272 protein-coding genes, 2 tRNA genes, 1 other RNA gene and 1 pseudogene (1 of these 276 cut by a window edge) are annotated in these 339,210 nt (G+C 53.4%); 99 read left to right on the top strand and 177 right to left on the bottom strand.

The genetic code is table 11. The features are described 5' to 3' along the window. Positions 1-156 precede the first annotated feature (156 nt). From FJM65_RS11810 to FJM65_RS11785, 6 genes are all read right to left on the bottom strand, one after another. A complete protein-coding gene (locus tag FJM65_RS11810) occupies positions 157-600 on the bottom strand; it encodes a hypothetical protein (RefSeq protein WP_140621721.1) in 444 nt (147 codons plus the stop codon). Between the two features lie 246 nt (positions 601-846). Continuing rightward, positions 847-2,445, bottom strand: coding sequence for a ribonuclease Y (rny, locus tag FJM65_RS11805; RefSeq protein ID WP_140621720.1), 1,599 nt, complete (start codon positions 2,443-2,445; stop codon positions 847-849). A 110-nt stretch (positions 2,446-2,555) separates the two neighbouring features. Then, positions 2,556-2,840, bottom strand: a complete 285-nt coding sequence (locus tag FJM65_RS11800) for a cell division protein ZapA (RefSeq protein ID WP_140621719.1) — start codon at positions 2,838-2,840, stop codon at positions 2,556-2,558. A 59-nt stretch (positions 2,841-2,899) separates the two neighbouring features. Then, positions 2,900-3,196 carry a hypothetical protein gene (locus tag FJM65_RS11795; RefSeq protein WP_140621718.1) on the bottom strand — a complete coding sequence of 99 codons (297 nt, stop codon included), beginning with the start codon at positions 3,194-3,196 and terminating at the stop codon, positions 2,900-2,902. Positions 3,197-3,200: 4 nt separating this feature from the next. After that, a complete protein-coding gene (pheT, locus tag FJM65_RS11790; protein ID WP_140621717.1) occupies positions 3,201-5,618 on the bottom strand; it encodes a phenylalanine--tRNA ligase subunit beta in 2,418 nt (805 codons plus the stop codon). A gap of 171 nt (positions 5,619-5,789) precedes the next feature. Beyond that, positions 5,790-6,410: a DUF1684 domain-containing protein gene (locus FJM65_RS11785; RefSeq protein WP_140621716.1), complete on the bottom strand. Its 621-nt coding sequence runs from the start codon at positions 6,408-6,410 to the stop codon at positions 5,790-5,792. A 78-nt stretch (positions 6,411-6,488) separates the two neighbouring features. On the opposite strand from FJM65_RS11785, the gene FJM65_RS11780 reads away from it, so the two are divergent. The 6 genes from FJM65_RS11780 (at position 6,489) to FJM65_RS11755 (ending at position 11,256) form a co-directional block, all read left to right on the top strand. Then, a complete protein-coding gene (locus FJM65_RS11780; RefSeq protein WP_317131340.1) occupies positions 6,489-7,613 on the top strand; it encodes an acyltransferase family protein in 1,125 nt (374 codons plus the stop codon). 124 nt (positions 7,614-7,737) lie between these two features. Then, entirely contained in the window at positions 7,738-8,061 is a 324-nt protein-coding gene (locus FJM65_RS11775; RefSeq protein ID WP_140621714.1) for a hypothetical protein, read from the top strand. A 64-nt stretch (positions 8,062-8,125) separates the two neighbouring features. Next, positions 8,126-9,970: a pyruvate kinase gene (locus tag FJM65_RS11770; protein ID WP_140621713.1), complete on the top strand. Its 1,845-nt coding sequence runs from the start codon at positions 8,126-8,128 to the stop codon at positions 9,968-9,970. 280 nt (positions 9,971-10,250) lie between these two features. Beyond that, entirely contained in the window at positions 10,251-10,484 is a 234-nt protein-coding gene (locus FJM65_RS11765) for a hypothetical protein (RefSeq protein ID WP_140621712.1), read from the top strand. An 11-nt stretch (positions 10,485-10,495) separates the two neighbouring features. Next, entirely contained in the window at positions 10,496-10,999 is a 504-nt protein-coding gene (locus FJM65_RS11760) for a hypothetical protein (protein ID WP_140621711.1), read from the top strand. Between the two features lie 56 nt (positions 11,000-11,055). After that, positions 11,056-11,256 carry a YwbE family protein gene (locus tag FJM65_RS11755; RefSeq protein WP_140621710.1) on the top strand — a complete coding sequence of 67 codons (201 nt, stop codon included), beginning with the start codon at positions 11,056-11,058 and terminating at the stop codon, positions 11,254-11,256. A 39-nt stretch (positions 11,257-11,295) separates the two neighbouring features. On the opposite strand, the gene FJM65_RS11750 is transcribed toward FJM65_RS11755, so the two are convergent. Together FJM65_RS11750 and radC are read right to left on the bottom strand one after the other, a co-directional pair. After that, entirely contained in the window at positions 11,296-11,676 is a 381-nt protein-coding gene (locus FJM65_RS11750) for a four helix bundle protein (protein ID WP_140621709.1), read from the bottom strand. A 40-nt stretch (positions 11,677-11,716) separates the two neighbouring features. After that, entirely contained in the window at positions 11,717-12,439 is a 723-nt protein-coding gene (gene radC, locus FJM65_RS11745; protein ID WP_239022934.1) for a RadC family protein, read from the bottom strand. A gap of 153 nt (positions 12,440-12,592) precedes the next feature. Between radC and FJM65_RS11740 the strand changes: the two genes are divergently transcribed. The 5 genes from FJM65_RS11740 to uvsE all read left to right on the top strand — a co-directional run bounded on the left by FJM65_RS11740 (position 12,593) and on the right by uvsE (position 17,009). Beyond that, complete coding sequence (locus tag FJM65_RS11740) at positions 12,593-13,819, top strand: metallophosphoesterase (RefSeq protein ID WP_239022933.1); 1,227 nt, start codon at positions 12,593-12,595, stop codon at positions 13,817-13,819. Between the two features lie 171 nt (positions 13,820-13,990). Beyond that, positions 13,991-14,461 carry a hypothetical protein gene (locus FJM65_RS11735; RefSeq protein WP_140621707.1) on the top strand — a complete coding sequence of 157 codons (471 nt, stop codon included), beginning with the start codon at positions 13,991-13,993 and terminating at the stop codon, positions 14,459-14,461. A 174-nt stretch (positions 14,462-14,635) separates the two neighbouring features. Next, positions 14,636-15,271 carry a carboxypeptidase-like regulatory domain-containing protein gene (locus FJM65_RS11730; RefSeq protein WP_140621706.1) on the top strand — a complete coding sequence of 212 codons (636 nt, stop codon included), beginning with the start codon at positions 14,636-14,638 and terminating at the stop codon, positions 15,269-15,271. Positions 15,272-15,446: 175 nt separating this feature from the next. Next, positions 15,447-16,055: a carboxypeptidase-like regulatory domain-containing protein gene (locus FJM65_RS11725; RefSeq protein WP_140621705.1), complete on the top strand. Its 609-nt coding sequence runs from the start codon at positions 15,447-15,449 to the stop codon at positions 16,053-16,055. Between the two features lie 54 nt (positions 16,056-16,109). Further along, positions 16,110-17,009, top strand: coding sequence for a UV DNA damage repair endonuclease UvsE (uvsE, locus tag FJM65_RS11720; protein WP_140621704.1), 900 nt, complete (start codon positions 16,110-16,112; stop codon positions 17,007-17,009). Here uvsE and FJM65_RS11715 read toward each other — a convergent pair. The 11 genes from FJM65_RS11715 to ric all read right to left on the bottom strand — a co-directional run bounded on the left by FJM65_RS11715 (position 16,998) and on the right by ric (position 26,092). Continuing rightward, positions 16,998-17,495, bottom strand: coding sequence for a DUF4112 domain-containing protein (locus tag FJM65_RS11715; RefSeq protein WP_140621703.1), 498 nt, complete (start codon positions 17,493-17,495; stop codon positions 16,998-17,000). The genes uvsE and FJM65_RS11715 overlap by 12 nt on opposite strands. 36 nt (positions 17,496-17,531) lie before the next feature. Continuing rightward, positions 17,532-17,753: a hypothetical protein gene (locus FJM65_RS11710; RefSeq protein ID WP_140621702.1), complete on the bottom strand. Its 222-nt coding sequence runs from the start codon at positions 17,751-17,753 to the stop codon at positions 17,532-17,534. Positions 17,754-17,850: 97 nt separating this feature from the next. After that, positions 17,851-18,078, bottom strand: a complete 228-nt coding sequence (locus FJM65_RS11705; protein WP_140621701.1) for a hypothetical protein — start codon at positions 18,076-18,078, stop codon at positions 17,851-17,853. Positions 18,079-18,666: 588 nt separating this feature from the next. Further along, positions 18,667-20,193 (bottom strand): L-aspartate oxidase, encoded by a 1,527-nt coding sequence (nadB, locus tag FJM65_RS11695; RefSeq protein ID WP_140621699.1) that lies wholly within the window; start codon positions 20,191-20,193, stop codon positions 18,667-18,669. A gap of 309 nt (positions 20,194-20,502) precedes the next feature. Next, positions 20,503-21,549 (bottom strand): quinolinate synthase NadA, encoded by a 1,047-nt coding sequence (nadA, locus tag FJM65_RS11690; RefSeq protein ID WP_140621698.1) that lies wholly within the window; start codon positions 21,547-21,549, stop codon positions 20,503-20,505. Positions 21,550-21,579: 30 nt separating this feature from the next. Continuing rightward, entirely contained in the window at positions 21,580-22,032 is a 453-nt protein-coding gene (locus FJM65_RS11685; protein WP_140621697.1) for an RrF2 family transcriptional regulator, read from the bottom strand. Positions 22,033-22,072: 40 nt separating this feature from the next. Beyond that, a complete protein-coding gene (locus FJM65_RS11680; protein ID WP_140621696.1) occupies positions 22,073-22,399 on the bottom strand; it encodes a metal-sulfur cluster assembly factor in 327 nt (108 codons plus the stop codon). After that, positions 22,377-23,693 carry a hypothetical protein gene (locus FJM65_RS11675; protein WP_140621695.1) on the bottom strand — a complete coding sequence of 439 codons (1,317 nt, stop codon included), beginning with the start codon at positions 23,691-23,693 and terminating at the stop codon, positions 22,377-22,379. The genes FJM65_RS11680 and FJM65_RS11675 overlap by 23 nt, the downstream gene beginning before the upstream one ends. A gap of 9 nt (positions 23,694-23,702) precedes the next feature. Beyond that, a complete protein-coding gene (locus FJM65_RS11670; RefSeq protein ID WP_140621694.1) occupies positions 23,703-24,515 on the bottom strand; it encodes a DUF2249 domain-containing protein in 813 nt (270 codons plus the stop codon). A 2-nt stretch (positions 24,516-24,517) separates the two neighbouring features. Then, the gene (locus FJM65_RS11665; RefSeq protein ID WP_140621693.1) at positions 24,518-25,021 is read right to left on the bottom strand and encodes a hemerythrin domain-containing protein; all 504 of its coding nucleotides are present in this window, start codon (positions 25,019-25,021) and stop codon (positions 24,518-24,520) included. A gap of 111 nt (positions 25,022-25,132) precedes the next feature. Next, positions 25,133-26,092, bottom strand: a complete 960-nt coding sequence (gene ric, locus FJM65_RS11660; protein WP_140621692.1) for an iron-sulfur cluster repair di-iron protein — start codon at positions 26,090-26,092, stop codon at positions 25,133-25,135. 341 nt (positions 26,093-26,433) lie between these two features. Here ric and FJM65_RS11655 point away from each other — a divergent pair, with 341 nt between their 5' ends. The 4 genes from FJM65_RS11655 to FJM65_RS11640 all read left to right on the top strand — a co-directional run bounded on the left by FJM65_RS11655 (position 26,434) and on the right by FJM65_RS11640 (position 31,133). Then, positions 26,434-29,721: a vitamin B12-dependent ribonucleotide reductase gene (locus FJM65_RS11655; protein WP_140621691.1), complete on the top strand. Its 3,288-nt coding sequence runs from the start codon at positions 26,434-26,436 to the stop codon at positions 29,719-29,721. Between the two features lie 199 nt (positions 29,722-29,920). Further along, positions 29,921-30,316: a group III truncated hemoglobin gene (locus tag FJM65_RS11650; protein WP_140621690.1), complete on the top strand. Its 396-nt coding sequence runs from the start codon at positions 29,921-29,923 to the stop codon at positions 30,314-30,316. A 12-nt stretch (positions 30,317-30,328) separates the two neighbouring features. Then, complete coding sequence (locus FJM65_RS11645; RefSeq protein ID WP_140621689.1) at positions 30,329-30,748, top strand: hypothetical protein; 420 nt, start codon at positions 30,329-30,331, stop codon at positions 30,746-30,748. 49 nt (positions 30,749-30,797) lie between these two features. After that, positions 30,798-31,133, top strand: coding sequence for a phosphoribosylpyrophosphate synthetase (locus FJM65_RS11640; protein ID WP_140621688.1), 336 nt, complete (start codon positions 30,798-30,800; stop codon positions 31,131-31,133). A 14-nt stretch (positions 31,134-31,147) separates the two neighbouring features. On the opposite strand, the gene FJM65_RS11635 is transcribed toward FJM65_RS11640, so the two are convergent. Together FJM65_RS11635 and FJM65_RS11630 are read right to left on the bottom strand one after the other, a co-directional pair. Further along, complete coding sequence (locus FJM65_RS11635) at positions 31,148-32,491, bottom strand: hypothetical protein (protein ID WP_140621687.1); 1,344 nt, start codon at positions 32,489-32,491, stop codon at positions 31,148-31,150. Between the two features lie 72 nt (positions 32,492-32,563). Then, entirely contained in the window at positions 32,564-33,184 is a 621-nt protein-coding gene (locus FJM65_RS11630; RefSeq protein ID WP_140621686.1) for a thioredoxin family protein, read from the bottom strand. A gap of 328 nt (positions 33,185-33,512) precedes the next feature. On the opposite strand from FJM65_RS11630, the gene FJM65_RS11625 reads away from it, so the two are divergent. Next, positions 33,513-34,712, top strand: a complete 1,200-nt coding sequence (locus FJM65_RS11625) for a proline dehydrogenase family protein (protein ID WP_239022932.1) — start codon at positions 33,513-33,515, stop codon at positions 34,710-34,712. 64 nt (positions 34,713-34,776) lie between these two features. On the opposite strand, the gene FJM65_RS11620 is transcribed toward FJM65_RS11625, so the two are convergent. The 8 genes from FJM65_RS11620 to FJM65_RS11585 all read right to left on the bottom strand — a co-directional run bounded on the left by FJM65_RS11620 (position 34,777) and on the right by FJM65_RS11585 (position 43,876). Then, positions 34,777-36,603: a cytochrome c oxidase subunit I gene (locus FJM65_RS11620; protein WP_140621685.1), complete on the bottom strand. Its 1,827-nt coding sequence runs from the start codon at positions 36,601-36,603 to the stop codon at positions 34,777-34,779. A gap of 846 nt (positions 36,604-37,449) precedes the next feature. Next, positions 37,450-38,217 (bottom strand): ABC transporter permease subunit, encoded by a 768-nt coding sequence (locus FJM65_RS11615; protein WP_140621684.1) that lies wholly within the window; start codon positions 38,215-38,217, stop codon positions 37,450-37,452. 3 nt (positions 38,218-38,220) lie between these two features. Further along, on the bottom strand, positions 38,221-38,928 hold the full coding sequence (locus FJM65_RS11610) for an ABC transporter ATP-binding protein (RefSeq protein ID WP_140621683.1): 708 nt from the start codon (positions 38,926-38,928) through the stop codon (positions 38,221-38,223). Continuing rightward, positions 38,861-40,186 carry a nitrous oxide reductase family maturation protein NosD gene (gene nosD / locus FJM65_RS11605; RefSeq protein WP_140621682.1) on the bottom strand — a complete coding sequence of 442 codons (1,326 nt, stop codon included), beginning with the start codon at positions 40,184-40,186 and terminating at the stop codon, positions 38,861-38,863. Before nosD ends, FJM65_RS11610 begins: the two co-directional genes overlap by 68 nt. Then, complete coding sequence (locus FJM65_RS11600; protein WP_239022931.1) at positions 40,170-40,634, bottom strand: nitrous oxide reductase accessory protein NosL; 465 nt, start codon at positions 40,632-40,634, stop codon at positions 40,170-40,172. The genes nosD and FJM65_RS11600 overlap by 17 nt, the downstream gene beginning before the upstream one ends. A gap of 8 nt (positions 40,635-40,642) precedes the next feature. Further along, positions 40,643-41,167, bottom strand: a complete 525-nt coding sequence (locus tag FJM65_RS11595; RefSeq protein WP_239022930.1) for a hypothetical protein — start codon at positions 41,165-41,167, stop codon at positions 40,643-40,645. 145 nt (positions 41,168-41,312) lie between these two features. Further along, positions 41,313-43,352 (bottom strand): Sec-dependent nitrous-oxide reductase, encoded by a 2,040-nt coding sequence (gene nosZ / locus FJM65_RS11590; RefSeq protein WP_140621680.1) that lies wholly within the window; start codon positions 43,350-43,352, stop codon positions 41,313-41,315. A 29-nt stretch (positions 43,353-43,381) separates the two neighbouring features. Beyond that, the gene (locus tag FJM65_RS11585; RefSeq protein ID WP_140621744.1) at positions 43,382-43,876 is read right to left on the bottom strand and encodes a c-type cytochrome; all 495 of its coding nucleotides are present in this window, start codon (positions 43,874-43,876) and stop codon (positions 43,382-43,384) included. A 289-nt stretch (positions 43,877-44,165) separates the two neighbouring features. On the opposite strand from FJM65_RS11585, the gene FJM65_RS11580 reads away from it, so the two are divergent. Then, positions 44,166-46,472 carry a nitric-oxide reductase large subunit gene (locus FJM65_RS11580; protein ID WP_140621679.1) on the top strand — a complete coding sequence of 769 codons (2,307 nt, stop codon included), beginning with the start codon at positions 44,166-44,168 and terminating at the stop codon, positions 46,470-46,472. Between the two features lie 323 nt (positions 46,473-46,795). Beyond that, positions 46,796-47,011 carry a hypothetical protein gene (locus FJM65_RS11575; protein WP_140621678.1) on the top strand — a complete coding sequence of 72 codons (216 nt, stop codon included), beginning with the start codon at positions 46,796-46,798 and terminating at the stop codon, positions 47,009-47,011. A gap of 118 nt (positions 47,012-47,129) precedes the next feature. On the opposite strand, the gene FJM65_RS11570 is transcribed toward FJM65_RS11575, so the two are convergent. The 14 genes from FJM65_RS11570 to FJM65_RS11505 form a co-directional block, all read right to left on the bottom strand. Further along, positions 47,130-48,707 carry a sodium/sugar symporter gene (locus tag FJM65_RS11570; protein ID WP_140621677.1) on the bottom strand — a complete coding sequence of 526 codons (1,578 nt, stop codon included), beginning with the start codon at positions 48,705-48,707 and terminating at the stop codon, positions 47,130-47,132. 140 nt (positions 48,708-48,847) lie between these two features. Further along, positions 48,848-49,876 (bottom strand): UDP-glucose--hexose-1-phosphate uridylyltransferase, encoded by a 1,029-nt coding sequence (locus FJM65_RS11565; protein WP_140621676.1) that lies wholly within the window; start codon positions 49,874-49,876, stop codon positions 48,848-48,850. 186 nt (positions 49,877-50,062) lie between these two features. Continuing rightward, positions 50,063-51,223 carry a galactokinase gene (locus FJM65_RS11560; RefSeq protein WP_140621675.1) on the bottom strand — a complete coding sequence of 387 codons (1,161 nt, stop codon included), beginning with the start codon at positions 51,221-51,223 and terminating at the stop codon, positions 50,063-50,065. Positions 51,224-51,346: 123 nt separating this feature from the next. Beyond that, on the bottom strand, positions 51,347-52,543 hold the full coding sequence (locus FJM65_RS11555; RefSeq protein WP_140621674.1) for a PHP domain-containing protein: 1,197 nt from the start codon (positions 52,541-52,543) through the stop codon (positions 51,347-51,349). Between the two features lie 90 nt (positions 52,544-52,633). After that, on the bottom strand, positions 52,634-56,047 hold the full coding sequence (locus FJM65_RS11550) for an amylo-alpha-1,6-glucosidase (protein WP_140621673.1): 3,414 nt from the start codon (positions 56,045-56,047) through the stop codon (positions 52,634-52,636). 30 nt (positions 56,048-56,077) lie between these two features. Beyond that, positions 56,078-57,256 (bottom strand): aldose epimerase family protein, encoded by a 1,179-nt coding sequence (locus FJM65_RS11545; protein WP_140621672.1) that lies wholly within the window; start codon positions 57,254-57,256, stop codon positions 56,078-56,080. A gap of 139 nt (positions 57,257-57,395) precedes the next feature. Next, positions 57,396-60,194: a formylglycine-generating enzyme family protein gene (locus tag FJM65_RS11540; protein WP_140621671.1), complete on the bottom strand. Its 2,799-nt coding sequence runs from the start codon at positions 60,192-60,194 to the stop codon at positions 57,396-57,398. Between the two features lie 34 nt (positions 60,195-60,228). Then, positions 60,229-62,253 carry a beta-L-arabinofuranosidase domain-containing protein gene (locus FJM65_RS11535; protein ID WP_140621670.1) on the bottom strand — a complete coding sequence of 675 codons (2,025 nt, stop codon included), beginning with the start codon at positions 62,251-62,253 and terminating at the stop codon, positions 60,229-60,231. Between the two features lie 25 nt (positions 62,254-62,278). Continuing rightward, positions 62,279-64,408 (bottom strand): glycoside hydrolase family 172 protein, encoded by a 2,130-nt coding sequence (locus tag FJM65_RS11530; RefSeq protein WP_140621669.1) that lies wholly within the window; start codon positions 64,406-64,408, stop codon positions 62,279-62,281. After that, positions 64,405-67,110 (bottom strand): amylo-alpha-1,6-glucosidase, encoded by a 2,706-nt coding sequence (locus tag FJM65_RS11525; RefSeq protein WP_140621668.1) that lies wholly within the window; start codon positions 67,108-67,110, stop codon positions 64,405-64,407. The genes FJM65_RS11530 and FJM65_RS11525 overlap by 4 nt, the downstream gene beginning before the upstream one ends. A 73-nt stretch (positions 67,111-67,183) precedes the next feature. Next, positions 67,184-68,254 carry a hypothetical protein gene (locus FJM65_RS11520; RefSeq protein WP_140621667.1) on the bottom strand — a complete coding sequence of 357 codons (1,071 nt, stop codon included), beginning with the start codon at positions 68,252-68,254 and terminating at the stop codon, positions 67,184-67,186. 132 nt (positions 68,255-68,386) lie between these two features. After that, positions 68,387-68,788 (bottom strand): hypothetical protein, encoded by a 402-nt coding sequence (locus FJM65_RS11515; RefSeq protein WP_140621666.1) that lies wholly within the window; start codon positions 68,786-68,788, stop codon positions 68,387-68,389. 50 nt (positions 68,789-68,838) lie between these two features. Further along, entirely contained in the window at positions 68,839-70,344 is a 1,506-nt protein-coding gene (locus FJM65_RS11510) for a RagB/SusD family nutrient uptake outer membrane protein (RefSeq protein WP_140621665.1), read from the bottom strand. 6 nt (positions 70,345-70,350) lie between these two features. Further along, complete coding sequence (locus tag FJM65_RS11505) at positions 70,351-73,380, bottom strand: SusC/RagA family TonB-linked outer membrane protein (protein WP_140621664.1); 3,030 nt, start codon at positions 73,378-73,380, stop codon at positions 70,351-70,353. Between the two features lie 252 nt (positions 73,381-73,632). Here FJM65_RS11505 and FJM65_RS11500 point away from each other — a divergent pair, with 252 nt between their 5' ends. Beyond that, entirely contained in the window at positions 73,633-74,640 is a 1,008-nt protein-coding gene (locus FJM65_RS11500) for a LacI family DNA-binding transcriptional regulator (protein WP_140621663.1), read from the top strand. 97 nt (positions 74,641-74,737) lie between these two features. Here the strand turns inward: FJM65_RS11500 and FJM65_RS11495 are convergent, their stop codons facing one another. The 3 genes from FJM65_RS11495 to FJM65_RS11485 all read right to left on the bottom strand — a co-directional run bounded on the left by FJM65_RS11495 (position 74,738) and on the right by FJM65_RS11485 (position 79,638). Further along, a complete protein-coding gene (locus FJM65_RS11495) occupies positions 74,738-77,143 on the bottom strand; it encodes a glycoside hydrolase family 2 protein (protein ID WP_181163701.1) in 2,406 nt (801 codons plus the stop codon). A gap of 235 nt (positions 77,144-77,378) precedes the next feature. Then, positions 77,379-79,097: a GMC oxidoreductase gene (locus FJM65_RS11490; RefSeq protein ID WP_140621661.1), complete on the bottom strand. Its 1,719-nt coding sequence runs from the start codon at positions 79,095-79,097 to the stop codon at positions 77,379-77,381. Between the two features lie 4 nt (positions 79,098-79,101). Continuing rightward, positions 79,102-79,638 (bottom strand): gluconate 2-dehydrogenase subunit 3 family protein, encoded by a 537-nt coding sequence (locus FJM65_RS11485; protein ID WP_140621660.1) that lies wholly within the window; start codon positions 79,636-79,638, stop codon positions 79,102-79,104. 601 nt (positions 79,639-80,239) lie between these two features. On the opposite strand from FJM65_RS11485, the gene FJM65_RS11480 reads away from it, so the two are divergent. After that, positions 80,240-83,599 carry a SusC/RagA family TonB-linked outer membrane protein gene (locus FJM65_RS11480; protein WP_140621659.1) on the top strand — a complete coding sequence of 1,120 codons (3,360 nt, stop codon included), beginning with the start codon at positions 80,240-80,242 and terminating at the stop codon, positions 83,597-83,599. A gap of 26 nt (positions 83,600-83,625) precedes the next feature. Continuing rightward, positions 83,626-85,407 carry a RagB/SusD family nutrient uptake outer membrane protein gene (locus tag FJM65_RS11475; protein WP_140621658.1) on the top strand — a complete coding sequence of 594 codons (1,782 nt, stop codon included), beginning with the start codon at positions 83,626-83,628 and terminating at the stop codon, positions 85,405-85,407. Positions 85,408-85,552: 145 nt separating this feature from the next. On the opposite strand, the gene FJM65_RS11470 is transcribed toward FJM65_RS11475, so the two are convergent. The 13 genes from FJM65_RS11470 to FJM65_RS11410 form a co-directional block, all read right to left on the bottom strand. Further along, complete coding sequence (locus tag FJM65_RS11470) at positions 85,553-87,274, bottom strand: GMC oxidoreductase (RefSeq protein WP_140621657.1); 1,722 nt, start codon at positions 87,272-87,274, stop codon at positions 85,553-85,555. 78 nt (positions 87,275-87,352) lie between these two features. Next, a complete protein-coding gene (locus tag FJM65_RS11465) occupies positions 87,353-90,784 on the bottom strand; it encodes a DUF1080 domain-containing protein (RefSeq protein WP_140621656.1) in 3,432 nt (1,143 codons plus the stop codon). Between the two features lie 59 nt (positions 90,785-90,843). Beyond that, entirely contained in the window at positions 90,844-92,118 is a 1,275-nt protein-coding gene (locus FJM65_RS11460) for a Gfo/Idh/MocA family oxidoreductase (RefSeq protein WP_140621655.1), read from the bottom strand. Between the two features lie 527 nt (positions 92,119-92,645). Beyond that, positions 92,646-93,398 carry a 3-keto-disaccharide hydrolase gene (locus FJM65_RS11455; RefSeq protein WP_239022929.1) on the bottom strand — a complete coding sequence of 251 codons (753 nt, stop codon included), beginning with the start codon at positions 93,396-93,398 and terminating at the stop codon, positions 92,646-92,648. An 83-nt stretch (positions 93,399-93,481) separates the two neighbouring features. After that, positions 93,482-94,156, bottom strand: a complete 675-nt coding sequence (locus tag FJM65_RS11450) for a gluconate 2-dehydrogenase subunit 3 family protein (protein WP_140621653.1) — start codon at positions 94,154-94,156, stop codon at positions 93,482-93,484. A 29-nt stretch (positions 94,157-94,185) separates the two neighbouring features. Continuing rightward, the gene (locus FJM65_RS11445; protein ID WP_140621652.1) at positions 94,186-95,925 is read right to left on the bottom strand and encodes a GMC family oxidoreductase; all 1,740 of its coding nucleotides are present in this window, start codon (positions 95,923-95,925) and stop codon (positions 94,186-94,188) included. A 545-nt stretch (positions 95,926-96,470) separates the two neighbouring features. Further along, a complete protein-coding gene (locus tag FJM65_RS11440) occupies positions 96,471-98,471 on the bottom strand; it encodes a hypothetical protein (RefSeq protein ID WP_140621651.1) in 2,001 nt (666 codons plus the stop codon). 21 nt (positions 98,472-98,492) lie between these two features. Further along, on the bottom strand, positions 98,493-100,367 hold the full coding sequence (locus FJM65_RS11435) for a family 16 glycoside hydrolase (protein ID WP_239022928.1): 1,875 nt from the start codon (positions 100,365-100,367) through the stop codon (positions 98,493-98,495). Between the two features lie 494 nt (positions 100,368-100,861). Then, complete coding sequence (locus FJM65_RS11430) at positions 100,862-101,893, bottom strand: LacI family DNA-binding transcriptional regulator (protein ID WP_140621650.1); 1,032 nt, start codon at positions 101,891-101,893, stop codon at positions 100,862-100,864. Between the two features lie 319 nt (positions 101,894-102,212). Beyond that, positions 102,213-103,241 (bottom strand): UDP-glucose--hexose-1-phosphate uridylyltransferase, encoded by a 1,029-nt coding sequence (locus FJM65_RS11425; protein ID WP_140621649.1) that lies wholly within the window; start codon positions 103,239-103,241, stop codon positions 102,213-102,215. 170 nt (positions 103,242-103,411) lie between these two features. Beyond that, positions 103,412-104,575, bottom strand: a complete 1,164-nt coding sequence (locus tag FJM65_RS11420) for a galactokinase (protein WP_140621648.1) — start codon at positions 104,573-104,575, stop codon at positions 103,412-103,414. A gap of 45 nt (positions 104,576-104,620) precedes the next feature. Continuing rightward, on the bottom strand, positions 104,621-107,101 hold the full coding sequence (locus tag FJM65_RS11415) for a TonB-dependent receptor domain-containing protein (RefSeq protein ID WP_140621647.1): 2,481 nt from the start codon (positions 107,099-107,101) through the stop codon (positions 104,621-104,623). A 200-nt stretch (positions 107,102-107,301) separates the two neighbouring features. Beyond that, positions 107,302-107,580: a hypothetical protein gene (locus tag FJM65_RS11410; RefSeq protein ID WP_140621646.1), complete on the bottom strand. Its 279-nt coding sequence runs from the start codon at positions 107,578-107,580 to the stop codon at positions 107,302-107,304. A 299-nt stretch (positions 107,581-107,879) separates the two neighbouring features. On the opposite strand from FJM65_RS11410, the gene FJM65_RS11405 reads away from it, so the two are divergent. Next, positions 107,880-108,566 carry a hypothetical protein gene (locus tag FJM65_RS11405; protein WP_140621645.1) on the top strand — a complete coding sequence of 229 codons (687 nt, stop codon included), beginning with the start codon at positions 107,880-107,882 and terminating at the stop codon, positions 108,564-108,566. A gap of 111 nt (positions 108,567-108,677) precedes the next feature. On the opposite strand, the gene ssrA is transcribed toward FJM65_RS11405, so the two are convergent. From ssrA to FJM65_RS11390, 3 genes are all read right to left on the bottom strand, one after another. Next, positions 108,678-109,047, bottom strand: a transfer-messenger RNA (tmRNA) gene (gene ssrA / locus FJM65_RS11400). A gap of 144 nt (positions 109,048-109,191) precedes the next feature. After that, complete coding sequence (locus FJM65_RS11395) at positions 109,192-110,328, bottom strand: transglutaminase-like domain-containing protein (RefSeq protein ID WP_140621644.1); 1,137 nt, start codon at positions 110,326-110,328, stop codon at positions 109,192-109,194. Positions 110,329-110,666: 338 nt separating this feature from the next. Beyond that, positions 110,667-113,033 carry an ABC transporter permease gene (locus tag FJM65_RS11390; protein ID WP_140621643.1) on the bottom strand — a complete coding sequence of 789 codons (2,367 nt, stop codon included), beginning with the start codon at positions 113,031-113,033 and terminating at the stop codon, positions 110,667-110,669. 304 nt (positions 113,034-113,337) lie between these two features. On the opposite strand from FJM65_RS11390, the gene FJM65_RS11385 reads away from it, so the two are divergent. The 4 genes from FJM65_RS11385 to FJM65_RS11370 all read left to right on the top strand — a co-directional run bounded on the left by FJM65_RS11385 (position 113,338) and on the right by FJM65_RS11370 (position 119,283). Next, positions 113,338-114,714 carry a sigma-54-dependent transcriptional regulator gene (locus FJM65_RS11385; RefSeq protein WP_140621642.1) on the top strand — a complete coding sequence of 459 codons (1,377 nt, stop codon included), beginning with the start codon at positions 113,338-113,340 and terminating at the stop codon, positions 114,712-114,714. Next, complete coding sequence (locus FJM65_RS11380; RefSeq protein ID WP_140621641.1) at positions 114,704-116,068, top strand: sensor histidine kinase; 1,365 nt, start codon at positions 114,704-114,706, stop codon at positions 116,066-116,068. Before FJM65_RS11385 ends, FJM65_RS11380 begins: the two co-directional genes overlap by 11 nt. Positions 116,069-116,336: 268 nt before the next feature. Continuing rightward, complete coding sequence (locus FJM65_RS11375; protein ID WP_140621640.1) at positions 116,337-117,284, top strand: DUF3667 domain-containing protein; 948 nt, start codon at positions 116,337-116,339, stop codon at positions 117,282-117,284. Between the two features lie 157 nt (positions 117,285-117,441). After that, entirely contained in the window at positions 117,442-119,283 is a 1,842-nt protein-coding gene (locus FJM65_RS11370; RefSeq protein WP_140621639.1) for a DNA polymerase III subunit gamma/tau, read from the top strand. Between the two features lie 82 nt (positions 119,284-119,365). On the opposite strand, the gene rho is transcribed toward FJM65_RS11370, so the two are convergent. Then, on the bottom strand, positions 119,366-121,069 hold the full coding sequence (gene rho / locus FJM65_RS11365) for a transcription termination factor Rho (protein ID WP_140621638.1): 1,704 nt from the start codon (positions 121,067-121,069) through the stop codon (positions 119,366-119,368). A gap of 287 nt (positions 121,070-121,356) precedes the next feature. Here rho and serS point away from each other — a divergent pair, with 287 nt between their 5' ends. Next, positions 121,357-122,631 (top strand): serine--tRNA ligase, encoded by a 1,275-nt coding sequence (gene serS, locus FJM65_RS11360; RefSeq protein WP_140621637.1) that lies wholly within the window; start codon positions 121,357-121,359, stop codon positions 122,629-122,631. 191 nt (positions 122,632-122,822) lie between these two features. Here the strand turns inward: serS and FJM65_RS11355 are convergent, their stop codons facing one another. The 4 genes from FJM65_RS11355 to polX all read right to left on the bottom strand — a co-directional run bounded on the left by FJM65_RS11355 (position 122,823) and on the right by polX (position 126,641). Beyond that, entirely contained in the window at positions 122,823-123,224 is a 402-nt protein-coding gene (locus FJM65_RS11355) for a hypothetical protein (protein WP_140621636.1), read from the bottom strand. Positions 123,225-123,230: 6 nt separating this feature from the next. Beyond that, positions 123,231-123,740 carry a hypothetical protein gene (locus FJM65_RS11350; RefSeq protein ID WP_140621635.1) on the bottom strand — a complete coding sequence of 170 codons (510 nt, stop codon included), beginning with the start codon at positions 123,738-123,740 and terminating at the stop codon, positions 123,231-123,233. Between the two features lie 98 nt (positions 123,741-123,838). Next, positions 123,839-124,816 carry a glycosyltransferase family 9 protein gene (locus FJM65_RS11345; RefSeq protein ID WP_140621634.1) on the bottom strand — a complete coding sequence of 326 codons (978 nt, stop codon included), beginning with the start codon at positions 124,814-124,816 and terminating at the stop codon, positions 123,839-123,841. Positions 124,817-124,937: 121 nt separating this feature from the next. Next, a complete protein-coding gene (polX, locus tag FJM65_RS11340; protein WP_140621633.1) occupies positions 124,938-126,641 on the bottom strand; it encodes a DNA polymerase/3'-5' exonuclease PolX in 1,704 nt (567 codons plus the stop codon). Between the two features lie 174 nt (positions 126,642-126,815). Between polX and FJM65_RS11335 the strand changes: the two genes are divergently transcribed. From FJM65_RS11335 to FJM65_RS21255, 7 genes are all read left to right on the top strand, one after another. Then, positions 126,816-127,208, top strand: a complete 393-nt coding sequence (locus tag FJM65_RS11335) for a hypothetical protein (protein ID WP_181163700.1) — start codon at positions 126,816-126,818, stop codon at positions 127,206-127,208. Between the two features lie 90 nt (positions 127,209-127,298). Continuing rightward, on the top strand, positions 127,299-127,715 hold the full coding sequence (locus FJM65_RS11330) for a hypothetical protein (protein ID WP_140621632.1): 417 nt from the start codon (positions 127,299-127,301) through the stop codon (positions 127,713-127,715). A gap of 152 nt (positions 127,716-127,867) precedes the next feature. Then, positions 127,868-128,278, top strand: coding sequence for an EVE domain-containing protein (locus tag FJM65_RS11325; RefSeq protein WP_140621631.1), 411 nt, complete (start codon positions 127,868-127,870; stop codon positions 128,276-128,278). 173 nt (positions 128,279-128,451) lie between these two features. Continuing rightward, positions 128,452-129,939 carry a hypothetical protein gene (locus FJM65_RS11320; RefSeq protein WP_140621630.1) on the top strand — a complete coding sequence of 496 codons (1,488 nt, stop codon included), beginning with the start codon at positions 128,452-128,454 and terminating at the stop codon, positions 129,937-129,939. 240 nt (positions 129,940-130,179) lie between these two features. Next, entirely contained in the window at positions 130,180-130,728 is a 549-nt protein-coding gene (gene pyrR, locus FJM65_RS11315) for a bifunctional pyr operon transcriptional regulator/uracil phosphoribosyltransferase PyrR (RefSeq protein ID WP_140621629.1), read from the top strand. 12 nt (positions 130,729-130,740) lie between these two features. After that, positions 130,741-131,664: an aspartate carbamoyltransferase catalytic subunit gene (locus FJM65_RS11310; RefSeq protein ID WP_140621628.1), complete on the top strand. Its 924-nt coding sequence runs from the start codon at positions 130,741-130,743 to the stop codon at positions 131,662-131,664. 138 nt (positions 131,665-131,802) lie between these two features. After that, the gene (locus tag FJM65_RS21255; RefSeq protein ID WP_181163699.1) at positions 131,803-131,940 is read left to right on the top strand and encodes a hypothetical protein; all 138 of its coding nucleotides are present in this window, start codon (positions 131,803-131,805) and stop codon (positions 131,938-131,940) included. 133 nt (positions 131,941-132,073) lie between these two features. Here the strand turns inward: FJM65_RS21255 and FJM65_RS11305 are convergent, their stop codons facing one another. From FJM65_RS11305 to FJM65_RS11285, 5 genes are all read right to left on the bottom strand, one after another. Then, entirely contained in the window at positions 132,074-133,552 is a 1,479-nt protein-coding gene (locus tag FJM65_RS11305; protein WP_181163698.1) for an OmpA family protein, read from the bottom strand. A 378-nt stretch (positions 133,553-133,930) separates the two neighbouring features. Next, on the bottom strand, positions 133,931-135,232 hold the full coding sequence (locus FJM65_RS11300) for an aminopeptidase P N-terminal domain-containing protein (RefSeq protein WP_140621626.1): 1,302 nt from the start codon (positions 135,230-135,232) through the stop codon (positions 133,931-133,933). 162 nt (positions 135,233-135,394) lie between these two features. Beyond that, positions 135,395-136,087, bottom strand: a complete 693-nt coding sequence (locus FJM65_RS11295) for a class I SAM-dependent methyltransferase (RefSeq protein ID WP_140621625.1) — start codon at positions 136,085-136,087, stop codon at positions 135,395-135,397. Continuing rightward, positions 136,084-136,902, bottom strand: coding sequence for a glycosyltransferase family 2 protein (locus FJM65_RS11290; protein ID WP_140621624.1), 819 nt, complete (start codon positions 136,900-136,902; stop codon positions 136,084-136,086). The genes FJM65_RS11295 and FJM65_RS11290 overlap by 4 nt, the downstream gene beginning before the upstream one ends. 1 nt (position 136,903) lies before the next feature. Beyond that, positions 136,904-137,677 carry a glycosyltransferase family 2 protein gene (locus FJM65_RS11285; protein WP_239022927.1) on the bottom strand — a complete coding sequence of 258 codons (774 nt, stop codon included), beginning with the start codon at positions 137,675-137,677 and terminating at the stop codon, positions 136,904-136,906. 244 nt (positions 137,678-137,921) lie between these two features. On the opposite strand from FJM65_RS11285, the gene FJM65_RS11280 reads away from it, so the two are divergent. Next, positions 137,922-138,707 carry a hypothetical protein gene (locus FJM65_RS11280; protein WP_239022926.1) on the top strand — a complete coding sequence of 262 codons (786 nt, stop codon included), beginning with the start codon at positions 137,922-137,924 and terminating at the stop codon, positions 138,705-138,707. Between the two features lie 76 nt (positions 138,708-138,783). On the opposite strand, the gene FJM65_RS11275 is transcribed toward FJM65_RS11280, so the two are convergent. Continuing rightward, the gene (locus tag FJM65_RS11275; RefSeq protein WP_140621623.1) at positions 138,784-139,815 is read right to left on the bottom strand and encodes an isoaspartyl peptidase/L-asparaginase family protein; all 1,032 of its coding nucleotides are present in this window, start codon (positions 139,813-139,815) and stop codon (positions 138,784-138,786) included. A gap of 47 nt (positions 139,816-139,862) precedes the next feature. On the opposite strand from FJM65_RS11275, the gene FJM65_RS11270 reads away from it, so the two are divergent. Both FJM65_RS11270 and FJM65_RS11265 read left to right on the top strand, forming a co-directional pair. Continuing rightward, on the top strand, positions 139,863-140,459 hold the full coding sequence (locus FJM65_RS11270; protein ID WP_140621622.1) for a hypothetical protein: 597 nt from the start codon (positions 139,863-139,865) through the stop codon (positions 140,457-140,459). A gap of 188 nt (positions 140,460-140,647) precedes the next feature. After that, positions 140,648-141,358, top strand: a complete 711-nt coding sequence (locus FJM65_RS11265; RefSeq protein WP_140621621.1) for an OmpA/MotB family protein — start codon at positions 140,648-140,650, stop codon at positions 141,356-141,358. A 117-nt stretch (positions 141,359-141,475) separates the two neighbouring features. Here FJM65_RS11265 and FJM65_RS11260 read toward each other — a convergent pair whose 3' ends face one another. Then, a complete protein-coding gene (locus FJM65_RS11260; protein WP_140621620.1) occupies positions 141,476-141,991 on the bottom strand; it encodes a DUF6141 family protein in 516 nt (171 codons plus the stop codon). Between the two features lie 405 nt (positions 141,992-142,396). Beyond that, positions 142,397-143,536, bottom strand: a complete 1,140-nt coding sequence (locus tag FJM65_RS11255) for a cystathionine gamma-synthase (RefSeq protein ID WP_140621619.1) — start codon at positions 143,534-143,536, stop codon at positions 142,397-142,399. A gap of 203 nt (positions 143,537-143,739) precedes the next feature. On the opposite strand from FJM65_RS11255, the gene FJM65_RS11250 reads away from it, so the two are divergent. Beyond that, on the top strand, positions 143,740-144,462 hold the full coding sequence (locus FJM65_RS11250; RefSeq protein ID WP_140621618.1) for a TVP38/TMEM64 family protein: 723 nt from the start codon (positions 143,740-143,742) through the stop codon (positions 144,460-144,462). Positions 144,463-144,526: 64 nt separating this feature from the next. Continuing rightward, positions 144,527-144,600, top strand: a tRNA-Arg gene (locus FJM65_RS11245). Positions 144,601-144,965: 365 nt separating this feature from the next. Here FJM65_RS11245 and FJM65_RS11235 read toward each other — a convergent pair. After that, positions 144,966-145,220 carry a hypothetical protein gene (locus FJM65_RS11235; RefSeq protein ID WP_140621616.1) on the bottom strand — a complete coding sequence of 85 codons (255 nt, stop codon included), beginning with the start codon at positions 145,218-145,220 and terminating at the stop codon, positions 144,966-144,968. Then, positions 145,201-145,437, bottom strand: coding sequence for a hypothetical protein (locus tag FJM65_RS11230; RefSeq protein WP_140621615.1), 237 nt, complete (start codon positions 145,435-145,437; stop codon positions 145,201-145,203). Before FJM65_RS11230 ends, FJM65_RS11235 begins: the two co-directional genes overlap by 20 nt. A gap of 386 nt (positions 145,438-145,823) precedes the next feature. Between FJM65_RS11230 and FJM65_RS11225 the strand changes: the two genes are divergently transcribed. Next, entirely contained in the window at positions 145,824-146,201 is a 378-nt protein-coding gene (locus FJM65_RS11225) for a hypothetical protein (RefSeq protein WP_140621614.1), read from the top strand. 280 nt (positions 146,202-146,481) lie between these two features. Here the strand turns inward: FJM65_RS11225 and FJM65_RS11220 are convergent, their stop codons facing one another. The 14 genes from FJM65_RS11220 to FJM65_RS11155 all read right to left on the bottom strand — a co-directional run bounded on the left by FJM65_RS11220 (position 146,482) and on the right by FJM65_RS11155 (position 159,723). After that, the gene (locus FJM65_RS11220; protein WP_140621613.1) at positions 146,482-149,976 is read right to left on the bottom strand and encodes a phage tail tape measure protein; all 3,495 of its coding nucleotides are present in this window, start codon (positions 149,974-149,976) and stop codon (positions 146,482-146,484) included. 91 nt (positions 149,977-150,067) lie between these two features. Then, positions 150,068-150,589: a hypothetical protein gene (locus FJM65_RS11215; RefSeq protein WP_140621612.1), complete on the bottom strand. Its 522-nt coding sequence runs from the start codon at positions 150,587-150,589 to the stop codon at positions 150,068-150,070. Beyond that, complete coding sequence (locus FJM65_RS11210; RefSeq protein ID WP_140621611.1) at positions 150,579-151,355, bottom strand: hypothetical protein; 777 nt, start codon at positions 151,353-151,355, stop codon at positions 150,579-150,581. Before FJM65_RS11210 ends, FJM65_RS11215 begins: the two co-directional genes overlap by 11 nt. Continuing rightward, a complete protein-coding gene (locus FJM65_RS11205; RefSeq protein ID WP_140621610.1) occupies positions 151,330-151,917 on the bottom strand; it encodes a hypothetical protein in 588 nt (195 codons plus the stop codon). Before FJM65_RS11205 ends, FJM65_RS11210 begins: the two co-directional genes overlap by 26 nt. Further along, the gene (locus FJM65_RS11200) at positions 151,826-152,380 is read right to left on the bottom strand and encodes a hypothetical protein (RefSeq protein ID WP_140621609.1); all 555 of its coding nucleotides are present in this window, start codon (positions 152,378-152,380) and stop codon (positions 151,826-151,828) included. The genes FJM65_RS11205 and FJM65_RS11200 overlap by 92 nt, the downstream gene beginning before the upstream one ends. Next, complete coding sequence (locus FJM65_RS11195) at positions 152,377-153,342, bottom strand: DUF6712 family protein (protein WP_140621608.1); 966 nt, start codon at positions 153,340-153,342, stop codon at positions 152,377-152,379. Before FJM65_RS11195 ends, FJM65_RS11200 begins: the two co-directional genes overlap by 4 nt. A 2-nt stretch (positions 153,343-153,344) precedes the next feature. Continuing rightward, entirely contained in the window at positions 153,345-154,634 is a 1,290-nt protein-coding gene (locus tag FJM65_RS11190; RefSeq protein WP_140621607.1) for a hypothetical protein, read from the bottom strand. Beyond that, positions 154,634-154,933 carry a hypothetical protein gene (locus tag FJM65_RS11185; protein WP_140621606.1) on the bottom strand — a complete coding sequence of 100 codons (300 nt, stop codon included), beginning with the start codon at positions 154,931-154,933 and terminating at the stop codon, positions 154,634-154,636. Before FJM65_RS11185 ends, FJM65_RS11190 begins: the two co-directional genes overlap by 1 nt. 330 nt (positions 154,934-155,263) lie before the next feature. Continuing rightward, entirely contained in the window at positions 155,264-156,748 is a 1,485-nt protein-coding gene (locus FJM65_RS11180) for a hypothetical protein (RefSeq protein ID WP_140621605.1), read from the bottom strand. Continuing rightward, entirely contained in the window at positions 156,738-157,247 is a 510-nt protein-coding gene (locus FJM65_RS11175) for a hypothetical protein (protein WP_140621604.1), read from the bottom strand. The genes FJM65_RS11180 and FJM65_RS11175 overlap by 11 nt, the downstream gene beginning before the upstream one ends. A 61-nt stretch (positions 157,248-157,308) precedes the next feature. Beyond that, on the bottom strand, positions 157,309-157,668 hold the full coding sequence (locus FJM65_RS11170; RefSeq protein ID WP_140621603.1) for a hypothetical protein: 360 nt from the start codon (positions 157,666-157,668) through the stop codon (positions 157,309-157,311). 13 nt (positions 157,669-157,681) lie between these two features. Next, positions 157,682-158,164, bottom strand: coding sequence for a JAB domain-containing protein (locus FJM65_RS11165; protein WP_140621602.1), 483 nt, complete (start codon positions 158,162-158,164; stop codon positions 157,682-157,684). A 209-nt stretch (positions 158,165-158,373) separates the two neighbouring features. Further along, complete coding sequence (locus FJM65_RS11160) at positions 158,374-159,054, bottom strand: hypothetical protein (RefSeq protein ID WP_140621601.1); 681 nt, start codon at positions 159,052-159,054, stop codon at positions 158,374-158,376. A 93-nt stretch (positions 159,055-159,147) separates the two neighbouring features. After that, on the bottom strand, positions 159,148-159,723 hold the full coding sequence (locus tag FJM65_RS11155) for an AAA family ATPase (RefSeq protein ID WP_140621600.1): 576 nt from the start codon (positions 159,721-159,723) through the stop codon (positions 159,148-159,150). A 73-nt stretch (positions 159,724-159,796) separates the two neighbouring features. Between FJM65_RS11155 and FJM65_RS11150 the strand changes: the two genes are divergently transcribed. After that, positions 159,797-160,444 (top strand): hypothetical protein, encoded by a 648-nt coding sequence (locus FJM65_RS11150; RefSeq protein WP_140621599.1) that lies wholly within the window; start codon positions 159,797-159,799, stop codon positions 160,442-160,444. A 67-nt stretch (positions 160,445-160,511) separates the two neighbouring features. Here the strand turns inward: FJM65_RS11150 and FJM65_RS21250 are convergent. The 10 genes from FJM65_RS21250 to FJM65_RS11100 all read right to left on the bottom strand — a co-directional run bounded on the left by FJM65_RS21250 (position 160,512) and on the right by FJM65_RS11100 (position 167,355). Beyond that, positions 160,512-160,585: transfer RNA gene (locus FJM65_RS21250), tRNA-Trp, on the bottom strand. Between the two features lie 331 nt (positions 160,586-160,916). Further along, positions 160,917-161,654, bottom strand: a complete 738-nt coding sequence (locus FJM65_RS11145) for a GREB1-related protein (protein WP_140621598.1) — start codon at positions 161,652-161,654, stop codon at positions 160,917-160,919. Next, positions 161,630-162,280 (bottom strand): hypothetical protein, encoded by a 651-nt coding sequence (locus FJM65_RS11140; RefSeq protein ID WP_140621597.1) that lies wholly within the window; start codon positions 162,278-162,280, stop codon positions 161,630-161,632. The genes FJM65_RS11145 and FJM65_RS11140 overlap by 25 nt, the downstream gene beginning before the upstream one ends. Position 162,281: 1 nt before the next feature. Beyond that, positions 162,282-162,536 (bottom strand): Thoeris anti-defense Tad2 family protein, encoded by a 255-nt coding sequence (locus tag FJM65_RS11135; RefSeq protein WP_140621596.1) that lies wholly within the window; start codon positions 162,534-162,536, stop codon positions 162,282-162,284. Positions 162,537-162,734: 198 nt separating this feature from the next. Continuing rightward, positions 162,735-162,974, bottom strand: a complete 240-nt coding sequence (locus tag FJM65_RS11125) for a hypothetical protein (RefSeq protein WP_140621594.1) — start codon at positions 162,972-162,974, stop codon at positions 162,735-162,737. Between the two features lie 183 nt (positions 162,975-163,157). After that, positions 163,158-163,883: a hypothetical protein gene (locus FJM65_RS11120; RefSeq protein WP_140621593.1), complete on the bottom strand. Its 726-nt coding sequence runs from the start codon at positions 163,881-163,883 to the stop codon at positions 163,158-163,160. 106 nt (positions 163,884-163,989) lie between these two features. Then, on the bottom strand, positions 163,990-164,187 hold the full coding sequence (locus tag FJM65_RS11115; RefSeq protein WP_140621592.1) for a hypothetical protein: 198 nt from the start codon (positions 164,185-164,187) through the stop codon (positions 163,990-163,992). 10 nt (positions 164,188-164,197) lie between these two features. Continuing rightward, the gene (locus FJM65_RS11110) at positions 164,198-164,878 is read right to left on the bottom strand and encodes a hypothetical protein (RefSeq protein ID WP_140621591.1); all 681 of its coding nucleotides are present in this window, start codon (positions 164,876-164,878) and stop codon (positions 164,198-164,200) included. 94 nt (positions 164,879-164,972) lie between these two features. Continuing rightward, on the bottom strand, positions 164,973-165,941 hold the full coding sequence (locus FJM65_RS11105) for a hypothetical protein (protein WP_140621590.1): 969 nt from the start codon (positions 165,939-165,941) through the stop codon (positions 164,973-164,975). Positions 165,942-166,008: 67 nt separating this feature from the next. Next, positions 166,009-167,355, bottom strand: coding sequence for a S49 family peptidase (locus FJM65_RS11100; RefSeq protein ID WP_140621589.1), 1,347 nt, complete (start codon positions 167,353-167,355; stop codon positions 166,009-166,011). Positions 167,356-167,673: 318 nt separating this feature from the next. On the opposite strand from FJM65_RS11100, the gene FJM65_RS21245 reads away from it, so the two are divergent. After that, positions 167,674-167,811, top strand: a complete 138-nt coding sequence (locus tag FJM65_RS21245) for a hypothetical protein (RefSeq protein ID WP_181163697.1) — start codon at positions 167,674-167,676, stop codon at positions 167,809-167,811. On the opposite strand, the gene FJM65_RS11095 is transcribed toward FJM65_RS21245, so the two are convergent. The 22 genes from FJM65_RS11095 to FJM65_RS10990 form a co-directional block, all read right to left on the bottom strand. After that, positions 167,808-169,283: a hypothetical protein gene (locus FJM65_RS11095; protein WP_140621588.1), complete on the bottom strand. Its 1,476-nt coding sequence runs from the start codon at positions 169,281-169,283 to the stop codon at positions 167,808-167,810. The two genes, FJM65_RS21245 and FJM65_RS11095, sit on opposite strands and share 4 nt — an antisense overlap. Next, complete coding sequence (locus FJM65_RS11090) at positions 169,280-170,332, bottom strand: hypothetical protein (RefSeq protein ID WP_140621587.1); 1,053 nt, start codon at positions 170,330-170,332, stop codon at positions 169,280-169,282. The genes FJM65_RS11095 and FJM65_RS11090 overlap by 4 nt, the downstream gene beginning before the upstream one ends. Further along, the gene (locus FJM65_RS11085; protein ID WP_140621586.1) at positions 170,323-171,516 is read right to left on the bottom strand and encodes a hypothetical protein; all 1,194 of its coding nucleotides are present in this window, start codon (positions 171,514-171,516) and stop codon (positions 170,323-170,325) included. The genes FJM65_RS11090 and FJM65_RS11085 overlap by 10 nt, the downstream gene beginning before the upstream one ends. Position 171,517: 1 nt before the next feature. Then, the gene (locus tag FJM65_RS11080; protein WP_140621585.1) at positions 171,518-172,072 is read right to left on the bottom strand and encodes a hypothetical protein; all 555 of its coding nucleotides are present in this window, start codon (positions 172,070-172,072) and stop codon (positions 171,518-171,520) included. Then, positions 172,072-172,545, bottom strand: a complete 474-nt coding sequence (locus FJM65_RS11075; RefSeq protein WP_140621584.1) for a lysozyme — start codon at positions 172,543-172,545, stop codon at positions 172,072-172,074. The genes FJM65_RS11080 and FJM65_RS11075 overlap by 1 nt, the downstream gene beginning before the upstream one ends. Before the next feature lie 311 nt (positions 172,546-172,856). Further along, positions 172,857-174,692 carry a hypothetical protein gene (locus FJM65_RS11070; RefSeq protein ID WP_140621583.1) on the bottom strand — a complete coding sequence of 612 codons (1,836 nt, stop codon included), beginning with the start codon at positions 174,690-174,692 and terminating at the stop codon, positions 172,857-172,859. After that, positions 174,676-176,370: a hypothetical protein gene (locus tag FJM65_RS11065; protein ID WP_140621582.1), complete on the bottom strand. Its 1,695-nt coding sequence runs from the start codon at positions 176,368-176,370 to the stop codon at positions 174,676-174,678. Before FJM65_RS11065 ends, FJM65_RS11070 begins: the two co-directional genes overlap by 17 nt. Next, positions 176,370-176,840: a hypothetical protein gene (locus FJM65_RS11060; RefSeq protein WP_140621581.1), complete on the bottom strand. Its 471-nt coding sequence runs from the start codon at positions 176,838-176,840 to the stop codon at positions 176,370-176,372. Before FJM65_RS11060 ends, FJM65_RS11065 begins: the two co-directional genes overlap by 1 nt. 63 nt (positions 176,841-176,903) lie before the next feature. Then, entirely contained in the window at positions 176,904-177,281 is a 378-nt protein-coding gene (locus FJM65_RS11055; protein ID WP_140621580.1) for a hypothetical protein, read from the bottom strand. Between the two features lie 504 nt (positions 177,282-177,785). Then, the gene (locus tag FJM65_RS11050; RefSeq protein ID WP_140621579.1) at positions 177,786-179,390 is read right to left on the bottom strand and encodes a DNA cytosine methyltransferase; all 1,605 of its coding nucleotides are present in this window, start codon (positions 179,388-179,390) and stop codon (positions 177,786-177,788) included. 3 nt (positions 179,391-179,393) lie between these two features. Continuing rightward, positions 179,394-179,639, bottom strand: a complete 246-nt coding sequence (locus tag FJM65_RS11045; RefSeq protein WP_181163696.1) for a hypothetical protein — start codon at positions 179,637-179,639, stop codon at positions 179,394-179,396. Then, the gene (locus tag FJM65_RS11040; RefSeq protein ID WP_140621577.1) at positions 179,630-179,812 is read right to left on the bottom strand and encodes a hypothetical protein; all 183 of its coding nucleotides are present in this window, start codon (positions 179,810-179,812) and stop codon (positions 179,630-179,632) included. The genes FJM65_RS11045 and FJM65_RS11040 overlap by 10 nt, the downstream gene beginning before the upstream one ends. Further along, the gene (locus FJM65_RS11035) at positions 179,809-180,438 is read right to left on the bottom strand and encodes an ASCH domain-containing protein (protein WP_140621576.1); all 630 of its coding nucleotides are present in this window, start codon (positions 180,436-180,438) and stop codon (positions 179,809-179,811) included. Before FJM65_RS11035 ends, FJM65_RS11040 begins: the two co-directional genes overlap by 4 nt. Then, the gene (locus FJM65_RS11030; RefSeq protein WP_140621575.1) at positions 180,435-180,662 is read right to left on the bottom strand and encodes a hypothetical protein; all 228 of its coding nucleotides are present in this window, start codon (positions 180,660-180,662) and stop codon (positions 180,435-180,437) included. The genes FJM65_RS11035 and FJM65_RS11030 overlap by 4 nt, the downstream gene beginning before the upstream one ends. Positions 180,663-180,847: 185 nt before the next feature. Beyond that, positions 180,848-181,201, bottom strand: coding sequence for a hypothetical protein (locus FJM65_RS11025; protein ID WP_140621574.1), 354 nt, complete (start codon positions 181,199-181,201; stop codon positions 180,848-180,850). Next, positions 181,198-181,476 carry a hypothetical protein gene (locus FJM65_RS11020; protein WP_140621573.1) on the bottom strand — a complete coding sequence of 93 codons (279 nt, stop codon included), beginning with the start codon at positions 181,474-181,476 and terminating at the stop codon, positions 181,198-181,200. The genes FJM65_RS11025 and FJM65_RS11020 overlap by 4 nt, the downstream gene beginning before the upstream one ends. Positions 181,477-181,497: 21 nt before the next feature. Continuing rightward, the gene (locus FJM65_RS11015) at positions 181,498-182,814 is read right to left on the bottom strand and encodes a hypothetical protein (RefSeq protein ID WP_140621572.1); all 1,317 of its coding nucleotides are present in this window, start codon (positions 182,812-182,814) and stop codon (positions 181,498-181,500) included. A gap of 78 nt (positions 182,815-182,892) precedes the next feature. Beyond that, positions 182,893-183,096, bottom strand: coding sequence for a hypothetical protein (locus FJM65_RS11010; RefSeq protein ID WP_140621571.1), 204 nt, complete (start codon positions 183,094-183,096; stop codon positions 182,893-182,895). Continuing rightward, entirely contained in the window at positions 183,093-183,284 is a 192-nt protein-coding gene (locus FJM65_RS11005; protein WP_140621570.1) for a hypothetical protein, read from the bottom strand. Before FJM65_RS11005 ends, FJM65_RS11010 begins: the two co-directional genes overlap by 4 nt. Beyond that, positions 183,281-183,523, bottom strand: a complete 243-nt coding sequence (locus tag FJM65_RS11000; protein ID WP_140621569.1) for a hypothetical protein — start codon at positions 183,521-183,523, stop codon at positions 183,281-183,283. Before FJM65_RS11000 ends, FJM65_RS11005 begins: the two co-directional genes overlap by 4 nt. Positions 183,524-183,548: 25 nt before the next feature. Continuing rightward, positions 183,549-183,851: a helix-turn-helix domain-containing protein gene (locus FJM65_RS10995; RefSeq protein WP_140621568.1), complete on the bottom strand. Its 303-nt coding sequence runs from the start codon at positions 183,849-183,851 to the stop codon at positions 183,549-183,551. A 2-nt stretch (positions 183,852-183,853) separates the two neighbouring features. Then, complete coding sequence (locus tag FJM65_RS10990) at positions 183,854-184,120, bottom strand: hypothetical protein (protein WP_140621567.1); 267 nt, start codon at positions 184,118-184,120, stop codon at positions 183,854-183,856. 145 nt (positions 184,121-184,265) lie between these two features. Here FJM65_RS10990 and FJM65_RS10985 point away from each other — a divergent pair, with 145 nt between their 5' ends. From FJM65_RS10985 to FJM65_RS10975, 3 genes are read left to right on the top strand one after another with little or no spacing between them, the layout of a single operon-like run. Beyond that, positions 184,266-184,739 carry a helix-turn-helix domain-containing protein gene (locus FJM65_RS10985; RefSeq protein WP_140621566.1) on the top strand — a complete coding sequence of 158 codons (474 nt, stop codon included), beginning with the start codon at positions 184,266-184,268 and terminating at the stop codon, positions 184,737-184,739. Positions 184,740-184,771: 32 nt separating this feature from the next. Next, positions 184,772-185,278, top strand: coding sequence for a DUF4468 domain-containing protein (locus FJM65_RS10980; protein ID WP_140621565.1), 507 nt, complete (start codon positions 184,772-184,774; stop codon positions 185,276-185,278). A 1-nt stretch (position 185,279) separates the two neighbouring features. Continuing rightward, positions 185,280-185,612, top strand: a complete 333-nt coding sequence (locus tag FJM65_RS10975) for a hypothetical protein (RefSeq protein WP_140621564.1) — start codon at positions 185,280-185,282, stop codon at positions 185,610-185,612. Here FJM65_RS10975 and FJM65_RS10970 read toward each other — a convergent pair. Continuing rightward, positions 185,575-185,934 carry a hypothetical protein gene (locus FJM65_RS10970; protein WP_140621563.1) on the bottom strand — a complete coding sequence of 120 codons (360 nt, stop codon included), beginning with the start codon at positions 185,932-185,934 and terminating at the stop codon, positions 185,575-185,577. The genes FJM65_RS10975 and FJM65_RS10970 overlap by 38 nt on opposite strands. Before the next feature lie 158 nt (positions 185,935-186,092). Between FJM65_RS10970 and FJM65_RS21240 the strand changes: the two genes are divergently transcribed. The 3 genes from FJM65_RS21240 (at position 186,093) to FJM65_RS10960 (ending at position 188,746) form a co-directional block, all read left to right on the top strand. After that, the gene (locus FJM65_RS21240; protein WP_181163695.1) at positions 186,093-186,257 is read left to right on the top strand and encodes a hypothetical protein; all 165 of its coding nucleotides are present in this window, start codon (positions 186,093-186,095) and stop codon (positions 186,255-186,257) included. A 3-nt stretch (positions 186,258-186,260) separates the two neighbouring features. Next, on the top strand, positions 186,261-187,628 hold the full coding sequence (locus FJM65_RS10965) for a phage integrase SAM-like domain-containing protein (protein WP_140621562.1): 1,368 nt from the start codon (positions 186,261-186,263) through the stop codon (positions 187,626-187,628). Positions 187,629-187,969: 341 nt separating this feature from the next. Beyond that, the gene (locus tag FJM65_RS10960; RefSeq protein ID WP_140621561.1) at positions 187,970-188,746 is read left to right on the top strand and encodes a DoxX family membrane protein; all 777 of its coding nucleotides are present in this window, start codon (positions 187,970-187,972) and stop codon (positions 188,744-188,746) included. 12 nt (positions 188,747-188,758) lie between these two features. Here the strand turns inward: FJM65_RS10960 and FJM65_RS21735 are convergent, their stop codons facing one another. From FJM65_RS21735 to FJM65_RS10950, 3 genes and pseudogenes are all read right to left on the bottom strand, one after another. After that, positions 188,759-188,977, bottom strand: a complete 219-nt coding sequence (locus tag FJM65_RS21735) for a glycoside hydrolase family 95-like protein (RefSeq protein WP_394348137.1) — start codon at positions 188,975-188,977, stop codon at positions 188,759-188,761. A gap of 4 nt (positions 188,978-188,981) precedes the next feature. Beyond that, a pseudogene (locus FJM65_RS21730) lies at positions 188,982-189,332 on the bottom strand (glycoside hydrolase N-terminal domain-containing protein); the annotation flags it as partial. 138 nt (positions 189,333-189,470) lie between these two features. Then, the gene (locus tag FJM65_RS10950) at positions 189,471-190,895 is read right to left on the bottom strand and encodes an arylsulfatase (protein WP_140621559.1); all 1,425 of its coding nucleotides are present in this window, start codon (positions 190,893-190,895) and stop codon (positions 189,471-189,473) included. Positions 190,896-191,126: 231 nt separating this feature from the next. Between FJM65_RS10950 and FJM65_RS10945 the strand changes: the two genes are divergently transcribed. Next, on the top strand, positions 191,127-194,282 hold the full coding sequence (locus FJM65_RS10945) for a glycoside hydrolase family 2 TIM barrel-domain containing protein (RefSeq protein ID WP_140621558.1): 3,156 nt from the start codon (positions 191,127-191,129) through the stop codon (positions 194,280-194,282). Positions 194,283-194,364: 82 nt separating this feature from the next. Here the strand turns inward: FJM65_RS10945 and FJM65_RS10940 are convergent, their stop codons facing one another. The 3 genes from FJM65_RS10940 to FJM65_RS10930 form a co-directional block, all read right to left on the bottom strand. Then, complete coding sequence (locus tag FJM65_RS10940) at positions 194,365-195,693, bottom strand: DUF3472 domain-containing protein (RefSeq protein WP_219855981.1); 1,329 nt, start codon at positions 195,691-195,693, stop codon at positions 194,365-194,367. A gap of 97 nt (positions 195,694-195,790) precedes the next feature. After that, on the bottom strand, positions 195,791-197,284 hold the full coding sequence (locus FJM65_RS10935) for a RagB/SusD family nutrient uptake outer membrane protein (RefSeq protein ID WP_140621557.1): 1,494 nt from the start codon (positions 197,282-197,284) through the stop codon (positions 195,791-195,793). Positions 197,285-197,301: 17 nt separating this feature from the next. Next, positions 197,302-200,427 (bottom strand): SusC/RagA family TonB-linked outer membrane protein, encoded by a 3,126-nt coding sequence (locus tag FJM65_RS10930; RefSeq protein WP_140621556.1) that lies wholly within the window; start codon positions 200,425-200,427, stop codon positions 197,302-197,304. 436 nt (positions 200,428-200,863) lie between these two features. Here FJM65_RS10930 and FJM65_RS10925 point away from each other — a divergent pair, with 436 nt between their 5' ends. From FJM65_RS10925 to FJM65_RS10880, 10 genes are all read left to right on the top strand, one after another. After that, a complete protein-coding gene (locus tag FJM65_RS10925) occupies positions 200,864-202,009 on the top strand; it encodes a formylglycine-generating enzyme family protein (RefSeq protein WP_140621555.1) in 1,146 nt (381 codons plus the stop codon). 213 nt (positions 202,010-202,222) lie between these two features. Then, complete coding sequence (locus tag FJM65_RS10920) at positions 202,223-203,263, top strand: LacI family DNA-binding transcriptional regulator (protein ID WP_140621554.1); 1,041 nt, start codon at positions 202,223-202,225, stop codon at positions 203,261-203,263. 286 nt (positions 203,264-203,549) lie between these two features. Next, a complete protein-coding gene (locus FJM65_RS10915) occupies positions 203,550-204,488 on the top strand; it encodes a nucleotidyltransferase family protein (RefSeq protein ID WP_140621553.1) in 939 nt (312 codons plus the stop codon). After that, positions 204,478-205,620: a phosphotransferase enzyme family protein gene (locus FJM65_RS10910; protein WP_140621552.1), complete on the top strand. Its 1,143-nt coding sequence runs from the start codon at positions 204,478-204,480 to the stop codon at positions 205,618-205,620. The genes FJM65_RS10915 and FJM65_RS10910 overlap by 11 nt, the downstream gene beginning before the upstream one ends. Before the next feature lie 5 nt (positions 205,621-205,625). After that, positions 205,626-206,270: a carbohydrate-binding family 9-like protein gene (locus FJM65_RS10905; RefSeq protein WP_140621551.1), complete on the top strand. Its 645-nt coding sequence runs from the start codon at positions 205,626-205,628 to the stop codon at positions 206,268-206,270. A gap of 65 nt (positions 206,271-206,335) precedes the next feature. Further along, positions 206,336-207,778, top strand: a complete 1,443-nt coding sequence (locus FJM65_RS10900; RefSeq protein ID WP_140621550.1) for a Gfo/Idh/MocA family protein — start codon at positions 206,336-206,338, stop codon at positions 207,776-207,778. 1,033 nt (positions 207,779-208,811) lie between these two features. Next, positions 208,812-209,906, top strand: coding sequence for an efflux RND transporter periplasmic adaptor subunit (locus tag FJM65_RS10895; RefSeq protein ID WP_140621549.1), 1,095 nt, complete (start codon positions 208,812-208,814; stop codon positions 209,904-209,906). Between the two features lie 25 nt (positions 209,907-209,931). After that, entirely contained in the window at positions 209,932-213,135 is a 3,204-nt protein-coding gene (locus FJM65_RS10890) for an efflux RND transporter permease subunit (protein ID WP_140621548.1), read from the top strand. Next, complete coding sequence (locus FJM65_RS10885) at positions 213,128-214,561, top strand: TolC family protein (RefSeq protein WP_140621547.1); 1,434 nt, start codon at positions 213,128-213,130, stop codon at positions 214,559-214,561. The genes FJM65_RS10890 and FJM65_RS10885 overlap by 8 nt, the downstream gene beginning before the upstream one ends. A 268-nt stretch (positions 214,562-214,829) precedes the next feature. After that, positions 214,830-215,888 carry a LacI family DNA-binding transcriptional regulator gene (locus FJM65_RS10880; RefSeq protein WP_239022925.1) on the top strand — a complete coding sequence of 353 codons (1,059 nt, stop codon included), beginning with the start codon at positions 214,830-214,832 and terminating at the stop codon, positions 215,886-215,888. A gap of 99 nt (positions 215,889-215,987) precedes the next feature. Here FJM65_RS10880 and FJM65_RS10875 read toward each other — a convergent pair whose 3' ends face one another. After that, positions 215,988-218,273, bottom strand: coding sequence for a GH92 family glycosyl hydrolase (locus tag FJM65_RS10875; RefSeq protein WP_140621545.1), 2,286 nt, complete (start codon positions 218,271-218,273; stop codon positions 215,988-215,990). A gap of 391 nt (positions 218,274-218,664) precedes the next feature. On the opposite strand from FJM65_RS10875, the gene FJM65_RS10870 reads away from it, so the two are divergent. Next, positions 218,665-221,013, top strand: coding sequence for a beta-N-acetylhexosaminidase (locus FJM65_RS10870; RefSeq protein ID WP_140621544.1), 2,349 nt, complete (start codon positions 218,665-218,667; stop codon positions 221,011-221,013). A 126-nt stretch (positions 221,014-221,139) separates the two neighbouring features. Next, entirely contained in the window at positions 221,140-223,446 is a 2,307-nt protein-coding gene (locus FJM65_RS10865) for a GH92 family glycosyl hydrolase (protein WP_140621543.1), read from the top strand. 100 nt (positions 223,447-223,546) lie between these two features. On the opposite strand, the gene FJM65_RS10860 is transcribed toward FJM65_RS10865, so the two are convergent. The 16 genes from FJM65_RS10860 to FJM65_RS10785 form a co-directional block, all read right to left on the bottom strand. Then, complete coding sequence (locus FJM65_RS10860; protein ID WP_140621542.1) at positions 223,547-224,638, bottom strand: family 10 glycosylhydrolase; 1,092 nt, start codon at positions 224,636-224,638, stop codon at positions 223,547-223,549. Next, on the bottom strand, positions 224,635-225,735 hold the full coding sequence (locus FJM65_RS10855) for a carbohydrate-binding family 9-like protein (RefSeq protein WP_181163694.1): 1,101 nt from the start codon (positions 225,733-225,735) through the stop codon (positions 224,635-224,637). The genes FJM65_RS10860 and FJM65_RS10855 overlap by 4 nt, the downstream gene beginning before the upstream one ends. A 115-nt stretch (positions 225,736-225,850) precedes the next feature. Continuing rightward, a complete protein-coding gene (locus FJM65_RS10850; protein WP_140621540.1) occupies positions 225,851-227,701 on the bottom strand; it encodes an alpha-L-fucosidase in 1,851 nt (616 codons plus the stop codon). A gap of 245 nt (positions 227,702-227,946) precedes the next feature. After that, complete coding sequence (locus tag FJM65_RS10845) at positions 227,947-228,699, bottom strand: copper homeostasis protein CutC (RefSeq protein WP_140621539.1); 753 nt, start codon at positions 228,697-228,699, stop codon at positions 227,947-227,949. Continuing rightward, entirely contained in the window at positions 228,680-229,657 is a 978-nt protein-coding gene (locus tag FJM65_RS10840; RefSeq protein ID WP_140621538.1) for an isoaspartyl peptidase/L-asparaginase family protein, read from the bottom strand. The genes FJM65_RS10845 and FJM65_RS10840 overlap by 20 nt, the downstream gene beginning before the upstream one ends. 144 nt (positions 229,658-229,801) lie before the next feature. Continuing rightward, on the bottom strand, positions 229,802-231,238 hold the full coding sequence (locus FJM65_RS10835; protein ID WP_140621537.1) for a glycoside hydrolase family 125 protein: 1,437 nt from the start codon (positions 231,236-231,238) through the stop codon (positions 229,802-229,804). A gap of 179 nt (positions 231,239-231,417) precedes the next feature. Continuing rightward, complete coding sequence (locus FJM65_RS10830; RefSeq protein WP_140621536.1) at positions 231,418-233,721, bottom strand: glycoside hydrolase family 20 protein; 2,304 nt, start codon at positions 233,719-233,721, stop codon at positions 231,418-231,420. A 279-nt stretch (positions 233,722-234,000) separates the two neighbouring features. Beyond that, a complete protein-coding gene (locus FJM65_RS10825) occupies positions 234,001-235,560 on the bottom strand; it encodes an alpha-L-fucosidase (RefSeq protein ID WP_219855980.1) in 1,560 nt (519 codons plus the stop codon). A gap of 82 nt (positions 235,561-235,642) precedes the next feature. After that, positions 235,643-237,184, bottom strand: coding sequence for a sulfatase family protein (locus FJM65_RS10820; RefSeq protein ID WP_140621535.1), 1,542 nt, complete (start codon positions 237,182-237,184; stop codon positions 235,643-235,645). Positions 237,185-237,344: 160 nt separating this feature from the next. Then, positions 237,345-239,252, bottom strand: a complete 1,908-nt coding sequence (locus FJM65_RS10815) for a SusD/RagB family nutrient-binding outer membrane lipoprotein (protein ID WP_140621534.1) — start codon at positions 239,250-239,252, stop codon at positions 237,345-237,347. Between the two features lie 21 nt (positions 239,253-239,273). Further along, the gene (locus FJM65_RS10810) at positions 239,274-242,399 is read right to left on the bottom strand and encodes a SusC/RagA family TonB-linked outer membrane protein (protein ID WP_140621533.1); all 3,126 of its coding nucleotides are present in this window, start codon (positions 242,397-242,399) and stop codon (positions 239,274-239,276) included. 56 nt (positions 242,400-242,455) lie between these two features. After that, positions 242,456-243,637: an ROK family protein gene (locus FJM65_RS10805; RefSeq protein WP_219855979.1), complete on the bottom strand. Its 1,182-nt coding sequence runs from the start codon at positions 243,635-243,637 to the stop codon at positions 242,456-242,458. A 358-nt stretch (positions 243,638-243,995) separates the two neighbouring features. Beyond that, positions 243,996-245,933 carry a peptide-N-glycosidase F-related protein gene (locus tag FJM65_RS10800; RefSeq protein ID WP_140621531.1) on the bottom strand — a complete coding sequence of 646 codons (1,938 nt, stop codon included), beginning with the start codon at positions 245,931-245,933 and terminating at the stop codon, positions 243,996-243,998. Between the two features lie 609 nt (positions 245,934-246,542). After that, a complete protein-coding gene (locus tag FJM65_RS10795) occupies positions 246,543-247,805 on the bottom strand; it encodes a glycoside hydrolase family 27 protein (RefSeq protein ID WP_140621530.1) in 1,263 nt (420 codons plus the stop codon). A gap of 143 nt (positions 247,806-247,948) precedes the next feature. Then, positions 247,949-251,077: a glycoside hydrolase family 2 TIM barrel-domain containing protein gene (locus FJM65_RS10790; RefSeq protein ID WP_140621529.1), complete on the bottom strand. Its 3,129-nt coding sequence runs from the start codon at positions 251,075-251,077 to the stop codon at positions 247,949-247,951. A gap of 71 nt (positions 251,078-251,148) precedes the next feature. Beyond that, positions 251,149-252,372 (bottom strand): glycoside hydrolase family 27 protein, encoded by a 1,224-nt coding sequence (locus FJM65_RS10785; protein WP_219855978.1) that lies wholly within the window; start codon positions 252,370-252,372, stop codon positions 251,149-251,151. A gap of 164 nt (positions 252,373-252,536) precedes the next feature. Here FJM65_RS10785 and FJM65_RS21235 point away from each other — a divergent pair, with 164 nt between their 5' ends. Next, on the top strand, positions 252,537-252,710 hold the full coding sequence (locus FJM65_RS21235; RefSeq protein ID WP_181163693.1) for a hypothetical protein: 174 nt from the start codon (positions 252,537-252,539) through the stop codon (positions 252,708-252,710). 33 nt (positions 252,711-252,743) lie between these two features. On the opposite strand, the gene FJM65_RS10780 is transcribed toward FJM65_RS21235, so the two are convergent. The 9 genes from FJM65_RS10780 to FJM65_RS10740 all read right to left on the bottom strand — a co-directional run bounded on the left by FJM65_RS10780 (position 252,744) and on the right by FJM65_RS10740 (position 270,386). Continuing rightward, on the bottom strand, positions 252,744-255,356 hold the full coding sequence (locus FJM65_RS10780) for a family 20 glycosylhydrolase (protein ID WP_140621528.1): 2,613 nt from the start codon (positions 255,354-255,356) through the stop codon (positions 252,744-252,746). A gap of 40 nt (positions 255,357-255,396) precedes the next feature. Next, positions 255,397-256,563, bottom strand: coding sequence for a sialidase family protein (locus FJM65_RS10775; RefSeq protein WP_140621527.1), 1,167 nt, complete (start codon positions 256,561-256,563; stop codon positions 255,397-255,399). Between the two features lie 129 nt (positions 256,564-256,692). Beyond that, positions 256,693-257,874: an AGE family epimerase/isomerase gene (locus tag FJM65_RS10770; RefSeq protein ID WP_140621526.1), complete on the bottom strand. Its 1,182-nt coding sequence runs from the start codon at positions 257,872-257,874 to the stop codon at positions 256,693-256,695. 14 nt (positions 257,875-257,888) lie between these two features. Then, positions 257,889-259,994, bottom strand: coding sequence for a GDSL-type esterase/lipase family protein (locus FJM65_RS10765; protein ID WP_219855977.1), 2,106 nt, complete (start codon positions 259,992-259,994; stop codon positions 257,889-257,891). Between the two features lie 24 nt (positions 259,995-260,018). After that, positions 260,019-261,587, bottom strand: coding sequence for a sialidase family protein (locus FJM65_RS10760; RefSeq protein WP_219855976.1), 1,569 nt, complete (start codon positions 261,585-261,587; stop codon positions 260,019-260,021). Between the two features lie 61 nt (positions 261,588-261,648). Next, positions 261,649-264,333 carry a sodium:solute symporter family transporter gene (locus FJM65_RS10755; protein ID WP_140621525.1) on the bottom strand — a complete coding sequence of 895 codons (2,685 nt, stop codon included), beginning with the start codon at positions 264,331-264,333 and terminating at the stop codon, positions 261,649-261,651. A gap of 9 nt (positions 264,334-264,342) precedes the next feature. Then, positions 264,343-265,284 carry a dihydrodipicolinate synthase family protein gene (locus FJM65_RS10750; protein ID WP_140621524.1) on the bottom strand — a complete coding sequence of 314 codons (942 nt, stop codon included), beginning with the start codon at positions 265,282-265,284 and terminating at the stop codon, positions 264,343-264,345. Positions 265,285-265,499: 215 nt separating this feature from the next. After that, positions 265,500-267,041: a RagB/SusD family nutrient uptake outer membrane protein gene (locus FJM65_RS10745; RefSeq protein WP_140621523.1), complete on the bottom strand. Its 1,542-nt coding sequence runs from the start codon at positions 267,039-267,041 to the stop codon at positions 265,500-265,502. Positions 267,042-267,065: 24 nt separating this feature from the next. Continuing rightward, positions 267,066-270,386 carry a SusC/RagA family TonB-linked outer membrane protein gene (locus FJM65_RS10740; RefSeq protein ID WP_140621522.1) on the bottom strand — a complete coding sequence of 1,107 codons (3,321 nt, stop codon included), beginning with the start codon at positions 270,384-270,386 and terminating at the stop codon, positions 267,066-267,068. A gap of 164 nt (positions 270,387-270,550) precedes the next feature. Between FJM65_RS10740 and FJM65_RS10735 the strand changes: the two genes are divergently transcribed. Further along, positions 270,551-271,252 carry a FadR/GntR family transcriptional regulator gene (locus tag FJM65_RS10735; protein WP_140621521.1) on the top strand — a complete coding sequence of 234 codons (702 nt, stop codon included), beginning with the start codon at positions 270,551-270,553 and terminating at the stop codon, positions 271,250-271,252. 304 nt (positions 271,253-271,556) lie between these two features. Here the strand turns inward: FJM65_RS10735 and FJM65_RS10730 are convergent, their stop codons facing one another. Beyond that, entirely contained in the window at positions 271,557-271,988 is a 432-nt protein-coding gene (locus FJM65_RS10730; protein ID WP_317131339.1) for a transposase, read from the bottom strand. Positions 271,989-273,413: 1,425 nt separating this feature from the next. Next, on the bottom strand, positions 273,414-275,642 hold the full coding sequence (locus FJM65_RS10725; RefSeq protein WP_140621520.1) for an NADP-dependent isocitrate dehydrogenase: 2,229 nt from the start codon (positions 275,640-275,642) through the stop codon (positions 273,414-273,416). Between the two features lie 214 nt (positions 275,643-275,856). On the opposite strand from FJM65_RS10725, the gene FJM65_RS10720 reads away from it, so the two are divergent. Continuing rightward, the gene (locus tag FJM65_RS10720) at positions 275,857-276,657 is read left to right on the top strand and encodes an SGNH/GDSL hydrolase family protein (protein WP_140621519.1); all 801 of its coding nucleotides are present in this window, start codon (positions 275,857-275,859) and stop codon (positions 276,655-276,657) included. An 18-nt stretch (positions 276,658-276,675) separates the two neighbouring features. Here the strand turns inward: FJM65_RS10720 and FJM65_RS10715 are convergent, their stop codons facing one another. Beyond that, entirely contained in the window at positions 276,676-277,359 is a 684-nt protein-coding gene (locus FJM65_RS10715; RefSeq protein WP_140621518.1) for a dienelactone hydrolase family protein, read from the bottom strand. Between the two features lie 138 nt (positions 277,360-277,497). Between FJM65_RS10715 and FJM65_RS10710 the strand changes: the two genes are divergently transcribed. The 4 genes from FJM65_RS10710 (at position 277,498) to FJM65_RS10695 (ending at position 282,934) form a co-directional block, all read left to right on the top strand. Further along, a complete protein-coding gene (locus FJM65_RS10710; protein WP_140621517.1) occupies positions 277,498-278,157 on the top strand; it encodes a hypothetical protein in 660 nt (219 codons plus the stop codon). A gap of 181 nt (positions 278,158-278,338) precedes the next feature. After that, complete coding sequence (gene nfi, locus FJM65_RS10705) at positions 278,339-279,025, top strand: deoxyribonuclease V (RefSeq protein WP_140621516.1); 687 nt, start codon at positions 278,339-278,341, stop codon at positions 279,023-279,025. Positions 279,026-279,209: 184 nt separating this feature from the next. Continuing rightward, positions 279,210-281,828, top strand: coding sequence for an ATP-dependent chaperone ClpB (clpB, locus tag FJM65_RS10700; RefSeq protein ID WP_140621515.1), 2,619 nt, complete (start codon positions 279,210-279,212; stop codon positions 281,826-281,828). A gap of 257 nt (positions 281,829-282,085) precedes the next feature. Continuing rightward, positions 282,086-282,934 carry an alpha/beta hydrolase gene (locus FJM65_RS10695; protein WP_140621514.1) on the top strand — a complete coding sequence of 283 codons (849 nt, stop codon included), beginning with the start codon at positions 282,086-282,088 and terminating at the stop codon, positions 282,932-282,934. 51 nt (positions 282,935-282,985) lie between these two features. Here FJM65_RS10695 and FJM65_RS10690 read toward each other — a convergent pair whose 3' ends face one another. Then, positions 282,986-283,351: a SpoIIAA family protein gene (locus tag FJM65_RS10690; RefSeq protein WP_140621513.1), complete on the bottom strand. Its 366-nt coding sequence runs from the start codon at positions 283,349-283,351 to the stop codon at positions 282,986-282,988. Positions 283,352-283,362: 11 nt separating this feature from the next. Beyond that, positions 283,363-284,541 carry a lactonase family protein gene (locus tag FJM65_RS10685; RefSeq protein WP_181163692.1) on the bottom strand — a complete coding sequence of 393 codons (1,179 nt, stop codon included), beginning with the start codon at positions 284,539-284,541 and terminating at the stop codon, positions 283,363-283,365. A 269-nt stretch (positions 284,542-284,810) separates the two neighbouring features. On the opposite strand from FJM65_RS10685, the gene FJM65_RS10680 reads away from it, so the two are divergent. Beyond that, positions 284,811-285,404 (top strand): HupE/UreJ family protein, encoded by a 594-nt coding sequence (locus FJM65_RS10680; protein WP_140621511.1) that lies wholly within the window; start codon positions 284,811-284,813, stop codon positions 285,402-285,404. A gap of 68 nt (positions 285,405-285,472) precedes the next feature. Beyond that, positions 285,473-287,788 carry a M1 family metallopeptidase gene (locus FJM65_RS10675; protein WP_140621510.1) on the top strand — a complete coding sequence of 772 codons (2,316 nt, stop codon included), beginning with the start codon at positions 285,473-285,475 and terminating at the stop codon, positions 287,786-287,788. A gap of 272 nt (positions 287,789-288,060) precedes the next feature. Here FJM65_RS10675 and FJM65_RS10670 read toward each other — a convergent pair whose 3' ends face one another. Both FJM65_RS10670 and FJM65_RS10665 read right to left on the bottom strand, forming a co-directional pair. Further along, positions 288,061-289,407, bottom strand: a complete 1,347-nt coding sequence (locus FJM65_RS10670) for an NAD(P)/FAD-dependent oxidoreductase (protein WP_140621509.1) — start codon at positions 289,405-289,407, stop codon at positions 288,061-288,063. 200 nt (positions 289,408-289,607) lie between these two features. Then, a complete protein-coding gene (locus FJM65_RS10665) occupies positions 289,608-290,276 on the bottom strand; it encodes a carboxypeptidase-like regulatory domain-containing protein (protein ID WP_140621508.1) in 669 nt (222 codons plus the stop codon). A 90-nt stretch (positions 290,277-290,366) separates the two neighbouring features. Here FJM65_RS10665 and FJM65_RS10660 point away from each other — a divergent pair, with 90 nt between their 5' ends. Both FJM65_RS10660 and FJM65_RS10655 read left to right on the top strand, forming a co-directional pair. Beyond that, positions 290,367-290,753 carry an ArsR/SmtB family transcription factor gene (locus FJM65_RS10660; protein ID WP_140621507.1) on the top strand — a complete coding sequence of 129 codons (387 nt, stop codon included), beginning with the start codon at positions 290,367-290,369 and terminating at the stop codon, positions 290,751-290,753. A 127-nt stretch (positions 290,754-290,880) separates the two neighbouring features. Then, entirely contained in the window at positions 290,881-291,582 is a 702-nt protein-coding gene (locus FJM65_RS10655; protein ID WP_140621506.1) for a YjjG family noncanonical pyrimidine nucleotidase, read from the top strand. A 56-nt stretch (positions 291,583-291,638) separates the two neighbouring features. On the opposite strand, the gene FJM65_RS10650 is transcribed toward FJM65_RS10655, so the two are convergent. Beyond that, complete coding sequence (locus tag FJM65_RS10650) at positions 291,639-292,055, bottom strand: DUF6565 domain-containing protein (RefSeq protein WP_140621505.1); 417 nt, start codon at positions 292,053-292,055, stop codon at positions 291,639-291,641. A gap of 173 nt (positions 292,056-292,228) precedes the next feature. After that, positions 292,229-294,802, bottom strand: coding sequence for a family 20 glycosylhydrolase (locus FJM65_RS10645; RefSeq protein WP_140621504.1), 2,574 nt, complete (start codon positions 294,800-294,802; stop codon positions 292,229-292,231). A 312-nt stretch (positions 294,803-295,114) separates the two neighbouring features. Between FJM65_RS10645 and pruA the strand changes: the two genes are divergently transcribed. From pruA to FJM65_RS10590, 11 genes are all read left to right on the top strand, one after another. Then, on the top strand, positions 295,115-296,749 hold the full coding sequence (gene pruA, locus FJM65_RS10640; RefSeq protein ID WP_140621503.1) for an L-glutamate gamma-semialdehyde dehydrogenase: 1,635 nt from the start codon (positions 295,115-295,117) through the stop codon (positions 296,747-296,749). Positions 296,750-296,974: 225 nt separating this feature from the next. Continuing rightward, on the top strand, positions 296,975-297,355 hold the full coding sequence (locus FJM65_RS10635; RefSeq protein WP_140621502.1) for an NADH-quinone oxidoreductase subunit A: 381 nt from the start codon (positions 296,975-296,977) through the stop codon (positions 297,353-297,355). A gap of 78 nt (positions 297,356-297,433) precedes the next feature. After that, positions 297,434-297,988 carry an NADH-quinone oxidoreductase subunit B gene (locus FJM65_RS10630; protein ID WP_317131338.1) on the top strand — a complete coding sequence of 185 codons (555 nt, stop codon included), beginning with the start codon at positions 297,434-297,436 and terminating at the stop codon, positions 297,986-297,988. A 5-nt stretch (positions 297,989-297,993) separates the two neighbouring features. Continuing rightward, the gene (locus tag FJM65_RS10625; RefSeq protein ID WP_140621501.1) at positions 297,994-298,500 is read left to right on the top strand and encodes an NADH-quinone oxidoreductase subunit C; all 507 of its coding nucleotides are present in this window, start codon (positions 297,994-297,996) and stop codon (positions 298,498-298,500) included. A gap of 28 nt (positions 298,501-298,528) precedes the next feature. Next, positions 298,529-299,773 (top strand): NADH dehydrogenase (quinone) subunit D, encoded by a 1,245-nt coding sequence (gene nuoD, locus FJM65_RS10620; protein ID WP_140621500.1) that lies wholly within the window; start codon positions 298,529-298,531, stop codon positions 299,771-299,773. A gap of 58 nt (positions 299,774-299,831) precedes the next feature. Next, entirely contained in the window at positions 299,832-300,365 is a 534-nt protein-coding gene (locus FJM65_RS10615; protein WP_140621499.1) for an NADH-quinone oxidoreductase subunit NuoE family protein, read from the top strand. 59 nt (positions 300,366-300,424) lie between these two features. After that, entirely contained in the window at positions 300,425-301,771 is a 1,347-nt protein-coding gene (gene nuoF, locus FJM65_RS10610; protein ID WP_140621498.1) for an NADH-quinone oxidoreductase subunit NuoF, read from the top strand. 130 nt (positions 301,772-301,901) lie between these two features. Then, positions 301,902-302,882 (top strand): 2Fe-2S iron-sulfur cluster-binding protein, encoded by a 981-nt coding sequence (locus tag FJM65_RS10605; protein ID WP_140621497.1) that lies wholly within the window; start codon positions 301,902-301,904, stop codon positions 302,880-302,882. A 3-nt stretch (positions 302,883-302,885) separates the two neighbouring features. Next, positions 302,886-303,932, top strand: coding sequence for an NADH-quinone oxidoreductase subunit NuoH (gene nuoH / locus FJM65_RS10600; protein WP_140621496.1), 1,047 nt, complete (start codon positions 302,886-302,888; stop codon positions 303,930-303,932). A 94-nt stretch (positions 303,933-304,026) separates the two neighbouring features. Further along, positions 304,027-304,536, top strand: a complete 510-nt coding sequence (locus tag FJM65_RS10595) for a NuoI/complex I 23 kDa subunit family protein (RefSeq protein ID WP_181163691.1) — start codon at positions 304,027-304,029, stop codon at positions 304,534-304,536. Between the two features lie 4 nt (positions 304,537-304,540). Then, a complete protein-coding gene (locus FJM65_RS10590; protein WP_140621495.1) occupies positions 304,541-305,056 on the top strand; it encodes an NADH-quinone oxidoreductase subunit J family protein in 516 nt (171 codons plus the stop codon). Between the two features lie 77 nt (positions 305,057-305,133). On the opposite strand, the gene FJM65_RS10585 is transcribed toward FJM65_RS10590, so the two are convergent. After that, positions 305,134-306,171: a DUF6929 family protein gene (locus FJM65_RS10585; protein ID WP_140621494.1), complete on the bottom strand. Its 1,038-nt coding sequence runs from the start codon at positions 306,169-306,171 to the stop codon at positions 305,134-305,136. A gap of 255 nt (positions 306,172-306,426) precedes the next feature. Here FJM65_RS10585 and nuoK point away from each other — a divergent pair, with 255 nt between their 5' ends. Genes nuoK through FJM65_RS10565 form a run of 4 tightly spaced genes read left to right on the top strand, consistent with a single transcriptional unit; the run spans position 306,427 to position 311,655 of the window. After that, complete coding sequence (gene nuoK / locus FJM65_RS10580; RefSeq protein WP_140621493.1) at positions 306,427-306,756, top strand: NADH-quinone oxidoreductase subunit NuoK; 330 nt, start codon at positions 306,427-306,429, stop codon at positions 306,754-306,756. A 41-nt stretch (positions 306,757-306,797) separates the two neighbouring features. After that, positions 306,798-308,762, top strand: a complete 1,965-nt coding sequence (gene nuoL, locus FJM65_RS10575; protein WP_140621492.1) for an NADH-quinone oxidoreductase subunit L — start codon at positions 306,798-306,800, stop codon at positions 308,760-308,762. 12 nt (positions 308,763-308,774) lie between these two features. Continuing rightward, positions 308,775-310,226: a complex I subunit 4 family protein gene (locus FJM65_RS10570; protein WP_140621491.1), complete on the top strand. Its 1,452-nt coding sequence runs from the start codon at positions 308,775-308,777 to the stop codon at positions 310,224-310,226. Between the two features lie 40 nt (positions 310,227-310,266). Further along, positions 310,267-311,655 (top strand): NADH-quinone oxidoreductase subunit N, encoded by a 1,389-nt coding sequence (locus FJM65_RS10565; RefSeq protein ID WP_140621490.1) that lies wholly within the window; start codon positions 310,267-310,269, stop codon positions 311,653-311,655. 598 nt (positions 311,656-312,253) lie between these two features. On the opposite strand, the gene aspS is transcribed toward FJM65_RS10565, so the two are convergent. Next, positions 312,254-314,014 carry an aspartate--tRNA ligase gene (aspS, locus tag FJM65_RS10560; protein WP_140621489.1) on the bottom strand — a complete coding sequence of 587 codons (1,761 nt, stop codon included), beginning with the start codon at positions 314,012-314,014 and terminating at the stop codon, positions 312,254-312,256. Positions 314,015-314,089: 75 nt separating this feature from the next. Next, the gene (locus FJM65_RS10555; protein ID WP_140621488.1) at positions 314,090-314,965 is read right to left on the bottom strand and encodes a glycerophosphodiester phosphodiesterase; all 876 of its coding nucleotides are present in this window, start codon (positions 314,963-314,965) and stop codon (positions 314,090-314,092) included. A 103-nt stretch (positions 314,966-315,068) separates the two neighbouring features. Here FJM65_RS10555 and FJM65_RS10550 point away from each other — a divergent pair, with 103 nt between their 5' ends. Continuing rightward, positions 315,069-316,700 (top strand): glycosyltransferase family 39 protein, encoded by a 1,632-nt coding sequence (locus tag FJM65_RS10550; protein ID WP_140621732.1) that lies wholly within the window; start codon positions 315,069-315,071, stop codon positions 316,698-316,700. A 514-nt stretch (positions 316,701-317,214) separates the two neighbouring features. Here the strand turns inward: FJM65_RS10550 and FJM65_RS10545 are convergent. Next, the gene (locus FJM65_RS10545) at positions 317,215-317,610 is read right to left on the bottom strand and encodes a GtrA family protein (RefSeq protein WP_140621487.1); all 396 of its coding nucleotides are present in this window, start codon (positions 317,608-317,610) and stop codon (positions 317,215-317,217) included. Positions 317,611-317,729: 119 nt separating this feature from the next. Then, positions 317,730-318,161 carry a hypothetical protein gene (locus FJM65_RS10540; RefSeq protein WP_140621486.1) on the bottom strand — a complete coding sequence of 144 codons (432 nt, stop codon included), beginning with the start codon at positions 318,159-318,161 and terminating at the stop codon, positions 317,730-317,732. A gap of 245 nt (positions 318,162-318,406) precedes the next feature. Here FJM65_RS10540 and FJM65_RS10535 point away from each other — a divergent pair, with 245 nt between their 5' ends. From FJM65_RS10535 to FJM65_RS10515, 5 genes are all read left to right on the top strand, one after another. Continuing rightward, positions 318,407-318,961: a hypothetical protein gene (locus tag FJM65_RS10535; RefSeq protein WP_140621485.1), complete on the top strand. Its 555-nt coding sequence runs from the start codon at positions 318,407-318,409 to the stop codon at positions 318,959-318,961. Positions 318,962-319,100: 139 nt separating this feature from the next. Then, positions 319,101-319,556 (top strand): nucleoside deaminase, encoded by a 456-nt coding sequence (locus FJM65_RS10530; protein ID WP_239022924.1) that lies wholly within the window; start codon positions 319,101-319,103, stop codon positions 319,554-319,556. Between the two features lie 76 nt (positions 319,557-319,632). Beyond that, the gene (locus tag FJM65_RS10525; protein WP_140621484.1) at positions 319,633-320,241 is read left to right on the top strand and encodes a superoxide dismutase; all 609 of its coding nucleotides are present in this window, start codon (positions 319,633-319,635) and stop codon (positions 320,239-320,241) included. A gap of 130 nt (positions 320,242-320,371) precedes the next feature. After that, positions 320,372-322,801 carry a DUF2339 domain-containing protein gene (locus tag FJM65_RS10520; RefSeq protein WP_239022923.1) on the top strand — a complete coding sequence of 810 codons (2,430 nt, stop codon included), beginning with the start codon at positions 320,372-320,374 and terminating at the stop codon, positions 322,799-322,801. After that, positions 322,761-324,044 carry a DUF3999 domain-containing protein gene (locus tag FJM65_RS10515; protein WP_140621483.1) on the top strand — a complete coding sequence of 428 codons (1,284 nt, stop codon included), beginning with the start codon at positions 322,761-322,763 and terminating at the stop codon, positions 324,042-324,044. The genes FJM65_RS10520 and FJM65_RS10515 overlap by 41 nt, the downstream gene beginning before the upstream one ends. A gap of 85 nt (positions 324,045-324,129) precedes the next feature. On the opposite strand, the gene FJM65_RS10510 is transcribed toward FJM65_RS10515, so the two are convergent. Further along, positions 324,130-326,361 (bottom strand): protein-disulfide reductase DsbD family protein, encoded by a 2,232-nt coding sequence (locus FJM65_RS10510; protein WP_140621482.1) that lies wholly within the window; start codon positions 326,359-326,361, stop codon positions 324,130-324,132. Between the two features lie 413 nt (positions 326,362-326,774). On the opposite strand from FJM65_RS10510, the gene FJM65_RS10505 reads away from it, so the two are divergent. After that, a complete protein-coding gene (locus tag FJM65_RS10505) occupies positions 326,775-328,088 on the top strand; it encodes a hemolysin family protein (protein ID WP_140621481.1) in 1,314 nt (437 codons plus the stop codon). Positions 328,089-328,173: 85 nt separating this feature from the next. Here FJM65_RS10505 and FJM65_RS10500 read toward each other — a convergent pair whose 3' ends face one another. Together FJM65_RS10500 and FJM65_RS10495 are read right to left on the bottom strand one after the other, a co-directional pair. After that, positions 328,174-328,689, bottom strand: coding sequence for a gamma carbonic anhydrase family protein (locus tag FJM65_RS10500; RefSeq protein WP_140621480.1), 516 nt, complete (start codon positions 328,687-328,689; stop codon positions 328,174-328,176). A 200-nt stretch (positions 328,690-328,889) separates the two neighbouring features. Then, the gene (locus FJM65_RS10495; RefSeq protein WP_140621479.1) at positions 328,890-329,870 is read right to left on the bottom strand and encodes a radical SAM protein; all 981 of its coding nucleotides are present in this window, start codon (positions 329,868-329,870) and stop codon (positions 328,890-328,892) included. Positions 329,871-330,263: 393 nt separating this feature from the next. On the opposite strand from FJM65_RS10495, the gene FJM65_RS10490 reads away from it, so the two are divergent. Then, positions 330,264-330,872, top strand: coding sequence for a porin family protein (locus FJM65_RS10490; RefSeq protein ID WP_140621478.1), 609 nt, complete (start codon positions 330,264-330,266; stop codon positions 330,870-330,872). Between the two features lie 94 nt (positions 330,873-330,966). On the opposite strand, the gene FJM65_RS10485 is transcribed toward FJM65_RS10490, so the two are convergent. After that, a complete protein-coding gene (locus FJM65_RS10485) occupies positions 330,967-332,493 on the bottom strand; it encodes an AbgT family transporter (RefSeq protein WP_140621477.1) in 1,527 nt (508 codons plus the stop codon). 191 nt (positions 332,494-332,684) lie between these two features. On the opposite strand from FJM65_RS10485, the gene FJM65_RS10480 reads away from it, so the two are divergent. The 3 genes from FJM65_RS10480 (at position 332,685) to FJM65_RS10465 (ending at position 336,334) form a co-directional block, all read left to right on the top strand. Next, positions 332,685-333,587 (top strand): S66 peptidase family protein, encoded by a 903-nt coding sequence (locus FJM65_RS10480; RefSeq protein WP_140621476.1) that lies wholly within the window; start codon positions 332,685-332,687, stop codon positions 333,585-333,587. Positions 333,588-333,838: 251 nt separating this feature from the next. After that, on the top strand, positions 333,839-335,035 hold the full coding sequence (locus FJM65_RS10475) for a neutral zinc metallopeptidase (RefSeq protein WP_140621475.1): 1,197 nt from the start codon (positions 333,839-333,841) through the stop codon (positions 335,033-335,035). 243 nt (positions 335,036-335,278) lie between these two features. After that, positions 335,279-336,334, top strand: coding sequence for an FUSC family protein (locus FJM65_RS10465; protein ID WP_140621473.1), 1,056 nt, complete (start codon positions 335,279-335,281; stop codon positions 336,332-336,334). Between the two features lie 25 nt (positions 336,335-336,359). On the opposite strand, the gene FJM65_RS10460 is transcribed toward FJM65_RS10465, so the two are convergent. After that, positions 336,360-337,067 carry an endonuclease III domain-containing protein gene (locus tag FJM65_RS10460; RefSeq protein WP_140621472.1) on the bottom strand — a complete coding sequence of 236 codons (708 nt, stop codon included), beginning with the start codon at positions 337,065-337,067 and terminating at the stop codon, positions 336,360-336,362. Positions 337,068-337,266: 199 nt separating this feature from the next. On the opposite strand from FJM65_RS10460, the gene FJM65_RS10455 reads away from it, so the two are divergent. Beyond that, positions 337,267-337,959 (top strand): MBL fold metallo-hydrolase, encoded by a 693-nt coding sequence (locus FJM65_RS10455; RefSeq protein WP_140621471.1) that lies wholly within the window; start codon positions 337,267-337,269, stop codon positions 337,957-337,959. 146 nt (positions 337,960-338,105) lie between these two features. On the opposite strand, the gene FJM65_RS10450 is transcribed toward FJM65_RS10455, so the two are convergent. Further along, positions 338,106-338,792, bottom strand: a complete 687-nt coding sequence (locus FJM65_RS10450; protein WP_140621470.1) for an OmpA family protein — start codon at positions 338,790-338,792, stop codon at positions 338,106-338,108. A 271-nt stretch (positions 338,793-339,063) separates the two neighbouring features. Next, positions 339,064-339,210 carry the end of an OmpA family protein gene (locus tag FJM65_RS10445; protein ID WP_239022922.1) on the bottom strand. It continues 585 nt past the right edge of the window, so the window shows 147 of its 732 coding nt (coding positions 586-732); its start codon lies off the right edge, out of view — the gene reads right to left on this strand; its stop codon occupies positions 339,064-339,066.

Raw genomic sequence — 339,210 nt, 5'->3', positions numbered from 1 at the left:
CGAAGGGGATACGAAACAATGCTCGACTACTACAAGAAAGTAGCTCCACAACTTAACGAACCGCTGTATGCGAGACCCGCTTGTACAGTGGTGTGTGAGGCGCTCCCCGTCAGCTAACGCTGGCGGGGCCGTCTACACGATTGTAGCACGTTTCTTCTACTCCTTTATAAAGCCATCTTCTATCATCAATTTGTTTGCCTTATTTAAATCCTGTTTACTTTGAGGGAGGTCAATGTAGTATGGCAATTTTCTGATCTTTGTACTCAATTCAATAAGTTTATCGTCAAGTAAGCTTTTAATCATTTGTATAATTGTAGAATCTAACTCATCTGGTATAGGCTGTTCCTTGCCATATTTGGAAGCCATATCGTAGACAAACTCACTTACTGTTTTTTGTCCGTCTGCTTCTAAATATATTAGTTGAGGCCATGGGTCCATAGTTATCATTCTTGGAGCATTATTATCTACAACATGTATCATATCTTGATTTAGCCAATCCCATCTTGCCAGCCTAACAAAGTACATATCTTTTATTTCTGAGTTTTTTAACTCATTGAAAGGCGGTAATTCGCGTTCTTTTTTCTTAAAAAAATCAAACATGTTCTATGATTAAAATGTGGTACAACTAGTGTGTACAAGGAGTTATTCCGTTTATACGCCCAAATCCAGCGGCTATACAGAATTGGGCTATCGAATATACTATATATAGATAACAACATAAACCCTTTGCTTCAAACAAATAAGCTTGTAGCACTAAATCCTACCCCACAAGTATAAGCCCAAAACAAAACCGCCTGCCACAGGTGTGGCAGGCGGTTCAACCTTATTCAATATCAAATGTAATGCTTACTTGGCGTAGCTGATGGCGCGCATCTCGCGGATAACCGTGATCTTGATCTGGCCAGGGTACTGCATCTCTTTCTCGATCTTCTGCGAGATATCGAAAGAAAGCTGAGCCGCCTTCTCATCGGTTACGTTGTCGGCATCCACCATCACGCGCAGCTCACGGCCGGCCTGTATGGCGTAGCATTGGTTCACGCCGTCAAACGATACGGCAGCCTCTTCCAGCTCCTTCAAGCGCTTGATGTACGACTCCATAATCTCGCGACGGGCACCTGGTCTGGAGCCGGAAATGGCGTCGCAAGCCTGTACCAGTGGGGAGATCATCGCTGTCATTTCGATCTCGTCGTGGTGGGCACCGATGGCGTTGCACACGTCCGGATGCTCTTTATACTTCTTGGCCAGCTCCATACCTATGATGGCGTGCGGCAGCTCCGGCTCGTCCGGTGTTACCTTGCCAATGTCGTGCAACAGACCGGCGCGCTTGGCGTGCTTCACGTTCAGGCCAAGTTCTGCGGCCATGGTGGCACACAGGTTGGCTACCTCGCGTGAGTGCTGCAGCAGGTTCTGCCCGTAAGACGAGCGGAAGCGCATGCGGCCCACCATCTTGATCAGTTCCGGGTGCAGCCCGTGAATACCCAGGTCAATGGCGGTACGCTCGCCAATCTCGACAATCTCCTCCTCAATGTTCTTGCGGGTTTTGGCAACCACCTCCTCAATGCGGGCCGGGTGAATACGGCCATCGGCCACCAGGCGGTGCAGCGACAGGCGCGCGATCTCGCGGCGAACCGGGTCGAAGCCAGAGATGATGATCGCCTCCGGCGTGTCGTCTACAATGATCTCTACGCCAGTAGCGGCTTCCAGGGCGCGGATGTTACGGCCTTCACGACCGATGATCTTGCCTTTGATGTCGTCGCTCTCGATGTTGAACACCGACACGCAGTTCTCAATGGCATGCTCCGCAGCGGTACGCTGGATAGTCTCGATAACGATTTTCTTGGCCTCTTTAGTGGCAGTAAGCTTGGCCTGCGCCACAATGTCCTTGATGTGCGACGAAGCGTGCGACTGCGCCTCGTTTTTCAGGGCCTCCACCAGCTGCTCGCGGGCCTCGGCGGCAGTAAGTCCTGCTATCTTCTCCAGCTGACCTACAACCTCGCCATGCTGCTGCTCCACCTCTTCCTTGCGCTTTTTCAGCTGCTCTTGTTGGGCGTGCAGGTGGTTTCTCTCCTTCTCCAGCTCCGCGTTCAGCTGCTCCTTTTCTTTGTGCAGGTCGGCCTCCAGGCGCTTGGCCTGCTCCATCTGCTTGGTTACATGCTGCTCGCGCTGCTTTACCTTGTTCTCGTTCTGGATGATGATGTTTTTCTTCTTGCTCGTCTCCTCCTCAAACTCGGCTTTCATTTTCAGGTATTTCTCCTTGGCCTCCAGGATGCGGTCTTTCTTAATGCTCTCGGCATTCAGCTCAGCCTCGCGGATGATGCTTTTGGCCCGCTGCCGGGCCTCCTCCTCCTGCTGCTTAAAAACCTTCTGTAGCAGCATGCGCCCTATCAGTACGCCCACAACGAGCGCCACCAGGGCTGTTAGTAAAATATAAAGAATATCAGGCATAACTATAAGCGTTTATGGTGTTTAGCACGCTTAGCCTTGCCTGCAAAGGGAACATGGTGTGGCTTTAAGCCTGAAACGAAGTATAAACAGAGGCACACGCCTCTGCCCGTTTATTTCACTGTTGATAAGAGATCGTCCAAAAGGTCGAGCTGCTGGTCTACCTGGGATACATGCGAGGAGTGCTCCTCCTCCAGCTTTATCTTTTCGGCCATGGTCTCAAACGCCACCATCGCCAGCAGATCCTGCTTATCCTGTATGCCAAACTGATCCTTGTAAAAGCGCAGGCGCTCGTTCAGGATTTTTCCGACTGCCCGGATTCTTTCTTCTTCCTCTTCCTTCACCCGCATCGGATACTCGCGTTCCGCGATGCGAATCTTAATCGATAATTCACTCATCCGTTGCGTGGTTTATGGTTATGCTTACCGCCTGTTCTGAGCATCTTACAAGCTCATACTTAGTCTTGTAGGTAAGCAATGCACTTATCAATTTCTCTGATATACTCGTTCAACTTAAGCTTCAACTCTGTCGAATTTGCAGTGTTTCCGGCTATCGTGTCTACAATTTTAACAATATTCTCCTGATTTTGAAAATTTTTTATCTGCTGGTCTTTTTCATCCAGCTGGCCTTCCAGCTGCTTTACCTGCTCCTGCGCACGCACCAGGCGCTGCTGCACCTCGGCATGGCGCTGGATCAGCTTGCGCAGCTTATCTTCAATATGCCGGAGTTGTTGTACTTGCTTCTCTTTGGGCATAACACTATTTGCGTATAAAAGCTCCCAGTTGTTTTTCAAATTGCTGCATCAGGCGGAACATGGTGCTGTCGATCACCTTGTCGGTCAGGGTCTGCTGTTTGTCCTGCAGGGTAAAGCTGAGGGCGTAGGCCTTCTTGCCCGCCTCAATCTTGTCGCCCTCGTACACGTCAAACACATTCACATCCTGCAGCAGCTTGCGCTCCACTCTAAAGGCTACCTTCTTCACTTCGTCGAAGGTCACATGCTTGTCCAGCACCAGCGACAGGTCGCGGCGCACTTCCGGGAACTTCGGCAACTCCTCGGCCACTAGTTTATCTTTATACTTCTTCAGGAGGTAGTCCCAGTTCAACTCGGCATACCATACCTGCTCCTTCACCTCCATAAAGCGCGTCACGGCGGCATCCAGCACGCCCAGCTCGGCCACTACGGTGCCGTTCTTCACGTAGGCGATGCCCTGGCGCATGTACAGGTGCTCCTCCAGGTTCTGCACCTCAAAGTCACCGGCGTTCAGCTTACGGAGCACGTTCTGCACCACGCCCGCCAAATCGTGGAAGGCAGTTTTTATACTTGGCTGCTGCCAGCTTTCGGCCGTTACGTTGCCGGTCATGTACAGCGACAGCTTTCGGTATTCTTTGTACTCGTCTTCCAGCATCTCGTATACTTTACCCAGCTCAAACAGCTTCAGGTCGCGCTGGCGGCGGTTTATGTTGCGGCGCAGCACCTCCAGGCCCGAGAAGATCATACTTTTGCGCAGCACGTCCAGGTCCTCGGAGTTATAGTTTACCACGTTCACCAGCGTAGCCACCTCGGCCTCTCCGGCCGGCTGGTAGTAGTTGGAGTTGGTAATGGAGTTGGTGATGATCTCGTGGAAGCCGTTGGCTGCGATGTAGCTCATGATCGTCTCCGTCACGTCCTCGGCATATGGGTTCGGGAACTTGGCTAAGTATGAAGTAGCCAGATTCTCGCTCATCTCGATGTTGTTGAAGCCGTAGATGCGCAGGATCTCCTCCACCACGTCGGCCTCACGGGTCACGTCCACCTTAAACGGCGGCACCGACAGCGTCAGGTCTGTCTCGGTTTCGTCAGCGATCTCAATTCCCAGATCGGTAAGTATGGTTTTGATGCGATCCACGCCGATGTGCTGCCCAATCAACGTATGGGCGCGCTCGATGTTCAGCTTCACCTCGTTATTTTGGATAGGCAGTGGGTATACGTCCACGATCTCAGAGCTTACTTCGCCGCCAGCTACCTCTTGCACCAGCAGGGCTGCGCGCTTCAGGGCAAGTATAACCATATTCGGGTCAGTGCCACGCTCAAAACGGAACGAGGCATCGGTCTTCAGGCCATGCGCTGTGCCTGTGCGGCGGATGGAGTCTGGCGAGAAATAGGCGCTCTCGATGAAGATGCTCGTGGTCTCCTCTGTTACGCCCGACTCCTCTCCACCGAAAATACCGCCAATGGCCATCGGCTCCTCTGCGTTGCAGATCATCAGGTCGGTCGGGTTCAGTTTGCGCTCCACGCCGTCCAGCGTTTTAAAGGTAGTGCCTGCCGTAGCGTTCTTCACCACGATCTTATCACCCGTGATCTTGTCCGTATCGAAGGCGTGCAGTGGCTGGCCCAGTTCGTGCAGCACGTAGTTGGTTACGTCCACCACGTTGTTGATCGGCGAGAGACCGATGGCGCGCAGGCGCTTCTGCATCCACTCCGGCGACGGGCCAACTTTTATTCCTGATACCGTTACACCGGCATAGCGCGGGCAGGCATCGGTATTTTCCACTTCCACCGCAATTGGGCGGGAGGTATTGTTCACTTTAAAATCCTCTACAATTGGCAGCTCTGCCTTGGCATCCAGCAGCGCCTGCAGGTCGCGGGCCACGCCGTAATGCGAGGCGGCATCGGCACGGTTTGGCGTCAGGCCGATCTCGAATACCTTATCAGAGCCCAGACCGAAGAATTCGGCGGCAGGCGTTCCGTTTGGCAGGTCCGTGTCCAGCACCATGATGCCGGCATGCGACTGGCCAATACCGATCTCATCCTCCGCACAGATCATCCCCTCCGACACAGCGCCACGGATCTTGGACTTCTTGATCTTGAAAGGCTCGCCGCCGGCTGGGTACAGCGTGCTGTTAACGGTAGCTACTACCACTTTCTGCCCGGCGGCCACGTTTGGCGCGCCGCACACGATCTGGCTCGGCTCTCCGGTGCCAATGTCCACGGTGGTAATGCGCAGGCGGTCCGCGTCCGGGTGCGATTCGCAGGTCAGCACCTCTCCGATCACGATGCCCTCCAGGCCTCCCTGCACCACATCAAAGGTATGGATTCCCTCTACCTCCAGTCCGGCGCCGGTTAGCAGCGCCCCTATTTCGTCAGCAGTTTTATCAGTATGTATGAGTTGTTTCAGCCAGTCGAATGAAATCAGCATGTTATTCTATCGTTTTTTATCTCGGTTCCCGATCCGGAAACCAATCTCTTCCAAAATTAAGGATAATATCTAATACTAGACGCAAGTATCAGGGCACAAGACACAAGACTTTGTGAAGTATACTTTTCGCCCAGCTTCGTTATGGATCTCTAGCGCCCTCTATTTAGTGTGCTACTCGTGCTTCTCGTATATCTTCTCCCCTGCCGGAATGGCAATGCTCAGGCGGTTGTCTTTGGGCGGCACCGGGCACACGTAATCCGGGTTATAGGCGCAGAAGGGGCTGTAGGCGCGGTTAAAGTCCAGCACCACCTTTTCATCGCCCTCCTCAAACGGCACATCCAGGAAACGCCCGCCGCCATAGGTCTCAAACCCGTTGGTTTTATCGGTGAACGGCACAAACAGCTGGTCTTTCTCGCCGCTCAGCTTGCGGTAAAGCATCAGTTGGTGCTCCTGCCCCTCCAGCTTAAAAGAGGCCATGCCATAGCGTAAATAAGGCTCATAGCTGCCGTTTGTGAGCGGCATGAGCAGCGTGTCCTGCATGGCCAGTTCCTCCACTTTGGCATTTACCCGGTAATCCAGGTTTGGCTCGTAGTACACCAGGTTTTTAAAAGCGCGCCGGCCCGTTTCGTCAAAAGGGCTGTTGGTGCGGCCCCTAAAGGAAAGGTCTTTCTCCTCCCGCTCCTTGAGCAGCGGCTTGATGTAGTTGTCGTCGTTAAACAGGGCATCCTGCAGAAAGTAGAAGATCACCAGCGCCAGGCCGGCCAGTATAACAAGTCTCAGCGGTCTTTGCATAAAACTGTGTGGTTAGCGTTTAGGCAAAGGTCGTAAATTTTCGGGCAGAATGGTATAGCTTTCAAAATCCGACTGGCCGTGTATACTTATCATCCGGATTTTATAATTTTATTGCACAAAACTTTTAGCGTGCGGGTACAAGGATTAGATTTTTTAAGGGGCATAGCGGTTATAGGGGTGATGCTGACGCACACGAGCCTCCATAACCCCATTTCCAGAGCGGGCTGGATGGGGGTAGACCTGTTCTTTGTGCTCAGCGGCTTCCTTGTCTCGGGCTTAATCTTTACAGAGTATAAGCAAACCGGCGCTTTCAACATCAGGCTGTTCCTTATCAGGAGGGGCTTCAAGATTTACCCGTCGTTCTACTTTTTTATAGCTGCCTCCATACTTCTTGGCCTCTTCACCGGTTACCCGGAGCTAAAGCCAGGGTTTGTGCTGGATGAGGTCATCTTCATTCAGAATTACAGGCAAGGGCTGTGGTGGCATACCTGGTCGTTGGCCGTAGAAGAGCACTTTTACATCTTTTTTGCCGGTCTTTCCTTTTTTCTGATTCCCCGAAAGCTGCTGCCGAAGCCTCCCGTGGCACTGCCGCTTTTCGTGGGCTTATACCTTGCTGTGGTTGCCATGCGTGTGCAGTCGTCGCTGGCGCATCAACACGAAGAAAACTATGCGTTCTTTGCCACTCACCTGCGCTCCGACGGAATTTTACTTGGGGTTATCCTTTCTTACCTGTATCATTTTGCCCCATCCGCGCTCACCTTTGCAAGGCGGGCACCGTGGCCGGTCATGCTGTTCGCTTGCCTCCTCATCTCCCCTGCCTTTTTGTTTACTGGCGGCGAAATATTTATGAATACGGTTGGCACGACGACCGTTCATTTCGGCTTCTGCCTGCTTGTTCTACTGGCTGTTCAGGCGAAAGGCGCTGCCGCTTCGTTGCCAGCAGTCTTACGGCATGCATTCTCATTTATAAGCACCATCGGCCTGTATTCCTACACGGTATACTTGTGGCACATTCCGGTACTGCACTTTATGGACGGGCTTACTCCCTGGCCATGGGCAAACTATGGGCTGTATTTCCTGATTACCATAATTTTGGGGGCTTTCCTGTCGCTCACCGTTGAGAAATACTTTCTGAGAATACGGGAGTTATACTTTCCGAAGCCGCTGCCCGCCCCTAAATTGCCTGTAGAGGAAGCGGCGTAAGTAATCAAAAAACTCAACCGGAAAATATTCAGATTCCGCCATTAATGTATTATCTTAAGCCTCGAAGGCATTTAACTATAAAGATGCCACAGCCAAATTTAATTTTATAGCGACACCACCCCACATGAGAACCACGCCTCACACTTTTCTGGTAGCCTCGGCCTTGCTATTGGCGGGCTGCACCGAGAATTCTGAAGAAACCACCCAGGCGTCTTCAAACCAAAACGCACCTGCAAGCAAAAACGCTACCATGGCCTTAAACCCGCCGCACGGGGAGCCGGGGCATAACTGCGCCCTGCCGGTAGGCGCTCCGCTGGATGGTACTCCTTTGCCAAGGCTCATCAGGCCCAACCTGTCGCCGATAACGCCGGCCGGCATGAACCCGCCGCACGGCCAGCCCGGCCACGACTGCTCTATTCCGGTAGGTGCGCCCCTCGGCAGCAAATAGCCCTATACTTTCTGCTATCCTACTCTCTCCCAGGCCGTATGCCTAAGTACATACAGGAGTTGCCATGCCACAGGAGGAGTACCAGGAACTGATTAAGCAGCTGGACCAGCTACACCAGGATGCCGTTGCGCTGGAGCAGAAATTTGCCCCCGCCGTAGAGGCGGTGCACCCCAAGTATAAAAAAAGCGCCAAAAACCTGCTGCACTACCTGGCGCTGCGCCAGCACGATATCCGCCAACTGCAGGAGAAACTGGCGCAGTTAGGCTTGTCGTCGCTGGGGCGGGCGGAGGGGCATGTGCTGGCAAGCTTGCAGGCGGTGCGGGAGCATTTGTGCCGCCTGGCCGAGTGCCCCCCTTCGCCACAACAGCTGGCAGTATCTTTTTTTGAGAACAGGGAGCTGCTGGCAGCCCACAACGAGGCGCTGCTGGGCCCCGAGCCCGCAAAGCGGAGCACCCGCATCATGGTAACCCTCCCCGCCGAGGCTGCCGACCAGTACGAACTGCTGCCACGCCTGCTAAAAGCCGGCATGGACTGCGCCCGCATCAACTGTGCCCACGGCACCGAGGAAGAATGGCTCCGGATGGTCCAGCATATCCGAAAGGCTGAAAAAGAAACCGGCGTTCGCTGCAAAATAGGAATGGACCTGTTGGGCCCCAAGCTGCGCACAGGCCCTTTAAAAGAAGGCCCCAAGCTAACCGTGATACACCCTGTGCAGGATAGCATGGGGCAGACAATAGAAGCCTCCAAAGTATGGCTGGCGTCATCTGCCGTGCCTCCGCCTGCCGATGCCGATGCCTGGCTTCCTGTTGATGACGCCTGGCAGGCACAACTGCAGGAAGGCGACAGGCTATACTTCCGGGACACCCGCAACAGAAAACGCTCGCTAACAGTGACCCGCAGGGAAGCAAAAGGCGTGCTGGCGCACCTGCTCAAGACCTCCTATATAAAAACCGGCACCGAGCTACGCCTGAAGGGCAGAAACTCCACCAACCCATCTGCCAGGGTAGGCGACCTGAAAGCGCTGGAGCTCCCGATTATCCTCCGGAAAGACAGCTTCCTGGTGCTAACGCGCGAGCCAATCCCGGGCGAGCCCGCCACATACGACGCGCAGGGGCATATAACGCAGCCGGCCCACATCTCCTGCACCTTGCCCGAGGCCTTTACACAAACCAAAGCCGGGCAGCCTATACTTTTTAATGATGGCAAAGTAGAAGGCGTGCTGGAGGATGTAACGCCGGAGCGCCTGCTGGTGAAGATAACCTACGCCAGCGACGACGGAAGCAAGCTGCGCGCCGACCAGGGCATTAACCTGCCGGACAGCAAGATCATGCTGGCCGACCTGACGGAGAAAGACCGCCAGGACCTGAAGTTTGTGGCCAAACATGCCGATATCGTGAATCTGTCTTTTGTGAACCACGCCAACACCATTGAGGCGCTGCTGGAGGAACTGCGCCAGCTAAAAGCCGATCACCTGGGCATCATGCTCAAGATCGAGACCAAACAGGGCTTCCGCAACCTTCCCCTCCTGCTCCTTACCGTTATGAAGCGCTACCCTGCCGGCATTATGATTGCGCGCGGCGATTTGGCCATTGAATGCGGCTGGCAGCGCCTGGCCGAGGTGCAGGAGGAGATTCTGTGGCTGTGCGAGGCGGCACACATGCCGGCAGTGTGGGCTACGCAGGTGCTGGAGACGCTGGCAAAGAAAGGGCGCCCATCCCGGGCTGAGATAACCGATGCGGCCATGGCCCAGCGTGCCGATTGCGTCATGCTGAACAAAGGCCCTCATGTAGTGCAGGCCATCGAAATGCTCCACGACATACTGGTGCGCATGCAGGAGCACCAGCATAAAAAAACTTCCATGCTACGCATGCTGCATATTTCGGATCTCACCACATCCACCCAGGCTTAACTTCATCATCTTCAAGGAATTGCTGAAAAATATTTTAACAAAAATTGCGTTAAACCTGTGAGGGTTATAAATTTTTTAATAAATTCACCCATCAAAGTACTAAAACAGATTTGCAGTAGCCTTCAAGGCTGATATCATCTTCACAAATGGCATCGGTTTAAGCGGCAAGGGCAAATCTTTAAACTCATACTACCTGTAGTTGCCTGGCTAAACAAAGCCTGTTACCTGCACGATAGCCGTTGCAGCAGGCTGCTTGTTTTTACATTAAAACTATTGCCGTATGAAAGAGAAAAATATAGAAAGACTGCTTTACAAGCTGGCTGCCCTGCTGGCGGTTGTCGGTATTGCGCTTTGTGTGCTGCAACCATCCGATAATTACCTGGGTCTATACTTTATACTGGCGGGCCACATATTGGGCGCAGCGGGCATTATAGCGCACATGAAGCGCACCAACGACCTGGAGCATGAGCGCAGAACGGTGCAACAGCCTACCGGCCAATTGCAGAAAAAATAAAGCATTCCCTTATGAAAACATACTTCCTACCTCTTCTGATGAGTTTTGGGTTAACGCTTAGTGCAAAGGCACAGCTGCTGGAGCCGGTCAGGCAACGGAAAGAAGGCATTATTACGCTGGAGCAGCCACAGCCGCTGGTGCTGGTCAACAACCAGGAAACTGCCACTTACGCACTTATCCTGAACCCGGACGACATCGAAAATGTGAAGGTGGTGAAAGGCGAGAACGCGCTAAACCGTTTCGGGGAGAAGGCCACAGACGGCGCGGTGATCATCGACCTGAAGGAGGAACTGCCGCTGGTACGGCTAAAAGAAGTGTACAAAGCTTTTAAAGTGCCTAAAAAGCAGCAGAAGCTGACGCTGGCCATTAACGGAAAGCATGTAGAAGACACGGCGCTGCTGCTGGCCGACCTGCGCCAGGTAGAAAAAGTAGAGGTGGCGGACTTTTCTATGGCCTCCTCGCGCTGGAGCTTCGATGAGCAGTACCTGAACATCATTACTAAGGCTCAACCCTAACGCCGCCCGTTTTTCCTGCGTATCTTGCAGCCACAACCATACTTTATACTTTTACCATGGACGGCAGAAAACGCACCAATATCAAGCCAGGCACCCACGTAAACATCGTGCAGAAGCAGGACCAGCGCACCGGCGAGCTCACCGAGGGCTACGTGCAGGACATCCTCACCAACTCCCCCAACCACCCGCATGGCATAAAGGTAAGGCTGGAGACCGGGGAAGTAGGGAGAGTGCAAGAGATTTTGCCGGAAGACTAGTATTAAGTTAGAAAGTTAGAAGTTTAAAAAGTTAGAAAGTTATTTTTTGCATGAAGAAGACTTCCTGATGCTAGTAAGTATGGCTGTGAGCGTTGCAGCTTCTAGTTTTAGATTTATCAAGAGCTCAGCCTTCACAATCTCAGATTCCTCCAGCATCTCTAACCAAAACTGTGCTTCATCTGCCTCTTCTAGCACAATTCCTATTTTAGCTGCAAACTCCGCCGCAGACCTTGCCCTACATGCGGCCCTGTAGTTGGCTGCAACAGAAGTAGCCGCCCGAAGAAGCTGTTTTCCTAAGATCTGAGCATCTGGCTTGTTTGGCAACGCCCGGAACAACTTTATCACCCGTAAAGCAAAGAGCTTCGTCCTTCTCTTAAAATCTTCCGCAAAAGCGTAGTTACTCTTTCTCTCAGTACTCATAACTTAACTTTCTAACTTTTTAACCCTCTAACTTTCTAACTTAAAGCAGCCCCTCATCAGCAAAGCTGTAGTAGTCGTTGTCGGTAAAGATGATGTGGTCGAGGACGGGGAGGTCGAGGAACTGGCCGGCTTCTTTCATTTTCTTGGTGAGGGCGATGTCGGCGGCGCTGGGCTTGGTGTTGCCGCTGGGGTGGTTGTGCACCAGGATGATAGAGCTGGCCAGCTGCTCCAGCGCCTTCTTGAAGATGATCTTCGGGTCGGCCACGGTGCCGGCTACGCCGCCCGAGCTGATGCTTTCCTTCTTCATCACCACGTTGGCGCGGTTCAAAAGTATAATCCAGAACTCCTCGTGGGGCAGGTCGAGCAGTTGCGGCTTGATGTAGTTGTAGATGTCGGTGGAGCAGGTGATGCGGGTTTTGGCGGTGACGGCGGCCTCTTTGCGGCGGCGGCCCATTTCCAGCGCACTTACAATCGTGATGGCCTTGGCCTCGCCGATGCCTTTATGCTTCATCAGGTCCTTCACCGTGAGGCGGGCCAGTTCGTTCAGGTCGTTGCCCACGGCGGTAAGTATAAGTTTGGCCACATCTACGGCAGTAAGCTTGGGCGTGCCAGAGCCAATCAGAATAGCGATGAGTTCCGCGTCGCTCAGGGCGGCTTTGCCTTTCAGGAGGAGCTTTTCGCGGGGGCGGTCTTCTTCGGCCCAGGTTTTAATGTTGAGTGGCTGCAGGTATGGCAGTGTGGCAGGCAGTTCGTTTTCTTTCACTTACGGTACAGATTTTGATGTTGAGGAAGATGCAAGTGAAATTCCTTTCTTCCGGAAATAGTTCAGCTTGCGGAATACTTTTTATACTTTAGAAGCATCCCGCCACAGCCAAACAATAAGACTCGCTGGCGGTTTTACCCTGATATGCAACGTATGTTAACTTTCGTACTCGTTGTTCTGATACTGTTTCTGGTAGACCTGTATGTTTTTCAGGCGATCAAGACAGTGGCGCAGAACCTTGACCCCTCCACCCAAAAGATTGTATTCTTTATACATTGGGCAATATTTGCCATAACGGCAGGCACTTTTATAATAGGTGGTGCCACACGTGGAACACCGCCAAGTATACTTCAGACGTACCTGTTCAGCACGCTCTTCATCATTTTTGCCTCTAAGCTGGTGGTAGTTGTTTTCCTGATGCTGGACGACACGCTGCGCCTGGGCAAGATCGTGCTCAACTCAGCCAACGGAAATGAAGCCTTTGACCCCTCGCGCCACAAGTTCCTGAACCAGATGGGGCTGTTGGTAGCAGCTGTGCCGTTCTCGGCTTTTATTTACGGCATGATAAAAGGCGCCTACGATTACCGCGTGAAGCGCGTGACGCTCCGCTTTCCGAACCTGCCCTCCTCCTTCGACGGCTATAAAGTTCTGCAGATCTCGGACCTGCACACCGGCAGTTTCAACTCCACGGAGCCGCTGAAAGAGGCGGTGCGCCTGATTAACAAACAGGAGGCTGACCTGGTGTTTTTTACCGGCGACCTGGTGAACAACCTGGCCACCGAAGTGCAGGACCACATACCTACACTGCGCGAGATCCGGGCCAAAGAGGGCGTATACTCTGTGCTAGGCAACCACGACTATGCCGACTATGTGCATGAGTGGCCTCACCCCGATGCCAAGGCCGAAAACCTACGCAACCTCATCGACAGCCATGCCCGGATGGGCTGGCAACTGCTGATGAACGAGAACCGCATCCTAGAGAAAGACGGGGAGCAGATTGCGCTGCTGGGCGTGGAGAACTGGGGCAACCGCGCGGGCTTCCCGAAGTATGGTCGCCTGCACGAGGCGTACCAAGGCACCGAGCATATTCCGTTTAAGATGCTGCTCTCCCATGACCCCTCGCATTGGGACGGGGAGATAAACCAGAAGTATAAAGACATCGACTTGACGCTTTCGGGCCATACCCATGGCATGCAGTTTGGCGTAAACGTGCCCGGCCTGAAGTGGAGCCCGGTGCAGTACGTGTACAAACAGTGGGCGGGCCTGTACAAGAAAGGCAGCCAGCACCTGTACGTAAACACCGGCCTTGGCTTTATCGGCTATCCGGGGCGGGTGGGCTTTCTGCCCGAGATAACTGTTTTTGAGCTGAAGAAGGCATAGCCTTCACCTATAGATCTGACAGAAAGCGCCGGCCCTGTGGCCGGCGCTTTCTGTTTGCGCTGCCCGGAGCCGCTTTCTGAACATTACGCGCTTTGGCAGCGTACTTAACCACGAACCCTTTACCTGCAGCCAAGCAGCTGCAGCACCTACAAAATCATAAGCACAGCAAGTATGAATAAAAGAATCATTCCTCTTCTGGCCTTTGCCACCATGCTGGCAGCCTCCTCCTGCAGCTACGATAAAACCGGCACCTCCTTCGAGGTAGTAAACGCCAACGAAGATGAGGCCGTGAACCCGAACAACATCCGGGGATATGGCAACCGCGAGCCGGATATGGGCGACGTGAATGGCCCCAAGCCAAGCGATTACTATGCGTTCAGCATTAACGACGTGCCGGCAGACATGCGCCAGCAGTTGGAAGGCAACGTAGCCGTGGAAATGGTAAGGACTTACTACTCCCCCGACCGCCAGTTGAGCGACCTGTACGAGCAGTACAACCCTTCCGGGAAGCAAAGCCAGCCATCAGAAAGCCCGGCGGCGCCTGCCAGCAACAACAACAGCGGCAACTCCAGCGGTGATACCCAGGGGAGCTCTGGCAACGCAACATCCGGCAACGGTAACGATGCCGGCAACCAGCAGTAAAAGCTCCTTTTAACTTACGACCGAAGCCTGCAGCTGACTTACCTGCAGGCTTCGGTGCGTTATGGTCTATCTGGTTTTTATTTTGTAGTTTTACGAGGCGCAGCCCGGTTGCTGGCATACTATTTGGCGGTTTTCGGCGTATTAGATCAAACTGCCACCTCAGCACTACTACACATGCTCAAACATCCTCTGCTATACGTTCTCATGCTGGTGCTGCTTTTCTGCAGCCTGCCCTCTGTGGCCCAAAAAAGCATCCGGATAAGTGGCACTGTGCTGCAGCAAGACCGCACCACCCCGATACCCGGCGCAACGATTGTCAAGATAAACACCAGCATGGGCGTGGTGTCGGATGAGCAGGGCAAATTTAAGATTGACGTGGCGCAGTCGGATACGCTGATGATACGGGCGCTCGGTTTTAAGCCGCTTTTATACTTGCCGAAGGCGCTGCCCGTATCGGAACTGCGCGTAAACATTGTGCTGCAGGAGGACAGCGTGATGCTGGGGGAGGTAGAGGTAACCAGCCGGCCTTCTAAAGAGATGATAGACCGTGCCCTGCGCAACATGAAGCGCGAACAGACCAGCCAGACGCAAAACCCTAACTACGTGCCCGGCTTTGAGCCTGCCCCCCCGGCCCCGGCTCCTCCGCCCACCATCATGAGCCCCATGAGCCTGATGTACGACCTTTTCTCCAGTGAGGGCAAGCAGAAGCGGGTGCTGCAGGAGCTCCTCCTGAAACAGGAACTGGAGCAGAAGAAGAAAGAGCAGGATGACTACAACCGCTTTTTTAAGGATAATACCGGCTACGAGTAAAGCTCAACCCTCTCAGCCTTACTGTCTATTTGCTAGGGAAACTTTATTTTGAGCCAAGGCGGATGCTTAATCAACTTAGGATAGTATAAGCATAAAAAAAAAAGTTACTATATACTAAAATTGAGATATATAGCGTATAAGCAGGTAGAACCTATTGCCTGAAAACAAACGCTACATGCTCCCCTACCTCCAGACCTGCTGCTGCACCTTTGCCCTCGTGCTCCTTTGTGCCCTGCCGATGCGTGCGCAGCAGCGCCAGCTAAGCGGCACCGTGGTAGCTGCCGGCACAGGCGCCCCGATAGCAGGCGCAGGCGTTATTATACTTAAGACTAACAGTATAGCAATAACCGATAAGTTTGGCCGCTTCAGTTTGTATGCGCAGGCGCAGGACTCGCTCCTGGTTCGTGCGGTAGGCTACAAACCGTTGCGATACCAGGTGAAAGACGTGGCCGACGCACCGCAACAAATTGTGCTTAGGCTGCAGGAAGAGGCTGTGCAGCTACGGGAGGTACAGGTAGAAAGCCTGCCCTCTCAGGTAAAGCGCCCCAACTACAGGCCACCGGTGCAGCTTCCTCCACCCGCCCCGGCGCCTCCGCCAAGTATCATCTGGAACCCGGTCTCCTACTTCTCCAGGGAAGGCAAGCAGCGAAGGAAGCTCCGTAAGTTTTTAAAGAAAGAGCAGGAAAAGCGCAACCAACAGGAGGCAGAGCGCCTGAGGCAGGAACTGGAGCGGAAGAAGCAGGACTACAACCGCTTTTTTAAGGACAATACCGGCTATGAGTAAATCAGCCAAACAATAAGCTGTTCCGTAGGTTCAAGAGTATACAATTTGATACTTATGAAAATCGGATACCCCTGCATCAATGAGGCGCTTGAGTGCCGCTCTTCCCGTACCTTCCGCCTGGCCTCCTACTCCGAGGAGCGCCTGATCGAGACCGTGGAGCAGAACCTGGCCTGCCTGCGCCGCATCCTGGAGTACAACGTGCAGCACGGCCTGCTGTTCTTCCGCCTCTCCTCCGACCTGGTGCCTTTCGCCTCGCACGAGGTGAACCAGTACAATTGGCAGGAGCATTTCAAGATGACGTTAAAAAGGCTGGGCAGCTACATCAAAAACAACAACATGCGCATCTCCATGCACCCCGACCAGTTCGTGGTGCTCAACTCGCCGAACGAGAAAACGGTGCGCAACAGCATTGCTGAGCTCGTGTACCAGGGAAGTATACTGGATTTGATGGGGCTAGACACCACGGCCAAGCTGCAGATACACGGCGGCGGAGCTTACGGCGATAAACCGGCGGCCATACAGCGCTTCGCCGAAGTATACCACACCATGCTGCCCGATGCCGTAAAGGCCCGCCTCTGCGTGGAGAACGACGACCGCACCTATACGCTGCAGGACTGCCTGCAGCTGCACGAGCTAACCGGCATGCCCGTTATCTTCGATAACCTGCACCACGAGTGCGTGAATAACGGGGAGCCCATGCGCGAGGCTGTGGAAATGGCCGCCACCACCTGGCAACCCGAAAAAGATGGCATCCTGATGATGGACTACAGTTCGCAGGCGCCCAACGAGCGCCGCGGCAAGCACGTGCAAAGTATAGAAGAGCAACTCTTCCACGATTTCCTGGCTGAGACCGAGGGCATGGACATGGACATTATGCTGGAGATAAAAGACAAACAGGAGAGCGCCCTGAAAGCCCGCGATGTGGCCCAGAGCCTGGGCCGCTTAGAAGTATGAGGCCAGCAGGTGCCACATCCACTCGGCGACCTGCCACAGCGCCCACACCAGGAACACCAGCAGTAGCACCAGCCCGATCAGCACGCCCACAATAATGCCCTTGCCGCTGCCCCGGTACTTGCCTTCCTCGTAGTGCCGGCGCAGCAGGCGCACGTTGCGCTCGTTGGCTTTAAAGGCAAAGTCGAAGATGTTGCCAAGGATTGGAATGCTGCCGATGAGCACATCCAGTCCGATGTTCAGCATCATCAGGGCCACCAGTTTGCCGCTGGCCCCGTGGCGCACCATCGTCAGAACAAGCACTGCAGAAACCCCAAACGAGGCCAGGTCGCCGGCGAAGGGCAAGAGGCCCAGGATAGGGTCTAAACCAAAGCGGAAATTAGTGCCGGGCAACCGGAACTGGTTGTCCATCAGGTAGGATATATGATCGACCCACTTCAGCTTTTCGGAGCGCGGGGTACGGGCGTAGTGCGTGTCTTGTGTTGCCATACGCGCTTATACGGCGCAGGGCAGGCAAGGGTACGGTTAGGGCGTCATGGGGGTACGCTTATGCCACAAGGCCTTGCGGTGCTTTTTGGCAGCAGCGTGGTAGTACTTCGTCTTTTTAGGCTTCTTAAAATGGCCCTTTCCCTTCTTCTGAAAAAGCCCTTTCAGTTTTGGACCGCCTGCCGAAGCTGCTTCCGCGGGAGCGTTATAGGAAGCGCTGCCAACCAACAGCAGCAGCGCTATGGCGAGTACTTTGGCCATAGGGTAGCACAATAAGGTAAACAAATTGCTTTATACTATAACGGCTGGCAACTCCAAAAAGTGCAGGCGCAGCTGCTAACTTTTACTAAACCGCGTATCAGAGCCTTTTGCGCTTTCGGAAGGCTTTATCCCGCTTTTTGCGTTGCTTTTCAAGGCTTTTGGTGCTGTTCCACTTTTTGTTCTTGCTTTCAGGCCTGCCATTCTCAAAGCGCATGCTGCGGCCATCGGGGTCAAACATCAGCGTTTTGCCTTTCCGGGATGAGGAACAGGAGAAAGAGACGGTAGCCAACAAAAACAGAAGCAGGAGAGGTAGCGCTTTTCTCATCTTTATAATCTTTACTGGATAAAACAACGACCCAGTTCAAATATAAATAAAAATAAGCAAATTAAAAATAAAAAAGATATAAAAAAGCAGCACAGTGTTACCTGTGCTGCCATCTTTCACGCTTGTCTAAAAACTTGTCTTAGTGTCTGCCCCTGCCTCCTTTGCCTGGGTGAGATTTTACAGCTGCAGCACCCTTGCGCATCTGTTTTGTGTGCCCAGGGTTAGTGGTGCGCGGGTGGTGGGGGTTATTCGAATTTTTGTACCAGCCCTTGTGCAGGCCGTTATCTTTGCTCACTACAATCACCTTTCCTGCTCTATCCGTTCTTTTTCGGGAGATATGGCACGAGGACAGCGCAACCACCGCCAACAGCATGCACAGGAGGCTTACAAATTTATACTTCATGGAGCTCATGTTTAGGAATTATTTAAGGCTACAGCCCGTGTAGCCGCCGCTAATATACAGCGATCGTCCTATCAATTCCTACACTACAAACTTTAAACGTAATTATCCAGCAACAACCAAAATACACAGTGCAATTCTGCGTTATCACTTTCAGCATACTCCCCCGACGATGTTGTCACTACCTTTTAGGGAAGTGCGAGTTCATGCTCCAGGTAGTGCCCGCCTACACTTTGTTTCCTGCCCAGGCAAGCCTCCACGGTAATGGCAGCAACGGTAAGCAGGTTTCGCAGTTCCCATACTTCCGGAGTAGGCCTGGTTGCTGTTATACTTTCCAGGTTCTGCCTTAGCTCCTCTACCTGCTGCCGTGCCTGCCACAAATGCTCACAAGTGCGCGTGATACCTACTTTCTCCCACATCAGCTGCCGCAGCTCAGTTTTTATACTTTGCACGGCTGGCAACGGCGGGGCTACAGTTATACTTGGAACGAAAGGCACTTCCATACTTTCTGTTGATTTATACTTTACACGTTGCCCTGCCACCGCATGCGCCGCTGCCGCCTTGCCGAATACCAGCCCCTCCAGCAGCGAGTTGCTGGCCAGGCGGTTGGCACCGTGCACACCGGTACAGGCCACCTCGCCTACGGCATACAAGCCCGGCACCGATGTCTGCCCGTGCAGGTCTGTGCATACGCCGCCGCACTGGTAATGCGCCGCCGGCACCACCGGTATAAGCTCCGCAGCGGCATCTATGCCTATACTTTTACACTTGCTATAGATAAGCGGGAAATGTTGCTGCAGGTGCCCCTCCTGCAGGTGGCGCGCGTCTAAGTATAAATTTGGCGAATTATGTTGTTGCATTTCATGGTACACCGCCCGGGCCACCACATCGCGCGGGGCCAGCGAACCCTGCGGGTGGTAACGGTGCATAAACGAATTACCATCGGGCAACACCAACTCGGCCCCCGCCCCACGCAGCGCCTCACTTATCAGGAAAGTGTCTTCAGAGGCAGGATTATATAGCGCAGTGGGGTGAAACTGAAAGAACTCCATGTTGCTGATCCTAGCGCCTGCGCGGTAAGCCATCGCCAGCCCGTCGCCGGTAGCTATAGGGGGGTTGGTGGTGTGCTGGTACACCTGCCCGGAGCCGCCTGTGGCCAATACCACCGCTTTGGCAAGTATGGCCGTTGCCTTACCGGTCTTCAGGTGCAGTAGCTGCACGCCGTGGCAGGTGTTGTGCTGCAGCAGTAGCTCCAGACCCATGTGGTGCTCCAGTACAATGATGTTTTTGTGCTGCCGCGCCGCCTGCCCCAGCGCCTGTTGCACGCTTAGGCCGGTATGGTCTTTCACGTGCACGATGCGATGCTGGCTGTGACCGCCTTCCAGGCCTAAAGCTATACTTGCTTGCCTGCCTTCGTCAAAAAGCACGCCTTGCTTCTGTAGCCATTTTATACTTTTGGGTGCCCGCTCCACCATAAACCGCACCGCTGCCTCGTCGCAAAGGCCGGCGCCGGCAGTCAGCGTGTCCTGCACATGCTGTTCAAACGAATCTATGGAGCTTAAAACCGCAGCAATGCCGCCCTGCGCGTACATGGTATTTGTTTCAGGAAGGGCAGCTTTGCAAACTACCGCCACACGGCCATGCGCAGCGGCTTCCAGGGCAAAGGAAAGCCCCGCTATGCCACTGCCGATCACTACAAAATCAAAGTGTCGCATTTTACCTCCCCCAGCCCCCCTCCTAACAACAGGAGGGGAACCGGTATTTTTTTATATTTTCTACTATGTGCTGGCGCGGGTTTGCAACCCGTGTCTTGCAATAGTGTCTGATTTGCAATCCGATTGGGCCAGAGGCCCAAACTATAGTTTTTTACATGTCATAGCTGCCGAACATAATTTAACTTGGCTCTCCAAGCCTGTTGAGTTACAAACTCAACATCATTTACACCACCAGTTACAAACTGGCGGCATGATGTGTAAATATTAGTAAGCTCCCCCTCCTGTTTTTAGGAGGGGGTTGGGGGGAGGTCAAGAAAAAGCCAGCATTCTTTCTATCGGAGCCAGGGCCCGCTTCATGATTTCCTTCTCCAGCCTTATTTGGAACAGGCTCTCTTTTTCAGTACCGATTGCTCGCAGAGCCTCCAGTGTGTTCTGTATCGTTATCCGCTTCATGTGCGGACACTTAATGCAGGGCACGATGAATTCCTTCTCCGGATACATGCCGCGCAGCGTAGCGCCTAAATCACACTCAGAGCCAAGTATAAACTGGCGGTTTTGGCTCTCGCCTACAAAACGGATAATGTCGGAGGTGCTGCCTACCACGCCACCGGCTCCTGTCAGGGCGTCAGCTACGGTATTGTCGGGCACCTCCCAGTGCACCAGCACCTGCGCCTCAGGGTACATCAGCTTCAGGCCGTTGATGCGCTGCGGCGTAAATTGCTCGTGCACCTCGCATTTGCCTTCCCAAAGTATAAGTTCTTTGCCTGTCTCAGCTTTTATTTTGGTTTGCAGGTTGCGGCCCATGAAGAGGTCGGGCAAAAAGATGAGTTTATCGCAGCCCAGCGAGCGGGCAATATCCAGGGCGTTGCGGGAAGTGCAGCAGATGTCGGCTTCGGCCTTGGTTTCGGCGTAGGTGTTGATGTAGGCCACCACCGGCACACCCGGGTACTGTGCCTTCAGTTGGCGCACATCGGCCCCGGTTATACTTTCGGCCAGCGAGCAACCGGCGTCAAAGCTGGGCAGCAGCACCTGTTTGGCTGGGTTCAGGATCTTGGCGGTCTCGGCCATAAACTTCACGCCGCAGAAGATGATGTTATCCGCTTCCACGTTTTTGGCCGCCGCGCTCAGGCCAAGCGAGTCGCCCACAAAGTCGGCGATGCCACCGTCTTCGTGCTTTACCTGCAGCTCAGCAGGCATGTAAAAGTGCGACAGGATAACGGCGTTTTTCTGGCGCTTCAGCTCCCGTATCTCTTCCACGGCAGCCAGCATTTCAGCTTCTTCTTGTTCAGAAAAGGCAGCAGGATTCATGGCGCCAAGTTTCTGCAGAAACGCGCCTTTGGTTGGGGTAGTAAGCATTGTGTTACGTTAGATTAGCAGGATGATCGTTTATGATTCCACTTCGTGCAGGTTTGTGATGAAATAATTGCCGGAGTTGATGCCATCCACCAGCGTCTGTATGGTTTTGGAACTGAACACCTTCAGCATTTGATCCCGGTACGCCTTGATATCGTCGTGCAGCGGGCAGGGGTGCGTGTCGGAGCATTGTTTCATGCCCATGCCACACTTGCGGAAGGCCTCCAGCCCATCAATGGTGCGCACGACCTCCAAAATGCTGATGTCGCTGGCCTGCCTGTGCAGGAAAAATCCGCCGCCCGGGCCTTTCATAGAGGAGATCACGCCTTTGCGCACCAGGTCCTGCAGGATCTTGCCCATAAAGTGCGCCGGCAGTTCCAGCTCTTTGGCAATATCTTTTATCCCCACTTTTAGCCCCTGTGCATCGTTCAGGGCGATGTACACAATGGCGCGCAGGGCATATTCTGTTGTTTTAGATAATAGCATCTGTAATTCTCTGTTCGTCTAACACTAACACGGCCGCAAGTTACACCTTCCCTTCCAACTGCCGCATACCTTCTTCGGTAATCATGTCGGTGCTCCACGGCGGCGACCATACCAGGTTAATTTTTACGTTGAGGCTCGGGAAGCGCTTTAGAAGTATTTGCTCCGTAGCCGTTTTTATAGTTCCACTCATGGGGCAGCCCGGCGTGGTCAGGGTCAGGTCTACGGTCAACTCGCCCTCTTCGCTAAGGCTCACCTCATATACCAGCCCCAAATCAACGATGTTTATGCCCACTTCCGGGTCGATGATATACTTCAGGGTCTCGAAAACCTCCTGGCCGAAATCCTCAGGCAGCTTTTGCGTTTCCATAGGTAAAAGGTTTTAAGTCGTGAACTTTATGCAGCAGCAGATGGAACACGTTGGCCGTGTATAGCAGCGAGGTGATGGTAAACCCAATGGCCCCGCCCAATATAAGTTGCTCGCTGCGGAGCAGCACACCCGCCACTAAAAGTATAAACCCAAGTAGGTAGCTGATGTTTTGCCAGCGCAGTATGGTATGGCTGTATAGGTCTTTGGGGAGCGGCGTTTTAAAGCGGCCGACATAGCCCTCGTAAGCGTGCATCCAGACGATGAAGGGCAGTGTTTTAAACGTTTGCCCCAAGATAAGCGCCGAGATAAACCCGAAGAAAACCGAGATGCCATACACCAGGTAAACAGACGACAGCAACAATTGCGGCAGCTCCAGTTTGCTACTCACCACCAGTACCAGTACAAGCGGCAACAGGAGCAGGGCCAGCGACACAAACGTCTGTTTCATGCCCAGGTCCAGGTCCAGGTCCTGGCGCTGGCGTGTTTTAGCGGCATCGCGCAGGTATAATAAGAAGAGCGCCACCCCAGCTATAACCAGCACCGCATACACAGGCAGCAGCGACGTATGAAACAGCAGGTGATCCAATATAAACAGGATCAGCCCCGCATTGATGAGGTTGTAAGACCAGTTGAGTTTTTTGGTATCCTCGTGGTGCGCCAGCAAAAACATCGGGATCAGCTTAGACCCTACCCCGATTATCAGCAGCAAAAACCAGCCGGCCATGCCAATGTGCGCGTGCAGCTTCAGGTAATGCGTGTGCTCTACGGGCAGAAAAGGCATCGTAAAATTTACCGCCATCAGAAGCCCCACCAGCCCGGTTACCAGCAGCCAGATAGCCGAGGTAACGATAAAATCAGACTCTATAGTCCACTTCGGTGCTTTGCGGGCCGTTTGCACCACGTTTATATTGAAAAGTGTAAAGGAGATGACCAGGCTGCAGGCCGCCACATGCAGTACCCAGCCCAGCTCAAAATGCCAGAAGCTCCAGCCCAGAAGTATGGTACCAATGCCCAGAAATCCGAAGGCAGCCGTGGCCAGTTTCTCAGAGTAAAGTTTGCACTCCAGCACCACCGGCAGCAGCTGGTACAGCGCCCCGAAAATGAGCATAGTGGCCCAGCCAAGCGCGGCAACGTGCGTCAGGGTCAGCAGTTTGGGATGGAAGTAGTGGCCGCTGAAGGCATCGGTGGAGAAAAGCAACAGTACGCTCAGGGCCACAAATGCCAGGGCAGCAAACGCGTAGTGCGGCAGCACAACCCATTTGCCCGGCGAGTTAGATGTAGTGGCAGCGCTCATGGTAATTTTTTATTTATAGATTAATAAGTATACTTCGTTCGGGCCAACCTCATTAATGGCCACCTCAAAGCCGCGCTCCTCCAGTTGCGGCAACAGGAACTGCGGCACCCGCTTGTGCGCCACGTACAGCGCCTCTCCGGCCGGTAAGTATTCCAGCTCACCCAGTATGATTATCATGGGCTGCGGCATTTCCAGGTGGCGCACGTCCACGCGCTTTACCTTGCCGGCAAACCTGGCCAAGGCATCTTCAAAGCTGTTGCCGGCAGGTTTTATACTTTCTTCTGCCTTCGTTTCCGCAGCGCTCTCCTGCCAAAAGTAAGTATGCACCAGCTCCGGCGACTTGACATCAGTAAAGTAACTATAGCCTTTCTTTTTAAGGATGGCGATGAGCGGCGTAGGTTCAAAGGTATTAATGATCAGCAGTGCGCTAGTATCCTCTATCCTGTCCACGGCATCCATAATCTTCAGGAACGGATCGTTGCCGGTGGCGATATCCTCGCACACATCCAGCGTGATCACGTTCAGCTTCGCCAGCGCGGCGGGCATCTCAGAGGCAACTATAGTTGGTTCAGGCATGGCCTTTTCGGTTTTGGTGATATTGCTCACGGTAAAGCCCAGCGGCTCCAGTTTCTCATAGAACCGCTCTACTTCGCAACCGCCAATGCGGGCCGCGTCGGCGATGGTTACCCTGGAGGCCAGCACCTTGCGCAGCAGCGGGTTGCGCAGCTTCTCAAAGTGCTTGTTTATACTGGCAATGGCCTCTATGGCAGCGGGATTTTCCTTTATCAGCGCTGAGATCTTGGTGTTGGCCGCTATCTGCATGGCTATTCGCTTTTAGGTTTGGCTATCCAGAACTCCGGCGTAAACGCATCCACGCGCGGGTCGTGCTTGTGCGCCAGCAGTTCCCCGGCCAGCTCCAGGTCATCGGAGTGCGCCACGGCCTGCAGGTACGGAAACAACTCGCGTTCCTCCCAGCGGATATGGTCCACCAGGTCCTGGTCCAGCACCTTAAACAGATCTTTGTTCATCGGGCAGCCGTCCTCTATCAGCTCCACCAGCGCCTCAATCAGTTTGTGCTCTTCCTGCAGCCTTGCGCGTTGCGTGTCATCACTTGGCAGCAGCCGCTCCAGCAGCCACTCCTCCTCCTGGCAATGTTCTTTCAGGATGTTGTTCCAGAAGTAGCGCACGTAGCTGCGCATCACTTCCAGGTTGGTTCCGTTCTTCAGCCCCTGGCGCAGTTTCCAGGCAAACAGCAACCCAAAGTGGTGCTCTCTGGAAAGTGGAACAAGGCTTTTATCTCTCTTCTGCGGTGCGATCGTCTTTTTCATGATCGTGGGTATTATTGGTTTAACCTCCCCCTAACCCCCTCCTAAAAACAGGAGGGGGAATTTTTCTTAGCACCCTACCCTGTTTTTAGGGGAGGGCTGGGGTGGGGTTTTCTACTTCAACACTTCCTTCTCCAGCTCCACAGCTTTCGGGAACAGGATGTTGTTCTCCAGGTGGATGTGGCGGAAAAGGTCATCTTCAAACTCCTTCAGTTTCTTAAAGGCAACGGTGTAGGTGGCGCAGGCGTCGGCTGGCAGTGTGTAGCCATTGGTCAGCTCCCGGATTTTCTCCAGCTCACCACCGGCGCTCTCGTGCTCCATCTCCATCATGTTGATCGGGTTCTGGATAGAGCCAAAACCGGCCGGTTCCATTTTCACGCCGCTTTTCTTGGCCTCTTCCAGTTGCTTGATGTAGGGGAACAGCACGCGCTCCTCTTTCGGCATGTGCGACTCCAGCTCGTTGGCCACATTTGTGAAGTGCTTCACCACCTCCAGCAGCTCCGGGTGGCGGCTGCCGTGCACGCGGGCAATTTTGGTAGTATACTCGTACAGCGCCGGTATCGCCTCCCGCACATACTTGTGGTGCATGTTCACGATGTAATCGGCCAGAAAGCCCAGCTCCCACTTATCATACTCGGCATCGCGTGCCTTCTCGGCCTCGTCCATGGCAATAAGTTCTGCCTCCAGTTCGTCCTGGCTGATGCCTTTCTCAGCGCACACCTGTTTCACCGATTTCTTGCCGCCACAGCAGAAGTCGATGCCATATTTCTTGAACACCTGCGCCTTTCGGTAATCCCTGGCTACCAGTTTGCCCACGGTATCCCCTTCTTCCGGCGTCAGCTTAGAGATTCTCACTTCCCATACTTCCGGACCTTGCTCCAGGTACTCCCACTTAAACACGTTTCCGCGCTCGCCCAGCAGCTGGTAGTACAGCGGTTTTGGGTCGTGGTCGTTATGGATGATGAAGGCCTCGCCGCCTTTCAGGTTGTCGAACCACTGGAAAATGGTAGGGTGCTTCATGCGTGGCTCCAGCACCGTTACGTCGAGGGTTTCTATTGTCTGTGTAGTTTCCATTTTAGATAATTATTTGGTCTTTTAATCAATCTCCGGGGTAAAGGTATGTGAGGTAATTTTAAAACAAAAGAGTTAAAGGTATTTTATTATTTTATTTTACGTCCTATCTTTATCCCAGGTTATAGTTGTAAATACATCCTCCTGAAAACCTCGCTAAACAACTTATATAAACATGGTTTCCAGTTACTTAAATCTTATATGCAAGTATAATTTAAAGTATAGGCCATGAAAATGACCGATGTCATTTCAGCCGGTGACCTTGCTCATCCCCCGGCTTTTGAGGAAAACATAGCTTGCAACTATATAGATATATCCCCTCATCCTTTAACCGCTAACCTTTTATGAAAAAACCTGACACACGCCCCGGCCTCTCCTTCTCCCGCCACTTTACCCAAGCCGGGCAAAGCGCTTACGACCAGTTCCGCTACGAGCTCCGCTCCTCCACCATCCGCAACCCCACCGGCGACGTGGTGGCCGAGCTGCAGGACGTAGAGGTGCCGGCGCAATGGTCGCAGATCGCCACCGACATATTGGCCCAGAAATACCTGCGCCGCGCCGGCGTGCCGCAACCCGACGGCAGCACCGGCTCCGAGAAATCGGTAAAGCAGGTGGTGCACCGACTGGTGAACTGCTGGCAGAAATGGGGCCTGAAGTATGGCTATTTTAAAAAGGAGGCTGATGCGCAGGTATTTTATGAGGAGCTGGTGTATATGTTGCTGGGCCAGTATGCCGCGCCCAACTCGCCGCAGTGGTTCAACACGGGCCTGTATGAATCTTATGGGATAAAAGGAAAGTCGCAGGGGCACTTTTACGTGGATCCCGGCACCGGTGAGCTGCGCGAGTCAGACACGGCGTTTGAGCACCCGCAGCCGCATGCCTGTTTCATACTTTCGGTGGAGGACGACCTGGCCAAGAAAGGCGGAATTATGGATCTACTGGTGCAGGAGGCGCGCATCTTTAAGTATGGCTCTGGCGTGGGCACCAACTTCTCCAACATCCGAGGCCGGAACGAGCCGCTCTCGGGGGGCGGCAGCTCTTCAGGTCTCATGTCTTTCCTGAAGGTGAGCGACCGCGCGGCTGGGGCCATTAAATCAGGCGGCACTACGCGCCGGGCAGCCAAAATGGTAAGCCTCGACCTGGACCACCCGGAGATTGAAGAGTTCATCAACTGGAAAAAGGACGAGGAGAAAAAGGTGGCGGCGCTGATTGCGGCCGGTTACGCTGGCGATTTTGAGGGCGAAGCCTACCAGACCGTTTCGGGACAGAACTCCAACAACTCGGTGCGCGTGCCGAACAACTTTTTTGACGCTTTGCATGCTGACGGAGATTGGCACCTGACCGCCCGCACCGACGGCAGCGTCCTCAAATCCATACCTGCCCGCAAACTATGGCAGCAGGTAGCCGAGGCCGCTTGGGCCTGCGCCGACCCCGGCGTGCAGTTCGACACCACTATAAACGAGTGGCACACCTCCCCTGCCGAAGGTCCGATACGAGGGTCTAACCCTTGTTCCGAGTACATGTTCCTGGACAACACCGCCTGCAACCTGGCCTCGCTCAACCTGATGCGCTTTTTTGATGCGGAGAAGCAGGAGTTTGATGTGGCTGCCTTTGAGCACGCTTGCCGCCTCTGGACGGTGGTGCTGGAGATATCCGTTTTGATGGCGCAGTTCCCTTCCGAAATTGTGGCGCAACGCTCTTACGATTACCGAACGATAGGCCTGGGCTATGCCAACCTGGGTGCTTTGCTGATGGTGCAGGGCCTGCCCTACGACAGCGACGCTGCCCGTGCTATGGCCGCCGGCATCACCTCGCTCATGACGGGCATCGCTTATAAAACCTCTGCCGAGATGGCCGCTACGCTGGGTGCCTTTGCCAAGTATGAGCCGAACCGCGTAAGTATGTTGCGCGTGATCCGCAACCACCGCCACGCCACCTACAACGAGGCCGGTAAGTATGAAAGCCTAAGTATAAAACCTATCGGGCTGGATCAGGAGCTGTGCCCGAAACCACTGTTGAAAGCCGCACAAGATGCATGGGATAAGGCGCTGGCACAAGGCGAAATGCATGGCTACCGCAACGCGCAGGCTTCTGTAATCGCGCCAACCGGAACCATTGGCTTGCTGATGGACTGCGATACCACTGGCGTGGAGCCGGACTATGCGCTGGTAAAGTATAAAAAGCTATCCGGAGGCGGCTATTTCAAGATCATCAACCAGTCTATACCGGTGGCGCTGCAGAAGCTGGGTTATACTTTGCAGGAGCGCGAGGCGATCGTGAACTATGCCAAAGGCTACGGCACTTTTGAAGGTGCGCCGCACATCAACCCGGAAACATTGCTGCAAAAAGGTTTTCTACCACAAGAGATCGCACAACTGGAAGCGGCCCTGCCGAAGGCTTATGACGTAAGCTCGCTGTTCAGCGCTTATACCTTGGGCACCGATTGCCTGGAAAGATTGGGCTACACAGCTACAAAGTATAACAGCCCTGATTTTAATTTGCTGCAGGCGCTGGGCTTTACGGCACGCCAGATTGATGAGGCCAACAGCTACGTGTGCGGCACCATGACCGTGGAAGGCGCGCCATACTTAAAACCGGAGCACTACCCGGTATTCGACTGCGCCAACCGCTGCGGCAGCAAGGGCACCCGGTTCATCAAAGCCGAAGGACATATTTACATGATGGCGGCGGTGCAGCCGTTTATTTCCGGGGCTATCTCTAAAACAATTAACCTGCCCAACGAGGTGAGCGTGGAGGACGTGGCGCGATGCTATGAACTGTCGTGGGAACTGGGGTTGAAAGCCTGTTCTATTTACCGCGACGGCAGCAAACTTTCGCAGCCGCTCACTTCCAAAAGCACCCAATCCGAAGAGAAGGACGAGCCTGAGGAAACTACTGCTGCCGCCACCGCCGACGAAAAGTATAACGCCGAGCAAATCCTGAAAGCTGCTCAATCCATACTTGCCGACTCGGCGAACGAGGGTTTTAGACAGGAACTGGTGCGCATGGTGGAGCGCCGCAAACTACCCGACAAGCGCAACGGTTTCACGCAGAAGGCTAAGATCGACGGCCACACGGTTTACATCCGCACCGGCGAGTACCCGGACGGGTCGTTGGGCGAGTTGTTTATAGATATGTATAAGGAGGGCGCCTCGTTCCGGTCCATGCTCAATTGCTTTGCCATTTCGGTGTCGCTGGGGCTGCAGTATGGCGTGCCGCTGGAGGAGTTTGTGAACCGCTTTACCTTTACCCGCTTCGAGCCAGCCGGCCGCGTGGAGCACCCCAATATTAAATCGGCCACTTCGGTGTTTGATTACGTGTTCCGCTTGCTGGCCTATGAGTACCTGAACCGCACCGACCTGGTGCATGTGAAGCCGGAGGAGCCAGAGGTTAGTCAAAGTGTTCCCTTGCCTGCGCCACCTGTAGCGGAGCCTGCGGCAGCCCCAGCAAGCAACGGCAAGAGCTACAAAGTAGTCTCCCAGAGCCGCACCGTGTTGATGGAGCAAACGCAACAGGTGCTGGCCAGCATGATGGGCGACGCCCCGATCTGCAACGTCTGCGGCCACATCACCATCCGCTCCGGCACTTGCTACAAATGCCTGAACTGTGGCAATAGTTTGGGGTGTAGCTAAACCGGTGATGAAGGTGATTTAACTGATTAAAATGATTTATTCTGAATCAGGATTTGCAGGATTTAGAAGTATGAAAAGGATCGATCTTCCAACAATTCCCCTCCTCGTAGGTGTTAGGGGTGGGTTTACACCTTTGAACAAAATCCTGTCTATCCTTTTCTAATCCTGTAAATCCTGATCCAGGCCTTAACTTTACAACATGACTCCAAAACAAGACATCCTTACTTTAGACGACATCAAGTTACTGGTAGACACCTTCTATACCCGCGTGCGGGCGGATGAGCTGCTGGGGCCGATCTTTGACGAACGGATACAGGACCGCTGGCCACGGCACCTCGATATTATGTACCGCTTTTGGCAAACGGTGCTGCTGGAGGAACTTACCTACCAGGGCAGCCCGGGCACAAAACATATTACCTTGCCCGTTGGCGCTAAGCATTTTGACAGGTGGATCTCAATCTTCTTTACAACCATAGACGAACTATTTACCGGCGCTAAAGCCGAAGAGGCCAAGTGGCGGGCGCGGAAAATGGCCGACATGTTTTCCAGCAAGATTGAGTACTACAAAAAGAACAGCGGCAGAACGATTCTGTAAACATCACCAGCCATGAACTATACTTCCTATCTCGTCCTCGTCACCTTTGTTTGGGCAGGCTTCATGAGCGCCATCAGTTTTATGGAGGCCTGGCTGAAGTTCCGGGCACCCGGCGTTACGCTACATGTTGGCTTGAGCATTGGCCGCTTGGTATTTAGGGGCCTGAACAAAGTGGAATGGGCCTTTGCCTTGGTTGCTTTAGCGCTGCTATTGCTAGGCAACGGGTTCGGAATCAGCCCGGCTTTTTTGCTTTTCGCTTCCATACTTATCCTGCTGCTGCAAACGGTTTGGCTGCTGCCAGCCATGGACAAGCGGGCCGAGTCAGTGATGGCTGGCGTTCAGGTCTCAAAATCGGTTCTGCACTTTTACTACGTCGGCGCAGAGTTGGTCAAGGTCATTCTCCTGATCAGCTTAGGCATGCAGCTGCTGTAGCAAAGGCAGCATCGGGTATTTATTGCATCAGAAAAAAATTTATACTGCCATGAAAAACGAAAAAAAGAACACCGACCACACCTATGACACCGTTAGCGAAGCTGTACAAGGCTTGAAAAAGCGCGGTTATAGTATAGATTTTGCGTTGTTTGCTGAGGAAGATTGCCTGGTATGCCAGAAAACCTCCGTCAGCCTATCGCCGGATGAGTTCAGGATAGATGAAGTATACCGCTTTGAGGGCGACTCAGACCCGGGAGATGAAATGATCGTGTTTGGCATTTCGTCGGACAAGCACCAGGCGAAGGGTATTGTGGTGAACGGCTTCGGGATGTATGCTGACGGCTCCAACTCATCGCTGGTAAAATACCTGCAAAGCCATCTGTAAACCAAGTATAAAGGCTAGTGCTTTTCCGCGGCAGCGTAGCTTTTAAGGCCCTCCCCGATGCCTTGCAAGGCTTCGGGGCAAGCTTTGGCATCAGTAGGCCTGTGCCAGATTTGGGCAGCGAAAAACAGCAGGATGCCGACTGGCAGAAACACGCTTATGCCAAACAGCAGCTCGTTATAGCCTGGTATGGCACCTAAGCCAAGCCAGTAAAACAGTCCCTGCCCGAAAAGCAGCGCCTCGCTGCCCACAAAGGCAAGTATAAAAAGGCTGATGCCGCACCGGCTAAAACGCTGCCGCAAGCTTAGCCAGCCCTGCTGCGCCAGCCAGGCAAGTATAAAAAAGCTCACAAACCCGATGAGCACCAGGTGCAGGTAACCGATGATAAAATGCCGGATGTTGTACGCCAAATTGGCCATGTAGGGGAAGGCGGTAGAGAACTGCATCAGCGTTTTAAGTATAAAGGCCAGCGCCGAAAGTATAAGCAGGCCGCTGCCCCACCCGCTGAACAGCGTACGCACCTGCTTTCTGATCGGCCAGAGCTGCCAAAGCAACAGCGCCAGTGCCAGCACCTGCGTTAAAGCAGCCGCGCCACCCAGCATGTATACTATAGCATCAGGCTTTACCCACAGCACCGACAACAAATAAGCCGGCAAACAGGCCCAGAACATCAACCTGAAAAACAGCAGGCCATGCTTCCGGTTAAAGCTGATACTATACTTTTCGAGTAGCCAGAACAGCAGCCCCAGCACCGCAAACGTAAACCAGCCGTTGTACAGAAAGTGCAGGTAAAAATAGATGGCGTTATAGTATAGTGCTGTGCCACTGTGCCCGGTGGCCATGATCGGCCCCATCGCCCACGGCCCCAGCGAGGACAAGGCCAAAAAGAAAAGCGCCGCCTTTACGAATCGGAACGACAGGCTGTGCTTTTTGCTGTTTATAGGTTGCGCGCGGGCATCTTTCAGAAAACGAAGTATAAACCAGTAGCTCAGCAGGATATGCACCGTGGAAAAAGTAATGGAAACCGCCGCGTAGCCCTGCACCGGGAAACTGAGCAGCATGCCCAGCACCGCCGCCTGCGCCAGCCAGAACTGCCGGAAGTATACTTTTTTGTTGCGTATCTCCGGCGGCAGGTACGCGTGCAGCAGGGCGATGAACAACACCGGATACAGCCAGCCCAGCAAGGCCACATGCGAGTGGGCATGCAACAGAAATTTATAGTTTACCCAAGCCACAGGCGATACAAACGTCCAGCGCAACAGCAGGCCCAGCAAAGCGATCACCGCCAAACTCAGCAAAGCCGAGAGCAGCGGCAACCGCCAGGGGGCTGGGGTAATATGTGCATCTGTGTTACGCTGCATGGGTAAGAGTTTAGCCCCAAAAGGCATGCGCCATCATACTTATATTTTATGCGCTTAAAAGGCAATTATGTTTTATACTTCCAGCGCCAGCGCTTCCTGCAGCACCTGCACCAGGTCCTGCTGCAAAGAGGCGCTGCGGTCTTTGGCGTACCAGAGTTGTACCTGCTGCACCAAATCGGCGTGGCTGATGTCGGGTTGCTCGGCTTTCAGCTGCTTTACCTGCGCCTGTATAGCAGTTGGCCGCGGCCCCCAGGCAAACACGCGTTCGCCGGTCTCTCCATCCAGGCAGATGAGCTTAGGTATGGCGCGGCTGCCGTTGGTAAGGCAGGTATCCATCAGGGCTGGATTTTCGTCGCGCAGCAGCACGGTCAGCTCCAGGTCGGCTGCTTCGGCAATGGCGGCAATGGCAGGCAATAGCTGCGCTCCGTCGCCACACCAGGCCTCTACCAGCACCAGCCACTGCCAGTGCTGCGGTCGCTGGTCCAAAAGGGCCTTTAAGGCTGGCTGCAGTGCAAACTGCTTTTCCACGCGCTTCATACGCTGTTGGTTCAGCTTGGTAAAGTTAATTTTCTCTTCGCTCTGTTCCTCGCCGGTGGTTTTGCTTTGCGCCACCAACTCCTCTGAAAGGGCTTTAAACTCCTGGTAGGTCATAGGGTTTACCAGAGCTTCGGATGCTTTATCTGTATGCTTCATGAGATTATCATTTGTCTCTACAAACTTAGCAGAAGCGCCCCATCCATAAAATGATATTCATCACTGCGTCAGCATGTTTTCCGAATTCTTCATCAGTTATCCTCCTTTTATACTTGCAACATGACAAAAATCATTTTGCACACTGACCAAACGCATCGCTTGCCTTAGCTAACATCTCTACCTTACGGCAACAACAATGGCTGCAACAAGCAAATAAACTACAAATAATACAAATTACTCTTTACGTGAGGGGTAACTTAAACCGAAGGTTTACGAACACAGGGGTAGCCAAAGTCTGGGATTTAATAACCTTTTAAAGCTGATACCTATGGAGCTTGCCGCTACTACACCGCATACACCCGGACAGTTTGATCCGGAAAACCTACAAGTTACCTACTGCAACAAGACAGATGATGAAATGAAGCTGGCCTACTGGCTTTTCAGGATGATGGGCCACCCCACCTTGGTAAAAGCAGGAGGCTTTGCCACTACCTGGGCGCTGCAACTGGGCCTGCCTATAAAGTGGATGATCCGGAACACAGTGTACAGGCACTTCTGCGGCGGCGAATCGGTGCAGGAAGCGCAGAAGGTAATTGACAAGCTGGCAGCTGCCCACGTACAGACCGTGCTGGACTATGCCGCTGAGGCACAAAACACTGAGGATGGCTTCAATGCCGTTCGGGATGAGGTGCTACAGAACATTGCGCTGGCCAAAGAGGCTAAAACGTTTACCTTCATCAGCGTAAAACTCACAGGCATCGGGCACAACTGCATTTTTGAGAAACTGCAAGGCAAACAACAGCTAACACCTGCCGAGCAGGAGGCGCATAAACGAACCAGGGAGCGGCTCGACAGCATCTGCAAAGCAGCCGCCGAAGCCGGCATCACCGTGTATATTGATGCGGAGGAGTGCTGGATGCAAGCCCCTATGGATGACTTGGCAGAGGACATGATGCGCCGCTACAACAAGGACCGCGCTGTGGTGTTCAACACGCTGCAAATGTACCGCACCGATCGCGTAAAATACCTGAAAGACTGCCTGCACCGCTTTGAAGGAGAACCGGTTATACTTGGCATAAAGCTGGTGCGGGGCGCCTACCTGGAGAAGGAGCAGCAGCGGGCAAAAGAGAAAGGCTATCCTTGCCCGGTGTTCCATAAAAAAGAAGATACAGACAAGAGCTACAACGCAGCCATAGACCTGTGCCTGGAGCACCTGCACCGGGTGGAGCTGTGTGCCGCCACGCACAACGAGCAAAGTATAAAATACCTGACCCAACGCATCCGGCAAGACGGCATCGCCGACCACCGCCAGCGCATCCATTTCTCGCAGCTCTATGGCATGAGCGACAACCTGACGTATAACCTGGCCAATGCCGGCTACAGCGCCTCTAAGTACCTGCCTTACGGAAAAGTTGACACCGCCGTGCCTTACCTCATCCGGAGAGCCGAGGAAAACACCTCAATTGCGGGGCAGATGGGCCGCGAGCTAAGCCTGCTGCAGCAGGAAATGCGCCGTCGCCACCTATAATAAAAAAGGTCCGGTAGCTTCTGCGCAAGCTACCGGACCTTTTTTGCTTTTAGATATAGACGGCTCACTCGTTCTCCCGCTCATAAGGCAGGTTGGAAGAGGTTGTCTGGGAGAACGGCACCGTCTGCGGGATGTAATCCTCGGGGGCGCCCGGTTTGCTGTAGTCGTAAGGCCAGCGGTACACCACAGGCAGCGGACCCGGCCAGTTGCCATGCTCCAGTTTTACCGGCGTTGTCCACTCCAGTGTGTTAGAGTGCCAGGGGTTTGCTGTGGCTCTGCGGCCCCAGAACATACTATAGATAAAGTTGAACAGGAAAATAAACTGCGCGAAAAAGCCCATGATGGCCGCCACGCTAATAAAGGTGTTCAGGTCGGTAAACATGTTGAATGTCTCAAAACCTGTCCAGTTGTAGTACCTCCTCGGGAAACCGGCAATGCCAACGTAGTGCATCGGCAAAAACACCAGGTATACTGCCAAAAAGGTGAGCCAGAAGTGCACAAAGCCCAACTTCTCGTCCAGCATGCGCCCAAACATCTTCGGGAACCAGTGATACACGCCGCAAAACATCCCGAAGAAGGCCGCCGCACCCATCACCATGTGGAAGTGTGCTACCACAAAGTAGGTATCGTGCAGTTGTATGTCGAGCGAGGAGTTACCAAGTATAATACCCGTCAGGCCGCCGGAGATAAAGATGGATACAAAGCCGATGGCGAAGAGCATGGCTGTGGTAAACCGGATGTTTCCGCGCCAAAGCGTGGCCAGCCAATTAAACACCTTCACCGCCGACGGCACCGCAATAATCAGCGTTAGGAACATGAACACCGAGCCCAGAAAGGGGTTCATGCCGGACACGAACATGTGGTGCGCCCACACGACAATCGACAGCACTGAAATTCCCATCAAAGACCCGATCATGGCTCTGTAGCCAAAGATAGGCTTGCGGGCGTTGGTGGCAATTACCTCTGAAGTGATGCCAAAGGCAGGCATAATCACGATGTATACTTCGGGGTGGCCCAGGAACCAGAACAGGTGCTGAAACAGAATGGGGCTGCCGCCGGAGTTAGTGAGCGCCTTGCCGGCAATGTATATATCCGACAAAAAGAAGCTTGTATGGAAGCTACGGTCAAAGATCAGCAGGATAGCGGCCGAAAACAGCACCGGAAACGAAAGCAGCCCGACAACAGCAGTGAGGAACAGTGCCCACACCGTCAGCGGCAACTTGGACATAGACATGCCCTTGGTGCGCAGGTTAAACACAGTGGTGATGTAGTTGATGCCGCCCAAAAGCGTTGAAATGATAAAAAAGGCCATCGCCACGAGCCACATGGTCATGCCGCCCGCCGAGCCCTGAATGGCTTCGGGCAGCACGCTCAGGGGCGGGTACACCGTCCAGCCGCCGGCCGCAGGGCCTGTGGGCAAGAACAGGGAGATGAACATGATGACGCTGGACAAAAAGAAAAACCAGTACGACAGCATGTTCATAAAGCCGGATGCCATGTCGCGGGCACCGATCTGCAACGGAATGAGGAAGTTGGAGAACGTACCGCTCAGGCCCGCCGTCAGCACGAAGAACACCATGATGGTACCGTGCATGGTAACCATGGCCAGGTAGAACTCGGGGTTCAGCTTTCCGTTTTCAATCCAGCCTCCTAAAATGGGCTCCAGAAACGTGAACGTAGCCTCGGGCCAGCCCAGCTGCAGCCGGAACAGCACCGACAGGAAACTTCCCACAAAAGCCCAGAATATACCTGTTATCAGGTACTGCTTGGCAATAGTTTTATGGTCCTGGCTGAAAATGTATTTCTCGATAAAACTCAGTTTGTGGTGGTGCTCGTGCTCCTCTTCATGCAAGGGGTGCACGCCACTGGGCGTGATGTCGGTGGTAGCCATAGGCTCATCATATTAAAAGGTAGAACAAAATCAACTTAATATGGAGCAGCATTGTGCGGAATTGCCACTAACCCTTACATACTGATTTACAGGGGCAAAAGATGTATTATTCTAGGTAAAAGTTAATCTAACCTCGGAATTAGCACCTGCCGCCGCTCTAGCTGCACATTTATACTTTCCCTAGCCTCTGACTAGCGCAAGCGTCCGCTTATGCTTTTAGACTTCCATAGCCGCCGCTTTCTGCAACTAGAGGCAAGCTATCCTTTCTAGCTACTGTTCATCCTCAGTCTTACATACCTATCGTTGCACCTCATACTTGGCTCGCTCCAAGCCCGCGAGGGCTCGTCTTCCCGCATCGCGCTGTCTACATTTCCTTTGCTCCTGCGTCGCAATGCCGCCAAGGCGGCACCGGAAATCTAGAAGGCGCTCAACGGAAAGACTGGGAAACATTTCGATAGCCACCGCTGACAGAGCTTGAACGGAGTTCCCCTCCTTGGATAAGGAGGGGCAGGGGTGGTTGGATTAGGTGCTCCAGAAAGCTCCCTCCCCTGTTTTGGGGGGAGGGCTGGGGTGAGGTGAATTCCCCTCCTCTGGACTAGCCAAAACGAGAGTTTTGAGCTAGCGAGCGCAGCTCTTAGGGGTGGGTTCATACTTGTAGGAACAGGTCGCGCTATAGCCACCAACTAAGGAATTTATACTTTGTGAGAAGCGGTTACAGACTCCCTCCTTGGCTAAAGTGATTGGCCCCGGTACCGCAGAAACAAAAAGCGCGCAGAGCATTTGCCCCACGCGCCAAAAATCACAAAACACAATCTTTCGCCTGCCGCAGCAGGGTTTATACTTATACTACAGATCCCTCCTCGAAAAGATCCTTCTGGAGCTTAGTACCGGCAACAGCACCCAAAGCAGCAGCAGGCCAAAGGCCGCCCCAACGCCCAACAGACTCCCGAAAATGCTCTTGTACAAGGCGCCGGTATACCCCATCAGCGCCGACACGTCCAGGTTCAGCAGCACGATGATGCGGCCCAGGTCTATCGGGTTCAGGGCCGTCATGGCCAGGGTGGCATACTCCAGCGGATAGTCGGCAAAGACGTAGAGGATGAACAGCACCAGGCCATCATAGATCAGCGCGAAATAGAACCACAGCAGCAGCGCAATGCCAATGCCTTTGGCCTTGTCGCGGGTGCTGACGGAGGCCAGGAAGGCCATACCCACAAAAATGAAGGTAATAAACACGCCCGTCAGCAACAGGTACAGGCCCGTTAGGCCGCCCCCAAACAGCAGCACCGGCACACCCACGCCAAGTATAAAAGCCCCGGACAGCGAAAAGGCCACCCCCAGGTACTCGCTCAGGAATATCTTCTTGCGGTTGATAGGCTGTGCCACCAGCAGCTCCATAAACTCATAGGAGTTGTAAAAGTGCGTGGTGGCGAACACGATGCTGATGAGCGGCACAGTGAGCAGCACCAGGTTCAGCAGGCTCAGGATACCTTTGTCGGCGCTGCCGCCCAGGGTAAACAGCCCGATGGAGAGCAGCAGCAGGAACAGCGTATAGGCAATGACGATCTTGCTCTTTACGATGTCCAGCAGCACGTATTTAATGATCTTGTTCATGGCTTAAGCTTCTTCGTTCATGATTTTGGCCACGGCGCGGCTCAGGCGGCTTTCCTGCGTCTGCGCTTTCAGTTCGGGGATGGTCTCGTAAAACTTCACCTGCCCGTCTACCATGCAAAGCACCTCGTCGGCCACCTCCTCTATCTCGCTCATAATGTGGGAAGTGATGATGATGAGCTTTCCTTTTTTCTTTTCCTTCAGGATCTTGCCCTTCAGGATTTCGGCGGCAATGGGGTCCAGGCCGGCAGTGGGCTCGTCGAGTATCAGCACCTGCGGGTCAAACAAGAAAGCCAGCGCAGCGCTCACCTTCTGCCGTGTGCCCCCCGACAGGGCTCCCATGCGCTTCTCATACATCTCCTTTAGCCCATACAGCCCGATCAGCTCCTCATCCACCTCCTGCACATCCTTCCGTATGTCGCGGATCATCTGCAGCACCTGCCGTATTTTCATGTTCTCGGGGTATTGCCCGATCTGGGGCATATACCCGATCTGGCTGCGGTAGGCATACTTTTTAAGCACGCTCTCGCCATCTATCCGGATATCGCCGCTATCGGGCAGCACCATACCCAGTATGGCTTTGCTCAAGGTGGTTTTTCCCGCCCCGTTAGGGCCTATCACGGCTATCACATTGCCCCGGCTAAACTCAACGCTCACGTGGCGGAGCACCTGCAGTTTGCCGTAAGACTTGCACAAGTTCTCTATCGTTATCATGGTGTATTTTCTTCATCAACGGGTGTTCATCTACCAATTGCTCCGGTATAATGCTGGGCAACACCTTCTCCATGTTATCCAGCAGGTCTACCATAAAGCTACGCATAAACATCACAGAGGGCGGCACGCGCTCTACCAACATCGAGTACAGGCTGACAGGGCGGTACGGCACATCGCCTACCTCATCCTTGTCCAAGTCGTAGCCGGTATACTTCTCCCAATAGTTATGGCTGAAATGGTTGGATTGCGTGGTGCCGTTGGTACTCACGTCAAAAGAGTTACCGCTAAAATTATTCAGCCGAAAGGTATCGTCCAGGCAGGTGGTCATCACCTTTATCGCCCAGCCGTTGCGCTCAAAATCGTTGTTTTCTATATCCAGGCGTGTGGAGCTCTCCATGTGGATGGCCGTGGAGTTGCGCCGGAACACGTTGTTACGGATGGCACTGTCGCGGATCTCCTTCAGCAGAAGGCCATAGGAGGCTGCGCCCCAATTGTCCTCAAAAAGGTTGTGCTCCATCTGCACGTTCACGGTATACATCACGGCCACGCCCGCGCCGTTTTTTCGGAAGGTGTTGTAAGTATAGGTGTTGCCGTCCGAGAACATGAAGTGCAGGCCGTAGCGCATGTTGTTCTGGCTGATGTTGTGGTTCACGCGGCTGTTCTTCACCACTTCCAGGTAGATGCCGTCGCGGTGGCCCTGCAGGTTGTTGCCGGTAATCTCCACGTTGTCGGTATAGTATAAATGTATGGCGTTGCCCAACGACGACTCGGTTCTGCCCTCGTTCTCGCCCCGCACAATGTTATTCCGGATCACGATGTTGTTCGAGTTCTGGAAGTAAATGCCGTAGTAGGTGTTCAGGATGGTGTTATCCAGTACCTTAACATTTGTTTGCTCGTTTGCCCGGATGGCGGCGTCGTCTTTGCGGTAGCTGGTGGCCACGTTTTTCAGCGTAAAGCCTTGTACCGTCACGTTATCAGCAACAACCGTGATAAGCTGGCCGGTAAAATTGCCGTCTATCACTGGGTTGTTCACGCCGATCAGGGCCAGAGGCTTGGTTATCTCTATGCCAGACTCACGGTACACGCCTTTGCTCACCAGCACGGTATCGCCGGGGCTAGCCTTTTGCACTGCCTGCTTCACCAAAGTTATTGGGCAGGACTTACATACCTTGATGGTGTCTGCTAACCCACTCTGGCTTAAAAGCAGCAGCACAAGTATGCCGGCAAGTATAAAAATATGTTTACTCTGGTTTATCATGTTGCTTTACAGCTTCTTTTACCTGGTTCCAGGTAAGCAGGCGGCCACCATACTCCTGCTGCAGTTGGCCGGCAGCGGCCTTGTCTGCCACCGCTGTCAGGAACATGCCCATGGGGCTTGGCAGCTCGCGGCTCTGCAGAAAGTACGCCTGCTCTGCCTCTATCAGTTTTTCGGGATTCGTGTAGTCCGATACCAGCACAAAGGCCGCCTTCTGGCTCAGCCCCGGCTGCTCGTTTAAATAAGCAGCCAGGCATTCTGCTGAGTCGAAGAAGTAAGCTTTGCCCTTGTCGTTTACCAGTTCAGCACCATACCTGCTGTCGGACACCGTCATGCTGCAGTGCACACAGTTTGCTTGTCCGTAAGGTATGGGCTTAGGCTCCACTGAGCATCCGCTCAGCAGCACAAGTATAAGCGCCAGGCTAACTAAACTCCTCAGTAGCTTCATCATAGTATATTTTACGCGGTTACTTTTTGGCTAATCTTCTTTTTGCGGCTCACATAAAATGCAAGGCCCGAGAACACCACAGCCAGCAGGATGCCCAGGCTACCGGTAGACGGCAACGAAAGCGCATCGAAGTTAAGCAGCTCTTTGCTGCCAAGCAGCGGCGGTATGTAAGTCATGCCCGGTATTTTGATGGGTGCGTTGGGGTTCAGGTGCGTGCCGAACCGCACGAGCCATAGGTAAAAGTCTGTGATACCCACAGCGCCGCCCACCATCAGCAACAAGGCCCAGGCCAGGATAAGTTTTCGGATGCCCACCAAGGCCACAATGACACCGGTTATCATAAAAAAGATAACGATGTAGGGCATAATGCGCAACTCTGCGAATGACTCTGCATGGATCGGCTCCATCCCGATGTAGTGGTTGAGGATATTGAAGTTCTGGAGCACGCTCTCGGAGCTTCCTGAAATTTTGTTTACCCAAATGTGCATTTCCAGGCCTTCGGGGTATTGTGGGGCTTTAAGGTAGATCTTCCACATGGGGAAGAGGAACAGCAAACCTAGGGATAGCGCTGCCATAATCATCAGCACTCTGCTACTCGCTTTCATCCTTTTAGTATTAAAGTATAAAACATAAGCGGAGGTTGCCCGGGCAACCTCCGCTTATGTTTTGCCCGGCTTAGGGTTAGTTTACGCTTGCCGTAGCGGGTGGTACCGGTTTTGGCTCTCCGGTAGAGAACTTGACCGGCACTTTAGATCCTTTCGGAGAAACCCTGACGTATCCCTGCATTTCCTGGTGTAGGGCAGAGCAGAAGTCAGTACAGTAGAATGGGAACACTCCCTCTTGTTTTGGCACCCACTTAAGGGTTTGGGTAGCACCTGGCATGATCAGCGTTTCGGCGTTGTTGGCGCCCATCACGGCAAAGCCGTGCGGTACGTCCCAGTCCTGCTCCAGGTTGGTCACGTGGAAGTACACGGTGTCTCCAACCTGCACCCCTTCAATGTTATCCGGGGTTAAGTGGCTTCGGATGGCCGTCATTTTCACGGTTACCACGTTGCCTTTGCGGGTTACGTTCACGTCTTTCTCGTTCTTCACCGCCTGCGGGTGCTTGTTCTCGTCCAGTTTATAGAACTTGGCGCTGTTGGCAGCCACCAGGTCGGCTTTTATACCCTGGGCGTAGTGTGGCTCGGCCACGGTCGGGAAGTCGAGGAGCATCTTCATTTTATCGCCGCTGATGTCGATGAGCTGCGCAGAGTGCATCAGTTCAGGGCCAGTCGGCAGGAAGCGGTCTTTTGTGATCTTGTTCATTACTACCAGGTACTTGCCATACGGCTTCTCTGTGTCGCCGCCCGGAATCATCAGGTGGCCAGGTGAGTAGTAAACCGGAATTCTGTCTTTCACCTGCAGGTCTTTCAGGCTCCACTTCACCACTTCAGACGACACAAACATCGTAGAATAGGCGTTGCCCTTGCCGTCGAACTCGGTGTGCAATGGGCCCAGGCCCGGCTCTTTCACTTCGCCTTGCAGCACAGCGTCATACTTGAACACCGGAATGCCGCTCACTTCACCGTCAAAGGCTTTGTCTTTAATGGCCTGCTGCATTTTTGAGAAGGAGAACACAGGCAGCGATGAAGCCAGCTTGCCGTTCACCACCATATACTCGCCGGTCGGGTCCACGTCGATGCCGTGCGGCGACTTAGGCGCCGGGATCAGGTACATCATGCCAGGGCACTCCTCAGGCAGCAGGTAGCGCACCTTTTTCTTTATAGTAGATTTCGCCTGGAAAGTGCCGTGGTCCATCTTGTTGTGGTAGTAATTGGCCGGCATCTCGTGGGCTTTGCCCTCGGCGGCATACTTGGCGGCTAGTTTCCAGTTGATCGCAGCCAGGTAGTCCTTGTCGTTCTGAGAGGCGCCCAGCTCCTTCAGCGTGTTGCTTCGCTCGGTGTTATAGGTGGTAAAGAATACCCAGTCCGTAGATGGGCCTTTGCCGCCATTGGCCAGGTCGTAGTCGAAGCCCGGCACCAGCACCTGGAAATCAAGCTCCATGTCGCCTGTTTCCTTATCCACTTTCACAAACGAGATCGAACCTTTAAACTTGTCCTTATACTCGTTCATGCTCACATCGGCAGTCTTGCCCTCCATGTCCAGCGGAACCGAGAAGCGCGTACCGGCAATAACATACTCGTTGTTGTTGGTTGGGTACGGGGAGCAGTGGTTACCGGCTGAGTTAGGGATCTCCATAATCTCCACTGTCTCAAAGGTTTTTAGGTCCACGCGGGCCACGCGCGGCGTGTTGTTGCCGTTCACGAACAGCCAGCGGCCGTCGGCCATGCCATCCGTGCGCGACAGTTTGGGGTGGTGCAGGTCATCCCATGGGATAAAGCCATGCGAGGTGTTCAGCATCGCCTTGGTTTCCTCGTTGTAGCCGTAGCCATTCTCCGGGAATTGCGAGAACACAGGAATGATCTTCAGCAGCCTGCCCGACGGAATGCCGTACACCGACACCTGTCCGTTGAAACCGCCGGAGAGGAAGGAGTACAACTCATCGTGCTTGCCTGGGGCCACGTATACTTTAGACGCCGCATCAGTGTCTAAGCCCTCGGCAGTGGCTGCCCCCTCGCCGCCCATTTTGTTACAGCTTTGCAGGGCCGCACCCGCCGTCACTGCCATCAGCAGTGCGGCCTTGGGTGCCATTTTCCTAAACTTATTGATCAGTGTTTCCATAATGATTTATGGGTTTTGCTTGTTGTTTGCTAGCTATTCTTGTCGTTCTGTCTCAGATACTCCAACAAGGCTCTGGCATCCGACTCGTTAATGTTCTGGTTGGTCATCTGGGTAAGGTGCTCAGCCAGTAGTTTTTTGGCAGTAGGGTCCTTTTGGGTCATCTCCTGCGGGTTCATGATCATGTTCATAATCCATTCCGGCTTGCGGCGCTCGGTCACACCTGCCAGCCCGGGGCCAACTATTTTCTGGTCGCTTAGCTGGTGGCAGGCAGAGCATTTGGACTCAAACACGCTTTTACCTTCGGCAGCAAGGGTCTCATCAATTGCGTCTCCCACCTCCACAGAGCTAACAGGACCAATGCCTTTGCCCTCATCAGCTACAGGCGCCTCCGTCTGCTGCTGCGCCAGGCCGCTCTCTTCCTGCTCCGTGGCAGCGGTGTTCTCATTATCTCCCGAAGAGCAGCTAAATAGGATTGTACCGGAAATCAGGGCCACTGCACCAAACTGCAGAGGCTTCAAAAACATGCTTAAAAGCGTTTCTCTCAGGTTTTTACTCTCTCTGTTCATACTTGTAGAATTTAATTATAGTGCTAAAGATTAAGTGATTGTCTACGAAAACAAAGGTAGGCTAGTTATTTTCCGCATTAAAAGACCTTTGTCTCTTTTATTAATGACTTAGATCATTTTTCTGGAAGGCATACAGGGGGACCTTTGTCCGGAAGAACAAACACTGGCGCGGCTTTAGTCCTAAATAAATATGGATGCAATGCCTGCACCGGCTGAAAATTTAGATTCACAAACACAATAATTTACCATGAAGTACAAAAAGCTCTGGCTAGGATTTATCGCCGTAATAGTGGGCTCCTTTGCCGTTCTCGGCTACTATGGTTCCGAGATCTACCGAAAAGCGCCGCCTATACCCGAAAAGGTGGTGACCGCCTCCGGAAAAGTGTTATTTACCGCCCAGGACATTAAAGACGGGCAGAATGTATGGCAATCCACGGGTGGACAGGAACTGGGCTCTATCTGGGGCCACGGTGCCTATGTTGCCCCCGATTGGAGCGCCGACTGGCTGCACAAAGAGGCTATGTTTCATTTAGATAGCTGGGCGCAACAGGAAAAAGGCAAAACCTATGAGGACCTGGACGAGGAGACACAGGCCATGCTGCGGGCGCGCCTGCAGAAGCAGATCCGGGCCAATACCTATGACCCGGAAACGGGCGAATTGAAAATCTCTGACCTGCGCGCTGAGGCCATCGCTAACGTTGGCAAGCACTACACCGGCCTGTTCATGGATGACCCGTCGCTGGCCAAGCACCGCGATGCCTACGCCATGAAGGAAAACACCGTGAGCGACCCGGAGCGCATGCGCAAGCTGAACGCCTTCTTCTTCTGGACCTCCTGGGCCTGCGTAACCGAACGGCCCGGCCAGAAGATTACCTATACCAACAACTGGCCCGCCGAGAAACTGGTGGCCAACGAGCCAAGCTCCGACCTTATCATCTGGACGGGCTTCAGCGTGATCATACTGATAGCCGGCGTTGGTTTGCTGGCTTATTACTACGCCTCTAACCGCGAGGAGGAAATCGACACCTCCAAGCTGCCGAAGCAGGACCCGCTGCTGGGCCTGCAGGCTACCCCATCTATGAAGGCGACGCTGAAGTATTTTTGGATCGTGACGGCGCTCATACTGGTGCAGGTGACGTTTGGCGTGGTAACGGCGCACTACGGCGTAGAAGGCCAGGCGCTCTACGGTTTCCCGCTGGCCGACTACCTGCCCTACTCTATCAGCCGCACCTGGCACGTGCAGCTGGCCATTTTCTGGATCGCGACTTCCTGGCTGGCGACCGGTTTATACATTGCCCCTGCCGTGTCGGGCCACGAGCCTAAGTTCCAGAGGCTGGGCGTTAACTTCCTGTTCATCTGCCTGCTGATCATCGTGGCGGGTTCGCTGGCGGGGCAGTGGTACGGCGTGATGCAGAAGCTGGGCTACGGCGAGAACTTCTGGTTCGGCCACCAGGGCTATGAGTATGTGGACCTGGGCCGTTTCTGGCAGATCTTCCTGCTGGTGGGGCTGGTGCTGTGGCTCACGCTGATGGTTCGGGCCATCGTGCCTGCCTTTAAGAACGATGCCGAAGGACGCCACCTGCTGGGCATGTTCCTGATCTCTTCGGCTGCCATTGCCATTTTCTACGCCTCCGGCCTGATGTGGGGACAGCACACGAACCTGGCTATAGCCGAGTACTGGCGCTGGTGGGTGGTGCACCTGTGGGTAGAGGGCTTCTTCGAGGTGTTCGCCACGGTGGTAATTGCCTTCCTGTTCGTGCGCATGGGCTTGCTGGATACCAAAATGGCGACGGGCACGGTACTGTTCTCCACTATCATCTTCCTGTTCGGCGGCATTATCGGCACGTTTCACCACCTATACTTCAGCGGCACACCTACCTCGGTAATGGCGCTGGGAGCCACCTTTAGTGCCCTGGAAGTGGTGCCGCTCGTGCTTATCGGCTTTGAGGCTTACCACAACCTGGAGATCAGCCGCGCCACGCTTTGGCTGAAGGCCTACAAATGGCCGATCTACAGCTTTATTGCCGTGGCCTTCTGGAACCTGGTGGGTGCCGGCGTGTTCGGCTTCGTGATTAACCCGCCGATTGCGCTCTACTACATGCAGGGCCTCAACACCACGCCGGTGCACGGCCACACCGCCCTGTTTGGGGTGTACGGCATGCTGGGTATTGGTCTGATGCTGTTTGTGCTGAAAGGTTTGTCGGCCCGCCGCCGCTGGAAGGATGGCGTGATCAGCTTCGCGTTCTGGTCTATCAACATTGGCCTAATGCTGATGGTGCTGATCAGTGTGCTGCCGATTGGCCTGCTGCAGACATGGGCCAGCGTGGAGTACGGCCTGTGGTATGCCCGCTCCATGGAGTTCATGCAAACCGATACTATGGAAGTGCTGCGCTGGCTGCGCGTGATCGGTGACACCATTTTTGCAGGCGGTGTGCTGGCCCTGGGCTGGTTCGTGATCGGCCTGAAGACCGGCTGGTCTTTGGAGGAGGATGAGGACCTTTCATTTGAAGACTACCCTTCTGCCCAACGATCTAAAACCGCTGCCGGCAAGTAAAGCACGTTTTAGTTAGATGTACACAAGCCGCACTTTGCGCCGCTCCAGGCGCGAAGTGCGGCTTTTTTTTGCTACTCTTTATACTTATAGCACGATCAACTATAAGTTGCGTAGGAACTTATACTTTCCGGCAGCCTTAAGAGAATCTGCCAGTAGGATCATATGTTCTATGGTGCACCGGTTGGTGTTATACTTATCAAAACGCCTCTTCAAGTATAACCAGTGGCAGCCGGGCCATACCTGCAAGTTACTGTATATTAGCTATGTACAACATATACTTTTGACACTGCGTTAGAATGAGCCAGAACCAAAGAAGAGAAATAATGAAAAAGACTTTCTTGATTCTCCTGGCAACCATCGCCTTTGCCTGCAACAACACTGCAGACAACACTACAGAGCGTGAAACAACTGCAGACGAACCGGTAGAGATCGGTGCCGGCGAGAAGATCACGCCCCAGGTAGAGTTGGACTCAGGCACGAACAAGCGCCTTGACGTGGATACCGTTTCCCGCAAAACAATAGAAAAACAGCAGCAGTAGCCTCTTTGAGGTTCAGCCTTTATTTAATGTATGGCCCTGCAAAAACAGCAACAGCCGGTGCGTTTACACCGGCTGTTGCTGTTTTTGGGACAAGCTGCCCCAGGTAAACTATACTTTTCTACCAGAAAATAATGTAGATGGCCGCCAGCACCAGCACAATGGCCATGGAGGCAACGTTAAAGATGCTGTCGGTTTTAAACAGCTCCTTCTCAATAACCACCGTATTCTCCGGAAACTTGCCACGCACGTTGTTCTCGAACAGTGATATCGCCACCATCAGCGCTGCCAGCAACAGGAATACCAGGCCCATCTGATCCAGGAATGGCATAGTCGGGAACAGCATATCGATGATGATACTGAAAGGCACAGAGGCAATGGCTGTTGCCAGGGCTGCGTTAGAGGTGGCTCTTTTCCAGAACAGGCCGAACAGGAACAGCACCACAATACCCGGGCTCACATAGCCGGTATACTTCTGAATGAACTGGAAGATCTGTTCCTCGCCGCCCAACAGCGGCTCTGCTACCAGCACCGCAATCACGATAGCCACCAAACTCACGAGTCGGCCCACCATTACCATCTGGTTTTCGGTAGCGTCCGGCTTTAGGTGAGATTTGTAGATGTCCATTGTAAAGATAGTAGCGGTAGAGTTCATCATGGAGCTAAGCGATGACAGGGCGGCAGCGATAAGCGCGGCAAAGGCCAGGCCTTTTATACCGGTTGGCACCAGGTGGCCCAACAGCCAAGGGTAAGCCTCATCGTAACGGCTGATCTCAGCGTTCAGCACAAAGGCCGCAATACCCGGAATTACCACTACCAATGGAATCAACAGCTTCAGGAAAGCCGCAAACACCAGCCCCCACTGTACTTCTTTTACGCTTTTGGCAGCCAAGGCACGCTGCACGATGTACTGGTTAAAGCCCCAGTAGCTAATGTTGGCGATCCACATACCACCCACCAGCACGGTTATGCCGGGCAGGTCTTTGTAAAACGGGTTCTCCTCCGACAGGATCATATCGAACTTCTCAGGAGCCTTCTGCAGCAGCATGCTCATGCCCTGAAATGGTCCGGCTCCACCGCTCACGGCATCCAGCGCCAGGTAGGTGGTAACCAAACCACCCATGATCAGGAAGATCACCTGGATTACGTCTGTCCAGGCTACGGCTTTCAGGCCGCCGTACACAGAATAAGCCACGGCTATCACCGCTAGGCCAATAATGGCCGTTGTGGTGCTTACCTCCAGCACCACGCTCAGCGCCAGCGCCGACAAGTATAGCACGGTAGTCAGGTTCACGAAAATGTAGAGCATGATCCAGAAAATGGCCAGACTGGTCCGGATGCGGTCGTCGTAGCGCAGCTTCAGGAACTGCGGCATCGTAAAAATGCCCTCTTTTATATAGATCGGGAGGAAAAACTTCGCTACGATGATAAGCGTGGCTGCCGCCATAAACTCGTAGCTGGCAATGCCCAAACCGATCGCGAAGCCGGAGCCGGACATCCCGATAAACTGCTCTGCCGAGATGTTGGAAGCAATGAGCGAGGCACCGATCGCCCACCAAGGCAGCGATTTGCTGGCCAGGAAGTAGTCGGTGGAGTTCTTGGTATGCCCCTTCTTCTCGCGGGAAACCAGAATACCCACCACAATGATGAGCACACAGTACCCGATGAAGACAATAAAGTCGAGTGTAGAAAAATTCATGGATTAACGGTTTTTGGATAGCTAATATATAATATTAGTTTTAATTTACTTATATGTCTGTCTTTTTTATACTCTGTGCTAAACCAAAAGCCATTCATCCTTTGGTGAGAACAAATGGCTTTGGGCTACATAAAGTATACTTACCGCACTAGGCTGCGGAGCATGTCGGCCGCGGCTTCCGGTGTGATGTCGCGCTGCGGGTTTCCCATCATCTCGTAGCCCACCATAAACTTCTTCACGGTGGCAGAGCGCAGCAGCGGCGGGTAAAAGTGCATGTGGAAGTGCCAGCCCGGGTACTCCTGCCCGTCGGTTGGACTCTGGTGAATGCCGGAAGAGTACGGGAACGACACGCCGAACACGCGGTCGTAAGTGGCGGTCACGGTTTTGATGATCTGGCTGTAGCCGTTTTTCTCCTCCTCTCCCATCTGCCCGATATGCTGAAAATGGCGCTTGCTGATCACGATGGTCTCGAAAGGCCACACCGCCCAGAAAGGCACCAGCGCCACGAAGTGCTCGTTCTCCGCCACCACCCGCTCGCGCGTCTCCAGTTCAAGCTTCAGGTAATCGGCCAGGAGGCTGCGGTGGTGGTGCTCAAAGTATAAATGCTGCTGTTTTGTCTCCTTGGCTGGCTCTACGGGCACGGTGCTCTGCGCCCAGATCTGCCCGTGCGGGTGCGGGTTGCTGCAGCCCATGATCGAGCCCTTGTTCTCGAAGATCTGCACGTAGTTGATGAAATCCTTGCTGCCCAGCTCGGCATACTCCCGCTGCCACAGGTCCACCACCTTCCGGATATCTTCGGGCTCCATGTCGGCCAGCGTGAGGTCGTGTCGCGGCGAGAAACAGATGACCCGACAGATACCGCGCTCACTCTCCGCCCGGATCAGATCGCCTAACACATAAGCTCCCTCCGGTGTTTCGGCCTGCAGTGCACCAAAGTCGTTGTTGAAGACAAAAGTAGATCCGTAGTCCGGGTTCTGCTCGCCGCCTGCGCGGGTGTTGGTGGGGCAAAGGTAACAGCCGGGGTCATATTCGGGTCGGGTATCGCAGCTTTGCTCCTCCTCCTGCCCCTGCCACGGGCGCTTGGCCCGGTGCGGCGACACCAGCACCCACTCTCCGGTCAGGGGGTTGTATCTTCTGTGCGGATGTTCCGCTAAATCAAAATCAGGCATTTTTATTTTCTTTTGTATTGATGCCAGAAAAGGGCTTCAACTGGATAACTCAAATTATAATTTGCTACTGCTATGATGCGCATTTACCCACCCCCGCCCCTCCCAAGAGGGGAATTTGTACACGAGTAATCTTTTCCCCTCCCTGGAGGGGTTAGGGGCGGGTTAATCGAATTTAGACTTTACACCTTACACTTGCCCTGGCTCCACCAGGCTGCTGCCGTCCACGATCTCGGCCACGTAGGTTTTGAGGTGGATGCCGAACTGCAGTTTATAGGCTTCTTCCATACGTTGGATGAACTCCTCCAGCGCCTCCAGCTTCACCAGGTTGATGGTGCAGCCGCCAAAGCCGCCGCCCATCATGCGTGCGCCCAGCACCGCGTCCATCTCCCGTGCCTGGTCCACCAGGAAATCCAGTTCCTCGCAGCTCACCTCGTACTTGTGCTGCAGGCCGCGGTGCGAAGCGAACATTTTCTCTCCAAAGGACTTCATATCGCCCTGCTCCAGCGCCTGGCAAGCCTCCTCCACCCGCAGGTTCTCGTGCACCACGTAGGTGCAGCGCTTGTACACCGTGGGGTCGAACTCCTCCTGGTGCAGCTCCAGCATCGGTACGGTCACGTCACGCAGGCTGTTCACCTCCGGGTAGTGGCGCTGCAGGTGCGCCACACCGGCCTCGCACTCCTGGCGGCAGGTGTTATACTCCGACGAGGCCAGGTTATGCTTCACCTGTGTATCGCAGAGCACAATGCGGTAATCGGCCATCTCCAGGTGGTAGTAATCAAAGTCGAGGGAGCGACAGTCGAGTTTCACGGCGTGGTCGCGGCGGCCATACATGCTGGCGAACTGGTCCATGATGCCGCACTTTACGCCCGCATATTCGTGCTCGGCCAGCTGCGCCATCTTCACCAGGTCGAGCTTCGGGATGTTATATCTGAAGATGTGGTTCAGCGCATAGGCCAGTCCGCACTCCACAGCCGCCGACGAAGAAAGCCCGGCCCCTATCGGGATGTTGCCGCCGTAGACCAGGTCAAAGCCTTTCACCTCGTAGCCAGCCTGCTGCAGCTGCGCAATCACGCCCAACAGGTAATTGGCCCAGCTTATGTTGGATGGCTGCACCTGGCTCAGGTCAAACTCCGCCCCCTGCTCCAGGTCGTAGGCGTAGGCGCGGAAGGTGTTGGTGTTGTTGGGCGCCACGGCAAAGTATATTTCTTTGTTGATGGCGGCGGGCAGCACAAAGCCGTTGTTGTAGTCGGTGTGTTCGCCGATCAGGTTCACGCGGCCCGGCGAGCGAACGATGGTCGGCTCCTGGTTGTACAGTTCTTTAAATTTATCTTTAATCTCTTGTAGCATCGCTTGTAACGTATAACGGAAGGTCTGCAAATATAGCCTCCATGTCAGTATAATTAAATTACCTTAGCAATAGAAACAGCAGCTGCGTATTCTTTGCACAAAACGCAAAAAACCCAGTTATACTTAGCGGGCTGTAACCGGTTGCACCCAGGCTGTCTCCATGTCGCCTGCCTGGTAGGGGTTTTCTTTGGGTTTGGAGGAGATGACTTTTGCCCGTACGTACAGGTCTTTTTTCCGCAGTTTATACTTTGCGTGACTGCCTTGCACCTCCTTCAGCAACGCACCGCCCTGCTCTTTGCCATCGGCCGTTTTCTTTGCTCCCCAAAACTGGATGGTGTAGCTGACACCAGCTTCAGGCTTCACCGAAACCTCCAACGCGTTTTTGCGGAAGCGGACATCCTCCAGTTCCACACCGGTTGTGGCGTAAAAATCGCCTTGCTCCATGGCCTCGATAAGGGCCGCTGCCGATAGATCCGTGGCCTTCACCATAAGCCACCCGCGCCCAGGGTTCGACAGGCCAGCGCCGCTCTTCAGATAATTATGCGCGTCATCGGTGGCTAAACCGTACAAAAGCGGCTCGCCCTGGTGCAGGTAAAGTATAAGCAACCTGTCCCAAAGCTCTTCCATGCCCATCGTGGTGGAATCGCCGTAGTTGTGCACGTGCGGGTGGCCGTTGTATACTTCAAAAAAGCGATCGCCTTTCAGGTGCGCCATGTCCTCCAGCTTTATCGCCCAGCCAAAGTTAGGGTGGTTGATGTGGGCAAACATCGGCTGACCGGTTCGCTCCCGCTGCGCATACACCGCGTCCAGGTTGTTCTGCATCACCTCGGCCACGCTGTTGCCTCCCTGCGGTTTGATCACTTCCTTTACATTGATGGCCCCCATGTGGATCGGCTTGCCATCATAGCCGTCCGACACCTCCTCAGCCTGTATGATCAGGAACTTTTCCGCTTCCTCGAACAAAGGCCGGTACTCCTCCAGGGTTTTCAACTTTACGCTGATCTGCCCGGCAGAATCCGTTTTATAGGTGACCCACTCGCTGCCATACTTCTCCAGGTACTCCTCAAAGCGCCGTTGCCGGAAAGGGTGCTTCGGGATGGCTTTCCACTTTTCTCCGGCTGCCAGAGTGTTGTGGTCGGAGAGCGAGATAAAGTCGTAGCCGTGAGTTTTGTACCAGTCCATGATCATCTCCGGGAAGTCGTCCCCATCGCTCCAGTAAGAGTGGGTATGGGTGTTGCCCTTATACCATTTTTTGGTCGCCTCCTGTGCCTGCAGTTGGGTGAGCGGCAGAAGAAGGAGGAGTAGGAGAATGTAGCGCATTAGTGTAAAAGTGGGTTCAGATAATAAGTTTTTAAAGTATGAGCCGGGCAAAAGCCGATGCACCTCCTAAAGATACACAAACATCCGGCTTCACAAACGCGGCTGCTCCTGTAATTCGAACGTTACCTGCTGCGTAGCATACTTCTCGGAGACTTCCGGCATGGTTGCCTGCATAGTATACACGTTGCCTTTCCTGCGGAGGATCTTGCCGTTTGCCACAGATTTTACATTATCATTGGAAAGCACTTCGAACTGGTACGTTTTGCCGGATAAGCCTTCCAGGGCTACGGTATACTTCGTTCCGCCCAGGGTCTCGCCCACGATTTTCGCGCCCTTGTTCGTGTCGCCCGGGGCAGGCTTGTTGATGAGAGGCAAGACGCCTATGCCTCCCTCCTGCACAATCTCCACGGTGGTTTGGCCGGTGATGCGGATTGGCTGCAGGCGCAGCTGCATACTTTCCGGTTTGCCTTCCTGTGCGAACTTTACCTCTTTCCCGTTTACCAGCACTTTTTGAATGCGTGCTCCCGGGAGCACGCCCGGAGAGAAGATCAGGTCAAAGCCTTTGTCATCCGGTTTATACTTAAAATCATACTTGGTAGAGGTTGCCGTGCGCTGCATTAGTACGCTTGCCCGATGCTCCCCAAACTGGATGTTATCCACCTGCACCTCGTTCCAGTGCCAGGGGAAGCGCGGGGAAAAAGCAATTTGGTTTGCCAGCGCGTCCGGGGCCAGCCCCAGCATGCCCTCCAAAACAGGCTGAAGCACCATGGTTTCGGACCAGCCTTGCTGGTAGCATACGCCAGCGGGTTTATACTCAGATCCGTGGAGGGTTTCTTCGGCGCTGCCCAAACCGTAGTGCTGGTACAACAGCAAATTGTTCATCGTGTGGGTAAAGCCGCTCACGTACTTGCCGGTTTTATACTCTGCCAGCGCTACAAAGCCACTGAACAGCGGCCACACCATACCTGCGTGATAGGCCTTGGGGTTAAACTTGTCGCTGCTCTCCGGCAGAATCCTCAGGCCCCAGTCGGTTGCATAGTCGTTCCGGGAAAAAGAAGCCGTTGTTTTAGCGGCTTTTGCCGGATCAGCCACCGCATTGAAGTAGATGGGAACGCTCGACAGCATGGTTTCTTCCTGCATAAAACTGCCGTCGCGCATTTTGCCGTTGTAGAAGTACTCGCCCTTGGTGTCCCAAAATTCCCTGTCGATGATCTGGCGCACGTTTGCTGCGTCCTGGCTATAGCCTTTTGCCAGGCTTTGGTTCTCCAGCATTCCGGACATGTAAGCGGCAGCATCCAACGCGGCCACCCAGCTGCCGGCCAGGTAAATCTCGGTATGCGCGCCAAACAGCGGACCACCTTCTATCCAGCCATGCCCCACGTTCGTGATCTCTATCAAGCCATCCCTGTCGGTGTCGGTGCTGTAGCAAAAATCCATTGCCTTTTTTAAGGATGGCCAGATCGAGCGGATATAGTCTAGGTCGCCGGAATATTTCAGGTAATGCGCCGCCAGCACCACATACAGCGGCGTCGCGTCGGAAGCGTCATAATGCACCGCCCCGCTGGAGGTGAGCTCGTGGTAAATTTTACCGGTCAGGTCCTGGTACTTCACAAACACATCCAGCGCTTTCTTCACCATCTGATGCCCGCCATAGGCGTTGATGGCCATGCCGCTCCACTGGGCATCCCTCCCGAAATACCAAGCGTAGCCGGGCCGGCCGCTTATCTTTTGTCCGCCGCCCCAGCCGCGGGCCGTGGTGCCAAAGCCGGCCATGAGCGAGGTGCCCAGGCCAGGGGTTTCCTGCAGAAACTGGTCTGTCCGCGCCAGTGCCCATTTATACCCTGTGTTGAACTCCTTATCCGGGGTAGTTACGATCAGGCTGTTGCGCAAGAGGTTTGCAAAGTATGCGGAGGACTTTTTGAAAAGGCTGTTAAATTCCTTCGATTCCTGGTCGTACAGCTGCAGTGTGTTGTCCAGCCCCTCGCTGCCGGCCACCAGGTAGGCGCTCAGTTTTCCCTGGGCATCGGCGGCATCAAAACTGAAAAGGCCACTCAGTTGGATCAGGTCAGTTTTCTTTCCTGTGTACATTCCGTTTCTATACTTGAAACCATCGAATTGTCCCAAAGTATACTTTTGCGGTTTGCTGCTAAAGCCCATGACACTGGCCAGGTCGCCGCCCTGGGCAGAGCCTACGGCAGCGTTCATTTCCGGGGACCAGGCAAAGTGAATGGAGTTGGTGGCTTTGGAAGAGTATGGCCACATGTAGCGGAAGTTTGAAGTATACCTGATGAAGATCTTATCGATCGCGGCGCTCTCCCACTCGTAGTGCACAGCGGCCACCGGCTTGTCCATGGCCACGGTGGTGATTTCGCGGATGACAGCCCCGTTTATAGTATATTTCCTAATCAACAGCTCCGGCGAAATGGTGACAGCGGGTGTCAGCTCGTTCAGCCATACCACCGAGTCAGCTCCCTTCATCAGCACGCCGGTCGCCACATCCCTAAACGACATGAACGGGTGCGACCAGATCTCATCGATGCCGCCTTTCTGCTTCCCCATCACCAGCATCCGCCGGCCGGCCAGGCTGACGAAATCCTCCGTGGCCTGCTGTTTCTCCAGCTGCAGCGTCAGCTCCGGCAGCTGCCATTTGGTGGCCTGCACAAGGCCCGTCTGCGGAAAATCACTTTCCAAGGCCACTACCTGTTGGGCAGCATAGTTCCAGTAGCGCGGCTCGATGCCCTCTATCTGCCCGGCCGTATAGCGGAACAGGTTGCGGTAGAAGCGGTGGAGTTGCAGCGTGTTAAAGTTTGCGGGGGCAAAGTATGAATAGGCCCCCACGGCGATGATCTTTCCTTTGCCGAGCGTGTACTCCAGCACAAGCTTGTTGTTTTCATGGAAGGTGATGTACGTCCACTCCGTGCCGATCACCTTCGCGATGGTTGTATCCGGCAGGCTGTTCTCAAAAAAGCCTATCTTCCGGATCACGTGGTCCTTCTTCGCTTTCCAGGGGTAGGCGCCGCCGTGCAGCCCCTCAAAAACAGGATGCGATTTGAACGCGTGAAACCCAAGCGGGCGCCCAAATCCTTCGTCCTTCACGGTGTCTGTCTTCACCTCAAACGAATGCTTTTCAATGCCCCAGTCGTTGAGTAAGCGCACAGCCTCCATTGAGAGAATAAGGTTGCCGCCGTTCTGCACAAACTCCTTCAGCGTTTTTCCGGCCGCTACTTCCTGTTTTGTGCTACCATCCGGGGAAAGCTTGTGGAGCCATACATGCGTAACGCCCGCTTTCTTTAAGGCTCTGCCCTTTTTGAGCTGGTCCAGGCGCAGTGCTACCGTTTCAAAATCCTGTTGGTCCTGCAGAAAGGCCTCCACAACTGCCTGTTCGTCGGCGGGCAGGGCGCTAGCTACCAGGCCTATTTTTATCTGTTGTGTAGGGTGGTTTTTCTGGGCGTAAGTAAAGGTGCTCAGAAGCGCCAGCAAAAGTATAAACAGAGGTCTTCTCATGCGTTTTAGGGTAAGGTAATCCGGGAGCTGCTACTTTACCGAAAACTTGTAGATAGCGGTGTGCTGGTACTGCTCCCCGGGTTGAAGTATGGTGGAAGGAAAGTTCGGCTGGTTCGGAGAGTCGGGAAAATGCTGCGTCTCCAGGCAAAACGCCGACCGGAACTCATAGGGTTTGTCGCCTTTGCCTTTGTCCTTGCCATCCAGGAAATTGCCGCCGTAAAACTGCAGTCCAGGCTCTGTGGTGTATACTTCCATGTACCTGCCGCTCGTTGGCTCCCATACTGTGGCGGCCAGTTTTTGGCTGTTGCTGCTGTCTTTCAGCACCCAGTTATGGTCGTAGCCTTTCCCGAACTTCAGCTGTTCAAAGTCATCTTCCACCCTTTTGCCGATCTCGGTAGGCTCCCGGAAATCCATCGGCGTACCCGCCACTTTTTCGAGCTTTCCTGTAGGGATCAGCGTCTCATCCACCGGTGTATAGGCATCGGCATTGATCATCAGCACATGGTCGTTTATACTTCCTTTGCCGGCGCCGTGCAGGTTGAAAAAGGAATGGTGGGTCAGGTTGATGGGCGTGGGCTGGTCGGTGCTGGCGTCATAGGTGATCTTAAAGGCATTGTCGTCGGTGAGGGTGTAGACCATCTTCACCTGCAGGTTGCCCGGGTAGCCTTCCTCTCCGTCTGGCGAAAGGCGCGTGAACTCGATCGTCTGGTCGTTCACCTGTTTGGCATCCCACACCTGCGCGTTAAAGCCTTTAGTGCCGCCGTGCAGATGGTTGGGGGCGTTGTTGGTGGCAAGCTTATACTGTTTCCCGTCCAAGGTGAATTTGCCATTGGCAATGCGGTTCCCGTAGCGGCCGATCGCTGCCCCAAAGTATGGCTCGTTAGCGTTCAGGTAGCCGTCCAGGTTATCAAAGCCCAGCACCACATCCTCCATTTTGCCATCCTTATCCGGCACCAGCAACGACACCACTTTGGCCCCGTAGTTGGTTACCGCCATCTCCAGTCCGTTCTTGTTTTTGAGGAAGTATAACTGCACCTGTTTTCCGTCCAGCTCCCTTTCAAAGTTTGCCGGGTCCAGTGTGCTTTTCAGTTTGCTTTCTGAGGCGCTCTCTTCTACCGAGGTGCCTGCCGTGGTGTTATCTGTTTGGTTATTGCAGGATGCTGCCAGCAAGAGATAAAGGCAGGGAGCAATGAATTTTCCGATTTTCATAGTTAGTTCTTAAAGCTAAGATTTTCAAAAACAGCTGCCCCCAAATGAGGCTCTTTCTTAAAGGATGCAGTCTCCGCGCAGCATCTTTCCGGCTTCTTATCCTGCCATACTTGACGCAACACGGAGACTGCAATTTTCTTTAGTTATCCTTCACGCAGCGGAAGCCCACGGTCGCGTTTCTTTCGAAGCCTTCGGACACCCGGAGTAGGAACTGCCGGTAGTGCAGCTCGCGCGGCCCGCCCTGCACATACCACCAGCTGGAGGTGGGGTTATAGTAAGAGCCGCCCTTCATGATGACGTAATCATAGGAACCATTTCTGTATTCATCGTTGGTGAGTTGCCATACTGAGCCTACCAGGTCCTGCAGCCCGTAGGGGTTCTTCCCTTTCGGATAAGAGCCTACCGGGTCTAGCTTCCCGTTGCCGAGGTTGGCATAGGCCGGATCTATCCCTTTGATCTTGAACACCGTCAGGGTGCCGGTTATGGGCTCTTCCTCGCGGCGGATGTTGTCTGTTTTCGCACTCCAAGGCCAGGCCCTTCCGTCTGGTGTTTGGGCGGCGTACTGCCACTCCACCTCGGTTGGCAGCCTTTTGCCGGCCCACTTGGCGTAGGCCTTAGCATCCTCATAGCTCACATAGGTTACCGGGTGATCTTCCGTGCCGGCAGGTATCTTGCCGTCTACCCAATGCTTGAGGAAGTTGGCTGTGTCGGCGGGCGTATACTTGCTCTTGTTCAAAAACTCCTCGAACTGGGCATTCGTCACCGGATACTTGTCCATGTAAAAGGCGTTCATTTGGTAGGTTCTGCCCTGGTTATACTTTGGGTAAGGGATAAAGTCATCGCCCTGCGTAGCTTTGAAGGTAAATTTGCCTGCCGGGATCTTCACCATCCCACGCTTGCCGCCGCTTTTCGTGGTCTTCTCTACTTCGGAGGTCAGGCGCGGCGTACCCGGCTTCACCTCTACGATGTTCTCGTCCAGCAAAATGCCCTCGTTAAACAGCTGAATGATAAACTTGCCCTCAAAGCGGCCAAAGTGATCCAGAAGGCGCACCTGGTGGCTCCCCGGCTTCAGTTCCAGCGGCTTTTTCTCATAGTCCGGCACGCCCGCCCATATCTTTATCTGGTCCCCTTTATCGGCGCTCACCAAAAGCATGTCGCTCTCTAACGAGGTTTTTAAGATAACAGGAAGCTCGGCGATGCAGTCTACTTCGCCCTCGTTGTTCGTGCCCAGGTAAGCCTTGTGGAAAGCATCCGTCTCGGCCTCTACGTAGAATTTGCCGTCTTTCTTCTCCGGCTGCAGCTCTTTGTGGTGCCACAGGTCCACGAAATGCCTGCCCTCCTGCGGCTGCACCTCAAACAACAGATCCTTGTAGCCTTCCGGCACGATGCTGTAAATGGTGTAGATCACCTTGTCGCCATCCACCCACTTGTTGGCATATACTTTATCAGCTGTAACCGGGATAAGCGGCGTGTAATTTTTGGAGGTGAAGTTATAGGTGTTCTCGCGCAGGATGCGGGAAGTGCGGCCCAGGTAGTTATACTGTTCCTCCGCCCAGCTTGGCTGGCCCGGGGCGAAGATGTTCAGCTCGGTGCCATAGCCGTTGAAGAAAGAGGTCGCATACTCCCGCTGAATCGGCTCCTTATACAGTTCAGCCACGCGGTAAATGGCAAACTCAGGCTTGATGAACTTGTTCAGGTTGAGCATGGGCGCATAGTATAGCGCGTTGTGCACCCGCCCCGAAACAATGCCCTGCATGTCTTTCGGCACGGCCATGCCCTCGCTGTACATGATCACGCCTTTCTTCACCTCGTCTGCCGCCTCCTGCAGTTCTTTGCTCGAGGAGCCTTTCGTGTCCAGCACCACCCCATCGGCACCGGTGTTTTTGATGATGTCGGCAATGCCACTCATGTGCCCCTCGTCGCGGGTGCTTTCGTCCCAGGGGTTGTAGCAAATGAAAAAGGCGGTACCCATACTTCTGGTCTCATCTGCCGTTTGCCGCACTTGCGCCAAACCGCCCGGCAGGTCACGAAAAAGGTCGAACTGGTTGCGCTGGTCCAGGCCAAGGGTAGGCCAGGTAGGCCAGATACCGATCGCGTCATCACCGCCATACAGCCGCTGTCCGCGCTTCAGGAACTCCTCCAGGTGGAATTTGCCGTCCGCGTCATCGTAGTAAAATTTGTCCCAGCCCATGAGTAGGTGCATCACATAAGTATGGCGAATCCATTTCAGGTCCTCGCGCTCAAAAAGGGTGTTGTCAAACGAGGCCACATCGTACAGGTAGCGCTCCTGGAACATCTTTTTGAGGCCCTGTTGCCAGTCTCCGTTGTAGGCGTCGGCGTAAAAATCATACTTTACAGAGCCGCCTGGGGCAATCACCGTTTCGAATCGGCGGCGGGTGGCCTTTTCCATACTTTCCAGGTCCCGGCGCACCAGTGCGCACACCGCCTGCCCGTTGCCAAGCTCCAGCCCGGTGTATCCCAGCTCCCAGGCATTATCCGGCACGATCACGTTGACAGGGCTCTTGCCTGGCAGAAACAGGTGCGTGCGCGAAAGTGGGTGCTCGCCCTTGCCGGTGATATAAACTGCTTTATCCTCGCGGCCCAGCGGCACCACGTTCGACAGCCACACGGTATCCGGCGAGGTGTTTTTGAACGTAACCTTGCCTTTATAGCCTGGCGTAAAGCCCTTCTCCTGCTCAAAGCTTACCTGCACCTTCTTTTCCGGCTGCAGGCTGGTGGCGGCCTTTTTATCCACCTCGTAGTATACCAGCGGCAGTTCTGCGGGTGCCTGCAGCTCTTTGCCTTTCACCGTGAACGCCTTTACCCCTTTCGCTCCGCTGCTCAGCGAGATGCCCTGCAGTTCCTGCGCCTGTGCCGAAAACAGCACGACAAGCCCCAGAAGCGTGGCGAAAGTCCTTTTAAGTTCTAATCTTACCATCGTATAAACAGTTTATTTTATCTCCCCGCAGGGCTTACTCATACTCTTTAATGACCGGGAACTCTGTTACCCGAAGCGTGGTGCAGCCATACGGGATAAGCGTCAGCTCAACTTCAGGCATCTCTTTGACTGAGGAGATGCCGTAGATCATGCGGCTGTAGGGCTGCGGGCCGGCCATCTCGTTGTACAGGCTCCAGAAAGGCAGCTGCTTGCCCTTCACCTTGATCTCGATCGGGGCACCGGCCAGGTTCCAGGGGTAGGCGCCCTTGGTGTCCTTTTTCACCACCGTAAACACCTCCTGCGTCTTATCCTTCGGAAAGTCCAGGATGCCGTAGTTCCAGTCGGTGGCAGGGCTCACTTCATAGTACTCCCTGCCATACCGCTCCGGATTGTCCTTTATCTGCTTCTTGCTCCAGTCTTCCTCCACTTTCAGCGCATACACCAGCGGGCCGCGCTCCACGGCCATGGCGTTCTCATACCAGGTGCTGGTTTCTATGTGCATCGGCAGGTCAAGCGCTACCACATCCCCCGACTTCCAGGTGCGGTTGATCACGATGATGCTGTTCGGTTTTGCCTCTCCCTCCCAGGGTTTTCCGTTGATGGTTACCTTGGCGTTTTTGCTCCAGGATGGGATGCGCACATGGAACGGGAAAGCCACTTTCTTCTGCTTACCTTCTATATCCAGTTTAAAGTTGATGCCCTCGTTAAAGGGATAGTTGGTGTCTTCGGTCATCTTCACGGCTACCCCGTCTCCCACTTTGGCGCGTACTTCACTCGGCGAGAAAACCAGGGCGGCAAGGCCGTTGTCCTTGGTGGCGTACCAGAGGTTCTGGGTAAACTTCGGCCAGCCTTGGTGCATGTTGGACGTGCAGCACGGGTAACCGGTCCGGAGCCCGTACACCAAGTCGGTTTCGCCATGGTTGATGTCGAAGTTGCGGGGGTGGCGCGAGATCTTCACCTGGTTGACCTGCTGGAAATACTGGCGCGTCATAAAATCGTCGGATACCTGCGTGGGCAGCGCGTTGAAGGCTACCCGCTCCAGATGGTCGGCAAACTGCAGGTCCCCTGTTATTTCCATCATCTTCTCCAGCGAGAACATCAGCTCCACCGCCGAGCAAAGCTCTGAGCCTTGGGTCGGGTTGTTGCCGTGCAGGGCCTCATCGCCGCCATACATGCCCTGCGGCTGCCCATGAAACTGGCGTATATCGGCAAAGGCTTTCTTTACGGCATGCAGGTACTTTTCATCAGAATCCTGCTGATAGTAAATAACAGGCTCTTTTATACCCTGGGCCAGGTTTACGCAGTGGATGGTGTTGATGCGCGTCAAATCGTCGCGGTTCAGGAACATGTCCACGAAGTCGTAGCCCTGCTCGTGCAGGATGTTGCCCAGTTCCAGCAGGTGCTTTTCGCCGGTAATATTGTAGAGCCAGTACACTGCCTGCAGGTTGTCGGCCGAGCGGTACTCAGCCCAGAAGGTCCAGTTGCCCAACGGCTTTTCAGGCAGCGTTTTTAGCTGATACTTAAAGTAATTGCTCATCAGCTTGATTACCCTTTGGTCTCCGGTGGCGGAGTAGTACTGCTGCAGCACTTTCAGCATCACCATTTTGGGCCACCAGTCCTGGGAGTTGTTGCGCTGCAAGCCCTTCTCAGGGCCATAGTCGGTAGACGGGCCAAAATACCCATCCGGCCGCTGACTCTTGATCGCCCACTCTACCCACGGCTGCACCTTGTCTTTCAGTTCCTGATCGTCCAGGATGTAAGCCAGCGGCAGAAGGCCGTCTATCCAGTAGGGGCCGCGCTCCCATTGGTCGCCGTCTCCCCCGAGCCAGCCGTTTCGTGGCCCCATCACCTGCGGGTACAGCTGGTCCAGCTGACCACTGGCGCCGTTCTTCTGCCTCACCAGCATCTCGTGCAGCCAGCCTTTGGGCTTAATGCTTCCTAGCGGTAGTTCTATGAAGGTTTTCTCCTTCAGCGGAGCTCTGTTATTAGTATAGTTCTGAGCTTGCGCCTGGGTAACAAACAACCAGGCCAGTATACCAATTGCCAATATTGTTTTCATTTAAGGATTATATAGATGAGTGTTATTAAAGCTTAGGGTACTGATCAACGGACAAATAATCGAGCCCGAAAAAGGCGGTTTCCTTCTCGTTCGGCCTGGACTGCACCACCTCTACCTCCAGCGTGTTCTGGCCCTGCTGCAGCGCGAAGCGCCCCAGGTTTACCGTCTCGGTTTTCACCTCCTTGCTGTAGCCGTCCACTATGTTTTTAACTTCTTTCCCGTTCAGGCTGAATTTGAACTTGCCGTAGTCCGGGGCCTTGGTAAGGTGCGCTGCCACGTGAAACTTGCCCGCCTTATCGGATACAAAACTTAGCTTTAGCTTATCGCCTACATTGGTGTCGTGCCAGAAAACCTGCATGTTGTCGCTCCAGCCATACTTCTGCGTGTTCTGGTAGCGGAAGTTGCCCCCGGTGGCGTTTTCGAAAATCATCTGCTCTCCCTCTATTTTACCATCGGCAACTACCGGCGAGATCAAATCTGAGCGCTTCAGTACCACCGGCTCTTTGGCATTTTCTACATCCGGGGCAATGTTCGTTTTGCCGCCTGGCAGCATGTAGTAAAAAGAGACAGGGGCAAAGTTGATGTGGGCGCGTGTCCAGTGCCACATCTCCATGTCGAATTTAAGCGTGTTGCTAAACGGAATGGCATCCAGGCCTCTGAAGCGCATGTTCATAGTATAGCCCGGCACAAAATTGCCGCTTCCGTCGGGCTGCGCAATAAAAGGGTGGTTGGAGAACCGCTCCGGGCGGCACCAGGCGTAGCCGTAGTAATCTTCTGTGCCGGTGCCTACATGCGAGGGAAAATTCTCCCCATCCACGTAAACTTTCTCATCCCCTTCTCCCCACCAGGCATACACGGTGTTAAACAGCGTAATCGCATCCCCGACATAGGTGCCTTTGCCGTCGAGCTGCACGTAGTTGATGTCGAAAGGGTCGCCGCCGCCCTCGTTATTCTTCATCTCGCCTGTAAACAAATTGGTGAACTGGTGCCAGCTGGCGCCGAAGTGCATGCTTCTGTCGTCCCACTTCCAGGGGCTGGTCAGGACCTCGCCCTCTACCGTTACCGGAGCATCCGTCAGGTTGTGCACGGTCAGTTTTGCTTCTTTCTCAAAAGGCATCACCCACCATGCCGAAAGCTCGCCTGTGACCGTATCTACTTTGGTATACCAGGTGTTAGAGGAGCGCAGCTGATAGCCTGTGCCGAAGAAGTCTCCAACAGGGCTCCATACGGTTCGCTCACCGTCGAAACTTATCTCCAGCACGGTGCTTCGCAGCGCCTGCTCCAGGTTATCCGCCTCCAGTTTTAGCTTGATCTGCCGCACAGCATGGGGTCCTTCCGCAAGCGAAACAGCAAGCGAGTTGCCGGCCTTTATTTCTCCGCTTACAGGATGAGAGGCGGTTTTCAGTTCATCTGTTCCACGATAGCGGCTGCTTAGTTTTTCCTGTACTGTTTTAAGCACAGGATTGTCCGCTCCCACATCTGCCATGGTAAAGGTTTTGACACTGGCATCCTGATAGGTGCGGTAGTTGATGTTGTAGTAGACAGCCTCTCCCCCCGTTTTCGCGCCGGCATCTTTTATATTCTGGCTTTCATAAGTGATCTTGCAGCTTTTGGCGTAAGGGATGGGCAAGTATAAATTGTGCCCGCGCATCTTGTAATCGGTGGCGTCGCTGACGGATGTTGCCAGCGGACCATCGGTCAGCACGTTGCCGCTGAGCACATCCATCGCCGGCGCGGCGATCACAGGTTCTTCGCTGCCGTCGAGGTAAAAGCGCAGCGTGCCTTTGCCGCTGTCTTCGCCGGCAAAGGTCATCCAGAAACGCACCACGGCACCCGGCCCCGTCGTGTCGAAAAGCACATACTCTTGGCGCCCTTTTGTCGTCTCTTCGCGGAGGAACATGGAGCGGTCCCAGTTGGCAAACCAGGTGGAGTCCCCGGGCTTTTGCATGGCGCGGTCGTAGCTGCTGAACTGCGCCAAAGTATACGCCGGCGAAGGATACCGCGCCAGCGACTCCCTGTCCGCCATCTCCTGCAACAGGCTGTTAAACGTCACCTCGCTCGCGCCGGAGCTATCTTTTACAGAGGCGCACTGGCTCAGGAGCGCGCAAATCCCAACCAGAAATAAAGTATAAATTGATTTCAGCGATCTTCTCATTTTACCTGAGGTTTAGTTTTGTAGGTATCCAGCATCATTCTGTTGATGATCCCGGCCCAGATGTAGGTGCGGTGATATCCGCCCCAGGCCTCGTCGGGGCTGTAGAACTCCCACAGGTTATGGTCCTTTTTCAGCACTTCGGTCATGCCGGCAGCCACCCTGTCTACCAACTCCCGCGCTTCCTGCTTATACCCATAGTCCATCAACCCGCGCATGATCAGGTAATCCCACTCCACCCATACCGGGCCGTTCCAGTAGCCTTTCGCGTTGTAGTAGGGATCTTTTGCCGACAGGGAAGGCACGCCGTAGGGGCGCCAGAACTGCTCCGGGTCCGTTAGCTTGCTCACCAGCCGCTCGGCCTGCTGCTTATCGGCAATACCGGCCCACAGCGGCAGGAAGCCGATGATCTCGTCGCGCTTCAGGTCGTTTTCTTCTTTAAAAGTAAAGCGGTGCGTGTTTTTATCCACGTTGTAGTAAAAGCCGTTCTCCTCGTCCCAAAAGGTTTTGTTGATCAGTGCAGCCCGTCGCTCATGGTCTGCCTTCCAGCGGTTGGCCTCTTCCTCCAGTCCCAGCTTGCGGGCCATGGCTTCTAATGACTTCGCCTCCATTACCAGCATGCAGTTTAGGTCCAGGCTTTCGAAGTTGGTGGGGTAGCCCACCTCATCCCATACCGCCACCAGCGCATCCCGCACCGACTCCAGTATGGCCTCTCCACCCCACTCACACAAGCCGTCCTTATCGCTGTCGCGGTTGCTCACGTAGAACTCGAAAAACTTTTTGGAGGAGCCGTACATTTCCTTCAGAAAAGCCTCGTCCTGCGTGATCTTGTAAACCTCCCAGTTCAGCCAGGAGTACCAGGGGGCCGACGAGGTCAGCTGCCCGTTGTGCTTGATGATCTCATCCAGGTAAGAACCTGTGCGGTAGTTGATGTAGCCGTTGGGGTACTGCCGCTGCAGGTATACCCGCTGCGAGTTCATGGCGCTGACAGGGTCGATGTAGGCGTAGGCCAGCATGGTTATACTTTCGTGGAACACCTGTCCGCCATGCCCCCAGCCCCAGGTGGGCTCCCGGGAGAAGACGTAGTAGTTGTAGTCTGATTTTCCTTCAGCCGGGTAGAACACCTGCCGCATCATGTTGTTGGCGCTCCAGTAAAGGGCTGTTTTCTCCGGGTCCTCAAACTCCGGGGCCGGCGTTTTGGAGAACAATGCTTCGTTATACTTCTTGTATTCTTGCAGATCCTGCGCCAACAGGTCCTGCGCTTCCTGCATCAGCTTTTGTCTTTCATCCTCCTTTGCCGCTACGACGCGTACTACTCTTAGCTCAGCGCTTTTCCCCGGCTTGAGTTTGAGTTTCTTGCTGAAGGCTACTACTTTGGCATACTTTGCCGGGGCTCCTGGCTTTACCCCACGCTGCACGTAGGCGTCAAAAACGGTTTTGGGCAGGTTGTTCACCTCCGGAGAATGGATACTCATCCGGTCCCCGTCGTGCGCCACCACCACATAGCCATAAACTGCCTCCGGGTTTATACTTGTGTCCGTGTAGGTGGTGGCCTCCAGCCGGTTGGCGACACGCTTGTAAACCGCCTCGGGGTAGGCCCTGCGGTAAACCGAGTACCGCGTGCCCGCTTTCACCGGCTGCCACTGCAGCGCAATGGCGTTCGGCGTAACTTTTATACCTGGCTCCCCGACAGACGCTGGCAAGGCTTTTTTCTCCAGGTCCACATCGGCGCGCCTTTGGGTTTTATCGTCCAGCGTACCGGTTATCCTTCCGCTCATCTGGCTGCCATACTGTGCGGCAATGGTATACTTGTTAGCGGCAGGGTTGAGAAGGGCAGTTTCGAGCCGGAAGTATCCGCCGTTGTCAATTACAGGCTGCGCCCCGCCTACCACAGGGCTTTTCTCGGTGATCATTTGCGAGAGATCGTCATCTACAAAAAGCTGCAGCCGTACGGTCCTGCCCGCATCCGCGATGCGCACTTTGCCGGGCAGATAGGTTCTTCCGTTTACCTGCCGCTTCGCCTGGCCAGTTAAATCCACCGAAAAAGGTATGGCAGGCGCTTCGTTATACTTGCTACTGAATGAGCCGGCAAAATCCGGCTTCTCTGACAGTAAAAAGACATTCTGTATGCTATCGGTGTAGGGAAGCTCGTGGTTCAGTGTCCAGCCGTCCGGGTACTCTTCATGGTCAAAAGTGATCATACTTCCGCTTGTGCCCACATTCCGGAAAGCGCGGTAATCGTTGCGCATGAAAGGCACCACCGTTAGCGTTGCTTTTGCCCTGGAGTTATTCTGTACTTTGATGTCGAGCAAGGCGGCGGTAGAACTGTGCACGGCGAAAAAGGCCTCTACTTTGATATCCTTAAATGGATAGAACTCATAGGTCACCATATCCGGGTAGCTGCTGGTGATAACGGGTGCTTTATACATGTCCGCCACCTTGTACACCCACTTGTCCTTCAACTTAAAGCCAAGGCCCAGGTCCCCTCCAGTGTCGGTTACAAAATCGGCTCCCAGCGAGTCAGCATAGTAGCGGAACTCATAGCCTTCGTCCAGCACAAAGTTAGACCGCTCCATGGCCGCGGCATAGGTGGCGTAAAGCGGGAAATCCTTGCCTGCCTTTAGGTTAGAAAGGTACGGTGTCTGGCAGAATGTTGGAATGGCAACCAGGGATAAAAAAGCTGCCTGAAATAACTTCCTTAGCATGAGGGGTAAGGGTTGGTTCTTGATAAAGATAAGCGACTGTCCTGAGCGGTAAGCCGGCTAGTGGCTCCTGAAATTACCGGGCGCTATTCAGCTGTTGCTTCAAGCGCTTCTCCTGTTTCATGGCGGCGTTGTAGTCTACCACATAGTGCCACCAGTTATTCAGGTGGCCATCCGCAGGGTTGATGCCGGCGAAGTTCGGGATGTGGCGGTACCACCAGGACATGTAGCCCAGGTGCGAGCAATCCCACTCCTCGCACGTCACCACGCGGGGCTCTGCCGCCGTCAGGTTCGGGTAGTTGAACCACACATCTGCATAGGTTTTTACAGGCGCGGTGTTCTTCCAGTCGTAGTCTTTCAGCCCGTTTGGCGGAAAATGGATGTTACCAATATAGGCTTTTCCGGGTGTAATTTTATCATAGGAGGTAAAGATCTCCCAGTTGTTCAGGTCCTTGGAAGTATGGTCCCAGCGGCCGTATACCTGGCGCATGATGGACTCAAAACGGTGGCCGTAGCTTTCCAGGGCAAGCGACATGTCCCGCTCATAGTTCAGGGCCATAATCGTTAAAAGGTCTTTGCAGGAGGTGTTCTGCACCGGGTCGGAGTTTAACCAGAAGGCATTCTCGCCGGCAAACGTGGATTCCCAGGCGCCTCCGTAAGGGAATGACCATACCCATACTTCGTTTATCTCGCCCTTGTCGCGCATATCGCAGAATCCGTAGTGCTCGATCAGTTTGTTGTAGTCGAACTTGGTGTTTTCTTTCTTCAGCGTCGCCCAGTCCGGCTCGGAGAGTAGCTTTACCATTTCCTCCACGCCAAGAAGCTCCGTGCTGTTCTCTAGGCGCGTGAACAGCTTGTTATCATCGTATACTTTCACGATCTCATAGTTCACCACGCCGCCGCTAAGGGAGTTCAGGCTGTCGCGGTAGTCGATCATGAGCTTTCGGGGGTCCTGCCACTTATACCTGTTGCCCGGCGAACGAAGCACCTCGTGCATCCGCTTGTTACCTTTGGATGGGATCTTAGGGTCCTGGATCACAACGGCCACTTTTACGGTAATTGGGTCGGCCTTTGGGTAGGAAGACTGCCCTTTGGAGGTGAGCGTGCTTAGCAACACGAACAGGCAAACGTATAAAATTTTATTCATCTTGGCTTTGGGTCAGGAGGTAAAGTATGAATTCTGTGAACAGGGTTGGAACGGGTGCGGATGAGAAAGGCGAGTACCTGTGCCCGACCCATGACAGGCCGAACACAGGAGACTCTATTCAAACAATCCACCTTAATTCTTTGCTACCCAAAACAGCGTTTCGCCGTCGTTCTGCAGCATGTATGGCGTTTGCGCGGTCAGCGTCACGTCATCTATACTTACCGTTAGGTAATTTATACCTTTCACAAATTTCTCTTTCGGGAAAACAGCTTCACCGCTGGCGTCGGTCACCGCCTCGGCCACAGCGTTTGTGCCGGCTGTGCGGTTCTCCTCCGAGGCGTATACTTTTACCGTCGCACCTTCTACCCTATCGTTTGTGTCAGTGCCGTTATACACGATCACGTGCAGCTCGGGCGGCGTTACCGAAACTATGTCCATGTCCATGTCGCGCTCGCAGCTGCTCACCGAAACAAGCATCAGGAGGGCCGCCAAAGCATGGCCCACTCTTGTAAGGAAGTTCTTATAGTTGTTCATCGTCTTTGCTTTAAGTTCTTGTTGATGGATTCTTACACGGGTGCAACCGCCTACATTTCATTTCCGACGCCGCCGAAAGTATAAACCTCCTGGCCATGTTGGATCAGCTCATCTGCAGGTATCGGGAAGTGGTAAGCCGAGCCGGGCATCAGCTCGCCGAGGCGGCGCTTGTCATAGAAGCCAAGGTTCAGCCATACCAGGTCGCTCTCCACGTAGCGCTCGTAAAACAGCTTTTCCATCAGGTCGCTGTCGCTGTCGGTGGCAGGCGGCAGGTGGCCCTTGCCTACCCTCGATCTGTTGATCAGTTCCGCGGCACCGCTTTCTCCCAGCCTTATTTTAGCCTCCGCCAGGTACGTGTCGTTCTCCACCTGCAGGTAATGGTCTACCAAACCCTGGCCGGTGCGCACCACATCCTGGTAACGGGTATACTTGTACTCGCTCAGAATGAACCAGCCATAGCCCGGGCGGCTCACGCGGCTCTGCGCAAACCAGTTGTTGATGTCGGCATACGTGAAGTACTCATTCAGGCGGGCGTCAGGCGAGTTTGTAACCGGGCCAAGCGAAGTAACGCCCTCCGGCCACGGATACTCAGCGGCCGGATCGGACGGCGCCATCATGTTGATCACCTTCTGGTTCACCCGCATCCAGTCGTAGTCGAACAAGGCAAAACTGTTCATGCCGTTGTCGCGGCTGATAACTTTGCCGCGCCAGCCTTCGTCGTAGCGTACTTTAAAGTCGCTGGTAATGCCTTTCTCCGCGTAGCTTTTCACCCTTTGCCAATCGATCGACTGAGCTTCTTCCGGTGTTCTCGGGGAGTTGGCCAGCAAGCGGGCACCCATTGAGTTCGCAAACGCGATCAGATCGGCTTTGGTGAAGGTTACGCCCGGCATCACCTCCTCCGGGTCCGGGTCGTCGATGTCCTGTTCTAACACGGCGATGGCCTTGTCTATCCTGTCAAGCGAGAACGCGATCAGCTCCTGGTAGCTTTTGGTGTTGGCCTGGTAGTCGAAATCCTCGGCGCTGCCGCTGTCTTCTGTAAACAGGTAGGCCTTGTCGTACAGCAAGGCGATGTTTCCGTAGAGCATGGCCTGCAGCAAGTAGCCGTGTGCCTGTATCCGCTTCGTGTAATCTTTTTTGTCGATGATGATCTTAAACTCAGGATCCTGGAGTGAGCGCAGCACGTTGGTTACGATCGGAATACCGGAGTAGTAATTGTACCAGGCCCCGAAGTTGATGATGATCACCGGGTCGGGCGTCTGGGAGTTAAAGAGAGGCGTCCGTGGCCTGTACCACATGGTTCCCGATCCCCAGCTGGCGGTGCCGGCCGTCACGATGTCTGCGCTGGCAAAACCGATGGCAGGGCTGGCGGCAATGCTGGCGTTATACCAGGCGCCGTAGCCGTTCTTGATCTGCGCAAAGTACTGGTCCTTCAGGTCCGAGGTCTGGGGTTGGTTCTCGTTTTTAACGTTAATATCTTCAAAAACATCCGAGCATGAGCTTGCTATAGATAAAACACATACCAGGACAGCATATTTAACATATCTTAAAATTCTCATGTCAGTTTATTTTTGAAAGTTGAAAGAAATAGAGGCGCTCACGGTCCTGAAAGTTGGGTAGGCTTCGTTGGAGTCAAACTTAAACACGTTTGTGTCCACACCCTCTTTGCCCATACCAGACTCCGGATCGAAGCCCGGATATTCTGTAAGCGTCAGGAGGTTGCGCCCGATAATGCTGAACCGCAAGTTGTGGAAGCCATACTTCTCCAGGCCGGTGATGTCATACCCTAACGACACCTCTCTCAGCTTCACGAAGGTGGCATCGTAGATCAGGTTATCGTTGTCCCAGCCCAGCAAGCCACCTTCCTGCCCGCTGTTGTCCAGGTACTTCAGCGGCTTCACTTCGTTCCAGGGCTTCCCGGACTGGTCCAGGAACTTTGGCTCGGTGGTATACCGCACAGCGTGGTTGTATACTTTGCCGCCCTGTTGCCAGGCTATCAGGCCATACAGCGAGAACTTCTTATAGCGGAAGGTATTGGCCAGGTTCACGTTAAAGTCGGGGGTGAAGTTAGCCGTAGGAAGCGCCACGATGTTGCCCTCGTCGTCCCGCACTTTCACGGCTTTCTCGTTCACGGTGCCTATCTCGGTTCTTCTTACCACATAGCCCTGGTTGTTGAGCACGAATACATCGCTTACGTCCATCCCCTCAGGCACCTGGTTCAGCACCTCGTCCAGGCTTCTGGCAAACTTATCGAGGTACAGGGTACCGAACTCGATCCCTTCCTCAATCCTGAAGCGGGTGCCGTTCAGGTAGTATGGCTCCCCCTCCAGTTTGGTTATTTTCTGGCTGATCTTGTCGAACGTGGCCGAAGCATCCCAGCTGAAGGTTTCATTGCTGATGATCGCGCCACCCAGGCTCATCTCGAAGGCATGCGACAGCACCTCGCCGGCGTTCTGCCATCTGTATGGCGCACCGGCCAGCGCTGGCAGCGGCACCTTCAGGATCTGGTCGGTGTTGCGGGCCCTGGAGTAGTTCAGGCTGAAGTTGAAGCGGTTGAGGAAAAAGATATCCGTACCGGCCTCAAACTCCTTCGAAAAAGATGGCTTTAGGTTTTTGTTGCCAAGCGTGTACTGCGATGAGGTAAGGCCGTTCTCCAAGGTATAGGTTTCATACTGCGCCTCAAACGGAGGCCGCAGACCCGACACGCCATAAGATGCGCGCAGCTTCCACTCCTGAATGCCGTTTATCTTGAAATCCTCTGTTAAGCGCCACGCGCCGGCAACGCGGTAAAAGATCTGGTTCCGCACGTTCGGGCCGAACCTGGAGGAAGCGTCTCTTCTTACCAGGGCGTCCAGAATATACTTGTCCTTGTAATCTATCATGGTGAGGGCGGCCAGGTTGTTGGCCACTGTTTTGGAGGCAAAGGAGCTGGCATACTTAGTGGCCGCCAGGTCGATGGTGGTAAGTCCCATACCCGTTACGCCCAGGTCCGTGCCGCTTGCGCTCAGGTAGCCGTAGTTCTCCGACTCATACATGTACTGCCCCTTAAAGCGGGTGTTGAAGTCGCCAAACTGCTTAAAGAATGATCCCTCCAACTGCACGGTCTGGCTTCTGGCAATGGAGTTGCTTCTGCCAATGCTTCCTTTGCTGGGGTTCAGGTTATAATCCAAGCGACCTTTCGGGGCCAGGTAAAAGCTTTCGGAGCGGCTGCGGTCGGTTCCGTAAGATCCCTGAAACGACAGGTACTCCAGCGGCCTATACTTTAAGGCGAAGTAGCTCAACAGGCGCTCCGAGCGGGAGTCGTTCACGGAGTTGGCGATGTTGTACAGCGGGTTCGGAGCCTGCGCGATGGTGTTCACGTTTACTTTGTAGGGGCTGCCGTCATCGTTTAGCTGGTAGAGGTCCGCGTTAGGGTCTGTGTTCATCAGCTGCCCAAATATGCCCGCTGCCCGGTTATCCGCAATCGACTGCGCATACAGGTTGGATGTCGTGAAGTCCAGCTTATCGGTCAGGCTATAGTCCAGGTTCAGCTTTACGTTGGTTCTGTCCAGGCCCTCTACCATTTTCACCACGCCCGTCTCATCTGTTTTCTCAATAGAGGAGTAAGCCGAGAGGCGGTTGTCGTCGGAGTTGCCTTTAAAGTATAAATAGTTCGTCAGGTAGCTGCCCGGGCTAAAGAACTGGTTCACGTTGTCGTAGGTTTTGGGATATACGTTGTCCACCACCTGGTCAGCGTCTCCCACGTTCGTCACCTCCGGCTCGCCGGTCTCTTCATTAGGTTTGATGATTCGGTTGGTGGCAGACGACTTCTCCGGCACAAAGCCCATAAAGCTCTGGCCATACTCACTGCGGATGCCTATCTCTGTTTTGCCGGCTGGCAGCGAGTTGCCACGCTTCGTGATGATGCTGATAACCCCGTTCGCCGCCCTGGAGCCGTACAGAGAGGACGCTGCCGCCCCTTTTAGTACCTCCATCGACTGGATGTCCTGCACGTTGATGTCTGCCAGGCCGCCGGTCGTCAGCACGCCGTCTACTATAACCAATGGGTTTGAGGAGCCAAAAATCGTTTTGACACCACGCAGCTGGATGTCGCTTTCGGAGCCGGGGGCACCGCTTGTTTTGGTGATCTTAACACCGGCTACCTTGCCCTGCAGGGCCGCAGCCGGATCGGTGCCCGGTACCTTCTGCAGCGTCTCCGCATCTACTTTGGCCACGGCAAATCCCAGCTTCTTTTTAGGCGTGCCCGTTGCCACCCCCGTTACAATCACTTCGTCCAGCGCCTTGTTGTCAGGCTCCAGGCTTACACTAAATTGTGTCTTGTTGCCGATGGTCTCCTCTTTGGGAGTATATCCCACATAAGATACCACCAGCACATCTGTAGATCCGAAATCACCGCTTAACTGGAACTGGCCGTTAACATCGGTGGAGGTTGCTATACTTGTCCCCTTTATCCTTGCCACCGCCCCAACCAGAGGCAGACTATCTTTCCCATCTGTTACCACTCCTGAAATTTGCCTTTGCTGGGCAACGGCTGTCGTTACAGATAGGATGGTTAAGAAAACTGAAGCAACTGTGAGTAAAAGTTTTTTCGCCATAACTCTCTTGGTTTAGTTAACCAAATATAAGCTATTGACTTTCACTTTTTCCACTCTTGATTATGACAAAAGCAAGATAACGTTTCCGGTAACGTTTGCAGAGCGCCTACAGGGGCATCTTTTTTTTCGCAAACGTTTGACAATAGCCTGGCAATCCTCTTTATTGTCTATCGATCCACCCAAAGCGCATTTGCTGTGCCACCCGGAAACCTGAACGCCTGTACTTCTAACTAACCTTACCTCAACCTTAAAATGTTAAATAAACAAGTTACCATCAAAGACCTGGCGCGGAAGCTGAGGCTTTCGGTGTCCACTGTTTCCCGGGCCTTGCGCGATGTGCAGGATATCAACCCGGAAACCAAAAGGCAGGTGCTCGCCTTGGCCAAGGAGCTGAACTACGAGCCGAACTTTATTGCCCGCAGCCTGGTGAACAAGCAGACGAAGGTGATCGGCGTGGTGCTTCCTGTTATTGCGGCGCGCTACTTTGCTAATGCGTTATCGGGGATGATGGAGGTGGCCGACGCAAACGGCTATCACATCATGTTCTGCCAGTCGGACGAGTCGCCCGAGAAGGAGGCCAGCAACATAAAAAAGCTGGTTTCCATCCGGATAGATGGCTTGCTTGTGTCGGTCTCTAAGTGCACCAGCGATACGGAGATTTTCCAGAAAGTACAGCAAAGAGGTATACCGGTGGTTTTCTTCGATAGGGCGCTTGAGCATATCGACGCCACAAAAGTTACGGTAAACCAGCACGAGGGGGCGTTTCTGGCCGTGGAGCACCTCATCCGGAAAGGCTGTACCAAAATAGCGCACATCGCCGGCCCCCGGCACCTTTCCATCGCCATCGACCGGATGAATGGCTACCTCGACGCGCTGCAAAAGTATAACATCCCGTTTAACAAGGAGTACCTGCTGCACTGCGAAGACTTCCAGTATGATGCCATGGAGAAAATTCAGGCGCTGTTTAACCTGGAGGAGAAACCGGACGCCATCTTTACGGTAAACGACTCTATCGCCGTGCTTTGCATTAAGTACCTGAAAGAGCTAGGCATCCGGGTGCCCGAAGATGTAGCCGTGGTGGGCTATAACAATGACCCCGTGAGTGAGGTGGTATGGCCGGCTTTAACAACCGTTATGCAGCCGAGCTTTGAGGTGGGCAAGCTGGCCACGCAGCTTTTGATTGATGAGATCGAGCAGAAGTCTACCCAGCATTTCCACAAGGTGCTCAGCAGCGAACTTATTGTCAGGTCCTCTTCCTAAAGCCTATACCTTAGAGAGGTTCGGCATACTACCTGAAGTATGACTTAAAACGGCGCTAAGGCTATTCTTACACGGAAAGCCTGGGCGCCGTTTTCGTTTACTTGTTTTCTCCCACCGCTTCCAACGTATAGCTTGCCGCCTCCAGCCCGTTTGCCTGGGCCTGTATTTTTATGGGGCCCGCCTGCTTCCCGGCTTTCACTAGTATGGCGGCTATGCCTGCCTCCGCGTCCACTGTTTCAGGCCCTACCAGTTCGGCATCTCCCTCCACCGAGAAAGTGACTGCATTGGTGGCATCGGGGACAACGGTGCCGCTGGCGTCGGTTACGCTGGCGTACACAAATACCGCATCGTTCTTTCCAACTGCCAGCTTTTTGCCGCTAACATCTACGCTAAGTATGAGCTTGGCTGGTTTTTCGGCGGTTTTCTGCTGGTGCGTGGCTGCTTTACGGTTGTTGATGTAGCCGATGGCCGTGAGGGTGCCTGCCTCATACCTGGGTACCTCAAAGGTAAACGGCGGGTGCGGCAGGTGCGTGGAGTTCCGGTCCTGGTCAGGCTTCTGGCGGGCGATGGTTTTGCCGTTGAGTTGCAGCTCCACCTCGTCGCAGTTGCTGTATACTTTCACGGTCTTTAGCGCAGGGTCGCTCCAGTAATTGGCGATAAACACCATCGGCTTGTGGAACACGGCATCCTCATCAAGGTCTGGATTAGCCTGGCTCTGGTAAAAGTAAAAGGCAAACTTGGGCAGGCGCACTATGTCCATAATGCCGGAAGACTCGATATCATCGGCGTAACCGCGCTTGTAGTCGAACATGAGCCAGTTGGCGTCTCCCACGGCCGGGCCCTGCAGGTTGCTGTTGTGGGCCTCCTGGTAGTTCAGGGCCTGCTGCAGCAAACGCTTCTGCCCGAAGCCGCGCAGTTGGCGGCTGGTGCGCTCCTCCTCCTTCAGGTTGGCAAACTCTTTCTGGTTAAAGCCGGCGTTCTGCGCGTAATATTCCCAGTCGCCATACTCGGCAATGAACAGCGGTTTGTCGTTGCCATACTTGTTCCAGTAGTCGGGGGCTTTGGCGTGCTGCCGCGCCGGAATGAACACATCGTACACGTCATCTATCCAGCCGCAAGTATAAACTCCTTCAAACGGCAGCTCCTCGTGCACCGCCTGGTGGGCCTGCTGCATAAACGCTTTCGTCATCCCCGACTCGTTCAGGGAGGCCTCCCAAAGTATAACCGAAGTATGGTTCCGGTCACGGCGCACCATCTCGCGCACATCCTGCAGGGCGTTCTGCTGGAACTCAGCCTCGCCGAAAAACTGCCAGCCCGGTATGGCGTCCATCACCAGCAAACCCAACTCATCGCAGGCCTCCATAAACGCCGGCGACTGCGGGTAGTGCGACAAGCGCACGAAGTTGAAACCGGCCTCCTTTATCTTCCAGGCATCGCGGTAGTTGGCATTATCAGAAAGCGCGTAGCCTAGGTATGGATACTCCTGATGGCGGTTGGTGCCGCGCAGGAACAGTTTCTCGCCGTTCAGGTAAAAGCCGTCTTTCGCGAAGCGGAAGGACTTTATGCCGGTTTTTATACGTTGCCTGTCCAGCACCTTGCCATCCTGCAGCAGCTCCACATCCAGGGTATACAAGTATGGCGCGTCCGGCGACCACAGCTTCGGGTTAGTGATGTTTATACTTTGCCGGAACGTGCCGAACGCACCCGGCTGCACGGCCATACTTTCTGATTGCGCCTCCCCTATCTTGTTTCCGCTGCTATCTGAAAGTATGATTCTCACCTGCGCCTCCTGCTGCTCGGCGTGGTCATTCTTCAGCTCCGTCTGCACCTGCAGGGTGGCGGCTTGTTGGCTCACGTTTTGGTAGTTCAGCAATACGCCTCCGCCAGTCACGCGGTTGGCGGCCACGGCGTCCGAAATATGCAGTTTGTCTTTGGTGATGAGGTATACATTGCGGTAGATGCCGCTGTAGTAGTTAAAGTCCAGGTCGGCGAGCGGTTTGCCGGGCGCTATGTTGGGGTTGTCCTCGTTGTTGAGCTTTACCAGCACCACGTTCTCCTCGCCATACTTTACCTGTGCTGTGATATCCACATAAAAAGGGAGGTAGCCGCCTAGGTGCCGGAAAATGTGCTGCCCGTTCAGGTATACTTCCGCCACCTGCATGGCCGCCTCAAACTGAAGCGCGATATGCTTGCCTTGGTGGCTGGCAGGTATGGTAAACGCTTTACGGTAGAAGGCTGTGCCCTGCCACTGCTGCTCTGTTTTCTCGATCGGCTCCAGGCGCGCCGTGTGCGGCAGCGACACCTGCTCCCAGGCCAGACTGTTTTGCCCGCCAAACACCGCAGCCGAGTCTGCATCACGCACAAACTCCCAGCCGTCGTTAAAAACTTGTTTCCCTAATGACGTTGCGCCGGCAACGCCTGCCTCCTCGGGCACGCTCCTGCAGCCGGCTAACACGGTAAAAGCTAGAAACACAAAAGTATGAAACAGGTATGGTAACTTCATTTTACAAGGCATGGCTGCTACAGGTGGGTATGGTTCTGTGTACAGGTAAAAGTATAAATTATTTCCGTATGGTGTTGCTGCCGCTCGCTTCCGCATCCTGTAAAAGGCAAAAGGCCCTGAAGCTTTACCTCCAGAGCCTTTCTAACCTAAAATAAAGTAACACTAACAATTAAAACTTCAGTGGCCTCAAAGTAGAGACGATTCTATCATACTTCGCAAGGCCCTGCGGCGGGACTCACGAGAGATTTCCTTTTTTCAGCTCACTCACGGCGTAATCCACGGCGCGGGCTGCCAGGGCCATGTAGGTGAGCGATGGGTTTTGGGTGGAGGTGGACGTCATGCAGGCGCCATCGGTCACGAACACATTTTGGCAGGCGTGCAGCTGGTTATACTTGTTGAGCATGGATGTTTTCGGGTCGTGGCCCATGCGCACGCCGCCCATCTCGTGTATGTCCAGCCCCGGTGCCTGCTTGGAGTCGTTGGCGCGGATGTTGGTGAAGCCCGCCTTGGTGAACATCTCCGTCATCTGCTCGATGTAGTCTTTCACCATCTTCTCGTCGTTATCGTCGTAGCCGACCGAGATGTTGAGCTGCGGGATGCCCCAGGCGTCTTTTTTATCGGCGCTCAGGCTCACGTAGTTTTCTTCTTTCGGAATGGTTTCGCCCATCATGTGCGACCCCACTTTCCAGTTGCTCCAGCTTGGGTTCAGGAGCTGCCGCTTCAGATCTTCGCCAAAGCCGGAACGGTCTTCGCCTTTATACCTATTGGCACTGAAGCCGGCGGCGTAGCCCCGCAGAAAGTCGGTTTCCTGCTTGTGCAGGTTCCGGAACCTCGGGATGTAGCCTCCGCCCGCCGGGTTTCGGCCATCGGTGGCGTACTCCAGCAAACCGTCGTACTCTGCCGATATCCTGGCCCTGTAGTTATGGAAGGCCACGTACTTGCCCAGCACGCCGCTGTCGTTGCCCAGCCCGTTCGGGAACCGGGAAGAAGTGGAGTTCAGGAGGATATGATTCGTATTCAGGGCGGCCGCGTTTACGAATATCACCTTTGCGTAGTACTCGGTCGCCTCTTTGGTGTTGGCGTCTATCACGCGCACGCCCGTTGCCTTTCCGGCCTTCTCATCGTATATCACCGACTCTACCACCGAGAACGGCAGCAGCGTCATGTTGCCGGTGCGCTCGGCCCAGGGAAGTGTGGAGGAGTTGCTGCTGAAGTAGCCGCCGAAGGGGCAACCGCGCTGGCAAAGGGTGCGGTTCTGGCACTGGCCCCGCCCCTGGTCCAGGTGCACCTGGTTAGGCTTAGAGAGGTGGGCGCAGCGCGCGCTGATGACGTGGCGGTTGCCGTAGTTCGCTTTCAGCTTCTGCTTAAAGTAATCTTCCACGCTGTTGAGCGGGTAGGCTGGCAGAAAATCCCCGTCCGGCAGCTCGGCAAGCCCGTCGTTGTTGCCGGAGATGCCGGCGAACTTCTCCACATAGCTATACCAGGGGGCCAGGTCTTTGTAGCGGATGGGCCAGTCCACGGCAAAGCCGTCGCGCGCAGGGCCATCAAAGTCCAGGTCGCTCCAACGCTGCGTTTGCCGGGCCCACAGCAGCGACTTGCCGCCCACCTGGTAGCCGCGTATCCAGTCGAAGGGCTTCTCCTGCACGTAGGGGTGCTCGGAGTCTTTCACGAAGAAGTGCATGGCATCCTCGCGGAAGGCGTAGCAGCGGCTGACCACCGGCTCTTTCTCTCTTATCTCCAGCGGCACCTCCCCGCGGTGATCAAACTCGTAGGGCATCATGTTGGTGGTGGGATAGTCGCGGTTGTGCTTTACTTCCCGTCCCCGCTCCAGCACCAGTGTCTTCAGGCCTTTCTCCGTCAGCTCCTTGGCTGCCCAGCCGCCGCTGATGCCCGAGCCGATCACAATGGCGTCGTAGGTGCGCTGTTTTACGCTGTCTATGTTCAGGTTTGCCATGTCTTTAGCTTATCTGTTCTTTGTTAACCGGATAGTAGGCGTCATACCTGCCGGGCACCAGTTCATACACCCGCAGCTTGGTCATCACCAGTTCGGAGTTGAGGTAGCCCTTGATCGTTTCCCCTTTCAGGATGGCGTAGAAGCCGAGCACCTCCTCAGAAGCCTTGCCCTCATTCACGGCCGCCACCACGTCCCGCTGCTCCGCCGGGCTTAGCTTTGTAAAGCTGTCGCCGGCCTGCTTTTTCGCTAGCTCGTCGAAGGCGTCCATGCCTTTCATAAACACCTCCCGGTCCTCTTTTCCATGGCAGTCATCCACCATCTTCAGGGTAAACAGGTGCAGGCCCATAGCCTTGCCGCCCGGCGTGTCGGTGGCCGGTATGATCGTTTCCACGAGTTGCGCCAGCAGCTGCTCCTGCCCCTCCGACACATCCAGGTTATCCAGCGGAATAGAAGCTTTGCTCTCATCCAGCACGCAGGAGGGCAGCATCACTGCTCCGCCCGCAAAGATCAGGAGGCCTTTTACGACCGATCGCCTATCCATAAGTATAAATCATTAAGTAAACTTTTCTGTTGGTCTCGCCTGAAGCCAGACGAGTTGCCGGTAAGCGCCGCATTCACTCTAAAAGGAGCGTTTTAAAGATGCGGGCACGAGTACCGTAAGCTACGAGATCACTAATATAGTAATATGTATAAGCTTCACAAAGAAATAATGCTGCAACATTAAAAAAAGTGTGACTACTCACCATTAAACCAGAAAGATGGTTTTTCACAGATTCTATCACGCTTAAAACATCCTTTTCACCTCTCCTTTACATGCCTATGAGCAATAGTTCTATAACGAATCACCCTCTAAAACATTATTTTTGTTATTTTTTCAATAAATTTATATACTTTAAAGCAAAATAATAGTATAACAACAAACCCATATTGCTTTTGTATTTCATGTTGCACATATTTATATGATTGATTACTCAATTATATCTTAAAGCCTATGTAACATCTATACTTCAACTCCTTTATTCTTCCTGGTCTCCTGCTACTATATGTCAGGTAATCAAGAGTCTTCTAACGAGAGTCTTTCAGGTGTGTGCTTACACCCTCTGTAGAGCATAAAAAATAATTCACCTAACTAACCTACTAATATGAAACAGAATTACTCAAAGGCATGGATTCCCCCGTTGGGCAGACATGCGAAGTTTACGTCCCGGCAGATGAAGCTAGCCACGGCACTAGCGGTAGCCTGTCTGTTACAGGCCCCTACCGCCTCCTCGGCTGCCACGGCTGCTTTTGCCGCCGAAAGCAGCCTGACGGTGCTACAGGGCGTTGAGGTAAAAGGTAAGATAACCGACGAAAACGGAGAAGGCATACCTGGCGCCACCGTAGTGGTGAAAGGCACCACGCTGGGCACCACGACTGACCTGAGTGGTAATTTTAGCCTGAGCGTACCGGACGGCAACAGCACCCTGGTTGTTTCTTTTATTGGCTATAAGACACAGGAAATACCGGTAAATAACCGCGCCTCTATAAACGTGTCCATGGCTGCCGACACAAAGGCGCTTCAGGAAGTGGTTGTGACGGGATATGCCGTACAGGAGAAAAAAGACCTGACGGGCGCCGTAGCCGTGGTAGACGTATCGGAGATGACCAAGCAGCCGGAGCCTACGGTAACCAGTATGCTGCAAGGTAGAGCGGCCGGTGTAACCGTGCTTAGCTCTGGCCAGCCGGGAGAGTCGCAGCAGGTTAGGATACGGGGATTCAACACCTTTGGCAACAACACGCCGCTCTACGTGGTAGACGGAGTGCCAACCCAGAACATCAGCGACTTGAACCCGAATGATGTGGAGACGATGCAGGTGCTCAAAGATGCCGGCTCCGCCTCTATCTACGGTTCCCGTGCCGCCAACGGTGTGGTGATCATCACTACCAAAAGGGGCAAGGATAAAGTGAAGGTGACGTACGATGGCTTCTACGGCACGCAACGCCCCCCTAAGGATAACCCTTGGGACTTAGCTAACCCGCAGGAAATGGCCGACCTGAACTGGCTGGTTTACAAAAATAGGCGGAATGTAGATGATCCTACGGAAGTGGACCCTTTGTATGGCACCTATACTCCTAGCAGCTCGCCAACCCTTCCTGATTACCTCGTGGCCGGGAACCAAACGGGATTAATGGAAGGCGACCCGGCCGTGGACCCTTCGCTGTATTATGTTAACCCTTTCTATACCGGAGGAAGTACAGAATTAGGCTCTTTCTACCGTATAGTAAAGGCGAACAAGGAGGGTACAGATTGGTTCGACGAGATATTTGACCCCGCTTCTATTATGAGCCACAATGTGGGCGTGAGTGGCGGCGGAGAAATGGGCAGCTTCTATTTCGGCGCGAACTACTTTAACCAGGAAGGTACTCTAAAGAATACCTTCTATAAGCGGTATACTGTACGGGCAAACAGCACCTACAACCTTGCTCAAAATGTACGTATAGGAGAGAACCTGGCGTATTCCATCATTAACAGCAGAAGAGTTGGCGGAGGCGAAAACATGATCAACATGGCCTACCGCGAGCAGACTATCATTCCTGTGTATGATATTATGGGCAATTTTGCCGGTTCCTTCGGCAATGGCCTGGGTAACGCCAGAAACCCGGTGGCACAGCTCGATAGAATTAAAAACAACAGATCCCTGAACAGCCGTCTGTTTGGTAATGTGTTTGCGGAGGCAGACCTGCTGCAGCACTTTACGCTACGTACCAGTTTCGGTGGCGAGATGTATAACACCAATACCCGTGCCTTTATCTTCCCGGAGTACGAGAACGCCGAAAACAACTCGTTCAACCAGTTTGACCAAAATGCTAACAGTGGCTATAACTGGACCTGGACCAACACGCTGACCTACAAGCAGAACTTCAATGATGTGCATGACATAACTGTTGTAGTCGGTACAGAGGCTTATAACAACTACTGGGATTACGTGAATGGCACGGCTAGGGGGTACTTCTCCTTCGACCCTGACTATACAACCCTCTCTACCGGTACAACGGCACGTAACAGCTTCAGCGGAAGAGGCGAAGATGCACTTTACTCCCTGATCGGTCGCCTGGATTACAACCTGATGGACAAGTACCTGTTTGGCTTCGTTGTCCGCCGCGACGGTTCGTCCAGATTTGGCGCCAGTAAGCGCTACGGCACTTTCCCGGCGGCTAGTGCCGGCTGGCGTATTTCGGAGGAAAGCTTCATGCAGGGCATCAGTTGGATAAACGACCTGAAGATACGCGGAGGCTATGGCGTGATGGGTAACCAGTTGAACGTAGCACCTGAGAACGCCTTCTACCTGTATGGCGCTGACCCCAACCTGACCTACTATGATATTGATGGGACTAACAAAACTACAGCAGAGGGCTTCCGCCAATCGCGCATTGGCAACACAAATGCTAAATGGGAAACCAATATCAACAGCAACATTGGTATCGATGCGACTTTACTTAATGGCAAAATCGATATCACAGCCGATTACTATCGCAAAGTGATAGACGATCTGCTGTTTGACCCGGAACTGCCGGCCACTTCTGGTGCAGCGACAAGGCCATTTGTGAACATTGCCAAGATGAAGAACAGCGGTTTGGACCTGGCCATAACAGGCCATATTAACGCAACCTCCGACCTTACCTTTGACATTACCGGTACGTTAACCACCTACGACAACGAAATACAGAAAGTGTCTAATGGTTCTCAGTACTTTGACCTGGAGAGTCGTCGCTTTAACGGCAGCTACATTGTCCGCAACCGCGTAGGCGATGCCATGAGCTCTTTCTACGGTTACCAGATAGAGGGTTTCTGGGATGACGAGGCCGAGATAAACGCAGCCAACGAAACAGCGCAAGCCGCCACCGGCGACGCAAGTGCCGTTTACCAGTCAGACGTAGCAGTAGGGCGCTTCCGCTATGCGGATACCAACGGCGACGGCGTCATCACCCCGGATGACAAGACCATACTTGGTAACCCGAACCCGGATTTCACCTACGGCCTGAACATTGGTGCCAACTACAAAAACTTCGACTTCAGCATGTTCCTGTACGGTTCGCAAGGCAATGACATTTGGAACCAGGTAAAGTGGTGGACCGATTTCTACCCGAACTTTGGTGGAGCTAAGAGCAAAACCGCTGTGCATGATTCCTGGACACCTGAGAACCGCAACGCCACTGCCCCTATCCAGGAGCAAAGCGGGTCTTTCAGCACCACAAACGTTCCTAACTCCTACTTTGTGGAGGATGGTTCTTATCTGAGAGCCAGAAACATGCAGTTAGGTTATACTTTGCCGAAGACCATCCTGGACAACTATGGCGTTGGCAGCCTGAGAGTTTACCTGCAGGCAACCAACCTGTTTACCATCACAAACTACTCCGGCATCGACCCAGAGATTTCTGGTGGCACCACTGCTTTTGGTATAGACGAAGGCAACTATCCGAACGTGCGCCAGTACCTGGTTGGCCTGAACCTGTCCTTCTAGTTTAATGACTTTAAAATTTGAATCGTATGAAAAGATATAAACTGTTACTGTTAGCCGCTGCCTGTGTTGGCTCTCTGCAGCTAACAACTTCGTGCAGCGAGGATTTTCTTGACAAGCCAGCCATTGGCGGTTTAAGCGAGGACATTATCGCTAATCAGGCCGGTGTAGAGAAACTGCTCATCGGTACCTATGCTGCCCTGGACGGCCAAGGCAATGGCGCCGCTATTGCTGGCGGCGGCCAGTGGGAGGCCGCGCCAACCAACTGGATCTACGGCAGCGTGGCCGGAGGTGAGGCACACAAAGGCAGCGATGGCGCAGACCAGCCTGCCATTAACTCTATCGCCACCTTTATCTCCGACCCTAGCAATGGCTTTTTCAACACCAAATGGAAGGCTTTGTATGAAGGTATTTCCCGTGCCAACTCTACACTCAAGCTGTTGGCGCAGGCTAACGACATCTCTGACGCCGATAGGCAAAGAATTGAGGGCGAGGCGCGTTTCCTGCGCGGGCACTTCTATTTTGAGCTGAAGAAGATGTTTAACATGGTGCCATGGATAGACGAAACCACTGAGGATTTTAACCAGCCAAACGACCAGGACATTTGGCCAAAGATTGAGGCTGACTTTCAGTTTGCCATGGATAACCTGCCAGAAACACAGGCACAGGTGGGTAGGGCCAACAAGTGGGCAGCAGCTTCCTACTTGGGCAAAACCTACATGTTTGAGCATAAGTATGCGGAAGCCAAAAGTGTCTTTGACCAGGTTATTAACGAAGGGGTTACTTCCAATGGTCTGAAGTATGGCTTGGTAGATAGGTTTAAGGACAACTTTGACGCAGCGAACGAGAACAACAAGGAGTCGGTATTTGCCATACAAATGGTGGCTTACGACGGAACCGGCACCATCTCTAACGCCAACCAGGGCGAGATGCTGAACTACCCGTATAACAGCCCGTTCCGCTGCTGCGGTTTCTTTCAGCCAACCATTGACCTGGCTAACTCTTACCGCACCAACAATCAGGGCCTACCATACCTGGACAGCTATAACGCACAGCCGTTGAAGAACGACCAAGGAGTATCTTCCAGCACAGCCTTCACACCAGACACACAGCCTGTAGACCCGCGCCTGGACTGGACCGTAGGTCGTCGTGACATTCCGTTCCTGGATTGGGGTTATCATCCTGGCCAGGCCTGGATACGTGAGCAGAGCACTGCCGGCCCGTACTCCTCTAAAAAGCACATCTACTGGCAAGCTACTGCAGATACTTACTCCGACCAGAGTTCATGGGCACCGGGCTCAGCCATCAACGTAGTGCTGATCCGCTTTGCTGACGTGCTGTTAATGGCTGCCGAGGCGGAAGCCCAACTGGGTAACCTGGCGCAGGCACAGGAATACGTAAATATGGTGCGCGCCAGAGCGGCCCTGCCGGTAAACAAAGTTTATGACTACAAAGACCCGGAAAACCCTACAGCCGGCTTCAGCAATGAGGAAGCCGCCAATTACAACGTAGCGCCATACCCGGATGGCTACTTTGCAGGGCTTGGCCAAGAGCAGGCACTGGAGGCAATCTACTTTGAGCGCAAGCTGGAATTAGCGCTGGAGGGCCATCGTTTCTTTGACTTGGTGCGCTGGGGCAAGGCGGAAGAGGAGCTAAACGCTTTCTTCAACTATGAAGGGGCTATTCTACCAGATGTAAACGGTGGAAACTTTGTGACAGGCAAGAATGAGTACTTCCCAATCCCGCAAATACAGATAGACCTGCAAACGGTAAACGGAGTTTCTACGCTGACGCAGAACCCTGGCTACTAAGCTATAGTATCATCTATACTTTGCATTACATTCCAGCACAACGGAATGTATAAAAAGAAAACCACCTGTAGTTTTACAGGTGGTTTTCTTTTTATACTTATACTTTTTATACATCTATGCAGTAAGGCTACTCTGCTCCCAAAGTTTATACTTGTAGATTCCCCTGCTTCAGTTCGCTCACCGCATGGTTTACAGCCCTTGCCGTTAGCGCCATGTAAGTGATTGATGGGTTCTGCGTGCCGGTGGAGGTCATGCAGGCGCCGTCGGTTACGAATACATTTTGGCAGGCATGCAGTTGGTTATACTTATTCAGGAGCGAAGTCTTCGGATCGTGGCCCATGCGTACGCCGCCCATCTCGTGTATGTCCAGCCCCGGGGCCTGACGGCTGTCGTTGACGTGGATGTTTTTGCAACCGGCTTTGTCCAGCATCTCCGCGCCCTGCTCCAGGAAGTCCTTCAGGGATTTCTCATCATTCTCATCATACCCCACCGACACCTTCAGCAGCGGCACGCCCCAGGCATCTTTCTCGTCGGCACTCAGGCGCACATGGTTGCTCTCCTTCGGGATCGTCTCTCCCTGCATCATCATGTAAATGCCCCAGCCGCCGGGCTCCAGCAGCGCATCCTTGTAGGCGGCCCCTAGCTGCTCGCCGTTTGCGGCGGCGCCTCCTCTCCCCCTGCTGGCGCTGTAGAAAACCATGTAGCCCCGCAGGAAATCTGTCTCCTGCCTGTGCACGTTGCGGAAGTTCGGCATCATTACGGCGCAGGGCCGGCGGCCGTAGTAATAGCTATCCTCATACCCTTCCATACTTGCCGAAAGCGAGCCCCGGTAGTTATGGAAAGCCACATACTTGCCCAGTAAGCCATTGTCGTTGCCCAAGCCGCTGGGGAACCGCGAGGAGGTGGAGTTCAGCAGGATGAGGTTGGTGTTCAGGGTGGAGGCGTTCACGAAGATAATTTTGGCAAAGTACTCGGTTGCCTCTTTCGTGTGCGCGTCTATCACCCTTACGCCTACCGCTCTTCCCTTTTTCTCATCATACATAATGGAGTGCACCACGGAGTCGGGGCGCAGGGTGAGGTTACCGGTTTTGGCGGCCCAGGGCAGTGTGGAGGAATTGGAGGAGAAATAGCCGCCGTAAGGGCAACCGCGCTGGCACAGGCTTCTGGCCTGGCACTGCCCGCGCCCCTGCTGATGGTGGATCTCCTGGGGCTTCGTTAAATGGGCACAGCGGCCAATCACCACATGCCGGTCCTGGTACGCCTCCACAATTCTTTTGCGGATAGCTTTCTCGACCACGTTCATCTCCCAGGGCGGCAGGAACTCCCCATCCGGCAAGGTGTCCAGCCCATCTTTGTTGCCGCTGATCCCGACAAATCGCTCCACATGGCTGTACCAGGGGGCCAGGTCGTCGTAGCGGATGGGCCAGTCTACGGCGAAGCCATCCCGGGCCGGTCCCTCGAAATCATACTTGCTCCAGCGCTGTGTTTGCCGGGCCCACAACAGTGACTTGCCACCCACCTGGTAGCCACGAATCCAGTCGAAGGGCTTCTCCTGCACATAAGGGTGTTCTTTGTCCTTCACAAAAAAGTGGGTGGCATCCTCTTTAAACGCGTAGCACCTGGAGGCGATTGGGTTCTCCTCTCTTAGGTCCAGCGACAGGCGGCCACGGTGCGGCAACTCCCAGGGATTTTTAGTGGCCGTAGGATAATCTTTCAGATGCTCCACGTTCCTGCCCCGCTCCAGCACCAGCGTTTTGAGGCCCTGCTCGCAAAGCTCTTTGGCTGCCCAGCCCCCGCTAATCCCGGACCCGATCACGATGGCATCGAAAGTATGATCAGCTAGCCCGGACGTATTGATATTTGCCATGATGTTTCTTGAAGTGAAATGAATGCCGAAGGCCGGTACATGCCGGCCTTCGGTAAGCTGTAATTTATACTTGTCCTGCTATAAAGCTTTCTGGTCTTTGCTCAGGTCTTTGATGCGGATGTTGCGGAACCATACCGTTGAACCGTGGCCCAGGAAGCCGATGTAGCCTTTCTTCCGCTTCAGCCCCGGGTGGTCTTTCCCGTCCAGTGTTCCGTTCTTGCTGGCTTCCGCGATATCCCCGTCCATGATGGTGGTGCCGTTCAGAATCACCTTCACCTTCGGCCCTTTCACGATCACCTCCTGATAATTCCACTCGCCCACAGGCTTCAGGGCACCCCGCTTCGCGGTGATCACCCCGTACACGGAGCCATGGTACTGGTAGTCCTCCAGGTTGCGGTAGATGTCGGCGTCGTTGTCCAGGATCTGCAGTTCCATGCCTTGGTAGGCAGCGTCTCCCTCCAGCGGCGCACGCACGCCCAGACCATTGTTGGCTCCCGGCGTCAGCTTAAACTCGAAACGGAAAACAAAATCGCTGTACTCCTCCTTGGTATACAGGTTACCGCCGCTTCCGAACTTGGGTTTGTGCACCACCATCACGCCATCCTCAATCACATAGTCGGTGGTGTTGCCCTGCCAGCTGTGCATGTTGGTGCCGTCGAACAGCACCTTAAAACCTTCTTTCTTCTCTGCAGCGCTCAGCTGAAACGGCTCAGGGCGCGGGATCTCACGGATGTAAATATCGCGGTAGGCTACCCTGGAACCATGCGCCTGCAGCTCCAGCTGCTCCTCCGGGAAGATCGGCAGGCCCCTGTCCCAGTAGTTCTCCAGGATCACGTTATCGGTCACCAGCTCCCCGTTCAGGTATACGGTCACACGGTCGCCTTTCATCAGGATGCGGAAGTTGTTCCACTCGCCCAGCGCGTTATCGGCTACCTTCAGCGGCTTGCTTGGGTGCACCTGGTTGTTGTACAGGCCTCCGGAGCCTACCTGTGCCCCCACGTCTACCCGCGAGGTGTCCCACATCTGCACCTGCGGCGTGCCGCGCAGGTAAATGCCGGCATCGCCTTCCTTGTTTCCATCGTCAAAGATCTTCCAGTCCACATACATTTCAAAGTCGCCATACTTCTTCTGGGTAGCGAGGTTGTTGAAGCCATGCCCCACGTAAATGATCTCACCGTTCTCTACTTTCCAGTCTCGTCGCATTTCCTCGTCGGCCACTTTTTGCTTCTGAGCCAGCGTCTTGCTGTCCATCTTGGCCCGCTCTATCGGGTTGCCGACCAGTCCTTTCCACCCGCTCAGGTCTTTGCCGTTGAACAGCGGCACAAAGCCCTCTCCCTCCGGCATCTCGGCCAGAAACTTGCGCATCGACTCTTTCTGATACTCGCTGTCGGGCCCCTGCAGCACCTGGATGGTCTTGTTCAGGTAACCACGCACCACGTCTCCCTGGAACTCCTTGTTGGAGAGCGCAATGTTCATGACCGCATGCGCGGCTTCTTGCTGCAGATCAGGTTGATTCAGGTACGTGCCGGCAAATACCAGCGCCGGGAACGTCTTGTTCCGGCCTACTTCAGAAAGTATAAGCTGCTTCTGCTCTGTTGTTTTGGCCACCTCCATGGCCTTACGGAGCATCAGCACCTTCTGGGCCGCCGGGTATGTGGAGAGGCTCACGGTACGGATGTAGCCTTTCAGCGCCTCGTCCAGGTAGGTGGCGTTGTTGGCACTGGCGCTGATGCGGTACAGCTCTTTTGCCGCGCTCACATCCGACCATTGCGAAAGCGCTGCCAGGGCGGCGGATTTGCTGGCCTCATTTCCGTTTTCGAATGCCTGCGCGACAGCCTGCAGCGCCTGGTCCCCGCCTATACTTGCCAGTATGTTATAATAGGCCGGTTTCTTCTCTGCCGGCGCCTCGTTCATTTTTTGCAGCACCAGCGCTGCCTTCTCCGACTGATTTTCATAATCGCCTACCGCTGCCACCACGGCTTTTTGCACCGCCGCCAGTTCTTCCGGTTGCGTGGTTTCGTTCAGAAGAGCGAACAGCTGTGGCAGGTTCTCTTTGGTGGCCATGTTGGCGAGTGCCTCCAGCGCAGCCAGGCGCACTTTAGCGTTATCATGCTTTGCGTACGGCAGCACTTCCTGGAACTTCCGGTTCTCGCCGCGGGCTCCTAAAACTGCCAACAGCTCCGCCTGGGCCACTGCGGGCATCTTTGGCAAGGCCTCCGATACTTTGTCCGTCATACCCTCGCCTTTCATGATCAGCAAGGCATTTTTCACGGCTACCGCTTCTTCCTCGCCGCCTTTTCGCATCGTTTTAAACAAGGAGGGCAGCGCCTCTTCCTGCCCCAATCTGCCGGCCGCGCCAATGGCTGCAAGCCTTACCTGCATGTCTTTATCCTTCAGCGCCTTTTCCACTGCCGGCAGCGCACTCTTTGCGCCGCTCTTGCCCAGCATGGTGATGATCTCTGCCTGCACCTGGGCATCGGCTTTCTTTTGCTTCTTCACCCACAGGGCCGTGTTGTCAGCGGTCAGGTATGGCGCGGCAAATTTCAGGGCGGCGGCGCGGTATTCCGGATTCGGGTTGCCCGCTGCCTCTACCAACAGGTTCATACTTTGCTCTTTTTGCAGGTCGGCCAAAAGCTTCAGGGCTGCCGTACGCGTGTGCACCTGCTCCTCGGCAGTGGCCTTGCTCAGGATGGATTGAGCTATCTTCTCTGCCTGTGGCTGCTGCCCGTTCTCTGCCAGCCTTTTGGCAAACAACAGGTAAGTGGCGGTGGCGTTGTCTTCGTCATACTTATACTGATCTTCTTCCGCCGCTTTAGCAAGTATGGCCTCCGAAGAAGGATTTGCGATGTTGGCCAGGGCGTAAAGCGTGAGCTTTCTCAGTTTCTCATCCTGGCTGCTTGTCAGCGGCGCCAAGGCCGAAGCTGCTCCAGTATGGCGGGTGTCACCGAGCGCCTCCACCATGGACAGTTGACAGTCGCCTTGCGCCTTTTGCAGGGCCTGCAGGAGCGCCTGGCTGGCGGCGGGACTATTTATACTTGTAAGGGCTCTGGCGGCGGGTCCGCACAGGCGTTCGTCGCCCAGATAGCCCTGCAGACAGGAAACAGCGGCATCATCCCCGACCGTCTGCAGCTGCCTGATCAAAAAGGCTTTGTTCTCCTCATGCGTGGCATTTTGCAGGGCGCGGCAATAGGCATTGGCGCTCATCTTCCGCCATTCCTTTCTCTCTGGCTGCATCACGTAAGCGGAGAATCCTCCCAGCGCATACTCTATACCTGTGTTGTCCCCCTCGCCGGGGGCCGACAGCAAGCCGGCCATTTCCACGAGGCCCTCCTCTCCCATAGCGGCCATTTCCGCCATGCTTGCCTGAAGGTGTTTTTCGTCTTTTGCCGGCAGCTCTGCCAGCAAGTCAGCGATCTTCGTGGAAAGGGTTCGCTGGTCATTTTTTCGTTGCCCCACAACGGCAGTGCTTACCATAAGCAAAGCCAGGAGCAAGAGTGATGTTCTTTTCATGATATCGGTGCAGTATAATTCTAACCTATACAAGAATGCTTTTGAGTTTTATGTTACAGCTACGCCAGCGTCCAGTCGGAGCGCATGGGCTGGTATACCAGGCGGTTCGCACCCTCATCGTCGATGAACTCCTGCTTCACGGGATCGAACCTGAGGGAGCGCCCCAGCCGCAGGGCCGCCAGGCCCATGTTCACCAGCGTGCAGGACCGGTGGCCGTTCTCCTCGTTTAGCGCGAACTTCTGGCGATTCTTCACGGCCTGCACAAAGTCCGTCACCTGCGGCTCGGGGTCCGGGAAGGCGGCCAGTTTCCGCTGGAGGTCAGGGATGTCGGAACGAAAGCCGGGGTAAAGTTTTCCCTTTGGCCCTTCGATGTAAGGGATGTTTTCTTCTTTCCCCTCGCCATCCAGGATGATCTGGCAGCCGTCTTCATAAGTATAGGTGATTCTGCGCCAGGTGCCAACGGCATCGGTGTGCTGCTGCGGCGCATCGATTTCCACGGACACCGGGCTGGTGTTGTCCTTGCCCAGGAAATACTGTATGGGGTCCATGTAGTGCTGGCCCATATCGCCGAGGCCGCCGCCGTCGTAGTCCCAGTAGCCGCGGAAGGTGCCGTGCACGCGGTGCGGGTTGTAGGGCTTGTAGGGAGCCGGCCCCAGCCACCTGTTGTAGTCCAGATCTTTCGGCACCGGAACCGGGTCCAGGTTAGTCTTGCCTACCCAGTAGAACTTCCAGTCGTAGCCGGTACCGCGGCCCACGGTTACTTTTAAAGGCCAGCCCAAAAGGCCGCTGTCCACCAGCTTCTTGATTGGCTTAACGGTGGTGCCCATGCCGTAGAAAACATCGTCGAAGCGGAACCAGGTGTTGAGGCGGAAGATGCGCCCGTGCTGCTGCACGGCCTCCACCACGCGTTTGCCCTCCCCGATGGTGCGGGTCATCGGCTTTTCGCACCAGATGTCCTTTCCGGCCCGTGCCGCATCGGCCGCCATAATGCCGTGCCAGTGCGGCGGCGTGGCGATGTGCACGATATCCACCTCCGGCAGCTGGATCAGCTCCCGGTAGTCGGTGAAGGTTTTTACGCCTTTGCCCAGCATGTCCACGGCGGTTTTCAGGTGGTTCTGGTCCACGTCACAAACGGCCACCACGCGGGTATCGCCGTAGGGAAAGTGGTTGCGGCCCATGGAGCCTACGCCGATCACGCCTTTGGTGAGCTGGTCGCTGGGGGCCACGTATCCTTTGCCCCCCAACACAAAGCGCGGCACAATGGTGAATGAAGCTAGTGCAAGGGCAGACTTCTTTAAAAAATCCCGCCTTGAGTTCTCTTGGTCTGGTTTCATGAAGAGTGAAGGTTTATACTACGTTAACTTTTATACTTATCCGGCTCGTTAAAGCCATTAAAAACAAACAGTAAGCGTATTCATCCGAAACCAAATGCCTGCATCCGCCCTGTGAGGCCGCGGCACTCCGGAGGTAAGCGTATCTTGCCGCTGCTCTGGTTTAGAGTAATAGCGGCTTTCGCTGGATAGCGGTGTACTGGGTTTAGAGAGGCGGTGCCAATGCATGGCGTCTCATCCTGGATTAGTTTTTCTGCATAACTGCAGTAGCGGGTTCAGGAGCTGTCAGCTGACTTTCAGCGTATTAATATATAAATTATAAGAGTATAAGAAAAGCCACAGGGCCTAAAAGTCCAGAAATAATCTTATTCTGTGCGGCATCAACTTTAGCAAGCTGGTGCCGCTGTTTCTCAAGCTTCTTTACAAACCCTATAAAAAAGAAGCCGCAGCTTTCGGCCTTGTAAAAAGGTGTCAAGCTGCGACTTCATCCTCACTTTAAAAAAATCGTTTATACTTATACTACAGCGGCATTAAAGCTCTCTTATCCAGATGTTGCGGAAGCTGATAGGCACGCTTTTATCACCATGCGCCTGTAGCTTTATCGGGGCTGGCCCGTGCTTTTTGTAGGATGGTTTTCCGATGTACTGCGTAGGCCCGAGCAACTCCACGTTGTTCTGTACCAGCACGCCGTTGAACAGTACGGTTACCCGTGCAGGAGATTTCACGGAGCCATCCTCGGCGAAAACAGGCGCTTTCCAGAACACATCGTAGCTCTGCCACTCACCGGGCTTCCTGGCTGGGTTTGCCAACGGAACAAACTGCTTGTAAATGCTGCCCGCCATCCCGTTCACGTAGGTTTTGTTGTTGTAGGAGTCCAGCAACTGCAGTTCATATCCATCATCGCCTTTGCCTGTAGAGGCCAGGAACAGGCCGCTGTTGCCCCGCGACTGCCCCTCCAGGTTGATGTTCTCCGGAATGCGCCACTCGATGTGCAGTTGGTAATCCGTGAAAGCTTTTTTCGTCTCGATGTTGCCGGCCTGCTTGTTTACCGTCATAACCCCATCCGAAACAGTCCACCCTGCGGGCTTGGACCTATCATTCGTGGATACCCACTGATCCAGGCTTTTCCCATTGAACAGGAAAACCGCATCCGCCGGAGCCTCTATACTTACTTCCCCGGGCTTTACCACTTCGGGTACGGGCTCCCATACTTCTGTGTCTTCCGGTTTTGCTTTTTGCTGTGCCTGTGCCATAAAAAAACTACCTGCTAACAAGGCTGTCATTAAAAGTTTAGCTGTCATCTGGTGCTCAATTTGATCTGTATACGATTCTTACCTGCTTCTGAAAATAGACAACGAAAACCGGCTTATGCCGTGCGGTCAAACGTGATGCATTCCTTCAGCTCTTTTTCGGTGTAAGCCAACTTGTACTGTTTCAGCACCTCCTCCGGAATGCCTTTCCATTGGTTTGGCCGGTTGCCCTGGTAGTCCAGGTCCTTCACTCCCATTTCGGAGGTAAAAAAGCCGGTTGCCGTCAGGTTGCGCATCAGGTTAAAGAACGCCACGCCTTTCTTCATTTCAGGGGCCGCCTGTTCCGGATAGGCAATGGCATCCACCATGTCCAGCTGCTGCTTTTCGCTACAGTCCCGAAACGGCTTTTCATACTGGTTCAGGCACTGGATATCCAGCCACTTCAAGCCGCTGCGCATCGGGGTCTGGAACTCCGGCTTGTCCTTTACGATGAACTCGATAAAGGCAGGAACCTCGGCGTCAGATGCACTGCCACTTACGTCATCGGCCGGAATAATAATATCAGCCAGTAGGGTGATGGTGGCCAATTCCTCCTCTGTAAAGAAAGTTTTAGAAGTTATTTCCTTCAGGCGCGCCACCTCTTCCGGCATACGGCCATAGGTTGCGGAAGCCTCAGGCGACTTGATGACATCAGCAACCTGTTCCTCGGTTTTGCTGTCGCAGGACTCCAGGAGCAACACGGAGGAAACAGTGCCCAGCACGATCGCTTTAAATGATTCTCTTCTATCCATATGAGTATCAGTTTATACCTACAGCCTGGCTACAGGTTTTGCTTTTTCATTTGATCAACAATGTACTCAGACGCCCGCATCGACAGGGCCATAATGGTCCAGGTGATATTCTTATCGCCCTGTGACACAAACTGCCCCCCGTCCACACAGAACACGTTTTTGCAGTCATGCGCCTGGCTATACTTGTTCAGGGCTGATTTTTTCGGGTCGTTGCCCATACGCACGGTGCCTGCCTCATGTATGATCTTGCCCGGATTCTCCAGTCCCCAGTTATTGTGCGGTCCAGCATCGCCACCCCACGTAATGATAGCTCCCATCTCGTGCATGATCTCCTTGAACGTCTCGTTCATGTGCTTGGCCTGGTTGATCTCGTAGTCGGAATACTTCACATTAAAGCGCAAAACCGGTATGCCATACTTGTCGACTACGTTCGGGTCTATCTCGCAGTAGTTACTCTCGAAAGCGATGGCTTCTCCGCGGCCGGCCATGCCCACGCTTGCCCCGTACATGAAACGGTAATCTTCTTTCAGGGACTTGCCATAACCGCCGGCCTCTTTTGTTTTGCCGTGCACCTGCATTTTCCCGTTCAGGTTCTCTATGCCCCAGCCAAACCCGTAGGCCGGTTGCTGCATACCTCCCCAGTACTCTATGTGGTAGCCCCTCGGAAAATCGAGCTTTTTGTTATCCAGCCACCAGGGCGTGTACACGTGCATGCCGCCTACGCCGTCCTCATTGTAGCGCTTGCGCCCCATCAGTTGGGGCAGTACGCCCCCCACGGCCGCACCGGTAGAGTCGTGCAGGTATTTCCCCACCACATCGCTGGAGTTGGCCAGGCCATTCGGGTGGCGGCGGGATACGGAATTGAGTAGCAATCGCGCACTCTCACAGGCGCTGGCAGCCAGTATCACCACCCTGCCGTCTACCTGGTAGTCCAGCATGTCCAGCGTATCAACATAGGATACGCCCGTGGCCAAGCCTTCTGCATTGGTGATGACTTCACGCGCCATGGCATGCGGAATAACATCCACGTTTCCGGTGGCCACGGCAGGCTTTATCAGGCAGGAGGAGGATGAAAAGTCTGCATAGGCTTTGCAGCTGCGTCCGCACTGGGCACAGTAAAAGCACTGCCCCCGCTCATCGTTTATCTTTTGGGTAAGGATGGATAAGCGCGAAGGTATAACTGGAATGCCTATTCCCGTGGCCGCTTTCTTGATCATCAGCTCGTGCAGGCGGGGCAGTGGTGGCGGCAGGAAAATCCCGTCCGGATCATCCTCCAGGCCCTCGTTTGTCCCAAACACGCCGATCAGGCGATCCACCTTGTCGTAGTATGGCTTTACGTCTTCATAGCCTATCGGCCAGTCTTCCCCCAGCCCGTCTATACTTTTGTGCTTAAAGTCTTTTGGCCCGAAGCGCAGGGAGATTCTTCCCCAGTGGTTGGTTCTGCCCCCCAACATACGGGCGCGCCACCAGTCCCATTCCGTTCCTTCGGCCTTTGTGTAGGGCTCGCCGTCTATCTCCCATCCCCAGTAGCAACCGTCAAAGTCGCCAAATGGCCTGAACTTGGTACTGGCCCCTCTTCTTGGCGACTCCCAAGGGTTTTTAAGTTGTGCTGAGTCCGTGGCAGGATCATACATGGCGCCCGCCTCGAGCAGGCATACTTTTAAGCCGGCATTGGCCAGCACGTAAGCCGCCATGCCGCCGCCCGCCCCGGAGCCAACGATGACAGCATCATATTTTTTTGTTTTCTTTTTTACCTGGACATCTTCCATAAGAAAATTTGTAAAAAGGGTGAAGAGGTACTTTGCAGGCATAACAGCTGTTCTAAGAAGCTATAACCTTAAAGGCCCGCCGGGTTTCCCCAAAGGCCTCTAAGGTTAGCTAAAGCTTAAAACAGACCACAAAGGCCTCTTGAATTTTTAATCTATCGTTGACGGGGACCTAGGTATAGTTCAGCACACCAATGGCCACCTGAAGATTATGATGTTGCAAGTATACATTTGCTGCGACATCAAAATACACAGCTTAAACTAATCAATATATCAGAATAAACATACTTCTAAAATGTATTTATTGATAAGAAGTAAACAGGCAATCTCAGGATTTTAAGGTAAGTGCAGGCTTGGTAAAAATGATATCTGATAAACAAAGAAAAAATGAATTTGAAAACCCAACCTACTAAGTCACCGGCAGAATAAATATGGCTCATACATAGCAGGGCTGTACAAACTAAGAATTGCTAAATACCTGCAAAAAACTGCTGTTCCCATTCAGAAGCAAAACAGCTTTTGTTATATGATACATTGCCAAAGCCGCCTTACTTAGAGGAGCTTTTCTCAGCTGAGGCCAGCGAGTTAATCCACTTCGCAATCTTAAGGGCATCCTCCTTCGGTACCTGTGGCATAGGAGGCATCTCTGTGGCATAATCCGGCCAGTTCTTAGGCTCCGGGTTGTGGATCAGCTCCACGATCTTTTGCGGCGTGTAGCCTCTTTTAGCCACATCCACATAAGCTGGGCCTACCTGTCTCTTATCCGTGTTGTGGCAAGCTAGGCAAGTATACTTTGCCAGCAGCCCTTTTACCTCGGTATAGGTTGGCGCTGCAGCTGTGGCTTTAGCAGGCGCCTTTTTTGCAGCGGGCTTTGCCGTTTTTTTAGCAGGCGCCGCTTTCTTTGCAGCGGCACTCTTTTCAGTCTCCGCTGCAGCCCCTTTTGTGCTCAACTCGCTCATAGACAACTTCTCCCCTTCCGGAATGTTGTTGAGCGTGTAGTAAGCCGTTGGGTGCACCAACGAGTGGTAGTTATCCCGCTCCCGTACGCCATTCAGCGTAATGTTGTGGATGTAGTGGCGACGCAGGTTATCCACCACCAGGCGCGCTTTCATGCCGTCCTCCGACACCTTCACGCCTTTTATCACGCACTCTTCAGTGTTGACTGGAGGGCTTCCGTACACGGGATGGTATTTATAGATGAAGCTTGAAACGCTGTAAGAAGCAACGTTCTCGGCTGATTTTTTGTCAACCGGCTTGGTAAACTCTATCTCGAAGCCATCCGGCATGGCGCGCACTGCCCGCATCTCGAAAGGTACCCTGTTGTTCCACACCAGGCGCTGCAGGCCCTGGTTGGCGTCACCCGCCGAACCCCAGCCGCGGTTCGTCTCCCCTACAAACAGGGAACCGTCTTTGGCCCAGGCCATACGGAGCACACCCGACTGGAAACCGGACCTGAACAGGAAGGCAGCTCCCTGGTACTCGCCGTTCACTTTCTCCAGGAACACGCGGGAGATAAGGCTCATGCCCTGATCGCCTACCAACACCTGACCACCAAACGGTCCAAAGTTATCTTCTGGGATTTTGATCGGTTCTGAGTTAGAGATTCCCAGGATGCCGTGGGGCAGCCACACCGCAGGCAACTGCAGCTCCGGAACAGCCTTCTTCACCTCGTACAGGGTCTTGAACTCCTCATCCACCACATTCTCAGGCTTGATATAGCGGCCGTTTTCGTCTCTGACCTTACGTTGATCTACCTGGGCGTATAGCTGCTCCGCGGTTGCTTTCACAGGAGAGTTGGGCATATTGCTCCAGCGCAGCCCTGCAGGGTGTCCGGTAAATGCCCCTTTCGGCAAGTGCCAGAGTCCACCTGAACCCATCCAGTCTCCCTGGTTATCGGTATAAAACAGTTCTCCATCTATAACGCCTGGTCCTGCCGGGGAGCGCATACCTGTGGCCCATGGCTCCATCTTGCCGTCTTCGCTGATCTTCATCGTCCAGCCACGCCAAGGCACCCGGCTTTCGCCGCGCCACCATTCCTCATCGCCGAAGGCTACGTTGCCGGTAACAAAGAAGCTGCCGTCCGGGGCTATTTTAGGCCCAAAGCTGTACTCGTGGTAATGTCCCGAAATCGGCCATGCATAAACCGTTTTATACTTGTCTGCCTTGCCGTCCATGTCCGTGTCCACCAACTTGGTAAGTTCGCCGCGCTGGGCAGCATACAGCGCCCCATCTTTGTAGGCCAGGCCCAGAATCTCGTGCAGGCCGGAGGCGAACTTGCGGAAGTATGGCCGCTGGCTTGTGGGGTTCTCCACAATGTATACATCGCCGCGGCGTGTGGATATGCCCAGGTCTCCTGAAGGCAGCACCGTCAGGCCGCCCACCTCCAGCAAGGCGCCTTCCGGCGAACTCACGCCCATGATCCTGAAGTAATCCTCTTCCATGGGTGATTCCTGTGCTACGGCCGAGGCACCGAACCCAGTTATAGTAGCCGCCGTCAGCAGGAAGCTGAGCACGGACTTTCTGTATGATTTTCTATGCGTATATTTCATGTTGGTAAAAGCGGTCTAGGATTAGAAAATGATAGAGTAGCGTAGCTTGCCACGCACCGGCACAATCAGCTCTTTCTGCCCGTTGGCATCTCGTACAACAGGCTTCTGACCTCCGGCATCGTCTATCCTGACATAGTAGGATTTCCCGTCTACCAGGTACATGTCCTTCGACACCGGCTCAATGCTACTTCCTTCTGCCAGTCGGGCATACAGGTTCTCCGCAGGGTTCTGCACCGTCAGCTCCCGCTGAAAGCCTTTGCCGCCTTCCACTACACGGATGGCGTCCTGCACGTTTGTGCCGTACACACGGTAGCTAAAGGTTGGCTGGTCTGCCTTGTCCAGGTCGTATCCTTCGGGGCGGAAACCAGTGCCCGCCGTATCTATCACCCAAGCCGCCTGCGGATTAGCCAGTTTCGCCAGGGTAAAGGCCGGCTGCCCAAAGTGCTGCACCGCCCCAACCGGACGGGATGACCCATCGCCACGGCTATACCACATCGGCGTGGCGTCCAGGAACCCTCCTCGCCATACTTGTATCATATTTCCCTTGTCCATGTCATAGGTATAATGCACCTGGTCCGGGCTCCCTACGTTCACGGCATGTACCACTCTGGTGTTTTTCTTGCCATTTTCGCCCGGAACCGGCAGGTCCATGAAGCTGCGGAGAATGGTGTTTACCGGAGCGTCCACCAGGATTGGTCCTTGGGAGTTATCGTTTCCTCCGGCCACAGGGTCACCGATCAGGTACTCCCGGATGCCGGGCCCTACCACGGCAATCCCCAGCGCAGGTCTTCCCCACTCCACAACTTTGGAGTACACCAGCTCAAACGGCATGTCGCCTGCGGGTAGCGTAACGGTACCTTTTCGGTCTCGGCCTTCTATCGGAACAACCACTTTGTTGTTGATCCGCATCAACCCTCCGCCACCGTTGGTGTTCAGGTTAAAGGTATACTCTCCCGGCTCCTTTACCCGCAGTGTGCCGGTATAGCGAACCAGGAAGTCTTTCTGGAAGGGGCTTATCTCCGAGGTTAGCGCCACCGATGTGCCTTCAGCCTCTGGCGGGATGCTGTCGTACCGGGGCTCCGCCTCAAACTTCCCTTTGAACACCTGGTACTTCAGGTCTACCAGCTCGGGCCTTGGTTTGCCATACTTCGTTACCTTGATGTCGCGGAAGGCCACAGCGCCGTGGTCGCCCTGCAGGCGCAGCGGCCCCATGGCCACCTCGTTGCCTCCCAGGGCGCCGCGTGTTGGCCCGAAAAGCTCCACATTCTCATGTATGGTTACACCGTTCAGCTCGGCGTGAAGTATTTTGGCGTTCTCTATTTTCTTGCCACTGGCATCGAAGCGAGGGGCCTGAAACGAGATTTTCAGGTGCTGCCACAGACCCGGTGCCCGGCTCACATTTTGGCGGGGGGCATAGCCCTCAAAGCCTTTCTGTCCGTTAGGGCGGCTTTCGTCCCAGCGCTCATACACCGCGCCGTTGTTTGCCGAGGTAGGGTTCTTCACGCCCCAGCTGTCTTCCAGCTGCACTTCGTAGCGGCCCTGCAGGTATATACCGGAGTTGGAGCCCTTGGCCATCATGTAGTCCAGCTCCAGGTCCACGTCCCCATGCTCAAAGTTGGTGAGCAGGTCTACGCCTTTCTTCTTTCTGCTGGGCTCGTTCACCAGAATACCTGTTCCTTCCTTAACATCCAGCTCGTTATCTTTATCAAGTTTGGCCGTCACATCGCCGGCAACCTGCCAGCTCTTTCCCGGATTCTGGAAGGAGGACAGGTTATCAAGTGGTATGGCCGTAGTCTGAGGCGCCGCAGACTGCGCCAGGGATACGCCGGTGCTGCACATCAGCGCGATACCCGCCAGCCACATGCCCCGCATCGGTGTGGTTTTACGTTTAATCATATACCTGTTTTTAGTTGGGATGACCCGAGTTGCACAATATGTAAAGTGTTTCTATTTCTCATTCGACAGGGAGTATGGGTAAGCATCCGCTTTGGTGCCGCGCTCCTTGTTTGGCGTGGTGGCCATCTCGTAATTTATACTTAGGGTGTTTTAGATTCTTTTACCATCGCAGCTGCAATGCTGCGAAGTGTTTGCTAAAACCTTTTAGCAAACAATCTAAAAAATAAGCCCCCTGTCCCCACCTACTGTTTAGAAAAAGATAATTCTTGCTGCTTCACCCTTAAAATTTGGGTAATACTATTTTCAAATTTAGCAGTATTACATTAAAATAAAAGCTTAAACAGAAGATATTAAGAATATTGAGTGATTAATCATTAGGGCACTCAAACGAGAAGGTTACAAAATAAAAGGCACCTTAAGTTCTGGCACTACTTAAGGTGCATGGATCTAATAGGGACTACAACTCATAGCCAGGCTTATTGACAGCCAGGCCTTTATACTTTTGTTTTGTGGAGAGAGGAGTTTCTGACAACAAGGCTTGTCGGAAGAATGATTGTCTCGGCTTTCAAGGTGCTATTTTTCTGCCCCAACAGGTTCAGCATGAGGTTGATGACATGATTTGCAATCGCCTCCGTAGGCTGCGCAACTGCCGTAACCGTCGGCTTGAAAAATTTAAAAACGTCATGATCATCATAAGACACCAGCCCCAACTTGGCAGGTGCATCGGCTGGACTGATTTGAGAGATTTCTTCTAATCCTCTTACTGCCACATAGTTTGTCGCAAAAAGAACAGCGTCAATGTTTTTTCTTTCCTCCAGAAAAGATGTAATAGACTGTATCATCTGCTTTGCGTCATAGCGGTATGGCACTTCTAACACAACGGCCTCTAGGTCATTCTCTTCCAGTGCCTTTGTGTATCCTTCCAGCCGCTGCACCATCTGGCTTTGCTTTGAATCTATCGTGATAAAGGCAATACGCTGATAGCCCCGCTCAATTAAATGAGTCGTGGCATTGTAGGCACCCAACAAATTATCAACAATAACGCAATGCGCATCCACGCCGGCAACTTGCCGGTCTGCCAGCACAACAGGAAAACCATCAGCAATTAGTTTTTTTATATCTTCCTCCACTCCCTCGGGGGGCGTGATGATGTAGCCATCCACATGCATGTCCCTAAACATGCTGATGAGTTCCTTTGTCCTTTCAGTATCGTCCTCGGTGCTACAGTATACTATTTTGTAGCCTTCCTTATGGGCTCTCTCTTCAATTAGGCGCGCAATGTTGGCAAAGAAAGGGTTTGAAATATCCTCCACCATAAGGCCTATGGTTTTGGTTTTACCTGTGCGCAGGCTCTGGGCCAACTGGTTAGGGCGATAGCCTACTTCTTCTACCAGTTTCAACACCCTTGCCGTCAGGTCATCGCTGATGCGCTTTTCCTTTGCCTTACCGTTCAGTATGAAAGAGACGGTAGTGATGGAAACATTTAGTTGTTTAGCTATATCACTAATTTGCAGCTTCTTTTTCATTACGGTTATGCAGGGAGAATAAGTTCCGGTTAGCAGGGAGGGAAAGCTTTGATTATTATGCTGGCAGGACTGCCTCCGTACTGACCGCACACAAAGTACGATTATTTTGCCAGAATTTAGCACCTATGGCGCAATATAGCACTGCCCGATGTGCTTGCGGAGATTGGTTTCCTCCCAATCTTAAGACGGAATAGGTCGTCACCCAAGAACAAGTCTTAATGATTTGTCACGAGCTGATATAGCTAAGCATCTTGTTAGCTAACCATTACATCTTCAGTAAAAAGACACTATCTTACTCTTTACAAATAACCAAAAAAGTCTACGATAATATTCCTCTAAGACGCTCTGCGCTTGTTTCCGGTGTTATATCGCGTTGCGGGTCTCCAAGCATTTCGTAACCAACCATAAACTTTTTGACGGAGGCTGAACGCAGCAAGGGCGGATAAAAGTGCATGTGCAGGTGCCAGCCGCTGTGGTCGTCGTTGTTTGTTGGCTGCTGGTGAATGCCCGCCGAGTAGGGGAACGACACATTAAACACTTTGTCGTATACCATGGTCAGCTTTTTGATGGCATCGGCGAAAGCGTCTTTCTCCTCTGTCCTCAGCTGCCCCAGGTGCTGCACGTGGCGGCGGGGCAACAGCATCGTCTCAAAAGGCCACACAGCCCAAAACGGCACCAGCGCCACAAAGTGTTCGTTGCTGTACACGATGCGCGCCTGTTCCTCCAACTCAAGCTCCAGGTAGTCTTGCAAGAGGCTTCTCTTATTGGCTGCATAATAGGCAGCCTGCGTTTTGGACTCGCGTGCCGGACCGGCAGGCACAGCGCTTTGCGCCCATATCTGTCCGTGCGGGTGGGGGTTGCTGCAGCCCATCACGGCACCCTTGTTCTCAAATATCTGCACATGGTTGATGAAGTCGATTTTTCCGAGCTCCAAGTATTCCAGCTCCCACAGGTCTACCACTTTCCTGATGTCGGCAACTTCCATGTCGGGCAGGGTCAGGTCGTGGCGCGGTGAAAAGCAGATCACCTTGCAGATGCCCCGCTCGCTCTCGGCGCGAAGCAGCTTGCCTTTAGTATAAGCACCTTCGGGGGTAGTGGCTTGCAGCGCCCCGAAATCATTCTCGAATACGTAGGTGGAAGTATAGTCTGGGTTCTTTTCTCCATTTGCGCGGGTATTGGTCGGGCACAAATAGCAGGTTGGGTCATACTCCGGCCTGGCATCTTTCTGCACGTCCTCTTCCTGCCCCTGCCACGGCCGCTTGGCCCGGTGCGGCGACACCAGCACCCACTCGTCGAGCAAAGGGTTATAACGCCGGTGGGGGTGTTCTGCTAAATCAAAATCAGGCATGCTAAATTCCTCTTATGTTATCGCCCGAAAAGGGCTTCAACTAATTATGGTTGATTGCTTTTAGTATAATGTAAACCCACCCCTAACCCCTCCGAGGAGGGGAATAAATTACTCGTATAGAAATTCCCCTCCTTGGAGGGGGCAGAGGTGGGTTAGCCGAAGCTTATACTTTATACTTTCCCTGGCTCCACCAGGCTGCTGCCGTCCACTATTTGGGCAACATAGATCTGTGGCTTTCTGCCGAACTGCTGCTGGTATGCCGCTTCAATTCTTCCGGAGAAATTCTCCAGCTCGTCCAGTTTCACGATGTTGATTGTGCAACCGCCGAAGCCGCCGCCCATCATCCTCGCGCCAAGTACACTCTCATCATTTCTGGTCTGGTCTACCAGGAAATCCAGCTCAGGGCAGCTCACCTCGTAGTCGTGCTGCAGGCCTGCATGGGAGGCATACATATTTTCTCCGAAGGCTTTCAGGTTGCCCTCCTGCAAATGCTGGCAGGCTTCCTCCACCCGGTTGTTCTCGCTCACCACATACTTACAGCGTTTATAGATAACCGGCTCAAAATCAGCTTGGTGCTGCTCCAGCATGCCAATTGTTACATCGCGCAGGCTCTGCACCTGTGGGTAATGCTTTTGCAGAAGCGCCACGCCGGCCTCGCACTCCTGGCGACGGGTGTTATACTCCGATGAGGCCAGCGAGTGCTTTACCTGCGTGTCGCAGAGCACGATGCGGTAACCCTCCAGATCGGAGCTGTAGTAAGTATACTCAAGCGAGCGGCAGTCCAGCTTTACCACGTGTCCCTCTTTCCCGAACATGCTGGCGAACTGGTCCATGATGCCGCACTTCACGCCGGCATACTCATGCTCTGCCTTCTGGGCCATCTTCACCAGTTCAAATTTCTCCACACCCAAATTAAATATATGGTTAAGCCCGAAAGCAAGCCCGCACTCCACGGCAGCTGACGACGACAAACCCGCGCCGATGGGCACGTTTCCGCCGAACACCAGGTCAAAGCCGCCGATCTCATAGTTTGCCTTTATAAACTGGGCCACAACGCCTTTGATATAGTTTACCCAGCCACCGGCCGACGGCTCGATGTGTTTTTCCAGCTTAAAGGTGTCGCTTTGGCTCTCGTTGAAGGCGTGCACGCGGCAGATCTCCTGTCCGTTAGGTGCTATGGCAAAGTAAATTTCTTTATCGATTGCGGCCGGCAGCACAAATCCGTCGTTGTAATCGGTGTGCTCCCCAATCAGGTTTACCCTCCCCGGCGATCTCACTACTGTCGGCTCCTGCTGGTAAAGCTCTTTGAATTTCTCAATAATCTCGTTAATCATACTTTATAAATATTGATTTGCTTGCTGCACTTACTCAGACTATACTTACTGAACAGCCTTTTCCTTGTCGTCGTTTACAATCGTTTTATGGTCTTTAGGGGCTCTCTCCTTAAACTCCATCTTTTTAAAGCGGTACGTTAAGCTAAGCCGGTAAACCCTGTTGTATGAATATCGCCAATTCGTACTTGTAAAGAGATCGGCGTTGGTTACCTGCCTCGCCAAATCCTTGTTACTCAAAAAATTATCGATGGTAAACCCAAGCGAGGCTGTCCTGTTCCAAAAATCCTTCCGTAAGGATACATTATACTTCTGCACCATGGTAATGGAACCCTGCGCCTGTAAGCGCGGCGAGCTAAGCGAAGTGGACAACTGGGCCACCACGTCTTTCTGAAATCTGTAAGTGCCGTTTACCTGCCAGTTGTACACCATGCCGCTGCGGGTGGTTAGCTCCGTCGTTTTCAGTATAGGGTTGTAGGTTACGCCGTTGATCTGGCTGTGGTAAGCTCCCAGCGTAGTCCCGATGTTTCCGCTTTTGTTGAGCCGCAGCGTGACAGACAGAGAGGCACCAACGGTGCTGTTCTTTCCCACATTCATAAATGAGGTGATAATGGCGTCTATGGAGTCGTAAGGGGCCACGCGGCTCGGGCGCCTGTCAAATGAACGGTAGCTACTGATGTCGTTGTTTGTTTGCCGCCAGTAGGCGGTGCCTTTAAGCGTGAGCTGGTTGATGTACCTGCTGTAGCTAAGCGTGGTGTTGTGCGACACCTCGGGCAGCAGATCCGGGTTGCCTACCCTGATGTTACGCTCGTTAGTATCGTCGAAGAAAGGGTTCAGGTAATGGATTTGCGGACGGTGGATGCGGCTGGAGTAGCTAACCGCCACGCGCTGGTCTTTTTTCAGCCTCATGCTCAGGTTGATGTTTGGCATAAAGTTGAGGTATGTTTTGCTCATACTGGTGCCGCTCGACACAAAGTTGGCGTCTATGGTGGTGTACTCATAGCGCCCCCCCGTCCGCAAAGTATACTTTTTGTTGATTGACAAAGTATGGGAGAAATAGCCCGAGAAAACGTCCTGGTGGTAGTTAAACACGTTTGTGCGCCTTGTATCCTCCTGAAGCGGCTCTTCCCAGGACGATGCCGAAGATACCAGATAGTTGCTCGTGGCATCGCGCAGAATCGCCTTGGCCCCTGTCTCTATGCGGCCTAGTTTTTTAAACGGATGCACATAGTCAATCTGGAACGTGAGCTCGTCGTTGGTGCTGCTGTTGTCGTTGTGCTGCACGAGGTTGATGACATCGTTCGCGTTCTGGCGGGTGGTTAGGTTATTGTCCTTTCGGCCTGTGCCGCTATACATCATCATCAGGCTAAGCTCCTGGTTTTTCTGCTTAAAGTACCTGGTGTAATCCAGATTAGCATCTATACTTTCGATTCCTTTCGTTTTGTCTGTCAAGCGCAGATTTCGGTTTATCTCACGGCCATAGTCGGTTTCTTTTGAGGATCTCTCTATGCTTAGGTTTCGCTGGTCGGTATCAGAATCGGTGTTTACCCCCTTTACCGTGGCTCTCAGACTATTCTTCTCGTTCAGGTCAAGTTCCCCTACAAAGTGCCCGTTTACCTTAGCGCCGGCTTCGGTAAACTCATTGTCCTGGTTTACGATCCGGCCTTTATAGTATACCTGCTCCACCTTGTTGTCGCCAAAGTCTCTGCCGGTGCTTCCGTTCAGGCTGCTGCGCAGGTTCAGTTTTCCTGTGCGGGTATAAAAATTTATACCTCCGCTTTTGCCCCTGTTGCCGCCCGTTATACTTGCAGAGCCGTTGTAGCCCTTCATTTGCTTGTTTTTCTTGGTGATGATGTTGATCACGCCGCCTGTTCCCTCGGCATCATACTTTGCGGAGGGCGTGGTAATCACCTCTACTTTAGCGATAATGTCTGCCGGGATCTGGCGCAGGGCCTCGGCCATGTCGCCGGCCATGATGGATGAGGGCTTGCCGTCCATGAGCACTTTGATCTTGGTTGTGCCCATCATCTCCAGGTTGCCGTCTGCGCCCAGCGTGAGGCCCGGCACATTGGTAAGCAAGTCGGCGGCAGTACCTCCCGTTGCACTGGCATCGTTCTCGGCATTGTATACATACCCGTCGTCCGTATCTTCCACCAAGGGCCGCTCCACGCTAATCTCCACCTCTTTGAGGGCCAGCTCTGCGGCGGCCAGCTCTATACTTCCTAAATCTACACTTTCACCGGCTTCGGGCACTTTGATTGGTTGAGTCTTGGGCGTATAGCCAACATAAGTAATAAACAGTTTGTACTCACCAGGGGCAACATTGGGTATCGTGAACTTACCGGCTACGTCGGTGTTTACGCCTGCCAGTATACCATCCGCCTTGTTCTTTAAAGCTACTGTGGCAAAAGCGACCGGTTGTTTGGTAGTAGCATCCACCACAACACCAAGTATAGGTTTATTCCCGCTTGCATACACAGGGGCAGCCAACAGCACAAGAATAGCTACAAGAAATAAAAGTCTTCTCATGGTAGGTTTTCACTAAACGCCCTTCTCAGGCCTGCAGACGATTTGTTAGGTGCTGTTCAAAAACGATGACAGGGATATGTTTACACCACGTTCAGTTTATCCCCGCCCTTCCCAAGGCCGCTTCTCGTTGTTTTCCTCGCGATCGCTGCCCAAACATGCCTTGTTTCTTTGCCGTTTAGACACCAGCAATAGAGCGAGGTTTAAATCTCTTTCTTGCTGTAATTTAATTTAAACCAGTTAAATGCGGCCGAGGCCGTTGCCGCACCTTTGGCACTTAGGCCAACACGCACACCGCGGTCCCAGGGCGGCAGAAAAGCGCCGTCGACTGGCTCTCCTTTGTTGGCTTCGTTCCAACTGCTGCCGTCAGGGCTCCAGGCAAAATTCAGTTTGTGGCCGTCCTGTACCGTCAATTTAAAATGTACCGTCTGCAGCTCAGAAACCGGAATGCGCTCCAGTTCGCTGGCTACTTTGCGTTTCACCTGCCACAGTACAATCTCCTGGTCCTGTATGGTGATGCTCGTTTTGGGAGGGGTAATTACATGAAGATTCTGCTTGATAACGAGTGCTTAGATAAGTAGCCGCCCTCTACGGAAATGCTATTGTCAGGCTCTGCCGCCGTAGCTGGGGACATGCAAGATGCTTTCCAGAATATTAGAATAAATATTCTACATATAAGAAGAAAAAACACGGCAGGTAAAACTTAAGAAATCATATATTTGACGCTGTTTCAGTAGCGGCATAACGATGCTGATGCCTGGCAAAAACAGCTGTTTATAGTATGAAAACAATCAGAAGCAAAAGGGCACTCACCACGGCAACAACTTGTGGGCTTGTACCTGTCATTCATATCATTTTAGAGTCGTTTTTCAACCTTTTTAGTGAGTATGTTCTCGCTATTCTTCCTATTCTCTCATACCTGCTTTGGCTCTTGCCAGGCGTGCTCTTCTTCCTGGCTTTGGTACTTCCTAACCTCGACATGCTGGACAAAGGCTCCGCACCCGCATCTGCAGCCTTGTTTTATAAACCCTTACTAATCAGTGCCGCTTATTATGTAGTGGCAGGAGCCGGCGTGGGACTTAGCTTTATGCTGATCTTTATGATACCTTTCTTTTTATACGTTGCTATTTTACCGGTACTGGTTATACTATTCTTCTACTTCCGGGCTATGGCCAAACTTGCTATGAAATTTTTAGGCCGGGAGAACAGCCCCTATGGCAGCACCTTTAGCTATCAGCGGTTTGCCTGGTGCGGCTTGCTGGCTGTTGCCATCACTTTTGGACTACAGATGCTTGTTCCACTTAACATGAGCCGGACCATCGGCGGGGAATTACTGACTTGTTTAGGGGGAATGGCTGGCGTAGGCTACATGTTTGGGCGGGTACTACAGGGCCAGCATGATGAAGAGCAGTTCTACCTTGAAAACTATCCGGAACAGGCGCTAGTAGCGCATCAACCTAACGCTTAGGTCTTATGTGCCCTGAAATGGGCTCCTCGTTTAAGGTGCCGATGCCAATTGAGCGGCTTACAAACGAAAAAGGCTTTAGCGGGTTGCTAAAGCCTTTTTCGTAAGAGTACTAAGTGGAGATGCAGGGATTCGAACCCTGGTCCAGACAAGGAAACCGTCGTGCCTTCTACATGCTTAGGTTTATTCGGATTGTCGGGAGCTTGCTAGTATAAACCAAACTAATGCGCACTCCTTAGATGCTTTATTTCGCCTGTGCACCGCACCCTTGCACAAGCTAGTAAATCGGATCGAAGCCTCGTATGTGCAAGCAGATTCACGAAACCTGCACGAGACTATGGCTAGTGCTTAGTACCTAGACTAGGCAGCCATGGCGTAGTTATATTCGCCAGTTATTGTTCGAACGGATTTTTAACAGGTGGTACGTTCATCACCCGACATGCTTACACGCAATCTGCACAAGCTGTCAATTCCGGTCATCCCCATAAGTTAAAGAACGAATTCTTGCTGTTTATACTTCAAGAAGTATGCCACAAATGTACGAATAATTTACGGCATTTTGGCTGTCACCAGCGCTTATTTAACGCGAGGTGACAGCCAAAAGGTTTCAATTTATACTGCCTTATGCTTATCTGGATGCCGTGGTAGTGGCTGCTGGCAGCACTGGCGCCTGGTACAGGTCTGCGAGCGAGTTGGTGTGCTTGTAGCGGTCCAATTTATACTTGCGCTGGAATACCTCCGGCACCTTGGCCCCTACCGGCACCAGCATCAGCGAACCTTTTCCGTCCACCGTCTCCCGCTGGAAAGCCACGCCCTCGCGGTTGTCAAATTTCACGTCAAAGTAGTACAGGTAAGGATACACCCAATTTACGTACTGTGCCTTGCCTGTGCCGGAAATGCTTCTGATTTCCAATTTGTTGTAGTTGTTGGCTATGGCGTTCTGGAACTCCACGGCGTTGAGCGGCACGTTGTTCAGCACCGGCATCACATCAAACTGTCCGTCCAGCATTGCCCATTTCTTCAGGTCTGGCAGGTATACCTCCAGCAGCACGTGGCCCGCGCCAAACTCTATGGTTTCCACTTCCTTCATCTTCAGGCCCATGGTGCGGGCAGGCAGGCCGATGGCGTTGAGGCAGGCGGTGGTTACGATGCCATACTCTACGCAGCGGAACTGCTTCCCATCCTTAACCTCTGCCAGTATAGTGAGGGCATCGGGGCTGCTGGGCTCGTTCATGCCATTGTGCTGCCACTGCTTGTGCACCCAGTTTACCATGCGCAGCGCTTTCTCGGTGTCGTTGGCGGCGCCTGCCACTACGGCATCCAGGTTATACTTGGTGCGCAGCTCCTGCAGGTAGGCATTGTCGGCATTTTGCTCATACAGCAAGGTATAAGCCGGCACGCTCTGCTTCTTGTTAAACTTAACAGCCTCAAAGCCATACCCCTGCAGCTCGGTCAGCGCGTAAGCAGTGTCGTTCAGGTTTACGTAGAAACGATAGGACTTGCCCGCCTTTACTATAAAGCTGATAGAGTCGGTGTTGGTGTAGAAAGTGAACTTCTGCCTGGCTTCCGGCACCGGCACCCGTAGCACGTCCGGCGACAGTTGCGGCGAAATGTTCCAGCTGCCTTTCACCAGGTCTTTCCCGATTCTATAGTCGGCGGCAGTGGCGCTTGCTTTTATAACAGGCAGGCCTTTGTAAACTTTCTGTGCGAACACCGGTGCCACCAGCACCAGCATCAGGAGCATTGAGGTTAATGACTTTTTCATGGTTTTATTTTGTACTTGGCGTTAAATGGATAATGGTTTTATACTTATTGGGGTGGCAAGCCTGATTTTACCAAGACTTCCATAATCGCTATATGTAATTAAGATGCCAAAACAATAAAGATCTGTATATCAATCAATTAAGCCTATACTATAAAATTATACTGTACGCTTTCGACACACCTGTTCCCGTACACCCGTTCGCTTTCGCTACACCTTCCTACTTTCCTAAAGATCACTTTTACATCATCTATGGAGAAGCGCCCGTCCCTCTGCAGGCTGGGTAGCTTACAGGGGGGCGGGCGCTTCCTCGGGTTAGAAGTAATACTTTATACTTTACCCTACTCTGCCCGGAGCGAATTGACCGGGTTGGCAACGGCTGTTTTAATGGCATGGAAGCTAAGCGTAACAATCGCGATGATAATGGTCGCCACAAAAGCTATCGCAAAGATCCACCAGCTCAGCTCCATGCGGTCGGCATAGTCGTTTAGCCAGTTATGCATCAGGTACCAGCCCACCGGCAGCGCAATGATGTTGGCGATGAGCACTAGTTTCAGGAAATCCTTGGAAAGCATGTACACGATGCTCGTAACAGAGGCGCCCAGCACCTTGCGCACCCCGATCTCTTTGGTGCGCTGCTCCGCCGTAAACAGCGCCAAGCCAAACAAGCCGAGGCAGGAGATAAAGATGGCGATGCCGGCAAAGTACCTGGTGAGCTCACCCATAATGGCCTCTGTCTTGTACATCCGCTCAAAATCCTCATCCAGGAAGTGGTACTCGAACGGGAAGGCGGGATTGTGCCTCTGCACGATACTTTCCATGGCAGACAGTGCCTCAGGCGTATTCTCGGATCTAACGCGGACAAAAATCGTGTTTGCGTCATTCATGTCCAACATCATCACAAGGGGCTTCATGTTTTCGTGCATAGAGGTTGTCTTAAAGTCCTTTACCACCCCGATAACCGTTGCGTGCTGATCTCCGCGATTTAGCCACTGCCCTACCGGCTCCTGCATCTGCATCAGCCGGGCAGCCTCCTCGTTGATGATAAACTTGCTGTCTTCGGCGCCAAAGTCTTTCGAGAAGCTTCTGCCCTCTTTCAGCTGCATCCCCATCGTTTCCAGAAAATCATAGTCTACTTTCAGGATGCTGAACAGGATATCCGCATTAAGGTCTTTCCCCTCCCACTCCACATCCCCGGTAGAGTTGCCGACCATCAGTGGGTTTTGGTTTGCAGCCGTGACGCCTGTTATGCCTGGCACTTTCAGCATCTCCTCCTTCATGACATCATAGCGGTCGCGGAGATCACCTTCCAGCGGCAGCAGCACTACGTTTTCCCGGTTTAAGCCAATATTCTTCGTTCGGATAAAGTGCAGCTGCAGGTACACCACTAGGGTGCTGATGATTAGCAAGGCGGAAAGTATAAACTGAAACACCACCAGGCCCTTACGGAACACGGATACGCGCTTGCTTAGCTTAGCCGTTCCTTTCAGAACCACCGCGGGATTAAAGGACGACAAGAAGAAAGCCGGATAGCTGCCCGAAAGGATGCCCGTAAGGGCAGCTACGCCCAACAGCATCAGCAGCAGTGAGGGATCCGAGAGGTTAAGTTCTATAAATTTACCTGTTAAGTCGTTAAAGTGCGGAAGCAGCATGCCTACCAGGTTCACGGATATGAACAGCGCCAGGAAAGCCACCAGCACAGACTCCACCATAAACTGCCGGACCAAAGCCGCTTTGTTGGCTCCGATAGCTTTGCGCACGCCTACTTCTTTCGCTCGTTTGGCAGAGCGCGCCGTGGCCAGGTTCATAAAGTTGATGCAGGCAATGATCAGTATAAACACGGCCACCACTGTAAAGAGACGCACCACCTCTACGTTGCCGCCAACCGCTTTGCTACCCGTAAAATCGCCGTACAAGTACATTTCGCTAACAGGCTGCACAAACAAATCTGTCTTAGCGCCTGGCTGGTACTTCTTTATGAAAGGCTTTACCTTCTCGTTGAAAGCGGCAATGTCGGTACCGGGCTGTAACAACAGGAAAGTGCGCAGGGCGTTGCTCCCCCATTCCTTCAGCCAATCGCTTCCGGGGCTATTGATCCAATCGTTTACGGGCATCACATAGTCGAACTGCATGGTGGAGTTCTTCGGAACGTCCTGCATCACCCCGGTTACTTTGTAGCTCTTGCTGTTATTGATCTTAAAAAGCTTACCCATGGCCTCTTCCGGCGAGTTGAAGAACTGGCTTGCCACCGTTTCCGAAATCACCACCGAGTTTGGCTGCGCCAGCACGTTCTTTGCATCCCCCTGTAGCAGCGGAAAAGTAAACACTTCAAAAAACTCCGGATCGGCATACCGGCCGTTTACTTTTAGCACTTTGTCGTTGTAAGCAAAAAGCTGTTTCCAGTCCCAGGTGGTGGAGCGGACGGCATGTACCACCTCCGGCATATCCCGCTCCAGCGCCTCGGCCAGTGGCCCCGGTGTCGCATCAACGGTTAAATCATCAGCGCCAGGGTAGCGCTGCACTTCCATCACCCGGTACAGATTGTCAATATCCTTGTGGAAGCGGTTGACGCTCAGCTCGTCCCGCACCCACAAAAGTATAAGTATGGAACAGGTCATGCCCAGCGCCAGGCCGGAAACGTTGATGAGCGAGAAGACCTTGTGGCGCATCAGGTTGCGGTAGGCCATTTTGAGGTAGTTCTTGAACATAGTTTTAAGCGTTGCGGTGTGAAAGTATAGCTAAGCGATTTTTCTGAAGATTTTTCCAGGTCATCTTAAGACTCACAAGAAAACAGAGTGCCAAAACCATAAAAACTTGTTTATTAGCTATTTGCCGCAATCCCAGCAAGTATAAGTGTTCGCTTTTGATACACCTGCCTCCAGTACACCTGTGCGCTTCCGCTACAAGTATAAACACAGCGTATACTTAAGTAAAGTATACTGTTTATCCTATTTTTATTTTTATCAGATAGAATTGGTATATTCGGTTTCTGAATCAGAAATTATAGTACCTATGGCCTCTGTAAAAAATGCCCGTGTGCTGGTGGTAGACGACGAAACAGATGTTCTGTTCGCCCTGAAGATGCTGCTCAAAACCGAGGTAAAAGAAGTGGTGACCGAAAAGAACCCCGACCTGCTGCCTGGCCTGCTGGAGCGGCAGAAGTTCGACGTCATCTTTCTGGACATGAACTTTAAAAGCGCCCTGAACACCGGCAACGAAGGGCTGTTCTGGCTGCGGCAGATCCTGGAGAAAGACAAAGACGTTTCGGTTATACTGATCACGGCCTACGGCGATGTGGAGCTGGCCGTAAAATCCCTGAAAGAAGGTGCCACCGATTTTATTGTGAAGCCCTGGCACAACGAAAAGCTGCTGGAGACCCTGCACCAAACGCTGGAAAAACGGCAACAGAAAGCAAAGGGAGGTGCAGCTACAGCATCCGCTAACAAAAACACCCACACCACTATACTTGGCGAGAGCGAGGCCATAAAAGAGGTGCTGTATAAGCTAGAGAAGATCGCGCCTACCGAGGCCAACGTGCTTATACTTGGCGAGAACGGCACCGGCAAAGAGCTGGTGGCGCGGGCGCTGCACGAGAAGTCGTTCAGGGCTGCCAAGCCTTTTGTGAGCGTAGACATGGGCGCGTTGACGGACAGCCTGTTTGAGAGCGAGCTGTTCGGTTACAAAAAGGGCGCCTTTACCGATGCCCGCGAAGACCGGCCCGGCCGTTTTGAGGCGGCCAACGGCGGCACCTTGTTCCTGGATGAGATTGGCAACATTTCGCCGGCCATGCAAGCCAAGCTGCTCACGGTGCTGCAGAACCGGCAGGTAACGCCGCTCGGCTCCAACACGCCCATACCGGTAGATATCCGTCTGATCTCGGCCACGAACGAGCCGATTTACGAGCTGGCCGCCCGCAACCAGTTCCGCAAGGACCTTATCTACCGCATCAACACCGTAGAGATAACGCTGCCGCCGCTGCGCCAGCGCCACGGCGACGTGGAGCTGCTGGCCCGCCATTTCGCCGCCATCTATGCCCGGAAAAACCACAAAGCTACTCCTGAATTTGCCACCGAAACACTGCAGAAGCTGAACAGACACAGCTGGCCGGGCAACGTGCGCGAGCTGCAGCATGCCGTGGAGCGCGCCATCATACTGGCAGAGGGCAACGTGCTGCAGCCGCAGGACTTCAGTTTCTCGGCTATGGAAGTGGCGCCCGACGCCCCAGCCGCGGCCTTTGTGCCGGATGCCCCCATGCCGCTGAGCGAGATCGAACGCGAGACCATTATCCGGGTGCTGGAGAAGAACAAAGGCAACATCTCCAGAACAGCCAAGGAACTGGGCCTTACGCGCACCGCCCTTTACCGCCGACTGAACAAGCATGATATTTAACCGCCTCGAATTTGGGCTGCTCGTCCGGGTTATACTTTTGCTGGGCATGATGTACCTCACGGTGCACTTTCTCACCCAGTTTACCTGGCTGCAAATGGGCTCAGGTATGCTTGTGATGCTGGCGCAGGTATGGGAGCTGGCCAGGTACATTACCCGGGGCAACAACGAGCTGGCTAAGTTTCTACAGGCCGTTAAGCAGCGCGATTTTTCACAGCGGTTTAACGAGCATACAACCAACAGCTCGCTGCGGCAGCTGCACACCGCCTTCAACCTCATCAACGATACCTATAAGCAGCTGCACATCGAGAAAGAGGCGCAGTTCCAGTACATGCAAACCATTCTGCAGATGATCGACACGGGCATTATGGCCGTGGATGAGGAGACAGGCGAGGTGGAGTGGGTGAACGAGGCCTTTAAAAGTATACTGCACCTGCCTTACCTGAAAAGTATAAACGGGCTGGAGGCGCGCTACCCGCTGCTGCACGAGGCAGTGCAAGGTATAAAGCCGGGCGACAGCAAGCTCCTTAAGCTGAAGCTGCAGGACGGTGCGTCGCAGCTGCTGCTCTCGGCAACGGCTTTTACCATGCAGCACCGCCACCTGCTGCTTATTGCACTTAAAAACGTGAGCGCCACCGTAGATGCCACCGAAACAGAGGCCTGGCAAAAACTGCTGCGCGTGATGACGCACGAAATCATGAACTCGGTGGCCCCTATCGCCTCACTTGCCGACACGCTGGGCCGGCACCTGCAAATGGAGCGCGAGAAGTATGAGCAGGAGCCCGGCGCTAAGGCAGACCCGGAGCTGCTGCAGGACACCGAGGAAGGCATTTCCATCATCAAGAAACGTAGCGAAGGACTGCTGCGCTTTGCCCATTTCTACCGCAACCTGAGCAAGTCGCAGGAGCTGATGCTGACCACGGTGTATGTGCAGGAGCTGTTTAAAAGTATAAACGGGCTGATGCGCCCGCAGCTGGAGGGGCACGGCGTAAAGCTGGAATGCCATGTAGAGCCGCCTAACCTCTCGCTGCACGGCGACGTGAACCTGCTGGAGCAGGTCATCATCAACCTTATTCTGAATGCCAAGCGTGCCGTGCAAGGGCGCCCAAACCCGCAGGTTATACTTACAGCGGAGCAGGAAAACGGCAAAACCGTGATCGAAGTGCAGGACAACGGCACCGGCATTCCGGAGGAGCTGCTGGAAAGCATTTTCATCCCTTTCTTCACCTCGCACAAAGACGGTTCCGGCATTGGCCTGAGCCTGGCCAAGCACATCATGCTGCTGCACAAGGGCAGCATACAGGTTGACTCTAAGGTGGGCGTAGGAACTGTTTTCAAGCTGAACTTTCAGGCATAGCCCCTACACCGCTTCAGAACTTATAAGCAAGCAAAATCTTCTCCCGGGTGGGTTTAGAGTGGCTGTAAGCGAAATCACCGCCCCATGCAAGTATAGAAATCAGGCTGCCCGACCGCTTTGCCCTAAGCTTGCGAAGCCTTTATATATAGTATAAAATAAATATTAAGGAACGGCATCATAAAAAAATCCTGCAATTCCTTACTTTCGCACTTTAAACCGGACTCAAAAACCTTACTTGAGCCGGCACCGAACCTTTTATCCTTGCACTATGAAAAAACATTACCGTTCCGACAGCAACTGCCTGAACTGTGGCACTGTTGTAAATGACAAATACTGCTCCAGCTGTGGACAGGAAAACCTGGAGCTGCATGAAAACTTTCTGCACCTGATGCTACACAGCGTAGGGCACTACTTTCATTTCGAGTCTAAGTTCTTTAACAGCTTGGTTCCTCTTTTAACGAAGCCGGGCCATCTAACCAAAGAGTATTTTGCTGGCAGACGCGCCTCGCACCTCAACCCGATCAGCATGTACATTTCCATCAGCATTCTGTTCTTTTTTCTTTTCACGGCCAACTCTAACATCAACAAAAAAGAGATCCTGAAAGAGGACGCAGCTGAAGAAAAAACGATAACCAAAGAAGAAGACACCGGCGCTAAGAACCAGGCAAAAGCAACGGCCAACGCCGAAAAGACTGTACTTGCCGCAGAGCCCGAAAAAGAAGAAGCCCCGGCCATTAAAGATAAAATTACCATCGCCGGGTGGGAAGTACCTATAAATGACCTTAATGCTAAATTCCGGGAGGTGAGGCATGACGAGACAAAGAATGCGCTTTTCAGGAATAAGCTGGTAAGCCACTTGCCCAAAATCATGTTCGTTCTGCTGCCCTTGTTTGCCTTAATCCTAAAGCTGGTGAACTTCCGGTCTAAGAAATTCTATGCAGAGCACCTGATTTACTCTATACATGTGCATTCGTTCCTGTTTTTGTTCGGCTCTATACTTATTGCCTTAAAATGGTTGTTGCCTTTCCTGTCGGGCTGGCTCCTGTTTGCCGGTTTTGTTGTGAGCATCTGGTACATTTACCAGTCGATGCGCACTATTTACAGAAGCCGCCGCTGGCTCACAGTATTTAAGTTTCTGATGCTGGCATTTGCCTATACTTTCCTGCTTCTGATGAGCGGCTTTGGCATGGTGGTGGCTACCCTGTATACTGTTTAGGGCCCGCAGCTTTTATACTTGGCAGAAAAGGCATTTTATAGTGCCTTTTCCTGTTTCCTTTACAACAGAGGCGGGCTGAGCCGGTGGATAACTGTCTGGATAAGTACTTGATAAAAAGCACTCCCAACTCAGCTTCAGAATCATTATCTTTGTAGTAATGGAAAATTTTGTAGTATCAGCGCGTAAATACCGCCCCACCACGTTCGACAGCGTAGTAGGGCAGCACCATATAACCAATACCCTTAAAAACGCCATCAGCAGCAAGCATTTGGCGCAAGCTTTCCTTTTCTGCGGACCGCGCGGTGTGGGCAAGACCACCTGTGCCCGTATCCTGGCCAAAACCATCAACTGCCAGAACATTACCCCGGAAGTGGAGGCCTGCAACGAGTGCGAGTCGTGCCGCAGCTTTAACTCCAACAGTTCCTTTAACATCCATGAGCTGGATGCTGCCTCCAACAACTCGGTGGAGGACATACGGAACCTGGTGGAGCAGGTGCGCTATGCGCCGCAGACGGGCAAGTATAAGATCTATATCATAGATGAGGTGCACATGCTCTCGAACCAGGCCTTCAACGCGTTTCTGAAGACGCTGGAGGAGCCGCCTTCTTATGCTATTTTCATACTTGCTACCACCGAGCGCCACAAGATCATCCCGACCATCCTTTCGCGTTGCCAGATCTTCGACTTCAATAGAATTCGAATTGAGGACATGGTGCGCCACCTGGGCAACATCGCCACCAAGGAAAGTATACAGGCTGAGCCCGACGCCCTGCACCTGATCTCGCAGAAAGCCGACGGTGCCCTGCGCGACGCCCTCTCGATCTTCGACCAGATGGTTACCTTCTCCGGTAGCAACGTGACGTACAAATCCACGGTTGAGAACCTGCACATCCTGGACTATGACTACTATTTCCGGCTGACAGACCATTTGCTGGAGCAGAACCTGTCGGGCTCGTTGCTGCTGTTTGATGAGATCCTGAAGAACGGCTTTGATGCCCATAACTTCCTGATCGGCATTGGCGAGCACTTCCGCAGCCTGCTGGTGTGCAAAGACCCGCAGACGATACAGCTGCTGGAGGTATCGGACAACATCAAGGCCAAGTATGCGGAGCAGTCGCAGAAGTCCAGCGTGTCGTTCCTGCTGTCGGGCCTGAACCTGGTAAGCTCCTGCGACACCAACTACAAGAGCAGCAAAAACCAGCGCCTGCACGTGGAGCTGTGCCTGATGAAGCTGGCGCACCTGAATGCGGCGCTCAGCTTTGCAGCCCAGGAAGGATCTGAGCCAAAAAAAGCTAAGGTAGCGGCCCCGGCGCCAGCCTCTACCGGTACAATAGGTGCCACCCCTGTGCCTTCCGAGAGGCTGCAGCCGCCGCATACGCCGCAGCATGTGCCTTCGGAGGACCTGCAACAGCCACCGAAGCCACAGCAGGTAACGCCAGACGCACACCTGGCACCCCCTCAGGCAGCGGCACCAGCCGCGCCTGCCCCTGATAAACCGCGGGCCGGGCTGCAGCTGCCGCCTCAGAAAAAGCTAAGCAAGCTGCCCAGCCTGAAAGACCTGCAAAACCCGCAGGCTGCCGTGGCAGAGGTTGCCGTGGCCGAGGAGGAAGAGGACATCAACTATGGCGCAGTACTACCCGTGGACGAGGCGAAGCTGAAAACGGTGTGGCACGCCATCCTGCGCCGCAAGAAGGCGGAGAACATGATGGAGTTCACGCTCCTGAACCGCCACTACCACATCGGCCCCGACAACGAGATTGTGCTGCAGCTGGAAAACCACGTGATGATGGACCAGTTCACCGCGCTGCGCCCGGACATCCTGCGCGAGCTGAAGCAGCAGCTGGGCAACCGAAGTATAAAACTAAGGGCGGAGGTGATAGAAGTGCAGGATGATGGCCGCAAGCTGTATACGTCAGCCGATAAGTTTAACTACCTCGCCGAAAAGTACCCCGTGCTCGTAGACCTGAAGCAGCGTTTCGGGTTGGATGCAGATTTTTAGCCTCCGCTGGATATAAAGTATAAAAAAAGCGGCCCCGCCATACTTCTGTATAGCGGGGCCGCTTTTTGTGCTAATTCCTGTCTTATCCGTTCATCGAGATCAGGAACTCTTCGTTGCTCTTGGTGCCCTTCATACGCTCTTTCAGGAACTCCATGGCTTCGATTGAGTTCATGTCGGACATAAACTTGCGCAGGATCCAGATACGGTTCAGCTCGTCGCGGTCCATCAGCAGGTCCTCGCGGCGTGTGCCGGAAGCCGGAACGTCGATAGCAGGGTAGACTCTGCGGTTGGCCAGCTTGCGGTCCAGTTGCAGTTCCATGTTACCGGTACCTTTAAATTCTTCGAAGATCACCTCGTCCATCTTAGAGCCGGTGTCGATCAGGGCCGTGGCGATGATGGTAAGCGAGCCGCCGTTCTCCACGTTACGGGCCGCACCGAAGAAGCGCTTCGGCTTGTGCAGTGCGTTGGCATCCACACCACCCGACAGGATCTTGCCGGACGAAGGAACTACGGTGTTATAGGCACGTGCCAGACGCGTGATGGAATCCAGAAGTATAACCACATCGTGGCCGCACTCTACCATGCGTTTGGCTTTATCCAGTACAATGCTAGATACTTTTACGTGGCGCTCGGCCTGCTCGTCAAACGTAGAGGCAATAACCTCTGCCTTCACGCTGCGGGCCATATCCGTCACCTCTTCCGGGCGTTCGTCAATCAGCAGTATCATCAGGTATACTTCCGGGTGATTTTCAGAGATAGCGTTGGCTATTTCCTTCAGCAACACGGTTTTACCTGTTTTTGGCTGCGCCACGATCATACCACGCTGGCCTTTACCGATTGGGGCAAACAGATCCAGGATACGGGTTGATAACTGGCTTGGGCGGGTGGTCAGTTTCAGGCGCTCTTCCGGGAAAAGCGGTGTCAGGTGCTGGAACGGGATACGGTCGCGGATCTCTTCGGTGGTGCGGCCGTTCACGGTTTCCACTTTCAGCAGGGCAAAATACTTTTCGCCTTCCTTCGGCGGGCGGATCTGGCCTTTTACCGTGTCACCGGTTTTCAGTCCAAAAAGCTTTATCTGCGAAGGCGAAACATAGATATCATCTGGAGAGGCCAGGTAGTTGTAGTGCGTAGACCGCAGGAAGCCGTAACCGTCCTGCATCAGCTCCAGCACCCCCTCGTTCAGGATGATACCATCAAATTCTTTAAAATTAGTGGTGTTGGCTGCGTTCTGCGGATTGTTGCTACGGCGCGTGTTATCGTTGTTACGGTTATCGTTGCGGCTGTCTCTGCCGTCGTTGTTGCGGTTGTCGTAACGCGCTGTCTCTCTGTCGCCTCTGTTGTTATCGCTTCCGCGGTTATCGCGGCTGTCGTTGCGATTCTCGTCCTTGTTGTCGTTACGGTTGTCGCGCCTTACACGCTCGCGCTGGTTTTGAGCGCCGTGGTCTTTGGCCGGAGCCTCTGTTGCAACAGCTGTTTGAGCTCTGTCTTCGCGGCGGCCAGCAGCCTGGGTGCGGGGGCGTCTTTCCGGACGGGCCGGGGCCTCTTGCGCGCTCTCTTCCTTAGCAACTGTATTTTCAGGAGTTTCGGCACTACCAGTCACCTCAACTGCGGGCGCATCATTGGACTTTTTAGTTATATCTTCGGGAGGAGTAATGGCTTGTTGGTCGAGGATTTTATAGATGAGGTCTTGCTTGCTGAGTTTCTTAAAGTTTTTAACACCCAGTTGCTCAGCAATTTCTTTGAGTTCTGAAAGAAGTCTATCTTTCAATTCTTCAATTTTGTACATAAATAATGGTATGGTAGTTAACGTAACTTGCCAGGTTTCGCGGTGCGCGAACAAAGCGAGAGATTATCTTTTTAATCAGGAAAATAGAATAGGTTGCGAAAGAGTCAGAAAGGCACGGGAAACAGGGCCTTCGTCAAATGTACCGCAATGTTATTGCAATGCCTTTTAATTAACAAATATTACGGGTTGTTTTGGAAAAAAAGTTTCAATTTTTGTCTAAAAGATTTCGTAAAAGCCTCTAAATAGTTTAAAAACTCTATTTTTGCGTTTACACTTTATACTTTACTATGCTACAGCTAACAGTTTTAAGAGAGCAGACCGAGCAAGTGATTGCGGGTCTGAGCAAGAGAAACTACAAAAACGCAGCCGAGGAAGTTGCCGCTCTGCTGGAGCTTGACCAGCAGCGCCGACAGGTACAGAACGAGCACGATACGCTTCAGAGCCGCGCCAACTCCATCTCCAAAGAAATCGGCATGCTGATGAAGAACGGGGAGCGCGAGAAGGCCGAGGCCGCCAAAGCCGAAACGTCCGAACTGAAGCAACAAACCAAAGCTTTAGCTGAGCAACTTTCCTCGTTAGAGGATGAAATCCAGAAGGCTTTGTACAAGCTGCCGAACCTGCCGCACGAGAGCGTGCCCTTTGGCAAAAGCGCCGAGGACAACGAGGTAGTGCTGGAGCACGGTGCCATTCCGCAGCTGCACGAAGGGGCGCAGCCGCACTGGGAGCTGATCCAAAAATACGACATCATCGATTTTGAGCTGGGCAACAAGGTATCCGGAGCCGGTTTTCCGTTTTACAAGAAGCAGGGTGCCCGTCTGCAGCGCGCGCTCATCAACTTCTTTTTAGACGAGGCCATCAAAGCCGGATACATGGAGGTGCAGCCACCAATTGTGGTAAACGAGGCCTCTGGCTATGGCACGGGCCAGTTGCCCGACAAGGACGGACAGATGTATCATGCCACGGCAGACAACCTGTACCTGATTCCGACGGCGGAGGTTCCTATCACGAACATGTACCGCGATGAAATTGTTCCGGTGGAGCAGTTGCCAATTAAGAACGCAGGCCATACGCCTTGCTTTAGACGTGAGGCCGGTTCGTGGGGCGCCGATGTGCGCGGCCTGAACCGCCTGCACCAGTTTGATAAGGTGGAGATTGTGCAGATCACGCTGCCGGAGAAGTCTTATGAGGCGCTGGAGGAGATGAGCAGCTACATACAGGGCCTGTTGCAGAAGCTGGAGCTGCCTTACCGCGTGCTGCGTCTGTGCGGCGGCGACATGGGCTTCACCTCTGCCCTCACCTACGACATGGAAGTATACTCTGCCGCCCAGGGCCGCTGGCTGGAAGTAAGCTCAGCCTCTAACTTTGAGACTTACCAGGCCAACCGCCTGAAGCTGCGCTACAAAACAGAAAGCGGTAAAACGCAGCTGCTGCATACGTTGAACGGTAGCGCCCTGGCCCTGCCACGCATCGTAGCCGCCATCCTGGAGAACAACCAGACCCCGGACGGCATCAACATGCCAAAGGTGCTGCACCCATACTTAGGGTTTGAGAAGATCTCTTAATGTGAAGATTTAGAAATTTGGAGATGTGAAGATGCTCCGAATTAGATAATGGAAAAGCCGCTGGATTTATACTTCAGCGGCTTTTTGATTTGTAGCTGGCAAGACGCTCACAGGTCTGAAAGACGCTGTGAGGTCTATCGCCTCCTCTTTAGGTTTCTGAATCTACATCAGCACATTAAACCATTAGCACATTACCCTCCAAACTGCTCCAGGTAAGCCTGGTATTGGCTTTTGAGTTTATACTTCTTGATCAGGATCTTGGGCTCGTCGAGGTTCTCGGCTTGCAGCGCTTTGGTTTGCAGCAGCTTCTCCAGCGCCTCGTGCTCGTCTTCGGCGCCGTCTACGTCTTCGTAGTCTTTTAAGAAGCCGGGCGTTAGCAGGAGCTTGTTCTTCTTTATCGCCACATACCCCACCGACATTAGTTTCTCCAGCCCCTGTTCCACTTCCGGGTGCGTCAGCACGGTTCCGTCCACGGCATCGGCCATCAACAACACTTCGTGCAGCGGCGCACCGCCTTCTTCGCCAGATGCTAACAACAGTGCCTCCAGAAGTTGCACATCGGTTTCCTGCCAGGTTAAGTTATATTTAGGCATAGTTTCTTATTCAATATTTATCCAGCCGTAGCCGTTGTCTTTTTTGTAAATGATGCCCCCTCCACATGCTTCGGCTACATGTATAAAAATAGCGTCGGATTTTAACGGCACAGCATTCTCCAGATCATCGCCTAGTATGTCTCCTGTTTCCTCATCTATCAGCGTTGGCGCCACACTTTTGCCAGCGTCTACTTTCTCAAAAACCTCTACCCAGTTCAGGTTACGCATTTCAGCAAACTCAGTACCTGCGCCAAACACGCTAAAGCTATTTCTCTCATTCTGATGCAGAATCATCACTCCTTTCTCGTCCGTAGCAGAGTTTATAATCAAAAAGGCGACATCCTCCCGCTCATCCCCGTCAAAATCTCCTAGCAGGATGTTTGGCTGCATCCAGGTACCGAGGGTATACTTCTGGTTTAGGTGCTGTGCCAGAAATGCTTCCTCAGCCCAACCAGGCAGTGCATCAAAAGTTTGATCCTCAGCTGTAGGTGTCGCCTTAGCTCTTCCTGTCTCCACAGCATCAGGCTCAGCTATATTTTGCTGCGCCTCACCGCAGCCCTGCAGAAGTATAAGAGCAAGCAAACAAGTATAAAATCTTCTCAACAGCCCCGCTTTCATACTTCCAGATCCTCAAACGAGATATCTCGCATGCACTTAAAATGCCCTTTGGGGCACTTGCTGTAACCGATCTTAGAGCAGGGGCGGCAACTGAGGCCTTGCACCTCCAGCACTTTATACTTGGTCCGGAACGGGTACATGCCAAACTCCGGAATGGTATTGCCCCACACGCTGATGATCTCTTTCTGGAACGCGGCCGCAATGTGCATCAGACCTGTGTCGTGGCTCACCACCTGCGTCGCCTGCCTTACCAACGAGGCCGAGCCATGGAGGTTATACTTGCCGCAGGCGTTGTAGATAATTGTTGCTTGTTGCTTGTTGCTTGCTGAAAAATGAGCGGCTATTTCTTCGCCGGTGGCGGCGTCTTCCTTGCCTCCCAAAAGTATAACCGGCTGCTGCAGGCGCTCGCACAGCTCTATAATCCGCTCGGTGGGCAGACGCTTGGTGTAGTGCTGCGCACCGATAGCAAAGGCCACGTAGCCGTTCTGAAAGCCTTCCGGCAAGGTATGAACGTCCACTTCGTCCTGGGCAGGTATAAAGTAATCCAAGCCACCGCCATCGTCTTTCACGCCTAAAGCGGCGGCGGCATCCAGGTAGCGTTGCACAATGTGCACGTCGGGCAGGCGGTTGCGCTTGAAGTTCACCATCAGCCACTTCTCATAGTTGAGCTTGTTGAAGCTGCGGCTCGGCTTGCCCAATCTTGCTTTTATAACGCGGGTGCGCAGGTTGTTGTGCAGGTCTACCACGTAATCGAAGTTCTCCGCCTTCAGCGCCTGCACCAGGTCGCCCAGCTTCTCGCCCAGCACATGCACCTTGTCCACGTAAGGGTTGTTGGCCACTATACTTTGGAAAGCTTTCTTAGTAACGTAATGCACCTCCGCCCCCGGCACCTGCTGCTTGATGCAGCGGATAACAGGCGTGGTCAGCACAATATCGCCGATGGAGGAAAAACGTAGTATGAGGATTTTTGGCATGTTATACTTTCAAGTAAAGCGCAAGCGTCCGCTTGTGCTACTATTTTACCGTTAAAGTGGCAGAAAAGAAAAGCGGCACAAGCGGACGCTTGCGCCATGTCTTTAGTTTATTCTTTGCCGGCTACTTTATCTTCTCCTTCCGCTCCCTGAAATACTTCTCCACTTCCTCCAGCGGCTTGGCATTGAAAGTCATCTCTTTGGTGAGGCCTCCTTTTCTGCCAACCAGTACGCCGTACTTCATGTCGTCGTAGCCGTTGGTGTGATGGGCGTCGGGGTTTATACTTAGCATTACGCCTTTTTCCAGCGCATACTGCACATGGCGCCAGTCCAGGTCCAGGCGCCAGGGATTGGCGTTGATCTCGATGATGACGTTGTTGGCGGCGCAGGCATCGATCACCATTTTGTGGTTGATGGGGTAGCCCTCGCGGCGCAGCAGCAGGCGGCCGGTGGGGTGGCCCAGCATAGTGGTGTAAGGGTTCTCGATGGCGGTGATTAATCGTGCAGTGGCCTTTTTCTCGTCCATGTTCAGGCTGCTGTGGATGCTGGCCACAATAAAGTCAAAGGTTTGCAGGATATCCTTGTCATAATCCAGCGAGCCATCGCCCAGAATATCCGACTCAATGCCCTTGAAGATTTTGAACGGGGCCAGTTTCTTGTTCAGCTCGTCGATTTCTTTTTGCTGGCGTAGCACATCACCCTCGCGCAGGCCGCCGGCATAAGAGGCAGTTTTGCTGTGGTCGGAGATGCCCAGGTACTGATAGCCCATGTCGCGGCAGTAGGTGGCCATCTGCTCCAACGTATGGGCGCCATCGGAGTAAGTGCTGTGGTTGTGCAGGATGCCCTTCAGGTCCGACAGCTCCAGCAGCTTGGGCAGCTTGTTTTGCAGCGCCAGTTCCAGCTCATTAGTTCCCTCGCGCAGCTCCGGCTCCACGTAAGCCATGCCCGCCGATTTGTAGATATCCGCCTCCGAAGTATAGCCCTGCTCGCGCACCACCGTCAGCAGGTTGGTGCTGCCCGTAAACAGCTGCGCCAGGTGCTCCGGGGCCGAGGAGTGCAACAAAACCTCGTTGGCAAAGCGTTCTGTTGATACCAGCTTCACCTCCACTGGCATGCCGTTCTCGGCCAAAGAGCCGCGCCAGGCAAACGGACCTGAGGCTTTTTCATCCTCCTGCAGCTCCGCCATACCTTGCAGCGCCTGGTGCGCCTGCGCCGGGGTATCGGTGGCAAGTATAAACTGCAGCGTGGTGATGATCTCCATGCGGCGGCGCATCTCCCCTACCAACTCTACCTGCGCCTCCGGCACGGCGGATTTTATACTTTGTAAAAGCTGCTCCGCCACCAGTTCGGCCTCAGCATACAGTAGTTTACCACGGTTCTGCTGCGTAAAGAGCAGGGCCTGCTTTATGTTTTCCTGCGTTTTGGCTCCGAAGCCCTTCAGCTTGCTTACCTTGTCCTGCTCGCAAGCCTCCAGCAGCTCTTCCACGGTTTCGGCTCCCAACTCTTTCCAGAGGTTGCGCACTTTCTTTGGCCCGATGCCTTTGATGCGCAGCATCTCCACCACCCCGTTCGGTGTTACCTCCAGCATCTGGTCCAGGTCATCAAAAGAGCCTTTCTCGTTTATCTCCACAATTTTGGATGCGATGCCCTTGCCAACGCCCTGTATACTTTCCAGCCGCGCCTGCGTCATCTGCTCCAGCGGCTCCTCCACCAGCTCCAGCGCCCCCACTGCGTTGGTGTACGAGCGTATTTTAAATGGATTCTCGTCGTGGAGCTCCATGAGCTCGGCTGCCAGCTTAAACTGTTTTATGATCTTCTTGTTTTCCAAAGCCTGCGTCTTGAGTATGTGTTACAAAGATAGCAAATAGCGCCGAACCGTTGCCCTGCTGCGCCCGCCGCCTGCCAGGCGGGCAACCGCTTCAGCCTCCGGCACTTATATATTTATACTTCTATATGCGCCTGCAATTGCCTATATTGCTTACATAAAACGGATACATTACCCATGAGATATACGTCAGTACTTTGCCTGCTGTGCCTGATTTTTATGGCTGTTACGTGCAAGAAAAACGATAAGGTGGCGGCGCAGCTGGCCGGGAAAGTATGGCTGCACTCTTTTGAGGAAGACGCGGAGGGCCTTTGGGTATACCGCCCCAACACCTATGATTTTCCGGCTTCCCGTGGCCGAACGGGCTTTAGCCTGGAGCCGGGCGGCGTTTTTAAGCGCTACGAAATTGCTCCTGCCGACGGCCTGCAGGAAGAAACCGGCGAGTGGGAGCAGCTGGAAAAGGGCCTGGTGCAGATCCGGATGCCGGAAGGCAGCAACCCGCCGGTAGCGTATCGCATCCAGGTGATCCAACTAAAAGATGACTTACTGAAAGTAAAACGGATAGAATAAATTCTGAACGCTGGCCATACTTTGGAAGTATACCTATAGGAACATTCCATTTGGCTGGCCAGCACCATCACTTTACCAAACAGCGTGCTTATGCTGAACTATGAGAAGCTTTCAAAATCGTCGCGGACCAGGACGGCCATGCTGCTGCTTCTGCTGTTCATGGTGCTTGCGGTAGCCGATCTGTTCATCAGTTTTTTCGGGGGGTTGGTGCTGGGGGTGCTCCTGGTGCAGTTCGAGCTGGAGGCACAGCGGTTCTGCAAGCGCTCTTTTTTTTCCGGCCACAGGAAAACCGGTGTACTTAAAGCTTACCACAGCCTGGGCAGAGACCAAAAGCTATACTTTAAGGCAGGCCTGCAAGCGCTCATTTTTATACTTTTGATGGCGCATGTGCTGGACTCCTTCTGGGCCGGCTTGCTGAGCGGTTTGCTGCTACCCCTTATTGCCGACGACCTTGCCCGCTACCAACGCCACCGCAGCAGGCAAAAGATCACGATAAACAAAAACTAACGCGCCGCCATACTTTTAGCCGACGATGAAAACATTCGAAAGCCTTTCTTACAACAGCAGAGGGCTGGTCAGAGCTTTTCTGCTGATGCTTTCCGTAGCGCATGTATGTCTCCCAAACTTTCTAACTCTTTAACTCCTTCACCCTTACAACAATGCAACACTGGTTAGTGAAATCAGAACCTGAAACATACTCATGGGCCGACCTGGTAAAAGACGGCCGCACCATGTGGGACGGCGTGCGCAATTACCAAGCCCGCAACAACATGCAGCAGATGCAGCCCGGCGACCTGGTGCTATTCTACCACAGCGTATCCGAAAAAGCTATCGTGGGCATCGCCAAGGTAGACAAAGCTGCCTACCCCGACCCAACCGCTAAAGACGACAAGGGCAAATGGGTGGTAGTGGACCTGGTGCCTTTCCGTGATTTTAAAGAGCCGGTAACGCTGGAGCAGATAAAAAAGGACGAGCGCCTGCAGGACATTGCACTGCTGCGCCAGTCGCGCCTCTCGGTGATGCCGCTAAAGGCCGAGGAGTTCGACATCCTGCTGGCATTGGGAAACTAAAGTATAGCGTAACCTGACCGGTGCACGGCTGTTAACGGGCAGCTGCGCTTTGTCGGAGGCAACGCGTAAAAATATACTTCCTGAACAACGAAGAGCCGCTATTTGCAGTAAAATGCAGTAGCTGCTCTTTCTTATACTTTTCCTGCAACTTATAGCATTTATACCCTTGCCTTATGCTACACGTCCGCTTCCTGCTCCTGGTGTTTTTTGTTGGTGTTGCTGTGCCTCTGCTGGCGCAAAAGCCTGCACAGCCACTGCGCCTGGAGCTCCCCCTGGAACCGGAAAATACCGAAGTGTCCGTTATTGCCCTCCCCGACAGTAGCCTGCTGGTCTACCACAAGCTCAGCAACGCCTGGGAGACAGAGTCTATGTTTTACTTCACGAAGTATAACAGCCAGTTAGAGGAAGTATGGTCCGACACCGTGGACATTGCCGCCGACAACGACTACCTCCGCTACTACAACAGCGCCCCCTATACTTACATGGTTTTTGGGCGGGATAACCTGCGGGAGTATACTTTTGTGCGCCTGGACCACCGCACCGGCAGCACCTGGCACAAGCAGTTTGAGCTGGAGCAACTGGAGGACATCTATGAGTACAACGTACTGAACGGCAAGTTCTTCATCATTGGCCGCAACCGCAAAGACGGCAAGCCCATGCTGCTGCACCTCAACCCCCAAACCGGTGAGTATAAGCCGCTGCCTTCTATCTACGGCGAGCAGTCTTCCTTTGCCGACCTGCTGACCGATGCTGACTACGGCCGTGTAGACGCTGTGATCTCAGAGTCTAACGGGCGGGTATCCCGGCTACAGGTAAAAAGCTTTGATGCCGACGGAGAGCTGCTCAACAATTATTTTGTGCTTCAGAAAGAGGGCACTAGTCTGCTAAATGCCGAGATCACCCCCGGCGACTCTACCGAAAAGCTGCTGCTTGGCACCTACGGCACCCGCGACCTGCGCTATGCCCAGGGATTTTTTGCAGCGCCTCTCGCCTCTAGGGTGGTCACTGGCAACTTCTACAACCTGCTGCAGCTGCGCAATTTCCTGAAATACATGAAGCCCCGCCGCGAGGCCCGCACCCGCCGCCGCGAAGAGAAGCGCCTGGAGTCTGGCCGCAGCAAGGGTATGAACTACCGCCTGCTGCTGCACGACCTTCTCCCGACCTCCTATGGCTATGTGCTGGTTGCCGAGGCATACTACCTGCAGTACGACAACCCCCAGGAGCGCCACACGGCCCTGGACATTGACGGCGAGCATCATAAGATGCCGCGCGGCATTAAACGCACCCACGCCGTGGCGCTGGGCTTCGACAAAAACGGCACCCTGCTCTGGGACAACACGTTCCCGCTCGCCGGCCTCACCACCTATATCGTGGCCCCGGCCGTGGAAGCGCAGGCCCTGCCCGATGGGCGCATGGTGATGGCCTACCCTGACGACAGCAGTATATTCTATCAGGTGATGGACGATGTGCGGTATGACCGTGACCAGGAGAGGCAGGAGCTGGAACTGCAGCCTTACGAGGAAAACGAGAAGATCCTGTTCACGCAAACTCCCGGCATCATCCGTTGGTACGGCAACCACATGGCCGCTTTTGGCTTTCAGCGGATAAGAGGCCGCGGGGATGTTCGCACAGTGTTCTACATCAACAAGATTACTTTTTAATGGTTGATTGTTGAATGCCTGCGTGGCTCAGATTTTATCACCAGGATTGTTTTGCTGCAATCCTCCCTACCCGCTTAACCATACAGCCATTTAACAATTAAACATTCAGAATTTACTGACTTTCTAACTATAAGACGCAAAGTATTGCGTCTCTACAACTTTCTAACTTTGTAACTCTTTAACTTTCTAACTTTCCATCTCTCTTAATCCTTTCTATATTTGCATGTAATTATCACGGCTATGCAGAAAAGACTCATCGTAAACCACCAACTGCTCGAGATCATGGTGATGCGCCTGTGCCACCAGCTTATCGAGAACCATGGCGACTTTTCTGATTCTGTGATCCTGGGCTTGCAGCCGCGCGGCAAGTATGTGGCGCAGCGCATCCAGCGCACCCTGGCCAGCATACTTGGCAAGCAGGTACCCACCGGCCTCCTCGACACCACTTTCCACCGCGACGACTTCCGCCGCCGCGACACGCCTATTGCCGCAAACGCCACAAAAATCGATTTTCTGGTAGAGGGCAAGAAAGTGATCCTGGTGGATGACGTGCTGTACACGGGCCGCTCTGTAAGGGCCGCCCTGGACGCCATGATTGCCTATGGCCGCCCGGCCAGCGTGGAGCTGCTGGTGCTCGTAGACCGCCTCTACACGCGCCACCTGCCCATACAGCCTACCTATGTGGGCCGGCAGGTAAACTCGCTGCTAAGCCAGCGGGTGCTGGTGGAGTGGAAGGAGCAGCAGGCCGAGGAGGACGCCATCTGGCTAGTTACAAAAACCGACGAATAAACTATCTCATACATGCAAGAGCTCAGCGTCAGGCACCTGTTAGGTATCAAAGACATCACCCCCCAAGACATCCAGCTCATTTTTGAGACTGCTGATAATTTTAAGGATGTACTGAACAGGCCGATTAAGAAAGTGCCTTCGCTGCGCGACATCACCATCGCCAACGTATTTTTCGAGAACTCCACGCGCACGCGCCTCTCTTTTGAGCTGGCCGAAAAGCGCCTCTCTGCCGACGTGATCAACTTCAGCAGCAGCGGCAGCTCGGTAAAAAAAGGCGAAACCCTGCTGGATACGGTCAACAACATCCTGGCCATGAAGGTGGATATGATTGTGATGCGCCACTCCAGCCCCGGGGCACCGCACTTCCTGAGCAAGCACATCCCGGCCAACATCGTAAACGCCGGCGACGGCACCCACGAGCACCCAACCCAGGCTCTGCTCGACTCTTTTTCTATAAGGGAGAGACTAGGCGAGGTAGCTGGCAAAAAAGTGGTGATCATCGGAGATATCCTGCACTCGCGGGTGGCACTGTCAAACATCTTTGCACTGCAGAAGCAGGGGGCCGAGGTGATGGTGTGCGGTCCGATCACGCTGCTGCCAAAGTATATCCAGCAGTTGGGCGTGAAGGTGGAAACGAACGTGCGCAAGGCCTTGGAGTGGTGCGATGTGGCCAACGTGCTGCGCATACAGCTGGAGCGCCAACAAATGAAGTACTTCCCGTCGCTGCGCGAGTACACACTATACTATGGCATCGACAAAAAGATGCTGGACAGCCTGAACAAGGAAATCGTGCTGATGCACCCAGGCCCGATAAACCGCGGCGTGGAACTCAGCTCCGATGCCGCCGACTCGCACCATTCCATCATCCTGAACCAGGTAGAAAACGGGGTGGCCATACGGATGGCGGTTTTATACTTGCTGGCCCAGCGAGGATAGAAGCATATACTTCCCCAACATCAAAAAGCCGCTCTATCAGTTTAGAGCGGCTTTTTGCTTTAGCTGCTTACCTTGAAGGACAGGCCGTTGTTTGGCCTTGCAGGTGCCTTGTAAAGGGATTAGGAACTGCCGTAAAGTATGGTATCCGCCGGAGACAAGCTTGGTCATACTACTCATACTTATAAAATGATCGTGCGCTTGAAGCTATTGCCAGTTTACCTGCTTCCTGACCCCACCCCTAACCTCTACCAGGAGGGGAATTTATCAGAAGGCTAAGAAGTTATGGCGCGCGCAGTTCAACTGATGTTGGTATTACTGATGTTGGTATTATACTTATACATTGGCCTAGAAAGTAAGAAGCCCCGCCAGCAACTGCCAGCGGGGCTTCTATTTAGTTTATTCTAAGGAATTATTCCATGTTCAGTTGTAAGTCCGGCGTGTTCAGCTCGAAACCTACCCTCCTGTTCTTGGCTCTGGCCTCCGCAGTTCTGCGTCTGGACTGGCGCTCGTTCACTTTAACAAGCGGCTGGGTTTCGCCATAGCCTTTTGTTACCAAACGGTCTGGGTTCTGCACGCCTTGCTGGATCAGGTACTCCTTCACAGCCTCAGCTCTGCGCTCAGACAGTGCCTGGTTGTACTCTTCGGAGCCAATGTAGTCAGCGTGGCCTTTGATCAGCAGCACGTGGTCTGGATAGTTCTGCAGGGCCACTGTGATGCTATCGAGCAGCTGCTTGTAGCTATCCTGTACTCGGGCTCTGTCAAACTCGAAGCGCACTTTCTCCTCGATCAGCTTCTTAGTAGCGTCATCCAGTTCTGGGCAGCCTTTGGTTTCGGCAGTACCTGGAGAGTTAGGGCAAGCATCCTCGTTATCCGGAACACCGTCACCGTCAGAGTCAGTTGGGCAGCCATCCGGGCCAACCTGTACGCCGGCAGGAGTATCTGGGCAGTTATCCTGTGCATCAGCTACACCATCGTTGTCAGAGTCAGGGCAACCGTTTGTAGCGGCAGTACCGGCTTCATCCGGGCACTGGTCGTCTTTGTCAGCTACACCATCACCGTCGCGGTCAGGGCAGCCGTTCAGGTTAGCCACGCCAGCCTCGCTTGGGCACTCGTCCTGGTAGTCCGCTACACCGTCACCGTCTGTATCAACAGGGCAACCGTTCTTGTCTACCTGCACACCGGTTGGGGTGTCAGGGCAGTCGTCGCGTCTGTCCGGCACACCGTCTGCATCCGTGTCTTTTGCTTTGCCAAGGTTAAAGCCAAGGCCTACGTTGTGCATCAGAAAGCGGTCGTTGTCGCCTACATCGTAGCCGTCAATTTTGTCCTGCCCGATGATCATGTAGTTGGTTTCCACAAAGGCGCTCACCGCATCCGAGAAACGGAAACGGATACCGGCACCGGCTCTACCCGCCATCGTGAAGAACTTGTCGTCGTTGTGAACGGCAGGCCCTCCGGCAGGAGCCATGGCATCGGTTTTAGCCCAGGCGCCACCACCTGCCACTTGCAGGTACGGGCCTATAAAGGCATCCTCTTTCAGAATGGTACCATACATTTTCAGGCGCAGGCCCAGCATTATGGTTCCCATCTGGGCATCAAACGAAGCCCCAGAGTAAGTATCTTTTCCTGTGTCCTCGGTGCTACCGTAGGTCAGGTGCAAACCAGCATCAAAAGAAGGGCTCAGGTAACGGTTCAGGGAGATGCCGCCGCCCCACTCCGGGTCGCCGAACTTGTCATCACCTGTAATGTCACCTTTATACTGTAAGGCACTTCCGTATATCTGCAGGTTTGTTTTTTGATCAGAGCTTTGCGCGAAGACGTTTGGTCCTGCCACAAACAGGAAAACGAGCGCCAAAGCAACTTTTTTAATGTTCGATAAATGTGTTTGCATGGTTCTACAAAGTATATGTTGATATGACAATACGTGCATGTTTAAAACGAGTTTGTTTCTTTTCTAAAAAAATCCCCGTTCCGGTACGCTCTCGCTCTGTTTCCGGACATGCCATTTTCCAAAAAGCTTATGTTCATGCATAGGCAAAAAGTATAAACCAGGTGAACATAACACGTTGTGCGCCATCAGCTAAATTGTACTTCTTTTTTATCAGATGGTTTTACCTACACGCACTCTTTTACTTCAAACTGAAACCGGGGAGCAAAGTTGTTTCCAGTATTTTTTTTTGATGTAAGGGGTGTTTTTTTAGAGTGAGTACAACAAAAAAGGCTGCCAGTAAAGTTGGCAGCCGTCCTTATGGGCATAGCAGCATTCAGGTCATACAAGCTGGTGCGCCTGCATCAGCCGCTCTATATCGTCGGCCTCCAGCGGGATGTCCTGCATCAGGTCTTTGGGGCCGTTGTGGGTAATCAGGATGTCGTTTTCCAGGCGGATGCCGATGCCTTCCTCCCGAATGTAGATGCCGGGCTCGCAGGTAAACACCATGCCCTCCTCAAATGGCCTGAACCGGTTGCCCACGTCGTGCACGTCCAGGCCCAGGTGGTGGGAGGTGCCATGCATGAAGTACTTCTTATACAGCGGCTTCTCAGGATCCTGGTTGCGCACATCGCCTTCGTTCAGCAGGCCCAGCTTTATCAGCTCGTTTTCCATCAGGGTGCCTACAAACCTGTGGTACTGGCCCAGCGTGTTGCCCGGTACCAGCATCTGCTTGGCGGCTTTCATCACGGTCAGCACCGAGTCGTATACTTCGCGCTGGCGCTTGGTGAACTTCCCGTTCACCGGCACGGTGCGCGTCAGGTCGGCGGCATAGTTGGCATACTCCGCCCCAAAGTCCATCAACACCAGGTCGCCGTCTTTGCACTCGCGGCTGTTGTCGGTGTAGTGCAGGATGCAGGCATTGGCGCCGGAAGCAATAATAGGCTCGTAGGCCGGGCCTTTGGAGCGGTTGCGCAAAAACTCGTGATACAGTTCAGCCTCTATCTCATACTCCATCACCCCCGGTTTAATAAAGCCCAGCAGCCTGCGGAAAGCCTTGCCTGTAATGTCGCAGGCCAGCTGCAGCAGCTCCACCTCCCGCTCCGATTTAATGGCCCGCAGTTGGTGCATGATGGGCGCGCTGCGCTCATACTTGTGCAGCGGAAACTGCTCCTTCACTTTCTTTATGAAGCGGGCATCGCGGGTCTCCACCTCCACTACGGCGCGCAGGTGCTCGTTGGTGTTTAGGTACAGGTGCTCTGCCTCAAAGGCCAGCGTGTGCAGCACCTGCTCAAACTGGTGCGTCCAGAAAACGGTTTGTATGCCCGACACCTCCCGCGCCTGCTCTTTGGTAAGCTTGTAACCCTCCCAGGTAAGTATGTGGTCGTTGGTCTCGCGCACAAACAGCACCTCCCGCAGGTGCTCCTCCCGGCAATCAGGGAAAAGCAAAAGTATACTTTCCTCCTGGTCTATGCCGGAGAGGTAAAACAAGTCGCTGTTCTGCCGGAAAGGCATGGTGCCATCGGCATTGGTGGGCATCACGTCGTTGGCCTGGAAGATGGCGATAGATGAGGGCTTGAGCTGCTTTACAAAATTACTGCGGTTATGCACAAACAGCTCCTGCCCGATCGGGAGGTATTTCATGTAGTTTTATTTTGATTAGGTTCGTCGGCTATTCGATATAGCTAATATAGTATAAAACGGCCGTTTCAGCAAGTTCAGTATGCTATACTATGCGCCTAAAGCACAGCGGCACGGACCATACTTAAAAAGGTCCGTGCCGCTGCAACTGAGAGTGAAGTATGATCAGCTCTTAAAAGATGCTTTCCCGATAATATAGTGTGTGCCCCATAGCTTGTGGTGCTTCTCCATGTCCACAATGTCCTCAATTTTTCGGGTAGCGGAGCCCAGCCACACGCCCCCGCGGTTTTTGTGGTAATCCTTCATGAGCACCTGGTGCGGGTACAGGTGGCTATAAGTATGGTAGTGCTTGCGGTTGGCATCATGCAGTATCACCAGTCCCCCCTCGCTTAGGTGGTTCAGGGCTTTTTTCATGCACTCGGCGCGGGCGCGCCCATCAATAAAGATAAAGTCATACTTGCCCTGCGGCATGTTCACGTAGGTATGAAACTCCTCCAGCGTGCCCTCGTTGTGCTTGTCCACAAAATTGGGGTCGTCGGGCAGTATGTTGTGCACGGTGATGCGCGGGTCGTGGATGATCTCTTTCAGTTTGGTGGCCCAGCCGGTATTGTGCTCCACCGAGGTCCACTCAAATTCGCCTTGCAGGAGCTGCGGGAAGAAAACCGTGGAGTAGCCTGCTCCCCACTCAAACACGCGTTTCGGCTGTATGTTGTGCAGAGCCTCCCCGATAAGGTCAATTTCCTTGCTCCGCATCCAGGGCGCAATGTAGCGGTCCTGAAACTTGCGGTAGTACTTGGCTTTCACGTCGCGGTAAAGCTGCGAGGCAACTGTGGGCTTTAGCTGAAAGAAATCACTCATGTGGGCAGCTTGTTTATGCCGTTAGGCGTTTGTATCGCTTTTGTTTTTCTGGTCTCGCTCCGGATGCCTTTGTTTTTGGAGATAGAGGTTTGCGTTTTGTAGGCTCTGTGGTGCTCCAGGTGCACGCAAATGGCACTGTAGCGTATCTGCTTCGATTTCAGGCCATAGTTTACCAGGCGCTCGCCAAACTCCCGGTCCTGGCCGCCGTAGTGCATGTCGTGGTTAAAGCCGTTCACGGCCAGCGCGTCTGCTTTCCAGCCCGAGGAGTTATGCCCGTTCCAGGAGGCCTTGGTAGGCGTAACGGCGTTCATCAGGCTGGAGTAGGCTTTGCTCTTGGAGAGCTTGCTGTTCTTAAAGCTTTTCGGCAGGCCGTTCTGCTCCATCCACTCGCGGTCAAAAATGCGCTGGCTCACAATGTCGTCCTTCGTGATCTTCTGGCTCAGCTCCATGGGCAGGCGCAGCAATCCGCCGGACAGAAAATAGCCTCTCTCGGCTAGCCGCAGGTGCGTCGACACGAAGTCCTGGCGCGGAATGCAGTCGCCGTCCGAAAAGATCAGGTACTCGGTGTTGCTGGCCAGTATGCCTTTGTTCAGGATAACACATTTCTGGTAGCCCTCGTCCGGGTGCCACACGTGCGTGAGCGGCACAGGGTAGCTGCCTTTAAACTCCTCCACCACTGCCCGGGTATCCTCCCCCGAGCCGTCGTCGGCAATGATAAGCTCAAAATCCAGGGTGTCCTGCACGCTGTAGCCGATCAGCACTTTGCGCAGCCACTCCGGCTCGTTGTATGTTGTAATGATGACGGATGCCCTCATGTTATTTCTTTTTATCTTGCCTGTACAGCTCGTACAGCCGGAGATACTTCAGGAAGTTTAGCTGCGCCGACACGCCACAGAAAACAAACCCATAGTACCCATCCAGAAAACCCAGCTTCAGAAAGTACTTCTTAAAGAACTTAAAGCCAGGGTTTAGCAATACGTGAACTACAAAGTTAATTTTTTTGCCCTTTTTATAAGCCGCGTCGGCCGCAATACGGGCAAATTTATTTGCCTGCTCAATATGCTCCCCCACCGTGGCGTAGGCATAGTGCAGCAGGTCGCCTTTTAGCTTGCGGGCCTCTCCCTGCAGCATCACCTTATCGTGCGGGTTGGTGCCGCCCCACTGGCCCTTGTTTCGGTTCCAGAGGCGCAGCTTAGCGTCCGGGTAAAATCCCCCGTGGTGTATCCACTGCCCGCAGTAGTTGTTCAGGCGGTTTACGATAAAGCCGTCTGCGTCAAAGTTCTTTTTTTTCTCCTTAATGGAAGCAATGAGCTCTTCGGAAAGGCACTCATCCGCATCCAGGGCCAGCACATGGTCGTAGGTGGCCTGCGTGACGGCGTAGTTTTTCTGCTCAATATAGCCCCCAAACGGATGCTGCACAAACCTCACCCCAAAAGACTCGCAGATGGCCTGCGTGCCGTCCGTGGAGAAAGAGTCCACCACCACGATCTCGTCGGCCACCCCTTGCAGCGACTGCAGGCAGCGCGCAATGTTCCGCTCCTCGTTAAAGGTGATGACCGTGGCCGATATCTTGATTTCCTCCTTCATCATAGCTTTGAACAGCTAATGCTTTAATACATGGTTATAGTTCAAACAAGCCTGTGGCTGTAACCCGCGCAGGCAATGCTTCTTAGGCAGCAAAGCTACGCCAAAGCGGCCGTAGTTAAAAATGCAATAGGCAGCTACGCCTTTTAACTCAAAAATCTGAATATTTCACTAAATCGACCGTTAGGTGCTTGTGTTTGCCGGGGGCTTTGCCTAAGTTGGCATACTTTGCCTTGCTCAATATCACTTTATGAATACACCCTTTACCGCTTCCACACTTACTAAAAGTATAAAACGCTGCTCTATGTTACTGGCCATGCCCTTGCTGCTGGCTGGTTGCGGCACCTCCGCTTACATGCCCAATGTGCCCAACGTGCCCATGTTCACGCAAAAGGGAGAGCTGAGCGCGGGCGGCCATGTTACCCCGAAGGGCAATATCACTTTTAACACCGCATATGCCGTATCAGACCACTTTGCCGTGCTTCTGAATGGCTCTATGCTGAGCAGCGACCGCCGCAAACGCGACATGCGCCACAACCTGCTGGAGGCGGCCGGCGGCTACTACACCACCTTTGGGCCGGAACAGAACCGGGTGCTGGAGATTTACGGCGGCTTTGGGGGCGGCAGTTCGGAGCGCACCGAGAAAGAAGAGGACAAGGAGACCGGCGAGATGAGCTACGAGCGCCATGATGCCAACTTCAGCAAGTACTTTCTGCAGGTAAACTTCAGCTCGAAGCGCAAAAAGTCGCTGCGGCTGCTGAACCGCGAGTTTCCGCTGAACTATGGCACCGCCCTGCGCGCCAGCTACGTGGACATGTATGACTATGCGCTGAACAATGAGCCGGGAACGCTGGAGGACAACATTTTTCTGGAGCCGATCTTCTACACGCGCCTCACCCTGAACCCATCGGTGCAGTTGCAGTACACTAGCGGCACCACCATCGGCCTGAAAAACCGCGAAACCCTGACGGCCGCCTATTCGGTCTTTTCGCTTGGCTTTGTGATAAACGTGGGCGGCAGGGAGAAAAAGCAATAAGCTATACTTGTTGGGCTTAGCCATAAAAAAGTCAGGAGGTACGCTCCTGACTTTGCCTTAGGAAGTATGCCTGGCCCTAATCCTTATAGATCAGCACCTCTGCCTTGCCGTTTTTGATGTAGCCACGGTACATGCCTGCCGAGTTGAACGGCATGGCAACATTGCCTTTCCTGTCCAGGGCAATCACACCGCCTTCGCCGCCGCGCTCCACCAGTTTCTTCAGTACTACCTCTTCGGCAGCCTTTTTTACAGAGTAGCCTTTATATTCCATCAGTGCGGCAATGTCGTGGGCCACTACCGAGCGGATAAAGTACTCGCCGTGGCCGGTGGCAGACACGGCGCAGGTGTTGTTGTCGGCATAGGTTCCGGCCCCAATGATCGGAGCGTCCCCTACGCGCCCGTAGCGTTTGTTCGTCATGCCGCCCGTGGAGGTGCCCGCTGCCAGGTTACCATAGGCATCCAGCGCCACACAGCCCACCGTTCCAAACTTCTTGCCTTCAATAAAAATATTCTCGTTGCTGCTGGTGCCGCCATCGTGGTCCAGCTTCGTTTTCTCTTTGTCTTTCAGCTTTTGCAGCTGGTTGTAGCGCGTTTCGGTGTAGAAGTAGGAAGGGTCCACGATCTCCACGCCCTGCATTTTGGCAAACTTTTCAGCCCCGCTTCCGATCATCATCACGTGCTCCGACTTCTCCATCACGGCGCGGGCAGCGGTAATCGGGTTTTTGATGGTGGTGACGCTAGCCACAGAACCCGCCATCAACGTTTTACCGTCCATCACGGCGGCGTCCATCTCGTTTTTCCCCTCGTTGGTGAACACGGCGCCCTTGCCCGCGTTAAACAGCGGCGAGTTTTCCATCACGTGGATGGTGGCCTCCACGGCATCCAGGCTGGTGCCGCCCTTCTTTAGCACGTCATACCCAACCTGTAGGGCCTCGTTCAGCTTCTCGCGGTAGGCTTTCTCTTTCTCCGGCGTCATGTTCTGGCGGGTGATGGTGCCGGCGCCGCCATGAATCACCAGTGTGATTTTGCTATAGTCGGGCTTGCCCTGCGCCAGGCTTGCAAAGCCGCTAAGCAGAAACAGGCACAGAAAGTATAAATGCTTTTTCATAGGTCGATATGGGAATTTTGTAGGTTAAATATAAGGCTTTTTGGCGTATGCGGCGCAAATTTCTCATCTTGCCGCTGCACCTATACTTTTCGCGTATGTTCCTTGTCCGGCTACGGCACTGGCAGGCTTTCCTGCTGCTGTTTGTGTTACCGCTTTTGCTGCAACAGGGCCTGCTCTGGCTACTCGGCGCACTGGGCATCTCGGCAGGCCGCGTGCTCACCATGCTGCTTGACGCCCTGCCTGCCACGGTTATCACGCTTTGGCTCTGGACAGTCGGCGCCCGGCTTTACAAGCGCTTGCCAGAAAGCATCAAAATCACGCCGTTATACTTTTATCTGGGCTGCCTGTACATGCTGCTCTACGCGCTGCTGTTTGTCTATACCTGGGCCGTTATCCGGGACAGTTTGGCGGCCGGCACTTTGCCATTGGGCATGCTGGCGCTGCTGGTGCCGATGCACCTGTTCGCCACGTTCTGCTACCTGTATGCCGCCTATTTTGCTGGCCGGTCGTTGGTTAGCGTAGAGACGCCGCGGGTGGCGCAAAGCGGCGAATACCTGGGCACCGTTTTTCTTTTTATGCTGCTTCCGCTGGGAATCTGGTTTTTGCAGCCGCGCCTGCGCCGAATCTATCTGTCAGAGCGCTAGCGGCTTGCCGCCAGAGTTGTGAAAAATATAGTTGTTATACAATATAACAAGGAATCTTCCGTTTATACACTTGAATTGCAGGTAATTTCTTGGTTTTTATATAGTTTTCTTAGCTTGCAGGCTTATCTTTTACCATATTTGCAAAGTATTCTCAAACATTAACCAAACAAACAATTAATTTATCACCCATGAAATCCAATTTCTTCAAAGCATCCCTTGCTGTGGTTCTGTGCTCTTCGATGATGGCTTCTTGCGTATCGTCTAAAAAGTATGAAGACCTGCAGGCAAGCAAAGAAGCGCAAGAGCAAGAGCTGGCTGCCTCAAAAGCTAAAGTTGATGAACTGACTTCCTCTCTGAGAGAGCGTGAGCAGAAACTTGCTGACATGGAGCGTGCCATGAACGAGCAGCAGAAGGTTCTGGACAACCTGAAAAACGAAGTAAACGCTGCCCTGAAAGGCTTTAACCAAGGCGACCTGAGCGTGGCGGTGAAAGACGGCAAAGTATACGTTTCTATGTCTGACAAGCTGTTGTTCCCGACTGGCAGCACGAAAGTGAATACCGGCGGCAAGAAAGCCATTGACCAGCTGGTGAGCGTACTGAAGAATAACCAGGAAGTGGACGTGATGGTAGAAGGACACACAGACGACGTATCTGTGCTGAACGGCATGAAATACCTGACTGACAACTGGGATCTGAGCGTGCTGCGTGCCACTGAGATCACGCGCCTGATGACTGAGAAAGGCCTGTCTCCGGACAGAATTACGCCAGCTGGCCGCTCTTTCTACATGCCAGTTGACTCAGGACGCACTGCGGAGGCGAAAGCTAAAAACCGTCGTACTGAGATCATCCTGACGCCAGACTTTACTGAGATCTATAAAATCCTGGGCATCAAAGCCTAAGTTTTATACTTCCAAATAAATACCAAAGCGCCGGTAGCCACAGAGGTTACCGGCGCTTTATGTTTTGCGGGCAAGAAGGTTGAAAAGTAGAGAAAGGATATACTGTGCAACTATCCACTACACTTTCGCTTTTTTTGCTTCGCTGATGGCCTGGAACAGTTCGCCCGCGTTTTGGGAGCCGATCAGCAGCGGGCCTTTGTTGTAAAAGTATAGCTTCACGCCCTCGTTGCCCGACATGTTGTAGGCTTTGCCCTTAAAGCCCCACCTGATGCCCCAGCCGCCGTAGTCGCCGATGGGGTTGTAGGTAACGCGCTCATAATCCCGCACCAGGTGCAGCGGTATTCTAACGGGCTTGATATGAAAGGGCCAGAAACGCACCAGCACCTGCCCCGGCTGCACCTCCGTGGTAAGCGACATGCTATAGAAAAAGTACGGCAGCCCCAGCCCCACCAGCACGAAAAGTATACTTAGCTGCACATCAGGCACCGGCCTGTTGCCATACAGCCCGCCCATCAGCACCTGGTACACAAAGCCTACCCAGAAAATAGCTGCCACGCCCAGCACCACCACCCACAGCCATAGTTGCCTGAACCGCTGCCGCTCCCTGTAAAGTATGATCTGCTCGTCTGCCATGTGTGGTTTTATACTTTCTGGATCTTCATTTCATGTTGATGGTTTACCCTGGCAGCAAAGCTGCTTCATTCTAAAAAATAGGCTTCTTAATTCCTGTCATTCTGTCAAGAATCTTGGTAGAAAGTGTGTTAAGCTAACGCTACCGGCTCACAAGATCCTTTCAGGATGACTAAAAGAGAGGATGAAATGGCCCTACTCCCAAGAGGGAATAAACTGGCACAGCAAAAAGTCTCGCATTGAAGAGGGACATGAGGTAATTACTACTCCAGAGATGTGCGAATTTCACCTTCTCCAAACTACGCACAAAAGTACACTTCCGCTGCACCACCAAAGTATAGACAAACAAAAAGACCGACAACTATAAAGCTGGCGGCCCTTCTAAGTCTACATCAGGTTTTGCGTCTTCTATCCAATCGCCTGCTCCAGGTCCGAGATGAGGTCTTCGGCGTCTTCCACACCCACACTCAGGCGAATCAGCGTGTCGCTTAGGCCGGCTTTCATGCGGTCTTCGCGCGGGATGCTGGCATGCGTCATGGTAGCCGGGTGGCCGCACAACGACTCCACGCCGCCCAACGACTCAGCCAACGCAAACAGCCTCAGGTTCTCCAGCACACGAATGGCGTCGTCCACGTTATTGCCCTTCAGTTCAAACGACACCATGCCACCGAAGTCGCGCATTTGTTTTTGGGCCACCTCGTGGTTCGGGTGCTCGGCAAAGCCAGGCCAGTACACCTTGTTTACCTTAGGATGATTCTTCAGGAACTCGGCCACCTGGCGGCCGTTCTGGCAGTGGCGCTCCATGCGCAGGTGCAGGGTTTTGAGGCCGCGCAGCACCAGGAAGCAATCCTGAGGCCCGGGCGTGGCGCCGCAGGAGTTCTGGATAAAGGCCAGCCGCTCGCGCAGGTCATCACTGTTCACCACAACTGCCCCCATCACCACATCCGAGTGGCCGCCCATGTACTTGGTCAGCGAGTGCATCACCATGTCGGCGCCCATGTCCAGTGGGGTTTGCAGGTATGGCGTGGCAAAGGTGTTATCGGCCACCAGCAGCAAGTTGTGCTTCTTGCAAAGCTTACCGTACGCCTTTATGTCGATGATGTTGAGCAGCGGGTTGGTAGGCGTCTCCACCCAGATCATCTTCGTGTTCTCGTTCACCAGCTTCTCCACATTAGCTGTATCCTGCATGTTGGTAAAGTGGAACTTGATGCCATAGTTCTGGAAGATCTTTGTAAAAATGCGGTAGCTGCCGCCGTACAGGTCGTTGGTGGAGATTACCTCATCGCCGGGCTTCAGCAGCTTCATAATAGCATCCACGGCCGCCATACCCGAGGCGAAGCACAGGCCGTGCTTGCCGTTCTCCAGCGCCGCCAGCGCGTTCTGCAGCTGGGTGCGGGTGGGGTTGTGCGTGCGCGAGTATTCATAGCCTTTGTGGTCGCCGGGCGAGCGCTGTACGTAGGTGGATGTCTGGTAGATGGGCGTCATGATGGCGCCTGTACTTGGGTCTGGCTCCACGCCAGCATGTATAGCCTTCGTTCCGAATTTCATAGTTTACAAGTTATACTGATGAATGATTGTTTTCTCGCAGGTTGGCACTGTAATGTCTGCGTACGCGGTTGCTGCAAGTTAAAAAATCCCTTTAAAGTATAAAGGAGACAGCCAAACAGCCCCGTTATACTTTCAAAGCCGCACAAATCTTTTGTACTTTGTCTTTCGTCTAAGTTCAGATACTCACTAAGTACGATCACCACATGAAGTCACTCCCGCTACTGCGCACCTTTATACGCGAAAACGCCTCCACGTTTGTCTCGATGCTCTTGCTCGTGGTGGTGCCGGTGGTGGTAAGCTCTACGGTGGCGGTGGTGCTGTACAATTACCAGGACCTGCTGCAGGGGCTGTCGGTGTGGCAAATGCTTTTATACTTTGCCGTGATCTCTGTAACGATGGCGCTGGCGCTTACCCCCACCACCTTTGTGGCGCTGGTAAGCGGCTTTTATCTGGGCTGGAACGGCTTTGCGGGCATTGTGGTGTCGTATGGCATTGCGGCGCTGATCGGGTATAGCATAGCCCAGCTAATAGACCACGGCAAGATGATGAGCTTTCTGAACCGCTTTGAGAAGGCCCGCAACCTCATGCAGGAGCTGCGCAGCGAGAGCTGGAGCCTCATCTTCCTGACGCGCATTTCGCCGGTGCTGCCCTTTGCCCTGATGAACTTCGTGCTCTCGCTGCTGCAGATAAACAGGCGCAAGTTCTTTGTGGCAAGTATAGTGGGCATGCTGCCCCGCACGCTTTTTTTCTTCTGGGTAGGCACGCAGGCCCGCGATGTGGTGCAGGCCCTGCAGAACCCGGACAGCGGCCGCGGCGGACAGATACTGATGGTAGCATTAATTGTAATTTCTATCGGTGGGCTTTACTTCCTGTTCGACAGGGCTTTAAAGCGCGCCCTGCGCAATGCAGCCGCTAAAAATGAATAATTTTTTAACACAGGTCTTGCGTATAAAGAAAAAACGCCTTTACTTTGCATCACAATAACGGAATGGTCTCGTAGCTCAACTGGATAGAGCATCTGACTACGAATCAGAAGGTTAGGGGTTCGACTCCCTTCGTGACCACCGAAAAGCCTCTCAGAATCATCTGAGGGGCTTTTTTATTTTTGTGGGCACTAAATTGGGCACTAATTAAGAGATTGTAGGTATCCAGCGCCCATTTTGGGCACTTTTCAAGTTGGGTACTTAGTTCTCGTGGAAAACATGGCAGTGCCCACAATACTTGTTGATCACATCGTTTAAGTTGTGGCTTACCCTGCCACACTTCAGGCACATAATCTGATCCTGACCGGTCTTTTCGCTTCTCGACAGTGAGTATGTCTTTATCTGGCTATCTGCATGAACCGGTTTCAATTGCTGGTGTTCCTGCATGGCTAAAAGTAGTTATTTTGATGTATAACGAAAAAGCCCCATTGATGGGGCTCATTCTTTTATTCATCTTCGTCCGGATCTTCTTCCTCTTCTGTATCATCTGGCTGCTGCATGCGCCACCTGAAGGCATCCCTGAAGTATAGGCCTGTCAGGAGGTGGAAGAAGAACTGACTTTCCTCCACGGCCAGTTCCTGCTCTTTATACACATCCAGCTTTTCTTGCTTGGCCTGGTAGATGTAATCATATAAGGCAACGGAGAGCTTCTCTACGTTAACGCCTCGGTCTTTCAGGAAATCAGGCAGCTTGGGTACCATATACCAGGGCGTTTGGGTACAGTTTTTCTATCATAGTCAGGTGGTAAGCGTCTTGAGGGTAATTTGCCACCTTCTTGCCCAGGGTAATAGGACGGGATTTGCCTACGCGCACATTCTTGTACACATAGATCTTGTTCTTGTAGAGATTAACCGTGAAGAACGGTTCGGCCACCGGCACTGCTGCAGCGCGGGATGGAAAATTCGGATGTTTTAGCATAACATTTGAAAATAAGATTGCCCCGGTAGAGGGGGAGCTGCTAAAACATCCAGTGGATTATTTCCGGGGCCATTACTGGCACCCGACTCCTTCTACCGAGGCAACAATATGGTTAGAAACCGTTTGTCTCTAAAATAAAATTGCCACTCCAAAACCATCAGACAGGTTTAAAGTGGCGTCCGTACCACTGAATGTTTTAGCGTTTCAAAAGTGCAGGTTTGTTTTGAGATATGCAAACAGGTGGCAAAGTTTTTGAATAACTGCTTCAAGATTGTGGATAACTTGAACAACTTTTGTGTTAGCTTTTGTGTTACATTTGTAATACATTTGGTTTACAAGTTGATTACACTTTGATTATAGTTTAGTAATTAACACTAAAGCTTACTATGGCAGAACTTCAGGAATATCTGAAAATAGAAAACGGCAAGGGTCGCATCAAGATGGGGCTTAACAGTGTCGTGTTTGAAGATCATGGCTATTACATAATCTACATACCATCCCTTAACATTTCGGCTTATGGCTCCTCTATGATGGAGGCCCAGGAAATGTTTGAAGTAATGATAGATGACTTTTGCGAGAACCTGTATAGCTTGAGCGAGGCAGAGCGCACCGCAGAACTGCGCAAGTATGGATGGAACCGCAATCCATACTTTAATAAGAGGTTTGAAATAAGCCAGTCTTTTGTAGATAAAGAAGGATTGCTTAAGAATTTTGAGCTTTCTGAGGATACCAAGGTTGAGGAGAAATTCTTAATGATCGCGTAAATGGGGAATCACCGACCGATCCCAACAAAGTGTTGGGAGGCCTACTTGACATCCCTGGGTTGCGCTTACAATTCTATCAAAGCCTCTCACCATAAATGGAAATGCCCCGGAGCACACCGCTCCATCATTTTCAGGGGAGCAGAAAAAGAGATTCCTTTTGCCCATATAGTTACTAACCTGCAGACTCTGGGTATCGAAAAGAAAGATTTTTTGGAGTGGGTGGCAGCCAATTGCTAACCTATAAACAAGTAAGCCACCTACAATAGGTGGCTTACTTGTTTTAACCGGCCGCATCGGCCCTGACAGCATCGATCTCCGCAGCGGCATCCTCAATATCACTATACACCACGTAAGCACGCTGATTCCGCGGTAGTAGCTGTATAGCGGTTCTGACCGCCCTCAGCTCCCCGATCATCTCCGCATAAGTGGCATCGCCCCCTCCTGCTCCAGAACTTACCGAAGGCACCTGGCCTGTAACGGCTCCATCAGCAGCATAGATGCCGCCACTGCGCATAATGGAGGCACCCCCACGGTGCAGGCTGGAATCAAGCAGGGCATCTATCACGGGTTTGTTGTTGGCATAGGTGTTTCGGCTCAGGATCATGTACGGCTCGCCAGTCTCCCACTCGCCCAGGTACTCACCGGTGGCTCCGTCTACCATCTTGATTCCTCCGTTGCTGTGTAGCTGGCCAGCTGTGGGCACGCCTGCCGTGGAGTTAATGGTGCCCCCGCTGGCAAACATCCGCTTGGCCGATTTGATGGTCCCGCCAATAATACCACCTTTGGCAAAGGTTGGTATAGGCGTAGCGATAATTTTGGCGACATTCACTGCAGCCATTATGCCGGTTGCGATCTGAAGCGGGACATTAGGGGCTGCTTTGATAACTGCAAGTAAACCTGCCATGGTCGCATCTGCAATCTTAGAAGCCTTCTCATCCTCAGCTGCTTTCTTCTTTAGAGCTCTTGTTTTAGAATCATAGTTTGCCTCGATTGCTGATTTCTGCCCCTCATACTGCTCTTTGCTGATTTTACCTGCTTTATACTCTGAATCTAGGCTTGCCAGTCTACGCTTTTTATCTTTCTCCAGCTTGGCCATCTCTCGATCATTGGCCACCTGTTTAAAATCAAAGAAAGCGCCCGTAGCCTGCTGCATATACTGCAGATTCTGGGCATCTATGGCACGCTCGTTATTGTTGCGCTGCTCTACGTGCTGCGTGTTCATTTCCCCCTTGCGTGCCAGGTAATCAGCATACAGTAGCTCCTTTTCTGACAATAACGCAGCCTCAGCCTCCAATTCGTAGTTTTTCAGATCCTCTCCGGAGAGTTCTAGCGTCTCGATGTCCTTTTGCAACTTATCGGCAGCACGCTGCTCCAAGGCCTGCATCTCAATCTCATACTCTTGGTCCAGCAGGTTCTGCTTTGCAGCCAACAGGTTATCTTCTGCCTGCCGCTGCATTTCATAGCGCCCTGTAATGCCAGCCTGGGCAATGGCAGACTTCAATGCTTCCTCAGCTCGCAGCACCTCCAGATCAGCGCCGGCCAACGTATATCGGTTCCGGATATCCTGAATCTCGCGGGCAGTCTGCTCGGCCAGCTTCTTCTGATCATCTGCCCGGGCTTTCTCAACTGCCGCCACATCTCGGCTCAGCTGCTCCTCGATCAGGCGCTTTTGCTCGGCTATCTGATCCGCGGTACCCTTTGCCTGGTCAATTTCGCGCTGGGCGTTGGTCTGCAGAATGGCTATTTTACGATCGTACTCATTTTGGATCAGCTCATTCTTCAGATCCTCGATGGCTTTGGTAGCCTCCAATTCTAACTTCTCGCGCTCCTTGGCCTCTTTTTCTGCCTGCTTTCTGGCTTCCTCAGCGGCTTTGTCCCTTGCTTTCTTCTGTTCAGCAGAAATACCATCCGATTTCTTTTTCTCCTGCTCTACTGCCTGGGCAACTTCTGCCTCCGCCTGGCGCTGGCGCTCCTGCTTTGCCTTCTGCATTTCGGCATTATAGGCATCTTCAAATGCTTTTGATACATCGGTACCAAAAGAGGCATAATCCGCTTTCACGGCATCCCAATCTCCACTAAGAGCCGCGGACACCATGTTTTTAACCTTGCTGAAGCCCTCTGTGAAGGCAGCTCCAAATGCGGCAACATAAGCTGGTGCATTAGAAAGTACCTCAAAGATGGTCTGTACCACCGATACCAGGTTCCGAAGCTGGGCCATGGCCACCGGTGAGTTACGCGCCATATCAATAAGTCCGGTAACCAGCCACCCAATAGCTTTATAAGCAAGCTGCAAAGGAATTGTAAGTAAATTAAGGACTGTTGTGAAGCCCTCAGCCCAACTTTTGGCGGCATTACCTTCCTTACTCACCAAGCCTGCAGATTCAGCAAGCCCCATCAGGCTGTTCCATATTTTGGCAATAGGGCTGAACATCTCTTTAAAAATGCCCACTAAACCCACCAGCAAAGTATAGAGAAAGGTCAGGCTGTCGTTTGTGAGTACTTCTAAAGTATTACCACCACCTTCAAAAGACTTTGTTAGCTCATTTTGAGCAGCTGCCAGATCTTCTGCTGACCGAACGAGATTAAGCCTTTGCTGTGTATAGATATTGCCAGAATCAATGACATCATCCATGCTCAGCTTCATGTCTTTCAACCCTTTTAGCACTTCAATCCCAACGTCCTCACCTGGGCCACCAAAGACATCAGCTATAACTGTCTGGGTTTGTGCTGCTGTAAGCTCCGTATCGCTAAGACCTTCTGAAATTAGCTTTAGCGCCTGTACTGTTGATATCGACTTATCATTGATACCCTTGAACAATTTGGATGTAAACTGCTCTCCAAAAGCATTCTCCAAAGCCTCTTGGGTAGCCGGTGTCTGTTCGCTAATTCTTAAATTGAACTCTTTGATAACATCAGCTCCTTTATCTGCGAAAACCCCAAGCTTTGTGAACTGATCAATGGCAGCAATCATACCTTCTGCACTGATACCTGCGGCTTTAAAGTGAGGAGGGTACTCCCGCAGTTGGTCTAAAAATTCACCGCTGGCATCAGCACCGGATATAAAGCCTTGTTTTATAAGATCAATGCTTTCCTGCTGCGAAATGCCCATCTGCTTTGATAGCGCATTAGAGGCAACCAGCACCTCGTTATAGTCTTTATCGAAAGTCTGGGCAACGGAGCGTACGGAAACCGTTAGCTGGTCAAGTTCCTCTCCGGAAGCGCCTGTTAGCTGGCTGATTTGGGAGCGCAGCTCCTCAAACTCCTGTGTGGTCTCTATTACAGCCTGGCCGGCACTGATCACGCTGTCAACCACGGCTTCCACCCCCATCTGAATGCCTGTGAAGGCAAGCGCCTTTTGGGCAAACCCCATGAAGCCGCCCCCCGATTTCTCCAGTTCATCATCAACGCCTTTGATCTCTTTCCGAACCTCGGTCAGTCGGGCATTCACCTGGCGCAGCTCCTTGCTCTTGTTTATGAACGACTCAGTACCAGGGGTCAGGTCAAGTAGCTCACGGTTCAGCTCTTTGCTATACTTGGTTAACTGGCGTGTGCTCATGCCTGTTATGCCAAGCTGGCCGCGCAGATCAGACATGCGTTTGTCTACTTCCTTCAGCTCTTTGTTCTTATCAATATACTCCTGAGTGCCTTTGCGCATCTCTTTGAGTTCCCTGTTAAGAAGCTGCTGCTTACGAGTCAGGTTATCCAGTTCTGTTTTTCCCTGGTTACCATCAATCTCCAGCTTTACCTGGACGTGATCCTGTCTAACACTTGCCATTTAATACCTAATTAATGTATGAATGCACAACCCGAAATGCCTCTTTTCAGGCTGGAATCGTTGTTTGAGACTAAAAAAATGTACAACTGCACTAAAACTTTGCGACACCTCCGATCACTTCACCGGTGGCCTCCTGATACTTGGTAACCACATTGTCTATCAAGGGATCAATCATGCCGTAGAAGGCCTTCGAAAACCATTTCTTTGGCTTGTGCGTGTTCACAGCCAACTTATTAGCTGCAATACCCCAGGCAATGCGGTTGATGGCCTTGCTCTGGTTGAGCGGCATAGTGCCTTTGTTATAGCCAGGCACATAATTGAACTTGGAGAGGCCGAAGTACTTTACAAACTCCTCTATGGCCTCAATAGGGGGCATCTTCTTATAGGAGAGCGCAGTCATATCCTTCATCCTGCCCGACTCATTAAATGCCAGGTACATGGCCTGCGCTCCCGAGGCAGTTTGCTGTAACACTTCCTGCTGCAGTGACTTTAGCAGCTTCTCGCTCATTACGACTTTCTTCCTGCGGATCTCGCTGGCCAGGCGCAGCACTACAATTCTTGCCCATTCCTCCAGCTCCTGGGCTACCAGTTTATCCAGTTCCTCATTTGTCATGGCGCTGCTGCTTTTTATTGTGGAGGTAGAGGCAAAGCGTGTTCATGTTGGTAAAGCTCACTTTATCGAAATCCCCGAAAATGCCCATCTCCGCCAGCTCAAAGATCAACGCTACCCAACCGATGTCGAAACCACCGCCTGAGCCGCCCTCCCCGCCTTTGCTGAAGATGTCGTAGGTGTCGAACACGAATCGCTTCTGCTCGATAAAATGATGGAGCACCACGACCTTCGTGGCAATGTCCAGGCCTGCAAACTCAAGCGCCCTGCGCTCGGCTATGGCGCCGTTATACTTCTCGCGCTCCACGCCATCCCAATCAGGGGTTTGCATGGCCGCTGCTGGTTTGGCCGGCCGGCAAAGCGTGGCCACCAGCAGATCCAGCATTTTCGGCTCAGACGAATCTACAAACTGCTTCAGGAACAGGTCGGCAAAAGCAAACTCAGCCGCCATCATATCATCCAGGTTCTGCTTTGGCAGCAGGTAAACCTGATCTTTAAACTTGAACTGGCTTATTTTAGAAGTACTGAGCGGCTTTTCCCATACCCAAGAGGTGAGCAAGAGTAGGTCGTAGCGGTCATCAACCGATAGCTGCATCACATGCTTGCGCTTCAGCATTGGCACCAGAACCTCCAACAGGTTCAGGCGCACGCCGAAGTCTGTTTTGTCGGCATACAAGAAAGGTACAGTACCCAGCAGCTGCTTAACATCCAGCTCCGGCCAGTCCTCGGCTATCGTATAGCCCCTAGACCCTATCCTGAATTTTATCATCTATGTCTAGTAAGTCAGAGCTTAAACCTTGCAGGCGTTCCTCCGGACGCTGAATGCTGATAACCGGCATCTGCACCTGTACTTTACCTCCGCTAAGCCATTGCTTCAGGAGCAAAAACACGATTATGGCCACCAATGCCCCCTCCAGCATCCAATTCCACCAGGGCGTTTCCTTAATGATCCTGGGTTCACTTTCTATGACCGGGCAAATTACCTCAGACTCAATTCTGACGGTATCGGGCACTGTTTGGCAGTCTACCTCGAATTTTTGCTCACTGGTCCGGGTAAGGGTAGCTTTGGTTTTGGCGCCTTTCGACTGTTTGGAGCTGCCCACCTCCATTTTAAGTATCTGGCTCCTGGAAACATCAAAGCCGGTGCTGTCAGCTGGCAGAACCTGCTCAACTTTCGTCTTGACAGTGGTTGCCCCTGAATTATGTGCTGATTTGCCTGACCTGCAGGAGATAAATGCGCTAATGGCTAACAAGATGATGATCATCTTCAGCAGAAACCAGCTCGCCATCTTCAGGGAGATTGGCAGGTTCTGCGTAAACAGGTGCTTCATTTTGGTTGGGATTTTTATACTTGTCGATATTCTTGTAAAGCCATTCCGCTATTTTCTCCGGAAGGAAGCCCAGCAAGCTGGCGTTTTTGATAAGGGAAGTAAAATTGATCACCACAATAGGCGCTAACACTGCCTGCGGCATCCAAAATAGGGCAGGTTCGTTCCTGGAGAACTTATGGGCAAAAAACATGAAGGTCGTATAAGCTACCAGTGTGCCCAGCACCTTTTTAGCCTTCCTGGTCTCAATGCCTGCCGGTGATCGGTGCCCTACCCACATTCCGGAAAGGAAATCCATCATCACCAGCCCCATAACACAGAAATAGGTGGTAGCAGGCGACCAGATATGGGCATCTACAAAGGCTGTCATGCCGCCGACCACGAAAGCTGCCAGTTCTACCCAACCCGCATACTTGCGGTTTGTGGGCGTTGTGAGGTCTATGAAATCGTTTTTCAGTATCATCACACCCAAAAGCTTACAGATCCAGTGTTATCCATAGGCGTGAAAGCCTGCTGGTTGTCGGCAGGGTCTGCCTCGCTATCCTGCAGCACCGTGTCCAGGAAGCGGCGAAGATCTTCCATGTAAATTTCAGCGCGGGCTCTGGAGGCGCTTGCCAGGTTGCTGCGCTCCTCCATGCTGATGCTAAGGCGGTCTTTGATGCCATCGTTATCATTTAGCACCTTCAGGCCGCTGCCTGTGTGGGTAAAGGACAATTCCGGAACAGCCTCCACCAACGTATATTGAGCCAATGCACGCTTGAGCAGGCGAAGCGTCTCGCGTTGCTCCGGTGTTTGCTCGGCTGGCTTCAGCAACGATGCCTTCAGCTCCTGGTGCAGCTTGTCACCCAGCGAAGGAATGATGTAGAACTCTTCGGCACGCACCTGGAAGGGCTGCAGCGCCATAAAAGCGCGCCTGCTGTTTTGCAGGTTCATGTATTTGGATAGCTCCGAAGGCGTGTTGATAAATAGCGCCTTGCTTTCCATATAGGCCTCACTGCCAGCCCAAGTCGAGAACTTGTCAATGTTCCTGTCCAAGTGCGCTAGTGCCAGATCCAGAAAAGTATCTGCGTTGGTGGCCGTGGCATCCTCAAACTTGAAGTACGCCCACTGGCGCACAGGCCCGAAATTCTGGCCCTGCGACTCCGTTATACCTGCATCGCCCACATTCACGTTAATCATCGGCAGTGCATCGAGCATGGCATAGTAGGCGATGGATCTGCCAAGCAGCTTCATCAGTTCCTTTTGATCATCGCTGAGGGTACCTGCATCATAAGCCGCCTGCAGCTCTGTCATCAGCTCCGACCCGATGAAGGGATAGATATACTTGAACTCTGCCCCTTCGACAAAGGAAAGCAGCGTGTTCGGGCTGGTGTTCTTGTGAATGGTGCTGATATACTTCTTCAGCTCATCAATGGTCTTTATCAGCATGGCTATTGGTTGATTTTCACATTTTGGGTGCCGGTTGGGTTCACATCCAGCGTTGTTACTTGGGCATCCTCAAAGCCCCATACAATGTCTCTGTCAAAGCCGTTGATCTTGTTGCAGATGTGCAGGATCTCCAGCAGAATCTTGCGAGGCGTTGGCGTGCGGTAGGCAATATGGTTCTGGGCACTGATGCGCTTCTCCGATCCGGAGCCACCCATCTTACCGCCTGTATCGATACCAGCCAGTGATGGGTCAATGCCATGGCCAGAAGCGTGGGCAATGTTTGCCTGATCATTCACTTTGGAATAGGCATCATCGCTCATCTTGTTCTCGATAGGTTCGATTGTCCATCCAGGCATCGCCTTTCCGGTACCAGGCTCAGTGCCATACTTGCTCACGAAGGTTTTATCAGGGTTCTCCACACCCGAAAGCATATTGTTCATCTGCTCTGCCAGCCTGTATTCCTCTGCCCGCTTCTCTTTCTCTGTTTTGAACTGGTCGAAGTAGTTCAGCGGTATTTTGATGTGGTACTTGATGTTATACCCATTCTTCAGGCCGTTTTTGTGGAAAATCGGTATCAGGTTAGATACTTCCGTCCATTCGGCAGTACCCCACCAGGCGGCAACGTCATAGTATGGCTGGCCGGGAGTCCAATCACGGCCATGGTAAATGAACTCATGGTGCCGGAAAGGATCTCTTCTGTCGAAAGCCTTTACCTTGCTCACATCATCTGCCTTTACATTGCGCCAGGTCGGGTGCAGGTAGTAGTGCTCTATCCTGCGCTGGTTGTTCATGATGATCTCGGCACGCACTTCCGTGGCATCCCAATTCACCAGGTTCTCCACTTTCTTCTTGCTGGAGAGCGACACACCAGCAAAGTAGTTGTTGAAATAGCTGTAGTTGTAGGTAATGCCACGCATGAACTTATCCAGCTCCACCATCTCTGCCCAATCCTCCATCTCCGGAACTTCGGTCGGCTCAAAGATCACCTTGCCTTTGTCTGTAACTTTCCGGAACAGGCCAAGCCTGGTACCCAGCAAAAAGTCACGGTCGGTTTTGATGAGCTGAGGCTTTAGGTGGTTCTGCCCTACCAGCTTGAGCATGCGCTGCGGAAGCTGGTTATCCTGCCCCCACTTTGCTATTTTGATCGCCCCGGTCGTAGACCTGGTGTCTACTCCATTCAGGGTGTCGCTGTAGTTGCCGCCTTTGATCTCCACGACAGCACCGGCATCCTTCAGGACGTACCAGCCTGCAGCAGGAGCCTCAATGCCCAGCCTTCTTCGCTTACTTCCCATTAGTGCTGTATTCTGATGCCGTTAAAGTGCGTGAGCAGATGAATCTTGATGGAGAAAGGTTTATCGGTTTCCAGGTTGTGCAGCAACAGCACGTTGTTCTCCTTCAGGTTATAGCCGAAGGTGCTCTTTTCTGCAGCCTCCACCTTTTTGTAAATGCCGCCGGCTTTACGAACCGACTTCTTAAAACCTTTCTTGCCATCAGTTTTGCTGTAGCCAATCGAGAACACCCGCGGCTCGCCGCCATCTGCGTACTCGTTGATCAGGGCAAGTACAGCTACCATCTTGATTCTATCTTCCATCGCTTTTTTTAGGCAATGTTAGGCTTACAGGAGGCGTTTCGGCAGGACGGGAATTTTAGCGATTTTCCACTATTATCTATTTCGGGCTTAAAAGGCTGTAAAATAGCTTTTTAAGAAAATTTTTTGTTTTCTGATTATTACCTGACACACGTCGAGGCGCGCGCCCTTTATCGGGTCGGCAATTGCCAAAACTGGAAATTGTGAATATATGAAAGGGGGTGGTGGCAATTGCCCATGCCGTCGCTTGTGGATCCTCGTGGAATAAAAAAGCCCCACTGTGCAGTACAGTGAGGCTTTACAGAGAACCTTGTGGATTCTTGTGGATGGTAATTATCCCCTGCCCAGGAAGTACACCTGGTAAGTTTCCGGTGCCTGGTTTGCCAGGTGAGAGAACTTGCGGTAGATGATGTTGTCAAAGCAGTCCGATAGGTGGGTGGTTCGCTTCTGGTCTATCAGCAAGCGCTCACTGCTCTTGTCCTTCCTGTAGTCAGGCTTGATAGGAGAGTTGGTAATGGAGATTGGCAACCACTTGCACCTGTTCTGGTCCATCCGTATCACTGGCCATGATTTGTTTTTCTCCGAAAGCATATCGTTTATAAAGATGTGCTTGAGCAGGTGGTCAGGGTCCAGGCCCTGCACCATAAGCGTTGGCTCCCAGCCCTTCTGCCTGAGCCTGTCCATGATCTTCTCATAAAAGGTTTTGGTATCACCTGGTGATTTGTTGTTACCGTTTCTATCACCATAGATAAAGACCTCCTTGCATAGGTGGTTTTCATACTCCTTGATAAAGAGATCCGTCAGGGCATCTACCTTGGATACCTCCGTGTCCTCCTCAATGTACAGCTCATTGATAATGCGGTACTCGTTGCCCCTGTCCTGGCACACGATCATAGAGGTGAAGGCCGCGTTAAAGTCCCAGCTGGTTTCTATGGGTTGTTTAGAATTGTAGAAGCTGTTGCCTGTGGTCCATAGCCCTGTCTCCTCGTCCTGATCATAGGAGAAGGTTTTAAAGTTAAGGTGCCGCTCATCGTTGAAGGCAGGGTAAAAGGAGTTGGGCAGTTTGGTGAGGCGCTTGTTCATCACCTCCACATCCCACTCCAACTTAGTCATTTGTTTCTTTAGCTTGGAAAGGTAGTCAGCACCCAGTACTGCCACGTTATCGTAGGCAGTGGATTCTATGTACAGGTAATTATCCGGTTCCTCCTGTGCCAGCTCCTGTGTCTTAAACACCCACTGCCCTGATGGTAACCAGGGTGAGGAGGTGTAATCAAAGAAGCTCTGGTGCATGAAGTGGTTAAAGCGGTAGATGTTGCCCCTGATCATGGGCATGAGCACCTTATTCACCTGGTCCTCCTTCAGGAGGGCAGATTCATCGCAATCCCCTCCATCATAGTTACCACCACGGTTAGAATCCGGCCTATCCATAGAAAGCATCTCTATGGTAAAGCCGTTCAGGAAGGTAATAGCGTTTTCGTAGTTGCGCGGTGCCTGGTATGGCTTGAGCCAGTCAGAAGGCGGTTTTACGCCTACTACAAAGTGCCCTAAACCTGTTTTCTTGTCATACTCACGCAAACCAAGGGCATCCCAGGCATCCATGGCCGAAGGGAGCGTTTTAGTCAGGATTTGGTTGTAGGTAAGGCCAGCGGTGAACACCTTTGCCCTGGGCAGGTAGTTAAACCGCTGGTACTGCACATGACCGTAAACAGTGGACTTGCCCGAGCCACGGCCGCCAACGAAACTGCGCCTTTTCTGCCTGGCATTCAGGAATTGCACCTGTTTGGCGTTGACGTATACTCTCCGCTCCTTACTCTGCATCGGTATAGTCTATATCCTCAATATCCTGCCTCTGCTGCTCTTCCAGCACTGCAGGTTCAGTAGAGTAGATAATAACACCAGGGCGAAGGAACTCGCGTGGGTCTATCAAGTGCGTATCTGGTGAGAACAGGTCGTACAGGCGGCTTGCGTTTTCATAAGCCCTTACCATCGACTTGAAATCGCCTTCCTTCCTGGCCAGGTTACCGGCAAGCATGAAGTTCTCGTACATGATGTACTTCATGCCCGCTTTATCGACCTCGTTGACGCTTCCGAAGAGTTTGATGGAGTCACGGATGATGGCAAAGAGCTGCGACTCGCTCAGCTCCGTTTCCTTGCTCATCAGGGTTAAGGTTTGACCTCTGGAGTAGCCGCAGCACATCAAAGCGTTAGCCCTTCTGTACTTTTGCAGCATAGCCTCCTCCTGGGGCTTCAGCTCGTCACCATTGATCAGGTGTCCCCTGTATTTGTCTAGTTTATCTCCCTTACCAATCAGTTTCATCAAAAAAAATGCTTTGCCACAAAGAAGCGGCAAAGCATTTGGCCAGGGTAGGACGTTTTTATTAGATCAGTGGCAATTGGGCAATTGCCTTGTTTTTTTGCGCTGAGAGGGCAAAAACTATCGCATCATGGCGGTTGAGAAAGATTTTGGAACAATTAAGCCTATTCTTAGCGTTCACAAAACCGCCATCCAGTATGCTGATGCAGCCCACATACTCCGACTTGCAGATGATCTCGATACTGGCATGATCAAACATGCTTGGGGAAAACCGGTGGTGATCTTTTAGCGAGGTAAAGAGCAACCAGGCCTTCCGCAGCGCCTTGCTCAGGCTCAGCCCTTCCGTTTTACAGAATTGCCAGGCACATTTGAACAGGCGGCTCAGTTTCTCTTTTTTAGCTTGCATTTTCAGTGTCGTTTCCATTTTTAGAGCCTCCTTATAGTATGCCTTCGTCAGCAAAGCTGTAGTAGCCTTCTTCTGTCAAAATCACATGGTCCAGAATCGGCATGTCCATAAACTCGCCCGCCTGCTTCACTTTCTTGGTGAGCTGTATGTCAGCTGAGCTTGGTTTTGTGTTTCCGGATGGGTGGTTGTGGGCAAGTATGATGCTGGAGGCATTGGCCAATAAAGCAGCCTGCAGGATGATCTTTGGATCTGCCACGGTGCCGGCAACGCCACCCTTTGATATGATATTCCACCCTAAAACATGGTTGGCCCTGTTGAGCAGGATCACATAGAAATATTCAACATGGGCTATGTTGTCGCCATAAATCTTAGTGAGGTAAGTATAAATGTCCGTGGAGCAGGTAATCTTGGTTCTTTCACTGGGCTTCAGCTTCGACTTGTAAGCTAGTTCAACCTCAGCCAGCAATTCGCTTTTAGCAACGATTTTCGATGTGTACTCTTCTACCTTAGTCATGTGTGATACTTGTTTTGTGATACTTGAATGATTAATTGATACTTCGAATCACGCCAAATAAAACAGGCCTGTAAAGCCTTGACGAGCCAAATATTTTGCTTCCGAACGGACTTTTTTATCTATATTTGTCAGGGGGTTCACCGCCGTGATACTCGGTGAATCTGATTAATTGAATAGGGCCAGGGCGTGATACTCCTGGCCCTTGCCATTTAAAACGGTGCTGTGTTGTCTGATAGGTCAAGGTTTTCCTTATCCTGCATCATGCGTACGAGCTGCTTGGCAAAGTCATAGTTGAGCTTGTTGCCGGTGAGGAAGAAGTAGCGCTCAGCCAGGCGGTCTGCCCAGGTAACCACTTTATAGGTGTGAGCTCCTTTCGGGTGGGCAATGGCAAAATCGGCAATGTCCTGCGGGGTGATCTCCTTGCCAGTGATCTCGCTCATCTCCATGGCCTGCACGTCTATCGGCATGCCTTTCTCATCGCAGTAGCGCTTAAAGAACTTCTTCTGATCTACCTGGTTAATGTCGCCAAACCTCCTGAAGGAGACTTCCGGAAAACTGCGAAGCAGCTCTGCAATGTGGGCATCCAGCTCCTGCAGGTGATCTTCGTTGTGGTAGTAGTCCAGGTAGCCCTTTAGCACCTTCATCGGGTTTTCGCAGTCCTGCACCAGCCACAGCAGGTGGTCTTTCTCGTTCTCAGGTTCATCCGGATCAAACGCGGTGATCTGAGCCTCTAAAAATGCGATGGGGTTAAAGCCGCTGACAGCCAGCAGCTGCGATACCCTCATGTTGAAATGGCGCTTGCCGCATACTTTTCTGGAGTGGGCATAGTAGGCATCCTCACCGAGTCCGGTGCGCTCCATAAATGCTTTCTTCTTGTCTCCTTTTGCCATGTGTGATACTATTTTGTGATACAGTGATGATTAATTGATAATTCGAGTTTCTGCAAAAGAAACAGGCCAGTAAAGCCTCAACGGGCCAAATATTTACTCTGAGGCAAACAGGTCGGCACCTGGGTTAACCAGTGCTTTCTTGGCTCTTTCCAGGTACTCTTCCTCCCGATCCACCTCAGCCATGTTCTCCAGCCTGGCGCCTTCCTCAAAGAAGTGGGCAAGGCCTCGTTTCATGCTTTTGCCCTTCCTGGTGTGTTGGTCATAAGCATAATCCGGAATAGGTAAGTGGTAGTGCTCGTGTGTGCGGAAGTAGTGGATGGAGGCGTGGCAGATCAGCCTTGACTTCTGAGCCCTGCAAAGTGTGATCACTGCCTGAGCCAGGAACAGGCGTTCGGATGGCTGGCTATCTTCCTTCTTCTTTTTCTTAAAGTCCTGGTAAGTGGAGTATAGGGCATGGATGGTGGCAGGCAGAGCAGGTTCGGCAATTCCGATATCCTCGCTGCAGCAGACCCTTAGCCTTTTCCACAGGTACTCGTCAAAGCCGCTGTGGTAGAACTCAGCTGCCCAATACATGGCCTCGTCTTCCAGACCTCTCCTGATACTTTTCTGAAGGGCACTCGATACCTCGAAGAAATCATACCCTTTCTTTGTTTTTAATGCGTAACCCATTTAATTTTTGATTTAATTGAGTTCGAGTTTCTGCAATAAAGACAAGCCAGTAAAGCCTCAACGGACCAAAAAAATGAGAGAATTAACAAAACAGGAAAAGAAGATAATAGATCATATAGATAGGTTAGAAGAGGTTTCCATAAGCGAATTATTGAATGCAGAATTCTCCGCTTATAAATTTGCTATAGGCGGTTCTACTCTTCTCATTTACCCAAATGGGATGGCATTAAATCGGTTAGAAGGTTTAGACAAGAAAATTGTTGTCTACTGCATAGATTGTGTAAGAGTATTAGAACTCCTAGAAATTAACGGACTGCTCACTAGGCTTCAGTATCATCCAGAATTCGAGAAAAAACGATTTACTGAAACGGATACTTTCTGCAATGCTGCCAAAGAAGATAGACGAAAAGGAATCTTACCACATAAATTTCCTTACAGAGGAGTGGCGGAAAGAGTAGCTATACTCAACAAATGGACTTATCTTAAATCTGATTCTTTGAAAGACTTCATTAGGAATGGCTATGCGCTGCCAGGAGAGGCAAGGGAAAGAATAAATTTACATCTTGCCGTATTGGCTTTATTCTTAACAGTCTTGTTCAGTTTTGCCGATTTAGGTTTAAGCTTGATAGAGTCGGACGTGGACCTAACTATAAAATTAGCACTCTTAGCGATCGGCTTCGCTTCTGGCTTTGTCATTTATAAAGGCTACATTAAGAAATAAAAAAGCCCGCTGGGAATGCCAGCGGGCGCTTCATCTATGGCTCGATTAGTAGGTATCGAAGGGGTTGCACAGGAGGTACGAATCGAACGCACCACAGTCGGATTTGGAGTCCAACTCGCCAGCCTTGGGACATTCTCCTGTAATTATAGATAGGCAACTCGTATCGTTCTTACTGCGCTTGCGGGTCACTGCCGGCACACCCTTACGGGGATCATGGCTAAACCACTATCTACTACTCAAATATCCCAAACCCACTGAACTTACAGAACTCCAGTGGGTTTGGGATAGCAGAGGGCTAACACGCGATCCAGTTCTTTAAAAGTATGTTCTGGAGGCGTGTAATCAGCATCATTAAACAGCTTATTCATAGATTTCCTTTTAAACAGCCTTATCAGACCCTTCTCCCCTAAAGAGAATCTATAACCTCTTTTATAATATCTGGTAACTTTCTTCGGCTTTCGCATAGGTTGAGTTAAAATGGAAGTTTAAGCGTTTTCTGCCACTGGTGCTTTCGCTTGGCCAGGCCAGTGTCTTTCTTCAGCTGCACCACATCGCCAAAGTGATCCTTCAGGAAGTGGTAAGCCTTTTCCTCTGCCTCAATGTTCCGGAACTCCGACTGGCCACCCTGATTCTTGAAGGTGTTGACCGGCACAAAGCTAAAGCGCAGATCCTTGTAACAAATCCGGTGATGGTAGGCGTTCAGGCATGATATCCAGAAGTCACCGCACAGGCGCATGTCGCGTGGGTAGAACAGCTTAGATCCGGAGAGTATGCCTATCCAGCCCTCGATCATGTAGCCAGTAAGGCTTATCGGCTGCAGGCCATTGTAGGCCGTAGGTATGGCACTCTGGTTGAAACCGAACAGGTAGGCACCGGCCTGACGTGCGGCATGGGCCGTACTGATAATGATCTCCCGGGCTAACTTAGAATCAATCTTGGCCTTCTCCCCTGCCCTTTTATAAACGGCACGCATTTCCTTAATGTCATCATCCAGCATGAACACATCAGGGTAATGGTCCAGTATCCACTGGCGCTTGGCTGGCAGGCCGATCACCGAATCAGGATGGCAGATCAGCTCCACGCCTGGGTTATGCCTGGCGTAATCCTCTCGCTGGCTTTCCGGAATGCAGATAGCGCACCCTTCCACTGCCTTTGTGGTGAGTACCCTATCTGCCCGTTTGTGGCTTACGATGATGATTTTGAGTTCCATAAGCTGATAAAGTCTTTGGCAGTAACTACATGGCTCTGGCCTACTGCCTCTGATTTGTAACTTTGGCTTTTCTCCAGCTGCAGCACCTGCTTCAGAAAATTGCTGTCAATCTCGTTGCTGGAAATGATGATGAAGGCATCGTGCTTTTCCGAAAACTCGGCCACGATCGGATAAACCGGGTCTTCGCTTTTGGCTTTGCTGGCAGTACTTCCCTCAGCCAGTATATCATCCATGGCCTTTACATCGATACCGAGTTCAGCCAGATCCATATCAGCAAAGTCCTCGCGCAGGATCTCCTCAATCCAGTTACCTTCATGCACGTTGGATGAAAGTATGATCTCCTTGCGCTCCTTCTCGGTCAATGCCCTGTTTGGTACCAGCACGTCCTGCAGCTCCTCGCCACGCCCAAGCTCCATCAGGATAGCATGGCGCTTGTTAAAGCTGAGCAGTACCAGGTTCTCGTCACAGGCCGGTGCCTCAAACACGCCCAGCGTCAGAATCTTCTCCTCGAGTCTTTTCTTTTTCCTGGCATCAATCTTACCAAATGGGTTTTTCTCCAGTGGTACCAGGTTCTTCAGCTGGTGCTTTTCTATATGCCACTCAAGCGGCTTAATATCCTCTTCCATCTTAATCTAATATTTCCCAATCATCAAAAATCAAATCCTGATGGTTTGGGCTCCAGGGTATAACTGAGGCATTAATTTTAATAGCCAGGTAAGGCTCATAAGGGACCAGGACACCGAACTCTTTCTTGGCATGCTCTGTCACTGCTGGATAGCTATTGAGTGGAACCAGGTAAAGATAGTGGCCTAGTTCTTCCCAAAACTTCCTTCTAACTCGCTTGCCCTGCTTAAGGGCTTTTAATGCTTTACCGAAGTCCATTCGCTCGCCTCCTTTCTTTCCATGCCCTATAGGCAAAAACACCTACTACAATGAGAATAATCAGTAGCACTGGACCATATAATGGAAGTGTCACCCACCACCAAGACCAGGCGATAACCTTTGTGAGCTTCAGCACCAGGAATATCAGGAAAAGGAGTGGCCAGAAGCCAATACCTATGTTATTGTTTGTCTGAGCCATTACCAGCAAATTACAGTTTGAGCAGCTTTTTCGCAGCCGCGAATTAAAACACCTATGCTATATCCTTCACGCTTTAAGTCCTCAGCGTTAGTACCAAGCAGTTCCTCAGCTATAAGTATCGCCGTTGCTCCCAATGGGGCTTTTTTTTTGATCTCTGACTTAATATAAGTGTACTGTTCTTGTTCAGCTGTTGCGTGATACTCGTTTGTGGTTGATCTTGCTTTTATTGCGTCCATCATAATATCTCTATTTCAAAACCTACAACTATAGGGGTTAAATTATTTACAACTTTTTGTTAGAAATTATTTAGTATTAATCTTCACTGAATACCATATCCAACAGAAGGGCTATTATAAGGGCTATCCAACTAAAGGGTTGATCGAAAGCCCATATAACAATTAAGTATATGAAAGCGAACCTCATTACTCAGCAGCGTTCTCCTGCTCCGTTACTTGCTTCAGCTGCAGCTCCACAGTGTTCAGCTCCACTTCCAGCTTCGCCAGTTTCTCCTGCTTGGTAACATCACCTGGTTTCTTCTCCACTGCCTTCTTTGCTTTGCTTACCTGGCTGCGCAGGTTGTTGCGCTTCTTCAGCAAGTCGGCTCTATCCAGCTCGGTAAGTTCCGGCTCCTGGGGCTTCACCTGCTCAACCGGGAAAGTACCATGCTCTTCAAAATGCTTCAGCTTCTGGCCTATGGCCTTTCTGCTTTTCTCGATGGCCTCAATCTTTTCCACGATCTCCAGGCGCGCCTCGTCAGTTTCGGCATCGGCTAGGGTATTGGAGAGCTTGCAACGCTCGCTGTACAGATGGCTTCGCTCTATGACCAAACTATCATACTCAGCGTTGGCACCCGATTCAGGAACTCCTTTGCGGGGCTTCAGATCAATTACAACACTGGTGTTCTCTGTCTTACCTCTCGGCTCTGGATCGGGCTCAGGTTTGCCCAATACCACTGTTTTAAAGTCAGCTTTAGGTTTGTCTTTAAGCAGCTTGGTTAGCTCATGCTCCAACTTCTGTTTGTGCGCAAAGCTTTCGCTGCGGGATAGTGTATTTACCAGCATTCTGTTTTTGCAGTAGCGGCTCAGGAGCGTTACCCCTTCCTGGTAACTTCTCTCCTCATTTTTCAGGTATTCAATGATCTCTTCCATGACAGCAAAACTATGCGTGTGGCAATTGCCAGGTCAGGACGAGAAATTGCCAATAAAAAAACCCCGACCAAGGGCCGGGGCATTTCATCTATGCTTACTATTACTTTTACTTCTTTTTCCTGGAAGTGCCTGTTGTACTGGCAGGTTTCTCCACCTTCTCCACGTATCGGCTGCCAGCATGAAAGAGCTTCTCGGCCTGCGCATCTGTGATGTTGGCCAGGCTGATCAGGCCGAAGTCCGTCCTGATCCTGCCCAGTCCCTCTGCGTTCACCAGCTTATACTTCTTCAGCTTAGATCCTAGCATAGCTTACAGCTTAAACGGCAGGAGCAACCACATCCACCACCGGAATATCTCCGGAGTAGAAGTATGGCGGGTGGTTGTTACCCACTGTCAGGCCAAACTCAGCACCGTTCTTTTCATTGAACTTCTTACCAGACTTATAATCCAGTTTCGGTGTCAGCGGGCGCTGCAGATCGCCAAACACAATCTTCTGCCCGTTGGCATCGATCTTCACAGCGATGATCTCAGCGTTTGGCAGGTCTTTATACACCTTAGAAATCTCTGGGTTAAAGCGAGGAATATACACACCCACTGTATGTTCAAAGCTTTGAGAGCCTGGATCTCCGGAAAGGGTAAAACCAAAGTCACCGGTGTCCTGGGCAAAATCCCACTTGGCAAAACCTTTGCCTGCCTTTGGCACGATTGGTCCGGCGTAGGTTACGCCATCAGCACCAAGCTCCGGCCACTGCGTTTCATCCACGTCCACTTTGTTGATGATGTACAGCTCGGAGGTACCACCCGGGTTGGCGCCGCACTTGTTCTTGATAGAAGCAAACGAAACGCACATGCCCAGCATGGTGCTTCCGGAGCTTACCAAACCAAGATCCTGCACAAAATGCATAACTGCCGAATCTGCAGGTACGGCAAAAGCGGAAACAGCGGCTATCAGCATAACCACCACCGCGATCAATCCTAAGAATTTAAAGTTTTTCATTTTAGAGTTTGATATAAAGTTGTAAAAAAGAGCCCTGAGCTATTATTGGCTTAGGGCTCTTTTGCAGTTCAAAATTGAGATTTAGCCAGATGAATTAAGCCGCAGGCGTGTTAGCAGTTACCCACTCGCTCACGTTGTCATTCATCCATACTTCCTCCATGATCGCCACTTCAGGAGCTGCTTCAAAGTCCATCAGCATATCGATGTTACGCTTTGACTTCTCCACATTGATTGACTCCATACCGCCTAGCGAGTTAGTCAGCCAAACAAAGTTGTTGCGTGGTGTCACGATGATGCCGCCTGTACCTGCGATGCCTGGCTCAGGGATGATCTCGGTGTTCGTACCGTCAATGGTCACCTTCTTATACTCGTTGTTGTAGTTCAGCGAGCCGTAGGTGGTACGGTAGTCACGGTTGTAGTACTTAGCGATAACCGGGTCAACCAGCATCACCAGGTCTTTCTGTGCATAAGCTGAAGGCACCAGGTCAGCCACCTTCTCCACTTCTTCAATGGCGTTGGCTACTGTCACGGCATTAGCAGTTGCGATGTTGGCGGCAGCAATGTCCTTCTGGATGATGAACAGCAGGCCTTCCATCGTGTCCTTTGGAGTAGTACCATCGGCATTGTACTTGCCTTTAAATACCGCCTCCAGGTGCAGATCCTGCTTCACGCGCTTGATCACTGCATCAAAGATTTCATCTTGGAACAGAAGATCGTACACGTCTTTGCGGGCTGCAGCAGCCTTTACCTTGCCCAGGTAAGACTTGTACATGCGGGTAAGATCCGTATGCTTCATTGTCAAGTCCACTTTGCAAGGGCGCACTTTGCCGGTACGAGTCTTGAATCCAACTGCGCCTTTCGGGTTGAACTCATCTTTGTTGCCTGGCTGCAGCACAGAGTTAGTGAACATCTGAGTCAACACGATCTCATCTGTCACCTCATCAATAAGCTGCATATAGTTTAAGAAGCCCAACTCAGAGATGAGGATGAGCTGCAGGATCTGCTCACGGTACTGTACCGCGTGATCCTTTAATTCTGCTGGTAAAGCTGATAAATCTACCATTCTGTTTGTTGAAAATTAAGTGTGGCTATAGTTGAAAAAGTTAACTTATAAGTGAACTGGCGCCCGATTACTCAGCCTTGCCTTTGAACCTCTGAGCGTAGGCGTTGTAAGGAGACATTGCCTTAGCGCCCTGGCTGTTGCTTTCATCCTCTTTAGGGGATTTCTTGCCTTCAGCTTCTTTTTTCCACGTCTCCAGAGTGGATACCTGCTCTTTAAGGCCATCGCGTTCCGTGGTTAGCGAATCAACAGATGCTGTGGCCGTGGTCAGCTTATCTTCAGCAACCTTCTGAGCCGCCTCAGCAGTGGCAGTTGCCGCCTGGGCAGCAGCTACCGCCGCTTCAGCGTTGGCTAAGAATTGCTCGTCTACCGCTACACTCTCTGTGGAAGCGGAAAAAATGCCCATTGCAGTAAGGGCTGCAGACAACATTGGATAGTTGCTCTTAAAGCTTTCGAATTTCATTTCTGAGTTATGGTTTGATTTAGGTTTGCGTGATGATGAAGGCTTTGCCTGGGCCAGCTGAGCCGCCTTGCGAATGGCATCCTCCAGAGAGCCGATGGCATCTACCAGGCCCAACGCCTTGCCATCTTTACCGTTGAATACTTTGGCAGTGCCCCACTGCTTTTCGTCAGCCAGCTTGCTGCCACGGCCAGCCTTTACAGTGGAAAGAAAAGTTTCGTTAATGGTATTCAGATCAGCCTTAAACATGGCCAGCGCCTCTTCATCGAGAGCCGACATGCTGTTGCCCTTCACTTTATCCACAGACTTATCAGCAGTGATGTAGGTAACTTCCAGCCCTTGGCGCTTCAGGAACTCGGATTGGTTAACATGCACGCAGAGCGTACCGATGGAGCCAACCCATGATGTTGTTTCGGAGTTGATGAAGATGTGATCTGCCTGGCTGAATACCCAGTAGCCGGCACTGGCCACCAAGCCATCTATAAAGCCAACTACAGGCTTTGTCTCACGTGCCTTCTTAATGTCGGCCGCCAGATCCTCGGTACCATCCACTGCACCGCCAGGCGTATCGCCTACCAGCACTATAGCACCGATGTTAGGGTTGTTCACCGCTGAGGCCAGCCATGATCTGATATCCTTGGTACCATAAGAGCACATGCCGCCATACTTGGTCATGGCTCCACGCACCGGGATCAGCGCCACCTTTACCTCTTGCTCACTGTTATAGTTGAGATCTCCGGATGCTGCCTCAAAAACAGCAAAAGGGGTAGCCGCTGACACTGTATCAGCAGCCACCCCCTGTACTGTCGGTAATGGCAGATCTTCCTTCTTCTGTGATGTAAAGTTCTCAGTAGAGATAGAACCCTCCTGTACCAGTCGTAATACAGTAGCCTCTACTTGAGAAAAGTACCTGGACTCTAGTGCCCATGCGCGTGTGTCGGTGATGATCTGTAACATTGCCTTCGGTTATGGAAAGCAAAATTGTTACAGCCACAGGCGCATAGGTAGGACGGGAAATTTATAGCAACTTTATACTAAATAACTAGCATTCCTTCTGTCTATTCACCATAATAATCTAGTTCTTTCGGTGGTGTAATACTCATCATTCACCTCCTCCTGCACCATACATAGCGGTGTTTCGGGCAGGCGCAAGCTAATAAAGTTCTTTAGTGACAGCTTTTTTGGCGATCGGCATGGGTGACTTTTGCAAGGAGATTGCACCATATATATAAATTTTTATATCTTGCTTCGCATTCTTAAATATCCTATTGAAATATGAAAACAACCTATGCCTTAACCTTGGCGGTCGTGTTTGGCGTGCTCTCCTACTTCACCTCGTTTATCGTCACGGTTTTAGGCTTCCTGGCTGCCCTCCTGGCTGTGGTGTTCATGCACCTGCACCGCAAGCGTTAGCCCACCTGCACCATGGCGCTCTGCCCCCGCTCGCTCAGGGCACCTATGTACAAATCCCCGGCCTGCTCTGTAGAGTTCACCGTAAAGGTGTGCTGCGTCTGGAACACGTTGCTTCTGTCCGGCGCTCCCAAATCCGCTTCACTCGCGCCCGCCGTGGCCTTCCACAGGGCTACTTTGCAGGGCTTGTCCGTGGTCACGGTCAGGGTGGTGCCACTCAGTTCAAAGCCGATCACCGGGGCGGCTAAGTCTATGTAGCTTGGCGTGGATGCTTCCGAAATCGTGAAGGAGGCGGTGTTATAAGGCACTTCCACGATGAACACGTTGGCGCTCTTTTTCAGCACCTCGCCCACGGAGCTTGTAATATCCTTCCCGGCCAGATCGGTGCCGGTGGTATCTATCTTAATGCTCACAGGCACTGTCAAAGCCTCCGGCAAGTCAAAGCTGTTCCACGTAAGCGAAACTGTATTACCTGAAACGCTCACCGCCTGCACCGCCTGCCGTGTCCACATATAGCGCAGCGCCTCTTCATAGCCCGCGTAATGCACATCATAAGGAGCCAGCACCTCCCGCACCTTGGCGTACATATCCCGGACCTTCGTGCCTGCCGTGTGCCAGTGCATGAAGTCCTGAAAGAAGCCCTTGCTGTTGACCGTTTTCAACAATTCCTGCTCCAGATAGGCAAGGGAATCCGCATAGGTGCCGCCCGAAGGGATGCCCAGAGAGCTTACTCCTGTCTCGAAGTCGGCAAAGCGCGTGGCACTTGCCCTGTTCACGTAATCCAGCCGGGCCGTCTTGTTGTTCGGCAATCCTGCACCAGCACCGTAAGAGGTGTTACTGTCGCCGGACGTGCTGAAATAGGAGTTCCTGCCGCCCAGAAAGTAAGGCTCGTACACCTGCGGCGTGTCGTTGCGCCCGTTGCGGTAAGAGAAAGTATAAGGCGCTTCTGTGTACTGCGATTTCTCCGCCTCGATCAAGCCGGTCAGTTCTGCCAGGTTGTTGCTCCCTGCCCCGCTTGCGCTGTCCCATCCGTACCCCCCCCCTGAAATATCATACATTTGCTGGCCGTGGTTCGGGTAGCGGTCGGGCTTGCTTTGCCCTGCGGTCACGTTGAACACCGCCGCCCCGGCACTGCTCCAGGTGGTGCTGTTGTAGTCGGGTATGAGCTGCACAGACGAGCCGTTGTGCCAGCGGTCGGTCTGGAAGTAGATGCTCTTTTCCACCCTGCCGAAGCCGGTCAGGGTATTATCGGCTCCGTTGTAGCGCGAGACAAAAGCGGTGGGCTTGATATTATACTTCATGGCCCAGAACTCCGAAGGGTACTTGTTTACTCCCAGCGTGTCAGTGTTCTGGTTGAAGGTCATCACAGCCCCGTAGCGGTGCAGGCTAACGGAGGCCAGCATCTCGCCGGTCGGGTTGGGCTGCTGTACAGCGCCCATGCGACTGAGCGAGCTTAAAAACAGTCCTAAGCTCATGGTGTCGTTATTTTAAACTCGGTGGTGTACTGCGTTCTGGTGTCTCCTACAGGGTTCATGCCTAACATTGCCTTTCTGGTGTCTGCTATCGCTGCCGTAAGGGTATGCACGTTATCCCACGTTACACCGTCTGCATTGAGCTTAAAGAAAGTAAAGGTGCTGCCAATGCCTTCAATTCGCCATCTGCCGTTTAGCGGAATACTTGAATCTGTATAATTGGCCGTATTACCCACCTTTTTGTAGAAACGCGCGTTACCGTAGGTGTCCGCCCTGGATAACACTGCGTAGTTTGCAGAGTCCACGTCAAAGCCATAGTAAAACACGTTAGCCGTGTTCGCTGAAATAGACAAATCAAACTCTATGGTAGCGTCCCCAAATACTAACGGATCACCCGTGCTTTCATCTTTGGCCAATAACGCATCGTCATACGGGTGCCCCGTAGAGGCGCCGCCCGTGCTGCTCGCCTTGAGCCTGCCGGTGCCGTCTAGTTCAAATTTTACTTGCGGTGCTGTTCCTCTCCTTATCCACTTGGAGTTGTTTACAGCTCCCGCCGCACCCTCAAAATAGTCGGAGAACAGCGCCCCATCCACAAAGGTGAAGACTGGCGAATCTACCACGGCGCTCTCATTCCTACCAGTTGCCGCTTTGACCTTAAACTTCCAGTACCCCGCTGCCCTGGCTTCATTGCCTACCTGAATGGTTCCAGCATAGGCTGCATAAGCTCCATTGTTTTCACTAACCAGTATCTCGGATTCACCCAACGAATGCGAGGCGCTCAGGGTGTTGGCCGTATCGTCTGCAGCTAGCGTCGGCGGCTCCGGTGTAGTGTTGCCTGCTGGCGCATCAGCCACCGTAACGGTGTAGACAGGTGAGAAATCGGAGAACTTTACCCCATCAAAGTTGCGCAGCTTGACAAAATACTCGCCAGCCGCAATGTCGGGAATTGTAGAGATCTTATCGACCTCAGCGGCTGTTGCCAGCGTCCACTGGTTTAAGTCCTCCGGCAAGGAGGCATCAGTGGTGAAATAAACGTGTGTGGTTATTGCCATGTCACTTGAATGGTTTTATAGGTTGGACTTGTTACAGAGATGCCTGTCGGAGCCGGCACCGGTTCCTCTGGCGTTACTGGCTGCGTTGGATGCGGCACATTCACCGATACTTTGTAGTTGGGCTTGTAGTGAAAATAAAACTCATAAGTGCCAGCTGGCAAAGGTTCGCCATTGCTTACACCATAGATAAAGTCGTAATCTGCTGAGAAATTGATTGGGTTTACACCATCAGTGGTGATGATGGCATGGTGCGTCTTGTTGATTTCATTGCCTTCAGCCTCCAAAGTGAAGTCAATGGGAGCAGCTTGTACATGCGGCTTGTAGTAGCGATTGTCGTCAAACAGCAGACTTGAAGTAAAGGGGACGTATAAAGAAGTCGTATCTACAGCTCCAATATTCTTCGTGCCCAACCAAGTGATCAGCTGGCTCAGGCTCCATTTATACTTCGTCCCGCTGCTTTCCTGCACCAGGAATACAGCGGCATCTTCCGGAGTGGCCTTGCCAGTATAGCTGGCATAGTTGAAGTTGATAGTACCAGGTGCATCGGTAGTGGCTCCATCGCCTTTCACGATCACGTCACGCACCCAAAGCGTACCATCAGGCAGCGCCTTGCGGGTGGTGGCTGCTCCCTCGTCACCTTTCAAAAGCCCATAAGTTCCCTGCTCCGTGGCATAGATCAGGTCCAGTCGGATCTTGGTGTTATCAACCAAAGCATCATAAGGAAGATCCTGAGCGGCATAAGGCTTCTCAACACCACTCCACTTAGCCAGGCCTGCGCCTACCTTCACCAGGTTGCCTTCTATTCTAACAGTTGGCTCATTCACCCACTCAGCACCTTCCGGAGGCGGCGGCGGCAAGTTTAGTACCTCGTTAATGGCAACCAGCTCATCATTAATTGGTTTCAGCACCGCCTCCAGGCGCTTGGCCAGGCGCAGTACTGTTACCACTTTGGAGGCATCTGTACCAGCTTCTACCTCTGCCTGAGTAGCCAGCTGCACAATGCCTTTTATGAGTTCTGTGGCATCCTTCACCGTAAGCTGATCATCCTTGATGTTGTAGAATGAACTGACAATTGCCGTGGCAAACACGCGCATGTCCTCCGGTGTGATTTCCTCTGTTGTGTTATCTATGAACAGCTGCGCGATGATGCTTGCCAGCTGTTGCCTAGTGTATTGTATGGCCATGTTATGTTCTTCTGAAACCGAATGTGAAGCCTGCGCTGAAGCGCTTGCGTGTGTTGTCCGGGATTATCTCCGCATGCAAGTAGAAAGGTGCCCGAATGTCCGAATCACCCGAAAGCACCAGATCAGTACCATTGGTATCCCTGGTGCGCCTTCCGGTGTTCAGATCCGTGCTGAAGCTCAATGGAAAGTCTTTGGAGCCTACCACCTTTGTAAAGCCGTTATTGTCCTGGTAGAGGGCAATTGCCTTGATGCCGGTGAGGGCAGCGTAAATGTCGTAGAACTCAGGGCCGTCCTTTGGGATAAAGGTCTTTAGCTTCTGCTTGAAGAAAGTGCCATGCTCGTCCTCAGCCTGCGGCTCCTCATAGCTGCCCTCCCCGATCGGGAAGAAAATATCGGCATAGTTGGTATCATCCAGCAGCTGTAAGGGCTGTTGGATGATACCGCCAATCGAATCAGGAATGGCAACCACGTTGGCAACAGGAATAACCCTGATGACACTCAGGCCACCAAGGTTACTGCCGCAAACGGGGTAGATGTGCTTTAGCGGAAGCGCCATTAGCTAAGGAATATGGCCCACTCTGCCTTTCGGCGCTTATCCAGCCCATTGCTTACCTGCAACTGCCCATCGATGCGCGTCTTGTTCCATGCCAGGAAGCTGCGCCCGATAAAGTCTGCTGAGGCCTGGCTGTTTACCTTGGTCACAAGTCCGCTGCCTTTCAGCTTGGTTGCTCCGGTGTTATATACCAGGGAAAGCAAGGCATCATATTGGTTCTGTGTCATGGGCGCATAAAACAGGCGCTTCATGCCAGCCTCAGCCTTGGCTATGTCCTGCTGGAAAATAGCTTCTGCCTCTGCCACAGTTAAAGAAGCTGTCAGCAGGTGCTTCTCATTTTTCAGGATCAGGTGGCCGTAGCCAATGGTCCATAGGCCTGCCTGGTCTTTATAGGCTTTGGCCCGAAACGCCTCATGCCTTCTGATAAAGTTGCAGATGCGCTCGCTGGCCTTCAGGTTAACGGGTAGGTGTTTCATGGATAGTAAATTGATCTCTCGTTGAAATAGGCTCAAACTTACACCCACGCAGGAGGCTCAGGTAGGACGGTAAGCTGGTTTGGGAGCCGTAAACAAATGGAGGCCGCCCAAACCTATCATGGTTTGAGCGGCCTCGGGTTGTGGTGAGGTTCCGGACGGAAGTGGCAAATTGCAGGACGCAACTGGCAAATATCCGGACGGAAGTGGCAAATTTATTTTTACCCCATTCTCAGGTGCTTTTTCAGTGCCTCCGGACGGAAGTGGCAAATTGCAGGACGCAACTGGCAAAAGTCAGGACGGAAGTGGCAAATTTATTTTTTGACCTGAATCAGCTCTGCAGTCACCGCTTTACGTAGCGGAAGACTGAACTTGAGTTTCTTGATCAGAAACCTGTTGCCATCGATGTTCACTTTCCTGTTGAAGTCGATCTTCTTTAGGGCAGGCATGTTCAGGTACAGCTGCCTGATCACTGGCTTAGGGTTCGCCTGCAACTCCATCCACGACTGCAGAAAGGTGGCATAGGTGCCATGCTCCCCATCCAGCTTCAGGCTGTACTGCCCTATCTGTTCTCCCCTGGCATTGTAGTTATCTCCACTGAGCAATGGGTACAACCTGTTCTCCTTCTGCTCCTTTATCGGCTGATACCCTCTGTAGAAGGCAAGCCGCAACGACTGCGGCACGTTGAATACGCCGAAGGGCGCCGAATAGCCTTCCACTCCAAATGAGGGCATCTTCATTGTTTCGTTAGAGGCAGGATTGTTTGTGTCGTACACCAGCACCTGGTTACTATCCAGCGTTAGCGCAATGCCCTGCTCCAAATCATCGCCGCCGCCGTTCACCAGCAACGGCATATAATCCTCTGTTAGGAAACCCCATCCTATCGGTTCTTCCATGAGGCTGTAACGGTAGTAAGCCTTCTCTGAACGCACATAGCGTACATCGTTATGCTCCGGGGTTGGGCCGGTATAGTTCAAAGCCTGCAGATCTGCAGGTGTCTCCACCGGATCAAGGAGGCGGTGCCCTTCCGGAAGATCCTGCACGCGCTCACTGCTCACATCATCATCCAGTTTATAGCGCAGTGTCAAGCCCTGCCTTTCTTCAATCGGCATTTCCACTCCAGGTGAGACATAGGGCGTAAGGTCCTGGTAATCGTTCTGCTCCAACAGATCACGCAGCTTGCGTATGGAAACCGTTTTATCCAATCCTACTTGCACCGAGAGCCCAAACGTATCTTTTAGCGCCTGCAGGAGCTGCGAGAAGGTCAGGTTAGGCAACTGGTCTTTCATGTGAAAGCTGTAGCGGTAAGAGTTGTTGACGGTAAACCCTTCCAGACCACCGGCAGTTGTAAGCCTGTCCAGCACCGTATTGCTCAGGATGTAGAGCTGGCTCAGCTCCTCATCAAAGAAGTCTTCCTGAAACTGCACACCCAGCTCTGCCACTACCTGCTCCAACACATACTTCAGCTTCGGGAAAGGGCTGATGGCATTTGCCGTAGAACCTGAGCTGCCCATCACACTAAACCCTAAGTTATAGGCAAAATAGTGGTAGACCGGGTTGCCTTCACTGTCATACCACTCCAAGGTGCTGCCACCAGGTGCCACGGCCTGATAATCCTGCATGTTATAGTAGTTCACATAGCCGCGGTACTGGGTGTTCTTATCGCCGTACAGCGAGGGGTTATGCACCGGAGCGAACACATAGTCAAAGTCAGCCGGCCTCTTGGCCGTGTCCTGCATGTGGTTAAGCACCTGGGTAAGATCCTCCCCCATCACGCGCTCACCGCCATACCCAAAATCACGGATAGACTTGTTTTTTATCAGCTCTCCAAAAGCTGAGAAGCCAATCTGCACATTGGCCGTGTAGGTTTGTTCGGTAACTTTCCGGAGCTTCAGAATACCATTAATCTGCTCTCCCTCGCAGTAAACCGTACAGGGCCATTCGCGCCTGCTGTCCTTGGTATTGGCCACGATCTCCGGAAAACCGAACACTTGGCCGTTGGGCGCTGCGGGTATGGTAAAAGGCAGCGAGAAGCTGCCTGGTATCACCTCCTGGGCAAACAACGGGTTGTTCCACTCAAAGGAAAGCGAGGTACCGGGGTTAAGCACCACCGGCTTCCCCTCTACCTCCATCTCAATAAGATTTTGCATAGCCTGTCAGGTCAAAAGCGTAATCGTATTCAAAAGTATAACCCTGCCTCCCTTTGCGGGAGCTGTTTAAAAGCCCTCTTCTGGAGAGAACAATCGGCAGCATCTGATTCCGGTACCACTCGTACCTGGCAGGCGAAATAACGAAGTCCTGCAGGTACTCCTGGCGCCAGTCAGGATTTGGGCCGGTACTCTGCTTTATCTTGCGCTGCAGATCGGAAGAGAAAACAAAGCGCTGGCCCTGGTTAGGCATAAAGCCTGGCTGCACGTCCACCTCGCCCATTTCCTCTTTGGCATCCAGGCTATCTTCACGCTCACCTGTGCAGCGCAGGGTATCAAGTCCGCCCCAACTGTTATAGAAAAGGAAGAACCGTTCATCTGTTGCCACGTCCGGAGCAATCTTGTAAACCATGCTTTCGGTGATCTCCACGAACTCAGGAGAGAGCACCGTAACATCTACTTTATCTACTCCTTCAGCTATTGGCTCAAAGGCGGGTATGCACAGCAGTTCGTGCTTCTTAACGCTCACCACCTCATAAGTATAGGCCGGTTCGCTTACGCCTTTTAGCCAGGTACCACGCCTGATCTGCACCTGGCCATGGGTGCCGTCGCTGATCCAGTACAGGTACTCGGGCTGGGCTTTGTTGATGGTCTTCAGGCGCTCGTGCGAGGTGAGGAAATGGCCGAAAGGCGAAAGCTGGTTTTCGAGCGGCATGCCACCCAGGAGCACTGTGCTGGTATAGCTGATCTGCCACTCGCCACCATTGATGCGGTAGCGCACATAGTAGTTGAGCACATTCTTTTTGCAGGCATAGGTAACTGAGCCTACTGGCGGCTCTGCCTTCAGCAGCCGGCTCAGGATGTTATCCAACCTGAAATGGCAAAAGCCATCGGCTGTGGCCACCTTGCTTTGTGGTAATACTACCTGAAAATCCTGCTTGTAGTGCTCACTTTCGGCCAGCAGTTCCAACTCCACCTCTGCCCCTGGCTCCGCGGCTACCTGGTACCAGAATGGGTTGCGGCTATAGTATAGCTTGTCCACGATCGGCACCACCTCAAAGGTGTTTTGTGCGGTACAGGCTCTCGGGCTGGCATCTTTGTAATCTACGGTATAGTTGCCTGGCTCCAAGCCCTCATACAGGCTCTGCTCCTTAAATTCGCCGCCGTTTACACTGTAAAGCACAGGCGGGAAAGAGGTGGTGGCTGCCAGCTGCACGCTGTAGCCATTAACCACCGGTGGCTGTGGCACCAGGTCGCAGGGCGGTGTGTAGCCGCAGCTGGCGCTGTTGTACTCCACCACATCACCCCACATCTCGCCTCCGCTGCCATCGGCCAGTACCTGCTGCAGGTTCACGCCGTTACAGTCGTTACGGATGAAAGTGCCAGCTGGTACCACGTAGCCGCACTCCGCACTGTTGGCAGTTTCTACAGTGGTAAAACCTCCGTTACCGTCATGAAAGTAGCCTACTCTGGTTGTGCCCTCGCAGTTATGATAGAACTCCTGATCCGTTGGCATGGAGGTGTCAACAGGCGGCGGATCATCATAAGGCACACCCTCATTAGTTGTCTTTTCAACAAGTAGTGTAGCTGTGTTAAAATTCCAGAACTCTTCACGGTACTCGCCACCTGTTGAGGTTACTACTACGCGGGTGTACCTGGTTTTTAGGTTAATTAAAGACATTACTCAGCCCCCTCCCACTCTTCAGGTTTATAACACAGGTCCAGGTAGTCCTCTATCTCAAACTCATAGCGCCAGCCTACCAGATCGGTAACGAACATAGGGCTAACCGGCTCCACGGCTCTTTTGGAGAGCGCAAAGCCGCGGTTGTCGCGCTTGATGCGGGACAGCAGGGAGTTGAGCATCTTTAGGGTATCAGCCCATGCCTGGTCTTCTTCGGCATAATCCATGTCGCCGGTATGATCCAGCACCACAATGGCGGCAGACCAGGTGCCGGTAACATTGTCGGCTCCGTTCTCGGAAGGCGTGAAGGATGGGGTTTCGAGCCAGAGCACCGGATAGGTAGTGGTGCTTCTGTCCAGGCTGGCCATGCGGTTAATGCCGCCATGCACAAAGCTGTTCAGCCCTTTCTTTTCGGCCTGAAGCTGCCGAAAATAGTTGATAAAGGAAGGAAAGTCCTGCAGGTTGTTCATTGTATACTGTATGTTACAGCACAAAGAAACATCCTGCAGGCTGGAAGATTAAGGACGTATTTATCAGCTCTCGTTGCCTGATAGTTCTAACAGGCTTGTGTTGGCTTCAAATACCTTGTTTTTGTAGTCGCGCCACGCTTTTCTGGCGGTTTCGTCATCGTACGAGTCCGGGTCGATGTTGTAGACACGGCAGAAGGATCTTACCGCATCCGTCTCGTTTTGGGTGTAATGCACAGCCCCTTTAATGAACTGAAACATTTGCTGCGTGAAGAATTTCTGGAAAAACTGCCCCAGGTGCTGTAAACGTTCTTCGGAAATAGTGTAATGCTTAAGAGATGTAGGCAATACGATTTTCACATGCTCCTGCCTCACAGGGGCAAGCTTCTGGCGGTTGATACGATAAGGGTTCTTGATAAGCACCAGTTTGACAGCATTGCCCATAAACTGATTTTGGTGGACTCTGAGAGGTTCTTCAGGTCCAAATTCTGCGAGCATAAACTGTTTAACGTGCTTTGGTACGGGGATGGAGATAACTACAGATTTCTGCATGTACGTGGAAGATTTAATATTTGAATTTAAACATATTTTTCCGGAAAACATTCAAAACAGATGGCGAAAAAAGTGCAATTCTCTCGCACTCGTAATACAGAAAAAGGCAGCGGCACAAAATTGCACCGCTGCCCTCCCGCTAATAGTGCCTCAGCTTGCCGAAATCTTTCTTGAAAGTAGGTTTGTAGAGTGGCTTTGCGGTATTGTAACCGCTATAGGCTGGGCACCTGGATTGGCATGCTGCCATGCTGATCAGCAGCAAAGTAGCACATAGTAATTTCCTCATGACCTCTGGCTTTAATGAAGCTTAAAGGTATTGTGCCAAAAGCTTAAATAGTCGGACGGGTTATTTCAGAAAAAAAGCCAAAACTTAAATAAGCTTTGGCTTTAGTAATGTTATACCCATGCATGCTTTTCTAAGCTTGCTTTGCATCTCTGCACCAGCAGCTCCATCGTTGGAGGAGGGTTAGCATTCCCAATCTGCTTTTGCCGTTGCTCCTTATTACCTAAGATTACATAGTGATCCGGGAAACCTTGTGCTTTGGCTGTCTCTGTCGGCTGCAGCATTCGAAAATAGCAATCTTCCACATTTACCTGACCATGGGTTTCAACTAGCGCATGCATGTCTTTACAAACCATAGTAGGAAGAGCATCTGTCGCTAATGACGCTTGGTTACTGCTATAGTTGCTGGTGATGAATGGCTGCGATGAAACTAGCCAATTCTGAATGCCGGCCGCTACTTGCGTAGGCAAAGGCTTGCTCAGATCCTCAAGTGTTCTTGCTCCTCTCATTGTTAGAACTGCAGCAGGGCTCAACAAAACACTGTGGTTGATGCCTCCAGCTGTAACACATCCGAGCGGATCTGCAAAGCTTTGCACCTTGCTAGTACCATGAAGTACAGGCATAAAACCAGGAGGAGCTACTAATGCTGTTTGAGCTTTGGTCATTTGAGTATGGATAACATCAAGCAGACCTCTTGTTTTGTCTCCTTTGGAGTTTGCCTGTGTTATATCAAAATGAAATGGCGAAAACATATAAGAGCTAAATCCAGTGCTCTGCGTATTCAGCACATCATCCGCAGCGGAACGGATTCTAGCAGCAATGCCACCGGATGCATTTCTCTGATCCAACAGCAGCGGCTTCAGACCATACTTTTTGATACCATACTCGATACGGGCTATTGTCTTGGCCTTCAGGGGACGCAGCCCATGCTCCTCCCGATCTTTGATGCGGACCATTGGCAGGGTAAGATCCAATGCATTAATGGCTCCAAAGTAAAATGGTGTTACTTCAGAAGCACACTGCCAACACCTGTAAATATATTGCAGCTTATACCTTGCTTTCTTACTTGCTCCTGGTTTAAAGCATTGCACCGCCTCAGTTATGCCACACTGGGAGCATGGTGCTTTCGGCCTGATATCAAGATCAGGCGCCGGGTTGCCCTTCTTCCAGAAAACGATATAGATCCGATCTCTGGATTGAGGTGCATAACCGGTAATACCTTCGCCGTGGGCAAACATAGCATTCAGGTACACGCATTTATGGTTGTACCCTAAAGCATGCATTGCCTTCAGCCATGGAGTCCAAAGCTCCCAATCACGTACATCTACGACATTTTCAGTTATGATGAACTCATAACGGTGTACTTCAGCAAATCGTACCACATCCCACATAGTGGCCCTGCTTCGCACAGCTCCCGGATCTATCATCTTCTGCTGAAAAAAGTCCCCTTGGTTAAGGTTCTTTCTACGCTGGCCTTTAGCCAGGGAATGGTTAGTGCATTCGGGTGAGGCTATCAAGCCATCGGTTCTGCCATAACGGGCGGGATGTGTCTCGGATATATCCGCACAGTCATGATCAGTGTCGGGGTGGTTGGTGTTGTGGCTTTCTACAGCGAGCCTCCAATGGTTCAGAGCCAGTTTAACCTGTACTCCATTCACAGAGGCCGCACCTTCTGAGCTACCACCACAACCACAAAACATATCAGTAAGAGTAATCATTTGCTATTTCTTTATCGGCTTCTTTATTTCAAATCTGTACATAAACCTGAACCGCTTCCAGCTCCAAGATTTCTTGATGCGCCGGTGGAGCAGCCAGCCGAAGCGCCTGGCCACCATCAGTTCAAACTTTGCATCCTCTTCGGTTTCGCACCAAACTGTGTCAAAGTGCATGTTCTCTCTGGTCATGCTGTTGAGTAGATCATAGTGGCCCTGGGTACATACCAGGGCCGTTGTGTTTCTCATCTCCATAAGCTCATCTGATTTTTGTGTTCGTCGCTGATCAGCTTGTCCACCTCAGCTTCTTTGGCTTTGGCCACCTTCAAGAGCTCGTGTGTTCTGCCCCTGGAGTAGTAGTTGTTCTGAGCAGCTCGCATTTCCTTTACTGCCGCTTTCAGCTGGTTATACTTTTGCCAATCCGTCATAGCTCCACCTCCTTCCCATCCACAACCTTAAATTCTAGCACCCATACCCAAGGGTTCTGCTTCCAGCTTAGAGGCCCATTAATGTGCTCCCATAGGTTCTTGAATGCCTCAATAGGCTTATCATACCATCTGAAGTGATTTTTAACTTCTCGATGTGGCTCTACACCACCCCATTCTTCGATACCGAACTTTGCAAAACGGCGGAGGCCTTCTGCTTTCGCATCCTCTTGGCTGATCTCCTTCAGGCGCTCTACTCTGATGTTGGTTATCTCCAGCAGAAGTCGGCATGCAGCTTTAGGCATATGTATGGAAGGGATCGCTTTCCTGCTGCTGGTAATATCAGCAGTTGTTACTGGTGAATTATCAGCTTGATAGCACCATTCATTGCCACAGGTATCAAAGTATAAAGTCTCTCTCACCCAAAGCCGGTCACCTGGTTTACCGTAAGGGCAAAGTTGAGAGGCTATACTTATCATGGCCTCCTGATTTTGTTTATCCTGCCTATCTAATGCCTCAGCAGAGTCCTTCTTTAAAATCCTCCTGGTCTGGGTTTTGCGCCCTTCCAGTATAGCCTGCACCATTTCAGTGCTGAACAGGATTGGTCTTTCTTTTACCTGGGTACTCATGCCTGCACCTCCTTCCCGAAATGCAGCTCTGCAAATGCCTTTGCCTGGTTAATACTTTCACAGTCTTTTGCTGCGATCTTGTCCTGAACATGATCAATTACATGGTAACTGATCACTCCGGATTCTTCATCCTTTTTAGGTGCTATCTCACCCAGGATCTTCTTGCCCCTGGTGATCTGGTAGTACCTGGGCCGGATCTGCGTAAATGTGATACTTTGTTCCATTGTCTACTTTCTTTTATCAGTTAAAAATGTGGGCTTCATAAGCGGCTCGTGCTTGGATACTTTATAGGCCGCACAAGCTGTGTTGCGATTACAAGAGGCAAAGAGTACCATGGCAGCCAACAGCGTTGGCGCTAAAAACTTGATTTTCATAAGGATTAAGATTTAGGGGTTATTGATTAATTGATCTATAAATTACTGGCATAGTTAAAGTCTACTACCTGCTCATAGTTAAGCACCTTGCGGTCTACCTGGCTCAGGATGTTGTACAGCTCCACTGGATAGTCATTGATGATCTCGTGAATGGCTATAAGCTCCGGAGCCGTTAAGGTGATCTTGAACTTGCTGATTTTGGTTTGCTTTGAGATGCGGCGGATCAGCTTAGCGTATACTTTCTGCAGCTGCGTTGCCGCCAGCACCTCGAAAGGGGTTAATCTATCTTCAGGCGAAGTGATCTCCTTTGAAAGGTATTTGACGATCTGCCGGCACAGCTCCATGCCCTCCGAGTGGCTGATCTCCAGTTGTTGGCTGCTCAGGATCATGTCCACTGTCCGTCTTTAAACCTGAAAAGCTCCTCGCCTGTCTGGAGGTCGTAGATGAAGGCGTTCTGAATGCTGCCCTTCCACTTGTAGCCTAGTTTCTTGAGGCGGTTAATGCCTACCTCACGGCTCGGGCCTGAGTTGGATTTCAGCCTGTCGCGGGAGTGGAAGGTGCGGGTGTTGCCATCGGTAAAGTAAAAAATGGCCTTCGTAAGTGCTGTCTGCGCCAGCGTATTGCCAGCGTCTGTGCGTTTGAATTGGGAATTCTGTGTACTCATTTTGTGATACTTAAGGGTTGATTAATTGATTGCGTGAATGGCGTAGAACTTATCCAGGGCGGCACGGCCCAGGCGTTTCATCTTGTTTTCGTGGAAGCGGAACAGCTCTAGCTTTGTTTTGGCCTGCAGGCGCTTCGGCAGCTTCTCCAGCTTGCCTTGCTTGTGCAGCGATATCTCACGCTGGGCGCGGCTCAGGGCGGCATTAACCTCCTGCTGCTGCCTCCAAACCTGCTGCTTGATCAGCCACTCCTCCGTGGCCCTGAATCCTCGCAGGTTCTCGAAGTCGAAGTAACCGGTACCAGGCTTGAACTCCGCGTAAGGCATCGGGGCGTACTTGTCCGGGTGGTTCTCGAAATAATTAGCGGCAAGTGTCAGTCTTTCAATGGCTTCCTTGTGGTATTGCTCCCACTCTTTGCTATTCATTTTAGCAGTGAAACCGCCGTAAACACCACGCCAGATAGCATTTTTGGCCTGGCGCTGCATGTAGTCGTTGAACTGGGCGTTCGGGTAGATCAGTTTCCAGGCAGTGAGCCAGAAGTGCTCGACATAGGCCACGAATACGGCTCTCTGAGCGTCTTTCTCGGCCCGCGCCGCGCCCCCAGTCCCCGTATCCTGTTTTTTTGCTTCTACGGAGCCGTAAAGCCTCGATTTGAGCCTGCTGCCAGCTCGTTGCGCCCCTGGGTTGCCAGTTTCTTGTGTTCCAAGTGTGTGGCAGTCGCCTTCGCCGTCAGGCAAGGCACCCTGTTGCGCAGCAACTCCGCACTTATCCACATGTGTATTTTCTTTTTCTACTGTTTCAAGTGTTTCAAATGCTACATTATGCGGAAGATTATTGTCGTTGGGGGAGGCGCTTGGGGAAATTTCTGCGGTTTTTGGGGTTTCTGTTGCATTTTTCTTGCACAGAATTTCACCCGAAAACAGTACTTCAGGGTTAATCCACAGCTCGTAATCGTGGAAACTTCCGTGGAACACGTAGCCGGAAATCAAGCCCACCTTGCGCAGCCTAGATATATGATTTCGGATGGTGCGATCAGAGCATGTGCGCTTGTCAGCCATCTTCGCGCTGTTGGTAAAGAGGCTCGGCAGATCCTGCTCATGCTCGGGCTCAAAGCCGTGCTGCAGCTGGAACTCATACGCCCTGATATACTCCTTGATCAGGCGCTCTCCGGTGGCCTCCACGTTGCCCGGGATCAGCTTTGTGCGGGTATAGTATAGCTGCTCGGTGCCGTCGGCAAATTTGCGCTTACGCTCTATCAGCGGTTGCTCATTGTTCTTTTTCTGTACAAGTAAGTGCCAGGCAAGAAGGGCCTTGCCTTGGTTTATTTTCTTTGCAAGCATAGTATGTGTAGGTTTAGAAGGATGCAGGGCTGGCGGTGCATGTCTGCGGTGCCAGCCCCTGTTGCAGCCCCTGTATCGTTAGCAATTGGTTTCCACGAATTGGGAAACCTCTCTCTCTTTGTAAGCTAATTGCATTTCCACCTGCTTCAGCTCCTCTGTGAGCAGGCGGTACTGCTTTGAGTGAAAGTCGGCGCTGGCTTTTCGGGCCTGCAGGCTCAGCCTTCTGGACCGCAGCAAAGCCAGCTCGTTTGCGCTGGAGGCGATAAATTCAAAGTGTGTCATTTGTCCAGGGATTTACTTTCCAAGCTTTTGGTGTAATGGTCTTGCATCAGGCTGAGGCACTCTGCCTCCAGATCATGCCACTGGTCAGAAGATTTGTCCTTTATGTCAAGCTGCTCTCTGCGCTTATCAAGGTAAGTCTCTCTGATCTGGCGCATTTCGCGCTGTAGTTGCTCTATTCTTCCCATCATGCCGCTATTGCTTTGTGGTAAGCCCTGAGCCCATTCATTTCAGACCGGATGTGCTGCTTGTCGCGCTCGATGGCGGCAACGCACTCGTCGTAGAGGCTCTGCTCGATCTGGTAAGTCTTGAGTTGCTGCTGCAGCACGAGCAGCTCCAGGTTATAGGCCTGCAGCATGTTGCGGCAAATGCGCAGTTTGCTATCCAGCAGCGGTACTGTGGGGGTTGGGGTGATGATAATTGTTGCCATAATTGTACTGGTATAAATGTGATACTTAATCTAATCCTATGCGACCGTAGGCATCCAAATCCTGCTTGGAGATGCGGTACTTGCCTGGGGCGAACTCCGAAGCCTTCAGCTTCACGATTTTGCCGCCCCGGTCGGGCTTGCCTTCCTTAATCCAGTTTCGTACAACCTTTGTGCAGTGCCCGGTATAAGTGGCGGCCTCGTCAATGGTGAAATAGCGGTCTGAGGCCTTGGCTGCGATGGATCGCAGCGTCTTGATCTCCTGCAGCAGCGGCCCGAGCATGTTCTGCATCTGGCCAACTGTTAGTAAGTCGTTTACAGTCATTCCCATGATTACAGGTTTAAGTTTGTCTGTTTGTTTCTTAGTTCTGCGGGCATGTCCTCCTCAAATAGGTAGGCATTTCTTCCTTTAAAATTCTTTTGGAGCCATTTTTTTAAGTCTTTCATCTCGCTCACACTCATCGGTAACTTAGCTCTGTTCTGCACCAGCAGATTAAAGCGGTGGAGTGTCATGCCCCAGGAGGACAGCATCTCATCAGTGGGCCGGGGCACTAACCCTATTTCCCCGAAGATTTCGGAAAGTCTATTTTTGGGCTCCATATATTTTTTTACACAAAACTTTTAAGAGTTATATAAAAACTACACACACTTTTATATATTTGGCAGTAGTTATTAAGAACTATACGACAATACTATAAATTATTTACAGCTACTGCAATTTTTTTTATAGTATTTTTTTATACCAATGGAAGATTTAGGAAAGAAAGTATCGCAACTAGCTAAAAGTAAAGGGATTACAATTAAGTCCCTCGCAGATCAGATAAGCATGACTGAGACTGGTTACTATGCTGCTATAAGAAATAACAGTCTGAAGTTGACAACACTGTACAAAATTGCAGAGGTACTTGAAGTTCCTGTTTCTACACTAATTGGGGAAACGGAAGAGGCTGGAGAAACAAAGTCTATACAGACGGCCACTGGTATCGGCAATGCTGTGGGAGATGGCAACAAACCAAAAGTACAGATAGGGAAAAAGATGAGCGGCCGCCAGGAAGTATATGGCATGGGCATCGATGAGATCTATATCAAGCTCCTTACCTGTGAGAAGGATCGTGAAGTCCTGAAAACAGAGCGGGATTCCTTTGCCAGGGAGCGTGATTCCTATAAGAACATGGTTGCCCAACAAGCCCAGCTGATTGAGAGGCTAAGCACGAGATAAATACTGAAACCAAACCAATCAAATACACCCTTATGAAAACAACTCTACTTACTATTGCTTTTGCGATAGCCACACTTATAGTATCAGCCCAATCAATAGAGCTGGATGCAACTACAGGTAAATACCAGGTGCAAGCTGTTGAAGAATTGAGCAGTAATTTATCCAAGGATGAGCTTTTCACAAAAGCAAAGCAATGGATAGCGCTTAACTATAAGTCAGCAAATGATGTGATTCAGCTGGCTGATCAGGAGAATGGCAAGATCATCTGCAGAGGCAACTTCTCAACAAACCTTTTCATGAAGAAAGGATGGATAGAGCATACCATGATCCTGGACTTTAAAGATGGTAAAATGCGCTATACTTTCACTGACTTTGTATACACAAGTCCAGGATCAGGAGATTATCCATTTGAAAGCAAATGGGCAAAAGGATATAGAACTAAAGCACACGCTGAAACGGAAGCAAATGTAAAAGGATCTGTAGCCAGCCTTAAGGATTATCTGGCAGGTACTGCAGCTGCTAGTGATAACGATTGGTAGTATGGAGCTCCCTCAGCAGTACTTTATATTAAAAGCTTTTCACAAGCAGCTATTCCGCATTGAGAGAGACAATGGTTATACTGTAGGCAAAATCAGAAAGACTTGTAATGATGCGGCTGTGCTTATTGACGAATTAGTAGATGAGCACCCTACAGATCAGTTGGTACAGGCAAGAGCCAGTGCCCTACCATTGCTTCAGCAAGCACTGCACGAAGCTGATGCTTACGACAGAGGGTATGATCATGATAAAAGGCTGAGTAGCACCCGCACATTTATGCAGGTGCTTACTCCTGCCATTAATGGATTAGAAGTTTTTCTGCACACAGGCTTTTAAAATCTTCGCTGAAGCAGTGAACCCTAGATAGCAGGAACTTCACCTCATTAAGGTTCTCTACTTTCACGCCATGCAGTAAGTCAGCTGTCAGTATGCCCTTTGATAAATGCATGGATAAATGGCCCCTGGAGTAAAGCACCTGGTATGTCTCACCATCTGCATTAAGTATAGATGCAAAGAGGTATGTATCCTGGCAGTTCATCTCAAAGCCGCATTGCTCCAAAAGCTCTTTTACTTGTAGTAGCATAACATCATTTTTAGTACAAGGCAAAGCTATGAAGGCGCTGGCCACAACCACAGGACGAGTTATTACAAAAGCCATGGCCTTATGGTCATGGCTTCTTTTTTACTATACACAAACATTCACAGCTATGAACACCCCTAACTCTAACGGTACAGGATCTTCGCCAGGGGAAGCGAAAGGACTGGGTAACATTGTAGGCAATAACAACCGGTTAAAAATATATAAACCGGGAGCACATGTGCACAACATGCCGAAGTAACAATATAGAGAATACCCCATACAGTGTCAACTTTTATGAATTTGAACTTGCATTGCTGCAGCGGGAGCTGGACCTGATGCGCGACCTGATCACTTCCAAAGACCAGCTGATTGAAGCACTGAGAGCAAACCAAAAGAAATAAGCCATGGAAGTTAACCGCTACTTACGCAAAGACAGACCCACCAAAAAAGGGTACATGCCGATCAGGATCAAGGTAACCTTCGGCAAAGAGCTTTACCTATCCACCGGAGAAAGGTGCAAGCCGGAGCACTGGGATGAGGAAAAGCAGCAAATGGTGGGAAAGGCGCCCTTCGCCACCCAAATTAACGACAAGCTGAACCTGTGGGAAAAAACGCTGCACCAGATCAACCGCGATTTTGAGGAAAAATCCGAGGTGCTGACGCCTGCCAAGCTAAAGGAGGAATTTGACCTGCGCATTAAACCCAAACCTGAGCCAGAGCCGGAGCCAGCACTCTACCCTTACCCTGGCATGGAAGAGGAGCAGCCGGCAGAGGAGCCGCAGTCTGAGTTCTTCCAGCTGTTTAACCAGTGGTGCGACTGGCTGGCCAACAAACGCCAGAAAGGCACTGGACGCAGAACTTCGCCCAATACTATAAAGGGTGTAAAGAGCAGCATCAAACGCTTTGAAGAGTTTGAAAAGCACCGGGGCACACCGCTGACACTGGACGGCTGCGATAAGGCTTTTTACCAAGAGTTCGAAAACTACGTGCTCAACACCCTGAAGCAGGAGATCAATACCTTTGGCAAGCATGTGGCCAAACTGAAGAGCTTCCTGAAGTGGTGCGAGGAAGAATTGGACCTGGACGTAAACAAAAAGTACAGGCGCTTTGAGGCTCCAAGCGTTTACGTGGGGGTAGATGCCCTCTCGGCCAGGGAGCTGACCGCCATTTATAGTATAGACTTCAAATCTGAGGACATCCGGAACAAGGTCTATGCCGCCTACTCCAGCAAGTCCGATTTTGACATAAACGGTCCAGAGATCAGCGCCAAGCTGAAAGACCTGGAGATTGCCCGGGATGTGTTCCTGATGTGCTGTTACACCGGCATGCGGATCTCTGACGTGACCAAGCTCGACTATAGTTATATTCGGGATGAGCATATCGAGATACCAGCCACCAAAACTTTGAACACCTGCTACATCCCGCTTTATGATGATGCCCTGTTTAAGCCCAATGAGATCCTGGCTAAATATGATGGCTTGTACGACACCTGCCTGCCGCCATCTCCGCTGATCAACGAGTACCTGAAAAAGATTCAGAGCTTTGTGAAGCTCAAGCGGCTTAACCTGAGCACCAAGATCGGGCGCAAGACTTTTGTCACGCTTAAGATATACCAGGGGGTGCCAACCAGGTTGATCATGCAGGCCACTGGTCATAAAACCGAGTCGGCTTTTAACCGCTATGCGGGCATCGATACCAATGAGCTAATACAGGAATTTAAGCGGCAGTCTGCTAAGATGGGGGCACGCTTGGGCACGAAAAGTGGGCACTAATTTTAGCTGTTTACATTCCAAAGGATTCACATGCATTCCACAAAAACACGATTTGCAGCCCGTTTAAGGGAATCCGCTGGAAACTTTTGGAGGGGGATATACTAAAAATATTCCCTTCGTGACCACCGCAAAGCCTCTTGGAGAAATCCGAGAGGCTTTTTTATTACCCCATTCTACAGCGGGCATATTTCTCCACGCGCACTAGTTCCAATAAAATAGCCGTTTCAGTCCTGTTCATAGTATAAAACCACGCGTTGGTATAATTCATTTTCAGAAGTACGATAAGCTTAGCAACTTATTAGGTATAAGTGATATCAGATACCATTAGTACAAAATAAACTATGCTAAGCAATACCAACCTTCTCAAGATCCTTATCCGGCTGTTTCTGGGGTATATCTTCTTTTCAGCGGGAATCTGTAAGCTAACGCACGGTCACTTTGGGCAGTTGATCGGGCCTCCGTGGCTGGAGGAGCGGCTGGCACAGTACGGCCTGGGGTTGTTTGCGCAGGTAGTGGCTGTGAGCCAGGTGGTGTGCGGTGCACTGCTGCTGTCGCAGCGCTTCAGCCTGCTCGGGGCCATTATGCTGGTGCCCATGAACGTAGCCATACTTGCCGTTACCGTTTCGATGCAATGGCAAGGCACCCCTTATGTTAATGCCTTGTTTCTTGCACTAAACCTCCTTCTGCTGGGCACGGAGCGCCACAAGTTCCGTTTCCTGCTGCACCCCGATCAGCCACAGAACATTACCCCTTCTGTTACCGATGCCATTGGCCAGGACAAGTATAGCTGGCTGGGCATTCTGTTTTGCGCCAGCACCATGCTGCTGGCATCTGTCAATTATACCCTTACCAACATAGCTGCTTTGCTGGCTTTTACCTGCTTTGCGGTTACTGCTTCACGCGCATCTTTTTTAAAGCCGCTGGACCGGGTGCTTATCCTGTTGCCTTTCCTGGCGATGGTGGGAGTTACCTACGGAGACCTGCACCCGCAGATGCCTGTGGTAATCGCAGCGCTCGTAGCCTTCGAAGCCTTGCTCCTCTGCTGCCGGCTTTACCAGGCCGCCCGCAAGAGGCCTTTAACCGAAGAAAAGCCCGCCATGCCTGCCGGTGTGGCCTGAGAGAAGCACAGCTTAAAGGCCTTCAAAATCTTTCGCTTTGACGCGTGTCACGCTGCCGGCCTGCACAGGCAAGGCCAGCAGCTTGCCCCGGTAAACGAGGCGGCAGGTGCCGTCTTTGTCGGCCTTTATACTTGCCTGCGCCAGTTTGCCGCCTTCCCACCGCATGTCCAGCGTGTACCCGCCTCTGGCCCGCAGCCCCTTTACCTGTCCCGCCTGCCATACTTCGGGCAGCGCCGGCAGCAGCTCTATAGCGCCCGTGTGCGAGCTGCACGTAGAGGTCGCCCATGGTTTGCTGCGCCCCGTAATCGCCCCAGTCGGTGCCGCCCTCCAGCTTGGCAGGAGCCGTGCGCGTCAGGTGCCGCTGCACCAGCTGGTTCGCCTCCTGCAGCTTTCCGTCCTTAATGAGCTGCCTGATCTCGGGCAGGTATCTCCAGGCCTCCGGCTTGTTGCCGTAGTTATACTTCGGGTTGGAATGCGGGCCGCCCGACCACAGCGACTCCTCCGAGAACTGCAGCCGCTCCTCTCCCACTCCCCCGAAGAACATCACGCCCATGTAGCCGTTGCCGATCGGCAGGGCCTCCCGCATCCAGTCTTGTCGTACCATAGTCTTAAGGTCTTATCCTGCGCCAGGGCCGGTAGCAGCATCAGCATAAAGTATGGCAGGAACAGCAGCGACCGCTTCAGCAAGGTTAGGTGCGGCATCATCAGTAACAGGTGCTTGATTTTACTTGATCTTAAAAAGCTCGTTTTCGGCAGGCGTGCGCAACTGGTCCATAAGCTGCTCCAGCTCCTGCGCCTTCTGCGGGTTGGAGGCCGACAGCTCGTGCTGCTCCCCCACATCTGCGCTCAGGTTATAGAGCTCGGTGCGCTCCGGCTGGCCGTTCTTATAAAACCGGATGGCTTTCCAGTCGCCCTGGCGCACGGCCTGCTTAAAGCCGCCTTCCGAGAACTCCCAGTAGAGCGCCTCATGCTCCCGCTGCTTGTCTTTGCCAAGCAGGTCCGGCACAAAAGAGATGCCGTCGGTGGCCGCTGGGGCTGCTCCTCCGGTTAGCTGCACAAACGTAGGCAGGATGTCCCAGAAAGCGCCGACATGATTGCTGGTGGTGCCGGGCTCTACGTTGCCTCTCCAGTAAGCGATAAAAGGAATACGGATGCCTCCCTCGTACAGGTCACGCTTTACGCCGCGCAAAGGGCCGCTGCTCAGAAATTCCTCTGTCACGTCGGCCATTTTTCTGCCGCCCTCTAGGTGGGTGCCATTGTCGCTGGCAAAGATCACGAGCGTGTTGCCGGCCAGCCCCTGCTGCTCCAGCTTTTGCATGATCTGCCCCACATAATCGTCCACGGCGGTTACCATGGCGGCATAGGCGGCTTTCGGGTAGGCCTGCGGCCTATACCACTTGCCGTCGGGCTGTTCGGTTTCGGGGGCAAACACGCTTTTGCCTTCTGCTGTTAGGTAGGGCTGCATGTACTTGTCCTGCACTTTTAGCTCGGCATGCGGCAAGGTATACGACACGTACAAAAAGAACGGCTTCTCCTTCTGGTCCTCGATAAAAGCCAGCGCGTCCTGGGTAAAGATCTCATTCACATAACTATCTTGCGGCACCGGCACCTTGGTGCTCTTGCCATTCGTGAGCCGCCACAGCGAGTCGGCTTGCTGGTGGTGCCCCTCCAGGTGATGCAGGTGCCCGGTAAAGAAGTCCCAGCCCTGTTTCTCCGGCACGCCGGCAGTGCCCTCCAGCCCCAGTCCCCATTTGCCCACCATACCGGTGGTATAGCCGCTTTCCTGCAGTAGCTTCGCCAGCGAGGTGTCGGTGGCGCGCAGCGGCACCTCTCCGTTGCCCCGGATGTAGGTATGGCCGGTATGCTGCCCCGTCATCAGCGCCGCACGGGAGGGAGCGCAGACGGTGGAACCGGCATAAAACTGGGTATAGCGCCGACCCTGCGCCGCCATCCTGTCCAGGTTCGGGGTTAGGATTTTGGTCTGCCCGTAGGGGCCGATGTCGCCGTAGCCCAGATCATCGGCAAGTATAAACACGATGTTCGGCTGGGTGGCGGCTTGCGTTTCGTCGGCCTCGCTTCCGGGGGAGCTGCGGCAGGAGGAGATGGCCAGGATCAAAAACAGAAAAAGGGTATAGCGCGAGCGTATCATCCGGGTTGAAGTATGAATGGTGAGGCAACAGGAGCCGGTCCCGGTGCTGAAGTGCTTAAGATAGCCATACAGACAGAGATTTTGAAGTGGCCATACTACGCAAACGCTTGCGTGAGGTAAAGCTCGGGCGCTGTGGCAGATATTTTATACTTTCAGGAAACGATGCGCCTGCCGCCGTGGTGGGGCCATTTATACTTTATACTTTAACCATTAGTTCTACTGCATTATACCATGCGCACTATCTATGCCCTTCTGTTTGCCCTGATTTTTGCCTCGCCGGCCTTTGCCCAGCAACTGCCCCCGGAGCTGCTCACGCCCCAGGTGGTGGAGCTCAACCGGATGCCCATGCGGGCCACCTCCTTTGCCTTCGAGAGCCGCGAGCTGGCCGGGCAGCGCGAGAAAGAGAAATCCCAGTACTTCCTCTCCCTGAACGGCACCTGGAAATTTAACTGGGTAAAAGACCCGCGCAAGCGCCCCACCGATTTCTACAAAACCGACTTCAACGACGCCGGCTGGGACAATTTTAAGGTGCCCGCCAACTGGGAGGTAAACGGCTACGGACTGCCCATTTATGTGAACCAGCCAACCGAGTTTGCCGGCCACGCCAAGCGCGGCGGCAAGCTCAACCCGCCTTACGACATCCCGGAGGACAACAACCCCGTGGGCTCTTACCGCCGGAAATTTACGCTGCCCGAAAGCTGGGACGGCCGCCAGGTATTCATCCACTTGGGCGCGGTGAAATCTGCTTTCTTTATCTGGGTGAACGGCGAGAAAGTGGGCTACAGCGAAGACAGCAAACTGGCCGCTGAGTTCGACATCACGCCTTACGTGAAGAAGGGCGAGAACCTGGTGGCCCTGCAGGTGTACCGCTGGAGCGACGCCAGCTACCTGGAGTCGCAGGACATGTGGCGCATTTCCGGCATTGAGCGCGATGTATACCTGTACGCCACCCCAAAGCTCGACATCCGCGACTTTAAGGTGATGGCCACGCTGGACGAGAGCTACACCAACGGCGTGTTCGACCTGACGGCTGAGATCAACAACTATAAAATTGACCGGAAAACCTTGCACAGCAAGGCCGATACGTTTGCCATTGAGATTGAGCTGGTGGATGCCGCCGGCAAAACCGTTTTCACCGACAAAACACAGGACGTGCAGCGCGTGCTGGGCAACTATAAAAAGGAGGTAGAGTTCCGCAAGACCGTACCGAACGTGAACACCTGGTCTGCCGAAACACCTTACCTTTATACTTTATACATCACCCTGAAGGACAAGGCGGGCAAGGTACTGGAAATAGTGCCGCAGCGCGTGGGCTTCCGCTCGGTGGAGATAAAGGACAAGAACTTTTTGGAGAACGGCAAGCGCGTGTTCCTCAAGGGCGTGAACCGCCACGAGCACAATGCCACCAAAGGCCATACCTTGAGCAAAGCCGACATGCGCAAGGACATGGAGATGATGAAGAAGCTGAACGTGAACGCTGTGCGCCACTCCCATTACCCGCCGGACCCGTACTGGCTGGAGCTCTGCGATGAATTTGGCCTGTACGTGATAGAAGAAGCCAACATCGAATCACACGCTATTGGGTACGACCTGCAGTATACGCTGGGCAACAACAAGGCCTGGCGCAATGCGCACTTCGAGCGGGTGGCCCGCATGTATGAGCGTAGCAAAAACCACGCTTCCATTGTTACCTGGTCGATGGGCAACGAGGCCGGCAACGGCGCCAACTTCTACGAGATGTACGACTGGCTGAAAGCGCAGGACTACCGCCCGGTGCAGTACGAGCGCGCCGAGTGGGACTACAATACCGACATCATCGTGCCGCAGTACCCGAGCCCGAACTGGCTGGCAAAGTATGCCCAAAGCAACCCGGACCGCCCGCTGATCATGAGCGAGTACGCCCACATCATGGGCAACAGCCTGGGCAACTTTCAGGACTACTGGGACGTGATCGAGACGCAGCCTTACCTGCAGGGCGGCTTTATCTGGGAGTGGATCGACCAGACGATTGACACGGTGAAGAACGGCAAGCGCATCTGGGCCTACGGCGGCGACTTTCCGCTGGAGGGGCCGGTAGACCACAACATCAGCGACAACAACTTCAACATCAAGGGCGTGGTGACCGCTTACCGTGGCCTTACCCCGATGGCCATTGAAGTAAAGAAAGTATACCAGCACATCAAGACAAAGCATGACAATGGCAATTTGGAGGTGAAGAACGGCTACTTCTTCCGCGACCTTTCGAACTACCAACTGAACTGGGAAGTGCTGGAAAATGGCAAAATCATGGAGAAGGGAAGTATAAAAGACCTGAACGCAGCGCCGCAGCAAAGTATAACAGTGGACCTGCCGCTGAAGAAAAAGCAAAAGCCGGGCAAAGAGTACTTCCTGAATGTGCGCTATACGCTCAAAGAGGCCGAGCCATTCCTGGAGAAAGGCTATGAGATCGCCAATGAGCAGTTCTCCCTGAGCCCAACGCTGCAGCCGGCCACGGTGGCCGAAGGCGGCAAAGGATCCCTGAGAGTAAGCGAGAACGGCGATAACCTGGTACTGACGGGCAGGGACTTTTCGGTGAGCTTCGACAAGAAGAACGGCACGATGAGCGGCTATACGTTGAAAGGCGAGACGCTGCTGCAGCAAGGCCCCAAGCCAAGCTTCTGGCGCGCCCCTACCGACAACGACATCGGGGCAGGCTACAACAAATCCAAGCGCATGTGGCGCGAGGCCTACGACAACGGCAAACTGACGGACGCCAAGTATAACCAGACCGCCAACGGCTATGAGGTAAGGTTTGAGAAAGAGCTTGTAAACGGCGATGCAGCCACGGCACAGGTGTTCACTGTTTACAACGACGGAACGGTGAAGGTTGACAACCGCATCACACCTTTGAAAGGCGACCATAAAGTGCTGCTGCGCGTGGGCAATAACCTGCAGCTGAGCAAGCAGCTGGAGAACATCGAGTTCTATGGCCGCGGCCCGTGGGAGAACTACTGGGACCGTAAAACCGCCTCTTTTGTGGGTGTGTACAAACAGAAGCTGGAGGAGCAGTATTTCCCGTACGCCCGTCCGCAGGAGAGCGGCAACAAGAGCGATGTGCGCTGGGTGAACCTGACAAATAGAAAAGGCAGAGGCCTGCGCTTTGAGTTTGCCGACAGCCTGCTCAGCTTCTCCGCCCTGCCTTACGCGCTAAACGACCTCGACCCGGAGCAGGACAAGAAGCAGTACCACTCCGGCGAGTTGGAGAAACGCGACCGCATATACCTGCACGTAGACCTGCAGCAAACCGGCATGCAAGGCATGGACAGCTGGGGCAGCCAGCCGCTGGAGCAGTACCGCATCCCCTACAATGCCCACCAGTACAGCTACTGGATAAAGCCGCTGAGGTAACCTGAACTGACAAGTATAACAAAGGCCGAAGTATAGCTTTATACTTCGGCCTTCTTACTTTATACTGTTTTATACTTCCCGGCTACAGACTCTCCAGGTTGATCTGCGGCGCTTTGCCTGTGGCTGGCCTTTCGAACCAGCTTTTGATGGGTGTGTAGGCACTGAAGAAGCCGCAGTTGCGCAGGTAGAAATTACCGCCCGACTGGCCCCCGCCATAGTCCATCCGGTAGCCGACGCGGGCGGTGTTGTCTGCCGTGAACTGCGCCTTTGTCAGCTCTATCCAGTTGCCGTCCACATCGCGCGCCCATTGGTTAGAGAACAGCACCTTCCGCTCCACGTCTCCGTACGCAGGTATGAAGTTCTCCAGGAAAGAGTGCGGGCGCTTCAGATATGTATTGGTCTTGGGACGCCGGAAGCTGGCAATCAGCAGCCACTCATCTCTCTCCGGGGCAAAGAAATAGGCCGTATACGTAGTATGGTCATCGCCGCTGGGCCGGCCCTGCAGCAGGAACTTATAGGTAGTGCCGGCTTTCCAGTTATACTTCAGGTAGCTCTGCCCGCCGGAGCCTTCGTTGCCAAACTCACCGGTATGCACGCCCTCGCTTTTCTTTAACAGCTGTATCTTCTGGTCGTCGGGAATGCTGTTGGGGTCATCGGTATGAAAAGGGCTCCAGACGGAGAAAAGAATGCGCCGCTCGTTTTCGGAGTTCACCTGCATCCCAAAGTATCCTTCGGCAAAGCCGTTGGCCATAAAGTAGGAGCCGATCACGTCGTTGCCCTCCGGCACGGTCACCTCGTTGTAAAACCACTCCACGTCGGTATTCTCCGGAAGCGGGTAGTTCAGGTGCACCGAGGGGCCGCGGCGGCCCCAGTAATAGAAGTTGCCCTCGTTGTTCTTCACATAGGCTGTCTTCGCGTCTATCGCCTCTCCTTCCAGTTTTATACTTGCCACGTCGGCAAAGGTGCTGCCTTTTTTGGCTATTCCTTTTAGGGTAAAGGCCACATAGCTCGTATCGGCCACCTGCCACTCTCCAGCATAATGGTCCTGCAAGGTACTGCCTTGTACGGTGATGGTTTTGCTTTTTCCCAGCCCCTCTACCCGCAGCTTTGTCTTTCCTTCGGGCACCCGCAGGTGCAGCCATACTTTCATGGTTCCCGGCTTGGCTACCCTGGCGTAAGTGGTAAAGTATACGCCGGGGTCCGACCAGCCGGTAATACCCTGTTCCGCTACCGCTCCTCCTCCTCCTTCTTGGGTTTTAGTTGATTTCCAGGTGTTGCCGCCAATTGGCACTACTGCCGCCTGCTCCGTTACCTGCCCCTGGTTAGCCAACGGAGCATCGTTTGCCTTGCAGGCTATCACAAAGGCAGCCATACTTAGCAGGGTGATTTTGTTGATTAACTTCTTGTACATATACTTTAGCTTTGGGCTTTCACAAACGCAGGTGAACAAGATCTCTTGTTGCGCGAGACCTTATTCACCTGCATCTTTTTGTTTATACTACTGTCGGCTACGGGTTCTGCTCCAGTTTCGGGTTCAGGATAATCTCCTGCTCCGGAATAAAGTATACCACGCGCGGATGGGTATAAGGTATCTCCTGCGTGTTTGATCCGGAAGGAAGATGTGTGCCCGGGTAATTGCGCACCATGGTGCGTTTGTTGCGGAACACGTCATACTTGCGCTGCGCCTCCCAAGCCAGCTCCAGGCGACGCTCATCCAGCACCACATCCAGCACCGATGTATAACCCATCATGTTAGAGGCTGAAAAGAGGGCATCGCCCGCTAAACCCGCCCTTCTGCGTATCAGGTTAACATCCTCCAGCGCGGCCTCATCGTTACCTAGTTTGGCGTTGGCCTCAGCCCGGTTCAGGTACATCTCGGCCAGGCGCAGGTATACCGGTGAGCTCAGCGTCACCACGCCCTCCTGGTAAGAATACTTGGTGATGTAGTATTTCGGATAGCCGTTTCGGGTTGCCAGCACCGGCTTTCCGTTTGCACCTGTCTTAACGGAGCCATCTGCATTCTTCTCATACACAGGCACGATGAACTCCCGGCGCTTGTCCTCCTCAAATTTATCGATCAGGTTGCGGTAGCTTTCCGATGCGTACATCTCACCGTAGCCCATGCCATCGCTCAGGTACATGGAGCCGAGCGAGCCCCAGGTCCGGTCGTCCTGCAGCGTGTGCTTGATGGCAAAAATGGTTTCCTTGTTGGTCTCGTTGGCATACGTGAAGTAGTTCGGTAAATCCGCCGTTGGCAACAACGTATAACGGCCCGAGTCAATCACCAGGTCGGCATACTCTATGGCTTTCTCATAGTTCTCCATGTACAGGTGCACCCTGGACAGCAGGGCATAGGCCACCTCTTTGGAGGCAAAGCTGCTGCTCTTGCTGCTACCCATCAGGCTTGCCGCCTTCTCCAGGTCCTTCACAATAAAATCGTATACTTCCTTCACCGTGCTGCGCGGCGGCAGGTCGTCAATGTCGGTATTGTCTCGGATCATCACGCCCAGCGAGGCGCCGCCGTCCTGCGCGTAGGGGCGACCAAAGATGTTGACCAGGTCAAAGTGCACCATGGCCCGCAAAAAGTAGTTCTCGCCCAGCACCTGGTCCAACTCCTCCGACTGCCCTTCCTGCAGCTTCTCAATCACCACATTGGTGCCATAGATTGCCTGGTATGCCTTCCGGAAGAAGTTATCGGTGATAGACATGGAGGTGAGGTGCTGGTAATTGTAGGCGTAGAACAGCGGATCGGTAGTGGTGCCGCTCAGTGCCACGTTATCGCTGGGGTACTCGGCCAGCATATGGAAGTTACGGGTATAGTATGGGTCTTTGATGTAGTTATAGTTGCCGATAGTGGCAGCCTTTAAACCCTCTGGCGTACCAGTCGTCTGGTCAATGGTCAGCCCGTCGTACGGCTGTACTTCCAGGTCGTCGGAGCAGCCGGCAAGCACTGCTGCACAAAGTATGGCTGGGAAAATATATTTTCTGAATCTAAGTTTCATGACGTTGTGGTTTGGGGTTAAAAGTCGATGTTAACGCCGAGCATAAGTTTCCTACTGCCTGGGTAGCGCGTAGTCGAGTAGCCTGAAGTCAGGTCCACTTCAGGGTCCATGCCCGAGAAGTCGGTCCAGGTCCAGAGGTTATCGCCGCTTACAAACACACGCAGGTTATCCGCCTTTAACCGGCTGGTCACGGCCTCTGGCAAGTTGTAGGACAGTGTGATGTTGCGCAGGCGCAGGTAACTGCCGTCTTCCAGGTAGCGTGAAGAGGTTTTGTTGGATGCTTTATTCCCATTCAGCACCGCCCTCGGATGCGTGGCCTGGTCGCCCTCTTTTTCCCAGCGGCTCCAGCCGTCTTGCAGCACCATGCTGTTGTAGGTTGGGTAAGCGCCATCGGCGTCAAACAGCTCACGGTTGTAGTTGTACACCTTGTTGCCGTACACAAAGTTCATAAAAGCTGAGAGGGTAAAGCCTTTATAAGAGAACGTGTTGCGCATGCCTCCTGCAAACTTAGGAGTAGTGGTGCCAGTGTATACCCTGGTGGCATTGTTGTAAGAATTAGTCACGGTGTCCTGCACAAAATTCCCGTCGGCATCATACTGCTTTAACAGCCACAAAGGGTCTCCCGTGGCCGGGTCGACGCCTCTCCACTCTCTCATAAACCAGGAACCGATGGGCCTGCCTTCTTCTATGCGCTGGCTGCCTCGGTCAATAGGCTGCCCTCCGTAAAGTTCCAGCACTTCGTTGCGGTTAAAGGACAGGTTAAGATCTGTTTCCCAGCTAAGGGCGCCCTCCAGGTTTTTCGTGGTCACTTCTATGTCAAGCCCTTGGTTACGAACGGAGCCGATGTTCTGCGTTTGCCAGTAAAAACCGGTAGCTGACGAGAGCGGCACATCCTGAAGTATGGCTTTGTTGGTTCTGTTGTAGAAATCCAGTGCCACATCAACCCTGTTAAAGAGCCCCACCTCTAACCCAATGTCGAAAGTATGGGCTTTCTCCCAGGTTAGGTCGCGGTTTACCAAACGGCGGGGGAACCCGCCAGGCTGGTCGGCATACTGCACGTTAAACTGATAGAGGTCCAGGGCGGCAAAGTCCCCGATGTTAGCGTTACCCGTCACACCGTAGCTGCTTCGGAGTTTTAGCAAGTTAACGGTTGAGCTGAGACCCTGGAAAAAGTCCTCCCCGGAAATAGCCCAGGCAGCGCCAACCGAATAGAAGTCACCGAAGCGCTTATCCCTACCAAACCTGGAAGAGCCGTCTCGCCGGTAAGAGGCTGTGGCAAAATACCTGCTGTCGTAGTCATAGTCCAGGTTCAGGAAACCCGACATAAACTTGCTTTCCGACTTGTACCCGCCAATGTTCACGGGTTTAGCCACAGCATCCAGCACTTCCAGCCCAGGGAAAATGCCCTGCCCCGAGGCGCTCATGCCGTCGCTGTAGTTCTTCTGGTACTCAGCACCCAAAATGCCGCGTAAGCTATGGTTGCCAAACTGCTTGTCAGTCGTCAGGAGGTTTGATGACAGGAAGCTGTTGCTGTAGCCGTAGGAGTTGCTAAGGGAGCCGTTGGAGGCCTTGCCACTTGGGGTCCGTGAATCGTTATTGGAGTCGTACCGCGAGTTGCCTACGCTATAGCGGTTTGTGGTTGAGAAGCTCAGCCAGTCCGTCACTCTGTACTCTAGCTTCAGGTCGCCGTCCAGCGACTGCCCTCTGCTCCGGTTATAGTTGTATTGGCTCGTGTACAAGAAGTTACTTTTGTCTCTGCCATACCATCCTGTGGTACTGGCGTCCACACGCCTGATAGTTCCGTCCTCGTTATAGGGGTTGTCCCAGGGCAGGTTGATGAAAGACTGGTAGAGCGCCCCGGAAGGATCATTTTCGCGGTTGGAGAACTTTGTGTTTACCCTGGCGGCAACAGTCAGTTTCGCATTGATCTCATGGTCTATGTTAGCCCTGAAGTTGGTCTGCTCATAGTTGGTGTTTACAAGCGTACCTTCTTCCTGAAAGTAGTTACCGCTAATGTAAAACCTCGTTTTCTCAGACCCTCCCGAAACTGACAGCTGATGGTTGTTTGTAATGCCGGTGCGGAACGCCTCCTCCAGCCAATCCGTATTACCGGGCTCGGAAGGCAATACGCCATCTACATACCCGGCGTAAGTGAGCGGAAAGTTCTTGGAGGCCAGGTACTCATTTATCTCCGCCTCAGTTGGGTTAGGGTTCGTCTTGCTTAAAGCGGCGATATAGTTGCCACGCTTCCCGTTGTAATCGTTTTGGTAGAGCTGGTTCGTGTAATCAAAGAGCTGCTGCCCGTCCATCACGTCAAAATTACCCATGGTGCGCTGGCTTACCCCGGTTGTCCCGTTATAGGAAACGCGTGTTTCGCCGGCCTTGCCCCGTTTGGTAGTTATCACAATTACACCGTTTGCCGCCCTGGACCCGTACAGGCCTGTCGCAGCCGCATCCTTCAGCACCGTTATACTTTCGATGTCTGCAGGGTTAGCGGTGCCCCCGATTACCCCGTCCACAACATAAAGCGGCTCCGCCCCGGCCGATATGGAGCCTGTTCCGCGAATACGGATATTCGGCTCTTCTCCGGGCTGGCCACTCGCACTGGAGACCACCACACCGGAGGCTTTGCCCTGCAAAAGCGTTGCCGTGTTGTTACTCGTCACGTCTCGCAGTTTGTTGCCATCCACTACAGATACAGAACTCACTAGCTCCGACTTAGACCGGCTGGAGTACCCTACGACCACCACTTCTTCCAAAGCCTTGGTATCTGCCTTCATCGTCACGTTTACTGCGGCTTTGTTCCCGACCGGCACTTCCTGCGTCAGGTAGCCGATGTAAGAGAACACAAGTACATCCGAAGGCTCGGCAGCGATCGTGAAAGTGCCGTCTGCGCCGGTAGTAGTACCTACCGTAGCGTTTTTAAGAACCACCGTTAACCCGACAAGCGGCTGGCCCTTTTCATCTACTACCTTCCCCTCCACGTTGCGCTCGCTTTGGGCAAACCCGACGTTGACGGATATCAGAAAGTATACAGCGGCTACTAACAGCGGTTGTAACTGCCACGGGTGCTTAAACCCATGAAGTAGTAAGCGGCCTATCCTTGCCAGAATAAACCCATTGTTCATGTAATGGTCTTTCATACTTATAAAAGTTTGGTTGCTCCTTGTTAATCATGGTAAAATATAAGGTGTAATCGCAAACACTGATCTTAAGATATATTTTATCCTATTAAATCCAGCATAAAATCGACTCAAAAATTTACACAAACGTTTGTTTTGGCCCCAGCCAAGGCGCCAGTTACTCCCATTGTTTAAACACTGTTTCCGTACAGGCATTTCCCTACAGAATTGAGGGCAACCACCCTCTAATCGTATAGCCTCTACAGACGAACTTGGGTAAGTATAAGAGCAGAAGCACAGAGCAGGTGGCTGGCTTGTGCCGCACCGGCAACAATTACCTGTTGGCGCCTGGCCGCAGATCATAGCGCTCCACCGAAGGCACCCTCGAAGCCACACCCGCTGCGTGCTCGAAAACTCTCCTCTTGTTTTCTCTGCCCAACTTCCTTAACTTACTCACATGAAACTCCTCCGCTACTTTTCCTGGCTCCTGGTGGCTGCGCAGCTTTCTTGCGGGCAAAATCAGGCCGATGCCCCGCAAACGGCAGCGGCTACCCCTTCTGCGGCTACCGACACGGTGGCCTCCTGTGTGTCGGGGGTGCCCTCGCGTTTTGCAGTGGCGCCCACTGCTCCCTCCCAGCCCGCCATACAGCCATCCGCAAATCCGCAGCGCGAGGGAATGGTTTGGGTGGAGGGCGGCACCTTTATGATGGGCGCCGACAACGACCAGGCCCGGCCCGATGAGTACCCGAAGCACAAAGTAAGCGTGGATGGTTTCTGGATGGACGCCACAGAGGTAACCAACGCTGAGTTTGCCCGTTTTGTAGCGGCCACGGGCTATGTTACCACCGCTGAGCAAACCCCGGATTGGGAGGAGCTAAAGAAGCAGCTGCCACCCGGCACGCCTAAGCCCGACGAAAGTCTGCTGGTGCCGGCCTCGTTGGTGTTTCAGTCGCCGGAGGGCCAGGTAGACCTTAGGAACTTTGCCAGCTGGTGGGCCTGGCAGAACGGAGCAAACTGGAGACAGCCGCACGGCCCAGGCAGCAGCATCAAAGGCAAGGAGAATTACCCTGTGGTGCATGTTTCTTGGTACGACGCACAGGCCTACGCCAAGTGGGCAGGGAAAAGGCTACCGACAGAGGCGGAGTGGGAATGGGCCGCACGGGGCGGACGCCAGGGCAACATTTATCCTTGGGGGCAAGAGCCGATCAACACGGGCACGCCAAAAGCCAACACCTGGACCGGCCGTTTCCCGACAACCAACACAGAGCAGGACGGCTTCTACCACACGGCCCCTGCCAAATCGTTTGCGCCTAATGGCTTTGGCCTGTACGACATGGCCGGCAATGTATGGGAGTGGTGCGCCGACTATTACCATAGCAGCTACTACAGCACCATAAATACGCCCGCTGGCGTGCGCAACCCGCCCGGGCCAGCCCACAGCTACGACCCCGACGAGCCCTACGCCAGAAAAAGGGTGATCAGAGGTGGCTCTTTCCTGTGCAACGACAGCTACTGCTCCGGCTTCAGGGTGGCTGCCCGCATGAAAAGCACCGAGGACAGTGGCATGGAACACGTCGGTTTCAGGTGCGTGAAGGACAAATAGCCATACAGCTATATACCAAGGCTGCAAATATGTGCACGACCACATGCTTATAATGCAGCTTTTTCCTTATACTTAACCTAAGTTGCGATTTGCAAATGCAGCGCAAGTGAGAACCCACCCCTAACCCCTCCGAGGAGGGGTAGGTTAATCGCAAGTTGAGCTACTTAAATTATACTCCGGCACCGAAGCCGGCACACTTTTATACTTCTACAGATGTCAGGTAAGCCTGTAACGATCAAGGAAATAGCCAGAATGCTCAATGTGTCCACCTCCACGGTGTCGAGGGCGCTGCACAACCACCCGAGCATTGGCGAGGAAACCAGCCTGAAGGTGAAACAGCTGGCCAAGGAGCTTCACTATGAGCGCAACCAGACAGCTGTGCACTTCCAGCAAGGCAGAACCTATACGATCGGCGTTATACTTCCGGAACTGTCAGAGGCTTTCTTCTCCTCGGCAGTCAGCGCCATTGAGGATACCGCCTATAAAAGAAACTACACGGTGCTTTTTGCGCAGTCGCATGACGATGCGCAGAAAGAGGAGCAACTGGTGGAGAAAATGAAAAGCCACCGGGTAGACGGCCTGCTGGTTTCTGTTGCCAAAACCACCGCCTCGTACAAGCACTTCAGCGCCCTGAGCAAGTATAACATCCCGGTGGTGTTCTTCGACCGGATCCCGCCCATAGATGGCATTCACTCCGTGTCCTGCAACATGATCACAGGAACAACCGAGGCCGTTACCTACCTCCTGAAGAAGGGGCACCGGGTGATCGGCATGATCAACGGGCCAGAGACGCTCTACGCCAGCACCGAGAGGCGCGAAGGGTACATCAACGCCATGCTCAAAAACAGGCTGAAGTTTGACCCCTCGCTTATCGAGGGAAGCGATTTGACGAAGGAAGGAACCATACAGGCCTTTAACAAGCTGCTGGAGAACAAGCGAAAGGTAACGGCCATTGTCACGTTCAACGACTACGTGTGGCTGTACGCCAAACAGCACGCCACAGAGCTGGGTCTCCAAATTAACCAGGACCTGGAGTTCGTCAGCTACGCAAACCTGCCCATGATGCAGTACATGGACCATGCCCCGCTTGCCTCGGTAGAGCAGTTTCCTTACCAGCAGGGGCAGAAGGCCACAGAAATCCTGCTGGACCTGCTGTGCAGCAAGGAGAACCCGCTCCACCGGCAGCAGGCTTTTTATAAAGTTACCGTAGAATCTCAGCTGGTAGAGAGCCCTAAACTACAGTCGCAAGTATAAGCTCGGCGGGCTATGCAGCGGCAAAAGGCGTGGGCCCACACACCGCTTTATTTATAGCGAAAAGGGAATAACCATTTGCGTGTTCGTATACATTATGCACTTTTTACTTGTTTTGTAGAAATAGGCTCTTTACATTTAGATGTCGTTCCGCTTTGTCGGCGGCTAAAAAAGCTCACTCGTCAGGGCGTAGAAGTACAAACTACTGCCGTGGGGGCTTCTTCAGCGTAACCAATTACCTCTAACAGGCCTGGCTTCTGTTAGAGCATAAAGTATAACTCCTTATTTGATGCATAAAAGCCCAACGTTACTTATCCTGGCAGCAGGTATGGCCACGCGGTACGGCAGCCTAAAGCAGCTGGACTCCTTCGGCCCTAACGGCGAAACGATCATGGATTACTCCATTTATGATGCTATGCGGACCGGTTTCGGGAAGGTTGTTTTCGTGATCCGCAAATCGATAGAGGAGGCGTTTAAGGCAACTATGCACGACAGGCTGCCGCCGCAGTTGCACACCGCCTACGTGGCGCAGGAGCTGGACATGCTGCCGCCAGGCTTTCAAGTGCCCGCCGGGCGCACCAAGCCCTGGGGAACGGGACACGCAGTATGGGCTGCTTCTGCTAACATACAGGAGCCCTTTGCCGTCATCAACGCCGACGACTTCTATGGGTATGAGTCCTTTAAGCTGGCAGTCGACTTCCTTAACAGCAGCATAGACGAAACAGAGCATGGCCTGGTCGGCTTTAAGCTTGCCAACACGCTTTCAGAGCACGGCAGCGTGTCGCGCGGCATCTGCACCGTAGGCCCCGGCAACACCCTCACTTCGCTTACCGAGCTTACCAAAATAGCCCGCGCCGAAGACGGCCGCATTCTGGTGCAGGACGAGGGCGCGGCCTACAGCGAGCTGCAAGGCGACGAGCTGGTGTCGATGAACCTGATGGCTTTCAAGCCTTCTGTTTTTCCATACTTTGAGCAGTACCTGAAGGAGTTCCTGGAGGAGAAAGGACAAGAGCTGAAAACGGAGTTTTACCTGCCCGCCGTGGTAAACGAGATGCTGGCAACAGGAGCGGCGCAGGTAAAAGTTATCCCTACGCCAGAAAAGTGGTTCGGGGTAACCTACCCAGAAGACAAACAGAGCGCCATACAGCAGATAAAAGCGCTTACGGAAGCTAACATATACCCCCAAAACCTATGGGAGAAAACGCACGCGGTACAAGATGAAAGATAACAAGGAGCCACAAACACAGGAAGCCCTCTCCCATTTTATACTTAAAGGAAGTATAGCCGATGTGCACCCCTACGGTTCGGGCCACATCCACGACACCTACTTTGTGCAGAATGGCACGGCAGGCTGCCCCAATTACCTGCTGCAGCGCATTAACCACCACGTGTTTAAGAACGTGCCGCTGCTGATGGAGAACATAGAGCGGGTAACGCAGCACCTGCGCGATAAGCTCGCCAATGTACCCGGTGCGCAACCCGACAAAGAGGTGCTGACGCTGGTGCCCACCCACGACAACCAGAGCTATTACCGCGATGCTGACGGCAACTACTGGCGGGTATACTTTCTGCTGGAAGGCACCCGCAGCTACGACATTGTTGAAACCCCGCAGCAAGCCTATGAAGGCGGTAGGGCCTTTGGCAAGTTTCTGGCGCTGCTCTCCGACCTCGACATCAGCCAGCTGCACGAATCCATTCCTGACTTTCATAATGTAGAGAACAGGCTGCGGCTTTTCCAGGAGGCCATGGAGCGCGACGTGGCCGGCAGGGTGCGCGAGGTGCCGGAAGAAATAGCCTTTGTGCAGCAGCGGGCCGAGGAGATGAGTACGATCCGGAGGATGGGCCGCGAAGGAAAACTCCCGCTACGCGTTACGCACAACGACACCAAGTTTAACAACGTGCTGCTGGACAAGTATGACAAGGCGCAGTGCGTGATAGACCTGGACACCGTGATGCCCGGCTACGTGGCCTACGATTTTGGCGACGCCATCCGCACCACCGTGAACAAGGCCGCCGAGGATGAAAAAGACCTGGACCGGATAAGTATAAACCTGGAGCTCTTCAACGCTTTTACCGAGGGCTTCCTGAAGGAGACAAGCGCCATCCTTACCGACGAGGAAGTTGACTCGCTGGCCCTGGGCGTCCCCCTGCTTCCCTTTATCATGGGCCTGCGCTTCCTGACCGACTACATCGACGGCGACAACTACTATAAAATTCATTTCCCGGAGCATAACCTGCAGCGCGCCCGGGCGCAGTTCAGGCTGGTGGAGGTGCTGGAAAGCCATAAGAGCCTACTGCAAGAAACGATACAGCAAACTGCCGCCGCCTGCAAGCGGGCAACCGAAGCGACTGAGAAGTAGAAGAGATGAAACACCTGACCGTTCCGCACCTCCCCGACCTGCACGAGGACGCCCCCATGTGGCTGGTGGAGGAGCGCCTGAACACGCTCCCCAGGCAGCAGATAGGTATAAGCCCGTGGTCCGGGGATACAGACAGGCCTGAGGTGGAGTTTATACTTGCCCACAACGGCAGCTGCCTGTTTTTGAAATATAGCGTGCACGAGAACGCCGTGCTGGCGCGGTACCGCAACCTGAACGACCCTGTTTACAAGGACAGTTGCGTGGAGCTGTTTCTTTCTTTTGGCAACGACAAAGCCTACTATAACCTGGAAACCAACTGCCTCGGCACCAGCCTGCTTGCCTATGGCACCGGCAGGGAGGGCAGAAAGTTCATAGCGCCGGAGGCACTGGCACAGATAAAGCATAGCGCCAGCCTGAAAATAAACCGGAAAGGCAAAAACAGCAGGCACTGGCAGCTGACGCAGGTGGTGCCCCTGGCCGTTTTTACAGAGCATAGGCTGGAGCACCTGAGCGGGCTGCACGGCAGGGCAAACCTCTACAAGTGCGGCGACGACCTGCCAGAGCCCCACTTCCTTACCTGGAGCCCGGTTCAGGCCCCGGCCCCGGATTTTCACAGGCCGGAGTGCTTTGGGCAGGTGGCGTTTGCCTAGCCTGCCGCCGAAGCGCCACAAAGTATAAACCAAGGATAAAATAGCTACACTAAACCTTATAGACCATGAGCAGTAACCGCAGAGATTTCCTGAAACTATCCGGGCTGGCAGGCATCAGCTTGGCTGGCAGCAGCTTGCTAACAGGCTGTGCCACAGAAGAAGTAAAGCAATCCAACCTGGCTCAGATTGAGCAGCAGGCCAAGCGCAAGTATACCCAGCGCTTCAACATGAGTGGCTACCGCGCTCCCAAGCTGGACAAGGTGCGCATCGGCTTTGTGGGCCTGGGCATGCGAGGCCCCGGGGCGGTTTACCGCATGAGCAACATTGAGGGGGTGGAGATAAAAGCGCTTTGCGACCTGATGCCAGACCGCGCCGAGAAAGTGAAAAAGCAGCTGCAGGAAAGAACCGGTACAGCCCATAACCCTACCATCTATGCTGGCAAAGAGGACTCCTGGAAACAGATGTGCGACCGCGAGGACCTGGACCTGATCTACATCACCACGCCCTGGCAATTGCACACGCCCATAGCAGTTTATGCCATGGAGCACGGCAAACACGCCGCCACGGAGGTGCCGGCTGCCGTAAGCATGGAAGAGTGCTGGCAGTTGGTAGAGACATCCGAGCGCACCAAAAAGCACTGCATGATGCTGGAGAACTGCTGCTACGACTTCTTTGAGGTGCTAACGCTGAACATGGCCCGCCAGGGATTCTTCGGGGAGATCATACATGGCGAAGGAGCCTACATCCACCAACTGCTCGACCTCAACTTTGACAAAGAAGGCTACCAGAACATGTGGCGCCTGCGCGAGAACAAGGCCCGCAACGGCAACCTCTACCCTACCCACGGCCTCGGCCCGATTTGCCAGATCATGAACATCAACCGCGGCGACTCCATGGACTACCTCACCTCCGTGTCGAGCGACGACTTTATGATGTATGAGGAGGCGCAGGCAAGGGCCGCGAAAGACAACTTCTACAAAGAGTTTGTGCAGGATACCTACCGCGGCAACATGAACACCACCACAATCCGCACCAAAAAGGGCCGCACCATCATGATTCAGCACGATGTTACCTCGCCGCGCCCCTACTCCAGAATCCATTTGGTGAGCGGCACCAAGGGCGTGGCGCGCAAGTGGCCGGAGCAGAAGATCGCCACGAGCCACAGCTGGCTCTCTAAAGAAGAAATGACAGCTTTAGAAGAGAAGTATACGCCGGAGATCGTGAAAAAAATCGGGGAGATGGCCAAGAAAATAGGCGGCCACGGCGGCATGGACTTTATGATGGACTGGCGCCTGATCGACTGCCTGCGCAACGGCCTTCCGCTGGACCAGGACGTGTACGACGCCGCCACCTGGACGTCGGTGGGCCTGCTGAGCGAGTGGTCGGTAGCCAACCGCTCCAACTCCATCGATGTGCCAGACTTTACGGCCGGCTCCTGGAAAAGCAACGCCCCTGTAGACCTAACACTAGCTGGCGGCGGCACCACCAACGTGATCGTGCAGTCTTAAAAGTATAAAAATGCTATCGTTTAGTTTCTGCCCCGGCTTTACAGTCGGGGCATTTTTATTCTCCCGCCAGCTCCCCTCCCTAAAAAAGCCCAAGGCACCTTCCTTCTGCCCTGCTCCCATCATATTTTGCAAGATCGCCTTCTGCAGCGTGCTGTATACCCCCTTTTGGCTGGCTATAAATGGAATATTCTAATGAGCGTTTGAGAAAATTAAAATTTATTTAGTGTTATAATATTGACAGTGTACATATCCTGACGTAGCTTTGCCCTCTGATGATCAAGACATCTGCTAAATATCTTTTTACTCTGTTTCTAACCCTGAGTATTCTCCTGTTAAGCGTTTACAGCCAGCTGTACGCTTACTCAACGCAAGAGTATGCCCACCCCTCAACAGGCTCAAGCCTAAGAGAAACAGCGGATATTAGCCTGCACACGCTGCAGAACGAGCAGGATCTCACCCCCAAGTATGCATCAACTAACCCGGAAAAAGGCTTTAAGGTAGAAGCCACGGACATAGAGGAAGAAAGCCTTGCTTCTCTTGCCCTCAAAAAGCTCTTAGAGCGCGATAAGCTCTTTGTGGCGGTCCTGTATACCTTCATACTTGCTTTCTTTTTCCGCCACATAAAAGCTGGCTTACTTTTCTGTAAGCACTTTTCCTATTCCTTTTCCCAAAGAAGGTACCTCCTGCTCCAGGAGTTTAGAATTTAGCCCCTTATTCCGGCAAGCCATACTTGCCTTGCCACCACACATTTTCACAGGCCCTCATTGGCTATCAGCAGTCTGATTGGCTGCTACAAATCCTTTCACTGCTTTTGTGTTTTACCCAGAGGCAGCACAAGTATAGCCTTTGCCTGTTCTATCGTGTGGTGCTGTAGCATACCCTCGTCTCACAGCGTTTGCTACACTTTCATTTCAGTCTGATTTTTTAGCCGATTAGCTTCCGGTGGCTTTGCGCTGCACGGGTGCTCCGGTATACTGTGCACAAACATTTCAAATCAACATTTTATAATCTTTTGTTTAAAAGCAAAATCATCATGAAGAGAGTTTTCATGCTCATGGGTTTGTGTGCCCTGATAGGCCACACAAGCTGTACATCCACAAAAGCAGAGACAGAAGCAGAGGCGGAAGAGCAAACCCAGTTTTCGGTTACCAGCCCAATGAAGATGGACACCACCATAACCGACGACTATGTATGTCAGATCCAGTCCATCAACCATATCGAGCTAAGGGCCCAGGAAAAAGGCTACCTGCAGAAGATCTATGTGGATGAGGGGCAGCATGTGAAGAAGGGGCAGCTGCTGTTCCAGATCATGCCGAACCTATACGAGGCCGAGCTGAAGAAAGCACAGGCAGAAGTTGAGTTTGCCGAAATAGAGTACCAGAACACGGCCTCCCTGGCCGAGCGCAACGTGGTGGCCCCAAGCGAGTTGGCCATGGCCAAAGCCAAGATGGACAAGGCGAAAGCAGAGATGGCGCTGGCAAAGGTGCACCTGCAGTTCACCGAAATCCGGGCACCGTTCGACGGCATCATCGACCGTTTCCATGTGCGTCAGGGCAGCCTGGTAGACGAAGGCGAGCTGCTGAGCGAGCTGGCAGACAACAGCAAAATGTGGGTTTACTACAATGTGCCGGAGGCGGAATACCTGGACTATAAAGCCAAGGAGAAGCAGGACGAGAAAACGGAAGTTAACCTGTTGATGGCCAACAACCAGCTGTTTAAGTACCCGGGCGTGGTAGAGACCATCGAGGCCGACTTTAACAATGAGACAGGTAACATTCCTTTCAGGGCTACTTTCCCTAACCCGGACGGGCTGCTACGACACGGTGAAACCGGAAACATCCAAATGGCTGTGCCTCTCAAAGACGCCCTACTCATTCCGCAGAAAGCCACTTTCGAAGTGCTGGAGAAAAAGTATGTGTATGTGGTGGACAAGAACAATGAGATAAAGTCAAGGGAAGTGACCATTGGTGCTGAGTTGCCGCACATTTATGTCGTGCAGAAAGGGCTGGCTGAGAATGATAAGATCCTTCTGGAGGGCCTGCGACTAGTACGTGAAAACGAAAAGATACGCTCCAAATTCGTGGAGCCTAACAAAGTGCTGTCTCAGTTAGAGTTGTATGCGGAGTAATTCCCTATCCCCAAAAGTATAAGACATGTTTAGTAAATTTATACACAGACCCGTATTTGCTATTATAATATCGGTCGTGATACTATTTATAGGTGGCCTGGCTATCAAAAAGCTGCCCATCTCCCAGTTCCCCGACATTGCTCCCACCACGGTAAACATCTTTATTGCTTACCCGGGTGCCAGTGCCGATGTGTTGGTAAAGTCCACCCTCATCACCCTGGAACAGGCCATTAACGGTGTGGAAGGCATGCGTTACATTGCAACTGACGCCACAAGTGCCGGTGAAGCTACCCTGCGGATTATTTTTGAACCAGGAACAGACCCCAACGATGCGGTCGTCCGGGTGAAGACAAGGGTTGACCAGGTAATGCCGCTCCTGCCAGAACTGGTTCAGCGGGAAGGTGTTGTGATCACCCCGATTCAGCCAAGTATGTTGATGTATGTCAACCTCTACTCTAAGGACAAAGAGAGCATGGATGAGAAATTCCTGTTCAACTACGCTACCGTTAAAATGATCCCTGAAATTCAAAGGATCAAAGGGGTGGCCAGGGCGCAGATACTCGGTAGCCGCAGATACGCCATGCGTGTCTGGTTAAACCCGGACCGCATGCGGGCCTACAAAGTCTCTGTAGAGGACGTGATGGAGGCCCTGGCGGAGCAAAGCATTATCGGTCGCCCCGGCAGGATAGGCCAAAGCTCCGGTATAGCCGCCCAGTCGCTGGAATACGTGCTTACCTACAAAGGCCGCTACAACAAGCCGGTAGAGTATGATAACATCATTATCCGGGCCAACGCAGAAGGCGAAAGCATCCGCCTGAAAGACATTGCCACGGTAGAACTGGGTAGTGAGTTCTTCGACATCTACTCTAACCTGAACGGTAACCCTTCGGCAGCGATTGTATTAAAGCAGAACTATGGCAGTAACGCCAGCGATGTAATTGCCGACGTAAAGAGCCAGCTGGAGGAAATGAAGGCTACTTTCCCTCCGGGCATGGACTACAAGATCAGCTATGACGTTTCTCAATTCCTGGATGCTTCTATTGAGCAGGTGCTTCATACGTTAAGAGACGCGTTTATACTGGTTGCCCTGGTGGTGTTCATCTTCTTGGGCGACTGGCGCTCTACGTTGATCCCAATCCTTGCTGTTCCGGTGTCGCTGATAGGAACGTTCTTCGTTATTCAGCTCTTCGGACTTTCAATCAACCTGATCACCCTGTTCGCACTGGTACTGGCCATCGGTATTGTGGTGGATAATGCCATTGTGGTGGTGGAAGCCGTGCACGCCAAGATGGAAGAAAAGCACCTTTCCCCTTACAAGGCTACCGTAGAAGTACTCCGTGAGATTGGTGGTGCCATCATTGCCATCACGTTGGTTATGACGGCGGTGTTCATTCCGTTGCTGTTCATGACAGGCCCTGTAGGTATATTCTACCGTCAGTTCTCTATTACCATGGCCAGCTCCATTGTGATTTCGGCCCTGATTGCCCTTACGCTTACCCCGGTGCTGTGTGCCATGCTGTTGAAGAACAACCATGGAAAACAGAAGAAGAGAAACCCGTTAACGAAAGCACTTGACGGTTTTAACAGCTGGTTTGAAAGACTTACCGGCAGATACGTTGGCTTGTTAAGAGCCATTGTAAGCAGGAGAATGCTCACCTGGGGAATCCTTGTGGCGTTCTGCGTAGGTATCTTCTTCGAGAATAAAATTCTCCCGGCAGGCTTCATCCCGAACGAAGACCAAGGTACTATTTACGCCATCGTGCAGACCCCTCCGGGCTCTACCCTGGAAACCACCAACGCAGTATCGCAAAAGCTCCAGAAGATCTGTGAAGACATAGAAGGTGTGGAATCGGTGTCATCGCTGGCCGGTTACGAGATCATGACCGAAGGGCGTGGGTCGAATGCAGGTACTTGTTTGATCAACCTGAAAAGCTGGTCTGAGCGTGATCATACCGTGAAAGAGATCATGGAAGAGCTGGAAGAGAAGTCGAAAGGGCTGGGCGCCGTGGTAGAGTTCTTTGAGCCACCAGCAATTCCTGGTTTCGGTTCTTCCGGCGGTTTCTCCATGCGTTTGCTGGACAAAAACTCTGATACCGATTACCACGAGTTCGACAAGGTCAACAAGGAGTTTATGGACAACCTGGCCAAGCGGAAAGAGCTGACTGGCTTGTTCACTTTCTTCGCAGCCAACTACCCGCAGTATGAACTGGAGATTGACAACAATCTGGCCATGCAGAAAGGCGTATCGATCGGCAAGGCCATGGAAAACCTGAACATCCTGATCGGTAGTACCTATGAACAGGGCTTTATCAAGTTTAACCAGTTCTTCAAAGTATACGTGCAGTCGGATCCTAAATTCAGAAGGCTGCCATCTGACATCCTGAACCTGTATGTGAAGAACGAAGCGGGTGAAATGGTGCCATACTCGGCTTTCATGAAGCTGAAGAAGACGCAAGGGCCAAATGAGGTGACCCGTTTCAACCTGTACAACTCAGCAGCTATCCAGGGCCTTCCGGCAAAAGGGTACACCACAGCTGACGCCATACAGGCCGTACGGGAAGTGGCCGCTCAGACCCTGCCAAAAGGGTATGACATTGCTTGGGAAGGTCTTTCGTATGACGAGTCGATCAGAGGGAATGAGTCGCTTTACGTGTTCCTGGTGGTTTTGCTGTTCGTCTACTTTGTGTTGGCAGCGCAGTATGAGAGCTTTATCATTCCTTTTGCCGTGGTACTGTCGCTGCCGGTCGGAATTTTTGGTTCCTTTTTGCTGCTGAAGCTGATGGGGCTGGAGAACAACATTTACGCCCAGGTAGGTATGATCATGCTGGTGGGTCTGTTAGGTAAAAACGCCGTTCTGATTGTGGAGTTTGCCGTGCAGAAACGACAGCAGGGTGCCACCATACTTGAGGCTGCCATCGAAGGTGCCAGAACGCGTTTCCGTCCTATCCTGATGACATCATTTGCGTTCGTTGCCGGTTTGATACCTCTGGTAGTTGCTACCGGTGCAGGAGCTATCGGTAACCAGACGATTGGTGCTTCTGCCCTGGGTGGTATGTTGTTCGGAACGATTTTCGGTGTCGTGATCATCCCGGGTCTATACTACATATTTGCTAAAATGGCAGATGGTCGTCACTTGATCAGAGATGAACATGAAACGCCACTAACGGAAGATTATGTCTATGCCGACGACAGTTTTGAACTCATTGAAGAAACAGAAGACCATGTTTAAGAGAATAATATATCAATGCGCTGGAGTAGCCTGCCTGTCGTTAACGCTGTCGGCCTGCAAAACTCCTTCTGTCGTTGAGAGAACAGTAAACACACCTGTTCCTGCGAGCTACAACAGCTCGCAGGACACTACCAACACGGCACAGCTGCAGTGGAAGGAGTATTTTACCGACCCCTACTTAAGCGCGCTGATAGATACGGCCCTGCAGCACAACCAGGAGCTGAACATCACCCTGCAGGAAATAGAGATTGCCAAAAACGAGGTACGGGATAAAAAAGGCGAATACCTGCCGTCGGTTGGCGTGAGAGGCGCAGCCGGCGTGGATAAGGTAGCCCGGTATACCAACATCGGCGCAATGGAGGCCACCACCGACATCAAGCCGGAAAAAGAGATGCCCGAGCCGCTCCCGGACTTCCTGGTAGGCCTGTACGCCAATTGGGAAGTGGATATCTGGCACAAGCTGCACAACGCTAAAAAAGCGGCGGTGGCGCGCTACCTTTCTTCTGTGGAAGGCCGAAACTTTATGGTGACCAACCTGATCTCAGAGATCGCCAACTCATACTACGAGCTACTGGCCCTCGACAACCAGCTGGCTATTGTGAAGCAGAACATTGAGATCCAGAGCAATGCCCTGGAAACGGTGAAGCTGCAGAAGCAGGCGGCTATGGTAACGGAGCTAGCCGTGCGCAAGTTTGAGGCCGAGCTGCTCAGCACCCAAAGCCTGCAGTATGAGATCGAGCAGCGCATCATCGAAACTGAGAACGAGATCAACTTCCTGGTAGGCCGCTATCCGCAGCCGGTGCAGCGAAGCGCAGAAAGCTTTGTGGACCTGCCGGTTGAGAAGATACAGGCGGGCGTGCCTTCGCAGCTGCTGCAAAACCGACCGGATATTAAGCAGGCAGAGCTTGACTTGGCCGCTGCCAAGCTGGATGTGAAGGTGGCCAGAGCCAGGTTCTATCCTTCCGTGGGCATTACCGCCGGCATAGGTTTTCAGGCCTTTAACCCTTCCTACCTGATAAAGTCGCCGGAGTCGTTGCTGTACTCGCTGGCCGGTGACCTGACAGCGCCTTTGATCAACCGCAACGCCATAAAAGCGACGTACTACAGCGCCAACGCCAAGCAGCTACAGGCTGTTTTTAACTACGAGCGCACCGTGCTGAACGCTTACGTGGAGGTGGCGAACCAGCTGTCTAAAATGGATAAGCTGGAGAAAAGCTATGACCTGAAATCCAGGCAGGTAGAGGCCCTTACGCAGTCGATCAGCATTTCGAATGACCTGTTCCGGTCTGCCCGGGCCGATTACATGGAGGTGCTCCTGACACAGCGGGACGCGCTGGAGTCTAAGTTTGAGCTGATCGAAACCAAAATGCAGCAGATGGGTGCTAAAGTGAACATATACCGGGCATTGGGCGGCGGCTGGCAATAGCCCACCCAACGCTCCCAGATTAGTTTAGTTGTTTCTAAAGCCGCTTTGCATTTTTGTGAAGCGGCTTTTTACTTTCCGCCCCTTTACTGCAAAACCTGCCCCATACTTCTCCCAAAAGAATATGGCCGGAACTTCCTATATTGCAGCTTAAGCCTAAGGCTCTTGCAGCGCAGGAAAGCTTCAGGTGCTGCGGCAGGCACATCTGCGGCAGCACCAAAGTATGGCTGCAGGCCATAGAACGAAACACTCATCAAACCCAATACAGAACTTGAACAAGGTTGTAAGGATAAAGGACATCGCCGAGCAGGCAAACGTATCAACGGGAACCGTGGACCGGGTGCTGCATAACCGCGGCAGAGTTGCCGAAGATGTGCGCCAGCGGGTGCTTAAAATTGCAGAAGAGCTCAACTACAAACCCAACATCTTAGCCCGTGCCCTTGTCACCAACAAAACTTACCACGTGGCGGCCCTGGTGCCAGACCCTGCCTTCGACAACTACTGGAAAGCCCCGAAGGACGGCATCGTGAAAGCTGAGGAGGAGCTGCAGCAGTATGGGCTGCGGGTAACGCAGTTCAGCTTTAACCCGTTTGATGCCGCATCCTTTGCCAAAGAGGCCGACAAGCTGGCCGAAGGTTCTTTTGACGGCATCTTGGTTGCCCCTATTTTCTACCGCCAGTCGCTGGCATACTTTAGCAAGTGGAAACGGCAAGGTATTCCGTTTGTGCTTTTCAACACGCACATACCCAACTATGAGCCGCTCATGTACATCGGCCAAGACTCTTACCAGAGCGGTTTTCTGGCGGGCAAGCTGCTGCACTATGGCTGCCGGGAAAAGGCCTCGCTGGTGGTGGCCCATATCGAGGAAGACGTTGCCAACTCCTCTCACCTGATCAGCAAAGAGCAGGGCTTTGTAGACTACTTCGTGATGCAGGACCTGGCGTACAACATTTTGCAGGTGGATGTGCAGGCAGATGGGAAAGAAAGTTTAACGCAGCAGTTCGACAAGCTCTTCCAGGATACGCCTGACATAAAAGGTGTTTTTGTCACCAACTCCAAGGCCCACGTTATGGCCGACTACCTGGCGCAGCGGCAGCTGCAGCAGGTGAGCCTGGTTGGCTACGACCTAATTGATGAAAACCTGGCGCACCTGAACACGAACCAGATCAACTTCCTCATCAACCAAAACCCAAAAGGGCAGGGCTACTGGGGCATTCAGGGGCTGGCAGACCACCTGATCTTTAAAAAGAAGAACAACCCCATCAAGTACCTCCCGCTGGATATTATCACCAAAGAGAACCTGCATTACTACATAGAGGCAGATATGTAAGGCCACAGCGGCACGCGGAAAAATAGATAAGTATAAAGTATAAAATAGGAAGGGGAGCGCCACTGAACGCTCCCCTTCCTATTTTATACTTTCCGGCCTTTATTTGTCCCGGGACAGGGAGTATGGGTAAGCATCCGCTTTGGTGCCGCGCTCCTTGTTGGGCGTGGCGGCCATCTCGAAATCTATACTTGCGCCTTTCATCAGCTCGGTATGGCTCAACCAGTTTTTTCCGTAGTCCTTGCCGTTGAGGCGCATACGTTGGATGTAGCGGTTCTCGTCGCTGTTCTGCGGCGCGCTGAGCACCACCTCCTTGCCGTTCTCCAGCCGCAGCGTCGCCTTTCTGAACAGCGGCGCGCCCAGCACATACTGGTCGGTGGCAGGGGTGACAGGGTAAAAGCCAAGCGAGGAGAAAACGTACCAGGCCGAGGTCTGTCCGTTGTCTTCGTCGCCGCAGTAGCCGTCCGGTGCCGAAGTATACATGCGGTTCATGGTTTCGCGCACCCAGTACTGCGCCTTCCAAGGCTCGCCTGCATAGTTGTAAAGGTAGATCATGTGCTGGATGGGCTGGTTGCCGTGCGCATACTGCCCCATGTTGGCAATCTGCATCTCCCGTATCTCATGGATCACCTGCCCGTAGTAGCTCTCGTCGTATACAGGCGGCAGGCTGAAAACAGAGTCCAGCTTGGCCGTGAAGTTGGCCTTGCCGCCCATCAAGTCGATCAGGCCCTGCACATCGTGGAACACCGACCAGCTGTAGTGCCAGCTGTTGCCCTCGGTAAAGGCATCGCCCCACTTAAACGGGTTGAAAGGTGATTGGAAGGTGCCATTCTGGTTCTTGCCGCGCATCAGGCCTGTGGACGAATCATATAGCTTGCGGTAGTTCAGCGCGCGCTCGGCGTACAGCTTTATTTCTTTCTTAGGGCGCTTCAGGGCTTTGGCCAGTTGATAAATGGCAAAGTCGTCGTAGGCATACTCCAGGGTGCGGGCGGCGCTCTCGTTTATCTTCACGTCGTAGGGCACATACCCCAGCTTAGTATAGTAAGAAGCGCCAGCACGGCCCACAGCGGTCAGAGGACCTTCGTGGTTGGCTCCTTTCAGCATAGCATCATAAAGCGCCTTGATATCCTGTCCGCGCACGCCTTTCAGGTAAGCATCTGCCACCACCGAGGCCGAGTTGTTGCCCACCATCACGTTGCGGTAGCCCGGACTCGCCCACTCCGGCAGCCAGCCACCTTCTTTATACGTGTTCGCCAGCCCCTCCTGTATCTCGGCGTTTACCGACGGGTACATCAGGTTCAGGAAAGGGAACAGCGCCCGGAACGTATCCCAGAAGCCGGTATCGGTATACAGAAAGCCGGGCAGCACCTTGCCATTGTAGGGGCTGTAATGCACCACTTTGCCATTGGCGTCAATCTCATAGAACTTGCGGGGAAAGAGCAGGGTCCGGTAGAGGTTGGAGTAGAAGGTGCGCACCTGCTCAGGGGTGCCGCCCTCCACGGCCACGCGGCGCAGCTGCTTGTTCCAGGCCTCTTTGCCTTTGGCCTTCACGGTTTCAAAGTCATCGTTTCCGATCTCCTGCAGGTTCAGCTCGGCCTGTTCGGGGCTGATGAACGAGGAGGCCACGCGCACGTTTACCTGCTCTCCTTTCTTCGTCTTGAAACCCACTACCGCCCCTACGTGGTTGGCCTGCAGCTCCTGCTTATCGCTCAGCAAACTGTCGGCCCAAGTATGGGTGTAGGCAAACGGCTTGTCGAACACGAGCACGAAGTAGTTCTTGAAGTTCTCCGGCACGCCGCCGCTGTTTTTGGTAGTATAGCCCACGATCTTATTCTCGCCCGGGATAACTTTTACATAAGAACCTTTGTCAAAGGCGTCGATCACCACAAAAGAGCTGTCGGTTTGGGGGAAGGTGAAGCGGAAGCGGGCGGCGCGCTCCGTCGGCGCGATCTCGGTGGTCACGTCGTGGTCGGCCAGGTACACGCTGTAATAGTAGGGCTTTACGACCTCGGCCTTATGCGAGAACCAGCTGGCGCGGCTGTCCTGGTCGAAGCGCAGCTTGCCTGTTACCGGCATGATGGCAAACTGCCCGTAGTCGTTCATCCACGGCGAGGGCTGGTGCGTTTGCTTGAACCCGCGAATTTTGTCGGCACTGTACATGTAGCCCCAGCCGTCGCCCATCTTGCCGGTTTGCGGCATCCAAAAGTTCATGCCCCAGGGCATGGCAATGGCCGGGTAGGTGTTGCCGTTGGAGAGGCTATACTTGGAGTCGGTGCCCACCAGCGGGCTCACCCACTCCACCGGGTCTTCTACTTTATCAACTAAAACGGTTTGTGCCGTAGCGCCAAAAGACACGAGGGCGAAGAGAAACAGGCAGAGCTTTTTCATGCTTTGGGAAAAGGTCAGGCTAATGTTATACTTGGAAAGCAATTCAACTATACTTCAAGTATACAACATTCTGAATAAAACCTGCGCATGCGTGTTCGGCTTTCACACCTATGGCCAGTACAGTTCTATACTTTCACCCCAGATGCCACTGCCAACTGCTGTTTTGCCGCTAAATTGTGCTGTTATTCTTTATTGTTTAACCGCTTTCTTCCTATCTTTAAAGAACAGTCTCTTGTAACACATAATACCGAATTATGCTTTTGCCTTAAAATTGACTAGCAAAAGATTAAATAAAATCTGATCTTGTGTGTTCGTTAACACTTATACTTTCCAGCGATCAGTAAAGCGCTGGTCCTGAAAACTAACATCTACCTTCTAAACCCCTTACCTTATGCGATTAAAGAAGACGTTTGCCGCACTTGCCGTCTCTGCCTGCGTAGCCTCCGGGCTTTTGCTTAGCCCCACGCCGGCACACGCCCAGGCCACTGCCGCACAGCAAACCATCTCCATTATTCCAAAGCCGGTAAAGCTAACCCAGCAGAACGGCAGCTTCACGATCGGTAAAGAAACCCGCATCTTCGTGGACCCGAAAAACGACGAGCTGCGCAAGATCGGAGAGTACCTGGCCCAAAACATCAAAGAGAAAACAGGCGTGCAGCCGGCCGTGGAGCAGAAAGCGCCCGATAAAAACAGCAGCAACTACCTGCACCTGACGCTGAGCACGCCGATAGACACGCTGGGCGAAGAAGGCTATACGTTGAACGTAACCCCGGAGAACGTTATACTTGCTGCCAAAGCGCCACACGGCATCTTCCTGGGCACCCAAACCATTCGCCAGCTGCTGCCCGCCGAGCCTACCAAATCTCCGGTGGCGCTCCCGGCCTTAACCGTGGTGGACAAGCCCCGCTACGAGTGGCGCGGCATGCACCTGGATGTGGCCCGTCACTTTTTCCCGGTGGAGTTCGTGAAGGAGTACATCGATTACCTGGCCATGCACAAGATGAACACCTTCCACTGGCACCTCACGGAGGACCAGGGCTGGCGCATCGAGATCAAGAAATACCCGGAGCTGACCCAGAAAGGCGCCTGGCGCGACGGCACCCTGATCGGGCACTACAGCGACCAACCGCACAAGTTCACCAACGAGCGCTACGGCGGCTTTTACACCCAGGAGCAGATAAAGGATGTGGTGAAGTATGCGCAGGAGCGCTACATCACGGTGGTGCCGGAGATCGAGATGCCGGGCCACGCGCTGGCTGCCCTCACCACTTACCCGGAGCTTTCGTGCACCGGCGGGCCGTTTGAGGTAGAGAAGAAATGGGGCGTTTTTGATGACATCTTCTGCGCCGGCAACGAGCAGACGTTTACTTTTCTGGAGAACGTGCTGACGGAGGTGATGGACCTGTTCCCGAGCAAGATCATCCACATCGGCGGCGACGAGGCCCCAAAAACCCGCTGGAAGGAGTGCCCAAAGTGCCAGAAGCGCATCGCCGACGAGGGGCTGAAGGACGAGCACGAGCTGCAGAGCTACTTTATCCAGCGCATGGAGAAGTTCCTCAACGCCCACGGCCGCACCGTTATCGGTTGGGATGAGATACTGGAAGGCGGGCTGGCGCCAAACGCTTACGTGATGTCGTGGAGAGGCACCGAGGGAGGCATAGCTGCCGCCAAGCAGCACCATTACGTGGTGATGACACCCGGCTCGCATGTATACTTCGACCACTACCAGGGCGACCCGAGCCTGGAGCCAACCGCCATCGGGGGCTATACCACGCTAGAGAAAGTATACTCTTTTGAGCCAACGCCAGCAGAGCTTTCCGGTGAAGAGAAAAAGTATATTCTGGGCGCACAGGCCAATGTCTGGACAGAGTATATCCCAACCACAGACCAAGTAGAGTACATGATCATGCCGCGTATGTCGGCTCTGTCGGAAGTGCTCTGGACACCGGCTGCCAAGAAAGACTGGGATGATTTTCAGACGCGCATGCAGCAGCAGTACAAGCGCTACGAGGCCATGGGCGTGAACTACGCGCACAGCACCTTCAATGTAAACCAGGACGTTGCCGTAGACCCGGCCCAGGCCGTGGCTACCGTGGCCCTGGCGACCGGTGCGAAAGGAACGAAGATCTACTATACCTTGGATGGCTCTGAACCAACCACATCTGCCCAGGCTTACACTGCGCCTTTTGAGCTGAAGAAATCCGCTACGGTTAAAGCAGCCTCATTTGATGACAACGGAAAGCAAATGGGCAAGGTAACCAGCAAGGACCTGAACCTGCACAAGGCGTTTGCCCACACGGTAGAGCTGAAGAACGCGCCGCACAAGCGCTACACTGCTGAGGGCGGCCTAACCTTAGTAGACGGGCAGCAGGCACCGAAAAGCTTCTCGGGCGGGCATTGGCTTGGTTTCCTGGGCTCCGACCTGGAGGCCGTGATCGACCTGAAGGACAAGCAGCGCGTGGGCAGCATTACCAGCACGTTCCTGCAGAACAAGGGCAACGGCATTCAGCTGCCAGCCGAGGTGGAGTTTGCCGTGTCTAAAAACGGCAAGAAGTATAAAACCGTGAAGGTGATCTCTGAAATGCCTGACAAGCCCGGCGTGTTTAAGGAAGAGCTGACCGCCCAATTGCCAGACAAAAAAGTGCGCTACATTAAAGTTACCGCCAAAAACGCCAGCCACGGCGATGCGCAGGGCAAGAACGCCGCCTGGCTCTTTGCCGACGAAATTGTGGTAGAGTAAACAAGTAGCATGGTTTAACAGGAAGAGCAGGCTCCATCATGAAGTATGGGGCCTGCCTTTTCTTTTCAGAATTATGCCGTAATTTTATTCCTGATCTCTAATCTTATCACCCTTATACTCTCAGACATGCACCTGAAAGCTTTCTTAAAGCTAAAAGCAACTTTGGTAGGACTGGCTTGCCTGGCCGCCACCTCCTGTACCACCACCAACCAACCGGAAGACAAGCCTGCCTCCTCCGCCTCCCTTACCCAGTACGTGGACCCTTATATCGGCTCCAGCTTTCATGGGCACGTTTTTGTGGGCGCCAACGTGCCTTTCGGGGCGGTGCAACTGGGGCCTACCAACATCACCCAGGGCTGGGACTGGTGCTCCGGCTACCACTACTCCGACTCCACCATCATCGGCTTTGCCCACACCCACCTGAGCGGTACCGGCATCGGCGATTTGGGCGATATTTCGGTGATGCCTGTGACGGGCAAGGTGCAGTTGGTGAAGGGAAGTATAAAAGACCCTAACAGCGGCTACTACTCCCTATTCTCGCACGACGACGAAACAGTGAAACCGGGCTACTATTCGGTTAAACTGAAGCGCTACAACATCGGGGCCGAGTTGACCGCCACCGAGCGCGTGGGCTTCCATCAGTATACTTTTCCGAAATCGGAGGAGGCCAGCATCATCATTGACCTGAAGGAAGGCATCGGCTGGGACTCCCCTACCGAAACGTTTATAGAGCAGCTCAACGACAGCACCCTGGCCGGCTACCGCCTCTCCAAAGGATGGGCTAACGACCAGCGCGTATACTTCACGGCCGTGTTCTCCAAGCCGATGGAGAAGTTCGAGAGCTTCCAGGTAGTGGATACAGCCGCTTCCTCGCCGGTTCCCGCTTCCAAAGGCAGGATGATAAAAGGTGTGGCACACTTCAAGACGCAGGAAGGCGAGAAAGTAAAGCTGAAAGTGGGCATCTCGCCGGTGAGTGCAGAGAACGCGCTGGCCAACATACAGGCCGAGGTGCCGCACTGGGATTTTGAGAAAGTAGTAGCCGACGCCGACGCCGCCTGGAACCACGAGCTGCAGAAAGTACGCATCCAGGCGCTGGACTCGGTGCAGATGCGCACTTTCTACACCGCCCTCTACCATACCCTCATCGCCCCGTCCATCTTCAACGACCACAACGGCGACTACCGCGGCACCGACAAGAAAGTGTACGAGAAGGCCAACTTTACCAACCTCACCACCTTCTCGCTCTGGGATACCTACCGCGCGGCGCACCCGCTCTTCACCATCATGCAGGCCGACCGCGTAAACGACATGGTCAACTCCATGCTCGCCATTTACCAGCAGCAGGGCAAGCTGCCGGTGTGGCACCTGATGGGCAATGAGACCAACACCATGCCGGGCTATAGCGGCGTAACGGTGGTGGCCGATGCGGTGTTGAAAGGCTTTGACGGCTTTAACCACGAGCTGGCCTTTGAGGCCATGAAAGCCACGGCCATGGGCGATGAGTTTGGAGTGAACTGGGTGAAAAAGCAAGGGTTTATACCTGCCGAGGAGGAAGTGGAAAGCGTGGCCAAGGGCCTGGAGTATGCCATCGCTGACTGGAGCATTGCGCAGGTAGCCAAAAAACTGGGCAAGCAGGAGGATTATGAGTACTTCAGCAAGCGCGGCCGCAACTATGCAAACTACTTCGACAAGCAAACCCGCTTTATGCGTGGCCGCATCTCCCAGAACGCGTGGCGCACGCCTTTCGATCCGTTTAAATCAGAGCACCGCAAAGACGATTACGCCGAGGGCAACTCCTGGCAGTATACCTGGCTGGTGCCGCAGGATGTAGAAGGCCTGATCAGCCTGATGGGCGGAGAGGAATCCTTTGCGCAGAAACTAGACTCGCTGTTTGTGGCAGAGGGCGACATGGGCGAGGAGGCCTCCAGCGACATTACCGGCCTGATCGGGCAGTATGCGCACGGTAACGAGCCAAGCCACCACATCACGTACATGTACCCTTACGTAGGCCAGCCCTGGAAAACGGCCGATAAAGTGCGCTCTATTCTGGAGCACATGTATACCGCCAAACCCGACGGTCTGATCGGAAACGAGGACGTGGGGCAGATGTCGGCCTGGTATATTTTCTCGACGCTCGGCTTTTACCCGCAGAACCCGGCCAACGGCGCCTACGTGTTCGGGAGCCCTGCCGTAAAGCACGCCACGCTCTCTTTGCCAAACGGAAACGTGCTGGAGATAGAGGCTGCCAACAACAGCAAAGCGAATAAGTATATCCAAAGCGTTACGTTAGATGGCCAACCTTACACCAAGTCCTACATCCTGCACAAGGAACTGATGAAGGGCGGCAAACTGGTGTTTGAGATGGGCAGCACACCGAGCCCTACCTGGGGCACTGCCAAAGAAGACCGTCCAAAATCAGTGTATGCCGAGTAAAGTATAGCCTGCTCATAAAGTATAAGCCCTCTGCAGCAACAGCTACAGAGGGCTTATTTTTTACTTCATCGGCACGAGGCAAGTATCAAGCCCGCTCCTTTCACAGTTTCACTGAGGCGGAAGCGCGCTTCAGGGCCAGCAGCACTTGGTCGTTCACATCACCGAACAGCGACACGCCTTTTGCCCCGTTTGCCAGCGCCAGTTCCATCCCTTGCTGCAGTTCCTCGTTGCTTTTAAAGTCGGGCAAGTATAAGCCGGCGTAGAGCGGAAAGCGGCCGCTCAGGAAATGCACGCCCTCTGCCACCGCGTCGCCAATCCATGGCACTTCTTCTTTGTAAAAGCCGTGGTAGATCATGGGGCAGATGCCGTTCAGGTTCCAGTTGGTCCAGTCCTGGCGCACAATGCGGCGGGCCACTTCCGGGGTAGGGAAAACGGCGGCAGTAATAGGCTTTTTATGGTCTTTCGCCACCTCGGCCAGGTGGTTTACGATGTTGCTGATGGCGTTGTAGCGGTACAGGCGCCAGGAGAGGCTGGCCTCCGGGAACTCCAACTCCTCAATGGCCTTCCCGCGCCAGGCCTTAAACTTAGAGCGGCATACCTCGCAGTAGCAGAAGTCATACTCCGGCAGCTCCTTTGTCTGCTCTATATTGTAGTTCTGCCATAGGTTTACCGGCAAGATCACGTCGCAGAAGCGCACGTAGTCCAGATGGATGCCGTCGATGTAGTCCTTGCTCAGGATGCTGCGCACGTCATCGGCCAGGTACTGCTTCACTTCCTCGCGGGAGGGGCACAGCCAGCGGTAGTAGTCCACATAGGGCGGGTTGTCGGCGCAGGACTCGCCCTTGCGGTTGCGGGCATACCACTCCGGGTGCCGCTGCAGGAGTTCCTTTTCCCCCCGGTTCATGGTCCACATCCAGCGGTGCGCCTCCAGCTTGCTGGCTTTGGCAGCCCGGAAATGCTTTTCGCTGTCAGACTCTATAAACACGCCCCGGATGCCGGCCTCGTAGTACTGCTGGAACTGCCGCTGCAGGTTTGCCTCTTTGTCGGCTTTGTTCGGCCTGATCCATACCCAGTGCTTTAGCTGATTTTTTTTGGCGGGGGTGGCAAGGTGTGCCAAGGCAGGCGCAGCGGGCAGGCTGGCGGCCAGCCCGGCCAGAGCGCCGGCCTTCAGGAAAGTTCTTCTTGTTTTCATTGTAAACCTTTTATCTTATGTACAAATCCATTCTCGTTGATACCCCAAACCTCGCCCTCCGGCCCTTGTATGGCAGCCATGAACTGTAGCGTGCCCGCCTCCAGCTTCAGCTGGTTTTTCTGCCCCGCTACCTCTACCTCGCCGTGCTGCAGCCCCAGCTCTTTCAGCGATTTACTGTAGCGCCCATGCTTGCCGAAGTAGGCTTGCTGGCGATAGTATACCAGCCACAGGTACTGCTTCTGCTTTTCGGCATAAGGCATGGCGAAGTTTATACTTTGCTGCCCCGCAGGTTCCCGGCTGAAGTATAAGTAGCCCCAGCGCTCGGGCAGGTGCATGTTCACCACACCCTGCGGCGACCATACCCAGTTATGCTCCGGCAGCGGCTTTCCGTTCTCATCCTTGCGCTTTTTATACTTGCCGTCCGTCACCTCCACATCCCACTGCACCCGCGAAAAGTTGATGCGCCACAGCGTGCCTTCGTCCGGCACGCGGGTGTGGTTGCCCACCGTAACGGACCTAAACGGGATGGCCATTTCCACCGCCCAGCTTTTGTCGGTATCGGCGGGGTTGTTTAAGGTGCCCTGTACCTGCACCGCAGACTTCAGCCCGTGCATGTTCCAGGCGATGAGCGCGCCGCTGTTGTTGCGGTAGGGCTTGGCCAGAAACAAATCGAAGATGGTGTTGAGCGCGTTTACCTCCACCTCAAAGTACTGGTGCGTGTCGTTGTCCGGGTCGATAAACACTTCAAAGTCATTGTCGTAGTAAACCACCTCGTCGTGCTCGGTCAGGTTGGCCCATACATGCGGCTCTTTGAGCTCGGCGGCAATGTAGAGGTAGTCGTTGTCCCAGGCCATTTTCACGCGGGTGGCGAAAGTCGGGGCAGGCTTCTTGTCGCCCTCAATATCGGTGAACAGCTCCGTCCAGGCGGCCTGCTGCCACACATCGTCCTCCAAACGCCCGTCTATACTTGGTGCGCGGCTCGTGAAATGGGTAACGTAGTGCCTTGGCTCCGTAAACAGGTGCTCCAGCCCCGCAAAGAGGTTTTTGCCCTTGTCTTTATCGGGAGAAGCAACAGCAGCCTTTACAACTGCTCCCATTAAAAGAACCAGGCATAGCGTAAGGTATCGTATGGTCATGCTTTCAGTATTTCGGCGCCGCCGTTTCCGGGGTAGCGCCAAAGCCAAATGTATACTTGCAGATTTACACCTGCGCTTAGTTGCTCTCGATCGGTTTTACCTCCTCGCGGTACAGTTGCACCGGCCCATCCAGCAGCACAGCGATCACGGTGAGGTCCTTGTCCAGCAAGTCTTCAGGCACGCTGACGTAGGCAATGCCCGGCACGTCGCTCCAGTACTGCTTGTTAAAGAGCTCGTGGCCCAGTAACGTCCCGTTGCCCACAACCCTGATGCGCTGCAGCTTGTTCTTGAGCCCCTTGATGGCGAGTGGCCCGGTAGGCTTACCCTCCACGTACAGGTATAACGTCTGTTTATCTTCGGATAAGGAGGTGGGCCCATTGTAATGGCCTGCTGGCAAACCGGGATTAGCCTTGTACATAGCCTCGGCATGCTTGCGTACCCAGCCCGCCACTCCGGCATCAGCTATTTTCAGCTCCTTTACCTGGCTTCCGTCTGGTTGCAAGGCTGTGTTCTGAAACGGGTTATGCCCTGCCTGCAGGTTGTCGGCCAGCTGCCGGATGATGCGGCTACGCTGCGCTGCCTCCAGCTTACCCGGTTTCTGCAGCATCTCCAGCTCCACTTTATCCGGCTCCGGCGAGGCAAGTTTAAGCGGCTCCTCAAAGCCCAGGGCCAGCACGGTCATATCTTTGTCAAAAGCGCTGGCAGGCACAGTAATAGCGGTTGTGTTACCCTGCTGCTCATATTTGCCAGAAGCGTTGCTGCCCACCACTTTTATACTTTTGATCGGCGAGCCCAGCCCCTGCACGCGCACCGCCTCCACATCTCGGCTCTCCACAAACAGGTACAGGGTCTTGCGATCCGGAGACAGGGTGGTGCTGCCGTAAAAGTGCCCTGCGGGTATGCCGGCCACCGTTCCGTAAATTGCCTCTTCATGCTTACTCGTCCAGCGGCCAAGTTCTTGTAGTATGTTTACCTGCTCTGCGGGGATGGTGCCGTCCGGCTTCGGGCCGATGTCGAGCAGGAGGTTGCCGCCCTTCCCGATGCAGTCGGCGAAGGTGCGGATGATTTGGTTCGGGCTCTTGTAATGGTGGTCGTGCGGCGCGTAGCCCCAGGAGTCGTTCATGGTTAGGCACAGCTCCCAGTACGGGGCCTGCGGCCGCACCACCGGCACCCCCTGCTCCGGCGTGGCATAGTCGCCGTAATGGTTCAGCCTCGAATTGATGATCACGTTCTGGTTGTAGCCCAGTAGCATCTCGCGCACCCGCTCCGACTGCCATTCCTCGGCGCTGTGCTCCCAGTCGCCATCAAACCAGTACAGGTCCGGGTTGTAGTTTTTGGAGAGCTCGCGCAGCTGCCCCTGGTAGTAATGCAGGAACTTCTTCCAACGACGCGGTTCCTCAGCCAGAGCGTAGCGTTTTTTGGCGCGCGTATGCACATCATAGTCATCGTAGCTCCAGTCGGGCAGCGAGTAGTACAACCCTACTTTCAGGTCCTCCTTCCGCAGCGCCTCTACAAAAGGCGTAAGCACATCGCGTTTGGCAGGGGTATGTTTTTTGGTGTTGATGCCGCCCATCCTGCTGTCCCACAGCGCCACGCCATCGTGGTGCTTGGTCGTGATGACGGCATAGCGTGCGCCGGATCCCTTAATCAGCCTCGCCCACTCTTCCGGTTTATACTTGTTTGCAGTAAAGCCCTTGAGCTGTTTCATGTAGTCCTCGTGGCTGATATAGTTGTTGAAAAACGACCACGATTCCGGGATTCCGTTCACCGCATAGATGCCCCAGTGGATAAAAATGCCCAGCTTGGCATCGCCGAACCATTGCATTTTGGTGCTATCCTGAGCGGTGTCTTCTCTGGCCTGTGCGGAGGCAAGGTTGCCGCCCATCACCAGGAGAAAGATGAGGAAGAGTTTGTACTTGTTTATCATTATACTTGAGCTATACTTTATACTTTCCATGACGCCCCGAAGGCTTTCGGGGTGCCATGCCGCCGCTTCCTGCAACTTGAACCAAGTCCCCCTTCGAAGGGGGCAGGGGATGACAATCGTTCTCAAAGGCTTGCTCCCCTGTTTTGGGGGTAGGGGCCCCTCTATAAAAAGGGCGAACTGCGATAAATTCCCCTCCTTTTGTTAGAATAACAGCTCAGTCTGCGGCTGCACCGGACATCCAACATTTACCAAGCCGCACCTAACGCCCTCACCTGCGCCTCGTCTGCCACCAGCTGCTCAAACTCTGAGAGCACCCGGTTGCTGGACATAGGCGGGTAGTCTTTGCGGAACAGCATTCCGCTCTCCACCGGCTTGCGCACCGAGGCATGCACCTCGCGCGCACCTGTTCTGGAGACCAGTTCCTGCACGTTGGACGGCGTCACGCCGCCTCCGGGCATAACAACTAAATTGCCTGCGGCCCGTTCGTTCAGTTCCCTAATCAGGTCGGCGCCCTGCAGCGCCGTTTCCTGCTGGCCCGAGGTAAGCAGCCGGTGCACCTTCAGTTGCAGCAAATCGTCCAGCGCCTGCAGCGGGTCAGCCACCAGGTCGAAGGCGCGGTGGAAGGTGATGCTCATGCCTTCCGCCGCTTCGATCAGCCCTTGCGTGCCGGGCATGTCTATGCTCCCGTCTTTCGCCAGCGCCCCGATCACAACCCCGTCCACACCCAGCTGGCGGCAGAGCTGTATATCGCGCCTCATCACCTCGAACTCGGCCTCGGAATACAGGAAATCGCCGCGGCGGGGCCGGATGAGCACGTGCAGGCCGATGCTTATACTTTGCCCGACTACCTCGATCATGCCTGCGCTGGGCGTGGTGCCGCCCCCGGCCAGGTAGTCGCACAGCTCCACGCGCTGCGCCCCGCCCCGCTCGGCGGCTACGGCCGAGGCCACGGAGTCCACGCAGATCTCCAGCAGCGGGCTAGAGCTTGGCCTTTCCATCGATCAGCTTCACCCCGGATTTGTCCTGCACGGCATAGTTAAAGCCCTTGTGGATGCAGTAGGCGCCGTACTCCCCGTTCTTGTTGAGGGCGATAAAGCCCACCTGCAGGTCCTTCACGTCCTTCTGCTTGGCGATGATGCGCTCCACGGCCAGGCGGCAAGCGTCCTCAGGCGAGTTGCCCTGGCGCATGAGCTCCACCACCAGATGGCTGCCCACCGTGCGCATCACGGCCTCACCCAGGCCGGTGGCCGTGGCGCCTCCCACCTCGTTGTCTATAAACAGACCGGCCCCGATAATGGGTGAGTCGCCCACGCGGCCGTGCATCTTGTAGGCGGCGCCGCTGGTGGTGCAGGCCCCGGCCAGGTCGCCGTTCGCGTCCAGGGCCAGCATGCCGATGGTGTCGTGGTTCTCGATGTTGATTACCGGCTTATACTTAGACTCTTTGAGCCAGTTCTTCCAGTCTTTCTCGGAGGCCGGCGTCAGCAGGTTTTCTTTCCGAAAGCCCTTCTCCAGGGCGAACTGCAGGGCGCCCTCTCCTACCAGCATCACGTGCGGCGTCTCTTCCATCACCTTGCGGGCCACCGAGATCGGGTGCTTGATGTGCTGCAGGAAAGCCACGGAACCGCAGTTGCTGTCTTTGTCCATGATGCAGGCATCCAACGTTACTTTGCCCTCCCGGTCGGGGAAGCCGCCGTAGCCTACGGTACGCACTTCCGGGTCGCCCTCGGGCACGCGCACGCCGGCCTCCACGGCATCCAGCGCCGTGCCTTTTTTGTTCAGTATCTCCCAGGCCGCTGCGTTGGCCGGCACGCCGTGGTTCCAGGTGGAGATCACGACCGGCTTGTTGCTTTTAGCCGCATTCAGTGAGCCAGCTAAGGCCCTCTCGATTGGTAAGCCGCTGCCCAGTGCGGTAGCACCCAGGGCTGACAGCTTGATGAATTTTCTTCTGGTGCTCATGTTATAAATTGTTGATGCAGGAACTTCTGATAGATTATCATCCCCCTCCCCCCTTCAAAGGGGGACTTTTCTGGAAGTGTAATTCCCCTCCTTGGAGGGGTTGGGGTGGGTTCTATACTTTATCCAGAATCGGTAGTTTATACTTTATACTTGCGCCTTTAGCAGGTGCGGCCGCTCAGCGTGCACTTTCAGCACAAGCTCGCCGAACAGGGTATTTACCCAGGCAAACCACTTGCGGGTAAAGTTTTTCGGGTCGTCCTTGTGGAAAGACTCGTGCATGAAGCCGGTGCCGGCATGGGTAGTTTTAAGCTGATGCAGGCACTGCTTTATCTCCTCATCCGACTGGCTGGTCATGGCGCGCATGATGATGCTCATGGGCCAGATCATGTCCTGGCCGATGTGCGGGCCGCCGATGCCCTCGCCATACTTGCCTTTAAAGAACCAAGGGTTGCTCTCGCTCAGCACGAACTTGCGGGTGCGTTGGTATACCGGGTCCTCCACCGGGCAGGCGTCCAGGTAGGGCAGCGCCAGCAGGCTCGGGATGTTGGCATCGTCCATAAACAGGTTGTTGCCGAAGCCGTCCACTTCAAACGGGTGAATCTGCCCGAAGTCCAGGTGCTCTACCACGGCGTACTGTTGCAGGGCCTTTTCCACTTCGTCGGCCAGGGCGATGCACTCATCGGCAAAGGTGTTGTTCTTCCTGATCTCCTTGCTCATCTCGGCCAGCTGGCGCAGCGAAGTAACGGCAAAGTAGTTGGACGGCACCAGGAACAGAAACGTGGTGGCGTCGTCGGAGGGACGGAAGGTGGAGCAGATAAGGCCGACCGGTTTGATAGGATTGCCGTAGCCGGCTCCGGCCACCGTGTCGGTTTGCCAGCCAGTAACGCGCTGGAACTTATAGGGTCCTCTATCCTCTTTGCGCTGCTGCTCCTTAAACGTTTTCACCACCAACTGCATGGCGTTCTGCCACTCGGCATCGAAGGGGGCGGTGTCGCCGGAGGTTTTCCAGTAGTGGTAGCCCAGCCGGATCGGGTAGCACAGCGAGTCGATCTCCCACTTGCGCTCGTGCACGCCGGGCTGCATCTTGGTCAGGTCCTTGGCCCACTCGCCCTGTTTGTTCGGGTCGTCGTAGAATGCGTTGGCGTACGGGTCTTTGAGGATGTAGCTGGTCTGGCGGTTGATGACGCCGGCCACCAGTTTCTGCAGCGGCTTGTCTTTGTCCATCAGGGCCAGGTAAGGCCATACCTGCGCCGAGCTATCGCGCAGCCACATGGCGTCTATGTCGCCGGTGATCACGTAGGTGTCCGGCCGGCCGTTCTTTTCCTGGTAGGTAACGGTGGTGTCCAGCGTGCTGGGCAGGCAGTTCTCGAACATCCATGCCAGCTCCTCATCGGCAATGTCCTTCTTCACCTCCTTTATCTTCTTCTCAACGGCTTTGCTGGTAAAATGGCGCTTGGAGGGCGCGGGCCGCTGGCTGCTATACTTATCCTTGGGGGAAAACGACATAAACGAAAAGCCTGTGGCGGCGATACCGGCCGTGGCGAGCGCACCGGTCTTTACAAAATCTCTTCTTGTGGGCATGCGTCTTTCTTATTCTTTTGATCAGGGTGTGATCGGTATAAACTCTGTTTTAAATATAGGCAATTAGCGTCAGAAGTTGCGTCCGTCCGGGGATATAAGTATGACATATTGCAGTGCATTTCATACTTTCCCATCCATAGAATCTGGCAACAGCAACAGCTTATAGAAGCCGTACTTACCTAGCGCACTACTATTTCATCAGCAAAAAGCCAGGCAGGCTGACCGGCCCCGTTGTGGCCCTCCGGCAGCGAGGACAGGTGATAGGCGGTAACGCGCACATACCTTGCTTCCTGCTCCGGAAACGCAGCTTTAAAATCATGGATGGTCGCTTCCTGCTCGTTCAGTGATACCGGGTTCTTCACGGTTTCTACTTCCCTGAAATTCTTCCCGTCAGCGGATACCTCGAACTTCACGGGCGTCGGCATCATGATCCAGTCGCGGTAGTGCTGCAGGCAGCCCAGCGTGATGCTGGAGATGGACTTGGCCTCCCCTAGGTCAATGGTGGCAACCATATCTCTGCCGCTGAAGCCATGCCAGTACTTGCCTACAGCCTTTTGGCCGCGCACGCCGTCAGTCAGCGAGTTCGGTCCGTCGGCCATGTAGTGCTTGCTTACCGGATTCTGATACTGCACCGCACGGCCCACGGCTTTGTGCATGCTAAACGACTGCTCCGCCGGCTTCAGCCCCATCACGTTGCCGTTCACCACCGTCACGGCTTTCAGCACCACCGACGAGTCGATCCGGATAGGCTGCTCATACTTTATACTTTGCGCCGTAGGCTCCGAGCCATCCAGTGTATAGTATACTTCCCCGTTCATCGCCTCCGTAAAAAGCGTCACCATCAGTTTGCCGCCTTCTGAGTTTGGCTTGATATCCACGGTAAAGTTGCCTTTGGAGTAGTTCAGCGCTTTCTGGTCGAAGGCCCTGAACTGAGACTGCAGACGCTGGTTAAAACCGGCCCAGTCGCGGCTCTCCTTCGGCGACCACACCACCTCAGCCAGTGCCAGCATACGCGGCAGCACCATGTACTGCAGGTGCGAGGCGGTGGTGATGTACTCGGTCCAGACGTTGGCCTGGGCACCCAGCACGTGCCGGCCCTCCTCCGCTGTCAGCTCTTTCGGGATAGGCTCGTAATCGTATACTTTCTTGAGCGTGTTGAAGCCGCCAATGGCCAAAGGCTCTCCCTCGGGGCCTGCCTGGTAGTGGTCGAAGTATACCGGCGAGCCGGGCGTCATGATCACATCGTGGCCCATCTTGGCTGCCTCAATGCCGCCGCTCTCGCCGCGCCAGCTCATCACAGTTGCCTGCGGGGCCAGCCCGCCCTCCAGTATCTCATCCCAGCCAATGATGCGGCGGTTCTTGCTGTTCAAGTACTTTTCGATGCGCTGTATAAAGTAGCTCTGCAGTTCCTCCACATTCTCCAGCCCCTCGTCGGCCATGCGCTTCTGGCACTTCGGGCATTTTTTCCAGCCGGATTTGTCCACCTCATCGCCGCCGATGTGGATGTATTGCGACGGAAACAGGGCCACCACTTCGTCCAGCACATCCTCCAGAAAGGTAAACACCTCCTCGTTGCCCGGGCAGTAGTTAGACGACATGTTGGTATAGTCGCCGCCTGTTAGCGGCAGCTGCGCTTTGCCGGCACAGCTTAGCTGCGGATAAGCGGCTATGGCCGATGCCACATGCCCCGGCATCTCGATCTCGGGCACCACCGTAACGTTGCGCTGCGCGGCATAGGCCACAATGTCTTTTATCTGCTCCTGAGTATAAAAACCGCCGTAAGTGGGCTCCTCGCCGGGCTTGGCCTGCGGCCGGTCGCCCCAGGGCTTATCGGTTTGGTCCACGCGCCAGGCGCCTACCTGGGTCAGTTTTGGATACTTTTTGATCTCGATGCGCCAGCCCGGGTCGTCTACCAGGTGCCAGTGAAACTTGTTGAGCTTGTAAGTCGCCATCAGGTCGATGTACTGCTTCACGGCCTCCGGCGAGAAAAAATGGCGGCTCACGTCCAGGTGCATGCCGCGCCAGCTAAAGCGCGGGTAGTCGGTAATACGCATGGCCGGCACCTGCAGCGCCGCGTTGGTGCGCACGGCCGGCAAGGTTTGCAACACCGACTGCATCCCGTACACAATACCGGCCTTGGAATTGGCTTTTATACTTATACCGGTGGGCGTTACCTGCAGCTCATACCCTTCCTCGCCCAGGTTGCTTATACTTTCAATGGCCAGCCGGATGGATTTGCCCCGGCGCTTTTTGATGGGCAGCTCATAGCCGGAGATTTCTTTGATCCGCGCCGCCAGAAACTCCGCCGCTGGCTTTAGCTCCTTTTTCTCATTCTCAAGGCGAATGGAGGTATGGCCATCAATCACAAAGTAACCATCGTTGCGCTGTATACTTACAGGCTCCGGAATGATACTGACCGGCTGCTGGGCCAGCACCAAAAAAGGGAAGAAAAGAGCCAGAAGCAGGGTGATCTTCTTAGTCATGGTAGTTTAGTTGTTTTGCCTGATCAGGCTTTATATTTGCTGTATAGTGTAAGTATAAAACAATGCGTCTCATACTTCATATCACTGTTTGACACGGGTTTTGCACCAGTGGATTTTATACTTTCAAACGCAAGTCACGATTACCCCACCCCTTAGAGCTACGCTCGCTACCTTCGAACTCCCGTTCTCGGTAGTCCAGAGGAGGGGAATTGGGTGCTGCAGAGAAATTCCCTCTTGGGAGGGGCAGGTTAACACGAGCAAGAAACGTTTATTCATACTTTACTCACGCTCATTTGCTGAGTAGGCAGCGCCTTCCAGCGCGTTCTTGTACAGCCCAATTTCTGAGATAGTAGGGTTTAGCCTGGAGGACTCAATGCGCAAACGCACTTTGCTGGCGGTTACCGGCTCGAAACGCAGCAGGCGCTTGTACCCGACCGTCGTTCCTTCGGCGGCTTTCTGCCACTGCCCCTCTTGCCAATACTCCAACACAAACTTCTCGATGCGCTGGCCCACGCTGATGTTTTCCTGCAGCATGAGCACGTCAAAAGTATGCTCACCTTTCAGCTTCAGCTCAATAGTGGCTGTGGTGTCTCTTTCTGATTTGGTGGTAAAATGCGTTTCATACTTGCCGTCGAGCATGGCTTTTTTATACTTGCCCGATGCCTTCACTTTAGCTCCCTCCGCAAAGTTCTTGCTGAATGTGTCGTGGCGCAGTTTTGTCCAGCCCTGCAGCGCCTTCACATCACTTTCATGGATAAGGCCACGGGTATCTGGCGGAATGTTGAGCAGGAGCACACCGTTGCGCCCCACCGAGCTGTAGTAGATATCCAGCAGCTTCTCCGGCGATTTCACTTTGTCATCCTCGGCAGGATGGTAGAACCAGCCCGGCCGGATAGACACATCGGTTTCGGCAGGATACCACACCAGTCCCTTGGCGTTGCGGATTTGCTCGCGGCTGCCCAGCACCTCGCCCCGCATATCGCCGGTAGGCTTAAAGGCCACCGCCTGCTGCGAGTTGGCGGCCGTGGCGGTTTGGTCCAGGTTATCAGCCGGCACTACGCTCCACTCGGTCTCGCGGCCGTAGCCGGTCTCGGTGCCTACCCAACGCACGTCCGGCCCCATAATGGCGATGGTGGCTGCAGGTTGCAGCTTGCGGATATGCCTATACCAGCGATCGAAGTCGTATACCTGCTTTTTACCGTTCGGCCCTTCGCCGTTGGCGCCATCAAACCATACTTCATCAACCCGCCCATACTTGGTCAGGAGCTCCGTCAGCTGCTCCACAAACAGGTCGTTGTAGGCATCGGAGCCATACACCAGCGAGTTCATGTCCCAGGGCGAGAGGTACACGCCAAAGCCAATACCATACTCGCGGCAAGCCTCAGCCACGTCCTGCACCACATCGCCGTTTCCGTTTTTCCAGGGGCTGTTCTTTACCGAGTGCTCCGTAGTGGCTGTTGGCCACAGGCAGAAACCATCGTGGTGCTTGGCCGTCAGGATGACCTGCTTGATGCCGGCTTCTTTGGCCACGCGCACCCACTGGCGGGCGTCTAATTGTGTTGGGTTAAAAATGGCAGGATCTTCCTTGCCTGTTCCCCACTCGCGGTTCGTAAAAGTATTAACGCCTACATGAAAGAAGGCCGTCAGTTCCAGCTGCTGCCAGCGCAGCTGCCTGGGAGAGGACACCACGTTTGCCGCCTTCCGGATAATATCGGCTTCAGTAGCTCCCGGTTGGATAATGGCAAAGTTTTGCTTGCTGGCAGCATCCTGGGCAGAAACAGGTGCAGACGAGGCCATCAGCAAGAGAGAAAAAAGCCCTGCAGTTAGTTTATTCATCATACTAGGTGCGTGAACCATACTTAACGATCTTGTACTTGGCGCTGCCACCCAAACCTGTCGACCAGGTGAGGAAGCATCCGCATTAAGCGCCTTTCTCCTGTGCCAACAGCTCTTTCGCCTCCTCGTCCTCATACTTTTCGATCAGGCCGTCCAGCTGCTTTCTGAGTTTGGCGGTGATCTTTTCGTAGCCTTTCTTGCCGTAGAGGTTGTGCATTTCCTGCGGGTCCTTCTGCAGGTCGTACAATTCCCAGCCCTCCACTCTTTTGTAAAAGCGGATGAGTTTATAGCGCGCTGTCTTGATGCCGAAATGCGGAGACACGGCGTGCTCGCCGTTTTCATAGTAGTGGTAGTACATCGCCTCACGGCCTTTGGCCTTCTTGTCCGTCAGCAGGGGCAGGAACGATTCGCCCTGCATGTCTTTGGGAACGGCCACGCCGGCAGCGTCGAGCATGGTCGGGGCTATATCGAGGTTCATCACGAAGTGCTCTGACTGCGTGCCTGGCTTTACCACTCCCGGCCAGCGCATCACCATCGGCGTGCGGAACGATTCTTCGTACATAAAGCGCTTGTCGAACCAGCCATGCTCGCCCATGTAAAAGCCTTGGTCCGACACATAGATCACAATGGTATTGTCAGCCAGCCCGTTCTTGTCCAGGTAGTCCAGCGTGCGGCCGATGCTGCGGTCCAGAGAAGCGGCCGTGGCCAGGTAGTCGCGCAGGTAGCGCTGGTACTTCCACTCGGCCAGTTCCTTCCCCTGCAGGTTGCGCGCCTTCAGGTCGTCGTAGATGGGCTTATAGTAGGCTTTATACTTTGCCTTCTGGGCTGCGTTCATGCGCGTAAAGTTGCTGTCCTTGATGCTGTCATAGTCGGGGAACATCTTCAGGTCATAGCCCATGATCATGGTTTTGTCAACGGTCATGTCCTGTACCTGCGCCGCCTCCCGGTTGGCGTAGTTGTCGTAAAAGTTGTCTGGCAGCGGGAAGGTCACGTCATCGAACATCCCCAGATCGGCGGTGTCTGGCATCCAGGTGCGGTGGGTGGCCTTGTGGCCGATCACTAACGCAAAGGGCTTGCTCTTGTCGCGGCTCTCAAGCCACTCCTCTGCCACATCCTCGGTAATGTTGGTCACGTAGCCCTCGAAGCGCTCGCGGCTCCCGTCCATGTTAATGAAGTCAGGGTTGAAGTAGCGCCCCTGCCCCGGCAGTATCTTATAGTAGTCGAAGCCCTGCGGCTCGGTTTCCAGGTGCCATTTGCCTATCCAGGCGGTTTGGTAGCCTCCTTTACCCAATTCTTTGATGAAGGTGTTCTGGCTCCCGTCGAAGCTGGAATTCTCGTTGTCCTTGAAGCCGTTCTTGTGGCTGTACTTGCCGGTAAGTATAACGGCCCGGCTCGGCCCGCAAATGGAGTTGGTGACATAGCCCTTGTGGAACGTGGCCCCCTCTTTGGCAATGCGGTCGATGTTCGGGGTTTGCATCAGGTTGCCGCCGTAGGCGCTGATAGCCTGAAACGCGTGGTCGTCGGAAACGATGATGACAATGTTGGGCTTCTTTGCCGGCTGTTGCGCCAGTGCTGCAAGACTACTGCAGGTAAGGGCAAAAAAGAGTAGGAGTAAGTGTTTTCTCATCTGAAAAGGGTTTTCGGGTGGCTGATTTATTTTAAGCTGGTATAAGATATGAAAGGGACTGCACAAACCCGCAGGTTTGGCAGCCCCTTTTCACCTTAACTAATCAAAAACTGCAATATGCTTCTGGTAAGTTAACCAACCGTTAATAAGCTTTTGGGGCTTACTGCTTCTGCGCCCACCACAGTGGCGTCGTGATGGCGTCCGGGCCATTCAGGTATCCAACCGCCTGGCTATAACCTGCCGGGTTGGCATTCTGCAGGCTAGACGGATACTTTAGACGCTGCGGGAAGAACTCCACTTTGCTATCCATGTAGTTGGAAGAAGTAAGGGCCGGCAGGTCCGGGATCGGGTTTTCTACCGCAGGGTTCTCAAAGAACGGTAGGCCCAGCCTTCTGTGGTCGTTCCAGGCTTCCAGCGGCAACCACGGGAACTGCGCAATATACTTCTGCGTGATGATCTTTGTCAGTTGGTCGTTCTTCACGGCTCCATCCTTGTATAATCCGTTATTAGGGTACTTTATAGTAGCCACACCTTCCTGTCCGGTATACCCGTTTTCATACTCCATAGTATAAGTGGCAGGAGGCTCAGCGGTGTGGGTCCAGCTAACGGAGGTGCCGTTTCTGTTGTAGTCCTCTGAGCTCAGGTAGCCCCCTAGCGGCACGTTCCAATACTCAAAGCTACGGGCAATACCAGCCTCATAGGCTTCCTGGGCACCCATTGGAGAGTTCCAATTGCGCAAGGCACCTTCGGCCAGCAGGAAGTATGTTTCCCAGGGGGCAAAGAAAATGCGCTGGCTCTGGCTGCCTCTAAACTCCTGCGACATGCGGGGCACGGTGCCCGGGTAGTAGTAGGACACTTTATTTTTCGCTCCTTTTGCACCCCACTCGCCGTTAATGCCCGGGTTCCAGGTATACGTGGCGTCTATCTCTTTCACGGTAGTGCCGGCATCATCCACTAGGTTACGCTTGGTAGTTCTGGCGCTTGTTGTCCAGGACGGGTAAAAGCTGAAATCAGGGTTAGAGAAATCGCCTGGAAGGGCAAAGGCCTCATAGGCACGGGGGTCTATGGCGTTTGGCAAGCCATCAAACCAGTAACCTGCAGATGGGTTGTTGGTTTTGGTGGCGAAATGCTGTTCAAACTTCTGCCCCATCCAGTTGGCAGGCTTCACGAACTCGTGATACGACGCCGGCAACTGGTTCTCGGTTTCTATGCCACCTAGGTTAAAGTACGTGTTAAACAGTGTTTCAGAGAGGAACTGCGGATTCCATTCGCGGCTCATTACGCCGGTTAGCGCGTCCCAACCTGGTTTCTCCTGCACCTTAAAGGTCTCGTCCATGGCCATGATCAATTCACCGCTGGCAGCGGCGTCCTCAAACTCGGATTGAGCCTTAGCGGGATCCACCTCCGACAAGCGCATGGCCAGGCGCAGGCGCAGTGAGTTGGCGTACTTTTTCCACTTCAGGTAATCGTAGCCGTAGGCCGGGTCCTGCTTATCCAGGTTCTGAGGGTTCTCCACCGTCAGGTCCAGCTTTGCCTGCGCATCCTTCAGTTCATCCAGTGCAAAGTAGTACACGGTTTTCACGTCCGAGAACTCCGGGTTCTCTCCCTGGAACGCATCTACAGGAATAGGGCCGAAGTTGTCCGACATCTCGCTCATCAGGTAAGCCCGCCAGATGCGAGCCACCTGCAGCAGGTTGCCTGTGTAGGCTTTCGCCGTTCCCTTTTCTGTTTGCAGGTTGGCGATCTCGATAGCCGTGTTGGCAGCGTTCAGCCAGCTGGCCACCTGGTTGTAATAGGCAGTTGTCCAGCCATCGTCGTGGTAGCCTGCCGAGAAACCCTCATCTTCCTGATAGTGGGCAGCGGTTTTCCAGTACAGCACGAACGATCGCTCAGCCACGTCCGGATTCATCTGGGCACTAACGATGGAGTTATTGATGAAGTACTCCGTCTGCACCTGATCCTCGCTTGCCGCCACCGGGTTCACGTTTATCTCTTCAAACTTCTCACATGATGTCAGCAACATGCCCGTTGCCATCAGCACATATGATTTCTTCAATATATTCTTCATTTCTGTAATGCAGTTAAATTGTTAGAAGCCCAGCGTTAAGTTAAACAGGAACGAGCGTGTGGTAGGAGGGCTGGCGTTCTCGAAACCGACAGCGTTGGTGCCCGTCGCAAACACAGACTCCGGATCCAGGCCGTTCATGTGGCTGGAGATCAGCCATACGTTGGTAGCCGTAATGCCCACTTTGGCTTTCTTGATCGGGGTTTTAGACAGAAAATTGGTTGGCAAGGCATAGGCCAGTTGCAAGTTGCGCAGGCGCACGTTTGTGGCATCGTACAGGTTTGCCTCAGTAATGCCCAGGTTACCCACGCCAGCCACTGCGTTCCAGTAGTTTTGGGGTGTTACTTCTACCGAGCTTCTGGTATACTCTCCGGTTGCTTCGTCCTGGATCACGCCATCCACTACAAAATTGTCGCGGGCGCCACCCTTCACGGTGTTAGACGCTGTTCCGTTTTCCTGCATACCGGCCAGCGTAGCCGAGAATATCTCGCCGCCGATGCGGGCATCCACCAGGAAAGAAAGAGAAAGACCTTTGTAGCCAAACGTGTTGGTAACGCCTAGCAGCGCATCGGCCTGTTGGTCACCGAGCTTTACGCGCTGCTCCCCTTGCTGCGGCAGGCCGGCGCTGGTAAGCAGCAGCTGGCCGTTGTACGGGCTCTCAGGGTCTTCTACGCGCTTAAACTTGCTGCCGTAGATCTCGCCATAGTTGCCGCCCACTTCGGCGTAGACCTGCACGTTGTCAAATCCTCCAAGAGGATACAGGACCATGTCTTCATATAAATCTTTTATAGTATTACGGTTTCTGGAGAAGTTGCCGGCAAGGTTCCAGCTAAACCCGCCCGGGTTGTTGAATATGTTAGCATCCAACATCACCTCTATGCCTTGGTTCTGAATATTGCCAGCGTTGATTTTTCTGTAGGAATATCCGCTCAGTGGGTCCATTGGCAGGTTGATCAGCTGGTTTGTAGCGTTGGACTTGTACCAGGCCACATCAAAGCCGAAGCGGCCATCGAAGAAGCGCATTTCCAGACCAGCTTCATAGGCTTTAATCAGCTCGCTCTTTAGGTCAGGGTTGTAAAGCACATCGTTTCTGCCTGCAGTGGTGCTCTCGTTCGGATCTTTATCAATCCAGTAGGTATTGTACAACTCGTAAGCTTCCAGGCTGTTACCCACCTCGGCGTAAGAGGCACGCAGCTTACCGTAGCTAAGCCAAGATGGCAGCGTGGCACCGGTTGTCTCCAGCATATCTGTAAACACGTAGGATGCGCTTAGGGATGGGTAGAAGAAAGAGCGGTTGTCTTTGCTCAGGGTTGATGCCCAGTCGTTACGGAAGGTAGCGTCCAGGAACAGGTAACCGTCCCAGTTAAACTGCACGGCTCCGTATACCGAGTTGATCTTTTTCTCCCTATAGCCTTGCTCAACAGTAGCTGCCGAAACCCCGTTATTCAGCGAGAACAGGTTTGGCACCACCAGCTCGCCGGAGCTGCTGTTAATGGAGCTGAACTTCTGTGCCATCAGGTTGCCGCCTAAGGTAACCATACCTCCCAACTTGCCAAATACATTGTCTTTCTGAGCCGTGATCAGGGTGCTGTAGTTCGTCTCAGCAAAATTCTGTTTGCCCAGGCTGTACCTGCCCGTCGGCGTTTGAGAACTTCCGGCGTATACTTTGGCCTCGGTATTGGTGTAGTACATATCAGCTCCGCCTTTTATTTCGGCGCTCAGCCAGTCGGTAAAGTCATACTTCAGGGAGCCGTTCATGATGAAGCGGTCGCGGATATCCTGGTTCAGGTTATACTTGCTGTTCCAATAGGGGTTCATCTGGTCGCTGTTGCCGTACCAGATCATGCTTCCATCTTCGTTTACAGACGGATTGAACTGTCGAATATCCAGGGAGCGTGGCATAAAATAAAGTGTACCGAAAGAGTTGTTCGGATTTGTGCCGCCTATCGGCCTGTTTTCTGCGTCGGTTTTGCTGTACTGGATTTTGGTGTCAGTTGTCCATCTCTCGTTTTTACCGAAGTGGCTTACCGCCCTGGCCAGCATATTCGTTCTGGTCAGCTTGGTACCGGGTATAACGCTTTCGTTATCGAAGCGGTTGAAGGAGGTATAAACAGAGGTTGTGTTAAACTGCTGCTGGAAAGAGATGTTCTGGTTAGAGTAAAGCCCTCTGCGAAAGTAGTTCTCAATGTTGTCGTAGATACGCAGCGGCTCCTCTTCCCCGTTCCAGTTAGTAACCGTCTGGCCTTCAGCTTTCGCTCCCCAACTGGCGCCGGAAGCAGGATCAAACACACCTTCAGAGCCCTGCCCAAAAGTATCTTGCAAGTTAGGGTAGGTAAGTATCTCGTCATAACCTGTGGTAGAGGATATCGTGATACCCAGCCCGTCCTGACGCTTGCCGGTTTTAGTGGTGATCAGGATAACGCCGTTACCAGCTCTGGAGCCGTACAAGGCCGCCGCGGCAGGCCCTTTCAGCACAGACATGCTGGCAATATCCTCCGCGTTAATGTCGCCAAGGCCGTTACCCATGTCTAAGCTAGGGTTCCAGAAGTCGTTGTTAGAGGCTCCGGTAAAGTTATCCATCGGCACGCCGTCTACCACGATCAGCGGCTGGTTGTCCCCTGTCAGAGAGCTGTAGCCTCTCAGTACGATTTTAGAGGAGCCGGCCGGGCCACCGCTGGAGCGCGTTACCTGCAAGCCGGCCACTTTGCCGGAAAGGGCGTTGGCCAGGTTGGGCTCGCGCGCCTCCACAATGCTTTCGCCTTTAACTTCCTGCATGGCATAGCCCAGCGATTTCTTCTCGCGCTCAATACCGAGCGCCGTTACTACCACCTCGCCCAACTGGCTGTTGCTAGTCCCGAGCACAATGTTATACGTGCTGCCCGACCCCACAGGCACTTCTTTTGAGTCAAAGCCCAGGGAATTTACCACCAGTACAGCGCCTTCGCCTACGGTTAGGGTAAAGGAGCCGTCGTCGGCTGTTGTACTCCCCGTCGTGGTTCCTTTTACCTGCACGGACGCATACGGAACGGGGGCTCCGCTTTCATCTTTCACTGTACCGGTAATCGTCCGTTTCTGCTGTGCAAACGCCAGCCCTGTGAGCAGGCACAGGAACATACAGAGCACGAACTGCTTTGTAAGCACTTTTTTCATAGAAAACAGTTTTGGTTTTGAAATTTAGACCTGTTATTTAATAGCCACTCTTTTGGCTAGGCCACCTGATGGCTGCCCGCCGGTTTACTTTTCACTAATGTTAAAGTATCGTAGTGCTCCATTACCAGCGCCGCAGCCCCGATAATTTCTGCCTGGTATCCAAATGAAGAAATCCTGATTTTTGTGTCTTCCGCGATTTTAGGGATGCAGTGCTCATTGATTGCCTGCTGAATGGGAGCCATCCAAAGCCTTCCGGCCAAAGACCCCCTGCCGCTCAGCACGATCAGTTCCGGGTTAAGCAGGTGTATGAGCGTGGCCACCCCTCTGCCGATGTTATAGGCGGTTTCGGAGAAGAGCTCGATGGCGAAGCGGTCGCCTTTCAGGGCTGCCTCCATAATGGCATTGGCGGTAGCCTCCATGTCATCCAGCGTTAGGCCCTGCAACATGGACACCCTCCCCTCCTGCAGGCCTTTTACAGCCCGCTCTGCCACCACTACCAAAGACGTTTCGGTTTCGAGGCAGCCGCTTTTGCCGCAGCTGCACATCTTGTTGTTTGTAAAAATGGGGATGTGGCTAAACTCGCCTGCAAAACCGTTGTGGCCCCTAAACAAGGCTCCGTTGAGCACCATGCCCAGGCCAATGCCCCAGCCAATGCTCAGCACCATCACGTTCTGCTTGTCTTTGGCCGCCCCCAGTTTGTGCTCTGCCAGCGCCACCAGGCTGGAGTCGTTGTCTATCAGTACCGGCAGCGCAACCACGCGTTCGAGGTAGCTTACAATGCTGTCGTTGCCGGAGGGCAGAAAAGAGTGGTTGATTCCTTTTACCACATCCACAAAGCCCGGCATGCCTATGCCAACGCCTATAATATGCTCCTTTGGCACCTTAGCCTGCTTGATAAAGTCTGAAAGGTGCCGCCCTAGCTCTTCCAAAGCATCGGCGTTTCCGGTCAGGGGCAATTCAATCCTGCTGACGTCGCCTACGTAGTTGTTCTGCATGTCCAGCAACGCAATGCGCGTGATCAGTTGGTCCATGGCCACAGACACTACATACTTCAGGTCCGGCTTCAGGGAGTACATCTGCGGGCGCCTGCCACCCGTGGAGAGTGCATAGCCTTTTTCAACGACAGTGCCCTCGCTGATCAGCTCGTTGAGCATGCGTGTGGTAAGCGGAACGCTTTTATTGGTGAGGGTGCTGAGATCGGCACAAGATAACTCCCCTGCGAAGTATAAGTGCTTCACTATATTCCTCTTATATATCCCCTGTTTATCAAGCATTGGGTAAATATTATAAACTTTTAAAGTTTACTTTACGAAATTGTTACCAATGTAGATGAACTTTTTGTTAAACAAAAATACTTTTGATAAAAAATTAAAAAGTATTGATGCCTTTGAGTAATTGATCACCTTCAGAGAATTGCTATAAAGCATGTACTTTTTAGATGTCTTGCTCTGTAAAAAGACGGATGCAGCTGGATGGGCAGGACTTTTAGAGGCTCAGGCTAGTTCTTAGATTTGCTTTTTCAGGTACGGAATCTGCAAAAAACAACCCGCTGCCTAGCTTCCTGCCGGGCAGCGGGTTAGGTGCAAACGCAACCTCCTACTCTTTCAGACGGATGCGTTTTTTAAACTTCTCTTCCCCGTCTACAAACACTTTCAGGTAAAAGCGGCCTTTGGGGCGGTGGCTTAGGTCGTAGGTAAAGGTGCCTTCTTTTATTTGTTTATACTTCTGATCCAGCACCACCTCATCGCCCGGGTCAGTTACGATCTGCACCAGCACGTCGTGCGGCAGGTTGGCGTAGTAGTCGAAAGTGGTGGTGTCGGTGGTGCGGGTGGGGTACAGGCCGAAAGATGTCTGGTCTGTAACCGGCGCCACAGGCGTGCCTACCTCAAAGGCATAGCGCACCGAAGAGCCGAAATCCGACTCAAAATCCTGGAGCATGGCACCGTTTCGGTTCAGCAGGCGCACTTTACCTCTGCCGCCCTCTGGGTTTGCCCAAAATTCCAGCCCATCTCCACTGGTATCTTCCAGCAGAAACTCATACTTGCCCTGCGTTAGTTGCACGGTATCGCGGTACAGGGTACTGGCCTTTAAGGTTCCGGCGGCTCGCTCTTTGACGATGTTCCCTTCGCTGTCCTTCAGCACGTAGCTGTTCTGCTCCGGCTGGTTGTTTGTCATCAGGTACACGACCATCGTTCCCTCGTGCCGCGGCGCGGCCCTGAAAGTACTGGCCATTTTGTTGTCGGCGCTATACTTGTCTTTCTTGCCGTTTGGCCGCTGCAGTTCCACTTCAAACACGTTCTGCCCTACGCTGCTCTCTATCTCCCCGGGGAGGGCGATAACGGTGTAGCCTGCCGGCTGCAGGTTGCCGGTCCAGGTATACTTCTTTTTGCTATAGCCTTTGGTGCCGTAACTGATCGCCATACTTGCAACGGGCGCAGCGCCCATGTTCCGGACCACGATCTGCGGATGCGCGTTGGCCGGGTTCTGGCGGCGGTGCGCGTCCTTCAGCGACGGGCGGATGATGTCGGTAATAGCCACATCGTTTTTGGCGGCAGGCTTTTTATACTGGATAATGTAGGCGGTGATGTACTCGTCCGCGCTCGGCTCGGAGGAAGTATAGTCCTCCATGTTGATGTCCACGGTATGCTGGGCGCCGGGCTTTACAGGCAGGTCGAACAGATCGGGCTGCATCAAATCGCCGGGGCACCAGTCGGCGCGGTCGTACACCCAGGTACCGGCCTGCGGGTAGAGCGGGTTCTCGCCGCACTTCTTCCAGATGTCTCTCCTGTCTATCAGCTTTTGGTCGAAGTATACTTCCCTGAACTTGCTGCAGAACTCGGCGCAGTTGTCGGGCTTGTCCATACCGTGGCCGGTCTGCACCACACGCAAGCGGGCAAAGGCGGCGTTTTTATCCGCTCTAAATGTAGTGGGCTTCAGGGCCTTCTCGATGGTGTTGGCCGAATCGCCGTAGCGGTAGGCGCCGTCGTAGATCTTCTGGATAGAGATAGGCTCCCAGGCAGGCTTGCCTTTCACGACCTCAAAGTCCAGCGTTACGGTCCAGCCGCGGTCTTCGTTGGGCTCCCAGCCGGTGTGGTTATACTCTATCTCCACGCTGTCGCGCAGCAGCAGGCTGAAGTCTGTCACGTCCACTTCCCAGTCAAAGGTCCAGTCTTTGCCAAAGGCCCCGCCGTAGGGCGTCAGCATGCGGCCAATCTCCAAGTCCTGCGACTCGCCTTTTTTGCCACCGGTGCGGCGAATGGTGATGTGGTCCTTGTAGTCCCAGTCGGCGCAGCGCATGCTGTCGGGGCAGCCCAGGCGCAGCTTCAGTTTTATACTTCTGATGTCCTCGCCTTTGGACGGAAACACGCCCCAGGCTTTGTAGCGGTTATTGCCCTGGCTCGGGTCGGTTACCACCGTCAGGCGGTTGTGCGTTACCACATGCAGGGTATCGGAGGCGTGGGTTTGAAAAGTAATGAGGGACAAAATGGCCGCCAGGGTGTAGCGCCATACTTTAATGGTAAACTTATACTTCATACTTAGTGAGTTTATACTATATACTTTGTCTGAATCAGGATGAACAGGATTTTTATACTTGCTGATTTATGCTTTTATACTTTGACAATACTTTCTTTACCGCCGCTCCTCCATTACCCCATTGCTGGCGCGAGTTTGTAAACCGTGATTTATCATATTCTCGGATTTGTAATCAGAGTGGCTCGCAGAGCCAAATTTAAACTTCAGCTATACTTTTATACTTGCTTCAGCTATACCTTATACTTTTCTGGCGCCCCGAAGGCTTTCGGGGCGCCTCGCTATAGCCGCCGCTTCCTACAACTGGCACCAAGCTGATCTTTCTAGCTGCCGATTACCCTCAGTCTTACATAGGCTGTTGTTTCATTTCTAGCTTGGCTCGCTCCAAGCCCGCGAGGGCCAAGGACTGGGATCAAGTTCGATAGCATCCGCTTTTCGTCATCTCGATTACTCTTGAGACGAGAGCCGAGGAGAGCCAGCTTAGCTGTGAGAGATCTCTGTAGAATCCCCGATAGATCTCTCTTTTCATTCGAGATGACAGAGAGAGGTAAAAGTTTCCCCCTCTCCTTTGTCTAAAAGTCTCCTGTCCTTTGTCCAAAACCCTCAGCAGCCTTACTTATACTGAAACACATTATAGGGCCGGGAAGCACCCACGAGCTTTAGCACCACCACCCCATGCGGGGGCACGTCAAAGCTCACTTCTTTTTCCGTCGAAGTTGCAAAATCTTTCTTCGCCCACAGGTCGCGCATCGTGTAGCCTTTGGCAGCGTGCAGCCCCACAGAATCCGGGTTAAAAGCAACTGCGGCGGCCTTGTTTGACCTGTTAAGCAGCGCCACGGCCACCTGTCCGCTCATGGTATGCTGCAGGGGCTTGGCCCATACTTCCAAATCGCCTTTATCCAACAGGCGGCGGGCCTGGTATACCAGCTTGTCCTGGTTAATGGCAATCAACTCTTTGTTTGTCAGGATGCTGATGGTCTCCGGGCTCATGTGCCGCAGGTCGTTGCCGGCCAGCAATGGGGAGCTCATCATGCACCACATCGAGAAGTGCGTTTTGTCTTCCTCGTAGCTCATGCCCCGCCCTACCTGCAGCATGTCCATGTCGTTCACGTGGCCCGGCGAGGCGTGTCTCCACAGGTCCGCGTTCAGGTCCACGATGTGCATGACGGAGCCAAACGTGTTGTCAATGTCGCCGGAGATGCGCCAGGAGTCTGCCAGCTGCACCACCCACTCACCCGGAAACTTCCAGCGGCACACGTTATACACTGCATCGGGCCGGATTTCACGAATCAGATTTCCGATCTGCGTGTAGCGGGTCTGCTCGTCCAGCCCCAGCCAATCGCCGCCGCAATAGTCCACTTTAATAAAGTCGTAGTTCCACTCCCGCAGCATCAGTTGCAGGTCCTGCGCATCGTGCCCGTACAGGCCCATACCCACCCCCACGGTGTCTTTGTCCCAGTAAGAGGCACAAGTGTTGATGCCGGCATCGGAGTAAATTCCTGCCTTCAACCCTTTGGAGTGAATATAGTCGCTCAGGGCCCGCATGCCGCCCGGAAACCGCTCCGGATGGGCCACTATACTTCCCTCTGCGTCGCGGCCGCCAAAGAAACCGTCATCAATATTTACATAAGTATAACCGGCCTCCTGCATCCCCGACGACACCATGAAATCGGCCTGCTCCTTGATGATATCCTCGTTGATGTTGGCCCGAAAGTTATTCCAGCTCGACCAACCCATAATCGGTGTTTTGGGAGGCTCTGCCACCTCTGCCGTTTTACCTGTCGCAGGCGCGGTGCTGGAAACAGTGCTAATCGGCTGGCTGCGGCAAGCAAGTAGCGCGACAAGCAACAGGCAAGGAAACAGTTTTCTCAGCATACTTTTGGACGTTTGTTAAGGTATAAATAATCCCAAGGCCAAGCTTCATACTTTGCCCTGACGCAACTTATGCTTTGTAATTATATGCAAGCGGAGCGGCATCAGAAGCTCTTTTTGCCGCTCCGCTACAATCTTCAGTTAAACTACTTTTTCACCGGCACGATGCGGTACTCGTAATGGTACGGCTGGTTGAGGAACAGTTTATACTTATCCAGCGGCAGCAGCCCCCAGCTGTTGTTGCCGCCCACGCCCAGCTGCTGCAGGTCCACGTGCAGGTGGATGTTTTTGTCCGGCTCCAGCGAACCAGAGTGCGTCTGGTGCTTGTCGAAGCCCGGGAATAGTTGGTCCGGGCTGTAAGGCAGGGCGCTTACGTTCAGCAGCGTGTCGATGTACTGGATGATGATGCCGGAGCCGTTTTTGCGGCTGACCTTGGCCCAGCGCACGTCTGCCTTGTTCCCGCTCTCCTGCGGACGCACGTACGGGTGATATTGCTCAGCGATGCTGCCTTTGTAGTGCCCCACCAAAGCCGAGGTTTTTCTGTCCCAGTAGCTCTCCCAGGGGCCGCGGCCATACCACTCGATGTTCTTAAAGTCGGTGGGCAGCGTCATGTGGTTGCCTACTTTAAAGGTCATCATGTCCAGCTCCTTCAGCGGCTGCAGGTCGTTTTTCACCGTTAGAGTGCCATTGCCGTCGGCGATGATGGTTTGCTCATACTTCAGGCCACCGTCCAGCAGCTCCTTCTCGATGCTTACCTGCACCTGACCGTCAGCCAGCGTCTGTACGTGCACCTGCTTCACCACACCGTTTTCGTCGGCGTTCTCCAGTGCTTTCAGTTTTTTAGGCAGGTTTGCCCCGAAGTCGTTGTCGGTGCCGGGGCGCCAGAAGTTGATGCGCGGTCCGCTTTCGAAAATAGTTTTGCCGTTGGCTCTATAGGAAGTCATGCTGCCCGTCTTCTTATCCACTGTCAGGCTGAAGTGCTTGTTGCCCAACTCTATCGAAGAGACTCCGTCTGTTACGTTGATCTTGTCGCTGCTCGCGGCATAGGCAGGCGGCACAGGCTTGCTCAGGGCAAACTCCTCAAAGGCCAGTTCGGTGCCCGCCTGCAGCACGCCTTCATCGTCTTTAAGTATGGCTTTTACCTGCAGGTAATACTCGTTGGCGGTATTGGCTTTCGTGGCCTCGTCCGGCAAGGTAAGCCTTACGGTTTGCCCCGGCTGCACGGTCAGTTCGTTGATCGTACCGGACTTCACCTCTTTGCCATTGCGCAGCAAGGTCCACTGCAGTTTAAAGTTATCCAAAGTGCGGAAGAAGTACTTGCTGCGCACACCCAGTTGGTTTTTGTTGAGGGTGAAGGCGATGTTCTGGTATACTTTGCGTACCTCGTAAGCGTGCGGGTGGAAGGTACGGTCTGCGCCGATCACCCCGTTGATGAGGAAGTTATTGTCGCTTGGCGTATCCTTATCGCCCCAGTCGCCGCCGTAGCCCAAAATCTTCTTGCCGTCCTTCATGCGGTACACGCCCTGGTCTACCCAATCCCAGATAAAGCCGCCCTGCAGCACCGGGTAAGTCTCGAAAATATCCCAGTACTCCTTAAAGTTACCGATGCTGTTGCCCATGGCATGCGCGTACTCGCAGAGCAAGTATGGCTGCGTCGGGTTACTTTGGGCGTAGGCAACAACCTCGTCCGGGGTGCGGTACATTTTAGAGTAGATGTCGGTGTTCCAGTCGCCGGAGGCCAGCTCGTAGTGCACCGGCAGCGACGGGTCCAGGCTCTTGGCCAGTTCGTAGCCACGGTAGAAGTTCCAGCCGTTGCCTGCTTCGTTGCCCAAGCTCCAGGAGAAAATGCTCGGGTGGTTGCGGTCGCGGCGGATCATGCGGCCGATGCGCGTCAGGTGCGCCAACTCCCACTCCGGCGCATTGGCCAGTGTGCGGCCCAAGTCATAATGCATGCCATGCGACTCCACGTTGGCCTCGTCCATCACGTACAGGCCGTACTTATCGCAAAGCTCATAGAAGTAGGGATCGTTCGGGTAGTGGCTGGTGCGCACGGCGTTCACGTTCAGCTGCTTCATCAGCTTAATTTCCTCCAGCATGGCCTCGCGGCTCACCACCTGCCCGGTTTCCGGGTGTACCTCGTGCCGGTTCACGCCCTTAAACATCACCGGCTTTCCGTTCACAAGAATCTGTGTGTTTTTGATCTCTACCGTACGGAAACCCATCTTGCGGCTGATCACTTCCTGCACCTTGCCGTCTGCATCATTCAGCGTGATCTCCAGGCGGTACAGATTCGGCGTTTCGGCACTCCAGGCTTTGGCGTTGGCAACGCTGGCGTTAAAACGAAGCTCGGTTTTGCCTTGCTTCATTTTCAGGCCCCAGGTGTTCTGCCGGGCGCTCCATACTTTTCTGCCGTCGGCGTCGTACAGGGCCGCGCTTACGTTATACTTCTCCTGGTTCTCATTGGTGTTGTTCCAGGCCGATACGTGCAGGTTCATCTCCCCGTCGCGGTAGTTGTTGGCCAGCGAGGCGTTGGCCACATAGTCGTAGAGGTGCACGTTAGGGCGGCTATAAAGATAAGTGTCTCTGCTGATGCCCGACACGCGCCACATGTCCTGCGCCTCCAGGTAGCTGGCGTCGCTCCAGCGGCGAACCTCCAGGGCAATCAGGTTCTGGCCCGGCTGCACGTACGGCGTAATATCAAATTCCGACTCCAGCTTGCTGTCCTTGCCCAGGCCCACATACTTGCCGTTCACATACAGTTTAAAAGCTGATTTCACAGCTCCCAGGTGAATGAACACGCGCTGATCGTTCCAGTCCGCAGGCAGTGTAATCACGCGGCGGTAAGCTCCGGCCGGTTGGTTGATGTTATCGGGAATGTCCGGCGGCTGCGGGTTGGTCATGTTGAACTCGTAGAACGGGTTCACATAAATCGGCACGCCGTAACCGTTAAACTCCCAGTTGGCCGGCACCGGAAACTCTTTCCAGCTCTTATCACTGAAGCTGGTGGCATAGAAATCCTGCGGCAGCTGCTTGTAATCGGCCACCCAATGGAATTTCCACATGCCGTTCAGCGATAGAAAGCGCGAGGACTTGGCTTTGTCGCCGGCAGCTGCTTTGGCGGCATCCTCAAAAGGAAAGTATGAGGCCCGCATCGGCAGGCGGTTCTCTTCCTGTATGGCAGGATTTTCAAACACCGGGTCTAAGTATGGTTTCTGGGCAAGCGCCTGGAAAAAGCCCAGGGCCAGCAGGCAGGTAAACAGTAAAAGCTTATGCATGGTTAAGGTAGTATTTCGGTAGTAGTGTTAGGGTTTGGTGATTTCCTGCATAACGAGTATCGTGTATACTTTCAGATCTTCCTGAGGCGGAACAGCTTGGTTTCGTGGGCTTGCACGCGGCCTTTCCAGCCCTTGCCCTTGCCCATGGTTTTGTGCTCCCACAGGTCACGCACCTCGTATCTGCCGCTGAGGCCCAGTTTGGGCCAGTTTATACTATAGTTCTTGGCCGCATCGCCGCGGTTAAGTATGGCCACAGCTACATCGCCATTCTGCAGCGGCTTTACCAGCACATCCCAGGTTCCGTCATGCACTTTGCGCTCGGCTTGTTTGCCCAGTGGGTCTTGGTTCACGGCTATCACCTCCTTGTTGAGCAGGATGCGCTTGGTCGCCTCGTTCATGTGCCGGATGTCGTTGGTGGCAATCAGCGGTGAGGCCATGATGCTCCACAGACTCATCTGGCTCTGGTACTCGGTGTCGGTCATGCCAGTTCCTCCTAAGTCTCCCGAGGGGCCCGGTTTGCCATATAGCCCCACCACCAGCATGTCGGCATCGTTCCAGCGGCCGGGGCCGGCGTAGGCATGCAGTTCGGCGTTGATGTCGAGGATATCGAGGATGCCTTCGGCGTTTTCCTGGCCACTCAGGTTCTTCCACTTATCCCGCACATCATAAGTGGTGCGCCACAGCTGCCCTCCGGCCTCGGCGGCCCAATGCCAGGGCTTGCGCTGCCCCCACTCGCAGATGCCGAACACGATGTCGCGGCCGCTCTTGCGCAGGGCCTGGCTCATTTTAGTATAGCGCTCCACGGCTGTGGCCGAGTCCTTCGGCGCATGGCAGTAGTCATACTTTAGGTAGTCGATGTCCCAGGAGGCGAAGGTTTTGGCGTCCTGCTCCTCAAAGCCCAGGCTGGCCGTATAGCCCGCGCAGGTTAGTTGCGCCGCATCGGAGTAGATGCCCAGCTTGATGCCTTTGCTGTGCACATAGTCGGCCAGAGCCTTGATGCCGGAGGGAAACTTCTCCGGGTCGGCGATGATATTGTTGCGGTTGTCGCGTCCGCCCTGCCAACCGTCGTCGATGAAGATGTAGTTATAACCAGCCTCTACCATACCCGAGGCCACCATGGCGTCAGCCATCTCCCGGATATCCTTCTCATGGATGTTATCGGCAAAGAAGTTCCACGTCATCCAGCCCATAGGCGGCGTAGGAGCCAGTTGCTTGCCCTCAGCGGAAACTTCCTGGGCCTGTGCCGAAAAAACGCTCAGCCAAAGGCTTAGGAAAATAAATATGGAAGTTCGCATGTTATACTTCTTTTAAACGATTCTCAAAGCTCAGGCTCGAATCTTGCGTTTTCGTTAACACATACCATTCTCTGCCACCGGTGTAACCTTATCCTATGCCAGGACCGTGTTTTTTTTTCCTCAAGGAGAAATGCTCCCGATCCCTTTTTGAATCCGGACCGGACATGAAGCAAAGAAGGGGCAACAGCAAAGCCTGCCGCACCAAAGCCTTGTTCCGTAGCGAAGGAAAACTACGCAATGTTTTCGTAAACGCAAACATTAACGCGTTCAGAGACCGTGCAACAGACCGCATAATACAGAAGTGGAAAAATACCTTCACTACCACATTGGGCCGCTAACATCTACATATGCAAAGCCTGCAGCTTATACTACTAATTAACCAGTTGTTCCTCTTTTATAAGCTCATTTCCAGCCCCCGCTTCACTTCCCGAGGGAACAAAAGTGAACATCCACTTCAGGGGATTTTGCCAGTCTTTGCCCTTAAAGCTTCCGACGGGTAGTTTCACCAGCACCGTGTTCCAGCCTTTCTTTACCGGGGCAGCTACAGGCGCCCGGAACTCATACCCTTCGTCCAGCAGCGGTACTTCAGAATTCCCCTTTTGCCCGGGGCGCTTCCATCTCGGCGGCGCTATTAGCTGCCCGTTCAGGTAAACAGCGCTTCCTCTGTCGTCCCAGGTGCCTGCGGCGGGCGAGTCAGAATTGTAAGACCTGGACAGGTTCTGAAAACCGACCCAGAAGAAGCCTGTTGTATCCACATCGCTCCAGAACCGGCTGGTGGCGTACCAGGTGGTGTTCTCCTCCGGTTTCTCCAGCACACCCGCCACCAGCGGATGCCAGAAGTGCCGCAGCACCACCGTGCCGCCTACTGCCTCTGCCGCAGGTTTCTTCCCTTTAAAAGACTTTCTCTCCGGCGCAAAAGAGGCCGTCATATCCCCTTTGTTCTTGTAAGGCCCGAACAGCTTCCAGTTCATAGCGGCCTGCGCCGCGTACGGAAAAGGCATGTTCTGAAAGTATGATTGCCGTTGGTCCAGCAGCCGGTTCTCAAACTCCCGGAATTCCTGCACCCGCTCCGGCTGGTCTGCCGGAATGTTGGCGATCCACTTCTCATGGCCACCGCCTTGCCAGCTGCGCTCCGCAAAAGCCAGCATGCCGGGGTAAACGGGGTTCATCAAAAGCACGTCCTCCTGCCGGTGCACGTTGCGGTCGTGCCAGAGGCAAAGGGTAGCGCCCAGTACGGTGCTGTCTCCTGCCACGCGGTCGCTAAACTGCCGGCTAAAGATCGTGGCCACAGCCTCTAAAGGATCCATGTGGTTGAGGTACAGGTGGCGCGATTCGATGTAAGTATGATCAGGGTTGGTAGCACCGTCTTTCATCCACAGCTGGCGAATGGTGGCTCGGTCCAGGTTGCCGCCCGGGTCCCAGCCTATGGTTTTCTTGCCCCGCTCGTGCAGCCAGGCCGTTACCTGCGGCAGAAAATCCTTGTTGTTGATCTTCACTTCATCGCCTCCGATATGCACATAGGGTACATCATAGGTGTCGCAAAAGTCGTTGAGTATGTTTTTCAGATATGTCAGCCCTTCTTCGCTCTGCATGTCCACGCTCATGGCCCGGGTAAAGGCGGCGCTATGGCCCGGCATATCAATCTCCGGCACCAAGGTAATGTAGCGGTCTTTGCAGTACTGGATCAGCTCCTGCATTTCGGCCACTGTGTAGTAGGCGCCTTTGTTGCGTGCCATGTGCTCCGGGGCGGTTAGCTGCGGATAGCGGGGCACCTCCAGCCGCCAGGCAATGTCCTCGGTTAGGTGGAAGTGGAAGACGTTCAGTTTGTACCGCGCCATCACGTCAATCTGCTCCTTTAGCATCTCCATTGACTGGTAGTTGCGCCCCACATCCACCATGTAGCCACGCCAGCCAAAGGCCGGCCAGTCGCGCACCTCGCAGCCAGGAATAACCGCCCCGTCCCGCATCAGCTGACCGAGGGTCTGCAGGCCGTTAAAGATGCCGTGCGCCGTGTTCGCCTTCAGCTGTACCTTATCGTTGGTCACAGCTAAAGTATAAGCCTCTGCCTGCAGGCGGGGTGCATCTGTTTTCTCCAGCACCAGGGCAATGTGTGGTTCGCCTGGCGCTGCCTTCTCTTTTATTCGCACCTTCAGCCCTTTGTCCGCCAGCATACTTCTCAGCCGCTCCGCCTCTTTTTGCAGTGCCGGATCCTGTACCACAATGGTCTTGCTCTTGTAAAGCGGGAAAGCCCCTCCCGTCCACTGCAGCTGCTGGGGCTTAGGGATGATAGAAGGCTTCTCCTGTAAGCCGTACACTTCGTCGTAGACCAGGTGCTTCCAGAAAGTATAACCGTCGCCGTTCAGGTGCAGCCCGTCGTTGGTGTAGCTGGCGTTGAGTTTGCCGGAGGCATCTGAGAAAGGCGTGTGCAGGTCGAGGTAAGTATAGCCACGCGTTGGAGCCGCAGCCTGCAGTGCCGCGTTCACCTCCTGTATAACCTGCCCGTTGCGGGTATGGCCACTGAACTTGCCAAAGCTGTCGTTTACCGGCAGGATGCTCTGCACAAAGAGTTTGGTTGCGGGGCTCTTCTCTTTCAGGTAGCCAGACAGCCAGAAGATGTTCTGCAGGAGGCTATCAGGTGAGATGCCGCGCACCAGGTCGTTGGTGCCAATCATCAGAAATACCTTCGCTGGCTTGCGTGCTGCCACTTCCCCGATGCGGTTCACTACACCGGGCGAGGTGTCACCGCTAATGCCGCGGTTCTTCACGCGCAGGTCTGCAAAAAGCTCACTCCACTCCCCACCGTCGCTGATGCTATTGCCGATAAAAATAATGTCGCCCCGGGTATGCGGCAGGTTACGGAAATGCGTGGCGCGCTGGTGGTAGTACGTCGAAAAAAGACTGTCGGCCAGCTGCACGGGTTTTACCTGCGCCCAGGAAGCGCCGCACAGCAAGAGCAAGAGGAAAAGAGCGGGTAATTTTCTCATGATAAAGCGTTAATCCGATGGTAGCCTGCACAGGAGCAGGTTATTTCCCCCACTGCACGGTGGTAAATACAATTTGCCCATAGCCGTTCTTTTCGTACAGCACGCCTATCGCCTTCTTGCCAACTTTCACCAGGTCCGAGTAGGCGGCATAGTCTTTTTCGTTATTCGGGCTTTTGGCAATGACGTGCTGCTCCGGCCAGGTTTTGCCCTCATCGTAGCTGATGCGCAGGGTCAGGTTGTCGCGGCGCTGCGTGTCGGCGGCGTTGCAGAAGGCAAGTATGGCTTTCCCTTTCTTTTTGCCGATGTTCAGTATACTTCCTTGGTTCACAGGGTCCGGCAGCTGCTGGTCAAAGTATGTGGTGTCCCAGGTGGCGCCGCCGTCGCTGCTGATGCTCACGATGCGGCTGCGCACGTCACCCTGCTGGTTGCGGATGTTCATCATCAGCCGGTCATTTGTCAGCTCCACGGCCATGGCCTCGTTGCTGCCTGTTTCGGGCACTACGGCACTTAGCTTAAAGGTTTTCCCGTGGTCGTCGGTATAGAAGCCGTGCGCAGCATAATCTTCGAAATTGTGCTGCGGCGGACCTGCCGAGTGGTTGGCGGCCACGTACATGCGGCCTTTATACTTGCCTTTTGTAAACTGTATGGCGTGGCCGGGTGTGTTGGCGTAAGATCGCCAGTCTTCTTTAAAAGTATAGCCTGCATTGGCCGTAGGCATGTTGGGGCGGTGCACCTGCGAGGTAATGTTTTCCGGATCAGACCAGGTTTGGCCATTATCGGTGGAGGTGATGTACCATACTTCGCGGTAGCCTTTGGCGCTGCGCACCTCGTACTCGTGCGCGTTGCCGGTGTTGTAAAACAGGAAGATTCTGCCCTTCGGATAAGCCGGGTCCGTCAGGTCTACCACGGGGGCGGCATTGCCAGCCTGCAGCGTATCAAAATCCGCCACCGTCTGCAGTGCCGACCAGGTTTTGCCTTTGTCGGAGCTGCGCTTCATCACGATGTTCACATCTCCAAAATCGGCCGCACCGTGCACCCTACCCTCGGCAAAGGCCAGTATGTCTCCGTTCGGCAGGTCGATCATCGCGGGGATGCGGTAGGATTTATGCCCCTCCTCGCCAGAGACGAACACAGGCACATCGGTTGTTTGGGCCTGCACGAAAAGCACGGAGCAAAAAAAGGCAACAGTAAGTAAAAAGCGTAGCATGGGAGTTAAAAATTAGAGACTTGTAGAGACGCAACACCTTGCGTCTTTATAGTCAGAAGGTTAAAAAGTTAGAAAGTTGAGCTATCACGAAGTATGATTCACACATGCATTCAAGCACGCATTCAGAATTTATAGAAACGCTTCCAGCGCCTGCCAGCAGTACCACTCCTGCCGCGGCAGGTGGAAGGGGCCTTTAAACAGGTTGCCTTTGGTGCTGTTAGACAGGCTGCCGTCGCGGTGCAGGTAGCCAAACCACTCGCCGTGCTCCTTGTCGTGGAAACGGCCGTAGGCATACTCATGGATCTGCTGGTGCCAGTCCGCATACTTTTGGTTGCCCGTGAGCAGGTATGCCAGAAGTGTGGCAATGATGGTTTCGTTTTGCGGCCACCAGAACTTCATATCGTGCCAATACTCCTGCACCGGCTTCCCGTACACATCCCGAAAGTATAAAATGCCGCCGTGCTCTTTATCCCAGCCACGCTCCCACATGTAGTCGAGCATGCGGCAGCCAAGGTCTATTAGGTGCGGGTCGTTGTTGCGGTGTTTTGCCTCATGAAGTATAAACCAGGCACCCTCAATGGCGTGGCCGGGGTTCAGGGTTCTGCCGTCAATATGGTCGATGATGCTGCCGTCAGGAGCCACCTGCTCCATCACGCAGCGGATGTCGTCTTTTACAAAGTCCTTTTCAATCTCAGCTATCCATTTCGAGATCCACTCATCGCAGCGCTCGTCGCCGATGGTGTCGCGCAGCTGCTGGGCGGTGTTCATCATTATCATCGGCACGCCGATGCCTTTGGCCGGGCGCGTGTCGGTGAACTTAGCGGGCAGCATGCCAGGTGTGGTGGCATATTCCAGGCACTTGCCAAACAGGTTTCGGGCTTCCTGAGCAACCTCTTCGTCGCCGCTGGCTTTGGCGTAGGCAGCGAAGGCAATCACGGCAAAGGTTTCGGAGAAAAAGTAACGGCGCTTGCGGATAGGCTTGCCGTCGCGTGTCACGTGGAAAAACATGCGCCCGTCCGTGTCGAAGCAATGCTGGCGCAGAAAATCGATGCCTTTCTTGGCGCCCTCCAGCCACTCCGGCCTTTGCTCCACGGTGTTGTAAAGCGTTGCCAGGAGCCAGGCGGCGCGCCCCTGTATCCATACGGCCTTGTCGTCATCAATCAGGCTGCCATCCGCGTCGCGCATGAACAGATAGCCGCCGTGCTCCTCGTCAACAGAGCGCGGAAACCAGAAAGGCAGCGTGTCGCTGAGGAGCTGGTTCTTATAGAAGTCTTTGTAGAAGTTCAGGTCTAAAGTATGATTCGCTTCCATGTAGGGAGTTTGTATTACTTGTTTGTAGTATAAAAGCTATTGAATGTGGAGGCAGGCAAGCCCGCCTTGTTCACGAGATTGGCAGTAGTATAAGGCTCCCAGCCGTAGCGCACGTACTTCGGCTCCGGCACCTCATCCGACCACACCTGCACCTTACTACCCCGTATTTCAGCCTTTGCCTCCCTGAAAATCAGGTCACTGCCCGCCACCTCAAAGCCGCGCAAGCTACTGCCATCGCTGGCTTTCAAACCCTTCCCGTGCTCAAAAGTGCAAATGGCCTTGTTTCCTGTAAAATCCGCTTTTTTGAAAAGGGGACCGCTGTAGGGGATGCGCTTACCGTAGGTGTTGGCCAGCGCCCAGGCCGCCAGCCGCTCCCCTACCTGCCGCTTTTGCCTCGGGTGCACATCCTGCGGGTTGCCCACATCACTGGTTACCGCCATGCCCGTATTCTGTATCTGCGCGAGCAGCCTGCGCTGGCTGTCGCGGAAGTGTGGCCAGCTGGGGCGGTTGATGCTGGAGAGCTGCGCGTAATAGAACGGGAAAGGATAGCCCCACGCTCCGCGCCAGTCCTGCACCAGTGTTTTAAACAGCTCCTCATGCAGCTCAATGTTATGGGCATTGCTTTCGCCCTGGTACCAGATCATGCCTTTTATGGGGAAGGCGGTGAGCGGGGCAATACCGGCCTCATAGTTATAGGCTGGCTGGTACGGGTGGCGCTGCGTGGCAAGCGTGGCTTCCTGTAGGTTCGTGGCGGCACGCTCGCGTACCCAGGGCATCAGGAAATCGGAGTTGCGCCAGTTGTGCAGCATGTGCACCAGCTGCGGATGATGCTCCAACGTATAGCGGCTTATCCACGACTCGGTGCCAGAGCCTCCCACGGCTACCTCTATCAAACCAACGGGCACGCCCAGCTGCTCCTGCAGTTCCTTGCCAAAGTAGTAGGCTACGGCCGAGAAATCTTTCGCTTCAACTGAATCGGTGCGCTGCCAGGTGCCGGAGAAGTATGCCAGGCGGTTTACTTTTCCGAGGGTTACACTGTCCCAGGCCACGTTATTAGTTTCAGCCAGCGGCTTTAGCTGCAGCAAACGAATATCAGAAGACTGTTGTGCCTGCCGCATCTCCTCGGAAGTATGCACGGCCTGCCGCAGCGGGAAAGCCATGTTCGACTGCCCGGAGCACAGCCATACTTCGCCCACCAGCACATCGTTTATACTTATACTTGTGTCCGCCGTAGAGACCTGCAGCTGATATGGCCCTCCTGCTTTCTGCGCCGGCAGCATGGCTTCCCATTTCCCGTCGGGGCCAGCCGTGGCCGTTACTTCCTCACCTTTAAAACTTACCCTTACCTCCTGCCCCGCATCTGCTTTGCCCTGCACGGGGATCGGCATTTTCTGCTGCAGCACCATGTGGTCTGAGAAAACAGAGGCCAGCTGCAGCCCGCCATACTTGCCCGTTATCTGCCCGGCCACAGTGGATGCAATGATGCCCGCTCCCGCTGCGGTGGGGTGCAGCTCATCCGGGAACAGGTCGGGGCGCGAGTAGAGTGGCGTGTGCAGGTCAATGAGTTCCACGTTTCTGTTTTCGGCTATTACAGGTATCAGCGCCTGTATCTGCCAAAACCAGTCGCGGGTGCCGGAGGTAAAGCGCGGGTGCCCGGAGAAAATGGGCGTGAGCCGTGAGATAAGGATACGCACCTGCGGGTTCACGGCGCGCAGCGTGTCAATCAGGTGGTAATAGTCTGCTGCAAACTCATCGCGGTAGTTCGGCCAGTTGCGCGGGTCGGTGTCGTTGAGGCCCAGGTGGATAACCGCGATATCGGGTTTGAAGGCGAGCGCATCTTTATACTGCCGCGTTTGCGTGTACGGCCTGTGCCCCTTGCGCAGCAATGTGGCACCGCTCAGCCCGAAATTGGCTACCTCATACCTACCGCCAAGCAGCTGCTGCAGCTGCGCCGGATAGGCGTTTTGCTCCCTGTCCTTGATGCCATAGCCATACGTAACGGAGTTGCCGATGCAGGCTACTTTTAGCCTGGCTGTCGTTTCCTGAGAAAATCCGGGTACAGCCAGTAGAAAGGCAAATAAAATAAGTACGAAACGAGCCATGTAAATTCTGTAATTCATACCTGCCAGGTATGGCACTCCTATTTATTTGATGACCTCCTGCACCGGTACGCGCACAAAGTAAAGTTCTTTCACGCCTTCGTAGAGAAGGCCCAGCGTATTTTCATCTATCCTGGTGAGGGCGGAGTAGCCGTAGGTTCCGCGCTCGTCTATCAGCAGCTCGTTACCCGATGGCCAGGTCTCGCCCAGGTCGGTGCTGGCTTTCAGCGTGATGTTGTAGCGGCCGGACGGGGTGGCGGGATTGCTGAAGAACAGTACCTCCTGCGGTCCGCTTTTCGTGCTCACGCCGGCTTTGATGAAGCTGCCCATACACACCGGGTCAGGCAAGGCGCTGTAGGAAGTATGGTGCTCTACCCAGGTTTGGCCTAGGTCGACGGTGGTGGCCACGGAGCGGAAGCGGCCGCGGTTATCGCGCATGTTCAGCATTAGGGTGCCGGGCGTGGTCTCCACAACCTGGCTCTCGGTGGTGTTGGCTTTGGCGCCTATGCCGCTGTTCCAGGTCTTGCCCTTGTCCTGGCTGTAAATGATGGAGGAATGCGGCACTCCGTTCTCATCCCAGTACTGCGAGGGGAACACCAGCGTACCGTTCTGCATCACGATGCCATTGCCAGGGCCGTTGAAGTAGATGCGCCAGTCCGGGTTCTTGATCTGCTCTGTTATACTGTAAGGCTCTGACCAGGTTTTGCCATCGTCGTCGCTGCTCACCAGCACAAACTGCCCTGTTTCATCAGGAGATAAGCCTGGGCCGGAACCGGCAATAGAGCGGTTGCCTTTGCTCCAGAGCGCCGCTACCCAAATCTTACCCGTGGCGGGGTCAAAAAGCACAGCGGGGTCGCCGATGCCGTTGTTCTCGTGCGGTACGCCCATATCCATGATGATCTTCATCGGCTCCCATGTCTGGCCGCCGTCGGTGCTGCGGCTCATGCCCACGTCTATGTTTCCCGGCAGGTCGCGGGAGTTGTCGTAGCGGATGTCATACACGGCAATCAGGGTGCCTTTGTCGGTGGTGGCGATGCCGGGGATGCGGTAGGTATCCACGCCATCGTCTCCAGCTTTGCGCAGGGCTATACCAATGCGCTTGGCATACGCAGAACCATCCTCGGCTACCTGGTATACTTTGCCGGCGGCGTCAGTTAGTTGGGTAGCGCGCAGCTCCACTTTGTTATCGAGGCTGGCGGATTCTTTGAGGGTGGCGCTGAACCAGAGGTACTGCTTGCCTGGCTTTGCCGGAATATCCAGCGGCACTTCAAACTCCTCCGAGGTCGGGCGAATCGACTTCACCAGATTAGATGTATGGAACAAAGGCTCGGTGCCTGTAAAGTATACATCCAGTTTTTCCACATCCTGCAGAGCCGTGCTATTGAGGCGCGCCTTTATACTTTGGAAGTTTATACTTTCGGCACCCGCCGGCACATACAGGGTTAGCCGGAGCATCGGGTTATGCTCCACGCGTTTCAGCACGGGCACTGCCGGGGCTGTGGAACTTATACTTATTCCCGTGGCAACAGGCGTGGTAGCCACCGTGCGGGTGCAACTCGTGCTGCCCATCAGCACTGAGAACAAAAGGCCCAGTACAAAATTTACTTTACTCATGGTTATACGCTATTAGCTTCGCCCGTACCTGGCAAAGGCATTTTTTATGCTGATTTATACTTCAGGACACCTTTTCTCCCACCTTACCCACGCGGCTCTCTGTGGCGGGTGCATCCTTGTAAATGGTGAGTCCCTCGTGCGCCCGCTCCTGCCCGCCAAACAGCAGGCTAAACAAGTACCCGAACAGCACGCAGCTTGCCAAGCCGGTAAAGGCATAGAGCAGCAGGTTGATGTTGGTATATTGGCTGATGTAGAACTGCACCAAACCGCTGAGAAGCAGTCCGGCAACAGCGCCTTTAGCATTGGCTTTTTTCGTGAAGATGCCCAGCACAAACAGGCCACCCAAACCGCCCGTAAACAGCCCCAGAATCATGTTGAACTGATCCCAGAGCGAGGAAATGCCCCACTGTGCCATCACCAGCGCCAGCGAAGTACCCACCACGCCAATAGCCAGTGTCATGTATTTGGCAGTGCTCAGGTAACTTTTGTCTGACTTGGCGGGGGCAAAGCGCCTGTAAAAGTCGGTGATGAGGGCGGTGGTTACGGAGTTCATGCTGCTGCTCAGCGTAGACATGGCTGCCGCAAAAACAGCCGCAATCAGCAGGCCTGTAATGCCCGCAGGCAGCTCTGTTACAATGTACCACGGAAAGATGGCGTCCTGGCTCTGCAACTGGTAGTTAACCTTCTCAGGATGCTGCCGGAAGAACAGGTACAGCATGGTGCCGATCGTGAAGAAAACAACCGCTGAAGGCAAGGCCATCCAGGCACCCAGCCGCATACTTTTCTTCGAGGTTTCCAGGTCTTTTGTAGTGATATACCGCTGCACCACCGACTGATCCGCCCCGTAAGAGATGACGTTGATCGCCAGGCCGCCTAACAGCACCACCCACAGCGTCGGCTCGCTAAAGCTGAACGTGGTGTCGATGATGTGGAGCTTCTCGTTTTGCTGTATGGTTTGCCAAATCGCCCCGGCATCTGCCTCTAACTGGAACGGGATCATCACCAGGCACACCAGCGCGCCGCCCAGAAGTATAACCACCTGCGCCACGTCTGTCCAAATCACAGCCTCAATGCCGCCTTTCATGGTATAGAAGATCGTGATGGCGCCCATCAGCACAATGCACAGGTTCACGTTGATGCCTGTTACCAGCGTGAGGGCCAGGCTCGGCAGCAGGAGCACAATGGCCAGCCTGCCCAACTGCAGCATGATGTAGAGCAGCGAGGCCATGGCCCGCGCCGCGTAACTGAACCGCTGCTCCAGGTACTCGTAGGCCGAGGTGATCTGCAGCCTGCGGTAGAAAGGGATAAAGTAATTGGTGATGATCGGGATGATCAGAATGATCGTGACCTGAAGTATAAAATAGCTCCAGTTGGTGGCATAGGTCTTGGCCGGAATCGACATAAAGGTAATGGCGCTTAGCTGCGTGCCATAGATGCTTAGGCCTGCTGCCCAACCCGGAACGCGCTGCCCGCCACGGAAATAGTCGTCGGTGGTATTCTGGTGCCGGGAGGTCCACATGCCGATGCCCACCATCAGGAGCAAGTACAGCACCACGACCACATAATCGAGCCAGGCAAAGTAATGCTGCGGCGTGAGTTGGCCCACCAGCACCTGGGGGGTACGCACGCCAGGCTTTATCTCGCCCGAAGGTATGAGAATGTCGTTGCCCCAGCGCGTGGCGAAGGTGGTAACGGGCGCGTAAGGCAGGGTGCCTGTTTTGGTCCAGGTGTCGGTAACGGTGTTGTAGAGGTAAATGTCCTTGCTGAAGCCCCCGTGCTGCGTTTGCAGTTGCAGCCTCTCGGCCTCCAGCCTTTGCTTTTCTGCTTCGTCGGTGGTGCGGGCGATGGCGGCGTTGTGCTGCTCTATCTGCGTAAACACGTTGCCCTTGTCGCCCCCGAAGATCAGGATGTAATTGGCACCGGTTACCACACCATTGGCGGCAGAAAGTGCGGTTTTGTTGCCCTTGCCGTCGGAGATGTCGCTAAGTTGTTTCCAGTTGTTATACTTGGGGTCGTAGCGGAAGGTGGAGCCGTAGAGCTCGCTCACACCGGCCTCTGTTCTGGCCCGGCCGCCAATCAGGTATAGCGCCGGGTATTCGCCGTTAGACTGCACCACCGCCACCGCATGCGAGATGGCTTTCGGCAGGTCCGGTAGCTTTTGCCAGCCTTTTCCCGGCTCGGATAGGCTCAGACGATAGAAACCGCTGCTAGCCTTGCCTGTGGTTTCGCCACCTGCCACGTATACCTGGTTATCGATGACAGCGGCGGCGGCATTGGTAAGCGGAAGCGGTAAGGGCGGCAGCGCCTCTATACTTACCTCTTTTAAGGCAGGGTTCCACTGCAGCAGCTGCACCGTATTCTGTATGCCCTGCTCGTTTTCCCCACCTATACTTATGATGCCTTTTTCTGTGGTTACATTGGCGCTGTAGGCCAGTGGCTGCGGCAGCCGGAAGGTTTTGTCGTGCCAGCTATACTTTCCCTGCTCATCCCGCAGCAAAACGAAAACATCCTGTTCATACTTCTTCTTGCCTCCCTCCCAAGGCAACCCGTCCGGAAAGTTGGCCCCGCCGCCAAGCAGCAGCGCGCCGTTGTGCACACCGCCCAAGGGGCCAGCCAGGCCCGGCTGCACCGGTTGCCCCGGCCCTGCAGGCAAGGTAGCGGCAACAGACCACGCTATGTGATTAGGCTTTTGGGCTTTACCCGAAAAGGCGGCTAAGATCAGAAGTATAAACAGGGAATATTTCATCAGGCAGCATTAGGCGTTTTTCAGTTCCGGCATGCGGGAGCAATACTCATCAAAACCCAGCGCGGCCACATCCTCTTTAAATGAATTGAACTGCGCTGTACTCATGTTGCGGACCGGCAGGCGAAATTCGCCGCAGTCGAGGCCCACCACTTTCATGTAGGCTTTGCCGGTGGCGATGCCGCCATACTTGCCCAGCAGGCGGATCATATCAATAGACTGCTGCTGCAGGCGGCGCGCCTCGTCCGTGTTTCCCCTGTTATAGGCTTCTATCAGGCTGATGTAAAGCGGAGCGGCATAGTTGTACGTGCTTCCCACGCCACCTTTTGCCCCTACCGCCAGCGCCGACAGCAGGTTTTCGTCGCGGCCCCACAGCATGTCATACTTGCCGTCGCTGAAGTTCAGGCAAGATTGGTAATCCATGAAATCCTCGTGCGTGTACTTGATTCCCTTAAAGTTAGGGATTTTCCCCTCTACTTCCTGCAGTAGCTCCACCATCTGGAAGCCCACGCCTGTCAGCACCGGGATGTGGTAGTAGTAAAAAGGCATCTGCGGCACAGCGCCTGCCACGGTTTTGCAGCATTCGGCCAGCATCTGCACACTGGCGGGCTTAAAGTAAGAAGGTCCCGTAAACGACACAGCATCCAGGCCTATACTTTGGGCGTGCTGCGCCAGTTCCACCGCCTCCCGCAGGCAGGTGCCCCCTACCAGCGTTATAACCTTGAAGTCGTTACCCTCTTTAGCGGCAGCTGCCCAGGCCTCCGCCACCTGCTTCTTCTCAGCCGTCGTCAACGACACTCCCTCTCCGGTAGAGCCGCAAATAAAAGCGCCGGTGTTCCCGTTCGCTTTCAGCAGGCTGTAGTAGGTCGGGATCAGCTTCAGGTTTAGGCTGCCATCGGGATGCATGGGTGTAAACGGAGCCGCAATGAGCCCTTGTAAATGTTCAGATTTCATTCAGGTATGTATGTTTCTTTCGTGTGAGGTTGAAGGTTGTGGGGTATCATTTTGTGCCGCCTTAAGTATAGCGGATGCTGGCTGGAGAAGCTAAAGCTAGTACTTCAAAAACACACTTAAACTTTATGCCTCGCCATGACGCGAAGAGGGTTCCGGCTCAGGCCGCAGCCCGGAACCGGAACCTCCACACAACCTATCAACTAACCTATTTATACTTAGTAGCCGGGCGTTTGCTCCAGCTTAGGATCAGAGTTGAGCATGCTTACCGAGATCGGCAGCAGGAACTTATACTCCTGCCCAGGCGCCAGGTATACCGGGTCCACGTAGGCAAACACCCACTCGTCGCCGGCCCTGCGCAGTGACCACCAGCGCTTGCCTTCCCCTATAAACTCCCGCAGGTCCTCCTCCAGAATCGCGCGAAGGTCTTGCTCCTGGCTTCCGTCGGCGTAAGGCGTGTAGCTGCTGCCATAGGCCCGCTCGCGTATCTGGTTTATCTCTGCCGAGGGGTCACCGCCCTGTTTGGCCTTGGCCTCTGCCAGCATCAGCAGCACATCGGCGTAGCGGTACACCGGGAAGTCGACGTCATACAGCTGCGAACCGGCATCCTCGCGGCCTGCAAATTTGGTGAGCAGCACACCGGCGATAGGGTAAGCTGGCGGATCGTTGCGGTACATCACCTCAAAGGTGGCATCAATGCGCTCGTCCTCACTGCTCTGCAGCTTCTGGATCATACTCTCGGACAGGCCCACGCGGCTGGCCCCGGCCAGGTATGGATAGGCCTGCGCCACTGTCCTTGGATTAGTGTAAGGGTCCAGCAGAAGGGTGCCGGCCTGGGTTGTGTTCACCCGGAAACTGCTGTACACGCCTGTCGTCGCCTCGTCTTTCTCGTAGCTGATGGCAAAGATGATCTCAGGGTTATTGGCTTCCCTGGCTGGGTCGAAAAGATCTGCGTAGTTCTCCACCAGGCCTAATCCGCTGATGGTGCTTACCTCTTCCAGCGCCTGTTGTGCCGTGGCTAAGTCGGCGCTTCCGCCGCCCATGTGCGTACCCGACCAGATATAAGCGTCCCCCTTTAGGGTGAGCGAGGCGGCACGGTTCCAGTAGATGTGCTTGGAGGTGCCGGTAAAGCCGGCGGCCAGGGCATCATCATCTGCAAACAAACTCAGCGACTGCTCAATGTCTGCCTTCACCTGCGCCATCACGGCCTCGGGCGTAGCTCTTTCTTTGTATAGCTCCTCCAGGCTTCCTACTTCGGTTACCGGCTCCGCGGTCAGCGGCACGCCTCCCCAGGTTTTCAGCATGGTATAGTATACATAGGCACGCAATCCATGCATCTCGGCCAGCACACGGGTTTTCTGGTCTTCCGTTACCGGTGTCTGTGGGAACAGTTTGATGGCGGTGTTGATCTTGTCCAGCAGGCTATAGAAGCCGGCCCAGTTGCCCGCCGGCACGTTGTTGGCGTCAATGTTATGGGTGTAATAGTTGCGCAGCCCCCCGTCTTCCGACTCGGTGAAAAGACCGTCGGCCCAAATCTCGGAGCGCATCTCGCCTAAGGTGAACAAAGTATAATGGTAACTCCTGAACGAGCCATACACGCCATAGTATAGCGTCATAGCGGCGTTGGGGTCCGAGAGGATCAGGTCCCGGTTAAGCGATGTCTGCGGCTGCACCTCATCCAGTTGGTCGCTACAGCCTGTGGCGCCCAGCACCAGCGAGATGCCCAGCGCATACTTTATAGTGGATAGATAACGTCTCATATCTGTTTCGTTGCTAAAGTTAGATTAAAGTGTCACGTTGAGGCCTGTGGTGATGGTGCGCGGCAGCGGGAACCTGCCCACGTCGTTGCCACCCACCTCCGGGAAGGTGCCGCTGTAGCCGGTAAAGTAAGTGAGGTTTGTTCCCGTCACGTTCAGGCGCAGCCCCTGTATTTTGCCTTTCAGTGTGTTTTGCAGAAAGGCCTGCGGCACCTGGTAGCTCAGCGTGATCTCGCGCATGGCCAGGTAGTCGCCTTTCTCATAGAAGTTGGCAAAGGAGTTGGTTCCGCCGCCGGCGTCCTGGAAGTAGTTTCGGCCATAGTTAGCCCAGTAGTAGCGCGGCAGCGTGCCGTTCGGGTTGTCCGGGTGCCAGGTGTTGGTCACGTCTACCGGGCCGTTCTGTGAGCCCTGCACCTGCGACAGGCCTCTAAGCTTGGACTGGTTCAGGATCATGTGCCCCAGCGCAAAGTCGAACTGGGCATACAGGTTAAAGCCTTTCCAGTTAAAGTTGGTACCAAAGCCGCCCTGCACGGTAGGCGTTGTTCTGCCCACAAACACTCTATCGCGGAAGTCGATGGTATCGTTCTGGTCCAGGTCTCTCCAGCGGGCGTCGCCCAGGAGCTTTACGGTCTTGTCGCGGCACGGCAGGTATGAGTTATACAGGTCTGCATCCTCTTCAAGGTCTGCCTCCGTCAGGTACAGGCCGTCGTAGATCGGCGCCCAGATCTCATCCAGGCCAATGCGCTCGCCCTCCTGCAGGCCACCCACATGGATTACCTGGCCTGAGCCCGGGTCGTACACCTGGTAGGTACCTTGTCTGTTTTTCTCCAGGCCGTTGTCTGGCAACTCCTTCGCATAGTTTTTCACGTGGAAGAAGTTGGCGCTTACATCCCAGCTAAAGCCGTCAGGCTGTGTTGGGCGCACCACGTTGGCCCGCATCTCCAGCTCTACGCCGCGGTTTTGCAACTGGCCCAGGTTGGTAGTAAAGCTGCCGTAGCCTGTCCAGGCCGGTATGCCCAGCGAGGTGATCTTGTCGTAGATGTCGCGGACAAAGTAATCGCCGATAAAGGTGATGCGGTTATCGAACAGCCCCAGGTCCAGGCCAAAGTTCAGCGAGGAGGCGCGCTCCCACTTCAGGGCCGTGTTCAGGAGGAAGTTAGGCGCAAAGCCTGCATTGCCGCCGTAGATGCCGGTGCCGCCATAGGTTGCCGCCGTGGCAAAGTCGTCCAGCGGATCTATACTTCCGTTCTGGCCCCAGCTTACGCGTGGTTTAATGGTACTGATGTAATCGCTAAGGAAAGAGTTGGTGAAGAAGGCCTCATTGTGCAGGTTCCAGCCAGCGGAGATGCCGGGAAACAGGCCATAGCGGTTGTCAGCCAGGCGGGAAGTGCCGTCGTAGCGCAGGTTCACGTTCAGCAGGTAGCGCGAGTCATAGTCGTAGGTAACGCGGCCGATGCCGGACGCCAGGCGGTTCCAGGAATAGAAGCCGGAGTACGGGATACCCACTGCCTCGGTAGAGGCTGACAAGTATGGAATAAAGTCGGTGGAGGCGCCACGGGCCGCTGCACTGTACTGCGAGAAGCGGGCGTCAAAGAACTCGCCGCCGCCCAGCAGGCTTAGTGTGTGCTTGCCAAAGGTGTTATCATACTGCAGAAAAGCATTGTAAGAGTACTGCGTTGCGCGCGGCAGCGTGAAAGAGGCGTTTCGGGTATCTATAAACGCGCCGCCTGTACCGTTTTGGTAAGCCTTTGTAAAACTCTCGCGGCCAGAGTAGCGCATAAAGCCCGAGGCTGAGGCCAGGAACTTCAGCTCCGGAATAATCTGGTACTCCAGGTTCAGGCTACCCGAGAAGCGCTGCTCTTCGTTCTCGTTGATAAACTTATCGCGCAGGTACTCCGGATTACCCAGGGTACCTCCGTCTACGCCGGGCAGTATCTCGCCGGTCTCATCGTGCGTGAAGCGGGCCGTTGGCGCAATGCCCCCAAAGCGCTGTATCAGGCCGCCACCCAGCCAGCCACCAGCATCCGGCGAAAGGTATGAGGGCGTGGTTTTATCGTTGTAGGCCGACAGGTTCAAATTTACCTTGAAGTCCTCGTTCACATCCAGCCCGCCGTTAAAGTTCAGGTTATAGCGCTTCAGCGAGGAGCCTATCACCATGCCTACATCCTTTACCGTACCTACGCCCAGCGAGAAGGTGCCCTTGTCGCCGCCGCCGGAGAAGTTGAGGTAGTGCTCCTGCAATGTGCTTTCCTGCAGTATCATGTTTTCCAGCTCTTCCTGAGAAATGGAGCGGTACAGGATACTGTCCATCTGCGTCGGGTCGAACGGGTTCTTATCCACTAACAGGTTCCACATCGGGTTGCCGATGAGCTGTCTGTTGTCATTTGTTACCAACTGTGTAGAGTATTTCCCGCTTGGCGAGGCCCAGCCCGGGCTTACTGCCCAGCCCCAGGAGCCAGACAGCTGGTTGCGCGTGTTGTTTGCCTCAGCCGTGTTGTTATCTTTCACGGCAGCCTCATACCTGCTGCCCAAGCCTCTTCTGTTCCAGATGATGTAGTCTTCCGCGCTCATAAAATCCACAGGATTGCGGCGGATGTAGTTCTGGGCGTGCTTCAGGCTATACGTAACCTGGGAGCGGCCTTTCTTACCTTTTTTAGTCGTAACCAATATAACTCCGTTGGCTGCCCGGGCACCATAGATGGCCGTAGAAGCGGCGTCCTTCAGCACGTTGATACTTTCAATATCTTCGGAGTTAATGCCATACAGCGATGGAAAGATCACACCGTCCACGATCACCAGCGGAGATCCGGTACCGTTAAAACTGGTACCGCCCCGGAACGTGATGTTAGGCGTGGCTCCCGGCTGTCCGGATGTTTGCTGCACCCGCAGACCTGTTACGGTGCCTTGCAGGGCGGTAGCCACGTTGGTGCGCGGCGCCGACTCCAGCACCTGGTCATCCACCGTAGAAACGGCCCCGGTCAGGGTTTCGCGGCTTTGCGTACCATAGCCCACTACCACCACTTCGCCAAGTTTAGCAGTGGCAGGCTTCAGGGCAATCTCTATGGACCCCGCTGGGCTTTGCACTGTTACCTCACGTGGCTCAAACCCAAGGTAGCGCGCCACCAGCACATCCCCTTCCGAGGCTTTGATGGTAAAGGAGCCATCTACATCGGTTAAGGTGCCCCGGTCGGTGCCTTTCACATTCAGGCTCACCCCGACAAGCGGCTGACTATCTTCTGCGGATATAATGCGGCCGCTCACGGCGGTGCTTTGCGCATACAGCAGGTGCGGACTGATAATCAGGCACAGGCCTATGAGCAAGAGGTGGAGTAAATGTTTCTGTTTCATATAGGCGAGATGTTTTAAGGATTATGTATGACATAATAAATGTATAAGGGTTAATTCATTAAACAAAACTTTTATTCAACTTTTTTGCCGCTCTTAAGCAACAAAGTTTTATAGTTTTTGTAATTTAGCTAAGAAAACACGAGCAATAAGTTATACATATCCGCATGGAAAACGCTTTCGATAAGATAAAGGCCATAGATACCAGCTCGCTGGTGGATAAGGTAGAGATGAACCTGATTGAGCTATTGGTGCAGCAAAACCTGAAGGTAGGCGACGCTATTCCAAAGGAAATGGAGCTGGCGGCCAACCTGGGTGTTAGCCGCACAGTTATAAGGGAAGCCCTGCTGCGCCTGCGGCTGATTGGCCTGATTGAGTCGAAAAAACACAGAGGGGCCGTCATTACAAACCCCGACCTGCTGGCCATGCTGGAGAAGCGCCTGATTCCGCAGGTGCTGGACAACGCCACCCTGCGCGAGGTATTTGAGTTGCGCCTGGTGCTGGAGATCGGCATGGCCGACTTTATAATGGAGCGGGTAACGAAGGAGGATATTGAGGAGCTAAAGGAAATTGTGGCGAATGAGCCAGACCTGTCGGACACCACGTACTTTCAGATACAGCATGAGATCAACTTCCATGGCAAGCTCTATGAGATCTCTGGCAACACTACGCTAAAGAAATTTCAGAACATGCTGCTGCCCGTGTTCGATTATGTGCACCGCAGCGGACTGCTAACCAAGGAAATACCGGTACGCAAGTTTGTGTCGCATAAAGGGTTGGTTGATCTTATTGAGCACGGGTCGGCTGAGATGTTCCGTAACGGCATGCGCAATCACCTCGATAACCACTTCGCCAGGATCCTGGCCTAACCCTTACGTTTGAGTACCGCAGTAGAGGCGCCGGTGTATACTTTGTTGCTTTAGAAGAGATAGGTAAGGGCTGTTTCCAAGAAATACATGGGCCAGGTAAATTGGTGATTAGATTCATACTTCTGCCAGTTATAAACTGGCTCCAAGAACAGCCACAAGTTACGCTGTCGCTAAACTTGCGGCATGCTTAGCAGAGAAGCATAACATCTACCATGCCTTTTTCTCCGGCATAGTCTGTGGCGCTGCTGTACGGGTAGTCCTGCGGCTCCCACACAAAACCAGCTTCTACCGGATTGTGGTGAATTTAGTTTAGCTTCTGCTCTATCAGGAAATTGGAATTAAGCTCAATGGGTTGGTTATGCTGCTGCCAGAACTGGAAGTCCTTGTTATTGCTATTAAACTTGCCTGCACGCTCAAACATCCAGAGCATCCATTCTTTTCGACTCTCCTGCGGGTTATCGACAATGGCTTTGACTATAGTTTTGGAAGTATGCTTTTTCAGGTCGCGGATAATGTGGGACTGATTTGCTGATTGTGAGCCAATGATGAGATGCACGTGGTTAGACATAATGCACCAGGCATACACTTCCAGCCCTTTGTTCTTAACGCAGTAGTTCAGGCTGTCAACAACAATGTCTTTGTAGGCAGGCCTGGTAAAAACATCGATCCAATTTACGGTCGCAAATGAGATAAAATGCAGCTGGCTCTGGTCGCTGATCTTATAGTTTCGGCTCATGATACGCTATACGAACATACCGCCAGTTTGAGCGAAGCGGTAACTGGTGGTGGGTATGGAGCCAGTTTGTAACTGGCGAAAGTATAGGTATGGGTTGTACGCCAGTTACAAACTGGCCTCATGGATAGCCACAAGTTGCGCTCCCGCTAAACTTGCGGCATGTGGGGGGCAGCTTATGGTATAAAGCATAATGAGGCTGCTTCGGATTTGCAATCCGCTGGTTGCCTGTAGCTGCTGCTTTTGCCCTTGCGGATTACAAATCCGCGGCTACTATACTTTCGGATTGCAAATCCGAAAGAGCGGGTCAGAAAGCATGCATTAACTTAACCCTGTACAATTTGCAACTTTGAGTACATCCGGTGGTGTAGGTAAATCAGAAAACCTAAGTAAACAGCAGCACTAACTGCACATTCCACATAATATATAGTTGAAATTGCAACCCTAAACTCCCAGTATAAATAAGACAAAGTATGGATCGCGAGCCATGTACCAAACCATCGGGTTTTATCAAAGTTATTCAGATCTTCATAAACTACCTTAAGCATTGTGTACACTGTATTGATCAGATACAGGAGAATCAAAGAAACAAATAAGAAGGGCAGAAATGCTAATAGCATATGACCTAACTCTGCTCCATACCTTATTGAAAGGTAAATGAAATGCGCAGGTCCGAATAAAAAGACAAGGATAGCATCAAGTATGATGGTTTTAAAGTACAGGTATAGTTTACTCATATTATTCAGATTCCAAATTTAACTCCTGATCAGTAGGGTTGCCCTTATTTCTACTCCCACGAAACAGCCACCAGATAAGTCCTATAGGTATAAGCAGGATCAGGTAAGTACCCAACAGGTTTATGGCTAACAGTTGATCATATCCTAATGAAGGAAACATTTCCTTAAACTGACGGTCTCCCATAGCTATGCCGATCAGGTACCATCTCCTGTCCAGCATACTTTTTATGGTATAGCAAATCAGGATTGCCAGCACATAGCTGGTAAACCACCTGGATTTTTCCCAAAAAAACCTTATCAATCCCTTTAAAACTATAGGAAAAAGCACAAATGCAGGAAAGCCATCAATCTAGCCTAAAATTCCAGCTAATGGACCAGCTACAGTTTTAGCAAGTATTTTTTACGGTTCAAAGCCCAATCTTGGATTATGAGGAAAAATTGCATTGGCTACACTCATTGAAAAGCCAAGGAAACAATAAAGAGCAATAGTGTGCACAAACCACAACTTCAGGAAAGAGTACTTCCTGAAGTTGCCCCAATTAAAAGCTTTAAATTTTAGCCCCATATTCACCTACATCTGCAGCTTTAATATATAGAATATTTACTATTAAATAATGAAGCAGCTGCTAAAAACAAAAAAGGCCACCCGATCGCTCAGGCAGCCTTTCCTATTTATACTTTATACTTCTGCTTAGAAGTTATTCAGCGCAGCGTTCAGTGTTTCGCTTGGGCGCATGGCTTTGCGGGCTTTCTCTACATCCGGATGGTAGTAGCCGCCCAGCTCTACAGGTTGCCCCTGCACAGCGTTCAGCTCGTCTACGATCTTCTGCTCGTTGTCGGTCAGCTCTTTGGCCAGCTTCGTGAAGCGGTCTTTCAGCTCCTGGTTCTTGTTCTGCTCGGCAAGCGCTTGTGCCCAGTACATAGCCAGGTAGAAGTGGCTGCCACGGTTGTCGATGCCGCCTACTTTACGGGCCGGAGACTTGTCTTTCTCCAAGAACTCAGCGTTCGCTTTGTTCAGGGCTTCTGCCAACACTTCAGCCTTCTCGTTCTTGGTTTTGTAAGCAAGGTCTTCCAGAGAAACAGCCAATGCTAAGAACTCACCCAGCGAATCCCAGCGCAGGTAATTCTCTTCTACGAACTGCTCTACGTGCTTCGGTGCAGAACCACCGGCACCTGTCTCAAACAGGCCACCGCCATCCAGCAACGGAACGATCGAAAGCATTTTGGCGCTAGTGCCCAGCTCCAGGATCGGGAACAGGTCCGTCAGGTAGTCACGCAGTACGTTACCGGTTACCGAGATAGTGTCTTTACCCGCTTTGGCACGCTCGCAAGTATAGCGCATCGCCTCAACCGGCGACATGATCTTGATCTCCAAGCCATTTGTATCGTGGTCCTGCAGGTAACGCTCTACTTTTTTGATCAGGTTGGTATCGTGCGCGCGTTGCGGGTCGAGCCAGAAAATAGCAGGCGTGCTGGTGATTCTAGCTCTGGTAACCGCCAGCTTCACCCAGTCCTGGATAGCCACGTCTTTTGTCTGGCAGGCTCTGAAGATGTCGCCCTTCTCTACCTTCTGCTCCATCAGCGTATTACCATTCGCATCTACGATACGAACCGTTCCGGCCTCAGCCATTTCGAAGGTCTTATCGTGCGAGCCATACTCTTCCGCTTTCTGGGCCATCAGGCCGATGTTCGGAACAGTACCCATGGTCGTCGGATCGAAAGCGCCGTTCTCTTTGTTGAACTTGATCACTTCCTGGTAGATACCGGCGTAAGAACGGTCCGGGATGATCGCTACTGTATCATGCAGCTTACCATCTGGTCCCCACATCTTGCCTGACGAGCGGATGGCCGCCGGCATAGACGCATCGATGATCACGTCGCTTGGCACGTGCAGGTTGGTAATTCCTTTGTCGGAGTTTACCATCGCCAGTTCCGGGCGCTGCGCCATCTCCGCTTTCAAATCCGCCTCGATCTCAGAACGCTTCTCTTCCGGCAGGCTCTGGATCTTATTGTATACATCGCCTAAACCATTATTCGCATCCACACCGATCTCTTTGAATGTAGCGGCGTGCTTGGCAAATGTATCTTTAAAGAACACTTTCACCGCATGGCCGAACATGATCGGGTCAGATACTTTCATCATGGTGGCCTTCAGGTGCAGCGACAGCAGGATATTATCTTCCTTGGCTTCGGCAATGGCTTTCTCAAAGAAGGCGTTCAGCTCGGCCACATGCATTACCGAAGAGTCCATCACTTCGCCTTCCTTCAGCGCCACTTTCTCTTTCAGCACTTTGGTCTCACCGTTCGCACCAACAAACTCGATGCGCACATCCGTAGCTTTGTCGGCCACTACAGATTTCTCGCTGCCATAGAAGTCGCCTTCCGTCATGTGGGCCACGCGTGTTTTAGAGTCTGATGACCATTCGCCCATCGAGTGCGGGTGGCTCTTGGCGTATTGCTTTACGGCGTCGGCCACACGGCGATCCGAGTTACCTTCGCGCAGCACCGGGTTTACCGCGCTACCCAAAATCTTGGCATAACGAGCTTTAATGTCTTTTTCCTCGTCGTTTTTAGGCTCAGAAGGATAATTTGGAATGTTATACCCCTGCGACTGCAGCTCTTTGATGGCCGCGTTCAGCTGCGGGATAGAAGCACTGATGTTTGGCAGCTTGATGATGTTCGCCTCAGGCGTTTTCGCCAGGTCGCCCAGGTACGCCAGGTCGTCACTCTGCTTCTGCTCCTTGGTCAGGTTCTCCGGGAAAGCAGCGAGGATACGACCGGCCAGGGAAATATCACGAGTCTCTACTTCGATGCCAGCGGCTTCTGTAAAAGTTCTCACAATCGGCAGGAACGAGCGTGTTGCCAACGCAGGAGCCTCATCAGTTATAGTATAGATAATTCTGGATGCTTTGTTTGTCATGTTATTTATCTGTTTAAGTCAGTTACCTCAACAAGGGAGGCGCACATAGGTTATATATAGCAAATATAAGAGTCTTTTTGTAAGAAGGCCACCCGCGGAAATGTTTCGCTCCTCTCTTGCAGCAGCCTACAGCCCTGCGTCATTCAGCTACCACCACAGGCAAGATTTTCTCGTCTACGTATCCCGTAAAGCGCTACTATAAGTATATTAAGGCATGTATACCTCTCTGAACCTGTTTCTGCTACGCTACCTGCTGGCCTTTTGGTTATCCAACACTGCAGGGCTAACCCATGAGGGCGAGGTAAAGATCCTGGCATTGGGCAACTCTATTACGCAAGGCAACCAGGAGCACCCCAGCTACCGTTACCGGCTCTGGCAAAAGTTAGCAGATGCAGGGGCAGACGTGGCCTTTGTGGGATCAGAGAACATGAACTTTTCGGGGCAACCGGCAGCTTATGGCACCAGCTACAAAGGCCGCACTTACACCAACTGCCATGAGGGACACTGGGGCTGGACGGCGGATGAAATACTGCAGGGCAGACGGTGGCACGGGAACCTGGCCAGGTGGCTGCAAAGCTATACGCCTGATATTGTGCTGCTGCACTTGGGCTCCAACGATATGCTGCGCCAATGCGGCTCCGGCAACACCTGTTACCAGGAAACAATAGAGGAGCTGCGCCAAATCATCACCCTCATCCGGGAAAAGAACCCACACGCTACTGTTTTGCTGGCGCAGTTAACACCGGTGGATGAAGAGCGCTTTGGCCCTGCCGTTGCCGATCATATTGTGCAGCTGAACAAGCACATTCCTGCACTTGCCCAGGAGATGAGCACGGCGGCCTCACCGGTTATACTTGTAGATCAGTTTAGCGGCTTTAACCCTGCCACCGGCGCCGACACCTGGGACGGCATTCACCCCAACGCACGAGGCGAAGAGAAAATGGCGCAGAGATGGTTTGACGCGCTCATGCCTCTCCTCCGAAAGATTCCCGTGGAACATGCCGCCACCCGTTAAGCCCATACTTATACCTGACTAAGGCCTGTTCTGGTGCAGGGGCTGCTGCTTATCGGGCTTTACATACTTCCGGAACCAGTCGGTGGCCAGTTGCGCAACCATTTCCAGGGCCCCGGGTTCCTCAAACAAGTGGGTGGCATCGGGCACAATCTCTAAGTCTTTGATGCACTGCATCTGGTCCTGCGCCTGCTTGTTTAGTTCCAGCACCTCTTCATCCTTGCCCCCTACAATTAGCAGCGTGGGCACCTGCAGGTCGGGCAGCACAGCGTCGGCTAGGTCTGGGCGCCCGCCCCGGCTTACCACAGCTTTAATAATTTCTGAGCCCTCAGCAGCGGCGGCGCCTATGGCGGAGGCCGCCCCGGTGCTTGCCCCAAAAAAGCCAATGTTGAAGTTTTGCGTGCGCGGGTCCTGCTGCACCCAATACGTGGTGTCAATTAGCCGTTTGGTGAGTTTCGGGATGTCGAAGCGGTTGCTGTATTCCTGATCTTCCTCCTCTGTTAAAAGATCGAAAAGCAGCGTGGCAAAGCCCGACCGCTGCAGGTGCTCGGCCACAAAGCGGTTGCGGCTGCTAAGGCGGCTGCTGCCGCTGCCGTGCGAGAAGATGATGAGCCCGAAGGCATTTTCCGGAATTGCCAGGTCGCCGATTAGGGAAACGCCCTGCACATCTATGCGGACGCTGTCGTTAAAAGTATAGTTTTTCATAGCTTGTGTAGGTAAAAGGCATTTAAAAAGCCTGATAAGCAGGTTACTAAGCAGTACGAGCTGCCACCTTCTAAGTTCAGCAGGTATAACTATAGGCAAACCTGCTATCGTATCACACCTAAAACCATACGTTATACCATGCGCAATTTACTTTTTATACTTGTTGCCCTGCTTGCCTTTTCCTCCTGCGGGCCAAACGGGCACAACAGCAATTTAGGCACAGAAAGAATAGACTCGCTGGCGGCCGAGCGGGAGTCCCCGCATGCGTCGGGGCCCGACACTGCCGCTTTTACGCAGGCGTTCAACAGGTTTTTCAGCGCCCTGCAGGCAGGCGACACGGCAGCGCTGGAAGAAGAGTTTGTAGATGCCGGCAAAGGATTGTGGCTGATTGAGCAGCCTGGCGCGCTGCCCGCCTATCATCAGTTTAGAAGTATAAAAGAGGTGCAGCGGGAGTACCAGCAGCGGCCTTTTACAAGTATAAGCCAGGAGATGCAGGAGTGCCTGCTGCAGCGCCGCGAGGCTTTTCCGGCGTTTGACTGCGCGGCTATGGACGGCGGGGCCACAGGCTTTTCGGAGGATGGCTGCTTTTATACATTTAACACCGCCGATTTTCAGCGCACCGACATGTGGAAGTATGCCTCTTTAAGCGAGCAAGAAGCCCGGCAGGTGCAGGAGCTACAGCAGCAGGTGCAGGCCACCGTGCTGCACACCGGCACCTCCTACCGTTTCCACTTCGGCTACCGCAACGGCCGCTGGCTACTGCTCTTCGCCGACCTGCGCGTGCCCTGCAGCGCCTGAATTAATTTTGAATGAGTGGATGAGTGATTGTGTGAATCCTTTTTTGTTTTCATCACGAACACTCTTGAGGCTGGAGCCGAAGGGAAAGAACCAGGCGCTGCTCCACAACTCCACTTGCATCACAAAGTATAACCGTATCATGTTCTTCACTCACTCATCCACACATTCAAAACTGTAGCCCATGGCCTACTTCCGACGCTTCGATTACCCTGCCCCCGATCCAAAGATACTTGATCGCCTGACGGAGCAACAAAAGGAGATGCAGGAGCGCATCATACTTCAGAAACCTGACTTTGACCTGAAACTGATCGCCGGCTGCGATTCTTCTTTTATAGGGGAGGATACCATACTTTCTGCCTTCATATTGCTGACCTACCCGGAGTTGGAGGTGGTGGAGAAAGTATGGCACCACGGGCCGGTGGAGCTGCCCTACATCCCTGGCTTCCTGGCCTTCCGCGAGGCGCCCAACCTTCTTAAAGCCTACGAAAAGCTGCAGCAAAAGCCCGACCTGATCATGGTAGACGGCCACGGCATCTCCCACCCCCGCCGCCTCGGCATCGCCACGCACCTGGGCCTGCACCTGAACAAGCCCACCATGGGCGTCGCCAAAAAAGTGCTGGTAGGTAAGTATAAAGAACCCGCCGCTACCAAAGGCTCCATCTCCCCGCTGGAGTATAAAGGCGAAGTTATCGCCAACGTAGTCCGCACCAAGGACAATGTAAAGCCCGTTTTCGTCTCCCCCGGCCACCTCATGGACCTGGAATCCGCCACCGAAATCGCCCTTAAATGCGCTATCAAGTATAAACTGCCGGAGCCCACCAGACTGGCCGACCATTATGCGGCGGTGTTTAAGAAAGAGGTGAAGTAGTGTGACCTCACAGGTCTGGAAGACGCTGTGAGGTCATCGCAAAAGCAGCCAATATGTCCGAATCTCTCTAATTCTCAATCCATAAACCTGACATAATTACAGTAAAACCATCCTAAAATACCATTGGTGTATCCTTTGCTATAATGCTCGTAGAACTAAAACGAAGGAAAACAGACATAGCAATATGAACTTTAATAACTATACCATCAAAGCCCAGGAGGCCATCCAGAAGGCCACTGAGATAGCAGGCGGCAACCAGCAGCAGGCAATCGAGACTGGGCATATTTTAAAAGCAATACTGGAGACGGACGAGAACGTAACGAACTTCCTGCTCCAGAAACTGAACATCAACGGCAACATCCTCCACAGCAAGCTGGACGAGATTGTAGCGGCTTACCCGAAGGTGAGCGGCGGCAGTCCTTACCTGGCGAACGATGCAGCGGCGGCCCTGCAGAAAGCAACCTCTCTGCTTAAAGAGTTTGGCGACGAATACGTGGCCGTGGAGCACATGCTGCTGGGCCTGCTGGCTGGCCGCGACAAGGTGGCCGGGCTGATGAAGGATGTTGGCTTTAACGAGAAAGACCTAAAGAAGGCTATTAAGGAACTACGCGGTGGCGCGAAGGTAACTGACCAGAATGCCGAGGCGAAGTATAACTCGCTGAAGCGTTACGCCAAGAACCTGAACGAGTTGGCGCGTGCCGGTAAGATCGACCCGGTGATTGGCCGCGACGAGGAGATCCGACGGGTGCTGCAGATCCTGAGCCGCCGTACTAAGAACAACCCGGTGCTGCTGGGTGAGCCTGGCGTGGGTAAAACCGCGATTGTGGAGGGGCTGGCGCAGCGTATGGTGAGCGGCGACGTGCCGGAGAACCTGAAAAACAAAACGCTGATGAGCCTCGACATGGGTCTGCTGGTGGCAGGCGCCAAGTATAAAGGCGAGTTTGAGGAGCGTCTGAAGGCGGTGATCAAAGAAGTAACCGATGCCGAGGGTGAGATCATTCTCTTCATCGACGAGATCCATACCTTGATCGGAGCCGGTGCGGGTGGCGAGAGCGCCATGGACGCAGCCAACTTGCTAAAACCAGCCCTGGCGCGTGGCGAACTGCATGCCATTGGTGCGACAACGCTGAAGGAGTATCAGAAGTATATTGAGAAAGATAAAGCTTTGGAGCGACGTTTCCAGGCGGTGATGGTGGACGAGCCAAGCGTGCCGGATGCCATTTCGATCCTGCGTGGTATCAAAGACAAGTATGAAGTGCACCACGGGGTGCGCATTAAAGACGATGCAATTATTGCCGCGGTGGAGCTATCGAACCGCTACATCACGGACCGCTTTCTGCCGGATAAAGCCATTGACCTGATGGACGAGGCAGCTGCGAAACTGCGCATCGAGATTGACTCATTGCCGGTGGAGTTGGACGAACTGCAGCGCCGCATCATGCAGCTGGAGATTGAGCGTGAGGCCATCCGTCGTGAGAACGACAAGGACAAAGAAACAGTGCTCTCAAAAGAAATCGCTGACCTGAGCGGCAAGCGCGATGACCTGAAAGCCAAGTGGCAGAACGAAAAGCAGATCATCGAGGGCATCCAGAAAGAGAAAGAGAACATCGAGAACTACAAGCTGGAGGCGGAGCAGGCCGAAAGAAGCGGCGACTATGGCCGTGTGGCAGAGCTTCGCTACGGTAAAATCCAGGAGGCTGAGGCACACCTGAAGCAGCTGCAGGAGCAGGTGCATGAGATGCAGGGCGAGAACCCGATGCTGAAGGAGGAGGTGAATTCTGAAGATATCGCCGAGGTAGTGGCCAAGTGGACCGGTATACCTGTGAGCAAAATGCTGCAGAGCGACCGCGAGAAACTGCTGCACCTGGAGCAGGAATTGGGCAAGCGCGTAGCTGGTCAGGAGGAGGCGATTGAGGCCATCTCGGATGCCGTGCGCCGCAGCCGTGCCGGTATGCAGGACCCGAAACGCCCGATCGGTTCGTTCATCTTCCTGGGTACCACCGGTGTAGGTAAAACTGAGCTCGCCAAAGCGCTGGCCGATTACCTGTTCAACGATGAGAACGCCATGGTGCGCATCGACATGAGTGAGTACCAGGAGCGCCACGCCGTGAGCCGAATGGTCGGAGCGCCTCCGGGATACGTGGGCTACGAAGAAGGTGGCCAGCTGACCGAGGCCGTACGCCGCAAACCATACTCCGTGGTACTGCTCGACGAGATCGAAAAAGCGCACCCTGACGTGTTCAACATACTTTTGCAGGTGCTCGACGATGGCCGCCTGACCGACAGCAAAGGCCGCGTGGTGAACTTCAAGAACACCATCATCATCATGACCTCGAACATCGGTTCGCACATCATCCAGAGCAATTTTGAGAAGATGACGCCGCTGAACCACGATGAGGTGATTGAGCAGACGAAAGAGGAAGTGTTTGAGCTGCTGAAGAAGTCGGTGAGGCCGGAGTTCCTGAACCGTATCGACGAGCTGGTGATGTTCCGTCCGCTGAGCCGTGGCGACATCCGCAAGATCGTCAGCATCCAGTTTGGACATATACAGCATCGCTTGGAAGAAGCCGGCATCCAGTTGGTAGCCACCGACGAAGTATTGGATTACCTGGGCGAGCAGGGCTACGACCCGCAGTTCGGTGCCCGGCCATTGAAGCGCGTGATCCAGCGCCAGGTGCTGAACGAGCTGTCGAAGGAGATTTTGTCTGGCAAAATCAACAAAGACTCAGTGGTGGAGGCCGTGCTGGAGAATGGAGAGATCCGGTTCAACAACGTGGACGTAGAAATCCCGTCAGGAGAATAAGAGAAGTTTAAAGTTTAGCAATAGCTTAAACCCCGCCATTCCATTGGAGTGGCGGGGTTTTGTATTTTTATACTTGTGCGATGAGCGTTTAGCTGGCGGTAGTATAACTTATCTGCCGCAAGCATTCTGCTTGTGGCTTCACATGAGGCCAGCTTTCAGCTGGCATAAATTTAAAATGAGCTTAACGCCAGCTGAAAACTTGAAACAGGGAAATATCCTCACGATTTTATATTTTGCAGACACCATACCTTAATACTATGCAAAAGAGACTATACACTTTCCTCCTACTCTTCGCCCTCTCCATACTTTCGGCACAGGCCAAAGTAGACACCCTGGCGATCCAGAGCCCCTCGATGCAGAAAACGCTGAAGGCTGGCGTGGTGACGCCGGAAGGCCACGGCAAGAAAAAGAACGGGCCTTACCCGGTTTTATACTTACTGCACGGCTATAGCGGCGACTTCAGCAACTGGCTAAAAGTGCCGCCGCAAAAAGACCTGCTGCAGCAAATGGCCGATAAATACCAACTCATCATCGTTACGCCGGAGGGCGACTTCAGCAGCTGGTACTACGACAGCCCCGTAGACCAAGGCAGCCAATACGAAACCTACATTACTGAGGAGCTGCGCCAGGAGGTGGAGCGCAAGTATAAAGCCATCTCAGATAAAAGCGGCCGCTTTATTTCTGGACTAAGTATGGGCGGGCACGGCGCGTTATACTTGTCATCCAGGCACCCGGATTTATACCTGGCGGCCGGCAGCATGAGCGGAGCCGTAAACGTGGCGGGCATTGAGCAGGAAAAACTGCGCCAGAGCATTGAGGCGGTGCTGGGGCCAAAGCCGGATAACCAGGAGCTGTTTCGCCAAAGCTCTGTGGTATACATGGTGCCGCAGCTTAAGGCCAGCGGCCTAAAATTTATCATCGATTGCGGCGTAGACGACTTCCTGATTGAGGACAACCGCGAGCTGCACCGCCGCATGGTGTACGAGAAAGTCCCGCATGATTACATAGAGCGGCCCGGCGCCCACACCTGGAGCTATTGGGGCAACTCCCTGGAATACCACCTGCTGCTCTTCCAGAAAGCAAGGGCGGAGGCTTTGGCGCAGTAGCCAACGTGCAGGAGTGAGGTACTCACAGGTTTACAAGACGCTGTGAGCACCTTACTCCTCCCCTGTCTGCACCCATCGCATGGCCCGCTCCCGCTCGTGCAGGTCGAAATAGCGCACGCCTTTCTTTTTTACCGGGCTAATGAGGTTGGCCGCCCACTTCTGCCATATTTTCTCGCCCACCATGGCCACACGGTCATACGCACGGCCATGCACCAGGTCGAACAACGCGTTTTCCAGGGCGGCTCCGGGCTTTACCCAGCTCAGGTTTACCATCTCGTAGTACAAGCGGGCGGCGCCATACTGCTTCATCCTGTCCCAGATCAGCTCACGGTACAGGTCGAAGTCTTCGTTGGTTAGCTCACCGCTTACCCGAACGGCTAACAGATTATCTTGCGTCTCCGGCAGAACCTCCAGCATGATACTTCTATTTAATCCCTGAAAACGATATTGACAGGCTTGTGCACCTGGGCTTCATACGCGGTGGCAGTAAGCTTGCCGCTGTTTTTTTCGCGTTTAAACACGGTAACTTGGTTAGAGCGCTCGTTGGCTACCAGCATTATACTTCCGGAGGGGCTGATGGAGAAGTCGCGGGGCCAGTTGCCGCCGGTGCTCATATGCTGCACAGAGCTTAGCTGGCGCCCCTCATCCCCAACCGAGAACACGGCAATGCTGTTGTGCCCGCGGTTAGAGGCATACACAAACTTGCCGTCGGCAGATACTTTCACGGCAGCCGGGTAACTGTCGCCTTCAAAATCCGCCGGGAGCGTAGTGATGACCTGCTCTTCGCTGAACGTGCCGTTGTCGGGGTTATACTTGAGCACTGTTACCGTAGAGTTCAGCTCGTGCACCAGGTAGGCATACTTTCCGTTTGGATGAAACGCCAGGTGGCGTGGCCCTGAGCCAGCCGCCGCCGAAAAAGCTACCGAAGGCTGATGCTGCACCAACTTGCCGTTCTCTAACTTGTAGCCAAATACCTTGTCGGCGCCCAAATCCACAGCAAAAACATACTTACCGTCCGGCGAGGGGGCAATGTAGTGGGCGTGCGGTTTTTCCTGCCGGTCTTTGTTCGGGCCGGTGCCCTTATGCTGCACCACCTGCGCCTGCCCCAGCTTTCCGTCCTCTGCCACAGGCACGGCCGCCACATTGCCACCCATATAGTTGGCTACCAGCACCGTTCCGTCTACTACCGATACATAGCACGGCGCGCCGCCCCCGGTGGCTACCTGGTTTATCAGTTCCAGGCTTTTTCCGTCGTCGCTCACTTCAAAGCTGCTCACGGCCCCGCTCTGCTTCCCTTCATACTCCTGCGTTTCATTAACGGCATACATGCGCTCTCCGCCATTACTCAAAGTCAGGTAAGAGGGGTTTTGGCCAGCTTTTATGGCGCTCAGCTGCGTTAGCTCGCCAGTTTGTTCGTTCAGGCTGTACAGGTATATGCTTTGGCTGTCGGGCTCGGCGTAGGAGCCGACGTAAAACGTAGCGTTTTCCATCGTTTCTGGTGCTGTGGTTGTAGTGGCGGCTGTGTCGTTCTGCTCTGTGCCCGAGTTGCAGGCAGCCATGGCCAGGGCCAAACCGGCACAGGCCAGCGCGTTTCTGTTTACCAACATTCTACGGATTAAGTTAGGGAAGTAGCGCATGGTATGTTTCTTTCAGGATGATGTGGTAGCTAAAGTATAAAATCCTGGGCAGGAAATACAGCTATATAGTATAATTACCTTAGCCGAATAATAAACGCGCCGGTTTAACAGGGCAAATAGGCTTATTTGTCGATTAACCGGCCGCTACGGCCACACCAGCTCGCCACAATATTGCAAGTTTAGCCGCAGATGTGTAATTTGCCCCTTAGCTTTTTCTTCAACCTTAACATTCACTTACAGTGTCATCTGTATTTTATACTTACATCGAGCTGGGCTTCCATCATATCTTTGATTTCAAGGCCTACGACCACATGCTGTTCCTGCTGGCCCTGAGCGCCATTTATACGTTGCAGGACTGGAAGAAGGTGCTCGCGCTGGTTACCAGCTTCACCATCGGCCACAGCATTACGCTGGCACTGGCCACCCTCAACATCATTCAGTTTGATGCCGCCCTTATCGAGTTCCTGATCCCGACGACCATCCTGTTTACCTGCATCACCAACTTCTTTAAATTGAAGGGGGCGGCCAGCAAGCAGCGCACCATCCTGTCGCTGCACAACCTGATGGCGGTGTTCTTCGGCCTGATACACGGCATGGGCTTTTCCAACTTTCTGCGCCAGATGCTGGGCCGCAGCGGGAGCATCTGGCAACAGCTGCTGGCCTTTAACATCGGCATAGAGTTGGGGCAGCTGCTCATTGTCAGTATACTTTTAATCGCCGGTTTCCTCATCTTAAACCTGTTCCGGGCCAGCAAGCGCGACTGGATTATGGTACTTTCCAGTGCTGCAGCGGGTGTTGCCTTGATATTGATGATGGAAACCAGTATATTTTAGGATTGCATTTTAAACCCTGGAGAACCTTTCTTCTCTAACCTATACTTAATCTACCTAACTAAAACCACATGAGAAACATTGTAGCAGGTTTGGCTCTGGTGGGTCTGGTGGCAGGCCCGCTCGCGGCACAGGCGCAGGACACCAAGTTCGCGCAGCTGGCGCAGGAGCTTCCAACACCTAACACCTACCGCTCGGCCTCGGGCGCACCCGGCCACGCTTACTGGCAGCAGCGCGCCGATTATACGATAAAAGTAGAGCTCGACGACCAGAACCAGGCCATCACCGGTTCCGAAACCATCACCTACACCAACAACTCACCGGACGTGCTTTCTTACGTTTGGGTGCAGCTGGACCAGAACATCTTCGAGCCGAACTCGATGAGTAACCTGACGCGCACCGCGGAGCTGCAGAAAGAGATGCCGCTGCGCGCCGTGGAGTACATGACGCGCGAAGAGTTTGACGGTGGCTTTAAGATTCAGAAGGTATCGGACCGCGGCGGCAAGGCCCTAAAGTATACCATCAATAACACCATGATGCGCATCGACCTGCCTTCGCCCCTGAAGCCAAAGCAGAGCGTTACCTTCAGCATCGACTGGAAGCACAACATCAACAATCAGAAAACACTGGGCGGCCGCTCGGGCTATGAGTATTTCCCGGAGGATGATAACTATCTCTACGAAATGGCGCAGTGGTTCCCACGCATGGCCGTGTACGACGACGTGAACGGCTGGCAGCACAAGCAGTTCCTGGGCAGCGGTGAGTTCGCCCTGCCTTTCGGCGACTACAAAGTGAGCATCACGGTGCCTGCCGACCACGTGGTAGCCGGCACTGGCGTACTGCAGAACCCGAACCAGGTACTTTCTGACACACACCAGAAGCGCTGGGCACAGGCCGCCAAGAGCGACAAGCCCGTGGTGATCGTGACGCAGGAGGAAGCCGAGAAAGCAGAGAAGTCCAGGGCTAAGAACAAGAAGACCTGGGTATTTGAAGCCGATAACGTACGCGACTTTGCCTGGGCCAGCTCCCGTAAGTTTATCTGGGATGCCATGAACGTAAAAGTGGGCGGCAAAAACGTGCTGGCCATGTCTTACTACCCGAAAGAAGGCAACCCGCTGTGGGGCCAATACTCTACCGAGGCCGTGGCGCACACGTTGGAAGTGTACTCTAAGCACACCATCGACTATCCTTACCCGGTGGCGATCTCCGTGCACGGTCCTGTGGGCGGTATGGAGTACCCGATGGTTTCCTTCAACGGTTACCGCCCGGAGCCGGACGGCACTTACTCTGACCGCACCAAGTATGGCCTGATCTCCGTGATCATCCACGAAGTGGGCCACAACTTCTTCCCGATGATCATCAACTCGGACGAGCGCCAGTGGACGTGGATGGATGAAGGCCTGAACACCTTTATGCAGTACCTGGCCGAGCAGGAGTGGGAGCGCAACTACCCATCGCGCCGCGGAGAGCCGCAGGACATTGTGGAGTATATGAAGAGCGCGCCAAACACCATGGTGCCGATTATGACCAACTCGGAGTCTGTGCTGCAGTTCGGCAACAACGCCTACGGCAAGCCGGCCACTGCCCTGAACATCCTGCGCGAAACGGTAATGGGCCGCGAGCTGTTCGACTACGCCTTTAAAGAGTATGCGAAGCGTTGGGCCTTTAAGCACCCAATGCCGGCTGATTTCTTCCGTACCATGGAGGATGCCTCTGGTGTGGATCTGGACTGGTTCTGGAGAGGCTGGTTCTACACCACCGATCACACCGACATTGCCATGACAGACGTGAAGTGGTACACCATCGACTCGCAGGACCCGGCGTTTGTGAACGCACAGTTGCGCGAGCAGCAGAACAAGGCGCCACAAACGCTTTCGCAGCAGCGCAACCTGAACGACATTAAAAAGACGCGCGTGGAGCTGCGTCCGCAACTGAACGACTTCTACAACAACTACGACCCGCTGGCTACCACAGCCGAGGACGAGCAGGCATACCGCCAGTTCCTGGGCCAGCTGACGCCGGAGCAGAAGGAGAAGCTGAACTCAGGCCTGAACTTCTACGAAGTGAGCTTCGAGAACCAGGGCGGCCTGGTAATGCCACTGGTCGTGCGCATGTCGTATGAAGACGGCTCTGAGGAAGTGGTGAACATCCCGGCCGAGATCTGGCGCTACAACAACGATGAGATCACCAAGGTGTTCATCACCGAGAAGCCGGTGGTAAGCTTTGAGCTGGACCCATACCTGCAGACCGCAGATACGGACCTGTCCGACAACGCTTTCCCTCGCCAGGTGGCACCGTCTCGCTTCGAGATATTTAAGCAGGAGCGCCAGCGCAGCAACCCAATGCAGCGTGAGCGCGCCACCAGCCAAAACAACAACGGCCGCTAGTTTATACTTCGGCCTGAAAGCAAAAGCGCCTGCAGAGCTAATCTGCAGGCGCTTTTTTTATACTTTGGGTATTTGATATCAGGCACAAGCGGACGCTTGCGCCATTTTAGAATTTATACTTGCTACTACTTTACTTTCAGCTGAAGTATAAACCCACCCCTAAGAGCTGCGCTCGCTAGCTCAACACTCTCGTTTTGGCTAGTCCAGAGGAGGGGAATTAGGGAAAGCATTTTCAACTCTCTAACTCCCAAACCCTCTAACTCCTAAACTTCCTAGTCTCCCGCATACTTATCAATAAACTTACGCCTGGCTCTGTCGCCGCGGCGCACGAATGGGCGGATGATGAGGCGCGTACCGTTCTCGTAGGTAAAGAATTTGTAGACCCAGTTGCTGAGCACCACCAGTTTATTGCGGAAGCCTACCAGCGCCATTACGTGCACAAACAGCCAGATAGCCCAGGCAAAGAAGCCGCCAAAATGCATGTTGCCTGGCAAATCGGCTACGGCGCGGTTGCGGCCAATGATGGCCAACGAGCCTTTGTCTTTATACTTAAACGGTTCCAGCGGCTCTTTGCGCAGCAAGCGGTGCAGGTTTTTAGCCAGCAGTTTGCCCTGCTGAATGGCTGGTTGCGCTACGCCCGGATGCCCTTTCGGGTACTCAGGAGTTTTCATAAAGGCAATGTCTCCGATGGCAAACATGTTATCGAAGCCCAGCACCTGGTTATAGTCGTTTACAAGGATGCGGCCGCGCTCTACAGAAGTTTCCGGCAGCCCGTCTATTAGCGCCCCGGATACGCCGGCTGCCCAGATAAGGGTGTTTGTCCGGATTTCCTCACCGCTTTTCAGGGTGGCCACTTCTCCGTCGTAGGAGCTCACCAGCGTGTTCAGCCTGATATCCACCCCCAGCTCTTTCAGGTATTTATGGGTCTTCTCGCTGGCCTCCGCCGACATGGGGGGCAGCAGGCGGTCCATGCCTTCCACCAGGATGATGTGCATTTGGCTAAAGTCCAGACCGGGGTAGTCCGTAGGGAGTACGTGGGTCCGCATCTCGGCCAGGGCACCGGCCAGTTCCACGCCTGTAGGGCCTCCGCCTACAATCACGAAGTTCATCAGGTCCTTGCGCACCTGCGGGTCTTTGGTCATGTTGGCCTGCTCGAAGCATTGCAGTATCTGGCTGCGGAGGTTTAGCGCCTCCGGCACCTGTTTCAGAGGGAAGGAGAACTTCTTCACCTGCTCGTTTCCGAAGTAGTTGGGCTTTGTGCCTGTCGCGATGATCAGGTAATCATACTTGATGTCGCCGATAAGCGTGGTAACGGTTTGTGCCTGTGGGTTGATGCCAGTTACCTTCACCAGCCGAAAGTGGAAGTCCGGGTAATCGTCTGAGCTGAACACTTTGCGCAGCGGCTCGGCAATAGCGTCCGGCTCCAGGCCGGCCGTGGCCACCTGGTACAGCAGCGGCCAAAAGCCATGGTAGTTCTGCCTGTCAAACATCACGATCTGAAACTCCTTGTTGGAGAGTCGTTTGGCCAGGTTAATGCCTCCAAATCCGCCGCCAATAATCACCACGCGGGGTTTGGTAGTATCAGGAATGTTAAGGGAGAGTTGTTCGGGTTCTAGCATAGTATGATTTTTTAGGAACAGCGGGCAAAGCCGCCATTCGTTGCCAGTATAGTTTCTTATACGCAAACACTATATTGGCAACAAACGAATAGCCTCTTTGTTAGTTGCCAAATCAGCCTCCGTGGCCCCGCCGGGCGCAAAATCATACGTTATTTATACTTGTCATCCGTGAGCCGCATCCTCACCGGAAAAGAGAGGTTTTATCTACCGCCATTCTGCTTAAAATCGCCGTTGAGCAGGGACCTGAGCAGGCCCGGGATGGCCATCATGTTAACCGTAGGGGCCATGATGCGGTTCTGCTGGTGCTGCACCTGCTGTTCTTGCCAGAAGCGGAAGTTCTGCGTGCCGCTCATCGGGGTTATTCTGGCCAGTTCCTCCAGGCGCCTTGGGTCCAGGTTTTTGGTGAGAATGGCGTTTCCCTTGTCCGGCAGCTTCACGTTGGCCACGGCCTCTTTAAAGTCGCGCTCGGTAGGCCACGGGAAAACGTCTACCGTAGGGAGCTCCGTGGGCTCCTCCTGCATCTGCATGATAATGGAGTAGCTCTGGCTGCTGTAGTTTTTGGGGATGATGAGGTACTGCGCCTTAAAGCCCAACGCATCGAAAAGCACACTGTCGCCGGCCAGCACCGGCAGCGAGAAGTAGCCAAACTCGTTGGTGTAGGTGCCGCGGTTGGTGCCCGGCACGTATACGCCTGCCCCGGCCACGCCATACAGGCTGTCGCCGGTGGCCACAAAGCCCGACAGCTGCACCACGCGCTGCTTGCTCTGCGCCTCTGCCTGCTCCGGCACCAGCACCAGCAAAAACAGCGGAAGCCACAGCCATTTTACAAACACAGGCAAGGTAGTAAGCGGTTTGGCAGGAAAGATCATAGGATACAATTATACTTATTAATTCTTTTATAATAGCCACTTTTGGCTAAATTTGTTCACACTGGCCTTTGCCTCTGTCACACGTTTACTATGAGACTGAAACACTTTAGCCTGGCCTTCGGGCAACAGGTGCTTAAGGCACTTGCCGACGAGTCGAGGCTCCGCATCCTGCACCTGATCCTGCGCAACCGCGAGATGTGCACTTCAGACCTGGAGCAGGTGCTTGACTTCACCCAGACCAAAACATCCCGCCACCTGGCTTACCTGCGCAACGCCGGGCTGGTGGTGCCCCGCAAACTGGACCAGTGGGTATACTACTCCCTGAAAGAAGAAACGACGGATCTGGTGAACCAAATTTTCACTTACATGGAGCGCGACACGGTGCTGCAAAAAGACCTGGATGTGTATCAGATTTTATACTCTAACCGCGAATTGGCCGTTACAAAGCTGCAGAACCGCCGCTGGGTGCCTTCTTAAAAGTCAGAAAGTATAACTCCCGAACCATTGCTTTAGTATAGCAGTTCCTTCCGCTTTCTGCACCCCACCCTGAACTATTGGCCTCCAAAGGCGTTTTACCTTTACCAAACCAGCACGATTCCCTCTCATGAAGACCTATTCGCACATCCTTTTCGACCTGGACCACACCCTGTGGGATTTTGAGAAGAACTCCGAGGAGACGATTTATACTTTGTACGACCAGTTTGAGCTGGCCAGGCACGGAAAGTTTAACTGCGACTCGTTTTACCGCAAGTATAAGTTTGTGAACACCCGCCTTTGGGACCTCTACAACAAAGGCAAGATTAACCAACAGGAGCTGCGCGAAAGCCGTTTTTCTAAGACCCTGACAGGACTTGGGCTGGCCCCGCATGAGGTGCCAGCCGGCATTTCGGAGGCTTATATTGCGCTTTGCCCTACCAAAACGGCGGTTTTCCCTTATACGTATGATGTGCTGGAGTACCTGCAGCCAAAGTATGGCCTGCACATCCTCACCAATGGTTTTAAGGAAGTACAGCACGTAAAAATGGGAGCCTCTAAGCTGCAGGGGTATTTTAAGGAAGTGGTAACCTCGGAGTGCTGCGGCTACAAAAAGCCCGACCGCCGCATGTTTGAGCACCTGCTGCAGCGCATTGGCGTAGCCCCGGAGCATTGCCTGATGATCGGCGACAATTATGAATGCGACATAGAGGGTGCCCGCGACGCCGGCATAGACCAAGTATACTTTAACCCGGAACAGGCTAAAACGCGCAGGAGGCCGAAGCCAACCTACGAGATCAGCTGCCTGAGCAAACTGAAAGAAATCCTCTAGCATAAAAAATGGCGACAGAAACCTGTCGCCATTTGCTTTACTATCTTACGGCAGCCTTAGTCTTTCACGTCACCGGCTGTCTCCAGGGTACGGAACTCGGCCTGCAGCATCTTTATTTTCGCTTTGTCGTCGGTGCCCAGCTCCTTCTCTACGGTTTCCTTGTGCGCGTCCAGCTTTTCCAGCAGCTCTTTGGCCTGCTGCCATTCGGCGTCGGTCCAGTTGCCTTTTTGCTCGCGCACGTTATCCATAAACGTAATGTAGGCCTGGCGCATGCTGTCGGCGGTTATGGCGCCAATGTTGGCATGCTCGCCCAACAGCTGCTTCTGCAGCGGCGATAGTTCCTGGTCGTTTTGGATGGTGCTTATGGCAGCCTTGGCTTTGGTATTGTTATAGTCGGTAGCCCCGGCAGCAAAAGAAAAGCCAAGCGCTGCGACCAGCATTACTTTTGCGTAGGTTCTGTTTGTTCTTTTCATAACACTGTATTTTAAAAGGTAAAAAGCCGCCCCGTTAGAAACGGCAGAAGCCTTATACGCACATCAGTGCTATTAAAGTTACAGTTAACCCGGATATAAAAGTATGGCCTGCCGGCTGAGTAGTGCAAGCGGCAGGCCATACTTAGGTAAGCCTCACTACAGCTACGCGCTGCTTACATGGAGCTTTGGCTTTGGATGGTGATGGTGTGCCCTCCCCGCCCTTCGGCGTTGAAGACCCGCAGTTTCACGGGTCCGGTAGCCGCAATCGGGCCGGTGTAGGCAGAGCTGCTTTGGGTTGGCTCGGTGCCATCTGTCGTGTAGCGGATGGTAAAGCCCGGGAACTGCACATTGGCCTCCACTTTTCCGTCTACCACCTTGGCTCCCGCCGTCGGGATTCTGTACCCATATCCGCCTGCGTAGTAGTCCAGCCGCGGCAGTTCTCGCTTGCCCACCACGTTGATAAACTCAGACCAGGCCTGGCTGTAGAGCTTTTCGCTTTTTGCAGCGTCTTTTTCTTTCGCCCAATCAGGGTCTTTTGCCCAGGCCCGCTCGGCCACGCCCAGCAGTTTCGGCAGCAATTTATACTCGAAGTCCTCGGTGGTTCGGTTTGTCTCAGACCAGAGCGGCGCCTCAATGCCCACAATGTTGGTCTTTCCTTTCTCGGTCAGCGCCTCTTTGCTCTTGATGATGGAGCGGTCCAGCGGGTTGCCCCTGTCATCCTCTTTTAGGTTGCGGAGGTAATCGTAAGGTATAAAGTAAAAAGGTTTGTCGATGTCCACATAGCCACCCCAGTTCAGGCCTGGCTCGCCATAGGTAGGGTTGTAGGCAAGGTCCAGGTAAAAGTGGGTAACTCCCGTCAGGATTACTTTGTAGCCGGCGTTCGCCATGCGGTAAGCCAGGTCCTCGGCGCCAGAGCCAGGGCTGTTCTTCCATACGTTCACGTGGAAGTTCTCATCAGCGAACTGCTGGTTTGGCACCCAATTCACTTTTCCGTTTTTAACTTCTTTTCGCAGGCCTATTTCCTCCCAACCCGACAGGTACAGGCCGCGCTCCTGCAGCATCTGGTTCACCTTGCCGAAGTAGTAGTACCACAGGTCGTCTGTGTTTTTCACCTCCGGATTCTGGCTGATGACTTTCTGGGCAGCCGGCGATTTCTCCCAAACGCCTCCGGGCACCTCATCTCCGCCAAAATGTATCGTGTTTAGTGGCGCATCTGCCTCTTTATACATGCTCCTGATCTCATCCACCACTGTCTCCAGGAAAGTATAGGTAGAAGGCAGCGACACGTCCATGATGTTATCGTCCCAGCCCTGCACAGAGCGGTATTCCGATTTGTCGTTCAGGTCGCGCAGCAGGTAGCGCTCCGCTTCCTCCTTCTTGCCCTCGTCCATCAGTTTCGTGTAGCGGGCATCCATGGCTTTGATGGCAGCTCTGGCGTGGCCCGGCGACTCAATCTCCGGGATCACCTCGATGTGGCGGTCGCGCGCATATTTGAGTATCTCGATAAAGTCTTCCCGGCTGTAGAAGCCTGTTCCCGCTTTGTTGCTTGCGTCTGGCCCGGAGCCATAGGAAGGCACGATGCTGCTGCCGTCGGTGGTATGGGCGCGCGTGCCGCCAACCGCGGTAAGCTCCGGCAAAGGACGGATTTCGAGGCGCCAGCCCTCATCCTCGCTGAAGTGGAAGTGCAGCTTGTTCATCTTGTACAGGGCCATCACGTCCAACACTTTCAGCACCTCCGCCTTCGGCTGGAAGTTACGGGCCATGTCCATCATAAAGCCTCTGTAGCCAAAGCGCGGGGCATCCTTCACCTCTACGCCTGCCACCTCTACCGTAGCCGCCTTACCCGAAAATGCCGTAGCCGGCAGCAGCGTCTTCAGCGACTGCACGCCGTAGAAAGCGCCGGCAGCCGAGGAAGCAGTGATCTCTATCCGCTCCGGGTTTACACTTAAAGTATATCCTTCCGCACCCATACCCGGCTTTTTCCGGAGAAAGATAGCCTTGCCGGTAGCTTTGTCCTGTATGGCGGGCTTCTGCCCTGTTGCGGTAGCCAATGCCTCTGCCAGCTGCTCTGCCTCTCTTCTGAAGTCAGCGTCAGCTACCACCGTTACCTTAGCGTCCAGCATAAACGGCTTCCCCTTTTCCTGGTAAGACACCGGCGTCGGGAAAACTTTAGGAAGCGAGGTTGCCGGGAGGTCCTGTATCATGGCATTCGCCTCATAGAATTTCGCCGCAAACTGTTGCGTGGCCTCGTCAAAGTGTTTTCCTGGCTCAACTTCCAGCGAAACAGGGATACCTTTTCCCGGCTCCTCATCATACACGATGTAGAACCCGACAGGGAAGTTGGAGACATTGCCGACAGCGCGGCCCAGCACCTCTACCGTAGCCGACTCGCCTGGCTCTATTTCCTCAAAATCAGGTCCCGGAGCCAGGTAGTGCAAATCGCCGTTAAAATGCTGTATGATCGCCACCGTAGAGTCAGCCGATCTAAGTGCGCCGCCGTTAAAGTAGAGCTTCCACCCTTTGGCAGGCAGTTCCTCCTGTCCATTGTTCGTGATCGTTAAAATCGCGCGGGACTGTGCCTTGTCCTGGTAGCGGTTGTCTGCCAGCTCTAGCTTCAGCCCCAGGCCCTGCGCTGCTGCGCCCGCTTCGCTGGTAGCCGAAGTGGCAGCGTTGTCAGTGGAAAGCTGGGAGCAACTCATCAGCATGGCCTGGGCAAGCAGCCATACTCCTACGGTTAGTTTTTTCATGTCGTCTGTGTGTATATCACCAAGTGTACAATTCGTTACTTACTCGCTATTAAGTTATAAATAATTTCGGGATATAATAAAATAGGTATAGTTTGATTTAGCAGCACAAGGCCGAAAGTATGGCCACGGCACCTTCTGCGACCGCGAAAGCCATACTTGCGCACGCTAAAAATCTGATGCCCCAGCCCGGCCAAAGCTGTTGCCGGTTTATGCCTAAAAATCAAATAATAAGCCATACCTTTGTATAGATGGCCTGCAAAGGCTGCGTTAGAAGTATGAAAATCTAATTCTAAATCTGTAACTATATAATCAATGGCAACCGGATTTTTTAGAGTACCAACCCCAGTAAACGAACCTGTTAAGTCTTACGCCCCTGGCTCCCCTGAAAAAGAGGAGTTACTGCGCACGTATAAAGAGCTGAAGTCGCAGCAGCTGGACGTGCCGATGTACATTGGCGGCGACAAAGTATACACGGACAACAAGCAGCCGATGCTGCAGCCGCACGACCACCAGCACATCCTGGGTCATTACAGCGAGGGTGACGCGTCCCACGTGGAACAAGCGATAAATGCAGCGCTGGCCGCACGCGAGGCCTGGGCCGCTATGGGCTGGGAGCACCGTATCAGCATCTTCCTGAAAGCCGCTGAACTGCTGGCCGGCCCCTGGAGAGCACGCCTGAACGCCGCTACCATGCTGGGCCAGTCGAAGAACGCTTACCAGGCCGAGATCGACTCTGCCTGCGAGCTGGTGGACTTCCTGCGCTTCAACGCACAGTATGCCACTGATATTTACCGCATGCAGCCGGAGTCTTCGCCAGGCGTGTGGAACCGTTCGGAGCACCGTCCGCTGGAGGGCTTTGTGTTTGCGCTCACGCCGTTCAACTTCACGGCTATTGCCGGTAACTTGCCTACTTCTGTGGCCATGATGGGCAACGTGGTGGTTTGGAAGCCAGCGCACACGCAGATCTACGCCGCGCACATGATCATGGAGCTGCTGAAAGAGGCTGGTTTGCCGGATGGCGTGATCAACTTGGTGTATGTGGATGGCCCGACCACGGGTGATGTGGTGTTCAACCACTCCGACTTTGCCGGTATCCACTTTACAGGCAGCACCGGCGTGTTCCAGCACATCTGGAAGACCATCGGCACGAACATTCACAAGTATAAATCTTACCCGCGCATCGTGGGCGAGACCGGCGGCAAGGACTTTATACTTGCCCATAAGTCTGCCGACGCCAAGGCGCTGGCTACTGCTATCTCGCGTGGCGCCTTCGAGTTCCAGGGCCAGAAATGCTCTGCGGCCTCACGTGCCTACATCCCAAGCAACCTATGGGAAGAGGTGAAGGGTTATGTGCAGGAAGACCTGAAGACCTTCAAGATGGGGGCTCCGGAGGATTTCGGCAACTTCATCAACGCCGTGATCGACGAGAAATCCTTCGATAAGATTGCCCGCTACATCGACAATGCCAAGGAAAGCAGCGAGGTGGAGGTAATCGCAGGCGGTAACTACGACAAGTCGAAAGGCTACTTTATCGAGCCAACCGTGCTGCTGTCGCACAACCCGCAGTACGTGACCATGTGCGAGGAGATCTTCGGCCCGGTTATTACCATCTACGTGTATGACGAGAACAACTTTGAGGACACCGTGGAGCTGGTGAACTCCACATCGCCATACGCCCTGACAGGCGCCATCTTCAGCCAGGACCGTTATGTAATCGAGTATGCCACCAAGCGCCTGGACCAGGCAGCCGGCAACTTCTACATCAACGACAAGCCGACAGGCGCCGTGGTGGGCCAGCAGCCCTTCGGCGGCGCGCGTGCCTCCGGCACCAACGACAAGGCCGGCTCTATGCTGAACCTGCTGCGCTGGGTGTCTGCCCGCTCTATCAAAGAGACGTTTGTACCGCCAGTGGATTACCGCTATCCGTTCCTGGGCGAGAACAAGTAAATTTTGCATTGCCCCGGCAATAACAGAGGCCGCGCCCCAACCAGGGCGCGGCTTTTTTATTTATTTTCTATCCTATAATGGGCTACAAATATTGTTTTAACTCTATTTTCAGGAATACTTAGCCGCACGGTGCATAAACCGCATTTTAGTGATAAGGTATACTTTTGATTAATGGCTATTTATACCTAATTTTGCTCCCAAATCTTAAGAAAGCTACACAGAGTTATGGAACCTACTGTAAATCAGCATGTACCGTCGGATTACCTGCCTATCCTCATCCAGTTTGCGGCTGCCCTCGGCTTCGTGATTTTTGCACTGGTGCTTACCCACCTGCTGGGCCCTAAAAGAACCAGTGAGGTGAAAGGCGCCTCCTGGGAGAGTGGCATCGAGTCGGTGGGAGATGCCCGTACGCCGATCTCCTACAAATACTTCATGACGGCCATCCTGTTTGTACTGTTCGACGTGGAAGTGATCTTTATGTACCCGTGGGCGGTTAACTTCAAGGCCCTGGGCATGGATGGTTTCCTGCAGATGCTCACGTTCATCGCCCTGCTGATGTCGGGTTTCTTCTACGTGATCAAAAAAGGTATCCTGGACTGGAAATAGGATTAAACTTTAACAAGCGCTTTTGTGTTGCAAAAAGGGCATGTCAAGTGCCCGACTGCAATTTAAATTATACTAGTAATGAGCGATACAAATAAAGATATCACCATGGCTGAGGCCCCGGAGGGCATTTCCGGAGCCGGGTTCTTTGCCACTTCTCTTGAAAAAGTTATCGGATTGGCCCGAAAGCACTCGCTTTGGCCGTTGCCGTTTGCCACCTCGTGCTGCGGCATCGAGTACATGGCTACCATGGGCTCCAACTATGATATTTCACGCTTCGGCTCGGAGCGCCCAAGCTTCTCGCCGCGCCAGGCTGACATCCTGATGGTGATGGGTACCATTGCCAAGAAGATGGGACCGGTGGTAAAGCAGGTATACGAGCAGATGGCTGAGCCGCGCTGGGTAATTGCCGTAGGCGCCTGCGCCTCTTCAGGCGGTATATTCGACACATATTCTGTGCTGCAGGGCATCGACCGCGTGGTGCCTGTGGACGTGTACGTGCCGGGCTGCCCGCCGCGCCCTGAGCAGATCCTGGACGGCCTGATGCGCGTGCAGGAACTGGCAGAAAGCGAATCGCTTCGCCGCCGCGACTCTCCGGAATATCAGGCACTCTTAGCCTCTTACAACATTAAATAAGCAGCATGGAGCTTACGAACGAAAACGTACTCGGCAAGATCATCAGCGAGTTTGGAGAAGAGAACATCCAGGAGCCATACAACCCGGATGGCATCATGACAATCACCACCAACCGCGAAACCATACATGATCTGATCAAATACCTGCGCGACGACCAGGAGCTGCAGATCAGCTTCCTGACCACGATGTGCGGTATCCACTACCCTGGCAAGGGCGACAAGGAACTGTGCACAATGTATCAGTTGCACAGCCTGCGCCACAATTACCGCATCCGCATTAAGGTATACATGCCGATCTCGGACCCGGTGATGCCGACCATGACGGACCTATACGCTACCGCCAACTGGATGGAGCGTGAGGCTTTCGACTTCTACGGCATTAAGTTCACGGGCCACCCGAACCTGATCCGCATCCTGAATATTGAGGAGATGGAGTACCACCCGATGCTGAAGCAGTACCCGCTGGAAGACCAGACACGGGAAGATAAGATTAACACGTATTTCGGACGTTAAGCCAGTTTTGACAGAAAAGGAGACCATAATGGCTACTGAAAATAAAACCGCCGAGCTTACTGAGATTGAGCAGTTCCGTAAAGACCACGGGCTAGCCATTAAGGAAGAGCGGCAGCTTACCACGCTGAACCTGGGTCCAACGCACCCGGCTACGCACGGTATTTTCCAGAACATCCTGCAAATGGATGGGGAGATTATTGTGGATGCGGTGCCTACCATCGGCTACATCCACCGCGCTTTTGAGAAGATCGCCGAGCGCAGACCTTTTTACCAGATCACGCCGCTCACGGACCGCATGAACTACTGCTCGTCCCCTATCAATAACATGGGGTACCACATGACGGTAGAGAAGCTATTGGGCATTACCGTGCCGAAGCGCGCGCAGTACATCCGTGTGATCATGATGGAGCTGGCCCGTATTTCCGACCATCTGATCTGTAACTCGATCCTGGGGGTGGACTCCGGCGCCTTCACCGGCTTCCTGTACGTAATGCAGGAGCGCGAGCACATCTATGATATTTATGAGGAAGTATGCGGCGCCCGTCTGACGACGAACATGGGCCGTATCGGGGGCATGGAGCGCGACCTGTCGCCGAAGGCCCTGCACCTGATCGACGAGTTCCTGAAGCGCTTCCCGAAAGTATGGGCAGAGTTTGAGAAAATGATGACGCGCAACCGCATCTTCATGGACAGAACCACGGACGTAGGCGCCATTTCCGCAGAGCGTGCCCTGAGCTACGGCTTTACCGGCCCGAACCTGCGTGCCACCGGCGTAGACTACGACGTGCGCGTGATGAACCCATACTCTTCTTACGAGGACTTCGAGTTCGACATTCCGGTGGGCTCTAAAGGCGACACCTATGACCGCTTCCTGGTGCGCAACGCTGAGGTATGGGAAAGCTTGAAGATTATTGAGCAGGCTTACAAGAACCTGCCGGAAGGCTCTTACCACGCCGATGCGCCGCATTATTACCTGCCTCCTAAGCAGAAAGTTTATACCAGTATGGAAGCGCTGATCTATCACTTTAAGATTGTGATGGGCGAGGCTGACATTCCGGTGGGCGAAGTATACCACAGCGTAGAGGGAGGCAACGGAGAGCTTGGTTTCTACCTGATCAGTGACGGAGGCCGCACACCATACCGCCTGCACTTCCGCCGCCCGTGCTTTATCTACTACCAGGCTTATACCGAGATGATCAAGGGCGGGCAGCTAGCCGACGCTATCCTGACGCTGAGTAGCCTGAACGTAATCGCCGGCGAGCTAGACGCATAATCAAAGAATCTATTACCATTTAAGGTTGGCCGCCTGAAACGGTCAATGACAAAGAAAAATGGCAGAAACAATAAACGAAGTAAAGTTTTCTGATGAGGCAATGGCCGAGATCCAGCGCTACATCAGCCACTACCCGGAAGGACGCCAGAAGTCTGCTATACTTCCTATCCTGCACATCGCGCAGGCGGAGTTTGGCGGCTGGGTAAGCCCGGAGGTGATGGACAAAGTTGCCGAGATCCTGAACATACAGCCGATCGAAGTATACGAGGTAGCCACGTTCTACACCATGTTCAACCTGAAGCCGGTTGGAAAGCATGTGCTGGAAGTATGCCGCACCGGCCCTTGCTGCCTGCGTGGCGCCGACCAGATGATCGATATGATCAAGCAGAAGCTGAACATTGAGGAAGGCGAGACAACGGCCGACGGCATGTTTACGCTGAAGCCGGTGGAGTGCCTTGCCTCCTGCGGATCAGGCCCGATGCTGCAGGTGCGCGAGCTGTTCTACGAGAACATCGACAGCGAAGAGAAGCTGGACGAATTCCTGGAGATGATGCGCCACAAGGAGCACGAAACGCCAACCTGGAAGAAATAAACCTGTTTTAACGAAGCGGCCAAGTATAAACCGGCTGCTAAGCTATATATCCTGCTACAATGGGACTTAAAATATTAACTGAGCATATCAACGTTCCCGGCATCGAGACGCTGGAAGTATATCGCAAGCACGGCGGCTACAAGTCTGTAGAGAAAGCTGTGAAAACGATGTCTCCGGAAGAGGTGGTGGAAGAGGTGAAGACTTCTGGCCTGCGTGGCCGTGGGGGTGCCGGCTTCCCGACGGGTATGAAATGGAGCTTCCTGGCCAAGCCGGAGGGCATTCCGCGCTACCTCGTTTGCAACGCCGACGAGTCGGAGCCGGGCACCTTCAAGGATCGTTGGTTCATGGAGAAAAACCCGCATGCGCTGATCGAAGGTATGATCACGTCGAGCTACGCGCTGGGGGCCAATACCTCTTACATCTACATCCGCGGCGAGTTGTTGTTCGTGCTGCGCATCCTGGAGAAAGCGATCGCGGAGGCGTATGCGGCCGGTTTGCTGGGCAAGAACATACTTGGCTCAGGCTACGACCTGGACCTGCACGTGGCGCCGGGTGGCGGTGCCTATATCTGCGGTGAGGAAACAGCTTTGCTGGAGTCTTTGGAGGGCAAGCGCGGCAACCCGCGTAACAAGCCTCCGTTCCCGGCGGTGAAAGGTCTGTTCCAGAGCCCGACGGTGGTGAACAACGTGGAGACCATTTCCTCTGTGCCTTGGATCGTGAACAACGGCGGTGCGGAGTATGCAAAGATCGGTATCGGCCGAAGCACAGGCACCAAACTGATCTCTGCCAGCGGTAACATCAACAATCCGGGCGTTTACGAGATCGAGCTGGGCGTGCCGGTAGAGGAGTTCATCTACTCAGACCAGTACTGCGGCGGCATCTGGAAAGGCAAGCAACTGAAGGCCGTGGTGCCGGGAGGTTCTTCCGTGCCGATTCTGCCAGCCAATCTTATACTTAAGACAGCAGCCGGCGAAGATCGCCTGATGTCCTACGAATCCTTATCGGACGGTGGCTTTGTGAGCGGCTCCATGCTGGGCTCCGGTGCCTTTATCGTGTTCGACGAGGACCAGTGCATCGTGCGTAACACGTGGAACTATGCCCGCTTCTACCACCACGAGTCGTGTGGCCAGTGTAGCCCATGCCGCGAGGGAACAGGCTGGATGGAGAAAGTGCTGCACCGCATCGAGTACGGCCACGGCCATCAGCAGGACATCGACCTGCTGGTAAGCGTAGCCAAGCAGATTGAGGGTAACACTATCTGTCCGCTGGGTGATGCTGCGGCGTGGCCGGTGGCTGCCGCTATACGCCACTTCCGCCACGAGTTTGAGTGGCACATCAACAACCCGAAAGAGGCTACAGCCCCGGGCGCGGTGTACAGAGGCCAGCCAGAAACTGTAACGGCATAAAATATAAATTCATACTTCCTGTACATTCTGAAAGGGGAAACAAGAAGATCTTAAATAGTATAGCTAATACCGTTCGTTGTCCTGCTTCTCTTTAGAAACGAACAACGACAAACGAACAACGAGATATAAAATGGCTAAAGTAACGATTGACGGCATTGAGATAGAGGTAGAAGATGGAACTACCATCCTACAGGCCGCAAGAAAAATCGGGGGCAAAGTAGTGCCTCCTGCCATGTGCTACTATGGCCCGCTGAAGGGCAGCGGCGGCAAGTGCCGCGTGTGCCTGGTAAAGGTAACACAAGGCTCTGCCAAAGACACCCGCCCGATGCCAAAGCTGGTTGCCTCGTGCATCACGCAGGTGCAGGACGGCATGGTGGTAGAAAACACGACTAACGAAGAAGTGCTGAACGCCCGCAAAGGCATCGTGGAAATGCTGCTCATCAACCACCCGCTGGATTGCCCTATCTGCGACCAGGCCGGTGAGTGTAACCTGCAGGACCTGAGTTACGAGCATGGCGTGAGCGCCCAGCGTTTTGAGGAAGAGCGCCGCACGTTCAATAAAGTGGACCTGGGGCCATACATCCAGCTGCACATGACGCGCTGCATCCTGTGCTACCGTTGCGTGTATACGGCAGACCAGATCACGGAGAAGCGTGTGCATGGCGTACTGGGCCGTGGTGATGCCGCGGAGATCGGAACGTATATCGAGAACGTGATCGACAACGACTTCTCCGGTAACGTGATCGACGTGTGCCCGGTGGGGGCGCTTACGGATAAAACCTGGCGCTTTAAGAACCGCGTGTGGTTTACCAAGCCGATGGATGCGCACCGCGACTGCCCTACCTGCTCCGGCAAGGTAACGCTCTGGACGCGAGGCGAGGAAGTACTACGCGTAACGGCCCGCAAGGACCAGTACAACGAGGTAGAGGAGTTTATCTGCAACACCTGCCGCTTCGATAAGAAAGAGGTAAGCGACTGGACCATAGAAGGACCACGCCATATCGACAGGCATTCCGTGATCTCCGCTAACCATTACGAGCTGCCGGTTGTAAACGTGCCGATCGTGCCGAACCTGCCAACATCTACTAAGAAAAACCTGCCACAGGAATAAACAATGGAGTCTGTAGACCTACTATACAAAGCGATTTACATCCTGGTTATCTTCGGCATCACCCTGCTGATAGCCACCTACTCGACTTACTTTGAGCGTAAGATTGCAGCCTTTATCCAGGACCGCGTAGGCCCGAACCGCGCAGGTCCGGCGGGTATGCTGCAGCCCCTGGCCGACGCCGGTAAACTGTTCTTTAAAGAGGACTTTATACCTGCCAAAGCCAACAAGGCCTTGTTTATACTTGGCCCGGGTGTAGCTATGCTGGTAGCCACCATGTCGAGTGCGGTAATCCCGTTTGGCGATATGCTGATGATTGACGGCCGCGAGATTTACCTGCAGGCGATCAATGTGAACATCGGGGTACTGTACATTTTCGGGGTAGTGTCGCTGGGTGTGTACGGTCTGATGATTGGTGGCTGGGCCTCCAACAACAAATACTCCTTGCTGGGCGCCATCCGTGCCGCTTCGCAGAACATCAGCTACGAAATTGCCATGGGCCTTTCGCTTATAGCGGTTTTGATGATGACCGGCTCGCTCTCGCTGCGCGAAATAGCCGAGCAGCAGGCTGGTTTTAACTGGAATGTCTGGTATCAGCCGCTGGGGTTTCTCATCTTCCTAGTGTGCTCCTTTGCCGAGACAAACCGTACGCCATTTGACTTGCCAGAATCGGAGGCCGAGCTGATTGGCGGTTACCACACCGAGTATGGCTCCATGAAACTGGGCATGTACCTGTTTGCAGAGTATATCAACATCTTTGTGGCCTCGGCGGTAATGTCTACGCTATACTTTGGTGCCTATAACTTCCCGTTCATGGAGAACCTGCGTGAAGCCATCAGCGACCCGGTGCTGGCCAACAACGTGGTGACGCTGCTGGGCGTGGTGGTTATGTTCGCGAAGATATTCCTGTTCATCTTCTTCTTTATGTGGGTGCGCTGGACACTGCCGCGTTTCCGCTACGACCAACTGATGAAACTGGGCTGGAAGATCCTGATTCCGCTGGCAATTCTGAACATCCTGTTGACAGGCGGTGGAATTATCCTGTTGTCATAAAGCGGAGTTATTCAAAAAGACTCTTTATTTTAAACTATAGTACCTAAAGATGGTCTTAGCTTTAGCAAGGCCAATGAAAGGGAGATACGATATAATGGAACCATTATCAAATAGAAGAAAGAATGTGGAGAAGCGGGAAATGACGTTCGCGGAGCGTGCGTACCTTCCTGCCATTGCACAAGGACTTGGCATCACGATAAAGCACTTCTTCAAGAAGAAGGCTACGATACAGTACCCGGAGCAAACGCGAGAGCGCAGCGAGTACTGGCGTGGCCTGCATGTGCTGAAGCGCGATGAAGAAGGACGTGAGCGCTGCACCGCCTGCGGCCTTTGCGCGGTTGCCTGCCCTGCCGAGGCCATTACCATGACTGCCGGAGAGCGCAAGGCTGGTGAAGAGAACCTGTACCGTGAGGAGAAGTATGCCGTTACCTACGAGGTGAACATGCTGCGCTGCATTTTCTGCGGACTGTGTGAGGAAGCCTGCCCGAAAGCGGCCATCTTCCTGCAGGACGACAAGCTTGCCCCAGCCCGCTTTGAGCGCGACGAGTTTATTTACGGCAAAGACCGTTTGGTAGAGCCTCTTAAAACCACTGAAACAAAATAGCTGAATGGAGAGCCTGTTCTTTTTCCTCGCTTCGCTGACGCTGCTGTGCGCCCTGATGGTCGTTATTTCTAAAAACCCGGTACACAGCGTCCTGTTCCTCATCATCACCTTCTTCACCATCTCGGGGCACTATGTGCTGTTAAACGCGCAGTTCCTGGCCGTGGTGAACATTATTGTGTATGCCGGTGCCATTATGGTGCTTTTCCTTTTCGTGATCATGTTCCTGAACATGAGTAAACAGGGAGACGCCAAGATAAAAACATCCACTGTCAGCAAATTTGCCGGTGCCATTGCTGGCGGCCTGCTGTTTGTGGTGCTGATTGCGGCCCTGAAAGATGCCAATGTGGTAGGCTACAACCCAGATACGTATGACTCACAGATAGGCATGGTAGAGAGCCTGGGCCAGGTGCTGTTCACAGAATACCTGCTGCCTTTTGAGCTGGCCTCAGTGCTGTTCCTGGTGGCCATGGTGGGCGCCGTGATGCTGGGCAAGCGAGAGGAAGGCGAGAGCAACTTCTAAGAAAGACATACATAAAAGTATAAAAGCGGAAGGCTGGAAGTATAAACTCCAGCCTTTCGCTTTTTATCGTTTTATGCTTACTCAGCGCTAAGTTCCACCTCCAGCAGCTCCGAGTGGCCACGGTCATCATCCGATACCACCACCACCTGATACGTCTGCCCTTCCGCTTTCAGCACCACCAGCGACTCCACTTTTCCCACATAAGGCGCGCCTTCAACATCGTTTAACTGCACCACGGGCACCTGCAGCGGCTGGGCAGCATCAGTGGCATAAGGCAGCGCGCGCAGGTCAATAACTCCGATGTAACTGCCGTGCACCTCCCCGTCCTCAATGGCGTTGGGCGCTTCTTCAACGGAGGCGGTAAAGAACAACCTGCCGTTTAAGGCATAGGCACCGGAGAAACCCGCAGCCAGTCCGCCCAACTGCGGAAGCGAGAAGTGATACACAGCCACAGCCGGCATCTCGCCCCCGACAAGTATAAAGTCCTTGAAATCATCTGAGTTAAAGCGAAGCAAGGTATTAGTGCCCCCGCCCAGCGGGCGCTGCAGCATATAGGTATACACCTTATCCATGGCCAGCCCCTCCAGGTTCAGTTGCCCCTCGCTCTCCAGTTTCAGCACCTGCTTCAGGAAAGTATAAAACCGCTTCAGATCAAGCTCCTGCACCTGCATTTTCTCTGAAAGGTTGACAAGGTAGCCTTTGGTTCGGGCTTGGCTGGCCCCGGAGCCGAGCAACAGCAGCATCTGGTCGCGGCCATAGGTAAAGGCGGCCATACTTTCCAGGTCAGGCTTCACGTCTTTCGGTATTCTGCCTTGCACCACGCCAGTGGTATCGAACAGCGCGTGCCGCCGCACCTGCTCATACTTTCCATTAAGCTCATACAGAAACGGAGAATCGTCGCCAACTACATAAAAAGCCCCTTCTGCATGCTCCAGGCCAGAGGCGGACGGCAACGCGTCATAAAACAGCTTGTGGGTAGTGGTAGCGGCCAGGTTAAGCTGCTTCACCTGCGCAGCCGCCCCGCTCTCGGGGGCGCTGGCTTCTGCCGGCCTGGACTTGCAGGACTGCAGGAGCAGCGGCGGCAACAGGAAGTATAAAATGTATGGGTGCTTCATAGGGTATAAACAGTGATTCCCATAGCTACGAAAACACCGCCCAAAAGTATAATCCTGGCGCAGTGCCGGCATCAGAAAAGTATTTCCCGGAAAGATGAAAGGAGTAGCTTAAACAAGAGAAAAAGCATTGAAAATAGGCGCCGCCCGGGGCAATAAGAATAGGAAATATGTTATGGTTTTTACAAAAATGGGGATAACTTTGCGACTTGATTTTTGGATCGTAATTTAAGAGTAGTACGTTCAGCCACACAGAAAATGAACAACATACCAGAGGTCATCCGGACCATTCCATTAGATTATTACCTGTTTTTCAGCGCGGCTCTTTTTGTTATTGGTGTAATCGGTGTACTGACGCGCCGCAACGCCATCGTGATCTTTATGTGCATCGAGCTGATGCTGAACGCCGTGAACCTGCTCCTAACGGCCCTGTCGGCCTACCGTGCCGACGCCAGCGCGCAGGTTTTCGTGTTCTTTATCATGGCGGTAGCCGCCGCCGAAGTATGCGTGGGCCTGGCCATTATCGTGATGACCTACCGCAACATCCGATCTACCGATGTACAACTGCTCAACTACCTGAAGTGGTAGTAGCTCTAACCATACGCTGAATAGCTTAAATATTTACACAGATGCAAGAGATTGTAATGCCGATTAACAACCAGAGTATGGCACTGCTTTGTCTGTTTGTTCCGTTGCTGCCGCTGGCCGGCTTTATCATCAACGGACTTGGCAACCGCAGCATAGCCAAAGGCCTGGTAAGCCTTATTGGTAGCGGCACCGTGCTGGCTTCTTTCCTCATCACCGTTTACCTGTTCATCGATTTTCAGGCCAACGGCAGCCGTGCCTACACGGTTGACTTCTACGACTGGATTTCTGTGGGAAGCCTACAGATCGGCTTCTCCTTTCTGATAGACCAGCTGACGCTGCTGATGATGCTGATGGTGACCGGTATTGGTTTCCTGATCCACCTGTACTCCGCCGGCTACATGAGCCACGACGAGAACTTCGGCAAGTTCTTCGCTTTCATCAACCTCTTCATGTTCTCCATGCTGCTGCTGGTGATGGGCTCTAACTACGTGATGATGTTCGTGGGCTGGGAAGGCGTGGGCCTTTGCTCTTACCTGCTGATCGGCTTCTGGAACAAGAACACCAGCTACAACAACGCCGCCAAGAAAGCCTTCGTGATGAACCGTATCGGTGACCTGGGCTTCCTGCTGGGCATTTTCCTCATCTTCATCACCTTCGGTTCTGTTTCCTACCCGCAGGTATTTGCTGAGGCGGCCAACTATACTGGTGGTATCGATTCAACGGTAATGATAGCGATTACCCTGCTCCTGTTTGTGGGCGCGATGGGTAAGAGTGCGCAGATTCCGTTGTTCACCTGGCTTCCGGACGCGATGGCGGGCCCTACGCCGGTTTCTGCCCTGATTCACGCCGCTACCATGGTAACGGCCGGTATTTACATGGTACTGCGCTCGAACGTGCTGTACGTGCTGGCTCCAACTACGCTGGAGGTAATCGCCATTGTGGGTGTGGCTACGGCTGTGCTGGCTGCCACTATCGGCCTGGCGCAAAACGACATCAAAAAGGTGCTGGCTTACTCTACCGTGTCGCAGCTGGGTTATATGTTCCTGGCGCTGGGGGTGATGGCCTTCTCTTCTTCCATCTTCCACGTACTGACGCACGCGTTCTTCAAGGCGCTGCTGTTCCTGGGTGCCGGTTCTGTGATTCACGCCATGAGCAACGAACAGGACATCCGCAGCATGGGTGGCCTGAGGAAATACCTACCTATCACGTTTTTAACCTTCCTGATCGGTACACTGGCTATCTCCGGTATCCCGCCGTTCGCTGGTTTCTTCTCTAAAGATGAGTTGCTGGCGCATGTATGGGAGCATAGCAAGGTGCTTTGGGCACTGGGCATGCTGGCCTCGTTCATGACCTCTTTCTACATGTTCCGCCTGGTGTTCCTGACATTCTTCGGAACGTTTAGAGGCACCGAAGCACAGAAGAGCCACCTACACGAGTCGCCTATTTCTATGACGCTGCCGCTGATCGTGCTGGCCATCCTTTCTACCGTAGGCGGTTTCCTCGGAATTCCGGCGGTGTTTGGCGAGGGCAACCACATTCTGCAGAACTACCTGGCCCCGATCTATGGCTATGCGCAGGTGGCTAACGCACCCGCTGTGGCTCCGCTTCACCTCGACCACGCTACAGAATGGATGCTGATGGGACTATCGGTAGCCGTAGCGGCCATTGCGGCCATCATCGCTTATGTGATGTATGTAAGCAAAAAGACTGTGCCAGTGCCGGAAGGCGAGCGCCTGTCCCCGATCCACAACCTGATCTACCACAAATACTACATCGACGAGCTCTACGACACAGTCATTGTTCGTCCGCTGATGTGGCTATCAACTACCTTCCACCGTGTGCTGGATGTGTTGGTGGTAGACGGCATTGTGAACGGTTTCGGAAAGCTGACCACCTACAGCAGCCGCACCCTGCGTTACGCGCAAAGCGGCGCCATCGGCTTCTACCTGATGGTGATGGTGTTCAGCATCGTCCTGATTTTATTTTTAAACTTCTTTATCGGATAAGGTTCTTAGAAGATGATTACAGCTCTATTACTTTTCTGGCCTGCCCTAGCCGCACTTCTGGTGCTGCTGATTAAAGGACAGGGTGCCAAGAAAGTGGCTTTTGTAGCAGCGCTCGTGGAGTTTGCGTTGTCACTGTTCGCCCTCTCTACGTTCGACACCCAAAGCGGTGCTACCCAGCTCGCCCTTAGTTTCCCCTGGATCGAAAGCGCAGGCATCAGCTTTAGCATCGGCATGGACGGCATTAGCCTGCTGATGGTACTGCTGACCACTTTCCTGATCCCGCTGATCATACTTTCAGCCTACAAGCACGAGTATAAGAACCCGAACGCCTTTTACGCGCTCATCCTGTTCATGCAAACCGGCCTGATCGGCGTGTTTGTGGCCATGGATGCCTTCCTGTTCTACTTTATGTGGGAAGTGGCGCTGATTCCGATCTACTTCATTGCTGCCGTTTGGGGCGGTGCCAACAGAATCCGGGTAACGTTTAAGTTCTTTGTGTATACCATCTTCGGTTCGCTGTTTATGCTGGCCGCTTTTGTATACTTATACTTACAAACGCCTGGCACCCACTCTTCCGATATCAACGCTTTTTATCAGCTGTCGCTGGCCAGCGAGTCGCAGAGCTGGATCTTCTGGTTCCTGTTCATCGCCTTCGCAATCAAAATGCCAGTGTTCCCGTTCCATACCTGGCAACCTGATACCTATACGGAGTCGCCGGCGCAGGCTACCATGCTGCTTTCGGGTATTATGCTGAAGATGGGTATTTACGGGGTGCTGCGCTGGTTGTTGCCGGTGGTGCCTTTCGGTGTTAGCCAATGGGATGAAGTGGTGCTGGTGCTCTCTATCATCGGTATCGTGTACGCCTCTGTTATCGCCATCCGCCAGCGCGACCTCAAGCGCCTGATCGCTTATTCTTCCATCGCGCACGTTGGCCTGATTGCGGCGGGTATATTTACCCTGAACGAGCAAGGCCTGCAGGGTGGCGTTATCCAGATGCTGAGCCACGGTATTAACGTAGTCGGCCTGTTCTTCATCATCGATATCATCTTTAGCAGAACCAACACAAGAGATATTACCAGCCTGGGCGGTATTACACAAAATGCCAAGGCACTTTCTATCTTCTTCATGATTCTGCTGCTGGGTTCTGTGGCGCTACCACTGACAAACGGATTCGTGGGCGAATTCCTGCTGCTGTCTGGTGTTTTCCAGTACAATGCCTGGTTTGGCGGCATCGCCGGCCTCACCATCATACTTGGTGCGGTGTACATGCTGCGCATGTTCCAGGGCGTTATGTTCGGAACGAAGTCTGAGTTAACGGAGGCCTTCTCTGACCTGACAATGAACGAGAAAGCCGTGCTCATTCCGCTGGTGGTGATGGTATTCTGGATCGGCTTGTTCCCGAACACGTTCCTGGACATCTCCGAGCCTGCCGTTAATAACCTGCTGAGCATTATTAAGCGCTAGGCGGTAAAGTGAATAAAGAGTTTTAGAGAAATACGACGACATGACCTCGATCATACTTCTATCTGTTTTCGGTATCATTAACCTTTTTGTAGGCTTTGCCAAGTCTAAGAAGGTGCTGCTGCCGCTAGTGTTGATTTTTCTGGCCGTGGTGTTTGCCATTAACCTGATGGACTGGAACAACACGCAGAGCTACTTCCACAACATGCTCACCATCGACAACTATGCGGTGGCTTTTACGGGCATCATGACATTGACAACTTTGCTGTTGTTGCCTTTCTCGCAGCGCTACATAGCCCGAAACGACGCTAACCTGGCAGAGTATTACTCCTTGCTGCTGTTCTCGCTGGTAGGTGCCGTTATGATGGTAAGCTACGAGAACCTGATCATGCTGTTCATTGGTGTTGAGATTCTTTCGATAGCGATGTATGTGCTGGCCGGCAGCGACAAAACAAGCCTGCGCTCTAACGAGGCAGCCCTGAAGTACTTCCTGATGGGCTCGTTCTTTACAGGCATCATGCTGTTTGGCATCGTCATGATCTATGGTGGCACAAGCACATTTAACATCACAGAAATTGCTGCAGCCCAGGCGCAGCTTAACGCCGATGGCCTTTCCAACACAATGCTCACGCTAGGCATCCTGGTCCTGATCATCGGTATTTCCTTTAAGATTTCTGCGGCACCGTTCCACTTCTGGGCACCGGATGTGTATGAAGGTACTCCTACCCTCTTCACGGCCTTTATGTCTACAGTAGTGAAAACGGCCGGTGTGGCTGCTTTTTACAAGCTGATGGAAGCCGCCTTTGCCGCTTCTTATACTACCTGGTTCCCAACGCTGGTGGCCATTACCGTGCTGACGCTGGTGATAGGAAACGTGGGCGCTGTTATACAGACCAGCTTTAAGCGCATGATGGCCTACTCCAGTATCTCGCATGCAGGATACCTGCTGATGGCGCTGGTTGCCTTTAACCAACAATCAGACACTGCCATACTGTTTTACTCTGCTGCCTACGCTACTGCTACAATTGCTGCCTTTGGCGTACTGAAGATGGTACAGGATAACCGCGGTAATGCCACATATGAGGCCTTTAACGGGCTTGGCAGAACCAATCCGCTGCTGGCCTTCGCCATGACGGTTTCCATGCTGTCGTTGGCGGGTATACCGCTTACAGCCGGTTTCTTCGGTAAGTTCTTCGTGTTCTCTGCGCTGCTGCAGAACCCGAATATGCTGTGGCTGGTGGTGCTGGCAGTTATACTTGCCGCTGTTGGCATTTACTACTACTTCAAGGTAGTGATTGCGATGTACATGCAGCCTGCCGCAAACCAGGAGGTAGTGGAGGTAAGCAGTCTTGCTTCGTTCACGCTTATCCTGATTACTGCCCTGACAATTCTGCTAGGCACAGCCCCTGCGCTGGTTAGCGGACTGATCTAGAAAAATAGCCCATACTTATAGAGAAGAGGCTGCCTTTAGCGAGGCAGCCTCTTTTTTTATTACACGTTGCAAGGCAAACGTATCAACTTATACACGAAGAGAACTATCAACAGCTGCACCAGTTTGGGATGAATGAATTAAAGGCAAGTATCAACTTCGTTCATGTAAGGTAAAGTATGGTGTGACGTATGCTGAAGTATGAGTAAAGACAGGTTTAAAAGCCATTCGCCGGGAGCTACTGCAATAGAAACAGAGACAGTAGACAATCCATACTTTACCGGCTCGAACTTATAAGCTGCTTCCGCTCCTTATACTATAGCTGGCAGAGCGACCACTAAAGCTGAAGTTACACACCAAAGTATAGATTATGTATACTGCAGCTTATCCTTTACACCAACGCCTATCCACAGCAGTTATCCACATATCCACAGTGCTATAGCATTTGTAAGCATTAATGGTGGATAAAGGCTGATTTCAAACCTGAATCCACACGGTTATCCACAATATCCACACTTAAAAGTATGAATTGGGGATAAAGCAAAAGGCCCGCCACTGAGATCAGCGGCGGGCCTTGTTAGATGCTGTGGAAAAACGACTGTTACCTATGCGGCAGGTTTTTCATGTTTATGTGTAATTCGTCGAGCTGCTCCTGCGCAATTGGGGCTGGTGCGTCAATCATCACATCACGGCCGGCATTGTTCTTCGGGAAGGCGATATAGTCTCGGATGGAATCGGAGCCGCCGAAGAGCGAGCACAAACGGTCGAAGCCGAAGGCAATGCCTCCGTGCGGTGGCGCACCATACTCAAACGCACTCATCAGGAAGCCAAACTGCGCCTCAGCCTCAGCCTTAGAGAAGCCAAGTAAGCGGAACATCTGCTCTTGCAGGCGGCGGTCGTGGATACGGATAGAGCCTCCTCCCACTTCCACACCGTTAATCACCATGTCGTAGGCATTGGCGCGGATGTCGCCCGGGCGGTCATCGATCAGCTCGATGTCTTCCGGCTTAGGCGAGGTGAACGGATGGTGCATGGCGTGGTAGCGCTTGGTGTCCTCATCCCACTCCAGCAACGGAAAGTCTACCACCCACAGCGGCGCAAAAACTTCTTTGTTACGCAGGCCAAGGCGAGTGCCCATTTCCAGGCGCAGCTCGTTCAGCGCTTTGCGGGTTCTGTCGGCATCACCGGCAAGTATAAGTATAAGGTCGCCGGGCTTGGCGTTAAAGGCAGCGGCCCAGGCCTGCAGGTCTTCTGCTGTGTAAAACTTATCTACAGATGATTTTATACTTCCATCTTCGTTTACGCGGGCATATACCAGGCCCGTAGCGCCAATCTGCGGACGCTTCACAAAGTCTGTCAGCTCGTCCAGCTGCTTGCGGGTATAGCTGGCAGCGCCTTCGGCACAAATGCCTACCACCAGTTCGGCATCGTCGAACACTTTAAAGCCTTTGTGCTTCACCAGCGGGTTCAGCTCCACAAAGCGCATGTCGAAGCGAATATCGGGCTTATCAGAGCCATAGAACTTCATGGCGTCGGCATAGGTCATGCGTGGCAGCTTGTCTATCTTAACGCCTTTCACTTTCTCGAAAAGGTATTTGATGAAGCCCTCAAAGGTGCGCAGGATATCCTCCTGGCTCACGAAAGACATCTCGCAGTCGATCTGAGTGAACTCTGGCTGGCGGTCGGCCCGCAGGTCCTCATCGCGGAAGCACTTCACGATCTGGAAATACTTGTCGAAGCCGGCCACCATCAGCAGCTGCTTAAACGTCTGCGGCGACTGCGGAAGGGCGTAAAACTCACCTGGGTTCATGCGGCTCGGCACCACAAAGTCGCGGGCACCCTCTGGCGTAGACTTGATCAGGTACGGCGTTTCCACCTCGATAAAGCGGCGGTTGTCCAGGTAATCGCGGGTGGCGCGCATCATGCGGTGGCGCAGCTCCAGGTTGTGGCGCACCGGCGCACGGCGCAGGTCCAGGTAGCGGTACTTCATGCGCAGGTCATCACCGCCGTCGGTCTCGTCCTCTATCAGGAAGGGCGGCAGCTTGGCCGGGTTCAGCACCACGAGCTTGGAAACGTGCAGCTCCACATCGCCGGTCGGTATCTTATCGTTTTTAGAGTAGCGCTCCACTACCCTGCCCACAACTTTAACTACATACTCGCGCCCCAGGCTTCGGGCCTGCTCCATAATTCCGGCAGGCGTAAGCCCTTCTTCCATGGTCAGTTGGGTGATGCCGTAGCGATCGCGCAGGTCTACCCAAAGCATGCCGCCTTTGTCGCGCACGCGCTGTACCCAGCCTGCTAATATTACCTCTTCGCCAACGTTATCCAGGCGAAGCTCGCCGCAAGTATGTGTTCGGAACATAGTATAGTCTACTTGTATAGTTTTATGCAAATGTAATAATCTTACCGCTGGTTTGCTTTATCTGATGCAAAAGTGTTACGGCAGCATTCCACGCATGGCAGCCACGTTGTTTACCTGTATGGCATCAGGGCGCATGTTTATCATTTTTGATACCCGCGACGGCGATTTGCCTCCAAACAGTACCACCTGCAGGCCCTGCTGTTTAGCCTCGGCTACCTGTGCGCCAGTTACGTTGCCACCGTTCGCGCAGATGCCGTTTAGTTTATACTTGGCTGCCTCTGTCAGCGTTTGCTCAAAGTCGCCCCCGGCGTCCAGCATCAGTATTGCCTTGGGCTCTACGTTACGGAAGGCCAATAAAAAGTCGGTGTTCTGAGAGATAAATACCATTTTATCCAGCGGATAGTTATACTTACGCAGCAGCGCCAGGAGCGTACGGGCATAATAGCTGTGCCGCTCTGGCGTGTAGTTGCGCAGGTCCAGGTGCAGGTAGGGTGCTTCGGGGAAGGTTGCAAGATACTGCAGCAGCGCCTCCAGGGTAATTACCTGCTCCTCCTGAAACAGGTTGTAGAAAAAGCCCCCGTCATACTTCAGACCCACAACGGCAGCGGCCGGATGCTCCTCTATATGCCCTTCGGCCGTGGTCATGCTCTGCAGAAAGTTATCGTGGTACAGCACGGCAACGCCGTCCTGCGTCAGCTGCACATCCACCTCTATCCCATCGGCGCCGTTATCTTCCAGGGCCTTTACAATAGAAGCCATACTATTGGCAGGCAGCGGGTTAAAGGGGTTTATCGGGGAGAAAAAGCCTGAGCCGGCATGCCCCAGCACCAGCACATCTTTGTACTTCACCTCCTCGTGGCGGTACATCAGCCAGGCGCCGATGGCCAGCGCCAACAGCACGAAGGCCAATATAAACAGCTTTAGCTTTTGCGGCACCTGCCGCTTAGACATTTGGTGTAGATGCGCCAATTCTTAAAATATCAGATTAAAAAGCGAAGGTAATACAGAATCGTTATAATTACAGTTAAATTTGCAGCCGCACAAGTACACCCGCATGCCAAACTCCACCAAAACATCTGTAGCAAAGGCCTTTACCGCCGACGCGGCCACGCTGGGCCAGCCACAGGAGCGTTACCTTATCCCGCTTTCCACGGTTCTCATCATTGCCCTGGCCATACGTTTGCTGGCAGCCTTTTTCTCGAAGGGCTTTGCCTTCAGCGACGACCATTTTGATGTGATCACGATTGCGCAGGGCTGGCTGGACGGCTTTCCGCTGTGGCTGAATGAGCCTATGCCGCCCCGCCACAGCATGGTGTACGTGCTGCTGCACTACGGCTTGTTTTATGTGCTGGAGGCCATGGGCATATTTAGCCCGGAGGTGAAGATGACGGTGGTGCGTGTGCTGCACGCGCTGTACTCGCTGCTGGTGGTATACTTTGGCTATAAGCTTACGGAGCGGCTCTCTAACCGGGCCAATGCGCGCCTGGTGGGGCTGATGCTGGCGCTGGTGTGGTTTATGCCGTTCATGAGCGTGCGCAACCTGGTGGAGATGGTGTGCATCCCGCCGTACATGGCCGCTTTTTACCTGATGGTGCGGGAGGATCAGGAGGGCCGGAAGCGGGTCTTGCCATACTTCTGGGCAGGTGCTTTGTTTGCGCTGGCCTTTGTTTTCCGGTACCATACGGTTCTTTTTGGCGCTGGGGCCGGCCTGGTGCTGCTGTTTCAGCGGCAGTGGCGCGAGGCTGTGGCGGTGCTGCTCGGCTTTCTGGTTACGGCTTTTCTCGTGCAGGGCACCATCGACATCATCTTCTTTGATTACCCCTTTCACTCCATTGTAGCCTACTTTCTGTTTAACACCGAGAACGCGCATAACTACAGCACAGGCCCGGTTTACCGTTTCGCCCTGACCATACTTGGCTTTCTGGTGCCGCCCATAAGCGCTTTCCTTATAGTTGGCTATGCCCGCACTGCCCGGCTAGCGCCCAAGCTATTCTGGGGCGGGCTGGTGTTTTTTGTGGCGCACTCGCTGTTCCCGAACAAGCAGGAGCGGTTTATACTTCCGCTGTTGCCGCTGGTGATGCTATTAGGCGTGATAGGTTGGCAGCAATTTGTGCGCAGCTCCGGTTTCTGGCAGCGCCGCCGCACCCTTTTGGCCTATTGCTGGGGCTTCTTTTGGGTACTGAACCTGCTGGCTACTGTTGGCATGGCGCTTACTTATACTAAAAAAAGCCGCGTGGCGCCGCTGGTATACTTATCCGACCAAAAAGGCTTTGACAGCGTGGTGCTGGAGTTTGGCAACCACAGCGTAAAAAAGGCGCCGCTCTTTTACCTGGGCCGCCCGGCTGTGGTGTACGACCATTATATTACCGATGAAGACATGGTGTGGGAGGAGTACCTGCAGGGCCAGAAACAGCTGCCGGAGAACTTTGTAATGGCCTATACGCTGAACGAGGACAAGACCCCGCAAGACCTGCAGCAGGAGATTGGCACCACTGCCTATAAGCCCGATTTTGTTGTGGTAGTGGGCACCGATGACATGGAAGAGCGGATGGCCCGCCTGCACCAGGTGTTCCCCAACCTGCGCCTCAACCACACCATCAACCCTTCGCTATACGACCAGCTCCTGCACCTGCTGAACCCACGCGTGCACAAAGACGAGCACGTGCAGATTTATGAGGTGAGGTAGTTATTTAGTAAGCGTCTGTTTGTATTTTCATACTTTCCTGGCACCTTCTGGCGCAAGCGTCCGCTTGTGCCTCTATAGCGCCGCTTCCTGCGTCTTGAACCAAGCTATCCTTTCTAGCTACCGTTCATCCTCAGTCATACCTACCTATCGTTGCATCTCATACTTTGGTGCCCTCAAGGCCGGGAGGCCTCGTCTTCCCGCATCGCGCTGTCTACATTTCCTTTGCTCCAGACGTCGCAATGCCTGCGGCACCGGAAATCTAGAAGGCGCTCTTTTTCGAGGGCCCCTACCCCCACGGAAAGACTGGGAATCATTTCGATAGCCATGGCTGACGGAGCTTGAACCGGGCTCCCTCTCCTGTTTTTAGGAGAGGGCTGGGGTGAGGTAAATTCCCCCTCCTCTGGACTAGCCAAAACGAGAGTTTTGAGCTAGCGAGCGCAGCTCTTAGGGGTGGGTTTACACTTCTGATGGTACCTGCGGCCATGAAACTTATACTTCAGCCAAATCCGACCAACTACCGGGTAAAAGTATACAGGTAGTTTATTAAGAAATTCCAGAAGAAGACCAGCACGATGGCGCAGAACTTGGCCACATAGAAGTTGAGGTTGGCGCGGTTGGTGAGCAGGTAAATGATCAGGTTGTTCAGGAGCAGGCCCACGACGGCAGCGGCCAGAAACTTAGAGTATTGCCAGCCTATCTCCGGGTCGGCGCTGTGGAAGGTCCAGATGCGGTTGAGGTAAAAGTTGCTGGCGCTGGCTACCAGAAAGCCCAGGCTGTTGGCCACATACTTGTTCCAACCAAGGCGCTCCTTCGCCAGAAATGTCAGGCCAAAGTCCAGCACCAGGCCCGAAAAGCCCACCACGCCGAACTTAAAAAACTTAAAAAAAAGGCTCTGTACACTCTCCGACATCCAGCTTATACTTGGTAGCGCTGCAAAAGTAACAGACTTGCCGCTGGTTACCAACCCAGCTAAACAAAGAAAGCCATACCCGCAGGCATGGCTTCTTGTGTTTTAAGTATGGAGCGCTTTTAAAACAAACCTCCCAGTCCCTTGCCAAGCTTGTCTTTCAGGCCGCCGCCCAATAAGCCGCCTAGCAAGTCGCCTTCGCTCAGGTTACCGCTGGCCGCTTGCCCGCCTATCTTCTGCATAATAAAGTTGATGGCAAAAGGCGCCACCTGCTTCGCCACGCTCTCCGGAATGCCCAGTTTGGAGGTAAGGTCGCCCACATACTTGTGGATGATGCTGTTGCCGGCACTGCTGTCTGCGGGGGCCTTGTTGCCCCTGAACACGTCCATTAAGCCGCCCATGTCGCCGCTGCCCGCCCGCGTTTTTAGCTCATTCACCACGTTATCCTTGGCCAGGTCCACCGATTTGTTGGCCGTATCAGGCTGCAGGTTAAATTTATTTTGCAACTCGCCGGTCAGCTGCCCTTTCAGGTTATTTATCAGGTTTTCGATCATAGCTTTATACTTTGTGTTAGTTTATAGTGATCTGCTATCAGCGCAGCCGCCAGCCAAGTATACTTATACTTTTATACTACTGCCGCCTGCTCTCTTTTACACGTTAACGCAAACGCCTGCACAAGGATGTAGGCTGCCGCACAAGCCAAAAAGCTTTACCCGCTGAGCGTTTCTGGCAAAATTATTGCACTATAACTGCACATCCCTTTTCCTGATTATTTAATAGCTTTGCCCCAACATACTCTATGAACATGCGATACCTTGCCTTTTTAGCCATTATTCTGATAGCCGGAGCCACCTTTGCCCAATCTAAACTGAAGAAGACCCAGATTAGCAAAGAAGTGAGCGTGCTGCTGCCGCAGGATTTTATGCCGATGCCCGACGACGGCATTGCCCGTAAGTACCCTGCCGCCACCCGCCCGCTGGCCGTGTTTACCAGCCCGAACGGCCAGATAGACTTTAGCGTAACGCAAAAACCCTCGCAGTTTAAAGCAGAGGACCTGAAGATGCTGCGTGAGTTTTACAAGGCAAACCTGCTGGAGACCTTCACCAAGGTAGATTTTATACGCCAGGAGGTAAGTCAGGTGAAGGGCCGGGATTTCCTGGTTTTTGAGTTTGTGAGCACGCTGGCCGACGAACGGGGAGGCTCCATGCTGGCCCCGGTGCAGAAGTACAGCCTCGTGCAGTATACGATCAAAGACAACCAGCTGTATATCTTTACACTGCACGTGCCTTTTAGTATGAAAAATGACTGGCAGGAGACAGCCCGCCAGGTGATGGGCTCTGTGCAGATAAAATAACAACTACTACCTAACTATCTACTACGTTAAGGCCTCTCCTTTTTGGAGGGGCTTTTTTTTATGCCTGCGCCTCTGCAAATGTGGCTTTCCCGCCCGAGCCATACTTGTATTTTACCCCTGATGTGCCCATCTTTACTATATGGCAACAGATTTTTTATCCATCCACAGCGATGAGCATTTTATGCAGCAGGCATACTTGCAGGCGCAGTATGCCTACGAGGAGGGCGAGATTCCGATTGGGGCAGTGGTGGTGGCCAATAACCGCATTATAGCCAAAGCCTATAACCAGACCGAGAAGCTGAACGACGTAACCGCACACGCCGAGATGCTGGCCCTGACCGCCGCCTCAGAATACCTTGGCAACAAGTACCTGCACGACTGCACCCTCTACGTAACCGTGGAGCCTTGCGTGATGTGCGCCGGCGCCAGCTACTGGGCACAGCTAAAGCGGGTGGTGTTCGGAACATCTGAGCCAAAGCGCGGTTATAGAAGAGTAGGGAATCTGCTACACCCCAAAACTGAAATGGTGAGCGGCATTATGGCGCAGGAGTGCGCCGACCTGATGGCCTCTTTCTTTGCGGCTAAAAGAAATTAACTAACTTTGGAGGGATGCCGTACATCTCCATTGTATGTACAAGTAAAATATTTCTAACATAAATCTATATAAAACTATGGCTTTCGAACTTCCGAAACTACCTTATGCCTACGACGCACTGGAGCCGCACATCGACGCGCGCACCATGGAGATCCACCATACAAAACATCACCAGGCCTACACCGATAACCTGAACAAGGCCATTGCGGGCACAGACCTGGAAGGCAAGTCTATCGAGGAGATCATGCGCAGCGTGAAAGAAGACAACAAGGCCGTGCGCAACAACGGTGGCGGTTATTACAACCACAACCTGTTCTGGACCATCCTTTCTCCGAACGGTGGCGGCCAGCCATCAGGCGAACTGGCAGATGCCATCAACTCTGCCTTTGGCTCATTCGACCAGTTTAAGGAGAAATTCAACACGGCTGCGGCTACGCGTTTCGGCTCTGGCTGGGCCTGGCTGTGCGTAAAAGGCGGCAAGCTGGAGATCTGCTCTACGCCTAACCAGGACAACACGCTGATGTCGTTCGCGGAAGGTTGCGGTGGCCAGCCAATCCTGGGCCTGGACGTTTGGGAGCACGCGTACTACCTGCACTACCAGAACCGCCGCCCGGACTACATCAACGCCTTCTGGAACGTGGTGAACTGGGATGAGGTAACCAAGCGCTACAACGAAGCGAAGTAAGATATAGATCTTACAATATAAAAAGAGCTCTTCTGCAACAGGAGAGCTCTTTTTGTTTACCTGTCATCAGATGCGTTTTACATTGAACAGAAAAACTTTTAATATAGAGATGAAATAACCGCATCTCTTTATGGAATTGACTCTCCTGTTCTTTCTTTTTTTGTTGATAATATGGGTATCGAAACAGCTCATCGGCAAGCTGGAAGATAACGGGCAGGAACTGCACGAGATCCGAAGAGAACTGCTGGACATCCGCGACCAGCTGGAAAAGCGTGCTGCACAGCCGGCACCGGAGGCAGCCGCGCCGGAGCCGGTAAAAGAACAGCAAGAAAGGGTAACACCGGTTGTACCGCCAACAGCCATAACCCCTCCTCCTGTTACGCCAGCCCCCGAGCCGGAGCCTCTATACCAACCGGTACCAAGGCCGCAGCCGCTGGAGCAGCCAACGCCGGTTACCACGGCAGCTTTTACAGAAGCTCCCCGTCCACTGCCAAAGCCATCCATTTTCGATAAATTCCGCGAGAATCTCGACTGGGAGAAATTTATTGGGGAAAACCTGATCAACAAGCTGGGCATTGCTATCCTGGTGCTGGGTATTGGCTTTTTTGTAAAATATGCCATAGATCAGGATTGGATAAACGAGATAGGCCGGGTGGCGATAGGCATCCTGGCCGGCGGAGCACTGCTGGGCCTTGCGCACCGGCTCCGGAAAACCTACCAGGCCTTCAGCTCGGTGATGGTAGGCGGTGGCATGGCTGTTTTATACTTTACCATTGCTATTGCCTTCCACGAATATCAGCTCTTTAGCCAAACTGTGGCTTTTCTCCTGATGGTTGGTATAACCGGTTTCACCATTCTGCTGTCCATTGCCTACAACCGCATGGAGCTGGCGATGCTGGCACTGGTGGGTGGCTTTGCCAGCCCTTTTATGGCGAGCTCTGGGGAGGGCAACTATATCGTGCTCTTCGTGTTCATCCTTATCCTGAACCTGGGTATACTGGTGCTGGCTTACTTTAAGAAGTGGAGCCTGCTCAATACCATTGCTTACGTCTTCACCATCATACTCTATGGCGGCTGGCTTACAACGCGCGTAGTGGATACACCCAACAACCCACCTTATGCAGGCGCACTTATTTTTGCGACCCTGTTTTACCTGGTGTTCTTCGCTATGAACATCATCAACAACATTAAAGAAAGGCGGCACTTTACGGCTCCTGAGATCATGATCCTGCTTAGCAACACCTTCCTGTATTACTCGGCCGGCATGTATGTGCTGCAGTATATAGCGGGTGGTAACTACCAGGGCTTGTTCACCCTGATCATAGCAGTGTTCAACTTTGTCTTTGCTTTCCTGCTTTACCGCAACCAAAAAGCAGACCGCAATCTGGTGTACCTGCTCATCGGGCTGGTGCTCACCTTCCTGAGCCTGACCGCACCGGTTCAACTGAAAGGCAATTACATTACTTTATTCTGGGCACTGGAATCGGTGCTGCTCCTGTGGTTCTCGCAGAAGTCAGGTATAAAACTGATCCGGGTGGCTTCGGTAGCGGTGATGGGGCTAATGGCTGTTAGCTTGCTGATGGACTGGAACCTGTACTACTACGAGCTGTCGGAGCCGCTAAACATGGTGCTGAACAAAGTGTTTGTAACCGGTTTGGTAGCTGTAGCAGCCCTGGCAGCTACGCGGTGGCTGCTGCAGCGCGAGCACGAGCTGATCTTAATTAGGTTCCTACCGGCAGAAGTATACCATTCCATCATTAGTTTCGCACTAGTGTTGGGGCTGTACCTGGTGCTGCTGCAGGAGCTGAGCCACACCCTGGACCGTCTGGCCGTGAGCTATGCCGCGAAGTACTTTATCATTGGTTTATACAACTACTTATACCTTTTCCTACTGTTGCTCCAGAGCAGGCGGCTATCAAACCAACTGGTTCAGCAGGGTATAGCAGCGTTGGCCGTCGTCGGGGTTATACTTTACCTCACGCTGCAGTACCCGCTCAGCGTTAGTACCCGCAACGCTTACCTAACAGACGGCTCCGAAACGTTGAGCAGCTTTATGCTTCACTACCTACCCCTGGTGCTGGTGCTGCTACTCGTAGCGCAATTGCTCCGTTTGGTGGCGCAGCGTTATACTTTCAACTCGCGGGCAGGCAAAATTGCGCTGTGGTCGGCTAGCTTTGTAGTAGTGTTTATAGCAAGTGCCGAGCTGGAAAACCTGGTGTCACTGCTGTTCTACAAACCTGATTATAGCCTTGCCGTCTGGCTGAAGCAGGTGCGGAAGATCGGCTTCCCAATACTTTGGGGCATCAGCTCGTTCATCCTGATGATGATCGGGATGCAGCGCAAGATCAAGACGCTGCGCATTGTATCGCTGTCGTTGTTCTTCCTCACGCTGCTGAAGCTCTTCCTATTCGACATCAGGGGGATATCCGAAGGAGGTAAAATTGCCGCTTTCATTTGCCTGGGCGTGCTGCTACTCACGGTTTCGTTTATGTACCAGCGATTAAAAGTTATACTATTGGATGATGACACTGCCACGACACCTGGTACAGATAATCAGTAGCCTGCTGTTGCTGATACTGGTTGCATGGTATAATGTAGCTAATGCACAGCAGTATACTTGGCAGGCGCCCGTGGCTACCCCTACGCAGAGCGGCTATCAAAGTATACTGCTCAGCCCCGAAGTAATAGGTAGGCTGCGCCCAGACCTCTCTGACTTGAGGCTTTATGATGCCAGTGGCCAGGAGGTACCTTACCTGCTGCGGGCAGAGCAGCCGGCTCAGTATAAGCGCCTGTTCAAAAACTACGACATCCTCAGCTATACACACCGGCAAGGCTGCTGCTCAGAACTGCTCATCTCTAACCCCGAAAAGCGCAAAATCAACAATATTAGTCTGCTGATAGGTAATGCAGATGTACGGAAAGAGGTGAAGCTCAGCGGAAGTGATAACCGGAAGGACTGGTATGTGCTGAAGGAACATGACATACTGCATGCCATCAACAACCATGAGAGTACAGCCGAGGCAAAGCTGCTGGACTTTCCGTTGAGCGACTACCGCTACTTCCGGTTGCAACTCAACGACTCCGCCAGCGCACCGCTCAACATCCTGCAGGCCGGCTACTACGACACCCATACCGAGGCTGGCAAGTATACGGACATCCCGGTGCAGGAACTTACCCGCCGAGACAGCGCCGCAGCCAAGAGCACCTACATTCGCCTCCGCTTTGCACAGCCCGTTTATCCTGATCGGCTGGAGTTTACAATTTCCTCACCGCAGTTATACCTCCGGGAAGGCCATATACAAATGCACCCTGCCGAGCCTACCCACAGACGCAGGAGCAAACGCAGGCAGCAACGGGAGCGGCAACAGCAAATAGTGCCGTTTATACTTAACTCCAACGCACCGGCTGTAGTAGACCTGCCGCGCCAAAAGATACAGGAACTTACCATCATCATCCGAAATGCTGACAACCGCCCACTGGAGATCGCTTCTATAAGGCCGCTGCAGCTCAACCGCTACATGGTGGCGGATCTATCGCCAGAGCAAGCCTACACCTTGCGTTTCGGCGATCCGAAGGCCTCCGCCCCAACCTATGAGCTGCAGTACTTTCAGGATAGTATATCCGCTAACCTGCCTGTGCTCCTGACAAATGCACCTGAACCGCTACAGAAAACGGGCAAACAGGAAGGCAGCACCACCACATCCAAAATCCTGATTTGGCTAGCCATAGGCATCGTAGTAATTGGCCTGGCGCTGATGACAGTGCGGATGCTGAACGAGATGAACAGGGAGAAGCGGGTATAGTGCTAAAGTTGCACCAAAGCCATAAAAAGGCAAAAGCCCCGGAGCAGCACAACTGCTCTGGGGCTTTTGCTTCGTAAGGGTCCTTTTACTTCTGCGCCACCTGCTGCTTTTTGTTATAAGCCTCCACGCCGGCATCCAGGAACTCCACGAAGTTATCCACGTTTAGGTCGTAGGCGATGGGCTTTACCAGCACGTTCTCATTCTCATCCATCAGCACATAGTATGGCTGGGCGTTCACGTTGAACTTGGTGATCTGGTAATCCGCATACTTCTTGCCGATGGTTTTCTTCTCTTTGCCGTCGTAGCTGCTGGTATACCACTCGCTCTCAGGCAGCTCGGTGCGGTCGTCTACGTACAGGGCGGCAATCACGTAGTTTTCCTGCAGGCGCTTCAGCACTTCCGGGTCCGACCACACGTTCTGCTCCATTTCGCGGCAGTTCACGCAGCCGTGGCCGGTAAAGTCTATAAAGATGGGCTTGCCCTGCTCTGCGGCGCATTTCTTGGCCTGCTCCAGATCGAAGTAGCCCTGCAGGCCGTGCGGCAGGTGCAGGAACTCGGCATACTTAGCTGGCTCGCAGTTTTCGTTTGCATTGGCAGCTACTACGGCTGTGCCTCCCCCACCCTGCCGGGCAATGGTGTTCAGGTCAAAATCCTGGGTAGACTGCGGCGGCAGGTAACCAGCCAGCGCCTTCAGCGGCGCCCCGAACAGGCCTGGGATCAAGTATACTACAAAACCAAAAGTAAGTATGGCGAAGAACAGGCGCGGCACGCTGATATGCTTCAAATCGGAGTCGTGGGAGAACTTGAGCTTGCCCAGCAGGTAAAAGCCCATCAGCGTGAAGATCACGATCCACAGCGCCAGGTATACTTCGCGGTCCAGGATGCCCCAGTGGTACACCTGGTCGGCCACGCTCAGGAACTTAAGCGCCAGCGCCAGCTCAATAAAGCCCAGCACCACCTTCACGGAGTTCAGCCAACCACCGGACTTCGGCAGGCCGCTCAGCCACGACGGGAACACGGCAAACAGCGTGAACGGCAGCGCAAAGGCCAGCGAGAAACCGAACATGCCTACAATTGGGCGGATGGTCTCGCCGCCAGCGGAAGCTACCAGTATACTTCCCACAATCGGGCCGGTGCAGGAGAAAGACACCAGCGCCAGCGTAAAGGCCATGAAGAACACGCCGAGCCAGCCTCCCTGGTCGGCCTTGGAGTCTACTTTAGTAAGCCAGGAGCTTGGCAGCGTAATCTCGAACATCCCGAAAAACGACATCGCAAACACCAGGAAGATCACGAAGAAAAGGATGTTCGGCAGCCAGTGCGTGCTGATAAAGTTGGCGCCGTCAGCCCCGAAAAGCTTGGCCACGATCGTGCCGATCAAAGTATAAATGGCGATGATGGAAAGGCCGTAAACAACCGCTTTCAGGATGCCCTGTGCCCTGCTGCCGCCACTGTTGGTAAAGAAGCTCACCGTCATGGGCACCATCGGGAAAACACAAGGGGTAAGTAGCGCCACCAGGCCAGAGCCGAAGGCCAGCACCAGAAACGCCCATAGGTCGCCGCTGCCGTTGGCTGGCGCGGCGGCATCGGGTATGGCCAAAATGGTTTCAGGGGTTTCATCAGCCCCGGATGAGGCGGTGGCAGCGGGGGCTGCGGCAGAATCCGAATCTGCAGCGGCAGCTGCGGCGGCAGTGGCCAGGTCAGGCACCTCGCTTGCCGCTATCTTTTCCTCAGGCTGCGCTGGCTGCTGCTGTGTCTGGGCCTGCGGCTGCGCGGCTACTTTTGTTTGTGCTTCCTGAGATGGTTTGGCGGCAGGGGCAGCGGTTCCGCTTACTTTTATCTGCTTGTTCGTAAAGCTAAATTCATCGTCGAAGGGAATGCACTGGCCGCTGGCATCGGAGCATACCTGAAACTCATAGGTGCCCTTTACCTGCAGGTCGGGCTGCAGCACGCGTATTTTCTGGCGGAACTGGCCTGTGCCCACAAAGTAGGTATACTCGCCTTCCCACAGCTCGTCATACTTCTTTTTAGGCTTTACGGGCTTTATGTCGCCCACCAGCTCGTACGACGGGTGTTTCTGAAACGTGAACGTGGTGACCATCGGGCCCAGCTCCGGGTCGAAGTCAGAGGAGTAGAGGTACCAGTCTTTGTCGATCTTGGCGTTAAAGATCAGCTCCACCTCCTCGCCTACGGCCACTTCCTTTTTAGAGACATCGTAGCTCCACGACGAAGGCTTTAGCACCTGCGCCTGCGCCACAAAGGCAATCATAAACAACAGCCATGTGGCCAGCAGCTGCTTTGGACTTATGCTTTTTATCATAAATGAAACAGTTATACTTTATACGGCACAATGGCGGCCATACATATTTTTTGGTTCTTGTTTTAGTCTGAAGCACTACAAAAGTATGCAATTTATGCTTGCGGCCGGCAGCTGTTTGCTAAACAACCCGTTTTGCACCCTCAACGCTGGCTGGCCCTCCCCGTATGGCAGCCGCTCCGCTTCTGGACTATAACACACGGCAGCCTCTTTTTTATCCATCCTGGCAAAAACTTCTGCCTATGGCCCAAATGCTGCAGCCTCTGCCTGTAAACTTACTTAACAATCACCATTTGTAGCCTTAATTCGGCTTTTGGTCGTAAAATATAGTGCATCCGGCATATACAACTGTAAAACGAGCCCGTATTTTATTAATTTTACAGCTTTGCCGCAAACAAACGGCACCAACAGACACTATGATCCTCGACATACTCTTAACGATATTCCTTGTGCTGCTCAACGGCTTCTTTGTAGCGGCGGAGTTTGCCATTGTAAAAGTGCGCTCCTCGCAGATAGAGCTAAAGGCACAGGCGGGCAACGCCATGGCCAAGCTGGCGCAGCACATGCTCACCCACCTCGATGCATACCTTTCGGCCACGCAGCTGGGCATTACGCTGGCCTCGCTGGGTTTGGGTTGGATTGGCGAGAGTGTGGTGGCCAGACTGGTTATCAACGTGATGCATACCTTTGGTTTTCAGGGAAGCGAGGCGCTGGCCCATACCATTGCCCTGCCTATCTCCTTCGCCATTATCACCGTGCTGCACATCGTGTTCGGTGAGCTGGCGCCAAAGTCGCTGGCCATTCAGCGCTCTGAGTCCACTGCCCTGGCCGTGGCCTATCCGCTCCGCTTCTTTTATATCCTCTTCAGGCCTTTTATATGGCTGCTAAACGGGCTGGCCAACATGGTGCTGCGCGGCTTGGGCATACAGCCCATGCACGGGGCCGAGGTGCACACCGCCGAAGAGCTGCGCCTGCTGTTTGAACAGAGCGTGGAAGGCGGCGCCATCCAGGACTCGCATCACGAGCTTATCGAGAATGTGTTTCAGTTTAACGAGCGCATGGTAAAGCAGATCCTGGTGCCGCGCACCAAGATGGTTGCCATCGACATAAACATTCCGGAGGATGAACTGATGGAGGTGATCTTTAACGAGGGCTACTCGCGCCTGCCTGTTTACAGCGGCAACACCGATAACATTGTGGGCATCCTGTACGTGAAGGACATCCTCAGCATTATGCGCCTGGGCAAGCCCATCGTAATCGAGGAGCTGATGCGCCCTGCCTATTTTGTGCCGGAGACCAAGAAAATCAACCTTTTGCTGAAGCAGTTCCAGCGCCGCCACATGCACATGGCTATTGCCACCGACGAGTTTGGCGGTGTGTCGGGCATTGTGACGATAGAGGATATTATAGAGGAACTGGTGGGCGAGATACAGGATGAGTATGACGAAGAGGCCCCGCTCGTAGAGCGCATCAGCGATTTTGAGTATAAAGTGAACGGGTCCGCCGCCATCTCCGACGCCAACGACTTTCTGCCTTATCCGCTGCCGGAGGGCGAGGACTACGAAACGGTTGGTGGCCTGTTAAACGTAGTATACGGCCAGATTCCGGATAACCTGAACGAGACCACAACGCTGAACGAGTATGACATCCGCATTCTTGAGAAGTCGGAGCGCCGCGTAGATTGGGTGCTGCTTACCGTGCGCGAGGAGGAGCGGGAGGCGATCAGCTAAGCAGGAGTCGTTGGGTAAAAGCACGCTGCTTTACGCGCTTCTACCCAACGCCTCAACATCTTTTGGTCAGGCAAGCCAGGAACTGCTATTTCCCGCTGAACCAGCCGCTGTACATCACATAGTTGTTGGCCGTTCGGGCAAGTCCTTCTATCTGCTCCGGGCTCAGCTGCTTTATCTTTTTGGCCGGAATGCCGGCATAAATCCACCCTGGCTCGCATACCGTGTTTTCCAGAACGATGGCACCAGCCGCTATAATGCAGTTCTCTCCCACCACGGCATTATCCATCACAATTGCTCCCATGCCCACCAGCGCATTATCCTGCACCGTGCAGCCGTGCACAATGGCCTTATGGCCAATGGAGACGTTGTTGCCAATGGTGGTAGCCGCCCGCTCATACGTGCAGTGGATCACGGCCCCGTCCTGAATATTTGTTTTGTTGCCGATGCGGATGCTGTTCACGTCGCCACGGATCACGGCGTTAAACCACACCGAGCACTCATCGCCCATCACCACGTCGCCTACCAAAGTGGCGTTTTCGGCAATCCAGCAGCCCTCGCCCATTTGCGGCCGCACACCCTTCACCGGAAGTATAACTGGCATATTTTTAATTGTTGGTTGTTAAATTGTTTGATTGTTGGCCTCGTAAATTTTTAATTGTTAAATGGTTTAATTGTTGGCTTGGTAAAGTTACGGAGTAATCAGTTGAGTTGCTTCTGTAGCTCCATGTTATCGTGGTTATACTTCTGATGGCCCCACAATTATACTTCATTTCCTGAGTTAACAATTTAACAATACAACAATTAAACAATTAACCGTTTCCACGTTCCTTTCAGGTAGTTATACTTTAAGGTGCTGGGTAGGGCTTTCCAAAAGTACTTGTTCATTTCTACGGCAAAGCTGGGCTGCATGTAGCAGTTGATGGTGCAGCCCTCACAGGCGGGCAGCCTTCCCTCCTGCCGCTTCAGTTCCTCTACTTCCTGGCTCAGGTATACATCATGCAAGTTGCCGCTGATCGGGAAGCTTTGGGCGCCGAGGTGGTAGCAGGGAAGTATAAGCTCGTTCTCCGGCGAGATGACCAGCGTGGTGCTGGCGGCCTTGCATACGGGTTTGGCCGTTTTGTTGCCGCCATCCAGCCGCAGCTGCACAAAGCCCTCGTTCAGGTATACTTGCCTGCGCTTACCAAATTCGCTCAGGTAGCGCAGTTCCTCCGCCGTCAGTCGCTCGCCTGCATCCACCTCGTTATACTCAAAAGCAGGGTTAAGTATGAGCACGAGCTTGTTCGGGAGAATGATTTTCTGGTACACCTCCTCCAACTGGTGCAGGTTGTGCCGGAACACCGTGAAGAGGATGTCCGGCCGCTCGCCCAGCTCCCGCGCCACCTGTATCGACTCCATCACAAAATCATAGCAGGCCACGCCGCGGCCACGGTCGTGCTCGTCTTTATCGGCGGAGTCGAGGGAGAAGTGCAGCATGTCTACCTTGCCTTTTAGCCGCTGGGCCAGCTTGGGGTAGAGCATGGCGTTGGTAGTGAGCGTGGTGATGAAGCCCATGTCGTGCGCCAGGCCCAGCATCTGGTCTATCTGGCGGTGCAGCAGCGGCTCGCCGCCGGTAAAGTCTACTACCTGCACCCCCAGCCGCTTCAGGTCGCGCAGGTTCCGGGCCACATCCTCCAACGTAATGTAAGGCGAGGGTTTCTCCCAAATATCACAAAACGAGCACTTTGCGTTACAGCGGTAGGTAACGTAGTAATTACAAAGTACAGGTTTAGACCTCAGGCGCATCGGATTGGGGTTAGGCTTTGCAAAAGTATAAATATTGCGGCAAGTTTATAGTTATCACGGTTCCGCATAGTGTTTTGCCTGCAGATGAGATTTTTTTCATCGAGCCAGAACAGGGGTTTGTCTAAAAAAACATGCAAATGGACCGGCAATGTTGTTAGTTGGTATAATTTAGAATGATGGTACAACTTTAGTTCTTATCTTTGTAGTCTACTAGCCAAAGGGAGTGTTTGTTTAAGGTGAGATGTAAATAAAAACCCCATCTTTTTCTATAACCATAGAATATATTGGCAGAAGCCGTTCCTCCGCAGGAACGGCTTTTTTTATGTACTAAGCCCTGCCCTCTCTGCGTTAACACCTCAGTCAGCCTCTCCAACCCCAAACTCCTTTTATATTATGAGAAAGCTATTTTTAACCATAATTTGCGTGCTGGCGGTAAGCGCCGCGGCGTCCGCACAAATCTTTCAGGCCGGGGTGAAGGCCGGCGTGAGTTCCTCCAACGTAAAGCTGAGCGACCTGCAAAACGAGCCGCTACGCTATGCCAACCCGGAAAATATTACCGGCTACCATGCCGGCGCCTTCACGCGGCTGCAGCTGCTGGGCCTGGTGCTGCAGCCCGAAGCTATACTTTCTACCACAGGCGGCAAGGTAGCAGTGTCCGACGATAATACCAGCACCAGCGTGCGCGTGGAAAAGTTTCGGTTTAACCGCCTGGACGTGCCGCTGCTGGTGGGGCTCAGCTTCCTGAAAGTGGCCAGGGTACAGGCCGGTCCGGTTGCCTCGATGCTGCTCTCGGCCACAGAAGACGGCCAAAGTATAAAAGATTACTACAACAGCTCCGACTGGGGCTACCAGGCCGGCGTGGGCGTAGATATTGGCGCCCTAACCCTGGACCTGCGCTACGAGCGCATTGCCCGCGACTTTACCAACCCGGCCCGCGAGAGCAGCGGCAAAGTGAGAAACGAACAGTTTCTGGTGAGCCTGGGGCTAAAGCTGATTCAGTAGAGGGCAGCAACTTCTGAAAGTATAAAAGCCGCAGGAGTATCAGTTCCCGCGGCTTTTATACTTTATAGCAATTCTTGTTTGATTCTACCTCAGGTTACGGCATGTACAGCTCTGCTCCCGGGCCGATAGGCAAATCCAGCAGTACCCACCCGATGAACAGGATGACCCAGCCTATCAGAAACGCGACAGAGTATGGCAGCATGGTGGAGATAACCGTTCCGATGCCGGCGTTTTTGTCGTAGCGCTGTATAAAGGCCACGATCAGGGCAAAGTAAGACATCATCGGCGAGATAATATTGGTAACGCTGTCGCCGATGCGGTAGGCGGTTTGCGTGAACTCCGGGGTATAGCCCAGCAGCATGAACATAGGAATGAACACGGGCGCCATAATTGCCCACTTGGCCGAGGCCGAGCCCATCACCATGTTAATGGAAGCCGCCACAAGTATAAACATGATCATCAGCGGAATGCCGCTCAGGCCCATCGTTTTCAGGGCATCTGCCCCGTTGATGGCCAGTATCAGCCCGAGGTTAGTCCAGTTGAAGTAAGCCACGAACTGCGCCGCGAAAAACACCAGCACGATGTAGGAGCCCAGCGTTTCCATGGATTTTGCCATGCCGCGCATCACGTCGCTGTCGTTTTTAATGGTTTTGGCGCCAACGCCGTAAGCTATGCCCGCTACGCCTGCAAGGAGAAAGATAAAGGCCACGATGCCCGACATAAACGGCGAGTGCAGAATCTCATTTGTTTCGGGGTCGCGCAGGTAGCCGCCCTCCGGGATAAGCCCGCCAAGTATAAAGGCCACCATCAGCAGCACTGCTATGCTTGCGTACAGCATGCCGCGCTTCTCCTGCGTACTAAGCCGGTCAATGCTTTCCGGCTTCTCGTCCCCCTCATACTCGCCCAGGCGCGGTATCACCACCTTCTCGGTTACCCAGGTGCCCAGCCCAGCCACAATAAACGTGGACACGAACATGAAATAATAGTTGGCAGCCGGGTTTACCGCATAGTCCGGATTTATGATCTTAGCCGCCTCGGTAGATAAACCGGCCAGCAGCGGGTCTACGGTGCCCAGCAAAAGGTTAGCGCTGTAGCCACCCGACACACCGGCAAAGGCAGCAGCCAAGCCGGCCAGCGGGTGCCGGCCCGCAGCCAGAAAGATAACCGCCGCCAGCGGCACCAGCAGCACATACCCTACCTCTGAGGCCGTGTTCGACAGCACGCCCGCAAATACGATCACAAACGTGAGCAGGCGCTTCGGCGACGACAGCACCACCAGCCGCAGCACCGCCCCTATCAGCCCCGTACCCTCGGCAATGCCAATGCCCAGCAGCGACACCAGCACCGTGCCCAGCGGCGCAAAACTCGTAAAATTGGTCACCATGCGGGTCAGGATCATGTGCAGGCCTTCCCTTGAAAGCAGGTTCACGGGCGTCACGGTCTCGCCGGTGCCGGGGTGCACCACCGCCATATCAAACTGGCTGGCCACCCACGAGAGCACCACCACCAGCAGGGCAAAGCCGGCAAACAGGGTGGCCGGGTGCGGCAGCGCATTGCCTATCCGCTCCACTACCGACAGGAACTTGTCCACGCCGGACTTTTTCTTTTGTACTTGTGTCATAAAAGGTTGGTTGATGAGGTGAGCCTAACTTACGCCGGGCCACAGGCGTTGCCGCAAGCCTTTGTAAGTTACCTTGTTCCGAGGAGCTTGCGCCTGCCCTAAACTGTGTCCGAAAATGGCTAAAAATTGCCGTGTTCGCAAATTTGGCATAAAAATGCTACCTTAGCCAAAAGCCAAAGCAAGTATAAAGTATGATTCCGAGCCTACGCCCCGGCGACAAAATCGCCATTATCGCCACTGCCCGCAAAATAGACCGCGAAGCCATTGCCCCTGCCGTTGAGGTGTTGCAGCGTTGGGGTTTGGAAGTGGAGGTAGGCCCGTCGGTAGGCGCCGCGCACGGCATGTTTGCCGGCGACGATGCGCTTCGCCTGCAGGATTTGCAGCAGGCCCTGGACAGGCCGGACATCAAAGCTGTTATCTGTGCCCGCGGCGGCTACGGCACCACCCGCATCCTCGACCAGGTAGACTTCAGCCGTTTCCAGGAGCAGCCGAAGTGGGTGGTCGGATTCAGCGATATCACGTCCCTGCTTTGCCACATCCACAGTTTAGGCCTTGAAAGTATACACGGCATCATGCCCATGCTCTTCCCTTCCGGCACCGAGGAGGCTATAGGCAGCCTGCGTAGCATATTGTTTGGCGAGGATGTGACGTATGAGGTGGCACCGCATGCGTTTAACCGCACCGGCACCGGCACCGGTCAGCTGATTGGGGGCAATCTGGCGCTGCTGCACAACGTATCCGGCACCCGCTCCGACTTCAGCACACGCGGCAAAATTCTGTTTCTGGAGGATGTGGACGAGTACCTCTACAACATAGACCGCATGATGGTGCATCTCTCCCGCGCCGGCAAACTGGACGACCTGGCAGGCTTGCTTGTAGGCCACTTCAGCGACATGAAGGATAATGCTGACCCATTCGGCAAGAACGTTTACGAAATCATAGCGGAGCACACAGCCAAGTATACTTACCCGGTTTGCTACGGCTTCCCGACCGGCCACGAGCCCGACAACCTGGCACTGGTGTGCGGCCGTGAGGCAACCCTGCAGGTAGGCGCGGCTGAATCATCACTAAAATACAGTAAATCAATCACTTAATCTAAATAACAGAACTTAAATATTCCTACCCTATTAAAAATACAATAAGCTTCAAAATTAATAATTGGCTAGATAATCAATAAAGAATAAAGATAAAGTATAATTATTGGAACTAAACGTGCCCTTCTGCGGTATACGATATAACCAATAATACATTATCTGAAACTAAGAGCATAAATTCCGTAACATCTTCGGAAGCTCTTTAAACGCGCTTTTCTTCAATTATTTATCTAACCAATTTTATTAGTTTTATGAAGCACCTTAAACTAATCACGACAGGCATTGCCTTTTCTTTTTTCATCCTGACGGGCTGCGAGAAGGAACCGGAAAGCATCACCAGCCCAGCCACAGCGGGCTTTTCCGCCCAGCACTCTTCCGAACTGCAGATTAACGCTGATGCGCTCCGCGCCTCCCTGCCGGAGGGATTTGAAGAGCGGCTCCAGCACAGCACTGTTCTTTTGTCAAACCCGGACCCACAGTACCGCAGCATGGTGAACCGGGCCCTTGCCATAGAGGAGGACCCCAACTGTGACGCAAACACTGCCACCAGCCTGTGGCTGGACGAGCAGCTGGCCGACTGGTTCGACGCGAACGGAAGGTTAGACCCTAACATCGCGTTTGCCCTGAATCTTGCTGCCCTGGACTTACCCACCTATGATGCCCTGGTGTTTGAGAACAGCTCTGATAACCAATATTACGGCGTGAAAGGGCAGTATACCAAGCAGGTAACCAAAGCCTTTAAAGACCTGCAGCGCTTCTGGGATATATCGTCGGAGGATATTGTGCTGGCAGCCATGCATGGCAGCATGCTGACGAACAAAGCCAAAGTTGCACGTACCTACGAGGCGGTTTATGGCATGCCGCCAGCAATGGCCGCGGTGTATGCCGACGCTATGGTAGAACTGGCCAGCGGAATTCCTCAGCTAAGGGGCGGCGATCACCCTATTTTCACCTTCAATGCCTTTGCACTCCAAGGGTTCAACTTTGGCCCGTATGGCACCATCCCGGACAAGATTATCATGGGTGACGGCATCATGGACGCTTTTGCCGCAGTTGGCTACAGCGACGTGGCCCCGCAAGCCATACTTGCCCACGAGTTTGCCCACCAGATCCAGTATGAGCTTAACCTGTTTGGAAGTGAGGATAGCCCGGAGGCCACCCGCAGAACAGAGCTAATGGCTGACGCCTACTCCGCCTACTATCTCTCGCACGCCAGAGGCGCCACCATGCAGTGGAAGAGGGTGCAGCAGTTCCTGCAGGTGTTCTTCAACATCGGCGACTGCTCCTTTAGTAGCACTGGTCACCACGGCACGCCAACACAGCGTATGGCCGCCGCAGAGTGGGGCTATAACCTTGCCAATGATGCCCAGAAGCAGGGCCACATCATGTCGGCACAGGAGTTCGCTGAGCGATTTGATGCACACCTATCGCAGCTTGTTATGCTGTAATAAGCTTCATACTTAGCAAAAGCACACGGGCAACGGAAGCGCATTCCGTTGCCCGTGTGCTTTATACTTATACTTATACTTATACTTATACTTATACTTATACTTATACTTATACTTATACTTATAAGATAGTCCGCTGCAGCCGTTACCATACCGCGCAGGAAACATGTAACTTTGCCCTTACCTGTTGCTGCCCGATTTACGTATGCAGTTACCTATAGCACAGGGCGCCTATACTTACACATGCTTAAACAGCTTTTAGAATTTAAAAAGACCGACAGGAAGTGGCACATGGCCCTGCTGGCCAGCTTATGCGTGGGCATACCTGTACTGGCGGGCTATTTTACCGGGCACATGCAGGAGGGCAAGCTCGCCTCCATGACGGCACTAGTTATACTTTACATCCAGTCCCAGAGCATTGTGCGCCGCATGGTGGTGCTGATGGCCTGCTCCTTTGGGATGCTGGTTTCTATTGCCGTGGGCCTGCTGTTTGGGTTTAACCCATACGTAGCCTCGCTGGTGCTGGGGCTATTCGCTTTTGCCGTGCACCTGGTGCTGTACTACCTTAAGATGATGCGCCCGCCGGGCAATTTCTTTTTTATCCTGGTTGCCTCCGTTGCCCTGGCCATGCCGCACAACCTGGCAACGGTGCCCTACAACATTGGCCTTGCCGGCATCGGCACCATGATCTCCTGCCTTCTTGGCCTTGTATACAGCCTGATAACACTGCGTAAAACGCAGGCGCACGAAGAGGTGCTTGTGCTTTCCAAGCCTCCGCACGTAAACTTTATCGAGTCGCTTACCTTTGGCTTTTTTGTAGGGCTGTCGTTGCTGGTGGCTTACCTTCTAAAGCTGGACAAGCCCTACTGGGTGCCTACTTCATGTGCCGCCGTGATGCAGGGGGTGAGTATCCGGCATATTTGGCAAAGGAGCGCGCAGCGCGTGCTGGGCACCTTCATCGGCCTGGGCCTTACCTGGGCCATCCTACTTCTTAAGCCATCTATTCTGGCTATCGCTGTTGGCATTATTCTGCTGCAGTTTGTTGTGGAGATGCTGGTGGTGCGCAACTATGCCGTTGCCGCTGTTTTTATTACCGTGCTCACCATTTTCCTGGCCGAGACAGGCACAGCGCTATCAGACCCGACTCCCCTTATCAGGGCCCGTTTCTACGATATTCTTATTGGCAGCACCATTGGCGCACTGGGCGGCTGGGCCCTGTACAACGAAAAGCTCCACTACCTAACCGCCAGGCAAATCCGGAAAACCAAAATTGCTGTAGCCAGGCGTAAAAGGAACTAAGACTTCCGCTGCATCAAGTATCAGCCTACGCGGCCTTGTCTATTCCTTTCTGGCGCACCTCCTGGTAGTAGTTACAGATGCCGTTCAGCACGCATTCCTCGCACTTGGGGCTAAAAAAGGTGCAGATACGCTGCCCATGGCGCAGCATGTGTATGTGAAAGTTATACAGCTCCTCCGGCTCAGGCGGCAGCATCTCCAAAAGTATGTCGTGGGCCTTGCTGGCCGTAACCTTGGCCCCGAGTAGCCCCACCCGCTGGCTTATCCGGAACACGTGCGTATCCACGGGCATCACAGGCTTTTTAAAGTTGAACAGCAGCAGCAAGGTGGCTGTCTTTACGCCTACTCCCGGCATTTTTGTCAGCCAGGCCATGGCCTCGGGCACAGGCAGTTCCTCCAGAAAATCTATGTTATACTCTCCGCGCTCTTCTTTTATCATGCGCAGGGCCTGCTGTATCTGTGGTGCTTTCTGGCCGGGGTAGCGGGTGGTTTGGATGGCATCGGCCAGGTCGTCCACATCTGCGTTTACCACGCCGTCCCAATCTCCAAAGCGCTCCAGCATCGTATAGTAGGCCTTCTCTTCATCCTTGTGGTTGGTGCGGTGCGAGAGCATGGTAGAGATAAGTTCGTGCATGTGGCTGCGGCGCGGCTCCAACTTGCGGTGCCTGTACTCCTGATTCAGCAGCTCATGCGTCAGCAGGGCTTTTTCGTTTGGGGGCAGTTGGTAGGCTTCCATAGCTTTGGTGTTATTGAGGTAGTGTTTACGTTACCGCTTTATATTCCGTTAAGCAGATATTTCTAGCCTTGCTGCACATAAATCGCTCAACTATAGTATATTGTGTCGCGAAGCGGTGCAGCTTGTTAAACAACCCACAATTTTGGCCGCTATACTTGCTGGCAACTCGTACCAAGCTACTAAGAGCAACATATTTTTTATGGAGATAAAGTTTTTAGGCACAGGTGGTGCCTTCGACACCGACTATCTTAACTCAGCGGCTATGCTGACGTTTAGAGGCATGCACCTGCTGGTGGACTGCGGCTTTACTGTGTTCCCGGAGTTGGTGCGCAAGAACCTGGTTCAGAAGGTGGACCATATCATCATCACGCACCTGCACAACGACCACTGCGGCAGCCTGGCCAACCTGCTGCTGTACAAGAGCATCGTGGAGAAGGCGCCGAAGCCGGTGATCATCTACCCTTCGGAGCAGTTCCGGCAGCAGCTTTGGCAGTTTCTGGAGATACAGGTGAAGGAGCCGGCAAAGTATGCGGAGTTTGTGCCGCTGGAGCATTTTGAGGGAATTACCTGCGTAGACACCTACGGCATGCACTCCGAAGGCCTGCAGACCTTTGCCTACATTTTTGAGGCCGACGATGAGCGCATCGCCTATTCCGGCGACCTGGCCCGCCCGGAGGCGCTTTTTGACAAACTGTACAAGATGCCCCAGAAAAAGACCACCGTCTTCCACGACATCACCTTTAACCCCGATAATATAGGCCATACTTACTACAAAAAACTGCTGCCCTACCTGAACGGCGTGGACTTGTTTGGCTACCACTGCGACCCTACCCAAAGCCCGCTTGACAACCCTATCCGGCTGGTGTTTTTCCAGCGCGAGATGATGGCGTAGCAGCGCACACGCGTCGCCTGTTGCCTGGCGAGGCGGCTTTATAAGTATAAAACACTTGCCACAGGCACAAAAAAAAAACCAGCCGCACCCCCGTGCGGCTGGTAAATCACCAATTATCCAATCAATCTACTACTACTTATTCTTTATTACAGATCTCCGCGCTCTGCGGCTTTCTTCATTTTCTCGTTCGCATAGATGGCAATCTCTACACGGCGGTTCTGGCGGCGGCCTTCTGCTGTGCTGTTGTCAGCAACAGGCTGGTCGGCGGCATAGCCCATGGTCGTCATGCGGCTACGGTCTACGCCGTTCATGGCCAGGTAATCCGCTACAGACTGCGCACGGCGCTCCGACAGCGGCTGGTTGATTTCGCGTGTGCCGGTGTTGTCGGTGTGGCCCTCTATCAGGATGTTGGTATCCGGATACTTCTTAAGTGTGGCGGCCAGCTGCGTGATCTCCGTTTTAGCGTTCGACTGCAGCTCTGCAGAGTTGGTCGGGTACAGGATGCCAGAGTCGAAGGTGATTTTGATGCCTTCGCCTACACGCTCAACCTGCGCGCCTTCCAGGTCACGGCGCAGCTCCTCGGCCTGCTTGTCCATGCGGCGGCCAATCAGGGCACCGGCAGTACCACCTACAGCGGCACCGATAATAGCGCCTGCGGCAGTGTTACCGGCCACTTTGCCTACCACACCACCTACCACAGCACCGGAACCGGCACCAATTATACCACCCTTAGCGGTTTTGCTCATGCCTCCGCCCTCACGGCTAGAGGCACACGATGAAATTAAAACGGCAATGATTGCCAGTATCGATAAGTTTATTCTAAAGTTTTTCATGTCTCTTGTTTTTGTCTTCTGTTTTGTTTCCAGAGATCTTGCACCTTTTACTTCAAATATTCAGAAAATGTTGTATAAAGTTACGGACAACATTTTGCACTAAAGCACCGAAAAAACCACTGTGCCAGCATACTTTTACCTGGCGCACAACTAGTTAAAGCTTACATGTAGATTTTATAACGACTTTTATATAAGTAAGTTATCCGCAAAAACAACAGCGCCTGCCCCCGCAAAAGGGACAGGCGCTGCCAGTAGATCAGGTAAAGTATAATTACTCCAGCTCGCCGTTTTCAGCGGCTTTCTTCAGCTCTTCGTTCGCCACAATGATGATCTCTACGCGGCGGTTCTGCGAACGGCCCTCAGCGGTAGTGTTGTCAGCGATCGGCTGATCGTAGCTATAGCCTTTGGCCTGCAGGCG

Origin of the sequence: Pontibacter mangrovi, from assembly GCF_006385705.1 — a bacterium.
GTDB classification, from domain to species: Bacteria; Bacteroidota; Bacteroidia; order Cytophagales; family Hymenobacteraceae; genus Pontibacter; species Pontibacter mangrovi.
This window is presented reverse-complemented; position numbering and strand designations above follow the sequence as displayed.

Coding starts and splice junctions, on each gene's coding strand:
- pruA (WP_140621503.1), top strand. CDS start 295,115: ATGGCAACCGGATTTTTTAGAGTACCAACCCCAGTAAACGAACCTGTT.
- FJM65_RS11480 (WP_140621659.1), top strand. CDS start 80,240: ATGAAACAGAATTACTCAAAGGCATGGATTCCCCCGTTGGGCAGACAT.
- FJM65_RS10455 (WP_140621471.1), top strand. CDS start 337,267: ATGGAGATAAAGTTTTTAGGCACAGGTGGTGCCTTCGACACCGACTAT.
- FJM65_RS11285 (WP_239022927.1), bottom strand. CDS start 137,677: ATGATGAAGGAGGAAATCAAGATATCGGCCACGGTCATCACCTTTAAC.
- FJM65_RS10515 (WP_140621483.1), top strand. CDS start 322,761: ATGATGACACTGCCACGACACCTGGTACAGATAATCAGTAGCCTGCTG.
- FJM65_RS11210 (WP_140621611.1), bottom strand. CDS start 151,355: ATGATAAAATTCAGGATAGGGTCTAGGGGCTATACGATAGCCGAGGAC.
- FJM65_RS11685 (WP_140621697.1), bottom strand. CDS start 22,032: ATGCTATTATCTAAAACAACAGAATATGCCCTGCGCGCCATTGTGTAC.
- FJM65_RS10450 (WP_140621470.1), bottom strand. CDS start 338,792: ATGAAAAACTTTAGAATAAACTTATCGATACTGGCAATCATTGCCGTT.
- FJM65_RS11355 (WP_140621636.1), bottom strand. CDS start 123,224: ATGCCTAAATATAACTTAACCTGGCAGGAAACCGATGTGCAACTTCTG.
- FJM65_RS11565 (WP_140621676.1), bottom strand. CDS start 49,876: ATGCCTGATTTTGATTTAGCGGAACATCCGCACAGAAGATACAACCCC.
- FJM65_RS11465 (WP_140621656.1), bottom strand. CDS start 90,784: ATGAAAAGAACATCACTCTTGCTCCTGGCTTTGCTTATGGTAAGCACT.
- FJM65_RS11215 (WP_140621612.1), bottom strand. CDS start 150,589: ATGACAAATGAGGAACTGGATAAACTGGTAGCCCAGGAGCTGGAGGAA.
- FJM65_RS11650 (WP_140621690.1), top strand. CDS start 29,921: ATGACTCCAAAACAAGACATCCTTACTTTAGACGACATCAAGTTACTG.
- FJM65_RS10675 (WP_140621510.1), top strand. CDS start 285,473: ATGAGAAACATTGTAGCAGGTTTGGCTCTGGTGGGTCTGGTGGCAGGC.
- FJM65_RS10495 (WP_140621479.1), bottom strand. CDS start 329,870: ATGCGCCTGAGGTCTAAACCTGTACTTTGTAATTACTACGTTACCTAC.
- FJM65_RS11195 (WP_140621608.1), bottom strand. CDS start 153,342: ATGCTGATAAAGACCATTGATGAGCTGAAGAAGTATATCAGCACCATT.
- pheT (WP_140621717.1), bottom strand. CDS start 5,618: ATGCTGATTTCATTCGACTGGCTGAAACAACTCATACATACTGATAAA.
- FJM65_RS10810 (WP_140621533.1), bottom strand. CDS start 242,399: ATGAAAAAAGTGCTTACAAAGCAGTTCGTGCTCTGTATGTTCCTGTGC.
- FJM65_RS10710 (WP_140621517.1), top strand. CDS start 277,498: ATGCGCAATTTACTTTTTATACTTGTTGCCCTGCTTGCCTTTTCCTCC.
- FJM65_RS11545 (WP_140621672.1), bottom strand. CDS start 57,256: ATGAAAATCGGAAAATTCATTGCTCCCTGCCTTTATCTCTTGCTGGCA.
- FJM65_RS11450 (WP_140621653.1), bottom strand. CDS start 94,156: ATGGATAGAAGAGAATCATTTAAAGCGATCGTGCTGGGCACTGTTTCC.
- FJM65_RS11300 (WP_140621626.1), bottom strand. CDS start 135,232: ATGAAATACCTCCCGATCGGGCAGGAGCTGTTTGTGCATAACCGCAGT.
- nuoH (WP_140621496.1), top strand. CDS start 302,886: ATGGAGTCTGTAGACCTACTATACAAAGCGATTTACATCCTGGTTATC.
- FJM65_RS11090 (WP_140621587.1), bottom strand. CDS start 170,332: ATGGCAATAACCACACACGTTTATTTCACCACTGATGCCTCCTTGCCG.
- FJM65_RS11225 (WP_140621614.1), top strand. CDS start 145,824: ATGGCAGAACTTCAGGAATATCTGAAAATAGAAAACGGCAAGGGTCGC.
- FJM65_RS11515 (WP_140621666.1), bottom strand. CDS start 68,788: ATGAACAACTATAAGAACTTCCTTACAAGAGTGGGCCATGCTTTGGCG.
- FJM65_RS11510 (WP_140621665.1), bottom strand. CDS start 70,344: ATGAGAATTTTAAGATATGTTAAATATGCTGTCCTGGTATGTGTTTTA.
- FJM65_RS10635 (WP_140621502.1), top strand. CDS start 296,975: ATGGAACCTACTGTAAATCAGCATGTACCGTCGGATTACCTGCCTATC.
- FJM65_RS11755 (WP_140621710.1), top strand. CDS start 11,056: ATGGACGGCAGAAAACGCACCAATATCAAGCCAGGCACCCACGTAAAC.
- FJM65_RS11025 (WP_140621574.1), bottom strand. CDS start 181,201: ATGATCCTGAGCAGCCAACAACTGGAGATCAGCCACTCGGAGGGCATG.
- nuoD (WP_140621500.1), top strand. CDS start 298,529: ATGGCTACTGAAAATAAAACCGCCGAGCTTACTGAGATTGAGCAGTTC.
- FJM65_RS11170 (WP_140621603.1), bottom strand. CDS start 157,668: ATGGAAACGACACTGAAAATGCAAGCTAAAAAAGAGAAACTGAGCCGC.
- nosZ (WP_140621680.1), bottom strand. CDS start 43,352: ATGGAAACACTGATCAATAAGTTTAGGAAAATGGCACCCAAGGCCGCA.
- FJM65_RS10855 (WP_181163694.1), bottom strand. CDS start 225,735: ATGGGAGCAGTTGTAAAGGCTGCTGTTGCTTCTCCCGATAAAGACAAG.
- FJM65_RS10480 (WP_140621476.1), top strand. CDS start 332,685: ATGATTCCGAGCCTACGCCCCGGCGACAAAATCGCCATTATCGCCACT.
- FJM65_RS11725 (WP_140621705.1), top strand. CDS start 15,447: ATGCTCCCCTACCTCCAGACCTGCTGCTGCACCTTTGCCCTCGTGCTC.
- FJM65_RS10595 (WP_181163691.1), top strand. CDS start 304,027: ATGGAACCATTATCAAATAGAAGAAAGAATGTGGAGAAGCGGGAAATG.
- FJM65_RS11710 (WP_140621702.1), bottom strand. CDS start 17,753: ATGGCCAAAGTACTCGCCATAGCGCTGCTGCTGTTGGTTGGCAGCGCT.
- FJM65_RS11230 (WP_140621615.1), bottom strand. CDS start 145,437: ATGCTAAAACATCCGAATTTTCCATCCCGCGCTGCAGCAGTGCCGGTG.
- FJM65_RS10570 (WP_140621491.1), top strand. CDS start 308,775: ATGATTACAGCTCTATTACTTTTCTGGCCTGCCCTAGCCGCACTTCTG.
- FJM65_RS10660 (WP_140621507.1), top strand. CDS start 290,367: ATGAGACTGAAACACTTTAGCCTGGCCTTCGGGCAACAGGTGCTTAAG.
- FJM65_RS10970 (WP_140621563.1), bottom strand. CDS start 185,934: ATGGCTTTTGTAATAACTCGTCCTGTGGTTGTGGCCAGCGCCTTCATA.
- FJM65_RS11615 (WP_140621684.1), bottom strand. CDS start 38,217: ATGAACAAGATCATTAAATACGTGCTGCTGGACATCGTAAAGAGCAAG.
- FJM65_RS11265 (WP_140621621.1), top strand. CDS start 140,648: ATGAAATCCAATTTCTTCAAAGCATCCCTTGCTGTGGTTCTGTGCTCT.
- FJM65_RS11600 (WP_239022931.1), bottom strand. CDS start 40,634: ATGATGAAGCTACTGAGGAGTTTAGTTAGCCTGGCGCTTATACTTGTG.
- FJM65_RS11670 (WP_140621694.1), bottom strand. CDS start 24,515: ATGCAGATAGCGGCCAACACCAAGATCTCAGCGCTGATAAAGGAAAAT.
- FJM65_RS11390 (WP_140621643.1), bottom strand. CDS start 113,033: ATGTTCAAGAACTACCTCAAAATGGCCTACCGCAACCTGATGCGCCAC.
- FJM65_RS11080 (WP_140621585.1), bottom strand. CDS start 172,072: ATGGCGCTTCCGCTAAAGCACATCTACCCCGTTTGCGGCAGTAACCTT.
- FJM65_RS11540 (WP_140621671.1), bottom strand. CDS start 60,194: ATGGTAAGATTAGAACTTAAAAGGACTTTCGCCACGCTTCTGGGGCTT.
- FJM65_RS11530 (WP_140621669.1), bottom strand. CDS start 64,408: ATGAGAAGATCGCTGAAATCAATTTATACTTTATTTCTGGTTGGGATT.
- FJM65_RS10585 (WP_140621494.1), bottom strand. CDS start 306,171: ATGAAGCACCCATACATTTTATACTTCCTGTTGCCGCCGCTGCTCCTG.
- FJM65_RS10555 (WP_140621488.1), bottom strand. CDS start 314,965: ATGTCTAAGCGGCAGGTGCCGCAAAAGCTAAAGCTGTTTATATTGGCC.
- FJM65_RS11180 (WP_140621605.1), bottom strand. CDS start 156,748: ATGCAGAGTAAGGAGCGGAGAGTATACGTCAACGCCAAACAGGTGCAA.
- FJM65_RS11575 (WP_140621678.1), top strand. CDS start 46,796: ATGAAAAAGACTTTCTTGATTCTCCTGGCAACCATCGCCTTTGCCTGC.
- FJM65_RS10845 (WP_140621539.1), bottom strand. CDS start 228,699: ATGGAAAGGCCAAGCTCTAGCCCGCTGCTGGAGATCTGCGTGGACTCC.
- FJM65_RS11250 (WP_140621618.1), top strand. CDS start 143,740: ATGAAGTCACTCCCGCTACTGCGCACCTTTATACGCGAAAACGCCTCC.
- FJM65_RS10730 (WP_317131339.1), bottom strand. CDS start 271,988: ATGAGCCGAAACTATAAGATCAGCGACCAGAGCCAGCTGCATTTTATC.
- FJM65_RS11470 (WP_140621657.1), bottom strand. CDS start 87,274: ATGGCAAATATCAATACGTCCGGGCTAGCTGATCATACTTTCGATGCC.
- FJM65_RS11795 (WP_140621718.1), bottom strand. CDS start 3,196: ATGCCCAAAGAGAAGCAAGTACAACAACTCCGGCATATTGAAGATAAG.
- FJM65_RS11190 (WP_140621607.1), bottom strand. CDS start 154,634: ATGGGAAGTAAGCGAAGAAGGCTGGGCATTGAGGCTCCTGCTGCAGGC.
- FJM65_RS11570 (WP_140621677.1), bottom strand. CDS start 48,707: ATGAATTTTTCTACACTCGACTTTATTGTCTTCATCGGGTACTGTGTG.
- FJM65_RS10490 (WP_140621478.1), top strand. CDS start 330,264: ATGAGAAAGCTATTTTTAACCATAATTTGCGTGCTGGCGGTAAGCGCC.
- FJM65_RS11495 (WP_181163701.1), bottom strand. CDS start 77,143: ATGAAGTTACCATACCTGTTTCATACTTTTGTGTTTCTAGCTTTTACC.
- FJM65_RS11580 (WP_140621679.1), top strand. CDS start 44,166: ATGAAGTACAAAAAGCTCTGGCTAGGATTTATCGCCGTAATAGTGGGC.
- FJM65_RS11800 (WP_140621719.1), bottom strand. CDS start 2,840: ATGAGTGAATTATCGATTAAGATTCGCATCGCGGAACGCGAGTATCCG.
- FJM65_RS10665 (WP_140621508.1), bottom strand. CDS start 290,276: ATGATCTTTCCTGCCAAACCGCTTACTACCTTGCCTGTGTTTGTAAAA.
- FJM65_RS11260 (WP_140621620.1), bottom strand. CDS start 141,991: ATGGCAGACGAGCAGATCATACTTTACAGGGAGCGGCAGCGGTTCAGG.
- nfi (WP_140621516.1), top strand. CDS start 278,339: ATGGCCTACTTCCGACGCTTCGATTACCCTGCCCCCGATCCAAAGATA.
- FJM65_RS11100 (WP_140621589.1), bottom strand. CDS start 167,355: ATGTTACAGATCATCACCGACACACGCGCATGGGCACTAGAGTCCAGG.
- FJM65_RS10655 (WP_140621506.1), top strand. CDS start 290,881: ATGAAGACCTATTCGCACATCCTTTTCGACCTGGACCACACCCTGTGG.
- FJM65_RS10780 (WP_140621528.1), bottom strand. CDS start 255,356: ATGAGAAAATTACCCGCTCTTTTCCTCTTGCTCTTGCTGTGCGGCGCT.
- FJM65_RS10770 (WP_140621526.1), bottom strand. CDS start 257,874: ATGGAAGCGAATCATACTTTAGACCTGAACTTCTACAAAGACTTCTAT.
- serS (WP_140621637.1), top strand. CDS start 121,357: ATGCTACAGCTAACAGTTTTAAGAGAGCAGACCGAGCAAGTGATTGCG.
- FJM65_RS11595 (WP_239022930.1), bottom strand. CDS start 41,167: ATGTGGAAGATCTACCTTAAAGCCCCACAATACCCCGAAGGCCTGGAA.
- FJM65_RS10815 (WP_140621534.1), bottom strand. CDS start 239,252: ATGAAGAATATATTGAAGAAATCATATGTGCTGATGGCAACGGGCATG.
- FJM65_RS11000 (WP_140621569.1), bottom strand. CDS start 183,523: ATGGCAACAATTATCATCACCCCAACCCCCACAGTACCGCTGCTGGAT.
- FJM65_RS10860 (WP_140621542.1), bottom strand. CDS start 224,638: ATGAAAACAAGAAGAACTTTCCTGAAGGCCGGCGCTCTGGCCGGGCTG.
- FJM65_RS10995 (WP_140621568.1), bottom strand. CDS start 183,851: ATGGGAATGACTGTAAACGACTTACTAACAGTTGGCCAGATGCAGAAC.
- FJM65_RS11160 (WP_140621601.1), bottom strand. CDS start 159,054: ATGGCAAAAGGAGACAAGAAGAAAGCATTTATGGAGCGCACCGGACTC.
- FJM65_RS11060 (WP_140621581.1), bottom strand. CDS start 176,840: ATGAACAACCTGCAGGACTTTCCTTCCTTTATCAACTATTTTCGGCAG.
- FJM65_RS10520 (WP_239022923.1), top strand. CDS start 320,372: ATGGAATTGACTCTCCTGTTCTTTCTTTTTTTGTTGATAATATGGGTA.
- FJM65_RS11015 (WP_140621572.1), bottom strand. CDS start 182,814: ATGCTTGCAAAGAAAATAAACCAAGGCAAGGCCCTTCTTGCCTGGCAC.
- FJM65_RS10605 (WP_140621497.1), top strand. CDS start 301,902: ATGGCTAAAGTAACGATTGACGGCATTGAGATAGAGGTAGAAGATGGA.
- FJM65_RS10870 (WP_140621544.1), top strand. CDS start 218,665: ATGCGATTAAAGAAGACGTTTGCCGCACTTGCCGTCTCTGCCTGCGTA.
- FJM65_RS10460 (WP_140621472.1), bottom strand. CDS start 337,067: ATGGAAGCCTACCAACTGCCCCCAAACGAAAAAGCCCTGCTGACGCAT.
- FJM65_RS11330 (WP_140621632.1), top strand. CDS start 127,299: ATGCTGAACTATGAGAAGCTTTCAAAATCGTCGCGGACCAGGACGGCC.
- FJM65_RS11270 (WP_140621622.1), top strand. CDS start 139,863: ATGCGGCGCAAATTTCTCATCTTGCCGCTGCACCTATACTTTTCGCGT.
- FJM65_RS10750 (WP_140621524.1), bottom strand. CDS start 265,284: ATGAAATCTGAACATTTACAAGGGCTCATTGCGGCTCCGTTTACACCC.
- FJM65_RS11325 (WP_140621631.1), top strand. CDS start 127,868: ATGCAACACTGGTTAGTGAAATCAGAACCTGAAACATACTCATGGGCC.
- FJM65_RS11380 (WP_140621641.1), top strand. CDS start 114,704: ATGATATTTAACCGCCTCGAATTTGGGCTGCTCGTCCGGGTTATACTT.
- FJM65_RS11455 (WP_239022929.1), bottom strand. CDS start 93,398: ATGACAGCCTTGTTAGCAGGTAGTTTTTTTATGGCACAGGCACAGCAA.
- FJM65_RS11175 (WP_140621604.1), bottom strand. CDS start 157,247: ATGAAACTGATTGGTAAGGGAGATAAACTAGACAAATACAGGGGACAC.
- FJM65_RS11005 (WP_140621570.1), bottom strand. CDS start 183,284: ATGATGGGAAGAATAGAGCAACTACAGCGCGAAATGCGCCAGATCAGA.
- FJM65_RS10590 (WP_140621495.1), top strand. CDS start 304,541: ATGGAGAGCCTGTTCTTTTTCCTCGCTTCGCTGACGCTGCTGTGCGCC.
- FJM65_RS11415 (WP_140621647.1), bottom strand. CDS start 107,101: ATGAGAAGACTTTTATTTCTTGTAGCTATTCTTGTGCTGTTGGCTGCC.
- FJM65_RS10685 (WP_181163692.1), bottom strand. CDS start 284,541: ATGTTGGTAAACAGAAACGCGCTGGCCTGTGCCGGTTTGGCCCTGGCC.
- FJM65_RS10510 (WP_140621482.1), bottom strand. CDS start 326,361: ATGATAAAAAGCATAAGTCCAAAGCAGCTGCTGGCCACATGGCTGTTG.
- FJM65_RS10645 (WP_140621504.1), bottom strand. CDS start 294,802: ATGAAAAAACTAACCGTAGGAGTATGGCTGCTTGCCCAGGCCATGCTG.
- FJM65_RS10630 (WP_317131338.1), top strand. CDS start 297,434: ATGAGCGATACAAATAAAGATATCACCATGGCTGAGGCCCCGGAGGGC.
- FJM65_RS11475 (WP_140621658.1), top strand. CDS start 83,626: ATGAAAAGATATAAACTGTTACTGTTAGCCGCTGCCTGTGTTGGCTCT.
- FJM65_RS11445 (WP_140621652.1), bottom strand. CDS start 95,925: ATGGAAGATGTCCAGGTAAAAAAGAAAACAAAAAAATATGATGCTGTC.
- FJM65_RS10965 (WP_140621562.1), top strand. CDS start 186,261: ATGGAAGTTAACCGCTACTTACGCAAAGACAGACCCACCAAAAAAGGG.
- FJM65_RS11535 (WP_140621670.1), bottom strand. CDS start 62,253: ATGAAAACAATATTGGCAATTGGTATACTGGCCTGGTTGTTTGTTACC.
- FJM65_RS10765 (WP_219855977.1), bottom strand. CDS start 259,994: ATGAATTACAGAATTTACATGGCTCGTTTCGTACTTATTTTATTTGCC.
- FJM65_RS11705 (WP_140621701.1), bottom strand. CDS start 18,078: ATGAGAAAAGCGCTACCTCTCCTGCTTCTGTTTTTGTTGGCTACCGTC.
- FJM65_RS11775 (WP_140621714.1), top strand. CDS start 7,738: ATGAGAACCACGCCTCACACTTTTCTGGTAGCCTCGGCCTTGCTATTG.
- FJM65_RS11045 (WP_181163696.1), bottom strand. CDS start 179,639: ATGGAGATGAGAAACACAACGGCCCTGGTATGTACCCAGGGCCACTAT.
- FJM65_RS11490 (WP_140621661.1), bottom strand. CDS start 79,097: ATGGCAAACCTGAACATAGACAGCGTAAAACAGCGCACCTACGACGCC.
- FJM65_RS10840 (WP_140621538.1), bottom strand. CDS start 229,657: ATGAGCACCAGAAGAAAATTCATCAAGCTGTCAGCCCTGGGTGCTACC.
- FJM65_RS11550 (WP_140621673.1), bottom strand. CDS start 56,047: ATGAGAAGACCTCTGTTTATACTTTTGCTGGCGCTTCTGAGCACCTTT.
- FJM65_RS11105 (WP_140621590.1), bottom strand. CDS start 165,941: ATGGTAGATTTATCAGCTTTACCAGCAGAATTAAAGGATCACGCGGTA.
- FJM65_RS10850 (WP_140621540.1), bottom strand. CDS start 227,701: ATGATAAACAAGTACAAACTCTTCCTCATCTTTCTCCTGGTGATGGGC.
- FJM65_RS10960 (WP_140621561.1), top strand. CDS start 187,970: ATGCTAAGCAATACCAACCTTCTCAAGATCCTTATCCGGCTGTTTCTG.
- FJM65_RS11625 (WP_239022932.1), top strand. CDS start 33,513: ATGGAGCTTGCCGCTACTACACCGCATACACCCGGACAGTTTGATCCG.
- nuoK (WP_140621493.1), top strand. CDS start 306,427: ATGAACAACATACCAGAGGTCATCCGGACCATTCCATTAGATTATTAC.
- FJM65_RS10830 (WP_140621536.1), bottom strand. CDS start 233,721: ATGACTAAGAAGATCACCCTGCTTCTGGCTCTTTTCTTCCCTTTTTTG.
- FJM65_RS11555 (WP_140621674.1), bottom strand. CDS start 52,543: ATGCGCTACATTCTCCTACTCCTCCTTCTTCTGCCGCTCACCCAACTG.
- FJM65_RS10755 (WP_140621525.1), bottom strand. CDS start 264,333: ATGAAATATTCCCTGTTTATACTTCTGATCTTAGCCGCCTTTTCGGGT.
- FJM65_RS11750 (WP_140621709.1), bottom strand. CDS start 11,676: ATGAGTACTGAGAGAAAGAGTAACTACGCTTTTGCGGAAGATTTTAAG.
- FJM65_RS11375 (WP_140621640.1), top strand. CDS start 116,337: ATGAAAAAACATTACCGTTCCGACAGCAACTGCCTGAACTGTGGCACT.
- FJM65_RS10545 (WP_140621487.1), bottom strand. CDS start 317,610: ATGTCGGAGAGTGTACAGAGCCTTTTTTTTAAGTTTTTTAAGTTCGGC.
- FJM65_RS11440 (WP_140621651.1), bottom strand. CDS start 98,471: ATGAAATATACGCATAGAAAATCATACAGAAAGTCCGTGCTCAGCTTC.
- FJM65_RS10525 (WP_140621484.1), top strand. CDS start 319,633: ATGGCTTTCGAACTTCCGAAACTACCTTATGCCTACGACGCACTGGAG.
- FJM65_RS11715 (WP_140621703.1), bottom strand. CDS start 17,495: ATGGCAACACAAGACACGCACTACGCCCGTACCCCGCGCTCCGAAAAG.
- FJM65_RS11680 (WP_140621696.1), bottom strand. CDS start 22,399: ATGGAAACGCAAAAGCTGCCTGAGGATTTCGGCCAGGAGGTTTTCGAG.
- FJM65_RS11405 (WP_140621645.1), top strand. CDS start 107,880: ATGAAAACAATCAGAAGCAAAAGGGCACTCACCACGGCAACAACTTGT.
- FJM65_RS11620 (WP_140621685.1), bottom strand. CDS start 36,603: ATGGCTACCACCGACATCACGCCCAGTGGCGTGCACCCCTTGCATGAA.
- FJM65_RS10785 (WP_219855978.1), bottom strand. CDS start 252,372: ATGCGAACTTCCATATTTATTTTCCTAAGCCTTTGGCTGAGCGTTTTT.
- FJM65_RS10935 (WP_140621557.1), bottom strand. CDS start 197,284: ATGAAACTTAGATTCAGAAAATATATTTTCCCAGCCATACTTTGTGCA.
- FJM65_RS11730 (WP_140621706.1), top strand. CDS start 14,636: ATGCTCAAACATCCTCTGCTATACGTTCTCATGCTGGTGCTGCTTTTC.
- FJM65_RS10530 (WP_239022924.1), top strand. CDS start 319,101: ATGGCAACAGATTTTTTATCCATCCACAGCGATGAGCATTTTATGCAG.
- FJM65_RS11485 (WP_140621660.1), bottom strand. CDS start 79,638: ATGGATAGGCGATCGGTCGTAAAAGGCCTCCTGATCTTTGCGGGCGGA.
- FJM65_RS11320 (WP_140621630.1), top strand. CDS start 128,452: ATGCTACACGTCCGCTTCCTGCTCCTGGTGTTTTTTGTTGGTGTTGCT.
- FJM65_RS11435 (WP_239022928.1), bottom strand. CDS start 100,367: ATGATTAAACGTAAAACCACACCGATGCGGGGCATGTGGCTGGCGGGT.
- aspS (WP_140621489.1), bottom strand. CDS start 314,014: ATGTTCCGAACACATACTTGCGGCGAGCTTCGCCTGGATAACGTTGGC.
- FJM65_RS10550 (WP_140621732.1), top strand. CDS start 315,069: ATGCCAAACTCCACCAAAACATCTGTAGCAAAGGCCTTTACCGCCGAC.
- FJM65_RS11505 (WP_140621664.1), bottom strand. CDS start 73,380: ATGGCGAAAAAACTTTTACTCACAGTTGCTTCAGTTTTCTTAACCATC.
- FJM65_RS10650 (WP_140621505.1), bottom strand. CDS start 292,055: ATGAAAAGAACAAACAGAACCTACGCAAAAGTAATGCTGGTCGCAGCG.
- FJM65_RS10485 (WP_140621477.1), bottom strand. CDS start 332,493: ATGACACAAGTACAAAAGAAAAAGTCCGGCGTGGACAAGTTCCTGTCG.
- FJM65_RS10800 (WP_140621531.1), bottom strand. CDS start 245,933: ATGAAGTATAAGTTTACCATTAAAGTATGGCGCTACACCCTGGCGGCC.
- FJM65_RS11275 (WP_140621623.1), bottom strand. CDS start 139,815: ATGAAAAAGCATTTATACTTTCTGTGCCTGTTTCTGCTTAGCGGCTTT.
- FJM65_RS11280 (WP_239022926.1), top strand. CDS start 137,922: ATGAATACACCCTTTACCGCTTCCACACTTACTAAAAGTATAAAACGC.
- FJM65_RS11185 (WP_140621606.1), bottom strand. CDS start 154,933: ATGGAAGATAGAATCAAGATGGTAGCTGTACTTGCCCTGATCAACGAG.
- FJM65_RS11035 (WP_140621576.1), bottom strand. CDS start 180,438: ATGAGTACCCAGGTAAAAGAAAGACCAATCCTGTTCAGCACTGAAATG.
- FJM65_RS10745 (WP_140621523.1), bottom strand. CDS start 267,041: ATGAGACGTTATCTATCCACTATAAAGTATGCGCTGGGCATCTCGCTG.
- FJM65_RS10475 (WP_140621475.1), top strand. CDS start 333,839: ATGAAGCACCTTAAACTAATCACGACAGGCATTGCCTTTTCTTTTTTC.
- FJM65_RS11395 (WP_140621644.1), bottom strand. CDS start 110,328: ATGAAAAAGTCATTAACCTCAATGCTCCTGATGCTGGTGCTGGTGGCA.
- FJM65_RS10465 (WP_140621473.1), top strand. CDS start 335,279: ATGCTTAAACAGCTTTTAGAATTTAAAAAGACCGACAGGAAGTGGCAC.
- FJM65_RS11520 (WP_140621667.1), bottom strand. CDS start 68,254: ATGAATAAAATTTTATACGTTTGCCTGTTCGTGTTGCTAAGCACGCTC.
- FJM65_RS10615 (WP_140621499.1), top strand. CDS start 299,832: ATGGCAGAAACAATAAACGAAGTAAAGTTTTCTGATGAGGCAATGGCC.
- FJM65_RS10820 (WP_140621535.1), bottom strand. CDS start 237,184: ATGAGAAAACACTTACTCCTACTCTTTTTTGCCCTTACCTGCAGTAGT.
- FJM65_RS11335 (WP_181163700.1), top strand. CDS start 126,816: ATGAGATATACGTCAGTACTTTGCCTGCTGTGCCTGATTTTTATGGCT.
- FJM65_RS10760 (WP_219855976.1), bottom strand. CDS start 261,587: ATGAGTAAAGTAAATTTTGTACTGGGCCTTTTGTTCTCAGTGCTGATG.
- FJM65_RS10885 (WP_140621547.1), top strand. CDS start 213,128: ATGTTTAAGAGAATAATATATCAATGCGCTGGAGTAGCCTGCCTGTCG.
- FJM65_RS11020 (WP_140621573.1), bottom strand. CDS start 181,476: ATGAGTACACAGAATTCCCAATTCAAACGCACAGACGCTGGCAATACG.
- FJM65_RS11010 (WP_140621571.1), bottom strand. CDS start 183,096: ATGACACACTTTGAATTTATCGCCTCCAGCGCAAACGAGCTGGCTTTG.
- FJM65_RS10775 (WP_140621527.1), bottom strand. CDS start 256,563: ATGCTACGCTTTTTACTTACTGTTGCCTTTTTTTGCTCCGTGCTTTTC.
- FJM65_RS10930 (WP_140621556.1), bottom strand. CDS start 200,427: ATGAAAGACCATTACATGAACAATGGGTTTATTCTGGCAAGGATAGGC.
- FJM65_RS10980 (WP_140621565.1), top strand. CDS start 184,772: ATGAAAACAACTCTACTTACTATTGCTTTTGCGATAGCCACACTTATA.
- FJM65_RS11385 (WP_140621642.1), top strand. CDS start 113,338: ATGGCCTCTGTAAAAAATGCCCGTGTGCTGGTGGTAGACGACGAAACA.
- FJM65_RS10920 (WP_140621554.1), top strand. CDS start 202,223: ATGTCAGGTAAGCCTGTAACGATCAAGGAAATAGCCAGAATGCTCAAT.
- FJM65_RS21240 (WP_181163695.1), top strand. CDS start 186,093: ATGTGCACAACATGCCGAAGTAACAATATAGAGAATACCCCATACAGT.
- FJM65_RS11140 (WP_140621597.1), bottom strand. CDS start 162,280: ATGGAAGAGGATATTAAGCCGCTTGAGTGGCATATAGAAAAGCACCAG.
- FJM65_RS10725 (WP_140621520.1), bottom strand. CDS start 275,642: ATGACAAACAAAGCATCCAGAATTATCTATACTATAACTGATGAGGCT.
- FJM65_RS11425 (WP_140621649.1), bottom strand. CDS start 103,241: ATGCCTGATTTTGATTTAGCAGAACACCCCCACCGGCGTTATAACCCT.
- FJM65_RS11145 (WP_140621598.1), bottom strand. CDS start 161,654: ATGGAACTCAAAATCATCATCGTAAGCCACAAACGGGCAGATAGGGTA.
- FJM65_RS11150 (WP_140621599.1), top strand. CDS start 159,797: ATGAGAGAATTAACAAAACAGGAAAAGAAGATAATAGATCATATAGAT.
- FJM65_RS11420 (WP_140621648.1), bottom strand. CDS start 104,575: ATGATTAACGAGATTATTGAGAAATTCAAAGAGCTTTACCAGCAGGAG.
- FJM65_RS11135 (WP_140621596.1), bottom strand. CDS start 162,536: ATGGACTTCGGTAAAGCATTAAAAGCCCTTAAGCAGGGCAAGCGAGTT.
- FJM65_RS11070 (WP_140621583.1), bottom strand. CDS start 174,692: ATGCAAAATCTTATTGAGATGGAGGTAGAGGGGAAGCCGGTGGTGCTT.
- FJM65_RS11110 (WP_140621591.1), bottom strand. CDS start 164,878: ATGAAAAACTTTAAATTCTTAGGATTGATCGCGGTGGTGGTTATGCTG.
- FJM65_RS21235 (WP_181163693.1), top strand. CDS start 252,537: ATGAAGCAAAGAAGGGGCAACAGCAAAGCCTGCCGCACCAAAGCCTTG.
- FJM65_RS11765 (WP_140621712.1), top strand. CDS start 10,251: ATGAAAGAGAAAAATATAGAAAGACTGCTTTACAAGCTGGCTGCCCTG.
- FJM65_RS11290 (WP_140621624.1), bottom strand. CDS start 136,902: ATGAGGGCATCCGTCATCATTACAACATACAACGAGCCGGAGTGGCTG.
- FJM65_RS10900 (WP_140621550.1), top strand. CDS start 206,336: ATGAGCAGTAACCGCAGAGATTTCCTGAAACTATCCGGGCTGGCAGGC.
- FJM65_RS10740 (WP_140621522.1), bottom strand. CDS start 270,386: ATGAAACAGAAACATTTACTCCACCTCTTGCTCATAGGCCTGTGCCTG.
- FJM65_RS10950 (WP_140621559.1), bottom strand. CDS start 190,895: ATGATACGCTCGCGCTATACCCTTTTTCTGTTTTTGATCCTGGCCATC.
- FJM65_RS10790 (WP_140621529.1), bottom strand. CDS start 251,077: ATGCATAAGCTTTTACTGTTTACCTGCCTGCTGGCCCTGGGCTTTTTC.
- FJM65_RS10940 (WP_219855981.1), bottom strand. CDS start 195,693: ATGTACAAGAAGTTAATCAACAAAATCACCCTGCTAAGTATGGCTGCC.
- FJM65_RS10915 (WP_140621553.1), top strand. CDS start 203,550: ATGCATAAAAGCCCAACGTTACTTATCCTGGCAGCAGGTATGGCCACG.
- FJM65_RS11585 (WP_140621744.1), bottom strand. CDS start 43,876: ATGTTTTTGAAGCCTCTGCAGTTTGGTGCAGTGGCCCTGATTTCCGGT.
- FJM65_RS10505 (WP_140621481.1), top strand. CDS start 326,775: ATGATCCTCGACATACTCTTAACGATATTCCTTGTGCTGCTCAACGGC.
- FJM65_RS11050 (WP_140621579.1), bottom strand. CDS start 179,390: ATGATTACTCTTACTGATATGTTTTGTGGTTGTGGTGGTAGCTCAGAA.
- FJM65_RS11085 (WP_140621586.1), bottom strand. CDS start 171,516: ATGGCCATACAATACACTAGGCAACAGCTGGCAAGCATCATCGCGCAG.
- FJM65_RS11675 (WP_140621695.1), bottom strand. CDS start 23,693: ATGAGCGCTGCCACTACATCTAACTCGCCGGGCAAATGGGTTGTGCTG.
- FJM65_RS10625 (WP_140621501.1), top strand. CDS start 297,994: ATGGAGCTTACGAACGAAAACGTACTCGGCAAGATCATCAGCGAGTTT.
- FJM65_RS10910 (WP_140621552.1), top strand. CDS start 204,478: ATGAAAGATAACAAGGAGCCACAAACACAGGAAGCCCTCTCCCATTTT.
- FJM65_RS10715 (WP_140621518.1), bottom strand. CDS start 277,359: ATGAAAAACTATACTTTTAACGACAGCGTCCGCATAGATGTGCAGGGC.
- FJM65_RS11155 (WP_140621600.1), bottom strand. CDS start 159,723: ATGGGTTACGCATTAAAAACAAAGAAAGGGTATGATTTCTTCGAGGTA.
- FJM65_RS21255 (WP_181163699.1), top strand. CDS start 131,803: ATGGTATCCGCCGGAGACAAGCTTGGTCATACTACTCATACTTATAAA.
- FJM65_RS10865 (WP_140621543.1), top strand. CDS start 221,140: ATGCACCTGAAAGCTTTCTTAAAGCTAAAAGCAACTTTGGTAGGACTG.
- nuoL (WP_140621492.1), top strand. CDS start 306,798: ATGCAAGAGATTGTAATGCCGATTAACAACCAGAGTATGGCACTGCTT.
- FJM65_RS11430 (WP_140621650.1), bottom strand. CDS start 101,893: ATGAAAAAGAAGCTGCAAATTAGTGATATAGCTAAACAACTAAATGTT.
- FJM65_RS11095 (WP_140621588.1), bottom strand. CDS start 169,283: ATGAGCTTAGGACTGTTTTTAAGCTCGCTCAGTCGCATGGGCGCTGTA.
- FJM65_RS11165 (WP_140621602.1), bottom strand. CDS start 158,164: ATGACTAAGGTAGAAGAGTACACATCGAAAATCGTTGCTAAAAGCGAA.
- clpB (WP_140621515.1), top strand. CDS start 279,210: ATGAACTTTAATAACTATACCATCAAAGCCCAGGAGGCCATCCAGAAG.
- FJM65_RS10890 (WP_140621548.1), top strand. CDS start 209,932: ATGTTTAGTAAATTTATACACAGACCCGTATTTGCTATTATAATATCG.
- FJM65_RS11460 (WP_140621655.1), bottom strand. CDS start 92,118: ATGAAACCAGACCAAGAGAACTCAAGGCGGGATTTTTTAAAGAAGTCT.
- rny (WP_140621720.1), bottom strand. CDS start 2,445: ATGCCTGATATTCTTTATATTTTACTAACAGCCCTGGTGGCGCTCGTT.
- FJM65_RS11785 (WP_140621716.1), bottom strand. CDS start 6,410: ATGCAAAGACCGCTGAGACTTGTTATACTGGCCGGCCTGGCGCTGGTG.
- nadA (WP_140621698.1), bottom strand. CDS start 21,549: ATGCTTACTACCCCAACCAAAGGCGCGTTTCTGCAGAAACTTGGCGCC.
- nosD (WP_140621682.1), bottom strand. CDS start 40,186: ATGATAAACCAGAGTAAACATATTTTTATACTTGCCGGCATACTTGTG.
- FJM65_RS11295 (WP_140621625.1), bottom strand. CDS start 136,087: ATGAGTGATTTCTTTCAGCTAAAGCCCACAGTTGCCTCGCAGCTTTAC.
- FJM65_RS11125 (WP_140621594.1), bottom strand. CDS start 162,974: ATGATGGACGCAATAAAAGCAAGATCAACCACAAACGAGTATCACGCA.
- FJM65_RS11645 (WP_140621689.1), top strand. CDS start 30,329: ATGAACTATACTTCCTATCTCGTCCTCGTCACCTTTGTTTGGGCAGGC.
- FJM65_RS11655 (WP_140621691.1), top strand. CDS start 26,434: ATGAAAAAACCTGACACACGCCCCGGCCTCTCCTTCTCCCGCCACTTT.
- FJM65_RS11665 (WP_140621693.1), bottom strand. CDS start 25,021: ATGAAAAAGACGATCGCACCGCAGAAGAGAGATAAAAGCCTTGTTCCA.
- FJM65_RS11560 (WP_140621675.1), bottom strand. CDS start 51,223: ATGCTACAAGAGATTAAAGATAAATTTAAAGAACTGTACAACCAGGAG.
- FJM65_RS10500 (WP_140621480.1), bottom strand. CDS start 328,689: ATGCCAGTTATACTTCCGGTGAAGGGTGTGCGGCCGCAAATGGGCGAG.
- FJM65_RS10945 (WP_140621558.1), top strand. CDS start 191,127: ATGCGCACTATCTATGCCCTTCTGTTTGCCCTGATTTTTGCCTCGCCG.
- FJM65_RS11610 (WP_140621683.1), bottom strand. CDS start 38,928: ATGATAACGATAGAGAACTTGTGCAAGTCTTACGGCAAACTGCAGGTG.
- FJM65_RS10990 (WP_140621567.1), bottom strand. CDS start 184,120: ATGGAGCCCAAAAATAGACTTTCCGAAATCTTCGGGGAAATAGGGTTA.
- pyrR (WP_140621629.1), top strand. CDS start 130,180: ATGCAGAAAAGACTCATCGTAAACCACCAACTGCTCGAGATCATGGTG.
- FJM65_RS11525 (WP_140621668.1), bottom strand. CDS start 67,110: ATGCTAAGGAAGTTATTTCAGGCAGCTTTTTTATCCCTGGTTGCCATT.
- rho (WP_140621638.1), bottom strand. CDS start 121,069: ATGTACAAAATTGAAGAATTGAAAGATAGACTTCTTTCAGAACTCAAA.
- ric (WP_140621692.1), bottom strand. CDS start 26,092: ATGGAAACTACACAGACAATAGAAACCCTCGACGTAACGGTGCTGGAG.
- FJM65_RS11640 (WP_140621688.1), top strand. CDS start 30,798: ATGAAAAACGAAAAAAAGAACACCGACCACACCTATGACACCGTTAGC.
- FJM65_RS10795 (WP_140621530.1), bottom strand. CDS start 247,805: ATGCTGAGAAAACTGTTTCCTTGCCTGTTGCTTGTCGCGCTACTTGCT.
- FJM65_RS11255 (WP_140621619.1), bottom strand. CDS start 143,536: ATGAAATTCGGAACGAAGGCTATACATGCTGGCGTGGAGCCAGACCCA.
- FJM65_RS11220 (WP_140621613.1), bottom strand. CDS start 149,976: ATGGCAAGTGTTAGACAGGATCACGTCCAGGTAAAGCTGGAGATTGAT.
- FJM65_RS10695 (WP_140621514.1), top strand. CDS start 282,086: ATGCAAAAGAGACTATACACTTTCCTCCTACTCTTCGCCCTCTCCATA.
- FJM65_RS11370 (WP_140621639.1), top strand. CDS start 117,442: ATGGAAAATTTTGTAGTATCAGCGCGTAAATACCGCCCCACCACGTTC.
- FJM65_RS11030 (WP_140621575.1), bottom strand. CDS start 180,662: ATGGAACAAAGTATCACATTTACGCAGATCCGGCCCAGGTACTACCAG.
- FJM65_RS10835 (WP_140621537.1), bottom strand. CDS start 231,238: ATGCCCACAAGAAGAGATTTTGTAAAGACCGGTGCGCTCGCCACGGCC.
- FJM65_RS11760 (WP_140621711.1), top strand. CDS start 10,496: ATGAAAACATACTTCCTACCTCTTCTGATGAGTTTTGGGTTAACGCTT.
- FJM65_RS11065 (WP_140621582.1), bottom strand. CDS start 176,370: ATGTCTTTAATTAACCTAAAAACCAGGTACACCCGCGTAGTAGTAACC.
- FJM65_RS11115 (WP_140621592.1), bottom strand. CDS start 164,187: ATGCTAGGATCTAAGCTGAAGAAGTATAAGCTGGTGAACGCAGAGGGA.
- FJM65_RS10985 (WP_140621566.1), top strand. CDS start 184,266: ATGGAAGATTTAGGAAAGAAAGTATCGCAACTAGCTAAAAGTAAAGGG.
- FJM65_RS10720 (WP_140621519.1), top strand. CDS start 275,857: ATGTATACCTCTCTGAACCTGTTTCTGCTACGCTACCTGCTGGCCTTT.
- FJM65_RS10975 (WP_140621564.1), top strand. CDS start 185,280: ATGGAGCTCCCTCAGCAGTACTTTATATTAAAAGCTTTTCACAAGCAG.
- FJM65_RS11810 (WP_140621721.1), bottom strand. CDS start 600: ATGTTTGATTTTTTTAAGAAAAAAGAACGCGAATTACCGCCTTTCAAT.
- FJM65_RS11075 (WP_140621584.1), bottom strand. CDS start 172,545: ATGAAACACCTACCCGTTAACCTGAAGGCCAGCGAGCGCATCTGCAAC.
- FJM65_RS10565 (WP_140621490.1), top strand. CDS start 310,267: ATGACCTCGATCATACTTCTATCTGTTTTCGGTATCATTAACCTTTTT.
- FJM65_RS11305 (WP_181163698.1), bottom strand. CDS start 133,552: ATGCAAACACATTTATCGAACATTAAAAAAGTTGCTTTGGCGCTCGTT.
- FJM65_RS11055 (WP_140621580.1), bottom strand. CDS start 177,281: ATGGGCAATGCTGTCAAACTGGTGCTTATCAAGAACCCTTATCGTATC.
- FJM65_RS11040 (WP_140621577.1), bottom strand. CDS start 179,812: ATGACGGATTGGCAAAAGTATAACCAGCTGAAAGCGGCAGTAAAGGAA.
- FJM65_RS11205 (WP_140621610.1), bottom strand. CDS start 151,917: ATGAAGCACCTGTTTACGCAGAACCTGCCAATCTCCCTGAAGATGGCG.
- FJM65_RS10895 (WP_140621549.1), top strand. CDS start 208,812: ATGAAGAGAGTTTTCATGCTCATGGGTTTGTGTGCCCTGATAGGCCAC.
- FJM65_RS11635 (WP_140621687.1), bottom strand. CDS start 32,491: ATGCAGCGTAACACAGATGCACATATTACCCCAGCCCCCTGGCGGTTG.
- uvsE (WP_140621704.1), top strand. CDS start 16,110: ATGAAAATCGGATACCCCTGCATCAATGAGGCGCTTGAGTGCCGCTCT.
- FJM65_RS10540 (WP_140621486.1), bottom strand. CDS start 318,161: ATGATCGAAAACCTGATAAATAACCTGAAAGGGCAGCTGACCGGCGAG.
- nuoF (WP_140621498.1), top strand. CDS start 300,425: ATGGGACTTAAAATATTAACTGAGCATATCAACGTTCCCGGCATCGAG.
- FJM65_RS11345 (WP_140621634.1), bottom strand. CDS start 124,816: ATGCCAAAAATCCTCATACTACGTTTTTCCTCCATCGGCGATATTGTG.
- FJM65_RS11120 (WP_140621593.1), bottom strand. CDS start 163,883: ATGGAAGAGATCATTGAATACCTGAAAAATGAGGAGAGAAGTTACCAG.
- FJM65_RS21245 (WP_181163697.1), top strand. CDS start 167,674: ATGAAAACAACCTATGCCTTAACCTTGGCGGTCGTGTTTGGCGTGCTC.
- FJM65_RS10875 (WP_140621545.1), bottom strand. CDS start 218,273: ATGAAAAAGCTCTGCCTGTTTCTCTTCGCCCTCGTGTCTTTTGGCGCT.
- FJM65_RS10925 (WP_140621555.1), top strand. CDS start 200,864: ATGAAACTCCTCCGCTACTTTTCCTGGCTCCTGGTGGCTGCGCAGCTT.
- FJM65_RS11770 (WP_140621713.1), top strand. CDS start 8,126: ATGCCACAGGAGGAGTACCAGGAACTGATTAAGCAGCTGGACCAGCTA.
- FJM65_RS11735 (WP_140621707.1), top strand. CDS start 13,991: ATGAATAAAAGAATCATTCCTCTTCTGGCCTTTGCCACCATGCTGGCA.
- FJM65_RS11740 (WP_239022933.1), top strand. CDS start 12,593: ATGTTAACTTTCGTACTCGTTGTTCTGATACTGTTTCTGGTAGACCTG.
- FJM65_RS10825 (WP_219855980.1), bottom strand. CDS start 235,560: ATGATGAATAAACTAACTGCAGGGCTTTTTTCTCTCTTGCTGATGGCC.
- FJM65_RS11630 (WP_140621686.1), bottom strand. CDS start 33,184: ATGAAGCATACAGATAAAGCATCCGAAGCTCTGGTAAACCCTATGACC.
- nadB (WP_140621699.1), bottom strand. CDS start 20,193: ATGCGACACTTTGATTTTGTAGTGATCGGCAGTGGCATAGCGGGGCTT.
- FJM65_RS10905 (WP_140621551.1), top strand. CDS start 205,626: ATGAAACACCTGACCGTTCCGCACCTCCCCGACCTGCACGAGGACGCC.
- FJM65_RS11500 (WP_140621663.1), top strand. CDS start 73,633: ATGTTAAATAAACAAGTTACCATCAAAGACCTGGCGCGGAAGCTGAGG.
- FJM65_RS10690 (WP_140621513.1), bottom strand. CDS start 283,351: ATGCTGGAGGTTCTGCCGGAGACGCAAGATAATCTGTTAGCCGTTCGG.
- FJM65_RS11310 (WP_140621628.1), top strand. CDS start 130,741: ATGCAAGAGCTCAGCGTCAGGCACCTGTTAGGTATCAAAGACATCACC.
- FJM65_RS10735 (WP_140621521.1), top strand. CDS start 270,551: ATGGAAAACGCTTTCGATAAGATAAAGGCCATAGATACCAGCTCGCTG.
- FJM65_RS10535 (WP_140621485.1), top strand. CDS start 318,407: ATGAACATGCGATACCTTGCCTTTTTAGCCATTATTCTGATAGCCGGA.
- FJM65_RS11235 (WP_140621616.1), bottom strand. CDS start 145,220: ATGGTACCCAAGCTGCCTGATTTCCTGAAAGACCGAGGCGTTAACGTA.
- FJM65_RS10670 (WP_140621509.1), bottom strand. CDS start 289,407: ATGCTAGAACCCGAACAACTCTCCCTTAACATTCCTGATACTACCAAA.